Raw genomic sequence first — 369,829 nt, 5'->3', positions numbered from 1 at the left:
GTTTTTTTGACAATGCCTTGCTTTGTTGCAAAGAACAAGAAGCGGTCCGGTTCAAAGGACTCTACCGGTATGACGGCATTAACCGTCTCTCCCTGCTCAATTTGAATAAGATTGATAATCGGCGTTCCGCGCGCAGTTCGGCTGAGATCCGGAATCTCATACGCCTTGAGACGGTACACTTTCCCTTTATTCGTAAAGAAGAGCAGGAAGTGATGGGTGTTGGAAACGAATAGATGCTCGACAAAGTCGGTATCCTTCGTATCCATGCCAATGACACCTTTGCCGCCCCGCTTCTGGCTGCGGTAGGTCGTTACCGGCAGACGCTTCACGTAGCCGGAATGGGTTACCGAGATGATGACATCTTCGCGCGGAATCAAATCCTCGTCGAGAATGTCATCGTCGCTTGCCATCAGTTCCGTGCGGCGCTCGTCGCCAAACTTCTGCTTTACTTCTTCTAATTCATCGTTAATGATCTGCAGAACAAGCTGCTCGTCTGCAAGAATCGCTTTGAATTCCGCAATTTTGCGAAGAAGCTCAGCATATTCAGCTTCGATCTTGTCGCGCTCGAGTCCTGTAAGGCGCTGCAAACGCATATCCAGAATGGCCTGCGCTTGATCAAAGCTAAGTCCGAAGCGCGTAATCAGGCCTTCTCTGGCTTCTTCCGTTGTTTGCGAAGCGCGAATCAACCGGATCACTTCGTCCAAGTTGTCCAGCGCGATACGTAAACCTTCCAGAATATGCGCGCGGGCTTCTGCCTTCTTCAAGTCAAATTCCGTGCGACGGCGGATAACCTCGACCTGATGCTCCAGGTAGTAATACAAGATATCGCGCAAATTGAGCGTGCGGGGCTCTCCTTTAACCAGGGCGAGCATATTGAAACCGAAATTCATCTGCATCTGCGTTTGCTTATACAAATTGTTCAGCACGACCGTCGGTGTTACGTCGCGGCGAAGTTCAATGACTACCCGCATGCCGTTTCGATCGGACTCGTCACGCAAATCGGTGATACCTTCGATTTTCTTCTCGCGGACAAGCTCAGCGATTTTTTCGACCAACCGCGCTTTTACAACCTGATAAGGAAGCTCATGCACGATGATACGGGCTTTGCCGCCGTTCTCTTCGATTGTTGCTCGAGCACGCATCGTGACCGATCCGCGGCCGGTCGTATACGCTTGACGCATGCCTTCGCGTCCCATCACGAAACCTGCCGTCGGGAAGTCCGGTCCTTTGATATACTCCATAAGCTCGATCGGCGTGATATCGGGATTACGGATCATCGCTTGTACGCCGTCGATAACCTCAGTCAAGTTGTGCGGTGGAATGTTGGTTGCCATCCCTACGGCAATACCCGTCAAGCCGTTAACCAGCAAGTTCGGGAAACGTGCCGGGAGAACCGTAGGCTCATGCTCCTCACCATCATAGTTAGGTGCATAATCAATGGTCTCTTTATTAATATCGCGCAGCATTTCCATCGCAATCTTGGAAAGCCGTGCTTCCGTATAACGCATAGCTGCAGCCATATCGCCGTCGATGGAACCGAAGTTCCCGTGTCCGTCAATAAGCATGTAGCGAAGCGAAAAGTCCTGCGCCATACGTACCATGGTTTCATATACAGCAGAATCGCCATGCGGATGATATTTACCGATGACTTCGCCGACGATTCTGGCGGATTTTTTGTAAGGCTTGTCCGGGGACATGCCCAGCTCGGACATTGCAAAGAGAATCCGGCGATGCACCGGCTTCAGTCCGTCACGGACATCCGGCAGCGCGCGGCTGACGATGATACTCATTGCATAATCCATAAACGATTCGCGCATCTCAGTACCGATATCGCGGTCTCGTACTTGCAGACTTTTCTCTTCTGCCATCGTTAACCTCCTAGGGTTTGCATATGTTTAAGCTTTTCAATAACGAAAACCTCTGGCAGCCGTCGCCATTGATGAGCAGGGTTGTCGTATAACAGAATACTAGATACCATTATCCTTTTTGCTCATTCTTGCCAACCTTAAACGTTTGCAAACAATAAACTTGCAATGGTCCGGTCACATGCCTCTAAACTTCAGAATCATTAGTTTGATACACGCTCAAAATCCGTCTCTTCGCCATAAACTAACATATCCTGCATGCATTTTATGAAAAAAGTTGGATAATGCAAAAAATAGGCATTATCTCTATTATAACATTGATTTCAACCTGTGTCTCCTGCATGCTTTGTAATCCCACACGCTAGCATGAACCTGAAAGGTGGATCGCCATTGGCCATTCAACGCGTTAAAAGTAAATGGGCAAAAACCAAAGTATTGCTGCGCGCAGAGCCGCTGCGCGAGCGGATTCCACTGACGAAACGATGGAATATAACCGATCTGGCACACATGCTGGATACGTATGCGATGGTCTATGTAAAGCCTGATCAAGGCACCTTTGGCTTAGGTGTCGTACGTGTAGAAAAAAGATCAAGTGATCTCTATACCTATCAGTCAGGAACTCTACTGCAAAGCTTCACCTCGTTTGAGCAAATGGCGGCTTCCCTCCGGAAGCGGATTGGAAACCGAGCCTACCTGATCCAACAGGGGATTCCACTGCTTACTTACGAGGGACTACGATTCGACATTCGTGTCATGGTACAGATGAATCCGAAGAACGAATGGGAAACAACCGGCATTATCGGGCGGGTCGGCCATCCCAAAAAAATCGTAACTAATTATCACAGCGGCGGCGTGCCGAAGTCATTCAACAAGCTGATGGGTGCTTATTTGACGGAATCGCAGACGCGCAGCTACGGGGCTTGGCTGGCTGAGCTCGGAACAGATGTCGCGAAGCAGCTGCAAACCGAATATCCGCGCTTAAAGGAAATCGGCATTGATATCGCAATTGATCAATCGTTTCAGCCCTGGATCCTCGAAGTGAACACGCTGCCTGATCCTTTTATTTTCCGTAAGCTTGAAGACAAGAAGATGTTTCGACGCATCTACCGTTATTGCTTAGCCTATAATCGGCGTTTAAGCTGAAAACAAGCCGCCCGGGTAACCGGACGGCTTGTATCTGTATGTCAATTAAATATCTAGATTTTTAACAAATTTCGCGAATTCTTGGATAAACTCACGGCGCGGCTCAACATTATCGCCCATGAGCGTCTCGAAAATATTATCTGCTTCGATGGCATCCTCAATTGTCACTTGGAGCATGGTACGACTCTCGGGATCCATCGTCGTTTCCCATAACTGGGATGCGTTCATTTCTCCGAGACCTTTGTACCGCTGTACATTGACCTTAACGCCTTCGCCGAATTCGCTGATGATCGCATCGCGTTCTTTCTCGCTCTGCGCATAACGAACAACTTTGTTGCGTTCAATCTTGAAGAGCGGCGGCTGCGCGATATACACATAGCCGGCCTCAATGATTTTGCGCATGTAGCGGAAGAAGAACGTAAGCAGCAGTGTGCGAATATGCGCGCCGTCGACGTCGGCATCTGTCATAATAATGACTTTGTGATACCGCGCTTTGGAAATGTCGAAATCATCCGCAATGCTTGTTCCGAGCGCCGTGATGATGGCACGGATCTCCGTGTTGGACAGAATCCGGTCCAGACGGGCACGTTCGACATTCAAGATTTTACCGCGCAGCGGCAGTATCGCTTGGAAGTGCCGATCGCGGCCTTGTTTGGCTGAACCGCCTGCAGAGTCACCCTCTACGATGTAGATCTCGCTGATGGATGCATCGCGCGAAGAGCAGTCTGCAAGTTTACCTGGCAGTGCGCTTACTTCGAGCGCGCTCTTGCGGCGTGTCAGTTCGCGTGCTTTGCGGGCAGCCTCGCGAGCACGTGCTGCCTGTAAACCCTTCTCCACAATTTTCTTGGAGACCGCTGGATTTTCATCCAAGAACTCTTGAAATTTCTCAGCGAAGAAGGACTCTACGATACCACGTACTTCGCTGTTTCCGAGCTTGGTCTTCGTTTGACCTTCAAACTGCGGTTCAGGTATTTTCACGGAAATGATCGCGGTCAGACCTTCGCGGACATCATCGCCGGAGAGGTTGGAGTCGCTGTCTTTAATTGCATTCATCTTGCGGGAATATTCATTGATGATCCGTGTCAGCGCACTCTTGAAACCGGATTCATGCGTTCCGCCTTCATGCGTATTAATGTTGTTGGCAAAAGAGTAAATATTCTCGGTATAGCTGTCGTTATACTGCAGCGCCACTTCGACTTGAATGTTATCCTTTGAGCCTTCGACATAAATCGGCTGTTCATGCAGCGCTTCCCGGCTGCGGTTCAAATATTTGACGAATTCGATAATACCGCCGTCGTATTTGAACGTATTCGTAGCACCGCTTCGTTCGTCAAGCAGCGCGATTTCAATGCCTTTATTGAGAAAGGCCAACTCGCGAATCCGCGACTGGAGCACTTCATACTCGTACACTAACGTTTCTGTGAAAATTTCGGCGTCCGGCTTGAACGTAGTCGTTGTTCCGGTTTCGTCCGAATCTCCGATCACTTGGAGGTCATATTGAGGTGCACCGCGGCGATACTCCTGACGATGGATTTTGCCTTCGCGCTTAACGGTAACAACGACATGCTCAGACAAGGCATTAACGACTGAAATACCGACCCCGTGAAGGCCGCCGGATACTTTGTAGCCTTCGCCGCCGAACTTACCGCCGGCATGAAGGACCGTCATGACGACTTCAAGCGTCGATTTTTTCAGCTTAACGTTCTCGCCGACCGGAATACCGCGCCCGTTGTCAATAACGGTTATGCTGTTGTCTTCATGTATAATGACTTCAATGCGCGTACAATAGCCTGCCAGCGCCTCATCGATACTATTATCAACGACTTCCCATACGAGATGGTGAAGCCCTTTGCCGCTTGTGGAGCCAATGTACATCCCTGGGCGCTTGCGTACCGCTTCTAACCCTTCAAGAACTTGAATCTGGCTTTCATCATACGTGTGCTGATTCGACGACATGCTGGGTTTCACTGCTCCTCTCAACTACTTGCCACTTTGCAAACCTTATAGCCGCTGCATCTCTAACTAGTCGCAAAATGGTGCGATCGTTTCTTCAGTGTCGAGGATGAGATGGGCGAATAGTAGATCTTGTTCTCCGTCACTACGATTGACTTCGCTTCTTCTTCTCCTATAACTTCAACGTCTTTTCGCTTACGGGCTTGTGCGACGAACTGTTTGGACAGTTTGGAGGACTGCTCAATTGAGATGTCAAATATAGCGACGAGCTCCGCGGCGCGAATGATCTTTTCCCCGCCCAAATGAATGTACATAGTCTCCACCCTTCGTTCGCATCGGCGTCCTATCGGTTACAGCTCGACATGACCATCCTTCACTTGATAGATCCGGGCATCATCCAGCTTGCTGATATTGACGCTTTCAAGTCCTGTAGTCGTAATAAACGTTTGCACTTTGCTTTGAAATGTTTCGATTAGCTGCGTCTGCCGATGTTGATCAAGTTCAGACAAAACATCATCAAGCAGAAGCAGGGGATACTCGCCGATTTCTTCATGAATCAGTTCGATTTCGGCTAGTTTCAAGGATAACGCCGTTGTGCGCTGCTGGCCCTGCGAGCCATAAACAGACGCTTCTTTGCCATTTATATAAAAGGCCATATCATCACGATGAGGACCAACAAGCGTCATTCCACGACGAAGCTCCTGATCCTTAACCTGTGTTAACTTTATCATAAATTGCTCAAATAATATAGATTCTTCTTCCTTAGCGTCACTTTCGAAGGACGGGCGATAGAGGATTGAGAGCTCTTCAGAACCGGCGGTTATGCCTGAATGGATGTGCTGCGCCCACTTCTGAAGCTTCTCTATGAAGTTTTGCCTTTTTTTCACAATTTTAACACCATACTCGGCAAGCTGCATATTCCAGACGTCCATCATCGCCATATTGGCATTGCCTGGCATCGTCGATTTGAGGTAGTTGTTGCGCTGCTGAAGCACCTTATGGTATTGACCGAGCGCATGCAAATAACCGGGCTGCACCTGGCCGATTTCCATGTCCAGAAACCGCCGGCGTATGCCCGGTGTACCTTTCACAATTTCGAGATCTTCCGGCGCGAACATGACGACATTAAGCGACCCGACAAAATCACTTAGCTTACGCTGCTCCAGCCCGTTGATCCGGGCTTTCTTCCCTTGCTGGGACAAAGCGAGATCAAGTGTAACCGCGCCGTACCTTTTGTCCACCTCACCTCGGATGCGGGCTTCGTTCGACTGCCAGCCGATCAGTTCCTTATCCTTGCTGGTTCGATGGGACTTGGTCAGCGCAAGCACGAAGATTGCTTCCAGCAAATTCGTTTTTCCTTGTGCATTGCGGCCGACAAACAGATTAACCTGGCTGTCGGTCGTAAGCTCGATGCCCTCGTAATTGCGGTAATGCTGCAGTTGAATGGAATTTAATCGCAATGTAAAGCCTCCCGGTTCTTGCTGGCAAAAACAGCAGGTTGCCGCATTACCGTTTCACAATCGTAAAAACGCCAAATCCCTTCACGTCAACCTGGTCGCCTGTATACAGCTTGCGGCCGCGGCGATTGTCAGCTTCTCCGTTAATAACGACCTCGTTTTCCTGCAAGAAAAATTTAGCTTCGCCGCCGGTGCTAATGCATTCCGACAGTTTCAAAAACTGGCCGAGCGCGATATATTCCGTCGAAATTCCAATTTGTTTCATACACGTAGTCTCCTATCAGCCTGTTGTCCGGTACGGCAAGATGAGATGCAGGCTGTGCGAATGGTCGGTCGGTTTGATAATGATAGGGCTCATCGCCCCTGTAAATCCGATGAATAAATACTCGCTGTCGATAACTTTAAGCGCATCCAGCATATATTTGGAGTTGAACGCGATGCGCAGCTGTTCACCGTTCATTTCTTTCACTTCCAGCTGCTCGGTAACACGGCCGAGCTCCGTGGAGCTGGATGAAATTTCAATCGAACCGTCTTCCTGGGTCACGAGTCGGACAATGTTGGTTTTCTCTTCACGCGACATCAAATAAGCTCGGTCGATTGCATCCGTCAATTTTTTTGTATGCAGGACAAGTTCTGTTTTGAACTGCTGCGGAATAATTTTAGAAGTATCGGGATAGGTTCCGTCCAAGATGCGGGAGTAGAACAAAACGTTGCCTACTTTAAACAGCACTTGATTGTCCGCCACAACGATATCCACATGTGTATGATCGTCCGGAACGATTTTGGACAGCTCATTTAATGTCTTGCCGGAGATAACCACATTGGAAAAACGGTATCCCTCTAACGCTTCGACGGTTGCGATTCGGCTGGCCAGACGATGTCTGTCCGTCGCTACGAATTTCAGCTGCCCATCAGCCAAGTTCCACAATACGCCGGTCAAAATAGGCGTTTGTTCGCTAGTAGAAGCTGCGAATACGATTTGTCGAATCATCGATTTGAGCAGATCGCCTGGGACAGAGATGGATTCGCTTTGTTGAATGGTAGGCAGAACAGGGAATTCTTCTGGATCCAAACCGACCATTTGAATATCCGTCGAGCCGGAGCGGATCAAGGTTTGGAAATGGTCTTTGACTTCGATTTCAAGTTCGTCTGAAGGCAGCTTCTTGACGATTTCAACAAAAAATTTAGCTGGAAGCACAACACTTCCCGGCTTTTCGACTTTCGCAATGACAAATTCACCGTTTTCTACGGGAATGAAGCTTTGAATGGATATGTCTGTGTCGCTTGCTGTCAGTGTAACACCTTGGTGGTTTACGTCGATTTTAATCCCGCCGAGAATAGGAATAGGCGGACGTGAAGAAGAAGCTTTGGAAACTTGTTGGATAGCATCGTTTAGTTGATCTTTGCGGATCGTTAATTTCATGATTTTCACTCCTAAAGGACAGGGATCACGACAGCGGTTTGATGAGGCGTCGTTTCCACCTATATTTTGATGATGTTTATTAATAATATTAGTAGAAGTCGTAGTAGGGGCACTGAATATGTGGATAAGTGTCGATAACGCTGATAAAGCAAGCCTATCCACATGTGTACAGCGTGTGCATAGGCTTGCTGATTCATTGTTGAAGAAAGTGTATAACTTTTCTGGTTATGCAGCATTCTTTCTTATTCAAGTATGATTCTTGATCTTCTCGGTCAGCGTTTGAATGATTTTGAACAGCTCAGCATCGATTTTCAGCTGCTGGGTTATTTTCTCGTGCGCATGAATGACCGTCGTATGGTCTCGGCCCCCGAATGCTTCCCCGATCTTAGGCAGCGAATGATCCGTTAGTTCTCGCGAAAGGTACATGGCAATTTGTCTCGGGAAAGCTACGGCCTTCGTTCTTTTTCGCGCCTTGAATTCTTCCATCTTGAGCCCGTACAATTCGCCGACCTTCTGCTGAATATCGTGCATCGTAATCATTTTGGGCCGGCTGGAAGGAATGATATCCTTTAGTGCCTCTGCCGCCAAATGAGACGAAATATCCTCGTTTATTAGAGAGGAGTAAGCAACGACTCGAATGAGCGCACCCTCCAGCTCGCGAATGTTCGTATCGATCTGACTGGCGATATAGACCATCGCTTCGTTCGGAATATCCAGGTTCTCCGCTTTGGCTTTCTTTCGCAAAATCGCGATCCGCGTCTCGAGATCAGGCGGCTGAATATCCGTAATGAGTCCCCATTCGAACCGTGAGCGCAGCCGTTCCTCCAGCGTCGGAATTTCTTTAGGAGGGCGGTCACTGGAAATGACAATTTGCTTGCGTTCCTCGTGCAGAGCGTTGAATGTATGGAAAAACTCTTCCTGGGTCTGCTCTTTGCCTGCGAGAAACTGAATATCATCTATAAGAAGCACGTCGATATTCCGGTATTTGTTGCGGAAGCTTTCGCCGCGGTTATCCCGGATCGCATTAATGAATTCGTTCGTGAATTTCTCGGAAGACAAATAAAGAACCCGCGTGTTGGGGTTATGTTCCAAAATATAATGCCCGATTGCATGCATTAAATGCGTCTTGCCGAGTCCTACTCCGCCGTAAAGAAACAACGGATTGTAAGCCTTGGCCGGCGCTTCGGCGACAGCTAATGAAGCAGCGTGCGCGAAACGGTTGTTAGCGCCGATGACGAATGTATCGAACATGTACTTAGGATTAAGCATGTGCGAATAGGTTTCTTCGGGCCCAACCTGTACGGGCGGCAAAACAACCGGCTGAAGATCTGCCGGTTCAGGAGGCTTATTTTCTTCAATGACAAATTTAATGTCGAATTGGCGCCCCATAAATTCCTGAAGTGTCGTCCGCACAAGTTTTGTATACCGGCTTTCGAGCCATTCGGCCGCAAAAGTCGTCGGAGCTGTCACTACGACTACGGAATCGCCGCTAAACGAAGCATTAGTTGCTTTGAACCAAGTGTCGAAGCTTGGCTTGCTGAGTTTAGTTTGTATGATCGACAGCACCTGTTGCCACATTTCGTGCGTATGGCTATCCACAGATTGTCACTCCTTATCCAATTCACCGAAAATGGCGCTCTCAAGCTGAAAATGTCGAAATGGTGGGTAAGCTGCTTCGTTTCATCCACATTATTAAGGGAAGGCGGAAAACTATTATCAAAGGGGAATGAATGTTGTTCACATTGTTATCCACAGGGTGTTAATAATGTTGAGGGGAAATTGGAGTCATCCACACAGAAAACATATTTATCATAGCAAAATAAGCCTTGATATTCAACGATTCTAGACATTTTATCCACAAATTCAATAGGTTGTGTATAAAACTTATCGACAACACTAGATATTGTTAATATCGTGTTACCAATTCGACATAAACCGGGAAAAGCCGATAAATTCATCCACATGTTATTAATTTACTGGAACAAACCGCTGATCTTACTGTTTATCCACAACGAGGGCGCGCATTCATTTCTCCAACCTTTGTTCTGGTCTATTCGGTTGACTTTTGTTTGGCCGCATGGTTTAATTGAAAAAGGCGTTTTTTCACGGAGAATGCTCATCGTCCTATTTTCTTTTTGACTTTGCAGCATTACGCTTAGGGAAAACACGACGATCGCTAATCGTGCAGACGATAAGAAATAGGGTTACGCAAGGCGATTGAGCAAGGATAGGAGGTGCATAGATCAATGAGACCTACATTTAGACCTAATGTTAGTAAACGTAAAAAAGTTCATGGTTTCCGTAAACGTATGGCTTCCGTAAATGGACGTAAAGTGCTTAGCGCCCGCCGTAAACGGGGAAGAAAAGTACTGAGCGCGTAACTTTAAGACCACATTACGTGGTCTTTTTTTATTGAATTGAAACGTTGTATTGCCGCGAAGATCGACGATCGCCGTTTCAGCTTGTGTTTTAACGGTCATACTACGTAATAAAGGTTCGGTGAAGATGCGCCGTGCAAAAGAAGCTGCGTTTGCGTAAACGCGAAGATTTCAGCCGGATCTATCGGAACGGCAAATCATTCGCTAACAGCCAGTTTGTCGTTTATTGGTCACGACAACATAAAGCGGATCCCTTCCGGCTTGGCGTATCGGCCAGCAAGAAGATCGGCAATGCCGTGGTTCGCAACCGGATGAGGCGGCTTGTGAAGGAAATTGTTCGCCATCAGAAGGATCGCATAGCTGAACAGCTGGATGTAATCGTCATTGTGCGGAAGCCTGCTGTCGGTCTTGAATTGAAGGAATTAGAGAAAAGCATGCTTCATGTTTTGAAGCGGGCTGGGCTCCTGAAGAACGGTCGGTGAGAGCGTGAAATCGCTTTATCCGGCGGGTTGGGGCTTGTTTCTTTGTGCCATAAAATGTGATATAGTTTACGTGAATGATTTTGCAGCGCTTTTGTCCTCACGGAGGCAGCGCTCATGGTGCGCAGAGAGGAGTTTTACATGTTGTCCCGTATTTCGAAACGAACATGGTTTACGGCAATCGCCTTAATTGCTGTGATGCTTTTCTTGAGCGGCTGTTCATCGGCTACTCACCCGGTATCAATGGATGATTTATCGCACGGCAACTTCTGGCAGAAGCACGTCGTTTACTATTTCTCACTTTGCCTCGAAACGTTCGCAAAGTGGTTTAACGGTGAATACGGCATCGCCATTCTGCTAATGGTGGTCATCGTAAGAACGTTGATTCTTCCGCTAACGATTAAGCAGTACCGCAGCTCGAAGGCCATGCAGGCTTTGCAGCCGGAGCTCGCAAAATTGAAAGAGAAGCACAAGGACAATCCTCAGAAGCAGCAAGAAGAAACGATGAAGCTGTTTCAGCAGCACCAGGTTAACCCGCTTGCCGGCTGTTTGCCGCTGCTCGTGCAGATGCCTGTATTCATCGCGTTGTACAATTCAATTTATATGAATGAAAACATTCGTGAGCATACATTCCTGTGGCTGCAGCTCGGCGAGAAGGACCATACGTATGTCCTGCCGATTCTGGCTGCGATCACTACATTTATCCAGTCCAAGATGATGCAGTCTCAGCAAAAGACGATGGCCGCTATGCAGGGCATCATGTTGATTTTCCCGGTTTTGATTTTCGTCATGGCACTTTCGTTCCCGGCGGCTCTTCCGCTGTACTGGATTTTCAGTAACACGTATACCATTACGCAAAACTATTTCCTTTATGTACGCAAATCGCCTAAAGATAAGGAGAGTGTCCCTGCGAAATGAAGAAAATCCTAGCATCGGGTAAAACGATCGAAGATGCTGTACAAAATGGGTTAACGGAATTGCAGGTATCCGCGGATCGTGTCAATGTGACCGTCCTGGAAAAGCCAAGTAAAGGTTTGTTTGGTCTGATCGGCGTCAGAGTCGCCAAGGTCGAGCTTGTTCTTAAACCGGAACAGGATAAGATAGACACTACGACTATTCCCGCACCCGCGGTAAAGTCCGCAGTTGATTCACCAGACAAACCGGCTTCGAAGGCGAAGGATGCCATCCTTGAAACGGAACGATTCATTATTGAAGTGGCAAGAACAATGGGGCTTGACATTACGATTGCTCGTCACGATTCAAAAGAGGGATTGATTCTGGCGTTGTCCGGCGGTGGAGATTTGGGTTTATTGATCGGCCGCCGAGGGCAGACGCTCGATGCTATGCAATATCTGGTCAACATTGTGGCCAACCGTTATTCCAGCAGTCATCTGCGTATTGTACTTGATGCTGAGGATTTTCGTGAGCGTCGCCGTAAGACGCTTGAAGATTTATCTGATCGCTTGGCGGGCCATGTTATCCGTACGCGGAAAGAAGTCGTACTCGAGCCTATGGCGCCTCACGAGCGAAAGATTATTCATTCGCAGCTCCAAAACCACACGAAAGTCAAAACCTTCAGCAAAGGCGACGAACCGAACCGGCGCGTGGTCATTACACTGAAGTAGTAACGATGCATAGGGTCTATTCCAGCAATGGCTTCCAACGGTCATTGCTCATTTTTTATTTCGGATCAGGTTAAGAGGGAAAATGATATGATGATTAAAGACACGATTGCCGCCATTTCGACAGCTGTCGGAGAGGGCGGCATTGCCATTATACGGGTCAGCGGACCCGAGGCTGTTGCCGTATGTGCAGGATATTTCCGTTCCAAAACGGATATTACCGAAGTGGATTCGCATACCATCCATTATGGTCATATTGTCGATCCGGCCAATGGTGAAACGATAGAAGAAATTCTGCTAACGATTATGAGGGGGCCTCGGTCATTCACGGCGGAGGATGTTGTCGAGCTTAGCACGCATGGCGGCGTTATCGCTGTCAAGCGCGTACTGGAGCTTCTGCTGCGTGCTGGAGAGATTCGATTAGCGGAGCCGGGCGAGTTTACGAAGCGCGCTTTCCTTAATGGACGAATTGATCTTACGCAGGCAGAGGCGGTTATTGATCTGATCCGATCTAAGTCGGATCGGGCGTTCTCAGTGGCGCTGAAGCAGGCGGAAGGCACGCTTTCCAAAAAGGTAAAGGTACTACGCCATGGGTTGATAGAACTGCTTGCGCATATCGAGGTCAATATTGACTATCCGGAGCATGATGTGGAATCCATGACGAGCGCTTATATTCGCGAGCGCTGCGGAGAAGCCTGCCAGGAAATCGAGCGGTTGTTAAAAACGGCTGCAGAAGGCAAGATATTACGTGAAGGCATTGTAACTGCTATTGTTGGACGTCCGAACGTCGGCAAGTCTTCGCTGCTGAACGCGCTTGTACAGGAGAACAAAGCAATTGTAACGGATATTCCGGGCACAACACGGGATGTCATTGAAGAGTATATTACGCTCGGCGGTATTCCGCTGCGCCTGTTGGATACCGCGGGGATTCGCGAGACGGCCGACGTGGTGGAGCGGATTGGCGTGGAACGATCCCGTACAGCGCTTGAGGAAGCGGATCTCATTCTATTCGTGCTAAACGCCAACGAGCCGCTTCATCCCGATGATCGCCAGCTGATGGAGCAGCTGCGCAGCCGACAGGTTGTCGTGCTGCTGAACAAGACGGATCTGCCGATTGTGCTGGAGACCTCAGAGGTAGAGGAATGGTTCCCTCAAGAGGCAATCGTTCGATTGTCTGTTCTGAAGGAGCAGGGGCTGGATGAGCTGGAGAACGTCATTAGCCGGATGTTTTTTAACGGTGAGCTGGAATCGGCTGATTTGACTTACGTCAGCAATGTTCGACATATTACGTTATTGAATCATGCTCGTCAATCGCTCATTGATGCGATTGAAGCTACCGCGATGGGCATTCCGATTGATATTGTGCAAATTGATGTGCGAACCGCATGGGAGCAGTTGGGTGAATTGATAGGAGATTCGGTAGCTGAGTCGCTTATTGATCAAATTTTCTCTCAGTTTTGTTTAGGTAAATAATGATTGTCTTTGAGGCAAGGAGGGATAAGGATATGGGATATCATGCAGGTGAATTTGACGTTATTGTTGTAGGTGCAGGGCATGCAGGCTGTGAAGCTGCACTGGCTTCTGCGCGGATGGGGTGCGAGACGCTGCTGCTCACAATCAATCTGGATATGGTGGCGTTTATGCCATGCAATCCATCGATTGGCGGTCCTGCGAAAGGACATGTCGTTCGTGAAATTGATGCGCTCGGCGGTGAAATGGGCCGCAATATCGATAAGACATTTATTCAAATGAGGATGCTGAACACAGGAAAGGGTCCAGCTGTTCATGCACTTCGCGCGCAAGCCGATAAATTCTTATATCAGCATTTCATGAAGCAAACGATCGAGGAGACGGACCATTTGACACTTCGCCAAGGTATGGCGGAGGATCTCATCATTGAGGATGGCGTCTGCGTAGGCATTGTGACGAAGACAGGGGCGGAGTACCGGGCTAAATCGATCGTTGTGACGACGGGCACCTACTTGCGCGGGAAAGTCATTATGGGTGAATTAATGTATGAGAGCGGGCCGAATAACCAGCAGCCTTCGATTAAGCTGTCGGAAAGCCTGCGTGCATTAGGACTTGAACTGGTACGGTTCAAAACCGGAACGCCGCCGCGCGTGCACGGCGACACCATCGATTTCTCCAAAACTGAAATTCAACCTGGTGATGAGAAGCCTAAATTCTTCTCCTACGAGACGGAATACTCCGACAATGAACAGCTGCCGTGCTGGCTGACGTATACGTCGGAGGAAACGCACCGGATCATCAACGACAATTTGCATCGTGCACCAATGTTCTCAGGAGCGATTGAGGGAACAGGGCCAAAGTACTGTCCATCCATCGAAGATAAAATCGTCCGTTTTGCGGATAAACCGAAGCATCAGATCTTCCTAGAGCCGGAAGGCAAGAACACATCCGAATACTACGTCCAAGGGCTGTCGACCAGCATGCCGGAAGACGTGCAATTAAGCATCTTGCGTTCTATTCCAGGTTTGGAAAATGTTGAGATGATGCGTACAGGCTACGCTATTGAATACGATGCCGTCGTTCCGACGCAGCTCTGGCCTTCGCTTGAAACGAAGCTTGTTCCAGGACTGTTCACAGCTGGTCAAATTAATGGTACATCCGGTTATGAGGAAGCAGCAGGTCAAGGAATTATGGCCGGCATTAATGCGGCTCGGAAAGCACAGGAGAAGCAGCCGGTTATCGTTGAGCGGTCCCAAGGCTATATCGGCGTTCTTATCGACGATTTGGTTACGAAAGGAACAACGGAGCCTTATCGTCTGTTGACGTCCCGTGCGGAATATCGACTCCTTCTGCGGCATGATAATGCGGATCTGCGTCTAACGCCAATCGGGCATGAAATCGGTCTGATTTCAGAAGCGAGGTACAATAAGTTTACGACGAAGAAAATGATGGTGGAGCAGGAGATCGAACGGCTCAAAACGGTGAAGGTTAAACCTGATGAAGCAACGCTTGTCATGATGGAAGAAGTCGGAACAGCCCTTATCCAGCAGACGACGGATGCGTTATCCTTACTGCGTCGTCCTGAAATCACGTATGACATGATTGAGCGATTGTCTCCTTCTGAGGAACAGCTTACCGAGGATATGAAGGAACAAGTTGAAATTCAGATCAAGTATGCAGGTTATATCGAGAAGCAGCAGCTGCAGGTAGAGCGGATGGCGAAGATGGAGAAGAAGCGGATTCCTGACGATATTGATTATATGGTTGTCACCAACCTGTCCAAGGAAGCTAAGCAAAACCTGTCCACGATTCGTCCGTTATCTATCGGTCAGGCATCGAGGATCGGCGGCGTAACGCCTGCTGATATTTCCATTCTGCTTGTCTATTTGGAACATTACAATAAGGTTGTCGCAGCACGGGGGTAAACATGAATTCGACTGAGACGTGGTTTGTACAATTGCTGGAGGAGCATGGAGTGGCAATATCGCCGCTTCAGCTTCAACAGTTTCAATCCTATTATGCGCTGCTCGTGGAATGGAACGAGAAGATGAATTTGACTGGCATTACGGAGAGGGAAGCGGTTTATGAGAAACATTTTTATGATTCCGTGACCCTTTCTTTTTTTATGAACATGAGTGATGTATCAGCTGTTGCCGATATTGGATCGGGAGCTGGCTTCCCAAGTATTCCGCTCAAAATCTGCTTCCCTCATCTACGCGTGACCATTGTTGATTCTCTCAACAAACGCATTCAATTTCTTGAGCATGTTGTACAGGAGCTTGGTTTCCAGCATGTTGCTTGCGTTCACGGTCGTGCGGAAGATATCGGGCGGTTGCCTGCTCATCGGGATGCGTATGATGTGGTAACGGCTAGAGCGGTTGCAAGACTTAGCGGATTAAATGAGTTGTGTCTTCCTTTTGTCAGGAAAGGCGGCGTGTTTATCGCTATGAAGGGCTCTGATCCCGCAGAGGAAACGGCAGAAGCAAAGCGGAGTTTATCGGAGCTGCGTGCGAAGCTAACGAAGGTTCATCATCTGAAGCTGCCCTTTGAACAATCTGACCGTCATATCATTGTGATAGACAAGCTTGCCGATACACCTGCTAAGTACCCAAGAAAAGCAGGCCTACCGTTAAAGCAGCCAATCGTATAGATGAGCTGTAGGGAATAATTGCAAATTGTTTCACGTGGAACATTATCGTGGCGACTTTTGTTTAGAATCTCGCTGTGTCAAGCAGGAAATCAACTTACAGCCGACGAATGATATATGAACGACGTTACTCGGCACTTTGAAATCGGGTGGTATGTTGACGCTATGAAAGAACAATTCTCACGTTTATTTGGTTTAGGCGATCAAAAGAATCTAAACCAAGATGAAGTCAAACAACTTCCGCTCGGTGAGGTGGATACAAGTCCCTACCAGCCGCGTACTGTTTTTGACGATGATCGTATCGATGAGCTGAGTCAAACGATTCGAACACATGGGGTCATTCAACCCATCGTAGTTCGACTTCGCAACGGCAGATATGAGATTATCGCAGGTGAACGCCGATATCGTGCAGTAAAGAAGCTGGGGCTTGAAACGATTCCTGCTATTATCCGGGAATTTAATGATTCCCAGGCTGCTTCAATTGCATTGATCGAGAATTTGCAGCGAGAAGGCTTAACTTCGATTGAGGAAGCGGTTGCCTATCAGAAGTTGATAGATCTGCATAACTTGACGCAGGAAAGCTTGGCGCAGCGACTGGGGAAGAGCCAATCAACGATAGCCAATAAGATCAGATTGTTGGGACTAGGTGAAACCGTCAAAAATGCGCTCATGGAACGCAAGATAACGGAGCGTCATGCAAGAGCGCTGCTTTCTCTGGATACGGAAGAGTTGCAACTCAAAGTGCTGGACGATATTATGACTAAAGAGCTTAACGTGAAACAAACGGAAGCCCGAGTAGCTTTCTATAAGGAAGCCGTCAAAACAAAGAAGTCGAAACGGATTTCATTTACGAAAGACGTTCGCTTGGCATTGAACACCATACGCCAGTCGATTGATATGGTGTCAGGGTCAGGACTTCAAATTAAGACAAACGAACAGGATTACGATGATCATTATGAAATCGTCATCAAGATTCCGAAACGTTAAATAGCAGTGTCGACAGCCGTCCAGAACAAGGACGGCATCGTCGTTTTTTCATTATGAAATAATAATTACAGTAGTATACACGAGATTCATAGTTTCATATTGCTCGGTAGATGGCATCAATAAGTAATCAGCATAGAGGTGAACGGTTTGTCTAAAACGATAGCAATAACGAACCAGAAGGGCGGTGTCGGAAAAACGACCACGTCTGTCAATCTGGGTGCATGTTTGGCTTCGCTGGGTAAAAAGGTACTGCTTGTTGATATTGATCCCCAAGGCAATACAACGAGCGGGATTGGAATCAATAAAGCGGATGTAGCGCATTGTATTTATGATGTGCTTATTAATGATGTGCATCCTAATGAAGCTACCTGCGCAACGAATATTGAGGGATTAAATATTATCCCGGCAACGATTCAGCTGGCAGGCGCCGAAATTGAACTGGTGCCAACCATATCCCGTGAGCAGCGTTTGAAGAAGTCGCTGTCGCTTGTCAAAAATCAGTATGATTATATTCTTATTGATTGCCCGCCTTCGTTAGGCATTCTTACGATCAATTCATTAACGGCTTCTGATTCTGTCATAATCCCGATTCAATGTGAATATTACGCGCTGGAAGGACTTAGCCAGCTCTTAAATACAGTACGCCTCGTGCAAAAGCATCTGAACACTTCGCTTCAAATTGAAGGTGTTCTTCTTACGATGTTTGATGCACGTACGAACCTGGGCATCCAGGTCATTGAAGAAGTGAAGAAGTATTTCCAGCAGAAGGTTTACCAAACGATTATTCCGCGGAACGTTCGTTTGAGCGAAGCCCCTTCGCATGGACAATCTATCATTACGTATGATCCAAGATCCAAAGGAGCAGAGGTGTACCTTGAACTCGCGAAGGAAGTGATTATGTATGAGCAAGCGGCTAGGTAGAGGACTTGATGCGCTTATTCCATCACTTTCTGTCAGTGAAGACGATAAAGTGGTTGAAGTACAGCTTACCCAATTAAGACCGAATCCGTATCAACCGCGTAAAACCTTTGATGATGATGCGATTAAAGAACTGGCGGAGTCGATCAAGCAGCATGGTGTCATTCAGCCGATCATCGTACGCACTGTTCTAAAAGGGTATGAAATCATTGCTGGTGAACGCCGGTTCCGTGCCTCACAGCTATGTGGAAATGCTACGATCCCTGCAGTCGTTCGCAACTTTTCCGATCAACAAGTGATGGAGATTGCTCTCATTGAAAACCTCCAGCGTGAAGATCTCAATGCGATCGAGCTTTCTTTGGCTTATCAAGCGTTGATGGACAAATTCGATCTTACTCAGGAAGAGTTGTCAATGAAGGTAGGGAAGTCCCGCTCGCATATCGCGAACTTCCTTCGTCTGCTTTCACTGCCCGAACAGATCAAGGAAAATGTTTCACGTGGAACATTATCGATGGGACATGCAAGGGCGATTGTAGGGGTGAAAGAAGAGAAGCGTAAGAAGGAATTGGCTGAACTGACCATTGCTAATGAGTGGAGTGTCAGGCAGTTAGAGGAAGCAATTAAAAACTTGGATCAACCTCTCGTTGATAAAGCGAAGGAACCGGTTTCGAAGAAAAAGGATCCGTATATCGACGAGATAGAGGAAACGCTCCGAGAACAATTCAAGACGACCGTCAAGATTAAACAACAGAAGGATAAAGGACGAATAGAATTGCTGTACTACAATAAACAAGATCTGGAGCGGCTGCTTGAGCTGCTGCAGCAATTATCATAAAGGAACACGCATAGATGTTACCTCTTATATAGCATACTTGATTTGGCGATGTTTGAAGCACGACTGCCAATCAAGTATGCTATTGTTAGGATTAAGCAGAAGGGGGCGGAATGGGATGCGGCAGCAAGAACATGAGAAGCCATTTATTTATCTCGATCATGCGGCGACATCTTGGCCCAAGCCGGCCGCGGTAATCGAAGCGGTAAAGGATGCCATGGAGCATGATGGAGCAAATCCGGGAAGAGGAAGTCACGCAATGGCTATGCGAGCGAGCCGTATATTGTTTGACACGCGTAAATCACTTGCCAAGTTGTTCCGGATCAGTAATCCAAACGACATTGCTTTCGGGCTTAATACAACGATGGCATTGAATACGGCAATTAAGGGGTTTGCGAAGCCGGGGGATCACGTAATAGCGACTGCCGTAGAACATAATTCAGTCCGAAGGCCGCTTGAGTATTTGAAGAGGCTGGGCGTTATTGACGTAACCTATGTTGAGCCTAATGAAGCCGGGGAGTTAGAAGCGGAACAGGTGGAAGCTGCTATTCAACCGAATACGAAGCTGGTCGTAGTTAACCACAGCTCGAATTTATTAGGTTCTATACTACCGGTTGAAGCAATAGGTGAAATGACGCGTCGAAGAGGAATTAAGCTGCTGGTGGATGCTGCACAGACGGCAGGCCTACTGGATATAGACGTAGAGGCGATGGGGATTGATTTGCTCGCGTTTCCCGGCCACAAAGGGCTTCTAGGGCCGCAGGGGACAGGCGGACTATACATACACCCAGACGTTGATTTGGAGCCGCTAATGCACGGTGGGACGGGCAGTCAATCGGAGGCAATCGAGCAGCCTGCGGTGCGACCGGACCGCTTCGAAGCGGGAACACACAATACGGCGGGAATTAGTGGATTAAAAGCGGGCGTTCAGCATGTATTGCATGAGACCGTCCGAAACATCCATACTAAAGAATGGGCGCTGACGCAGCAGATGATGCAGGGATTACTTGAAGTGAATGATATTCGTATACTTGGGCCAGCACTTGGACGTCCGCGAACCGGTATCGTTTCATTCGTAATCCCGGGGGCAGATCCCTCGGAAATTGGATTTATTTTGGACCAGCATTACAACATAGCGGTTCGAACAGGGTTTCATTGTACGCCGCTTGCTCATGGCACAGCAGGGACATTAGAAACCGGTGCAATACGTGCAAGTGTGGGATGCTTTTCGACGGCTGACGAGGTAGAGACATTCGTTGGAGCGGTGAAAGAAATTAATCGACATTACAGCTAAGGTGAATCAACAGGGGAGAGAAACGAATCATGGATCAAATCATTGAGCGGCCGTTTGACTGGATCACGATAGGGCTGCTTGTCATTGCTGTCATTTTACTCATTAGAAGCTTTACCCTTAGCAATAAGCTGAAAAAGCTGCGCAAGAGCTATTCGCAGTTTATGGACGGGACCGGTGTCGAGGACCTGGAGCATGTTATTATTCATCTGAAGCAGCGGCTGCATGAACAAGAGGGAGGGCATGTCAGCTTGAAACAAACCGTTCAATCACTGGGCGAAACCGTAAGAAGGAAGAAAGGAAATGTAGGCATCCATCGCTACAATGCATTTGAAGAGCGAGGAAATGATCTGAGTTTCTCCATCGCAGTCATTAGTGATGAGAAGGACGGCATGGTGCTAAGCGGGATTCATGGCCGCGATCAGACGTTTATTTATGCGAAACCGCTCAAAGAAGGGCAGTCCAAATATACACTCACACCTGAAGAAATCGAAGCCATTAATCTGGCGTTGCGACGGGAAGCGTAGTCGGACGCGAGCATTTGACGATCGCCGAGAATAGGCTGTGAGCAATAATTTCCGACATGCGCATGACGAGATGAAGTCTGGTATTTTGCAGAACAAAATACTCCATAAACCCGCCTACATTCACGATGCCGGTAATATGGATATCTCCAACGGGCGGCAGATCCTTGTTGACGCCGGCACCCGGTCTGACGGGACCGTTGCCGACTTGGATACAGCCGACGCTCGCAGCTTGGCCGAGACACGCATCAATACCGATGACGAAGGGCTTGCGCGTACGTTTGTTGATATTGATTAACGTCTCGTCTAAGTTCATGGCATGCACGGGCTCCTCGAGCGTGCCGTAGAGATCGAAGAAGGGGCTGCGGTACTTGCTTAATGAAGTTCCAACAAGTGGGCCGAGCGAATCACCCGTGGAGCGGTCGGTGCCAACGCATACGACGACAATTCTCCGGTCGGATGGAATATTGTCGAGCAGATAAGTCATGCGATGAATAAGAAGGCCGGTAATGTTGGGCTCCGTGTAGGGGACTTTCAGCGGCGTTTCTTTCATTCCTGGCAATTTCATAGATTTCCCTCCCGTAAAACTCTATGAATGTCGATGGTACAAGCAAGAAGCTTTTGATAGAACGGCTGATGCAACGCTTGGTTACTAGTATATGGATGGGACAACCATTTTATACTCGGTCTGCAGGAAAGTTGTCATTCGGCACGCTTTGTCTTACGATCTGGGAAATGGCGGCGCATCAAGGCACACTGGGATATACGGCTGATGTTCCGTTTCAATAGGTACGGAAGGCTGCAACGATTCTGTGAAGGAGGAGAGCAGAGATGTTGATTGCATTCGACTCCACGCAGCAGGCGCTGCGGGCAGAGATGCTATTAGAATATGCTGATATTGAGATAGACATCCGTCCAACCCCCAAGCAAATAACAGCGGGCTGTGCTCTCTCAATTGAATTTCCGGACGAGAGTTTAGAAGCGGCAAAAGCAGTGATCGTTCAGGAACGGGTAGAAATCAGGGGGATATTTCGGCAGGTTGATGAACGATATGAACCGGTTGATTTGCAAGGGTAAATAAAAGTCCAATACAGGAGAAGGAGTGGGCGTTATGGAGAGAAAACAATTCGAGCTTGGGGATATCGTCCAGATGAAAAAACAGCACCCTTGCGGAACGAATGAAATGGAAATTATCCGCATGGGGATGGATATCCGCATTAAATGCGTAGGCTGCAAGCACAGCGTTCTTATCCCGCGGGCAAAGTTCGAGAAGAACCTCAAAAAGGTGCTTCGATCGGCTGCCGAGAAGGTTGAACAAGAGGGAGGAAGCGGTTCAGAAGCGGCCGAATGAAAAAAGCTTGCATTTGGACGAGCAGCATGGTAATATAATTTTTGCTGACTGACCTTTATGGAGAGGTACCCAAGAGGCCCAAGGGGGCTGACTCGAAATCAGCTAGGCGTGTCACAGCGTGCGTGGGTTCGAATCCCACCTTCTCCGCCATCATAAGCAAATTCAAACCGACTCGGTCACCGAGTCGGTTTTTTGCTTGTTATCGAATTCATTAATGGCAGTACGATCGTCGGCAAAGAAAAAAGGGCTCTTGCGAGCCCTTCTCCGACGGTGCTTAAGTGTAGAAAACAGTCATCACAAAGCTTTCGGTTAGAAACCTTGGTCACCGGTTTTTAATCGGTGTGCGTGTGTTACAGACACTGGTCTTTGGCACATCCCTCCGCTTCTATGCTGAGTGGACAAAATCTCCTTGAGGTTCGTGCACATTTAAGTTCAACGGAACCACACCTCTCTCTACACCGTCAAAGCTATGATGCTCCACAATGCCGGGGAATATTCAGACTTCGATCAAAATTATTTCATGTGTTTCCACTTGCGGTCTTTGTTCGATGTTGCCGGGAAAACGTCGCCTCTGTTCAGTCTGACCTTCTTCGGATTGTTTACGCCCATATGGAACGATGCTTCGCCGATCTCGATATACGTGCCATCGTTTGGCGCCCGGTCGCCCGGCCTGAATTCTGTCCATTCACCCATTGCTGCTGCACCTCCGTTAGTCACTGTTGGATAGGAAGGGAAGGGGATGACCCCGAGTATTAGTGTGCATCAGAAACGGGCCAGGCATGAACGGAAGAATGAGGCAGGACAAGCATGAAATCCGCACTTGTCAAGTACTCAGTAAATTTGATATAGTATTCAGGTATGCGAGAAAGAAATTTACTCGCTCCTTGCCCCTTAGAGGGGCCGCATAGTCCAAGAGGAGGTGAAACAAATGCGCAAATACGAAGTGATGTACATCATTCGTCCGGATGTGGAACAAGAGTCGGTACAAGCCCTGACTGACAAGTTCCAAGCAATCATCGGAAACGGCGGAGAGATCATTAAGCATGACGTGATCGGTAAACGCCGCCTTGCGTATGAGATCAATAAGGTTCGTGACGGTATTTACGTTCTCGTTCATTTCAATGCAACTCCAGCAGTTGTAGCTGAACTTGACCGCGTCATGAAAATTTCGGATGAAGTTATCCGATCCCTGATCACTAAAGATGTAGCCTAGTCTCATCTAGCGCAAGCGATGTTTTGATTGGAGGCGAAAGAACGATGTTGAACCGTGTTATTCTCATCGGCAGATTAACAAAGGATCCTGAAATGCGCTATACCCCTGCAGGCGTTGCGGTAACGCAATTTACACTTGCGGTGGATCGTCCATTTTCTAGCGGAGGCCAAGGCGAGCAGCGCGAACGCGAAGCGGATTTTATTCCAATCGTTACTTGGCGCCAGCTGGCTGAAACATGTGCCAATTATTTGCGCAAAGGCCGCTTAACGGCGGTTGAAGGCCGTATGCAGGTGCGGAATTACGAGAACAACGAAGGCAAGCGCGTCTATGTGACGGAAATCATTGCCGATAACGTGCGTTTCTTGGAATCCGGCAACCGGGATAACGGTCCGCGTGAAGAAGGCGGCAATTTCGGCGGTGGAAATGGAAACGGCGGTTACGGCGGAGGCAATCAAGGCGGCTTCGGCGGTAACAACGGCGGCGGTTCACAAGGCGGAGGCAACCGTTCAGGAGGTACACCTCGGAACAACAACGGCCGTGATCCGTTCTCGGATGACGGGCGCCCGATCGATATATCGGAAGATGATTTGCCATTCTAAACGAAAGGACGGATGAACATGAGCTTTAAACAAAGAGATGGTGGCGACGAGCGTCCAGAACGCAAATTCGGCGGCCGTAAAGGCCGTAACAAACGCCGTAAAGTATGTTTCTTCACAGCTAACAAAATTACACACATTGACTATAAAGATACGGACCTGCTTCGTAAATTTATCAGCGAGCGCGGCAAAATCTTGCCACGTCGTGTAACAGGAACAAGCGCGAAGTACCAACGCCTTCTGACGATCGCTATCAAGCGTTCGCGTCAAGTTGCGCTGTTGCCTTACACAACGGAATAGGAATATAAAAAAGGCAGCCAATTGGCTGCCTTTTCTTATGTATGGAGCTGTTAAAACTTGCTTGCCTGCTGCTCGGCATAGTCTCCGATAATGGGCAGCTTGAACCATTTGCCCTGAAGCGCAAGGAGCATGCAGACAATCCATAAAATAAATGCCAGCGGTGCTAGCAATAAACCAAGAAACCAGCCGATAAACGGAATAAAGCCGAGCACAATATTAAGAACAAACACGGTGACAAACACGATGACCGACTGCATCGCGTGGAACTTGACGAATGCACTTTTCTTCTCGATGGCAAGGAATAAAATGCCTGTTATGAAACAGCCGACGTAACAAAGCAAACCAACGACTTTGGGGTCGATGCCCGTCGATGATGGATCGGGTCCGAAATGCGGTGCCTGCATCCTTGGCTCACCATCCTTTGATAGCAATTTATTCCGGAAGCAGCCGAACTATGCAGATCCCCCCTATTTAGTTTCGTAATTGGCAGAGGGGCTTCAGCGTGTGTTCGTGGATGTATCGTAAACCATTTGTAACTTTCCCATGCAAGCTATCGTTTAGAATGAGGATAAAGCGTGTAAATAGATTCGCAGCAGATAGGAGCGTTACCTCATTATGTCACAGCCTCGAAAATCCAGAACATATAAATGGTTGGCTGCAATTATAGCCTTTGTCGTGCTGGGCGTCGCCCTAGGATATTACAATCGCAGTGCGCTTGCCATGTGGGGCTTTGACACGTTCTTGTCCCACAGCGTGGCGAAGAAGCTGGAAGGCTCCTACAAGCCGCTGGAAGGCCGTCCAATGCCGGTAGAGACTGTCTATAGGAAAGAGGAGCCTTTCTCCATGCTGCTCCTTGGCGTCGATCAGAGGGACAAGGAAATCGGCCGATCCGATACGATGATTTATACCGTCATCCGGCCCATAGACGGTGCGATTCTGATGATCTCCATCCCGCGTGATACGTATGTCGATATCGTCGGCAAAACAACGAAGTCCGGTGAGCAGTGGCAGGACAAGATTACGCATGCGTACGCGTTCGGCGGCGCGAATATGTCGGTTGAAACGGTGGAGAAGTTGTTTGGCACCGGAGTCAATCATTATGCTACAATTAACTTCGCGGGCTTCCGGGATGTCATTAACGCCATGGGCGGCATATCGCTTCCCATCACGGAAGATCTTGTGAATGACGATGCCGATCATGAGAAGTTCGTGGTCAAAGCAGGCAAGGATCTGTATGACGGCACAGAGGCGCTAAACTACGTACGTTACCGGGAAGATGCCGGAGGGGATACGAGCCGCGCAGGCCGCCATCAGGTGTTTCTCAATGCCATTATGAACAAAGCCTCCAATGTCAGTCAGTGGTCGAAAATTCCGCAAATGATTGAAATTATGGGCAGCAATTTCAGTACCGACCTGACGCCCGAGCACTTGATCGATTTGGCAAAAAGCATGCTGCAAAGCGACAACCGCACGATCTACAGCCATACGCTGAAAGGCGAAGGACATCGTAAAGTAAGTCACGGTGCGTGGTATTATTTTGCGGACGAAGAAGATTTGGCAAAAACCTCGGCTCTCATCGAGGCTTGGCTGGACCCGGCCAAAACGAAGGCGCAGCTGCCGCTTCCAGAGGACTATCAGAACAAAATCGACAAACCGGTGGAGTCGTTATCAGCCAAGCCGGCGGATAGCACTGCGAAGAAATAAGGCAGCAAGCCATTTTGCCCAAAGCTCTTCCTGCAAACGGATGAAGAAGAAGGGAAGTGGGCGACACGCATGAATATCGCATTTTTCTTATTACCGAAACAAGAAGTAGTGTGGCTGACCATGGATGCGACGCTTCGGCAAACGCTCGAGCGTATGGAGCATCACCGTTACACGGCAGTGCCGATTCTGGACAATGAAGGGCATTATGCCGGTACATTGACGGAAGGCGATTTGCTCTGGTACATGAAGAACAACCCGCAGGTAACGTTCGAACAGACGAACAAAATCAAGCTTTCAGAAGTACAGATGCGGCTCGCTAACCGCTCCGTCCTCATTGATGCCAATATGGAAGACCTTGTATCGCTGGCCAAGGTGCAAAATTTCGTGCCGGTGATTGATGATATGAACCGGTTCATCGGCATCGTTCGCCGCAGCGACATTATTGATTATTGCGAAGCCATCATCGTTAAAGCGATTGAAGCCAAGAAAGAAATGGCCGCAGGTTGAAGCGAAACGCCGTCCTCGGAAGAGGGCGGCGTTTTTTGCATTGTGCCGCAGGGGGGCTGCCAGTCGTCCGTGCGGGGATGGGAGGCCTGTGTGGCCATACTTGTTTTATGATATAATGGGGAGTAAAGCTTAGGCTTCGCACTAGTAACTAAAGCAAGAGGTGAACGGGTTGAAAACCGGTTTGAAATCCATACTGTGGAGCGCCGCGGCACTGCTGCTGCTACTTGCGATCGCCGTGCCGCTGCTGAATGCGGTCGCATTGGTCGTCATGATGGTACCCATGGTTATGTTGTACACGACGCTGTCGAAACGCTCGTTTGCACTGCATATGGCAGTTGTATACGGCATCGGCGTCGTTGTTTTGGGCCCGGCCGCGCTGATTGTAGGCTTGTTCTTCTTGGTGCCATCTATTGTGATGGGGCATATGTACCGCAAGGGTTCGCCTGCACGCAAGACGCTGACGGCCGTCATTCTGACGCTGCTTGCACAGTTGCTGCTGGAGCTTGTGCTCTTCGATGTCCTCTTCGACTTCTCGCTGCTGCGGGAAATTCGCAGCGTCATCGTCGGGACGGTGGACAGCTTAAACCAGCAAGGGCTGATGCCAAGCGTGTGGACGGCCGAAGTTACAGAGTCCTACATCCAGAATCTCATTCATTCTATTCCGTTGTTTCTCTTTGTCTCATCGTTCATGCTGGCGGTGCTTGCGCATGCCATTGCAGGGCCTGCGCTCCGCGCGTCGGGAATAACCATTCCCCGGCTGCAGCCGGCAAGAGAATGGAAGCTGCCGCGAATTTTTGTCATTTACTATTTAATCGTCTTGGTAGCGGATATGGCTGTGCCGAACAACGGTACTTCGTTCATGACGGTGGCGCTTCATAATTTGGTTCCGCTGATGCAGCTCGTCTTCTCCATTCAGGCGATGGGATTCTTCTTCTTCCTGGCGCATGAGCGAAAATGGAATAAGTCGATTCCGGTGCTGTTGTCCATTATCGTTGCGATTTTTCCGCCGTTTAGCTTGATCGGGGTGCTGGATGCAGCCTTTCCGATCCGAAGAGCGTTTAAGAAATCGTGACAACAGGGGCGAAATAGAAGATGCCAAAGTTTTTAATTAAACGATGGCACGGGATGCACCATTTGTGGGCGTTCGTGCTGATGATTTTGTTGACGGTGGCGCTTGCGGCGTACGAATGGAAGCTCGGCATGGTCGGACTTCTGTTGTCCGGCGCCATAGGCGTGTATTCCGTCATGGCAGAGCGGGCGTTCCGCCGAGATCTGAAGATGTACCTCGGGACGCTGTCCTATCGCGTGAAGAAGGCTGGTAATGAAGTCATCAGCGACTTGCCGTTCGGTATTATTCTCTATAACGAAGAAAAGACCGTGGAATGGCATAATGCGTTCGTCACGCACATGCTGGAGCGGGAGTCCGTCGTTGGCGAGTCACTGGAAGACTTATTCCCTTCGCTATCGCAGGCGAAGGAGCGGGAAGGCACGATGGAGGCGGCAATTGGCGGCTCCATCTACGAGCTGATGTTTCGCTTCGACGAGCGGCTGCTGTATTTGCGCGATATTACGCAGCGCTGGCAGCTGGCGAAGCGCTACGAGGAAGAGAAGCTTGCGCTTGGCATCGTCATGATGGATAACCTGGAAGAGGTTACACAGGGGATGGATGACCAGCAGCGGAGCACGCTCTTGTCCAAGGCAACCGCCGAGATTACGGAGTGGGCGAGCAAATTCCATGTCTACCTGAAGCGGCTTACGTCAGACCGCTATCTTGTCATTACGGATCAGCGGACGCTGAAGCAGCTGGAGCTGTCTCGCTTCGTGCTGCTTGATGAGGTGCGCGAGATTACCGCGGAGAACAAAATTCCGATGACGCTCAGCGTCGGGTTCGCAGCCGGCGCAGAGAGCATCGTCGAGCTTGGCCACTGGGCGCAGACGAGTCTCGACATCGCGCTCGGCCGCGGCGGCGATCAGGCGGCGGTCAGAATCGGCCAGCGGCAATCGTTCTACGGCGGCAAATCCAATGCCGTAGAGAAGCGCACACGCGTGCGTGCGCGCGTCGTGGCGCATGCGCTTCGCGACCTGATGCGCGACAGCGACCGTGTGGTCATCATGGGGCATAAGATGCCGGATATGGACGCGATCGGAGCGGCCATCGGCGTGTTGAAGGCCGCGCTGCTGTTCAACAAGGAAGCGTATATCGTGCTGGAAGGCATCAATCCTGCGATTCAGAAGATGATGGAGATGCTGAAGGAAGACGAACGCTTCGCCAAGCGGTTCATCTCGCCGGAGCATGCGCTTGGCATTGTGGACCATAAGACGCTCGTCGTCGTCGTCGACACACACAAAGCGTCGATGGTGAAGGAGCCGAGGCTGTTGGCGCTGACAGACCGAATCGTCGTCGTCGACCATCACCGACGCGGCGAGGAGTTCATCTCAAATACAATCCTGGTCTATATGGAGCCATATGCCTCGTCTACGTGCGAATTGATAACGGAGCTTCTGCAGTACATTCACGACCGAGTACTGCTGGATGTGAAGGAAGCGACTGCGCTGCTGGCGGGCATCACGGTCGATACGAAGAGCTTCTCGCTTCGCACCGGCTCACGGACTTTCGAAGCGGCCTCTTTCCTTCGCCGCAACGGCGCGGATTCCACGCTCATCCAGCGGATGCTGAAGGAAGACCTAACTGAATATATCAAGAAAGCGGAAATGATCAAGCTCGCGGAAATCGTCTATGATCATATCGCTATTGCCGTGACGGAGCAGGGACGCCAATATTCACAGCTCCTTATCGCACAGACGGCGGATACGCTGCTCAATATGACGGACGTTCTGGCTTCCTTCGTCATCGGCGAACGGCCAGACGGATTAATCGGCATCAGCGCACGGTCGCTGGGCCACATGAACGTGCAGGTTGTCATGGAAAGAATGGGCGGCGGCGGTCACTTGACGAATGCCGCGGCTCAGATGGAAGGCACCGCAATCGAAGCGGCGCAGCGTCTGAAGCAGGTGCTGCGCGAACTCAATACGGAAGAGGGGTTATTTGAATGAAAGTGATTTTTCTGCAAGACGTAAAAGGACAGGGCAAGAAGGGCGAAATCAAGGAAGTCTCTGAAGGGTACGTGCGTAATTTCTTGTTCCCGAAAAACCTTGCAAAGCCGGCATCGGACGGCAACCTGAAGACGCTGGACCTGCAGAACGCGGCAGAGAAGCGCAAAAAAGAGAAAGAGAAGGAAGATGCGCAGGCGCTGGCTAGCCGCTTGGAAGCATTGAAAGTCGTCGTGAAGACCAAAGCCGGCGAAGGCGGCCGTCTGTTCGGCGCCATTACGAGCAAGCAAATCGCCGAGGCGCTTGAGGCGCAGGGCGTGAAGATCGACAAACGCAAGATTGAGCTGGAAGAGCCGATCCGTACGCTGGGTGTTACGCAGGTAACGGTGAAGCTGCATCCCGAAGTGAAAGCGAAGCTGAGCGTCCATGCCTCGGAAGAATAACGCAAACGAAGGAGCCAGGGGAGACATGAGTGACGAGCTGACGATGTTTGACCGCGTGCCGCCGCAGAACATGGAAGCGGAGCAGGCGGTGCTGGGCGCGGTCTTGCTGCAAACAGAAGCGCTCATTACGGCCATGGAGCGGCTGCGGAGCGAGGACTTCTATCTGCCGTCGCATCAATTGATTTACGATGCGATGGTGGAGCTCGGCGAAGCCAGCCAGCCGATCGACTTGGTCACCCTGACGGCTTACCTGCAGGACCGGCAGCAGCTGGAGGAAATCGGCGGCGTCAGCTATTTGTCGCGGCTTGGCAACTCGGTACCGACGGCGGCGAACGTGGACTACTACGCGCAAATCGTAGAAGAAAAGTCCATGCTGCGCCGCCTTATTCGTACGGCGACCAATATCGTCTCGGACGGCTATGCCGCGGCAGACGACGTTGGCCTTATGCTGAGCGACGCGGAAGCACGCATCATGGAGCTGTCCAACCGACGCTCCAGCAGCGGATTTATATCGATCCGCGACGTGCTGATGGACGTATTCGAGCGGGTTGAGCACTTGTACTCCAACAAAGGCGGCTCGACGGGAATCCCATCGGGCTTTACCGATTTGGACAAGATGACATCCGGCTTCCAGCGCAATGACTTGATCATCGTTGCGGCGCGTCCTTCTGTAGGGAAGACGGCGTTCGCGCTGAATATTGCCCAGAACGTAGGCGTTCGTGCCCGCGAGACGGTCGCGATCTTCAGTCTCGAGATGTCCGCAGCCCAGCTCGTGCAGCGGATGATCTGCGCCGAATCCAACGTCGACGCGGGCCGCATGCGTACAGGGTATCTGGAAGGCGACGATTGGGAAAAACTAACGATGGCGATCGGCTCGCTCTCGGAAGCGCAAATCTACATCGACGATACGCCGGGCATTACAGTGGCCGATATTCGGGCGAAGTGCCGTCGGCTCAAGAAGGAACGCGGCCTTGGCATGATTCTGATCGACTACCTGCAGCTCATCCAAGGGCGGGGCAAGGCCGGCGAGAACCGGCAGCAGGAAGTATCCGAGATTTCCCGTACGCTGAAACAGATCGCGCGTGAGCTGGAAGTGCCGGTTATCGCGCTGTCGCAGTTGAGCCGGGGCGTTGAGCAGCGGCAGGACAAGCGTCCGATGATGTCTGACCTTCGGGAATCCGGTTCCATCGAGCAGGATGCCGATATCGTAGCGTTTCTATACCGGGACGATTACTACGATAAGGAATCGGAGAAGAAAAATATCATCGAAATCATTATCGCCAAACAGCGGAACGGTCCTGTCGGCACCGTTGAGCTTGCTTTCTTGAAAAATTTCAATAAATTTGTCGGCTTGGACCGTTCCCATCAGGAACCGGGCCACGCATCCTAGTAATTTGAACCGGGATGCCGCAGTGATTTTTCTATTTCCGAACAATCGCTGAGACAGCCTTATAATCGTTCGCTTTTTCGTTGACTTTACCTATATGGACTGCTACACTAAGAATGCTGCCCAGAGGCAGTCATTTGCTGTGTTAAGAATTGCGCGCAAAACTTGTAATGGGGGTATATCCATGTCAACGGTAGTTGTAGTCGGAACCCAGTGGGGAGACGAAGGCAAAGGAAAAATCACCGACTTTCTGGCGGATGGTGCAGATGTTGTAGCCCGGTATCAAGGGGGAAACAACGCAGGCCATACGATCATGATCGGGAATAAGAAGTATAAGCTCACCATGATCCCGTCCGGTATTTTCAATGAAAATAAAGTGTGCGTCATCGGCAACGGCATGGTCATCAATCCATCCGCTCTCATCGACGAAATCAATTATATACATGAACACGGCTTCTCTTCCGAAAACTTGAAAATCAGCGACCGTGCGCATCTCATCATGCCGTATCATCTTGTGCTGGACGGTTTGGAAGAAGAGCGCAAAGGCGACAACAAAATCGGCACGACCCGCAAAGGGATCGGCCCTTGCTATATGGATAAAGCTGCTCGCAACGGGATTCGCGTCGCGGATCTGCTCGATGCCGAGGAATTCGAAACGAAGCTTCGCCGTCTCGTTGTTGAGAAGAACCAAGTTATTGAGCAGGTATATGGCGGCGAGAAGCTGGATGCCGATCAAATTTTGACAGAATACCTGGGTTATGCTGAGATCCTTCGTCCGTACGTAACGGACACATCCGTTGTTCTGAACGACGCGATCGACAGCAACAAACGCGTATTGTTCGAAGGCGCGCAGGGCGTTATGCTGGACATCGACCAAGGCACGTATCCGTACGTAACTTCGTCAAACCCAACGGCGGGCGGCGTATGTATCGGTTCCGGCGTCGGTCCCTCGAAGATTCAACAAGTCATCGGCGTAGCGAAAGCATACACGACGCGCGTCGGCGACGGTCCTTTCCCGACAGAGCTCAGCAATGAGACGGGCGACTGGATCCGCGAGAAAGGCCACGAGTACGGCACGGTTACAGGCCGTCCGCGCCGCGTCGGCTGGTTCGATACCGTCGTCGTCCGCCATGCGCGCCGCGTCAGCGGAATTACGGGCTTATCCCTGAACTCGCTTGACGTGTTGTCCGGCCTTGAAACGGTCAAAATTTGCACCGGCTACAAGCTGCGTGGCGAAGTGATCGAGCATTACCCGGCAAGCTTGAAGCTGATTTCGGAATGCGAAGCCGTCTATGAAGAGCTTCCAGGCTGGAGCGAGGATATCTCGAACGCGAAGACGCTGGCGGATCTACCCGAAAACACGCGCCGTTACGTAGAACGCGTATCGGAACTGACGGGCATCCCAATTGCGATCTTCTCCGTAGGTCGTAACCGTGAGCAGACGAACCCGGTGGCACCGATTTATATCTAAACCGAACCTAATGAGGATGGCGAGTAATCGCTGTCCTCTTTCTTTTTGCCCGAGGAAGTGAATGGTTCTTCCCCCCGGTGCCCATACTAGGGAGTATGGGCGAAATGCCCTTGTCAATCTAGCTGCCTATTTAAGAGGCGGCCGAATGCAAAGGGTGATAGAAATGTGGAAGATTACAGGGAAAGTCGTGGCTGCGGCCGCTAAGCTGGCGGCAGCTGCGCTATTGATCAGCTTCCTGTCGATTTGGACGACAGGGTATGTCGTGAACAGTTATGTGGAGACGCTGCTGAAGCAGTTTCATGTACCGCTTGATGAGAAGCCTTTTGCTATGAGTGGGGTATGGGGCAATTTATGGGGGGCCAATCCGGAGGTGAAGTCGACGGCTTCGGGCAATACGGACAACGGCGCGGATAACGGGAAGCAGAACAACGATGGGACGGCGAGCAATGACAAGACCGGGGATAAGGACACGTCTTCGGCTGATTCGTCATCGGGCGGTATCGGTTCCGATACGTCATCGAACCCGCACAGCGGCAAGGATGCCGACGGCTCCGTCGACGCGTTTGGCGATGCGCAGGAAGGCGAATTGAGCGACATCGGCGGAGGCGCGGGACCGAAGGGCAACAGCGGTACCGTATCCGGCGGGCAGAGCGGTACGGGAGCGGGCAGCGAAGGAACGGATGCCGGCGAAGGCGATGCACCAAAGGACGAAGTAGCGATGTCGACGGACGAGATCAATGCAGCCAAATCGCAAATCAGCCAAGCCGACAAGGAGAAGCTGTTCAATGTCATCATGACGAAGCTTCCGCAGGATGCGCTGCAGAAGATTTCTTCACTGATGGAGAACGGTTTGACGAGCGATGAATTGACCCAAGTACAGCAGCTAATGGCCCAATATTTGGACCGATCGGAGTACGATGAAATGGTTGCAATTCTGAGCAAATATTAATGTCAAGTTAAAGGTCGTTTGGTTGAACCTGTATATTGCGGTATGTTACAGTATAACTCGTAGCTGGACAATGTAGAATTTTCATTGTCAGATCCCATCAAAAAATGGCAACATATCGCGAAAAGGAGACGATCATGACCTTTTTTACGGACAAGGGTCGATTCCGAAAAGTGTGGAATTCGTTCCGACAGACTTTTCGGCGCGTAGACCTTAAACATGCAGCCAATGCTAACGATACACATGATTCAAGCAAGCGACTGCGCCGCAGACCGTTCCTCTTGATTGGAGGCGCTGCAGCCGTCCTCATTCTTGCTGGCTTCAGCGGCACGGAGTATTTGAAGGCACACACCGTTAATTATGTCGAAGTGTTTCACAATGGAAGCTTAGTCGGCGAAGTTGCCGCGAAGGATCAAGTCACGGATTACATCAGTACGAAACAGAAGCAGTTGACGGCTGAACATGCAGATGTACAAGTTGTGCTTGATGCGGGTACGATCACATACGGATCTAAAAGCGCTTACAATGCCAAGCCGGATACGGCGGCAACGCTGAAGAAGCTGGATGGCTTGATGGCATCGCATGCCGTAGGCGTGGAGCTGGTCGTGGACGGCAAGCGCATCGGCGTCGTGAAAGACAAGGCGACGGCGGCCGAGCTGCTGGAGCGGGTGCAGGGCAAATACGCACCGACGACCAAATCCCGGAAGACGGAAGTCACGGCGCTCTCCTATTCCTCGGATGGCAGCGTGAAATCGAAGACGGCGTTGAAATCCGTGAAATTTGTCGAGAAGATCGCAACGGGCGAGGCCGAGGTTCAGCCATCAGAGCTGGCGAATCCTGAGGAGCTGTATCTTAAGCTCATCAAGGGTACGGTGAAGCCGAAGAAATATACCGTCAAGGACGGAGACTGCGTGGGTTGTATCGCACATGAGTTCGGTATTTCGCCGCAGGTCATCTACGAACGCAACAAATGGATCAAAGACGATATGATTAAAGTCGGCGATGTGCTCGATCTGACAGTCCTGCAGCCGGAGGTAACGGTCGAGACGGTGGAGAACGTGACGGAGACGGAATCCATCGAACCGATCACGGTTTTCCAGAAGAACAGCAACATGAAGTCTGGAAAGCAGAAAATCATCCGCCAGGGCCAAAGCGGCAAGAAGCAATTGGTATACCGCCTGGTGAAGCAAAACGGCTATCTGATGAGCGAAGAGTTGATCAGCGAGGTCGTGCTTGAGCCGTCCGTTCCCGCGATCATTATGAAGGGAACGAAGGTCATTATCGGTGAAGGCAGCGGTCGGTTCGCTTGGCCGGTTACGGGACATCGTTTGACCAGTTTCTTCGGTATGAGATGGGGCGCGCTGCACCGCGGCGTCGATATGGTCGGAGGCCACACCATCATGGCGGCGGACAACGGCGTCGTGACCTTCACCGGCACGCGTCCGGGTCTTGGAAACTGCATCATTATCAACCATCAGAACGGGTACGAAACGTATTACGGCCACTTGAGCAAAATTCTGGTGAAGAAAGGGCAATCCGTCGAGCAGGGCAGCAAGATCGGCATTATGGGAAATACCGGTCACTCCTTCGGCACGCATCTGCACTTTGAGGTTCACAAGAACGGCGAGCTTCAGAACCCGCTCAAATATTTGTAAAATCCAAGCTTCGTTCATGGAACACTGCCCGGCTTTAATGCCGCGGCGGTGTTTTTTGTATTTATTTGGTTCTGTTCTTACTGGGAATTCCAGCTGCCTCCGGAAAAGGGCCGGATTCGCGGAAATACGGCGAATTTCGCCTAAAACTCCCCTCATATGAGGGAACTTTCATTGGGAACAAAGCTGGTTCCTATGGTAGAATGGAGGGAGATAGTTGATGCGACAGGCGGTGTAGCGATGCCCGGAAAAATATTGGTGGTAGACGATGAACAACCGATTGCGGATATTATAAAATTCAACCTTGAGAAGGAAGGCTATCAAGTCATCTGCGCCTTCGACGGCGGAGAAGCGGTGCGTCTTGCGTTCGAGGCGCTGCCGGATCTGATTCTGCTGGATTTGATGCTGCCCGTCAAGGACGGCATGGATGTGTGCCGCGAGGTGCGCACCCGACTGCAGACGCCGATTATTATGCTGACTGCCAAAGACACCGAGCTCGACAAGGTGCTGGGGCTTGAGCTAGGCGCCGACGATTATGTAACGAAGCCGTTCAGCACGCGCGAGCTGCTGGCAAGGATCAAGGCGCATTTGCGCAGAACGAAGAGCGATGCGGCGACAGCCGCTGCCGCGGCGGCGGCCGGCGGCACGACCGGGGCTGAACCGGACAAGCAGGGACTCGCGATCTTCAACTTGTTTATCGATACCGACATGTATGTCGTCTATAAAGATAATGAGCCGCTTGATCTGACGCACCGCGAGTACGAGCTCGTCTATTATTTGGCGCGCAACTGCGGGAAGGTCATGACGCGGGAGCATCTGCTTCAAGCGGTTTGGGGCTTTGAATATTTCGGCGATGTGCGCACGGTCGATGTGACGATTCGCAGGCTTCGGGAGAAGATTGAGGATGATCCAAGCCGGCCGGAATATATTTTGACGCGCCGGGGACTTGGGTATCTGATGCGCAATCCCAAATCCGGAGGTTTTGGCTTCGGATGAGCGGAGGGATACGGTTCTTTCGCACCATCCAGGTGAAGCTGATCATCATTTACGTGCTGCTCATCCTGATTGCGATGCAGCTGATCGGCGTTTATTTCATCAGCACGATGAAAACATCGCTGACCTCGACGTTTACGAACAACTTGAACGAGCAGGCTAATCTGCTCTCAGATATAGCAGCGCAAACCTTGTCCAGCCAGTCGGATAAGACGGACAATCCCGGCGATCAGACGCGGGAAGAGTATCTCAGCATGCTCGTCAGCAGTTTGTTCAGCATTAGCGAAGCTGAAATTCAGGTGCTGGATGCGAGCGGCAAGGTTCTGGCGACGTCCGTGCAGTCCCATCAGTCGTATATCGGGAAGAAGAATACGTCACTGGAGGTCAGCCGGACGCTTCAGGGGATTCGGGACATTGAAGAGGAGATTATTGACGAAGACGGGCTGCGCAAGAAAATCATTGTGAAGCCGGTCGTCTACGAGAAGAAAATCGTAGGCGCGATCTACCTCGTCGCTTCGATGAAGGAATTGTACCGAACCGTTGACCGGATCAACCGGATTTTCATGTCCGGGATGCTATTCGCCCTCGGTTTAACAGGTGTGCTCGGCATTCTGCTGGCGCACACAATCACGAATCCGATCAAGGCGCTCACCCGTCAGGCAGCGGGCGTAGCGGAAGGCCGCTTCGACCAGCAGGTGCCGGTGCTTGGCGACGACGAGATCGGGCGGCTTAGCGAAGTGTTCAACAACATGACGATGCGTCTGCGGGACGCGCTGTCGGCCAACGAGGAAGAGAAGGAGAAGCTGGCTTCGATTCTGGCCAACATGAGCGACGGCGTTGTGGCCGCAGATGAGCGCGGCGTTGTTATTATATCGAACCGCCGGGCGCAGGAGATGCTGCGCCGGGATGACTGCGAAGGGACGCGGCTGACCGACTTGTTCCGAATGGACGAGGCGCAGCTTGCGTCGCTGGTGAAGGGAAGGGAGCCGGCCGCAGTCATCTATCATGTGCAGGCCGAGGGCGAAGAGGACGAGCTGATGCGCGTGACGCTGACGCCGATTCACCGGCGGGAGCAGGGGATTTCCGGTACGATCGCGGTGCTGCAGGATGTAACGGAGCAGGAACGGCTGGAGCAGTCGAGGCGGGAGTTCGTCGCGAACGTATCGCATGAGCTGCGCACGCCGCTGACGACGATCAAGAGCTACGCGGAGGCACTGGACGATGGTGCAATGGATGAGCGCGAGCTGGGACAGCGCTTTGTCGGCGTCATCCGCAACGAGACGGAACGGATGATTCGGCTCGTAACGGATTTGCTTCACTTGTCGCGGCTTGATTCCAATCAGGCGCCGCTGCGCAGGCTGCAGACGAATATGCCGGAGATGCTGGAAGAAGTGGCGGACCGCTTCTCCTTCCAGATGAGGAAGAAGGCGATCCGGGCTTCCGTCCGTGTGGAGGACGGCATTACGTCCGTCTGGCTCGACCGCGATCAGATTGATCAGGTGCTTGATAATTTGGTGTCCAACGCCATCAAATATACGCTGGATGGCGGGCGCATCGAAATTATCGCGCGCAGACAGGAACCGGCATCCATAGCCATCAGCGTGAAGGATACCGGTATCGGGATACCGAAGCGGGATTTGGGCCGGATCTTCGACCGGTTCTACCGCGTGGACAAAGCCCGCTCGCGCAACATGGGCGGTACGGGCCTCGGCCTGTCCATTGCCCGGGAAATTGTGAAGGCGCACGGCGGCTCGATTGCGCTCGATTCCGAGCTGAACGAGGGGACGACGGTGACGGTCATTTTGCCGGCTCTGACCGGAGGTGAAGCGTCATGATGGATAAAATGAAGACATGGGTGCTCACGGCGCTCGTCATGATGAGCCTTATTCAGAGCTACCTGCTGGCCTACAGCATGCCGGGTCTCGGCGTGACGACGTCGCCGCAGCAGGGTTACGTCAAAGCGGAGCCGATCGGCGACGAAGAGAAGGTCGAGAACGTGATTTTCCCGGAGGATATGGTGCTGCATCTCGGCAAGGAGAAGCATACGGTGCTGTACCCGGCGTCTAATTTCTATAATTTGATCTTCGGCAAAATCAAAAGCCGGGAGTTCAAGGGCTTCCAGCGGAGCATCGCATCCATTGTGGACTGGGACGAGATCCGCGACCGCGATCAGGGGCTGGAGCTCCGGTTCGGCAGCGGCGTACCGGTTGAGCTGCTCAGCAAGGTACTGAAGCTGGAAGGCGATTCGCTGTTTATGAACGACGTGGTGAACCGGATCTGGATTTACAAAAGCAGCGACCGCGACGAAGTGCGCACGTACTTCTTCAGCTCGGACAATGTGTCGGTCTACGAGTCCGTGAAAGCGGATTTAACCGCACAGGACGTGCAGATGTACGTCGGCTACGGCGAATATCAGGTTAATTACAAGCGGGTCAGCCCAGATATCTATCTGCCGGAAGGTCCAGTAGAGACGATGTCGTCGATTGTAGGGTACGACAGCTACACGCCCGAGCAGATGCAGAGTTACCTATTCTTCGATCCCGGCGTTACGCGGGCGATCAGCGACCGCAACGGCTCGCAGATCTATACGGACGGCAAGCGCGGCCTGCAGGTCGAGCAGAACGGGCGCTGGATCAGCTACACGAATCCGGCGTCGGTGCAAGGGCAGGACGACAGCGAGAGTCAAAACGTGTATACGGCTGTCCAGTTTGTTAATCAGCACGGCGGCTGGGACGGTATGCATCGTTTCGAGCACGCTGGCATTCTAGAGGATCCGCAGGTGCTGCGGTTCCAGCAGTATTACGGGTCATATCCGATCATTCCGATGAATCCGTTCCTGTTCGGCAACATGAAGCTTCGGCTGCAGCAGGGTACCGTATCGGAATACGAGCGGTCGATGCTGACGCTGAAGAAGAAGCCGGACCAGCGTACGGTCGAATGGCTGCCGGGCGGCGCCATGCTGGCCAATGCTTATGCGCATTATGCGCGCAGGACGGAAGTGAAGGCGGTGTATCCCGCGCTTCTCGCGATGCCGGGCAAAGATAAGACGCTCCAGCTGCATCCCATCTGGGCGGTGCGCCTGAGCGATGACAGCGAGGAAACGCTGCTCGATGCAATCCCCGGAGGGTATAAGCCGCTGCCGGGTGAGCCGGGCGGAGCGCCGCTCGCTGCGGACAGTGCCCACGGCGGGAGTACGCCGAGCGGTCAGGGTATAGTGAACGGCGGCGGAGCTTAAGGCGCCCAGGGTAGTCAGGCGTCCAGCGCGCATGAGACGACGGCGGGATTGTAACCTATAGGACGGACGTTATTTTGCAGGGTGAGACGGGAGTTGACGGAATGGACTGGGGCAGGGCGAAGAGTGTGCTGATTATCGCGTTCTTACTGCTGAATCTCGTGCTTGGATACCAGCTCTGGTCCAATATCCGGGAAGGGCTGCGCACGAGTACGGACGTCAGTGATTTGCGGCCGGAAACGCAGGCGCTCATGAAGGAAAAGCAGATCAAGCTTGGTACGAGCATTCCTTCGGAAACGCCGGAGCTGCGGGATTTGACCTATCGGGTGAAGGCCAAGCTTGGCAAGGCCGAGCGTCATGTGCTGAAGGTGCCCGTGGACAGCAAGGTCGTGTTCGTTCAGAAGGAGCTGCAGGCGAGCCTCGGCGGGATTATTCCGGAGCTTGACCAGTATACGTTCGGCGCGGACCGCGACAGCGAGTTCGTGTTCTACCGGATGGCTGACGGCAACCCGATGTTCGACGTAAAGCTGGAGCTGTTCTACAGCAATCAGAAAATCATCGCGTACAAGCAGGATCTCATCACGCTCCTGCCGCCTCCGAAATCGGCGCCGCAGTCGGTGCTGCCGGCAACGAAGGTGGTTACGAGCTTGATCGAGAACCAGCTGCCTTACGGCGCGGTTATCAAGGACATTAAACTGGGGTATCACGGGCAGATTTTCAACTCCGATACACAGGTTTCGGCGCCGACGTGGCGCGTGCTGCTCGAGGATGGCGGGCAGTACTATATGAATGCCATCAGCGGGGAAGTTGTAACGGAATAAGCGGCGTTTCGCAAGCGGCTTGCAGGTTTTTACGCGGCCGGCAAGTTTGGGGAGCAGGGGAAAGGGCAGGTTTAAGGAGAGCATGGGACTTCGATTTACGGTACTAGGAAGCGGTTCGACGGGGAATGCCACGATCGTGCAGGGTCAGGATGCCACGGTGCTTGTGGATGCAGGTTTGAGTGTTAAGCGGATTGAAGAGCTCATGCGGGAGCAGGGCGTGTCGGGCCATAACATTGATGCGATTCTCGTCACGCATGAGCATTCGGATCATATTAAAGGGCTCGGTGCCTTCGCCCGGAAATTCAATGTGCCGATCTATGCGAACGAAGCGACATGGGGCGCGCTGGAGCGGCATGTCGGGCAGCTCGGAAGCGAGCAGCGCGTCATTATCGAGACGGGCGAGACGATTAATTTCGGCGCGATGCGGTCCACTTCGTATGCGATCTCGCATGATGCGGCGGAGCCGGTCGGCTACGTGTTTGAAGAAGACGGCTTGAAGCTGAGTCTTGCGACGGATCTCGGGTATGTGAGCGATAAGGTGCGGCGGATGATTGAGGATTCCGATGTGCTGGTGCTGGAGTCGAATCATGACGTGAATATGCTGCGCATGGGGCGTTACCCGTGGAACATTAAGCGGCGGATTCTGAGCGATGTCGGTCATTTGTCGAATGAAGCAGCCGGCGAGGCGTTATGCCAGTTGATGACGGACCGGACGAAGCGGGTCTATCTGGCGCATCTGAGCCTGGATCATAATCTGATTGATCTGGCGCGGATGACGGTGAATGAGATATTAGAGAATAACGGTCATTTCTTCAAGCGGGAAGAGCATCCGCTGCGCAAAACATACCATGACCGGCCTACGGCATGGGATGAAGTGAAGCAACGATAAGCTCGTCCAGCTCGGTATCGAGCGAGCGGACCTTGAGCTCCAGCTCTTCCGGGGTTATGAGCCCTTTGTCGATCAGCAGCTCCGTCATGGCGCTGAGGGTCAGCAGGGTGCGGTAGTGGTCTTCCTTGAGATCGGCCAGTTTGGCGACGAGATTCAGATGGTCCAGTGCGGCGGAAGGTTTGCGCGGCATGGGTTGTCCTCCTTGGGAAGATAGGATTTTGATTGGGTGCGTCCTATTACTTAGTGTAGTCTATTCTACCGATATCATTCCTAGTCTTGTAAAATAATGATCTTGATGTCCGCGGGCGTCGAGAGGAGCGATGATAGATGAGCTTATTCGATGATGATTTTTACTCGACGCGTGTGTCGCGGCGTGCCCGTTCGGCTGTGCGGGAGAGCAAGGCCGCTCCATTCAAGCGCCGCGGCAAGCAGCGCTGGACGCCGGTGCGGATTGCGCTGACATCCTCCATGATCAGCGCCGTTGCCGTGGTGGTCGTATTCGGCCTCTTCACGGGCTTCGACCGCAGTGAAAGCACGGCCCAAGCGGTGTCCGGCGTGACGAACGTCGGCATGAACGACCCGCTCGAGAAGACGATCACCGCAGCGGCGAAGGTTCGTCCTGCGGTCGTGAGCATTATTAACGAGCAGATGCTGCCCGCAGGTGCGGCCGGCGGCGGTAAGGCAGAGACGGAGGAGCCGTCCACCGGCAAGGGGGCCGACTCTGATTCCAAGCTGGAGCAGGCTGCGCTTGGCTCCGGGTTTATATTCGAGAAAGTAAAGGGCAAGGCGCATATCATTACGAATAATCACGTCATTGCGGACGCTGCGGCGGTGAAAGCGGTGCTGAGCGACGGCGAGACGCGGGATGCGAAGATCATCGGCAAGGACGAGATTACGGATCTCGCGGTGCTGGAGATTGACGGCTCGGGCATCGATACGGTCGCGCATATCGGCGAATCCGATGATCTGCGAGCGGGTCAGTGGGTCATGGCGATCGGCAACCCGCTGGGTCTGAGCGATTCGCTCTCCATGGGGATTGTCAGCAAGACGAAACGGATCATTCCGATCTCGCTCAGCCAGGACGGCAACTACGACTGGGAGCAGGAAGTCATCCAAATCGATGCCTCGATTAACCAAGGCAACAGCGGCGGACCGCTGATCGATCTTGACGGCAATGTCGTCGGCATCAACAGCATGAAAATCGCCGATTACGGCGTGGAAGGCGTCGGCTTTGCGATTCCGTCCCACTTGGCAAAACCAATCGTGGAAAGCCTGCTGGAATACGGCAAAGTGAAACGGCCTTACTTAGGCGTGTACACGATGGACTTGGCGCAATATTTCGCCCAGCAGGCGGCTGCGGCTGCCGGAGCGGGAGCGGGCGGCGACAGCGCAGGCGGCGATGTGCCGCAGGACAGCGACGAGCCGCAGAGCGGCGATGACGGCGGAGCGGCTGCGATTGAGCCCGGCGACAATGGCGCGGACGATGGCACGGGCGATGCGCCGGCCGCAGGTCAGGACGGCGGCGCTGCGGAAGGCGGTGCCGATGCGGGCGGCGAGCAGAGCTTGATTCCGCCGCAGGGCGAGCTCAAGCTGCCGGACGACGTGCATGACGGCGTGATCGTGCTGCAGGCGGTCGGACCGGCGGCGGAAGCGGGTCTAGCATTCAACGATGTGATCGTGAAGCTGGATAAGCAGCCGATCAGCAGCACGATGGATCTGCGCAAGTACCTGTACGGGAAGAAGCACATCGGCGACAACATCGAAATCACGTTCTACCGCGACGGGAAGAAGCAGACGACGACATTTAAGCTTGCGGAGAAGACGGAAGAATAAGCGACATCGTCGCCTAGCAAATCAGCTCGTTCGGAGGCCGGAGACGGTCCTCGATTGACGGGCTGATTTTTTTTTGCGTACAATGGAGGAAATACGGACGAGATTAGAGCTGGAGGCTAAAGCATTCATGTATTGTGTATGTAAAGAGCATGTGGAACTTGCGATCGATAAATTCGTGGACGAATACGAGGATGCGCCGGATATCGTGGACCTGGCGACGACGACTTTCACGGCATGGGAAGCGCCGGCGACGTGCGAGTTGGGGCAGTGCGTTAACGCCTCGGCCTACTTGGTGGTGTAGCGCATGCATATTCAAATCGCTGCCGTAGGCAAGTTGAAGGAGAAATATCTCGTGCTCGGCATCGCCGAATACGCGAAGCGTCTGGGCCCGTACGTGAAGCTGACGCTCACGGAGGTCGCGGACGAGCGGGCGCCTGAGACGATGAGCACCGCCGAGGAAGCCCAGGTGCGCGAGCGCGAGGGCGAGCGCTTGCTCGCGCAGATTAAGGCGGACGCGCATGTGATCGCGCTCGCCCTGGACGGGGAGCTGTGGTCGAGCGAGGACCTCGCCGGCCAGCTGGATTCGTTAGCCACGTATGGGCGGAGCCACGTGGCTTTTGTCATTGGCGGGAGCACGGGGCTCGCGCCCGCCGTCTTGAAGCGCGCCCAGCAGCGGCTGAGCTTCGGGCGGATGACGCTGCCTCACCAGCTCATGCGGCTCGTGCTGCTGGAGCAGGTGTACCGGGCGGTGAAGATAAATCGGGGGGAACCGTATCATAAGTGACGGCAAGTTTATGTTGAAGCTGTTCCATGAAGCCGTTAGAAAGTAGCGCGTTTTTTCTGATTATAATAACGTCCTAAGCTCACGTTGATATTTTTTCATATGCGCTAATGTCGGAATAACCCGGTTGGCCGAACGAATGCCGCCGATCCTCATGTTTCGGACGACATGGTAAGGGGCAGATAAAAGCGCATGCAGAAGGTTTATATCAGAAGAGCTTAATTATCGGTATCTCTGATAATAGTCGATTGAGCGAAGCATCTCCGTACCGTTCCAAACAAAATTTCGATGAAGAATATGGGACAAATCCTTCATTCTTGTGTGGAGAGAACTGTTATCAAAGTCGATCAAATGTAATTTTCGTCGTTTGTCTTTAATCAGATTGGGATAATTGTAATCGCCATGAACAAATGCGGAAGCCTTTTGTTCGGCATCGATGGCCTCTAAGACTTTTGGCTGATGCAAATAGCCCAGCACTTCCTCACAAAGCGCTGCTAAATGCCCTGTATTTTTGTACTGACTGAGCAGTTGTTTATATTCCGAAACTTCGTGGTTCAGTCCCGAATATCGGATTCTTGCGACAGGAGCTTCGGCTGCAGGGAATCCTTCAGCAATGGAATGGAATTTGGCCAATGTTCGAATCCCATTCTTTAAGTCTAGCTCCTTGTAAAGACCGGTCTCTGTCCGTCTACCCAATTCGTTAACGTGTACGAAATGCCATCATGAGTCATGCAGGCGGATTGATCCAATGTAGGATAAATCCTCTGACCACGGGTAAATCCATGCTCATCCATGCAGGATAGGATGCGGGTAATAAAACGGACCTCCTCTTCCGGGAAGACGTAACTTTTTAAACAGTAGCTCGCGTCAGCGGGTCGAATCCTGTAAACATCTTGTATTTGAACCGTTTCTTTGATTTTTATTCCGTACATTTGTTCTACCCTTGACCCGATGGACACCCTCATACTCACTTCTCCTCATTGATTTGTCCATTCCTCTAATAAATCAATTGCTTTCAATCGGAGAAACCATGTTTGTTCCATAATCTCTAGCATTTCACGACTTCTAGGGCGATTAGGGAACCGAGTGGCATGCCAAGCTTCCCGAGGCAATCCGTACAAGGAAGAAATCAGTTTGCGCTCGGTCCTGTCTAAAGGACAGAGATCTTCGTACCCTTTTAACAACGATTGTATGAAATCGGGATTAAATTGAGTCGTGTTCATGAGGGCCTTGGCTACATCAACGTAGATGGAGCCAACCTTAATATGGTCCCAATCGATGATGAAAAGCTAGTTGTCATCTGAAATAATGACATTAGGTGAAGTAATATCGTTGTGTATCAATGCGGGGCGGTCCAATTCCTTCTCAAAGAGGTCTGCAATCTCCGGGTTCCTTAAATCGGCCCAGGCCCGATCCGAAATTATTTTATAGTGTTTGCCATATTTTTTGTACCATCCGTGGTTCTGTTTATTCGTTTGGATTGCCTTTGCCATTCGTCTACGAAAGAGGCGGTCTTGAATTCTCCATATTTGGATTTGTTTGCGAGTAGACGACCCCTTAGTGGAAAGAAAACGACCGGATGTCGTATGTAGGGTGGCAAGGGCCCGGCCAAGCGCTTCAAAATCTTGTTCGTTTTCCAAATTCCTTCCTTTTATCCAAGCGGTTATATAGAAGGGCCTTCCTTGGTTTAACGTCCATAACTTTCCGGTATTGCTCGTGAGCCATTTGGGCATGTAGCTGAAACCGCTATCCATCAAGAGCTGTATATAGTTTGCAGTTGTTTTTATTTGATGAATTGTACTCGAGCGGAGTAATAAATTCCGAAAAAAGGGCTTTATCCCATAGGTTCCACTTTCGGTTTGTATCTGGATGATGGCGTTTTTTCGGTAAAAGGACGCGATTGAGTTTGAACGCAACGGAATCAGGCCGAATTGGCGGGTGATTTCGCGAATTCTAGTTTTTGTATAGGAATTGGTCATGAATAACCTCGCTTCATTCAAGATGGGAGAAAGAAGAAGATCGAGAGGATAGCTATTAGCTAGGTTATTCATGGATGGGGGAGTAGTATGGTCTAACGACATGAGAGCAATTAAAAACTTGCCGTTCAGACAGCGCGGTGAACCGTATCACAAATAACGGCAAATTTTTCTGAAAACCGCAACTGATAACCTCATCTTATGCCCATGATTTAGGTATGGCTGTTTTCCCTGGGGAAGAAGATCAATTAATAAATCAATCTCAATTGAAAGGGGATCACAATTGGAAAACAGCACCACTTTTATCTCAATATTTAAGAGAAAATCATTCAACAAGAGGATTAGTATATATTCAAGAAAATGCGGATGAGTTAGGTGTACTACAAAATCTCATAGCATTATTAGGCGATATGATGAGGGCCCACAATTTATCTATTAATGAAATGGAATTTTAGCTCGGAAGAAGGGTTGCTGCCGGAGAAAGAGAAATTGACATAAAGCATCTTCTAATTAAGTTGGAAAGAGCCGTTTTTCATTCTAGAAGAGTCCTTTAGAAAATTAGGACTATTATACTAATAAATGAACTCAATTTTTGACAAATGTAGGCGTTTTGGCTTATACAAATAATGCATCATCCTGATTATGATAGTTTTATAGGTATAAATTATTCCAAGTGAAAAAGGCAAATCACGGGAAACCGTGAGACGCAAAGCCAAGGGCCTGATCCGCCATACCTAGCGGAAGGCAGCCGGTTGCCACAGGGACCATAGTTCTCTTATACTATGAGCCTTGTTAAGCAGGCTTATTTTTATTGGGCTTTATTCTTTTTTTCACAAGAGAGAGGTAGGTCCATGAAGATGAAGAACAAATGTACGAGCAAGGTATCATCGCTAGTGATTCTACTGCTGGTACTGCAGCTGCTTTTGCTGCCAGTCCAAAGTGTGCTCGGCGCAGCAGGCAGCAGTATTTTGCCCCCAAGCAATCTTGCGACACAGCTCATCACGCCGGATGATGCGAAATTGACATGGAGCTCGGTTGTGAACGCTACAGGCTATAACGTTTATGAAATCACGGATGGCCAACTGATATTGCGCGGTACGACTGCAACGAACAGTTATACGGTCAACAATCTTGCAGAAGGTTCGTACACCTATGTCGTCTCGACATTAAGTGCAGAAGGCGAGTCAGGACCATGTGCGCCGATTACCGTTTCAATCTCCTACCCAGAAATGGCGGCTCCTACACTCAGCTATTCGCTTGTTAACGTCAATGACATCAAATTAAGCTGGACAGCTGTACCTTATGCTGAAAGCTACAGCCTTTATCAGATGGATAGCGATGGACAGCAGAAATTGCTTACATCGGGGACAGCACGAACATTTACAATCTCGAACGCACCGGAAGGCACCTACAAGTTCGCTGTATCTGCGGCCAACACGTTGTACGGAGTGTCTCCGCTTTCAGCACAGGTGCAAGCGGAAATCATTCATCCGACCATGGCGGCTCCTGGCAATTCTACGTACACGCTTGCGAACGGCAATGACTTGACGTTGAAGTGGGACGCCGCCGCGAATGCAACAGACTACAAGGTCTATCAACTTGTTGACGGGCAGAAGGTGCTGAAGAGCACGGTAACAGGTACAAGCGTTGCTTATTCGAATGTACCGGCAGGTGAATACGTGTATGAAATTCATTCGGAGAGCAGCCGTTTCGGCGAATCTGCAGAGGGCAGTCAGGTTACAGTTAACATTAACACCGTAACAATGACGGCTCCTACTAATTTTAGATTTACGATCGCGAATGCGAACGATATTACGCTCAAATGGGACGCTGTAACTTTTGCAACGAGCTATAAGGTATACCAGATTATGGGTGGCCAGAAAGTGCTGAAGAGCACAGTAACGGGTACAAGCGCTGTATATACGAATGTACCGGCAGGCGATTATACGTATGAGGTTCACTCGGTAAGCGCCGATTTTGGCGAATCTGCAGAAGGCAGCCAGCTTGCACTCACAGTCAATGCAGTCTCAATGGAAGCACCTGCAAACCTCAGCTATACAACTGCAAACATTAATGATATTACACTCAAATGGGATGCGGCAGCGAATGCAACAAGCTACAAAGTTTATCAGATTGTAAATGGTCTGAAAGTGCTTAAAAGTACGGTATCCGGCACGGCTGCAGCATACACCGGATTGCCTGAAGGTGATTACAGCTATGAGATTCACTCCTTCTCCAGTAAATTCGGTGAATCGGCTCAAGGCGCAGCAATCTCGTTCTCGATTCAATTTCCGACGATGGAGCCGCCGTCTAATGTCGTCCAAACCATTACGAGCGTGAAGGACTTCAAGCTCAGCTGGAATGCGGCAGCGAATGCAACTAGCTATAAAGTGTACCAAATTGTAGATGGTCAGAAGGTACTGAAGAGTACAGTTACAGGGTTGAGTGTTACGTATACGAACATGCCGGCTGGCGAGTATCAATATGAGGTTCACGCATTCTCCAGCCGCTTCGGGGAGTCTGCAGAAGGCAGCACAGTTGTAGTAACATTGAACGGCATTGTGCTCGAAGCGCCGGCAAATCTGGCGTTCAGCATCCTGAACGGAAATGATATTAAGCTGACTTGGTCGGCAGTTGCAAACGCGACGAGCTATAAAGTATACCGGGTTGTAAACGGTGAATATGTGCTGAAGAGCACGTTGAGTAGTACGACCATAACCTATACGAATCAAGCGGCGGATAATTATGATTTTGTCGTCGTCGCCGTTTCGACGCTTTATGGTGAATCGCCAAAAAGCTCAGAGGTGAATATTGCGCTCATTTATCCGGTAATGGCGGCTCCGGGCAATCTCACCTCCAAAATCCAGAACGGCAACGATGTGCTCTTGTCTTGGACCGCGGTGCAATACGCAAACAGCTACAAGGTGTATGAGCTGGTAGGTACTGGGGAAGTGCTTAAGGCGACGACAGCTTCCTTGAATACCGTCATTTCCAATGTATCCGCAGGTGATCACACCTACATGGTTCGTTCCGTAAGCACGCGTTTTGGCGAATCATTAGCTGGCAGTCAAGTAACCGTAGCGATGACGGAAATTGTCTTGCAAAAACCGGCGAATCCTTCCTACACGTTCGCGAATGGCAATGATATCGTCCTCAGATGGGACACCGTTCCTTTTGCAACGAACTATAAAGTCTATCAGATCGTCGATGGGCAAAAGACGTTGAAAAGCACGGTAACATCGACGACTGTCACCTATGCCAACATAGCAGAAGGCAGCTACGAATATGAAATTCATTCGTATAACAGCCGTTATGGCGAGTCCGAAGATGGCAGCGACGTTACAGTTTCGGTTGTCTTCCCTGATATGCAAGCGCCGGTCAACTTAACAAAAACGGCAGCGAACGTGAACGATATTACGTTGAAATGGAACGCAGCTACCTATGCAACAAGCTATAAGGTCTACCAAATTGTTAACGGTGAGAAAGTACTAAAGAGTACAATTACAGGAACATCGGTTGGTTACGCTGGCTTGGCAGAAGGGATGTATGAATATGAGGTCCATTCGGTCAGCAGCCGTTTTGGCGAGTCGGCAGAAGGCAGCAGAATCACCTTCTCCATCGTATGGCCGATCGTACAGCCGCCCGTACTAAAGGCGACTGTGTTTAACGGAAATAATATTACGTTCTCGTGGCAGGCGGCAACATGGGCGACCGAATACCGTGTTTATGAAGTCGTCGATGGCAATCGTCAACAGCTTTATAAAGGAACTGGCCTTAGCGCACAAGTAAACAACCTGTCGGAAACGGTGCATCACTTTGAGATTGAGGCTTACAGCGCTCGTTTCGGATTATCGGCCCCTTCCGAGCGGCTGGATGTCAACGTTATTTATCCGGAAATGCAGCCGCCTGCAGCTAGCATTAAGCTGCTTAGCCCAACTAGCGCGCTAATTTCTTGGAACTTCATCACCTATGCGAACGGCTACAATGTGTACGAAATGGTTAACGGCTTGCCTGTACAGCTCGCGAGAAACGTGAATAACCTTTCGTATACCCTTACAAACCTGTCATACAAGAATCATGAATTCTATGTGACCTCGTACAGCAATTCGTTTGGCGAGTCTGCGCCTTCGAACATCGTTTTGGCAAAGCTGATTGTGGATAAGGAAGCACCGGTTACTACAGCGAACACCACTGGCAGCTGGACGAAGCAGAGTCCGGTCACAGTGACACTGACGGCTACAGACAATGAAACAGGCGTAGCAAATACGTTCTATTCGTTGAATGATGCTCCATTTGAAATCGGAACATCGGTTACAGTAACGGAAGAAGGCATTCACAAGCTAACGTACTACTCTGTCGATAAAGTGGGTAATACGGAAGCTGAGAAGACAAGCTATGTGAAAATCGACCGCACAAAACCGGTAACTTCTGCGACGGTTCCAACGGGCTGGTCTAACGAAGCGGCAACGGTCACGCTGACAGCAGCAGACGCTATGAGCGGTGTAGAGAAAACGTACTATTCGATCGACGGTTCCGCTTATGAGGAAGGCACAAGCGTTGAAGTAAGCACGGATGGCGTGCATCAGATCAACTTCTATTCGGTTGATCATGCAGGCAACGTAGAACAAGCACATTCTGTGACCGTAAATGTGATCGACCGCACCGCTCCGGCAACAACCGCAGAAGCACCTGCAGGCTGGGTGAAAGAAGCGGCGGTAACATTAACTGCGACAGATGCGCAGAGCGGCGTTGCGAATACGTACTACTCGATCGACGGATCCGATTATGTAGAAGGCACAAAAATTGAAGTAAGCACGGACGGCGTGCATGAAATCAGCTTCTACTCGGTTGACCGGGCAGGAAACGTGGAAAAAGCGCAGCGATCGACGGTTATGATTGATCGCACAGCGCCGACAACAGCTGCGGCAGTGCCTTCGGGCTGGTCGAAGCAGGACGTGACTGTAACACTGACAGCGAACGATGCACAGAGCGGCGTTGCGAAGACATATTACTCTCTTGATGGTTCTCCTTATGCAGCAGGTTCCGTCTTTACCGTGGAGTCGGAAGGGATTCATAACGTAAGCTACTACTCTGCAGATGCAGCGGGCAATGAGGAGACCGTCCGTCAATTAGAAGTCAAAATCGACAAATCCGCTCCAATTGTCACAATGGACTTGAACCCTTCTTATAAGCTCGGAGATTCCGTTAAACTGACATATTTGGCTGCAGACAGCCTATCGGGAATCGCATCGGAAAAAATGACGGTTACGGGACCGAATGGAACGGTGGAAGCTGTTAAAGACACATCGCTCAAGATTGATCAGCCTGGTGTGTACACCGTAACCGTAACTGTTATGAATGCGGCGGGACTGAGTACAACGATTAAGAAGCAGTTCAGCGTGTACATTGCAGCAACCATTGAGGTTACACCGAAGGTTATTAAAGGCAACAGCGGTGTCTTTACCGTTCGAGTTACGCTTCCGCAAGGCTTCAGCACTGAAGGCTTTGACTTGAACACTGCAACGATCAATGGCGTGAAGGCTCTTAACAGCAACAACGGCTACTACAGTCAGGCGAAGATGGGTCAGTTTAAGTTTGAGCGTTCTGAATTTACATGGAACCAATCCGAGGTGCTGCTCGAGTTCCGCGGGTATGTGAACGGCATTCTAGTCGTCGGTCAAACGATGGTTAAAGTAAATCCATAATAAGAAAAATAGGACACCTTAATAGAGGGTGTCCTATTTTTTCGCCGTTAACTCCGTTACGGTGAACCGTACCATAAATAACGGCAAGTTTTTTGCGGAAAACTAGCAGGAGACGTGTAAAGCTCCTTGAATGATATGGGTCAGGATGAGAACAAGTCGTGACGAGGGGTAACGTGGAAAACAACGATAGTAACGCAACGACCGCTTCACGGTATTTTATCGGGGAACGGTCGTTTCATTTTGGTTATAATGGAAGTAAGCAAGGTTCAACAATTATTAGAGAGCAGGTTAAATGTTAATGACAGTCAATCCAAAACAGCGTTATCGCTTCAGCGATGCACCGATATGGGATCTACAAAGGCAGTATTACGAAGAAGAAGGATTGAGGGCTTGGAACAACGATCAAGTGCCGCAATACATAACGAGCAATCCGATGATCGGGACCGCATACGCAGAAATGATTTTCGGTTTTCTTCAAGATCGGGCGAATAAGGGATATGGTACGGAGCCCGTGATGATCGTGGAGCTTGGAGCGGGAGCGGGGCGTCTTGCGTATCATGTGTTGCATGAGTTATGCCGGTTGAGGGATTACGCAGGGATCGCATTGCCTCCGTTCCGTTATGTGATGACGGACTTGGCGATGAATAATGTTCGGGCTTGGAAGAAGCATCCCGCGCTGCAAGCTTTTATTGCCGAGGGGATCCTCGACTTCTCGCGGTTCGATGCGATCCATGATACATCCCTGCACCTCGAAATGTCAGACGTAATGATTCGTCAAGGGGACCTACAACAACCGTTAGTCATCGTGGCCAACTACTTTTTTGACAGCATCCCGCAAGAGCTGCTTTATATAGGCGATGGACAGGTTTATGAAGCGGACGTGTACGTCGAATATCCCGAACATCATGATTCACTAAAACCATCGGAATTGCTGGATCAAATCGTGTTAAGTTATGAGCATCGGCGGGCGCCGGAGTACGAACAAGAAACCTATCCCTACCGGGATGTCATTGCCGTCTACAAGGAGCAGCTCGAAGATTCGCACATTGTATTCCCCGTCGCAGGATTGAATTGCTTAGAGCGGCTAAACAAGTTGTCGCAGCATGGTTTTCTATTAGTCACGGCGGATAAAGGCGATCACTTGCTGGATAGCTGGAAATTCGCAGAGCCGCCGCTGTTGACCCTGCACGGTAGCTTTTCTTTAACGGCCAACTACCATGCGATTCAATATGTGTTTGAACAAAGAGGAGCCGCGGCGTTATTTCCACCGCATCATTATAAAAATATTAATGTTGGCTGCGTTCTCCATGTGGAACAGCCGATGGACTATCCCCAAACGAGATTAGCTTATCGCCGGTTTATCGAACGCTATGGACCGGATGAATTTTTTAGCATGAAGGTATGGGTAGATCGCAATTTAGAAAGCATGGGCCTGGAGCATATTTTAAGCTTTTGGCGTTTGGGCGGATACGATGCGGAATTTTTCATTCAGAGCACGAAGCGGATCTCTAGTCTGATTGCGGATGCGAACGATGAAGAAAAGCAGGATCTTTTGACAGGCATACAGCGGATGTGGTCCTCGTACTACGTCATGGAGCAGCGGTACGATCTTGCGCTCGATGCGGGGTTGGTACTGTTTGAGATGAGTATGTACGAGGAATCCAAACGGTTTCTTGAAATATCGATCCTTGAAGAACAAGATGAAGTCGTATCGACCGTATATTATTGTCTAGCTATTTGCTGCTTCGAGTTAGCGTTAGTCCAAGAGGCGTCGCATTACTTGCGTGAGTTATTAGTGCTCGATCCTGGTCATGAAGAGGCAATGGCATTGTTAAGCATGGTTCAAGCGTGAAATTTTTTTGAGAAACTTTGCGAAGCATAGTAATAGCGCTCGCTGGTGGATGATTTGAAATTCATGTAGACACCCAGATGAGGGTTGTTATATTAGACCTATAGTTCTCGAACCACCTGTTTAACAACGAGGGTGGTTCTTTTTTTGTTTGAGGTACAGCATCATCAGCTGCTGTATCCTCGCGACCACCGGACAAACGTACTTTTTTACTCCTTGTCCACATTTATACCTTACCAAAATGATTCAATTGCATTTAATGAATAATGTCAATAAGAAAGGAGGTTTTAGGTATGGGAAATAGGAATCCAAATGCTTACGACCCCGTTCAGATTTTTAACTCTACATCCTTTAATGCGTCTGGAAAAGTTGAGTATGCATCGATCTTTTGCAGTGACGACAGTTATTCGGTTCAGCGTGACGAGACATGGACAGCTTCCAGCCGTGGAGTCTGTTTGTTGACTCGAATCACCGCAACCGTCAAAACGCCAAGTGGAAATATTGAAGCGATCCCTTATACGTCTTCCGGTACTTCTTTCAGCAAGTTCGCCATTATACAGATAGGGGTAAATCAGTTTCAAGTGACGCGCGTTGTAAGTGCCAAAAGACGCAAGTGAAATCCTAAAGCGGACATGATCATGATGAGGTAATAACAGAAAGGACGACAGCCAAGATAAAAGGCTTGTCGTCTTTTTCTCGACTTAATGTTTCTTGTACCATAATATTCTGCGATACATCGAGGAATCTTTCAAGAGCCGGAAAGGACGCAAGTCCGGTTTATAATTGCCTTCAATGATCCAAATCCGGCGGTTCCTGTCGATGCCTATATCGAACCCGACTTGTTTAAGCATGGGGTAACGCTCTCCCAGTCGTTTGGCAGCCAATAGTGCGATCTTTTCCGCTTTGACAAGCAAGCTCCGATCTCCGATTCGGGCTAATTTTAGCGCCTCAAGTACTGGAATGGTGCGGCTGGTCACATTTGTGACTAGATATCCTTGTGCCGCCACTTTCGCGTATGTGCCTGTCACGTTCCAAGTGGATGAAAAGCCTTTTTTTCGCTGAGCCATTATCCGAATGTCTAACGGCTTGTGTTGAATTTGAGCAAGCTGCAGACGCCTTTGGACAATATATCCACGACCTCTGTGTGTTTTACGGAGCCATCGGAGTAACTTATCGGTGTCTCCTATGTTGACCGCATTCTTTTCGTTTTGAATACGATAGGCGTTCGCGCCGTTCTGTTTAATGAACACGATATCCCTTCCGTAACTCCCGTCACGAGGTTTCAGTACGACGCTTCGATAGAGAAGCAGCATCTTCGGTAATGCATCCTTCTTAAGCAACTGTGTCTCTGGCAACCGTCGGGCGAGAGAGGACGTATTGCGAAGGAGGCGATATTGCAACCATTTGTCTCTTTTGATTAACATTGAAATCACAGCCTTTCCAATCTTTTACGGTAATTCTAAGTCAAATCAGTGATCAGCATAAGTGACCATTCGTCTATATTTATAAGCCGAAGAGATCCTCTCTGGCTGCCAACAAAGAAAAGGCCGTCGGTGCAGAACTGGCTCTGTGGAAGTGGTAGCAGATCGGAATTGTTCATGTGTATTGCTCCGTTTGATTGGAATGAAAAGAAGCTGCCTTCTGGGCCTATCGGGTCCTTCGGACAGCTTGTGAAATATATATTGTACTGCTGAATCATCCTAGGCAAAATTCGCAATATAGATGGGATTCGTCAAGGGGACTTGCAACAACCGCTAGTCATCGTGGCCAACTACTTTTTTGACAGCATCCGCAAGAGCTGCTTTATATAGGCGATGGACAGGTTTATGAAGCGGATGTGTACGTCGAATATCCCGAACATCATGATTTACTGAAACCATCGGAATTGCTGGATCAAATCGTTTTAGAGCGGCTAAACACGTTGTCGCAGCATGGTTTTCTATTAGTCACGGCGGATAAAGGCGATCACTTGCTGGATAGCTGGAAATTCGCAGAGCCGCCGGAGTTGACCCTGCACGGTAGCTTTTCTTTAACGGCCAACTACCATGCGATTCAATATGTGTTTGAACAAAGAGGAGCCGCGGCGTTATTTCCACCGCATCATAATAAAAATATTAATGTTGGCTGCGTTCTCCATGTGGAACAGCCGATGGACTATCCCCAAACGAGATTAGCTTATCGCCGGTTTATCGAACGCTATGGACCGGATGAATTTTTTAGCATGAAGGTATGGGTAGATCGCAATTTAGAAAGCATGGGCCTGGAGCATATTTTAAGCTTTTGGCGTTTGGGCGGATACGATACGGAATTTTTCATTCAGAACACGAAGCGGATCTCTAGTCTGATTGCGGATGCGAACGATGAAGAAAAGCAGGATCTTTTGACAGGCATACAGCGGATGTGGTCCTCGTACTACGTCATGGAGCAGCGGTACGATCTTGCGCTCGATGCGGGGTTAGTCCTGTTTGAGATGGGTATGTACGAGGAGTCCAAACGGTTTCTGGAAATATCGATCCTTGAAGAACAAGATGAAGTCGTATCGACCGTATATTATTGTCTAGCTATTTGCTGCTTCGAGTTAGAGTTAGTCCAAGAGGCGTCGCATTACTTGCGTGAGTTATTAGTGCTCGATCCTGGTCATGAAGAGGCAATGGCATTGTTAAGTATGGTTCAAGCGTGAATGATGCTGGTTCCGGATACGGAGCAAGTTTTACAACCTAACATTGCGACGTATGTGAAGCGAGGTTCACCATTAGCGCGGATGGACAATAAAATCAAATATGCATCGGTGGAAATAGCAAAGAGGGGCGCGACAAGGGCGCCCTTTTTTGCTTAAGGGATGATACGGTGAACCGTACCACAAGTAACGGCGAATTTTTGGTGAAAACCCTTATTTGGCGCGGAAAATAAAGCAATGAGGCAGGCAGGGAGGCGGAATATGAAGGAAGCCGGCGGCAAATGCACGAGCTAAGGTACACAAACTGAATTTGAGGCAGGGTAAGCAGTCACCAATACATGACGAAATCCTAAGTCGCCAGGGCTGTTACCTTTTGGTACCGCCGTATGCGGACCCGCATGTAACTACTCTACCTCAATCTCCTTCACCGTTTCTCCCTCAATCAATACGGGTTGGTAGTAGGTGTTGGTGGACAAGTCTTTTTTGCCTTGTAAATGCTTAATGACCCAGTCCGCTGCGTCGCGTCCCATTTGTTCTTGGGGGTGCGTCAGCGTCGTTAGTTGGATATTCGCGTTTTTGGCGATATATGAATTGTCCTGGCCAATGATGGATAGCTCGTCCGGAATGGAGATTCCAAGTCTTCTGCAGGCATGCACGACTTCCAAGCCGACCTCGTCGTTGTAACACACAAGCGCAGTCAATACATCCCGATTGTCGTTCAGATACACGTCCAAGTTAGCGGACAGGTCCGGCTTCGTCGATGTATCGAAAGAAAGCACATGCTCTTGCTGGAACCGTAATTTGGCTTCCCCAAGGGCCTTGATGAATCCCTTCATTCTAAACTTCCCTTGCAAATCATCCATTTTTGCGATGATGCCGATCTGGGTATGTCCCTTAGCAATCAGCTCCCGGGTTGCGAGATAGCTGGACTGCACGTCATCCAGACAGAAGAAAGGAACTTCCAGCTCTTCATAATAGGCATTGATCATCGCGAACGGAACCTCCTGCTCCTTAAAGGACAGGTAGTAAGCGATATTGGGGTTGTATATATTACTTCTGGTAGGCTCAATAATAAGTCCATCCACGCCGTAGGACAGCATCATTTCCAACGCCTTTTTTTCCTGTGCGATATCATTATTGGTACTGGCTAGCAGCAAGGAATAGTTATCTTCGTTTAATCGGCTTTCAATGCCGCGGATAATGGAGGGGAAGATGTAATCCGAGATATAGGTCGTGATGACGCCGATCGTTTTATTTATAGCTTTCCCGCCTGGTTTGGATCGGTATTGGCTGCTGACGTACGTGCCGGATCCCTTCTCGCTTCTTAGGAACCCCTCGTTCGATAACGCCAGAATGGCTTTTCGAACCGTCTGCCGGCTAACGTTGTAGCTGTCCTGCAAAGCGGACTCCGAAGGAATTCTCTCGCCTGCTTTGTACGTTCCAGAGAGGATATAACTTTTGATATCATCAATGATGATCTGGTACTTTGGCTTCATGCCATCCACTTCTTTCATCGTTGTTCCATAAGTTGTACGTACACATTTTAGCATGAATTGCATGAAATGCAAATGCAGTGGCATTTATTTGCGATTTCAACGGTACAAATTCCGCGCTTGCCGTAGGAAGACACTATTGATGAGACGACTAGAGATGGCATTGCGACTTATGTTGGTATAACTATTAGCCTATATTGACAAGTGTACGTACAGAAAATATACTTAGGCTGTCAGTAAAGGAAAGCGCCTTCTTTTGGTCGGAATCTGCCGGCTGTCACATCATGTGACCGGTCCGATCGGAAGCAGCTATTATATGAATCGAATTCGATTGGGTTAAATCGCGAAATGAAATTGCGACAGAGAGGGGATAGACGTGATCATGAATCATGTAGACTTGAAAGAAGCGATAACCAAGGGAGAAACTTCGCTCGGTATCGAATTTGGATCTACGCGGATCAAAGCGGTGCTGATCGATCGTCGTTTCGACACGATCGCATCGGGAAGCTTTGAGTGGGAAAATCGCTTGAAAGACGGATATTGGACGTACAACCAGGAGGATGTTATTACAGGCCTCCAAACCGCTTATCGCGAAATGAAGCAGGAAGTGGAACGGAAATTCGGGGTTACCCTTAAGACCGTTGGTTCGGTCGGATTTTCCGGTATGATGCACGGTTATATGGCATTCGACAGCAAGGGTGAACTGCTGGTGCCGTTTCGGACTTGGCGCAATGCAACAACCGGTGCGGCGGCAAGGGAACTGACGGAGCTGTTCAAGTTCAATATTCCCGAGCGCTGGAGTATCGCCCATTTGTACCAAGCGATATTGAATCAAGAGGAGCATGTGCCTCGCATCGATTTCGTAACGACGCTGGCCGGCTATATCCATTGGCTGCTGACCGGCAATAAAGCAATCGGCATCGGCGATGCTTCCGGCATCTTCCCAATTGATGAAGCAACCCATAATTACCATCCAACGATGGTCAAGCAATTCGATGCATTAATTGCAGCCAAAGGCTGTCCGTGGAAGCTTGGGGATCTTCTTCCGAGCGTCTATCTCTCCGGCGAGCAGGCTGGCGAGCTAACGGCGGCGGGAGCCGCTATTCTGGACCCGGCCGGGGATTTGCAGTCCGGCATTGCGCTCTGTCCTCCGGAAGGCGACGCCGGCACAGGCATGGTTGCGACGAATAGCGTCAGGAAGCGTACGGGCAACGTTTCCGTGGGCACTTCTGTTTTTGCGATGATTGTACTGGAGAAAGAATTATCCAAGGTTTATCCGGAGATCGATATGGTCACGACGCCTGACGGCAGTCCGGTCGGCATGGTGCATGCCAACAACTGCTCCAGCGATCTCAATGCCTGGATGGGACTGTTCCGTGAATTTTCCGAAGCTATGGGATTCAACGTGGATTCCGGCAAATTATTCAGCGTGCTGCTGGGCAAGTCGCTCGAAGCAGACCCGGATGGCGGCGGCTTGCTTAGCTACGGCTATCTCTCGGGCGAAAACATTACGGGACTCGACAAAGGCCGGCCGTTGTTCGTTCGCTCGCCGGAAAGCAACTTTAATCTGGCTAATTTCATGCGCACGCATCTATTCACGGCTTTCGGAGCGCTCAAGCTTGGCATGGATATTTTGACCGAGAACGAACAGGTGGCCATTGACAGCATCTTGGCTCACGGCGGCCTCTTCAAAACCCCTGTCGTTGGACAAAAAACCTTAGCCGCTGCGCTGAACGTACCGATCTCGGTCATGTCCACGGCCGGCGAAGGCGGTGCATGGGGCATGGCGCTTCTGGCCTCTTATATGGTCAACAAGGATCAAGCAGAGAGCTTGGACGACTTCCTCGAACAGAAAGTCTTCCAAGATGTCGAAGGACAGGAGATTGCTCCAGATGAAGCGGATGTACAAGGATTCCAAACATTTATGAAACGTTATGAAGCAGGATTGGCCATCGAACAAGCTGCCGTAGACCATCTGCTAGAGAACGGGAGGGGCTAACGTTGTTAGAACAATTGAAAGAAGAGGTTTATCAGGCAAATCTGGATTTGGCGAAGCATGGACTCGTGAAATTCACTTGGGGCAATGCGAGCGCCATCGATCGGGATAGCGGCCTGTTCGTCATTAAACCGAGCGGAATCAGCTATGAAAAGATGAAACCAAGCGACATGGTAGTCGTGGATCTCGACGGCAAAGTGGTGGAGGGAGAGATGAGACCTTCCTCCGATACCGCGACTCACGCCGTATTGTATAAGCATTATCCGCAAATCGGCGGCATCGTGCATACCCACTCGACTTGGGCAACCATCTGGGCGCAAGCGGGACTGGATGTGCCCGTTATGGGAACGACGCATGCGGACACCTTCTATGGCGCCGTGCCTTGCGCACGGTTCTTGAACCAAGACGAGGTTGACCGGGGATACGAAGCGGAGACGGGTCACGTTATTATCGAAACGTTCGAGAAGCGCGGATTGGATGTCTTGGCGATCCCGGCCGTTCTGCTCCAGGGACATGCGCCTTTCACTTGGGGCAAAGACGTGAAGTCGGCGGTCGTGAACAGCGTCGTGCTGGAGGAAGTGTGCAAAATGAATCTGTACGCGCGGCAATTGAACCATTTTGCCAAAGAACTGCCGCAAGGCATTCTGGATAAGCACTATCTCCGGAAACACGGGAAAGACGCCTACTACGGGCAGAAGTAATAGCCTCACCCTGATTAAAATAAAGAAAAGAGGATGATTAAGATGTCAGCAGCAGCAGCTAAACAGTTTTGGTTTGTCGTAGGTTCGCAGCATCTGTACGGGGAAGAAGCGCTGGCTGAAGTAAAGGCTCATGCGCAGAAGATGACCGATGCTTTGAATAATAGCGGTGTGCTGCCTTATCCGCTTGTCTTGCAGGACTTAGCTGTCAGCGCGGATAAAATTACAAGCATTATGAAAGAGGTCAACTATCGCGACGAAGTGGCGGGTGTCATTACGTGGATGCATACGTTCTCGCCTGCGAAAATGTGGATTCGCGGTACGAAATTGCTGCAGAAGCCTCTGCTTCACTTCGCGACCCAGTTCAATGAAAGCATTCCTTGGGCAACGATCGACATGGACTTCATGAACTTGAACCAGGCCGCTCACGGCGACCGCGAGTATGGATTCATTAATGCCCGTCTGAAGAAACAAAATAAAATCGTCGTAGGCTATTGGGAGCGTCCGGAAGTGCAGCAGCAAATTGCGGATTGGATGGACGTAGCGGTTGCCTATAACGAAGGCTTCAACATCAAAGTTGCCCGTTTCGGCGACAACATGCGCAATGTTGGCGTAACGGAAGGCGACAAGGTCGAGGCTCAAATTCAATTCGGATGGACGGTGGACTACTACGGCATCGGCGACCTTGTGCAATACGTAAATGCCGTTACGGCGCAGGAAATCGATGATCTGATGGCTCAATACGCGGAGACCTACGAATTCGATTACGGCACAAACAGCAAAGAAACTTGGGAAGCGAGCGTCAGAATCCAAGGGAGCTATGAAATCGCCATCAAGCGTTTCTTGGATGAAAAAGGCTATAATGCCTTCACGACGAACTTCGAAGATTTGCATGGCATGAAACAGCTTCCGGGTCTTGCCGTCCAACGTCTGATGGCGCAAGGCTACGGCTTTGCCGGTGAGGGCGACTGGAAGACGGCTGCGCTCGACCGCTTGCTGAAAGTGATGAGCCGCAATCAAAACACGGGCTTTATGGAGGATTACACCTACGAGATGGCGGCCGGTCAGGAAGCCATCCTGCAATCCCATATGCTCGAGGTAGATCCGTCCCTGGCAAGCAACAAGCCGAAAATCGTTGTTTCGCCGCTCGGCATCGGCGACCGCGAAGATCCGGCACGTCTGGTTTTCGACGGCAAAGCCGGCGAAGGCGTAGTCGTATCCATGGCGGACTTCGGCACTCATTATAAATTACTAATCAACGAGGTTTCCGCATTCGAGCCGACGGTTCCGGCTCCTAACCTTCCTGTTGCTCGCGTCCTGTGGACGGTGAAACCGAACTTCCAGGATGGAGTGAAGGCTTGGGTCGAGAATGGCGGCGGCCATCATACCGTCGTTTCCTTGAACCTGACGACAGACCAAATCGTAACCTACGCCAAGCTGGTTAACTTGGAATACGTCGTCATCAAGTAAAAGTAATCCATAATGAATCGCCGCTTCCTTGAGCAAAATGTAAAAACCGTTTCTTTCGTAAATGGATCTTTCTATTTACTAAGGAACGGTTTTTTTGTTTATCAGAATGACTGCTTTCGACGGCACTTTCGCTTGGGAGAGAAGGAAGTTGCTTTCCAACCTCATTCTGAATAGGTATGCCGCAGTGCAAGGGGTGACCAGGATTGACACGAATAGGGTAACTTCAGTTAGCTAACAATACTCAAGATTATTAAAAAAAAGCAGTTGTCCGAAAAATTTGAAGCACCATCGTGTCACGAATTTCATCACATCGTCGTTAAATGTTCGAATGCAAATTAATCAACTAATCAACCGGAGGGATACCCGTATGGCACAGCGTATTAATTACATGCAACAATCACCGGAATTTGTTAAAGCGTTGATGGGATTAAGCAATGCAGAGAATGAAAGTTCGATTGAGCAAAAAACCCGCGATCTCGTTCACATCAGAGCTTCTCAAGTGAATGGGTGTGCTTTCTGCCTGGACATGCACGTCAAAGAGGCTAAGATTCATGGCGAGAGCGAGCTTCGTCTATATCACCTTGCGATTTGGCGCGAATCCACGTTGTTTAGTCCTCGTGAACGAGCTGCGCTGGCATGGACCGAGAGTTTGACCAAGCTGCCTGAACATGGCGTACCTGATGAGCTTTATGAGCTTGTTCGCGGACAGTTGTCCGAAAAAGAGCTGTCCGATCTGACCTTCTCGGTTATGGCTATCAATGCTTGGAACCGCATTAGCATCGCTTTCACAGCTGTACCGGGTTCTGCTGACGCAGCGTATGGATTGACGAAAGCCGGCCTGAGCTAAACCGTTACAAAATCATATATCTCTCCAGCCCTTCTAACGGGCCATAAACTAGGAGGTTCAACATGAAAGTTGTCATTATTGGCGGCACTGGACTGATTGGAAAACAACTTACAAAAAATCTTCGTGAGCAAGGTCATGAGGCAGTACAAGCATCACCTTCTCTTGGCATCAATTCCATTACCGGTGAAGGTCTGACCGAAGCGTTTAAAGGCGCCGACGTCGTCGTCGACGTGACGAATTCGCCTTCATGGGAGGACCAAGCCGTATTGGAATTTTTCGAGACGTCAACTCGAAACCTTCTGGCCGCCGAAGCGGAAGCCGGCGTGAAACACCACGTCGCGCTGTCGATCGTTAACACCGATCTCCTTCCAGAGAACGGTTATTTCCGCGCGAAAACCGCTCAGGAAGTACTGATCAAGTCTTCCAAGATTCCTTACACGATCGTCCGCGCCACGCAGTTCTCCGAATTCGTCGGGGGCATCGTCGACATGGCCACCGAAGGACAAACCGTTACATTGTCGTCCGCCTTCTTCCAGCCGATCACGTCGGGTGACGTTGCAGCCGCGCTGGCTGACTTCGCGCTGGCTCCGGCTGCGAACGCTACCTTCGAGTTGGCCGGTCCGGATCGGTATCGTCTCAACGAAATCGCTCGAATTTACCTTAAAGCGAAAAACGACGCACGTCAGGTAGTCACGGACGAGAACTACAAGTATTTCGGCTCGGTGCTTAAGGAATTGTCCCTCGTACCGCACGATAATTCCAAAGCCCGTATCGCCCCGACTCATTTCGAGGACTGGCTCCGCTCCGCGTCTCAAGCGTAATTAGGCAACAAAACTCTTATCTATCACCCGCAAAGAACCCTTTACAGGGTTCTTTGTGCATTTCCAGCACCTATTTCCCAACACACTCTCGTCCCTTTGGGGTGAGAGTTTTTTTTGGATCGGCAACTGCATTTCCATGTGCTCGAAGTGACTGTAGAATTAGAGTAATATTAAGTTAGAGCATTTCAGAAGGAGATGAATGATGAAAAACATTTTATTTGATTATATGACGAGACTGACCTCTCTTAGCGAAGAAGAGAAGCAAGCGATCGTGAACGAGATTCATATAGATGAATTCAAAAAGGGAACCGTCCTCTTTAGACAAGGGGAGGTTCCGACAAAATGTTATTTCATTCTGAAGGGATGTATAAGGCAGTATTCGATCGATGAAGAGGGAAGAGAGATTACATCGAACTTCTACACCGAAGAGCAAGCCATCGCCATTATTAATCATCACAAGCTAGACAAGTCGTCTGACTACACCATCGCGTGCGTTGAAGACTCTGTGGTGGTCGTTGGCGACCTGGATACGGAAAAGGACATGTATACCAAGTACACGCAGTTGGAGTTGATGACCCGCCAGATGATTGAAGGGAGCTTTAGTCAGGTAAAAGCGGAATTCGCTGCCTTTATCGCATCTTCGCCTGAAGAACGCTTCAAGACCTTGCTAATGAAACGACCTTCTTTAGTCGATCGGGTTCCTCAACATCAATTGGCGAGTTTTCTCGGAATGACCCCGGAGTCCTTAAGTCGAATAAAAAAGAGAATCCATCGAGATAATAATTAGCCGAATAACAGGTGTGTAGAGTCTATTTCCCTCCCCTAAACAGCAACCATAATCCAAAACCTATTTCCCCCAATGTCATAGGTACAATGAAAATAGCTTCAAGGATCGTTCCGATTTCACCGTAATCCGCAAAAAATAGTTTATCTAGGTGAATGAGAATATAGCCCATTGAAGCTAACAGCAGCAGGATGCCGATCCAGCGCGGTACGCTGTCTGATTGGAAAGTCAATATTCCCAAAATCAGCAGATGCGCGCCAAAGACGATTAAACCAACGGACCAAATGGATTCAAAGGCTTTCAAATGCAACATCACTTGTGCGCCAAGTTGATTTGGGGTAAAGCTCGATAAATAATCGGTCCTGTTCGTAAGCAGCAGAACGAATAATAAATTTGTGATCGCTATTCCCAATAGCGTCGCATAAACAAGACGGAGCCATGCACCGAGCAGGGCTAGATTCTTATTTGTTGGCTTCAGGAATACATAGGAAGACCAAGCGACCACAATATCGCATAGCAGGATGATCATCCAACCCAAGATTTCAGCTTTGAAAAGATGGTTTTGCGAAATGATGCGCTGAACGATGGCGCCCGCATTCCCTTGTTCCATAAGCCTTGTATGCACGAAGCCATACGAGAAAAGTGCGGCAAGCGTCATGATCATGAGTGCTGTGCCGGCAATTAGAGCTGATTTTCGTTGATCCGATCGCTCTCTTCTTTGGGTAACCATCAGAGACCCCCCTAGTTATACGTAGTGACTCCATTGTAACTGGGCTGATTTTTACGTTCATTGACTTAAGTCAAGGGGAGCAAGCTTGGAAAGACGCTTTACCGAGCATAGGTTTGGAATAGGCAGAGTGGAGGCGTAATCATGGCAAATACAGATAAGTTTGAAATGATAGCTAAAACGTATGACACTCCTGAAAGAATCCAAATTGCAAAGGTATCATCAGATGCCATTCGCGAATATGTAGTCGACGCTTGATTCTCAAAAATAAGTCACCTGTAAATCAGGCGCTCGCTAAACGTTTATATCGAATCATATTTGGTATAATAGTTGGTAAATAGGAAGAGAAAACGAGGGATGGACATGTCGTATATCGTTGATTTTAAACATGTGTCTACGATTGGCCTAGAGTCTTCACCTGTAGTAGAAGCGCTTGCTGGATTGCGTGCGAATGAAGCCCGTTACTTTATGAACAAATACGAGCATGAATTTACGGTTGTTCCGGCTAGCGAAAGTCAGGAGAGCCTTGATTACGTGAACCGCATTTTGAAAGAAGAACGTGATATTGCGTTTGCGGCCAAACCGCTGGAAACGTCGCGTTTTCAAGTGGAAAATATCCAATTTACCTACGTCTTTTATGAGGACGGGCTTGCGCTCAATGTCATGTATACGGTGGATGATCCTAAGAAGCGGGCCGTTGGATTTAAGCTTTCTGAGGGGATGGAAATACCAGCGGAGTTGGAAGCGAAGTTTAAGTTTGCGAGGCAGAAATCTAAACTAGCCGGAACCATTCGGGGCTCGTATTTTGTCATTAAAGGGCAATATTAAGTATAGGAATTTCCGTAAGCGAACTTATTTGACTTTAACCGAATGCTCATTCATTATGGTGACAAGAGGAGGCTGGAGAAATTGAGAGACACGTATGTATTGGACATGTTGGACAGGAATCACAGTCGATTGCTAAAGTTGGCAGAGGCTTGCTCGGAGGACGAGCGAAATGCGGTACCTGAAGGCTTTAACAACAATATTCATTGGAATATCGGACATGTATTGACCGTTACGGAGCGCTTGGTATTCGAAATTACAGGGCAAACGATGGCTATTTCGGATGACTACCTTACCTTCTTCCGCTCTGGCACGAAGCCGGCGGAATGGCAAGGAGAGCCGCCCGCTTGGGACGTCATCATGACGCAGCTAAGAGAGCAACCTGACCGAATTCGCGAGCTGTTAAAGGACAGCTTGCATGTAACCGTTAAAGAAAATTTCGCGAAAGCGGAGACCGTCGATGAATTGATCGCAGCAGCTTTGCTGCATGAAGTCATGCATTCCAGCACCATATCCGCCATGCTTAAAGTACTGAAATAGAACATCCCTTTTAAACTATGAATGGAAACCTAATATCTCACTGCAAAGGGCACCCGCTTGGGTGCTCTTTCGCTTTAGGTGCATGCGGAGTAGATCTCATTGCAAAAGGGCTTGTTTTTACCGTACTTTTACCGAATGTTTGGTATACTAACCTAATATTCAATGGTGCGGTGGTGAGCGAAATGAACATGCTTCTAGCGGAAGATGATCAGAAACTGGGCAAGCTTGTGAAATACGTACTGGAGCGAAAAGGCGGCTACCATGTCGATTGGGTGAGCAATGGGGAGGACGCGCTGGATTATGCCAGAGGATCGGCCTACGATGTGCTTATTTTGGACTGGATGATGCCTGGCATGAATGGCGTCGATGTGTGCAAGCGGCTTCGGGCGGCAAGCTACAGCCAAGCGATTCTGCTGCTGACCGCCAAGGATGCGCTGCAGGATAAGATTTTCGGATTGGATGCCGGCGCGGACGATTATTTAACGAAACCATTCGAGATGGATGAATTGCTTGCGCGTCTTCGTGTGCTTACACGGCGGAATTTTGCCCCTGTACAATCGGATTTGGTGACGTTCGGGCCGTTTACGTTCAACCGTGTATCACACCGATTATCCAGAAGAGGTGAAGCGGTCCTGCTCAGCCAGCGGGAGTATCAGCTGCTTGATTTCTTCCTGCAGAACAACGGCAATGTGCTGACGAGAGAAGCGATTCTTGATCGTGTATGGGGCATTGGCAGTGACGTATCCTACAAGAACGTCGATGTTACGGTAAAAATGCTCCGGGACAAGCTGGATGATGCACATGCGGAGCCGGCCATTCACAGCATCAGGGGGGTAGGCTACCGGTTTGAAGCTTAAGTTCAGACGCGGCAAAAGGGACTTGTTTGCTCAGACCCGGCGAAAGCTCACTATTACCTATACGTGGCTGATCATTCTATTTCTTGTGATATTCTCAATCATTGTGTCGGCTTTCTTTATTGTCATGGCGTACCGGGAGCAGACGCAGTCGCTTCAATCCGTCCTATACGCCACCGAGAAGGATGGCAGTGTAGCGATACCTGATCTGACAAATTCACGCGATGAGGATTTGTACTTCTACTACATTTTGAGCAACCGCGGCGAGGTGCTCGCGAGAAGTGAGGCGATTCCGCAGTTTGGTGACGTCAACTTAGGGGAAATTGCAGGATGGCATCCACGTGAGGAATCGTTTCGATTGAAGTGGCTGCCCGAACTGCATGCACGCCCTGAAGGGATGATCATCAGGACGCAGGACCGGCTGCTTTTTGTAGGTGCGCGTCCGGTCATGACCGTGGACGGCAGAGTCATAACGATTTACGCCGCGAAAGACGTCACCTTCTACTTCGATGTGTTCAAAACACTGCTCATCGTATTTTTCTGCATCCTCGTTCTGTTCATTATCGCTGCCTTATGGCTCAGCTATTCGATGTCCAAGAGAGCCATGATTCCAATTCAGCGGACATACCGGCAGCAGCAGCAGTTTCTGGCCGATGCGTCGCATGAGCTGCGGACACCGCTGAGCATTATGAATACGTCTCTTGAGGTCATTGAACTGGAGAATGGGGAGACGTTGACCTCGTTTACGAAGGAAGTCGTGTCGGATATGAAAGAAGAAGTGGGCCGGATGAGCCGCATGGTGCAGCATCTGCTGCTCCTCGCTCGAACCGACGCCGGCTCGGTCGAATTCGAGAAGGCGCCTTTCGATCTGACGCCGAAGCTTCGCCAATGGATGCATGCCTTTGAAGCGGTTGCCCAGAAGAAAGCCATTACGCTGAAGGCCGAGCTGCCGGATACGATGACGGTTACTGGAGATGTCGAGCGGATCAAGCAGCTCGTGTACATTCTCCTGGACAACGCGATCAAGTACACGCCGGAGCAGGGGACTGTTGACGCGCTGCTGGAGAGTAGTGGCAAACAATGGCGGCTCTCCGTTCGGGACAGCGGTATCGGCATACCGGCTGCGGATAAGCAGCGGATATTCGACCGGTTCTATCGGGTGGAGGCACATCGCTCGCGTGAGGAAGGCAGCGCAGGGCTGGGATTATCGATTGCGAAGTGGATCGTAGAAGCCCATCAGGGATCCATTGAGGTCGACAGCGTCGTCGGCGAAGGAAGCACCTTTATCGTGAAATTTCCGCTATAACAGCATACGCCCTTTCTCTTGCGATGAAGAGGAAGGGCTTTTCTTTGTCCATTTACCGTACTTTTACTTTCCAGGACTATAGTGAGAGCTGTAGAGAAGATCAATGGATGAAAGGATGAATGAAGCGTGAGATCCGTGAGACCTTGGGTGAAGAAAGTACTTGTGGCGTCTGTGATCATCGTCGCCGTTGGCGCCGGCTTGAGCTGGGCTGCAGAGCGGGGCAGGCCTGATGGGATGCCTGCAATCCAGTTTGTGAAACAAGAATCCAGACCTGTCGATAATTTCGTCGGTATGAAGGGTGAGAAATTCGGGCCTGGACCAGACATCCGTATCCGCCAGGAAAAAGGGATGCACGGAGAGGGGCATCCCGAGCATGATGGGTGGGATGCCGGAGTGGCTGTAGGCATAACGATTCTCGCAGCTGGGCTGCTGTTCTGGGCCATGAGGAGAGGCAAACGCGCAAGAAGAGCCCCTCGAGCCAATCAATTCACCGCGATTACGTCTGCATCCGATTTCCTGGATCAATGGGAGCTGCATCAAAATCGTACAAAGGAGACGAACTAAATATGGGTATTTTCAAACGGGTCAAAGATATGTTTCTGGCGGAAACAAACGGGATGCTGGACAAATGTGAGAAACCGCTGCACATGGTCGATCTCTATATTCGCGAGTTTGGCGAAGAACTCGCTAAGGGTCAGCGGGCGCTGGCGAATCAATTGTTTATCGAGAAGAGGCAGTCGGCGCTCATTGCGGAGGCTGAAGCGAGCGTGGAGAAGCGGGACCGCCAAGCAATGCTTGCGGTGAAGCAAGGTGAAGATCAAATTGCCAAGCTCGCCCTGCAGGAGAAGCTGCTGCAAGAGAAGAAGCTGGCAGCTTACCGCGAGCAGTATGCGGCCATTCAAGAGCAAACAGGCGTACTCGAAGAACGTATCAGTCAGCTGCTCGTACAATCGGAGGAGTTCAATCACCGCCGGCTGCTGCTGGCGTCCCGGGTCAACGTGGCAAGCTCCTTGAAGGAGATGAATCAGAGCGTCGTCTCGTTTCAGACGGGCAACGTCACCAAAGGGTTTGCCCGTGCGGAAGAGAAGGTGCTTATGATCGAAGCGGAGCTGGAGGCCATGAATCGGTTCGTCTCACCCGTGAAGCGTTCGGCGCCGCAATATTTGGACCCGACGCTTACAGCCGAAATCGACAAGTCGCTAGAAGAGCTGAAGCAGCAAGCAGCTGAATAGATACAAAAAAAACCGGCAGAGGATGCCGGTTTTGCTGCGTCTATCGAGCTATGAGATAGGTTCCGAGTACATATGTAATCTGCCGATTGTAAATGATATCCTAAGCACAGTACAGCATTATCACTTTATTCTGTCAGACAAGCCAGGATTACAAGGCTTTAGTAAGTCAGCCATTCGTGTTAGTATATAGACCTACATTGAAGAGGACGTGAATCGATTATGATCAGCATCACCATACCAGCACCCGACGTTACCATTACCAAACAAAGTGACCCCCAGCTAAGCCATATTTATGGATTTACCGATTTCCACTTGATTTCGAGGGAAGAGGGCGGCATCTTCATGTTTTACAATAACAAGGATGAGCTGCTGTTTGTCGGTAAAGCGAGAAAGCTGCGCCCAAGAATCAAAAAACATTTCGAAGATACGGTATCGCCGATCAAAAACCACAGAGATGAAGTTACGAAAATTGAGGTTTGTATCGTCGAAGGCCTTCTTGACCGCGCCATTTACGAAACCTATATCGCCAATAAATTCAGAGCAAAGTACAATCCGGACCGGGTGCTGTAAAAGGAATGGACGCCTTTACAGTAAATTGCGAAAAGTCGGAAGGCCTAGGCCTGATCCGGCTTTTTTTGCGTTTCTATCACTGCAAGAAACCACACATCTAATGAAACTAGAGGAGACCTAAGATGAAAGATAAGAAATTGGCTTCAGATCTTACCGGGCACTGGTTTCAAATAAGCTTATTCTAATAACTGCATTGCAGAGGGCATCTACTTAGGTGCCCTTTTGCCTTTGAATAAGGCATCTTATTACAAGTAACGGTAAGGGGGATTATAAAAATCCAATTTTAAGGGTTATATATAATAACATTTAATATAAAAGCTGATAAATCCGATAATGAGTAAAGATGGCAATTATCAACTATTAACTGAAGGGATTTTACAATGGCTTTGAAAAAGGTACAGATTTGTTTAGAAAATAATGTATATGATAATCCTTTAGAAATAGAATTAGAGGGTTCCAGCTATTTTTTGACAAAAGATGAAACTGGCTACAAGTTGTTATCTTCTACATGTCCTCATGCAGGCGGGAAAATCGTGGACCAAGATTCTTGCTTCGAATGTCCAATACATAGTTGGAAATTCGCTTATTCCGGAGAATCCATGAATGTGCCTAAGCAAAGGATGGCGCAGTATAACGTTTCTGTTGAAGACGGCATGCTTTTCGCGGAGATTCCAAATTCCTTAAATACCAGTGAGCCGCAACAGGACACAACGCTAGAACAAGACTTAATCGTAAAGCTTCATTCGCATGCGTGCCTTGAGTTCAAGTACGACGATTTCTCTTTGATTACCGACCCTTGGCTAGTAGGACCTGCCTTTATGGGGGCATGGCTTCAGTACCCTGCTCCGATTGTGGACGTTCATACATTAACACCATCTGCATTATGGATTTCACATGAGCACTCCGATCATTTCCATGAATCAACTCTAACATTTATGGACAGAAATATACCCATATATTTCCCTGATTTTCCGAATAAAAGAATAGAGGAAAAACTGATACAACTTGGTTTCCGAAACATCTATCCCATGCAGTTCGGAAAACCTTTGGAGATACGCAAACATATCAAAATTACTTGTTTCGAACCCTCTAGTCTATGGAATGACGCGATCCTTCTCATAGAGATTGAGAATTTCAGGATTCTGAATCTTAATGATGCGGGGTTAAACCCAAGAATCGCCAAAATAATTGGAAAGGTGGATGTGATAGCTTCCGGATTTTCCCCTGGGGCATCAGGATATCCTTTGACATGGGCACATTTAGATGAGGACAAGAAAGATCAAATCCTAGAGAAGTCGAGGCTCGGCCTGTTAAAAATGCTTACCCAAGCCATCGATCTATATGGGGCCAAATCACTCATCCCTTTTGCATCACATTTCAACTTGTGGCACCCAACTCATCGAAAATACGTAGAAAAGTTAAGAAAAAACACAGTGATGGATGTTGTTGAGGCTTTTAAAGATACTACGGTCAATGTCGTAGATTTATTGCCTGGGGATTATTGGGGCGTCAAGAAAAACAATATTGTTTATGCTAAGCGCGACCGCTCTAAATTATATAACCAGGCAGAGGTGCTAGAATATCTAGATAAAGCCTATCGTGAAGACCTTTTTTTGGAACATCATCCGAATGATTATTCTATATCAGTGGCTGAGGTGGAGAATTACTTTTTACTTTTAAATAAAACGAGCGAGATTGCTTACTGTGAAGACTTGAGAATATGCGTGAAAGTTACGAATATAGATTCTAGCCAGCACTCTTTCGAAGTTTTATTAGAGATTGAAAAGGGAATTTTAAACATTCGAAAACTAGAAAAGCATGATATAAACTTAACGATTGAGCTCCCAGCAAACATAGTAAAGAAAATCATCACTGATAATTTATCATGGGATGAGGCGCATATTGGATATTGGTGTAAGTTTAGCCGAAATCCGGATGTATATCATGCTGGATTTTGGCGTTTATTGCAAACGCCATATTTTCGTAAAAGCCCTCAACTAACAAGGACCGTTCATCCGGAAACGATTACAGGAGATACGGCCATCGCCGATGTACTGGAGTTTTACGGGGACGATGCCGATAAAATACTTCGGAGATATGGATTATATTGTTTGGGTTGTCATCATTCCACGTTTGAATCTATTTCAATAGGTGCAAGAAATCATGGCATAAATGGCGCTGATGTTGATAAACTGCTGCTTGAATTAAATAAAGCTTTCTTACAGGGGGAAGGTACAATTGGAAAACAAAATGAGCGAGTGGGATAATTCGTACTTAAATCGTGATAATTTCCTATTCTATCCGCACGAAGAAGTCATTCGGTTTGTATCTAAATATATAGTGAAACAAGTCGGGTTAGATGAATATCAATTTATTCATCCCTATAATGAAAAGCCGAAGTTGTTAGATGTAGGTTGCGGAATCGGCAGGCATATTTTTTATAGTCACAGGATGGGCTTGGATTCATATGGAGTAGACTTGTCGAATGAGGCAATAACTGTTGCAAGACAGTGGGGCCGCAATCTAAATGTATCTGATGTAGAAAATAAAATTATTCAAGGCGATATACGAAATATGCCATGGGAGAATGGATCCTTCGACTATGCCGTTAGTCACGGCGTATTTGATAGTACATATTTTAATATTGCCAGGGCTGCGTTTACGGAAACAGCTCGAATCTTAAAGAATGGTGGTCTCTTTTATTGCGACCTTATTTCAGGGGATGATTCAAATCATGCTCGAGAATTCTGGGGAGAAGAAGTAGTAGAAACGCAGCACGAAATTGGGACCATTCAAATGTATTATAACTATGGAAAGGTCCTAGAGCTTGTTAAAGACGATTTTGATATTTTAGAAGCAAATCTTATTCGCCGAGAGAATATTGTGTCAGGTTCGTTCCATTCCAGATACCATCTTGTTCTAAGAAAGAAAAATTAGTGATGCAGTACTGTTGAATACCAATTGGGAAAAGAGGGCGAATAGCCCTCTTTTTATTCGGTTACAAATGCTTGTAATATTAGTGATTCACTGCTAAGTTTTGCTTGACATAGTGAGGGTTTCATGTGAAATTACGGGTATTGATTGAATAAAAAGAGGGGGAACAACGTTGAAAGCGAATCGGATGGAAGCCTTCAGCGATGGCGTACTGGCCATTATCATTACGATTATGGTGCTGGAATTTAAAGTGCCGGAAGGCCATGATTGGGATGCGCTAATCCAGCTCGGGCCGAAAATTCTAAGCTATATTCTCAGCTTCGTCTACGTCGGCATCTACTGGAACAATCATCACCATCTGCTGCACATGGTTCGAACAATGAACGGGCGGCTGATGTGGCCCAACCTGCTGCTTCTCTTCTGGCTGTCCCTTGTGCCATTCACGACCGGTTGGATGGGGGAGAGTCATTTTGCAGCCACACCAACGGCACTGTATGGGATAGTTTTGCTGCTTGCATCGCTGTCCTACTGGTTGCTGCAGCTCGCAATTATGAAGCAGCATGCGGGCGACTCCGCATTCGTCGTGGCCATGGGGAAGAACTGGAAGGGTAAGTTGTCCCCGCTGCTTTACACGATCGCGGCCTTGACCGCGTACGTGAGCACGTGGATATCCGGCTTCTTCTTCGTGCTGGTTACCGTAATCTGGTTCGTACCGGATCGGCGGATCGAGCATGCGCTGGGAGGCCGCTAAGAAAAGCTCGTCGATGCTCGCAGGATTGCGGGCTTCGACGAGCTTTTTCTTGAGGTCGGTAAGATGCAACCTGCGGTTGCGGGGCAGTGACTTAAAGAAAGGTCGGAGACGCCTAAGTTTACAGCGATTTGTAGTCTCGAATAATGACATCCATCACATGCTTACCCCAATTCGAAGCTTCCGAGCCTTGCTCATTCCAAGCGTAGGTAATGAGTGCTTTCCACAAAGCCCAGCCGCGTGCGCGATTAACAGTATGCTGGTCAAAGCCCATGCGGCTTAGGAATATTTCGCGGCTTACGTCATCAAAAAAGTTCCAGGCCATCACAAGATCGCTTGAAGGATCGCCGACGCCCATCGTTCCGAAATCAATGACGCCGCACAGCCGGCCATCCTTCACGAGTAGATTGCCTACCGCAACGTCACCATGCACCCATAGCGGTGCCGATTGATATCTCGTCGCAAGGGCAAGGTCCCATATTTCAGTTAAGAGCTTAGAATCGTATTGGCCGGATAGGCTGTCGATGATGGATCTTGTATCTTGATCGTAAACCGCTAAGTTTCCACCGCGATGAAAGTTTTGAACGCCTGCGGGTACGCCGCGGCTTGCATCGATCGCTTCTAATTCCCTCAGGAACCCCGCGAGATCTTCGGCAAATCCGTTCAAATCCAGTACGTTGGCAGGCGTAATTGTATCGCCTTCAATCCATCGGTTAATGGACCATGGAAGGGGATATTCGTCCGTAGGTTTGCCTTGTGCAACGGGAGCCGGGATCGGCAAGGACAGAAGAGGCTTGAAAACAGGAAGCCACTTGAGTTCTTTCTCAACAGCCGAGGCGTAATTCTCATGACTCGGTAGTCGAACGGTCATTTCGCTTCCTAGCCGATAAGTGCGGTTATCATGCCCGCTCTTCTCTACAGGTCTTATTTCCAGGTGCGCCCACTTGGGAAATTGATTATGAATTAATTGACGTACGAGCTCGGTCGTAATTTCAAACATTAACTTCACTTCTTTCTTTTTAATTGTTGTTGGATAGAAACGCTCATATCATGGAAGGATTAGTATAAACCATACACGGATTCTGTTGAATACCTTCCCTGCAATTCGCTCATTCGGATTTGGATTGTGACGCAGAAGCACATACGATGATAGTTGTTCAAGAAAGGGTTATTCGACATAGGATGGCCCTAAACGTACCGTTATAAAACAAAGGGATCAACGGTTATGGACATGCCAGGTACCCGTACGGCTTGACAAATACAAAGCAATCCGATAGGCTTTAAAATAAAACTGACTGACTAATCAATCGGGTGAGGTGAGGTACCAATTGAACGGGCAAAACGATTCCCAGATTAGCAGCGAGCGGAGAAGGCGCTTCTTGGAGATTGCCCTGAGGAGATTCGCGAAGGATGGTTACCACGCGACCAAGATTTCCGATATTGTCGCCGAAGCCGGCGTAGCGCAGGGGACGTTCTATTGGCACTTCAAAAGCAAGGAGGCGATCGCGCTTGAGATCGTGGAAGACGGGCGCCGCCAGCTGCTGGACGTCATCGCGCAAGGTTACCGGCAGGAGCTGGGGACCGTGCAGGATATGGTACAGGCATCGGAAGCGCTACTCTGCAGGTTGTTTCAATTCGCCGAATCTAACCGTTACTTAATGGAGCTTCTGCTCGGCGGCAGCGGCGGCATCGAACCGATCCGGCAAGCGATCGGCGAGACCCGGGCCGCGATGGAGAGCGCGTTTCTTCATAATATTCGGCGCGCAATGGAGCTTGGCATGCTGCCGGAAGCGATCGATGCCGAGTTTCGTGCAGCGCTCATTATGAGCTTGATCGAAGGTGTCGTCTCGCGATGGTTGTTCGGCTTAGGAGCGCCTGCCAGCGGAATGGCAGGGAAGACTGCCGGTCAGCTGGCGTCCGAGACGGCAAGATTTGAGTTTTTCGGGCTCCTTGGCGTCTAGACTTACAGAAGGTTTTCGGATTATTCGGCTTCAGGCCGGGCAACTTAGAAAAAAATGATTATAGGAGAGAATTCCATGCTGAAAAAATCAAAAAAATCCTTGTTCCTCATGTTATCAATTGTATTGCTGTTCGCGCTTGCGCTTGTCGGCTGCGGCTCGAAAAACAATACCGCGCAGCCGTCCCCGGGCTCGTCCACTTCTGATGATGGAAGCAACGCACCAGCTAGCGGCGGCGACCTGTTGAAGCAAATCAAGGCGGCTGGCGTTATGAAGGTGGGTCTTATGGGCACGTACGCACCTTACAATTTCTTGAACGACAATAAGGAAATCGACGGCTTTGACGCCGACATTGCTAAGGAAATCGGCAAGCGCCTGGGGGTTAAGGTCGAATTCGCTCCTCAGGAGTTCTCCGGATTGATCCCGAGCCTGCAGGCAAGCAAAATTGACGCGATTATCAGCCAAGTGACCATCACCGACGAACGCAAGAAGCAAATCGACTTCACGCAGCCCTACATCACGAACGAAGTGAAGATCATCGTTCGTCAAAACAACGATTCCATTACGAAGCTTGAAGATTTCAAAGGCAAGAATATCGGCGTGGGCCTCGGCACGAACGACGAATCCTATCTGCGCAACGAAGTGCTGCCGAAGGTAGGTAAGTTTACCATCAAGACCTACGATGATGTCATCAATTCTCTTCAAGATCTGAATGCCGGCCGGATCGATGCTACGATCAACAACCTGTACGCTTTGAAGCCGATCGTGGATAAAAACGGCTTCAAAATTAAAGCGGTCGGGGAAGCAATCAAGTCCGATCAGGCGGGGATAGCCGTTCACAAGAACAATCCGGAGTTCATTACGGCGCTCGATAAGGCGCTTGCGGATATGAAGTCCGACGGCACGTACAATACCATCTTCAAGAAGTGGTTCGGCGAGGAGCCGGCAGCGAAATAAGAAGCGAAACGGGTAATGAGCCATGGTGGATTCGCATCATGGCTCTCCGCGATAATTCAAGGGAATGACAAAGGGGAACGGGCATTCATGAGTCTGGTATGGGATAACCTGCTCTTCTTGCTAAAGGGCGCCTATTATACGCTATTGATCACCATCATTTCCATGTGCTTTGGGCTTCTCATCGGCATCGTGGTCGCAATTGCCAGACTGAAAGGCAACCTGCCTGTCCGCTGGCTGGCGCGCGCTTATTTGTCCGTCATTCGAGGCACGCCGGCATACGTTCAAATCTTGATCGTATATTACGGGCTCGTGGATTACGGTATCACGCTCGGCCCGCTGATGGCGGCCTGTGTGGCGTTAAGCATCAACGTCGGCGCTTATTTGTCCGAGACGTTTCGGGGAGCGATTCTGTCGATTCCGAAAGGGCAGACCGAAGCGGCATATGCGGCGGGCATGACGCCTTGGCAGACATTACGGCGGATTATCTTTCCGCAAGCTGCCCGGGTAGCCATTGCGCCGATGGGCAACACGTTTATCGGAATGCTCAAAGAGACGGCCCTTGTTTCCGTCATTACGGTAACCGAGCTGGTGCGATCCGCCCAGTTGTTGATTGCCCAATATTTTGTGAACATGCCCTTTTATTTGGGGATTGCTGCGATGTACTGGGTCATGAGCACAGTGTTCTCGTTCATTCTCGAAGGCATCGAGAAGCGGTTGTCCAAAGCTTACTGAGATGGGAGGCGCGAACCGGATGATGATCCAAACGACGGGGCTGTCGAAGTCCTTTCACGGCACGCAGGTATTGAAAAGCATTGATCTGCGGGTCGAGGCCCGGGAGATCGTCGTTCTTCTCGGACCGAGCGGGTCGGGCAAAAGCACGCTGCTGCGCTGCCTGAACGGACTGGAGGAGCTGAGCGGAGGGGCCGTGGAAGTGAACGGCGTTCGCGTAGCTGCAGATATGTCGGCAAGAACGAAGAGAACGAATTTTAGAGAGATTCGGCGCGACGCCGGTATGGTATTTCAGCAATTCAATCTGTATCCCCATAAGACGGCGCTCGGCAACGTGATCGAATCGCTGTTGACCGTCAAGAAGCTGAAGAGGAACGAAGCCGAGCGTATCGGCATACGGCTGCTGGAGCGGGTTGGCTTGTCGGACAAGAAAGACCAGTATCCATCACGGCTATCCGGAGGGCAGCAGCAGCGTGTCGCCATTGCCCGCGCGCTAGCGATGGAGCCGTCGGTCATGCTGTTCGACGAGCCGACATCAGCGCTCGACCCAGAACTGGTCGGCGAAGTGCTGGAGGTTATGCGGGAATTGGCGAAGGAAGGGATGACGATGGTCGTCGTTACCCATGAGATGAAGTTCGCCCGCCAGGTGGCGAACCGTGTTGTATTCATGGACGGCGGCGTAATCGTTGAGGAGCAGGAGCCGGAAGTTTTCTTCCAGAGCCCCCAATCCGAGAGGGCAAGAAAGTTTCTAAATCAACTTAGCGAGTATTAATCTGTACGTTCACTAATCTTACATGAGAAAGCAGGTATACCGAAATGAAAGTAATGACAACGTGGAAAGGCAAACGATTGTTTACATCTGTTGGTCCGTCCGGCTATCCGGTCGGCATGGACGCAACGCCCGCATATGGGGGCGATGGCAATGGCGCTACGCCTATGGAACTGGTACTTGCAGGCTTAGCCGGCTGTATTGGAATCGACGTTACGATGATTCTGGATCAGTACCTCGGCACGATCCGTCAAATCGAAATAGAAGCCGACGGCACTCGGAAGGAGCAGGCACCGACGGGCTTTACCGCCATAGAGCTGACTTTCCGCGTGGACGGAGACATACCGGATTACAGGGTGTGGAAGGCCATCGAGATGGGGAGCAAGAAGTATTGCGCGGTGTCGGACTCGTTGAAGGCCGATATCTCTTACAGGCTCGTGCTTAACGGAGAAGAAGTAACGAAGGGCTGATCGAGCGCGAGTTCAATCCGACTTCGGATAACTGCATGACAGTACGAAGGATCACATCCTATGTCTCCTATGTGGAGGCCGGTTTTCTCTTCTTTATGAGGGAATCATTCTATTTCGCTCGCAGTCATTCTGCGGGCTTTTTTGTGTTTGAAGCCGCATGTGTAACTTATTGGAAAAAACTGCATACTAAAAAATTGAACATAATGAAAAATAGTAGGCCGCTCAGTTGTATTACAAGTGAAAGGGGGTGCCGAGGTGTACAATTCATACGAGCTCAATGAATCTGTGCGGCGTGCCTTGGATCAATATTCTCACAGCTTAATCAAGATTGCTTTTGCATACTTGAAAAATATAGCCGATGCAGAAGAAGTGACGCAGGAAGTCTTTCTCGCCTATTTGCAAAAGCACCCTATATTCAACAGTAGTGAACATGAAAAAGCGTGGCTGATTCGAACCACAATCAATAAAAGCAAAAACATGCTGAAAACCGGGTGGTTCAAAAGCAGAAACCCCGTTCCCGAGGATCTGAGCTACCTCCCGCAGGAAGAAAACGAGGTCCTGCAGGCCGTATTAGCCTTGGACAAGAAGTATCGGATTCCGATTCATCTGCATTATTACGAGGGCTACTCGATCCAGGAAATTGCGGCTATTCTGCAGGCCAAGCCCGCAACCGTCGGAACATGGCTTGCAAGAGGGCGCTTTATCTTAAAGGAGAAGATTGGAGGCATGGCGCATGAAGAAATCTGTTTATAAATCGGCGATGTCCCGTGTGAAAACAAGCGAGGATTTTCAAGAGGCCACGTACCAGAAGTTAATGTCGGAAATGGATAAATTAGCGGAAGCCAATCCAAACAACCAAAAGGGGCGGATAACAATGGAAAGAGCGAAGAAAAGAACAGTAACGGGTTGGACAGTCGGCATTGTAGCGGTTGCGGTATTATCGGTCAGCATCTTCTCGATGAATCACCAAGCGCCGAATCCTGTGCAGCAGCCATCGGCTGCCGTAACGAAACCTCCGATCATGGGTAAAGTGGCCGTCAATATCGATGGGGTTATCTCCGAAGTAAGCGCAGACGGCAACAGCTTCAAGGTTGGCGACCTGTGGGTAACCGTGACGCCGGATACGGAACTGGGCATCGGAGGCGAGACGGCCGCCAAGCCATCGGAAGAGCTTCTGCAAAAAGAATTTAAAGTCGGCAACATCGTGTCCGGATATACGACGGAAGATGTAAGCACAGGCAAAGTGAATGCAACGCGCATCTACAACAATATGGCTCCGCAAAAATAAATCATGCGCGGGCTGCGTATAGACGGTCATTGATCATGGATAAGTAAGCGTCTAACACTAGGGCACCTTCATTGGAGGGTGCCTCTTCTAAACCGCCGATGGATGGCGGTTTTTTTTGTTGAAATTGCGGCGAATGGCTAATATGCGAACGCAGCATCCCGTCCCGTTTACCCGCAAAATCTAACGTTTGTTGACTGCGGTCTTATGTTTGTTATCTAGAATGGAGCGGGTAACATTCTTTACAATAACATCAACAGTTCAAATTGATACCGCTTCAAATGGTATAAGTACCATGTTCTGGGTATACATGCACACCAGAAATGAAAGCGCAAACAAATTACACGCTGACAAGCGGGAGGGGTGGCTGACATGGACACGAAGAGCGAGCGAAAGCGCCTGCGAACGCGTTGGCGTACACAGGATACCGAATTGACGCTGCTGGCCTTGCCGACGACCATCTGGTATATCTTGTTTTGCTTCTTGCCGATGTTCGGGGTCATTATTGCGTTCAAAAACTTTAAAATCTTCGGGGGCTTCCTAAGTAATATCATTCACAGCGAATGGTCCGGATTCAAAAATTTCGAGTTTCTGTTCAAGTCCAACGATGCTTGGGTCGTCATCCGCAATACGCTGGGCTACAATCTCATCTTCATTATTCTGGGTATCGCGGTGCCTGTCATCTTAGCGCTTATGGTTGGTCAGCTGCACAGCCGCAAGGCAAGCAAAGTGTATCAAACGATGATGTTCCTGCCGTATTTCCTGTCTTGGGTCGTCGTTTCCGCAGTCATGTGGGCGTTTCTAAGCTTTGATAAGGGTATTGCTAACCAATTCCTTACCGGTATGGGCAAGGATCCCGTGAACTGGTATATGGAGAAAGAATATTGGCCGTATTTCCTCGTCTTCATGAACATGTGGAAGGGACTTGGCTACGGCATGGTTGTCTATTTGGCGACCATCACCGGCATCGACAGCACGTATTACGAGGCTGCCGTAATCGACGGTGCCTCTAAGTGGCAGCAAGCACGCTTTATTACGCTGCCGCTCATGAAGTTTGTTATCGTCATGATGTTCATCTTGTCGGTCGGACGTATTTTCTACACGGATTTCGGTCTGTTCTTCCAGGTGCCGCGGGATTCCAATTCGCTGTTCACGGTCACGACCACCGTTGACGTTCTCGTATTCAAGCAGCTCAAGACCGCTACGGTAGGCATGGCGTCCGCTTCCGCTTTCGTACAATCCGTGCTGGGCTGCGCGACCATTCTGATCGCTAACTGGATCGTTCGCCGCGTAGATCCGGACAGCGCCATGATGTAAAGGAGGAGGCGGGATAGACAATGAAAGCTAATTATGAGCAGGGTCTGGACAAATTCAACCGGATAGGCAATGTGACGAACGTCATCTTCCATGCGATTTTTATACTGCTGGCGCTGGTCTGCTTGGTGCCCGTCCTTGTGGTACTGTCCGTATCGCTAACAAGTGAGGATTCCATCCGGCACACCGGATACCATATTATTCCTACGGCGCTCTCCGGAGAGGCTTACCGCTATATTGCCGAGCAAGGGACGATGATCTCGCGGGCGCTCGGCGTTTCCCTGCTTGTTACAATCGTCGGCACGGTGCTCGGCGTCATGCTCACCACATCGATGGGCTATGCGATCTCCCGGCCGAATTACAAGCTGAAAGGGCTGCTGACCTGGGTGGTTTTCATCCCGATGGTGTTCAACGGAGGCTTGGTGTCCAGCTACTATATCAACTCGAATCTGCTGGGCCTGAAGGATACGGTGTGGGCGCTGATTCTGCCGCTTGCGGTCTCCTCATTCAACGTCATTATTTGCAAAACGTTCTTCAGAAGCACGATTCCGGACGGTCTGATCGAATCCGCGGAAATCGACGGCGCGAGCCAGCTGCGCATCTTCTTCTCGATCGTGCTGCCGATTTCGCTGCCGGTGCTGGCGACCATCGGATTGTTCCTTTGCTTCTCCTACTGGAACGATTGGTTCCAATCCATGCTGTATATCAACGATCAGAAGCTGTATTCGCTGCAGGCGCTGCTGAACAGCTTGATGAGCAACGTGGACGCCTTGGCGAAGAACGCTTCGAGCATGGGCATCAGCTACGCGCAGCTTGTTGCTACGATGCCGAAGGAATCCGCCCGGATGGCCGTGGCCATCGTCATCGTCCTGCCTGTGGCCGCCGCCTACCCGTTCTTCCAGAAATATTTTATTTCCGGTCTGACGGTGGGCGCCGTGAAAGGGTAAAAGGTAACTGGAAAATAGACCTGGACGCCTCGGGTTTATTATATTCACCGTGCCAAACGGGCGGTGGAAGCTAATAATAGGGAGGAAATGCTTTATGAAAAAGACGAAGAAGCACCTGCTTGTACTCAGTACCGCTGCACTCCTGACATCCGGTCTTGCGGGCTGCGGGTCCTCGGACAACGCATCCACGAACAACAAGCCTGAGGGCAACAAGGCCGCTCAGACAGAAACGAACCAGCCGGCTCAGACAGAAACGAACCAGCCGGCTCAGACAGAGACGAATAAGCCTGCTGATTCGAGTAATGCGCCAACGCTTGTATGGTGGACGATCGGCGGACAAGTGCCTGCTAACTTCGACAAAGCGATCGCGGCGATGAACGACTACACGGCCGAGAAAATCGGCGTGAAAATCGACATCAAGGTAGCCAGCTGGGGCGAATGGGACACGAAGATTAACACGATCGTGAACACGGGCGAGCCTTTCGACATCATGTTTACGAACAATGGTAAATATAATCAGCAGGTGAACATGGGTGCCTTTGCCGACCTGACTGACTTAGTGCAAAGCGAATCGCCGGATCTCTACAAGCTCGTCCCGCAGAAGGTCTGGGACGGAACGAAGATCGATGGCAAAATCTACTCCGTACCTACGTATAAAGACTCGTCTTTGACGCAGTATTGGGTGTTCGACGACACGTACGTGCAGAAATACGGGATCGACACCAGCAGTATCAAGACGTTGAAAGACCTCGACAAACCGTTCCATGATATTAAGGCCGGCGAGGGGAAAAGCTTCTATCCGCTGCCGCTCACCCAAGGTGACGGATTTAATGGATTCTTCAATGGCTACGATGATATGACGCTCGGCCTGGCGCCGATTGGCGTGAAAGTCGACGATGCCTCCCGCAAAGTCGTCTCCGTGCTGGAGCAGCCGGACATCATGGACAACTTGAAGCTGCTGCACCAATGGTACAAAGACGGCATCATCAACCCGGATGCACCGACCAAAACCGAAGGGGACAAAGCCAAACCGTTCTTCAGCGCGCAGGCCTTCCCGGGCGCCGAAACAAACTGGCAGATTTCAGACGGCGTTGCGAAGTATGACATGTTCCAAATCTTCGGCCCGCTGTATACGACAAGCACGATTCAAGGCTCCTTGAACGCGATTTCCGCCAACTCGAAGTATAAGAAGGAAGCCCTGAAATATCTGCAGCTGGTCAACACCGATCCGAAGCTGCGCAATATGCTGGCCTTCGGCGAGCTGGGCGTCGACTATGACAACGTGAACGGCGAGAAGGTCATCGAGCGCAAATCGGATACGTGGCCGCTGGCTGCTTATACGCAAGGTACGTTCTTCGACCTGGCCGTTACCAAGGGTGCTCCAGAGGACCAGTGGGATCAGGTTCGCAAGCTGAACGATCAAGCAACCTCTTCGACCAGCCTGGGCTTTGCCCTCAACATCAGCAAGCTGGCCACCGAAGTAGCCAATACGAAGGCCGTATGGGACAAATACCGCTATGAACTGCTGACAGGCGCATCCGATCCGGAAACGATGGTTCCCAAGATCGTTGCGGAAATGAAGGCAGCCGGCATGGATGCCATTACGAAAGCCGCGCAAGAGCAAATCGACAGCTATTTCAAATAAGTCCTGCCTGTAAGCGACAGCCAGAAAGCCCGAACGGGGATTGCCGTTCGGGTTTTCTGTCACAAGGATTGCTTTTATCGACAACAACGTTATATGGTTGAGCAGTGGGAGCGACAAGAGCCTATTGCAAAGGAGACGCCGCATGTTTACATTTATGCAAATCAAGATTTATCGCGGCAAATTCATTGCATATGCGGTATTTGTAGTGTTCATCGGCCTGGCGCTCGGCGCGCTCACCTGCGCGGTGCTGCTGGATCAATGGGTGGGGAATTCGCGGAACGAGGCTGCCGGCGCGTACGCCCGGGTGGAAAACGCCCTTCAGAATGATTCCGACCGCATCGAAGCCTTCATGCAGCGGGTGTACTCCAACAGCGGGCTGGTGACCGACATTCGCTGTTTCCTCGGAAATAACGCGGAAGGCTACCTGACGAGCAGGCTGCAGAACAGTCACTATAACCGGCCTCTCGCCTCCTTTCCCGACGACATAAAATCCTTTCTGAGCAACGGGGGAAAAGGAGATATCACGCAAATCAGCTTGCATACGGAGCAAGAGGGCAATGTTGTGAGCTTTGACAGCAACGGGAATACAAGTTTTCAATTCCGCCTGCCGAACACGGATGAAACATTCCGAGAGACGATCGAGCAAGGATTTGTCTACCGCAAGAAGTTTTCGGATCCGAACCAAATCTCTCGCCAGCTGGGTGAATTCCGATTTCTAGTCAGCAGCGACCGGATTTTTAAGACGGTGCAAAATTACCATTTGGATGAAGCTGCGGCAGTCAGCCCATCCGGAGATGTGTACCTCATTGCCGGCCGCGGCGGCGCTACGGAGGAGCTGGTTCGCCGGGCGGTGGCCGATGGACGCACCCACGGCTTTCTATCCACGGGAGTTGTGGATCGTGCTTATTTTGTGATATTCAGCTCCACCGAGTTCGATTATCGGTTCGTCAGCATCGTGGATTTGGCCCCGTTGATCGGGCAAAAAGCGAACGTGCTGCTCATCGTGTTTCTCATTGTACTGGCTGCCATGATCAGCGTGCTGCTGCTCATCGTTTACAATCTGCGTGAGGATGCGAACTTCCTGCGGCGGATTATTATCTCCATTGGACGCGTGAAAACGGCGGATTTTACACTGGTTCACCCGTCTCGTTACCGGAGGAACGAATACGGCATGATCGCGAGGGAATTGGACGATATGATCCACCAGCTCGATCGACATATCCGCACGAATTATTTGCTCAAGCTCAAGCAGCAGGATACGGAGATGAAAGCGCTCCAACACCAAATAAACCCTCATTTTCTATATAATACGCTTGAAGTAATCCGTTCCTCGGCGCTGGTGAACAGTGCCGATTATACATCCGACGCCATCGCCACCTTAGGCGCATTGTACCGCGATATCGTGAAGAACGAGAATATTATTCCGCTCGGGAGCGAGCTGGACCTGCTTCTCAAATATTTGAAAATCATGGAGTTTAAGTATCCGGAACGATTCTGCTATCAGTTTAATGTGGAAACGGCGTTACTAGCCCTGCCCACCGTGAAATTCTGGCTGCAGCCGCTCGCGGAAAACTTCTTCGTGCATGGCTTCAACCCGGAGAGCGAGTACAACCTGCTGATCGTGAACGGCTGGGAGGAAGAAGGGCGCTTCGTGCTGGAAATCGCGGACAATGGCAACAAGATCTCCGAAGAGCGCTTATCCGAAATCAGGAATAAGCTCGCTAGAGGCGATGATGACTCGTCAGGCAGCATTGGCCTGCGTAACGTTTATACCCGGCTGCACTTTTTCTATGGCGGCGGTTTCTCCATGAAGATCGACAACAACGAGGAAGCCGGCGTTAAAATATCCGTGATCCTATCCAAGGAGGCTGCTAACGATGTACAAGCTATTGATCGTAGATGACGAGCCGCAGATTTTGGAGGGCGTGAAGCGAACGCTGGATTGGGAGAAATACGGCTTTGGCCGCATAGAGACAAGCGAAACGTATGAAGGTGCGATTTCAAAGGCGGTCGAGCTGCTGCCGGACCTTGCGATCTTCGATGTCTGTATCGGCAAGAAGCGGGGTTATGATGCGATTCACCAGCTCAATGAGCTGCGTCTTCCCGTGAAATACATTATGATGAGCGGCTATGGCGAATTTCTGTATGCGCTGGAGGCCATTCGCTGCGGGGCCAAGGACTATCTGCTCAAGCCGGTCGATCGTTCGAAGCTGCAGCAATTGGTGGAGAAGATTATCGTCGAAGATCTGCACGGCACGGTGGAAGGCGCGAATCGCGACGATCTGGACATCGACCCTGTGCTCGGCGTGCGCTACGACAGCTTATCCAAGCTGACCAACCGCATTCTGTTGATCGTTAAGGCCGAATATGCCCAGAATTTGAATTTGAAATCAGTTGCGGAACGATTCCGTATGAACGGAACCTACCTCGGGCAGCTGTTCCTCAAGGAGACGCAGAAGAAGTTTTCGGAATACGTGATGGCCTACCGGATGCTGCGCGCGAGGGAACGCATTCAATCTACGGACGAGAAGATTATCAGCATCGCGCTTTCCGTCGGCTATCCGAACCTGAACTATTTTTATTCGCATTTCCATGCGTATTTCGATAAATCGCCCTCGGATTTGCGGAGAAAGGAATAGCGCCGCCATGCGACAACAACGGAATCTATGGCGCCTCGCTGCATCCTTCGCGCTCGTCCTCTTGCTGACGCTGCCTGTTGCTGGATGCTTCTCTGCATCCGGTAATGACGAGAATGCCGCACTACCCGGCAATACGGTGAATTTGATCTACTACACGATCGGGGATCCCGACAAGGATCTTAAGATGGTCAACGACCGGATCAACGAGATCCTGGTTAAGAAAATCGGTGTTACCATCACCTACATCAAAGTGGGTTGGCAGGAGTATGAAGACCGGCTGAACACCCTCGTATCGGCAGGCACTCCGTTTGACATCGCCTTTGCCACGGAGTACACCACCCTTGCGCAGCGCGGCGCATGGCTGAGGCTGAACGATTATTTGTCCAATGTGGGGAAGGGCATGTATGACGCAATCGAGCCTATCTTCTGGCAGGGCGTGCGGATGGACGACGGCGGCATCTACGGCGTGCCAACGAATAAGGAAGTGGCCGTGCGCGACCAGTGGATGTACCCGGATATGCTCGTCAAGAAGTACCATATTGATATCTCGAAGTATACGACGCTGGCTTCCCTTGAACCGCTGTTCCGGATGATCAAGGAGAAGGAGCCGGCTTATCAGCCGATGGAGCTGGATAAGGACTCTCAGAACTTCTTCGCCTTGGACGGCTATGAATACGTATCGGAGAAAACGCTGCCGCTCATGGTGCGTGTGCTGGATCCCAGCTCCCCTGTTGTGAATATATTCGAAACGGAAGAAGCCCGGAAAGTGCTGGACATTCTTCGGCGCTACTACGTGAAGGGCTATATTAATGAGGACGCAGCCATGCGGGAAAGCCAAGGGCTGAAGCGGGGCGCGCAGGTATTCTGGAAAGCCGCAGGGGGCGGCCCGCTGTCGGAGAATAGCTGGAGCAAGGACCGCGGCTATAAGCTTGTGGCTTACCCGGTAACACCCGCTCTGATTACTACGGAATCCATGCGGGGAGGGGTCATGGCCGTCAGTGCGGATACGAAGCATCCCCTTGAGAGCGTCAAGTTTCTTAATCTGCTGAACACGGATCCCGAGGTGCGCAACTTGTTTAATTTCGGTATCGAGGGTGTGCACTACACGCTGGACCGTAACGGTCAGGTGGTGCCCAAATCGCCCACGGACAATAACGGAAAGCCGATTCCGGGCGCGCAGCCAAGCTATGGGGGCGTGCAGTACACCCAGGGCAATTGGTTTATCTTGAAGACCATGGGCGGGAAATTCCCGGATCCCTTGGACAAATGGGACCAGTTCCGTGCCAGCAACAGAGAAGCCGTCAATTCGAGCACGCTCGGCTTCACCCCCGACTTGTCCCGGATGCCCATCCAGATGCAGAATATCCAAATGGTCTGGGAGAAATACTTTCCCAGCCTGATGACCGGCAGCGTGAACGTGGATTCCGTGCTTCCGAAGTTCAATCAGGAGCTTCGGCAGGCGGGGATCGACGAGGTGCGGTCCGAAGTGCAGCGGCAGCTTAATGCCTGGCGGGCCGCCCATTCGTAGGACGATGGGACCATACGGGGGGAATAGGCTTCTTCGCGTGCTTCATCTAACGTAGTTAATGGATAGACGAAAGAAGGCACCCATGGGGGTGCCTTCTTTCGATTTTGCTGTATGGAACTAGCATCTACCCAATGTCATTATTTCAGCAAGCTTGCAATTAGTTTGGCACCTTCAGCCCGGGTCATCAATCCCTGCGGCACCAATTGATTATTTCCCCGGCCGCTGATCAAGCCGAGCTGTTGGGCTTTCGCTACCGCGTCCTGAGCCCAAGGACTGATGCTCGCGTGGTCCTCGAAGGAAGCAGGGCTTTCGGCGGTTATCTTCTTGCCCAGCTGCCATTCGTAGGCCCGAACGATCATGACGGCCATCTCTTCTCGCGTAATCTGCTCCGCAGGCGCGAATATTCCGCCGCTGCGTCCCGTCACAATGCCTGCTTCGTTCACGGCAATGACGGCATCCGCAAACCATTGCGAAGAATTGACATCCTTGAACTTGGATTCGCCTTGAGGGCTCAAACCGAGTGCTCTTGCAATCATGGCTGCGAATTCTGCTCTCGTCACAAGACCTTCCGGCACGAATGTCGTGTCGGTCACGCCGTTCACGATGTGCTTAGCCGCCATTTTAAGAATGACCTCGTTTGCCCAATGGTTCGGGCTGACGTCCGAGAAGGTTTTCTTGTATTCCAATACCGCATAAGAGCTGAAATGCGTAATCGTCACTGTCATTACTCCGTTGACAAGTGTACCGCCCGCATACTGGATCGTCCCGTCCTGCGCGATATAATAGACGCCGAGCAAGTCTGGATTCACATTCGGATCCACTTGGAACGTTAGGGTCAGCGGCTTCTTAAACGTCGTGACCGGTATGCTGGTGTTATCCTTCGTTAGGACAGATAAGCGGAAATCATAGACTTTGCTTCCGATGGTCACGACCGATCCGCTGCGACCGGATTGCTTGAGCAGATTTGCCGTATCTGCTTGAGATACCTTGGTCGCCGTGAAACGGATTTTGGCGCCATCCAGCTGATCATTCGGAATGAGTGCTTTGAGGCTCTCCAAGTTCGATTGATCGAAGGTGAGCGCCATCTTGTTATGGACGAAGGTGAGCGATTTCTTGCCAAGGAGATCGGCTGTCGTGACCGGCAGCAGCGCCGAATCCATCGAGTCCGGGATCTCAATCGAAACGTTTCCTTCGGTCGGTTTGGTCAAATCCGCATCCTTCACAATAAGCTCTGTTGGCGATGCGGGCGTTGTCGGCACGGTTTGTGCCGGCGGCGTCGGATCTGTTGGCGGCGGGTTCGTAGGAACCGTTGGCGTTTTATAGATCGTAAAGATCAGATCCCGTTCACCATTATTCTCTGCGCTCCACGTGACGCCTCCGTCGTGCGACACGGCTTCGAAACCGCCGGGATACGGATTGCCGTCGGCATAGGCGAACCCGTACTTGTTGTTCGTCGAGTTGTCGTCGACCGTGTTTGGCGATCGAAGCACGATTGCGTATTTTTTCGTCGTATCGAGGCCCGTTAGCCGCGGATAGATGGAATACGGCATCGGATCGCCCGGAATGTTATTTGAAGCCAGCGATGCTGTGAATAGCTTCTTGGATGGTTTGTTATCGGCGTCCAGCTCTACGATATCGATGTAGTAGTTATCCTTCGGAACGTCGTTTACGTAGCTCTCATAGAGGTAGAAATCCACCTTCGGCAAGCTGGTCGACGTGATCGAGAAGGTTTGCATCCGCTGCGTAGTCGCACGAATATCCGAATACTTCGAATACGATGCGGAGCTGTCATCCTGATCGATGATGTTTCCGGTATTGCCTGGTACGTTATAGATTTCAAACTCTCTAATCGACGGAAGGAACCGGTTCTTGTTCATATATAACCGGAGCTTCGAGGTCGTGACCGTCGGGAAATCAATGATGCGCTTGTCGCCCAGCGTGTAGCCTTTCGTGATGTCGACATACTTCGTGCCGTTCCAATACTGAAGCGTGTACGTCAAATTCGGGAAGTATTGATTGCCGCCGCCGTCTTCCTTAATGATGACGCGGTTGACATCCGTTTCGGCCTCCAAGTCGATCTCGAGCCATTGATCGTTCACTTGTCCGTCTGCCGCGCTCCAGCGCGTTCCTTCATCGCCATCTCTCGCATTCCATGCGGCATACCAATAATTATCGTATTCCGAGGATGCAGCAGCCGGTTTGTCGATCGCGAGATTCTCCGAGGGCTCCGGAAGCGAGGAGGCCGTTGTCGAGATCCGCAGAATGACAGACTCGCCTTTCTGCTGGGTCCGGGTGTAACTGCCTGTAAAGGTACCTAATTTCGTACCGCTATACAGCTCCGTAATGGTATAGGTCGCCGAAGGGCTTAGTCCGAGATCGGAGAACGTAACTGTGTTCGCTGCCGATTCGTTCAGGTTCCAGTTGGACATCCCAACGAGCTTATCGCCGTTATTATCCGTGGAGTAGATGACAGTCGGCGAATGCTCCAGCTTGTTGGTAATGTTCGTCATGGATACCGGTCTAGCCGCCTTGCCTTGCTTGGCGATATCGATTAACGCAGGGTTCAGGTAAGCATCGAAGCGATCCTCCGAGACGAACGGCATGTTGTCGCCGAGAATCAGGTGCCCGCCTTCCAAGAAGTCGATGGTCGATTTAAGACGGCTTTCGTTCAGCGGATATTTATAGAAGCCGTTTGCGATGTTCTCGGGAATTGCCATGTCAGGATCGTTGTACTGGTACAGCGTTCCGTTCGTCCACCAAGAGGCCGCAGCGTTCAGCGCCTGGCGCTCGATGCCCGAGTACAGGTTATTTTGGAGCGGGATGGTCGTGTCGATCCCCGATCTTCTGCCATGCGCATAGCCGGATGGAAGAAGCGGAGCGATGGACTCGTCGATGAAGATATCGCGATCGGCAGTAAGCAGCTCGTCGCGGGCAATTTGCATGCCGAGGCGGTAAGCCTGAATGCCGTTCATGTTCGGATCGAAGTGCTTGCCCTCGAACATGCCGAAGTCGAGAAAGTCCAGCTTGACGTAGTCGAAGCCCGTGCTCACGAAATAATAGTGCATCAAGTTTCGGATGAAGGCTTGACCGCCCGGATGGGTGGCGTCGACGATATACGTGTTCAAATACGTTTTGATCGGAACGCCGTTATCGTCCTTCAGCGCAATGTCGCCATAGGTATATTCCGGAGCGGCTGGAACGGGCTCGGACAGATCCCACCAGATGGCGAATGGAACCTCGTAGCCGCCTGCTTTCATGCCTTTGCTATGTACATAGTCGGCGTAGCTCTTGAAGTCTTCGCTCGTGCCGGTACCGGATGGACCCTTGAAGCAGCAATCCAAGTTCATGTACGTGTAGCCCAGGGATTTCAAATTGTCGGCAAAATAATCGACCATCGCATGCATGGACTCGTCGGTCGGCATGCCGTAGTAGGTGTAGTAGGTGTTGTAGCCCATAGGGACGCCATCGTTCCATGACAGCTTCGGATCTCCGATTGCATACGTGCTGCCGTATTGCTCTAAGCCATCGCGATAATCATCGTAGTATCCCAGGAAGAACAAGTCGGAGTCGACGGAAGTTCCGCTTTGCGTGCCGCCGGCGTTATAGACGGAGAAGCCCGTCAATGGACCGTTAGCAGCCGAAGCTTGTTTAAGAGACTCCATGCTCTTCCACTTAAACGTGGTGGCAGCTCCCCCGATAAAGCCATGCTTGTTCGTATTATCGAACATGGCGGCAACCCAATAGCTCGTTCCGTTGAAGGGAGACCATGTCGTCGTTAAACCTTGCGGACGATCGTAGCCGTTCTCGCTGTAGCCGAAGTCATTGACCGGAGCAACGCCGAAATCGGTGTTGTTGTTGTAGGGAGCGGTATAGATACGTTTATCTGCACCGTCGCCGATGTCCAGGTTATCCGCTGCCACCGGCTCCATGATGCTGATGGTCTGCGAGCTCGCATTATTCACGGTCATACTTACGAGGGCGAAAGGCTTGCCTTCGTAAATGGACAGATGGAGCACCATGCTCGCGCCAGAAGCAAGCGTGTTGGTAAGCGTCAGCATCTGACCTGTCCCATATTTATCGGTGCCGTCAGTGCCGACATTGGACCATTCCGCCGTTCTTGTGCCTGCGTCATACGAATTGAAGCGCGTCACCGCTTTAGTATCGGTGTCAACGGCGCTGTAATCGGAATAAAAGCCGCTCATGATGCGCGTCGCGCCGGCAGTGAAGTTACCTCTGCCCGTCGATAGGTCGTAATCGATCGTAAGTATGCCATTGGTCGCCGTAACGATCTCTCCGGTTTGCTCGATCGATACCGCCGAGCTGGATGCTGTCGCTGCGGCGAACGTCTTCGGTGCGCCGAAAGGCAGCAAGCTAGAAGCGAGTACAGCAGTTAAGGCGGCTGCTTTAAGCCAACGTTGTATCAATTAAATCCCCCCAAATCCTACATGTGAACGCTTACATGACACGCTCCGGAATCATTATAGTTCGGGATTACAGCTAGAGGAATTCAATAATATGTGCAAAACATGTCCAACTTTTTGGTTGAATTGGGAAATTGACGCGTCATGGCTGAAGCTATTGGATGAGTTCTTTAATATCGAATGGAAGATTGAGAAAATGGAAAACGTACATGCATGTCACGAATTACAGTCCATCATTTGCATGAGGGTAAACATCGCAAACTTTTAGTGATATACTTCCATTAAGTAAGAGAGGAGAGATTTTATGAAAACACTAGTGATCGTCGTTCATCCGAATATCGAGCAGTCCCGCATTAATAAATCGTGGATGCAGGCCTTGCAGGAGCAAAGCGAGGTTACCGTGCATCAGCTGTATCCCGCCTACCCCGACTTTAAGATCGACGCGGCGAAAGAGCAGGCGCTGCTGGAGGCGCATGACCGCGTGATCTTCCAATTCCCATTCTACTGGTATAGCTCGCCGGCATTGCTGAAGGAATGGTTCGATCGCGTGCTTGCCCATGGCTGGGCGTATGGACCTGGTGGCGATAAGCTGCACGGCAAAGAATGGGGAATCGCCATCTCGACGTCTGGACCTCAGATATCGTATCAACCGGATGGCCACAACCATTATACGCTGGATGACCTGACCAAGCCGTTCAAAGCGACGAGCAGCCACATCGGCACGACGTTTATTACGCCGTTTATTTTGAATGGGGTTACGCGTGTCAGCGACGAGGAGCTGGCTCAAAACACGCTTGATTATGTGAAGTTCGTGACATCCATGCAACCTGCATCTGTGTAAGAGGCAGGCAATGACAAAGCGTTCCCTTCGTGCCGATTAACTAGCGGCAGCGGGAACGCTTTTTTATTGGCGCTTAGAAGTGCCTTGCGAATATGACAAGTAGCACTTTAGGACTTTAACTTTTCAATTGATAGGTTAACTCGATAGTGGCCATATTTTAAGATGCGGTCAAGAAGTAATTCCATTTCTTCATTTGAGGCAGAGTGTGCGGTCAACAAAAAGGAGCATCCATCCCCACTGATCCGGTGTACTTCGGAAATCGCCTCTTCCGCATTGAAAAACGTATGAAATGCTGGATGATTGGCTGCATCCACAAAAACGTTAATAAATCCAGTCACAGGCTGTCCAAGTTTCGCCGTATTTGTCGCAATCGTATACTGTTCAATGATGCCCAAATCCTCTAACCTTCGAATACGATTTCCCACAGCCTGCCCAGTCATGTGTATTTCTTTACCAATTTCCTTCCATTGTATTCTTGAGTTTTCCCTTAATAAAGCCAATATCTTGAGATCCACATTATCAATCATCATTATTTAATCCTTTCATCATGAAACTTGGAAGCAGAAAACCGTTTCATCAACTTATTTTGTTTATTCGTAATCGTCTCTATGCTTAGTTATATCCTCTTATACCAACTTGTCGAGCAGCTATATTTATTTATAGCACAGAGGAGCAGGCAGGAATAAAAAATATTTTACACATTACTGATTAAAAGGAGGTTTGTTACATGGAAGCTATCTCTTTAATAAAAAGCAATTTTCAAGCGTATATTGATCAGGGAGTGACATTGGTCGAGTTCTGGGCACCTTCGTGTGAACACTGTAAGTTGCAATTGCCGATCATTGACGAATTGGTGGGAAAATTTAAGCATCAAGCTATAATTGCAAGGGTGAATGTCGATATTGAAAAGGAGTTGGAAGTTGAGTACGGTGTAACGAGTATCCCAACTTTGATCATATTCAAAGACGGATATCGTGTAGAGAAATTAGAAGGATTTCAAAGTCGGGATTCATTAATCCAAAAAGTAAAGCTATATACATCTATAGGGGATACTTGTTAAAAATATCCTAAGTTCTTCTCAAAGGCGGTTGATATCCTCAGGAGGTGCCTCCGAAAGTGGAATATTCGCTGACCGATGCGGGTGAGCAATTCTTCCGATTTTGGATAGCATGGTGGAATGGGGCAAGAAGTACGCTATGGGGAATAAGACGCGCTCATAATGTACGCGGAGACTTATTCGATTTTCGATTTTCGATATGCGACATTCGATAGGAGCAAGAGGCAGCCCTTGCACCTATTCGCGCAGTGACCGCCGCAGACGATAAAATGATAACCCAGTACCGGTCCGGTACTGGGTTTGCTGCATGTAGCTAAGCCGAACGCGTGAGCTGCACACGAACAGGTTTGATTTTGTGAAAACCGGCATGGTAAGTTTAAGGGGCCATTATTAATGGAATCAATCACGATGAGCACGATGGAGGTGAGCGCATGAACCCAACCAAACGAAGCCCGGAAACGAGGAACCCTTTACTTCATATGCCTTCATCCGCCGGCAGTGCGGAGAGCGACGGCGTGCAGTGGAACCCGGTGTTATGGAAATGGGTGTTCGGGCTGAAGCTCGCCCTGGATGCGGCGCTGACCGGCATTTTTTATTTCGAATATTCGATTGCGCTGTTTTGGAGAGTCAGCTTCATCCTCTTCTCGCTCGCCGCGTTTCTGGTCGTGAACCGGTTCTACGTGAAGACAAGCAAGCGGCGAAACTGGCTGTTTCAGCTGCTCATCATCGATTTCCTGGTGTCGGCCTCCTACGGGTATGTCTACATCGGAGGAGAGTTTCCTAACCATCTCTTTATCGGAATTACGGCGCTGGCCATTCTCATGTTCGTAAGGAATACCCGGGTGCTCGTCTTGACTTGCCTGCTGCTGCTCATTCTTTACGTCATTACGATGGGCAGCATCGAATGGTATTTATATCGAAAATTTGACGAAATCAGCTATTTTACAACCGGTTCGTTTATTGTTTTCGCCGGTATTGTGGGTGTGTTAATTAATTTCTACCGGAGCGCGCGCAAAGATACGGTGCGGCTGTATGGGCAATTGCAGCAATCCCATGAGCAGCTGCAGGCTTACGCGCTTCAAACCGAAGAGTGGGCGGCAGCCAGGGAACGGGTTCGAATCGCAAGGGACATTCACGATACGGTAGGTCACAAGCTGACGGCGCTGCTGGTTCAAATGCAGGCGGCTCGCAAGCTGAGCAGGCGGGATCCGCAGCGCAGCGAGGAAACGTATTTGATCTGCGAGGAGTTAATTCGGTCTTCGCTGCAAGAAATCCGGCTTTCGGTCAGGGCGATCCGGGAGGAACCAGTTCAGTCGACGTCCTTGCAGGACAGGCTGGAACAGCTTGCGCAGGAGTTCACCCGATTAGCAGAGGTGCAGACGACCGTAGAGGTGAAGGGCAGCCCCGTCGCATTGTCGGGTGAGCTTCAATTGACGGCTTACCGCATGGTGCAGGAATCGCTGACGAATGCCCAGAAGCACGGACATGCGAAGAAGGCCGCGATCGTGCTGGCGTACACCGACGAAGAATTGACGCTCCGCATCAGCAATGACGGAGAGGTACCCGAAGAGGTCAAGCCGGGCTTCGGATTAATCAATTTACAAGAACGAGCAAGAGAGTGGAACGGGGACGTGCAGGTTAAGCATGATCGGCGCACGGGCTTTGCGGTTGAAATCAACCTCCCGTATTCCGCGGCAGAAATGGGGAGATAGCAGATGAGGATTCTAGTGGTGGACGATCAACGGCTCATGCGCGAAGGGCTTGCGACCATTATCGGCTTGGAAGCGGGCATGGAAGTCGTGGGCACGGCAGTGGACGGGCGGGATGCTTATTCCCAGGTCGTTGAGCTGCATCCGGATGTGGTGCTGATGGATATTCGTATGCCGGGCATGGATGGGTTGGAAGGCTCGGAATTGATTCTTAAGCATTTTCCGGAAACGAAGATACTCATTCTGACGACGTTCGATGACGCGGATTTGATTATGCAGGTGCTTGAGAAGGGCGTTCATGGTTATCTGCTGAAGGATCTGCCGTCAGAGGCGATCGTAAGCGCCATACAAACGGTATACAACGGAGGCACGGTGCTTCAGCCCGACATCACGGCGATGCTGCTTGGCGAAATGAAGAAAATGTCAGAATGGAATCCGGATAAATCGCACATGGTAAACAAAGAAGAGCCGGACGGCTTGGCCTTGTTGACCGAACGGGAGAGGGAAGTTCTCGCCCTGCTGGGTCAGGGCTTGAATAACAAGGAAATCGCGGAATCCCTGTCGATTACGGAGGGTACGGTGAAGAACCATGTATCCAATCTGATCGCCAAGCTCGGACTGCGTGACCGGACGCAGGCGGCTGTATTTTCAGTTCGCCATTCCAGTTAAATCGAAGGCATTACTTTTGGCATAGCGCATGAGAAAAGTCATGCCCAGCGGCCGAATGTAATGCCTTTTTTGCTGCGCACGCATGACCTTCAACAGATTTGTTTGCCCGCGATTCTTGGTAAGATCAAAAGGCAAGAAAGCAGACGAGGCTGCGCGGCGCATCGCAGGATAAGCGAGGTCGGCTGCCGGTGCGATTATTTTCGTTAGAGGGAGAGTGAACGTAATGGAAGAAAGAAAAACCAGCTTGAAGTTGCGGATCGTAATTGTGACTCTTCTCGTAGTGTTGGCCGTAGGTTCTTTTTATGAAATCAATTGTTTCTTGAACTACTAAGCGCATAGGCGCATCTGAAGCGGACCCCGCGGAGGTGAAGGGAAATGAAACTGAAACTATATATGCTGACCGCTGCGTTGGCGGCTGCAATCTTGTTTGTAAGCTATACTGCGTTTCAGCAGGACGGAATCGTGGAGGCGAAAGGGGTCATGAATCGGGCTGCAGACGATTCGAAGGTTACGTACGAAACCGCTGTGTTTGCCGGAGGCTGTTTTTGGATGGTAGAAGCGCCTTTCGAGAAGCTGGACGGCGTCTCGAGCGTGGTTACGGGATATACGGGCGGGCATACGGACGAACCGACCTATAAGGAAGTGTCTACCGGAACGACGGGGCATCTCGAAGCGGTGCAGGTTCGTTACGATCCGAACCGGATTACGTACGACCAGCTGCTGCAAGTGTTCTGGAGAAACACGGATCCGACGGATGCAGCCGGTCAATTCGCCGACCGCGGCCAAGAGTACCGTTCGGTTATCTTCTATGGCAGCCATGAGCAGCAGCAGCTCGCGGAAGCATCCAAGGCGGCGCTGGCTGCACGGGGCAAGTTCGACAAGCCGCTTGTGACTGAGATTTTACCCGCGCCCGCGTTTTACCAAGCGGAGGCCGAGCATCAAGACTTTTACAGAACGAATCCCATCAGCTACAAGCTTAATGAGATCGATTCCGGCCGGGATGCGTTTCTGAATAACGTGTGGGGAGATGATCGCGAAGTGAAGCCAATTGAGAACCGTTATACCGATTTCAACAAAGAAGAGCGGCTGAAGTCGCTGACGAAGCTTCAATACGACGTTACGCAGCGCGGGCAGGACGAGCCGCCGTTCCGGAACGAATACTGGGATAACACGGCGGAAGGCATTTACGTCGATATCGTTTCGGGCGAGCCTTTATTCAGCTCCAACGATCAATACGATGCGGGAACCGGCTGGGCCAGCTTTACGCGGCCGCTAGTGCCTGAAGCCGTGGTGTATAAGGAAGTCGGCAATTTATTCTCGGTCGAAACGCTGGTTAAGAGCCGCTATGCGGATTCCACCCTCGGCCATCTGTTTCATGACGGACCGGAGCCGACCGGATTGCGATACTGCACCAACTCTGCTGCGCTGCGGTTTATACCGAAGGATCAGCTTGCGGACCAAGGCTACGGAAGCTATGCCAAAGCTTTTGACCAGAATGGAAAAGCATAAGAAGTATAATGGGAACCAGATAAAGAAGACAAGGAGCTCCTATGGAAGGGGCTCCTTGATTTTTGTCGTTCACCCTATGACACAGCTAGGTACCCAGACATTGAACCGGATAGGTCTTGGGATTATAGGCGGACGATCAATTTCCTGCCTATCGGCTCTTTGCATGCAGAAATTCAGTTAAGAGCTAGCCGGCGTGCCTGCGATCGATGAGCAAGCAGAAGATGCCCAGAAGCAGTGCCAACCCGACCAGTATGGAGCCGACCCAAGGAAGAGCCGTAAGCGACAGATGCGTAATGACAAGGCCGCCGATGAAAGCACCGGTTGCATTGCCCAAGTTGCCGGCTGAATGGCTCGTGGTCGAGGCTAGAGCCGGCGCCGATTTGGCGAGACTCATAATGCGCACCTGCATCCCCGGGAAGACCGCGAACGAAGCGGCGCCCCACAAGAAGATCGTTACGACAGCGGTAATCGGGTTGTGGACCGTGAAGGTAAACAGGGCAAGGATGACGCAGATAATCAAATAAAGGCCAAGAATCGTGGGCATCAGCTTCCAATCCGCAAGCTTGCCGCCAATCATATTGCCGAGCGTTACGCCGCAGCCGAAGAGGACGAGAATCCAAGTCACGCTGTGCTCGGCAAATCCGGTCACCTGTACGAGCAATGGAGCAATGTACGTAAAGATCGCGAACAAGCCCGCGTTGCCGAGCACCGCGATGACCAGGAACAGCTGAAGCCTAGGATTGGCCAGCGCGGCAAGCTGCTGCATGATACCGACCGGTTTCTCCTGCTTCAGCTTCGGAATAAAGATCAAGATGCCGATCAACGTCGCGATGCCCATCAGCGCGATCGTGGCGAACGAGGCTCGCCATCCCATATGCTGGCCGATGAAGGTGCCAAGCGGAACGCCGATAATATTGGCGATCGTCAGGCCGGCCATCATCATCGAGACGGCCCCGGCCCGTTTATCCGGGGCAACCAGGCTGGAGGCGATCACGGCTCCGACGCCGAAGAACGTGCCGTGCGTCAGCGCCGTCAGCATCCGCGCGCCCATGAGGACGGCATAATTCGGCGCGATGACGGAGATCGAGTTGCCAAGAATGAAGAGTCCCATCAAGAAAGCGAGCAGACGCTTCTGGGGAATTCGGTGCGTCAGCATCGTTAGAATCGGCGCGCCTACCGCGACGCCGAGCGCGTACATCGTAATGAGCTGTCCTGCGGCCGAGATGCTGACATTCAAATCTTCGGCGACATTCGGAAGGATGCCCATAATGACGAATTCAGTCATGCCGATCGCGAATGCGCCGACGGTCAAAGAGAGCAGCGGGAGGGAGGAGGTTTTCTGGACGGCCGCCTTCCCGCTGGCAGCTTGTGTTATTGCCATGATGTTTGTTTCACCTTTCAGTTGTGCGTCATAAAGCATGAGTCGATTGTGTCGTATCGACCTTGTGCAGCCATCTACCTATTTTGTTGGTTTCGGTGCGAGGAATCAAGGACTTTTGGCAAAATGCTAAATAAACTTTATATTGGCTTGTTTTGGCTTATGCCGTAACGGTAACCGTATAGCTGTGGTCGGCGGTATGGGACAGCCCGTCGGTCGCCCGCACCTCGAACGTATAGGTGCCGGCAAGCGTGGGCGTCCCGCTGAAATCGCCGTCCGAGGTCACTTCGGTGCCCGGGGGCAGCGCGCCGCATACGACGTCATAGGTGACCGTCCCCGCAGCGTCCGGAAGCTTATCGAGAGAGCCGGCGAACGGTTCTCCCCGCGTCAAAGGGCCGAACGTGGTTGGCAGCAGCATTGGCTCCGGCTTGATATCGACGTATTCGGGCGGCGATTCCGCCGCGTGAAGGGCGTCAGCCTGCGGGCCGTCCACCAGCCCGGGTCTGGCGGCGAACGAGGAGCCTTGGGAACCCTCGTTAAACGTCGCATGCACCACTTGGCCTTGGCCCTGCACGGCTGCCGGCGCATATAGAATCAAGTGCCCGATGGAAGCAGGCTCGTCAAGGTCAATAATCGCTTGGCTGCGCAATGTTACCTCTTCTATAGTCGTCTCGCCACTAACGGCGATTCGAATGATACCGTCCGGCTTATCGATAAACATCTGGCCGATCGCGGATTTTTGCAGCGTAAGGCCGTGCGATCCCGAGCCTCCGCTGTGTACGATCGTTTGGCCGGATACCCGTACATGGTCAAGATCCACATCGCCTTCGCCGATGGCATTCGATAAGATCAGGCTGCCGTGCACATTCATGTTCCGCAGCAGCACCCCGGGAGCGGATATCGTTATCGTACCGTATAAGGTTTGGACACCGGATTCGGGGCCGTATGAACCGGCAGCCCGAATGTTCTTATCGCCCACGATTCCCGTCTTCGAGGCAGCGCGGATCATAGCAGCGGCGCCTGCCCTCGTCAGAGGCTCGGCCGGGTTGAACCTTCCCTCCGTGTCGGCGCTTACAATGCCGAGCTTGAATAAAGCCGCTGCCGCACCTCGCTGCGCGCCGGGAATGGCCGATGCATCCTTGAAGGCGGATACGTCCTCGTCCGTCAGGTCAAGATGAAGCAGTCTCGCCGCCATGAGCGCGGCATCGCCGCGGGTAACCGTCCCGCTGGGCCGCATCGTTCCGTCCTCGAAACCGCATACATACCCGGCTGCAGCAGCAATCGCAAAATCCGCGTAATACCAATCTGCCGGCGCAAGATCCGGATAAGAGAGCGGAGCCGCATCCGTTAAGCCGAAGGCTCGGTTCAGCAAGGCCAGAAATTCTGCGCGCGAGATGATTTTGCCTAATCGATAGGTGCCGTCGGGGTATCCGTGAAGCCAGCCGTCAGCGATTCCAGCTTCCTGTGAGTTTGGCGTCGATGGAAGGCTGGCGTCTTCATGTCCGTCTGCCGGTGCTGCATAGCCGGCTGCGGCAGGGGTCAGCATGATACAGACGAGCAGAAGTGTCTTTTTCATCGTGGTTCCTCCCAAAAGCCTCACCGCTCCCTCAGTAGGATGTCCTGAATTCCATTGTACGGAATTCGTCCTGCAGTAGCTGTCGAAAGGAAGAAGCGGCGAAATCAATCGCAGCATGATGGCGGATGGGCTAGGGAGTTCGACTGTATTCCTTTTGCAGCGAAGCTGTAGGGGATTCATCCCGCCGCCTTCTATGCGTATAAGATGCTGCTGATTCTGACCCGGATGCAGGCAGATGGGAGGACTTGGGGGCTGCAGCGAGAATATATACAGGGTCTTATTCATTTTTCGCGGAGGTGGAATATGAAAGCGCTTTTTATCGGAGGAACGGGAATTATCAGTTCGGCAATCACCAAGCAGTTGTCGGAGAGCGGCTGCGAGCTGTATGTGCTGAATCGAGGCAGGCGCAATGAGAGCTTGCCGGCAAACGTCAAGGTCATTCAAGCAGACATTAACGACGAAGCCCATGTTGCAGCGCTCATCGAAGACCTGTCATTTGACGTTGTCGCGGATTTTATCGCCTTCCAGCCCGCGCAGCTGGAACGGGATTATCGGTTGTTTGCAGGCAAAACGAAGCAGTTTATGTTCATCAGCTCGGCTTCCGCCTACCAGAAGCCGCTGTCCGATTACCGGGTAACCGAGAGCACCCCGCTCGCGAATCCTTACTGGGAGTACTCCAGAAACAAGATTGCGTGCGAAGAATATTTGATCAAGCAGTACCGGGAGCATCAATTCCCGATTACGATTGTACGGCCGAGTCACACGTACGACGAGCGCTCGATCCCGCTAGGCGTGCACGGCAGGAAAGGATCGTGGCAGGTCGCCAAGCGAATGCTGGAAAACAAACCGGTCATCATTCACGGCGACGGCACCTCGCTCTGGACAATGACGAAGAACAGCGACTTCGCCAAAGGCTTCATCGGCCTAATGGGCAACATCCATGCGATCGGCGAATCGGTCCATATTACGTCGGATGAGTCGGTGACGTGGAACCAGATTTACGAGGCAATTGCAGATGCGCTAGGCGTTAAGCTGCGGGCGGTACATGTCTCCTCTGCCTTTCTGGCGGCATGCAGCCAAGAGGATTATACGGGCGGCTTGATCGGAGATAAGGCGAATTCCGTCGTATTCGACAATGCCAAGCTGAAGAGGCTCGTTCCCGATTTTGTCGCGACGACGCGCTTTGACCAAGGCATTAAGCAGACGGTGCAGCATATTCTGGCGCACCCGGAATATCAGGTGGAGGATCCGGAATTCGACCAATGGTGCGATAAGGTCATCCATGCGTTGGATACGGCGGTGGCGGCAGTCAAGGGATAAATTTTAGCCGAGGTTAGTGTTCAGCTACGCACTGCATGAGTAGCACAGAAACAAATAACCCTCCTGCAAGATACATCTTGCGGTGGGTTATTTGCAATGCGCATGTACGTGCAGCATAGAAATTCATGAATGATCAGAAACTACCAGGAGTACATTCAAAATCAAGCAGATGGAGGTTTCCATTCATGTTTATGCGAAGAAATACCGTGAAGAAGTCTCCGCCGCGAAGAAGTCAGGTTCGCATCTTGTTCATGGGGTCCAGCTGTCCGATCATGCGAGGAAGCTGACCCATCGATTGTACGGCCCCATAAGACAGATCCGCCTCGGCTGCAAGACCCGGTGCGGGTCTGTTTGCTGTGAAGCTGCAGCCGCAAAGCCTTCGTCAGGCAGCGGATGAGATAGTCCAATGTTCGGAGATATACGCAATTGAGAGCATCATAGGAACCATCTTTGCTAGATGGATAACGCCCCGTTTAGACAGGAGAAGCGGCAGTCGGGCATTAAACCTACAAATTAATCCAATTTACTCATTCGTAATGAGCGGGTGCGCTGTCATTCATCGACAAAATAGTAGAAATCGTTTACAATATTTGTGCAAAGGATCAATAGAAAATGAGTAGGCATTCATGCAGCAGTCAGCCAAAATGGGGGCTTAATAGTGAGTTTAATGGAGAAACCAGAATTTATCGTGCAGTCGAATTTATTTTGCAAAGACATCGGCATGGATCCTAAAGTGATTCCATTTCCCCAGAAGATTCTATCCCCGGCTGAATTAAAGCATAGGAGGGAAGAGTACGACGAAATTCTGTCAGTCGTAAGCTTCTTTGGCGAGAAGATCCTTCATTTTCTAAAAGGAACGCCCCTGCTGTTGTCCGTCTCCGACGACAATGGCTTCGTTCTGCATATGATGGGCGACGAAATGATCCGGAAGACCGTCAGCGATCTTGGAATCCGTGCAGGCATTCAATTTACGGAATCGATCATGGGAACGAATGTGGTCAATCTATCGTTAAAATACAACCAGTCTCCAATTCAGCTGATCGGCGATGACCATTTTCATGAGTACTTGCACGGCAGCGCATGCTATGCGGTCGCTTTCCGGTATACCGACATTAACGATCTTCTCGGAAGCGTCAGCATCATGACAGCCAAGGAGTTTCAGAATCCCATGATGATGACGATGCTGGCGACGACAGTAGACTCCATTGAACGGGAATTGCTGCTGCGCAAGCAGAACCGCAAGCTGAATATTTTGAACCAAATCATTACGGATAATACGCGAAACGGAATTATCTTGACGAACAGGTGGGGTGAAATTACCTCCTTCAACCAGTACGCCGAGTTGTTTACGGGCAAGTCCAAGGAAGAGATGCTGGGCACGAACGTGCAGCAGCTGGCCTCCATGGGCGAGTATATCTACGAAGCAATCAACAACGGGTCCACTTACGAGGACATTCAAATTACATTCGAGCATAGCGCGACGGAAGAACGGCAGGTAGGGTTGTTCGACGCTTATCCGCTCTTCGATGAGAAGAAGAAGCTGCTGGGCGCTTTCGGGCAGTTCAGAAGCATTACGGAGCGCGTGATTGCGGAAGAGAAATACAATTATTTGGCTAATCATGACGACTTGACCAAGCTTCCCAACCGTCGCTTCTATATGGACAAGGTTCCTCACTTGCTGCAGCACGCAAGCTCAACAGGAGATCAGGTCGCGATCGTATGCTTGGACCTCGACCGTTTCAAAATCATTAACGATACGCTGGGTCATTCCAGCGGGGATTTGCTCCTGGTCATGGTTGCGGAGCGGCTTAAGGAAATTCTCGAAGACGGCGAGTTCGTAGCGAGAATGGGAGGCGACGAATTCATGTTCGTCTTCAACAATGCGGGCTGCCAGGAAGTCGTGCTTGAACGGGTTAAGAGGATCCTTCAGATTTTCAAGGAGCCGTTTAACCTCGATGGCTATGAATTTCATCTGACAGCAAGCGCAGGCATATCCATCTACCCCAAGGACGGGCATGACCTTGAACATCTCATGATCACGGCGGATACGGCGATGTATAGTGCCAAGAAACGCGGCTTGAACATGTCTGCCCTATACTCCCCGGAAATGAATATTACGACCCGCGAGAAGATTGTACTTGAGAGCTCACTGAGGAAGGCGATCGAGAACAACGAATTCCTGCTGTATTACCAGCCACAAGTTAACATTCGAAGCGGAGAGCTTAAAGGCGTGGAAGCATTGGTACGCTGGATGCACCCTACGAAAGGACTGATTCCGCCCAACGATTTCATTCCCATTGCAGAAGAGACGGGGCTTATCAACCAGATCGACCGCTGGGTGCTGCGTACCGCCTGCGAGCAGAACAAGAAGTGGCAGGAACAGGGGCTTCCCCCGTTCCGCGTATCTGTTAACTTGTCCTCGCAGGAATTTCTGGATGATGCTCTCGTTGATGTCGTCAAAGACGTGCTGCGTGATACAGAGCTGGAGCCGAAATACTTGGATCTCGAAATTACAGAGACCATGACCATGAATGTCGACCATGCGATTCCCATGCTGCGCAAGCTGCACGCCTTGGGCATTCAAATCAGCATGGATGATTTCGGGACAGGCTACAGCTCGCTCAACTACTTGAAGAACTTTTCGATTAATCGGCTTAAAATCGATCAAAGCTTCGTACGGGACATCTCCAAGGGTTCGAACGGGATGAACATTGTCAGCATCATTATTGCAATGGCCCGCAGCATGAATCTGGAAGTGGTTGCCGAGGGCGTGGAAGAGAAAGAACAGCTGCGCTTCCTTCAGATTCAAAAATGCAACGAGGTTCAAGGTTATTATTTTAGTCCTCCCATCCCAGCAGAAGAGTTCGAGGCGTCATACGCCGATCTCATATCCAGAATAAAGAAGCTGTATTGATCATCTATAGGGGGATTAAATTCTTATGCCATCCGTAAGCCGTATTCTTGCTAAGCACTTATCAAAATGGGGCGTCACCCATGTGTTTGGAATACCAGGTAAGCCAATAACTCCGCTTATACTCGAGATGGATAATGAAGGCATAACATTTGTGCTCAGCAAGCATGAGGAAGGGGCCGGTCTTGAAGCGGCAGGGTATGCCCTGGCTCGAGGCGGCCTTGGCGCAGCCATCGGAACGGCCGGACCCGGCGGCATCAACATGCTGACCGCCGCGGGACAAGCGCTGTACACGGGCGTTCCTGTACTGTTTGTGACGGGCTCGCCGCCGATCGGCGAAATCGGCAAAGTTCTGGGTCAAGACAGCACGATGTTCGGCACGGATTTGGTGAAAATGTTCGAGCCCGTGACGAAATTCAGCGCGCGCATCGACCGCGGCGGGCTGCTCCGTCCTTATCTGGAGCATGCCATCGAGCAGGCGATGACCGGCGTCCGAGGTCCGGTTCATCTGTGTATCCCGCTTGATGTCCTGTCCGAGCAAATTGATGACTTCGATTTAGACTTCCCAGATCATTACCCCACGACCGAAGCTTCAAATCTGGATCATGTCGCTTCCCTTCTGGCTGAAGCCAAGCAACCCTTACTCTTACTCGGCGCCGCGATGCATGCGCAGGATGCGTATCAAGAAATTGAAGCCTTTGCCGTGAAATGGTCGATTCCGGTGGTCACTACACCCGGCGGGAAAGGCGTGTTCCGCTCCAACCATCCACTCCACTTGGGACCTTACGGACTTGGCGGCAACGCGCTTGCAGAGGCTTACCTGAACGAGGGCGTTGACCTTCTGATCGTTGCTGGAAGCCAGCTAAGCGATCTGGAGATTCCCGGCATCAACGCCGCCAATTATCCGAAGCATGTCATTCATTTTGATTACGAAGCCCGTTTCATCGGCAAGTCTTTGCCGGTTCCGACGACGCCGGTCCTTGGTAATATCCGAAGCAACCTGCGGTCGCTCTTGAAATTCGCGGATGTCCGGACAGCTCCGAGACAGATTCCCGATGTGATCGAGTATGAGCCGAGCCATGACGATTCTCCCTATCTCTATGGTAAGCAGGTCATGGAGATTCTAAGAGAAGAACTGCCGGCGGACACGCTGATGTACGGAGATGCGGGCAGCCACTCCTTCTACGCGATTAAGTATTACGACATCCTGGAGCCTGGGACGTTTTATTTTGAAGAGGTGTACGCTACGATGGGGCGGGGGATCGGCTATGCGGTCGGTGCCAAGTTCGGCGTTCCGGATCGAACGGTCGTATGTCTCACGGGCGATGGCTGCATGTTCATGAACGGTACGGAGGTATCGACGTCAGTCAATTACGATGCACCTGTCATCTTCCTAATTGCGAACAATGAGAGTATCGACATGGTCGATAAAGGGATGGCCCGGCATTTGGGACGTGCGGTAGGAACGACTTACAAGGTACCGCTTAACGGAGCCAAATTCGGCGAGGCGCTCGGCGCAAGGGGCTACCGCTGCACGACTGGTGAAGAGCTGACGCATGCGGTGCGGGATGCCCTGCAATCCAATGAAACCTGTGTCATTGACATCATCATGGATCCGAAGGAAATTCCCCCGACGATGAAACGGGGTTAAGGAGGCACATATGAATCCAAAGGCAAGCAATCAAGAACGGTACGAGACGGGCATTCGTACGCTGCAGACGATGGTCGGGGACCAAGGCGTTAAGATGATCAAGCAAATGGGGGAGTTCTTCCCGGATTTCGGTCATACACTGGTCGCTTTCGGATTTGGCGATCTCTATTCGAGAGATGTGTTGGACCTGAGGGAGAGGGAGATGATTACGATTACGTCTCTCATTACGCAGGGGGCGATTGAGCAGCTGCCGTTTCATCTTCACGCGGCACTTAATGTCGGGATGAAGCCGGAAGAGATTCTGGAGATTATTCTGCACTGCGGCGGCTATGCCGGATTTCCTAAAGCCTGCGGAGCACTTAACGCAGCGCAGAAGGTATTCGCGGAGCGGGGACTTACTCCGGTTGCGCTATAAGCGGCGGATGCGGCTGTGCTGAAGGATCGGGCCACAAGGTATCCGGTCCTTCTTTCTATCCTCAGCATGCACACATGCAAAACCCGGATAAGCAGACGCTTATCCGGGTTTTTTTGCTTAATAGAATGGGTGTTTTGGCGGATCTCCGCTTATAAAATAAACCTTGGACAGCCCGCGGAGCGCATTCTATACTGGAGTTAATCTTTCCCAATATGAGGTGAAACGTATGTCAATCGTAATCGTTCGAAGTAGATAGCTGCCGGGCTGGGTCAAACGCGTACCAGCCGCCAAGGGGGGATTCTGCCCTCTCGGCCACATGACTATTGAAGAACGGTTCTGAGTTGGCACTTTCATTTTAGGAGAGGTTGAGTGAACAGATGAGAGAATCGGAATATAGAAGCTTTTATGATTGGGTCGGTGCCGTCAACGGGTGGGACTTCAGCAGCGTCAGATGCAGGTCTGAAGGAGCAGCGTGGGACTTCTATCGTGAAGTCGCAGATCGGTGCAGGAAGACGGACGTGCTGCTGGATATCGGTACGGGCGGAGGAGAGAAGCTGCTCGGTCTCGCGGGCTATGCGCGGCAGCTCATCGGCATCGATCAATCGGCAGGCATGATCGAGACGGCGCGCGCCAATGCGGCGCACGCCGGGATAACGAACGTAAGCATGCTGCAGATGGCCGCGGAGAAACTCGAACTGCCGGATGCCTGCGTTCATGTGATTGCATGCCGTCACGCGCCGTTCGACGCGCATGAAGCATTCCGTGTGCTGTCGGCCGGCGGACAATTTCTGACGCAGCAGGTGGGCGAGCGGGATAAGCATAACCTTGCCGAAGCTTTCGGCAGGGGACAGCATACGGCGCCGGACGGCACGCTGATGCGCCGCTATCTTGCGGAGCTGAGCGATGCGGGCTTCCGTGACGTGCAGGCGTCCGAGTACGATGCGGAGGAATATTATGAGCGGCCCGAAGATCTCGTGTTTTTATTGAAGCATACGCCAATCATCCCGCATTTCGGCGAACGGGATGGCGATTTTGCTATTCTGGAGCGTTTCATCGCGGACAATCGGACCCCAATAGGCATCCGAACGAATGCGAAGCGCTTCATGATAACGGCAAGCAAGTAAGGCAAACAAACAGCGAGGTGCAGGGGTTTGATGAAGAGAAGAAGCTGGTGGCTGCTCGTGATCGTGTCCCTGGGCGTGATGATTCCGTTCGCGGCGCCGTATTTCACGTTTAACCCTGCGAACAGCCGCGTGTCGAACACGCCAGGCAGCCTGCAGTTCCCGCTGCTCGTTGCGCATATTGGCTTCGCGTTCATCGCGCTGGTGGCAGGCTTGCTGCAATTCAGCGACCGGCTGCGGGCGCAGCGGCCCAAGCTGCATCGGTCTCTTGGCCGGGTCTATGTCGGCAGCGTATTCGTGAGCAGTCTGCTCGCGCTTGGCATCGTCGGCGATATCGATAATTTCCCGAAGGCGGTCAGCTTCTTGGCGCTGTCGCTGTTCTGGCTGTTCACGACCTGGCAAGGCTACCGGAGCGCGGTCCGCCGGAATTTCACTGAGCACCGGAAATGGATGATTCGCAGCTTCGGCATCACGCTCGTCGCCGTAAGCGGGCGCCTGCTCGTTCCCTTCCTGCTGCTGGCTTACGCGCTGCTGCACGGCTTCTCGCTGCCGGCTGGCAGGGAGGGGATGGTGGAGGACGTGCTGAACGTCAATATATGGGCCGGACTCCTCGTTAATTTCATGCTGGTGGAATGGGTGATTCTGAAGCGAAAGTAAGCAAGGTGCAAGAATCGGTATAGAACGAGATAAGAAAGGAGCCGCCCTGGGTCATTGACCTGGGGCGGCTCCTTTGCTGCAGGACTGCAGCGTCTGCTGCCTGTGCAATACGCTATTCCTTCACGGATCCAAGTGTCATCCCATGAATGAAGAAGCGCTGAATGAACGGATAAATCAGCAGGATCGGGATCATGGAAATGATGATCTTGGCGGCATTGAACGTGCGGTTCGATACCGCCATCGCCTGCGCCAATTGATCGGGCGACATGCCGGTCATCGCCTGCATGCTGAGCTGGGCGACCAGCGTCTGGATATACGTTTGCAGCGGATAATGGTCCTGCTTGTTCATTAAGACGAGACCGTCGAAGAAGGAATTCCAGTGGAAGACAATACTGAACAGCGTCACTGTGGCAATGGCCGGGAGCGACAGCGGAAGGAACAGGCGAATCATGATGTACCATGGACCCGCGCCGTCCATTTCAGCCGCTTCCGAGAGCTCCTTCGGCAGGTTGCGGAAGAAGTTCATCAGCAGGATGACATTGAATACCTGCACGGCATGGGGAAGAATGAGCGCCCAGAAGGAATCGAGCAAGTGGTACGATTTAATAGTCAGGAACCAAGGTACGATCCCGCCGCTGAACAGCATGGTGAAGACGAGGAACCACATGTAAACATTGCGCATCGTGAACTGCTTGGCATCCTTGGACAGCGCGTACGCCATCATGACCGTAAGGACGAAATTGAGCAGGCCGCCAAAAAATACGCGCTTAACGGAAATGTAGAAAGCATGGAAAAACTTCGCGTCGTCAAGCACTTTGGCATAGCTCGAGGTCGTCACTTTGATCGGCGTCAGCAGAACGCGTCCGGCATCCGCCGCCGTCTTATCGCTGAACGAGACGGCAAGGGTATGAAGAAGCGGGACGAGGCAGACGAGCGTGAAGATAATAAGAATCGTCACGATTGCTGCATCGATTGTTCGGTTCGACAGGTTGGATCTTCCCACCATAGATAATCACCTCATTCTTAGAAAATACGGTAGTTGGCGAATTTGCTGGCCATGAAGTACGAAATGACGACCAGGATGAAGCTGATGACCGATTTTAACAATCCGACCGCGGTCGCCAAGCTGAATTGCAAATCGTTTAGACCCGCACGGTAAACATACGTATCGATAATGTCCGCGGACTGATAGACGAGCGGATTGTACATGTTGAAGATTTGATCGAAATTGGCGTTCATAACGTTGCCGAGCGCCAAGGTGCCGAGCAGCACGACGGTTGTCCGCACGCCCGGAAGCGTGACATGCCACAGCTGGCGGAAGCGGCTTGCGCCGTCCATCTCCGCGGCTTCGTACAGCACGGGATTGATGCCCGTCAAGGCTGCCAGATAGATAATGGCGCTGAAGCCGAATTCCTTCCAGACATCCGTGCCGACGATTATGGCCGGGAACCATTTGTTGCTGGCATAGAACAAGATCGGATCGATGCCGAATACGCCGAACAGCTTGTTGACGATACCGTCAAGCGAGAACACGTCGAAGAATATAGTCGCAAGCAGCACCCAGGAGAGAAAGTGCGGCAAATAGACGATGGTTTGGATCGACTTCCGCAGAAACTTTTGTCTAACCTCATTTAAGAGCAAGGCGAAGACGAGCGGAATGATCAGATTGGCGATGATTTTCAATACTGCCAGGAAGATCGTATTGAAGAAAATTTGCCCGCTGTCAGGCAGTTGAAACAGGTAGGTGAAGTTCTCGAGCCCAATCCATTCCGAGCCTCGGATACCGCGTCCCGGTTTGAAATTCTCAAAGGCGATAATGGCGTAAAATATCGGTACGATACTGAACAAGGCCAGAAAAATAATGCCTGGCAGAACCATAACATTGTAATGAATTGCATTCTTTTTCATGCGCATCGGTTCTCACCGCTTTTTTTTGAATTTTTGTAAGGAAGGGGCTTCCGCAGGTGAACTGTCGGAAGCCCGCTGGTTGCTGCTGATAGATGGTTTACTTGTCGCCTACGGCTTCTGTAACTTCTTTCGTGATTTGGTCGCCGCCAAGCTTCTTCCATTGGGCTACGAAATCGTCGAAAGCGCTGATCGGCTGGTCGCCGACGATGATTTTCAAGAACGTTTCGTTTTCCAATTTCTCAAGCGTGGTCCATTTTGTTTCCATCGTGCGGGTCATGCCGTAGAAGACGCTGTATACTTTGTCCATTTGCTCGTTAGCTAGAACACCGCCGCCGATTTCATACGCTTTGGCCGGTTTCCACGCATCCATGTTCTTCTTCGGATTTTCTTTCTCTTGGACAGAGAAATCGTATACGAGCTTCGTATCGGGATCGAAGGTTTTCGGATCGATCTCGCCTTTAATCGCCTTCTGAACGTCTGCGTAGCGTTTCACGACGGCGTCGGAGTAGTCGAGAAGCAGGTCGAACGGATAGTAGTCGCGGATATGCACGGTTGTTTTCGCCGCGTAGTCATCCAGCTTCTTCACTTCTTCGGTGTTCGGATCTTGTCTTCTCTCGTAACGGGTGAAGACGTTCAGCAATTTCACGGCGGCTTCCGGATGCTCGTAGCCCTTGCGAACGACGATGTAGCGGTCCGTTACCGGCGCCATGTGCGTTACGAATTTGCCGGATGCGTCCACTGGAGCCGCGTAAGCTTTCCACTCGGCTTTCGTGTCGTTCGTGACGGAGTCGGCAAGCGGCCAGTAGGGCATCCACCAAGGGCCGAAGAACAGGCCGGTTTTGTTCGCGACGATCGGCTCTTGTGTTTCTTTGTACAACGCGAATTGTTTGTCGATCAGACCGCGTTTGTACCAGTCAGCCAGCTTCGCTAGCGCTTCCTTGTTCTCTGGCGTCGTGGAACCGTAAACGATGTTGCCGTTTGCGTCCTTGATCCAGTTTTTAGGGAATGCATGGAACGAGCTGAAGATGGAGTCAAAGCCGTTCGGGTTCGGCTTTTGGCCGTATACGACCGCTTTGTCGCCTTCAAGGCCAACCGTGTCCGCTTTGCCGTTACCGTCTGGATCCTGCTCGACGAACGCTTTCGCGATTTTCTCAAGGTCATCCATTGTCTTTGGAGCTGGCAGCTTCAGCTTATCGAGCCAATCTTGGCGGATCCAGAGAAGCGATGGAGCGTCTGCATCAATGGCCACGTTTGGCAGGCCGTACAGCTTGCCGTCCGAAGTCGCATCGGCAAGCGCCATGCCGTTCGTGGAAGCGTAGATATCCTTGACAAGCTTGGAGCCGTATTTCTCGTAAACATCGGACAGATCCTCGATCATGTCATTGTCGATCAACTTGCGAAGCTGGTTGCGGTCAACGACCAAGGCGTCAGGCAAATCGTTACTTGCGATTGCCAGGTTGACCTTTTGCGTGAAGGCATCGACACCCTTGGCTTCCCAAGAATGCGCGACTTTTATGTTGGTGAGGCTTTCAAAATAACGGGAGGCTACGTTGTTGTCGTTGGTGTCTCCGTCCGTCAGCTTGCCGTCAGGCACTTTGAAACCGATGTTGATCGTAACCGGCTCTGCTGTTTTCTCGTAAGCCAAATCTTCACCTGATGCTGCGTTTCCGGAAGCATTGTTCGTCTGGTTGTTCTTGCCGTTGCCTGCAGCTGGATCAGACGCTGTGCTGCCGTTGTTGCTGCTGTTCGTACCGCATGCGGTTAACGCGACGGACAAAGCCATTGCTGTAAGTAGAAGCTTTGCTTTCATTTAGAAATCCCCCGTTTCTGTTTCGGTTGTTCTGTGTACGCTTTCATTTTAACTGAACAGGCCCGTTTTCTTGGAGTGAAAACGGGCCGCAGATGGACGTGCGATGTTGCAAATCGAGAACCGATTTCCCACCGGATCTAAACCGTTTTCCCACCATCATGCCGATATTCGGTAGGCAGCTTGCCAACACGTTCTTTGAACACGCGGCTGAAATACTTGTCATCCTCGAAGCCTGCCAAGGAAGCGATTTCGTAAACGGGCGCCTCGGACTCCAGCAGCAGCGTCTTGGCGCGCTCGATCCGAAGCGTGCGAAGCATCTCTCCGAACGATTGTCCGGCGAAGCGCGTGAAGCATTGGCTAAAGTAGCTCCTGCTCATGTTGATATGGAGGGCCACATCGGTCTGATTGATTTTCTCGCCGGCATGAAGCCGCATATATTGAATGGCATGGATCAAACTAATCATAACTTCACGGGAGAGCGACAGCTCAAGCATTCTGCGCTGCGCAAGGTCGGAGAACAGCCTGAACCAATCCCGCCATGCGGCCCAGGTGTGGCGGTGCTTCTGATCGTCGTACAGACGGTGGATCGCCTCCTCGCCCAGCAGCAGTCTGGTCCATTCCTGGCGAAGCTTATGGGCAAAGGCATCAAGGCGCGCCGGTTCCGGCTTGCACGCGGTGACCTTCTGCACGAAGGCTTCCCACTCGCTCGGATACAGCGCCCATTTGACGTCAATCCACTGGGCGAAGTCGGCGTCCGAGCCTGCCGCCGGCTGCGGCTGCTCGGAGCTCAGCTTCTCGTAGGCAATAACCACCGGCTGCGAAGCGGCAGGGTCGGCCGCATAGAAGATATGGCTGGGCAGCCGCTCGTTCAGGAGACGCTTGACGTCCGCCAGCGGCTGATCCTGCAGGCCGGTCACAAGCGCAGTCTGCCATCTGCCGCCATGCAGTCCCTCGAGCTCCTTCTGCAGCTCGGGGTACCATCCTGTGCGGGCAATCGGCGCCATCCAGCGGCCGTCCAGCTCTAGCAGCGGATTGCGCTGGGCAATCGGCAGCCGGAACAGCTCGCTCGTATCCTGTCCCGGAGAAACGGGACTGAAGATAAGGGCGGATGCCGACGTGAAGCGCTCTTGACTCGTATCCGAGCCGGGCGAGAACGCCTTTCGGCTGCTCTCTTCCCACTGGATGCGGTCCACGATCCGGTTCATGACCTCATCTACGTTCTCCATGTCGAGCAGCGTCTTGACGATATAATCAATTGCTCCGAGGCGAAGCGCTTCCTGCAGGAAATCAAACTCATGATGGCAGGTCAGCACGACGGATTTCATCCGCGGAAACCGCTTGCGGACATTGCCGAGCAGCTCGAAGCCGTTCATGCCGGGCATGGTAATGTCCGTGAACAGCAGGTCCACTTCGTTCGCAGCCAGAAACTCCATCGCAGATCTCCCGTCGGCCGCTTCGCCGACGATCACGATGCCGAAGGAAGCCCAGTCTATTACCGAGATGAAGCCTTTGCGCACCAGCTTCTCATCGTCCACAACCATTGCTCTAATCATCGAAATCTTCCCTCGCTTTTCGCGGAATTATAATGACGATCGTTGTTCCAACGCCCGGCTCGCCGATGATGTCGATCTTCTTCCGATCCCCGTAGAAGCGCTGGAGCAGCCGGTTCACGTAGGAGAGTCCGATGCCAAGTCCGCTCTTGCCGGCAAAGTCATCCTCGCTCAGCAGCCGCTGCGCTGTTTCCGGATCGATGCCCTCGCCGTTATCGGCAACCTCCAGGTACACCGTTTCGGCGTCCAAGGCACGAATCGTGATGTCGACGCGCCCGTTGCGCTCGCTAGTTCCATGATAGATCGCATTCTCGACGAGCGGCTGCAGCAGAAACCGCGGGATGGCGGCAGTAACCACCTCTTCGTCCACGTGAACCACGTATTCAAACTCGTAATCATACCGAATCCGCTGCAGCTCCATATAGTTCTGGAGGGCATTTATCTCATCCTGAACGGTCACGATAATGCTCTGCTTCCCCAGATTGTACTGCAGCACCTTGACGAGCAGCGTGACCAGCTTGTCGATTTCCTTCTGTCCGTTCATCCGGGCGAGCCACTGCACGGTATTCAGCGTATTGTGCAGGAAGTGGGGGTTGATCTGACTCAGCAGCTTCTCGATTTCCAGCTGGCTCTTCTGTTTCTCATTATGCTCAACTTCGCTCAGAAGTACGTTGATTTTGTTCTTCATATCCTGAAAATTGCCGAGCAGCAGATCGAACTCCTCCACCTGCGTGTAGGTAACCGGCGTCTCGATATTCTCGGCCATTCGTACGATTTCCACGTTGACCTTGCGCAGCGGCCGGTAGACCTGCTTCCAGATGAACAGCGCGAGCAGGACGGCGAAGATCAACGTGCCCATGGCGACGAAGAACAGCTTGTACAGCCAGGAATAGATTTCGCTGTTGAACGTCGCCTGCTTCACCGCCGTAATCAGCTGCCAGCCCTGCGGGCTCTTATACCGGAAGAAATGATAGCCGTCGCGCACTTCATGCGCAGGGCCGCTGCTGTTCCATTTGCCGTTCAGCACTTCGGGGGGCATGTCCTTATGCTCGACGAACGTCATGTTGCCCTGCTCGTTCACGAGCAGGTGCGTCACCTCAATCCCATAAGAGCGCTGGTTCAGAATCTTGGCGAACGAGTTGTAGTTCGTCTCGAGATAAATGTAAACGTTCTTCACATTGGGCGCTTGAACGACCCGCAGGGAGGAGAAGACGATATTCGCGCTGTCGTTGTACATCGTCTTATGCGGACCGAAGTAGGACGCGCCGTTATACGTAATGAAAGGCGGCAGCTTCTTCGTGTCGAATTCCCGTTTGATCGACAGATTCGTGAACAGGACCGGATCGTCTTGGCCGGGAACCACGTACGCCGTCAGCCCGAGATCGGGATTCGTGAAATTAACCAAATTGATTTTCTCGTTGATGCTGACCATGAGCTGCGACTTCTTGTACACCTGCGTTTCATGCAGAAATAGGGCGAGCTCATCGACGATCTGCCCATCCAGCGCGAACTGCTTGGAAGCGAAGTCCAGGTTGTCGATCGTATTTTCCAGACTGGCGCCTTCCTGATTTAGCGTGGCGCTGATGCCGCTTTGAATTTTGTTCGTGAGGATGGAATAGACGGAATAGTACGTAATGACGCCAAGCAGAGCAAGCGGCAACAGGCTGCCGATAATCAAATACATGACCAGTGTACGCCTCAATGAGCTGGTAGCACGCGGCTTACGCTGGAAAATACGGCTCTTCATTCCTTCCAATCTCCTTACTGCGGCAGACTTGTTCACCGTTATGGGTGGTATTATAGCATAAGAGCGGCTATTGAATAACGACATCCTGCCCACCGTACTAATTCTGCGCTCGTGCGGCCAAGACGAATGAATGACGAAAGCCCTAGTTGGATTGGGCTTTATTTTATCGTAAACTAGAGCGTAAGAAGATATGCTGACTTAGAAAGAGGGAACACAATGAGCGAATTGCTGCAAAAGCTGCTGGACCAAGAAGAAGAATTGCAATTTACGTCCTTTACGAACGAGGACGCCTTCCAATTAGGCTGTATGATCGTCGAAATTGCTAAGAACGAGATCGGCAAGGGTATCGCGGTACATATCGAGAACGACGAGCATCCGCTGTTTACGCACTATATGGCAGGCACGTCCAAGGACAACATTTATTGGGTGGACACGAAGAAGAACGTCGTGAACCACTACGGGCACAGCTCCCTCTACGTGGGCGAGAAGTACAAGGCCGAAGGCACGACGTTCAAGGACGGCTCAGGACTGCCGCTGACGGAATACCAGGGCGAAGGCGGATCGTTCCCGATTATCGTGCGAGGCCAGGGCAAGGTTGCAACCGTGACGGTATCGGGCTTGACCGGCGAGGAAGATCACCAAGCGGCGGTAGATGGCATTCGCAAGTTTCTGAACAGCTAATTCAGCGTCTCCGGGGAGAAGGAGATGGCGAAAGTGGGACAACAGGGAACGAGGAAGGCGATTCGTGCGGTTATTACGGGTTCGACCGGCATGGTCGGCGAGGGGTTGCTGCATGAATGTCTGCGGCATCCCGATGTGGAGCAGGTGCTCGTCATTAACCGCAAGTCGTGCGGCGTCACCCCCCCGAAGCTGCGGGAGCTCGGGGTCGCCATGATTCATTCCGTTGCCGCTGAATGCAAGTAGAGCATGCTGCATAGCAAGGACATTAAAGCGCTGGCCCGCACGGGGCGTTGACAGCCCGCGGGAGAAGAAGCCGCTCAAAAGGGATGAACCTTTTGAGACGGCTTCTTTTTTATTCCCATTCACCCATGCTTAGTCCCTGCTGCCAATTATCGTATAAGACAAACAATTTGTTGTTTAGACCAAATACAAGGGTGGATTAAAGCGTTTACAATGATCCTGTGAACATAAATAATAGGGGGGAACGGTACATGAATAAGAAGATTGGCGCCACTGGCAGCCTGTTGGCGGTCCTGTCCTTATTGCTGGCGGCATGCGGCAATAACGCGAATTCGTCCGACAGCGCGAGCGAGAACGCAAATGCAAATGTAAATGCGAATAAGAATGCAAATGCAAGCTCGAATGCGAATACGGCTGACGCCTCTACCGACACGAATGCAGCGTCCGGCGCAGACGATGAGTCTTTCACGCTTAAAGTAGGCGCGTGGTTCCTCGACGATCTGCCGCAAAGCAAGGATTTCATGGCGGCTGCCGAGCAGAAGTTCAAGGCGAAATATCCGAACGCCAAGATCGACTGGGACATTCTCGTCGGCGAGAAATATTTCGAGAAAATGAAAACTGGGCTCGCGAGCGGCGACGGCGATGACGTCATCTTCAACCAATCCGTGCCGGATCTCGCGAAAGCGGGCTACTTGGCGGACTTGTCCGACCAGCCTTGGGTAGCGAACATGCTCGAAGCGACGAAGCCAACGGAATCGTACCAAGGCAAAATTTACGGCGTGGCACAGACGGTTGCGACGTTCGGCGTGTTCTACAATAAGAAGATCTTCGCCGATCTCGGCATCCAGCCTCCGACGACGTGGAGCGAACTGATGGCCGCAAGCGACAAGATCAAGGCGGCCGGCATTACCCCGATGGTCGGCGGCTTCAAGGACCAATGGACGCTGAACTATCTCATGAGCGGACTCGCGGAGATCACGGGGCAGAATCCGAGCCTCGAAGCCGACTTCTACAGCGGCAAAGCGAAGGTCAACGGACCGGAGCTCCAAGGCGCACTCGATAAATTAGCGGAAATGGCGTCCAAGGGCTATTTCAACAAAAGCGCCTTGTCGATCGATTGGCCGCAAACGCAAATCGAATTCGGCTCCGGCAAAGCGGCTATGCTCTACCAAGGGAACTGGCTGCCGGGCGTCATGGCACAGGTGTTCAAGGACAAAGGCTTAGAGCCTTTCGAGGTCGGCTTCTTTCCGCTGGCGGACGACAATGGCAAAGCGCTTATGGGCGTAGGGCCGGATCACAGCGTATCGGTTAATGCGAATTCCAAGCATCTGCAGGCGGCCAAAGATTTCGTAGCCGTGATGCTCGAGCAGGATGTCTTGTCCGTGAACCTGCAGAACGTCGGCCTCCCCGGCATCAAGGGCATCAACGTGACGTACGATCAACCGGCGATGACCGATATCAACAACGCGCTGCAGTCCCAGCCGTCGACGCTTCATCAGCTGCTCATGGGTCAATTCCCGCAATCAGCGCTGGATGCCTACGCGAGAGCGGCAGAGAAGATTATCGCAGGCGGCAAAACCGATCTGACCGAAACGTCCGCGAATTATGACAAAGACAAAGCAACGCTCATCATGCCGTAATTGAACTTCAAATTCTAAGGCCGATTGCGGTACCGTTTAGCGCCCAATCGGCCTGACCAGTAGGTGGACTCATGCGAACAAATCACATGCGAAGCTCGTATCTGCACGCCCTTGTATTCGTTCTGCCGGCGCTGGTCATCTTCCTGACCTTCGTCTATTATCCGTTCCTGAGCAGCCTATACTATTCGTTCACGCTGTGGGACGGTATCAATAAGCCGGTGTTCATCGGCTTCCAAAACTACCGGGACTTGTTTCATGATACGCTTGTTCGCCATGCGGCGCTAAATACGCTGTATATAGTCGTCTTCTGCGCGATCATCAACAACCCGCTCTCGCTGTTTCTGGCGCTGCTGCTCCATAAGCCGCTGAAGATGAAGAGCTTCCTTCGCACCGCGTTCTACATCCCCGTCATTCTGAGCATGGTCGTTGTGTCCGTGATCTGGGGCAACCTGCTGCAGTACGAAGGGGTCGTCAACGCGGTTATTGAGAAGCTCGGCATGGGGGCGCTTCTGCACGACTGGCTCGGCGAGCTCTCAACCGCGCTCATTGCGGTCATTCTCATTAACGTGTGGTACGCGACGGGATACGGAGCGGTCATTTATTTGGCGGGACTCGCCTCGATTCCGACCGAAATCTACGAAGCCGCGCTGATCGACCGTGCGGAAGGGTGGACCAAATTCCGTCACATCACGCTCCCGCTCATTATGCCGTCGGTTACCATTTGCACGTTTCTTGGCATGGTCGGCAGCTTGAAGTTTTTTGATCTGCCGTATGTCCTAACGAACGGCGGACCGGGGGACGCCACGTCGACGCTCGCACTCGTGATTTACGATTTCGCGTTCAAGAACGGCACGTTCGGTTACGCGACGGCGGCCGGCATCCTGTTCATGGTCCTTATTCTGCTTCTGACGACCGTGCAACTCCGCTATACCCGCCGCAGGGAGGTGGAGTACTGATGTCCTCCGGAGCTTACGTCAAGCCGAAGCGGCACAAAATCCGGCTCATGGCGCTGGAAGCCGCGTTGCTCCTCGTCGCCCTGCTGTACCTGTATCCGTTCTACTATTTGTTCGAATCCGCCGTAAAGCCGGCGAAAGATTTCTATACGCCGCTGAAATTCCCGAGCAAGCTGATCGGAGACAATTTCGCTAAAGTGTTCGAACGCGTGAATTTCCCTCTCGCTCTGTTGAATACGGTGCTCGTCTGCGCGGGTACGATCGTGCTCGTCGTCCTTGTGTCGTCGATGGCGGGTTACATGATTTCGCGGCGCAAAGAGAGAACGTTTCAGCTCATCTTCTTCCTCTTCCTGACAGGTATGATCATTCCGCTGCAGACGAGCATGGTGCCGATCTACAAGCTTGGAATCAGCCTGCATCTGATTAACACGCGCTCCCTGCTTGTCCTGCTGTATACGGCCGGGACGATCCCGTTCGCGACGATGCTGTATACCGGATTCACGAAGAATATCCCGCGCGAGCTTGAAGAAGCGGCGCATATCGACGGCTGCGGCAGAACGAGAACGTTCTGGACGATTATTTTCCCATTGCTGCTGCCCGCAACCGGCACGCTGATCGTGACGACGCTGTTCACGTTCTGGAACGATTTCGCCGGGCCTTTGCTGTATCTGACTGACCCGAACAAGATGACGCTCATTACGCAGATCTTCCGTTTCAAATCGGAGCGCGCAAGCGACTGGGGGCCGATATTCGCACTTTGCTTCCTGTGCACGATGCCGCTGATCATCATTTTCCTGTTCACACAGAAGTACCTGCTGCAGGGCATGACGGCCGGCGCGGTGAAGGGCTAGGATGGAATATCGTTCCAGTTAATCTTATGCTAGAATTGGGAGGTACGCTAACCACAAACCAGGGGTGACCTCCCATGTCTAACGCGCCCGTCAAGAAGCTTGACTTCCTCAACCTCGCGCCCTACGTACGCTTCATTCATGAATATCAGTCCGATCCCGGATCCGTACCTCCCGAGAAATACCGAATTCCTCCGCGGGTGATCTACGACCACGAACTTATTTTCCTGCTATCCGGCGCCTGCGTGCATCATGTGGGGGGCGTCCAATACGCCCAGAAATCGGGCGATCTTTTTTTTATGCGGCCGCATGTCGAGCACTTCTCCCAAGGCGTGAAGGGGGAGCCGCTTCATTATTTCGCGCTGCATTTCGACCTGACGTATATGGGCGAGCAGCTCGATTTCTCCGCGGATGAAGTGTATGCCAAAATCGATTACCAGCATCTCGATTTCGTCCCGGTAGAGGAAGAACTTTCCGAACGCCCGGTGGTGGAGCTCAGCGAGGTGCTGTTCCCGTTTCTCATCCGCCCGCGCAATTCGCTGCCCTACATACAGCTGTTCGGCGAAGCGCAGTCGGTGTTCTCGGAGAAGCCATTCGGCTATCACCTTCTGCTGCGCTCGCTGCTGCTGCGCATTTTGAGCCATATCGTCAGCGATGTCGTGACGAACGAAGGCGTCAGCAAAGACGCGGACCACCGCGCGGAGATTACGCAGGCGATCCAATATATGTACGAGCACTACGCGGAGGACATCGACTTCAGCACCTTCATGCACGCGGGCGAGCTGACGCCGAATTATTTTCGCAAGCTGTTCAAGGATGCCACGGGGAAAACCCCGCTTGAGCTGCTCACGTCGATCCGCCTGGAGAAAGCGAAGCTGCTCATTCAAGAAGGCAGGCACAGCATCAGCAAAATCAGCGCGATGGTCGGCTACCCGGACATCCATTATTTCAGCAAGCTGTTCAAGAAAGTCGAAGGCATATCGCCCAAATATTACGCGGAAACGATCTCCGGACCGAAAAAGGCGTGATTGTTAAAATGAACAAGCAATTCGTTGACTAGACCAAATACGGATCCCCTTCGCCCGTTTTACAATGGAACCAGAAGGGGGAAGAGATTATGGCAACGAAAGCGCAGGTTGGCGTCTATTACTTTCCGAACTATCATAAGGATGCGGTCAACGAGCGGAGGCACGGGGCCGGATGGACCGAATGGGAACTTGTGAAAGCGGCTACACCGAGATTCCCGGGGCATGAACAGCCCAAAGTGCCTTTATGGGGCTATGAGGACGAAGCCGACCCGCAAGTGATGGCCCGCAAAATCGACGCGGCGGCCGACCACGGCATCGACAGCTTCATCTTTGACTGGTATTGGTACGACGGCGCCCCGTTCCTGCACGGCGCATTGGAGTGCGGCTTCTTGGAAGCGCCGAACAATGGCAGGCTCAAATTCTCGCTCATGTGGGCGAACCACGATTGGATCGAAATCATGCCGGCCACGCGCCATAAGCCGTATCCGGTACTGTCCGAAGGCGCGCAGTCCGAAGCGCAGTTCATTCTAGCGACGAATTATATGATCGAACGGTATTTCTCGCATCCGTCGTATTGGCGGGTGGACGGGGGTTTATACTTCTCTTTCTACGAGCTGATGAAGCTGATCGAAGGGTTCGACGGCAGCATCGAGGAGACGGCGCGCATCCTGAATGATTTCCGCGTCCGCGTCCGCGCTGCGGGTCTTGGCGAGCTGCATCTGAACGCGGTCGTCTGGGGTATCGAGAATCTGCCCGGCGAACGCAGGATTGAAGACGTGAACAATCTGCTGGATCAATTGGGCTTCGACAGCATCACGTCGTACGTCTGGATTCACCACGATTACCTGCCCGATTTTCCGGCGACGGACTACGCGAAGTATCGGGACATCGCCGTACGGAATTTCGCCAAATTCACGAACGAGTACAAGCTGCCTTACTTTCCGAACGTATCGATGGGGTGGGATTCGAGTCCGCGCACGATCCAGTCGGACGTTTTCGACGAGCTCGGTTACCCGCACACGCCGGTGCTGACCGGCAATACCCCGGAGCAGTTCCGAATCGCCCTGCAGCAGGCGAGCGATTTCTTCGCGAGCAGCGGCGCGGCTGCGCCGATTCTTACGATCAATTCCTGGAACGAATGGACGGAAGGCAGCTATATCGAACCGGACACCGTCTATGGCATGCAGTATCTTCAAGCGATCGCCGGCGTGTTCGGCAGCAAATAAAGATAGTCACGGGGCTCGCCCAAAAGTGAAACACTTTTGGGCGGGCCTTTTCTGTTATACAGCGATTCGAATTAGAAAAGTTGCAGTGAACAGTCCATCCTTCTGGTAAAATGGACCTGCTCTAACGTTTTCAGCATTTTTTCAGTTCACGTTCATTATACATTCATATTCCTCCGCTATGCTGGAGTTATAATAACCAGAAAGGATGATTGGACGGCTATGAACAACAAATCGCAAATGAAGGTCTGGATCGCAGCTCTAGCGGCACTAGTAATTGCGGCCGTGCTGGTTATCGACCATTACGCCGACACGCCCGGGCGCGGAGGACCTCCGGCCGGAGGGCCGAATGGCGCCGGGTTCACGCAGGATGCGGGCGGCAGCCCGCCAAGCGGCAGCGCCGCGCAGCAGGGTGAAGGCCGGGGACCGGGCGGAGACGGCTTCGGTGCAGGCCGTGGTCCCGGGGGCGGCCGGCCGCCGATGGGCGAAGGCGGCCTGGGCGAGCTGTTCACCACGCTCGGCACGATCGCGCTCTATACGGGAGCGGCCGGCTTCTCGTGGTTCTGGTTCAAGAAGAAGCTGAAATCGCCGTCCATGCTGATTCGCAGGGCGGCCAAGCTGTGTTACGGCCTGCATAAGCTCCTTGGCTGGGCGACGCTGCTCATCATAGCCGTACACGGCGGCTATTTCCTCGTCACCAAGATCCATGACGACAAGATTCTGACCGGAGTCGGAAGCTTCGTCATGCTGCTGGCCATTGCAGGATACGGTTTCTTCATTACCCGGATCCGCGTTAAAGCGATGCGCCTTGTTCACCGCACGCTGAGCATCTTATGGGTGCCTGTCCTGCTTGTGCATGCGGGCGGCTCGGTTCTTATCGCGGTTGCGGCAAGCGCGGCCGTCGGCGCACTGGTATGGTTCGTCGACAGGGCGGCCGCGCCGTCTGCGGTGTCTGCCGAAGCGCAGCGCGAATAGCATGAACGGCAACAGCTCCCGCCCATCGGCAGGGGCTGTTGTTCATTCGTTTGTTTATCCGTCCGCGGCGGACGTGACGAGGCTCGAGCCCACCCTTGCTCCCTCGGCCGGAGGATTAGGAAGTCTGCGCTGCCGAAGCGGCCGCATCTTTCGAAACGGCGCCGGAATGGGTTAGAATAAAGAAAAACGGGCGCGAAAGCCCGCCTAACGGGAGCGGGGAACCCATGAAACGAATTACGATACTCATCGCGGACGACGAAACGGAAATCGCGGACTTGATCGCGCTGCATCTAACGAAGGAAGGCTATCACTGCATCAAGGCGGCCACGGGACATGAGGCGGTGCAGGCGGTTCACGCCCATACAATCGACCTGGCTATTCTCGATATCATGATGCCCGGCATGGACGGCTACGAGGTAACCCGGCAGATTCGGGAGCAGCATGCCATGCCGATTATTTTCCTCAGCGCCAAGACGAGCGATATGGATAAGATAACGGGCCTCGTCATGGGCGCCGACGACTATATGACCAAGCCGTTCAACCCCATGGAGCTTGTCGCCCGCGTCAACGCTCAGCTGCGGCGGTCGCTGCAATTCAATCAGCCGGCTGCCGGAAGCACGCCGGTTCTGGAGCTGAACGGGCTTGTCATCGATCCCGATCAGCGCGCGGTTACGCAGTATGGGCGGCATGTGGAGCTGACACCGAAGGAATTTGATATCTTGTACCTGCTGGCCAGCCATCCGAAGAAGGTATTCGGCGCGGAGCTTCTGTTTGAGCGCGTGTGGGGCGAGGCTTACTTCGAGGGCGGGAATACCGTCATGGTACATATTCGCACGCTGCGCAAGAAGCTGGGCGACGACAAGAACAAGTGGATTAAGACGATCTGGGGCGTGGGGTACACGTTCAATGGCTAATCCCTTGTACGGCTTTCGATCCAAAATGATTCTGCTGCTTGGTCTCAGCATGCTGCTCGCCGCGCTGGTCATCTATGCGACTTCCCGGGCGGCTATTTCCTATTATCTCTCGCAAACGAGATTTGCCGGCGACGCGCTGGTGAAGATGCGTGAAATCATCAGCATAATCGGCGATTTCAATTCGGCGCTGATCGCCTTCATACCGCTCTCGATTTTCTTCTTCTTCCTCCTGACGAAGCCGTACGCCTCGTATTTCAAGGAAATCTCGCGGGGGCTGCACCGGCTGGCCGGCGGTGATTTCAGCACGCGCATTCGTATTAAGTCGCAGGACGAATTCGGGCGCATCGCGGATGATCTCAACCTCGCGGGCGAGAACCTGCAGAAGGCGATGGAGCGGGGCGATTTCGCCGAGAGCAGCAAGCATCAGCTCGTACTGAATCTGGCGCATGACCTGCGTACGCCGCTTACGTCGGTGCTGGGGTATTTGGACTTTATCCTGCGCGACGAGAGCTTGTCCAAGGAGCAGGCGCTTCACTACACGCGGGTGGCGTTCACCAAATCCCGCAGGCTTGAGCGGCTGATTGACGAGCTGTTCGAGGTCACGCGGATGAATTACGGCATGGCGCCGCTCCATCGAGAAGCGCTTGACCTCAGCGAGCTGCTTGCCCAGCTGCAGGAAGAGCTGTATCCCGCGCTGGAGAATAACGAGCTGACGGTGCGTGCCGATATCGCGCCGCAGGTGCAGCTGGACGGCGACGGGGAGCTGCTTGCCCGCGTCTTCGAGAACCTGCTGACTAATGCGGTCCGGTACGGCAAGGACGGCCAATATATCGATATTCACTGCCGCGCCGAGCAGGACGAGGCGGTCGTGCAGGTGGTCAACTACGGGGATTCCATTCCCCCGGAGCAGCTGCCGCATCTGTTCGAAATGTTCTACACCGGTGACCAGGCGCGGTCGCATGCGGATGGAGGCACGGGACTTGGCCTCTTCATCGTCAAAAATATCGTTGAGCAGCATGGCGGTACCATCTCGGCCCAGAGCAGCGTCGTACGGACAAGCTTTGAGGTGCGCCTGCCGCTGCGCGGCGGGGGAATTTAAGAAAAAGTTTAGGATTGCCTCGGTTCTTTTTTAAGCCTCCGCCCTATTCTAGGGGAAAGAAAACGGAGGCAGGAGGAACAGAGGCGTATGATGATAAGACTGGCAGGGCTTATGCTGCTCATGATGATCGGCATGGAAGCCGGTCCGCAGCTAAAGGAAGCGTTCAGCCGCGGCGGTGTCGCCCATGCCGCGGACATTCCGATGCATGAAGTACAGATTGATGCTGATGAAGTCTATCGGGGTGAGCTGCTGCTGATCGATAACGCGCATCCCGTGCATGAAGCGGGTACTAGGAAAGACATCGTCAATTTATACATACACCAAGAGCTGGTGAACGGCTATGGCCTTCGGGATACGACGATCAGCTTGTCCAAGCTGGTGACAGAGCGGTGGCAGGCGATGGTCAGGGCAGCCAAGACGGACGGCGTCAGGCATTTTGTCGTGAACAGCGGTTACCGGAACGAAGCGGAGCAGAGGCAGCTCTACGAGTCGAAGGGGCCGGACGATGCACTTCCGCCGGGCTTCAGCGAGCATAATCTCGGGCTGTCGATGGACATCGGGTCCGCCAAGGCGGAGATGAGCCGGGCTCCTGAAGGCAGCTGGCTGAGCAAGAACGCGTGGAAATACGGCTTTATCCTGCGATATCCTAAGGATAAGACGGCCGTTACGGGCATTCAGTTCGAACCCTGGCATTTTCGTTATGTAGGCCTGCCGCACAGCGTAATTATGCATGAGAATGATTGGACGCTGGAGGAGTACTTGGATGAATTGAAGCGCGCGAAGTCCATGGCGGCGCATGTAGAAGGTACCACTTACCGAATTTCCTATTATCCAGTATCCGCGCCGCAAGCCGATATCGATGTACCGGTCGAAGGCACGTATACCGTTTCTGGCGATAACAAGGGCGGCATCATCGTGACGGTTCGCATGTATGGTTAATGCAGCGCATTCGGCGCATGAAGGGAATGAAGCGCGACGCAGCGAAATAGGATGCAGTAACCCGATTACAGGAGGCGACATCCGATTGATCAAAGCCATCGTATTCGATTTTGACGGCACGATCTTCGATACCGAGGGACCGGAGTTCAAGTCGTATCAAGAGATTTTCGCGGAGCATGGGCATGAGCTGGATTTGAATATCTGGTCGCAGGGGGTAGGCACGGTCGACGGCTTCCATCCGTTCGATCATCTGGAGGCTTGCACGGGACAAGCCGTCAATCGGGACGCGCTGCGCGTGCTGCAGAAGGAGAAATACGGGCGCTTTATCGCGGAAGAGACGATTCTGCCCGGCGTGGAGGAGTATTTGAAAGCGGCGAAGGAGCTGGGGCTGCATGTCGGTCTAGCATCGAGCTCGTCTAGAGCATGGGTGACGAAGCATCTTGACCAGCTGAACGTGGCGCATTATTTTGACGTCGTACGGGTGCGCGACGATGTTCGCAAGGCGAAGCCGGACCCGGAGCTTTACCGGCAGGTCATTGATCATTTCGGCATTTCGCCGCAGGAGGCGATTGCCTTCGAGGACTCGCCGAACGGCGCATTGGCCGCCAAGGCGGCCGGTCTCTACTGCGTGACCGTGCCGAACGGCGTAACGCGCGGACTACCATTCTGCGACATCGATATACGGCTGCAGACCATGAGCGATATGAAGCTGGATGCCTTGATTCAGCAGCTTCTGGAGCGGTCAAGCCAGTAGCAGCAACGCCTCCATTTCCGCTTTGCCATGCGTTGATGGAGGCGTTGTTTTTGTTGATTGCGTGCGAAGCTTAGGATGCCGAGACAGGCTCCGCGTATAGCTTGCGGAACTTTAGGTAAGAGGCAATCCGCCAAGGCACCGCGTAGCCGACGGCCAGAATAACGAACAGCGCCGCTTCCGTCTCCGGTCCGACGAAGGCCAAGTAATCGCGCAGCAGAAACCGGACGATGAATACGGCCAGAAACGAAACGATAAAGCTCTTATTACGCACCGCGTAGATCAGCCCGTCATCCCGCCGCTCGTAATTAGTCGTCCAGATGAGCGGAATCGACAGCACGGCGCCGGCTGCGAACGCGGCAACAAATTCCCAAGCTGCGGCATCCACCTTGGGTTCCATTAAGACAGGTACGCACAGGATGGCCACAATAACAGCCGGCAGCAGCAGACGGAGGCCCTTCCCTTTGATTGGGCGGGACATGGCTCTTCTTCTGCGCCACAAGATCAAAGCCCCGATCAGAACAACATAAATAATTAACGAAGATCCTTCCATGCGGCCTTTGTCCACCCTCTCGCTTTGAATAGTTCAATTATATGGAATAATGTTTGGCTTGAATAGAACAACGCGCTAAACGGCTTAGGCGCGCCGGGCTAGTTCGGATTAGCCGCTCAAGATAAAAGGTCTTTCCCCGGCAGGAGAGAAGCTTATTTCAGCTGGATTCCGTGTAAGCCTCTTGCGAAGCCACTACACCTTCTTCAGCAGTAAGTAGACGAAATACGGTGCGCCGATCAAAGCGACCACAATGCCCGCAGGCAGCCCGCCCGGATCCGCCACTTGGCGGCCGATCGTATCCGCGGCCACGAGCAGCCATCCGCCGATCAGTAACGCGACGGGGATGAACAGCTGGTTGCGCGGCCCCACGAGTGACTTGGCGATATGCGGCGCCATGAGGCCGACGAACGCGATGCCGCCCGTGACAGAGACGGCGGATGCCGCCAGCGCAACGGCTGCAAGCAGGAGTACAAGGCGCTCCTTCGTAAGGGAGACGCCGAGGCCGATCGCGACCTGCTCGTTCAGCGTAAGCAGGTTCAGCCGGTTCGCTTTGTACAGGGTGAACGGAATGAGAACGGCCAGCCAAGGCACGATCGACCAGATAAAGGGCCAATCGGTTCCCCACACGCTACCGGCCAGCCATTTGGAAATAAAATCGACCTTCTCCCGTTCAGCCGAGGAGATCAGCACGATCATAATGCCGGAGAGCGCCATGGAGAAGCCGACGCCGGTAAGGACGAGGCGAACGGGCTGCAGGCCCGCGTGCCGTTTGTACGAGAACAGATAGATGAGCAGCGAGGTCGACAGCGCTCCGCCGAAGGCAACCGCGGGCAGCATGTACACGAAGCTGCCCGCGTCGATCGGCATGAACAGGAAGAACACGGCGACGCCCACGCCGGCGCCTGAATTGATGCCGATAATGCCCGGATCGGCTAAGTCATTGCGCGTGACGCCCTGCAGGATGGAGCCCGACAGCGCGAGCGCCATGCCAGCCAGCAGCGTAATGAGAATGCGCGGCAGGCGAATGGAGATCAGGACGAACTCTTCCTTGAACGTACCGTGGCCAAGAATGGTCGGGAGCAGTCGGCTGTAAGGGAGCTTGGAATAGCCTATACCCATACTGACTACCACGGTCGAGGCGATCAGCGCGAGCAGCACAAGCACGATGACGCGCTGTTTGCGAATGATAGCGGGATGAATCATGTGAACGTCCGGCCTCCTTTACGCATGACCAGGAGGAAGAACGGAAGCCCCATCAGAGCGACGATGGCGGCGACGGGCGTCTCATACGGCGCATTGATCGTTCTGCCGATCGTGTCGGCGAGCAGCATGAACGTTGCACCTGTAATGGCGGACATCGGAATGGAGTATCGATAATCCGTGCCTACCATGGACCGCACGATATGCGGAATCATGAGGCCGAGGAACGTCATGTTGCCGACAAGCGCAACGGACGCGCCGGCCAGCAGGACGGTAACGAGAAACAGAATAAGCTTTACGGCGGCCGTCTTCTGGCCGAGGCCGACAGCGATATCCTCGCTTAGGCTGAGAATGGTCAACTGCCGGGACAAGAGCATGGCAATTAGAATGCCGAGCGTAATGAACGGCACGATGACCTGCAGCTGTCCCCAGGACGTGCCGATAATGCCCCCGGCCGTCCACATGGAGACATCCTTGGATACTTTGAACATCAGCCCGATCCCGTCCGCGGCGGCGTACAGGAATGCCGATACGGCAGCGCCCGCCAGCACGATGCGCAGCGGCGAGAAGCCGCCTTTCTTGATGGCGCCGATTCCCATGACAAGCGCCGAGCCGACGGCAGCGCCGATGAAGCAGGCGATCATGATGGTGAAGTAATTCGCCGAAGGCACCAGTGCGATAGTAAAAGCCAGTGCTGCGTTAGCACCGGCCGTAAGTCCCAGCAGGCCGGGGTCGGCCAGCGGGTTGCGGGTCATCCCCTGCATGATGGAGCCGGAGACGGCAAGCGCCGCGCCGACGAAGATCGCCGCGACCTCCCGCGGCAGCCGGATTTCGCGAAGGAGGGAGAGATTCTCCCCCGCCTCGCGAGTCGTAAGCGCAAGCCATACATCCTTTGCCGATGTGTCGGCAGCCCCGAGCATCATCGCGACGGCGAACATCGCGAGGAAGACAAGAAACCCGGCCGACAATTTGTAGACAAAAGGGAAGGGGCGCGAAGAACGGTCGCCTGCCATCGCCTTATTGTCCTAGGAAGTGCTGCTTAAAGAATTCAAGCTGGAAGTCGAGCGTAATCGGGTCATTGAAGTAGAACTCTTTGGCGTTGGCTTCAAAGACATGGTTGTTTTTGACGGCAGGAATGTTCTTGTACGTATCCGTGTTGAGGAACGAATTGTCGGCGTCGCCGTTCTTGCTCAGAATGACGTAGTCGCCTGCGAATTGCGGCAGTACTTCAAGGGAAAGAGCATAGTAGCCTTCCTTCAGCGCCATATCCGTTACTTTTTGCGGCATGTTCAGCTTCATTTCCTGGTACAGAATTTCCGTTCCGCGGCCCCAGTTGCTGCCGAATACGTACAGATGCTTGTCGAAGTTCTCGATAACGGACACCGTTGCGTTCTCGCCGATCTTGGCTTTGATTTCTTTGCCGGCTTCATCTGCGCGTTTCTTGAAGTCGTCGATCCATGCTTGCGCTTCTGTCTCTTTGTTCAGCAGCTTCGCGATTTCGAGATGCTGCGTCAGGTAATCCACTTTGCCGTAGGTGTAGACAACCGTCGGCGCGATTTTTTTGAGTTTATCGAGGTTCTTGACGTTGTCTAGGCCAATGATGAGATCGGGGTTCAGCTCGATGATTTTCTCAACGCTCTCATCCGAAATTTCCTGCACGTCTTTCAGCTTGCTTTGGTAGCGGGGGTTCATTTTGGACCAAGAATCCACGCCGACGATATTGACGCCAAGCGCCATAACGTTGCCGGCAAAGGAAGACAGCACCACGACGCGCTGCGGGTTAGCAGGCACTTCGATCGGGCCGCTCTCGGATTGGTAGGTGACCGTGCCGGATGTATCGGTATTATCTGCTGCTGCGCTGCCGCCGGTTTGCTCGGTATTGGCTGCGGCATTGGTGTTCTTGCCGTTGTTTGCTGCATCGCTGCTCGTTTTGTTGCTCGAAGCGTTGCCGCATGCGCTCAAAGTAAGGATGAGTGCAATCAGCGCTGGAAATAATGTTTTTTTCATCATTCGAAAATACCCCTTTACCCTCAAAAATGATTGATTTGCATTGGATACTTGCTGCGGGTTCAGTTCCATTTATCGTGTACGGATCAAGCTTCGCAACGGTGCAATCTGCAGAATTGCGCCTCGGCAAAAGCCATCTATGTATCCGCATGAAATAAAACGTGAACTGCAGTCAGACATTCACCATAACTGATAATGATTATCAATATCGACATGTACAAAGATAAAGTCATTGAGAATGAATGTCAACTACTTCTTGAAAAAAATTGGATAGCTGTGTATATTAATTTTATTGATAATGATAATCATTTACGTTTACAATATAAGGAGCGGTTGCCATGCATGCATCGGACGTTTATGAATTGACGATTATTGGAGGCGGTCCGGCAGGGCTGTATTCGGCCTTCTACAGCGGGCTTAGGGAAATGAAGACGAAGATTATCGAGTTTCAGCCGCAGCTCGGCGGCAAAGTGCACGCATATCCGGAGAAAATGATCTGGGACATCGGCGGGCTGACGCCGCTTCCCGGGGAGAAGCTGATCGGGCAGCTGGTGGAGCAGGGCCTTACGTTCGGGCCTGAAGTCGTGCTGAACACGAAGGTGGAGTCAATCGGGCGGAACGAAGAGGGAATCTTCGAGCTGCGGACATCCGCCGGCGACATCCATTACTCTCAGACGGTCATCATTGCCGTCGGCAGCGGCATTATTAAACCGACCAAGCTTGATATTGAAGGGGCGGAGCGCTATGAGGTCGGCAACCTGCACTATACGGTGAAGTCGCTCAAGCAGTTCAAAGGTAAGACGGTCGTCGTATCCGGCGGGGGCAATTCTGCCGTCGATTGGGCGAATGAGCTGGAGGCGGTCGCGAAGAAGGTCATCGTTATCTACCGGAAGGACGCTTTGTCCGGTCATGAGGCGCAGGTTCAGCAGCTGTTGAACAGCTCGGCTTCATGCGTCTTCCATACGACCATTACTAAGCTGGTCGCGGGTGCCGACCACGAGAAAATCGAATACGTCGAATTGAAGAACCATCAGACGGGCGAGATTTGGAATCTGTATGCCAATGAAATCGTCATCAATCACGGCTATGAACGGGATTCCGCGCTGCTGCAAGCCTCTGAATTAAAGATCGACATGCTGGAGGATTTCTATGTTTCCGGCAGCCCGAACAGCGCGTCTTCGGTGCCGGGCCTTTATGCCGCCGGCGATATTCTAATGCATGACGGCAAGCTGCATTTGATTGCAGGCGCATTCCAGGATGCGGCCAACGCGGTCAATCAAGCGAAGCTGTTCATTCAGCCGAGCGCGGAGAAGTACGGCATGGTCTCCTCCCATAATGATAGGTTCAAGGATCGGAACCGCGAGCTGGTCAAACAAATGATGAAATCCGTCTGACACTAAAGAGCTGAGGGCGCATATTTTCTCAACGGCAATGAAATCGCATCGACCTGCGGCATAGCAAAGGGGAGCATGCCGATGTAGAACGAACGAATGAATAGGGGTACACGCAAGAAAGCCGAATTTCTCTTCGTCGAGAAATTCGGCTTTCTGTTTAGCTGCAGCAGCTTGAAGGCTGTCGTCAGCGGTTGACCCGAAGTCGCTGCGCGGCTTCGCGGGCGGAGGGCGCGTGCGTGATCGCGGAGATAACGGACACGCCGTCGGCACCTGCGGCAATGACGGCAGCTGCATTGTCCGGCGTAATGCCGCCAATGCCGACGAGAGGCGCCGTGATGCCTGCTGCGCGCAGCTCTAGGAGAAGGCGCGTATCCTGCGGCGCCTTGGCATCGTCCTTGGACCCCGTCGGGTAGATCGGCCCGATGCCGAGATAATCGGCGCCGTCCGCAATCGCCTGCCGGGCTTCCTCCACCGTATGGGCAGAGACACCGACGATGGCGGAGGGCCCGATCAATGCCCGAATGGCCGCGGCGGACTCGTCGTCCTGACCGACATGAATGCCGTCCGCACGAGCGGCGATCGCGAGATCGACGTCGTCATTGACGATGAACGGGATCGCATGTTCCTGGCAAACGGCCTGAAGCGTCTTGGCCAGCGCAAGCTTGGCGCCGCCGGTCAAGGCGCCGGCCCCTTTCTCGCGGAATTGGAAGCAGGTAACCCCGCCCTCGATGGCATCGCGAAGCAGCGCTGCGGGATCCTTCCCCGCGCAATTGACGCTGCCCATGATCAAGTACACCTGCATCGCCCTGCGGATGTCTTCAATTGGCTTACGGAGCAACCGGCTCCCCCCGCTTTCTGCGCTGATAAGCAAAATGGTTCGTGGGTCCGTGGCCGGCACCGATGCCGATCCCGTCCTCGATCGCCGCTTGAATGAAGCTCTTGGCGGTCTGCATCGCTTCCAGGGCCGGCTGCCCGCTTGCAAGCGAGGCGGTGAGCGCCGCGGAATAGGTGCAGCCCGTTCCGTGCGTATGCCGGGTTTCGATGCGCTTGCTCTCCATGTAGCTGAAGCGTTCGCCGTCATAGAGCAGATCGACCATCGGCTCATGCGCCGCGCCGTGTCCGCCTTTAATGACGGCATAACGCGTGCCCATGCTGACAAGCTTCCGCGCTGCTTCCTCGCGGTCTGTCATGCTGGTGATCGTCATGCCGGTCATGATTTCCGCTTCGGGAATATTAGGCGTCGTAATGAGAGCAAGCGGGAGCAGATGCGACAAGAGCGAGTCCACGGCTTCCCGAAGCAGCAGCGATGAGCCGCCCTTAGCGACCATGACGGGATCGATGACGAGGTTGCGCCAGCCGTATTGCTTCACTTTGTCTGCAACGGTGCGGATGATGTCGGCGCTGAACAGCATGCCGGTCTTAACCGCATCCGGCGTCAAGTCCGTGCCGATGGCGTCCAGCTGCGCCGCGACGGCGGCTGGCTCCATGGGATAGACGCCATGGACGCCAAGCGTATTCTGCGCGGTAACCGCAGTCAGGGCGGACATACCGTAGACGCCAAGCTCCTGGAAGGTCTTCAGGTCCGCTTGAATACCCGCGCCGCCGCCGCTGTCCGAGCCTGCGATCGTTAATGCTTTGTATACGTTCATTGTAATCATTCCTCCTGAAGGGCAGCGGTTACGCGAGCTGCCGGGTGACCGCCTTTTGCGCGAGCAGGTCAGGCGTGAGCAGTGCCAGTTGGTTCAAGAGCTCCACTTGGAAGCTGCCTGGTCCCCGGCCTTCCGTCGTCGCATAGGCAAGCTCTGCCGCAACGCCGTAGAACGCGAGTGCTTCCGTTATCGCCTCAAGCTGCGCGCTGCCGGCCACGGCCAGGAATGCGGCGATGACGGAGCTGAGCAGACAGCCCGTGCCCGTCACCTTGGTCAGAATCGGATGCCCGTTGCTCACGACGTTCGTCGTCTCGCCGTCGGTAATGATATCATCCTTCCCGGTGATGACGACGATGCAGCCCAGCTTCTTCGCTGCGCGTACGGCAAGGGACGTCACGTCGCCTTCGCCTTCGCCGGCGTCCACGCCCTTAATGGACCAGCGCTCGCCGGCGACATCGGCGACTTCCGCGACATTGCCCCGCAGGACGGTCAGTTTCACCTCCTGCAGAATCCGCTGCGCGGAGGCGCTCCGGTAAGGCGTGGCGCCCGAGCCTACGGGGTCGAAGACAACGGGTACGCCGCTCGCGTTGGCGGACTTGCCGGCGAGAATGATGGATTGGACGACGCTCTCGTCAAGCGTGCCCATGTTCAGCGATACGGCGCCGGAGATGCGGGCGACGTCCGCGACTTCCTCATGCGCATACGCCATGATCGGCGAAGCGCCAAGCGCGAGCAGGCCGTTCGCGGTAAAGTTGGTGACCACCCAGTTGGTGATATTGTGCACGAGCGGGTTTTGCGTTCTGACTTTTTCTAAATACGACATGATTCGTCCTCCTTAGGAATTAAAGATTTATATAAGCGTCTTCGGCCTTCACGGTCTCCGGCAGCAGCTTGTTGTCGATCAGCCATGTTCGCACGCGCGTCCATGATGCGGGATCCTGGCTGCCGAAAGGCTGATCCTTGTCGGTCATAAGCGGCAGCAGAATAGCGAGGCTCTTCGTCTCAATGTCGGCATCGAGCGGCGAGTTCTGATCTTCATGCGCCATCAGCGCATCCAGCGCTTCTTTGCCGTGCTGCTCTACGTACTGCTGCCCTTCGGCTGCGGCCGCCATGAACTTGGCGAACACGTCCTTCTTCGCTTTCAGGCCGTCGTCGCTTGCGACAAGTACAAGCTCGTAATAATCCGGCACGCCGTATTTGGCAGGGTCGAGCGATTGAACGGCATGGCCTTCCTTGTCAAGGATCAGCTGCTCGTGATTAATGAAGCCGCCGATTATGGCATCCGTCTTGCCGGTCGAAATCGCCGGAATGAGGTCATAGCCGACGTCAACCATTTTCACGCTGTCTGGGTCGCCGCCGTCCTGCTTGATCATCGTGCGCGCCATTGCCTCATAGAGCGGAATGGACGAGAAGCCGACGGTCTTGCCGGACAGATCCTTCGGCGAATGGACGCCGCTGTCCGCCGGAACCATCAGATGGTTGAGCGGATGACGAACGATCGCACCGACCGATTTCACGGGAATGTTCTCGCCGCGCGCCATAAGCACCTGCGGCTGGTAGCTGAGCGCGAGGTCGATTTTGCCTGCGGCGACAAGCTTCAAGGCATCATTGGTGTCGGCCGGCATTTGAATCTCGACGTCGAGCCCTTGTTTCTTGAAGTAGCCGTTAGCCTGCGCGGCATACAGGAAGCTGTGCACGGCGTTCGGGTACCAATCGAGCATAAGCGATACTTTCTGAAGCGGCTGGTCTGCGGCATTGCCCGCGTTCGGCGTGTTGGTCGTATCCGACGGCGCATTGCCGCTGGATGATGACCCGCAGCCGGCAAGTAAGAGCAGTGCTGCCGAGAGAAGTACGAGAATGGCGGATTTTTTACGTATCAATAAAGGTAGTGATTTCATCGGAGTCTCCTTTGTTTGGGAAGCATCTTTTTCTCTAGCAGTACGATAAGCAGAAACAAAACCATGCCGAGCGCGGACAGCAGGAACACCGAAGCAAACATCGCGTCTGTGTGGAGGCTGCTGGACATGCGGCGGCTGAAATAACCAAGCCCCTTGCTGCCGCCGAGCCATTCTCCGATCGTCGCGCCGACGACGCAGTAGACGATGGACAGCTTGAGCCCGGAGAAGAAAGCAGGCAGCGCGAGCGGCACATGCACCTTGCGGAAGATCGCCCAGCGGCTTGCGCCCATGGTGAGCAGCAGGTCCCTGTAACCGGCATCGCCCTTGCCGAGACCGTCGTACGTGCTGACGACGATCGGGAAGAACGCGGTTAGGAACACGACGGCGATTTTGCTCCAAATCGTGTAGCCGAACCACATAATGAAGATCGGCGAGAGCGCGATAAGCGGGATCGTCTGGCTGATGACGATGAACGGGTACAGCGCCTTGTTCAGTGTGCGGTACATATGCATGCCGACCGCAAGCAGCGTGCCGACGGCGACCGAGAGCAGGAAGCCGAGGGCGACTTCCGAGAGCGTAGCGAATAGATGCTGCCCGAACAGCAGGCCTGCATGCTCGCCGAGCGCCCGTGCGATGGAGGTCGGCGCGGGCAGGATGAAGAACGGCACGAGTCCGAGCCGAACGCAGCATTCCCAGGCGCCGAGCAGGACGAGCAGCAGCAGCAGGAACAGGCCGTATTGCTCGGTGAGCTTGCTAATCGGTCGTTTGTGCATATAAACGCTGCTCCAGCTCTTGCCTCATTCGAATGAAGGCAGGCTCGTAATTCATGCGGTACTCCCTCGGCCGCGGCAAGTCAACAGACAGCTCCTGCACCTTCGCTCCGCTGCCGGCGCCGGGCATCAAGTAAATCCGATCGCTCAGCAGGAGAGCCTCTTCCAGATCATGCGTAATAAACAGCACCGTCTTGTTGAGCCCGCCCCACAAGTCAAGCAGCCAGCGGTGCATCTCCCGTTTGGTCATGGCATCGAGCGCCCCGAAGGGCTCATCGAGCAGCATGAGCGGCTGTCCCGTCATGAGCGTGCGCAGGAAGGCGACCCGCTGCTTCATGCCGCCCGACAGCTCGCCCGGATAGGCGTTCTCGCAGCCGTCCAGGCCGAGCCGCGTCAGCAGCTGCCGCACCTCGGCGGCTCCGTCCGCGCGGGAGCGCTTAGTCCCGCCGCCCGCATGCTTCGAGGCAGCCAGCTCCAGCGGCAGCAAGCAGTTGCCCAGCACCGTTCGCCACGGCAGCAGCAGATCCTGCTGCGGCATGTATGCGACCTGCCCGAGCCGCTGCTCCGCTTGCTGCCCGTAGAGAAGGATCTCTCCGCTTACGGGGGCAAGCAGACCGGCGATCAGCTTGAAGAGCGTGCTTTTGCCCGAGCCGCTCGCGCCGATTACGGAGACGAACTCGCCTTCGCGTACCTCCATCGACAGCTCGGAGATCACGCGGGAGCTGTCCGCACGGCTGTGCTCGAACGCGAATGAAATATGTTGTAGTGACAGTATGGCAGTTATGCAATCATCTCCTTGAGCCCGCATAAAATCCAATCAAAAAAACCCGCCCCAAATCCGGAAAGGAAATGGGCGGGTCCCAGCGTGTATGCGCATGACGTACATGAGATCGGGCTTCACTCCACTTCCCTACGCTGGCATCACCCAGATCAGGTTCCAAGGGTCCGCGGTTCAGCGCCGCGTCTCAGTCATTAGACTCCCCTAGTGAATCAAACATTATTGGATTTCTTTCTACTATAGCACAGAGACGGCGGGAGTTAAAGACGCAGCCGAGGCGCCGGGAATCAGATCGGCGCCTCGGCGGGTTTCCCGTCATGCGCTTCGAATTCGATTATTGAATGCTTTCGAGCTCCAGCGTAATGGTTTCGATCATATGGACGAAGGAGGTCAGCTCTTGCGAGCTTGCGGCCTGATCGCGCGCCAGCATGGAAGTCCGCTCGGCATCCTGCATGACTTCGCCGATGACGCTCGTAATTTCCTGCAGCTTCGTTCGCACGGTCACGAGCGATTCCTTGGAGTGGGAGGCCAGCTTGCGGATTTCACTTGCAACGACGCCGAAGCCCCGTCCATGGTCTGCTGCATGAGCGGCTTCGATGGCCGCGTTAATGCCGAGCAGCTGGCTCTGATCGGAGATTTCTTGAAGAAGCGATCCGATGCTGTCGATTTCGCCGATTCTCGACTGCAGCTCGCGTACTTTGACATTGGCTTGATCCTGAATATCCGCCGTATGGCTTGCCGAATCGGCGACGGATTGGCTGCTGCTGCCGAGCTCCACGATCATGGAGGAGAGGTCTTGAACGATCTTGCTGATCGTCGTGAGCGTGTCCTGGCGCGCGTTTGCGAGCTCCTCGACCTTCTCCTTCTCATCCTTCTCGTAGGCTTCAAGCACCAGCTGGGAATCAAAGTTGAACAATTTGGACATCGCTAAGACGATATTCATCCATGAGTCCGGCACGGTGCGCTTCAGAATCTCGATGGTCGTATTCAAATAAATCATATAGGTGCCGAGATACCAGTCGGTTGTTAGACCGATCCGCGAATGGATGTGGCCGATCATGATGCGCCGTTCGATGAACGGTTCGTCGATGATGCCGGAGGTCAAGGACATGAAATACCAGCGCTGTGTTTCTTTGAGACGGTCGAGCGTGCTGTGCGCTTCTATGATGGCCCTAAGCTCGGGAATGGTCCAGACCTGATCATATAGACGGTCTACGACCTCGCTTGTGATCTGTGCGAACAGGTCCTTCTTGCTGTGCAGCAAAGCCAGCTCTTGTTCCGTAATACCGGTGTAGCTGAGCTGCTTCATGCGCTTCTCGTTTACTTGAATCATCGCTGAGAATCTCCCTTGTTGTGTGAGATAACAATTATTTAAGGAATTAAATTCGACAAAAGTTGCCAATTTCCTCTATAACCGGCGAAATATTAATAGGACTGTCGAAGTACTCGAAGGAGCTGCGGCCCGTCACAGTTTCTCCCTAATTGATGTGATTGCAATCACAACCGGACCCCCTTCTCGACTCGTATACTGTAGTCAAATCCAAGCACGAAGAAAGCGGGGAATTCAGAATGTTAAGCCAAGAAACCATCGCTATTATTAAATCCACCGTTCCTGTTATGGAAGTTCACGGCGTTGCCATTACGAAGCGTTTCTACGAAATGCTGTTCGAGAACCATCCGGAACTGCTCAATATATTCAATCATGCCAATCAAAAGCAAGGCAAACAGCAAACAGCGCTTGCGAATGCGGTCTACGCGGCTGCTGCCAATATTGACAAGCTGGAAACCATCATTCCTGTCGTAAAAGGGATTGCGAATAAGCATCGCAGTCTCGGCGTTAAGCCGGAGCATTATCCGATTGTCGGCCAAAATCTGCTGGCGGCGATTAAGGAAGTGCTTGGCGATGCGGCGACCGATGAAATCATCAGCGCATGGGCAGATGCTTACGGCGTAATCTCGGATGTCTTTATCGGCATCGAGAAGGACATGTACGAAGAAGCGAAAACACAAGAGGGCGGCTGGGAGGGCTTCCGAGCGTTCAAAGTCGAGCGCAAGGTTCAGGAAAGCGAAGTCATAACGTCATTCTATCTCGTGCCGGCGGACGGCGGGTCGATCGCGACATTCAAACCGGGCCAATATTTGAGCGTGAAGCTTCAAATTCCGGGCGAAGATTATACGCATATCCGTCAGTACAGCTTGTCCGGCACGCCAGGCCAGCCGTTCTACCGCGTGTCCATCAAGCGGGAAGCCGGCTTGGAAGATCGTCCGGACGGCCGTGTATCGGTTTACCTGCACGAGACGGTTCATGCAGGAGACGTGCTGTACATTTCTTCGCCTGCCGGTGATTTCACGCTCGATCAGGATGATACGCGTCCGGTCGTGCTCCTAAGCGGCGGCGTAGGTCTTACGCCGATGGTTAGCATGCTTCGTACGCTTGCGGATTCGAAACAGGACCGCCAAGTATCGTTCATCCACGCAGCCCAGCATGGCCGCATGCATGCGCTGAAGGAAGAAGTAGAGGAAATCGTGGAACAGCACCCGAACTACGCGGCTTACTGGATTTATAATAATCCGACAGATGAGGATCGCGAGGCGGAAGCCTTCCATAAAGAGGGCTATATCGACCTTCCGTGGCTGCAGGAAATTTTGCCGTCGAAGGATGCGAAATTTTACTTCTGCGGACCGCTGCCATTCATGCGCGCAGTGAATCGTGCGCTGAAGGAATGGGGCGTAGCTGCCGAAGATATTCACTTCGAGTTCTTCGGACCGGCCGGCGCATTGGATTAACAGGAAGTTAAAATAAACGGCTGGCGGCTACAGCCTCTCTCCGCGCGGGCGTCATTCATCTGAGCGCTTCGCGCGGAGCAGCCGGTTAACCGTCTCGCGGCGAAGGCCGATCAGCTGGCCGATCTCGTCCTGCGTCAGCACATCGGTCAATGCAGCGGGCTCGATATAATGGCGAAACCAGGCCTGCAGCTTCAGCAGCTTCTCGGCCGGCGTCACTTGGGTGAGCTGGTCGATGCGCTGCTGCATCATGCGCAGCTTATCCTGCAGCAGCAGGGCAATGTCCCGGCAGCGCACGGGGTCCTCCTCGAGCTGCCGATACCATTCCGGCGAGGAAATGACGTCGACCTCCGAAGATACCAGCGCGACGGCCGTTCCGAAATAAGCATTAGGGCTGATCAAGGAATGATGGGGAATCATCTCGTCCGGCGTAATAATATTGACGAGGAACGGCGTGCCGTCCGCGTGAATGCGAACGATCTTGAGCAGGCCGCTGCGCAGATGAAAGAGCGGTCCGGATTCTCCTTGACGAAATAAAATTTCACCTTTATTTAACAGCATGACAGATACTCCTTCGCAGATGAAACATGGCTGGATCCAGTATACCAAATTGCCCGTGTCAACCTCCAACCCGCTCGTTCGAAGCGGCGCGGGGGTTTTTTGGTTTAGTCATGCGGTCATGAACGCCATCAGTCGAAATCCGTCACGATACGGCTTTATTCGACAAAATCCGCTTACATAATTGACCATAAAACCAAATTGGGGTATGTTTCTAGTAAGATCGAACTATTATCGGAGGTGCTTCAAGCTATCATGTCAGTCGTTCAGCGGGTCAAGAAATCCAAATCATCAGTAGGCTATTTTCGCTCCTTAGCCTTCCGAATTTCACTCATTGCAGGGACCTGTTACTTGGTTCTATGCGTGTTGCTTACAACGATCTCCTATCAGGAGCAGAAGAAACAAGTCTTGGAAGAGCTGATGGGTCTGGAGAGCATGTTCCATTCGCCTCTGATGCTGGAGCTGGACGAGATCGACAAGTCGAAGACGGAGCTTAAGAAGAACCCCACGGCATATACCTCCGTCCCGGAGGTCATCCATGTTCAAGAAGAGATGGACCGCGCATCGGCTTCCGACCTGATCGAGAACGCGTATCTGTTCTATCCCGAGTGGATCAAGGATAAGGGAGAGCCGGCGCTGCTTAATTTATTGTCGAATTCCGAGCTCTACGCGGATGAGAAGCCTGCGGAGCCTTATGTGCCCCAGCCGGAGCTGCTGGCCGCGCTGGAGCAGGCGGAGAAGGAAGGCGTCGGACGTACGGTGGCCTACAAGGACGATTTCGGCAAATGGATCAGCGTTGTCAGCGCGATCAAGGATCGTAAAGGCGAATTGATTGCGTTCGCTGGCTTGGATTTCAGCTACGAGACCATTACCAAAACGTTAACTAAAGCATTAAACCGCAGTATCATTATTGGTTTTGCCGCGGCGCTTGCCGGCATTACGATTATTTTCTGGTCGACGCGGTTCTTCCTTCGTCCGCTAAGACGGATCAACGCGCTGGCAGAAGCGGCAGCGGACGGAGATCTCTCCGGCAAGGTTAACATCCGCTCGCGAGATGAGATCGGCCTGCTGGGCCAGTACTTCAACCATATGACCGGTAATTTGCGCACGCTCATTGAACATATCGCGGCTACATCCCGCCAAGTTTCGGCAGCCTCCGAGACGCTGCAAGCCGGCGCGCAAAACTCCGTGCATGCGCTGGCATCCATTACCGGTGCCATGGAGCAGCTGTCCGACCGTTCGGCGAAGCAGTACCAGGGGACGCAGGAAAGCAGCCGCGCCATGGAGGAAATGGCAATCGGTATCGGACGCGTTGCGGAATCGGCCGGGTATGCCTCGGATGCTTCGAGCGATGCCAGGCAGCGAGCTGGTGAAGGCAACGATCAGATGCAGGTCAATATGAACCAAATCACGGGCGTTATGAGCACGGTGAAGCAGACGGTCGAAGCCATCGAACGGCTGCGCGCCATGTCCGTGGAAATCGGCGAAGTGACGAATTTGATCGCGAACGTAACGAAGCAGACGAATCTTCTTGCGTTGAACGCTTCTATCGAGGCGGTAAGAGCAGGCGAGCACGGCAGGGGCTTCGCCGTCGTATCGGGCGAGATTCGTAATTTGGCTGAGCAGTCGAAGCTGTCGGCCGAGCGTATTGCCGAGCTCATCGAGCGCGTGCAGCACGAGACGCAGGCGGCCGTCGTCGCCATTGACCAAGGCTTAGGCGAGGTCTTCGCCATGAAGCAGGTGGCCGAGCAGACCGACGACACGTTCCAGCATCTGTCACAGACGGTGCAAAAGGTCGCGGATCAGATGATGGATGTCTATTCCGTCTCCGAGCAGATGTCGGCGAGCTCCGAGGAAGTTTCGGCTTCCATTGCGGAGCTCGCCGAGCTGTCCAGGCAAACGTCGGAGCTGGCCGGGGAAATTTCCACCGCCGCCGAAGGCCAGCAGGATGCCATGTCCAAAGTATCGCATACGGCGGACGAGCTGAGCTTGATGTCGAGCGAGCTGCAGCAGGCGGTAACGCGCTTCAAAGTATAGTGTGACGAAATAGAAAGTGCCTGCCCTTGCGGGGCGGGCACTTTCTATTAGGTTAAGGCAGGATGAACGAAATGCGTACACGACCGGTCGCGGCCAGCTGTGCGATGATCGGATGCTCCCCGTTTTCCTTCTAATCACTACGGAAAAGGTTTTATTATGCTTATGTCGAATGATGTCAGTATTGGAACAAGGTCAGGGAGGTTTACATGAACAACCAGCAAGCCGCCGCAACCCCGGCGTATACGTTATTCACCTTGCAAGCAAGCCCTTCTCAGCGCCGATTCGCCTTCATCATCGGCGCAATCGTGGCTGCGATTACGTTGGCCGGCGCGCCGTACGCGCATTTGCGCTTCCCGCGTACCGGGACGCTTCAGCCTGCGCTGTTCGCCGCGGTGATCTGCTTCGAGCTGATCACCGTATTCGTGCTGTACAGCCAGTTCCGGGTATGCCGTGCGCCGTCCATTCTGGTGCTCGCTGCCGGCTACCTGTACTCGGCCGGCATGGCCACCGCGTATTTGCTCACATTTCCGGGCACACTGGAGCACCGGCCGCCCTTGTGGCATGCGGAGCAGCAGGTACCGGAATATCTCTATGCCTTCTGGCATGCGGGATTCCCGATCGCCATTCTGCTGCACGTATTCATCGAGAAGAAATACGGCGGAATGGCCTTCAGCCCGCGTCAAGGGCGAAACTGGACGGCGCTGGTGTTCGGCGGCACCTTGCTGCTTGTCGCGCTTATTACGACGGGGGTCATTCGTGCTCAGCGCAGCTTGCCCGTGGTGATGGACCACGGCAGAATAACGCCGTTCTTCCTGTTCGCGATCTGCCTGCCGGTGCTGCTGATCAGCTTGGCGGCACTCATCGCCTACTTCCGGTCGACGAGAGGCAGCACGGTAACGGCGTCATGGCTATGCGTGGCGCTGCTTGCAACGTTGCTGGATGTCGGCATTGTCCTGTGCGGCGGCGAGCGGTTCAGCCTGGGGTGGTACATTTCTAAGATGGATACGTTCGTATGCGCCAACATCGTGCTCGCGGGCATGATATATGAATTTACCAAAATGTATTACCGAATGACGGAGCTTTACAATCAGGTTACCGACAGCGAAAGCCGGTTCAAGAAACTCTTCGTCCAGAGCCGGATCGCCGAGCAGAAGATTGCCGAGCAGAATAAAATCATCGAGCGGATGCTGGAGTCCGGACACGAAGCGATTGCAATGTGCGATGAAGAGGGCAGGGTGCTGTTCGCGAACCAACGGTTCGCGGACATGTTCGGCCGCACGCTTGCAGCGGGGCAGCAACTGGCGGATTACTGCCGGGACCTGCGGGTTTCTTACGGTACGTTGGACAGGCGAATAGAAGCGTATTTCGAGCAGCGGCTGCCACCGTTTCGGGAGCGTGCCGCGTTTCAGCTGGAGGGCGGTGCGGCGCGTTATTATGAATGCTACGTCAGTCCGATCGCGAGCGAGGACGGACAGCTCCTCCACGGGCATTTGTTCATGTTCAGCGACCGAACGGATGAGGAGCGCAAGGCGCATTACGACGATTTGACGGGGCTGCCGAACCGGCGATATATCTCCCAGCGCATACAAGAGGCTGTAAATCGCGGGAGGGAAGAGAACGTCCCGTTCGCGGTGTTCTTCATGGATCTGGATGGCTTCAAGCGCGTGAACGATACGCTGGGGCACGAGATGGGCGACCGCCTGCTGCAGGAGACCGCCGTTATTCTTCGGGACTGCGTCGGTACGTACGGCATAAGCGCGCGATGGGCGGGCGACGAGTTTGTCGTGCTGATCGAAGAGGCTGCGGATACTCAGCTTCTAGATAGCATGGCACGCGCTATTATTGCGGCAATGGGCCAGCTCGATCGGATAAACGGACAGCGAATCAACGTGTCGGCGAGCATCGGCATTGCGGTCTTCCCGCAGGACGGCGGGGATGCAGCAGCTATTCTACAGCGTGCGGATCAGGCCATGTACGAGGCGAAGACAAGGGGCAAGAACGATTGCTGGTTTTATGCAGACTGCGTATAGCAGCTCTTGTATATCCAGTGGAATGGATGTAAAATAATAGAAAATTCAACCTGCGTGTGACTGGCGTAAACATGGATAACCATGAGGGAGCACGCAGCAAACGGCCGTACGCCTGGGCAAAAGTATGCGATTCTCATGAATCGGATGCTTTTTTGATTTCTCTATATGATGCATGGAGAGGGCAGGTGTCGAGGATGAAGCTGGCTTATGTGTTGTTTGACGGGTTCACGCTGCTGGATTTTTCAGGTTTCCAGGAAGCGATAACATGGATGAGGGTCCTGGGCGCCGATGCGGACATGATCTGGCATTATTGCGCGGATCAGTCCCGAATAACGGATGACCGCGGCATGTCGATCAGCATTTCGCATGTAAAGCCGGATCTGTCGGGTTATGATTTGGTCTTTGTGCCCGGCGGCATGCCGACGCGCAGATTGCAGTACGACGAAGGCTTCCTGTCCTGGCTTCGAACGGCCCGGGAAGCGGAGATGAAGGTGTCTGTCTGCACAGGGGCTCTGCTGCTGGGGGCAGCGGGATTACTGCAGGGGAAGCGGGCCACGACGAACGCTTCTGCCTATGAGCTGCTTCAGCCTTACTGCGCCGAGGTCGTCAAGGAACGCTTCGTGCGGGACGGCGACGTATTTACGGGCGGCGGTGTCTCGGCATCGATCGACCTCGGTCTGTATGTCGTCGAGTCGCTGACGGACAGAGATTTCACCCGCCGGGTGCAGGAGCAGATGCATTACCCGTATTATTCCGGCGCATCCGCCATAGGATGAAAGGAAGCCCTTGGGCCGGCACTGCCGCCGGTTCAAGGGTTTTCTGCCGTGGGAGGACGGGGCTGCGGAAGGCGGATGGGCGTTAATAGGAAAAACGAGGCGTTATCGTCGGCGGGCCGCCCATTTGGCAAAAAGTGTTCCACCCTTGTTTTCCTGCTTGAATTTTGGGAAAATGATTGGAGGTAACGAGAGACGTTGGTTAGTGAAAAGAGGATCAGGTATGAACAAACCTTCTATATACGGAATGACGCGGGAACAGCTGAGCGGTTGGATGCTGGAGAACGGACACAAGGGGTCTAGAGCCTTGCAGGTGTGGGAGTGGCTCTATCGGAAGCGGGTCACGGCATTCGAAGCGATGACCGATGTGAATGCAGCAAGTCTTGCGCTGCTCGCAGAGCACTATACGTTCGTGACGATGACCGAGCATACCAAACAGGAATCCTCGGACGGGACCGTGAAGTTTCTGTTTAAGCTGCAGGACGGCAATCTCATTGAAACGGTACTGATGCGGCATAAGTTTGGCTTGTCCGTCTGCGTAACCACGCAGGTGGGCTGCAATATCGGATGCAGCTTCTGCGCGAGCGGTCTGCTCAGCAAGAGCCGTGACTTGTCTGCGGGCGAAATCGCCGAGCAAATCATGAAGGTGCAGCTGTATTTGGATGCTGCCGGCCAAGGAGAACGGGTCAGCCATGTGGTTGTTATGGGCATCGGCGAACCGTTCGATAATTTTGAGAACCTCGTCGACTTCCTTGACGTAATCAAGGATCACAAGGGGCTGGCGATCGGCGCCAAGCATATCACGGTATCAACAAGCGGCTTGGCCGACAAGATTATTGCATTCACGGACCGGAATTTAGGCGTCAACCTGGCGATCTCGCTTCATGCGCCGAACAACGAGCTGCGCACGCGGATTATGAAGATCAACCGGGCGATTCCAATCGAGAAACTAATGGCGGCGATCGATTATTACATCAGCAAGAACAAGCGCCGCATAACGCTGGAATACATTTTGCTGCGGGGCGTTAACGACGCCGGCGAGCAGGCGCTGGAGCTTGCAGAGCTGATCGGCGGCCGCCGGCCGAACGTCAATGTGAATCTAATTCCGTACAATCCTGTTGATGAACACAGTCAATACCAGCGAAGTGAACAGGAATCGATTAAAGGCTTCTACGACACGCTCAAGAAACAAGGTGTGAGCGTAAGCGTACGGTTGGAGCATGGAACCGATATCGATGCAGCCTGCGGGCAGCTGCGGAGTAAACAAATGAAAGCTTCCGGGTAACCGGTCAGCTGCCCAAACCGAATTGAATCTCTCAGAATAAGATATTCTAGTTACTTATTAGTGAGAGGGATGATAGCGGGGATATGGCAAAGACAAAGGCAATGAACCGGGAAAATCAGGTCTATTCCAATCGCGTGGTTCGCTCGGAGTTCGATCGGAACTGGGATTCTTACGTCATCCGTTCGGGGTACTTCGTGTACGAAGCCAAACGTACGGGCGCCTCGGTGACCGTGCTGCTCTCGACAGGCGCGTCGAAGCTGCTTACGTTCAGGAAAGGCGGCAAGGTGTGGGTCGGCAGCGGCGGCGTGAGCCATTACAGCAAGACGCATGTGGCGATCGATATCTAATGTGAGGAAGCGTCATATCTAGCAGGAATGATGAGACATCTGGATGCAGATGTCTTTTTGCTGTTCGGCCTTATAGGGCAGGACGCTTTGGTTAAGACTATTTTGATGGGGTAAATGTTGGGATTACTCGGACAAACCGCCCGAAATGGGTTAAGATAGAGGCATCACAAGGAACGGGAGCGGTAACGATATATGTCGAAGAACGAAGAAGTGGTATTGACCAAAGAAGGGTTCGCTAAATTGCAGGAGGAACTCGACGATCTCAAATACGTCAAACGCAAGGAGCTGGCGGCACGGATCAAGCTTGCGATCAGCTACGGCGACTTGAAGGAGAACAGCGAATACCATTCAGCCAAGGAGGATCAGGCGTTCCTCGAAACGCGTGTCCTTGTGCTTGAGAAAATGCTGGCCACTGCGCGCGTCGTGGAAGCTACCGACCAAAGCAATGTTGGCATCGGCGCTTCGGTCGTCCTGCACGATGTCGAGTTCGATGAGAAAATCGAATATCAGATCGTAGCTCCGGCGGAGGCCAACGTGCAGGATAATAAAATATCGTACGAAAGCCCGCTCGGCAAGGAATTGCTTGGGAAACGGGTCGGGGCACGGATCAGCGTCAATGCCCCAGTAGGCGTCATCGAATACAAGCTGCTTGAAATCAAATAATGCATCTCCCCGCGAAGGTGGGGGAGTAAGCGCGGACCGCCGAATCTTTCATTCGGCGGTTTTTTTGTATGTGTTCAAGCCATACCTGACATGCCCTCCATCTTTTTCGGGCATATGACAGAGCATTCCGCGAAGCAACTCAAACCCGCGCGAATGCTGGGTTTTTTGGTCGTAACCCGGCGAAATCCACCCACTTTTTTCGATGATTTTTCCGTATTTTCGATGCTTCAGCGGCGTAATTGCAGGATCCACAATGAAGCCAGCGGCGAGTTAGGGAGAGCCGAGGCGGTTTTACGTTGTTATTTGTGAATTTACAGCGCCATCAGCCGGTCCTGCTTACATTGATGCAAGTTGCCGAGCCGAAGCTGGTTTTGCGTCGATCGCGAGAAACCGTGGGCGGAATCCCATCTCTCCACGCACGCAGCGGAGCATGAACGCTGTTGCGGCGTATTTATTGCCGCAGCGGGCTTTCGTTTTCGCCTCCTCGTTCATCCCCTCCCTCTATCCCTCTATCCTTCTATTATTGTATCCTTCTACCCCTTTTTTATCTGCAATTCTTCAAATCTGCAGATTTCGAATTCCCTCACTATCCAATATATGATATATTTGATATAACTTTTATATATGGAGTCGGGAGGCTGAAACTTTTGAATTCGGATCGGGAACCGCTGTATGTTCAAATTCAGAATCACTTTAAAGACGAAATTCGGACGGGCCGGCTGCTTGCCGACGACAAAATTCCAACGGAGAAGGAGCTTCTGGAGCAGTTCGACGTCAGTCGGATTACGGTCGCTAATGCGCTCAGCGAACTGGCGCGGGAAGGGTGGATTTATCGGATTCCGGGGCGCGGCACTTACGTGAAATGCGATCCAGAGGGTGTGATTGTTGCGGCCGCCGCAGCGGCCCTCGAGTCTGCCCAGCCTGCTCAGCTTGTCCAGCCTATGCAAGCGGAGAAGCGGCGAGAACGGCCTAAGGTTGGCCTTATCATCCCCTCGGTCAGCGATTATTTTGCCATCCGTCTGCTCGCGGGCATAACGGATTCGCTGGAGAGCGGGGGTTGCTCGCTGTCCATCATGTTCACGTTCAATTCCAAGGAACGGGAGAAAGAGCTTATACGGGAGCTGCGTGACAGCGTTGACGGGCTTATTATTTTCCCTGTGGATGCGGATGTGTACAACGAAGAAATCATTACGCTCAAAATGAACGGTTATCCGTTCGTGCTGATCGACCGATATTTGCCCGGCGTCGAGACGAATACGGTTCATGCGGACAGTGCGCTTGCCGCTAAGCTCGCGGTCGACCACCTGTGGTCACTCGGCCACAGAAATATCGCGATCTGCACGGACACCCCGCTATCGGCGGTATCCGTCGACGACCGGATCAACGGCTATATGAACGCCTTGAAGGAGAAGGAAGCATTAATTAACCCTGCGCTGCTGCTGACGAATTTCGACGTGCGGGATGCCGGGCTTGACGCCGACCATCCGCTGGTCCAATTGATCACAAGCCGCGCGGCTACGGCTTATATTGCGCTCAACAGCACGCTTGGCCTGCATATTGCCGCCGTTGCCAAAGCCGCTGGCTTGAACATGCCGGGCGACCTCTCCGTCGTGACCTTCGATAATCCAAGCCGGGGCATGCTGGACGAGCAGGGAATCTTCACGTACATTGACCAGCATGAAGGCGAAATCGGCCGTCGCGCCGGCGAGCTAATGGCGGCAATTTTGCAAGCGGACGGCGTGGGCAGCGTGCCGGCGTACAACCGGATCGTGCTGGAGCCGATGCTGGTTGTTAGGGGCACGACGGCTGCACCAAGGGAATAGTCTTAAGACAGGTAAGCCGCGAATGCAAAAAAATAGGAAATAATTAGCGGAATTCTTTCTCTTTTTCACAAATCGACCGACCACAGGCCGTAATTGATGCCGTCATCCGACTGCTGGAGGGCTGAGAGGCAAGGTGGAATAGATAAGCCGTTAAGCCGTCCCATGAACGACTGCCGGATTATTCGACAGGATGGCTTCGGCAGCTTCGCGCAGTGCGGGCAGAAACGCTGTAACGGCTTCCGCGCGCTTGAAGAGCTCCGCGGTAGACGTGATGCCGAGCTCCGCGATGGCGGCTTGGAAGGCGGGTAAACGTTCGGCATGCCACCCCGGCGCGTCCGCGGCTAATATTTTATGACAGCGGGCAAAGGTTGCGATTATCCAAAATACCGCCTCGCGGTGGCTGCCGTCCTGAATGAGCGCGCGGCTTCCGTCGATGGCGATGGAGCGCGCGGCAGGTGTGATGTCCGAGCTGAAGAAGAACGGCGTCCTACCGGCTGCGGCGGCAAGGTCGAAGGTGCAGCTTAGCTCGTCAAGGTGCGCCTCCGCCCGCTCGGGGGTTAGGTTCGTACATCCGAGCAAGCGCATGAATTCGCTGTAAAGCTCGGATTGCCCATAATCCGCCAGCGTTTCCCGCGCCGCAAGATAGCGCAGCCGCACGGTCGGATTGCGGAGCGCGGCAACGAGGATGACATGCGTCGTTACGCCTGTCGGGAACAGCCATGACGTAACCTTGTCATGCAGCGGCGCATCCGCGTCGATGGCGCGCAGCCCATTCTCGATGCGCAGCAGCGCATCACTGCAACGGCGTCGAACCCAGGCTGCTTCGGCGTAATGGCGGGCAACATCAGCTTGCAGCTTGCGCAGATAGCCCTCGGGGTCGGCAATAATCGTGTCCATCCGGAAGCTGCCTGCCAGATGATACGATCCCAACACTTCCTCCGCTGAAGCAAGCTCTCTCCTGCTCAAGTAGGTGACTTCGAGCAGAACGCCGCTGTACAGAAATTTCCCGAGCTTGGGCGGCGCTACGTCCCCTGCCGTCACGATTACGATGTCGATATCGGAAGAAGGTGGAAGCTCTGCCCAATCAGACATTCCAATCGTCGAACCGCTGAAATAAGCGCCTCGAAAGCCGATTTCCGTGCTCGCATGCTCCATTACCCATCGAATCGCAGTCTGCTTAGCCGCTTTGATTTGCATGGTTCACCTCGTATTGTTGTGGTTTGAAGGCGCACATGACCTAAGAGGAGCCTCTAGAAACTGGAAGACGCATGTATTCTTCATGGTAGCGCTTAAGAAACAAGAACGTCTATAGGCAATGCGAATGAAATCCACGCGAAATATCGACATGGCAGCATAAACGGCCGCAGACGGACAAAGATTGATCGATGGACATGATGAGGAAATAGAAAAGGCATCTTATTATTTTCGCAAAACAATTGATCTATTATACATATATAATATATTATTATGCTATAGCATGATGACTAAAGGATGGTGCATGAACGATATGCCTTACACACCGATTAAATTGGACGTTCTTCGCAATACGCTGAAAGGAATCGAGTCCCGTATTTACACGAAACTCGCACCGCTTGAAATGACGGCTTATGCAACGAAGGAGCCGGTCGTGTTCGCGGAGCGCGAATCCGGGCAGCGTCTGGAATTGAAAGCCGGCGACAAATGGGGCGAGCTGTGGGACTGCGCTTGGTTTCATTTTAAAGGGCTGGTGCCTCGCGAAGCGGCCGGCAGCAAAGTCGTGCTGCTGATCGATGTAAACGGCGAGCTCTGCATCTTTGACGAGGAAGGTACGCCGGTGCAAGGCTTGACGAACGTGAACTCGGAGTTCGACCTGACGCTGGGTCTGCCGGGCAAGCGCGTATTCCCGCTGCTTGCGTCGGCTGTCGGCGGCGAGACCGTGGATTTGTGGGCAGATGCCGGGAACAATGATTTATTCGGCTTCTACCGTAGCGGAACCGTGAAGGAAGCGGACATTGCTATCTGTCATGAGGACACTCGCCAGCTGTATTACGATTACGAAGTGCTGCTTGATTATGCCGAGCATATCGACGACAAGTCCGCGCGGACGGCGCGTATTCTTCAAGCACTTTATGATGTTCATCTCCTATTGCGGGATCCGTCGGTGGAGGTTATTGCGAAGGCGCGTCAGGTGCTGGCGGCCGAGCTTGCCAAGCAGGGCGGCGATCCGACGATGACAGCAACGGCTGTTGGCCACGCGCATATCGACTTGGCCTGGCTGTGGCCGATCCGCGAAACATTCCGTAAAGGCGCGCGGACCTTCGCGACCGTGCTGCGTATGATGGAGAAATACCCTGACTACGTGTTTGGCGCGAGCCAGCCGCAGCTGTACCAGTGGGTGAAGGAGCAGCATCCGAAGCTGTATGCGCAGATCAAGCAGCGCATTGCGGAAGGACGCTGGGAAGTGCAGGGCGCGATGTGGGTGGAGCCGGACTCCAACATCGCGGGCGGCGAGGCGCTCATACGCCAGATTCTGCACGGCAAACGGTTCTTCAAAGAAGAATTCGGCCTCGATATGCGCATGCTGTGGGTGCCGGATATTTTCGGCTATACGGCAAGCTTGCCTCAGCTGCTGAAGCAGTCAGGCGTCGACTACGTCATGACGCAGAAGCTGTCGTGGAGCGTGCACAACGATCATCCGCATCATACGTTCTTCTGGGAAGGCATCGACGGCACGAGCGTGCTGACGCATCTGCCGCCGGAGGATACGTACAACGGTCCGGCGCTTCCGCGTTCCATCATTAAGGCGGAGCGGGACTACTACGACAAGAATGTATCCGACCATTGCCTGGTCGTTTTCGGTATCGGTGACGGCGGCGGCGGCCCAGGCGAAGAGCATCTGGAGCGGCTGGCGCGCGTGAAGAATCTGCAGGGGCTAATTCCCGTGAAGCAGGAGCCGGCCATTACCTTCTTCGACAAGCTGAATACGAACAGCCAGCGCTACAAGACATGGAAGGGCGAGCTGTACCTGGAGAAGCATCAAGGCACGCTCACCAGCCAAGCACGCAACAAGCGGTTCAACCGCAAGCTGGAGAAGGCGCTGCGCGAATTGGAATTCGCGGCATCGCTCGCCATCGCCGCGGGTAAAGGCGAATATCCGGCCAAGGAGCTGGAGACGATTTGGAAAGAAGTGCTGCTCTACCAGTTCCACGACATTCTCCCGGGCTCATCGATCACGCGCGTCTTCGACGAATCGCTGGCACGCTATGAAGTGCTGCTAAGCCGCGTCAACGAGCTGACGGCGGCCGCTTATAAGGACGCCGCTTCCGCGGTTGCAACGACAAGCGCGGCGAATCCGGCGGTGATGTTCAACTCGCTGCCATGGGACCGCAAGGAATGGGTGCGTACGACGGGCGGCCAATGGCTGCAAGCTGACGTTCCTGCCATGGGCTACGGAGTCGTGGACATGGCCTCGCTGCCTGAGCAGCCGGCATTCGAGCTTCAAGCGGCCGATGATCTGCTTGAGAACGAGCTCATCCGCGTGACATTCAATCCGGACGGTAGCATCAGCTCGATATACGACAAGACGCTTCAGCGTGAAGTGCTCGCACCGGGCGAGACGGCGAACGTACTGTCCATCTACCATGATAACGGCGACGCTTGGGATTTCCCGGAGGACTACGCCGCGGCGCAATCGACGCCGATGACCTTGACGGAAAGCCGCGCAAGCATCGACGGACCGCAGGCGATCCTGGAGCAGCGCTACGCGTACGGCAAATCTACGCTGACGCAGCACATCGCGCTGACGGCAGGCAGTAAGCAGCTGGTGTTCAGCACCGAAGCGGACTGGCAGGAAGACGGCAAAATGCTGCGCGCCAATTTCCCGCTGAACGTGTACACGGATGCGGCCAACTGCGAGATTCAGTTCGGACACTTAAAGCGCCCGACGCACCGCAACACGATGTGGGATTATGCGAAGGATGAAATTTGCGCGCATCAGTGGATCGATCTGTCGCAGCCAGACTTCGGCGCGGCGATCTTAAACGACTGCAAATACGGGTACAGCGCAAACGGGCATACCATCAGCATCCATTTGCTGCGCAGCCCGTCGTATCCGGACCCGACCTGCGACCGCGCGCAGCACCAATTCCGCTATGCGGTACTGCCGCATGAAGGAGATTTCCTCGCAGCGGAGGTCTACAAAGCCGGTTATGCGTTCAATACGCCGCTGGCCGTCGCCGCTGCAGGCGGCTCGGAAGCCGGTGTCCTGCCGGAACGGTTCTCGGCAATCGCGCTCGAAGGCCGCGGCGTTATGATCGAAGCCGTGAAGAAGGCGGAGGACGAGAATGCCTTGATCGTGCGTCTCTATGAGACATCGGGAGCTAATGCGTCGGTTCGGCTGAACGTGAACATCGCTCATGCTTCTGCTGTCCTTGCAGATCTAATGGAGCAGGAGATCGCGCCGCTTACCGGCACGGATAACGGCTACGACTTGCAGTTCTCGCCGTTCGAGATTAAGACGGTGAAGGTCAGCCTCTAACTATAAGCAGCGTCTACTCGAGGCGGCCCCTGCTGCAGCATTTGCTGCGGAGGGGCCGCTTCGTGCTGGGCTCCAAATTGCCGGGAGGCAGCGGAAACGGCTATACTGTTACCATAAACTTACGTACGGTTAAGGAGCATGCCTACCATGACAAAGCAAGAGCATTCATTTCACGCCTACGGCCTCGGCGACGACATTATCCGCGCGATTGACAGCCTCGGCTACGAGGAGCCGACCGCTGTGCAGCGCGAGGTCATTCCCCATGTGCTGTCGCAGCGGGATTTGACCGTTCGAGCCCAGACGGGGAGCGGTAAGACCGCCGCTTTCGGCATTCCGATCTGCGAGCTGATCGAATGGGAGGAGAACCGGCCGCAGGCGCTGGTACTGACGCCGACCCGGGAGCTGGCCGGGCAGGTGAAGGAGGATCTCATTAACATCGGCCGCTTCAAGCGCATCAAGGCGGTGGCGATCTATGGGCAGCAGCCGTTCGCCGGTCAGAAGATCGAGCTGCAGCAGAAGGTTCACGTCGTTGCGGGAACGCCGGGCCGCGTGCTGGATCATATCCAGCGCGGGACGTTCGACGTGGAGCGGCTCCGTTTTCTAGTGATCGACGAAGCGGATGAGATGCTAAACCGCGGCTTTATCGAGCAGGTAGAGGCGATTATTAAGGAGCTGCCGGCCGAGCGGATGACGCTGCTCTTCTCCGCGACGCTCCCGCCTGACGTGGAGCGGCTCTGCCATGCTTATATGCGCAATCCGCTGGATATTGCCATCGAATCCGGAAGCATTGCAGTGGAGCGGATCGCGCATGAGCTCTATATCGTGAATGACAGCCGTAAAATCGCGCTGCTCAAAGCCGTTACCGCCATGGAAAACCCGGACAGCTGCATCATCTTCTGCTCGACGCAGGAGGCGGTGGATCTGGTGAACCGCGAGCTTCGGCGCAGCGGCTACCCGTGCGACAAAATCCACGGCGGGATGGAGCAGGACGACCGGTTCAGCGTCATGCATGCCTTCCGGCGTCATGAATTCCGCTATCTCGCGGCAACTGATGTGGCGGCAAGGGGCATCGATATCGAGAACGTCACCCATGTCATCAACTATGACCTGCCTATGGACAGCGAGAAGTTCGTGCACCGGATCGGCCGAACAGGCCGTGCGGGCTTAAGCGGCAAAGCCATTACGTTCGCAGCGCCTAATGAAGAGAAGCGGCTTGCGGATATCGAGCGCTACCTCGGATTTGAACTGCCGCGGTCGGAAGCGCCAGCCGAAGAAGACGTGGCAGCGGCGCAGGAGGCGTTTCAGCACAAGCTGCAGGCAGCTTCACCGGTGAAGCTGGATAAGCGGGAGCTGCTGAGTCAGGACATTATGAAGCTGTATTTTAACGGGGGCAAGAAGAAGAAGCTGCGTGCAGTCGATTTCGTCGGGACGATTGCGAAGCTGGAGGGAATGACGGCGGCGGATATCGGGATCATCTCCATTCAAGATAATGTGACGTTCGTGGACATTCTGAACGGCAAGGGCCGATTGGTTCTGCACGCGATGAAGACGACGACGATCAAAGGCAAGCAGCTGAAGGTGCATGAAGCGAATAAATAACAAGAAGAGAGACGGCGGTTAAGGCCGTCTCTCTTCCATGTCGGTCAGCGCCTTATGCATCCAAATCGCGGCTTGGGCGCCTTCGCCCATGGCGATGACCGCTTGTTCGGAATGGAACGCGATATCCCCGGCGGCCCAGACCTGCGGGATGCTGGTCATCTTGGTACGGGGGTCGGTCCAAACATGCCGATTCTCGTGAAGTCGGGCGCCAAGCTGCGCGGCTAACTGGGATCGTACCTCATTGCCGCCGAAGGCGACGAAAGCGCGCTCGGCCGTAATTTCCGAGCCATCCCGCAGCAGGACACCGTGGAATACACCGTCCATGGAAGCGTTGACGGCCGTTACGTCTGCTTGCCGGTGCCGAATCCCGGCTGCGGCCAATCGTGCGGTAAGCTCGGAACTGACGGGGTGCTTCGCACTCTCTTGGTTTAGGTAGAGCAGCTCGTCCGTCCAAGCACGGAGGGTAAGCGCCATGCGGGCGCCGACATCGCCGGCGCCAAGCACGAGCGTTCGGCGGTCCTTGACCTCGTAGCCGTCGCAGTCCGGACAGACGTATACGGTCAAGCCTAGGCAGGGGTGAAGACCCGGCCAACCGGGCAGCCTGTCCATGACGCCGGTTGCGAGCAGCAGCGTACGTGATTCATAGGAGGCGCCGCTGCTGCCTCGCAAGCCGAAGCCGCCGTTTGGCAAGCTGGCGGCTTCAAGAATCGTGTCGGGCTTCTGCTCCATACCGTATGTGCCAAGCTGCTTGAGACCAGCCTGCCTGATGGCTTCGCCGGAGACGCCGTCCGGATATCCGAGCAAATTGCGATAGCTCCGGCACAGCGTGGAGCGTCCGTCTCCGGAATCGATGACGAGCACTTTATACTTGGCATAACGTCCGAGTTGAATCGCTGCCTGCAGGCCGGCAAGGCCGCCCCCAACGATAATGCAGTCTAGCATGAGCAGGACTCCTTTGCTAAGCGGGGATCGTGGTCGTTCTGCCTTAGTTTGGCGGAAACGCCATGTTCTATGTGCGAGAGGAGCTGCGAAGTTGCTCCGGCATTGTCGGCATGGACTTGGTAACCTATGGGCAGCTACCACGAAGGGGAGGAAGAAGCCGGCCTTTTCGCGAAATAGAAGTGATGGCAACAATGAACGGAGGCTGCATCAATCGATGATTAAACTGCGTAAAGGCGCATGGACGCTCTTCGAGAGCGCGCTGTACAAAACGACCTCGACGGTCATCCAAACGGAGGATGCCGTGCTGATCGTCGATCCCTGCTGGCTGCCGCATGAGGTAGAGGAAATTCGCCGGTATGCCGGCGATATGGCGCTGAACGGGAAGCGCAAATACGTGCTGTTCACGCACTCGGATTTTGACCATATTATCGGATACGGGGCTTTTCCGGATGCGGAAGTGATCGCTTCGGCTGCGTTCGCGGATAAGAGCGAGGCAGCGAAGCAGAAGATTGTCGAGCAGATTCTGGCATTCGACGACGATTATTACTTGGAGCGAAATTATGAGATTGCGTATCCGGCAGTTACGCATCGCGTGGAGCGTGACGGGCAGCTCCTGCAGCTTGGCACCGATTTGCGGCTGACCTTCTACCTCTCGCCGGGTCATAACGATGACGGTCTATTTACCGTCGTCGAACCGCTTGGACTGCTGCTGGCGGGCGACTACTGGTCGGATCTTGAGTTTCCGTATATCTATCACAGCAGCACGCTGTACGAGGAAACGATTGGCAAGCTGGATACGATGCTGACGGCGCATGAGGTAAAGCGGCTCATCCCGGGCCACGGCAGCTCGACGGCGGATATCGGCGAGATGAAGCGGCGCCAGACGGCTGATTTTGCATATATCGCTGCCCTGCGCGGTGCGGTGGGAAGCGGGGACCAGGAGACGATCGACGCATTGATTGACGGCTGCCGGTTTCCCCGCAACATGCGGAAGTTCCATAAGGGAAATCAGGAGCTGATGGAGCGGGAGCTACGCGCGAAATCGTGAACTTGAATCGTCGTCAACGATGCAAAAGCAGCCCCGGATAATCACCCGGGGCTGCTTTGTTTGTGCGGAAGATGGAATTATGAACGAAGCTTAGCCATATCAAAAGCCGGTACGAAGCCTTCTTTCATCGCTCGTCCAAGCAGCGCTTCGATTGCGGCGTAACCGCTCGCTCCTAGATTGCGGGAAAATTCGTTGACGTAGAGTGCAATATGCTGATTCGCTACGGTTGGCGACATTTCCTGCGCGTGTTCCATGACGTAGGCGGCGGACGCCTCCGGATTGGCCCATGCATATTCCACGGAGCTGCGAATCCAGGCCGTCAGCGAAGCGGTATCGAGCGAGCGGCGGGCAATAATCGCGCCGAGCGGAATCGGAAGGCCGGTGTCGGATTCCCACCAGCTGCCGAGGTCCGTCATCATGTGCAGGCCGTAGTTCTGGTACGTGAACCGCGCTTCGTGAATGACGAGACCGGCGTCGATGGAGCCGTCCCGGACGGCGGGCATGATTTCATGAAACGGCATGACGACGATGTCGAGATTGCCGCCGGGAATGTTCTGGGCCGCCCATAAGCGGAAGAGCAGATAAGCCGTGGAACGCTCGCTTGGCACGGCTACCCGTTTACCGCTCAGGGAAGCGGGGTCGGCTGCGCCGTTCTTCGTCAGCACGAGCGGGCCGCAGCCGCGTCCGAGTGCGCCGCCGCAAGGCAGCAGGGCGTAGTCGTCCAGCACCCAAGGCAGGGCAGCGAAAGAAATTTTGAGCACCTCCGGCCCTTCCCTGGCTGCTGCCCAATTGTTCGTAATATCAATATCCGCGTAGGTCACGTCGAATGAAGGCGCGCCTGGCACCTGTCCATGAACCAAGGCGTGGAAAACAAATGTATCGTTCGGGCATGGCGAGAAAGCAATTTTCATTACAGCACCTCCGTCAAAATCCGGCTTGCACGTTCCAGCGCCTGCAGCGCATCGCCGATTCGCCAAGCATCTCTGTCTCGCGGTCCGACCGCGTTGGAAATCGCCCGCAGCTCCAGCGCGGGTAGGCCAAACTGCAGCGCGGCCGTCGCTACGCCGAAGCCCTCCATGGCTTCGGCCGCTGCGCCTGGCACGCGCCGTTCATGCTCCGCGGCGGTTGCGGCCATTCCCGTCGCGGTCGTTACGGTGAGCACGGGACCTGTGCTCACCGGCAGACCGGCCGCGGCGATGCCCGCGGCCAAGGCGCCCGCGAGGCGGGCGTCGACCCCGATGCGGGACGAGCCGAACCCGAGCGCGTCCACGCTCGCGAAGCCGTCCGGGGTCTCGACCCCCAGATCGGCGGCGATGATTTCGCCGGCCACCACAAGCGAGCCCACGGCGGCTGTACCGGCGAAGCCGCCCGCGATGCCTGCGCTGACCGCGAGCCGGTAGCCGCCCGCGGCCAGCGCCGCGGCGGTGCCGGCCGCCGCCGCCGCCGGCCCTACGCCAGCGGCGACGACGTGAAATCGTTCGTCGCCCCCCAAGCCGCGCAGCACGGCATCGCGCTCCGCGGCCACCGCAGTAACGATCAGGACGCGCCCGCGGTTTGTATTCTCCTCTTTCCCCATTGCACAAGCTCCTTTATAAACAATGACGTTGCTGTGAGTTACACACATTTTACCTCTGCGGCCGCCCGCATTCAACCGGGCCGACGTGGGCGAGGTGTTTCCCTTTAATGAAAGACAACATCCAACCTCTCCAAACAGCCTCCGTCTGCCGATATGGTGTAAAAGAAAACATGCTTATGTCATACAATCCTGCGGACAGTTTTCAAAAACGGTTGACGCCGGGTGGTTGAGCTGGTAAAGTACATTTATATTTTATACAATTTAATTTAATAAAATCAATAAGGAGGAATCATCATGACTACACTATACGACCTTCAAGCCACAACGAACCACGGCCAAACGAAATCGCTGTCCGACTATAAGGGAGACGTAATGCTGATCGTCAACACGGCCAGCAAATGCGGATTTACGCCTCAGTATGAAGACTTGCAGAAGCTATACGAGAGCTACCGCGACCAAGGGCTGCAAATTCTCGGCTTCCCTTCCAATCAATTCGGCGAGCAGGAGCCAGGCACGGATTCCGACGTGCAAAGCTTCTGCCAAATCAATTATGGCGTTAATTTCCCGCTCTTCGCGAAATCGGACGTTCGGGGCGAGAGCGCGAACGAGGTATTCCGCTATTTGACGGAATCGCAGCCTTTCCGCGGATTCGATACCTCCGAGCCAAGCGGCAAAATGCTGCATGCCTTCCTCAGCGAGAAGCTGCCGGAATGGCTGATCGACGACTCGATCAAATGGAACTTCACCAAATTCCTAATCGACCGCGAAGGCAATGTTGTTGGACGCTATGAGTCGACGGTAGAACCGCTCGCTATGAAAGAGGATATCGAGGCGCTGCTGAACGCAGGTAAATAATAGCTTTCCAGGCGGGTTCGGCTTTGGCCGGACCTCTTTTTATGGATAGGTGTCGTTCTTTTGAATCTTTGCGCGCCTGGAACTTGCACAGCTTGTGTCGATCCACATCACGGCCGGGCGTATAGGGTTTCGCTACGCCTCCCGCAGTCACTCTGTTTGCAAAGTTACGCCGATCAAGGGCAAACTAGTGGAGGACATATAAGGAAGGTGGTCGTACATAACGATGAAAGCACTTGTTTTTCATACATTCGGCGGACCTGAAGTGCTGCAGCTGCAAGAAGTTCCGGATCCCGTACTCGCGCCAGGTACGGTCCTTGTGCGGATGCAGGTCGTTGGGCTGAACTTCGCGGATGTTTACCGGCGGCAGGGCAATTACCATTTGGTCGGCGAGCCGCCCTATATACTGGGCTATGAAGGAGCCGGTATCGTCGAGCAGACGGCACCGGACGTGACCGGCGTTCGGGTTGGCGACCGCATCGGCTTTGCGGATGTGCCTCATGCCAATGCGGAGCTCGTCGTCGTGCCCGCGGACCGGGTTATACCGCTGCCGGACGATATCAGCTTCGAAGCTGCGGCGTCCGTCCTGCTGCAAGGGCTGACTGCCCATTACCTGGCGACCGACAGCTATCCCGTCAAGACCGGCGACAAGGTGCTCGTCCATGCCGCTGCCGGCGGGGTCGGGCAGCTGCTCGTTCAGCTGTGCAAAGCGAAGGGCGCCGAGGTTCTTGGACTCACGTCCAGCGAGGCGAAGCGGGCCGCTGCCTTGAAGGCAGGGGCGGATGAGGTGCTTCGCTATGACGGCGACTGGGTGAACGAGGCACTGGCTTGGTCGGCCTCACGCGGCGGCGAGCCCGGCTTCGATGCCGCTTACGACGCCGTGGGAGCGACTTTAATGGACAGCTTCCGTGCGGTTCGTACACGCGGCACGGTCGTTTTCTTCGGCATGGCGGGCGGAGATCCGCCTCTGGTCGATCCGCGGATGCTGATGGATACGAGCAAGACGCTGACCGGCGGGGATTTGTGGAATCATGTTACGACGTCGGTCGAACGAATCCGGCGTTCGGGTGAGCTGTTCGAGGCGATTCGCAGCGGACGGATTTCATTGGAAGATCCGAAGCTGTTCCCGCTTGCGGAAGGCGCCGACGCGCATCGCTGGATCGAGAGCCGGTCGAGCACGGGCAAGATGCTGCTCATTCCGTAAGCTTTTGAGAACGATGCCGCCGCTGTGTTACAATAGGCACTACCATAACTAACGAACAGGGGGCATCAGGACGTGAGCGAGCAAATCAATATGATCGAGCTGGTGAAGCATATTGCCGGCCAAACAAAAGCGGATCCGAAGCTGATCGAGCAGGTGCTGGGGCATGAGCAGTCGTTCATCAATAACGCGAAGGAAGACAAGAACGGCGAAGTGAATATCGACAGCGACGAGCTGGTGGACTACATTTTGGGCCGCCCGGGTCTTAAATCGGACGAGCTGACCGTAGAAGCGATTTTGGATGCGGAAATGGATTACCTGATGGACAAAGGCATCGCCGGCTATATCGACTAAACAAAACGATTGTGTTAAATCCACAGCGTGATAACAAAGGGCAGCGGATGATGCTGTCCTTTTGCTGTTATTACGGGGTGCATAGGCATACATTGGCGCTTAATCGCGTGAAAGAGGAGCTCTTCCCAAGTCATGTTCCATGACCAGGGAAAGCTCCTCTTCTGTTCTTCTTTATTTCCTCCCCCAAGATCCACTCGGTAGGGGAGAAGCCGGTCGCATGTTTTCCCGCTGATTATGTCGTGCTTTGAACCCGTTCCGATTTGCCCAGGCTTCCGGTGGATGGCCTGAATATCGGATCGGTTTTGACATGCGTGATTTGGTACGGTTTGGATGGCGTCTTAATGCGGGACAATAGTATTTCGGCGGTGATAATGCCCATGTCCTTGTTGTGAATATGGACAGTTGTTAGTTGCGGGTCCACGATTCGCGATTCGGTGGCATCATCGAAACCGGTGACGACTATATCCTCCGGAATGCGGATGTTTCTGTTCTTGAGTGCAGGTAAAATGCCGACGGCAATGAAATCATTGGCGCATATGAAGGCAGAAGGCAGCACCGCCATGCGCTCCAGTTGCTTATCAACCCAGTCGGGCTCGGAGAAGAAGTTCTTGTCCTTGTCCACGATGCAGACGGAGAGATCGCAATGAAGGCCGGATTCAATCAAGGCGCGGTTATAACCGATCCATCGCTCATTGAAGCTTCGGCAGTGATTGTAATCGCCCGCGAAACCGATCCGTTTGTGTCCGCTCTCGACAAGCTTCTTGACAATGGTATACACGCTGTGTTCGTTTTCCATGAGAATGATGTCCGCTTGCAGCTCTGAGAAGAGAATGTCGGCGGAGGAATCGATAAAGATGGCCGGAATACCTAAGCCGCCGATCATTTCACTGTAAGCCTTGTCAAACATCTCGATACAAATGATGCCATCCACTTTCGAGGGCTCGAAATTCATAGGGAGCATCAAAGCAGCGGTTTCAGATTCGCGGATGATATGGATCGATAGATTATAGCCTTCGGAGCTGATTTTTTCCTCAAGCCCACTGAGCAGCGAGGACCCGAAGTGCGAATTGTTAGGCATATTACACGTGAAGAGCGCGATATTGCCTGTCGTTTTACTAACCATGTGTTGGGATTCGACGTAGGCGAACTGCTTGTATTTTAGCTCGATTGCTTTTTGAATGACCCTGTTTCGTGTCTCTGCGGGCAGGTTGCCATTGTCGTTCAATGCTTTGGATGCGGTGTTTCTCGAGATACCGAGGGCATCCGCGATATTTTGTATCGTTACTTTTTCTTTGGTCATCGAAGTTTCACCCTTTACCGGTTACGAGGTCGTAGATCTGTGTTTAACGCAGCTGTGATTAGAATGTATAAGATTACAAACAATGTATATCAGCACTTGAAAAATGTCAATTTTACATTTACAAATGAACAATTCGTTATTGCATTGTAACTCGAATTTTCTTAGTTTACAAAAGTAAAGAATCAGCTAGGTTTTGTAAATTTAATGTCACAGATAGCGATCGATAAAGTGCCGTATTTTTTCTTATTTTTTGAGAGGAAACCGTAATTATACGAGAATATATGCAAAAATTAATATTTCATTCAAAATAATGCAAACAACATGTGTTCAAAAGACCAAATTTATTTTTACAAAAGTATTGACTTTATATGCACCCGCTTGATAAATTGTAAAGGCGAAAGAAAATGAAAGCATTTACAGAATGGTGCATATGTAAAAAATAATCTTTCGTCATTTCAGACTGGGGGTCAGCACTTGGTATCATTCATTTCAAGTGAAAAAGGAGCATTGAGGAGCCAACGAATAATGAAAAAAAACTTGGATTACATCAAAAAAAATCGTTTTCTATATCTGCTTATGGCGCCGGCTTTCGTTCTGACGATTGTGTTCAAATACCTCCCTATGTACGGCGTTATTATCGCATTCAAAGATTTCAGCTATAGGAAAGGGATCATGGGCAGCGACTGGGTCGGGTTCAAGTATTTCTCGAAGTTTCTATATGCCCCGAACTTTGAATTGATTTTCTTAAACACGTTGAAGTTGAGTATTTACGGTTTGATCTTGGGCTTCCCGGTGCCGATTCTGTTAGCGCTTATGTTGAATCAGCTGCGCAAAGTCGGCGCGAAGAAGAACATCCAGTTGATGCTGTATGCGCCCAACTTCATATCCGTCTTGGTTATTGTAGGGATGGTGTTCATCTTCCTGTCTCCGACCGGACCTATTAACAAGCTCATCATTTTTTTCTCCGGGCATCCAGTCAATTTCATGTCGGAGCCGGGCTATTTTCGTCCCATTTATATTTTATCAGGCATTTGGCAGGGAGCGGGCTGGGCATCGATTATTTACGTAGCCGCGCTGGCGGGTGTCGATCCTGAGCTTCATAACGCTGCCACGATCGACGGGGCCAGCCTGCTGCAGCGGATCCGGAAAATCGATTTGCCTACGATCAAGCCGGTCATGGCAATCGTGTTCATTCTCTCGGCCGGCGGCATTATGGCAATCGGCTTCGAGAAGGCATTCCTGATGCAAACGGCTCTGAATGTGACGACTTCGGAAATCCTGCCGACTTACGTGTACAAGGTGGGATTGAAATCGGGCGACTACTCGTATTCCGCGGCGATCGGCTTGTTCAATTCCGTCATTAATGTCATTTTGCTCGTCTTCGTGAACTTCGTCGTGAAGAAATTAAACGAAGGAGAGGGCCTCTACTAGATGAAGGGAGCTGCATTATGCAATTCAAACACACCCGTTTAGACCGGTTCATTCTTGTTCTCAACAACATCTTGCTGACGCTTGGTGTGCTGCTCGTCGCTGTTCCGTTGATCTATGTCGTCATGGCTTCATTCATGGAGCCGACGGCCCTGCTAAACAAAGGCATTTCATTCAACCTGTCCGATTACAGCGTGGATGGGTACAAGCTCATTCTCTCCAATGCAGCCATGCTTCGGGGCTTTGGAAATGCGTTGTTCTACTCCGCGGCCTTTGCCTTCGTTACGGTCGCCATTTCGGTCTTTGCCGGCTTTCCGCTATCTGTGGAAGGGTTCGTCGGCCATAAATTTTTCATGACGGTCTTTGTCATCACGATGTTTTTCGGTGGGGGCCTGATTCCGACCTTCCTCGTAATCAAGCACCTGCACATGCTTAACACCGTTTGGGCTGTCATCATCCCCGGGGCCGTGAACGTGTGGAACATCATATTGGCCCGAACCTTCTTCAAAGGCATTCCGAAGGAACTCAGCGAGGCGGCGAAGATGGACGGTGCATCGGAGCTGCGCATTTTCTTCAATATCGTGCTCCCGTTGTCCAAACCGATCATGTTCGTCTTGGGGCTGTATGCATTCGTAGGACAGTGGAATTCCTTCTTCGATGCCATGATTTATCTGGAAAATGCCAAGCTGTTCCCGCTTCAGTTGGTGCTAAGATCCATCCTGATCCAAAACCAGGTAAGTCCGGAAATGATTACGGACAGGGCGCAGGTGGCCGAACTCAAGCGATTATCCGAGATTATCAAATACGCATCGATCGTGATTTCGAGTCTTCCGCTGCTGGTGATGTACCCGTTCTTCCAGAAGTATTTCGAGAAAGGTGTCATGGTCGGTTCGTTGAAATAGCGGATCGATTGGCATATAGAGCATGCAGATCACAGAGGAGGGTTAAGTATGAATAACATTTACAAGAAGACAGTGTTTGGCCTCTCGTTAGCAGCATTTCTGGTCGTGACGGGCTGCGGCAGCTCGTCGGGCAACAATGCAGGCGGAAACTCGCACGGCGCGAATGCGAACGGAGAATCAACGGATGCGAAGAAAGTCACGCTGAAGTTCATGACGCAGAGTTCCCCGCTCGCCCCGACGGACCCGAATGAGAAGCTTGTTTTTAAACGCATGGAAGAGAAGACCGGCATTCATATCGATTGGACGAACTATACGAATGATGTTTTCGCGGAGAAGAAGAACCTGGCGCTTGCTTCCGGCGATCTGCCGGATGCGATCTTCGATGCCGGCATGAGCGACTACGATCTGTTGAAGCTGGCCAAGGACGGCACGATCATCCCGCTTGACGATCTCGTTGCGAAAATGCCGAATTTACAGAAAGTGCTGGAGCTGAAGCCGCAGTACAAAGCGATGATGACGGCTCCTGACGGACATATCTATTCGATTCCTTGGATCGAGGAGCTGGGCTCGGACAAAGAAAGCATTCATGAGGTGAATAACATCCCTTGGATCAACAAGGGCTGGCTCGACAAGCTGGGCTTACAGATGCCGACGACGACGGAAGAGCTGAAGCAGGTGCTGATCGCGTTCAAAACGAAGGATCCGAACGGCAACGGCAAGGCGGACGAAATCCCGATGTCCTTCATCAACAGCAACGGCGGCAACGAAGATCTGGGCTTTTTGTTCGGTTCGTTCGGCAGAGGCATCAACTGGGACCTAACGCTCGTCGGCGATGACGGCAAGGTGAGTTTCGCGGCGTCGGACGACGGCTATAAGAAAGCCGTTAACTACATCCATGACTTGTATAAAGAAGGCTTACTGGATAACGAATTCGTTACGCAGGATTGGAACACGTATGTCGCCAAAGGCAAAGAAGACGTGTACGGTCTGTACTTTACATGGGATAAGGCCAATGTGACCGGGCTTGATAGCAAGTTCGAGCCGATGCCTGCGCTTGCGGGCCCGGAAGGAATTAAAAACGTAACCCGTACGAACGGTATGGGCTTCGACCGGGGAAGAATGGTTGTCACCAATGCGGACGAAAACTTGGACGCAACGGCCAAATGGATGGATCAGCTCTATGAGCCGCTGCAATCGGTACAGGATAACTGGGGGACTTACGGAGACGACAAGCAGCAGAACATATTCGAATTCGATGCAGCCAAACAAATGCTGAAGCATTTGCCGCTTAACGGGGCGGCTCCTGGTGAGCTGAGAGGCAAAACAAGCGTCGGCGGACCGCTCGCGATCCTGGATTCCTACTATGGTACGGTTACGACGAAGCCGGACGATGCCGCTTGGCGTATGGATATCTTGAAGAAAGTGTACGTGCCGGATATGAAAGCCGAGAAAACTTATCCTCGCGTGTTCTTCTCGATAGAGGAATTGGACCGCATCACGGCTATCGAGACGGATTTAATGCCTTACGTGCTGCGGAAGCGTACGGAGTGGATCGAGAAAGGGACGGCCGACAAGGAATGGGCCGATTATATGAAGGAACTGGATCGTCTAGGTCTGCAGGACTGGCTCAAAATCAAGCAAACGGGCTATGACCGGAACACATTGAAATAAATGCAAGTAACAGGGCGGGCTGTGCTGTGCCTTAGTATTGCACAGCCCATTGTTATACAAAGGAGCAATGAGAAGATGACCGTAGACGCGAAACAAAAGTTCCGCCCCGACTATCATTTTACGCCGCAATCCCATTGGATGAACGACCCGAACGGCATGGTTTTTTTCAAGGGTGAATACCATCTCTTCTATCAGCATCACCCGGATGGGACGACGTGGGGACCGATGCACTGGGGGCATGCGGTCAGTAAGGATCTGGTAGCATGGGAGCATCGCCCGATCGCACTCTATCCAGATGAGCACGGGATGATTTTCTCCGGCAGCGCGGTCGTGGATTGGAAGGATACGTCGGGCTTTTTTGATGGAGAGCCCGGACTTGTGGCGATCTTCACGCATCATGATCAGGTTCCCGGAACCGAGCATGCAAGGCAGCGACAGAGTTTGGCCTACAGTGCTGATAGTGGGAAAACCTGGCTCAAATACGAGGGCAACCCGGTTCTTGAGCATGAGAAATACGTGGATTTTCGGGATCCGAAAGTGTTCTGGCACGAGCCGTCGCAGCAGTGGACGATGATTCTTGCGTCCGGCCAAACCATCAGCATCTATAATTCGCCCAACTTGAGAGACTGGAGGTTCGCGAGCGAATTCGGGACCGGCATCGGGTTCCACGGCGGCGTCTGGGAATGCCCGGATCTGTTCCCGCTGTCCGTCGACGGCGATGCAGCGAAGACCAAGTGGGTCATGCTCGTCAGCATCGGTGACAGCCCAGCCTATGTCGAGGGCTCTAGAACCCAGTATTTCACGGGTGATTTCGATGGCAGTACGTTCGTAAGCGACGAAGACTCCGAGGTGATGCGCTGGCTGGACTACGGCAGGGACAATTATGCCGGCGTCAGCTGGTCGGATATTCCGGCGGAAGACGGCCGTCGTCTTTATCTCGGTTGGATGAGCAACTGGAAGTATGCCAATCTGACGCCGACCGACGGCTGGCGGAGCGCGATGACGATTCCAAGAGAGCTGTCGCTTGAAACCCGTGGCGGAGCAGTGACGCTTGTTCAGCGTCCCGCGCGCGAAATGGAGCAGGCTAGGAAAGTCGTGGCGTCCGTCAGGGAAACGACGCTGCAGGAAGCTCGGGAGCTGGTAACCGGCCTGCAGCTGGATAGTTACGAGTGGATCATTGATTTCGATACCGCTTCCGGCGGTCCGTTCGGCGTCAAGGTGCGCGTGTCGGATGAGCAGGAAACGGTGATTGGGTATGACCTGGAGCTCGGTGAGCTGTTCATTGACCGTACGTGCTCAGGTCAAGTTGATTTTCATGCGGTTTTTGCGGGGCGGCATAGCGTGAAGCTGGAGCCGGTTGACGGCCGGGTGCAATTGCGGGTGTACGTGGATCGTTCCTCCGTTGAAGTGTTTGCCGGTGATGGGCAGGCCGTCATAACCGATTTGATCTTTCCTGATCCCGGTGCGCAGGGGCTGGAGCTCTTCGCTGGGGCCGGGAATGCAGTCTTGCATACACTGGAAATCTATGCGCTCTCATCCGCGAAATAACGAGAATATAAAGCGCCGCTATTCCGCTTGAATCATCAGACTGCCTGCCATAACAGGCAGTCTGATTGTATGTGCGAATGCTGACGGCACTGACAGGAGGAACCCATTATGCGCATTGGCGCAATCGAGGCAGGCGGTACGAAATTCGTCTGCGGAATCGGCAATGAAGAGGGCGTGATCGAAGCGCGAGCGAGCTTCCCGACGGAACAGCCCGAAGCGACGTTGAAACAAGTTATCGCGTTCTTTCGGGATCAAGGCGTGGAAGCCGTCGGCATCGGCTCTTTCGGTCCCATCGACATGAATCCGTCCAGTTTGTCCTACGGCTATGTAACAACGACCCCGAAGGCTGGCTGGGCGGAGTATGACTTCTTGGGAATGGTAAAGCGGAGCCTAGCTGTACCCTGCGGCTGGGACACGGATGTCAACGCCGCAGCACTCGGCGAGGCCACGTGGGGAGCTGCGCGCGGGCTGGACAGCTGCGCGTATTATACCATCGGCACCGGCATCGGTGTAGGCGTATATGCGGAAGGAAAGCTGGTTCATGGGCTGGTGCATCCGGAGGGCGGGCACGTATTGACCAGAAGGCATCCGGAGGATGATTTTGCGGGCAATTGTCCGTATCATGGCGATTGTCTGGAGGGCATGGCGGCCGGTCCGGCGCTGGAGGCGCGGTGGAAGACGAGGGGCAGCGAGCTCGTGCCCGAACACCGGGCATGGGTGTTCGAAGCGTTCTATATTGCGCAGGCCTTGACGGGGACCATATTGACGTTGTCGCCGAAAAGGATCATTCTGGGCGGCGGTGTCATGCAGCAGACGCAGTTGTTTCCGCTCATCCGGGATGCTGTGCGCAAGAATCTCGGCGGCTATGTTAGCGCGGCAGCGATTCAGGATCATATCGAGGAGTACATCGTTCCGCCTGACTTGGGCGGCAACGCTGGATTATGCGGCGCGCTTGCCCTTGGTCTGACAGCGCTGAACCGGGGTGCTTGAATAGAGTGCTATTGAAGAAGGGCAGTCGCCTTGAAGGGCTCGGACCACTTTCGGAACGGGTGTCCCAAGGCGGCTTTTTGTCGCTTTGCAGCAGGTTATGACGCTTCTTAGGGAAGTCGAAAAATAAAGTTGGGAATTTCCAAAAAGCGACATTTTACACTCTTGTTTACTTTTATGAAAGCGCTACAATTATGGTAATGACAGCCTAGGAGGTGAGTACCATGAGCCACGAGGAAGAGATTGTAGAAGTAAGTGCCGAAGTCATTTCGGACGAGCTTGAAGCAGCTGAAGAAGTAGCTGCAGCAAGCGAAGAAGCTGCTGAAGAAGCGGCGGAAGCATCTCAAGAAACGGAAGAATCCGAAGAATCCGAAGAAGCTGCTGAAGAAGCAGAAGCATCGGAAGAAACTGCGGAGGAAGCCGAAGAGGAAGCATCCCAATCATCCGACGAGTCCGAAGAGGCAGCTGAAGAAGCTGACGCAGCGGAGGAAGTCGAGGAGGCTGCTGAAGAAGCAGCAGAAGGCGAAACGGAATAATGAATGCAATCATACGTATGAAGCGGTAAGGGCTTTCCCGATGTCTGATGAGGACGCGGGGAGGCTCTTATTTTCGTTGGAGCAGGAGGCTGATGTGAAGCGTCCCTGACTGCTGCGAAATAGGTGGAATCTCCCATGATACAAGTGTAATGCATGCAACGGTTCGCTATAATGAGACATGTGCGGCCGGAATTCGGTTCGACGTGATTTCATCTACATACGACAAGAGGTGCAGCTGTGTTTCCAGCCGTGATGACGTGGGACCTCCCCACATTATTGGTCTTATTCGTGCTCGGTTTATTCGCTTCGACATTCGGCGCAATCGTGGGCTTAGGCGGCGGCGTTATTCTTGTGCCGGCGCTGCTACTGCTCGGCCCGTCCATGCTCGGCATGAAGATTGACACTACACTGGCGGTCGGCGTGTCGCTCGGCGTGCTCGTCTTCACCTCCCTCACCTCGACGCTTACATTCGTTCGGGAAGGCAAGGCCGATCTGCGAAGCGCATTGTTCTTCTCCATCTCCAGCGGACCGATGTCCATGCTCGGAGCCAGTCTAACCTCGCTGTTCAACCCTGACGTGTTTCGCAGGGCGTTCGGTTATTTCATGCTCTTCATGGTCGTGCTGCTGCTGCTGCGCAGCCGGATTAAGCCGTATCAGGGCAAATGGCGGTATACGAGGACATTTACCGATGAGGCGGGGGTGCAGCAAGAATATGGATATAATGCATTTCCCGCGCTGCTCATCGGCGGGCTTGTGGGGTTGATTGCCGGCTTGCTCGGTATCGGCGGCGGCGTACTGCTCATTCCGGCGATGATGCTGCTCTTCCGGTTTCCTCCGCATATCGCATCGGCAACATCGATGGCGGTTATCTTCATCTCGGCGCTCTTCGGCAGCGGCATGCACCTCTACCGCGGCGAGTGGGACTGGCTGCTCGTGCTGTCGCTTGCGCCGGGCGCGCTTATTGGCGGCTGGCTGGGTGCGCGCATATCCCGACGGATCGGCAGCGTGCTCCTGATTCGCATTATGTGCGGGGCGCTGCTGTTATTCGCGCTGCGGATGGTCATTACTTAGCTATAGTTGCGGTTCGGCCAAGTATAATCAAGAAGGCTCTGCATGCCGAAGCGGCAGCGGAGCCTTCTGTTGTTCCCGCATAAGCAAGGAAGGCGGAGCGCTACATGCTGCCTTCGGTGAAAATTTGGAATGGGATACCGAATTTATCCGTTACGCTGCCGTATGCAGGGCTGAAATGAGTCTCTTGAATCGGCATGGACACTTCTCCGCCATCTGCCAGCGCATGGAAGATGCGATGTGCCTGCTCGGCATCGTTCATCGAGATGCATACCGTTACTTGGCTGCCCTTCTGCAGCGGCTGACCCGGGAACGTATCCGAGAACATCAGATCCGATTCGCCGATTTTGATCATGGCGTGTCCGATTCTGTCTTTCGCCGAATCCGGCAGCGGGAAATCGGGATTGGCCGGCATTTCACCGAAGGTTTGTTTAAACAAAGGTACGGCGCCAAGAACGTTCACATAGAAATCAATAGCTTCCTGTGCATTGCCTTCCATTACGAAGTAAGGGGTTAGACGAAGCGGCATAAACGAACATCTCCTTTGAATTCATAGGGTAGGGGTGTTTACATACGGCAGCCTTATTCAAGTGTGCCGCAAACACAGTATATCGTATAGAACATATGTTCGCAATAGAGGGAGAAAAACTCCGCAGGAGATTTGGCTTGCGAATGATTCGGCCGCGGGGCAAAACCTGCAGCTCATTCTGCCCGCGAGCCTGGAACCTTATTCGTACAACCTAGTACGACTGATCGGACATTTCCTTGGGGGCGCGGCCGACGAGCAGGGCGTAGAGCACGACTGCGGCGATCTCGAGCGCCGCGATTATCAGTCCCATCGGAACGGCGGTATCGCTGCCGGCGATGCCGACGAACGGTGCCACGATGGAGCCGAACATAAGCGACAGCAGCCCTTGAAGCGCGGAGGCGCTGCCTGCGGCTTTGCCCTGCTTGCGCATCGCGAGCGAGAATCCGATCGTCGTGACGATCCCTACGCTTGCGACCACGAAGAACAGCGGGATGAGCACGAGCAGCAGCGGCGCATGCGCCAGCAGCATAACGAGGAGCATGCCGCCGCCGGCGGCCGCGAGTCCGAGCCCGGCGGCCAGCAGCTTCGTTTCACTGACACGCACGGCCAGACGGCCTGCGATCTGACTTGCCGCTATAATGCCCAGGCCGTTAATGGCGAAGCAGAGGCTGAACAGCTGCGGCGAGACGCCGTACACCTCTTGGAGCACGAACGGCGAGCCGGAAATATAGGCGAACATGGCTGCCATGACGAAGCCCTGCGCCAGCGCGTAGCCCATGAACGCCCGGTCGGCCATCAGGCCGCGGAACGTCCCCAGCGTATTGCCGATGCCGCCTTTGGAACGCCGTTCCGGCGGCAGGGTCTCCGGCAATCCGAGCAGAACGACGGCGAACATGACAATTCCGACGCCGGTTAGAACCAGGAATACGCCGTGCCAGCTTGTCACCTGCAGCAGCTGTCCGCCCGCAATGGGCGCGGCGATGGGCGCGATGCCGTTCACCAGCATGAGCAGGGAGAAGAAGGCCGTCAGCTCCGTTCCATTGTACAGATCGCGCGCGACGGCTCTTGCGATAACGATGCCCGCCGAGCCCGCGAGGCCCTGGACCAGGCGCAGCACGATGAAGGTGCCGATGGAAGGGGCTAAGGCGCACAGCAGCGAAGACACCGTGTAAAGGATTAAGCCGATTAAGAGCGGCTTGCGGCGCCCCCGTACATCGCTGATGGGACCGGCAAAAAGCTGCCCAAGCGCAAGTCCGATCAGGCAGGCGGTCAGGCTGAGCTGTGCAAGCGACGTGCTGGTATGCAGATCGTCCGCGAGCCCCGGCAGCGCCGGCAAATACATATCGAGCGACAGCGGGCCGAAGGCGCTGAGCGCGCCAAGCACCGTCGCGGCCCATAGTCGTTTGGGTTGGGGTGTAGAAGAAGATGCGTGAGATTCGTTCATTGCAGGTAATTCCTTTCACATTCCGTAGTAAGCAAGGAAGTCAGGCGACGGGCTGCTGCACAATCCAATGTTCTGAAGCAGGCCGGGATAATACAAGGGAAAGTCTGGCATACTATCTCCTAGTTTAAGGAGGGATGGTCATGAACAGACGATGGAGCAGCTTGTGCTTGGCGTCGGTCACGGCAGCGATGCTGCTGGCGGGCACAGCCTGCGGGAAGAAAGGCGATAACACTAATAATACCAGCAATGACACCGGGGCGGGGACTACAGCGCCAAGCAATTTATTGGAAACCGTCAAAGCGAACGGCGAAATTACGGTCGGCACGGAAGGCACCTATGCCCCGTTCACGTTTCACGGCAAGGACGGCAAGCTGACGGGCTTCGATGTGGAAATAGCGGAAGAAGTGGCCAAACGAATCGGCATTAAAGCGAAATTCATTGAAACCAAATGGGATGGCATGCTGGCGGGGCTGGACGCGAAGCGCTTCGATATGGTTGCTAATGAGGTCACGATTCGCGACGACCGGAAGGCGAAGTATGATTTCTCCGATCCGTACATCGTCTCGAAATCCGTTCTCATCGTGCAGAAGGACAATACGACGATCAAGAGCCTCGCGGATCTCAAAGGGAAAAAATCCGGCCAATCGCTGACCAGCAACCTTGCCGACATCGCCAAAGCAAACGGCGCGCAGATCGTTCAGATCGAGGGCTTCAACCAAGCGATCGACCTGCTTACCTCGGGCCGGATCGATGCAACGATTAACGATAAGCTGTCTTTCCTGGATTTGAAAAAGCAGCGGCCCGATGTGCCAATTAAGGTGGTTGCGGAGACGAACGATGCATCCCCAAGCGGTCTCCTTTTCCACAAGGGCAATCCCGAGCTCGTCGCCGCGGCGAACAAAGCGCTGACTGACATGAAGGCCGACGGCACGTATCTGACCATTTCGAAGAAATATTTCGGCGAGGACGTCTCGAAGTAATGCGCGCTAAAGGCGGTTGGTCTTAATGAGCGAACGAACAGAGCGACTGCTGCATATTTTCGCCGATTCGTTCATGCCTCTTCTGCATGCTGGAGTAGCGTTTACTGTGCCGCTTACCCTGATCTCCTTCGCGCTTGGCCTGCTGCTGGCGACGGGAACCGCACTTGCGCGGCTGTCGGAATTCCGCGCGCTGTCGGAGCTGGCGCGGTTCTATGTGTGGATCATCCGCGGCACGCCGCTGCTGGTTCAGTTGTTTATTATATTCTATGGGCTGCCGAGCATCGGCATTACGATCGATGCGTTTCCCGCGGCGGTTATCGGGTTCACGCTCAGCGTCGGTGCGTACGGGTCGGAAATCATCCGCGCAGCCATTATCTCCATCCCGAAAGGCCAGTGGGAGGCGGCTTTCTCGCTCGGACAGACGAGGCTGCAGGCACTGCGCCGGATCATTCTGCCGCAAGCTGCCCGAGTATCCGTGCCGCCGCTGTCGAACTCGTTCATCTCGCTCGTGAAGGATACGTCGCTGGCGGCGAGTGTGACGTTCACCGAGCTGTTTCAGAAGGGGCAGCAAATTTCGGCTGCCGTCTACGAGCCGCTGCTGATCTATTGCGAGGTCGCGCTGATTTATCTGCTGTTTTGCACCGTCCTTTCGGCGCTGCAGCGGCAGCTGGAGAAGTATTTTGAACGCTATTCCACCGTGTAGGGAGGACCTGCCGTCTTGATTGAAATTCGCCAGCTTACCAAGTCCTTCGGTACCTCCGTCGTCCTCCGCGGTATTGATCTTACGCTTGAGAAAGGAAGCGTGCTCGTCATCATCGGACCGTCAGGCTCCGGCAAATCGACGCTGCTGCGCTGCGTGAATGCGCTGGAGGTGCCGACCTCGGGCGCCATTGCAATTGGCCGAACCCGAATGGAGTTCCAGCCGGGCGTGAAGCCGCGTGCTTCCGACGTGCTTGCGCTGCGCCGGCAATCCGGCATGGTGTTTCAGGCGTATCATCTGTTTCCGCATTTCACGGCGCTGCAGAATGTGATGGAAGGCCAAGTTACGGTGCGCCGCAAGCCGAAGGAGGAGGCGCGCGCGAGGGCGCTTCAGCTGCTGGACAAGGTAGGACTCGCCGACAAGGCGGGCGCCTACCCGCATCAGCTCTCCGGCGGGCAGCAGCAGCGGGTCGGCATTGCAAGGGCGATGTCGATCGACCCCGAGCTGCTGCTCTTCGACGAGCCGACCTCGGCGCTTGACCCTGAGCTTGTTCGCGAGGTGCTGAAGGTCATTCGCGAGCTGGCGGAAGAAGGCAGGACGATGATGATCGTGACACATGAGATGAAATTCGCCAGAGAGGTGGCCGACCATGTCGTGCTTGTGGACGGCGGCGTTATCGTGGAGCAGGGCCCGCCGGAGCAGCTGTTCGGCCAGCCGCGCGAGGAGCGGACGCGCCAGTTTCTGTCGATGATCATGGATCGGAGCTGATTGGAGCGCCGTGAGGGGCGGCATTTCCGTCCGCAAACAACAACCAATATCCAGCGTAGATCGAAAAGCCGCAAACCCCTTGGTTTGCGGCTTTTCGTGCGAGCTGCGCCGCATCCACGAGCCTTCCTCTTGCTGTCGCTCGCATGACGCACCCGCCTGCTCCGGTGATTATGGAATTATGATTGCGCTTTCCTGAATCGCGTCGAAGCATTAGAATGGGGGAACGGCATAATTCAACCGAGAGGAATTGTTGCGGGTGGCGGTCTTTTTCTTGCGAACGCTCAGGGGCAGGATGATTCTATATTACTGCACGATATTCATCGTGTTTATCGGCCTGCTCGGCGGCGTGACGTATCAGCTGGTCATGAACGTGATGCAGCAGCAGATTTTGGAGTATACCGAGAAGATTATCGAGGAGAAGAAGAGCAGCATCGATTCGTATTTCGGCCAGGTGGCGAATCTGGTGCAAATCTCAGCGGGCAGCCAGGTGCTGCGGGATGCCATTAACCATCAGGACAAGCTCGACAGCGTTTCGAAGCTGTACTATCAGCGGCAGGTGAGCGATTTTTTCTCCAGCATCCTGCGCTTCAACAGCAAAATCAAAGATTTTGTCGTCATCAACGATAAGGGCTATATTTATGCCCAGTCCGGGGCGACGATCTACGGTGACTATAATTTCTTTAAGCAGCCATGGTTCCAGAAGAAGGACGAGGACTACTTTCATGTTTATTTCCAAAGCGTGCATCCGCAGGATTATTATGTGCTTGAGAACAACGATGACGGAGACGTCGTGTCCGCGATCGCGCCGATCTATGACCTTAACCGCGCAACGCTCGATCGGAAGGTCTATCTGCTCTGTAACCTCAACGTCAAGGAAATCGAGGCGATCAGCAACGAGACGAGGCTCGAGAAGACCGGCTATATCACCATCCTCGACCAGAACAACAATCCGATCTATACGCCGACCTCCGCGGATTTCGCCTTCAGCCCGGAGTTGACGAATGCGCGGTATTTTCAGCAGGATAAAGGCAATGTGTCGCTTGGGGAGGGGGCGAACCGCTTCCTGGTCGTCTACACGACGCTAAATATTACCAAATGGAAAGTGGCCGCCTACATTCCGTACAACGAGATTTACGCGCACACCGCCCCGATCCGCTATATTGTCGTCGCTTCGATTCTCGTCGTAATCGTGCTCGTCGTGGTCGCTTCCTTCTTCATATCGAGCCGAATCAATCGGCCGCTGCTGCGCCTCATGAACCGTATGTACATGATCGAGAGCGGACGGACGGATGTCGTGCTGTTCGACAACAGCACGGAGGAAATCGAGAAGCTGACCCGACGGATCGATTCTATGATCTCTAATATTAAAGCGCTTACCGAGGATAATTTCAGTTATAAGCTGCAAAACAAGGACATGGAGCTCAAGATGCTGCTGAGCCAGATTAACCCGCACTTCCTGTACAATACGCTGCAGTCGATCAAAGCGCTGGCGGTCACGGGCAAGACAAGCGAAATCAGCCGCATGGTGACCTTGATCGGGAATATGCTCCGCTACGCGATCAACCCCAATCAGGACGTGGTCACGGTCCAGGAAGAGATCGACCATATTACGAATTACCTGCACATCCAGAATTACCGGTATCCCGGCAAATTCAAATCGGAATTCTTCGTGCCTGCGGAGATCCGGCGCAGCTATATTCCGAAGCTCGTACTGCAGCCCATCGTCGAGAACGCGATCCTGCACGCGTTTCGCAATGCGCAGGATGGCCTGATTACGCTGACAATGGTAGAGGCGCCAGGCGGGATTGCCATTCGGATTGCGGACAACGGCAAAGGCATGACCCCGGCGGAGCTGACGCTTGTAACGGAGAAGCTGGCACAGCAGGCGTCGGACGAAGGATACAAGGGCGGCTTAGGTCTGCGCAACGTGCACCTGCGAATCCGCAACAAATACGGGCATCCATACGGCATGACATTCACTTCCACCGTGTATGAGGGGACCTGCGTAACGATTCTCATTCCAGAGCTAAGAGGTGCATGATGATAAAAATGGTGATTGCCGACGATGAAGTGCTGACGCTCGATATGATGGCATGCATCATCGATTGGGCGAAGCTCGGTATCGAAATCGTGGGGAAAGCGGTCAACGGGCAGGAGGCGCTTGACATGGTTCGGCGCGAGAACCCGGAGATTCTTCTGACAGATATCCAGATGCCGATGATGGACGGCATCGAGCTGCTGAAGGTGCTTTCGGAGTCGCACCCGCAGTTGAAATCAATTATTTTGAGTGCGTACGGCGAATTTCAATATGCTAAAGAAGCGATTCGTTACGGGGCTTCGGGCTTTCTAGTGAAGCCGATCGACGAGCTTGAATTGGAAGAGCTGATCGCGAGCACCGTCAAATCGCACCTTGAGAGTAAGGTTATCACGCAAGAGGCTGCATTTCGCAAGCTGCTGTCGACGCGCAGCGGCACTCCGGCGCTGCTCCGCACGCTGGAGAGCGAGGGCATCCGCCTAACCCGCGAGTTCCGTGCGTACGTCATTCAGACCGAGCCCGCGTCCGTTAATGATCAGCTGCTTTACTTGGACGAGGCCAGCTCCAATTCTGAGCGAATCATCTGCGCGCTGCTTACGGACTTGACGTCGCAAGGCATTCGGGGATACGTATTCGAGCATCAGGATGAGGAATGGATCTGCATCGCGGAGAGGGCGGAGGGCTTCGGAAGCCGTATTGCCGAGTTGCTGCTGTCGGAGCTTGGCTGGAAGGTGGTTGTCGGCGTAAGCGGCTTGAAGACGGCGCCGAACGATCTGCATGATGCGTACAACGAAGCGCTGGACGGGCTGGGCCGGCGGTTTCTATTCAGCTCCGAGCAGGTGTTTGAATACGATCAGCTGACGCCCTTCGGCGCACTGCACGCCGACATGCATCACCAAGTCTACAAGCAAACCCAAGCGCTGCTGGAAGAAATCGCAGCGGACCCGTTCGGCCGCCCGGATTGGCGCGGCAAGCTGTCTTCGATCCTGCATGAAGCGCCGCTCCGCCCGGACGAGATCTATTCGCTGGTCTTCAGCCTCCTGATTCGACTGAGAACGAGGGACTGGGAGCATTCGCAGGGCGACCATGAAGCGATTCTGCCCGTTACCTTCGAGGCGATCAAGAGATGCAAGACGCTCGATGTGCTGCTCGATTACCTGGCATCCTCCCTGCAGCAGCTGGCTGGGGAGGAGAAGCAGCGTTCGAGCGGCGGCAGCGACTTGATCCGGAAGGCGAAGGCGTATATTCAAGCCCATTACAACACGGAGATTTCCTTGGAGTCGATTTGCGCTCATATCGCGGTCAGTAAGAATTACTTCAGCTCGCTCTTCAAAAAAGAGACAGGGATGAACATCTGGGATTACCTGACTTCGGTGCGGCTCGAGCAGGCCAAGCGGCTGCTTACGACCACTTCGCTCAAAAATTACGAGATAGCGAGCCGAATCGGCTATGAGAACCCCAGCTATTTTACGAAAATGTTCAAAAAGTCGTTCGGTCAGCTGCCGCAGGAATACCGAATACGGCAATCAGACGGCGAAAGCATAATATCGAGTTAGAAAGACCGTAATATCCTTCCTTCAAGGATAACGCTTTCAACACTACAATGACGTTGTAAGCGTTAACAGTAGCGCTATCAGACATTAGAGGAGGGGCAAACATGAAGAAAAAGATGGTTTGGTCGGCTGCATCGGCACTTCTCATCGCTTCTGTTGCGTTGTCCGGATGCGGCAGTAATGGAAACGGAAACAGCAACAGCAATGGCGCAGCCAACACAACAAACACGGATTCAGGCAGCGATACGAAGGATTCGGGGGAGAAAATAACGATCCGCATTGCTTCCATCAACCGGGACGATACGAGAAAAACATTCCTGGACATGGTGAAGGCAAAGTTCCCGAACATTACGATCGACTACAACTTTATCGATAACAACACGTTCTCCGACGTCGTCACGACGCAGCTGATTTCCGGAGACGGCCCCGACATTATCGAAGGCTACGATGTCAAGTGGGTCAAGAACGGCTACTTGCTCGATATCACCGGACAGCCGTTCGTCTCCAAGTTTTTCGACGAAGGTTTGAAGCAAACGACGCTGGACGGCAAAATATATGGCATACCGACGACAGGCTGGTTCGAGGGCGTCTGGTACAACAAGGATATCTTCGACAAGAACGGCATCACGCCGCCGAAGACCTTCGACGAATGGCTGGCAATCCACGACAAGCTGAGAGCAAACGGCGTGAAGCCGCAGGCGATGGGCGCCCAGTCGTGGGAGCCGATGATGAAGCAGTCGATCTCCATGGCGCTGAACGAATTCTACTCGAAGCCGGAGAATAAGGATTTCGACGTGGACGTTCAAACCGGCAAGCGCAAGTTCAGCGAGTGGAAGGACGCATTTACGACGTGGGATCAAATGATTCAGAAGAAGAACATCACGCCGGATATGCTTGGCATCACCTATGATCAGGCGCTGGACGAGTTCGCTTCCGGCAAAGCCGCCATGTGGGAATCCGGTCCATGGTCCTACGATGCAATGATGAAGAAAAATCCGGATCTGAAGCTGGGCATGTTCCCGCTGCCGGGCAAAACGTCGCCGACCGGTTATCTGGTCGGGGGTCCTGGTATCCCTTGGACGATTAACGCGAAGAGCGAGCACACGAAGGAAGCGATGCAAATTCTGGATTTGATGAGCACGCCGGAAGCGCAGACGGCATTGATGAAAGACTACTTCGGACCGTCCTTCCTGAAAGGCTTGGATAATCCGGAGCTGCCGGCGCAATATGACGGCGTCAAGGAAGCCTTCGTACTAGGCCGCGTCTATTCGCCATGGCCGTACTGGGGTCCATTTAGCGGCAACGTGTTCATTACGGAGCTCGGCAAGCTGCTTCAAGATCACCTGGCCGGAAGCAAAACGATCGACGAAGTGCTGCAGGCTGCCGACAAGAAAGCCGCAGAGCTGATCGAGCAGTCCCAATAACGACTGGCACCTGCAAGAACAAGCGCATATTTTCATGGGGATGGGGTTATGCGAATAACCTCATCCTCCATTATTGGGGTGAAAGCTATGAATCGGTCCATGCATTTTCGAAGAGATATGATCTTCTTGTCCTTCATTCTTCCTGCCTTTCTCGGGTATCTCGTGTTCTATCTGTATCCGATGCTGTCGACGTTCATGTACAGCTTCACGGACTGGACGGGGTATAAGCCGGCCATCCATTTTGTCGGGCTGAAAAATTTCGTCAAGCTGTTTCATGACGAAGACGTGACGATCGGCATCAAAAACTCGGTCATTTACGCGATTTCCATGACGATTCTGCAAAACGGCCTTGCGATTCCGCTCGCGGTCGCGCTGCATCGCAAGCTTAGAACGCGCAATTTGCTGCGGACGGTATTCTTCGCGCCGGCGGTATTAAGTCCTATGGTCGTCGGTTTTTTGTGGGGCTATCTGATGTCGTCGACGGATCACGGGCTGATCAACCAGCTGCTCATGAACTTCGGCTTTCATCAGGTCAACTGGCTCGGCAATCCCAAACTGGCGCTCTATTCTGTCATTCTGACGCAAGGCTGGCAGTGGACGGGTTACGCGATGGTGATCTATCTCGCCAACCTGCAGGGAATCTCGAAGGAACTGTATGAATCCTCGGGCATCGACGGAGCGAACGGCTGGCAGAAATTCTGGCATATCACGCTGCCGATGCTGATTCCATCTATTACGTTCAATACCGTCATGAGCATGATCGGCGGACTGAAAGTGTTCGACGTCATCTTCGCCATGACGAACGGGGGACCCGGCCATTCGACGGAGACCATTGTCATGACGCTGCTCTCAAAGGGCATTACGCAAGCACAGTACGGTTACGGTTCGGCATTCGCGGTGGTCTTCTCGCTGATGATTATGCTGATCGCGTTCACGCAGCTGACGGTGCTGAAACGATGGGAGGAGAAGTTATTTTGAACACGATCGTTTCTGCGAAGCCTAGATCAAGACGATTCTTCAAACGGGGGGAACGGGGAGATCTCGTTCTCGAGCTCATCCTGCTTATTCTGGCGGCGATCTCCTTGCTGCCGATCTATTACCTGCTGAATACGACCTTCCGTACGCCGGATGAGGTTATCGCAAGCCCGCTCGGCCTGCCGAAGCATTTTATACTCAGCGGGTACGTGAATGCCTGGAAGACCATGAACTACTTGAATGTGCTCAAGAACAACCTGATCATCGCCGTTGTTTCGGTCGGGGGCGTCATTCTCCTGTCCTCGATGGCGGCGTACGCGTTCGCAAGACGTTCCAACAAGCTGTTCGGCATTCTCTTCGTCATTGTGTTAATCGGCGTTATCATGCCTTATCAAGTGGCCACGATTCAATTGTTCCGCGTATTGAAGGATTTGCATCTGATCGACTCTCTGCTGGGGGTCATCCTTGTCGAAGTTTTCGTAGCCGTTCCGTTCAACGTATTCCTGATCAAAAACTTTGTGAGCTCTGTTCCGATTCAGTTGGAAGAGTCTGCTTATATAGATGGCGCAGGCATTTGGAAAACCTTCTGGAAAATTACATTCCCGCTGCTTGCACCGGTTATCGCGACGCTGGCCATTCTCGATACGCTCAGCGTGTGGAACGATTTCTTCACGCCGCTGCTCATCCTGCATTCGCGGTCGAAGGGGGTCATTCTACTCGAGGTGTACCGCAACGTCGGGGAGTTCCAGACGGACTGGACCAGCTTCTTCCCGATGATGATTCTCGGCGTGGCACCGCTTGTGGCGCTCTATCTGTTCATGCAGCGCTTTATTATCGAAGGGATTTCGACAGGGGCAGTTAAAGGATAAAGGCGGCCACAGTTTGTTATCCATGCGTCGAAGCGGGCGGCTGGCAAAGGGCCGGAGAGGGGCCTGTCCATGTATCGTTAGCGATGCGCGGGCAGGCTTCTTTTTGCTTGTTGACACCGTAAGGGCTTTCATGTTTGAATAATAGGGTAAGCGCTTAACCTAATGGGTGAGTGCACACGGAATGTAAATAATAATCAACATTATTTTCAGCGTAATCTATACTTTATGAGGATATCGGCATTGCTATCGAAAGTCGGATCTATATGAGTTTTTTCGAGCAATAACGGCTAATACCGGCAATTATAGGGAAACCGCTTTTTCTTATTTCAACGATGATTTGGGCCGTTAGCGCGAAGTCTGAGGGGTCCGGTTAATCGCCGAGCCGATAACGAGATGAATAGGAGAGGTGCGAAAGCATGAAAACAATTGGAATTGGCATCATTGGAGCAGGACGCATTGGTCGTCTGCACGCGGAAAACTTGATTCGGATGAAAGGCGTTAGGGTCGTCGCGATCTCGGATTTGTTCCCGGAGCCGGCGCAGGAATGGGCAGCCTCCATCGGCATCCCGCAAGTAAGCGGCGATTACCGCGAGCTGCTGCAGAACGAAGCTGTCGACGCGATCCTGATCTGCTCGCCGACAGGTACGCACGTAGACATCATTACAGAAGCGGCGCAGGCAGGCAAAGCGATCTTCTGCGAGAAGCCCGTATCGCTCGAGCTCGAGCGTACGTTCACGGCGATCGAAGCGGCCGAGAAGGCCGGCGTACCGCTGCAAATCGGCTTTAACCGCCGGTTCGACCCGAACTTCCGCAAAGTGAAAGACTATATCGAGCAAGGCCGGATCGGCGATATCCATTCCGTCAAAATCACGTCCCGCGACCCGAACCCCCCATCCCCGGACTATGTCAAATCGTCCGGCGGCCTATTCCTCGACATGGCCATCCACGATTTCGACATGGCCCGCTATTTGAGCGGCAGCGAGATTACGGAAGTGTACGCGGTGGGCGGCGTGCTGATCGATCCAGCCATCGGCGAGATGGGCGATATCGATTCGGCGATGATTTCTTTGAAATTCAAGAACGGCGCATTCGGCAGCATCGACAACAGCCGCAAAGCGTGCTACGGCTACGATCAGCGCGTGGAAGTGTTCGGCGCGGGCGGCTGCCTGACGGCAGACAACGACTTCTCGAACAACGTAAGGCTATTCGACGGTTCGGGCATTCACAGCGAGAAGCCAAAATATTTCTTCCTCGAGCGTTACAGCGCCTCGTATGTACAGGAAATCGATGATTTCCTCGCGGCGGTAAGAGGCGAGCGCGAAGTGCCGGTTCAAGGCCGCGACGGGCTGCAGGCGGAGCTGGCGGCGCGCGCTGCCCGTATTTCCTTGCTTGAAGGCCGTCCGGTGAAAATTTCGGAGGTAGAGAACGCCATAAAGGAGGCTGCTGCACAATGAGTACGATACGCCTGACGATGGCGCAAGCGCTGCTGCGCTACTTGGATGCACAGTATGTGGAGATTGACGGCGAAGAGCGGAAATTCGTAACCGGCGTCATGGGGATTTTCGGCCATGGCAACGTGACAGGAATCGGCGAAGCACTGGAGCGGAGCCGCGGCTCGCTCGATTTCATTCAAGGCAAGAACGAGCAGGGCATGGCGCACGCGGCGGCGGCTTACGCGAAGCAGAACAGCCGGCTGGCGATCTACGCCTGCACCTCGTCCATCGGACCGGGCGCGCTCAACATGGTTACGGCAGCCGCGACGGCAACCGTGAACCGCATTCCGCTGCTGCTGCTGCCCGGCGATATTTTCGCCGACCGGCAGCCCGATCCGGTGCTGCAGCAGATCGAGCACCCGATGGATTACACGATATCGGCCAACGATGCATTCAAGCCGGTCAGCCGCTATTGGGACCGGATCACGCGTCCCGAGCAGCTGATGAGCGCGATGACGCAGGCGATGCGCGTGCTGACGGACCCGGCCGACACTGGCGCAGTGACGATTGCACTGCCGCAGGACGTGCAGGCCGAAGCGTACGACTATCCGGAAGCCTTCTTCCGTAAGCGGGTGCACAGCATTGACCGCCGGCCGCCGGCTGCACCCGCGCTGGCGCGCGCCGTGAAGCTGATCGCGGGCAAGAAGCGCCCGGTCATTATCGCGGGCGGCGGCGTTCATTATGCGCTGGCCGCAGCGGAACTGCAGCGCTTTGCCGAACGGTTCGGCATCCCCGTCATGGAAACGCAGGCAGGCAAGAGCGTTCTGCCTTGGAATCACCCGTTGAACCTTGGCGCTGCCGGCGTTACGGGTACGCTGGCGGCAAATCGGACATTGGCGGAAGCCGATCTGGTGCTGGCGGTCGGCACGCGCCTCTCGGACTTCACGACCGCGTCCAAGACGGCGTTCGCGAATCCGAACGCGGAGCTGCTCAGCATCAACGTTGCGGCACTCGACGTGCACAAGCTGGATGGCACGCCGCTGCTGGCCGATGCCAAGCTGGCGCTTGAAGGCCTGTCCGAGCAGCTCGCGCTGCTAGACTATCGCACAGGGCATGACGGGGCTGAGCTGGCCGCGCGCAAAGCGGCATGGGACGCGGAAGTAGACCGCTTGTATGCGCTCGAGAGCGCGGACGGACTAACGCAAACCCGTGCGCTCGGCGTGATCAATGATTTCATCAGCAAGGACGATGTTATCGTCTGCGCGGCAGGCAGCCTGCCCGGCGACCTGCACCGCTTGTGGCGCCCGGGCAAGCCGCAAACCTACCATATGGAATACGGCTTCTCGTGCATGGGCTACGAGGTGGCAGGATCGTTCGGCGCGAAGCTTGCCCGCGACAAGGGCGAAGTGTACACGATAATTGGCGACGGCAGCTTCCTGATGATGCATTCCGAGCTCGTAACCAGCCTGCAGGAGAAGCAGAAAATAACGGTCTTATTGTTTGATAACCATGGCTTCCAGTGCATTCATAATCTGCAGCGCGGTCACGGCAGCGATGGCTTCGGTAATGAATTCCGGTATAAGGAAGCGGGCGTGCTGGGCGGCGATGCGCTGCCGATCGATTTCCGCATGCTTGCGGCCAGCCTTGGCTGCGCGGCGTTCTCGGCTACGGATGCGGCATCGCTCCGTACGGCCTTGGAGCAGGCAGCGGCGGTTGACCGCTCCGCGCTCGTGCACATTTCGGTGCTGCCGGGCACGAACACGGACGGCTACGAATCATGGTGGCGCGTTGACGGCGCCGAAGTTTCAGTAAGCGCGAAGGTAGCCGAAACGGCCAAAGCAAATGCGCAAATCCGCAGCACCGCCCGGCCGATCTAAGGATCGAGCGCGGCGATTATATACTGAACGGAGAAGGAGAGGATAACATGCGTCCAATCGCAGAACGAGTAAAGCTGGGTATCTCCGCGATCAATTGGGTCAACGAGGATATGCATGAGCTCGGCGATCATTATACATTCGAGGATCTGATGCGCGATTTCACATCGCTTGGCTTCGAGGGCACGGAAATGTGCCGCAAATTCCCCCAAACGGCCGCAGGCGTCCGCGAGGCGCTCGGCGAACACGGCCTGAAGCTGGGTTCCTGGTGGCGCGGCGTGCAGTTCGCAGAGCCGGCTTTCCGGGAGGAAGAGCTTGCGGCGTACCGCAGGCATGCCGAATTCCTCAAGGAAGCGGGTGCCAGCCATGTTGTCACCTGCGAGGTATGGGGCGCGCCGCATGCGGATCCCGCCGCGTTCAAGGAACGCGTCATTCTTAGCGACGAGCAATGGAAGAACCTCGCGGAGGGTCTGAACGCTGCGGGCGAGATTTGCCGCGGGCTCGGCATGAAGCTGGTTTATCATTATCACGCGGGCACGGTCGTGGAAGGCCCGGCGGAAATCGAACGCCTCATGGCGATGACCGATCCGGCGCTTGTCCACCTGCTGCTCGATACAGGGCATGCCGTGTACGGCGGGGGCAATCCGGCTGTCTACGCGGAGCAGTTCAAGGACCGCATCGCTTACGTGCACGTGAAGGACGTCCGTCCGGATGTGCTGGAGCAAGCGCGCCGCGAGAACTGGGATTTCCTGACCCGCGTGAAGAAGGGCGTCTTCACGGTGCCGGGCGACGGCTGCGTTGACTTCGCATCCGTGCTCCGTCAATTGGACGCGAACGGCTACGAGGGCTGGATGATTCTCGAAGCGGAGCAGGATCCTTCCGTGGCGGAGCCGGTCAGCTACGCCGCAAAAGGCAAGGCACATCTGCTCGCGCTGCTGAGCGAAGGCAAAGGAGGCGACCGAGCATGAGTGATTTGATCGTACGTCCGTCCACGCCGGATGAGGAAGGCAACGTGCTCCGAATTACGCCTGAATCCGCAGGCTGGCAGTATGTCGGCTTCGAAGTATACCGCTTGAAGCCGGGACAATCGCTGGAGCGGCAGACGGAAGGCATGGAAGTATGTCTTGTGCTGCTGAGCGGCTTGGCCGATGCGGAAGCAGACGGGCAGAGCTGGAGCAACATCGGCCGCCGGATGGATATTTTCGAAGGCATCCCGCCGTATTCGGTGTACGTACCTTCGCAGAACAGCTACCGCATCACGGCGCTAACCGACGTTGAGCTCGCCGTGTGCGCCGCTCCGGGTCAAGGCGGGCATCCAGCCCGTCTCATCGCGCCGGAGCAGGTCGGCGTCGAGCCTCGCGGCTACGGCAATATGACGCGCCGCGTGCAAAATATTTTGCCAGAGGGGGAGCCTGCGGACAGCCTGCTGGTTGTGGAAGTGTTCACACCGAACGGCAACTGGTCCAGCTACCCGCCGCATAAGCATGATCAAAACAACCTGCCGGCGGAATCTTACCTGGAGGAAACGTACTACCACCGCGTCAACCCGGGCAAGGGCTTCGCGGTACAGCGCGTCTATACGGACGATCTATCGCTCGATGAGACCCTTACGGTTCGGAGCGGAGAAGCGGTCTTGGTGCCTCGCGGCTATCATCCCGTATCCGCCGCGCCGGGTTATGACAGCTATTATCTGAACGTCATGGCGGGTCCGGTCCGCACGTGGAAATTCCACAACGATCCGGCGCACGAATGGCTGTTTCCGAAACCGAAGGAGGGCTGAACCATGAGCAGCGGAATTACATTTCCAAGCGGCCGCAGGCTGGACTTCGTCAGCATCGGCCGGCTGTGCATCGATTTGAATGCCAATGAGATTCACCGGCCGCTCGAGGATACGATTACGTTTACCCGTTACCTCGGCGGTTCGCCGGCGAATATTACGGTCGCGCTGGCTAGGCTTGGCGCTAAGACCGGCTTTATCGGCAAGATCGCAAACGACGGCTTCGGCCGCTTCATTAGACGTTACTTGGAGCAGCACGAGATCGACACAACCTCGGTCGTGGACGATATGACTGGTGCGGTTACGGGCCTTGCATTCACGGAGATCAAGTCGCCGACGGACTGCAGCATTCTCATGTACCGCGATAACGTCGCCGATCTGAAACTCACGCCCGGCGAAGTCAGCGAGGAGCTGATCGCCTCCGCCAAGGCGCTGGTCGTCTCCGGCACGGCACTCGCGGCAAGCCCTTCGCGCGAAGCGGTATTCACTGCGATCGGGTACGCCCGCAAGCACGGCACGAAGATTATTTACGATATCGATTATCGTCCTTATACTTGGGCGAACCGGGATGAAGTTCAAGTGTACTGCGCGCTTGCGGCGGAGCAAGCGGACGTGATCTTCGCCGGCATCGAGGAATTCTCGCTGCTTGAACCGAAGACGGACGCGCCGTTCGACGAGGCGGCCGTCGTGGCGCGCTGGCTCGGACACAAAGCGCAGCTCGTCGTCGTGAAACGCGGCGGCGACGGATCGGTTGCCTATTCCGGAGACGGCTCCGCCTATCCGGGCCGCACCTTCCCGGCAAACGTCGTCAAAACCTTCGGCGCAGGCGATTCCTTCGCCGGTGCGTTCCTGTACGGCCTGCTGCAAGGCTGGCCGCTGCCAAAATGCCAAGATTACGGCGCGGCGGCAGCGCATATCGTCGTATCCAGCCACAGCTGCTCGGACGCCATGCCAACGCGGGCGGAAGTCGAGCAGGTATTGTTGAGAGTCGGAGCCCTGGAGGCCTAGCATACGTGACCCAATCCAGAACTAGGAGTGAAGACCGATGACACAAGTTCAAACCGTATCCAATTTTATCGGAGGGAAATTCGTTCCCTCCCAGTCCGATCGCACAGAAGACGTACCTAACCCGGCAACCGGCGAGACGCTCGTGAGAGTTCCGCTCTCTACGCGCGGCGACTTGGAAGCTGCCGTAGCCGCGGCGCAGGCGGCTTATCCGGCATGGAGCCAAACGCCGGTTCCGCGCAGAGCGCGTATTCTGTTCAAATACCAGCAGCTGCTGGTGGAGCACTGGGATGAGCTCGCCAAGCTGGTTACGCTCGAGAATGGCAAAAGCTACGGCGAAGCGTACGGCGAAGTGCAGCGCGGCATCGAGTGCGTCGAATTTGCGGCAGGCGCGCCGACGCTCATGATGGGCAGCGTGCTGCCGGACATCGCTACGGGCATCGAATCTGCCATGTACCGCTACCCGGTCGGCGTTGTCGGCGGCATCGCGCCGTTCAACTTCCCGATGATGGTGCCGGCGTGGATGTTCCCGCTTGCCATCGCATGCGGCAACACGTTCGTATTGAAGCCGTCCGAGCGGACGCCGCTGACGGCGAACCGCTTGGCGGAATTGTTCACGGAAGCCGGCCTGCCGGACGGCGTGTTCAACATCGTCCACGGCGCGCATGACGTCGTGAACGGCCTGCTGGAGCATGCGGACGTCAAAGCGATCTCCTTCGTAGGCTCGCAGCCTGTCGCGGAATACGTGTACAAAACCGCATCCGCGCACGGCAAACGCGTGCAGGCGCTCGGCGGCGCGAAGAACCATTCCATCGTCATGCCGGATGCCGACTTGGATCTGACGGTCAAAGAAATCACAAACGCCGCTTTCGGCTCCGCGGGCGAGCGCTGCATGGCGTGCTCCGTCGTCGTCGCAGTCGGCGGCGTAGGCGATGCGCTGCTTGCGAAGCTCAAGGAACGCGCCGAAAGCATCCGCATCGGCAACGGCATGGACGAAGGCGTCTTCCTCGGCCCGGTCATCCGCGCGGCGCATAAGGACCGCACGATCGGCTATATCGAGAAGGGCGTCGAGCAAGGCGCGAACCTCGTGCTGGACGGCCGCGAATCGGCTTGCACGAATGAAGCGGGCTATTTCATCGGACCGACGATCTTTGACGGCGTGACGAAAGACATGGCGATTTGGCAGGACGAGATCTTCGCGCCCGTGCTTCAAATCGTGCGTGTCGATACGCTGGAGGAAGCCGTCGCTTGGGCGAACGCATCCGAATTCGCGAACGGCGCCTGCTTGTTCTCGAGCGGCAGCCATGCCGTACGCCAGTTCCGCGAGACGATCGATGCAGGGATGCTGGGCATTAACGTAGGCGTTCCGGCGCCGATGGCGTTCTTCCCGTTCTCCGGCTTCAAGAAATCGTTCTACGGTGATCTTCATGCGAACGGCAAGGACGGCGTGGAGTTCTACACCCGCAAGAAAATGATTGTGGCCCGCTATTAAACATTCGTAGCCGTATTGGAATTATGATACGATGGTCATAAAAAACAGGAGACAAGTGCATGAAGCCGACGATTTACGATGTTGCCCGGCAGGCGGGCGTTTCCATCGCCACGGTGTCCAAGGTCATTAATCGGACCGGCAAAATCAGCGAGAAAACGAGAGAACGCATCTCGGAAATTATGGCGGAGATGGGCTATGCGCCGAATTTGGTGGCGACGGCGCTCTCCAGCAAGAAGACGTATATGATTGGCTTGCTGCTGCCGGATATTTCGAATCCTTATTTTGCCGAGCTTGCGCGCAATATCGAGGATCGGGCGCAGGAGCTGGGTTATAATATCGTGATTTGCAATACGGACAACCACGTGGATAAAGAACGTGAATATTTAACCTTTCTCCAGCAAAAAAGCGTGGACGGCATTCTGCTTGCAACCGGTCTTGCCCATCCGGAATCGCTGGGGCTCGTCACGGGTAAGAACCTTCCGATTACGGTCATTGCCCGCGAGGTGCCGCGGTCGCCGGTGAATACCGTGCTTGTCGACGATTTCATGGGCGGGTATCTGGCCGCGGCCCACTTGCTCGAGCTCGGCCACCGGGACATCGCGATCATCGTAGAGAGCATGGATCTAGAAAGCTCCCGCCAGCGGTTGAAGGGCTATCGGGCGGCGCTTGAGGAGCATGGCGGCGTGTTCGACGAGAAATGGGTCGCGGTCAGCGATTTCACCGTCGCCTCCGGCATGGAGGTAGCGGGCGGCCTGCTGGATGCGGCGGTTCGGCCTACGGCGGTATTCGCCTGCAATGACCTGCTGGCAATCGGCACGATTCAAGCTGCGCGAGCGCGGGGCATATCCGTGCCCGGAGAATTGTCCGTTGTCGGGTTCGACAACACGTTTCTGTGCGGTATCATTGACCCTGCGCTTACGACGGTGGGACAGCCGATCCGCGAGCTTGGGCGCCAAGCGGTCGATCTGCTGCACAAGCAGATGGGCGGGGACGAGCTTGCGCGGCAGCGGGTCGTATTGCTGCCGGAGCTGGTCGTACGGTCATCGACACAGCCGCTAGGCGGACCGGATAAAGCTAAATAGAGACAACGACACCGTAAGAGCTGCAGCTGCGCAGATCTTGCGGTGTTTTTTTGTGCGGCTCTAATCGAGAAAATTTTCCAACTTATGCAACATTAAGATTTCCGCTGCGTTATGAAGGGTAGAGGAAGACAACATGTTCCGGCTATCTGTTTGTGACAGGGAAATTGCGAATCGTTGGGAGCTGCGGAATGATCAGAAGAGAGAGAATAGCCGATCTGGATTTGATGAGAGGCATCGCGATTTTGGCGGTTGTTGCGATTCACATGACCTCGTATGCGACAGCATTTCTGCCCGTGGATTCGATATTGTACCCGGTTTATTTTGTGCTGAACGCAGGGTCTCATTTTGCCGTTCCCGCTTTCCTGTTCCTGAGCGCGCTGCTGCTCTTCTATCATTATGACGGTGCTGCCGGCATTAAGTGGCTGCCGTTCTACCGGAAGCGGGTGCAGCGAATTGCCGTTCCCTATCTCTTTTGGTCGGTGATTTTCTCCGCGGCGGTCTTCTACATCCAGCGAACGCCGCTGCAAGAGGGCTTCTACCGTTTCCTGAAAGGACTTCCTTACGGAGGAAGCTACGAGCATCTCTATTTTATCCTCATCATTGCGCAGTTCTATGCGATATTCCCGTGCCTGCTGCTCCTGAGCCGCGTGAAATGGGTGAGCAGGCATCCGCTTCTCGCCGGCGCTGGTCTGCAGGTCTGTATGTACGTCCTGAATTATTACATGCTGCATATGAGCAGGAGCGGCAGCTTCATCGGCACGTATTCGCTGTATCTATTTCTGGGCATTTATGCGGCGAAGCAGCTGAAGACGGCTGAGCATGCCGCAACGAAGCAGGCGAGGCCGGCTTCGTTCAGTGTGCTGCTCGCGGGTTTCCTGCTCGCCGGAGCGGCGTATGTCGGTCAGATGTGGCTTCAGAAAACCACACCTCACTGGCTTCCGCAGCCGTATCTCTCCTATGTGCATTTTGCTTCGGATTACAGCTATGCAGCAATCAGCTGCTTGTTCCTGCTGCGCGCGGCTTCGCTGTTCGGGTCGAATGGCGCTGCGCGGGCGGGGCTGCGTTCGCTTGGGAGGCATGCGTTCGGCATTTATTTCATGCATCCGCTCGTCCTGCTGCTCTGGCGCTCGAAGGTGATGAACAACGGAGCGATCACGTACCATCTGCTGACGTGGACCGGCGGGCTTGCCGCGCTCCTGCTGTCCTGGGCGGGAACGGCGGCGATCGCTAGGACGAGGCTTGCTCCGTTTGTGATTGGGGAGCCGCGGCATGAGCAGTCACGGTCGCTGTTTGGGTTCATGCGCAAAATCAAATACCGCGGCCTTGGCGGCTGACAGCTTTTTCTCTTTCTTTCCGCAAAACAGCAGCAGGCCAGGACGCATCTCCGCGTTCCGGACTGCTGCTGTTTTGGCTTCTCGTCAGTCTGTCATCAAGCCGGGCGGTAGTTTCACCGCCAGCAGCTTGCCGCCCGTTCGAATGTAGATCATATTGCCGGATTTCAGCGTCGATTCGAAATCGCGGGTGGCTGTCTTTACGCTGAAGACAGGCTGAAATGTCGCAAAATTGTACGCATCCAGCGTACCGTCCGCGCGGGCGACGAACAGGCCGTTACCGTACAGATCCGTCTGGACCGCTTGAATGCCTTGCGGGAAGCCGCTGATTTGACCGTTTACCGTCTTTAACACCGCCATTGAATAGTTGTGCACGTTTTGGTAAAGCAGCCTTCCGCCGTGGAGTCTGTACAGCGGCTGGTAGTCCCGCGCGTTCGGCGCGGACCAGCGTTGTACCGGCTTGCTGGCAGGAGAGTAGGCGGTAAAGTCGTATTTGGCAACGGCTTGATCCTGATAGACGTATAGGTCGTCGCCGCTCAGGAAGGCAGATCCGTTAGGGCCGCCGAATCGGTACTGGCCGGGTACCTCTGGCTGCGTTGTCCATTGGTATATGCGTTCACCCTTTAACGCGCCGGTCCTTAGATTCATGACCGCGATGTGCAGGCTCTTATTGACGGGATCGTTGTCTCCGATCATGAACTGGTCCATTACGGAGTAGAGGAGTCCACCCTTCACGGCGAGCGGTAATTGCTGGCGGAATGATTTCCACAGCTGCTTGCCCGTCGATTTATCGTAAGCATTGATTTGGCTCGATGACAGAGCTCCCTGTACCGTATAACCGCGCAAAACGACGCCGTCCTCTTCCCTGACATCGGAGAAGCCGGCCTCATAGGAGCCGTCCGTTTCCGTTGTCTTCCAGCGCAGCTTGCCAGTAGCCCGGTCAAGCGCGAAGAGCGTCAGATTCTGCGTCACATAGACGGTATCGCCGACAGGACGTATGTTGTCAGCTTTGTCGGCGTGTATGACTGAGATCCATTTCTTGCCCCCTCCGGCGCTTAAAGCGAAGACTGCGCCTTCCTTCGTAAGGCCGTAAACGATGCCCTGATCATAGACCAGTACCGGCTTCAAGTCTGCGCCGAATTTCCAAAGCTTCCGCCCGCTAGCGCCGTCGTAGGCGGCGAGCTGTCCGCCCGTTATAAGCGCAAACACGCGTCCTTGTTCGGCGAGCGCTGCCGTAACGGTCGTGCCGTACGGATCAAACGTTGCAAGCGGCAGGCTCCACAGCGGCTTTATCGCGGGAGCGGACACTGCGTTATACATCGGAGTCGAGCTGTTAAGGACAGGCTTCTCGGCGTGAACGGCTGCCGTACCAGGCAAGCCAGAGGCCAGAATAGTGGCGGTCAAGCTGAGAACGGCGATCATTTTCATGGTTTTACCCCAATAACAGACATTCAGAACAGCACCTTTCCATCCCTTTTGTTTCTTAATTATGTAATAATTCCTAAGCCTGCTTATTTAAACGCAGACATATTCAAAAAGGTTGCAGGAGAGGGATCTTCGGGAACAACAGGATGCAGACGTTACATATTTTCTTCACAAATAAAGTTTCTTGCAGGAAAAAGCGCGTTTTTTGTCGAATAGAGGCGGTAACGGGATGAAAGGGGGCATAACGATGCTCCGATCACAAGGGTATTCCATTCGATTTATGGTAAGCGCGATCGTTGTCGCCGCCGTTCTTATAACGCTCTGCGTGAGCAGTATCATCGGCTATCGGAACGAGAAGGCGTCGCTGATCGCGATGACCTTCCAGCTGAACGGCATGTACACGGACAAGATTGCCGATACGGTCAATGAGCTGTTCACAGGCATGAAGAGCAATTTGGAAGTATACGCCGAAGACTTGGGCAAGAATGGCCTGGAACGCACGAATCTTGACAGTCAAGTGGCGATCATTCAGCGGACTAATCCGCTGTTTAAGTCGATCGTGCTCGTGGACAAGCACGGCAAGGTGCTGAGCATTGAGCCGGCGAACAAGCAGCTTATGGGCGTTACGCTCGTGTCGAAAGGCGCCAAGGAGGCGCTTCGCGAGCAGCGGCCGCTCATCTCAGACCCTTACATCGGCGCGACGAATCAGCTCATATTGATGGTCAGTCAGCCCATTCGAAACGTGAAGGGCGAATATCTCGGCTATATCGGCGGCACCATCCGCCTGCATGAACCGAATTTATTGAACACGATGCTCGGAGACGAGAGGCAGGAGGACGGCTCTTACGCTTATGTCGTGAGCGCTACGGGGACGCTGATCTATCATCCGGAGCAGGACCGAATCGGTGAGCAGATCCTGCAGAATTCCGTCGTTCGCGAGCTGGTCGCTGGACGAAGCGGCAGCCGGCGCGTCATCAATTCCAAAGGCGTGGACATGCTGGCGAGCTATACATATATCAAAGAAACGGGCTGGGGCATCGTGTCCCAAACGCCGACGGCCGTGGTGCTGAAAGCATCCAAGAAACCGATTTTCCACGCGATTTCTTATGTCTTGCCCATCATGCTTGTCATTCTGCTGGCGATTTATTGGGTCATTGGCAAAATGTCGGAGCCGCTCACGAAGCTGGCTCAGTTTGCGGCGCTGCTCACCTCGAATAAGCCGCTGCGCGATGAGGTGCCGCGCATTAACTCCTGGAATAGGGAAGCGAATGCGCTGCACCGCGCCTTTCACGTGGCAGCCGCTCATCTCCGGAACCAGCTGGAGCATCTGTCTCAGGAAGCACAGACGGATGCGTTGACGGGACTGTACAATCGGCGGACCATGGATCTGTACATGAAGACGTGGATTGGGCAGGGGCTGCCGTTTGCGCTTCTCGTGCTCGATCTCGATAAATTCAAACAGGTCAATGATACGTACGGCCATGAGATGGGCGACAAAGTGTTGAAGTTTCTTGCGGCGAACATGCGGACTCATCTGGAGAAAAGCCATATTTGCTGCCGCTTCGGCGGCGAGGAGTTCGTGGCGCTGATGCCGGAAGCTGATTTGGACACGGCGCAGCGGTATGCGGAGACGCTGCGCGCAGTCATGGCGGAGACGGACAGCCCTGTCGGCAGGCCGGTTACCCTGTCGATTGGCGTGGCGCGTTTCCCGGAAAGCGCACACGGGCCGGAGGCGCTGTTCCGCATTGCGGACGAAGCGCTTTACCGGGCCAAGCATCTTGGCCGCAATCGTGTCGAAATGGTAGCGGAAGTGCATGCGCTCCGTACGATGAACGAAGCTTAAATCGCAGAAGGGCTGGTCCAGCGGACCAGCCCTTCTTTCTCTATGCAGCGTAATGATTAATGGGTAAAGCCCGGTGTGTGATCGCGCAGGATGCGCTCCATATGGTCGGAAGGCTGCGGCGGATAGTACAGGTAGCCCTGAATATCGTTGCAGTGGTTATACTTCAGGAATTCGAGCTGGTCCGCCGTTTCCACGCCTTCGGCAATAATGGACAGATTCAGATGACTTGCCATCAGCAGCATAGCCAGAATGATCGCCTCGTCCTTCGGTTCCTTCTGAATGCCGTTCACGAAGGAACGGTCGATCTTGATTTTGTCCACGGGCAGCTGCTTCAGGTAGTTCAGCGACGAATAATGCGTGCCGAAATCATCGATGGAGATCGTGATCGCCAGATTTCGCAGCTCCTGCAGCGTGAGCGAATTGTCGCCGCGCATGGCCGTATTTTCAGTGATTTCGAGCTCCAGGTAGGCGGGGTGAAGGCCGCTCTCGGCGAGAATCACTTTGATTTGCTCGGCCAAATGGTTGCGCCTGCTGAACTGCCGCGCTGATAAATTGACGGCAATCCGGACATGCGGAAGACCTGCATCCTGCCACGCTTTGTTCTGGAAGCATACCTTGCGCAGCACCCACTCGCCGATCGGCTCCATCAGCCCGCACTCCTCAGCGATCGGGATGAAGCTCGAAGGCGGAATATTGCCGCGCTTCGGATGATTCCAGCGGATGAGCGCTTCGAGGCCGACGATACGTTTGGATTCAATCTCGATCTGCGGCTGGTAATGGACATCGAATTCTTCGTTGTCGAGCGCACGCCGCAGGCTGTTTTTGATATAAATTTTCTCGTCGGTATCAGCGATCAAGGTGTCGTCGTAAAACCGGAAATTGTTCTTGCCTTCTTCCTTGGCTCGGTACATCGCGGCATCTGCAAATTTCATCAGTTCGGCACCGTTCTTGCTGTGCTCCGGGTAGAGCGTGACGCCGATGCTGGCCGTGACGTAATAGTCCAGGTCGTGCAGGAGGAATGGCTCCTGAAACAGGTTGATCAGCTGCTGAGCGGTATAGTGCACTTGCGTGATGTCCTTCATATAAGGCAGAATAATCGTAAACTCGTCGCCGCCAATGCGCGAGGACACCTCGCCCTGCGTCAGCAGCGAGGTTAACCGGCGCCCGACCTCTTGCAGCAGCAGGTCGCCTTGGGTATGCCCGAGCGTGTCGTTGATGAGCTTGAATTGGTCTAGATCGAGGAACAGCAGCGCAAACGGCCTGTTGCGATCCGCGGAGCGGGCAAGGATCTCCTCCAGCCGATCTTGGAAATACAATCGGTTAGGCAGTCCTGTTACGACGTCATGGTAAGCGGCCAGCCGCAGCCGCTGCTCGCTGCTTTCCAGCAGCGTGTACTGCATGCGAAGCTCGTCTTCCGTTGCGATTAATTCTTCATAGGTCGTTTCCAGCTGTTGATTGGCGATCGTGAGATTGAAGGTTCTTTCGTTCACCATGGCTTGGAGCTTATGCCGCTGGGTGAGCTGCATATACAATAGGTATATCAGCAGGATAAGCACAAGCAGCGCAATCAGGCCTGTAATTTGAACGCGAGTGGCAGCTTCGCTCAGCTTAGCGGGGCTAGGCTGCGCGGCCAGCTCCCAGCTTCCGTCCTCCAAGGTGACAGTCGTCCGCAGAGAAGAGGGCTGCTGGAACAGTGCCGGATCACCGAGAACCGGCTTCCCGCCTGCTTTGACGGCCAGAACAAGGCTGTTGCCTTGCTGTACAAGGCCAGCTTCTTCGAGGATTGGAGGAACGTCGAGCACGACGGACACGAAGCCCCAGAAGGTGTTGCCGACATAGACGGACTGGCGGGTAAGAAGACCCAGCCCGCCCTGTTTTAAATTGAAAGGGCCGACGATCGTTTTGGTATGCAGCGGCTTGGTCCGGACCGCATTGCTGCGAACCTCCGGATTCCTAGACGCGAAGACGTTCATGCCAATGACGGCTTCGTTGCTTTTGACCGGATAGACGAAGCGGGCGATGCCGTCCGGATAGGCAGACAGGTTGCGCACGCCGTCCTGAGATCCGATGAAGCTTGCGGAGAAAGCATCGAACCGGGCTTGATCCAGCGTGTGCTGATGGTTCAACGTCGTATCGACGAAAGCCTTGAGACCGTCCGCAAGCAGCAGCCTGCGCTCTAAGGCGAGTTTAAGCGAAGCGGAATGCGTGGACAGCATCGTGGATGCGTCCCGATTGATTTCGTTATGAAGCATGCGGCCGTAGGCATCGGTAATCCACCATAAGCAGCCTCCGAGTACGAGGGAGACGGCCAACAAAACAAGCCAGATTTTGCTTGGGGTCGTGTAGCGAGCGGTTGTTTCCTCTGGCAAGTCGGACATGGTGCAGAGCTCCTTTCACTAACCGGATGCAAAGCTGCATCTGGCTGTACCTAATACTTTCGTCACAAATCGACAAAATCCTCCAAGGGAAAATATACAATCCATTCATAAGAAGGAGAGGTTGTTTATGAATCAGTGGCATTTACTGCCCAAGGTTGATCTGCATGTCCATCTCGACGGCAGTCTGCGGCCGGATACGGCAATGGCTATTGCCGAGGCGGAGGGCATCGAGCTTCCGGCCGGCAATGAAGCGGGCCTTATACCCTATATGCAGGTAGACGAGGATTGCCGCAGCTTGCCGGAGTACTTGAGCAAGTTCGATTTTACGACTCGGTTTCTTCAAACCGGCACGGCACTCGAACGCGTCGCTTACGAGACGCTTGCCCAGGCAGCCGCCCATAACTGCCTGTATATTGAAGTTCGCTTCGCGCCGCAGCTGCATCGCCGCAAGGGATTGCATACGGAAGAAGCCATTCACTATGTGATACAAGGGATAAAGCGGGCAGAGCAGCAGTTCGATATTCAAGGGCGCGCCATTGCGATCTGCATGCGCAACCATGACCGCGCTGATAATTTGGAAGTCATCGAGGCTGCCGCAAAATTTGCCGGCCGCGGCTTGGCTGCGGTCGATCTGGCGGGCGACGAAGCTTCCTATCCGCCGGAGCTGTTCCGCGACGTATTTGCCCTTGCGCATAAGCGTTCGCTGCCTGTAACGATTCACGCCGGCGAAGCGGCCGGCGCGGAGAATGTTTATGAAGCGGTTAAGCATCTGGGAGCTTCCCGCATTGGGCATGGCGTACGGCTGCGGGAGCGGCCGGATATTCTGCGCATGGTGCTGGAGCAGGGCATTCCGCTTGAAATGTGCCCGGTCAGCAACATCCAGACGAAGGCTGTAGCCGGCTGGGATGACTATCCCATCCGCGATTATTTCGATCAAGGACTGAAGCTGACGCTGAATACGGATAATCCGAGCGTATCCGGAACGGATATTACGCGGGAATATCGGATTCTGTCCGAGAAATTCGGATTTGCGGACAAGGAATTGGCTGCAATTATCCGGAACGGGGCAGAGGCTGTATTCCTGGAGGATACCGAGAAGAAGGCGCTGGTCAGAAGGATTCATAGGGAGTTAGACGCACTTGGCCTTTAAAACCTTCGCCAGGTAGGGGGCAGGGTTCGACTTTATCGGCGGCTTTCCCGTATACTGATTGCAATAGAGAATTGGCTTGAAAGAGGGGGAATTCCTCCTCAGCAGAGAGATCGGCTGCACTGCTTTAGGCGGTTATTGAGCAGTTTGGTGATGAAATGCGTCTTCCGACGATGCTTGTCGGGCAGCCGCAGAGGCAAGGAGAGGAGTTGGAAGGTTGTCATGGAATCTTCAATTACGGATCGACAACAGATCGAGCAAGAGGAACGTAAACGCCGGGAGCGCTATTCCCGGCAAATGCTGTTTGCCCCGATTGGCGAGAGCGGACAGCGGAAGATCGAAGCCGCAACAGTCGTCATCGTCGGCATGGGCGCGCTCGGCACGGTCATTGCCAATCATATGGCCCGTTCGGGCGTAGGTCGGCTGCGTATTATCGACCGCGATTACGTGGAGAGAAGTAATCTGCAGCGGCAAATGCTGTACGACGAAGAGGATGTGCTGCAGGTGCGTCCCAAGGTCGTCGCCGCTGAACGCAGACTAAAGCTGATTAACAGCGATATTGCCATTGAGCCGGTCGTATCGCATCTGACGGCGGCCAACGCCGAGGCGCTTATAGACGGGGCGGACCTCGTGCTCGACGGCACGGATAACTTCGGAACCAGGCTTCTGCTGAACGATGTCTGCTTTAAGCATGGCATCCCGTTCATATACGGCGGCTCAGTCAGCTCGAACGGCATGACAGCCGTATTCGTTCCGGGGCAGACCTCCTGCCTGCGATGCCTGCTCGGCTCCGGCGACAGCGTGGGCGAGACCTGTGACACGGTTGGTGTCATCTCGCCGATCGTCGACATCATTGCCTCCCTGCAGGCGGTGGAGGCGCTCAAGGTTATCGTGGGTGCTTCGTCCGTGCAGCGCCAGGGATTACTGTCCATGGATGTCTGGCGCAATCAAACGATGGAGATGAAGCTGCCGCCGCCGAGTCCGGCCTGTCCGACCTGCGGTCTTCATCAGTACCCGTCGCTGCATGCGGATACCGCTGCGCGTCCGGTAACGCTCTGCGGCCGTGAAACGGTGCAGATCAGCGGCCTGCGTCCGATCGATTTGGCCCAGACGGCAGAGAAGCTGAGCCGATCCTGTACGCTGACCTCCAATCCGTACCTGCTGCGGGCTGAGCTGCCCGAAGGCGAGCGTCTGGTTATCTTCCCGGACGGGCGCGTGCTTGTACAGGGAACGGAGGATCTCGGGCGGGCGCAGTCGCTTTACGATAGATATATCGGTTCGTAATTAAATTTTTGACCTGCGTGTATATTCGAAACCGCGAACGTCCATAATAGCAAAGGCAAGCGGTTACTGCTTGTACTTTGCTTACGGGACGGGGCTTCCGAGACTTTTGAATCGTTTATTTGAGGCCCGGCAAGACCACCCAAAAAAAAAGTAATTGTTAAAGCTTGTAAGCGCATTGCTTTTCGATTACGGATATGCTACTATGATCTTAGTCATAAAAGAACCTGAATTCACATATTGAAAAGGGTTGTCATTTTGTGCGAGATGGTACCTTTTTCAATGTGTGATTTTTTTATTTGCCTAAACGAATAAAAAGTACATGTTAATTTAATTTTGGAGGTTTTTCCCCATGCAAACAGGAACAGTTAAATGGTTTAACGCTGAGAAAGGTTTCGGCTTCATCGAAGTTGAAGGCGGCAACGATGTATTCGTACACTTCTCCGCAATCGTAGGCGAAGGCTTTAAATCCCTGGACGAAGGCCAACGCGTTGAGTTCAACGTTGTTCAAGGCAACCGTGGACCACAAGCAGAAAACGTTGTAAAACTGTAGTTTTATAATGTTTGAACGAACAGCCCTGTGCGCAAGCACAGGGCTGTTTTTTATGTGCAGAAATTCTCGTTTTCCCTGTCTCGACTGTTTCGTGCGATTCGCTCCCTGTTTCAATTTTACATATAATGGTTAAGTTGATGTGTAAAGCATTGGAGTCTGTTTTACGAGGCCGGGAGGATCAGAAGATGTTGCTGCAAAACGGTTTTTTTCGAGTTTGTTTAGGGATCATTGCGCTGCTGCTCATTATTTATTTGATGGCGAAGGTCAGTTTTATATTCCGACCGCTGCTGACGATTTTTAATATTTTAATTGTGCCGTTCATGCTGGCCGGTTTCTTCTATTATCTGCTCCGGCCGGTCGTGCAATATATGGTTCGGCAGCGATTGAACAAGATACTTTCGATTCTGCTTCTTTATTTTATCGCAGCGGGAATCGGGGTCGTGTTCTTCATCGTGGTGTGGCCGGCGCTTCAAATGCAGCTGGAGAACTTCTTGAAAGGCGCGCCGGAGTTGATTGAAGGCTTCAAGAGCCAGTTTGCGAAGCTGCAAAGTAACCGTCTGGTATCGATCTTCGCGGGCAACGAGTCGGATCTGTCCACGAAGCTGTCGGATTACTTAAACAGGGCGATTACCGCGGCTTCGGATTATGTGAGCAGCGTGGTTTCACTCGTTACTAATTTTGTGATTATCATTGCGACGGTGCCCATCATACTGTACTACATGCTGAAGGAGAGCGAGCATATCCCGTCTTCCGTGCTTGCGGTCATCCCGAAGCGGTATCGCCGGGACGCCAAAGAGGTGCTTGCGGATATCGACGGCGCGCTGAGCGGATTTATCGTCGGCCGCGTCATCATTACCTGTCTGCTCGCGATCATGCTGTATGTCGGCTTTCTCATTATTGGGCTTCCGTTCTCGCTGCTGCTCGCCATTGCTGCGTTCATCTTGAATATTATTCCGTATATCGGTCCGATTCTGGGGGCGATTCCTTCCCTTATCGTTGCTTTTACGGTATCGCCGTCTATGGTGTTCTGGGTCGTGGTGGTGACGATCATCGCGCAGCAAATCGAAGGGAATGTCCTGTCGCCGAGCATCTATGGCCGAAGGCTGGATATTCATCCGCTGACCACGATCGTGCTGCTGCTTGTGGCTGGCGATATTGCCGGCATTCTGGGCGTTATCCTAGCGATTCCGACGTATATGGTTGCCAAAATCATTATCGTGCGCGTCTATCAGCTGTTTCTGGCGGACAAGGTGGAAGAGCTGGTTGATTGAAGGCTGCCGCTCGCTTATGCAACTGCGGGCTGCGTACATAGAATGAGTTTCTTCCCGGCTGCAAAAAGTGATACAATCAAGGAACGAATGTTCCTATACAAACGGGGATAATTGGACGGGGCGCAGCGGGAGTGCGGCAGAGCCGTAAGCAATCCGCGTGGCGCGGGAGAAACCATGGACCATACCATTCAGTTGTCTGTACGGGCGCTGGTTGAATATGCATACCGGAGCGGCGATATCGAGTCCGGCTTCCGGACGTCTGCTTCGCTGACGGACGGGACGAAAGCGCATCAGCGCGTGCAGAAGCAGTACGGCGAGCAGGATGAACGAGAGGTATATGTAAGCGCGGAGATCGTCATGGACGATCTCCTGTTTGTCGTGGACGGCCGCTGCGACGGACTGCTGGCGGGCGGAGAAGACGGCATCGTCGTCATCGACGAGATCAAGTCCACGTCCGGCTCGCTTCCGGAAATGGTTGAAGCGACGTATCCCGTGCATTGGGCGCAGGCCAAATGTTATGCCTACATGGTAGCGACGGATCGGGCGCTGGAGCAGATTGCGGTGCAGCTGACCTATGTGCAGGTGCAGAGCGAGGAAGAGCGCCGGTTCCGGCAGCAGTTCACGAGAGGCGAATTGGAGCTGTTCCTGCATGATATGATACGCTCCTATTATGCGAGCGCGGCGCAGCAGGTCCGGCACCGGCTGAAGCGGGATGCCAGCATCAAGATGCTGCCGTTTCCGTTTCCAGCTTACCGCGAAGGTCAGCGGAAGCTGGCGGGGGCGGTCTATAAGAGTGTAGTCGATGGGCAGAAGCTGTTCGCGAAAGCGCCAACCGGCATCGGCAAGACGATTTCGACGATTTTCCCCGCGGTGAAGGCGGTTGGGGAGGGGTTGCTGCAGCGCGTCGTCTATTTGACGGCGAAGACGATTGCCCGCAAGGCGGCAGAGGATGCCTTCGGCCTGCTGCAGTCGAAGGGGCTGCACATGGCCGCCGTGACGCTGACGGCCAAGGAGAAAATCTGCTTCCAAGAGGAAGTAAGGTGCAGCAAGGAGCACTGCCCGTATGCCGAGGGCTATTACGACCGGATCAACGAGGCGCTGCTTGATCTGCGTACCAAGGAGACGTTGATGACCCGGGAAGTCATCGAGCAGTATGCGCGCAAGCACCGGGTATGCCCCTTCGAGTTCTCGCTGGATGCGGCCTACGGCGCAGACGCGATCATCTGTGACTATAACTATGTGTTCGATCCGCGGGTCAGCTTGAAACGGATGTTCGAGGAACAGAAGCGGCGGACGGCAGTGCTCGTGGACGAGGCGCATAATCTGGTGGACCGGGCACGGGAGATGTACTCAAGCGAGCTGAACAAGAGCGCGTTCCTTGACGTGCAGCGCGCGTACAAGGGTGTGAACGCGGAGGTTTACGGCGCGGCCAAAGCGGTGAATGATTACTTGCTGACGCAGCGCAAGCGAATCGGGGAGCGGCTGCAGGAAGCGGTGGAGGAGCCGCCCGAAGAGCTTACGGCGCTGGTAGAGCAGTTCGTCGACCGCGCGGAACGTGCGCTGCTCGGGGCCGCGCGGTCCGGAGGCGGAGCAGGGCGGCTTGATTCGGGCTCAGCGGAAGTCCTGGACCTATTCGGCTCTCCCGCGGAAGCTGTCGCTGCTGCTGTTCCCCAAGCCGGCACGGCGGCAGGCAGCGCAGCGCTGCTGGAGCTTTACTACGCCTGCCAGAACTTCGTCCGTACCGCGAAGCTGTACGATGAACGGTACGTGACGTATACCGAATGCGATCGGAGCGAGGTGCGGATCAAGCTCTTCTGCTTGGATCCCTCGCATCTGCTGCGGACCATGGGCAAAGGCTACCGGTCGACGGTATTCTTCTCGGCGACGCTCACGCCGCTGTCCTACTATATGGATATGCTGGGCAGCGACGATGAGGGAGATTACTCCGTCGTGATTCCCTCTCCCTTCTCGCGGGAGCAGCTGGACGTATTCATCAGCCCGCTTTCAACTCGTTACCAGGACCGGGAGCGGACGAAGGAACCCATCGTCTCCCTCATCAGCCGGATCACGGGCCAGCGCAAGGGCAATTATTTGCTGTTCTTCCCTTCCTACGCATATATGAACGATGCTTATGAGCGGTTTGCGGTGCAGCAGGAGAAACGGCCGGCCGAAGCGGAAGCGCCGAAGACAATCGTGCAGGGGACGCGGATGACGGAGGCGGAACGGGAGCAGTTTCTGGCTGCTTTCCAAAGCAGCTCGGAGGAGACGCTGGTCGGATTCGCAGTTATGGGCGGCATATTCGCGGAGGGGATTGATTTGGTCGGGGACCGCCTGACGGGCGTCGTCGTGGTCGGCGTCGGACTGCCGCAGATTGGTCTGGAACGGGATATTATGAAGGCGTATTTCGACGGAACCGGACGAAACGGCTTTGATTATGCGTTTCTGTTCCCCGGCATGAACAAGGTGCTGCAGGCGGGAGGGCGTCTGATCCGGTCGGAGGACGACCGCGGCATTCTGCTGCTGATCGATGACCGTTACCTGCAGCCGCAGTACAACCGGCTGCTTCCGCAGGAGTGGCTGGATTACACCATACTGTAGAAGAAGAGGCGCTTGCATACTTTGGACTATGCCGGGTAAATCAACGATTTCTCGTACACGTTGACCCAGAAGCCGTCGATCACGGACGCGCCTCTGTGGGCGTAGCCGTTGTTCGTGAACAGCTTCTTCGCCCCAAGCTGATTGGTCAGCGCATCCAGGTAAATTTGGCGGAAGCCTAATTCCTCGGCACACCGCTCAAGACTGGACAGCAGGAGCTGGCCATAGCCGCGCTGCTGGAAATCGGGATGAACGCGCAGACGCTTGATTTCGGCGGTCTCGCCGTCGAGCTTCTTGAGGCCGCCCATGGCGACGACCGTGCCGCTCTGGGTCGTGCCGACGAGAAACTCGCCTCCGGAGGACAGGTACTGATCTTCGATGTGGAAAATATCGTGGTAATGCTGGTGTGTGGGTTCTACCCCTGCGGCGGAAATCACGAGCAGATGCAGCCTCCAAATATCGTCATGGTCAGCGGTCGAATAGCGGCGGATGTTGATCATGGCAATCGCTCCTTCATCTATACGGTTGAGTTAACGCGAATGTAATGTAATGTAATATAATCTAACATATTTTTCCGCATGCTGGAATGGTTTTCGCTATTATTGATGTTTATGTGCGATGCGGTTCAACTATTATGGAATGTTTATGTCAGGTAAAGTGAATGTGCGCGGACGCTATTGAAGCAGCGGGAATTTTACTCAATAATGAAGCTAATAGACGTTGAAGGAGATGAATGCGTCATGAAGGTAGTCGTTGTATCAGATACGCATATGACGCGCATGGCGAAGAAGCTGCCGGACCGGCTGATTCATGAGCTGGGGGATGCGGATGCCATTCTGCACGCGGGCGATTGGATGACGATGGCGGTATGGGATATGCTTCGCGCCTACGCGGATACGGACGGCGTTGCAGGCAACAATGACGGCAGCGATATCGAGGCGAAGTTCGGCAGCCGCAAAATCGTAACGCTCGGCGGCGTTCGCATCGGCCTTGTGCACGGCCATATCGGTACGGGACGCCGCGACGATACGGAAACGAACGCGTTCAAGTCGTTTATTCCGGGCAGCGTGGACGTCATCGTCTTCGGCCATTCTCATGTTCCCGTAAAGCATGAGCGGGACGGGGTGCTGCTGTTTAATCCAGGCTCGGCAGCGGATAAGCGCAGACAGCCGAAGTATTCCTTCGGTATTCTAACGATCGCGGAAGGGCGGCTCGTCAAGGCAGAGCATATTTACTATGACAACAAGAGCTGAACAGGAAGGCAAGCCGCGTAATGTCGGCATCTTTGCCCACGTCGACGCAGGGAAAACGACAACGACGGAGCAGATGCTCTACCTGAGTGGGCATATTCGCGCGCTTGGCAGCGTGGATGCGGGTACGGCGCAGACCGATTGGCTGGACGTGGAGCGGGAGCGGGGCATCTCGGTTCGCGCGGCGGTGACGCGTTTTGTGTGGAAGGGTGCGCCGGTCAATTTGGTGGACACGCCGGGCCACGTCGATTTTCTATCCGAGGTGGAGCGCTCGCTGCGGGTGATGGACGGCGCGGTGCTCATCGTGTCGGCGGTGGAGGGCGTGCAGGCACAGACGGAAATCATCTGGCAGGCGCTGCGCGAGCTGGGCATTCCAACGCTCCTATATGTGAACAAAATGGACCGCATCGGCGCGGATGCGGCTGCGGTGCTGGATCAGATCCGCCGGCTGCTTTCGCCGCAGGCGGTGCCGATTATGGCGCCGAATGGGGCGGAGGCGGATTTTGCAGGCTCGGTTGATGTATTGGACGAGCCCGCTATGGCGGCGAATCCATGGGCTGAGCCCTATCGGCAGCAGCTGCTGGAGGCCGTGGCCGAGCAGGAGGAATCGCTGCTGGAGGCTTATCTGGAGGGCACGGCGTTCGATGCCGGCCTTGTTGCGGATACGCTGGTCGCAGGTGTGCACCGTTCGGCGCTGTTTCCGGTGCTCTTCGGGGCCTCTAACCGGGGCATTGGCGTCAAGGCGCTCATGGATGCCATGATCGACTATTTGCCTGCACCGGCAGGTGCGGAGTCCGCGCCGGTTGCAGGCGTTATTTTCAAGATGGAACGGGACCCCGTTATGGGTAAAATCGCGTATGTGCGCTTGTACGAAGGTATCATTCGCAACCGTGATACCGTGCTTAACCATACGCGGGACGTGCAGGACAAGGTGACGCAGATCCGCCGCGTGCACGGGCAGAAATCCGAGGACATCGGCGTGCTTGCGGCAGGGGATATCGCCGCCGTTTACGGTCTCAGCCGGGCGCGGATCGGTGATGTGCTGGGGTCGCCGGCGGGCGTTCCCGGGGAGAAGCGGCTTGCGGTACCGCTGCTTACCGTACAGGTGCAGTGGGGCAATGCGGCGGAGTACCCCGCGGTCGTTGCGGCGTTCCAGGAGCTGGCGGACGAGGATCCGCTGCTGGATTTGCAGTGGCTGCAGGATGAGCGTGAGCTGCATTTGAAGGTGATGGGGCCGATTCAGATGGAGGTGCTGGCATCCATCCTGCTGAGCCGCTTCAAGCTTGCGGTGAGCTTCGGCGCGCCGTCCGTCATCTATAAGGAAACGCCTGCTTCGGCGGGCGAAGGGTTTATTGCGTACACGATGCCGAAGCCGTGCTGGGCGATTTTGCGGTTCGTCATCGAACCGGGCGAGCGGGGCAGCGGGCTCGTGTACAAGTCGCTTGTCCGGAACGAGCGGCTGCTCGAAAGCTATCAGAACGAGGTGGCTCGCCGCGTGCCGGAGGCGCTGCAGCAGGGGCTTCGGGGCTGGGAGGTTACGGACCTGTCCGTCACGCTGGTGGAGGGAGAGCATCATGTGTGGCATACCCATCCGCTCGATTTCGTCATCGCGACGCCGATGGGCATTATGAACGGGCTGGCGAATGTCGGCACGAAGCTGCTGGAGCCGATGCTGCGCTTCCGCATGTCGGTGCCGGAGGAATACGGCGGCAAGCTGATGAACGAGCTGGTCGTCATGCGCGGCGAGTTCGGCGCGCCGGTCGTGCGGCAAGAGCGCATGGAGCTTGAAGGACTGCTGCCTGTCGCGACGACGCTTGATTTCCCGGCGCGCCTCGGCTCTATGACGAAGGGCAGAGGCACGCTCACGACGTTCTTCGCCGGCTACCGCGAATGTCCCGCGGACGTGGAGGCAGAGCGCATCCGCCGCGGCGTGAACCCGCTGGACCAGTCGAAATATATATTGGCCGTACGCAATGCGCTGAGCGGCTAGGACAACCGCGCTGCTGCGGGCGATTCACCCGCAAACGGGCCGAGAAGAAATCGACTGCCGAATCCGCTATAATAGAATTAACAATCTAGCAAGCGGGCAGGGATCCTACATATGCACAATCAAACAGCGGCGGTCAGCAATCGCCATTTGCTACATGAGGCGGAAGCCTACATCAGGCAGTTTGGCATCGAGCTTGGGCGATCAAGCGAGGAGACGAATCATCGAATCGCGCAAATCGCAGCGGATATCGAAGCGACGGGCACGTACGTTCATACAGGCGAAGAACTCGCTTACGGGGCCAAGCTGGCTTGGCGCAACAGCAACCGGTGTATCGGCCGTTTGTTCTGGGATGCGTTGACGGTGCAGGATGCACGAAGCGCCGAGACGGAAGAGGACATTGTGAAAGCGATTTTTCATCATATCGAATATGCGACGAACGGCGGCAAAGTGCTGCCGACAATTACGATATTCGCACCTTCGGCAGAGCCGGATCGTCCGCGGATTCGAATTTGGAACGAGCAGTATATCCGCTATGCGGGTTACAAACAGGAAGACGGCTCTGTGGTCGGAGACCCTGTTTCCCTGGAGCTGACGGAAGCCTGCGAGCGGATGGGCTGGCGCGGCGCGGGAACGGCTTTCGATGTGCTGCCGCTCATTATTCAGCTTGGGGACGAGCCGCCCCGATTGTTCGAGGTGCCGAAGGATATCGTTCTCGAGGTTCCGCTCGTACACCCGGACATGCCTGCCTTCGAGGAGCTTGGGCTGCGGTGGTATGCCGTTCCTTTCGTATCCGGCATGCGGCTTGAAATCGGGGGTCTGCATTATACGGCGGCACCGTTCAACGGCTGGTATATGGGCACGGAGATCGGCGCGCGCAACTTGGCGGATCCGTTCCGTTACAACATGCTGCCGAAGCTGGCCGAGAAAATGGGCCTCGACACCGCTCGCGAATCCACCCTATGGCGGGACCGAGCGTTGGTGGAGATGAACGTCGCAGTGCTGCATTCGTTCAAAACAAAAGGCGCGACGATCGTCGATCATCATACCGCCAGCAAGCAGTTCACGCTGTTCGCGGAGAAGGAACGGCAGAACGGCCGCACGCCGACAGGGCGCTGGTCTTGGCTCATTCCGCCGCTGTCGCCGGCCACGACTGGGGTCTTCCATACGCGCTTCGACGACACGGAGCTGAAGCCGAATTACTATTACCAACATGCGCCCGCCGATCTGTAGCAGCGCTTCGCGCATGGCCTGCCGCGGCGTTTGAAGCGGCTGTTATACGGGTAAACTAGAACGAATAACGCATGCTATTGAGAAGGGGACGGGGCGCAGGCTCTGTCCCTTTTTGCTTGGTTGTGCTGCATTCGCTTGAAACGGAGCAAATTATAGCCAAAATAATGGTTTTTACAGCCATTCTAGGAAGATTCGGTACATGAGAGCATCGCGAATGTGGTACGATAGGAAAGCCGGTTGTAGATCGGGATGGTTTGTATAACAAAATGAGGTGGATGAAGTGGCAAGTTTTGAACAATTAGGTATTGCCAAAGAACGGACGCAGGCGCTTCGGAACGAGGGTATTCATGAAGCGACGCCGATTCAAGAGGGCGCGATACCGGTCATCATGCAGGGCAGCGACGTGATCTGTCAGGCGCAGACGGGAACGGGGAAGACACTTGCTTTCCTGCTGCCGATGCTGGAGAAGATTCGTGCGGAGCGCGATGACGTGCAGGGTTTGATTTTGACGCCGACAAGGGAGTTGGCACTGCAGATTACGACTGAGCTGAAGAAACGGCTCGCAACGAAGGAAGAATTCAGCGTGCTCGCGGTGTACGGGGGGCAGGATGTGGAATCGCAGCTGCGCAAGCTGAAGCGTGCGGTTCATATCGTAGTCGCAACGCCGGGACGGCTGCTTGACCATATTCGCAGAGGTACGATTGCACTCGGTTCGGTAAAAATGCTCGTCTTGGACGAAGCTGATCAGATGCTTCATATGGGTTTCCTGACCGAGGTCGAGGAGATTCTGACGCAGATGCCTTACCGCAAGCAGACGATGCTGTTCTCGGCGACGATGCCGGCCGGCGTCCGCTCGCTCGCAGCGCGGTTCATGATCGAGCCGAAGGATATTACGGTACGCGCACAGCAGGTAACGGTTAAGGGCATTCGCCAGCTGTCGGTCGAAGTGGGTGCACGCAACAAAGAAGAGCAGCTGAAGCGGCTCCTGCAGGAGCATAACCCGTATTTGGGCGTGATTTTCGTCCGGACGAAGAAGCGGGCGAGCGCGCTCAACGATTACTTGCAGGAGAACGGCTTTAACAGCGACGAGCTGCACGGCGACTTGTCGCAGGCAAAGCGGGAGCAGGTCATGAAACGGTTCCGCGATGCGAAGCTGCATCTGCTTGTCGCGACGGACGTGGCGGCGCGGGGACTAGACGTTGAAGGCGTAACACATGTGTTCAACTACGATATTCCGGAAAATGCGGAGGGCTATATCCACCGGATCGGTCGGACGGGACGCGCGGGCGAAGCGGGTCTGGCGATTACGCTGGTTTCCCCGCATGATCGCTTGGAGCTGGCTGCCATCGAGAAGGGCATCCAGATGTCGATTCCGCGGGAAGGCCGCGCAGGGAGCGTGCCTGCAGGCGAAGGGCGGAAAACAAGCGTGGACCGTGAACGTCCGAGCGGCAGCGGCCGCCGGGGAACCGGCGGTGCCGGCGGTCGCCGCGGCGCTTCAGCGGGCGGCACGGGCCGCAGCGCGCAAGGCGGCCGCAGCGGGCAAGCAGGACGCGGCGGACGTTCCGCCGCAGGAGGCGGCGCGTATTCGGCGGCAGCGAAGCGCGGCTCCGGCACGGATGAGCCGCAATGGGGCGCGGCACGCGCGGATTCGCCGCGCGGCGGACGCACGCGGTACAGCTCGCCGGCAGGCGAGGAAGCCGGCGAGCGCAACAGTCGCAGCGGCGGCGAAGCACGCGGACGCGGAGGCGCTGGCCCGCGCGGCGGAGCAGGCCGCGAAGCGGAGTTTGGCGCACGCAGCGGCGGCGAAGCACGCGGACGCGGGGGCGCTGGCCCGCGCGGCGGAGCAGGCCGCGAAGCGGAGTTTGGCGCGCGCAGCGGCGGTGAAGCACGCGGACGCGGGGGCGCTGGCCCGCGCGGCGGAGCAGGCCGCGAAGCGGAGCAGGGCGCGCGCAGCGGCGGCGAAGCACGCGGACGCGGAGGCGCGCCGCAATTCCCGAACGGCGGCGGTGACAAGAATCGCGGACGCGCATCATCCGGCCGCACCTCGTCAGGCCGCGCCACATCGGGCGGCGGCGGCTTCAAAGGCGGCGGCCGTTCCGGCGGCGGCAGGCAGGGCTCCGGCTCCGGCGGTCGTTCGACCCGCGGCCGTTCCCGATAACACCAGCTCAGAGGCAAGACACAGAGGAAGTAACTCCGTGTCCTGCCTCTTTTTTACGAAGGGAGCGAATTGACGTCATGGAAGCATCAGCAAGTTTACATGCTGTTCGTTTGGTGAAGCCCTCCGTGGAACTGCAGCAGGCTTATCTGCTGTTCTACACGGAATGGATGGCAAGCGGCGAGGATATCGTGCCTTGGGTGGTCTCGCGGGATCCTGCCGATTTTGCGGCCTATGTGAGCTTTCTGCTGGGCGCGGAGGAAGAAGCGAACACCCCGGAGGGCTGGGTGCCGCACACTACGCTGTGGCTGTTGGATGGAAACGGGCGAATCGCCGGCGCAGTCAACATTCGTCATCGCTTAAACGATAAGCTTCGCGAGAGCGGTGGTCACATCGGCTACGGCATCGTTCCCTCGCAGCGGCGTCAAGGCTATGCGACGGCTCTGCTGGAGCAGGCGCTCGTAGAAACCGACAAGCTTGACATCACGGACGTGCTTGTCGTCTGCGACAGCGGCAATATCGGATCGGAGCGGACGATCCGCAATAACGGCGGCGAGTTTCATTCGACTTTCACCGAAGAGAACGGCAATGTGGTGAAACGCTTCTGGATCCGCCGGAGCGAGCAAGCGTAACGATAGCTAAGTCGTAGAATGCCAACCACATCCCAAAGGAGAATCCTTATGCCCCAATTAAGACCTTACATTTACAGTGAAAATGCTATCGTACAAGCCGAATTTTACGTTAACGCGCTGGGCGGCGAAATCGTGAGTGTACAGACCTTCGGCGATATGCCGGGAGGGAGTCAAGCAGACAAGGACCGCGTCATGCATTTGGTCGCGCAGGCCGCGGGTCTAACCTTTTACTTGGCTGATTCAGGCTCCGTTCACCGCGGCAGCGGACTTGATTTAACGTTGGAGTTCGAGACCGAGGCCGCGGCGGCACAAGCATTTGACAAGCTCGCCGTCGGAGGTGAAATCTTGATGCCGTTCGAGCGGATGTTCTGGGGCAGCATGTTCGGCCGCCTGACAGATCGATTTGGCGTCCGATGGCAAATCGCCGTGCAAGCCGAGATTTGAGGCAAAGTCAGCAGTATGAAAGCTGCTATTAACTTTTAACTCATCAGAACTACTTTTTTACAGGGAAGGCGGAAGGAAAATGAACATTACGATTAGTCATAAGGGAGCCTCCAAAGTCGCCGTCATCGAGAGCGAAGGCATTGTCATCGGAAATGCGCAGGATGCGCTGGATTTGATGGCCTCCGTCCAATATACGGAGGACTGCCATAAGCTGCTGATCGCGAAGGCGAATATCGCGGAAGACTTTTTCGAGCTTCGGACGAAGCTGGCGGGGGAGATTTTGCAGAAGTATACGAATTACCGGGTCAAGCTTGCGATCGTCGGCGATTTCAGCGGATATGACAGCAAAAGCTTGAAGGATTTCATCTATGAATGCAATCAGGGCAAGCAGTTCTTCTTCCTGAACGACAAAGACGCCGCGCTCGAAGCACTGCACGGCGTCGATTAGCAATCGGTCGGAGGCAGCTGCTCCTGAGGATGCACGCTCCCTGTCTCACACGATAGCTTATTTGGTCTCCAGCTTTAGAATGGCCTTATCAAACGTATACGGAATATGCAGCTCATGCAACGGCGAGCCGTCCTTGGCGCTCGCCTCATAAATCGTCAGTACGCCCGTCGGGCTCGTCGGCATCTCTGACAGCTTCACGGTAAACTCGAAATCCCCCCACTCCGGGGCGCCTATACTTGCTTTCGGGTGCCCCTCTGCAAGAATGTTATGCCCATCCTCCAAGTTGTAGCTGAAGGCCGCTTCGAATACGCGCGCTTGGCCTCTGACGGTGAAGGACTTCCCGATCACGCTGCCCGGCGCAGGGCCGTACACGCGAAAAGCATCATTGCCGGCGACAACCGCCGGCTTGCCATCCTCAGGCGCTGGCTCCGGTTTGCTGCCCGTATCGGTATCGGTTGGATGGGTTGGCGCTGGCGCAGTCCCGTTACCGGAAGTATTGCCGCCCGGCGGATTAGCCGGTTCCGGCTGCGGCGTTACTGCTGTCCCGTTACCGGTATTGTTGGAAGGTTTTGTGCCGGGAGCGTCGGCGGTATCGCTGGAGCAGCCGGATAAGAGTGTCAGCGTAAGCACCAGGGCGATAACGCAGAGCAGCGCTGGGTAAGGTTTAGACATATCGAACACCTGCCTTTGCATAATTTCATGCCTGAAAATAACCTGAATCAGGTTGTTGCCCTTCTCTATTTAGTATACGCTTGAATGAGCTGGTTGAATCATAGAACGCCTATGAGGGAGTGTGCGGGACCATGTTTGAATGGAGACGACTGCTTCGTTTTAACAGGTACGTTGGACAGAACGGACGGGAAGAAATCGACTATCAATGGCCGGCAGCCAAATTTCCCGTCATCAACATCCGCACGAGCGCGGGCAGGAGCAAGCCCAAGATCGCCGTGGGGCTTATTGCTATAGGCGACATTGCCGTCGGTCTTGTTGCCGGCGGGGCGATGGCGATCGGCGTGCTTTCCTTTGGTGCGGTTGCCCTTGGAGGCGTGCTGGCGCTGGGCGCCGTTGCACTGTCGAGCGGACTGTCCGCGGGCGCGGTGGCCATAGGCGACTTCGCTATTGGCGCCGTATCCATCGGGCAAACGGCGCTCGGTGCCGTAGCGGTCGGCCAGAACGCGCTGGGTGCGGTCGCCATCGGCCAGCATGTAATCGGTGCGGTAGCGGTCGGCGAGCGGGTCTATGGCTTGGTCGCCATCGGGAATCACGGCTTCGGCTTGGTGCCGATTGTCGGCGATTTTTTCCGATGGATTGCAGGCCTCTTCCGTTAGAAGCGCGTGTTACGAACACGGTGAATCGGCAAGACGAACGGCGCCCTGTCCGCAGTGCGCTTTTTTCGTTGTATGGTGCAGTTTCAACAGATTTCATGCTTTTATGCTACAATAAGGGACAGCATACGTGGGAAGAGGAAGGTGAAGTATGGATACCGTCAAGATATTGGGCGTTCCATTCTCGAAGATGACGCTTTCGGATACGGTGAAGCTGCTGCAGGCGCGGCTTGCGGGGGAGCGGAAGCCGATGTTTCACTTGATTACGGCCAACCCTGAGATTGTCATGGCCGCCAAGCAGGAACCGCAGCTGCAGGCCATTGTGAATGCGGCCGATCTCATTACGCCGGACGGCATTGGCGTCGTGCTCGCGGCCAAATGGCAGGGCGTGCTTATTCCGGAGCGTGTGACCGGCTTTGATTTGCTGACGCGGCTGCTCGAAGGGGCGAAGACCAAGGGCTTCTCGCTCTATGTCGTCGGGGCGGATGAAGAGACGAATGCCAAGGCCGCTAGTATTATCGTGGACAAGTACCCCGGCGTCGAAATCGTCGGCAGGCATAACGGGTATTACAAAGGCGAGCAGGAAGAGGCACTCGTCGCAGACATCGAGCGGAAGCAGCCGGATCTGCTGATCGTTGCGCTTGGCGCACCGAATGCCGAGAAATGGATCTACAAGCACAAGAGCCGCTTGAAAGCGAAGGTGGCTTTCGGCGTCGGCGGCAGCTTGGACGTGATCGCCGGCAAAGTGAAGCGAGCGCCCGTCATCTGGCAGAAGCTGAACGTCGAGTGGCTCTACCGGCTGCTCAAGCAGCCTTCGCGCTGGCGCCGCCAGCTGGTGCTGCCGAAGTTCGCGCTTACTATTCTAACGACGAAGCGCCGCTAAATAAAAGAACCTTCACGATCCCGCATCGAAAATGGGGAGGGTGAAGGTTCTTCTGCATTTCAGCCGGGTTGATCTGACATTACGCCGTCGTCGGCGGAACGAAGGTGCGAGAGGCAAATTCGGTATCGAGCATGAAGAACGCATTGCTGTCCTTGTCGATCCGCTTGAGCTTGTTGATGATGCTGTCGAACATCGCTTCTTCTTCGACCTGCTCGTCAATAAACCATTTCAGGAACTGGATCGTAGCATGCTCGCGGTCGTTCATGGCGAGATCGGACAAATGGTAGATTCGTTTGGTCACTTCCTGCTCATGCTGGTATGCATGCTCGAAGGCTTCAAGAATGGAGCTATAGTTATTGTTGGGTGTGCTCATGCCGTCCAGTTTGACGCGTTTTCCGCGATCATTGAGATACTTGTACATTTTCATGGCATGGAAGCGTTCCTCTTCGGCTTGCACAATAAAGAAGTTCGCGAAGCCGTCCAGGCTTTCCCCTGAGCAATAAGCGGCAATGGCCAAATATACGTGCGCAGAATAGAACTCGAAATTAAGCTGATCGATGACAGCATCGGTAAGCGTTTCGTTCATCATCGGCCGCACCTCCCTTTCCAAAAGTGTTTTTAAAAGCTAAAGAGAAGAAGACTGCCGCATCCCTCAAAAGGATTTTGGCCGCTTCTTCTCCTATCGTAACATACAATTCCATATTATCCTATCCGATGCTTCAGCTTGGCATACAAGACATCCGCGCTCGGGGCGACGACGACTTCCGTTTTGCCGATTAGAACCATGCACTGCTTTGAGCAAAGCTTGCAGTTGCCAAGGCAATCCTTCTTCTTCTGCTTCAAATCGGGAAACTCCTGCTTGAGCGTCTTGAACACCGACTTGGAGCCGTGCTTGAAGTTGCGGCAGCAGTATTTGATCTTCTTCATCCGGTCCGATACCTACCTCTCTACGCGGTAGTTTTTGTTATGTAGCTCTGTATCAATGATAGTAATTCTCATTCTCAATGTCAATATAAAAAAACGGGAGCCTGGCTCCTTCCTTTACTTCGCGCATTCGCTGTCTTATGATGAGAAGCAAACATGAATGTCAGAAAAGGAGCTTAACACCCGCATGAGCACAAATGGACAACAGCGATCAAGTATCCGTCCCGGCTTGACCGTCGATATCGTATTAAAGAAGGACCAGGCTACCGGCCGCCTTACCCGCGGCATCGTAAAGGATATTTTGACGAATTCCCCCAATCACCCGCATGGCATTAAAGTGAGGCTGCAAAGCGGCGACGTCGGCAGGGTCAAGTTAATTGTTGGAGGCCAATCGCAATAATTTTCAGCGATAGAACCAACTGGGAACGGGATAAGCATACCTTTCCGGGAGCGGTACGCCGCGCGGACGTGAAGATTCACCACGATGTCCTGCTGAACGGTTAGCGGAAGCTGCGAGCGCTGGCATTTAACCGCTTTCTTGTTTGCAACATCGGGGCAAAATGAGTAGGATAAGAGAGTGTGTTTAACGACTACAAGCCATGTGCGTAAAGGAGCTGCGTCTCGATGAGCTTTCTCCCTCATTCCTTCTCGTTTGGGCATCTCGCCTCGATCATCGTTACGCTGATGTCCGGCATCGCGGTCACGTTCCTTCGGCTTCGAGCCAGTAATCGGCCAACGACCCTGCGTAAGATCATCATCCCGCCGCTCGGCATGTCTACCGGCTTCCTGATGTTTGTTGTCCCGATCACGCATGTGCCGTGGCTGTGGGGATTGACGGCTTTCGCCGCGGGGGCGACGATCTTTGCATATCCGCTAATCCGGACATCCAAGCTGGAGAGAATCGGCACGACTATCGTTTTGAAACGGTCAAAAATGTTTATCTTTATCTTACTCGGCCTGTTGATCGTACGGCTGCTCGCCCATGATCTGGTGGAGCAGGTCATCACGATCCCGCAAACCGGCGCGCTTTTCTTCGTGCTCGCGTTCGGGATGATCCTTATATGGCGGCTTGCCATGCTGCGGGAATTTATGCGATTGAACCGAGATAGAAAAGAATACCGTTGACAGCCCAAATGTCAGCTGGTATTCTAGCCGTACAAATTGTATACAATTTAATTGGGTAATCCGATTGGTTTGCGTTCACGTCGAGAGACGGGAATGCAGCATTCGGGTAAGGATTTTCGTAAGAAAATCCACTACGGAAGCATAAGCTCACTTATTGGTTTGCAGAAATGAGGAGACAGACATGGAAACGAATGCGCAGCTCGAGCTGGATAATCAGGTCTGTTTCGCCCTTTATGCGTGCGCGCGCGAAGTGACGAAGCTGTATCGGCCGTTTCTGGATGAGCTTGGCATCACCTATACGCAATATGTAACCCTGCTTGCGCTCTGGGAGAAGGACGGGGTGCCGGTGAAGGAACTTGGCGGCAGACTGTATCTGGATTCCGGTACGTTGACACCGCTGCTGAAGAAGCTCGAAGGCAGCGGATTGATTCACAGGGAACGCGACCCGCAGGACGAGCGGAGCGTTCTCGTTCGACTGACGGATAAAGGCCGCGAAATGAAAATGAGCGCGGTGCCGATCCCGGAGCGTGTCTTCTGCCAGATCAATATGCCGCATGAGGAATTGGCGCAGCTGCTGGGGCAGCTCCACAAATTAACGTCCTCACTTCATGCCGACGGCTGCCACGCCGAAGACTGCTAAAGTTGCATGACATAGATGGACCACTTTGAGCCCGGAGGGGACGAAGTGGTCTTTTTTGCGTGGAGCGTCAAGCTTCCCGCCAAAAATGCGCCGGAACCGCTGCTCGAAATAGAAGGTTTCCGAGCCTGTAACGACGATAGCGGCAGAGGCGCACAATGCGTCGCGGCAGCGCAAATACGCTTCATCCCCGTCCTCAAGCTCGGCGGGAAGAAGCGTAATCAAGGCCGCGGGGGAGCGCCCGGCGATTTCATACATCCAGCAGGGGTGCGTCACGACAGCCGCCGTACGCACCCAGGGCAGCGTGACAAGCTCATCCAGCTGCACAGGCTTAAGCTGCGGCGGAGCACCGTCCATAGCTTGCGCGCTCGTCACAAAAAACACGGATCGTCCGCGTCCCAGTCTTTCGATTGAAGGTCCGTAACTGAAATCCGCCCACGCGCAGTGGGGGAATACAACAATCGTATCCGTCATGCCTCGCATCCCGCCGTTTCGCATCCGTCCTGAAGCACGGTGCTGAACTTGATCCCCTCTATTTTATGGGGATGGGATGCGAGGCATGTCAGAAAGCGCCGCAATTCAGGACTATAAGTAGCACTCGCCGACTTCTCGATAGCGGACGACCTTCGCGGGCGTGCCGTAGGCGACGCTTCGGCTCTCGATGTCCGACAGCACGACGGCGCCTGCGCCGATGAGGGCATGCTCGCCAATCGTGACGGAATGGATGACGCCGGCGCCAAGCGACAAGGTGCTGAAGCTGCCGATCCGCACCTGCCCGCCGGAAGCCGCATTCGGAGCCAGATTGACGAAATCGCCGACGATGCTGTCATGATCGACGGAGGCGTTGGTGTTAATGACGCAGTGTTCGCCGATAACGGTATCGGCATTCACGACGGCGCCGGCCATAAGCACGCTGCCCGCGCCGATGACGGCTCCTTTTGCAACGGAAGCTCTGGGATGAATGGCGGTGACGAAGGTGAAGGAAGGCTGCGCGGCCAGAATAGCGGCAGTCACCTTGGACCGGGTCCAATTATCCCCGATCGCGGCGAAGCCGCCGTAGATGCGGGTATCGCTGGCTGTCAGCCAGCTTTCGTCGCCAAGCACCTCGTAGCCGTAGAAAACCGTTCCGACCGGCTTATGATTGTCGAGGATACCGAGAATGCGGTAGCGGCCCTCTTGTTCAATGACGTCGATGACTGATTTGGCGTGACCGCCGGCACCGAAGATTACGATCGATTCCATGAAGATATCCTCCTCCTTACACGGAATTATATCGGATGAGAGCCTTGCTTACCATACTCTGGAAGGCACAGTGAAAGTGATGCAGCAGCATAAAGAACCCAGTGCCGATAGGCACTGGGTCTCATGGAATAGTGATTGGCGATTCCGCAGCGTGATTAGTTCGCTTTAACGGCTTCGAGCTCAATGGTGAATTTTACTTCGTCGCCGATTAGGACGCCGCCTGTTTCAAGCACGGCGTTGTACGTCAGGCCGTACTCGCTGCGGCTGATGGCGCCTTTGCCGCTGAAGCCGACCTTCTCGTTGCCCCATGGGTCTTTGCCGGTGCCTTCGTAGGCCACATGGAACGTTTGCGTGCGCGTCAAGCCGTGCAGTGATAAATTGCCCGTTACATCGTATTCGCCGTCGCCGGTTTTGCTGACGGAGGTCGATTGGAACGTGAGCGTCGGGTAATGCTCGATATCGAAGAAATCGCCTGTACGCAGGTGGTTGTCGCGGTCCGCGTTGCGGGTATCGATGCTGTTCAGGACAACGTTAAACTGAATGCTCGCCGTTGTCAGATCGGCAGGATCTGCTTCGATTTCCGCGCTGAATTCGTGAAAAGCGCCTTTTACTTTAGCAATCATCATATGCTTAATGGTGAAATCTACGCTGCTGTGCGTGGGATCAACGAGCCATTTGGATGTCGTCATGGGTTTATAACCTCCGATTATTAATTACATTAAGTAACCAACTATATTATATATAGTTAATTATAGTGGCGGAATTCAGCTTCTGTCAATCATTTCTTTGGGTTAATTTGACTGAATTCATTGACAGGGATTCCCTTCAGCGGGTATATTCGAACCAGGAAATCCACTAGGGGCGCCCGCACGGGCTGAGATAAGGCAGATGCCTTGGTCCCTTTGAACCTGATCTGGGTCATACCAGCGTAGGAAAGTGGGAATGTACGTGCGACCTTGAGTTCTGGTTGCAGGGCCGAAGCCGCTGCGCTCGCCCCTTGCCCCTGACTCGCGCCCGCCTGGCTGAGGACTTGTTCCTGAAGCCGCGGTCAGCTGCCCGCGACATCCACCGCTCCCTTCGCCGGAGCGGTTTTTTTGTGCTCCGGCAGGCAAGCGGCGCCCGCGAGGCTGTCGCCACAGCACCTTGGCATGCTGCATCCCTGCAAGCCTCCTAGTGGTAATTCCGGCTGTATGCCGTCGATGATTCGCCGCCGCTGTCTGCTTACTCGGTGCGATGACATAGGCGGCTGCCGCCCATTCAATGAGGAGGTTTTGCGAGATGCCGATTTTGACAACGCCGCTACCAGGGAGCCGCAAAGTATACGTAGAAGGAAGCCGCAGTGACATTCAAGTGCCGATGAGAGAGATTGCGCTGTCGCCGACGACAGGAAGGAACGGAGAGGCGGACAATGCGCCGATCTCGGTGTATGATGCAAGCGGACCATACACGGATACCGCTTACCATGCTGATGTAAGGCGGGGCTTGCCTGCGCTGCGAGCTACATGGATCGCCGAGCGCGGCGATACGGAAGCGTACGAGGGACGGACGATCGTGCCGCTCGATAACGGCTTTCATTCCGAGGCTGCCGTGCATAATCGCGGTGCGGAGCTGTTCCCGGCGCTTGCGCGCAAACCGCTGCGGGCTAAGGAAGGGCGGAACGTCACGCAGCTGCATTACGCAAGGCAGGGCATCATTACGCCGGAGATGGAGTTCATCGCGATTCGCGAGGGGATGGATCCGGAGGTTGTCCGCAAGGAAGTCGCCGAAGGGCGCGCGATCATTCCGGCGAACATCAACCATCCCGAGAGCGAGCCGATGATTATCGGGCGCCGGTTCCATGTGAAGATCAATGCCAACATCGGCAATTCCGCCGTCGCTTCCTCTATCGAAGAAGAGGTGGAGAAAATGACGTGGGCGACCCGCTGGGGCGCGGATACGATCATGGACCTCTCGACGGGCAAAAACATCCATACGACGCGCGAATGGATCGTGCGCAACTCTCCGGTTCCAGTTGGAACGGTGCCGATCTATCAGGCGCTTGAGAAAGTAGACGGCAAGGCCGAGGATTTGTCGTGGGAGGTCTTCCGCGATACGCTGATCGAGCAAGCGGAGCAAGGCGTGGATTACTTTACGATTCATGCCGGCGTGCTGCTGCGGTATATTCCGCTTACGGCGAAGCGCGTCACGGGCATCGTGTCCCGCGGCGGGTCCATTATGGCCGCATGGTGCCTCGCGCACCACAAGGAGAATTTCCTCTATACGCATTTTGAAGAAATCTGCGAAATCATGAAGCGTTACGATGTGGCGTTCTCGCTCGGCGACGGGCTGCGCCCGGGCTCCATTGCGGATGCGAACGACGAAGCGCAGTTCGGGGAGCTGGATACGCTCGGCGAGCTGACGCACATCGCGTGGAAGCACGACGTTCAGGTGATGATCGAAGGTCCGGGCCATGTGCCGATGCACCTTATCAAGGAAAATATGGACCGTCAGCTGGAGGTGTGCAAGGAAGCGCCGTTCTATACCCTGGGGCCGCTGACGACGGATATCGCGCCGGGCTACGACCATATTACGTCTGCGATCGGCGCCGCGATGATCGGCTGGTTCGGAACGGCGATGCTCTGCTACGTGACGCCGAAGGAGCATCTCGGCCTGCCGAACAAGGAGGATGTGAAGGAAGGCGTCATCACGTACAAAATCGCCGCGCACGCAGCTGATTTGGCCAAAGGCCATCCGCGCGCGCAAGTGAGGGACAACGCGCTGTCGAAGGCGCGGTTCGAGTTCCGCTGGCATGACCAGTTCCACTTGTCGCTGGATCCCGAGCGCGCGATGTCGTACCACGACGAGACGCTGCCGGCTGAAGCGGCGAAGTCGGCGCATTTCTGTTCCATGTGCGGTCCGAAGTTCTGCAGCATGCGCATTACGCAGGACATTCGCGATTATGCGAAGGAGAACGGCCTGGAGACGCAGGAGGCGATTGAGGCCGGCATGCAGGAGCAGGCATCGGCCTTCCGGCAGGGGGGCGGCTCGATTTATTCGTAAGTGGGGAGAGGAGTTACGGGAATGGAGAAGAGAGATTGGCGGGCATTCAAGCTCTATGCCATCACGGCAGTAAATTATCATCCGGGCCGCAGCATGCTTGAGGTCATGGAGCAGGCGATCCTCGGAGGAGTGGATATCGTCCAGCTTCGGGCAAAGGATGCGCCCAAAGAGGAGATTCTTGCGGACGCGCGGGCGCTTCGGGCGCTTACTGCCCGTTACGGCGTGCCGCTCATCATTAACGACCATATCGACATCGCGCTGGAAGTCGGCGCAGACGGTGCTCATTTTGGCCAGGACGATCTGCCGCTTGCGGAAGCGCGGCGGATTCTTGGGCCGGATGCCATCATCGGCATTTCCACGCACAGCCTGGAGCAGGCGTTGGCCGCGGAGCGGGGAGGCGCCGATTATATCGGCGTCGGCCCGGTCTATCCGACAGGCACAAAGCCGGGACGAACGGCGGTCACGACTGCTTACGTGCGGGAAGCGGCTGCCCATGTGGCGATTCCGTGGGTGGCGATCGGGGGCATTACGCTCGAGAATGTCGATGAGGTTATGGCAGCAGGCGCGTCCCGGATTTGCGCGGTATCGGCCATTGTGGGCAGCGACGATCCTGCCGCTGTGTGCCGGGCGTTCCGTGAGCGGCTGAGCGCTGGAGCCGGCGGAGAGCATACGGAAGAGGACGGCGCTGTCCAGGCGGCATTCTCGGTCATCGTAAACGGCCGCAGCGAGGAAACATCGGCGCGGACGGTCGAGCAATTGGTGGAAACGCTCGGCCTTGCGGGCAAGAGCCTCGTCGTCGAGCTTGACGGGACGATTCTCGCGCGCGAAGCTTGGGCGGAAACCGCGCTTGTTAACGGCGCGGTGCTGGAGCTTGTTCATTTTGTAGGAGGGGGTTGAGGCGGATGAGCGCAAATGGCGGAGAATTCTTTTTGGCTGGAGATGATTTGCTCATCGGCGGGAAACGGCTGGGTTCGCGGTTTTTCCTGGGGACGGGACGGTTTCCGAGTCCGGCCGTTTTCCAGCTTGCGCTGGAAGCATCGGCTGCGGAGGTCGTGACGTTCGCGGTGCGCCGCGTGAATCTGGACTATACCGAGGATGATTCCATCCTGCAGCATATGGCTGGGCGGAGCTATACGTTTCTGCCAAACACGTCAGGCGCGGGCAATGCCGACGAAGCGGTACGGATTGCGAAGCTGGCGCGAGCCGCGGGACTCAGTGACTGGATCAAGGTAGAGATCAGCGCGCATCCGCGGACGCTCCTGCCTGATCCCATCGAGACGCTGCGGGCAACCGAGCGGCTGGTGAAGGAAGGCTTCACGGTGTTGCCGTACACATCGGATGATCCGATCCTGTGCAAGCGGCTGGAGGAAGCCGGAGCTGCGGCCGTGATGCCTGGCGGTGCGCCGATCGGCACGGGGCTCGGCCTGCTCAACCCGTATAACCTTGGTCTGATCATAGAGGAGGCGGGCGTGCCGATTATCGTCGATGCAGGCATCGGCTCCGCCGCCGATATCGTGCAGGCGATGGAGCTTGGCGCAGACGGTATTCTGGTCAATACGCCGGTGGCGAAGGCGCAGGATCCTGTTGGCATGGCGCGCGCGATGCGGCTTGCCGTGGAAGCGGGCCGTCTGTCATACTTGTCGGGCCGCATTCCGAAGCGGCGGTACGCGTCGGCGAGCAGCGAGACGGAGGGGATTTCGATCTCTTCGGCTTCAGGCGGCGCCGCTGGGGGAAGTGTGTCTGCCGGCTCTCCACATGAGGCGGCAGCTGGCGAAGTGCAGCGTTCGCTGCCGGAGCAGCCGTAAGATGGGCACACGTGTTATCGTGCTGGGCGGCGGCATTATCGGCTTGTCCTGCGCCTTCGAAGCGGTAATGGGCGGCGCGGAAGTAACCGTCGTCGAACCGGGGCGCGTAGGCGGGCAGGCTTCCGGCGCTGCAGCGGGAATGCTGGCACCCTATACGGAGAACGGGGAGCTGCCGGATGCGTTTTTCCAGTTATGTCTAGACAGCCTGCATCGTTATCCCGAATGGGTGAGGAAGATCGAAGAGGTGTCTGGCCAATCCGCGGAGCTGACCAACTGCGGGAGCTTGACGGTTGCGATGCATGAAGCGGACCTGCAGCCGCTGCAGGCGCGGCTTGCCTGGCAGCAGCGCTTCGGCGCATCGGCGGAACTGATCGGCCAGGAGCGGCTCCGGAAGATGGAGCCGCTCCTGCATGGCGGCGCGGCAGGGGCGCTCTATTGTCCCACGGAGTCGCATGTGCATGCGCCGAAGCTCGTTGCCGCGCTGGAAGCGGCGTGCCGCAGGCTTGGCGTGCGCATCCTGGAGCAGGCGGGAGCGATCGCCCCGCCGCGGGCGGGCAGCGGCGGACGCGTAGACGCCGTCGTGGAGACCGCCGCCTATGGCAGCGTCAGCGGCGACGTGCTGATCGTCTGCGCCGGCGCATGGGCGAATACATACGCGGCGCTGTGCGGGTTCCCGATTCCGGTGCATCCCATCCGGGGTCAGATCTGCTCCTTTGATTTGACGGGCGCTGACGACCGCGCTGCTGGCGCTTCCGTGTCGCATATGGTGTTCTCCAGCCAGGCGTATTGGGTGCAGAAGCGGGACGGCCAGCTTGTCTGCGGCGCCTCCGAGGACGCGGCCGGTTACGACACGTCGGTGACGGACCGCGGCATCGACCGCTTGACGCGGTGGACGCCGCGCGTGTTTCCATTTCTGGGCGGACGCGCGCCCGCAATGCGGTGGGCGGGCCTCCGTCCGGCTACGCGCGATGGCCGTCCGCTGATCGGCATGGTTCCCGGCAGCCCGAACGTGCTGATCGCCGCGGGCCATTACCGCAACGGCATTCTGCTCAGTCCGGCGACCGCGGCGATGATCGGCGACCTGCTGATCGGCGTCGCGCCGCGGCAGGCGGAAGCGGCCAGCTTCGCGCCGGATCGCTTCGCGCGCGGCGGGCGGGCGGTAACGCTTTAAGAGCGGTACCTGATGCAGTTCTTCTCTATTAAATATAATATGAACAAACAAAAGAGGGGTTGCCCGTCAGTCATGTAGATGACTTTCGGGACAGCCCCTCTTTCGCGTGCGATGATCCTAAAGCGCATGGGTCCGATTCCGATTGACACCGAACTCATTAACCGTTTCTAGCGGCTTACCGTCATGCCAGCTTAATCTAGCTGACGTCCTGCTTCCTTTTCTGACTGCTGAACTGGCTCTCGTACAGATCTGCGTAGAAGCCGCCTGCGGCGAGCAGCTCCTCATGCGTGCCCTGCTCGATGACCGTGCCGTGGTTCATGACGAGGATGAGATCCGCGTCGCGGATGGTCGACAACCGGTGCGCGATCACGAAGCTCGTGCGGCCTTGCATCAGCTCGTTCATGGCGCGCTGGATGTGGATCTCGGTCCGCGTATCGACGCTGCTGGTCGCTTCGTCCAGGATAAGGATGGCCGGATCGGCCAGAATCGCGCGTGCTATGGTCAGCAATTGCTTCTGTCCCTGCGAGATATTCGATGCTTCTTCGTTCAGCACCGTATCGTAGCCTTCCGGCAGCGTGCGGATGAAATGGTCCGCATAGGCTGCCCGGGCCGCCGCGACGACTTCGTCTTCCGTCGCGCCGCTGCGCCCGTATGCGATGTTGTCTCGGATGGTGCCGTTAAACAGCCATGTGTCCTGCAGCACCATGCCGAATAAGCTGCGCAAATCGCCGCGCTTCAGCTCCGTCAGGTCGGCGCCGTCGATCGTAATACTGCCGCCGTTCAGCTCGTAGAAGCGCATCAGCAGGTTGATCAAGGTTGTCTTGCCGGCGCCGGTCGGGCCGACGATAGCGATCGTTTGGCCCGCATGGACGTGAATGTCCATGTCTTCGATCAATGTCGTATCGTCCTTGTAACGGAACTGCACATGGTTGAAGCTGACGTTACCCTTGACCGTAACAGCTGGGCCTTTCTTAACTTCTGCGTTATTCGCGGCGATCGCGATTGGCGCGGCCGATTCCGGCACTTCCTCCGTCTCGTCGAGCAGCTCGAAGATGCGCTCCGCTGAAGCGATCGTCGATTGGATAATGTTCGCGATCTGCGCCGTCTGCGTAATCGGCATGGCGAATTGGCGCGAGTAGGAGATGAACGCCTGGACATCGCCGATGGTGATCGACTTGTGCAGCACGAGTATGCCGCCGGCCACGCTGACAAGCACGTAGCCGATATTGCCGATGAAGCCCATAATCGGCATGATCATCCCGGACACGAACTGCGCGCGCCAGCCGGATTCGTACAATTGCTCGTTGACCGCGTTGAATTTTGCGACGGATTTGCGCTCATGGCCGAATGCTTTCACGATGTTATGTCCGGTATACATTTCCTCGACATGGCCGTTCAGCTCGCCGAGCGCTTTCTGCTGGCCCTTAAAATACAGCTGCGACCGCTTCGCGATCATCTTGATCGCGATGAAGCTGAGCGGGAGCGTCACGATCGTAATGAGCGTCATGAGCGGGCTGATCGTCAGCATCATGACGATGACGCCGATCAGCGTCACGAACGACGTAATGAATTGCGTCAAGCTTTGCTGCAGGGTACCGCTTATATTGTCTACGTCATTGACCGCGCGGCTCAAGATTTCCCCGTGCGTGCGGGAGTCGAAGAACTTCAGCGGCAGGCGCTCAAGCTTCTCGTTCACGTCCTTGCGCAGATCGTAAACGGTTTTCTGCGCGACGCTTGCCATGACATATTGCTGAATAAAGCTGAATAAAGCACTAATGATATAGAGCACGACAAGGACAAGTAGAATTTGCCATATATAATGAAAGTCGATTTGCGCACCTGGTGTGCCCTTCAGCTTGCCGACGAGACCTTCGAACAGCTCAGTCGTGGCTTTGCCCATAATTTTCGGGCCGAGTATGGAGAACACCGTGCTGAGCACGGCGGTCAGCAGGACGACAAGCAGCGCGCCGCGATGCGGCTTCAAGTAGCCGATGAGGCGGCGCAGCGTGCCCTTGAAGTCCTTGGCTTTCTGGACGGGCATGCCCATCATGCCGCCAGGGCCTCCGCGGCCTGGGCCGAAGCCGAAATTGCCAGGCGCGGGGCCGCTTTGGCCGCCGGGCCGCTGGGTGATGCCGGGACCGCCGCCTGCGGCGCCTCTTGGTTGTTCACTCATGCGATCTCCTCCTCGGACAGCTGTGACGTAACGATTTCGCGGTAAACCGTGGACGACTGGAGCAGCTCGCGATGCGTGCCGATCGCGGAGATTTGTCCGTCATCGAGTACAATGATGCGGTCGGCGTCCATGACGGTACTCACCCGCTGCGCGACGATCAAGACGGTCGCCTCTGTCGTTTCCCCGCGGAGCGCGGCGCGGAGCTTGGCGTCGGTCTTGAAATCAAGCGCGGAGAAGCTGTCATCGAACAAGTAGATGGATGGCTTGCGCACGAGCGCCCGGGCGATGGACAGCCGCTGCTTCTGGCCGCCGGAGACGTTGCTGCCCCCTTGGGCGACCGGCGAATCGAAGCCGTCTTTCATCTCCGTTACAAAATCATACGCCTGCGCGACAACGGCGGCATGACGGATTTCTTCATCGGAGGCGTCCCCTTTACCGAAGCGGATGTTATCTGCAATCGTACCTGTGAAGAGCACGGCTTTCTGCGGAACGAGTCCGATGCCGGAGCGGAGCTCTTCCTGCGTCATCTCGCGTACGTCGATGCCGCCGATCGTAATACTGCCGCTTGTGGCGTCATAGAATCGCGGAATCAGATTGATGAGCGTCGATTTGCCGGAGCCCGTTCCGCCAATGATGGCGATAACCTCGCCGGGACCCGCTGAGAACGAAATATTGGAGAGCGCCGGCATTTCCGCGCCCGGATAGTGGAACGAAACGTTATGGAACTTCAGCTCGCCGCGAGCGGCGGCCGGCTTAGCGGCTGCGTCCGATGGATCATGAATGTCCGGGACCATGTTCAGCACGCCATTGATCCTGACCGCAGAAGCGGATGCCCGCGGAATCATGACGAACATCATGGAAGCGAAGATGAGGGCGAACATGATCTGCCAGGCGTACTGGATGAAGGCCATGAGATCGCCGACCTGCATGCTGCCGCTGTCGATGCGCAGGCCGCCGAACCAGATGATAGCGATGCTCGCGAAGTTCAGCACAAGCATCATGATCGGCATGAGCGAGGCCATGATGCGGTTGACCTTGATTGCTGTATCCGTCAAATCCATGTTCGCGCCGTTAAAGCGGCCCTGCTCATGTCTCGTGCGGTTGAAGGAACGGATGACGCGGATACCGGTTAAATTCTCGCGCAGCACGAGATTCAGCTTGTCGATTTTGACCTGCATGACCTTGAACAGCGGTACGCCGCGGCTCACGATGGCAAAGATCAGAAGGGCGAGGATCGGAACGATCACAATGATGACGAGCGAGAGGGTGGCATCCTTGTACAGGGCCATAATGATTCCGCCGAAGCACATCATCGGCGCCATGACCATGACGCGCATCATCATCATCAGCACCTGCTGTACCTGGGTAATGTCGTTGGTCGTCCGCGTAATGAGGGATGCAGTGCCGACTTGGTCGAATTCGTGGAGGGAATATTTCTCGACATGCGCGAACACGCGGCTGCGCAGGTCGCGGCCGAAGCCGCCGGCCGACTTGGCGGACAAGAAGCTTGCACCGATGGAGCAGATCCCGCCGGCCAAGGCGATGATCAGCATGAAGCCGCCGATGCGCCAAATGTACGGATTGTCGCCTTGGACAACGCCATTGTCGACGATGTCCGCAAGCAGAGTGGGCAGATACAGATCGGATAACGATTGGAGGAACACGAAGAGCAGGACGAAGGAGACGAGCATGCGATACGGCTGAAGCATGCGAAACAGTTTCAACATAAGTACCTATTCACCCTCTTTGGTAGTGGTGTTGGTGTGACATCCGGGACGAAACCAATTGTCCGGCCCCGGCTCGGGATCTCCGTTCACGCCTATGAAATAGGCGTGCACATCGTCCAGCAGCGCGACGAGCTGTTCTGCCCGCCCGGGACCCAGATGCGCGATGAGTCCGTTCATTTTCTCATGCATGGCCTCGGCCGCAAGCCCGGTCAGCCGCTCGCCTTCTTCCGTGAGCGTGATGCGCACGGCTCGGCGGTCATGGGGATCCGGGTTGCGCTGCAGCAGGCCTCTGGCTGTCAGAACGTTGAGCGTCTGCGTGATCGTCGGGGAGGCGACGTTCATCATGGTGCTGATTTCCGATGCCTTGAGCCCTTCGGCATTGCACCTTGTCGCCCTGCGGATACAGAACAAGGTCATCGTTTCGCTCGGCGTGCAGTTCTCGATGGGGCGGCGGTTGTTCCATGGAATTTGCCGGAGATTCCGAAAAGCGCGAATCAGCTCGTGGATCGCTGGGCGGGCATGTTCCTCCTCGTGCTCATGATCTCCTTGCATGGTCGTGCTCCTTTGCTGAAAGTAATTTAGTTAGCTAACCTAAGTATATATTTTGAGCCGTGAAAGTCAAGATTGCTATTTATAAAGAGGGGCAAAATTGTGTATGATAGTAGGATAAGAATTTTAGCTGGGAAAGGTTGGTCGCAATGGAGAATAAGACATCATCCTCTAACTTTATTAAAAATATCGTGACTGACGACCTGCAGTCCGGGAGAGTAAACGAAGTCATCACGCGTTTTCCGCCGGAGCCGAACGGTTACCTGCACATCGGCCACGCCAAATCGATCTGCCTGAACTTCGAGCTTGCCGATGAATTCAAAGGTAAAACCAATTTGCGGTTTGACGATACGAATCCCGTGAAAGAAGATACGGAATATGTGGAAGCGATCCAGGAGGACGTCCGCTGGCTCGGTTTCGAGTGGGACGACCTTCGTTTCGCTTCGGATTATTTTGAAGAGATGTACGAGCGCGCGGTTCTGCTGATCAAGAAGGGCAAGGCATTCGTCTGCGACTTGTCCGCCGAGCAGATGCGCGAGATGCGCGGCACGCTCACCGTGCCGGGCCAAAATAGCCCGTACCGCGACCGCAGCGTGGAAGAGAATCTTGACCTGTTTACACGCATGCGCGCAGGGGAATTCAAGGATGGCGAACGGATTCTCCGCGCCAAAATCGACATGGGCTCGCCGAACATTAATTTGCGCGACCCGGCTCTGTACCGCATCGCGCACGCTCATCATCACCGGACCGGCGATGCTTGGTGCATCTATCCAATGTACGATTACGCGCATCCGATCGGCGATGCCATCGAAGGCGTTACCCACTCCATCTGTACGCTGGAGTTTGAGGATCACCGTCCGCTGTATGATTGGGTTATCGCCGAATGCGAGATGGAATCCACGCCGCATCAGTACGAGTTTGCACGCCTGAACGTCACGAACACGATCATGAGCAAGCGATACCTCAAAATGCTCGTCGACCAAGGCGTCGTCGACAGCTGGGACGATCCGCGCATGCCGACGATCAGCGGCCTTCGCCGCAAGGGCTTCACGCCGGAGGCGCTTCGCGCATTCTGCCGAGAGATCGGCGTGGCGCGCGCATACAGCATCGTGGACGAGCGGATGCTGGAGTTCTTCATCCGCGAGGATCTGAAGCTGAAGGCGCCGCGCACGATGGCCGTGCTGCAGCCGCTGAAGGTAGTCATCACCAACTATCCGGAAGGGCAAGTGGAGATGCTGGAAGCGGAGAACAACGCCGAGAACGAAGAGATGGGCAGCCGCCAAATCCCATTCTCGCGCGAAATCTTCATCGAGCAGGACGATTTCATGGAGAACCCGCCGAGCAAGTACTTCCGCTTGTTCCCGGGCAACGAAGTGCGTCTGAAGAACGCGTATTTCATCCGCTGCGAAGAGGCGATCAAAGACGCGGACGGAAATGTCGTCGAGCTGCGATGCACGTACGATCCCGAGACGAAGAGCGGATCCGGCTTCACCGGCCGCAAAGTGAAAGGCACGATTCACTGGGTGGAGGCATCCCAAGCAGTACCTGCGGAATTCCGGTTGTTCGAGCCGCTGCTCACCGATGAAGAAGGGAATGCGGACAAAGAATTCCTGGAGCGCATTAACCCGAACTCCTTGACGAAGCTGCAGGGCTTCGTGGAACCGAATATGAAGGGTGCCAAAGGTCAAGACAAGTTCCAGTTCTTCCGCCACGGCTATTTCAATGTCGATTCCAAGCTGTCGGGCGCCGAGAGCATCGTATTCAACCGGATCGTATCGCTCAAGAGTTCATTTGATCCGAAGGCTTGATCACGGAGCCGGGAATTTATAATTGTTAGATTGCATGCATAGAGGAAGCTGCCCCATTCAAGTGGGGCGGCTTCTTTTTTTGCACGCGGGAGGGGCTTCTTTCCTTTCGTTTCGCCGGACGCTATACTTGGATCAATATTCAGGATGGAATTGGATGGAGAATGGAATCTGGTGAGGGGGATTGTATGGCGGTCGAGGAGCTTACAGGCATTATTCTGGCAGGCGGGCAAAGCTCCCGCATGGGACGTGACAAAGCACTGCTGCCCATCGAAGGCAAACCGCTGCTGCAGACGATTGCGGAACGGATGCTGCAGCTGGGGATGCGGCGAATTGTTATCGCATCGGGCACGCCGGAGCGCGAGGCGACTTATGCGTCCTTGCTGCCTAAGCTGCCTGCGGAGGTTGCCTACGCCGCCGACCGCTTCCCGGACTGCGGGCCGCTCGCGGGACTTCATGCGGCGTTGTCACTTCTGCCTGGCGGCGCCTACGGCTTTGTCATGGCCTGCGACATGCCGTATATCTCAGAGACGCTGCTAGAGCGGATGCTGCAGGCAGCAGTGGCGGCTGGAGGTCGCCTTACCACAGAGGGAAGCACACGTATAATCACGGGGCCGCAAGTCATTCGAGTGGAAAATCAGCCGTTCCATGCGCTCTATCATGCGAGTGCTGCGGCGGAGCTTGCACAGCGGCTGGCGCGGAAGGAGCTGCGGATGATGTCGCTGCTCGGCGCGCTGCGCTCGGTTCAAGTTCCGATTTATGAGGCGGAGGAAGCGGCATTCCTGAATTTGAACGCGCCCGAACTCTACGAGCAATATATTCGAAGTCTCCAGCATTAAACCGCAGGTGCTGCGGCACGTTCCCGTACAATAGCAAACGCCCCCATTCTCGCAAGCCGTATCGCTGTGCGGGTCTAGGGGCATTTTCAAACGCCATGGAACTTATGCCGCGTGGTCAAACGAACGCAGTCCCCCGGGTTTGAGCGGGATTCTCTTCTATCGAAAACCCTCCTCGAACATGCGAGGCGGGGGTGATCCTCAGATGGACAGGAAATGATTACGATGCGATGCTGTCTGGCATGCTGGCATCGACGCGGGCTTTGCCGCCGCTGCCGATCCATGTTTTCTTCCAAGCTCCTTGGATCACGAAGATGAGTACGACGCATACAAGCGCTACGCCGCTAAGAATGAGAAAGCCGGGCGTGTACGTGCCGGTGGACAGCTTCAGGTTCCCGAGGATTTTCGGCAGGAAGTAGCCGCCGAGACCGCCGGCTGCGCCGACAATGCCGGTAACGATGCCGATTTCGTTCTGGAAGCGCTGCGGAACGAGCTGGAACACCGAGCCATTACCCATGCCGAGCGCCATCATGCCGATAAACAAGAGGACGATAATGACTGGCAGCGTCGGAAGGGTGGAGATGCAGGCCATCATGATCGCCACGATCGCATACAGTCCCATCAGCATCCTTATGCCGCCGACACGGTCAGCGAGCCACCCGCCGACTGGACGGAAGAGACTGCCGGCGATGACGCATACAGTCGCAAAATCCGCCGCGCGTACCGGGCTTAGTCCGTATTGCGTATTGAAGAAGATCGTCAGGTAGTTGGCCATGCCGACGAAACCGCCGAACGTCACGCAGTACAGCGCGCAGAATACCCAGGTGTCGCGCTGGTTGAGCACCCTGCCGTAATCGGAGAGCTTGCGCGGAGCCGGTTGGTTAGGGCTGTCCTTGGCTAGGATGGTGAAGACGATGAAGACGAGCGCGATAGGAATCAGCGCAAGGCCGAATACGACGTGCCAAGTACCATAATGTGCCGCAATCCGGTTGGCGAACAAGGTGGAGAATACAGTACCGCTGTTTCCTGCCCCGGCGATGCCCATGGCGAGACCTTGGTACTTCGGCGGATACCAGCGGCTTGCCAGCGGGAGCGCAGCGGCGAAGGATGCGCCGGCAATACCGAGCATGAGCGCCACAATGTACAGCTCGTTAAGAGAATCGACGAATTTCCAACCCCAGACGAGAGGCACCATCGTGAGCAGCAAGCCTAACTGCCCGGTACGCTTAGGTCCAATAACATCTGTCAGATAACCTAACACAAGACGGAGGATTGATCCGCCGAGAACGGGCAGCGCGACCAAGTTCGCTTTCTGTGCGGCATCCATTTGGAAGTCGCTCATAATGATGACGGCCAGAGGGCCGAGCAGCGACCAGACCATAAAGCTCATATCGAAATACAAAAAAGCGCTAAACAACGAAGGACTATGTCCACTCTTCATAAAACTTTTGCGGTCCATCATAGGGAAAGCTCCTCTCCAAGGTGAAATTCTCATTTTCTTGCAGGATTCTTCACGGGCGATTAACGGTGGAAACGGTTCGCTCCATCATTCAGCGTGCTTGCAGACGCTGCTGATACAAGAAAAGGCCGCATCGCAGTCAAAGAACTGCAATACGGCCTCTTTGCCATCGGCTGTGCACGTCGGTGTGCAAGCCAAGTTATTGTTCGATACACGTCATTGTGATCTTAGTTGCATTATAGAGTTAACGTAAACTACGTGTCAATATATCTAACACACAATTATTTTCGCTGTCAGCCGTGAATGAGCTGATACACTTTCACGATGGAGGCGGAGATATCGCCGATCCGTTTGCGCTCGTTCATGGCCTGCTTGCGCAGAAAATCATAAGCTTCCGCTTCCGTAATGCCTTTGATTTCGCACAATACGGCTTTAGCCTGATCAATCCACTTCCGTTCCTCGATCCGCTGCATCAGCTGCTCGCGCTCGGCGGCCCAGCGTTTGCGCTGCTGGAAAACACGGGACCCCCATTTCAGCGCAACACTCATTTCCAGGCTGTTCATGGAACTGAACAGTACGCCGTCTAATGTAAAACCCCATTCCATTTCTTTAGGCATGGTACTCTCTGAACATAGCCACATCGTGGGCAGCCGTCTCATGCCGGCAATCGTAGACTGCACGTCGTGCATGGTTTCGCTCGGAACGTGCATAACGACGGCATCAACGATGCTGATGAAGCCTTTGGCATCATTGATATTGGATGCGCGGTGAAGCGACTTGCAGCATTGCTGCAGGCTATGCATGGAAACAGGGGGTCTTCCAATCTCTAGAAACAGAATTGATTTCATCATTGGTCACCTCATTAGGCTTGGGGTCGTGCGTGGCTTCCGTAATCCGGCTTGGTAAACGTGTAATAAAATATAACATACCCTGCCTCTAACTGTCGACAAATATCGTTCGTAATACGATATAATCTTCCATGGGTGCATATGAAGTAAGGAACGGTATTCATTTGTAAGCGATGAGTGGTTATTTGATGTTAGAAATGTTGACATAGATCTTAATACGATATATACTGAGGCCAAGATCTTCGAACGACGGCACAATGGCGTGCCCTCACGATCCGGCAATGGAGCCTATCACACGCGTCAATGTTTTTTGACTGCGGGATGGGCTTTTTATGTTTTTAAGGCAGTCGGTAAGGGCAATGAAGTCATCAGAATTCCAATATAAGCGATAAAGCAGCAAGGCAAGGGAGCTTTGTGATAGCCGTTCAACGGTCGTTCTGCATCAAGGAAACAATGGAGTCTACGGGTTCCGCAAAAACTTGGCTTATGCTTCCGAAGTGAGTTTTTGCTTCCGAAGAAGTTGCTTAAGGAAGGTTTCGCAAAAACTTTTAGGAGAGATTGCCATGAAAAAGAAATTAGTCATGATTGGAAACGGCATGGCAGGCGTTTCCTTTGTTGAACAATTGCTGAAGCTTAACCCGAACCGCTATGAAATTGTCATTATCGGCTCCGAGCCGCATCCGAATTATAACCGCATCATGCTCTCCTCCGTACTCGCCGGGGATGCAAGCATGAAGGACATTATATTGAACGACTGGAATTGGTACCGCGACAACGGCATCCAGCTGCTGACGGGCCAAGAGGCCGTATCGGTGGACGCGGAGGAGCGGACTGTTACAACAAACGCAGGCGTTACACTTGCCTACGATGAGCTGGTGTTCGCAACGGGCTCGGTGCCGTTCATGCTCCCGCTGCCTGGCGCGGACAAGGAAGGCGTCATCGCCTTCCGCGATATCAAAGACTGCGAGACGATGATGGAGACTTCGAAGAACTATCGCAAAGCGATCGTCATCGGCGGCGGCCTGCTTGGTCTAGAGGCGGCGCGCGGCCTGATCAACCTGAACATGGAAGTCGCGGTCGTGCATATCAACAAGAATTTGATGAACCTCCAGTTGGACGAAACGGCGTCCCGCATGCTGAAAGCGGAGCTGGAGAGCCAAGGCATGAGGTTCCTTATGGAGCATAAGTCCGCACGCATCACCGGCAAGGAGCGCGTTACGGGGCTGACCTTCGAGGACGGCACGCATGAAGCGGCGGACCTGATCGTTATGGCGGTCGGTATCCGGCCGAACGCGCGGCTGGCGAAGGAAAGCGGCCTTGAAGTGAACCGCGGTATTGTCGTCGACGACCATTTGCAAGCGAGCATCCCGAATATCCATGCCGTCGGCGAGTGCGCCGAGCATCGCGGCTTGACCTACGGGCTCGTGGCCCCCTTGTATGAGCAAGGCGCGGTTCTCGCGAAGAAGCTGGCCGGCGTCGACAGCGGCGGCTATCATGGCACGGTGCTCTCGACGAAGTTGAAAGTGTCCGGCGTCAACGTATTCTCGGCGGGCCGTTATACCGACGAACCCGGTACGAAGGCGCTCCGCGTGCAGGATGACCTGGACGGCGTGTATAAGAAAGTCGTCTTCGAGAACGGCAAAATCATTGGCACCGTGCTCTTCGGCGATACGAGCGACAGCTCGCGGCTGTTCTCGCTCATCCGCAGTGGCCAGGATTTTACGGGCAAAGAAAAGGAAGTGCTGTTCGGACCTTCGGGCGGCGGCGGAAGCAAAACGCTTAGCATGGAAGATCTGGTAACGGCCATGAGTGGCGACGAAATCGTCTGCGGCTGTAACGGGGTTACGAAAGATACATTAGTAGAAGCGATTACGGAGAAGGGCTGCGTCAGCCTTGGCGAATTGAAGGCTTGCACCAAGGCATCTGCAGGCTGCGGCGGCTGTAAACCGCTCGTGGAAGCGATTCTGACGACGACGCTCGGCGCCGATCAAGTAACGAAAGTGAAGGAAGGCATCTGCGGCTGCACGACGATGTCCCGCGATGAAGTGGTGAACGCAATTCAGCAAATGCGTCTGACGACGACGAAGGAAGTTATGCACGTCCTGGAATGGCATAATCCCGAAGGCTGCTCCAAGTGCCGTCCTGCCTTGAACTACTACCTGGGCATGGCGTTCCCGGAAGAGCACGGGGATGAGCCGGAATCCCGCTTCGTCAACGAACGTAACCATGCGAACATTCAGAAGGACGGCACGTTCTCCGTCGTTCCCCGTATATATGGCGGCGTAACGACGCCGGAGGATCTGAAGCGGATCGCCATCGTTGCTGAGAAATATCAGGTGCCCCTTGTGAAATTTACCGGCGGGCAGCGGATCGACTTGCTCGGCGTGAAGAAAGAAGACCTGCCGGGCATGTGGAAGGATCTCGATATGCCATCCGGCTATGCATACGGCAAATCGCTGCGTACGGTCAAAACCTGCGTAGGCAATACGTTCTGCCGCTTCGGCACGCAGGATGCCATCAAGATGGGCATCGACCTGGAGAAGAAATTCGAGCGTCTGGATACGCCGCATAAAGTGAAATTGGCCGTATCCGGCTGCCCGCGCAACTGTGCGGAAGCGACGATTAAAGATCTTGGCGTCGTGGCAATCGACGGCGGCTGGGAGCTCTACATGGCCGGCAACGGCGGTACCCGCGTCCGCGCTGCGGACCTGCTGGTTAAAGTGAAGACGGAGGAAGAAGTGCTGGAGTGGACGGGCGCTTACCTGCAATATTACCGCGAGACGGCGAATTACTTGGAGCGTACGAGCGAGTGGGCGGTGCGCGTCGGTCTGGATACGGTCAAGAAGGCGCTTGAGAAGAAGGAAGACCGCGATGCGCTGAATGCCCGCATCGACAAAACGCTGGATTTGATGCAGGATCCTTGGAAGCAAATCATCGAGAACGACGATTTGCGCGTTGCCTTCGATGCACTGACGGCTAAAGGCGCCGTGAATCCGGAAGCGGCTGCGGCGAATGAGTCCAAATAAGCAGGATGACCACTAGAAGAGACAATGCTGCCGCCTCGGCGGCAGCGTAAAGGAGCAGGAGAACGATGAACGAAGTGATTGTGGGACATATTTCTGAATTTCCCGAGCGTTCTGGCCGAGTTTTTCGGATGGGGACACTGGAGCTGGCGATGTTCAAGCTGTCCGACGGAACGGTCAAGGCGATTGACAATCTGTGCCCGCATAAGCAGGGCAAGCTTTCGGAAGGCATCGTATGCGATCATCATGTCTTCTGTCCGCTTCACGACCGGAAGATCAACCTGCACGACGGCCTTGTGCAAGCGCCTGATGACGGCTGCGTCGAGACGTACCGCGTTGAAGTGGACGGCGGAGGTATTGTGATCTTGTTTCTGAAAGACGGCTTGGGAACGAAGGTTTCCTAAGCGCAGGCGGAAGCTGATTGAGATGAAGCGTTCGAAGTGAGCAGGCTTAAGGATGGGGGCGGTGGCGATGGCGCGATTGGAAGGGAAGGTCATTGCGGTGACAGGTCCGCGCAAAGCGGACGATCTCAGCAAGATAGTAGCCAAATTCGGCGGTTCGGCGATTCTGCGGCCCGCGCAAGGCACCGTCTTTCTAGACGATACCCAGATTGAGGCGCAGCTGCGGGCCCTCATTGCGCAGCCGGCGGACTGGCTCGTCTTGACGACAGGCGTAGGGACGGACGCGCTGCTGCAGACGGCGGAACGGCATGGGCTGACGGAGCCGCTGCTGCAAACGCTCGGCGGCATGAAGATTGCCGCCCGCGGCTACAAGACGGTCAACGCGCTTCGCAAGATCGGCATCGCCCCAGCGGTGCGAGACGATGACGGAACCACGGCTGGTCTGCTGCGCGCCATGGGGGATTGCGAGCTGCATGGCAAGCGCGTGGTGCTTCAGCTGTATGGCGACCCGTCTCCGCGCATCATCGGCGAGCTGGCTGGCCGCGGCGCGCTGTGCGAGGAATTGCTGCCTTACCGGCATATTCCGCCGGAGGGCAATGTTGTCGAGCAATTAATCGAAGAAATTATCGCTGCGGAGGTCGACGCTGTCACGTTCACCAGCACGGTGCAGGTACGATACGTCATGGGCTGCGCGGCTAAGCTAGGCAGACTAGATGAGATTCGCGCTGCTTTCTCGGGCGCCGTCCTGGCGGTTGCGGTTGGCAAAGTGACCGCGGAAGCGATTCATGAGGAAGGCGTGCGGCGCGTGCTGTTCCCGGAAGAGGAACGCATGGGCAATATGGTTGTGGCGATGAGCAAGTTCTTCGGCGAATCCGGCGGTCATTACGTTGCGTAGGGAGGCTGTCCGGACGTAGTGCTCTTGAATATCGTTTATCTATAGGCTATCTTGAAGAGCTCCTCTGAAATAAGAGGGGCTCTTCTGCTATAATCGGTTTGAGTAAACGATGGCGAACGCGTAGACGGCGCCAAGGAGGCAGAGACAATGGCGGCTGTGAAAGTGGAAGACGCTGCGGCTTACAGCGCTGAGCTGCAGACCTTGCTGCGCGGACATCGCGATGCCGAGACGGCTGCGGGTATGACGGCATATATGCGAAACCAGTTTTCCTTTCTCGGTATCCGGACGCCGGAGCGGGCCGCGCTCACGAAGACGTTCACCAAGGTGCACGGCTTTCCGCAGGGCGAAACGCTGGAAGCGGTTGTGAGAGACCTGTGGGCGCAGCCGGAGCGGGAGTTTCATTATACCGCTATGGTGCTGATGGAGAAGCGCAAGAAGCAGCTGCCGCCTGAGCAAACGGCGCTGCTCGAAATGCTGATTACGACGCATGCTTGGTGGGACACGGTCGACCTGCTGGCTGGTCATTTTGCAGGCGCCCTCTTCGCGATGCATCCGGAGCTTATTCCGGCCTATACGGAGAAATGGATTGCTTCGGACAACCTGTGGCTGCGGCGCAGCGCGATTTTGTTCCAGCTCGGCTACAAAGGGCGCACGGACGCGGCGCTGCTGTTCGCGCTGATTAGGCGCACGGCGCATGAGGAGGAGTTCTTCATCCGCAAGGCGATCGGCTGGGCGCTTCGGGAGTACGGCAAGACGGATGCGGGCGCGGTTCGCGCATTTGTACGGGAGACGCCGCTGTCGCCGCTTAGCGTCCGCGAGGCGCTCAAGCATATTGGTGATTAGGCATGAAATGGAATTGACGACTGCCGAAATCCGTGCTATTCTTAATTCCAACAAAGTAGGTAGGAATTATAGGGAATAAGGTGGTGCCAATGATGAATCATACCATAACAATTAAGAGCGGCGATATCGAACTAGCCGGTGTGCTTCAATATCCGGCCGTAGATGCAGGGGTTAAGCGTCCCGCCAAACTTCCGATCGTCATTATTGCCCATGGCTTTATCGGCAATCGGATGGGGACGGACCGGTTGTTCGTCGAAGCGGCGGAACGCTTGACGAGCAGCGGCTACTTGGTGCTTCGCTTCGATTACGGCGGCTGCGGCGAGAGCACCGGCGACTACGGCAGCGGCGGCCTGGATGAGCTGATTGCGCAGACGCGCACGGTGATCGACTATGCGCTCAGCCTGGATCTCGTCGATGCAGAGCGCCTTATCCTGCTCGGACACAGCCTCGGCGGCGCTGTTGCGGTGCTGACGGCAGCCCGCGATTCGCGGGTGAAGTCGCTTGTACTGTGGGCGCCGGTCGCCCACCCGTTCATGGATATTCGCAATATCATTGGTACCAAAGCGATTGAAGAGATCGAAACGGCCGGCAAGGCGGATTATATGCACTACCTGTTCACGAAGCGGTTTACCGACTCGCTGGCACAGTATCAGCCGCTAACGGAGCTTCGCGGGTACAGCGGCGATGTCTTGATCGTGCACGGGACGGCCGATACGGTCATTCCGGTCGACTACTGCTTCTTATATCAGAAGATGTTCTGGCTTCGCAAGGAAGGCAATTGCGATAAAGAAGTGATTTTGCAGGGGGACCATACGTTCTCGAGCAAAGCTTCCCGCGATGAGCTGTTCGGAGCTTCGCTTCGCTGGATCGATACGATCGGCAAGCGCCGCAGCGATTGGAGTCTGTGGACGATTTAATCGATCATACGTTTGAGCCGTTTTCACTCCGAGTTAGTGAAGACGGCTTTTTGCGTCTTCTTGGACTGCGGAATTTTGAGGGGGACTGCAACAAAATAAGGTTCCGTCTTCGTACATTAGGGTATGACTAGGAAGACAACGAAGAAACGAGTGGTGATTCACATGAGAAAAACACAGCTTGCCGTCTTGGCGCTTGCCTTGGGCGTCATGAGCGGCTGCGGTTCCGCCGGCAGCGGAAGCGGGGGGACGTCTTCAGCATCCCCAGGGCAAGGGACAACGCCGGTCAAACAAACAACACCTCCGAAGCCGTCCGAGGGAACATCGGCGCAGCCGCCTTCGAAGCCGCCATCCCAGCCGGTGCAGCAGGTGCCGACAACGGAGGAATTGATCGCGCTGAAGCTGCAGAAGATGTCGCTTGACGAGAAGCTTGGCGCAATGATTATCGCGGGGCTGGACGGTACCGCGCCAAGCGCGCAGGCGAGAGCCATGATCGAGAAGCAGCATATCGGCGGTTTTATTTTCTATAAAGGCAATGTTACGACGCCTGCCGGCGTGGCGGCTTACACCAATCAGCTGAAAGCATGGAACAAAGTGAACCATTCGCCGCTGTTCATTTCCGTGGATCAGGAGGGCGGACGGGTGAGCCGGCTTCCCGGCTTGCTGAAGCTGCCGACGGGACGGTCGATCGGCGATACGGGTGATGTGTCGTATGCGGGTACGATCGGCGGCGTGCTGGGGAAAGCGAGCAAGCTGATGGGCTTTAACGTGGATTTTGCCCCGGTGCTCGACATTAACAGCAATCCGGCCAATCCCGTCATCGGCGACCGTTCCTACGGCACGACCTCGAAGCGGGTTACGCAGATGGGCCTCGCTGTCATGGACGGGATTCAGGATGCAGGCGTTATTCCGGTAGTGAAGCATTTTCCAGGGCACGGCGATACGTCGGTGGATTCCCATCTCGAGCTGCCGGTGGTAAATAAGAGCCTGGCGCAGCTAAAGGCGTTCGAATGGGTGCCGTTCAAGGCTACCGTCCAGAATGGGGTAGACATGGTGATGGTTGCGCACATCCTTTTCCCGAGAATCGATAAGAATGTTCCGGCTTCGCTATCGAAGACGATTATTACGGATGAGTTGCGCGGGCAGCTGGGCTATAAAGGCGTTGTCATCACAGACGACATGACGATGGGTGCGATCTCGAAAAATTTCGGGCTTGCGCAGGCGGCGGTCACGACGGTGAAGGCAGGCAGTGATATCGTGCTGCTCGCGCACGGGTACGAGGATGCCGCCACCGTGCTGACGGCATTGAAGCAGAGCGTGAAGAAGGGCGACATCTCGGAGAAGAGAATTAATGAGAGTGTCAAACGCATTCTGGCACTGAAGATGAAATACAAGCTGAGCGATGCGAGAATTCCCGGCAACCCTGACGTGAGCGGCGTCAATGCGACGATCAAAAAGGCAGTCGCGGCGCATTAAGCCAAGGCTTCGGGTTAAGCTAGACGTATACGAGTCGTTCTGGGCAGGTGCGCTCCTCGCGTGCCTTCAGAACGGCTCTTTTCGTCTCTTGCCAAAAAGTCAGGCTGGCTTATTTGGCCTGAATTGGCTATGATCGAATAATTACATGTGCATTCCTTCACACTAACGTGAAGGGAAGAGTCAATCTACGTCAAGGAGGTACTCATCATGCCGGCCATAGATGAAAGCATTGTTTCCCTGTTGGATCAAAACATCGAGACGATTAAAGGCAAGAACGGAACGATTATTTTGGTAGGTCCCATCAACCTGCCTGTCAATTTAGACGGAGAAACGGTTCTCTTCAAATGGTACTGCTGGCTGCCCTGTAAGGATCTCGTTCATACAGAAGGCGGCTGCAAAGAGACAGAGCGGACGGAATTTATCATCGAGCAGCTATCGGCGTCCAATTTGGCGGAGAAGCAGCAGTCGAGCGTGCTGGTGCACGGGGATTTTGAGAACAGTCCCGAAGCGCTCATCCGCATGCACAGCATTTGCCATACGGGCGATATCTTCGGCAGCAAGCGATGCGACTGCGGATTCCAGCTGCATCAGTCCATGAAAATGATTGCGTCCCACGGCGCGGGTGCGCTGTTCTACTTGTCAAACCACGAGGGCCGCGGCATCGGGCTGTTCAGCAAAGCGATGGCGTATCTGCTGCAGGAGAAGGGCTATGATACGGTGGAAGCGAACCTGGAGCTCGGCTTCAAGGACGACACGCGCAGTTATGACGATACCTTGCTTGTGCTGAAGCATCTTCGCAGCAAGCCGGTGACGCTGATTACGAATAATCCGCGCAAGCTTGAAGCACTCAAGGCGTCCGGCATGAATGTGGATGGCCGGATTCCGCTGTGGGGAGATATATCGGAGTTTAACCGCAAATATTTGGAGACCAAAGTCAATCGTTCCGGGCATTTTAACGAGGAATTAACGATACCGTAAGGCAAGAACGAAGACCGGGCGATGGCCCGGTCTTTTTTTGTTTGCCTCAGCCGCCGCGGGGTGCCCACAGCATGATGGACACACCGGCGATGCAGACCGCAGCGCCGATCCAGTCGTAGAGATCCGGCGTTTTGCGGTCAACCAGCCAGCCCCACAGCACGGCGAGCACGATGAACACCCCGCCGTAAGCGGCGTATACACGGCCGAAGGACGGGAAGCTTTGCAAGGTGGGAATGACGCCGTACGCGATCAGGATGAGGCTGCCGACGAGCCCGAACCAGAGCGGCTTGGCTTCCTTCAGCCACAGCCAGACAAGGTAGCCGCCTCCGATTTCAGCGAGTCCGGCCAGAAGGAAGAGTAAGATGGTGTTCATCATCAGGAGAGGCTCCTTTCGGCCGTTACGTGTGCATGCGGACAGTCAGATTGGGGAAGGCGGTCATGATTTCTTCGGCGCGCTGCATGATTTGCCCGCTGTCGAACGCACCGGTGAAGAGCTCGGCGTCCGGCTCGAGAGTGACGCTGGTGCCGGTCTCTCCCGTAACGCCGATCGTCAGCGGCGGGTGCTGAGGGATGCCGTGCTTATAGCTCTGCCGCACAATGACGCCTTCGCGGCGCGCTTCGACCTGCAGCCTGGACGTCATGGCATTGACGACGGCGATGTTGATGCCTTTGGCGCTTCCCGGCACGGTTACTACCGCACCGCGAATGAATAGCTGCTGGAGATCGGTCATAACGGTATGGAGCCAGGTTTTACCCGTACCGGAGAGCAGCGAAACAGGAATGCCTCGGCTGTTGTCGGCAATCGTGACGGTGCCGTCCGCATGCAGAAATAGATTCACCTCCGAGCAAAATCCGGCTTCATGCTCCATGATGCTGTTCTCAAGCACAGCCCACAGCAGGATATGGGGATCGTATTTACCGGCTGATGCGCTGCCTAAATAATCGCCGGCTTGGTCGCGCACGGCCGTCATATCCAAGTAATCGCTCGTTTCCCGCAGATCATGCGATGCGGAAAGCAGCAGCAGAATGGGAAGCAGCCGCGAAGGCTGTACGGTGTAAGCGCCGCCTCGTTCTTCCTGCTGCAGCAGGTCGGCGCCGGCGAGCGCCTTGATATGATGGTAGAGCTGCCCGGTCGTGCCCATTTGCAGCTGCTCCACGAGAGCGGCCCCCGTCTGCGGCTTCCCGAGCAGCGCTCGAAGAATATCGAGCCGCTGCTTATGACCGAGCGCCGCCAGAATCTTCGCCGTGCTTTCGCTGTCGAACTGCAGCAGCTCCTCGGCAGCCCGCTCCTGAGCTTCCCATTTAAGCAGGCCGTCTCCCTGACGGAAGGAACCGGCGAAATGGATGGTCCCGCGCGGCGAATCTTCCGCGGCTCCGGCCGCAATCGCTTCCGTCCTCGGCCGGGTGCCGGTTATGCGGTCCAGCTGCTCCTGCAGCCGTTCGAACTGTTCTTTCAACACATCTAATTCGGTGCCATAATCCCGTTGTTGATTCATGGACTCACCTCGAATAATTATTATTTAATTACGTAATTACATAATAATATAAAATGCCGAATTTTCTCAAGCTAAATTAAGAAGCTGACACCTAGGCGAAGCTGGAGCAGCTTGGTTGCGAAGACTGCCTGCGCCTCCGTGCGGTACCCCTTGACACCGCATCTTGATCCGTTTATTATTGCATCTATTGCTAACTAACGTTCGTTAGTCTGTCTGGGTGATCGATACAAATTAAGGGGAGCGAGCCAAATGACAGCGAACCGATTGAAACAAGCCGCGCTGACGCTGTTCGCGGAATCGGGCTATGAGGGCGTGTCTCTCTCGGAGATTGCCAAGTCTGTCGGCATCAAGACGCCGTCGATTTACGCGCATTTCGATTCCAAGGAGCAGCTCTTTCTTGCACTGCTGGAGGATGCAATTCATGAAGAGTTCGAGAAGTTTACGATGCTGCTTACAGAAACGGAGCATCAGCTGCCCATAGAGCGGTTTTATACGATATTCCGCTTCTTCACCGATTTGGATGGTCTCTCGAAAGGGCAGTCGTTTCTGAAACGAACGATGCTCATGCCGCCTCGCAAGCTGGAGGAGCGGCTGCGAGAGAAGTTTACGGCCTATGAGGATGCGTTTACGGTTGTCTTAATGAAGCTGCTTCATGCGTGCGCGCAGCCAGGCAGGTGCAGCGACGAGCAGGCTGAGCGTCTGCTCGCGCTGTTCTATGCGCTGCTCGACGGATTGCTGGTGGAGCATAAATTGTACGATTCCGCTCGCTATCGAACACGGCAGGCGTTGCTGTGGGATTGGATGCGGGATGCGATGAAACAGGAATACGCGGGAACGAGAGGGTGAGGCATCGTGGCGTGGTTGTATTTGCTGCTCGCGGGGCTGCTTGAAGTCGCATGGGCCTCCGGGCTCCAGGCGTCTGAAGGGTTTACCAAATGGCTGCCGAGCGTTATTACGATTACACTGTTAGCGGTTAGCTTCTTCTGTTTCGCAAGAGCGATGCGCCGGATCGAGGTCGGGACGGCCTATGCCGTCTTTACGGGAATTGGAACGGTGGGCACGGTCATCGTCGGCATCGTGCTGCTGGATGAGCCCGCAAGCGTGTTCAAGCTGTTCTTTATCGCGCTGCTGGTCGGCGGTATCGTGGGCTTGAAGGTGATTTCGGGCAAAGGGGAAGCGGAGCAAGTGGCAGCTAAGCCGGAACAGACATCGGAATAATAAAACCAACATGAAGAACAAGGAGGTGCTCCGCCATGGCGTGGTTATTCTTACTGCTGTCCGGGCTTGGCGAGGTCGGCGGCGTAACCGGGATCAAGCTTTCGAACGGGTTCAAAAATGCCAGGGGTACGCTGCTGGCACTTTGTTCGGGATTCGTCAGCTTCTACTGCTTATCACGATCACTGCAAGAAATTCCGATCAGCACGGCCTATGCCATCTGGACGGGAATCGGTTCCATTGGCAGCGTCCTTCTGGGGATGCTCCTATTCGGCGAATCCAAGGATAAGCGGAAGCTGCTCTTTATCGCGATGATCATCATCGGCGCGGCAGGACTTAAATTTACGAGCGGCGGGCACGGATAAAGGAAGATTCGCGCCGAGCTAGGCCGTGACGAAGCGATAGCGTAAGAAGCGCAGCAACCCAAAAAAACCGTTCCCCGCGGGGCTGGACATGACTCTCCAGCCTTCCGAAGAACGGTTTTTTTGCGAGCGCGAGACGAAGTTTAGGTGCCGCTTCGCGCGCCGCCCATCAAGCCAAGCAGCTCTTCGGCTGGATAGGCGCCGGACAGCGCGTAGCGATTGTTGAAGACGAAGAACGGCACGCCGGTCACGCCGATTTGCTGTGCGCGCTTGAGGTCAGCATCTACGCTTTCCGCGCCCTCACCTTGTTCCAGCCGAGTCCGCGTTGCGGCTCCGTCAAAGCCGAGCCGTTCGGCTATCGCAATAATTTCATGCATTTGCGCGATATCAATGCCTTCTTCGAAATACGCTTTGAACAGCGCCTCAACCGCTGTTTCCCTCGAATCTTCCGGAAGGATTGCAACCAGGCGATGCGCAAGCCGAGTATTTGGCATCCGGCTTATTTTATCAAAATGGAACGTGACGCCGACTGCTGCGCCAGCTCCGGTCAGATGCTCGATGCCGCGTCTCATCGACTCGGGTCCGCCGGCTTTCCTGGTCATGACTTCTTTAAAGCTGCTGCCTTCCTCAGGTAGGTCGGGATCCAATTGATACGCATGGTAGGAGACGGTGACCGGTTCATCATTGATCTGCGCCCATTTCTCGAGTGCTCGGGCCAGGTTTTGCTTGCCGATGCGGCACCAAGGACAAACAACGTCGGAATAGAGGTCAATATGCATCTGATCGCGACAACCTTTCCCTATATAATAGCGGGTCAGCTCGGGCAGGAGCTGTTGTTTCCCAAAACAAAGAACAGTACACTTAACTATATCCATGCTAATGCAGATTTCGGAATCAAGCAAGGGCAGGTTGCGTAAGGCGGAGGTGAAGCACGTGATTGAAATCGGATTATGCGGCTGGGGCGACCATTCGGAGCTATACAGGGAAGCGGGCGGGGCGCGAAACAAGCTGCCCGCTTATGCGCAGTGGTTTCGAACGGTGGAGGTAGACAGCACCTTCTATGCCATTCAAGCACCCCAGCTGATGGAGAAATGGGCGAGCGATACGCCGGCGGATTTTCGCTTCGTCATTAAAGCCTACCAAGGGATGACGGGACATGCCCGCGGCCATAAGCGTCATCAACCCTTCGAGAGCGAAGAGACGATGTTTGCAGCGTTCCTGGAAGCCATTGCACCTATACAGGCGGCAGGCAAGCTGCTTGCGGTGCTGTTCCAATATCCGCCTTGGTTCGCCTGCTCGAAACCGAACGTAGATATACTCCGCACGGCCAAAGCTCGGATGGGCGAAGTGCCCTGCGCACTCGAATTCCGCCATCAGAGCTGGTTCGCAGATGGCATGCGGGAGAAGACGCTTGCTTTCGAACGCCGGGAAGGCTGGATTCATACGGTATGCGACGAACCGCAGGCGGGTGAGGGTTCGATCCCGATCGTGGAGGCGGCAACGAACGACGATTTGACGCTGGTGCGTCTGCATGGACGCAATACGGGCGGCTGGGAATCGGCGGGGCAGCCCAACTGGCGGGACGTGCGCTACCTGTACCGTTACCAGGAAGCGGAGCTGTTGGAATGGGCGGAGCGGCTAGGCCGGCTCACGCGGTTGTCGGAATCGGTATGCGTGCTCTTCAATAACAATTCGAGCGGTCACGATGCGGCCGATAATGCTCTGCAACTGATGGCGATGCTTGGCCAGCTACCGCCGCGCGGCTCCTTCGAGCTCGCTCCGCCCAAGGAGGAACCGGAACAGCTGAGCTTGTTTGAATAAACGATCTGATTTATTTACAAAATAAGAAGACAACCGCCGTTGACAACTTCAACTGTAACTGATATGATTACAGTACAAAGCGGGGTGCCGTTAACCATGAACAGCGAATTCACCATTGCCGTCCACAGTTTAGTTTACTTGGCTTTCTTGCCGGAGCGTATGGCGCCTAGTGAGGCCATCGCCGAGAATGTATCCACTAATCCGGCTCGAATCCGCAAAGTAATGAGCTGCTTGAAACGCGGCGGTTATGTCGATACGCGGGAAGGCGCGGGCGGCGGATATCGGCTGATGCTGGATCCGGCGGACGTCAACCTAGCCGATATTTATCGGCTCATGGCGCAGGGCTCCGTGATTCCGAGCTGGTGCTCAGGCGATCCGGATATGGATTGCGTGGTCGGCTCCAATATGCAGGAAGTTATGGATGGGATTTTCTGCAAGGCGGAGAAGCAGCTCGAAGCTTACTTTGGCGGCATTACGATTTCTGACGTCCTGGGTCAAATCAAGGAATGCGAGCAATGTTAATTGCTTTACGGTGAGACGGGTTTACCCTTCCCATAGCTTCGAATTTATTGTAGAGAGGATGATTTACCATGACACAAGTACTGACAAAAGAAAACTTTAATCAAAGCATCGAGAGCGGCGTAACGCTCGTTGATTTCTGGGCACCATGGTGCGGACCTTGTAAAATGCAGCTTCCAATCGTTGATGAGCTTTCCGGCGAGCTGGCAGGCGCGGCAACAATCGGTAAAATCAACGTAGACGAAGAGCCTGAACTGGCTTCCCAATTCGGCGTAATGTCCATCCCTACGCTGATCATCTTCAAAGACGGCCAACCTGTTGATAAAATGGTTGGTTTGCAGTCCAAAGATGCGTTGAAAAACAAAATCCAAGGACAAATCTAAAAGACCACGGGATAGAATGCCCTCCGGGCGGTACGGGTCTCCATTCGCTGTTGTAGTCGGATTTCTCGATTATAGAAGTGATTTAGCGGTAGAAATTCGTTTACAAAGGCGATCGCTGACGCTATTCCGACTCCGTACCTCCCTTCGGGCAAACCTTCCGTAGACTTTTATTAACAAACACAACAAAAAGAACGGCCCTTTTTCGCAGTGATTGCGATTGGGCCGTTCTTTTTTGCTTTATTTGACTGTCAGTATCGTGAGTTTATACTTTCGTAAGGATTTTGTTCTTTTTCGGTTATGAAGGCTTGATAAGCTGACGATGAAGCTTACAGAGGAATTAAGCATTCGCTCCCGAGGCGCGTTATAATGAGAGCAGGAACTTGTTGCCTGATAGGGAAAGGGGCGGCGTTTTGAACGGAACGATTGTCATTGCCGACGATGAAAATAATATTACGGACGTGTGCCGGCGATATTTGGAGCGGGAAGGCTGCCGGGTGCTGGTCGCGCATGACGGGATGCAAGCGCTTCGCTTATGGGAGCAGCATGCGCCCGATCTGCTCGTTCTGGATCTCATGATGCCGCAGCTGGACGGCTGGCAGGTATGCGAGACGGTGCGCCAGCACAGCGACGTGCCGATTATTATGCTGACGGCGCGCGGCGAGGAGCCGGACCGGCTGCTGGGGCTGACGATGGGCGCCGATGACTACATAACGAAGCCATTCAGTCCGCGGGAGCTCGTGCTGCGCGTCAAGAACATCCTGCGCCGCACGCAGCGGCCCGCAGCCTCCGCCGGAGCGGGAAACGGGCCCGCACATCGCGGCGGCGAAAGCAGCCATGGCCCCGAGTTCGGGGCCGCGCTGCAGTTCGACGGCCTGGCGATCTTCCCCGACGAGCGGCGCGTAGTGGCCTGCGGAACGGAGGCGGAGCTGACGGTCAAGGAATTCGACCTGCTCTTAACGCTGGCGAGCTCGCCGGGCCGCGTCTTCTCCCGCAGCCAGCTGCTCAGCGGGATATGGGATATTGGATTCGAGGGCGACACGACGACGGTGACGGTGCATATCCGCAGGCTGCGGGAGAAAATGGAGCCTGTTCCGTCCGAACCGCGCTGGATTAAGACGGTCTGGGGCATCGGCTACAAATTCGATGCCAAGGGTCAGCCATGAAGCTTCGGGTGTATTTGCTGCTCGCCAACGGGATGAGCATTCTGCTGATCGTCGCTATTCTATTGTTTCTTTACCGTTACATGCTCTTGTCTGAGCGGCAATTTATATGGCTGACGCTGGCATCGCTCGGCGCGGGTCTGTTGTCGGGCCTGCTGCATTTCATGCTCGTGCGGCCTGTGGAAGCGGCCGTTCGGCGAGTAGGCGAAGGATCGGCCCGCATCGCAAGGGGAGACCTTAGCGTGCGCGTGCCGCTAGTAGGGCCTGCCGAGCTGAAGACGCTGGCCGGCCAGTTCAATGAGATGGGCGATCAACTGGAGCAGAGCTTCCGGCAGCTGCAAGCCGTGGAGACGGCAAGGCGCGAGCTCGTAGCGAACATGGCGCATGACCTGCGCACGCCGCTTGCTTCGCTGCAGGCCTATGCCGAGGCGCTGGAGGATGGCATTCTGCAGGATGAACCGACGAAGCGCCGGTACCTGGGCACGATCCGCAGCGAAAGCGTCCGTCTCGGCAAGCTGATTCAGCAGCTGTTCGAAATTTCCACGCTGGACGCGAAGGTGGATGCAGGGGCGCGCGGTGCCGGAACTTCTGGCCAGCACGCCGAGAAGCCCGCGAGTCGTCCGGCCGAAACGGAGCGTGCCGCGGCCTCGGGCCAAGAGGCTTCGCCGGATGCCGACGCTTGCGTGCTGGAAGATGCGCTGGTAGAGGTGCTGCCCCGGTTTGCGCCGTCCATGGAAGCGAAGTCGCTTCGGCTGGATATATCGCTCCCTCAGCAGACCTTGGTTTGCCGAATCGCCCCGCAGTCGCTCGGGCGTGTGCTGCAGAATTTGCTGGAGAACGCTGTTCGCTATTCTCCGCCGGGCGGCGTGCTGCGTATAGAGGCTTACCGCAAGCTGTCCGGTGCTGTCTACGTGGGCATTTCCGATGAAGGCGAAGGCGTGCCGGACGAGGATCGAGAGCGGATATTCGAGCGGTTCTACCGGGTGGACCGGTCGCGGGGCAGCCAGAGCGGAGGAGCAGGCCTTGGCCTCTCCATTGCCAAATCGCTCGTGGAGCAGGCGGGAGGCAGCATCGGCGTTGTTCGCGGCGGCAGCTTGGACGCAGGCGGACAAGACGGCAGCGTCTTCTGGTTCACTGTACCCGGCGTAGATGGGTCGCAGCCGCATGCGGAGGAGCGCGATCGGGCGTAATCGCGGGGATTGCGGCAAGGAAATAGTTAATGAGGAGGACGATGGCATGGCAAAATGGCTGGCTGCGATTCGCAAAGGGTACGGCAAGAAGCTGGCGTCCCTGCATGCATGGAACGGATGGATTGTCGTTATTTTGGCGTTAACGGGACTAGTGCTTTTCCAGGGGCTGTGGCGAGGCATTCTTGGTGAAGGACGCGTCGTAATCCGCTTTCTGCATATCGTGGTCGGAATCGCTTCGCTACTTCCGGTCGTCTATTATTTGCTCCTTGCGGGGAAGCACTGGAAGCAGCTGAGGGGGAAGACCGCGCAGAAGGTCAACGTCGTCATCGTGCTTGCGCTGCTCGTCGGCTGGCTGCTGTCCGGCCTCCTGCTGTGGCAGTTTAAGGCCGCAGGTCCGAGATGGTCGAGCAATGCGCTCTACGTGCATGATCTGCTGACCTGGGTCGGCCTGCCTTATATCATCTACCATTCCCTCACGCGTCTCAAATGGCTTAAGGAGCCGCACCGCCGCACGATCAAGACGGGCGCAGCGGGCGAAGGGCTTCATCCTGCCGCCAAACCGGAGGCTGTATTGTCCCGCAGGGCATTCATCAGGACGGCGATTGGGGCAGGACTCGCCATTGCGGTCGGCCCGTCGTTCCTCCGATGGATCGGCAGCCAGCTGAGCTCGGGAACGAACTACGATCAAGAGGCTGTGTCGGATGCCAATAAGCTGTTTCCGGCGCCGGCGCCTCTTCCGGCGTCCAGTCCGCCGATTGGCGGCGGCAGCAAAGGCTCGTTCCGCATTTATACGGTTACGCCGATTCCGCATTTCGATAACAGCACCTTCTCCTTTACCGTCGACGGTCTCGTGAACAAGAAGCTGCAGTGGAACTGGGAGCAGTTCGTGGCGCTGAAGCGCGAGGTGCAGGTGAGCGATTTTCACTGCGTGACGGGCTGGTCGGTGTACAACAATACATGGGAAGGCATCAAGCTGAAGGATTTCCTGGCGATGGCGGGCGTAAAGCCGGGCGCGAAGACGGTAAAGCTATACTCCGGAGATGGGGTATACACGGACTCGCTGACGCTTGATCAGGCGTCCATGGACGATGTGCTCGTTGCGCTGATGCACGACGGCAAACCGATTCCGAGCGATCTGGGCGGTCCTGTCCGCCTTGTCGTGCCGAAGATGTACACCTACAAATCCGTGAAGTGGCTGAACCGGATTGAACTGATCGACAGCGACCATACCGGATACTGGGAGGAGCGCGGTTACTCCAACGATGCGTGGGTGTAGCGCGGCTTTCGGCAAACGGGTCAGGCTCAAGGAGTAAACCAGCTATTGATTTAATAATGGCGGCGCTAGGGAAGCTACCCTTGCGCCGCCATTTTCTATGCCATCGCACGCGAGACTAACAATTTTCAGCAAAAGCATTGATTATATATATATAATATATTATATTGATATCAGGGTACTGAAACCGCTTGCACTAAAGGTGGAGGATGACCTTCATGACTTACGAAAGACGCCACTGACCAATTGGAAATTTATGTTCCGACGATTGTCGACAACATTTGCAATTTTACCGACAAATTGGAATGAAATTCGTCATATTGGTTGCGGTACACTACCCCGAACGTATAGGAATAAAGGCTGATTTGAGGCGGACCATGCCTCGTGCTGCGCACCAATTGCAATGCCCTTGCTTCAGCGATTACCCGTCAATCTATTCCCAGATAAAATGGCGCTACACTTGGCGCGGACCTCTAAATGATCCTCTACTAAAACAAGAAAGTGAATCAATTATTTACAATAACTATATATAATATATATTTAATATATTATAATTCATAGCAACACAAGCATCTAGATGAGGGAGGAAGGATAACCGTACTGCATACAAATGCGTGAAAGCGCTTTTGCTTTGGCTATATCCTGTAGGAGGTGGAGGAGAAATGACCGCGAAAGTAGCAAGAGGCAAGGTCTTGCCGTCCAAGAAGAACAAGACATGGGCGACTGTATGGAACTTCAGACACATCTATTTATTCATGCTCCCCGCTATCATCTGGTATCTGGTATTTTGCTACTATCCGATGTATGGCATCTTGATTGCGTTCAAGGATTTCAAGTACAACCTCGGGATATTGGGCAGCCCGTGGGAGGGCTTTCGATATTTCAAACAGTTTCTAAGCGATTCCAGCTTCTATTCGGTACTCTATAATACGCTGTCGATCAGCGCCCTTAAGCTGCTGTTCGGATTCCCGGCCCCGCTCATCCTTGCTTTAATGTTGAATGGCGTCATGAGCGGAAAGTTCAAACGGATCTTTCAGACGATTTCCTATCTGCCTCACTTCGTATCCTGGGTCGTTGTCGTGACGCTGATGCAGAAGATCCTTTCTCCAAACGTAGGTCTCATCAATGACATTCGGGATCATATGGGGATGGAGCCGATTTTCTTCATGGGCATGCCGTCGTTATTTTACCCGCTGGTCATCATTTCGGATATTTGGAAAGGCGTAGGCTGGGGGTCGATCATTTATTTGGCCGCCTTGACCAATATCGATCCGCATTTGTATGAAGCAGCGGAAATGGATGGGGCAGGCCGGTGGAGCAAGCTGTTTAAGATTACGCTGCCGACGCTTACGCCTACGATCGGCATCCTGCTGATCTTCTCCCTCAGCGGCGTTCTGAACGCGGGCTTTGACCAAATTTGGCTGATGCAGACGCCTGCTACACTAAGCGTCTCGGAAATATTGGATACGTATGTATTGAAAACAGGTATCCAGCAGGGACAATTCGCTTATTCCACGGCCATCGGCTTGTTCAAGTCGTTCATCTCTCTGATCCTCATCGTGGCCGTTAACAAAGTTTCCAAAAAGGTGAGTGACGTATCGCTATGGTAAACGGGCGGAATTCATGCAATAAACCTAAGGAGGTGCGGGTATGGGCGTGAGAAGACTGTCGGCAGCCGATCGAATTTATTCCACGGTGAACTATACGCTGCTGCTCATATTCTGCCTGACGGCACTCTATCCCTTTATCTATTTTTTGGCGCTGTCATTCAACGACGGCTATGATGCCATGAAGGGCGGCATCTACTTCCTGCCAAGGGTAGGTACGCTTGAGAACTACACCAAGGCATTCAAAAACCCGCATATCATCAATTCGTTTTTTATCTCGGTTTCCCGAACGTTTATCGTGACCGTGGGTTCCGTCATACTGACGGCCTTGCTGGCCTATGGGCTTTCGCGGAAAGGCTTGCCGGGTAGAAGGTATATCGTTTTCTTCTTTTTCTTCACCACGTTGTTCAGCGGAGGGCTTATCCCAACGTTTATCCTGTACCGAGAGCTGCACATTCTGGACACGTACTGGGTGTTGGTCCTGCCGTCGCTGTATAGCTTTTTCAATGCAATCATCATGAAGACATTTTTTGATGGGATTCCCGGAGGCTTGTCGGAATCGGCCCGAATCGACGGCGCAAGCGAGCTGTCGGTATTTGCACGAATCATTCTTCCGCTTTCCATGCCGGTGATGGCTACGATTGCACTGTTTGTCGGTGTAGGTATCTGGAACGACTGGTTTACCGGGCAGTTTTTCATTCAAAACGAAAATCTCCAGCCCGCAGCCACGTTCCTAAACAAAATGATCAGCGAAGCGTCCTTCCAGTCGATGACGGGCTCGAGCAGCGGTTCTTCCATCAAGAACATGAATGAAGCCCAGATGCAGCTGCGGGGCGTCACGCCGGAAGCTCTCCGAATGACGTTCGTTATCATTATTACGGCACCGATCATCTGTGTGTATCCGTTCCTTCAGAAATACTTCGTAAAAGGCGTACTGGTAGGTTCCCTCAAGGAGTAGTCCGAGTATAAGAGGCACAGCCTTTTATATATAAAAAATTAGCAAACGAAAGGGGTTTGTCAAATGCGTAAGAGCAGATTGAAAAGTTCTCTTAGTTTGACACTTGCTATCCCGCTGCTCGCACTGACGGTGACGGCATGCGGCGGAAACGGGGGGAACAACGACCCGGGCTCGACAACTGGTAACACTGGGAATAAAGGGAACACAGCGAACACCGGTAACGCGGGAGACAACGGCTCCGATGCGCTTAAGCCGGTTACGTTATCCTTCCTGAGCGCCTGGAACGGCGGCGGAGCGGGTTTCCCGCAGGATCAGGAGAACAATCCAGTGGCTCAGAAGCTTAGAGAGAAAACCGGCGTAACGTTAAAGCTGGAATCAATTACGACAAGCGAAGTCGAAAAACTGAACACCATCTTCGCTTCCGATACGGTTCCGGACATCGTGAACGCGCCTTTCTGGTCGACGACAGGCGGAGAAGGACAAGTCATCAAGAAAGCTGCACTGGAAGGTCAGCTGCTCGATTTGACCCCTTATCTCGATAAATATCCAAACGTGAAGAAACTGATGACGCAAGGTGTTGCAAAGGACTTCGCTGAATTCGAGTTGAATAGTCCCGATATGGAAGGCAAGCACTATGTCATTCCAATGCAGACGCCGGACGGCACGCCTGAAAGCATCCATAACTGGAACTATGGCCTCTATGCCCGCGGCGATATTCTGAAGGCCTTGAATGTAAATGCGGCTGACATCGACACGCAAGATAAAGTGCTTGATCTGCTGACGAAGATCAAGAACGGCAGTTTCAAGGATATTAGCGGTAAGCCGGTCATTCCTTCCGGCACGATGCACAACGGATGGGACTACAGCCAGTTCCTGTCCGGATGGTCGGATTACAACATTTCCGATTTCCGTCAAGAAGACGGGAAGCTCATCCACTGGACGCAATCCAAGGATCAGGAAGCTCGCCTGCTGTACATGAGAAAGTTGATCTCAAACGGCTTGTTCGATCCCGAGGCATTCAGCAATACCGATACAACGGCTAATGAGAAGCTCGCTACAGGCAAGCTGGCTGTATTCGGCGCTCAAAGCATGATGGGGCAATTGCAAAACACGCTTTATAAAACGAACCCGGAAATGCAGTACGAATTGCTTGGACCGATGAAGAACAAGAGCGGTAACATTGTGACCCAGGTAGAGAAGCCAGGTCGCTCCGGATTCCCGGTTCTCTTCTTGAGCGCGAAGATCAAAGACCCGGATGCGGCGCTGCGTTTAATCGATTATGCTAACAGCGACGAAGGCCGTTTGCTCGCATACTGGGGAATTGAAGGCAAGGATTACACTATGGTGGACGGAAAGCCGCAATGGATTCCGGACATGAAAAAGAAGTTTGACGAGAATACGGACGTAAAACGCGACGAAGGTCTCAACTATCTCTCTGGCAGCTTCCAGGGTGCGTTCTCTTCTGAAGTCACTTGGCCGATTCCGGATGACCAAAAGACGCAGTGGGAGAAATTGGAGGCAAGCTTCTCGAAGAGACTGCCAATTCAAATTATCGACAAGGTCAGCGCGACTTACCTGGAAAGAGATTGGCCGCAATACAATGATTTCCGGGATAAAACAGCAAGCTTGAACTTTGACGAGGAATTCCGCAAAGCTTGCTACGCGAAATCGGATGACGATGCGCTGAAGATTTTGCATGGCATTCAAGACAAGTTTAAAGCTGCAGGCGTAGAGGCAATGGCCCAATATGTATCTGAAAAAGCTGCAGCACGCGATGACATCGGCTGGTAATCATAGGCTCATGAATAAGGTTTAATGCCAATAGACCAAACTGCTGAATCAGCGGTTTGGTCTATTGTGTGTTCAGTGTGCGAATATCGCGATCCCGCGGGCTGCCTATAAATTTGGGTTTGACATTTCCGTTACGTGAAGGTGTAGAGTGAGGTTGTCGGGAGGTGAAGAAATGGAATATACGGTGCAGAAGCTGGGCAGGCTTGCGGGCATCAGCACGAGGACGCTGCGGTTCTACGATGAGATCGGCCTTCTTAAGCCGGCAAGAGTAAATGGATCGGGATACCGAATCTACGGTCAGGCCGAGGTCGACCGGCTCCAGCAGATTCTGTTTTACCGCGAGCTTGGCTTTGGTCTGGACAGCATTGGCGCCATCCTGTCTGACCCGTCCTTCGACGGCGCCAAGGCGCTGCAGCGGCACCGTCAGCAACTTCTCGACAAACGAAACCAACTGGATGCGCTGATTGCGAACGTGGACAAAACGATCGCGTCGGCTGAAGGGAGAATCCGAATGAGCGATAAAGAGAAGTTTGAGGGGTTCAAGCAGCGCATGATCGACGAGAACGAGCAGAAGTACGGCAAGGAAGCGCGGGAGAAGTACGGCGACGACACCATGAACAAGTCGAATGCCAAGCTGAAGAACATGACGCAGGAAGAACACGAACGTCTAACGTTGCTGACACAGGAGGTGACGGATACGCTTGCAGAGGCGTTCAAGACGGGGGATCCAGCGGGTGAACTGGCGCAGAAGGCGGCGGACCTGCACCGGCAGTGGCTCTCGTTCTACTGGCCGCAGTACAGCAAGGAAGCTCACGCAAATCTGGCGCAGATGTACGTGGACGATCCGAGGTTCATGGCGTATTACGATGCCAAGCAGCCGGGTACGGCCGAATTCCTAAGAGACGCCATTCAGATCTACACTGGCTCAGGGCATTAATGCACGAGCGGCCGCTTCAGCGGATAATGCTCAAAAAATGGGGTGTCCCGCATGCCATCGAAGGTTTGCAGGCACCCCTGTTTGTCAGCGAGTCTTCGTGTTTCTTGTTGATTCCGCTCCGCAGTCATCTAACGCGACGCGATGCGGGGACGAATAACGGCGGAAGCTGATTACCGGTCGGTTTTCTTGTTCTTGTTCGCGATGTTCGTGACGGACTTCGCGTCCTCGACGTTATCGTTGACGAAGGCCATGTCCTGATTTTTCGCTTTCATATGGGTCGTGCCTTTGTAGTTGCCTTCATGTGTCTTGTTTTCCATACCGGATACACCTCCTGGGGATGGTCGCACGCATGTAGTATGTTCGGATCGCGGGGGACGCATGCAGGAACAGCGTTTGCGGGCCGATATTCCGCGGGGTTGCCTTTTTTATTTCCCCCCCTTCATGTATAATGTCATGAGATTGTTTAATACGGGAACAGGGGTGTCTTGCAATGGCTTTGAAAGCTGGAATCGTGGGTCTGCCGAACGTGGGCAAATCGACTTTATTTAATGCAATTACGCAAGCGGGCGCGGAGTCCGCGAATTATCCGTTTTGCACGATCGATCCGAACGTAGGCGTCGTCGAAGTGCCGGACGAGCGGCTGGATAAATTGACGGAGCTCGTTGTACCGAACAAAACGGTACCGACGGCATTCGAATTCATCGATATCGCCGGCATCGTGAAGGGCGCGAGCAAGGGCGAAGGCCTTGGCAACAAATTCCTCGCCCACATCCGGGAAGTTGACGCGATCGTGCACGTCGTTCGCTGCTTCCAAGACGACAACATCACGCACGTAACGGGCAAAGTCGATCCCATCGGCGACATCAACACAATCAACCTCGAGCTGATCCTCGCGGACATCGACTCCGTTGACCGCAAAATCGAGCGTTCCCGCAAAAACCTTAAGGGCGGCGACAAGAAGGTCGTGCAAGAGGTGGAAACGCTGGAACGGATCAAAGAAGCGCTCTATAATGATCAGCCTGCGCGCAGCCTGGAACTCTCCGAGGAAGAGAAGGCGATCGTCCGTGATCTTCACCTGCTGACGATGAAGCCTGTGCTGTATGCGGCCAACGTAAGCGAAGGCGAAGCTGCGAACTCCGACGGCAACAGCTTTGTTGATCTCGTTCGCGAATTCGCCAAAGCAGAAGGCGCCGAAGTGGTGCCGATCAGTGCCAAAGTGGAGTCCGAGATTGCCGAGCTGGAGGGCGAGGACAAAGAAATGTTCTTGGCTGAGCTGGGCCTGACGGAATCCGGCTTGAACCGCCTGATCCGCGCAGCTTACAAGCTGCTTGGTCTGTACACGTACTTTACGGCCGGCGTGCAGGAAGTGCGCGCATGGACGATTCGCCAAGGGATGAAGGCTCCGCAGGCAGCCGGCGTCATTCATACGGATTTTGAACGCGGCTTTATTCGCGCGGAAGTGGTTTCCTACGACGACCTGATGGCGGCGGGCTCCATGAATGCGGCCAAAGAGCGCGGACAGCTTCGCCTTGAAGGCAAAGAATATGTGGTGCAGGACGGCGACGTGATGCACTTCCGCTTCAACGTATAGCGATCGGAAAGGAAGGGGACTCGGGCGGCCGGGTCCTCTTCGCCATAGGCTGGCAAGGGCTGGCGAAGCGGGCTGTAGTCAGCATATTCTCCAAAATTGTCACGTTTATGGAATGGCGTGCGTTATGTTATACTAAACATACGATCATTGGATTTATTCTAAAGTAGAGGTGAATGACAGTGTTGGACCGTTTACAAGCACTCGCTGACCGGTATGAGAAGCTGAGCGAGCTGTTGTGCGATCCGGATGTGGCAAGTGATCCGAAGCGCCTGCGCGACTTCTCCAAGGAGCAGTCAGATTTGCAGCCCGTTTACGAAGCATATACGGAATACAAGCAAGTATCCGAGCAGCTTGACGATGCGAAAGTCATGCAGAACGAGAAGCTCGACGATGAAATGCGTGAAATGGTGAAGATGGAAATCGATGAACTGAGCACGCGCAAAACAGAACTGGAAGAAGTCATTCAAGTGCTTCTGCTGCCGAAGGACCCGAACGACGACAAGAACGTCATCGTGGAGATCCGCGGTGCGGCGGGCGGGGACGAAGCTGCCCTGTTTGCATCTGATTTGTACCGCATGTACATGAAATTTGCGGACACCCAAGGCTGGAGAATCGAGCTCATGGAAGCCAGCGAGAGCGATCTTGGCGGGTTTAAAGAGGTTATTTTCATGGTCACGGGTAAAGGTGCGTACAGCAAGCTGAAATTCGAGAGCGGCGCGCACCGCGTACAGCGTATCCCGGTGACAGAGTCCGGCGGCCGGATCCATACGTCTACGTCGACGGTAGCCGTTATGCCGGAGGTTGAAGAGGTCGAGATCGAAATCTTGGATAAAGATATTCGCGTCGACACGTATTGCTCCAGCGGCGCGGGCGGACAGTCTGTTAATACGACGAAGTCCGCGGTTCGCGTGCTTCATGTGCCGACGGGCATCATGGCGCAATGTCAGGACGGCAAGTCCCAGAACGAGAACAAGGCCAAGGCGCTTCAAGTGCTTCGCGCCCGTATCTCCGATCTGCGCCGTCAAGAAGAAGAAGCCAAATACGCCGGAGAACGCAAGAGCAAAGTCGGCACAGGCGACCGCAGCGAGCGGATCCGCACGTACAACTACCCGCAAAGCCGGGTGACGGATCACCGTATCGGCCTCACGCTGCATAAGCTGGATTCCGTGCTGAACGGCGACATGGGCGAGATCATTAATGCACTGACGCTGACGGCGCAGACGGAATTGATGGAGCGGGAAAACCTGGCGTAAGGTTAAACGCAAAGCTGGAACAACAGCGTGCCTGCGTGAACGCGGGTTTGAACCAAACAAACGGGAGCTGCCTTGGGGCGCTCCCGTTTTTGCGGCATAATGGGTGTTAGTCGCAGGATGAAGCAGGTGCGGTGGCAATTTCAGTTAAGCATGAACAGCGACATAGGGAGGTGCTGCGCGGATGGCGGAGCATAAGAATATAGGGATCGGCGCTGCGGGACCGCCGCAGCCCTTGACGATCGGAGAAGCCTGCGTGCGCGCGGCTTCCCTGCTGAAGGCGCGCGGCATTATGGAGCCGCGCAATAATGCGGAGCTGCTGCTCCTGCATGTGCTGGGGCTGGACCGCGCGGCATTGCTGCGCGACTGGACGGAGCCGTTTCCGCCGGAGCAGCTGGCGGTGTGGGAGGCCCTGATCGCGCGCAAAGCGGCGGGCGAGCCGGTGCAGTATTTGATCGGCGAGCAGTGGTTCTACGGCTTGCCGTATACGGTGACGCCGGCGGTGCTTATTCCGCGGCCGGAAACGGAGCTGCTCGTTGAAGCGGTGCTGGAGGCGGCCGACCGGTTGTGGCCGGAGGCGGCAGGCACGGCAGCGGATGGAAACGGCGTACTACCGCTGGGTGGGGCAGCAGGGGCGAGCAGTATGCGCGGAGCGGCTGCGGCGGGAGAGCGTACCGTGCCGACGGTTGTCGATGTCGGCACGGGCAGCGGCGCCATCGGCGTGACGCTTGCGGCGCTGCGTCCAGGGTGGCGGGTTTGCGCGTCCGATTTGTCGCCGGACGCGCTTGAGGTTGCTCGCGCGAACGCGGCGCGCCATGATGCGGCGGCGCGCATGACGTTCGTGCAGGGCGACCTGCTCGGGCCGTTCGCGCAGCCGCGGCCCGGAGCGCACGATGGCGGGGCCGGGGGCGTTGCCGGCCTGCGCATCGACGTATTGGTCTCGAACCCGCCGTATATCCCGGCGGGCGATATTGCCGGCCTGCAGCCGGAGGTACGCGATCATGAGCCGCGTCTCGCGCTGGACGGCGGCGACGACGGCTTGACGCCGTACCGGCGCATGGCGGAGCAGCTCGCGCTGCTCTCCGCGATGCCGCGCATCGTCGGCTTCGAGCTGGGCATCGGCCAAGCGGAAGCCGTCGCGGACCTGCTCCGCGGCATCGGCGCATGGCGCGAAGTACGCATCATCACCGATTACGCCGGAATCGACCGTCACGTGCTGGCAGTGGAGTAGCCATAAATCATAGATCGGCCTTACAAAGGAAGGCGTCCCGCTTACGGACGCCTTCCTTTGCTTCTCTCTTCCTTCTTGCAATTTTTTTAATAGCCTGCTAGGTTTACAGACTGCCGACACCGGACATACTGGGGATATAATCGTTCCGGAACGCAAGCCGCCGCACCGACGGGTGCCACAAAGGAGCTTGTGTCATGATTCGCACTTATTCCCGTTTTCCTTATCGTCCTGTTTATGGCTATGTGCTGCTGATTGCAGCGATCCTTCTTATGAGCTGGGAAAGCCAGCGCGCCGACGCGGCGATTGCCGGCGGAAGCATCCCTGCGGAATCCATCCGTCTGCGGATTCTGGCCAATTCCGACAGCGCGTCCGATCAAGCGGTCAAACGCGAGGTGCGCGACGCTGTCGTTGCCGAGATGAACAAGTGGGTAACAGGTCCCCAAACGATCGTGGAAGCCCGCAGCACGATCCGCTCGCATATGAGCGACATCGAAGCGATCATTGCCGCCAAGCTGCAAGCGCGCGGTTTTCAATACGGCTATCACGCGGAGCTCGGCATCGTGCCGTTTCCGACTAAAATATACGGAACTCAGGTTTACCCGGCAGGCAACTACGAAGCGCTTCGCATCACCTTAGGCGCCGGCGCCGGTCAGAATTGGTGGTGCGTCTTGTTCCCGCCGCTCTGCTTCGTGGACGCGGTAAGCGGTGAAGCGTCGACCCCTGCTGCCTCGGCAGCGACGGCAGCAGCAGTTAAGGCTGGCGACAAACAAACCGATTCCGGCGCCAAAACGGCAAATGTCTCCAAGCCTTCCGCTTCGGTTTCGAAGAGTGCAGCTGCAGTGCAGCCTGCCAAAGCCGAACAGGAGAGCACGCCTAAGCAGCCGGAAGTGAAGTTTTTCCTGTGGGAGCTTATCAAATCCATCTTCAGCTTCTTCAAGCATCTGTTCTAATCCGGATCGGCAGAGGTTAAACAACTACCTGGCCTATATACCATAAAGGCTCACTCGCATCCTGTGCGAATGAGCCTTTATTTGCAGCCAACCGGGTAAACGCAGTGATAGGGACAGCCATTCGCCTATACTCAACTGATGTACAGAGTCTCCGAGGCGGATTTAAGCAGCCTTCTCGAGCTTCTCCTCTTGCGGCTTCAGCCGTGGAAGGAACAAGCAGACCGGCAGTGCGACGAGCACGATCAGCATGGCAATGAAATACACGTCGTTCACGCTCATCGTGAAGGACATCACGCGGATATGCGCTTGATCCTTCACGCCGGCTTTGACGAAGTCCTGCGCATGATGCACGGCCCGCGAAGAAAGCAGGGAGGTGAATACGGCGATGGAGAAGGAACCAAATACGTTGCGCACCCAGTTGTTCAGGGACGATGCGTGGCCGCTCAGATGCTTCGGCACGGCTTGCATGCCCGCGTTGCTGGCAGGCATCATGGAAAACGAGATGCCAATATTGCGGATCACCATACAGAATACGATGTACTTGTGTGAAATATCGACGCTCAGCCAGCTGAGCGGCAGCGTGCCTGCGGCCATCAGCAATATGCCGATCGAAAGCAGGACGCGCGGACTCGTCAACGTATAGAGTTTTCCAACGAACGGCATCATGAGCGCCATCGCAAGCGACGCGGGGAGCAGGATCAGGCCCGTTTCGAGCGGCGTAACCTGCTGGATATTTTGCAGGAAGACCGGGGTTAGGAACGTACCAGAGTACAGGCTGATCGTAATGATGCTGGAAACGACGAGCGCGATGGAATAGCGGCTGATCGCAAGCACGCGCAGATTGAGCAGCGGCGTCTCTGCCGTCAGCTCGCGCCAGATGAACAGGATTAAGAAGACGATGCCGCAGATGAACAACGTCAGCGTCTGCCAGGATGACCAGCCCCACTCGCGGCCGTGCGACAGCGCAACAAGCAGCGTGGAGCTGCTGATGATGACGGTGATGAAGCCGATCAGATCGAATTTCTTCGGCACATTAAGCCGATAGTAAGGAATATACGCCATGATCAGCGCGATGCCGGCAACTGCGATCGGTACGTTGAACCAGAACAGCCACTGCCAGCTCATATTGTCCAGCAGCCAGCCCGCGTACGTGGGTCCGAGCGCCGGCGCAAGCATGGCCGAAGCGGCCCAGAAGCTGATGGCCATGGCTTGCTTCTCGCGAGGGATGATTTGGTAGACGATCGCCATCGTAATCGGCGAGACCATGCCGGTGAACGCGCCTTGCAAAATGCGAAAAGCAATGAGCGATTCTGCGTTCCAAGCCAGCGCGCACAAAACACTTGTGAGCGTGAACCCGGACATCGCGAAAATAAACAGCCGCTTATAGCTGAACCTTTCGCCGAAATACCCGGTAATCGGGGCGAACGTGCCCATGGCGAGCAGGAAGCCGGTGAGTGTCCACTGCACGGTACTTAGCTCCGTGTGGAATTGATTCGTGAGCACGGGAATCGCGATATTGATCGTACTGACATTAAGGACCGACACGAAGCTGCCGAAGAAAACGGCAATCATGATCGGCAAAATGCGGATCTGCTTCTGTGGTTCGGACGATTGCATAGAAGTAAGCCTCCGTTCAAATTTACTATATGTCTATATTGACATAATAAAAAGGGACAAATGAAATCATACTGCTGCGGCCTCCCGCCGTCAATGCAAGCGAATCGTGACAGCGGGCCGCTGGGCTCAATTTAACCGCATACACGGGGGCAGAGCTTGGTTTTTCGTGGAATTGCTGGCGATGCCGCGCAATCGGCGTTTGCTGCAAGGATAGGCGGCTGCGGCTTCGTTTCATGCTGGATGGCGTATGCTATAATAGAAATTAAAAACGACGCAAATTTTTGCAGAAGCCGGGGAAGCAGAGAAGTGAAGCGATGAAGATACCTGTACGAAACACAACCAATTGGCATGTAGACAGCCATTCGCCGGATCGCGAGCAGTTGAAGCCCGCAGCGGAACGGCTTAAGTCTGGCGGAACCGTAGCCTTTCCGACGGAAACCGTGTACGGTCTGGGAGCAGACGCGCGGCGCACGGAAGCGGTGGAACGGATTTTCGAGGCTAAGGGCAGGCCGTCCGACAATCCGCTTATCGTTCATATCGCGGACCGTGCGCAGCTCGCGGAATTGACGGAGCCGCTCGCAACCGAAGCTGCCGCGCAGCTGGCCGGACGGCTCATGGACCGCTTCTGGCCGGGGCCGCTCACGTTCGTGCTGCCGGTGAAGCCCGGGGCGGTATCGCCGCGTGTGACCGCCGGGCTGGACACCGTTGCGGTGCGGATGCCCGCGCATCCCGTCGCGCTTGCGCTGATTGCGGCGTCGGGCTGCCCGCTCGCCGCGCCGAGCGCGAACCGTTCGGGCCGCCCGAGCCCAACGCTGGCTTCGCATGTACGCGACGATCTGGACGGCCGCATCGACGGCATCGTCGACGGCGGGGCAGCGGGTGTCGGCTTGGAATCCACCGTCGTCGAGATCGTGGACGGCGGAACGGTTCGCATGCTGCGTCCGGGCGGGGTCACCGCTGAAGCCCTGCGGGAAGCAGGCGCTGAGGTCGTCTACGACGCGGTTGCCGCGCCGGAGAGCAGCTCGAACGCGGCAGACGCGCAAGCGCCCCGCTCGCCCGGCATGAAATACGCGCATTACGCGCCGCAAGGGCTCATGCAGCTGGTCAAAGGCGACGCCGAAGCGGTCTCCGCCTGGATCGGGGCGCAGGTCCGCGAGGCGCGCAAGAACGGCGAGCGCACGGGCGTGCTCGCCTTCGCCGAGCATGCCGCTCGGTACGACGCCGACTGCGTGCTCGTCGTCGGCAGCCTCGCGCGGCTTGATTCCGTCGCGCACGGCTTATACGCCTCGCTGCGCGAGTTCGATGCGCAGGGCATTCAGCGCATCTGGGCCGAGACGTGCCCCGAGCAAGGCATCGGGCACGCGCTGATGAACCGCTTGGCCAAAGCCGCCGGCCACGCGGTCATCGAGGTCTAGCGGGCGGCAGACCTCGCCCGCCTGGGCCGCCCGCGCATCCGAGGCTCAGGCTGATGCGCCGCAATCGCGTGCCTGCAATGCTGCCCTGAGCGCAAACCGCCGGGGGGGGCCATTCCCTCGCACTTCGGCGTCTCCCAGCCCAGCCGCCTTGTCCCGCCTCTGGGTCATCTTTCCAATCTTGTCCGCATATGCTTGGAGGAGATAGCGGACAAGGAGTGAGTGGAATGTTGGAGGCGGGCATGGATACCGGGCAGCTGCTTACGCTGATCATTATCGCGGTAGCGCTCGGCATGGATGCTTTTTCCCTTGGCGTGGGTATCGGGCTCAAAGGCATACGGATGCTGGAAATTCTCAAGCTGAGCGCCATTATTGCAATTTTTCACATCATTATGCCGCTGATGGGCATCTTTATGGGTAACTACGTCGGGGCCCTGCTCGGGAGCGTGGCAACCTCGGCGGCTGGAGGCTTATTGCTTCTGCTCGGCGGCCATATGATCTACAGCTCGCTTCGCGGGGAAGCCGCCCAGTCCATCAATCACCGCAGCTCGTGGGGGATGCTGATCTTCGCGCTCAGCGTCAGTATTGATTCGTTCTCGGTCGGCATCTCGCTTGGGATGTTCGCCGTCGATATGCTGCTGGCCGTGCTCTTGTTCGGCTTTGCCGGCGGCCTCATGTCTATCATAGGACTGTTGATCGGCCGCCGCGTCCGTTCCAGCCTCGGCGAGTATGGCGAGGCGGTCGGGGGCGTCATTCTGCTCACCTTCGGTCTTTTAATCTTATTTTGACAGCCAAGCTAGAGGAGGGAATCACGCATGAAACGAATCTTATTCGTCTGTACCGGCAATACGTGCCGTTCTCCGATGGCGGAGGCCATGCTTCGGTCGCTTGCGCAGAAACGCGGCTTGGCGCTGGAGGTTCGTTCCGCGGGCGTTTCCACGGTCGACGGTCTTCCTGTATCGGCGCACGCGCAGACGGCGCTGCTTCGCCGGGACATTAAACATAACAATGGTTCCACTGCGCTTGAGAATGGCTCCGTTACCTGGGCGGATTTGATCCTGACGATGACGGCAGGCCATAAACGCAATCTGCTGCAGCGATTTCCGGGCGCGGTGGATAAGACCTACACGCTGCTGGAGTTCGTCAACCGCGACGAAGAGCTTCTGCAGCAGATCGCGGAGCTCGAGAGCCTCTATACGGATTGGCAGATGAAGCAGGCGCTCGGCGGCCAGCTGACGAGCGCGGAACGCGCAAGGCTGTTAGAGCTGGAGGGCGGTATTCCGAGCTTCGATATCGCGGATCCGTTCGGAGGGCCGCTGCATGTCTACGAGCAAAGCGCGGACGAAATCGAGAAGGCGCTGATCAAGCTGCTTGATCGTTTGCAGCGTTGAAAAGGGCATGCGGGAATCGCGGTTTTGGATTGATTTTGCCGCCGCGATCCGTTATGATAAAAGCAACTAAAGACGGTTTCCGATGTAACTGGCGACGAAAGTGGGTCCAACCACGGTGGAGCATCGGATCATACGGCCGGTCGCCTGGGCAAAGAGCAGCGTGCGTAAGCATGCTTGCTCTTTTTTCGTCTTTTACGGCGAAATCAGGTATACTAAAACCATTGTGATTCGACATTTTCCGCCAGCGTGCGGTCTCATTGGGAGGTATATGGAATATGAAAATCGCCATCGGAGCAGACCACGGAGGCTACAGCCTCAAGGAAATCGTGGTGCCTTATATACAGTCGCTCGGCCATGAGATCATTGATCTCGGCTGCGATTGCAATGTGTCGGTCGACTATCCGGATTACGCGATGCCGGTATGCGATCATGTTGTGAAGGGAGAGGCCGACCGCGGCATCCTGATTTGCGGCACCGGCATCGGGATGTCGATTGCGGCAAACAAGGTCGCCGGCATCCGCTGCGCGCTCGTTCACGATCTGTTCTCGGCGCAGGCGACGCGGGAGCATAACGACACGAACGTGCTCGCGATGGGCGAGCGCGTGATCGGGCCAGGCGTTGCGCAGGAGATCATCCGCATCTGGCTCGAAACGCCGTTCTCGAACAGCGAGCGCCATGTGGGCCGCCTGAACAAAGTGAAGGCGATCGAGGACAAGTACGCGCATGCGTCTAAAACGGAATAAGGAGCGGATCCACAAGTGAGCGATAGAGGAGCGGCAATGGAATTGTCGCGGCTGTCCCGCGATGTGGAGACCGTGGTCCGCGAGCTCGCGGACGTCTCGGGCCTCCGCGCGGGTCAGCTGCTGGTCATCGGCGTATCGACGAGCGAAGTGCTGGGGCAGAGAATTGGGACCTCCGGCACGATGGAGACGGCGGAAGCGATTTATGCCGGCGTTGAAGCCGTGCGGCGCGAACTTGCGTTCTACCCCGTATTTCAGTGCTGCGAGCATTTGAACCGGGCACTCGTCATGGAAAGGGATGCCGCGGAGCGTTACGGGCTGGAGCTTGTCTCCGCTGTTCCCGTGCGCAGGGCGGGCGGCTCGATGGCAGCTTACGCATTCAATCATTTGCAGGACGCATGCCTGACTGAGACGGTACAGGCGCATGCGGGAATTGACATCGGCGACACGTTTATCGGTATGCATTTGAAGCGCGTGGCCGTTCCGGTCCGTCCTTCCATTCGTTCCATCGGCGAGGCGCATCTGACGATGGCGTACGCCCGTCCTAAGCTGATCGGCGGAGAACGTGCGGTTTACGCGCGACAAACGGAGCAAGAAGCCGTCACAGGCTCCTGCGATTAAATCCACTACGTTAATTATTTTAAGGAGGATATACGAACATGGAAAACCTACGTAAGCAAGATCCGGAAATCTTGAAAGCACTTGGCCTTGAGCTGCAGCGCCAACGCGACAACATCGAGCTGATTGCATCCGAGAACATCGTATCCGAGGCTGTACTTGAAGCAATGGGTTCGGTACTGACGAACAAATACGCGGAAGGCTACCCGGGCAAACGTTACTATGGCGGCTGCGAGCATGTCGACATCGCTGAAGATATCGCGCGCAATCGTGCGAAAGAACTATTCGGTGCCGAGCACGCGAACGTTCAGCCCCACTCCGGTGCACAAGCGAACATGGCTGTATACTTGGCAGCATTGAACCCTGGCGATACCGTTCTGGGCATGAACCTCGCGCACGGCGGTCACTTGACGCACGGCAGCCCGGTTAACGCTTCCGGTATTCTATATAACTTCGTTTCTTACGGCGTAAACGAAAACACGTTCACGATCGATTATGAAGAAGTGCGCAAGCTGGCGTTCAAACACCGTCCGCGCATGATCGTCGCAGGCGCGTCGGCTTACCCGCGCATCATCGATTTCGAAGCGCTCGGTAAAATCGCTGACGACGTAGGCGCGCTGTTCTTCGTCGATATGGCGCATATCGCAGGTTTGGTTGCTGCAGGTCTTCACCCAAGCCCAGTGCCTCACGCGCACTTCGTTACGACGACAACGCACAAGACGCTTCGCGGACCTCGCGGCGGTATGATCCTGTGCCGCAAAGCATGGGCAGCGGCGATCGACAAAGCCGTATTCCCGGGCTCCCAAGGCGGTCCGTTAATGCACATCATCGCGGCCAAAGCCGTTGCATTCGGCGAAGCGCTGCAGCCTTCTTTCAAAACATACGGCAAGAACGTCGTGGACAACGCCAAAGCGCTTGCTGACGCCCTGATTGCCAAAGGCATCAACATCGTCTCCGGCGGCACGGACAACCATCTCATGCTGATCGATCTTCGCAACCTGAACATCACAGGCAAAGACGCGGAGCATGTGCTGGATTCCGTTCAAATCACGGTCAACAAGAACGCGATTCCGTTTGACCCAACAAGCCCGTTCATTACAAGCGGTATCCGCATCGGTACGCCTGCGGCGACTTCGCGCGGCTTGGGCGTGGAAGCGATGGCGACCATTGCGGAAGTTATCGCCATGACGCTTAAGAATCCGAAGGACGAAGCGGTGCTTGAGAAAGCGCGCGGCATGGTCAGCGATCTCGTATCACAGTATCCGCTGTATCCGGGCATGACGTATTAATCATCGGTTCCCCGTTCATCAAACTGCCTGCATCCGTCTGACGACGGTGCAGGCAGTTTTTTTCTGTCCGAAAATCAGATCATTTTCGACAAATCTCGATATAATTATCAACCTTATTGTGGTAAATTTAAGACACTATCAACATAAATGAGGGATATGAATTGGACCACATGCACGGTTCGTACGATTCCGTATTGGTAATTTTCTCTTATCTTGTAGCCGTCGTCGCCTCCTATACCGTTCTCGATTTGGCGGGGAGAATCAGCACCTCCAGGGGAAGGAATCGCTGGCTGTGGCTCTTGTTCGGCGCGGTTGCCATGGGCATGGGCATTTGGTCGATGCATTTTGTCGGAATGCTGGCGCTGTCGTTCACTGTTCCAGTCGCCTATAATCTATGGCTTGTATTCATATCGGTGCTGGTGGCAATAGCCGCATCGTTCGCTGCGCTGCATATTGTCGGCGGCAGCCGGTTCGGTCTTCGCCAGCTCCTCTCCGGTGGGTTTCTGCTCGCGGCCGGTATCTCGGCGATGCATTATATCGGGATGGCGGCGATGCAGGTCGATATCACCTATGATCCGTTATATTTTGCGCTATCCATCGTGATCGCGATTGCCGCCTCCAACGCAGCGCTTTGGCTGTCGTTCTACTTCCGTAAGGAAGGCGGCATAGGAGACGTCTGGAAGAAAATTGGAAGCGGTTTAATTATGGGAGCCGCCGTCGTCGGTATGCATTATACGGGGATGCTGGCCGCCAGCTTTCATATGGGAACCAAGATGGGTATGGCCTCCGGTCAAATGCTGGAGCAGAAATGGCTGGCGTATTTCATCTCGGGCGGCACCTTGTTCACGCTTGGCATGTCGCTGCTTGGGATCTACATCTCCAATCGCTTCTCGTATAAAGACAATGAGATTCAGGAGAAGAGCAATGAGATTTACATGATCAACCTAGAATTAAGGCAGCTGAACGATAACCTCGAGGAGCTTGTTACGGAGCGCACCGCACAGCTGGAGAGGGCGCATGACGAAGCGATCGAAGCCAATCGGGTCAAGAGCCAGTTTCTGGCCAACATGAGCCACGAGCTGCGTACGCCGCTTAACGCCATCATCGGCTACAGCGAAATGCTCAAGGAAGAGGCGGAGGACCTCGGGGAAGTGACCTTCGTCGAGGATCTTGGCAAAATCAGCAAAGCCGGCAATCATCTGCTTGCACTAATTAATGATATCCTGGATATTTCGAAAGTCGAAGCCGGCAAGATGGAGATGTACTACGAAACCTGCGACCTGGAGGAAATGGTGCAGGATGTACTTACGACCGTCCAGCCGCTGATCGTAAGCAACGGCAACCGCCTCGAGACAAGCGCCGTACAAGGCGAGATTACGACGGATATGACGAAGCTTCGGCAAATTCTGATCAATCTGATCAGCAACGCGGGCAAGTTCACCAAGGAAGGCACGATCAGCCTGGACGTCTTCCGCGAGTCCCGCGCCAGTCAAGAGGGCTATGCCTTCCGCATTAAGGATACTGGAATCGGCATGACGACCGAACAGGTGGAGAAGCTGTTCCAGCCGTTTACGCAGGCAGATTCCTCGACCACCCGCAAATACGGCGGAACCGGTCTTGGACTTGCCATCAGCCAGAGCTTTAGCAGCCTGATGGGCGGCAGCATATCGGTCGAAAGCGAGATGGGGGCCGGAAGTGCGTTCACCTGCTGGCTGCCTGTGTCGCCATCCAGCTCGGAGACCATCTCGCCGCAGGCGGTTGAATACGAGGCGGTAGAAATGAATCATGCCAGCATTCTTCTGATTGACGACGAGCCCTACAACCAGCAGCTCATGCGGCGGTATTTCGCCAAAGAAGGCTGGACGATGGCCTTTGCCGAGAGCGGCGAGGAGGGCCTCCGCCTGTCGAAGAAGCTACGCCCGAAGGTGATCTGCCTGGACATTCTAATGCCCGGAATGGACGGGTGGAGCGTATTGTCGGCACTGAAGAACGACCCGGAGCTGCGCGATATTCCCGTCGTCATCTGGTCGATGACCAATGACAAGCAGCTTGCCTTTACGCTGGGCGCTTCGGAGTTTCTGACGAAGCCGGTGCAGCGGGACCAGTTGATCGATGTGCTGGACAAGTACGTCTCGAACCGCAGCGACCGTTCTATTCTTGTTATCGAAGACGACGCTACGACGAGCGAGCTGATGACCAAGCTGCTGCAGAAAGAAGGCTACACGGTCATGCAGGCCGGGAACGGCCGGATTGCCCTCGAGGGCATGGCCCAGGATGTGCCTGCGATGATTCTGCTGGATCTCATGATGCCGGAGATGGACGGCTTTCAATTCGTCGCCGAGCTGCGCAAACAGGAGAGCTACAAGGATGTACCGATCGTCGTTATCACGGCGAAGTCAATCACTTCGGAAGATCGGCTGAGGCTGCACGGCTTTGTTAAGAGCGTCGTTCAAAAAGGCTCCTTTAACCACAAATCGCTCATTGCGGAAATTGGCCAATTCATCGCCGCCGCCCAAGAGAAGCAGGAGTGAGGCCCGAATCATTCAGCGGGTGCGGCGCGACTGATTCCTACAAGAAGAGAAGAGGAGGCTTGACCCGATGAACACTATACTGTTGGTCGAAGACAATGAAATGAACCGCGATATGCTGTCTAGGAGACTGACGCGCAAAGGATTTGTCGTCATGACGGCCGAGGACGGCAAGCAAGGCGTCGAAATGGCGGTTAAGGAACGGCCGGATCTCGTCTTGATGGATATGAGCTTGCCCGTTCTGGACGGATGGGGAGCCTCCCGGCTGCTCAAGGGCACGCCGGAAACAAAGGAAATCCCCATCATCGCTTTGACGGCTCATGCCATGACTGGAGATAAGGAGAAGGCCTACGATGCGGGATGCGATGATTTCGACACCAAGCCCATTGATTTGGAGCGGCTGCTCGGCAAGATACAAGTCTGGCTGGAGAAGCGCTGAATAGAAGAAAAGCCGTGAATGGATGCAGGATTAAGCAGGATTGAAGCGTTATGGAGTCAAAGTTACCTTACAGACAGAATGCGATGGCTATAATAGATGAGGTGAACCCAATGGATGCTTTTGATCCGAAGCTCGCAAACGTACTGATCGTGGACGATCAGGAATACAATATCAGTCTCTTGGAGCGCATCTTGAAACGCGCGGGCTTCCGGCATATCCACAGCACGATGGATCCGCATGAAATCCAGCAGCTGCTCTCGACGATCGCTCCGGATATCGTGCTGCTGGATTTACATATGCCGGGAATGGACGGCTTGGAGGCATTGAAGCTCATTCGCGAGCAGATGGGGGAGGAGCAGTATCTGCCTGTTCTGATGCTGACGGCGGATATTACGCCTGAAGCCAAGCAGCATGGACTGCAGGCGGGCGTTAACGATTTCTTGACGAAGCCGTACGATCGGACGGAAGTCGTGCTTCGTATGAACAATTTACTGCGAACGCGGCATCTGCACCTGCAGCTGCAGCAGCACAACAACATGCTGGAAGCGCGCGTGCGCGAGCGCACGGAAGAGCTGGAGCAGGCGAAGCTCGAGATTCTTCAGCTGCTCGGGCGGGCCGCGGAGTACCGCGATGATATGACGGGACAGCATACGCAGCGTGTAGGCAAGCTGTCGGGTCTGATCGCGGCCCGTCTCGGGTTTTCCGACCATAGAATTCAATTGATCGAGATGGCGGCGCCCCTTCACGACATCGGCAAAATCGGCATCTCCGACGAAATCTTGCTCAAGCCGGGCCGGTTCGAGCCGGAGGAGTTCGAATACATGAAGACCCACACCAAGATCGGTGCGAGCATCTTGGAGGGCAGCGCGTTTGCGGTATTGAAGCTCGCCGGCATCATTGCGGAATCCCATCACGAGAAGTGGGACGGTTCCGGCTACCCGCGGGGGCTGAAGGCCGAGGAAATTCCAATCGAGGCGCGGATTGTGGCGCTTGCCGATTTCTTTGACGCGCTGACGCATGAGCGGCCGTACAAGAAGGCCTGGTCACCTGACGAAGCGATCAGCGAGGTACAGAGGCAGCGGGGCATTCATTTTGATCCGAAGCTCGTAGATGTGATGCTGCAATTATTCCACCTTAACGAAATTCCTCTGAGGGACGAAGAAGCTTCTTAACCGAGGCGCGGCAAGCGGTGTCCTGGTGCTCGTTCGTACTGGAAGAGCGCATTCGGACGGCATTCGAAGATGCAAGAAATCGATGCTTTCGGGCATACTTTGCGTAGGTTTTTTGTTTTCATGTGCATGAGGTGCACATTGGGCCGCCGGATGCTATAATAGTCAGTTGAAGAAGCTCTCCAGGAGGATGAATTATATAATGGGCACTCTTACAATTTGCGACCATCCGCTCATCCAGCATAAGCTGACGTTTATTCGCAACAAGGATACCAAAACAAAAGATTTCCGCGAGCTCGTCGATGAAATCGCGACCATGATGGCGTATGAAATCACGAGGGATTTGCCGCTTGAGACGATTTCGGTAACGACACCGATCGTTGAAGCGTCGAGCAATGTCATCTCGGGCCGCATGCTGGGCGTCATACCGATTCTGCGCGCAGGCCTTGGCATGGTTGAAGGGATGCTGAAGCTGATTCCGGCTGCGAAAGTCGGTCATATCGGCTTGTTCCGCGACCCGCAGACGCTGCAGCCTGTCGAGTATTACGTGAATTTGCCTTCCGACGCGACCGAGCGCATGCTCATCGTTGTCGATCCCATGCTGGCAACCGGCGGTTCCGCCATTGCGGCTATTGCGGCGCTCAAGTCGCGCGGCTGCGCTCAAATCAAGCTGATGTGCCTCATCGCGGCGCCGGAAGGCGTGGAAGCCGTTCAGCAAGCACATCCCGACGTGGACATTTATTTGGCTGCGATGGACAGTCACCTCAATGATCACGGCTACATCGTACCGGGTCTCGGCGATGCCGGCGACCGCATGTTCGGAACCAAATAATAGGAGTGAGCCCATTGGCTAAATTGAAAGTAATGACGATTTTCGGCACGAGGCCGGAAGCGGTGAAGATGGCTCCGCTCGTGCTCGAGCTGCAAAAGCATCCCGACGAGATCGAATCCGTTGTTTGCGTAACGGCTCAGCATCGCCAAATGCTGGACCAAGTTCTCGATTTCTTCAAAATCACGCCCGATTACGATCTGAACGTCATGAAGGACCGTCAAACGCTGACGGAAACGACCGTTCGCGTGCTGGAAGGGCTGGAGCCGGTGCTTCGCGAATCCAAGCCGGATATCGTGCTCGTTCACGGCGATACGCAGACGACGTTCCTTGCGAGCTACGCGTCCTTCGTGCAGCAAATTCAAGTGGGCCACGTCGAGGCCGGACTCCGCACCTGGAACAAAATGTCCCCGTACCCGGAGGAAATGAACCGTCAGCTGGCAGGCGTGCTGTCTGACGTTCACTTTGCCCCGACGGATAAATCAGCGGATAATCTGCGCAAGGAGAACAAACCGGAATCGGCTATCTACATTACCGGCAACACGGCGACCGACGTGTTTCAGTATACGGTCGACTCTTCCTTCACTCACCCCGTCATCGAGTGGGCTGCGGGCAAACGGATGATTCTCATGACGGCACACCGCCGCGAAGCATTGGGCGAGCCGCATCGCAATATTTTCCGCGCTGTCAAACGAATTGCGGACGAATTCGAGGATGTGGTCATCGTCTATGCCGTGCATCCTAACCCGGCGGTGCGCGAGCCGGCGAACGAAATTCTCGGCAATCACCCGCGCATTAAGCTGATTGAACCGCTTGATGTCTTCGAGATGCATAACTTCTTCCCCCATACGTATATGATCATGACCGATTCTGGGGGTATCCAGGAAGAAGCGCCGTCGTTCGGTTTGCCGACGCTTGTGCTTCGCGATACGACCGAGCGCCCAGAGGGCATTGAAGCGGGAACGCTGGAGCTAGTCGGCACGGATGAAGCCGTCGTATACGACAGGGCGCACGCTTTGCTGTCGGACCCGCAGCTGTATGCGCGGATGAGTCAAGCCGCCAATCCTTATGGCGATGGTCAAGCCTCGGTACGAATCGTCCAGGCGATCCTGCATCATTTTGGAAGACGCGCCGAGCGCCCTATTTCGTTCACACAACGTTCATAGGTTGCCCCAATAGACTGGTATCACTGAGAAGGCTACAGCATACAGTGCTACTGTACGGTTGTAGACCTCGAAAAACCTAGGTAAATCAAGGGTTTTGGGCCATCTGTTCACTAAATGTTTGAATTTATATCAATTGACAAATAGGAACCAGCTTGGCTAAAATAAATAAGAGTTTTGGAGTGATTCGTGATGAATTCATCCCATAACGACAACAATCGCAATACGGGGAACGACAGCCTTGGCGACAATCCTTGGCGGGCCATGGGCCTTATCGGCTCCGTCGGCGGTACAATCGGCGTATGTCTCGGTCTGGGCTACTGGATCGGCTCGAAGATTGACCGTGCGCAAGGTACTGAGTATGGTGCTATCATTGGCATGGCCGCAGGCTTTATCATCGCGGCAGTCATTGCCATACTACTGATTCGAACGTTTACAGGGGGCAAAACAAAAGCATGAAAGATTTGCCGAGCCACCTTCGAACGGTTAAGCGTATTACGTTCTTTTTTTTGTCCGCATGTTTTGTTGGATGGGCCCTTCTTCCGGAGTACAAACCGCTTTTTGGCGGATTGATTCTCGGCGCTGCGGCAAGTCTTGTAAACGCCTTCCATCTTTCATGGAAAGTACAACGAATCGGTGCGAAAGCTGCTGCTGCGCAGAGCTCCAAGCGAAACAATCTTGGATTTCTGACGCGCGCATGTATCGCGCTGCTCGCGGTAGTGATTGCTACCGAGTATCTTTCTTACAATCTCTACGGCGCGGTCGCAGGATTATTTGTTGCTCAATTGGCAACACTCATACTGGGATTTCGTTCCATGAGTAGATCGGCAGCAAGGCATTCTTCCGATGAAAGGGGTGAAAACAACTAAATGGAGCATATTTTTCCTGAAGTGCATCTGGGCGGCATTCGCTTTGACCTGGCTGCAATTTTCATGATTGTTGTCACCAGCATTATCGTACTGATTCTTGCAAGATTGGCAGTGCGGGGTGCGTCGGTAACGAACCCGACCAAAATGCAAAACTTTTTGGAGTGGGTCATTGAATTCGTTATCAATATCATCGGCACGACGATGGATCTCAAGAAAGGTCGTCCTTACTTGACGCTCGGCATCGCGCTGATCATGTACCTGTTCGTAGCCAACTTGCTGGGCTTGCCTTTCGGTATCGTAACGGAAGCGCATCACGGCGCTACATTCTGGGGCATGGAACTTGATTTGGGCGGTAAGGATGAAGCACACATCTCCTGGTGGAAATCACCTACGGCGGATGTCGCTGTGTCCGGTGCGCTCATGGCAATCGTTATCGTTCTGACGCATATTGAGGGCTTGCGTCGCAACCGCAAACATTACCTCAAACACTATTTCGAACCATACATTGCATTCTTCCCGCTGAATTTGATCAAAGAGGTCGCGAAGCCATTGTCCCTCTCTCTTCGTCTCTATGGTAACATTTTCGCAGGCGAGGTCATGATCTCTGTTATCATGGGCATGGGTTGGTTTGGTATTCCAGCTCTGATCGTATGGCAAGGCTTTAGTATTTTCGTAGGCGCTATTCAATCCTTCGTATTCGTTATGCTAACCATGGTGTACATGTCGCAGGCTATCGTCCACGAAGAACATTAACACAGTAACAAACCTGCTAATCAGTAGGAAAAAATAAACTATTTTCTAACATTTAAGGAGGATTTCTCTAATGGGAGCTTTAGCATTAGTTGCAGCAGCAATTGTATTTGGTCTTGGAGCACTAGGTGCAGGTATTGGTAACGGTTTGATCGTAGGTCGTACAGTTGAAGGTATCTCCCGTCAACCAGAACTTCGCGGTACGCTTCAAACGACAATGTTCATCGGTGTAGCGCTTGTAGAGGCATTGCCAGTTATTTCCCTCGTTCTTGCGTTCATCTTCCTTGCAAAAGCCTAAGCATATTATCGCAATGCGGCGGGGAGTGCCATATGCCTCCGCGCCTTCCTTTTGCCTGTTTCCCCTATCGGAGATCGGCTAATCCATGGAAAGGAGTGACGTACGTTGGATATCGTATGGTCCAATTTTTTCATCCAACTGATTTCTTTCGGCATTCTGTACTGGTTGCTTAGCCGTTACGCTTTCGGCCCGCTCTTCTCCATCATGGAGCAGCGTAAGCAGTTCGTAAAAGAACAGCTTGAGAACGCGGAGAACAGCCGCAAACAAGCGGAGCAGCAGTACGAAGAGCAGAAACAAACGTTGCAACAAGCGCGCAAAGACGCGTATGACATTATCGAGCAGGCGAAACAAACGAGCTCGAAGCAAGCGGACGAAATCGTACAAACTGCTAAATCCGAGGCCAGCCGTCTGAAAGACGACGCAGTCAAGGATATCGAGAGCGAGAAAAACAAAGCAATTGCCGCACTTCGCGGTCAAGTCAGCGGCATGTCCGTCATGATTGCTTCCAAAATTATCGAGAAACAAATCGATGATCAATCGCAGGAGCAGCTCGTTAACCAATACTTGAATGAGGTTGGAAGCAAATGAGCCGCGAGAGCGTCGTAGCTAAACGCTACGCTAAAGCGCTGTTCGAACTGGCACAAAGCAATAATGCGGTCGCTGATGTTGAGAAACAGCTCAAGATCGTCGTTGACGCTTTGTCCGGGGATGCACAAATCCGTAAGTTCCTGGAACTGCCAAACGTCGAGGTCAGCAAGAAGATCGCCATTATTAAAGGTGCTCTATCCGACAAAGTGTCCGTTATGGTTCTGAATACGGTGGAACTTCTTATCGTTCGCGGCCGTCAAGGCGCGCTCGAGGATGTGTATGAAGCTTATACGAAAGTAGCGGGGGATGCGCTGGGTCAGGCACACGCTACCATATATACAGCCAAATCGTTGTCCGCGGAAGAGCTGTCCAAAGTGGCAGCGCAATTCGGCACGATGGTCGGCAAACGCATTATCGCGAAACAAATCGTTGAACCAGCTCTGCTCGGCGGCGTACAAGTGCGTATCGGCGATCGTCTCTATGACGGCAGCCTCTCCGGCAAGCTTGCTCGATTGGAACAAGCATTGAAAACTCAAGCATTGTAGATAGGGGTGAACGGAATTGAGTATCAGACCTGATGAAATCAGCACGCTGATTAAACAACAGATCGAACAATTTAAATCCGAAATTCAAGTCGTAGATGTCGGTACGGTCATCCAAGTCGGTGACGGTATCGCACGTGTACACGGGCTCGAGAACGCAATGGCAGGCGAACTGCTTGAATTCTCGAACGGCGTTATGGGCATGGCCCTTAACCTTGAAGAAAGCAATGTCGGTGTCGTTATCATGGGACCTTATACAGGTATCCGTGAAGGCGACCAAGTAAAAAGAACCGGACGTATCATGGAAGTTCCAGTCGGTGAAGCGCTGCTTGGCCGCGTTGTTAACGCACTGGGCCAACCGGTTGACGGCAACGGTCCGATCAACACAACTGAAGCACGTCCAATCGAATCACCGGCACCGGGCGTTATGGCTCGTAAATCGGTATTCGAACCTATGCAAACAGGTATCAAAGCAATCGATGCGATGATTCCTGTCGGCCGCGGTCAACGTGAGTTGATCATCGGCGACCGTCAAACAGGTAAAACGCAAATCGCGATCGACACGATCGTCAACCAAAAAGGCAACGGCGTTATCTGTATCTACGTTGCTATCGGTCAAAAGCAATCCACAGTTCGTACGGTTGTTGAATCCCTTCGCCAACAAGGCGCTTTGGAATACACAATCGTCGTAACGGCGAGCGCTTCCGAGCCGTCCCCGCTGCTTTACATCGCACCTTACACAGGCTGCTCGATGGGCGAGTACTTCATGTACAACGGCAAACACGTTCTTGTTATCTATGATGATCTTTCCAAACAAGCGGCAGCATACCGTGAGCTTTCCTTGCTGCTCCGCCGTCCTCCGGGTCGGGAAGCTTATCCGGGCGACGTTTTCTACCTGCATTCCCGTTTGCTTGAGCGCGCAGCGAAGCTGAACGATGAGCTTGGCGGCGGTTCCTTGACTGCTCTGCCGTTCATCGAGACGCAAGCCGGCGATATCTCGGCTTACATCCCAACGAACGTAATTTCTATTACGGACGGTCAAATCTTCCTTGAGTCCGATCTGTTCTACTCCGGTCAGCGTCCAGCGGTTAACGTTGGTAACTCTGTATCCCGTGTAGGTTCCTCGGCTCAAATCAAAGCTATGAAAAAAGTTGCGGGTACACTGAAGACTGACCTTGCCCAATATCGTGAATTGGCAGCATTTGCAGCATTCGGATCCGATCTTGATAAAGTAACGCAGTCCCGTCTGAACCGCGGTGAGCGTACTCTGGAAATCTTGAAGCAGGGCGTTAACCAGCCGCTGCCGGTAGAGCGCCAGGTCGTTTCCCTTTATACGGTAACGCGCGGACACGTTGATGATATTCCTGTACAAGATGTACGTCGTTTCGAAGCAGGACTCCTTGCCTTCGTGGATGCCAATAAGCCTGAGATTTACGCTTCCATCCGCGATACGAAAGATTTGACTTCTGACAATGAGAAAGTTCTTGTTGAAGCAATCAAATCGTTCAAAAACAGCTTTGCTGTTTCGGTATAAACCATTTCTTCAACCTTCGAACCGCATGCAGTGCGCTGCGCGCGGTTCGAGAAATAGCGTGGAATAGAACTGGCCAAGGGTGTCGCTTGCGACACCAAGTGGTCGGTAATAAGGTGGTGACAACGAATGGCTAAAGGTATGCGCGAAATTAAACGCTCGATCAAGAGCAAGCAGAATACGAAACAGATTACGAAGGCTATGGAGATGGTTGCATCCGCTAAGCTCAAAAGAGCACAAGACGCGGCTGTAGCATCCCGTCCCTATACCGACAAGATCAAAGAAGTCGTAGCGAGCATTGCTTCGGGCGGAGGCGCGATTAAGCATCCGATGCTGCAAAGCCGCGAAATTAAGCGTACGGCCTATCTGGTCGTGACTTCAGATCGTGGTTTGGCAGGCGGTTATAATGCGAACGTGCTGCGTAAAGTGTGGGTGACGCTTCAAGAGAAGCATAAGTCTCCTGCGGAATACGATGTTTTTGTTATCGGACGCAAAGGCCGCGACTACTTCAAGCGCAGAGGGATCACCTTGGCGGACGAAGTAACCGGATTGTCCGACTCGCCGAAATTTGCCGATATCAAATCGCTTGCGGCAGCAGCTGTCAAAGGATTTGAAGCAGGCAAATACGATGAGTTGAACCTCGTATACAACCAATTCTATAATGCAATTACCCAGGTTCCTGTCATTAAGCAGCTGCTTCCACTGGATCAGTCGCAATTTACAGGCGCGAAGGCAAGCTATGAATACGAGCCGTCACCTGAGAAGGTGCTCGACGTTCTACTTCCCAAATACGCGGAGACGGTTATTTACAGCGCGGTATTGGAAGGTAAAGCGAGTGAGTTCGGCGCTCGTATGACTGCGATGGGCAATGCAACGAAGAACGCGACGAAGATGATCGCTGGCTTGACGTTGACGTACAACCGTGCGCGGCAAGCGGCAATCACGCAAGAAATCGCAGAGATCGTCGGCGGAGCAAACGCGCAGGCATAAGGGGTATAACAAACAAGTGTCCGGAGTAATCTTGCTCCGGACCGCTTAAATAAATGCTTCCGGAGAAGTTCTTCTCCGGAAAACTAAGTATCGCTTCCGGGGTCAGCTTTCCTCCGGAAAGCTTACAAGTCTACGCTTCCGGAGTCACCTTTCCTCTGGAAAGCTTTTAGGAGGTACATGAATGAGCAAGGGGCGTGTAGTCCAGGTAACAGGACCCGTCGTTGACATTGCGTTCGACAACGGACATTTGCCTGAGATTCTTAATGCGATAAAAATCGAGAAAAAAGCTCAAAACGCGGGCGAGCGCGATATCAACCTTACGGTTGAAGTAGCAACTCACCTCGGCGACAACTTGGTTCGCTGCGTTGCGATGTCTTCCACTGACGGTCTCGTCAGAGGAACAGATGCTGTAGATACGGGCAAGCCGATCACTGTACCTGTAGGACCGGCAACACTGGGCCGTGTATTTAACGTATTGGGCGATCCAATCGACAACAATGGTGATGTTGACCGCACGATCGCTAACCCGATCCACCGTCAAGCACCGGCGTTCGACGAATTGTCGACTTCCCAAGAAATCCTGGAAACAGGGATTAAAGTTATCGACCTTATGGCTCCTTACTCCAAAGGCGGTAAAATCGGTCTCTTCGGCGGTGCGGGCGTAGGTAAAACCGTAACGATGCAAGAGCTTATCCACAACATCGCACAAGAGCACGGCGGTATCTCCGTATTTGCCGGCGTTGGTGAGCGTACTCGTGAAGGTAATGACCTTTACCACGAGATGAGCGATTCCGGCGTTATTGCAAAAACGGCGATGGTATTCGGTCAAATGAACGAGCCTCCAGGTGCGCGTCTTCGCGTAGCTTTGACAGGCCTCACAATGGCTGAGTATTTCCGTGATGAAGAAGGAAGAGACGTTCTTCTGTTCGTCGATAACATCTTCCGTTTCACACAAGCTGGTTCTGAAGTATCCGCTTTGCTCGGCCGTATGCCATCCGCAGTAGGTTACCAGCCAACGCTGGCAACTGAAATGGGTCAACTGCAAGAGCGTATCACTTCGACGAAAAAAGGTTCCGTTACTTCCATTCAAGCCATCTACGTTCCTGCCGATGACTATACGGATCCGGCTCCTGCAACGGCGTTTGCCCACTTGGATGCAACGACTAACCTTGAGCGTAACATCGCAGCAATGGGTATTTTCCCGGCTGTAGATCCGCTCGCTTCGTCTTCCCGTATTCTGACGCCTGAAATTCTTGGCGAAGAGCACTACCAAGTTGCTCAAAGCGTTAAGAAACTTCTTCAGCGTTATAAAGAGCTTTTGGATATCATCGCGATCCTCGGTATGGACGAGTTGTCTGAAGATGACAAACTCATCGTAATCCGTGCTCGTCGTATTCAATTGTTCTTGTCGCAGCCGCTTCACGTTGCCGAAGCGTTCAATGGTATGCCAGGTCTGTACGTACCGGTTAAAGAAACGGTACGCAGCTTTAAGGAAATTCTTGAAGGTAAGCACGATGACCTTCCTGAACCGGCATTCCACAACGTCGGAACAATTGAAGATGCAGTTGCGAAAGCGAAGAAACTCGCGCAAGAGGTTTAATTCGCGGATGCATATGAAGTTGCGCTTTCGTTTGCTAAGCGCATTGGGAGGGTAAGATCATGAGCTCCTTTTTATTGGAAATCGTAACGCCTGAGCGTAAGGTTTATGCTGAGGATGTAAATATGATTGTCGTCAAAGGTTCTGAAGGAGAGATGGGCATTCTGCCCAATCATATTCCAATGGTCACGCCTTTGAAGATTGCTCCCGTTTCGATTAAGAAAGGGAACGCGCAAGAAACCATCGCCGTAGGCGGAGGATTTCTTGAAATTCGTAAGGATAAAGTGGTTATCCTTGCGGAGAGCGCTGAACTGCCTGGCGATATCGACATCGCTCGCGCAGAATCAGCGAAACAGCGTGCAGAGCAGCGCTTGAGCGGCAAGAAGGACGATTACGATCAACTGCGCGCAGAGCTTGCGCTGCAGCGTGCATTGAATCGTCTTGCTGTGAAACAGGGCTAATCAGCGTTTGAACAAAAAGACCGATTTTCTGTAGATAACCATCTGCAGAGGTCGGTCTTTTTTTTGTTATTCACAAAATAGCAAAGGAGAAACCGGGTTTATCACCAGTCGATTGTGGATAATGTGGGTATTTTGTGTATAACATTGTGGATAAACTAATTCTTCTGTGCTATGAATGGGGATATCTGCGTAAGATCGAAAAAGGTTTGACGCGCGTAGTTTCGACGACTATACTCAATGATAATGGTTCTCATTATTTCAACATAATGAGGTGAACGGCAGGACAGCGATATGCGAAAAATAGGAGTAACTCTGGGCGGGCTTGTTCTGGCTGCCCTCTTTGTCTGGTTTACGGTGCGCTGGTTCCATGGCAAGCTGATCGGGGAAGCGGCCATGCAGCTGCTGCATGCGCCTGTTAGCTTAATGTTGATGACAATAGGATATGGGTTATCATTTTGGTTGAAAGCCTTGTCGTGGCGGCTTTATGCAGGACGAGAGAAGCAGGATCCGCTATCGCGTTATATCCATCCCTTATTCGTAAGTCTGCTCATCAATCATCTGCTTCCGGTGAAAGCAGGCGATTTGGCGCGAACAGGATTAGTGGTACGTAGTACCTCTATGCGCTGGGATGATGCGCTCCATTCCGTTGCGGCGATGCGTGTGCTCGATATGGCTTCGCTGCTGCTGATCGGTTCTGCAGGGGCTTTCGTGTTAGGCATCGAAGCCTCGCCCTGGTATTTGGCCCTGCTAGCGGCTGGTGTTTTGGTTGCAGCGCTTGGATGGCTGGGATTGGAGCAGCTTCGAAAGCAGCAAGCAGCAGGGGCGAAGAACCGCGGAGCACTTGGCTTCGTGCTGCATCATTATGAGCATCTTCGGCTTACGCTGGCTTCGGGCAAAGGAACAATTGCAGCGCTACTTACGCTGGCTTGCTGGCTGCTGGAAGGCTCGGTCGTCTATGGCGTAACCCGTGCGCTCGGTATGCCGATTAACCCGCTCGAGGCGATTTGGGTGACTGGGATGACGATTGCCGGACAGATCTTTCATATTACGCCCGGCGGCATCGGCACCTATGAAACAACGCTCACCGCCTCGCTTGGCATTCTGGGCGCTGCTGGAAGTACTGCCTATACGGCGGCCTTGCTCTCGCATGGTTTTAAATTCGTTTTTGCATATGTAACCGGGACGGTATCGATCGTGATGTCTGCCGTGACCTGGGCGGAGCTGCGAAGCTGGCTGCGGCTCGGCAAGAGAGAGGGGATCAGAAAATGAAGAAGGCGTCGGGGTTTGAGATCGTAGCGGCGCGCTGCTGGAATTTATTGAACGAGGGTAAACCGTTCACGCCTATTTTTACGATAGGGGTGTATGTACTTTACCATATGAACGCTTGGGGAGACGGGAGCTTCTGGGCGCAATTCGGATTAGGACTGCTGGCGGCACTGCCGCTGTTCGCACTCTATTTCTATTATGATTTCCCCCTGTTTCTGCGAAACTATTTGTGGCTTCCGGTCGTGGCAGCATTGGTGCTATGGCGGGATACGCCGCTTGATTTGGGGCTGTATGCGCTCGGGATCGGACTCTTCCTGTTCTTTACGATCTACTTCTGGGGAACCTTCTATTACCATCTTCGAATCGGTACCTCCTGGTGGAATTTCAAACGGTTCTGGAAGCTGGTGCTGAAGAACAGCGATTCCACGAGCGGCAATGCACAGGAGCAGCTGCCGAAGTTTCTGCTGCTGTTGTTCGTCGTGGATACGGCGGGCTCCAAGTGGTCGGGAGCGAGCGCGGCCGCAAGCGATTTTGGCTGGGGCGTGTATGCATGGTTTCTAATCGGTACGGCGCTGTATGCTTACGTGCTGCATCGCAACTTATTCGACTGGAAACCGAAGGAGCTGCCAGGCTATACGGCTCCGCTTGAGCAGCCGTCAGCACCCTCGGAGGGTAAAGTATTCGTGCTGGTTATCGACGGCATGCGGAAGGACCGTTTCGAGGAGGCAAATGCGCCTTTCTTGAAGAAATGGCGGGCAGAGGGCACGGAATATACGCAGATGGAGACGCTGTATCCTGCACGGACGGTGGTTTGTTTCTCTTCGATGTTCACGGGAACGTATCCGAGGGAGCATGGTATTACGTCCAATATGGTGTGGAAGCTCGGCATCAAGGTCGAATCCATCTTCGATAGCCTGCGCAAAGTGGGCAAACGCGGTCGTTTGCTCGGCATCGCGCATCTCATTGATTCCATGGGGGACGACGTCGAGAGCGTCACGGCCGTCATGCATAACGATAAAGCAGATCGAAACATCATGGAGCGCGCAAAGCTGATTATGGCAGAACAGAATCCGGACCTGCTGGTCGTGCAGTTCATTGCGACAGACCAGACAGGACACAGCATGGGTGCATTATATGACGAGTATCGGCAAAAAATCGAAGAAGCCGATGCGTTGATTGCGGAGTTCGTGGGCTGGCTGACCGAGCGCGGCGACGCGAAGAACGCGACGTTCATCATCTGTGCGGATCATGGACAAGCCGACGGGATCGGCGGCCATGGGCATCTAGATGAAGGAGAGCGCTATGTGCCGTTCTTCATGTACGGCCCCAATGTACGTCAGGGCGTGAAGGTGGACGCAAAGCATTCGTTGGTATCGGTTGCACCGACGCTGAGTTATTTGCTTGGGGCGCCGCTGCCGAGTCACAGCCGAGGACCCGTTCTGGCGGATGCTTTTGCGAAAACGAAATAATCCTTTATGGTTTAGAAAGAAGTTGAAGCAGTATGAAAAAGAAGCTGGTTGTTTTCCTGCCTGCTCATAATGAGGAACTGAATATTAAACAGGTTATCGCGCGTATTCCCCGGGAAATGGGCGGGGGCTGGCAGGTTGAAGTGCTTGTCATTGATGACGGCTCTACGGATGCGACCGTAGAAGAAGCACGTGCCGCGGGTGCGGAACACATTGTTTCGTTCGCTGCCAATCGGGGTCTAGGCGCTGCCGTGCGAGAAGGACTTGCGGGCTGCGTGCGTCTTGGTGCCGATATCGGACTGATGATCGATGCGGATAATGAATACCCGGCAGAAGAAATCCCTAACGTGATTGCCCCGATTCGCGAAGGCCGGGCCGATTATACGATGGGCTCGCGGTTCAAAGGAACCATCAGCGGCATGAAGCTGCATCGCCGAATCGGGAACGTGTGCTTCACACTGCTGCAGGTCCTGCTGCTGCGGCGGATGATCTGGGACGGACAGTCGGGGATGCGCGGCTTCTCGAGGGAAGCGATGGAGCATGCGGAGATCATACACGACTACAACTATGCCCAGGTGCTGACGCTGAACCTGTTACGGCAAGGATTTGTCATGGAAGAAGTACCGATTACGTATCAAGTGCGGGTGTATGGACAATCGTTTATTAAATTTAGGAAGTATGTCGGCAGCGTGCTGCCTGCGATTTGGAAGGAAATGCGGCGGCCCATCAAGAGGCATAGCCGGTCGTTTCAGGCAGGGCAGACAGGCGGTATGCAGCTGGGTGCGAGCGGGGCGGGCAGACAGCCTGTGAAACCGGCTGGTTCCACGCATGCGGCTGAGGGACCGGCGCAACAAAGGAAGAACGCGTAGGCAGCCGGCAGAGATCTCGGCAATTCTTTAGTGGCCAGAATAAGCCAGAGCTGACGGAGTAGCTTTATGATGTCCATGCCGAGGTAACTTTGTAATTGAAACGGGCAAGTAAAAGGGAAGAAGTCAGCAACTAATGCAGGAGGCGAATAAGGTGCGGGATCGAAACAGGAGGAACCTTCGTAAGGAACGCGGCGCGAGCGGCGGAAGGACCGTCCTGACGATGGCCGCGCCTTTTGCCGTTGTGCTCGGTGTCCTGCTGTGGGCGGCTTTCAGCTGGCTGCATCGAAGCGAATTCGCGGGCAGCTGGGACGAAGTCGATTTCGTGCTGGCCTTGGATCGATTCGATCTGCTGGCCATGCAGCCGCATTTTCCCGGTTATCCGTATTTCGTAATAGGCGCTATGGCGGTGCATCGGTTCGTACGGGATCCCGTCCAAGCCTATGCTTCGCTTAATATTATACTGGGCTCCTTGTCCGCCATGCCGATCTGGCTGCTGGCAAGGAGACGATTGACGTCAGGCTGGTCGCTGCTTGTCGTTCTGCTTACGCTTACCGCTCCTTACTTATGGCTGCAGACGGTTCGGCCGATGAGCGAAGCAGCGGGTATTGCCCTGCTCTGGTGGTACTTATGGACTTGGATGCGAGCAATGGAGCAGCGGACCTGGGGGCGGATGATAGCTGCGATGTTCCTGTTTGGCCTGCTGATGGGCGTACGTCTCTCGTTCCTGCCCTTCGGGCTTGGACTTGCGTGGCTGCTTGGCGCATGCGCGATGGATTGGCAGGCGGCAGGAAAGCGACTGCTGCCGCGGATCGTGCTGTTTCTCGCCGCGGCAGGCGGCTGCCAGCTGCTCTGGCTGGCCGGTCTTGCGCTCAGCGAAGGCGGCGTGGTCGGTTTCGTGCAGCTCGGCATGGCGTTTACCGAGGGGCATTTCAGTCAATGGGGCGGCGGCGTAACCTCTGCCGGCGATCTGCCCTTCGCGGAGCGCGCCCTGCGATTCGCGGGCGATAACGTGCTGTGGACCGGGATGTTCGCCCGGTCGACAGCACTACTCGCTGCGGCGGCGGGGCTGCTCTTCGCCGCCGTGCTCTCCGCCGGGGCGGCGCCGCGCCAGCCCGGCGGCAGCGCGGGCACGGGCACGCGCCTCGCGGCCCGTGCGGCGGCGTGGCTTCGCCGCCCAGGGCTGCCGGGGGCGCTCGCCGCGCTTGCGGGCGCCTATGGCGCCTGGGCGCTGCTGGCGCAGAACATCGACAAGCCGCGCCATGCCACGCCGCTCATCGGCTTGGCATGGCTGCTGCTTGCGCTGCTCTGCGCGGCAGCGCCGCATGAACGCGCGGCTGCGCACGGCAGGCGCGCAATAACGCCGCGCGCCGCAGCAGTGCCTGCGGCGTCGGAGCATTCGCTCGCGCCGCCAGCCGGCGCTGCGCAGCTGCGGCGCACCGCGCGCATTCGCCGCGCGCTGCGCACGGCAGGCGCGCTCTGCGCGGCCTGCTGCCTTGCGCTGCAAGCCGCGCAGGGCAGCGAGCTGGTCGCGCGGCAGGCGGACGAGCTGCCTGCCGTCTACCAGCTCGAGCGCGGGCTGCGCCAGATGGCGGCGGATCAGCCGGCCCGCCGCCTGGTCGTATACACGTGGGAAGAGACACGTGTCCTCCAGTACCTTCATTCGCCGGTGACAAACCGGCAAATTGAAACCTACAGCTATTTCATGGCAGATGTGCAGGCAGATCCGCAGGCGACGATTTTGCTCACCGACCATGTGCTGAAGGGCTTTGAGGCGCAGGTCGGCTCCTTGCGGGATTGTGTCAAGCCGATTGCGGAATACCGCAGCGAGGCGCTCTTTGAACCGGTCTATAACGATATTACGCTCTACGAGTGGACCGGGAAAGCCAACAAGCTGATGATGAGTCAAACAGGCGTCTGTCTTCACCAAAACGAAAAATTAGCAGCAGGCACCGGCCATTCTTGAGAAGGCTTTCACGGCCGCGATTCAGCCAAATCCCCGAATTGGAAAATTTATAAATAAAACATATTGACGCATGTGTTGAAAATGATTATCATTATTGACGGGTCAGATTAGGGTCTGGGTTATGATGGCAAGCAACAATTACGACATACGAAGGGTGAATCAAGATCATGCGCATGATGATCATGAAGACCGCAATGCTCGCCGTTGCGATTTTCCTCGCTCTTTCACCGACGGGTGCATGGGCATATTCTTACGGCGATGCGAATACCGAGGATGTGGCGGAAACGTTCAAGCTCGTCGTTTCGTCGCTCAGCAAGTCGCCGGCCGATTGGAGCACCGCGGAGGCGGCGCACAAGGAAAGACGTGACGAAATCGCATCCCACTTCGGCAAATCGGTGGCAGCAACGCTGGACGCAGACATAAAGGACCGCAAAGTCGGCGAAACGATCGCCAACTATAAGGCGATTCTGGTCATGAATCTAGACCGCCGTTTCGACAATGCCATTCAAGGCATCGATGATTACACAAAAGCAAAGCTGCTCTTGGCGAAAGCGCGCGCAACCTTCGTTACCCTCTCGCCCTATGCTGAAGCCAAACTTTCGGGAGCGAAGATGGACAGTTTATCGGCAGATTTCGAAACAGCGCTTGATGCGATCGGCAATCCGGGATTGTTCGGCGTAGGCCAGAAGGACGCGGATTTGAACGCACTCAAAGCAGCGGTAAACCGCATCTACGGCGCCATTAAGCCGTTATTCCCGTACACGCCGTACAAAGCGCCTGCGAAGCCTGCTGCAGGCAACGGCACGAAGGATACAAGCACTGCCTCAGGAGGCAAAGGCGGAGCAGCAGGGGCGGCGGGCACGGGTACGACAACCAAGCCTGTTACAAGCACAGGCAGTGCCGGACAAAGCACGAAACCAGCTGCCGATCCGGCAAAGCAGCAGGCTGAGCCGGAGAAAACGGCTGTTCCAGCCGAAGATAAGCCTGTTGATGCGGCACCTGAAGCAAGCGAGGACACGTCGAAGCCGGCTGACAATACTTCGGCTGAAGAGACTGCGAAGCCAGCGGCCGATGCGGCGACGAACGATGCTCCAGCAACCTCGGAGCCTGCGGAAAGCAATGCAGCCGCGGTCAACTCCGAATCTGCTAACAGTACCACGACCGGCGAAAGCACGGACACGGCAGATGCGGCGACGAACGCAGCCGTTCAAGCAGCTGAGCCTGATACGATCGACGGTACGAAGAAGCATGCGGCCATGGCACACGAAGACCGCACCAATCCGGTCGTTACGATCGGCGTTATTGCCGGCGTCATCGTTATTGGCGGAGGAGCCGTCTTCTGGGCTCGGCGCAAAGGGTTTTTCTAGAAGGTAAACGAGCATACATAATTTTATGATTGGGAGTGTCGACCGAATGAAACGCATGAAGAAATCATTATCCATCCTATTAACGCTTTCTTTGCTGGTGACTGCAGTGTTCACCTTTGCAGCAACGGCTTTTGCTGACGATGCACCGCAAAAAGCGCCGGTAAACACCGATGTCGCGCCTCAAATTAAAGCGTATAAAGACCTGCTTGATCTGTTTACGCAGAAGAAACCGATCGCGGACATCAAGGCAAAATACATTGCCGATGTCCAAAAAAACGTCCTTGGCGTTGACGGCAGCATCAAAGCCGGCGATCCTGTCATTGATGAGAATATCTCGTTCGTGCTGGATAATGCCGTTGCCGGTAAGCTAAGCTACGAGCAGGCACAGCAGGCTGTAGACAAAGGCCTGCAATGGTACTTCTACTTCCTGATCAAGAACCTGACCAACACAGGTGCGAAAACAGCCCTTACGGCAGGCGATCAAGCGGGTGCGCAAGCGTTCATCGATAAGGCCGCTCTCGTGTACACGTCCGTTCTGGACGTGACGGTGAAAGCGACGGATACTGCCTATGGAACAACGTCGTCCGCTTATTTGAACGACACGATTTTACCAGCATTCAAAAGCGATATCGAGAAGAAAGACGTAACGTCCCTTAACGTTCACCGTCAATTGCTCGACAAATCGCTGATTAAAGTGTTCTCCTTCGTGACACTTTCGACTGCGAAAGACATTCAAACCTTGCCGGCAGCCGAACAGCCTGCGGCTGTTATTAAAGGGTACTTCTACTTCATGAGCGTATATGGCTATCTTCACGGCGGTAACGCAGTTGATGCGGATATCATCTACAAAGCTTTTGCTTCCGGAGATGCCAAACAAATCAACTATGATGCGATTCGCAAAGCAGTAATCCGCTGCCAAATTGCTAAAGTAAGTGCGTACACGATCGAAATTTTGGAGAAAATCGAGAAAAAGGATATCGCTGGTGCTGCCGGCACAGGCGGAGAGCTGGTTGGTTTCTTCACGGCGCTTGAGCCGTTCGTTGGCGATGCCTACAAAGCAGCTAAAGGATTGAACGATCAGGTGCTTGCGGCAGCAGCTGCAGGCGACGCGGATCAAGTTCGTGCAATCGGATACCAAATGGCTGCTATTGCGGCATTGGCAGACGGTCTGTTCTTCACTGCCGGCGATACGAAAGCGATTGTGAACGGCAAGATACAAACGGTCGTTCCTTCCTTCATCGACAAAACAACGAACCGTACGCTCGTGCCTACGCGTTACCTGGAGCTGCTTGGCTTCGCCGTCAGCTTCAATAACGCGGCCAAAACGGCATCCGTCACCAAAGACGGCGTTACGCTTGCTCTGAAAATCGGCAGCGACGTCGTTCTGAAGAATGGCGAAGCCATCGCGGATTACAAGCTGGATCAAGCCGTAGTCGTCAAAAATAACGTGACGTACCTGCCGCTTCGCGCAATCGCCGAGCTTTCCGGTAACCATATCTACTTTAACAAAGGCGACGTAGTCGTCATTAAATAGTACCTGCCGCAACGGCAGCGCGTACTTCCCGTCTTCCATTATCGGAGGGCGGGTTGACGCATGTTATGACCTTAGGTAAGGAGTGAACCATCGCCATGAACTTGCAAGCTTTTCTCATCACGTTTCGCGAAGCGTTCGAAGCGATTTTGATCGTCGGCATCATTATTTCGTATTTGAACCGGATCGGACAGTCCAAATGGAACAAGTATGTTTGGCTGGGGGTTGTGATGGCCGTTTTGGCCAGCCTCGGCACAGCGCTGCTGTTCCAAGTCGTACTGGACGGTTATGCGACAATGGGCAGCAAGGATTATCTGCGCATTGGCATTCTGCTTGTATCCGCGGGGTTGTTGACCCATATGATCCTGTTCATGAGCAAGCAGAATCGCGAGATGCGAAGCAAGCTGCAGAGCAAGGTAGCGCTCATTCTTACGACCGGCGGCGCGGTCAATATGATTGTGCACTCTTTTCTCGTCACGCTTCGAGAGGGAGTGGAGACGGTATTCTTCTTCGCAGCTATCTCTTCGGGCGATATCTCCCAAGTGATTCAAAGCTGGGGAGCCCTTGCGGGACTTCTTGCCGCAGGCGCGCTGGGGCTTGTCGTGTTCAAGGGCAGCAAGAAGGTGCAGATCGGTACATTCTTCAAAGTGACGAGCGTGTTCCTCATCATGATCGCAGCGGGCTTGTTCGTTCAAGCGATCGGCGTCATGCAGGATTTGCGCGTTATCGGCAGTCTGTACAAAACGCCGGGCGGCGAAGTGGCAGCCATGTACGATTTGACCTGGCTGCTTCCCGAACATCCGATCGATGAGACCAATTATATCCGCGACACGGGGCATCATCCGATTTTTCACGGGCAGGTCGGCATTTTCTTCAAAGCCTTCCTTGGTTATACGGAGGATCCGTCGCTGGAGGAATTCGTTGGCTACTGGCTCTACTACTTGTTTGTCTTCGTGCTGATTGCAAGGCAGAAGAAGCTTGCGGGCCTGGCCGAAGCCAAGGCCAAGGCTAGGGACGACGTTTCCGACATCCGCGCTTCACGCGATTCAGGTCCGGAAGCGGCGGGCGTTGCGCCGGGCGAATCCGTTCGGAAAGATTCCGATCGCAAAGACGCGACAACAGCTATCTAACAGATGCAATCGATTAAACGAACTGCTCCTCCTTGCGCTTTTTAGCGAGGAAGGAGCTTTTTTGTCGTTCACGTTTTTGTCATTACTTATTTCGCAGCCTCGGGCATATCCTTTTTAAGGCATGAACAGGCTAAGACCCTGGAATGTGGTTATAACTGGAGAGTGTCGAAGGAGCGTATCCAACTCCGTCATAGACGCAAGTGGCAGGTTTTGTTATAATTGTGAGGGAAAATTGACCAAAGTCACTGCACGAATCCGCCTGTAGATTCATAACCGTGGAGGCGAACATTGTGGAGAAGTACATCAACAATTATGTGATTGTCGCGATCTTCATCCTTCTCGGCATTCTGCTTCCAGTGGTCGCGTTGACCGTCGGGCGGCTGCTTCGGCCGTCTAAACCGAACGAAGAGAAGAAAACCACGTACGAGAGCGGGAATGAGCCCGTCGGCGAGGGTCAGGTCCGTTTCAATGTGCGCTACTATTTGTTTGCGCTCATGTTTGTCGTCTTCGATGTGGAAACCGTTTTCCTATACCCGTGGGCCGTTGCGTATAAGCAGCTCGGCTTATTTGTGCTTGTTGAGATGGCAGTCTTTACGGGGCTTTTATTGATTGGATTACTCTACGCCTGGAAGAAGAAGGTGCTCAAATGGAATTCAATTTAGAATCGATCACCCCTGAAGAACGACAAGAGCTGGAGCGCAACGTATTTATGGGCACGCTGGAGCAGCTCAAGGCATGGGCGAGAAGCAACTCCTTGTGGCCGTTAACGTTTGGACTTGCCTGCTGCGCGATCGAGATGATGGGCACAGGCGCGTCCCATTATGACCTTGACCGATTCGGCGTCATGTTCCGCACATCTCCCCGTCAATCCGATGTTATGATCGTTGCCGGCACCGTGACCAAGAAAATGGGTCCTCTGCTCCGCCGACTCTATGATCAAATGCCAGAACCCAAATGGGTGATTGCGATGGGGTCCTGCGCCACGGCGGGGGGTCCCTACGTCAAATCGTATGCCGTAATGAAGGGCGTCGACCAGATCGTCCCTGTTGATGTATATATTCCGGGCTGTCCGCCCAATCCAGCCGCTCTTATCTATGGCATTAACAAGCTTCAGGAGAAAATTCGCTTCGAGGCGAAAACCGGGAAGCGGGTGACGAGCCGATGAGCGGCGAGAAGGATAAAGAAATAGAAACAGAGAAAGAAACAGAGATAGAACCAGAGAAAGAAACAAATTCAACAAGCGAGAGCCCGGAAGCAAAGTCTTCCAATGCCGTCGAACCGGCGGTGGCGCAAGTGACGCCTGAGAGCGGAGCTGTGCCTGATGCGCCGGCCTCCGACCGTCCGGTGGAAGCACCTGCGGTAGACCCCGAGCGCGAAGCGAAGCTGAAGGCAGCCGCGGAAGCGCGCGCCGCGCGGGCTACTGCCAAAGCGGCAGCGGAAGGCGGCGTACCTGCTCCGCCAGGTAGCGGTGAGACGCCGGCGGCTGGCGGGGCGGAGGTCGACCCCGAGCGAGCGGCCAAGCTGAAGGCCGCAGAGGAAGCAAGAGCGGCACGGGCCGCAGCCAAAGCGGCAGCGGAGAGCGAAGCGGCTCCAGCAGAGCCGAAGCCGCCGTCGCCGATGCAGCCGCAGCTGGATCATGCGGCGGAGCTGATCCGTACGCTGGCAGCTGCGGATGCGATCGAAGAAGCTTACATAAACGAAATGAACGGCCATTTGCCGACGCTGATTATTCGCGGCGAGCATTTGCTGGCGGCGGCCGAATTGGTGAAGACCCACGCGGCGCTTCAAATGAACTACCTCCGCAACGTATCCGGCGTGGATTACGAGACGCATCTGGAAGTCGTCTACCACCTGGTCTCCCTGCCGTCCAAGCAGGAGCTTGCCATTAAAGTCAAAACAAATCGCGAAGCGCCTGAGATTCCTTCCGTTGTTTCCGTCTGGGATACAGCCAATTGGAATGAACGCGAAATCTATGATTTGCTCGGCGTTTCCTTCACCGGCCATCCCGATCTGAGGCGTATTATGATGCCGGACGATTGGGCGGGGCACCCGCTGCGCAAAGACTACGAACCGCTAGACCCGGAGGTGTGATGAGCCGTGATTCGGACAGAAGAACTGCTGCTTAATGTCGGCCCGCAGCATCCCAGCACGCATGGCGTGTTTCGTATCATCGTTAAGCTTGACGGCGAGGTAATCACGGAAGCGACTCCGGTCATGGGCTACCTGCACCGGGGCACGGAGAAGCTTGCGGAAGAATTGAATTACACGCAGATCATCCCTTATACCGACCGGATGGATTATGTATCGGCCATGACAACCAACTACGTGCTCTGCCATGCCGTCGAGAAAATGATGGGCCTCGAGGTGCCGGAGCGGGCAGAGTTCATGCGGCTGATCGTGATGGAGCTGCAGCGCATCGCGAGCCATCTCGTCTGGTGGGGCACGTATCTGCTGGATATCGGCGCGATGAGCCCGTTTCTATTTGCGTTTCGCGACCGGGAAATCATCATTAATCTCTTCAACGAGCTGTGCGGCGCTCGGCTTACCTATAACTATATGCGCGTAGGCGGCGTAAAGTGGGATGCCCCTCCCGGCTGGATAGATCAGGTGCGCGATTTCATTCCTTACATGGAAGGCAAGCTGGACGAATACAATCGGCTCGTCAGCGGCAACGAAATTTTCCTCGCCCGGATCAAGGGCGTCGGCCGCTACGATGCGGAAACCGCGATCGGCTATGGACTGTCGGGCGCCAACCTGCGTTCCACGGGCGTGAACTGGGACCTTCGCAAGGATAAGCCGTACAGCTTGTACGACCGATTCGAATTCGATGTGCCGCTCGGCCGGACGGGCGACTGCTACGATCGTTACTTGATCCGGCTTGAAGAAGTACGCCAGTCGCTTCGCATTCTGAAGCAGGCGGTAGAGCAGTTCCCGGCCCCCGGGGACGTCATGGGCAAGGTGCCGCGCGTCATTCGGCCGCCGGCCGGCGAACTGTATGTGGGCATCGAATCGCCGCGCGGTGAAATCGGCTGCCACATCGTTTCCAAAGGCAAGGCGGAGCCGTACCGGCTTAAATTCCGGCGTCCGTCGTTCGTGAACCTGCAGATCCTGCCTAAGCTGCTGGTCGGCGAGACGATGACGAACCTCATTACGATTCTAGGCGGCATCGATATTGTCGTGGGAGAGGTGGACTGTTAATGGGAGCTTGGCTTGAAGACGCATTGACCTGGGGCCATGCGCTCCTGTTCTTCCTGTGGGGTGCCATCCTGCTGATGATCGTCCTCGGCTTCGTCACGTACGCGATTTTCTTCGAGCGCAAGGTCATCGGCTGGATGCAGTACCGGATCGGGCCGAACCGGGTTGGACCTTGGGGACTGCTGCAGTCGGTCGCCGATATATTCAAGCTGCTGATCAAGGAGGACACGATTCCCCGCAAGGCGGACAGGGCATTGTTCATACTCGCGCCGGCGCTCGCTTATGTGCCGGCTTTCGCCGTACTTGCGGTCATTCCTTATACGCAGAAGCTGTATTTTGCCGATATTAATGTCGGACTGCTCTATTACGTGGCGCTCTCTGGCATCTCCACGATTGCCATCGTCCTCGGCGGCTGGTCGTCGAATAACAAATACGCGCTGCTTGGGGGCATGCGCTCCGCCGCGCAGATGATCAGCTACGAGGTACCGCTCGTCATCTCCGTCGTCGGCGTCATCATGCTGTCCGGCACGCTGAATCTGCGTTCGATTGCCGATCAGCAGGGCGACTGGTTCTGGCAGTGGAACTTCCTGCCGCAAATCATCGGGTTCATCGTTTTTATTATCGCGGCCGTATCGGAGCTGAACCGCACGCCATTCGACTTGCCTGAGGCCGAGTCCGAGCTCGTCGCAGGCTACCACGTCGAATACAGCGGCTTTCGATTCGCGTTCTTCATGCTGACGGAGTATGTGTACGTGTACGCCATTGCGGCGCTGACGACGGTACTGTTCCTCGGCGGCTGGCATGCGCCGTTCCCGTTCCTGACTTGGGTGCCGGGCATCATCTGGTTCCTGCTCAAATTCTCGTCCATCGTCTTCTTCTTGTTCTGGATTCGCGCGACGCTGCCAAGGATTCGGATCGATCAGCTCATGGGACTCGGTTGGAAGGTGCTGCTGCCGGTTGCGATACTCAATGTATTTCTTACAGCGGTCTACATGGAGCTGTTCATTAAAGGATAGAGGAGGAAGCAAGCATGAAGGGTCTATTAAAAGGGCTTGGCGTAACGCTGAAATCAATGACCGAGAAGAAAGTTACCACCTCCTATCCCGACGTGCCCATCATCATGCCGGACCGTTTTCGCGGCATTCAGCATTTTGAGCCGGACAAATGCATCGTATGCAACCAATGCGCGCGCATTTGCCCGACGGAGTGCATCACGCTGACCGGCAAAGCAAACCCGGATCCGGAGAAGAAGGGGAAGGTCATCGACACGTATGACATCAACTTCGAAATCTGCATCCTCTGCGACCTCTGCACGGAAGTCTGTCCGACGGAAGCGATCGTCATGACGGGCAATTTCGAGCTGGCTTCCTACAGCCGTGATGATTTGTTCAAGGATATGCAATGGCTGGACGAAAACAACAAGCATGTCCGCCAAGACAATAACAACATCGGTGCTCCGGCCGCAGCCAAGGGAGGAGCGAAGTAAGACATGTTCAATTTCAATTTCAGCGGCGAATTTGTCGGCTTCTTCATTTTCTCCGTCATGATTATAAGCGGTGCAGTGCTGATGGTCAGCTTTACGAAGGTCGTGCATATGGTCGTTTCGCTGGCTGCCGTATTCATTGGCATCGCGGGAATGTTCGTGCTGCTGGAAGCCGAATTTCTGGCATTCGTTCAGGTGTTGATTTATGCCGGCGCCGTCTCGATTTTGATGATTTTCGGCATCATGATGACCAAGCACGGGGAGGTGGAGGCGGAACGCGCCCGCTCGCTGCAGGAGACGCTGACGGCAATCGGTGCGTTGGCGTTATTCGGCATTCTGTTCTATGCGATCCGCCAATCGGACTTTCCGGAGCCCCAGCCTTCGCAGCAGCAAACGTTGGACAATACGCTGGAAATCGGCAAACAGCTGTTCAGCAGCTATGTCGTGCCGTTCGAGCTGGTGTCTGTGCTGCTCACGGTTGCATTTATCGGAGCGATCGTGCTGGCGAAGAAGGAGGCAGATTAGCATGTTATCCTCATATTTAACCATGGCGGCTATCTTGTTCTGCATTGGGCTGTACGGCGCGCTTGTGAAACGCAATGCGGTCATCGTGCTGCTATCCATCGAACTGATGCTTAATGCCGTCAATCTGAATCTGGTCGCGTTCTCCAAATACGGCGTCGTGCCTTCCTTGACGGGCCAGATGTTCACGCTATTCAGCATTGCCGTTGCTGCAGCGGAGGCTGCCGTAGGCATCGCGGTGCTCATCGCCTTGTACCGGGCACGCGGAACGGTCAATGTGGACGATTACGACGAGATGAGGAGGTAACGGCCGATGGATACGATGTTTTCGCAGATGGCCTGGCTTATTCCGCTCTTTCCTTTTCTCGCGTTTCTAGTGCTTCTCGCGTTCGGCCGTTCCTCGCGGATGCTCGGTGTTCTGCTCGGTTCGATTAGCTCGTTTGCAGGATTCGTGCTTGCGCTGCTCGTCTTGATCGAGCATATGAGAGACGGTGCAACGTACTACCAATATTCATTCAAATGGATCGAAGCGGGCGGCGTGACGTTCTACGCGGGCTTCGAAGTGACGAACCTGTCGGCGCTTATGCTGTTGGTCGTCACGACGGTCAGCTTCCTCGTGAATGTGTACTCGGCCGGCTATATGAAGAAGGATGAGCGGATTTCCGTCTTCTACAGCTATGTGGCGCTCTTTACCTTCTCCATGCTGGGCCTGGTGCTGGCGGACAACATGCTGACGCTTTATATTTTCTGGGAGCTCGTCGGCGTCTGCTCGTTCCTGCTTGTCGGCTTCTGGTTCAGCAAGCCGGCGGCAAAGGCAGCGGCGAAGAAGGCGTTTATCGTGACGCGGATCGGCGATGCGGGCCTGCTGCTCGGCATTCTGCTGCTGTACTGGTACATGCCGGATCACGCGCTTGATTTCGTGCGGATCGGCAATGCGTTCGAAGGCGGTACAGGCGTGATCGCCGCGGGCGTAACGACTTGGATAGCCGTCTTGATTTTCGTTGGGGCCGTCGGTAAATCCGGTCAATTCCCGCTGCATGTGTGGCTTCCCGATGCAATGGAGGGCCCGACCCCGATCAGCGCGCTCATCCATGCCGCTACGATGGTTGCTGCGGGTGTCTATCTCGTTGCTCGGACTTTTGATATCTTTCAAGCTTCGCAGACGGCGATGGATATCGTGGCGTACGTCGGCGGATTTACCGCGATTTTCGCGGCGACGATCGGCGTAGCCCAGAACGATATTAAACGGATTCTCGCCTACTCCACGGTCAGCCAGCTGGGCTATATGATGATGGCGCTTGGGCTAAATTCGCTCACGGGAGGCATTTTCCACCTGTTCACGCACGCGTTCTTCAAGGCGCTGCTGTTTCTGGGAGCGGGCAGCGTGATTCATGCCGTGCATACGCAGAACATTCAGGAAATGGGCGGCCTTGGCTCCAAAATGCGAATCACAGCATGGACGTTCGGCATCGGCACGCTTGCGCTCGCAGGCATCCCGCCGTTTTCGGGCTTCTGGTCGAAGGACATGATTCTCAATATTGCGCTGCAAGAGAAACCGGTGCTGTTCGTGGCCGGCGTTATAGCCGCGTTCTTCACGGCGTTCTATATGTCGCGGCTCTACTTCCTTGTCTTCATGGGTAAGCCCAAGGGCGAGCAGCATGCGCACGAGTCGCCGTCCTCGATGACCGTTCCGCTTATCGTGCTAGCCGTGCTTGCGGTCGTTGCGGGGTTCATCCAGACGCCGTGGAACGATACGCTGGGCACTTGGCTGACGGGCGGCGAGGAACAGGAGAACGGCGGCGGAGGGCTGGTTATGGTCATCTCTTCGGCGGTTGGCCTGTTGGGACTCTACTTGGGCTGGCTCGTCTTCGTCAAAGGCATGATTTCGCGTGATTTTGTTTCTTCGCGGATACCATGGCTCGTCACGCTGCTGGAACGCAAATATTATATGGATGAGCTCTACGAGCTGCTGCTCATTAAACCGCTGCGCGGCCTTGGGCTGCTGCTGAACGCCGTTGACGACTATATCGTGGACGGTATCGTCCGCATCACGGGTGGTGCGGCGGTGCTGCTAGGTAAAGGCGGCACGCGCATACAGAACGGCCAGGTGCAGACGTACGGCTTGATCACGCTGCTCGGACTTGTCATTCTAATCGCCACAGTCGCGCTAAGGAGGTTCTGGTAATGCTGGCAGATCTTCCGATTTTATCGCTGATTACGTTCTCCCCGCTGCTCGGCGTGCTCGTGCTGCTGTGTCTGCCGAAACATCGAAGCCGCTGGCTCAAAGTAACGGCTGTGACGGCAACCATTCTGCCGCTGCTGCTCTCGTTCTGGCTCTATGCCGACTACAACGGGGTTAAGGGCGGCAAGGCGTATGAGGAGAATGCGACGTGGGTGGACACGTCGCTTGATAAATTGACCGTAGGCGAAGTGAGCTCCTACACGCTGAAGCTGCAGTACCACATGGGCGTAGACGGCTTATCCATGCCGCTGCTGCTCTTGACGACCATTGTCGGCGTCATGGCTGCGCTTGCGTCCTTGCATGTGAAGAAAAGATGGAAAGCCTTCTATATCTGGTTTCTGCTGCTTGAGGTCGGCATGCTGGGCGTGTTCTTGGCCAGGGATGTCTTTCTGTTCTTCGTCTTCTTCGAAATGACGCTTATACCGATGTTCTTCCTGATCGGCATTTGGGGCTTCTTGAATCGGGAGCAGGCGGCGAACAAATTCCTGCTCTACAACGGAATCGGCTCTGCGCTGATGCTGCTTGCTTTCGTACTCCTTGTCGCGACCGCGGGCTTCAGCGTGGAACAGCTGCCGGAGAAGCAGCAAACCAACTTGTCCTTCAGCGGCAGCTATGAGGTGATCAGCTCGAATCTCGCGAGCAAGGACGCCTATGTAAACATGTCTCCGGATCAGATGCAGGGGCAGGAAAATCCGGTGTATCTGTCGGAGCGCATGCGTTGGGTCATCTTCCTGCTGCTGCTTGTCGCATTCGGCATCAAGCTGCCGATCTTCCCGTTCCATACGTGGATGCTGAAAGTGCATGCGGAGGCGCCGCCTTCCGTCGTCATGATCCATTCCGGGGTGCTGCTCAAAATGGGGGCCTACGGCCTGCTGCGATTCGGGGTCTTCATGTTTCCGGAGCAGACGAAGGAATGGGCGTGGGTGCTTGCGGTACTCGGTGTCATTAATATTTTGTACGGCGCGGTGCTTGCGCTCGTACAGAAGGAATTTAAGCTGGTGCTGGCCTATTCATCCATCAGCCATATGGGCGTTGTACTGCTCGGCATCGCTTCGCTGAACGAAATCGGGCTGCACGGCGCAATGATCCAGCTCGTCTCGCACGGTCTGATCTCGGCGCTCCTGTTCCTGCTGGTCGGCAGCATCTATGAGCGGACCGGCTCGACGGAGCTGAAGGATCTCGGCGGCTTGGCCCGCAGCATGCCGTTCTTAAGCGGTATCTTATTGACGGCGGGGATGGCATCGCTTGGACTTCCGGGCCTGTCCGGCTTTGTCGGCGAATTTCTCTCCCTGCTCGGCTTGTTCGATTCGATGCGCGTGCTGACAGGTATTGCGGTGCTGGGCGTCATTCTGACAGCTGTTTATGTCCTGCGCAGCGTGCTCGGCATCACCTTCGGCGCGCTGCCGGAGCGATTAGCCGCCGTGCGGGACGTCCGCCTCGTCGAGGCAATCCCGATGATTGCTCTTCTCGCGTTCATTGTGCTGATCGGGGTGTACCCTGCCGTATTGACGGAGCCCATGAAGCACGGCTTCGACACACTGCTTCAGCAACTATCTGAGAAGGCGGGGAGGTAGAGTATGGACGCTGCGCAACAACAGCTGCAGTCGCTCTCCTGGAGCGATGCGGCCTATCTCGCCCCGGAATGGATATTGATTGCATTCACGGTTGTTCTCGCGGTACTCGATTTATTCCTGCCGCGGCGCTCTTCCTTAACGGGCTGGCTGACGCTGGCCGGCCTGTTGATCTCGCTTGGAACCGTCGTCTGGCGCCTGACGGAGCTGGTGGATGCAGCCAAGCAGATCGATGCCGGCGGCCAGGCGGTCAGCGGCGTTATTCGTATCATGGCAGACAGCTACCGCATCGATTATTTCTCCAGCTTGCTCAAGATCGTGTTCCTCGTTTCCACGGCGCTCATCGTATTAATGAGTCTCGGCACGGTGAAGCGGGAAGAGATCACCGACAAGGGCGAGTTCTACTATCTGCTTATGCCGGCCGTCGTCGGCGCAATGATTATGGCGTCCTCGGGCGACTTGATTACGCTGTATATCGGACTTGAGCTGCTCAGCATCACGACCTATGTGTTAGTCGGCATCCGCAAGCATGCCGTGCAGTCGGCGGAAGCGGCGTTTAAGTACGTAGTCACGGGCGGCATTTCGTCGGCGCTGATTCTGTTCGGCATGTCATACCTGTACGGCGTGACAGGGGCGACGAATCTGGGGGCGATTGCCCTGGGCATCAAGGAACACGGCGTCGATTATCCGGCGATTCTCTATGTGGCCTTCTTCTTTATTCTCGCTGGGCTCGGCATTAAGATTGCGGCAGCGCCGTTCCATTACTGGGCGGCCGATGTGTACCAAGGAGCGCCGACGCCGGTGACCGCTTTCCTGGCGGTCGTCTCCAAGGGCGCAGCGTTCGCGGTTATTTTTCGCATCATCTATAATATAGCGTTCTATGCGTCTTCGCCGGGCAAACCGATCGCGGACGATGTGTTCCTGGTATTGTTTATCCTGGCTGCAGCCGCGATGCTGGTCGGCTCGACAATGGCACTGCGGCAGTATAATGCGAAGCGGCTCATCGCGCTGTCGGGCGTTGCGAACGCGGGTTATCTGCTTATTCCGATCGGCCTATCGATCAAAGGCATGCATGCATCCAACTTCGGCGAGTTTCTCTTTTACTTGGCGGCCTATCTGCTTATGACCATCGGCGCGCTCGCGGTCATTGCCGTGGTTGGCAGGTCGGTTGGCCATGATGAGGTCGGGGGCTTCTCGGGGCTGTACTACCGGGCGCCTTGGACGGCTGCGGCGATGATCGTATTCGTGCTTTCGCTGGCAGGTCTGCCGGTGACGGGCGGTTTTTTTGGGAAACTGTTCATTCTGCTTGGCGCAGCGCAGACGCATGATTACTGGATTGCGGCGGTCATGGTCGTGAGCAGCGTCATCTCGTATTATTTCTACTTCGGGCTAATCCGCCAAATGTTCATGCGCGCCACGATCGATAACGACGTGAAGGTGCCGGTAACGACCGGCGTCGTCATCTGGCTGTGCGCTGCGGCGACGGTGATGCTTGGTATCGTTCCCGGCCCGGTGCTAGGCTGGATCAACAGCCATTTCTCGATCGTGAACGACTTGTTCGTTCGCTAGCAGGCAGGGCTACCCGGATGAGTAAGGAACCGGTGCATTCAGTTCGTCCGGATTGGCTGCGAGCAAGGGCGGCAAGTGCTCCCGCACCGCAGCTTCAACTTTGTTTGGCAGCAGCCTCTCTCCTGAACGCGCGCGTTCTGGGAGGGAGGCTTTTTACTGTCTAACGGCAGCGGGTCAAGTTCATACAATCTTTAGACGTATGGGGGCTGGAAGGCGCATAGATATGGGGGGAGGCCGCAGTAAGGTAGGACTATTGACCTTTTAGTTGCGTTTACTACAATTTGTCAAAAGGAGATTAGGGGGCCGAAAGCGAAAAGATTCAAATACCAAATCGCAGGTTAAAGGCAGATTATGATGATTAACCCTTATAGAGTTAAATCGCACCGACAAGACAGGGCAAAGCCAAGCTGCGAAAGCAGCGCGGCTTGTTCCGCCATGCCAGGCGGCGGCCGTCAGCCTGCCGCCGCGCTTGCCGCGCGCTTCGCGCGCCTTGCGCTGCACGCGGGTCTTGCAGCGCTGCTGCTCGCGGGCGCCCCAGCTGCGGCGGCTCCGCTCGCCGCTGGGGCCGCTCCCGCGGCCATGCCGCCTGCAGCGGCAATCGGCGGCCCCGCAGCGCAGGCCGCCCCTGCCGCCGCCGGCGGCCGCGATGAGCCGCGAACCTGGCTCATCAAATGGCGCGACCCCGCGCAGGCGAAGCCTCTGCGCGGCACGCGCGTGCTCCGCCGCCTGGCATCGCCGGCGGCAGGCGCCGTGGACGTCGTCCGCCCCGCAGACCCCGGGGCGGACACGGAGGAATGGCTCCTCCGGCTGCAGAACACGCCGGAGCTTGAATACGTGCAGCCCGTCGGCGCCGTGCAGCTGTTGGCGGATGAGCCGGCCGCGAACGATCCTGAGCTGCCGAAGCAGCATTACCTCGACCAGATTGGCGCCAAGGAAGCATGGGCGAAGGTGCATGATCAGAAGGACATGACCATTGCGCTCATCGATACCGGCGTAGATGCGGACCATCCCGATCTCAAGGATAACTTGGTGCCGGGCATCAATCTCGTAACGCCGGGCAAGCCGCCGGAGGATGACAACGGTCACGGAACCGCAGTGGCCGGCGTGCTTGCGGGAGAAGGCAACAATAAGAAAGGCATCGCCGGCATACTGTGGCAGGCCAAAATCATGCCGATCAAGGCGCTCGATGCGGATGGTTACGGCGATGAAGAGCGCCTCGGCGAGGCAATCACGTACGCCGTCGATCACGGAGCCCGCATCTTGGTGCTCTCGGTCGGCCTATACCGCTATTCGCCGTACCTCAAAGATATCGCGATGTATGCGGAATCCAAGGGGGCGCTTCTTGTTGCGGCCAGCGGCAATGACGGCCAGCTGCTTGGCGCCAAGGCGAAGGTCAAATATCCGGCGGCTTATCCGACCGTGCTGGCCATATCCGGAGCGGACGCTGACGGCAAGCCTGAGCCCCGCTCTAATACCGGCCCGGAAATCGACCTTGCCGCGCCGTGGGGCGTGTACACGACGGCGCTTGGAGGCGGCTATACGTACGAGGAGGGCACCTCGATGGCTGCGCCGCAGGCAGCGGCAGCGGCTGCGCTAGTATGGGCCGTGCATCCAGGCTATAAGCCTTATCAAGTGAGAGAGCTTCTGCGGCAAACCGCGAAGGATATCGGCAATCCCGGCTTCGACAACGCAAGCGGCTACGGCCTCCTGCAGATCGATCAAGCCGTGAACGGGCAGCTGCGCGTCGACGGTTATGAACCGAACAACAGCCGTGCAAGCGCGAAGGTATTTCCGCTAGGCACGAAGATTGCAGGGGAGCTGAACGGCGGCACGGACAGGGAGTGGTTCGCGATCGACGTCCCCTATGACGGCGTAGTATCGATCGGCGTACAAGGGATGCCGGCTGCAGGCGAGAGCATGCAGACGCTGCTGCTGTCCCATCCCGGCGACAGCTCGCCGCAGGGCACGCAGGATACGAAACTAGGCAACCAAACGGTGGAGTGGCACGTAAAGAAAGGGCGGAACTATGTGGAGCTGCGCTTCTTTAACGGAAGCATCAAGCAGAAGCTGCCTTATTTACTCACGTCCGCCTTCGATATCGCGCCGGATGCCTACGAAATGAACGACAAGCAGTACCAAGCCTTCACGCTGCAGCCGCGCTCGCAGCAAATCATTGGAAATTTTCATCAGAAGGGTGACCGGGATTGGTATGGCGTTCATTTTGATACCGGCGGTACGTTGAAGCTGTCCGTCTCGACGGATTCTGCCCGCATGGATCCTGCGCTCGCCTTCCAGAGGCAGGGAGAAGCGTTGAAGGAGATCGATGACAACAGCGAGGGCGAGAGCGAAGCTTCGCAGAGCATCAATGTCACGCCCGGCCTCTATTACATTCGTGTGTATAACGCGATGTCCGCTCAAGCGAGCCCGTCTGCGGCGACGTACAAGCTGAATCTGCTGTTCGCCACGCGATACACGGATCCGAACGAGCCGAACGACAGAACCTATGAAGCGACAGGCATATCGCCGGGCTCCAGTTATTCCGGCGTCATCGGTATCCAGGGCGATGCGGATTGGTATCAGCTGCGTCTGGCGGGCGCCAGCATGGTGACGCTGCATGTCAGCGGCATTCCTGCGGGCATCACGATGAAAGCGGAAGTGTTCGATAAGCGGCAGAAACCACTGTTTTCGCTGAAATCCGCACCCAAAGCGCTGAGCATGGCGAGAGAGCAAAAGCTGGATGCCGGGTTATACTATATGAAAGTGACGGCAAGCGCTCCGTTCGATAAGCAGTACTACGGGCTCCGCGTCAAAGCAGAGAAGCTTGTGGCGGGATTCCGCGACATTGAAGGCCACTGGGCGGCACCTGCTATTGCCGAGCTGAATAAGAAAGGCATTGTCGGTGGAAGCGGGAGCTATCGCTTCAATCCAAATCAAAGCATCACGAGAGCGGAAGCGGTATCGATGCTTGTGAGGGCCGTGAAGCCGAGCGGAACAAGCAGCGTGAGCTTCCTCGACGTTTCGCAGGCGCATTGGGCTTACAGCGCAATTATGAGCGCCGCCAGGGCAGGCTGGATCGGCGGGTATTCCGGCAGTTTATTCCGGCCAGGGCAGCCGATTTCCCGCGAAGAAATGGCTGTCATCCTGCTGCGGGTACTCGCTATCGGCAGTCCGCGTCCGGCAGCGGCACCGTTCGGCGATGTGCCAATCGGCCGCTGGTCTGCGCCTGCGATCGCAACCGTGAAGCAGCTGCAACTTATCGGCGGGTATTCCGGCAGCCGGTTTGAACCGGAGCGACTGGCAACCCGGGCGGAATTCGCTTCCGTGCTTGCTCGCGCAATCAATCGATGAAACTATGTTTAGGGAGTCATGATGATGGATCAATTAGCGGCAACAGCCGGGGTACACGCACTTATTTCTATTCTGATCGAATTATTATGTATTGCACTCGCTTGGATCGCGATTCAGGAGCTTAAACTGGACAATATTTTGAAACGGCCGAGAAGCTCGACTGCGCGTCTGCTCCAAATTATGCTGTCGGTCGTGCTCGGCCATGCGTTTGCCTCCTTCGTCCTTGCCTATTGGAACTGGTCGGGTCTGCTGAAAGGCATTGTCGAATAACAACCTGGAAACATGTCAACAATGGGTAATAGATGACGGAACGAAAAATTAAATCGCTTACGAATGGTATGAAATACCTGTTTTCGACAGGCAGAAAATAACGCTTGTCGATTCCTGTAAGCGGGTGGTAAGATGTAATTTGGGTACGGATCAGGGTACCAGTAATTTCACAATTAGGTAAAAAGAATCTACTGCACGCGGAGGGAAACCTTAAGATGAGCAAAATAATCGTCCGCGGCGGCCAGCGACTATCCGGAAATGTTCGCGTAAGCGGAGCAAAGAATGCCGTGTTACCGATTCTCGCTGCCACGTTACTAGCTAAACAAGGCGAAAGTATTATCCACGACGTACCTTATCTTGATGATGTCATCACCATTCAACAAGTACTTGCCGCTTTGGGCGGGAAGCTGACATATGATAATGAGATCATGCGTATTTCCGCAGAAACCCTCATTTCGGTCGAAGCCCCTTACGAATGGGTCCGCAAAATGCGTGCCTCGTTTCTCGTCATGGGTCCTTTGCTTGCACGTCTTGGCTGTGCGCGCATCGCGCTTCCGGGCGGCTGCGCAATCGGCACGCGTCCGATCGATCAGCATTTGAAGGGCTTTGAAGCAATGGGCGCCGAGATCGTACTCGGTCAAGGCTTCATTGAAGCGCGGACGGAAGGCAAGCTGAAGGGTGCGAAGATTTACCTCGATGTAGCCAGCGTAGGCGCTACGGAGAACATTATGATGGCTGCTGCACTTGCCGAAGGCACCACGACGATCGAGAATGCTGCGAAAGAGCCGGAAATCGTGGACTTGGCGAATTACCTGAACGCTATGGGCGCCCATGTGCGCGGCGCAGGTACAGGCATCATCCGTATTGAAGGCGTAGAAGAGCTCGTTGGTGTCTCCCACACCGTAATCCCTGACCGTGTCGAAGCAGGTACGTATATGATTGCGGCTGCGATTACCGGCGGCGATGTACATATTGAGGGTGCGATTGGCGATCATTTGGCCCCCGTTATTTCCAAGCTGCAGGAGATGGGCGTTTCCATTACGGAAACGGACAGCGGACTTCGCGTTACAGCGCCGAAGAAGCTGAAATCCGTTGATGTGAAGACGCTGCCTTATCCGGGCTTCCCGACCGACATGCAATCGCAGATGATGGCGCTTCTCATGGTTTCCGAAGGCACCAGCATCGTGACGGAAACGGTTTTCGAGAATCGTTTCATGCATGTTGAAGAATTTCAAAAAATGAATGCGCATATTAAAGTCGATGGCCGTGCGGCGATCGTGACCGGCGGAACGATGCTGACGGGCGCGAAAGTAACGGCGACGGATTTGCGCGCAGGCGCAGCGCTCGTATGCGCGGCATTATGTGCAGACGGCGAAAGCGAAATTACCGGCATTCACCATGTGGACCGCGGTTACGTGGATATCACAGGCAAGCTCGCCTCGCTGGGTGCGGATATTACTCGCGATAACGGCGAAGAACAAGCGCAGCATGCATATTCGAAAGTACTGGAAGGCGTTGCTGCCGCTCTGGAAGAAGCAGAGCCTATCGTTGCTGCGATGTCGCAGGAGCCGGCTAAGCGGGAGAAAGAAGCCCCTCGTTTGAAAGTACAGCCCACTTGGGCTTAAGCGCTGCCAAATGACATCAAACCCCATTCTCACTCCTTTACAGGAAGTAGTGAGAATGGGTTTTTTGCTTTTTCCGCTTCTCTCTTAGGGTACTATCCTACCTTTTCGGTTCATAGACTATAGCATGTGATTGTGGAAGTAACGAGTGGAAGTCACGAGAGTCGAAGAACCGAAAGGAGCAGAGTATGGAACATGTGAGATGGAAGGCGGGGCGCTCTTATCGTCGTCGATGGTGGACAAAAGGCTGGTGGATCGGTTTCTTATGGGGCGCGCTGCTCGTGATGCTGGTAAAGGGTGCTGTCTTCTATATGGACGTTAAGAAGCCTGAGCAGGCTCGTCAGACGCCGCAGGGCGCGACCGTTGCAGAATCCGCCCCAGTGGAGCCAGGCATGCAGACGCCGCAGACAGCGCCTGCTGCGGAGGAAGAAACAGGAAAGCCGCAGGCGGATCTACCCGCAGCGTCCGGTATCACTGGCAGGGACAAGCCACTCCGGGCGATTACAGCTTATGACCGGCTGTGGGTGTCCGTTTACTTGACCGGGGACAAGCGTATCGAGAAAATGCCAATCGAGCTGTACGTGCGCGGGGTGCTGGCCGGAGAGATGCCTGTCGATTTCGAGCTGGAAGCGCTCAAGGCGCAGGCGATTGCCGCCAGAACCTATATTTATAGACGACTGCTGCTGGATGACCGCAGCGGGCTGACTGCAGCAGAGCGCGGGGCCGATGTGGACGATACCGTAATGAATCAAGTCTATATCCCGCTGGGATCGCTGCTGAAGCGGTGGAGCGGGAGTCTGAAGGACAGCAATTTGGAGAAGCTCAATCAGGCGGTCGAAGAGACGAGAGGGCAGATTATTACGTACGAAGGGGAGCCGATTCAAGCTTCCTTCTTCTCGACCAGCAACGGCTATACGGAGAATGCCTCCGATTATTGGAGCATCGACCTGCCATATTTGCACAGCGTGGCAAGTCCATGGGATAAGACCATTTCGCCTCGTTATCGGGATACGGTCACGATGAAGGTGGACGAGGCTGCGGCCAAGCTTGGGGTGAAGGCCGGCGCGATAAGGAACATGCGGATCATGGACACGACTGCGGGTAAACGAATCAAGTCGGTGAAGATCGGCACGGAGAAGCTGGTATCTGGTAGAGAGATTCGGGAGAAGCTGTCACTTGCTTCCTCCGGATTTACGTGGACGATAGAAGGAAACGAGATTACGTTTACGACGCAGGGCTTCGGTCATGGGGTCGGCATGAGTCAATGGGGAGCGAACGGAATGGCGCAGGAAGGCGCAGCAGCGCAGGAAATTCTGGCTCATTTTTATACGGGAACCCGGATTCAGCAGGCATCCGGCGTCCTAAACTAGCGCTATCAGTCCTCTTATCTAACAATCTCAAAAAATGTTAATCCCTCACGTATAAACTGCTAGGTTGTGGCAACAATGGCTAGTGAGGTGATCGAACAATGAGTGATAACAAATCAAAGTTCAATGAAGAAGCTCCCAAAAATGGAATGGGAGGCACTGCCGTCAAACCATCTGCTTGGCGTAAACTGATGGCGAAGAAATGGGTAGCACCATCAGCATTTCTAGCCGCGGCAGCAATTATCGTAACCTTAATGTGGCTCTATGGGGGAGCTGGAGAAACTTCGAACAAACCAGCCAGCACCGACGTAGAAGTCTCTCAAGGTACGACGACGGATGAGCAAACAGAAGGCCAGGTTCCAGCGGATGACCCTATGGTAGACAAGTCGGAAGGCGAAACGATGCAATGGCCGGCGGACCACAGTCAAGTGAAAGTAGCAGCACCGTTCTATGAAGCCACTGCTTCCAACGAAGACCGTTTGGCAGCCTTGATCCAAACGGACAACAAGTTCTTCGCCAACATGGGGATTGACCTTGCCCAAAAAGACGACAAAGCCTTCGATGTTACGGCAGCGCTGAGCGGCCGGGTTACCGTCTCGGAACAGCATCCGCTTAATGGCAATATGATCGAAATCAAGCATGCGGACGGGCTGGTTACGGTCTACCACAGCTTGAGCAATGTTCAGGTCAAAGTCGGCGATGAAGTTACGCAGGGTACTGTCATTGCGAAAGCCGGCAGAGACGAATTGGAGAAGGATCTCGGCGTCCACCTTCACTTTGAAGTGCGCCAGGACGGCAAGGCAATTAATCCTTCGACGCTGCTCGAAAGCGGCGCGGCAGATACAAAAACGCAAAACTAACGAAATGCGGGACATACCGCAGGTTTACTTCAGAAGGCAGGGACATTCCTGCCTTCTTTTTTTCGTTTGCAAGGCACTTTTGAAAATATTTGCAGTTCTTGGGCTTGTCACGCTTGGACACAAAGAATATATACCCGTACCCCTCATATAATGTACCAAACTATCTCGAGTAGGGAGGCGGGAGCGTGCACGATTATATTAAAGAACGGACCATAAAAATCGGCCGTTGCATCGTCGAGACGAAGCACACAGTGCGGACAATCGCTAAAGAGTTTGGCGTCTCCAAAAGCACGGTTCATAAGGATTTGACCGAGCGATTACCGGAAATAAATCCCGATTTGGCAGACCAGGTTAAGCACATTCTGGAATATCACAAATCGATCCGGCACCTGAGGGGAGGAGAAGCCACGAAAATCAAGTATAAGAAGAGCTCCGGCCGTAAACGCGAGGTCCTTGCCGCCGCAAAATCGTAAGCGATTTTTTCTACAAAAATAGAGGATTTTCGTACATTTCAGCGAATACTACACAGGATGAGATTGTACTCGACTATTATTCACGCTGGAGGACTTTAGACTTATGTTTAGCAAGGATATCGGTATTGATTTGGGAACGGCAAATGTGTCCATCCACGTGAGAGGGAAGGGCGTCGTTCTGGATGAGCCTTCGGTCGTTGCGATCGAAAGCGAAACGAAACGCGTGCTTGCCGTCGGTGAAGAAGCGCATCGGATGGTTGGACGGACACCTGGCAATATTATCGCCATCCGACCGCTTCGCGATGGTGTTATAGCGGACTTTGAAATTACAGAGATCATGTTGAAGGCCTTTATTGATCGCGTCGGCGGCCGGTCCTGGTACAGCCGCCCTCGCATTCTTATTTGCGCACCAACGAACATCACTTCGGTCGAGCAGAAGGCGATCCGCGAGGCTGCCGAGCGCAGCGGAGCGAAAGACGTCTTCCTCGAAGAGGAGCCGAAGGCGGCTGCGATCGGCGCAGGAATGGACATTTACCAGCCGAGCGGCAACATGGTCGTCGACATCGGCGGCGGTACGACGGACGTGGCCGTGCTGTCCATGGGCGACGTCGTTACAGCATCCTCGATCAAGGTCGCGGGTGACAAGTTCGACGAAGCCATCATGAAGTATATCAAGAATAAGTACAAGCTTCTGATCGGGGAACGGACCAGCGAAGACATTAAGATCAAAATCGGCACCGTCTATGACAGCGGCTTCAGAGACGAGATCGACATTCGCGGGCGCGATATGGTAACAGGCTTGCCGCTTACGGTAACGATCTACTCCGAAGAGGTGCGCGAAGCGCTATGGGAGCCTGTATCGTCTATCGTGTCGGCGGCCAAATCGGTGTTGGAGCGGACGCCGCCGGAATTGTCTGCAGACATTATCGACCGCGGCGTTATTCTTACAGGCGGCGGGGCGCTTCTCGGCGGTCTCGATGCGCTGCTTGCAGAAGAGCTGAAGGTGCCGGTACTGATTGCTGAAGATCCCATGCACTGCGTTGTTAAAGGGACAGGCTTGCTGCTGGACCATCTGGACCGTACGCCGCGCAGAGCGGATTTATCGGTTAAGCGTCGTTAATTACGATTGGTTCGCGGGCCATGGCCTGCCAGTGTTCGGGTAAGGCGCCGTAGGGGGGGCGCGCTGAGGAACATTAGCGCCAGATTAGGTCTTTAGACACAGCAATGCTCTATTCATCGCAGCACAGCGCATTCCGATATAGAGGATATAGACAAGAAGCTGCGGCGCTGAGCGAATACGCAGCCGGCTTTCTACAGGAAGCGATCAGGAGGATGCTCCATGCTAAGAGGTCTTTACACGGCTGCTGCCGGGATGATTGCGCAGCAGAATAGACATGACACCGTAACGAACAACATCTCCAACATGAACACGCCCGGTTACAAGCAGAAGAACGCGGTCACGCGCTCTTTTCCGGATATGCTGCTTCATGTAACGGGGGTGCAGGATGGTAACGGCAAATCAATCGGCAAGCTGAGCACGGGCGTCTTTGCGGAGGAAAGCCTGCAGATTAATCTTCAGGGCGATTTGACGCAGACGAACCAGTTCAGCGATTTTGCCATTCTGTCAGATATAGAAGTGCCTGGGATGAATTTCGATTCCTCCGGTAAAGCAAGAACGGCTGACGGTCAGCTGGTGTTCCAGCCGCAAGCGTTCTTTACCGTTCAGAATTCGGACGGTGAGACGCGCTATACGCGCGACGGCCAGTTCAAATTGGACGAGCAGGGCTTTCTTACGCTGCCTGACGGCTCGCGGGTACTGGCGAGCGACGGCAAGCCGTTTCAACTTCCGAAGGGAGAGACGCTCAACCAGCTGGCGATGACGAGCGATAACCAGCTTGTGAATCCGCTGACGGGCCAGAGCGCAGGACAACTGCTGATTACGCGGGTGGACAACCCGAACAAGCTGGTGCGCGAGGGAGACGGCAAATTCAAGCTGGACGACGCTTCGACCGGCGTACGTGAAGTCAACGCAACGGACCGTGTTGAAGTGCGGCAGGGCTACGTGGAGCGGTCTAACGTAGATGCAGCGCAGTCGATGGTTGATTTGATGTCCGCCGCGCGTGCTTATGAGGCGAACCAGAAGGTCGTTCAATTTTATGATAAGAGCTTGGATAAAGCCGTTAATGAGATTGGACGGATCTAACGGACCGAATCAGACGCAGGGCAGAGGAGGCATCTTGAATGAACAACTCAATGATTACCGCGATGATGTCGATGAGCGGTTTGCAGCAGAAACTGGATTTATTGTCTGATAACATTGCAAACGTCGATACGGTCGGATATAAACGCAAGGTCGGTACGTTCGAAGATCTGCTGACTACGCTGAAGCAGCAGCCTGAAGCATTCAACCAGCCAGGCAGGCTTACGCCGCTTGGATTCAACCAAGGGTGGGGCTCTAGGCTGACGATGGTGCAGCCGGATTTCTCCCAAGGGCCGATGAAGCAGACGGATGGGCCGCTTGACGTCGCCATTGAAGGAAATGCCTTGTTCGAGGTGAAGGTAGACGATGCCGGTCACTTGGGTTATACCCGCGGAGGCTCATTCCAGACAACCTTTACGAAGAACGGCATCAATATTCTTACGACGAAGGAAGGCTATCCGGTTTCCTCGGCGGATGGCAGTTCCATTGAAATTCCGCCTGAGGTCAAGGAGTTCCGTATCGATGCCTCAGGCAATGTGATTGGGACGATGCCTTCTGGTGAAATCGTGCCGCTTGGACAGCTGAAGCTGGTTCAAGTAGACAAGCCCTCTCTCATTACGCAAGTGGCGGACAACCTGTTCGCAATCGCGGACGGCGTGAACAAGGCTGATGTCATCCATACGGTTACGGCAAGTGCGGAATCCAAAATCGCAATAAAGCAAGGGTTTCTGGAGCAGTCCAATGTCGTCTTAACTGATGAGATGACGGAATTGATCGGCGTGCAGCGGGCCTATTCACTTAGTGCCAGAGCATTGACATCCAGCGATACGATGATGGGACTTGCGAATAACCTGCGCGCTTAGGAAATGAGTGAATACCAATGGAATCAAAGAAAGAAACAGCGGCCGGATTGGAAGGCGTGACGCAAGTAGAACGTTCCATGCTGAATGCTTCTCCAGCCGACCCCTCAAGCAAACGGCCAGACAAGGGGCAGACGCCGCCGAAGAACGCGGAGAACAAGCCTGCGCGCAAGAAGCGCCACCCGGCAGTCCGCGCACTGCGCTGGACGCTGCTCAAGAGCATCGTACCGGTACTCTGCGTGGCTGCTGTCATAGCCGGTATGTATATCGGCTACGCGGTGCTTGGCAAACGGCCGGGCGCTGAAATATTCGATATCGACACTTGGAAGCATATGTACGACCTCGTATTCGCCGATTAGCCGGCGATTGCGCCTGCTAAGCCGGAACTTCGGCATAGCAGTTTTTTTTATTGCTTCTATAATAAGAGAACAGCCTGCAATGTCGATAACGACACACTGCAGGCTGTTTAGGGTTCTTGTTTATTTGACCGATACGCGGATGCTGACTGTTTTGCCCTCGAGCTTCGCTCTGATGACGGTGGAGCCTTTCGCTACTCCGGTAATAACACCGTCGACGACGGTAGCTACTTTACTGTTGCCAGTCGTCCAATCTGCTGCCTTCGTTACGTCTGTAACACGGCCTCCTTCATACTCAGCCGTAACCGTTACAGCGACCTTCGCTTCGGGAGCGAGAGTAAGCGATTTGGAAGCGGACGTCAGCTTCTTCACCTTCGCCACGACATTGACCGTGAAGGTAATCGTCTTGCCTTGATATGTTCCTGTGAGTGTCCCGGTACCCTCTTTCAACGCTTTTAGGGAGCTGCCTTTAATCGATGCCAGCGAATCCGGATTGATTTCCCAGTTCATTTTGGTTCCGAGGGCGATTGTTTTGCCGCTCTTGTAGGTACCGGTTACTTTCAAGGTGTAAGAGCGAAGCGGGCTGATCGTCAGTGTCGTACTTTCGGCAGTCAGCTTCGTGATTTCCTCCTCAATCGTTACGCGAACCGTCGTCGATTTGCCCAAGTATGTGGCGGTCAACGTTGCCGTAGAAGCTTGCAGTCCCCGGATATTCGGTGCTTTTACAATGAGGTTGGACGAAGAACTCTTCCACGTGACGAGCGAGGTGACATCTTCCTCGCTGCCGCTCTCATAGGTCATGGTCAGCACGGGCAGCTTCGTTTCTTTGCCAATGACGATGGATAGATTTGTTTGATCCGCTGTCAGCAGCAGCGGTTTTTCATGCACATTTACCGTAATTGTGACGGTTTTGGAGAGGATTGTTGCGGTTAATACGGCTTTGCCGATTTTCTTCGCCGTCCATTTTCCGTCTACTTTATCCAAAATCTCTTTGTCACTGCTCTCCCAAACGGCGAGATCGGAGACGTCGATCGTTTCATCGGAAATGGACTGCGCGGTTACTTTGGGCAAGGTGATTTTGTCATCTGGAAAAGCGTCGAGCGTATCTTTGGCTGCAGTCAGCGTACCGGAGATCGTCGGATATACCGTAACGTTAACCTGCTGCGAGGTGCCTTTGTACGTTGCTTTAATGACAGTGCTGCCGATCCCTTTCGGCGAAACAACGCCACTATCGCTGACTGTAGCGGCGTACACGTTGCTGGATGTCCAAGTCGCCAATGCCGTTACATCATCGGGCGTATTAATACCGTTCATCACTTCGACCTTCAGTGCAACATCGCTGCCGTTGATCATTAAATGAAGGTCTTCCTTCGGCGTGATGCGCATGGCTTCGAATGCAGGGCGGACAACGACCGTGACACTGCCGCTTACGCCGAGATAGGAGGCGGTAATCGTCGTCGTACCTGTACCGACGGGTGTGACGACGCCTTTATCAACCGTTGCAACCTTGGCATCGGCCGAAATCCAGCTTGCATTCGTAGATACATCGTCAATATCGCCCGCCGTGTCCTCGGCACTGGCTTTCAAGGTCCGGCTGGGGTCGCCTACTTTGAATTCCATCAACGTATTCGGCGCGATCGTGAGCGACTTATAAGGGGAGGACGCAGACAGCTTGACCGAGTCCGTTCTGCCCTTGTACTTGGCGGTAATTGTCGTGTCGCCGACAGCTACTAGCGTTACTTCGCCGTCGTCGATGGTTGCGACGTTGGTATTGGAACTCGTCCATACTGCTTCCTCGGTAACGTTCGTGTCGGCAGCACCGCTCTTGGATGCGATTAGATCGAAGTCGAGTTCGTCGCCGAGATTAACTTTCAGCGTATCGCTTACGCTGGTGCCGTTATCTTTAATTGTCACGCTGTCATACATATAAGTAACGGAGACAGGCAGCGTGATTTTGTAGCCTTTATAGCTTGCGGTGATCGTAGCGGAGCCTTTAGCGATCCCTGTAAGCAAGCCTGCCGCAACTTTAACAACGGACGAGTTGGAGGTGGTCCATGTTACGTCAGTCGTCACGTCTTTCAATGAGGAGGAGCCTTGAATCGATGCGTTGACTTCAAGCTGCAGATCGTCATCGCCGATATTGAGGGTAGCCGGAGAAGGGGCATTGTCGAATGAAATACCGGTGACAACTTCATCTGCGTATGCCAAGCCGGCAAAGGATGAGAACGTCAGGACAACAGCCAACATGACCGTAAGCCATGGGCGAAGGAAACGGGCGGGAGCAGCAATAGAGTTCTTGCGCATCTGGTGTAATAACCTCCAAAACGTAAATTTTCCGTATCTTCTATAATTAACGGTTTTGGAAGCATGAAACTGAAGGGATTAACCAGACGTTTCCATATTTAGTTGATGTAAAATGAAAAAAGGCTATGAAGGCGGGCCAAACGCAAGCAGGGCAAGGCATTGGAGGCCGTCCTGCGCTAGTTTTATTTTTTCCAGCGTAGAGGTATAATGGGTTAGAATCTTTGCAGCGTCATCCGTAATGGTAAGGGGGGCGTAAGCGCTTGAATGTGCCGAATTTGCTCACGATGCTTCGTTTTGCATTAATACCCGTTTACGTTGCCGTATTTGCTTCAGATTCAACTAATCATATGAAGTGGGCGTTTCTGATCGTCGTTGCTGCCGGTCTGACCGATATTTTGGATGGTTATTTGGCACGCAAATATGGGCAAGTCACGACAGTAGGCTCCATGCTGGATCCGCTGGCCGACAAGACGATGATGATCACCGTCATCCTGTCGCTGCTCATTACGGGACATATTCCGTGGAGCGCGGGAGCGGCTATTTTCGTTCGGGATGCCGGCATGATTGCCGGATCGGCGTATTTCCATTTTCGGGGGAAGAAGACCGTCCCGGCCAATTGGATGGGCAAGCTGACGACAATGCTTTATTATCTCGCGATTTTGTTTATTTTCTTTGAGATGCCTTTCGCGCGCGAATACCTGTGGGGCGTTATCGTGTTCTCGTTTATTACTACATTTATTTACATCGGATTGTTCTTGACGTTGAACAGAGAAAGCAAGAGGGGGAATAACAGCGGCGGCGCTTCGACGGATGCGGAAGAGAAAGAGAACAGCGTCCGGCAAGCTTAGGCTGCGGGAATGGACGTTGCCTGCTGTAGGGGGCATGGCCCATTTCAGTAAAGAAGGAGATCGACGCTGCTCAGAAGCAAACGGCCGATCTCCCTTATCTTAACCCCACGACTGCAGTTTCGTGTAGGATGGGCTTATTGTGGCACAATACCAAGTAATTTATAACAGCATGCTGAAAGGAAGTTCAATTAATGCTCGATATCAAGCAAATCCAAGAAATTATTCCGCACCGCCCGCCGTTCCTTCTCATTGACCGCATTCTTGAAGTAGAAGAAGGCAAGCGCGCAGTCGGCCTTAAGAATGTCACGATGAACGAGCCGTTCTTCACCGGGCATTTCCCCGCGTATCCGGTTATGCCGGGCGTGCTGATCGTAGAGGCGCTGGCGCAGGTCGGTACCGTGGCAATTCTCATGGTCGAAGCGAACAAGGGCAAGATCGGCTTCTTCGCCGGTATTGATAATTTCCGGTTCCGGGGCCAAGTGACACCCGGCGATACGCTGATCCTGGAAGTGGAAATCACAAGGCTGAAAGGGCCGATCGGTAAAGGACAAGCTACGGCTAAAGTCGGCGATAAAGTCGTGGCGGAAGGCGAGATTATGTTCGCACTCAAGGATCCGGAGTAAGTTGCGATCGGACGCATGCGGCACACTGCAAGCAGCCGCGTATCCGCAATATAGGGAAGAATAAGATACATATATAATATTAATGGAGAGGATGTTGAATTTGAATCCAACTGCTGTAGAACGTTATGAGGCTTGGCTGAACGCTCCTTCGATTGACGATGCGACGAAACAAGAGCTTGCCGCTCTGAAAGGGAATGATAAGGAAATCGAGGACCGCTTCTACCGTGAGCTTGAATTCGGTACAGGTGGACTTCGCGGCGTTATGGGTGCAGGAACGAACAGGCTGAACGTCTATACCGTCGGCAAAGCGACGCAAGGCTTGGCTAACTGGACGTTAACGAAGAGCAGCAAGCCGGCGGTCGTTATCGCGCACGATTCCCGCAACAACTCACCGGAATTCGCGCTGGATGCCGCTCTTGTGCTGGCTGCGAATGGCGTTACGGCTTATCTGTTTACATCCCTTCGCCCGACGCCTCAGCTGTCTTATGCTGTCCGCTCCTTGGGCGCTGCGAGCGGCGTCGTCATTACGGCAAGCCACAATCCGCCGGAGTATAACGGCTATAAAGCCTACGGCTCCGATGGCTGCCAGCTTGTGCCGCATGATGCGGAGCAGGTGATCGCAGCGATCCAACAGGTGACCGGTTTCGATCAAGTGAAACGGATGAGCCGGGAAGAAGCAGAAGCCAAGGGCCTGCTGCGGTGGCTGGGCGATGCGGAAGACCGGGCATACATCGAGACGGTCGCGGCGGAAAGCTTGAACAGCGAGCTGCTGAAGAGCGAATTGGGCGCTGACCTGTCCGTTGTTTACACACCGCTTCATGGCGCGGGCAACATGCCGGTACGCGAGGTGCTGAAGGCGGTTGGTTTCTCCAATGTACATATCGTGCCGGAGCAAGAGCAGCCAGATGGCTATTTCAGCACGGTCAAATCCCCGAACCCGGAGGAACGCGAAGCGTTCACGCTTGCGATGAAGCTCGGTCAAGAGGTCGGAGCGGATATCATTATCGGCACGGATCCCGACTGTGACCGCATGGGTGCTGTCGTACGCAATAATGAAGGCGAATATGTCGTGCTGACAGGCAATCAGTCAGGCGCGATTATGGTGAATTATTTGCTTGGTACGCTTAAAGAAAGAGGTCAGCTGCCAGCAAACGGCGTTGTGGTCAAGACGATCGTGACGAGCGAAATGGGCGGCGATATTGCGAAATCCTACGGGGCGGAAGTCGTCAACACGCTGACGGGCTTCAAATACATTGGGGAGAAAATGACCCAATACGAGCAAAGCGGCGAGCATACCTTCCTCTTCGGGTATGAAGAAAGCTACGGCTATCTTGCCGGTACGTATGCGCGCGATAAAGATGCAGTCGTGGCTTCGCTGCTGATTTGCGAGGCGGCTGCTTACTATAAGAGCAAAGGGAAAACGTTGTACGATGTGCTGCTGGAGCTTTATGCGCAGCACGGCAATTACTTGGAGCATCTGGAATCTCGTACGCTGAAAGGCGTGGACGGGGTACAGCAAATCGCCGGCATCATGCAGGATTGGCGGAGTAACCCGCCGGCGGAAGTGGGCGGCATACAGGTCGAGCATGTGCTTGATTATTTGCCGGGCCTGGACGAATTGCCGCCTGAGAACGTACTGAAGTATTTGCTGGCGGACGGTTCTTGGTTCTGCCTGCGTCCTTCAGGCACAGAACCGAAGATCAAAGTGTATTTTGCCGTACGCGGCAAATCCCAAGATGAAGCAAAAGCAGCCATTCAGAAGCTGACTGCAACGGTTATGGAGCGAGTCGACAGCAAGGCATAAGCAGGCAGATGCATCCCGAAGGGGACAGGCTCTTCGGGAAAAAGTTAAGGAGTGGAAGTTGTGCGTCAAAATTGGCAGCAATGGAATCGCAAAGCAATGGCAATTCTCGGTATTTTGGTCATTATCGGCGTGCTCGCGGCTCTGCCGATCGGCGCGTCGCGCTGGCAGATGGAACGCGGCTCAGATCAAGTGGACATCGTATTCGATTACCGTGACTTGGTGCAGATCGCGTCGTACAAATCCCATCCCAAACAGTTCATCCACGAGGAGCTCGGCAAAATGAAGGCGGCAGGCATCAGCTCCATGGCCGTCTTTGAAAGCTCGCTGCAGGATCTGAAGTGGGCAGGGCGCATTACGCTGTACAGCTCGTCTACGCTGAGCGATCTGCAGGGTAAGCCCCTGGAGAAGGACGAGAATTTCACGTACGTGCTCTTTAACGATGCGCAGGCGAGAGAAACGCTAGGCCCGATTATTGAAAATACGTTCAAGCAGTGGGGCATCAACGTCTCGCCATGGGACTTCGAGGGCAAGCAAGGTCTCGTCTTGGAGACGCCGATCGAAGACGCCGTGCTGAAGGCGATGGAGCCGGATCCCATTGCGATCCGAGAACTGCATGACGCAGGCTTCCGGGTTGTCCCCCGTCTCTCGGACCGGATGTCATTCGACGCGGAATCGATGGACGAGCTTCTCTCCACTTTTCAAGAGATCGGCGTAACGCGAATTCTGTTTGACGGCGACGCCGTAACTGGGTATGCAGACAACGCAGAGAAGAAAACATTGTCGCAGTTCGCAGAGCTGCTTAACAAGCATGGAATCGGAATTGCAACGATTGAGAACTCTAAGCCTCAGAAGGGCATGGCCTCACTCGCTTATTTGACGCATTATAATGTAGCGAGAATCTATTCGCTTCCGGATAAGGACTCCGCCGGCATGAAGCCGGAGGAAATCGCGGACCGCTTCCAGCTCGCGGTGAAAGACCGCAGCATCCGCATGTTTTACTTGAATGCAACGCCAGCAAGCAGCCCGGTGAAGTCTTCCATTACCGATCCGCTCGAGAATTTGTATAACTCTCTGCAGGGCGAAGGCGGCTTTCTGGCCAAAATGGACAAGCTGGGCTTCACGGCAGGTCCTGCTGAGCCGTTCGACTACACGTCGCCTTCTTGGATCAAGCCGCTTAAGGCTGTTGTCGCCTTGGGCGCGGTAGCCTTCATTGCGTTGTTGATTCAAGCTTTTGTGCCGGGAATCGTTATTCCCGTATTCGTTGTCGGACTAATAGGCAGCGCAGGGTTATATGTCGTTTCCAAATCGATCTTCGAGCAAGGCTTAGCGCTTGGAGCTGCAATCAGTGCTCCGACGCTCGCTATTATCTGGGCCATTAAGCGCGTGCGTACCCATACCGTGGGCAGTCGCAGACCGATCGGCGGGACGGACGGCGCATTCGCGCACAGCGGTGAAATGCGCTGGATTTTCCCCGGCATCAGCGCCGGACGCCGGTTTATGATGACGGTCGCGATTTTCGCAACGACGGCGGTCATCTCCGTCAGCGGGATTCCGTTTATTGTCGGTCTACTGAACAACATTACCTACAAGCTCGTTCTGGAGCAGTTCCGAGGCGTCAGCCTGCTGCATCTAGCTCCGATTGCGCTCGCTGCGCTTTATCTGCTGCTGTATACGGGAGATTCCGTGTTCAGTAATTTGCGGAAGCTGCTCAGCATGCAGATAACGGTCCTGTGGGTCGGCGTTGCGGCAGTGCTCGGTGTTGCGGCATTGTACTACCTGTCCCGCACCGGCAATGAAGGCTCGGCTTCCTCGATTGAATTAACGTTCCGCAATTTCTTGGAATCGACCTTCGGGGTCCGTCCAAGAACGAAGGAATTTTTGCTCTCGCATCCACTATTCTTCTTAGGCTTATTCCTGGCGCTTCGTTATCGGGCGGCGTGGGTATTATTTATAGTAGGATCGATTGGACAGCTGTCCATGGTGGATACGTTCGCGCATATTCATACGCCGCTGCCGATTTCCGTTATTCGCATTTTGCTCGGTCTTGTGCTGGGCGCGCTGATCGGTCTTGTGTTGATCGGCGTTTGGCAGATCGGGGAAGGAGTATGGAAACGATGGGTACCGCGATTCAATCAGACGAAGCAAAACTTCAAATCCGGCGTGTAGTCCTCTCCGGCTATTACGGGTTCCGGAACAGCGGGGATGAGGCTGTGTTGAAATCGATCCTGTTCGCCCTTGCAGAAGAAGGGGCGGAACAGGGCATACGATTCGTTCCGATTGTTCTGTCTGGCGATCCCGAATGGACGACCGCAATGTACGGCGTGGAAGCCGTGCACCGTATGCGTCTCGGCGAGGTTCTAAAGGCGCTTCGCGGCAGCCATGGCTTGATCAGCGGAGGAGGCAGCTTGCTGCAGGATGCCACTGGTGCCAAGACGATTCCTTATTATACGGGCGTAATTAAGCTGGCGCAGCTGCTTGGCAAGCCGACATTTATTTATGCGCAGGGCATCGGTCCGGTGAATCGCCGGTGGATGGACCCGATGATTCGCGGCGTAATGCGCCGCAGCGCGTATGTTTCCGTGCGCGACGCGGAATCCGCCGATTTGCTTGGGCGGATGGGCATATCGCGCGACCGGATCGATGTTGTACCCGATCCGGTCATGGCGCTGCCGCTTGCGGGCGAAGCCGCAAGCGGGGGCAGGGCCGCCGCAGCGGAGCTGGCGGCCGAGGCGGGCGCGGGCGCACCGGCGACAGCGGCGGGGGATTCGCCGCTGCCGCTGGTCGGCGTGTCCTTGCGGCATTGGCGCAAGGACGGGGCCGACCTGGCGCGCGCAGCCGCCGCGCTTGGCGCGCTGGCCCGCAGCCGGGCGGTGCGGCTGCGGTTCCTCCCGTTCCACACGCCATCGGACGCGGAAGCGTCGCGATGGGTGATGGAACAGCTCGGTGATCTCGGCGCGAGCACGGCCGAGATCGCGGAGTCGAACGACGACCCCCAGGCGATGCTGCTGGAGGTCAGCCGGTGCGATGCACTGTTCGGCATGCGCCTGCACGCGCTGATCTATGCGGCGAATCAATCCGTGCCGCTCATGGGGCTCTCCTATGATCCCAAGATTGATCAGTTCCTGAATCGCCTCGGGCTGAAAGCCGTAGGCACGACGGAATCGCTGAACCCGAAGGCATTCACGACCGCGATGTGCAGCCTGCTCGATGATGCTGCGCAATGGCGCAAGAGCCATGAATCGGCGATTGAACGGTTGAAACGAGAAGCGCGCAGACCTGCGAAACAAATCGCATCGCTTTTACGTTAAACCATATATAGAAGCTTGATCCCTCTAGCAGCCATGGATGACACAAAAGTCTAGTTATGCGGCCGGAAAATGTAGCGAATACGCTGTGTGTGAAAGAAAATGTCACAAAAACATGCCCAAGCAAGCAAAAAGAACGAGATTTTCGTGAAAAATGCTTGAAAATGAGAGTGGAGTTTCTTTTTCAAACCGCGTATAATTTTATCCGGCGATAGCTATGAAAGGGAGATGGAAATGAGTCAGGTCGTTCTCTATACAATCGCATTCGTAATCTCATTATGTCTTGCGCTTGCACTCACCCCGTTTGTCATTAAACTAGCCTACAAAATCGGGGCCATTGATAAACCAAATCACCGCAAAGTGCATACGCGGGTTATGCCGCGGCTTGGCGGGTTAGGCATATACGCCGCTTTTATCGGCGCTTACTTTGCAATTAAACCATTTATACCTGAAGGATTGCTTCGCAATTACGATATGAATTTAATCAATGCCATGCTCGCAGGCGGTTCCATAATCGTCCTGATCGGCGCTTTGGATGACCGCTTCGAGCTGTCGGCCAAAGTAAAGTTGCTGGGCCAAATTATTGCGGCATGCGTCGTCGTATTCGGTTTCGGCGTCAAGATCGACCTGTTGAACATTCCGTTCGGCGAGGCGATGCAGCCGGTTGCTGCATGGATCAGTATTCCGATTACGATTCTATGGATCGTCGGCGTTACCAACGCGATCAACCTTATCGATGGCTTGGACGGATTAGCTGCCGGCGTATCCGGCATTGCGATTGGAACAATACTCGTTATGGCCGCATTCATGGGCTTCGCGCCGGTCATCCTGCTAAGCGCGCTGCTACTGGGAGGCGTAATCGGCTTCCTGGTGTATAACTTCCACCCGGCCAAGATTTTCATGGGCGATACGGGCTCGTTGTTCCTGGGCTTTGGTCTTGCTATGCTGTCCATGATCGGCTTCAAGCAGGTCACGATGGTATCCTTCGTAACGCCGCTGCTTATCATCGGAGTACCGTTGTCGGACACGTTCTTCGCGATCGTGCGCCGGTGGATTAACAAGAAGCCAATCTTTGCACCGGATAAAGGCCATTTGCACCACTGCCTGCGCGAACTTGGCTTCAGCCATCGCCGTACGGTACTTATCATCTATGCGATCGCCTCATTCTTCGGTGTATGTGCGATTCTGCAGTCGACCATCGTGCAGTCAAGCGCGGCCAACTGGATAACTTTCGGCGTCATTCTAGTGCTCGTCTTCTTTCTCCAGATCGGAGCGGAGCTCATCGGAATCGTCGACAAGTCGCGCCGGCCGCTTATCAACTTCCTGCAGCGCTTAGTGCTCCGCACGGAACAGTCGAGGTCCAAATAGCAATCCAATGATCAACTCCGTCCCTCTACTGAGGGACGGAGTTTTTTGCGTTGTCACGCGTTGATACAGCTAGTTTTTTAGGGAAGCCGTCTAAACTTTTGGAAGCTAAGCGCCGATAACAATCATACATCAAAATATGAGAATGGACTGAAGTAGAGGAGGCTTACCGTGATTAGAAAATTAGGTACATGGTTTATCTTGTTGGCCTTGATCATTCAATTAGTGCCTGCAAACCAGGTGGAGACTGCTCATGCCGCGACGGGCAATTTCACGTTCCCAAGCGAAAGCGATCAGATTGGATCGCCTCGCGTAACGACAGACGAGCGGATTACTTTGACGGGAAGCATCAACAATGTTGACCCGACCTCAATCTCGTACAATGTATATCAGATTATTGATCCGTCGGATCCCGATAAAATCGGAAGCAAGCGTGAGAATCTCACCAGTAATGTTTCTGTGAGTGGATTTAATCTGCAAATTTTCAATATTCAACTATTTCCTGGTCTGAACAAAATCACCTTTAAAGGGACGCAGGGCGGTGGAGAAGTAACCAACTCCATCTTCGTCGAGTACAGAAATGGCCCGATGCTATACGATTTAACTGCCAATTTGGACGGCAATAATTTCCCGATTGTGGAGAATGGTACGACTGTCGTTCAGTCTAACACCTCACGCGGCCGCGAAACGGCTGACATCAGCATCACGGGTAAAGCACCCAATGCACAGCAAGTCACAATCGTTGTTAACGGAAGCAGTAAAACATATTCGGTTAATAGCAGTAACAACAACTCATTTGCAGCCGCACCAATAACGTTGCAGAAGGGTAAGAACCTCGTAACCATTCGTATAAAGAACGGAACGCAAACTATTGAAACGTCGCGCGATATTGCCTTCTATAACGGCAGCGTTACTTTTTATGATGTCAACATCAATGAGATTGGAACGGCTCCTACTGATCCAGATCCCTTGCAATCTGCCGCTTTGGAGTATAGTCCCAATTTCGTTATTGATCCTTCACATGTACTGAAATTAACAGGTAAGGTTATCGTGCCTAACAGCCAGTATGCGGATCCTGCTGACCCAACCCAGACAATCAAGCCGCATCCAGATCCGACCCAACTGTTAAATGCGATTAATATGAAAGCAAGTTACAAGAAGGCAACAGATACAACGTATTTGGATCTAACGCCGCAAATCACTAGCATTGCAATCGTCGGTCCTGCAACCGCGACCGATAAATTTTTCGTTTACTCTTACGAAATTAATCTAGATGCCCAAGCTACTAACGGCATGCTGCTGGATACGACGTATAATCTTAAGCTGACTGCCCGTAATGAAGAGAATGCCCATTTGAATCTAACGCCAACAGAACAAGGCACCGACTCCTTGTTTTTCTCTCTGCGTGATAAAACCAAACCTTTTATCAGTCAAGTCAATTATTTACCAGGATATAAACCGGATAACTACCAAGGCATCGAAGGAACGGGACTCGACGGTAAGAACGTTTACGGCCTTCCTGTCGGAATCGAAGTGCTGGTAGGCAACCCTGCTGGCAATGATGTTGTTGACATAACGGGGATTTCAGATAACTACGGTCATCAACCGATGACGCCCACAGTACAAACAACGGATCCGCTTCAATCCGGTATTCCGCTCGCATCTGGAGAATATTATATTCGCGAAAATTCTATTGTGACGAGAACAATTAATGGCTCGCCGCAAACTTTTACGCGCGTCGTCCTAGAATTCAATAAGCTGCCTTATGAAGGGACCCAGACGATTACCGTAAGAGTGGGTGGAGCAGGCGGGGATACTAAAAACGCAAAATTTACGATGCTCTATGGCCCGTATGCCAATTTCAATACTATTTTTGATGGTATGACGGTCTACGACGATTCGACGAAGTCGACAACGGATCGGATCAGTGAAATCATCAATACAAAACTAGGGAATTTCCAAGGTGTGTTGCAAAACATCAACAATACATCCGAAATTAACTACGATACTTCCAACAACAAACCGAGAACTATTTATTTTTATATCAATAACGTTCCTTTTCCTTTAAGAGCTGCCAGCGCTACGGATGTTACCCAGTTCGTATTGGATGAAGTTACTGACACCGACGTTTATGAACACGCACTTAATGCGTTATTCAACGGTGAAAACTCGATCAAGTTTGTTTTTCAAAGTTCGAAGAGCTATTACGAGAAAGTAATCAAATTAAATAAAGTACCAACCAATCTCCCGGTTATTCCGGCTGATTCCACGGGTGTCTATCCATTTACGTTTGCAGATGCGATCAGCGACCCGAAGCCGATTCTTAACGACCCGAACTTCACGAAGAACGGTGCCTTGTATAATACGACGGAACCGTTCATGAATATTTTCGGTTCATTCGATTTCATCGACTTGGGAAAAACGCCAGGTGATGTCGATAGTAAAATGTCATCGTTGTTGCCGGCATCAGGTCATCAGCCCGCAGATGATTATATTCTGAAAATTACTGGTGCGACGCTAACAACGCCTGTTACCTGGAAACTTACTGACCCGTTTCAAATTGTTAAAGGCGATGTTCCGATGGGAATGTATCCGGCCAATGCGAGTATCAATGGCGATCTTATTGTCCGCTACGATTTATTGACGCAGTCTTTCCAGTTTTTAATGAAAAAACAAGAGTTGAATGCGGATGGCAGCTCGAGCGTATACTTGTTTAACGTTTACAACAGCGGAGAAACGGGTCCAAAGGCAACATATCGCTTAGAAGTTGACCCTACGGTACTGCCATACAAGATCCTTCGGCCATATTTACCTGCGGAAGGAACTGTAAACAAAAATTTCGTCGATGTCATCATTAATGCCAAAGGTGCAGACAAAGTAACGATTAATAAACAAGCAGCAGATAAATTCGCATATGATGCCGACAATAATGCGGTTAATGGCATCGAGTATCCGAATGCATTCAAAGCAACGCTCACAGGCCTTAAGCCCGGCGTAAATAAAGTCAATTTTACGATTGAGAGTGCGTCGGATAAAGTAAGCAATTATTTTGAGGTGACATATACGCCTACGAATATACCAGGCGCTGAGTTTCTGGATGATATGAAGAATTCAAACAAAGTCTTTGACGGAGCAGTTTCCTTGAATTTTCCTAAGGGAACAGCGCTAATTCGACGCGATTTCAATGTCCCTGCAAACTTGAAAAACCAGGTATTTGTGGGTCACAAATTGTTATTTGCGATTGCGAATCCTGAGGATGGTGTTGTTGACCGTCGCGAATATGACAATCCTCCTCCTGACTTTGATCTCATTATGCAGAACTTCGGCACGCGTTTTAAAGTGTCATTTCCGACGCGTTTCACAAAATCCAGCCCGGTTTATTGGATTGATGCGGGGCTAGCAGATGATACAACGACGCCTACCTATGATCCTCTGAAAATGGGAGTCGACCCTTATCAGTATCCAGGTGCAAAAGGGCCGAACGATACAAAAATCCCGACGTACGATGAGCGGCCGGATGACCGCGAGCTTATTGCTTCCAAACGCGGAACACTTACGCTCGCGTTTGATCCTAGCATTCGCAACACGGCAGGGACAATCGTAACGGTATATCGCTATGATGTGAAGAATAAGTTCTGGGTTAACCTAGGGGGAACGGTAGATACGAAGAAGAACACGATCACGGTTCCATTTGATCAGTTCGGATATTATGTAGTATCCAAGATGACTTATTCGTTTACTGATGTAACGAACCATCCATATGCGCGTAATTATATGGAGGCGATTTTCTCCAAAGGAATTATGAACGCAGCGAACTTCGATGATTTTGGTGCGGATATGTACACAACACGCGGAGAATTCACGAGCATGATTGTAAAGGCACTCAACATTCCGCTCAACTATGAATTAAGTAAACCGCATTTTGACGATGTGCCTCCTATCATCAACCAAGATGCGTTATGGGATTTCAGTTATATCGAGACCGCTGCTCGAGAAGGGATCATTCGAGGCACGCAGCCGAGAGCGTTTGAACCGACAGCCAATCTATCGCGGGGTGACGCGGCGGTATTCTTGGCAAGGGCGCTTAACTTGAAATTAGACACCGATCCAGCTAAGATCGACAAGGCACTCCAAAAGACATTTAAGGATTATGCGGACATAGATTTCTATGCCAAAGCTGCGGTGCTAGCAGTGGCCAAGAAAGGCTATATCCAAGGTGCGCCTATTGATCCGAAAGATTTGAAGAAAGGCTATACGTTCGAGCCCAAATCGAGTTTGCTCCGATCCGACGCATCCATTATTATCGGTAAGGTGCTCTCCGATTTGAAACGACTACCGAAAATTAATTAGTACTCAATGAAACTGTCCGAGGCTTACTTGGACAGTTTCTTGTTTTTGAGAAAACTAGATAGGAATAGTTACATTAGCATTACATTGGGAAATGTTTCGCATCGACGATATTGGGATAAATGATCTATAATAGGAGCCGTGGTAGAGAGACTGTCATGGTTCATGTGACTCATACATAGTGCATAAAAAGCGCGTTCGAAAAGAAAATAAAAGTTTTTTTACCGGCAGCGCAACTTTTTCGAAACCTGTGCGTTTAATTACATGACGATGCGGGCAAGAGAGCTTAATTAGCAACTGGGATACTTTGGAACGAAATATCTAAATAGCCCTTTACGCTAGAAAAGGCCCATTGTATAATGTTATAGTGACGTTTGGAATCTACCATTTTTTTCTTGTCTATTTTTGTTTACAAGTTTCTGCGACAAGTTCCTACAAGGACTTACGTTTTGCAGACATCATTTATACGTATTATGCTCAACTCGTGAAAGGGGGTGAATCGACCAATGAGACAAACGAGCAAACAATATTCTAAACAGAACTTAAAACCATCCATGCAAGTTATAGGAGGAGACAAAAAGGTTATGAAAAAAAGTTTATCTCTGCTCGTAGCAGCAGCAATGACAATCTCCACAGCTTCTGTAGCATTTGCTGATGCAACAGCTCCAGCAACAACTGATCTTACTGCACAACAAAAATTCGACGCACTTAAAGCACAAGGTGTTCTTAGCGGTTTCCCAGACGGTTCTGCTGGCCTTGACAAAGAAATGACTCGCGCTGAATTCGCGAAAGTTCTTACAAAGCTTGCACAACTTGAAGAGAATGCAAAAGCTGCTAAGATCTACACTGACGTTCCTGCTACTCACTGGGCAGCTGGATTCATCGGTGCTTCGACTGAAGCTAAATTGCTGAACGGCCTGGGCGCTAACAAATTTGGTCCATCCGGTAAAGTAACTGTTGAACAAATCGCTAAAGTAGCTGATCTGTTCGCAGGCGTAGAACCACTTAAAGATGCAACTGTAGCAGGTAAAACATCTGCTTGGGCTACTGGTTATGTAGCAGCAGCAATCAAAGCGGGTCTTCTTCCTGAGCTTCCTACCTACACTACGAACGCAACTCGCGGACAACTGGTAGAAGTAGCTTATGACCTTGCTTCTGCAGTAGTTAAAGTAGCTTCCACTAAAGTGGTTGATGCTACTCACATCGAAGTAACGTTCTCCGACGGCGGCGTTGCTAAGAAAGAATTGACAACTGCACTGGTTAACGGCGTTGCTACTAAAGTAACGGTTGAATACCAAGGTAAATCCTATGAAGTTGAAGTTAAACTTGAGGCTGTTGCAGCTACTTCCGCTTCGCAAACAGGCGCTAAAAAAGTAACCGTTAAGTTCAACCAAGCAGTATCTGCTACAGACAAAGCGGCGCTGACTTACGAACTGAAATCCGGTCTTACTACATTCCCTGTAACTGCGAAGTTCGCAGATGACAACATGTCTGCTGTACTTAGCGCAGCTTACCTGCCAGCTGGTGATTTCAAACTGACTGTAAAAGGCAGTGAAGCGATCAGCCTGAAAATCGAAGCTGAAGCAGCGAAGAAAGTAGACATCACTGCAACTACACTTCAACTTGCTGACGGCCAAGACTTGGGCGTTAAAGTATTCAACCAATTCGGCGAAGCGATGAACACAGCTGCTCAAATCACTTCTTTCAACGTGACGAAAGGCAAAGCTCTTGTCGGAACGACTTCCCTGGACCTTCTGACTGGCGCTAACGCTGCTGTTGCAACAAGCTTGAACGATGTAATCAGCGTAACGGCTATCTATCCTGCTGCTGGTCTTTCCGTTAACAAACAACTGAAAGTAATCAACGGTAGCGTAGCAACTTCGATTAAATTGGGTACAGTACAACCATTGACTGGCGATACTCGTGTATCTGTTGGTAAAACGGGTTATGTACTTCCATTGACAATGGTTGACGCTAACGGTCAAGCCGTAACGCTTCCTAAAACTACCGCTGTAAACAAAATCAATTTTGCTACAAACATTGTGAACTATGCTGGCTTGACTTTCTACGTTAGCGATACTTCCATCATTAAAGATTTCTGGGTTGATGCAAACGGCGTTGTAACATTCGATACTGTTAAGAATGCAGCAAACAATGCTTCCGGTACTGTTTACATCACAGTAACTAACGGTGCTACGGGTGCTAGTGCAACTACTTCGGTAGTCGTTAATGATCTCCCGGCAGTTAAAACATTGTCGCTGAGCAACCCTAGCTCTGTAGTTGTTCAAAACGAGCCTGTAGTACTTCCTTTCACAGCAACAGATTCTTATGATGCAGCTATCGCTCCTAAAGATCTTTCGCTGAATACTCCTGGTCACGTTGTAACGTTCACAGCATTCGGAAAACCAGCAACGGTTGTTAAAAACGCCAAAGGCGAGTTGGTATTCACGCCTGACACTGCTGGATCGACTACGTTGTATGTTTACGTGAACGGTATTCCTCAAGCTAACTCGATTAGCCTGAACGTTCAAGATCCTAAGTTTTACACTGCAGTTAACGGTACGCACGATGTTGCTACAACGTATGAAGTTGGTGCAAGCAATACGTTTGATGCAAGCAAAATTACTCTCGTAGATAACTACGGACGTGTGACAGATCTGACTGGTGGTGTAACAATCACTAGTGACAGCCCAGGCGTAGTTACAACTACTGGCGGTAAATTGACTGCAGTTGGAACTGGTTCTGCTACAATTACTGTTAAGTCCAACCTTCCGGTTGATGCTACTCATAACAGCAACAAAGCAATTACAGACCTTACTTTCACAGTTAACGTTGTGGCTTCGAGTGATATCAAAACGTATGCTATCGATACGATTGGCACACTGTATGGTAACATCGACAGCACTAAAGTAATAGCTGCAACTGACGGTCACCAAAAAGCGGTAACTCTTGTTGGTAAAACAGCAAGCGGTACGACTGTAGCACTGAAATCCAACATTCCTACTTTCGTAACGAGCACGGATGAGTCCGTTCTTAAACTTGAAGCATCAGGCAAATCGGTATATGGTGTTAAAGCAGGTAAATCGACAGTTGCTGCTTACTTCAACGGAACTAAAGTTGCTGAACAAGAAGTAACGGTTTCTGAAGATGCACCAATTGTTAAATCCGTATCCTTCGATGCTGATGAGTACACAGGTACGATCGTGGCTCCTGCAACTACAGTTAATGTTCCAGTAACTGCAACTGTGAAAGACCAATACGGTGTAAAAATTGCTGCTCCATTCCAAATCATCTCGGGCGATTCCACGGTTGCTACTGTTGCAGCTGCTAACAGCCTGAATGTAACGGGTATCAAAAAAGGTCAAAGCACGACATTGACTTATGTTACTTCTAACGGTACAACTGATACTGCAGTTATCGTAATCAACTAATAATTGATTCAGAAAAGCAGGCGAGATTACTCTCGCCTGCTTTTTTTTTGTATCTTATAAACTCATGGTTTTTATCATCCTTCAAAGAGGAAAGCTATACTTATTACTGTGATTTCTTGCGAAACAAATTCGATCATTTTAGCGTCTATTAGAGTATAGAATCCTGGAGGGATGAACGTGGCTTATAAGTGGGCAAAGATTGGTATTCTTACAATGGCAAGTGCGGCGTTACTAATGCAAAATACTGTATTGTCTAACATGTCGGTTGCAGAAGCGGCGACTATCGGCTCAAACTCGATTTCCAGCAAGATCGTTAAGCTCAGCTCATCTGCATACATGAACATAAGAGATGTTCATTTTTTAATGCAAGGCAAAGGAAAAGTTCTTGTGTATTCCGTTAGTATTACGAATAATGGTTCTTCGTCTTTGGATTTATTGGATTACTGGCTTCGTGTAAAGACCAAAACAGGTAAATCATTTAAATCGACAGTCATCGATGCGTATAAAGATACAAAAGATGTTGCCGCAAAAACTACTCAATATTTGACGTATTACACGGTAGTAGACAATCAAACCAAACTATCAGACCTAACATTCCAAGTCGTTAAGTGGGATTTCTCGGCGGCTAATTATGAGCGTGTATTAGGAAATATTCAGTATCCGGCGAATGGTACGGATAAAGTTGCTGCTTACAAAGATACAGTCATGCTGTATGACAACAACAAGATTAGAAGTGCAATCAAACAATCTTACATAACGACCGATGCCAATAATGCCTATCTGGTAGTAAATGTACTAGTAGAAAATGTTGGATTTCAGTCCAGCGACCTGTCTAAAATGAATTTCTTTATTCAAACAGACAGCCTCTCGGTTTATAATGTTACAGCTTCGGGAATCGATCAGACTTCAATTCAGCCGAAGGAGCGTAAAATCATAACGCTGCACGCAACGATTCCACTAGCCGTAGCTAATAAAATTTTATCTCTTGTAGTTGCACAAAATGATGACACAAGCAAGATACAACTGCCAGCAGGTGTCTTTGCTCTCCCCGTATCTAAGCCTTTGACTGCTGCTCCGGTTGGCAAGTCACGTATGGTTTATATTGCAGGTGCGCCGGTTAATACATTGACGGGAGAAGCATTTATCTCTCAGGGCGCAAGCAGTAAGGATATCTCACTTGATTTCACGTTGACTAATATGGACGCAGTATCGATCGGATACCCGAGCTTGGATTATTTTATTGTGACTGCTTCAGGAATCAGCTACCCTTTGTCGTATACAAAAGAAGAGAATGCCCAACTGCTGCCGAGCATTGCCAAAACCGTTGCGTTGAGCGGACAAATTCCAACGAATGTTGATTTGAAATCGGCGAAGCTTGTTGTGAAGTCGCAAGCAACGGATAAGGAAAAGCCGTATATTATAGGTACGTATTCCATTTTATCTTCGACACAGCAAGGATCACTCGGTAGCTCCTTTATTTATAACAATGATTTCTCAGTCAAATTGGATACCATCCAGCGAGCCCCTAGTACTGACAATGATAGGCTAGTGGCGAATTTGACGATCACGAATCGGAGTAGTGCGAGTCAACAAGTCCCCTCACTAGGTGGATATTTCATGGTTAATGGTGTAAAGATTGGCATGGAACAGAAGGCCATTGCACTTGACGATTCAGTTACAATTGCTCCTCAAGCTTCTGCTAGCTTTGTCGTATATTCCGAAATTCCGTATACTACTGCTATTGATGATATAACATTTGTGAGTACAGAGTCGGTACAAGACAAGGCCGGCAAGCAACTTTATCAGTTTAGTGCACAGCGCTTAAGTGATATTGTAGCTAAGAGACCAGAAGATGCATATACCATCAACAGCTTAGGAAAGCGTTCTAAGATTAACATACTTCGTACGGCTGTATTCGGCGGAACTTCGAAAAATAACTTTTATGCGGAATTCGAAGCCGTGAATAATGAGACTCGTTCGGCGCAAATCGCTCAGCTTGGCGGCTATATTCAAGATAAGAATGGCATAATTGTGCCAGTTCAATTTGCAGCTGTGAAAGACAAATTGTCTCCAAATGGAAAAGCATTGCTAAGTGCTTGGGCGCCGATATCCAAAAGTTTCGATACTTCCTCGTATAAATTGATTTTAGGACAAGCAGTCGCGGTTAATAACGGTGGTAGTACATCCGCTACCGACAATAACAGTGGAGCAGGAGGAAATGGTGCAGATAGCGTCAGTAATCCTGTCATTGTAAATATGGTTTCTTATCCTCTTAGTGCATTTGAGCCCGTTGTTAATAAAGATTTAGGTGCCATTAAGTTTGCAGGTTATTCACTTGGTCTGCATTACATCAATGCTTTCCTTAACGTTGCGGGTCAGTTTGATGTGAGTGGTTTAAAAATTACACTGGATTACACATTGGCAAAAAGTGGTGACTATGAAATAATATCAGGAGACCACAAATTATTAATTGAATTTGTGAATCAGGATTCGAATCAAGTTACGTTTACCAAGCAATTCTCGCTCTCGGCTGCAGGTGAGGGAGAAGAACAGCTAACGGAAGCGATTGATAATCCTTTAACACTCGTATTTAATGACTCGGACATTCAAAATAAAATTCAGAAATATAATACGTATAAAGTAAATGTTTACGACGTTTTCCAGAATACAAAATTACTATTGGCGAGCAAAGAAATGAATTGGTTTGTCACGACGCCCTAAATGAAATATAAATGATAGTTAAGGGAGAGCCAGTGTAGCACTGGCTCTCCCTTTATAAAATGGTAGATGTTCGGAAGAATTTTAGGTATGCTAGAAAAAGGAGTAAAATGGAAAGGGGCAAATTAATTTTGCGTTTTAAGAGATTAACTCTAGCTACTTCCGTGTCGGTCATTGCTATAGCTATATGGACCGGTACGACGTGGTCTAGCCAAGCGGAAACATCAATTGTCCCTGGCTCCGTCAACGACCCTGTCGTCACGAAGAGCTACATTGATAAACAGGTTGCGGACCTGGTTAAAGCCGAGCTTGGCAAGCAAGGCGTGGATCAGACGAAGCTGCAGCAAACGCTCGATGCGTTCCAGAAGGAAATGGAGCAAAATCAAGGCGGACAGAAGGTCGAGGTTGTCACAGTGCCGGTGGGCAAACGCCTCATTGCTAAAGATGGAGCGGAGTTTATTGTGCGGGCAGGCAAAGCGGCTGTTTACAGCGCAGATGCAAACGGAATATCCGATCTTACTGATGGAAAAGACATCACCAATGGCAAGTCCGTCCCTAATAATCACCTCATCTTGTTCCCGCGCGGAGGACGTGGAGTCACGACTGCTACAGGACAAACCACCGGTCTTACGGTGATGGTTCGCGGCGGTTACGAGCTTCAGACGCAGCAATAGTTATTTTTAACCCGAACTGACAACAACTTGGCCGCTTCAGATTTATGGCATCGGCACACACTACAAGTATCCCATTAGGAGGTGCTTACGATGTCGAGAAGTAATCGCAAAGTTGTTCCTGAATGCGCGCAGGCCCTGAATCAAATGAAGTATGAGATCGCAGCCGAGCTTGGTCTGATGACCGGCGGCGCTGCTGGCGGAGCTGATACGGAGTTTGCTTCGGAGCTTGGAGGAACGGGGTCTGGTACTGGCGCTCATGTGAACTGGCCGCAGATTGCCACGCGCGATGCAGGGCGAATTGGCGGCAGCATAACGAGAAGGCTTGTTCAACAAGCGGAACAAGTGCTCAAAGGCTTGTAAAGGCCCTTATTGCCATTGACACAAAGCGACAGTTTCGGTATCATACTGTTTTAGAGAGTTCTTATGAGACCTTTTCCACTTTGGAAAAGGTTCATTTTTTGGAATCGAAACGTTCAACGTTAGATCCCTTATGGGACAACGATTTCTTATAGAGTCCCAGCAATCGATGGATGTTATGCATCATACTTAGATTATTAAGGTGTAGGAGGTTGAGGTTTAATGTCGCTTAAAGGACGTCATTTGTTTACATCTGAGTCTGTAACGGAAGGCCATCCCGATAAAATATGCGATCAGATTTCTGACGCAGTATTGGATGCTTTCCTTGAAGTTGACCCTTATGCGCGCGTAGCGTGCGAAGTTTCTGTTGCTACTGGCTTGGTACTGGTGATCGGTGAAATCAGCAGCCGCGCGGATTATGTCGATATTCCGGCCATCGTACGTCGTACGATTAAAGAAATCGGATACACGCGTGCCAAATACGGCTTCGACTACAGTACATGCGCTGTTCTTACATCGCTGAATGAACAGTCTGCCGATATCGCGCAAGGCGTAAATGCTGCGCTTGAAACGCGTGATGGCGTAGACGTTCGTCAAGAGAATGAGGACATTGGTGCAGGCGACCAAGGCTTGATGTTTGGTTTTGCATCGAATGAAACGCCTGAGCTGATGCCGCTTCCGATCGCGCTTGCTCACCGCATCTCGCGTCAATTGGCGGAAGTTCGCAAGAACGGTACGCTTGAATATTTGCGCCCGGATGGCAAAACGCAAGTAACGATTGAATACGTGGACGGCAAACCGACTCGCGTTGATGCAATTGTTGTATCCACGCAGCATGCGGAGGAAGTGACGCTTGAGCAAATTCAAGCCGATATCCGCAAACATGTTATCGAACCGGTTGTCCCTGCCGAGTGGCTCGATGATGCGACGAAATACTTCATTAACCCAACAGGCCGCTTCGTTATCGGCGGACCGCAAGGTGATGCGGGTCTTACAGGCCGTAAAATCATCGTTGATACGTATGGCGGCTATGCTCGTCACGGCGGCGGTGCCTTCTCCGGCAAGGATCCAACTAAAGTTGACCGTTCCGCAGCCTATGCAGCACGTTATGTGGCCAAGAACATCGTAGCTGCAGGCTTGGCAGATAAATGTGAAATCCAGCTTGCTTACGCAATCGGCGTAGCAAACCCGGTTTCCATCAACGTGGATACGTATGGAACAGGCAAAGTCGACGAAGAAGTACTTGTTGAAGTTATCAAGAACAACTTTGATCTTCGTCCTGCAGGCATCATCAAGATGCTTGACCTGCGTCGTCCGATTTACGGAAAAACAGCTGCATACGGTCACTTCGGCCGTACGGACATCGACGCTCCTTGGGAGCGCGTTGACAAAGCAGAGCAGTTGAAGGCTGACGCGCTGCGTTAGAACATGCTCGTTTTACACAAGTAGCCGCTCCTGCAGGAGCGGCTTTTTTGCATTCTTGTTAGCGTAATCTCTTCATTTCAACTGCATTTCGTCCGAAAACAATAATACGAGTGTCAATTATTAGGGAGTGGTAAATTTGGTTCTTAATCGAAAATGGTTATCTATTTTGGCAGCAATACTGATTATTCAATTTATAGCAGGTGGGTATGTGTTCAAGACACCACTTGCGGAGGCTGCAGCAGCAGGGCCAGCGATTTCGAGTTTATCGCCGTCAGCTAATACGACGAATGTACCCCTGAATACTAATTTAATTATAGCTTTCGATGAGAACGTTAGAAAAGGCACGGGAGGAGCTACGATTCAAATCCGCAGACAACTGGACAACGTAGTGTTTGAATCGTATGTAGTCGCGACGGACAGTAAAATCGCTGTCGGGACGGGTACGAACAAGAATCTCGTGACGATTACGCCAAGCACGAATTTTGCTCTTAACACCAGTTACTACGTTACCATTGACCAAGGAGCTTTTGCAAACGAGGGAAATGGTGCGAACTTCGCCGGATTGACAAGCGCGGTCAGCTGGAGTTTCACAACGATTGCGTCAGCGGATGTAACGCCGCCTTCACTTGATACTACAGTTCCCTTCAAACCGGCTAATGGAGCGGTAGCAGGAGTGAGCACGAAGCTTACGCTGCGCTTCAGCGAGCCAGTTTACGCTGCAAATGGGAATATTACGGTAACAAATATCGCTCAACCCGGTGATATGCAATCCATCAGTGTCAACGCACCAGGAGTGGTTGGAAGTTCGACAGAATTTATCAGTATTACGCTGAATAACACGTTGCAAGGCAATAGCACTTATGAAGTCATTGTACCAAATGGTTCATTTCAGGATGCATCGGGAAACAAGTTCATTGGCGTTAGTTCAGCGCAGTGGCGGTTTACTACTGGGGCCCCACCATTAGGAGATCCAACACTGACCCCGGCCAATAATGCATACGCGGTTAGCGTGTCGACTAATCTTACGTTAAGCTTCCCCGGAAAAGTATCAGCGAATACGGGGAGTATCACCATTCGCAATATAGCCGATAATGCCATCGTTCAAACGATCGATGCTAACTCCGGTTATGTGAGCTATGTTCCTAATGCAGGGGGGACGGATGTTATCGTAAATCCGCCCGCTGATTTGGCTCCGAGCAGAGGTTTCTACGTTTTGATCGATGCGGGTGCTTTTAAGGATACGTACTCACCGTCTAAACAGTATCAAGGTATTTCGGATGCTCGGACTTGGAGTTTCATTACCGATCCGGGTAACGACATGACGCCGCCAACGCTGCTTGCAGACCGCAAACCACTGGGGACACAAGCCACGCAGACACTAAGCCTTGAAATGAATTTTTCGGAGCCGGTATATCCGGGAACGGGGAATATTATTATCCGATCATCGCCGTCTGGTGCAGTATTCGCTAGCTTGCCTGTCACTTCCGATAAGGTAAACGGAGGCGGGACATCTAAAATTACGGTCACAGATGCGAGTATAGTGTATGTGAGTAACAATGCCTACTACGTGGAAATTGGGGGTCAGGCATTTTCTGATGCCAAAGGCAACTATTTTGTCGGCATTCAAGGTTCGGGAGGCTGGCAGTTCACGGTCACGCAGGATAACATCAAACCTGCGATTGTGGCACAAAATCCGGCTAGTGGAGCTACGGATGTACCGCTTCTAGGTGTGAAGCTGGAAGCTATGTTTAGCGAGCCCATCCAATTGGGATCGAATGCTTCCGCGATAAAGATCAAACGTATTGGAGGTACCGCTGCAGACGTCATTGCTGCGTCATTCTCCATCGACCCAAACAATAATAGCAAGTTGGTTATTACCGTCAACGGAAATATGGCTGCATCCACGGAGTATTACGTGGAAATCGCTGCTGGAGCTGTGACTGACATGGCAGGAAATGCATTCGACGGTATTTTGAATCAGTACCAGTGGACTTTTCGGACATCGAATTCTTCGACGGGTGCGCCTTCAGTCACTAAAGCTGATTTAATTGGATACAGCAAGATAGCCATTACATTTAACAAAAATTTGAATAACAGTGTAGCGACAACGCCGTTTCCAGCAAACTTCTATGTAACCGTTAACGGAGCAGGCCGCACAATAACCGGCGTTTCCATTAGCGGGCAGGTCGTCACGCTTACGCTTCAGACTCCTGCTGCATATGGCCAGGTAATTAAGGTCTCATACTCGGCCGGAACAAATCCGATTAAAGACCTTGCTGGTACATCAGCGGCTAATTTCTCCAACATCAATGTTACCAATGTTCCAGACACGACTGTGCCGAAGCAAGTCAGCGGCTTGATCAGTGGGAACATCATTATATTGACGCTCAGTGAGGAGATCGTAGAACTCAGTCCTAATGCGTACTCGCAGTTCGCGGTAACGATTGACGGATACTCTCGCTCAGTTACGCAAATATCGAGTTCGGGAAGCTCGGTCTTTCTTACAATCAGCGGAAATGCAGTAACGATAGGACAAAACGTGACTTTGTCGTACTCGCCTTCTTCCTATCCTCTTCGGGACATGTCGAATAATGCCCTTCCAGCATTCAGCGGCTTCTACATACTGAATGGGCAGGACACGAAGGCACCTATTCTGCAAAACATTACAGTCTCGGGCGCGATAGTTACGCTTATTTACGACGAAGCCATGAACGGCGCGCTGGTTCCACCGGCATCCTCATTTTATGTGACCGTAAACGGCTCGGCGCGATCAGTCTATTCCGTCTCTGTTAATGGCATGCAGGTGACCTTGACACTTGCCTCTTCAACAACCGCGGCAGATGTTGTTTTAGTTTCTTACGTGGGCGGCTCACCAGCCCTGACGGATCTTGGCGGTAATTCCGCCCCTGCCTTCAGCGGCGTTAAGACGGGCGGATCGGCAACGACACTTGCCTTGAACGGCATTATAGCCAAAGGCAGTACGGTAACGATCAGCTTCGCGTCCCCGCTGAATACGTCGTACTCGGTCTCCACGACGCAATTCTCGGTGAAGGTGAATAATGGAATCCGCCCGGTATCGAGCGCAGCAATCAGCGGCTCGTCCGTTGTCCTCAGCTTGTATACGCCGGTTGGCATAGGCGATGCGGTGAAAGTCAGCTACAGCAACAACGGCGTTGGGCCGCGCTCCACCACAGGCGCGATGCCGGCTTCCTTCACAGATGTCAGCGTCGCGAATCAGACGACGTGGGCCGACAATACCGGCAATGACTATGAAGCGGCTGCAGACGGCGGACTGTCCATTAAGACAACCGCGGCAACGACAACACAGACGGTATCGCCTGCAGGCACATCAGTGAATCAATTCGTTCTGACGGCAGAGAAAGTAACGTCTGCCTACAATGCCATCCGATCAGTAGGCGGCATGGTGCCTAGGGTCGTATTCACGGTACCATCGACCGAGAACGCGGCTTCCGTCGCGCTTCCGCTAGGCGCGCTGGAGGACGTGAAGAAGGCAACATCCAACGCCTCGATCGCGGTTGCTTACAAATCGGTCACGTACGAGATTCCGCTCAGCGCGCTTAATTTCACCCAGCTTGCGCAAATGATGAACGCGGGCGGAGCAGTCGGCCAACTGATCGTATCCATTGATACGAACGCCGGCTCGCTGGGAACGGCGCTTACGACGCAATTAAACGGGACAAGAGCGCAGACGCTTGTGAACCCGGTCAGCTTCGAGCTTGCGGTATCAAGCAACGGACAGACGAAGAGCGTCAGCGATTTCAGCGGTTTTGTTACGCGTACGATTAAGACAACCGGCGGTCTGGACGGCAGACAAGTATCTGTCGTATGGATGGATCCGCAGACGGGCAAGCTCTCCTATGCACCGACTCAGGTGACGCAAGTCGGCGGACAGTCGGTCATCACGTTCAAGCGCAAAGGCAATAGCGTGTATGCCGTTGTAAAAGGAGCGGTCAGCTACACCGATCTGAATAAGCATTGGGCGCGCAATGATATTCTCTTGCTTGCCAACAAATACATCGTCGAAGGCAGCACCTTGACCGCCTTTGCGCCGGATAAAGCCATTATGCGGGGCGACTTCGCGATGTTCATCGCAAAAGGCCTAGGGCTCACGGGAGACCGTTCGGCCGCAGCGAAGTTCAAGGACGTTAATTCGTCGACAGTCCTGGCGGCTTATATCGGGGCTGCAAGCAAAGCGGGCATCGTGGCGGGCATGACGGACGGCTCCTTCAAGCCGAATAGCCCGATTACGCGGGAGCAAATGGCTTCTATGATGGTGCGTGCTGCAAGTGCTGCAGGCGTCCAGATCAGCTTGAAGAGTAATGCTGCCGACACCTTGAAGAAGTTCAAGGACCGCGGGAAAATCGGCACATGGGCGCAGTCCGATGTGGCCAAAGCGGTAGAAGCTGCCATTATCAACGGCCAGACGGCCAATACGTTCGGCGGAAAGAAAAACGCAACGCGCGCAGAAGCTGCCGTAATGGTAAAGCGGCTTCTCGCCTATGTAGATTTTCTAGATATTTAATTGGAAGAGAGCTATCCTGTCGAATCGACATGGATAGCTTTTTTTTGTCACCTGAATGATGTTGATAGGACTCTTCTATCAGACGTAACTTTTCCATGCTTTCCATAGTCTAACTTACTAGACTTCGAGATGGGAGAGTTGCTAGACACATGCATAGCGTAGGGAAGAAGAACGACAAGCCGGTCAGAAACGGCAGACGATTACTGGTATGGACACTCGGAGCTGCGCTGCTGACGCAGCCCTTATTGATAGCATTGCCCGCTTTTGCATCCGCCGCGGATAACGATACAGCCATTCAAATGGCGGTGCAGCAGCAACTGGTTCGCGTGAGCGAGGAAATGATTACAGCCGGCGCGAAACGTGTCGATTATTCGTGGACAAGCAAGCCTGGCGCAGGCGCTGTGCTTTCCAATGTACATGTCATTGAAGTGGATTTGAACAATCCATATGTGAAGCTCGACGTTATGAACGGCAAAGCCGGATCGGTATCTGGCGTGAGCTCGGTCGGCAATATGGTCAGCAAGTCGGGAGCGGTTGCGGGCGTAAACGGTGATTACTTCAATACGGCGAACGGGAAGGGCTCGCCGATTGGGGCAGAAGTACAAGGCGGTTCGCTCGTAGTCAGCCCCTCCAAGCTGACGGGGATGTATGCGTTCGCGGTAACAGCCGATCATAAGCCGACGATTGATACCTATAGTTTCGAAGGGGCAGTTACTGCAGGGGACGGTACGACCTTCGCGCTGACAGGCATCAACAAGGCAGCCTACAAGACGGAGCCGGACGACGGCTACAGCCATGCCAACGCGATGTATATTTATACGAGCGCATGGACGCAGTCGCGGCCGGATGCGAGCGACAGCTCGACGACGCCGACGGAGGTGCTGGTCCAGAACGGCGTGGTGACGCAGTTCGCCGACAATGCGATGATTACAGGCACCGTGCCGGCAGACGGCTACATTCTGCGCACACACGGGAAAGCGGCGCAGTATGCGCGCGAACATCTGCAGATCGGAACGGCTGTAACAGCGAGCTATAACCTGATCGCGCAATCGACGGGACAGAAAGTAGACGCGAATGCGCTGCAAATGCTGATCGGCGGCCATACGATTCTGGTGGACCAGGGAGCTGCGGCGAAATTCTCGCGCAGCACGAGCAGCATCAGCCCCAACAGCGACCGGGCGCGCACGGCCCTCGGTTATACGAAGGACGGCCAGAAGGTGCTGATTATTACGGTTGAAGACAGCGGCAGCAGCCAAGGCGTCACGCTGGCGGAGCTGCAGCAGCTGATGGTGAAGCTCGGCGTATGGCGCGGAATGAACTTGGACGGCGGCGGTTCGACGACAATGGTATCGCGTCCGCTGGGAGAGACGGCAACACAGCTGAGCTTCCCTACAGAGTACGGCAGTACGCAGCGCCAAGTGGCGAACGGACTAGGGGTCTTCTCGACCGCACCGGCCGGCCCGCTCATGGGGATCAAAGCCAGCGGCAGCAGCGTGCTGTTTATCGGACAGCAAGCCTCATACGCACTGAAGGCGTACGACACCTTCTATAATCCGGTAGACCCGGGAACGATGACGCCGCAATGGAGCGCAAACGCGTCGTTCGGTGCTTTCGCGGGCAATACCTTTACGGCTACCAAGGCAGGCCAAACAACAATCACCGTCAAGTCCGGTAAGGTAACCGATAAATGGGGTGTGGAAATTATCGGAGGCGACGCGATTTCCTTGATGTCAGTGGATGCAAGCTCCCTCGTTCTGGAACAAGGCAAGACGTTGTCCGTACCTGTGCATGTCACGTTGAACGACGGCCGTAAGCTGACGGTGCCTTCTTCGTCTGTGAAATGGGAGCTGAGAGGCTTCAAGGGGACAGTGCAGGATGGTGTGCTGACGATCGACAGCGTGAATCCGGATGCAGCTGCGGGCTACGTGATCGCTCATTATGATGGTTTCTCGTCGATGGCGGTACTGGCGACAGGAACTGACAAAAAATTCGATAATTTTGAAACCCAGACCTACCCAATTTCGTTCCAGGGTACGAATGGTGTAGGGGGTACCGCTGCAGTCGTGACGGGATTGCCAGGAACTAATGTTTCTGGTGTCCTGCAGCTGCAGTATGATTTTACGAACGGAAGCGGGACGAAAGCGGCATATGCCGTTCTGAACGGTACGGGCCGCAAGGTAGAAGGCAATCCATCCGCCATGAGCATCGACGTCATGGGCGACGGCAGCTTGAACTGGGTACGTGCGGAGTTCATCGACAGCAAGGGTGCCGCACATTTGGTTACGCTTGCGAAGCAGGTGGACTGGGTGGGCTGGAAATCGCTCAAGGTGAACCTGCCGGCTGACGAAATGGCTTACCCGGTTACGCTGAAACGACTCTATGTCGCATCGCTGGAGGACGGCCAGGACGAGCGCCAGCTGACAGGGGCGATCGGCTACGACAACATCGCCTTCCAGTACGCCGCGGTCGTGGCTGAGCCGCCGCATAAGCGGATTGACCTGAAGCTTGGCTCGAAGTCGGCTGCAGTCGGCGGACAGCCTTATAAGCTGGATGTCGCTCCGCTCCTGCTGCAAGGGACGACCTATCTCCCGCTGCGGTTCGTCACGGAGGCCATGGGCGCTCAAGTAGACTGGGATGCCGCGCTCAAGCGAGTCACGGTGCTAAGAGGCAATCAATTGCTGGAAATGCGCGTAGGACAACAGGATTACGTGCTGACAGGAACCCGAAAACAGTCGGATGTAGCGCCGATCACCCGCAGCGGACGTACATTAGTCCCGATCCGTCTCGTATCCGAGCAATTAGGCCTACATGTCAATTGGGACGGCAAATTGGGCACGATTACCGTCGAATGAGATGGGCGCCTTTGCCCAAATTTGTGATATGATAGCAGTAATAGTTAGAAGAAAGTAGGCCGAGAAAACGTGGATTATCGTATAAACGATATCGATCGGGTGATCAAAAACGCGGTTCTTGTGATGGAGGACAGCAAATATCAGATTTTCGAGATTTGCGAGTCGGCACGCAAGGAAATGTTTTCCCTCGGCCAGGAATTGAACGAGGTGCTCGCGGAGGCTGCGGCCATTATTGATAAGGTCGACCAGCTGGAGCTCGAGTATCGCAGGGCAAGGATGCGGTTAACCGAGGTCAGCCGGGATTTTGTGCGATACAAGGAAGAGGATATCAAAACTGCCTACGAGAAGGCGACGCAGCTTCAGCTCGAGCTCATGGTGTTCCGAGAGAAGGAAACCTACCTCAAGGCGCGCCGGGATGAGCTGCAGCAGCGGGTGCGCGGCGTGGAGAAGTCCATTGAGCGCGCAGAATCGATTGCTTCGCAGATTAACGTAGTGCTGGAGTACTTGTCCGGCGACTTGAATCAAGTGACGCGCATTCTGGAGTCCGCCAAGAACAGACAACAGATCGGGCTGAAGATTATTTTGGCCCAGGAAGAAGAGCGCAAAAGGATCGCCCGGGAGATTCACGATGGTCCTGCACAATCGCTTGCGAACCTAGTTCTTAGGACGGAAATTGCAGAAAGAATGCTCGTGAAGCAGGAATTTCAAATCGTGCACGAAGAATTAATAGATTTGAAGAGTCAGGTTCGTTCCGGGATTGAAGAAATTCGTAAGATTATTTTCAACTTGCGTCCGATGGCATTGGATGACCTGGGACTTGTTCCTACTCTGCGTAAATATATTCAAGACTATGAAGAGAAAAGTAGAATTCGCACGATGTTTGACACGATCGGCAAAGAGATTCGACTGCCTTCGGCTATGGAAGCCGGCATCTATCGTATGGTGCAGGAAGCTTTCAGCAATGCGTTCAAACATGCGAACCCGTCTTATGTCTCCCTCGAAATCACCTTTCAAGCACAAATGGTGAAAATTGTCGTCAAAGACAATGGCGTCGGCTTTCACGCGGATTTGATTGAATCAAGGGCCAAGAACAGCGTCCATTTCGGGCTGATCGGCATGCGTGAGCGGGTTGAGCTGCTTGAAGGGAGGATGGAGATCGAATCAGCGATCGATCAAGGCACGAAAATCACGATTCATATCCCCATCAACGCGGAAACGAGAAAGGAGTAATTGACGATGGAATTGAAAGCAACGAACGGCAAGCGCAAGATCAAAGTATTGATCGCTGATGATCATCAGTTGTTCCGCGAAGGACTTAAGCGGATTCTCAATATGGAAGATGACTTGGAAGTGATCGGCGAATGCAACGACGGCATACAGGTGCTGGAGTTCTGCAACGAGACGAGGCCGGAAGTCGTCCTGATGGATATCAACATGCCGATTGAGAACGGGGTAGTTGCAACCGAGCGGCTACGCGATATTTTTCCAGAGGTCAAGGTTATTATTCTTTCGATTCACGACGATGAGAGTTACGTATTTGAAACGCTGCGCAAAGGTGCAAGCGGCTATCTGCTCAAGGATATGGAAGCGGAGGCGCTGGCGAACGCGATTCGTTCCGTCGTGAACGGCTATGCGTACATCCACCCCAAAGTAACGGGCAAGCTGATCAACCAGCTTCGCCGCATGACGTACCTGGATGAGATCGGCGCGACTTCAGGAGCTGCAGCCGCACGCGAAACCGGCGTCAAATTCATTGCAAGCGAGAACAACCCGCTCACTCGCCGCGAAGCCGAAGTACTTCGTTTGATGGCAGAAGGCAAGAGCAATAAGATGATCGGGGAATTCCTATTTATAAGCGAAAAAACGGTTAAAAACCACGTAAGCAGCATTTTGCAGAAGATGGAGGTCGATGACCGGACACAAGCGGTTATCAACGCGATCAAATTCGGCTGGGTTACGCTGTAACGAGACATACATATCGAAGAGAGAAGCCTTCGCGCCTGCGGGGGCTTCTTTTCGGTTCAGGCCGGCATGCGCGGAACGCGATTGCCGATGGCCGAGGGAAAAAATAAACGGCCGGTGCAGGGGTAAGCGGGAGCGCGTTCGTCTATTGAGGTAGAGGGGAGGGAGAACGATTCCGGACGAGGACATTATTGCGCAAATCCGGCAAGGCAACCGCGAAGCTTATCGCGAGCTAGCGGTACGTTATCAGGATGAGCTGTATCGGCTGATTTGGAGCGTGCTGCGAGATACAAGGGACGCGGAGGATGCGCTGCAGGAGACGCTTGTGCGGATCTATCTCTCTCTGCCCGGTTACCGGAATGAAGGCTTCAAAACATGGGCATCCCGCATTGCCGTCAATCTGGCGATCGATGTGAAGAGACGCCGCATACGTAAGGATACGCTGCTGCAGCGGGCCGGGCATGAAGCACTGGCTGCGGCAGATGAAGGGAATTCGGGAGCGCCGATTCGCCGCCAGGAGGCTGCGGGATTGGAAGACGCAGCCGGCACGGGCGCGGGCCAGGGAGCGGCGGCCATCGGCTTTGCACCTCCCGCGGAGCAGGAGGCGCTGGCACGTGAAAGGCAAAGCCGCGTGCGCCAGTTAGTCGCATCGCTTCCGGACAGCTATCGGAAGGTCGTGCGCGCGTACTATTTGGAAGACCGTTCTCAGAAAGAGATTGCGGAGCGGGAGCAGCTGCAGGTACGCAGCGTCGAGTCGAAGCTTTACCGTGCGAAGCAGTGGATGCGCAGGCATTGGAAGGAGGAGGATCTGGAATGAAGCATCGAACTGCCGAAGAATGGCTTGCCTATATCGCGGACGAGCTGCGGGAAGAGGAACGGGTTGAAGCGGAGAAGCATTTGAAAAGCTGCGACGCCTGCCTCGCGTTATATATGGACGTGCTGACTGTAGATGCGCCGCGGGTGGAGCGCTTGCACGTGGATCGCGCGGCCGCGATTACGGATCAAGTGATGGATACCGTTCGATCGCATGCGCTCAATTGGCGCGTAACGACGTCGCCGCCAAATCCGCCTCCTCCTTCAGGCGAAGCCGTCAATCGAAGAGCGCCGGCAAAACGCAGCAAGCGAAAAGAGACGATGATCCATTATCTCATTGCCGTCTTCGTCATGCTGCTGCTCATGTCGACAGGGGTGTTCCAGCGTCTGGCGACCCATCCGCATGAACTCGAAGCGCAGCTTGGAAGCAAGACGGAGTCGGTATCGACCTCCATTATGACGCGCACGACTGCAGTCATTCAAGCTTTCGTTGCGAAGTCGGATAAATCTACTAACGCAGGCAAGGAGTGATCGTACGTGGTAAAAAATCCGGTATTGACCTTGTTCCTCGGCTTCTTCCCGGGCATCGGCCATATAGCCGTGGGGCGCAAAGGCCGCGGCATCCTATATCTCATCCTCTGTGTAATGAGCTTGTTTATGGCACTGGCAGTAGGAATGTCGAGCAGGGAGGAAGATTTTCTGTTCGCGGGAATGTTCTTCTCCTTCGTGATCTGGGCGATTAATATGCTCGATCTCATCATTTATCTCGTACGCAGCGGCGGCAGCACGCAGGCGAGTCAATCGTTCGGGCCGCAGCTCCAGCAGCCGATGTCGATGGGCGATGAGCGGTTCTATCAAACCGGCATCCGGCAGCCGGTACGCGACGATGCGAGCGAGCGGTTCTTTACGATTCTGTTGTCCTTTATTCCCGGGCTCGGCCATCTTCAGCTGGGACTGATGCAGCGCGGCATGAGCCTCATGATCGGGTTCTTCGGTCTGCTCGCGATGATTGTATTCGTTGCCGTTCTTGCGGATCAGCCGGGCTTTCTCACGTTCCTGCTGGCGCTGCCGATCATTTGGCTCTACGCGATGTTCGATGCGATTCGCCTCGTCGGGCTGAAGCAAAGCGGAGAAGCGCTGCAGGATCGGTCCATTCTGGACGATTGGGATGAGCATCGGCACGGCGGGGGCAAGCGCAGCCGCTGGATGGCGACGGTGCTGTCGATTTTGCCGGGAGCGGGACATATGTATCTGGGATTGCCGAACAGGGGGCTGCAGCTGATGGCGGGCTTCCTCCTGTCGATCTATCTGCTGGACGTGCTGCAATTATCGTTGTTTCTGTTCATGGTGCCTCTGCTGTGGTGTTTTGCCTTCTTCGACTCGCTGCAGCAGCAGTCGCGTTACAACAATGGGGAAATGCTCAGGGATGTGCCGATCGTCGATTGGCTGCTGCACCGGCAGAAGTGGCTCGGCATCGGGCTTATGGGGCTTGGCCTTTACTACATCGCTGACCGTGTAGTGCTTGAATATCTACAGCGGATCATGGGAGATTGGCTGCCTTACATTAACCTTCGGTATTATTTCAAGACCGGGCTGACGGCGCTGCTGCTGATCGGAGCAGGCATCAAGCTGCTGGCCGGGCCTGGTGCGAAGAGCGGGGCGGATGGAACGGGGCAGCAACGTGCTGATTTGTAAATCGTAGCAGGCAGGCTGATTCGTGATGCGCTCACGATCGGCCTTTTTTGTTATGTGGGTGCTGCTTGCTTTAAAAATTGACCCGTGCGGAACGCGGACAATGAGCTGTTTCTCTGTTTGTCCGTCACCTCTGGGCGCTGCTCGGCATATGATGTCACAAAAAAGGAGGTGGCTGCCTTGATTCCGGTATTAGCGGGGATTTTGGGCTGTTACGCCTTGGCTGTCATCGTCATCCATGTTTATTCCGCCCTGCGGCGGGGACGTGTGCGAAGCGCGAAGCATTATGTGCTGATTGCAGGCAACGAGGGGCATCAGATGGAGTGGTATATGCGTTCCCTTCGACGCTTCTCGCATCTCACGGGCACGGAGGTGAAGGTGACCGTGGTGGACAGCGGGTCGGAGGACGAGACGATCCATATTGTCAGGTGCTTTGCTAAGCAAAACATGGATGTGCATTATCATTCAACTGCGGGACATAGCGATAAGCATTCGGCTGGTGATGATCAGATGAACGAAGGGGCGCCAGCAACGAGCGCAGAGCCGGTTAGTTCGAATTCAAATGATGCGGGTCAAGCAAAATGGCAACGTTTTCGCGGGAAATGGGGCAGCAGGCAGGATGACACCGCAATGGGGCAGCAAGCTGCAGAACCAGGGGAACAGCAGCCGGGCCGCTCGATGAAAAGGCTGATGCAAGGTAAGAAAGGCATGTCGGGTCCGGCCGGCAAATCGCTTGAACCGACGCATTTGCTCTGGATGCTGCAGGCGGAAGGCGTTGTTTCGGTGAAGGAGCATGCGGTGCTGATTGATTTGCGGGATCCGGCGGATTTGTCGAAGCTGCCCTTCTGATGGAATTGAGCACGGGGAATGAAGTGCGTGCGTCACAGACCCGAGGAAGATGGATTGCGCAGCGGATGGAGGGCGATGTATAATTTATACAACTGCATATGATAGCGAGTGAAGCACACCCGAATGACCGCCGGAAGGCGGTTATGGGTGTGCTTTTTTGGTTTTTCGGGTGAATGGGAGCGATGCGGGGGAAAGCAGATCCAAGTAAAGCCCGTCGCAGCGAATGATTCGAATGACGAAGGGAGAAAGCATTGCCATGAAGGTTGTCGTGTATGCAGCGGGGACGAAGGAAGGTTCAAAGGCGTTCTGGACGATGGTCCCCGAGGTCGATTATGCCTACTGGCTGGATCGGCATTATCGTGAAGCAGTCGGTGCAGCGGTAGGTGCTACGGCAGCTGAGCTGGGGCTGACGATCGTCACTTGGTCGGAGCCGATTCCGCTTGGACATGCCTTGCAGATCGTAGAACGTTGGCCAGAAGGCGGACGTGCCAAGGAATTGGATGGGAACGAAGGCGAGGGGAGGGGCAAAGAAAAAGCCGGAGTAAGGAGCTCAAGTCTAGAAGAAGGCGAGGGACGGCGCGATAACGGAGAGAGAGATGGACACGGTAATAACGGAGGAAGCGAGAAGGAAAAAGCGGAGGCCGAGCTTGTGAAGAAGCTTGGCGGCGTGCTTCAGCGCCTGGTCAGCGAGGCTTGGGCGGGCGACGCCCGCATGGGGCTGCCCGTTTCTCGGCAGCAGGATGCACATGCGAAGCATGTGCCAGGCGCGGCCGTGCCCGGCGCGAATGCCGCGGGCGCGCGGGCGCTGGCGGCGCGTGCTGGCCGCGTCGCTGCGCTGCTGCAGGGACGAGCGCTGCTTAGCAGCGAAGCGCTCGCCCTGCTCGAGGCCGCGGGCGCGGCCGGGCCGGCCGGCGAAGCGGCGGCATCTTGGAGCGCGTGGGCACCCGCGCTTCAGCTGGCCGCGCTGCTCGGCCGGCTGCGCCTGGGCGGCGCGGTCGCCCCGCAGCCGCAGCCCCGGCTGCTGCGGTGGCTGCAAGCGCTGCTGGGCGCGAGGCCGCGCCCGCGGCTCCGCTGCCAGCGCTGCGGCAGCGGCATGGCGCGCATGCGCCGCACGCCATGCGCCGCGTGCGGCCGCGCATGCGCGTACTGCGAGGCATGCCTCGCGATGGGCCGCAGCCGGGAATGCGGCCTGCTCATTCTCGGCACGCCGAGCCCCGCCGCGGTGAGCGGCGCGAGCTGTGCCGGCGGCGCCGGCCAACCCGCGGCGCCAGGCTCTTATTCTCTCACGCGCAGCGCGGAACAGGGCTCTCAACCGCCCGCCCTCCCAAGCCTGGCGGCCTGGAACCTTAGCCCCGCCCAAACGGCGGCAGCCTCCGCGGCGCTGGCCTATATGGCCGCGCCTGCGGACCGAGGGAACGACAGCCGCCGTTTCCTGCTCTGGGCGGTCACCGGAGCGGGCAAAACGGAAATGATTTTCCCGCTCGTCGCGGCATGTCTATCCGGCGGCGGGCGAGCGCTCATCGCAACGCCTAGACGGGATGTTGTGCTCGAGCTGGATCCGCGCATTCGCAAAGCATTTCCTGATGCTGCCGTCGTCACCCTTTACGGTGGAAGTCCGCAGCGCTGGGATCAAGGTGACATTACGCTTGCGACGACACATCAGCTTTTTCGATTCCGAGAAGGCTTCGAGCTTGTCATTATTGATGTGATCGACGCTTTTCCTTATCATGGGGACCCCATGCTGCAATTCGCGGCAAGCCATGCGTGCAAGCCGCAGGGCGTCAACATGCTGCTGTCCGCAACGCCTCCAGCCGAGCTGCGCTCGCAGGCCCGATCCGGCCGCCTGCCGCATGTCCGCGTACCGGTACGGTTTCACAGACATCCGCTCCCCGTGCCGGTACAGCTTCGAATTCCGCCTGTAAGGAAACTGCTGGCGCAGTGCGGCTTGCCCCGCGGCTTATCGGCAGCGCTCCGGAGGTCGATCGCCCGCGGCGCGCAGCTCTTCGTGTTCGTGCAGCAGATCCGCGAGGTAGAGCCGCTCGCAGCACGGCTGCGGCAGCTTTTTCCCGCCCTACCCATCGGGGGAACATCATCGCAAGACCCGGATCGGACGGCCAAAGTACAGCAGTTTCGTGATCGAACCATCCGGCTCCTCGTGACGACGACCATTCTGGAGCGGGGCGTTACGGTGCCGAGGAGCGATGTGTTCATCCTAGATGCAGACGGCAGGCTGTTCGACGATGCTTCGTTAATTCAAATGGCGGGACGCGCCGGCAGGTCCAGCGAGGACCCGGCAGGCAGCGTATACTTCTGCGCCGCTGTCCGGACGCGCGCCCAGCAATCCGCAATCGCTCAAATTCGCGGCATGAACCGGATTGCGAGACGGCAAGGTTATTTGCTTCCGAAGAAAGGGGGGGAATCCGATTGTCCATCCGTATCTATTGGCGTTCGATCTGCCAGGGGTTGCCCGCTCTCACTTCGCTTCTCTCGCCAAGCTCAGGAGCCTGCCTCATCTGCGGAAGCAGCTGCGGCAAGGGGCAGGAGGGGCTCTTCTCAGCCTTGTGCCGCGCGTGTTATCGGGGCATTCCGTGGATTGCTTATATTCGCTGCCCAGTCTGCGGGCGACCGGAGCACTGTCCTGACTGCATCCGACGCCCGCAAGCGGACCGCATCGTCAATCGTTCGGCCGTGCGATACGATGCCAAGATTCGCGAATGGCTGGCGCTGTATAAGTACCGGGGTCATGAGGCTCTGGCGCCGGTGCTCGGTCAGATGCTGTATGCGGCCTATCGCGCTTTGGCTGCTGAAGCGGCGATTCAGAGCCGGAGTCCTTTTCAGCCGGATGCGATTATTCCGGTGCCGGTGAGCGAAGATCGTCTGCTTGAACGCGGCTTTAACCAAGCCGAGCGGCTCGGCGCTTATCTGGCTCAGGCAGCGCTTATTCCGCTTCATGATGTGCTTCGCCGCACGCGTCACAGCAGCAAGCAGAGCTCGAAGACGAGAGGGGCGCGTCTGCGCGACACGCTACATTTATTCCAGGCAGATGCCGAATCGCTCCGTGACATGCTGGCGACGATCAAGAAGAGCAAGTCCGCCTCTGTGCAATCGCATGTCGTAAGGCTGCTGCTGATCGACGATATTTACACGACAGGAAGCACGGTCCATGCCTGCGCGCGAACGCTTTTCGAATCTATCAATCTTGAAAATCCTGCTTTACACGTTGAAATCTACAGCCTAACGCTGGCCCGATCCTAGTGCATGCGCTGGAAATTGCCCGCACAAACCGGTTAAGCGATTTCACCGGGCTTCCTACGGTTATGCTCTTGCTGCTCGTTCCCCTCAAAAAATTATGGTGAATTTTGTCCATTTATGAGTTAATATGGAGTCACATATCGGCTAGATTGGCTGCCTGGAAGGGAGCATGGAATAATGGAACTCGATAACTGTCCGCGCTGCGGCAAACTTTACGCCAAAAACTTCCGCGATGTTTGTCCCGCATGCATTAAAGCCATCGACAACGAGTATACAATATGCGCAGATTACCTTAGGAAAAATAAAGGTGCTCATATCAACGAGCTCGCAGACGCAACGGGAGTAACGATTAAGCAAATTACTAAATTTATTAAAGAAGGCCGGATTTCGCTGGTCGGCGCTCCAAATCTCATGTATCCGTGCGAGATGTGCGGCACGTTGATTCGGGAGAATACGAAGTGCGACAGCTGCAGAGCTAAGCTGCTCCATGAGGTGAACACGCCGAAGACCATCGCGCAGCAAGAGAAGGAAACGAAAGAGTCGGAGAAGCTGTCATCATCAGCAGCATCTGCGTATCGAATCATGGACCGCAATAACCGCAAATAATACACATGACAAGCACCCGGCAAAGCGGACTTTTGACGTCCAAATGCCGGGTGTTCTATATTCGCGTACTTATCTATAAATAATTGAGTGGAAATGCCGATAATAGGTGTAACAGCGAATCGGTTTTTTGAAATTGTTTGGAGGGATTAAAGTGAAAATCAATCATACGCAGCGGATCAACGCGGTTAATCCGTATCAGAAGCAAAGCGATCAGCAAGCGGGCGCGCTCGGCCGCAAGAAGAAGACGGACGAGGTACAGATTTCCGCGGAAGCGCAAGAAATGCTGTCTTACAGCCGCGTGAGTGACCCGAATAGAACGAAGCTGATCGATGAACTTAAGCAATCCGTGAGCTCGGGCTCGTACCATGTGGAATCCGGCAAGATCGCCGAGAAGCTGCTGCCCTTTTTGAAAAATCATAAACAAGAATAGGTGAGCAGCCATGATCGTGGAGACGATAATCGCAACGCTGGAAGAGCAAGCGGACATCTATGTGCAGCTGCTTGCGCTGGCCAGAGAGAAAACGCCCTATCTTGTTGGCAATAAGGTGGATCAGTTAAATGCCACGATGCAGAAGGAACGGAAGCTTCTGAAGCGGGCGGAGGAGCTGGAGCAGCAGCGGATGAGACTGTCGGGACAATATTTTTCGAGTCTTGGCATGCTTCGTTACAAGGGCGGCAAAATTACGGAAATGATTCGGACGGTCACGTCGCCTCAAGAGAAATTACGACTTACGGAGCTTCACGCGGTGCTTCGGGATTCGCTTGAAGAGCTCCAGAAGGTCAATCAGCTGAATCAGCAGTTAATTGAGCAATCGCTGAAGTTCATCGACTACTCGATCGATTTAATGGTTGAGGATCCTAGCAATGACGTCACTTATCAGCACCCGCAAAGCGCTGGCTACCAATCGTCCAGAAGCAGCGCATTCGATACAAGAGGTTAGGAGGCAATTCAATGACATCGACATTCCATTCGATTGAGACGGCAAAACGAAGTCTGTTTGCACAGCAAACCTCCATTAATACGGTAGGTCACAATATATCAAATGCAAACACGGAGGGGTATTCGCGCCAGCGTGTCACGATGACGGCGGCCAGGCCGATGGAGGCCTTCGGCATAAACCGTTCTACTTCGGCCGGGCAGCTGGGTACGGGCGTCGAAGCAACCGCCATCAATCGCGTTCGGACTTCGTTCTTGGATGACCAGTTCCGCAACCAAAGCAAATATCTCGGCGCTTGGTCCGTCCAATCCGATACGCTGAACAAACTGGAATCCATCGTAAACGAACCCTCGGATTCCGGTATTCGAACCGTTATGGACAAGTTCTACCAGGCTTGGTCGGATCTCAGTAAGGATCCCGAGAACGTAACCGGCCGCAAAATCGTCCGCGAAACCGCGCTTGCGTTGACAGACTCTTTCAATCAGACCAGCAAGCAAATGCAGGATTTAAGCGCCGATTTGACGAGCAGCATCGACGTGAAGGCAACGGAAGCCAATACGTATATCAACACGATTTCTTCGTTGAATACGCAAATCCGGCGCATCGAATCGCTCGGAGACGATGCCAACGATCTTCGAGACCAGCGTGACCTCCTTACGGACAAGCTCTCCCAGATCGTCAACATTAACGTGACGCAGGCGCCGGAAGGCTATAACATTTCCATGGGCGGCACGAACCTGGTAGCCGGCGATACAGTTACTCCGCTTACACCGGCGGCGCTGGAGGCGGCTTTTCAGACCGGCGATCTCAACAGCGGCGAAGTGTTTGGCATGATTACATCGCGGGATGTCTATGTCGCAGATTATGTTAAACAGCTGGATACGCTGGCGAATACGCTGGCTACGGGAAATATCCAGGTGACCGTTCCTGCGGGCTCCGTCCTTCCCGGGACGACGACGCCGCTTGCGACGGCAACGACGATGACCGTCCAAGGGATTAACGGACTTCATAAACTTGGTTATACCATGGGCAATCCAGCCACAGGCGCAGATGACTTCTTTACATTTAAGGCTGGGGCGACGGGTTTTACAGCCGCGAGCATGCAGTTAAATGCCAACATAACAAGTGACACGAACAATATCGCCACTTCCATGCGCACCACTACTACGGGTGGAACAAGTACAGTTGTCGTAGGTAATAACAGTCTGGCCTTGCTGATGTCCGGGCTGAACGAAGTGAAATTCACCTTTGACCAGAGTGCAACCGGGAATGGAATCTCCGAGGCAACAATCAACAACTTTTACAGCTCCATGGTAGGCGCATTGGGCGTACAATCCCAAGAAGCCTTGCGACAATATCAGAATTCCACTGCACAGACCGAGCAGGTCGACAGCAATCGTCAGGCCGTCAGCGGCGTTTCTCTCGACGAGGAAATGTCGGACTTGGTGAAATATCAGCACGCGTACGGCGCAGCTGCCCGTTTCATGACCACCTTCGATCAATTGCTTGAAAAACTGATTAACGGAACCGGCGTTGTCGGCCGCTAAGAATAGGAGCTAACTCAGATGTCCTTGCGCGTAACACCGGGAATGATGCACATGCAGCTGTCACGCAACTTAAATCGCAACCTGGCTCAGATGGACAGCCTGCAGAATCAACTTACAACCGGCCGCAAAATCAACAAGCCTTCCGATGATCCTGTCGGTATCACGTATTCGCTCCGTTACCGGACGGAGCTCGCCTCGAATGAACAGTTTCAGAAAAATGCCGATGCCGCGCATTCGTGGCTGGATTTCAATGATACAGTGCTCGGGCAAGCGGGCGATGTTATGAAGCGTATTAAAGAATTGACCGTAAACGGTTCAAATGGAACAAACCCTCAGGATGCGCTGGACAGTATCAATAGTGAGCTTACGCAGCTGAAGAGCCAATTGATCGACATTGCAAACAGCAAACTAAACGGTAAATATGTATTCAACGGCCAGCAATTCGATAAATTGCCTTATGATGTGAATGCGCCTGGCTTTGATGCGAAACAAGTCGTTACGGATGCAGGCGATGTATCTTATGCAGTCGGTGTCGGAGTTACGCTGCCTGTTAACATATCGGGCAATGAGGTTTTCGGTACCGGCAATCCGGTAGAGGCGGATAATGTATTCTCGGTCCTTGACAATATTATCAGCAATTTTGCAGTGGGCAACCAAGCCGGAGCCGCTGCGCAGCTAGGAAATCTCGCAAGCAGGGATGCTAAAATCACCAATGCCCGGTCAGAGGTCGGTGCAAAGGTGAATCGGATCGAGCTGATGCAGAACCGCTTGGATGATCTGGGCATCAATTTGACGGATATGCAGTCGAAGACCGAAGATGCGGACTATGATAAGCTTCTCATTGATTCGAAGATTAACGAGAATATCTATCAGGCCTCGTTGTCGGTAGGAGCTAAAGTCATTTCTCCGTCCTTGGTTGATTTTCTACATTAGCAGGTGAATGCGGATGAAACTTCCCTATATTCAAGCTGAATCCCAGCGTGCCCAGATTGGGATAGAGTCCCAGACGGGTAGTTATAATATTCAATCAAGACCTGCGGATGTTGAGGTACAGACAACGCCAACCAAAATCAGTGCACCGACGCCAATGCCTGAATTGAATTTAAATCAGGATCGGATGTGGGAAGCGTTTAATGGGGGCAAACCGGAGGCTTTTCGGCAGCGGATCTACTCTCAAATGCCAGAGATTGCGCTGCAAGGCATCGCCCATATTGTCGAGAAGGGCAATCGTATGGGCGATTTGCGTAATAAGCAAAATCCGATTCCAGACATTGCGCTGGAGGATATGATCGCGGGAGGTCCGAAGCTTGAAGTGTTTGGACCGGCATCGTTTCATAATGTGGACATCGAGTTTACAATTAATAAGCCAGATGTTCAAATCGATGTAGGGAAAGTGGATATTCAGGTGCAGACCCATAAGCCTGAAATTAACTACCAGCGCGGCGGAGTGAAGATTTATATGCAGCAATATCCGTCCATTTCATTTCATGTTGCTGAGCTGGACTTACGCGTATAGTTCAAGCGGAACCAGGTATGCTATAGGGAAGCCGAAATCGGTTTCATTCTATAGCATTTTTCTTTATGATGGAGCTATGATGAGGAGTGTGAACCTATTTCTATGGAACTGCAGACAAGCCGGTTCGGCAAGCTGACCATTGCTGAAACAAAAATATACCATTTTGCTCAAGGGCTTCCCGGTTTTGAAGAACAGAAATCCTTTGTGATTATCGCACCGGAGAACGACCGTCCGTTTGCATTTTTACAATCGACGCAGGATGAGAAGCTGAGCTTTATTATTTCGGATCCGTTTCTCTTCTATCCAGACTATGATTTCGAGCTCCCTGAGTCAGCTGTTGCTGAACTGCAGATAACCGGAACCGAGCAGGTCCTAGTCCGGTCGATTATAAGTGTGAGTAAAGGGCTGGAGACAGCTACGATTAATCTTGTCGCTCCGGTAGTTATCAATCAAGATAACTGCGAAGGCAAGCAAGTTGTTCTTGGCAGGTCAACCTACATGGCCAGGCATCCGCTGTTTACTAAGGAGAAGCGATAAGGGAGGATTTTCTGATGCTTGTACTTGCACGTAAGAAAGGTGAAGCCGTCGTTATTCAAGACAATATTGAGATCACGGTACTTGAAGTGAACGGCGATACAATAAAGCTTGGTTTTAAGGCGCCTCGTGAGGTAGAGATTTTACGCAAGGAAATTTGCGTACAAGTCAAACAAAGCAACTTGGAAGCGGTCACGCAAATATCGAACATACAAATCTTGAAGGATCAGCTGCAAAAAATGCAGAAAAACGATGAAATACTATAAACAAGATACATCGCTGCACCGATATAGTAATTAGAGCCGGATAAGGGCGATCGACTTTATCACGGCATACCACACGGATGTGGGAATCCAACAACCATTCAGGGAGGAAATTTCAAATGCGTATTAACCACAATCTTCAAGCAGTAAACACGCACCGCAACATGTCCCTTAACAGCACGGCAGCGAGCAAAAGCATGGAGAAGCTGTCTTCCGGTCTTCGTATCAACCGTGCGGCTGATGATGCTGCAGGCTTGGCAGTATCCGAGAAAATGCGCGGCCAAATCCGCGGTCTTGAGCAAGCACAACGCAACGTACAAGACGGGATTTCCTACGTACAAACAGCAGAGGGCGCTATGAACGAAGTTAGCTCCATGCTGACGCGTATGAAAGAACTGAACGTTCAAAAATTGAACGGCACGTACTCGACTACCGACAAATCGAACATTAACTTGGAGCTTGATCAACTCGGTTCCCAAATCGACTCGATCTTCACGAACACGAAGTTCAACGGTATCAGCATTACCGCTGGCGCAACCATCCAAGCTGATGATGCATCCTCGACGATTACGATTGCCGGTATTGATACCACTGGTATCACGGCTCTTGATAATACTTCGACATTGACTGATATTGAGACTGCAATCAAAAATACGTCCACGCAGCGCGCAACGCTTGGTGCGAAGCAAAACCGTCTGGAGTACACGTCCAACAACTTGGGTACGACTGTCGAGAACTTGACGGCTTCCGAATCCCGTATCCGCGATACGGATATGGCGAAGGAAATGGTCGACCTTACGAAGAACAACATCCTGCTGCAAGCTTCGCAAGCGATGCTCGCACAAGCGAACTCCGCACCGCAAGGCGTTCTTTCCCTGCTTCGTTAATCGCAGCATGAGCTTAAACAGAGATCTTAGTTTAACTAAGGTCTCTGTTTTTTTTACGTAAACGGCTTTCGTTGTGAATAGGTAGAGAATACTGCAAAAAATGCAGAAAAACGACGAAACGCTATAAACAAGACACGTCGATGCACCGATATAGTAACTACGGCCGGATAAGGACGATCGACTTTATCACGGTATACCACACGGATGTGGGAATCCAACAACCATTCAGGGAGGAAATTTCAAATGCGTATTAACCACAATCTGCAAGCAGTAAACACGCACCGTAACATGACGCTTAACAGCTCAGCAGCTAGCAAAAGCATGGAGAAGCTGTCTTCCGGTCTTCGTATCAACCGTGCGGCTGACGATGCTGCAGGCTTGGCAGTATCCGAGAAAATGCGCGGTCAAATCCGCGGTCTCGAGCAAGCGCAACGCAACGTGCAAGACGGTATTTCCTACGTACAAACAGCAGAGGGCGCTATGAACGAAGTTAGCTCCATGCTGACGCGTATGAAGGAACTGAACGTTCAAAAATTGAACGGCACGTACTCGACTACCGACAAATCGAACATTGACTTGGAACTTGATCAACTCGGTTCCCAAATCGATTCGATCTTCACGAACACGAAGTTCAATGGTATCAGCATTACATCCGGCGCAACGATCCAAGCTGACGATGCTTCCTCGACAATTACGATTTCGGGTATTGATACTACGGGTATCACGGGTCTTTCAAGCGGCTCGGCTTTGTCTGCCGTTGAAGATGCGATCAAACAAACTTCCACGCAGCGCGCAACGCTCGGTGCGAAGCAAAACCGTTTGGAGTACACGTCCAACAACTTGGGTACGACTGTCGAGAACTTGACGGCTTCCGAATCCCGTATCCGCGATACGGATATGGCGAAGGAAATGGTCGACCTTACGAAGAACAACATCCTGCTGCAAGCTTCGCAAGCGATGCTCGCACAAGCGAACTCCGCACCGCAAGGCGTTCTTTCCCTGCTTCGTTAATCGCAGCATGAGCTTAAACAGAGATCTTAGTTTAACTAAGGTCTCTGTTTTTTTATATGAACATTAATAATTACAAGGTAGATCGTCGATATAAGAAGTAATAAACAATAGAGCGGAGTGAGCGTGTGAGTATTAAATCGGTTAGCGGCAGCGGTAATTCGCCGGTGGACATTCCAATATCTACTGGAGGCCAATCAAGTTCGCAAAGCAGCAATGCAGTTGCGCAAGATGCTGCTGCAGTGAAATCAGTCCAAACGGGTAAAGAGCTGCGGACTGCAGAATTGGAAGGCATGGATGTGTCGCTCGGAGACGCGCAGCTCATTAAGGCAATCGATAGAGCGGTAAAGGCTATAGAAGGTCCAGACACAACATGCGAAATTAAGATGCATGAGGCAACAAAGACGATTACCATTAAAGTGATGAATAAAGAAACAGGCGAGCTGATTCGAGAAATCCCGCCTGAGAAAACATTGGATTTGGTCGCTAAGATGATGGAGTTCGCAGGAATACTCATAGATAGGAAAGTATAAAGGAGGGCTTTATTGTGAGGATTACAGGTTTAGGTTCGGGCATGGACATCGATTCCATCGTTAAACAGTTGGTTACTGCAAAGAAAGGTCCTCTGGATCGACTAAATCAGCAAAAAACGACATTGGAATGGCAGCGGGAGCAATACCGTGATGTAACGTCTAAATTGGTCGATTTTCGCAACAATAAATTGTTTACATACGGCCTGCAGAGCGGAATAGCGGCTAAACAAGTCAATATCAGCGGTAATATGACGGCAGTCAGCGCCAAAGCGGGTTCGGGTGCAGCAGCAGGTGCGATTAACATTGAAGTGACGAATCTCGCAACCGCAGCGAAAGTAACGAGCACAGCCGATATTGCTGGCGGCATCGATAAAAGTAAAACGCTGAGCGAACTTCAGACTGCAGGGAAAATCGCGTATACGGCAGTTGGAGGTAAAGTTTCGTTTAATCTGCAGAATGGCAGCAAACCGCCTGTGACCGTCACGGTTAACGAGACGGATAAATTATCAGATGTCGTCGCGGCGATTAACAACAGCCCGGCGAAGGTGAATGCTTTCATCGATAGCGTAACCGGCCGGATGTCAATCTCTTCGAAGGAAACGGGTGCAGGAAGTATTGCATTGACCGACACATCGGGTTTGCTTGCAAACTTTAGCTTACCCGCTATTTCTTCGGCTGCAGATCAGGGGAAGGACGCAAGTCTCGTCATTAACGGCATTGCAACAACACGGAGCAGCAATGTGTTCACCGAAAACGGAGTCGAAATTACGCTTAATGCTCCAAGTGCGGGAACGCCGACTACGTTAAATATCGTTACCAATACGGATACGGTCATGGACACGATCAAGTCGTTTATCAAAGATTTTAACGACGTTCTCGATACAGTGACAAGCAAGGTAAACGAAGCGCGTTACAGAAAGTATGCTCCGCTGACGGCAGAGCAAAAGGAAGGGATGAAAGACAGCGAAATCACCCTTTGGGAGGATAAAGCAAAGAGCGGTCTCCTGAATGGAGATGCTACGCTTACGAAACTGATGGGCGATATTAGACTCTCCTCCATTTCGCCGATCACAATCGATGGAAAACCACTCGTTTTAGGCGAGATGGGAATCGATTCGTCAGCATGGGAGAACCGCGGTAAGCTTGTTATCAAAGACGAATCGAAGCTTAGAGCAGCGATCGAGGCGGACCCGGATCAAGTGATGAAGTTCTTCACGCAGCAAACCAAGGAATCGGATCCGATCAAGAAAGTATCGGCAACCAATCCGGACAATGGGCTGTTCAACAGATTGTCCAACGTCATCATGTCTTCTCTTGACGAATTAGCTAGTCGAGTGGGTACATCAAAGTACAGTGCGGATAAGAACAGTTCGTTCTTGCTGGACAGTACATTTGGTGATAGATTGCGTTCTCTCGATGATCGAATCAACGAGGAAAGTGATCACTTAAATAGACTCGAAACCAGCTATTACCAAAAGTTCACTGCTATGGAAACGGCAATGAATCGATATAATTCACAAGGCAGCAGTCTATTTGGAGCATCGCAATAAAGGAGCGAATGGTATGGTACCTAACCCATATGAGAAATATCAACAACAATCCGTCCAGACAGCTTCTCCTGCGCAGCTTATTATTATGCTTTACGATGGGGCTATCCGCTTTATAAAGCAAGGCATCGAAGCGATCGACCATCGCAATATTGAAAAGGCCAATACCAATTTGATTAAAGCACAGAACATCGTTCATGAATTAATCGCTTCGTTAAACTTCCAATACCCAATCTCCTCTGAATTGGCGCAAATTTATGAATATATGCTTCACCAGCTTATCAGTGCAAATATGAAAAAAGACAAGGAACCGGCAGTAGAAGTGCTTTCGCATTTGATTGATTTGAAGGCCTCATGGACGCAAGCACCCAAACCGGCACCGGCAGCGAGTATTCATGGATAATTTGCTGCAGCAAGTGCTGGTAGAGACGAAGTATTTGAGCGAGACAGGCCAATCAGAGGACTATGAGCGTTTTGAGCAGCTTGTCGAGTTAAGACAACTACTTACTGATCGAATTGCTGGAGAAGTGGAATTGTCTGTGGAACATAAGAAGCTGGTTCAAGCCATATTACAGTATGATGCTTCCATTATGGGACACATGGATCGATTAAAGAATGAAGCAGCATCGGCGCTTGTTCGCCTGCAAGCTTTCAAGAAGCAGAAAAACGCATATAAGCATAACGATCATATGGATGCCTTCATGATGGATAAACGGAACTGATAGGATAAATCGGCTTCCGTGAATAGGCACCTAAATAGTAACGGTAATGAATGTTTCATAATGGGCGCGGCGGACTCCCGATAGGGATAACAGTCGCGCCGACTTCATTTCAGCAAAAGAATGGTGGAAGACACATGCGAAGCGACACAACAGAACTCGAATCTATGCTTGAGGAAGTTAAGGTTTTTTTGCCTAGATTGCTGCAGGCGTGCAGCTCCGTATCTGATTTGTTTTACGTTCCTGTCAACGATCAGGCGTGGACGGAATTCGGAGAATTGCTTCAAGGTATGGACGATCTGTATAAGACCGTCAACTGGATTAGAAGCGAGCTTGAGGCCAAGGCGGCGGATCATGTTCTACTCTCAAGCATTGCAAACTTCTCGGATCAGCTTGCTGTGAAATTCGCGGAACTGAACCGACTAATGGACGAAGAACAATTCGTTCATGCCGGCGACTGCATCAGATATGAGCTTGCTGAAATCGTCCATGCATTTGCAACCAAGCTCGGAGAAGAACAAGAAGTTGTCGATCGCAGAATAGCAGCCAATCTTGCCTATCTGGAGAAGCATCACCCGCAGGCTTATCAATTGCTCAAGCCCTTAAGTCTCGACCCGTCTTACTGCCAGGTGACGTATGCAAGCAACGGCTCTCCGAACCTCTACATGCGTACGAAGGAAAATAAAATGATGTATTTATACAGCAACTATGATCCAGAACATGAGGCCGGGCTTTGGAGCGAATCCATGGACGAAACGTTGGCCGGCAAAACCAATGTGATCGTTTACGGCATTGGATTTGGTTATCATCTGTCGAAGCTGTCGCAGAGGTATCCGAATCAGAAGTGGGTCATTTACGAGCCGGATGAACAAGTCATGCTTGCCGCACTGCAGGTCGTTGATTTTCAGGAGTTGTTCGCCAACCTTAAGATTGAACTGTTGATCGTAGGCTGGAACGAAACCTTAAGACATAAATCGTTTTTCAAGTTTGTTAAGTTTGCTAAAGGCGACACGGCCGTTACATCGCTTCCTCCGTATGATCGAGTGGATCAGCAGAGAAAGCTTGAATTTTTCGAGGATGCGAAGAAAGCCATTATGCATTTTGAAATGTCTTCTAAGACAGCTGCTTATTATGGCATCCAGCTGTATCAGAACAAGCTGTACAATTTGGCGCATCTCATTCAATCGCCTTCGATCCGGGGGATGAGAGACAAGCTGAAAGGACAAACGGCCGTAATCGTCGGTGCCGGACCTTCTTTGGAGAAGGATATCGAGATCTTGCGTCAGCTTCAAAACCATGCGCTGATCATCGCAGCCGGGACAGCGGTTCAATCGTTGAAGCATTTCGGTATTACGCCTCATTTAGTCGTTTCGCTTGACTATTCAGAAGCGAATGATGCCGCCTTTAGACATCTTGATTTGGATGACGTCCCTCTTCTATACGGGCCGCAGCTCAAGTATACGATTCTCAAGGACAAAACGAAGCTCATGTACTTCTTGCCGGAAAATGATTTTACCACCAACTACTATCTTGGTTTGGAGGAAGGGGAGCCGCTGTTCAGTTCCACGCCTTCGGTAACAGGACCTGCTATCCAAGCAGCCATCTTTATGGGCTGTACGGAGATCGTGTTTACGGGGCAGGATTTCTCCTACCCTACGGAGCAGATGTATGCCACCGGCGCCAAACATGTCACGCTGGAGAAGAGCAAAGCGATGGTCACCGCGGCCAGCCTTCAAGTTGAAAACGTTCAGGGCGGGATGAACCGTTCGAACGACATGATGAAAGTTACGCTCGGCGAAATCGAGAAGCTATTGGGCAGGTACCCCCAAATTAAATTCACGAACACGTCGCAAATCGGAGCGAAAATCAAGCATACGGAGTGGAAGACCATGGCAAGCGTGCTGAAGCGGCTCGCGAACATCAATGTGCCCTCCGATATGGTTGCGAAGGCGATGGAAACCCATCTCAGTCCACCAGATGATTTGCACCAGCAGGCCATTGCCAATCGCTTGATTGAAACGCCGGAACAAATCATTCGTATGGAAGCAACGCTAAAACGGATCGGTCAAAAGCTAAGCGGGCTTCAAGCATTAAGCCGCGTGAAGCCGCAGAAGTGTCATAAAACAATGGTTGAAATCGAGGAGCTATGGGAATCCGTCATGCATAGCAAGGTGTTCGAGTTCTCTTTGGTTTTTATTCTTCCTAATGATCTTCGTACATACGACCGCGATCTGCCGGAGCTGGTAGAAGAGAGAAATGTGATAAAGAAGGCCGACTTGTTTTGCAAGGTAGTCGGGACCCTCGCTGAAGCGATAGCAGCAAGCTTGCCGATGGTGGGCGCAATCGTGAAGGAAGCGGTGAACAGGGTTGAACTGAACAATCAAACGATCGGCGTGCAGTGAGATTCCAGCGGTAGTAAGCTTAGGGGGCAGATGAATGGATCAACTAGAATTTCGAACGGAAGAGGTCATAGAAGAAATAAAGCTCTTCTTACCTAAGCTTAGTTCTGCATGCGAAACGATTGCGAAGCTGCTCTACAGGCCGATGACCGAAGATGCATGGCAGCAATTTGGTGATGTTGTTGAAGGTATTGATGATTTATATCGAACGCTTCAAGCCATGCATGGGGATATCGTTCAGACCGGCCGACTTCGTTCGTTGCTGCCGGGAATCGAAAGAACCATTTCCGATTTAAGCGACAAATTCCAAGCTATGAACCAGTGCGTGGACGAAGAGGATTTTGTTGCAGCAAGCGACTACTTGCAATACGAGCTGATTGAAATTGTAGAACGTTTGGCTGCACAGCTTGGTGAAACGCAGCATGTACGGAATGAACGGTTCGTAAGAAATATGGCCTATTTGAAAGAGCGCTTTCCGCAAGTCTATGGTCAATTAAGCACGGTTACTAGAGATTCGGAGAACTATCAAGTCATTTATACCAAGAACAAGCAGCCGAACTTGTACATGGCGGGAGAATACGCCACCTATTTGTACAGCCAATACGATCCTATTCATGAAACCAGATGCTGGGCGAAGTCCATGGCTAGCGATGAGCGTAAAGATAATTTGATCTTATTTGGATTTGGGTTCGGCTTCCATGTGCAGGCATATGCGGAAATATACCCGGGGCATCGGCTTTATATATACGAGCCGGATGAGCAGGTGATGCTGGCGGCTATGGAAGTCATAGAGCTATCGGAAATCATTTCCAAGTCCGGTGTGAAGGAAATCGTTGTCGGCAGAACGAAGTTGGACAGGGACAACTTCATCTATGGTTTCTTAAGGTATTTGAAAGCAGGGGCTGATACGCTTTCGCTGCCTGTCTATGACCGAATAAAAGAGCAAGAGAAATCCGAGTTTTTCACAGACGCAAGAACGGCCATTATCAATTATGACAGTTCATTTATCATGTATAAGAAATACGGTTTGCAGTGGGTTACGAATTATATGAATAACCTTGCCAAAACATTGGAATCACCTTCAATCGAGGGGCTGCAAGGCAAAATGGAAGGCATGACCGCTATCGTCGCGGGGGCGGGTCCCTCGCTGGAAGCGGATATTGAATGCTTGAAGAAACTGAAGCCGCATGCGATCATTATTGCGGCAGGATCAACGACGCAGTCCTTGCTGCATTACGGCATAGAGCCGCACCTTATTGTTTCGATTGACGGGGATCCGATCAACAATAACGTATTTAAAAACTTGGATATCGCCGGCATCCCATTTATGTTTAGTCCGATGCTGTACCACGAGATACTCGACGCTAGAATAGACAATCTGATCCATTTGTTTTTTACAAGTGACATTACGAACAAATATATCTTTGATCTCGGGGAACCTTATCCTTTCTTCAAACCGACGGATTCGGTTACGGGGACGGCGATTCAAGCGGCCATCTACATGGGCTGCAAGGAAATCGTGTTTACGGGTCAAGATTTTTCGTATCCGGGCACCAGCATGTACGCGCCGGGGGCCGCGCACTTTACGCAGGAATATAGCGATTCCGTCCTTGAAAAGGCGATATATTTTGTTGAAAACGTGCGCGGAACCGTGAATCGTACCAATGACGCCATGAAAGTAACGCTGGCTGGCATAGAGAATCTAATCGAGACGTTCCCTCAGATCCGATTTACGAACGCTACTCAAATGGGCGCGAAGATCAAATATACGACGTGGGAGGCACTTGACGACGTTTACGAACGTTTGAAGAACGTGCACCCGGAGGATGACTTCTTCTTCAAAGCGGTATCGAATCTGCAGCCGTACGACGAGCAGAAAGTAACGCTGATTCAGAACCGTACTGCTGACCTGCACGAGAAGCTGCTGCTGAATGAACAGAAGCTAAAGTTCTTGGATGAAAGTATTAAGAAGATTGTCGATCTCAGCAGGGTCAATCCGAAAAAATGCTTGAAGCTGATGGC

At 53.6% G+C, this 369,829-nt stretch carries 328 protein-coding genes, 1 tRNA gene, 2 pseudogenes and 5 riboswitches (2 of these 336 only partly in view); of the genes and pseudogenes, 266 read left to right on the top strand and 65 right to left on the bottom strand.

Annotated features, from left to right (window positions below):
* On the bottom strand, window positions 1-1,868 hold the 5' portion of the coding sequence (gene gyrA / locus KXU80_RS18545) for a DNA gyrase subunit A (protein ID WP_219834687.1). Its footprint begins 628 nt before the window's first position; only the first 1,868 of its 2,496 coding nucleotides appear in the window; the start codon lies at window positions 1,866-1,868; the stop codon falls past the left edge of the window.
* Between the two features lie 387 nt (window positions 1,869-2,255).
* On the opposite strand from gyrA, the gene KXU80_RS18540 reads away from it, so the two are divergent.
* A complete protein-coding gene (locus tag KXU80_RS18540) occupies window positions 2,256-3,008 on the top strand; it encodes a YheC/YheD family protein (RefSeq protein ID WP_219834686.1) in 753 nt (250 codons plus the stop codon).
* Between the two features lie 45 nt (window positions 3,009-3,053).
* On the opposite strand, the gene gyrB is transcribed toward KXU80_RS18540, so the two are convergent.
* From gyrB to dnaA, 6 genes are all read right to left on the bottom strand, one after another.
* The gene (gyrB, locus tag KXU80_RS18535) at window positions 3,054-4,964 is read right to left on the bottom strand and encodes a DNA topoisomerase (ATP-hydrolyzing) subunit B (protein ID WP_219834685.1); all 1,911 of its coding nucleotides are present in this window, start codon (window positions 4,962-4,964) and stop codon (window positions 3,054-3,056) included.
* A gap of 62 nt (window positions 4,965-5,026) precedes the next feature.
* Window positions 5,027-5,275, bottom strand: a complete 249-nt coding sequence (gene remB / locus KXU80_RS18530; RefSeq protein ID WP_219834684.1) for an extracellular matrix regulator RemB — start codon at window positions 5,273-5,275, stop codon at window positions 5,027-5,029.
* A gap of 36 nt (window positions 5,276-5,311) precedes the next feature.
* On the bottom strand, window positions 5,312-6,421 hold the full coding sequence (gene recF, locus KXU80_RS18525; RefSeq protein ID WP_219834683.1) for a DNA replication/repair protein RecF: 1,110 nt from the start codon (window positions 6,419-6,421) through the stop codon (window positions 5,312-5,314).
* Window positions 6,422-6,467: 46 nt separating this feature from the next.
* Window positions 6,468-6,683 (bottom strand): S4 domain-containing protein YaaA, encoded by a 216-nt coding sequence (gene yaaA, locus KXU80_RS18520; protein WP_219834682.1) that lies wholly within the window; start codon window positions 6,681-6,683, stop codon window positions 6,468-6,470.
* A 15-nt stretch (window positions 6,684-6,698) separates the two neighbouring features.
* Complete coding sequence (gene dnaN / locus KXU80_RS18515; RefSeq protein ID WP_219834681.1) at window positions 6,699-7,841, bottom strand: DNA polymerase III subunit beta; 1,143 nt, start codon at window positions 7,839-7,841, stop codon at window positions 6,699-6,701.
* A 246-nt stretch (window positions 7,842-8,087) separates the two neighbouring features.
* Window positions 8,088-9,440 (bottom strand): chromosomal replication initiator protein DnaA, encoded by a 1,353-nt coding sequence (gene dnaA / locus KXU80_RS18510; protein ID WP_308858104.1) that lies wholly within the window; start codon window positions 9,438-9,440, stop codon window positions 8,088-8,090.
* A 647-nt stretch (window positions 9,441-10,087) separates the two neighbouring features.
* Here dnaA and rpmH point away from each other — a divergent pair.
* The 12 genes from rpmH (at window position 10,088) to KXU80_RS18450 (ending at window position 20,992) form a co-directional block, all read left to right on the top strand.
* Window positions 10,088-10,222, top strand: coding sequence for a 50S ribosomal protein L34 (gene rpmH, locus KXU80_RS18505; protein ID WP_219834680.1), 135 nt, complete (start codon window positions 10,088-10,090; stop codon window positions 10,220-10,222).
* A 131-nt stretch (window positions 10,223-10,353) separates the two neighbouring features.
* Window positions 10,354-10,701 carry a ribonuclease P protein component gene (gene rnpA / locus KXU80_RS18500; protein WP_219834679.1) on the top strand — a complete coding sequence of 116 codons (348 nt, stop codon included), beginning with the start codon at window positions 10,354-10,356 and terminating at the stop codon, window positions 10,699-10,701.
* 114 nt (window positions 10,702-10,815) lie between these two features.
* Complete coding sequence (locus KXU80_RS18495; RefSeq protein WP_374987712.1) at window positions 10,816-11,616, top strand: YidC/Oxa1 family membrane protein insertase; 801 nt, start codon at window positions 10,816-10,818, stop codon at window positions 11,614-11,616.
* Window positions 11,613-12,323 carry an RNA-binding cell elongation regulator Jag/EloR gene (jag, locus tag KXU80_RS18490; protein WP_219834678.1) on the top strand — a complete coding sequence of 237 codons (711 nt, stop codon included), beginning with the start codon at window positions 11,613-11,615 and terminating at the stop codon, window positions 12,321-12,323. Before KXU80_RS18495 ends, jag begins: the two co-directional genes overlap by 4 nt.
* A 90-nt stretch (window positions 12,324-12,413) precedes the next feature.
* The gene (gene mnmE / locus KXU80_RS18485; protein ID WP_219839108.1) at window positions 12,414-13,793 is read left to right on the top strand and encodes a tRNA uridine-5-carboxymethylaminomethyl(34) synthesis GTPase MnmE; all 1,380 of its coding nucleotides are present in this window, start codon (window positions 12,414-12,416) and stop codon (window positions 13,791-13,793) included.
* A 32-nt stretch (window positions 13,794-13,825) separates the two neighbouring features.
* The gene (gene mnmG / locus KXU80_RS18480; RefSeq protein WP_219834677.1) at window positions 13,826-15,715 is read left to right on the top strand and encodes a tRNA uridine-5-carboxymethylaminomethyl(34) synthesis enzyme MnmG; all 1,890 of its coding nucleotides are present in this window, start codon (window positions 13,826-13,828) and stop codon (window positions 15,713-15,715) included.
* A gap of 2 nt (window positions 15,716-15,717) precedes the next feature.
* Window positions 15,718-16,440, top strand: coding sequence for a 16S rRNA (guanine(527)-N(7))-methyltransferase RsmG (rsmG, locus tag KXU80_RS18475; RefSeq protein ID WP_219834676.1), 723 nt, complete (start codon window positions 15,718-15,720; stop codon window positions 16,438-16,440).
* A 162-nt stretch (window positions 16,441-16,602) separates the two neighbouring features.
* Entirely contained in the window at window positions 16,603-17,424 is an 822-nt protein-coding gene (noc, locus tag KXU80_RS18470; RefSeq protein ID WP_219834675.1) for a nucleoid occlusion protein, read from the top strand.
* Between the two features lie 147 nt (window positions 17,425-17,571).
* Complete coding sequence (locus KXU80_RS18465; protein ID WP_219834674.1) at window positions 17,572-18,345, top strand: ParA family protein; 774 nt, start codon at window positions 17,572-17,574, stop codon at window positions 18,343-18,345.
* Entirely contained in the window at window positions 18,326-19,177 is an 852-nt protein-coding gene (locus KXU80_RS18460) for a ParB/RepB/Spo0J family partition protein (protein ID WP_219834673.1), read from the top strand. Before KXU80_RS18465 ends, KXU80_RS18460 begins: the two co-directional genes overlap by 20 nt.
* 115 nt (window positions 19,178-19,292) lie before the next feature.
* Window positions 19,293-20,468 carry an aminotransferase class V-fold PLP-dependent enzyme gene (locus tag KXU80_RS18455; RefSeq protein ID WP_219834672.1) on the top strand — a complete coding sequence of 392 codons (1,176 nt, stop codon included), beginning with the start codon at window positions 19,293-19,295 and terminating at the stop codon, window positions 20,466-20,468.
* A 29-nt stretch (window positions 20,469-20,497) separates the two neighbouring features.
* The gene (locus tag KXU80_RS18450) at window positions 20,498-20,992 is read left to right on the top strand and encodes a DUF4446 family protein (RefSeq protein WP_219834671.1); all 495 of its coding nucleotides are present in this window, start codon (window positions 20,498-20,500) and stop codon (window positions 20,990-20,992) included.
* Here KXU80_RS18450 and yyaC read toward each other — a convergent pair.
* On the bottom strand, window positions 20,964-21,557 hold the full coding sequence (gene yyaC, locus KXU80_RS18445; protein ID WP_219834670.1) for a spore protease YyaC: 594 nt from the start codon (window positions 21,555-21,557) through the stop codon (window positions 20,964-20,966). The two genes, KXU80_RS18450 and yyaC, sit on opposite strands and share 29 nt — an antisense overlap.
* 263 nt (window positions 21,558-21,820) lie before the next feature.
* Here yyaC and KXU80_RS18440 point away from each other — a divergent pair, with 263 nt between their 5' ends.
* The 3 genes from KXU80_RS18440 (at window position 21,821) to KXU80_RS18430 (ending at window position 22,490) form a co-directional block, all read left to right on the top strand.
* Window positions 21,821-22,066, top strand: a complete 246-nt coding sequence (locus KXU80_RS18440; protein ID WP_219834669.1) for a putative Se/S carrier protein — start codon at window positions 21,821-21,823, stop codon at window positions 22,064-22,066.
* A gap of 34 nt (window positions 22,067-22,100) precedes the next feature.
* The gene (locus KXU80_RS18435) at window positions 22,101-22,340 is read left to right on the top strand and encodes a DUF951 domain-containing protein (protein ID WP_219834668.1); all 240 of its coding nucleotides are present in this window, start codon (window positions 22,101-22,103) and stop codon (window positions 22,338-22,340) included.
* A gap of 59 nt (window positions 22,341-22,399) precedes the next feature.
* Window positions 22,400-22,490, top strand: a tRNA-Ser gene (locus KXU80_RS18430).
* A gap of 363 nt (window positions 22,491-22,853) precedes the next feature.
* Here KXU80_RS18430 and KXU80_RS18425 read toward each other — a convergent pair.
* Window positions 22,854-23,033: a YjzC family protein gene (locus KXU80_RS18425; RefSeq protein ID WP_219834667.1), complete on the bottom strand. Its 180-nt coding sequence runs from the start codon at window positions 23,031-23,033 to the stop codon at window positions 22,854-22,856.
* A 235-nt stretch (window positions 23,034-23,268) separates the two neighbouring features.
* Here KXU80_RS18425 and rpsF point away from each other — a divergent pair, with 235 nt between their 5' ends.
* From rpsF to rpsR, 3 genes are read left to right on the top strand one after another with little or no spacing between them, the layout of a single operon-like run.
* Window positions 23,269-23,553, top strand: a complete 285-nt coding sequence (rpsF, locus tag KXU80_RS18420) for a 30S ribosomal protein S6 (protein ID WP_219834666.1) — start codon at window positions 23,269-23,271, stop codon at window positions 23,551-23,553.
* A 44-nt stretch (window positions 23,554-23,597) separates the two neighbouring features.
* Window positions 23,598-24,152, top strand: a complete 555-nt coding sequence (locus tag KXU80_RS18415) for a single-stranded DNA-binding protein (RefSeq protein WP_219834665.1) — start codon at window positions 23,598-23,600, stop codon at window positions 24,150-24,152.
* 18 nt (window positions 24,153-24,170) lie between these two features.
* Complete coding sequence (gene rpsR / locus KXU80_RS18410) at window positions 24,171-24,449, top strand: 30S ribosomal protein S18 (protein WP_090649321.1); 279 nt, start codon at window positions 24,171-24,173, stop codon at window positions 24,447-24,449.
* 50 nt (window positions 24,450-24,499) lie between these two features.
* On the opposite strand, the gene KXU80_RS18405 is transcribed toward rpsR, so the two are convergent.
* Complete coding sequence (locus tag KXU80_RS18405; protein ID WP_219834664.1) at window positions 24,500-24,853, bottom strand: DUF4870 domain-containing protein; 354 nt, start codon at window positions 24,851-24,853, stop codon at window positions 24,500-24,502.
* 211 nt (window positions 24,854-25,064) lie between these two features.
* Between KXU80_RS18405 and KXU80_RS18400 the strand changes: the two genes are divergently transcribed.
* From KXU80_RS18400 to KXU80_RS18335, 14 genes are all read left to right on the top strand, one after another.
* Window positions 25,065-26,153: an LCP family protein gene (locus KXU80_RS18400; protein WP_219834663.1), complete on the top strand. Its 1,089-nt coding sequence runs from the start codon at window positions 25,065-25,067 to the stop codon at window positions 26,151-26,153.
* Between the two features lie 69 nt (window positions 26,154-26,222).
* Window positions 26,223-26,660 carry a CBS domain-containing protein gene (locus KXU80_RS18395; RefSeq protein ID WP_219834662.1) on the top strand — a complete coding sequence of 146 codons (438 nt, stop codon included), beginning with the start codon at window positions 26,223-26,225 and terminating at the stop codon, window positions 26,658-26,660.
* Window positions 26,661-26,829: 169 nt separating this feature from the next.
* Window positions 26,830-27,732, top strand: a complete 903-nt coding sequence (locus tag KXU80_RS18390) for a DUF2232 domain-containing protein (protein ID WP_219834661.1) — start codon at window positions 26,830-26,832, stop codon at window positions 27,730-27,732.
* A gap of 20 nt (window positions 27,733-27,752) precedes the next feature.
* Window positions 27,753-29,714: a DHH family phosphoesterase gene (locus KXU80_RS18385; protein WP_219834660.1), complete on the top strand. Its 1,962-nt coding sequence runs from the start codon at window positions 27,753-27,755 to the stop codon at window positions 29,712-29,714.
* Window positions 29,711-30,154, top strand: coding sequence for a 50S ribosomal protein L9 (rplI, locus tag KXU80_RS18380; protein ID WP_219834659.1), 444 nt, complete (start codon window positions 29,711-29,713; stop codon window positions 30,152-30,154). The genes KXU80_RS18385 and rplI overlap by 4 nt, the downstream gene beginning before the upstream one ends.
* Window positions 30,155-30,179: 25 nt before the next feature.
* On the top strand, window positions 30,180-31,544 hold the full coding sequence (dnaB, locus tag KXU80_RS18375; protein ID WP_219834658.1) for a replicative DNA helicase: 1,365 nt from the start codon (window positions 30,180-30,182) through the stop codon (window positions 31,542-31,544).
* Window positions 31,545-31,725: 181 nt separating this feature from the next.
* Window positions 31,726-33,012, top strand: coding sequence for an adenylosuccinate synthase (locus KXU80_RS18370; protein WP_219834657.1), 1,287 nt, complete (start codon window positions 31,726-31,728; stop codon window positions 33,010-33,012).
* Between the two features lie 145 nt (window positions 33,013-33,157).
* Window positions 33,158-33,961 (top strand): hypothetical protein, encoded by an 804-nt coding sequence (locus tag KXU80_RS18365; protein ID WP_219834656.1) that lies wholly within the window; start codon window positions 33,158-33,160, stop codon window positions 33,959-33,961.
* A gap of 134 nt (window positions 33,962-34,095) precedes the next feature.
* Complete coding sequence (locus KXU80_RS18360) at window positions 34,096-35,613, top strand: M23 family metallopeptidase (protein ID WP_219834655.1); 1,518 nt, start codon at window positions 34,096-34,098, stop codon at window positions 35,611-35,613.
* A 237-nt stretch (window positions 35,614-35,850) separates the two neighbouring features.
* The gene (gene yycF, locus KXU80_RS18355; RefSeq protein ID WP_219834654.1) at window positions 35,851-36,606 is read left to right on the top strand and encodes a response regulator YycF; all 756 of its coding nucleotides are present in this window, start codon (window positions 35,851-35,853) and stop codon (window positions 36,604-36,606) included.
* The gene (walK, locus tag KXU80_RS18350) at window positions 36,603-38,438 is read left to right on the top strand and encodes a cell wall metabolism sensor histidine kinase WalK (RefSeq protein ID WP_219834653.1); all 1,836 of its coding nucleotides are present in this window, start codon (window positions 36,603-36,605) and stop codon (window positions 38,436-38,438) included. The genes yycF and walK overlap by 4 nt, the downstream gene beginning before the upstream one ends.
* Window positions 38,435-39,838, top strand: coding sequence for a YycH family regulatory protein (locus KXU80_RS18345; RefSeq protein ID WP_219834652.1), 1,404 nt, complete (start codon window positions 38,435-38,437; stop codon window positions 39,836-39,838). The genes walK and KXU80_RS18345 overlap by 4 nt, the downstream gene beginning before the upstream one ends.
* A 101-nt stretch (window positions 39,839-39,939) precedes the next feature.
* Window positions 39,940-40,656, top strand: a complete 717-nt coding sequence (gene yycI / locus KXU80_RS18340; RefSeq protein ID WP_219834651.1) for a two-component system regulatory protein YycI — start codon at window positions 39,940-39,942, stop codon at window positions 40,654-40,656.
* Between the two features lie 82 nt (window positions 40,657-40,738).
* Window positions 40,739-41,545 carry an MBL fold metallo-hydrolase gene (locus tag KXU80_RS18335; RefSeq protein ID WP_219834650.1) on the top strand — a complete coding sequence of 269 codons (807 nt, stop codon included), beginning with the start codon at window positions 40,739-40,741 and terminating at the stop codon, window positions 41,543-41,545.
* On the opposite strand, the gene KXU80_RS18330 is transcribed toward KXU80_RS18335, so the two are convergent.
* Window positions 41,514-41,735, bottom strand: coding sequence for a hypothetical protein (locus tag KXU80_RS18330; RefSeq protein WP_219834649.1), 222 nt, complete (start codon window positions 41,733-41,735; stop codon window positions 41,514-41,516). The two genes, KXU80_RS18335 and KXU80_RS18330, sit on opposite strands and share 32 nt — an antisense overlap.
* A 137-nt stretch (window positions 41,736-41,872) precedes the next feature.
* Here KXU80_RS18330 and KXU80_RS18325 point away from each other — a divergent pair, with 137 nt between their 5' ends.
* The 3 genes from KXU80_RS18325 (at window position 41,873) to rlmH (ending at window position 44,162) form a co-directional block, all read left to right on the top strand.
* Entirely contained in the window at window positions 41,873-43,378 is a 1,506-nt protein-coding gene (locus KXU80_RS18325) for a S1C family serine protease (RefSeq protein WP_219834648.1), read from the top strand.
* 127 nt (window positions 43,379-43,505) lie between these two features.
* The gene (locus tag KXU80_RS18320) at window positions 43,506-43,679 is read left to right on the top strand and encodes a CxxH/CxxC protein (RefSeq protein WP_219834647.1); all 174 of its coding nucleotides are present in this window, start codon (window positions 43,506-43,508) and stop codon (window positions 43,677-43,679) included.
* A gap of 3 nt (window positions 43,680-43,682) precedes the next feature.
* A complete protein-coding gene (gene rlmH, locus KXU80_RS18315) occupies window positions 43,683-44,162 on the top strand; it encodes a 23S rRNA (pseudouridine(1915)-N(3))-methyltransferase RlmH (protein ID WP_219834646.1) in 480 nt (159 codons plus the stop codon).
* Window positions 44,163-44,381: 219 nt separating this feature from the next.
* Here rlmH and KXU80_RS28125 read toward each other — a convergent pair whose 3' ends face one another.
* On the bottom strand, window positions 44,382-44,792 hold the full coding sequence (locus tag KXU80_RS28125; RefSeq protein WP_258171055.1) for a phosphotransferase: 411 nt from the start codon (window positions 44,790-44,792) through the stop codon (window positions 44,382-44,384).
* 656 nt (window positions 44,793-45,448) lie between these two features.
* Window positions 45,449-46,138: a phosphotransferase gene (locus KXU80_RS18305; protein ID WP_258171054.1), complete on the bottom strand. Its 690-nt coding sequence runs from the start codon at window positions 46,136-46,138 to the stop codon at window positions 45,449-45,451.
* A 215-nt stretch (window positions 46,139-46,353) separates the two neighbouring features.
* Between KXU80_RS18305 and KXU80_RS18300 the strand changes: the two genes are divergently transcribed.
* The 4 genes from KXU80_RS18300 (at window position 46,354) to KXU80_RS18285 (ending at window position 54,306) form a co-directional block, all read left to right on the top strand.
* The gene (locus tag KXU80_RS18300) at window positions 46,354-46,590 is read left to right on the top strand and encodes a hypothetical protein (RefSeq protein WP_219834645.1); all 237 of its coding nucleotides are present in this window, start codon (window positions 46,354-46,356) and stop codon (window positions 46,588-46,590) included.
* A gap of 216 nt (window positions 46,591-46,806) precedes the next feature.
* Window positions 46,807-46,895, top strand: a riboswitch (cyclic di-GMP riboswitch).
* A gap of 91 nt (window positions 46,896-46,986) precedes the next feature.
* Window positions 46,987-51,840, top strand: coding sequence for an OmpL47-type beta-barrel domain-containing protein (locus KXU80_RS18295; protein ID WP_258171053.1), 4,854 nt, complete (start codon window positions 46,987-46,989; stop codon window positions 51,838-51,840).
* Window positions 51,841-52,138: 298 nt separating this feature from the next.
* Window positions 52,139-53,692 (top strand): SAM-dependent methyltransferase, encoded by a 1,554-nt coding sequence (locus tag KXU80_RS18290; RefSeq protein ID WP_219834644.1) that lies wholly within the window; start codon window positions 52,139-52,141, stop codon window positions 53,690-53,692.
* Window positions 53,693-53,982: 290 nt separating this feature from the next.
* Window positions 53,983-54,306 (top strand): hypothetical protein, encoded by a 324-nt coding sequence (locus tag KXU80_RS18285; protein ID WP_219834643.1) that lies wholly within the window; start codon window positions 53,983-53,985, stop codon window positions 54,304-54,306.
* 84 nt (window positions 54,307-54,390) lie between these two features.
* Here KXU80_RS18285 and KXU80_RS18280 read toward each other — a convergent pair whose 3' ends face one another.
* Window positions 54,391-55,113, bottom strand: coding sequence for a YheC/YheD family protein (locus KXU80_RS18280; protein ID WP_219834642.1), 723 nt, complete (start codon window positions 55,111-55,113; stop codon window positions 54,391-54,393).
* A 303-nt stretch (window positions 55,114-55,416) separates the two neighbouring features.
* On the opposite strand from KXU80_RS18280, the pseudogene KXU80_RS18275 reads away from it, so the two are divergent.
* Window positions 55,417-56,369 (top strand): annotated as a pseudogene (locus KXU80_RS18275) (tetratricopeptide repeat protein); the annotation flags it as partial.
* A gap of 401 nt (window positions 56,370-56,770) precedes the next feature.
* Here KXU80_RS18275 and KXU80_RS18270 read toward each other — a convergent pair.
* Window positions 56,771-57,862, bottom strand: coding sequence for a GntR family transcriptional regulator (locus KXU80_RS18270; RefSeq protein WP_219834641.1), 1,092 nt, complete (start codon window positions 57,860-57,862; stop codon window positions 56,771-56,773).
* Window positions 57,863-58,241: 379 nt separating this feature from the next.
* Here KXU80_RS18270 and KXU80_RS18265 point away from each other — a divergent pair, with 379 nt between their 5' ends.
* The 6 genes from KXU80_RS18265 to KXU80_RS18240 all read left to right on the top strand — a co-directional run bounded on the left by KXU80_RS18265 (window position 58,242) and on the right by KXU80_RS18240 (window position 64,478).
* The gene (locus tag KXU80_RS18265) at window positions 58,242-59,858 is read left to right on the top strand and encodes a xylulokinase (protein ID WP_219834640.1); all 1,617 of its coding nucleotides are present in this window, start codon (window positions 58,242-58,244) and stop codon (window positions 59,856-59,858) included.
* A gap of 2 nt (window positions 59,859-59,860) precedes the next feature.
* Complete coding sequence (locus KXU80_RS18260; RefSeq protein WP_219834639.1) at window positions 59,861-60,556, top strand: L-ribulose-5-phosphate 4-epimerase; 696 nt, start codon at window positions 59,861-59,863, stop codon at window positions 60,554-60,556.
* Window positions 60,557-60,598: 42 nt separating this feature from the next.
* Window positions 60,599-62,023 carry an L-arabinose isomerase gene (gene araA / locus KXU80_RS18255; RefSeq protein WP_219834638.1) on the top strand — a complete coding sequence of 475 codons (1,425 nt, stop codon included), beginning with the start codon at window positions 60,599-60,601 and terminating at the stop codon, window positions 62,021-62,023.
* 367 nt (window positions 62,024-62,390) lie between these two features.
* Complete coding sequence (locus KXU80_RS18250) at window positions 62,391-62,870, top strand: carboxymuconolactone decarboxylase family protein (protein WP_219834637.1); 480 nt, start codon at window positions 62,391-62,393, stop codon at window positions 62,868-62,870.
* 62 nt (window positions 62,871-62,932) lie between these two features.
* On the top strand, window positions 62,933-63,691 hold the full coding sequence (locus tag KXU80_RS18245; protein ID WP_219834636.1) for an SDR family oxidoreductase: 759 nt from the start codon (window positions 62,933-62,935) through the stop codon (window positions 63,689-63,691).
* 202 nt (window positions 63,692-63,893) lie between these two features.
* The gene (locus KXU80_RS18240; protein WP_219839106.1) at window positions 63,894-64,478 is read left to right on the top strand and encodes a Crp/Fnr family transcriptional regulator; all 585 of its coding nucleotides are present in this window, start codon (window positions 63,894-63,896) and stop codon (window positions 64,476-64,478) included.
* 22 nt (window positions 64,479-64,500) lie between these two features.
* On the opposite strand, the gene KXU80_RS18235 is transcribed toward KXU80_RS18240, so the two are convergent.
* Entirely contained in the window at window positions 64,501-65,205 is a 705-nt protein-coding gene (locus KXU80_RS18235; RefSeq protein ID WP_219834635.1) for a DUF4386 domain-containing protein, read from the bottom strand.
* Between the two features lie 360 nt (window positions 65,206-65,565).
* On the opposite strand from KXU80_RS18235, the gene KXU80_RS18225 reads away from it, so the two are divergent.
* The 10 genes from KXU80_RS18225 (at window position 65,566) to KXU80_RS18180 (ending at window position 74,214) form a co-directional block, all read left to right on the top strand.
* Window positions 65,566-66,030, top strand: a complete 465-nt coding sequence (locus KXU80_RS18225; RefSeq protein ID WP_219834634.1) for a DUF8821 family protein — start codon at window positions 65,566-65,568, stop codon at window positions 66,028-66,030.
* Window positions 66,031-66,111: 81 nt separating this feature from the next.
* A complete protein-coding gene (locus KXU80_RS18220) occupies window positions 66,112-66,567 on the top strand; it encodes a DinB family protein (protein ID WP_219834633.1) in 456 nt (151 codons plus the stop codon).
* Window positions 66,568-66,749: 182 nt separating this feature from the next.
* Window positions 66,750-67,424, top strand: a complete 675-nt coding sequence (locus KXU80_RS18215; protein WP_219834632.1) for a response regulator transcription factor — start codon at window positions 66,750-66,752, stop codon at window positions 67,422-67,424.
* Entirely contained in the window at window positions 67,414-68,727 is a 1,314-nt protein-coding gene (locus tag KXU80_RS18210; RefSeq protein ID WP_219834631.1) for a sensor histidine kinase, read from the top strand. Before KXU80_RS18215 ends, KXU80_RS18210 begins: the two co-directional genes overlap by 11 nt.
* 126 nt (window positions 68,728-68,853) lie before the next feature.
* Window positions 68,854-69,291 carry a hypothetical protein gene (locus KXU80_RS18205; RefSeq protein WP_219834630.1) on the top strand — a complete coding sequence of 146 codons (438 nt, stop codon included), beginning with the start codon at window positions 68,854-68,856 and terminating at the stop codon, window positions 69,289-69,291.
* Between the two features lie 2 nt (window positions 69,292-69,293).
* Window positions 69,294-69,959: a PspA/IM30 family protein gene (locus tag KXU80_RS18200; RefSeq protein ID WP_219834629.1), complete on the top strand. Its 666-nt coding sequence runs from the start codon at window positions 69,294-69,296 to the stop codon at window positions 69,957-69,959.
* Between the two features lie 219 nt (window positions 69,960-70,178).
* Window positions 70,179-70,529: a nucleotide excision repair endonuclease gene (locus KXU80_RS18195; RefSeq protein ID WP_219834628.1), complete on the top strand. Its 351-nt coding sequence runs from the start codon at window positions 70,179-70,181 to the stop codon at window positions 70,527-70,529.
* 380 nt (window positions 70,530-70,909) lie between these two features.
* Window positions 70,910-72,796 carry a Rieske 2Fe-2S domain-containing protein gene (locus KXU80_RS18190; RefSeq protein WP_219834627.1) on the top strand — a complete coding sequence of 629 codons (1,887 nt, stop codon included), beginning with the start codon at window positions 70,910-70,912 and terminating at the stop codon, window positions 72,794-72,796.
* Window positions 72,768-73,466, top strand: a complete 699-nt coding sequence (locus KXU80_RS18185; RefSeq protein WP_219834626.1) for a class I SAM-dependent methyltransferase — start codon at window positions 72,768-72,770, stop codon at window positions 73,464-73,466. Before KXU80_RS18190 ends, KXU80_RS18185 begins: the two co-directional genes overlap by 29 nt.
* A gap of 169 nt (window positions 73,467-73,635) precedes the next feature.
* Window positions 73,636-74,214, top strand: a complete 579-nt coding sequence (locus KXU80_RS18180) for a TMEM175 family protein (protein WP_219834625.1) — start codon at window positions 73,636-73,638, stop codon at window positions 74,212-74,214.
* A gap of 118 nt (window positions 74,215-74,332) precedes the next feature.
* Here KXU80_RS18180 and KXU80_RS18175 read toward each other — a convergent pair whose 3' ends face one another.
* Entirely contained in the window at window positions 74,333-75,211 is an 879-nt protein-coding gene (locus KXU80_RS18175) for an aminoglycoside phosphotransferase family protein (RefSeq protein ID WP_219834624.1), read from the bottom strand.
* A 328-nt stretch (window positions 75,212-75,539) separates the two neighbouring features.
* On the opposite strand from KXU80_RS18175, the gene KXU80_RS18170 reads away from it, so the two are divergent.
* From KXU80_RS18170 to KXU80_RS18110, 13 genes are all read left to right on the top strand, one after another.
* Window positions 75,540-76,172 carry a TetR/AcrR family transcriptional regulator gene (locus KXU80_RS18170; protein ID WP_219834623.1) on the top strand — a complete coding sequence of 211 codons (633 nt, stop codon included), beginning with the start codon at window positions 75,540-75,542 and terminating at the stop codon, window positions 76,170-76,172.
* A gap of 75 nt (window positions 76,173-76,247) precedes the next feature.
* Entirely contained in the window at window positions 76,248-77,126 is an 879-nt protein-coding gene (locus KXU80_RS18165; RefSeq protein ID WP_219834622.1) for a substrate-binding periplasmic protein, read from the top strand.
* Between the two features lie 87 nt (window positions 77,127-77,213).
* Window positions 77,214-77,858, top strand: a complete 645-nt coding sequence (locus KXU80_RS18160; RefSeq protein ID WP_219834621.1) for an amino acid ABC transporter permease — start codon at window positions 77,214-77,216, stop codon at window positions 77,856-77,858.
* A 22-nt stretch (window positions 77,859-77,880) separates the two neighbouring features.
* Complete coding sequence (locus KXU80_RS18155; RefSeq protein ID WP_219839105.1) at window positions 77,881-78,627, top strand: amino acid ABC transporter ATP-binding protein; 747 nt, start codon at window positions 77,881-77,883, stop codon at window positions 78,625-78,627.
* Window positions 78,628-78,671: 44 nt separating this feature from the next.
* Entirely contained in the window at window positions 78,672-79,094 is a 423-nt protein-coding gene (locus KXU80_RS18150; RefSeq protein WP_219834620.1) for an OsmC family protein, read from the top strand.
* 255 nt (window positions 79,095-79,349) lie between these two features.
* Window positions 79,350-79,847 carry an RNA polymerase sigma factor gene (locus KXU80_RS18145; RefSeq protein ID WP_219834619.1) on the top strand — a complete coding sequence of 166 codons (498 nt, stop codon included), beginning with the start codon at window positions 79,350-79,352 and terminating at the stop codon, window positions 79,845-79,847.
* Complete coding sequence (locus tag KXU80_RS18140; RefSeq protein ID WP_219834618.1) at window positions 79,828-80,382, top strand: hypothetical protein; 555 nt, start codon at window positions 79,828-79,830, stop codon at window positions 80,380-80,382. Before KXU80_RS18145 ends, KXU80_RS18140 begins: the two co-directional genes overlap by 20 nt.
* 369 nt (window positions 80,383-80,751) lie before the next feature.
* The gene (locus KXU80_RS18135; protein WP_219834617.1) at window positions 80,752-81,696 is read left to right on the top strand and encodes an ABC transporter permease; all 945 of its coding nucleotides are present in this window, start codon (window positions 80,752-80,754) and stop codon (window positions 81,694-81,696) included.
* A gap of 20 nt (window positions 81,697-81,716) precedes the next feature.
* The gene (locus KXU80_RS18130) at window positions 81,717-82,640 is read left to right on the top strand and encodes a carbohydrate ABC transporter permease (RefSeq protein ID WP_219834616.1); all 924 of its coding nucleotides are present in this window, start codon (window positions 81,717-81,719) and stop codon (window positions 82,638-82,640) included.
* 94 nt (window positions 82,641-82,734) lie between these two features.
* Window positions 82,735-84,285, top strand: a complete 1,551-nt coding sequence (locus KXU80_RS18125) for an ABC transporter substrate-binding protein (protein ID WP_219834615.1) — start codon at window positions 82,735-82,737, stop codon at window positions 84,283-84,285.
* A 142-nt stretch (window positions 84,286-84,427) separates the two neighbouring features.
* Entirely contained in the window at window positions 84,428-86,188 is a 1,761-nt protein-coding gene (locus tag KXU80_RS18120; protein WP_219834614.1) for a sensor histidine kinase, read from the top strand.
* A complete protein-coding gene (locus KXU80_RS18115) occupies window positions 86,163-86,924 on the top strand; it encodes a response regulator transcription factor (RefSeq protein WP_219834613.1) in 762 nt (253 codons plus the stop codon). The genes KXU80_RS18120 and KXU80_RS18115 overlap by 26 nt, the downstream gene beginning before the upstream one ends.
* A gap of 7 nt (window positions 86,925-86,931) precedes the next feature.
* Entirely contained in the window at window positions 86,932-88,452 is a 1,521-nt protein-coding gene (locus KXU80_RS18110) for an ABC transporter substrate-binding protein (protein ID WP_219834612.1), read from the top strand.
* Window positions 88,453-88,589: 137 nt separating this feature from the next.
* Here the strand turns inward: KXU80_RS18110 and KXU80_RS18105 are convergent, their stop codons facing one another.
* Window positions 88,590-92,876 carry an S-layer homology domain-containing protein gene (locus KXU80_RS18105; RefSeq protein WP_219834611.1) on the bottom strand — a complete coding sequence of 1,429 codons (4,287 nt, stop codon included), beginning with the start codon at window positions 92,874-92,876 and terminating at the stop codon, window positions 88,590-88,592.
* Window positions 92,877-93,177: 301 nt separating this feature from the next.
* Between KXU80_RS18105 and KXU80_RS18100 the strand changes: the two genes are divergently transcribed.
* Window positions 93,178-93,714, top strand: coding sequence for an NAD(P)H-dependent oxidoreductase (locus tag KXU80_RS18100; protein WP_219834610.1), 537 nt, complete (start codon window positions 93,178-93,180; stop codon window positions 93,712-93,714).
* A 107-nt stretch (window positions 93,715-93,821) separates the two neighbouring features.
* Here KXU80_RS18100 and KXU80_RS18095 read toward each other — a convergent pair.
* Window positions 93,822-94,260: pseudogene (locus KXU80_RS18095) on the bottom strand (Lrp/AsnC family transcriptional regulator).
* Window positions 94,261-94,441: 181 nt separating this feature from the next.
* Between KXU80_RS18095 and KXU80_RS18090 the strand changes: the two are divergent.
* The 4 genes from KXU80_RS18090 (at window position 94,442) to msrA (ending at window position 98,658) form a co-directional block, all read left to right on the top strand.
* Window positions 94,442-94,774 (top strand): thioredoxin family protein, encoded by a 333-nt coding sequence (locus tag KXU80_RS18090; protein WP_219834609.1) that lies wholly within the window; start codon window positions 94,442-94,444, stop codon window positions 94,772-94,774.
* A 428-nt stretch (window positions 94,775-95,202) separates the two neighbouring features.
* Window positions 95,203-96,483 carry a sensor histidine kinase gene (locus KXU80_RS18085; protein WP_258171052.1) on the top strand — a complete coding sequence of 427 codons (1,281 nt, stop codon included), beginning with the start codon at window positions 95,203-95,205 and terminating at the stop codon, window positions 96,481-96,483.
* 3 nt (window positions 96,484-96,486) lie between these two features.
* On the top strand, window positions 96,487-97,149 hold the full coding sequence (locus KXU80_RS18080; protein WP_219834608.1) for a response regulator: 663 nt from the start codon (window positions 96,487-96,489) through the stop codon (window positions 97,147-97,149).
* A 375-nt stretch (window positions 97,150-97,524) separates the two neighbouring features.
* Window positions 97,525-98,658: a peptide-methionine (S)-S-oxide reductase MsrA gene (gene msrA / locus KXU80_RS18075; RefSeq protein ID WP_219834607.1), complete on the top strand. Its 1,134-nt coding sequence runs from the start codon at window positions 97,525-97,527 to the stop codon at window positions 98,656-98,658.
* Window positions 98,659-98,842: 184 nt separating this feature from the next.
* Here msrA and KXU80_RS18070 read toward each other — a convergent pair whose 3' ends face one another.
* On the bottom strand, window positions 98,843-100,039 hold the full coding sequence (locus KXU80_RS18070; protein WP_219834606.1) for an MFS transporter: 1,197 nt from the start codon (window positions 100,037-100,039) through the stop codon (window positions 98,843-98,845).
* 157 nt (window positions 100,040-100,196) lie between these two features.
* Window positions 100,197-101,612 carry an S-layer homology domain-containing protein gene (locus KXU80_RS18065; RefSeq protein ID WP_219834605.1) on the bottom strand — a complete coding sequence of 472 codons (1,416 nt, stop codon included), beginning with the start codon at window positions 101,610-101,612 and terminating at the stop codon, window positions 100,197-100,199.
* A 303-nt stretch (window positions 101,613-101,915) separates the two neighbouring features.
* Here KXU80_RS18065 and KXU80_RS18060 point away from each other — a divergent pair, with 303 nt between their 5' ends.
* The 6 genes from KXU80_RS18060 (at window position 101,916) to KXU80_RS18035 (ending at window position 109,687) form a co-directional block, all read left to right on the top strand.
* On the top strand, window positions 101,916-102,932 hold the full coding sequence (locus KXU80_RS18060; protein ID WP_219834604.1) for an SDR family oxidoreductase: 1,017 nt from the start codon (window positions 101,916-101,918) through the stop codon (window positions 102,930-102,932).
* 667 nt (window positions 102,933-103,599) lie between these two features.
* Entirely contained in the window at window positions 103,600-105,846 is a 2,247-nt protein-coding gene (locus KXU80_RS18055; protein WP_258171472.1) for a putative bifunctional diguanylate cyclase/phosphodiesterase, read from the top strand.
* Between the two features lie 25 nt (window positions 105,847-105,871).
* Entirely contained in the window at window positions 105,872-107,494 is a 1,623-nt protein-coding gene (locus KXU80_RS18050) for a thiamine pyrophosphate-binding protein (protein WP_219834602.1), read from the top strand.
* A gap of 10 nt (window positions 107,495-107,504) precedes the next feature.
* Complete coding sequence (locus KXU80_RS18045; protein WP_219834601.1) at window positions 107,505-107,909, top strand: carboxymuconolactone decarboxylase family protein; 405 nt, start codon at window positions 107,505-107,507, stop codon at window positions 107,907-107,909.
* A 377-nt stretch (window positions 107,910-108,286) separates the two neighbouring features.
* Window positions 108,287-109,033: a class I SAM-dependent methyltransferase gene (locus KXU80_RS18040; protein WP_219834600.1), complete on the top strand. Its 747-nt coding sequence runs from the start codon at window positions 108,287-108,289 to the stop codon at window positions 109,031-109,033.
* A 30-nt stretch (window positions 109,034-109,063) separates the two neighbouring features.
* Window positions 109,064-109,687, top strand: coding sequence for a DUF2306 domain-containing protein (locus KXU80_RS18035; RefSeq protein ID WP_219834599.1), 624 nt, complete (start codon window positions 109,064-109,066; stop codon window positions 109,685-109,687).
* A 112-nt stretch (window positions 109,688-109,799) separates the two neighbouring features.
* Here the strand turns inward: KXU80_RS18035 and KXU80_RS18030 are convergent, their stop codons facing one another.
* The 5 genes from KXU80_RS18030 to KXU80_RS18010 all read right to left on the bottom strand — a co-directional run bounded on the left by KXU80_RS18030 (window position 109,800) and on the right by KXU80_RS18010 (window position 116,702).
* Window positions 109,800-110,693 (bottom strand): carbohydrate ABC transporter permease, encoded by an 894-nt coding sequence (locus KXU80_RS18030; protein WP_219834598.1) that lies wholly within the window; start codon window positions 110,691-110,693, stop codon window positions 109,800-109,802.
* Between the two features lie 17 nt (window positions 110,694-110,710).
* Window positions 110,711-111,601 carry an ABC transporter permease gene (locus KXU80_RS18025; protein ID WP_219834597.1) on the bottom strand — a complete coding sequence of 297 codons (891 nt, stop codon included), beginning with the start codon at window positions 111,599-111,601 and terminating at the stop codon, window positions 110,711-110,713.
* A gap of 91 nt (window positions 111,602-111,692) precedes the next feature.
* Entirely contained in the window at window positions 111,693-113,405 is a 1,713-nt protein-coding gene (locus KXU80_RS18020) for an extracellular solute-binding protein (protein ID WP_219834596.1), read from the bottom strand.
* 137 nt (window positions 113,406-113,542) lie between these two features.
* Window positions 113,543-114,958 (bottom strand): response regulator transcription factor, encoded by a 1,416-nt coding sequence (locus KXU80_RS18015; RefSeq protein ID WP_219834595.1) that lies wholly within the window; start codon window positions 114,956-114,958, stop codon window positions 113,543-113,545.
* Entirely contained in the window at window positions 114,951-116,702 is a 1,752-nt protein-coding gene (locus KXU80_RS18010; protein WP_219834594.1) for a cache domain-containing sensor histidine kinase, read from the bottom strand. The genes KXU80_RS18015 and KXU80_RS18010 overlap by 8 nt, the downstream gene beginning before the upstream one ends.
* Before the next feature lie 216 nt (window positions 116,703-116,918).
* On the opposite strand from KXU80_RS18010, the gene KXU80_RS18005 reads away from it, so the two are divergent.
* The 12 genes from KXU80_RS18005 to KXU80_RS17950 all read left to right on the top strand — a co-directional run bounded on the left by KXU80_RS18005 (window position 116,919) and on the right by KXU80_RS17950 (window position 127,996).
* Entirely contained in the window at window positions 116,919-117,383 is a 465-nt protein-coding gene (locus tag KXU80_RS18005; RefSeq protein WP_219834593.1) for a heme-degrading domain-containing protein, read from the top strand.
* A gap of 33 nt (window positions 117,384-117,416) precedes the next feature.
* Window positions 117,417-117,626, top strand: coding sequence for a hypothetical protein (locus tag KXU80_RS18000; RefSeq protein WP_219834592.1), 210 nt, complete (start codon window positions 117,417-117,419; stop codon window positions 117,624-117,626).
* A gap of 248 nt (window positions 117,627-117,874) precedes the next feature.
* Window positions 117,875-119,263 carry an ABC transporter substrate-binding protein gene (locus tag KXU80_RS17995; RefSeq protein WP_219834591.1) on the top strand — a complete coding sequence of 463 codons (1,389 nt, stop codon included), beginning with the start codon at window positions 117,875-117,877 and terminating at the stop codon, window positions 119,261-119,263.
* Between the two features lie 71 nt (window positions 119,264-119,334).
* A complete protein-coding gene (locus KXU80_RS17990) occupies window positions 119,335-120,219 on the top strand; it encodes a carbohydrate ABC transporter permease (protein WP_219834590.1) in 885 nt (294 codons plus the stop codon).
* The gene (locus KXU80_RS17985; RefSeq protein WP_219834589.1) at window positions 120,219-121,067 is read left to right on the top strand and encodes a carbohydrate ABC transporter permease; all 849 of its coding nucleotides are present in this window, start codon (window positions 120,219-120,221) and stop codon (window positions 121,065-121,067) included. Before KXU80_RS17990 ends, KXU80_RS17985 begins: the two co-directional genes overlap by 1 nt.
* A gap of 74 nt (window positions 121,068-121,141) precedes the next feature.
* Window positions 121,142-122,092, top strand: coding sequence for an AraC family transcriptional regulator (locus tag KXU80_RS17980; RefSeq protein WP_219834588.1), 951 nt, complete (start codon window positions 121,142-121,144; stop codon window positions 122,090-122,092).
* An 89-nt stretch (window positions 122,093-122,181) separates the two neighbouring features.
* Window positions 122,182-123,318 (top strand): glycosyltransferase WbsX family protein, encoded by a 1,137-nt coding sequence (locus KXU80_RS17975; RefSeq protein WP_219834587.1) that lies wholly within the window; start codon window positions 122,182-122,184, stop codon window positions 123,316-123,318.
* Window positions 123,319-123,537: 219 nt separating this feature from the next.
* A complete protein-coding gene (locus KXU80_RS17970) occupies window positions 123,538-124,290 on the top strand; it encodes a hypothetical protein (RefSeq protein ID WP_219834586.1) in 753 nt (250 codons plus the stop codon).
* Between the two features lie 224 nt (window positions 124,291-124,514).
* The gene (locus KXU80_RS17965; RefSeq protein WP_219834585.1) at window positions 124,515-125,204 is read left to right on the top strand and encodes a response regulator transcription factor; all 690 of its coding nucleotides are present in this window, start codon (window positions 124,515-124,517) and stop codon (window positions 125,202-125,204) included.
* A complete protein-coding gene (locus KXU80_RS17960) occupies window positions 125,197-126,303 on the top strand; it encodes a sensor histidine kinase (RefSeq protein ID WP_219834584.1) in 1,107 nt (368 codons plus the stop codon). The genes KXU80_RS17965 and KXU80_RS17960 overlap by 8 nt, the downstream gene beginning before the upstream one ends.
* Window positions 126,304-126,390: 87 nt before the next feature.
* Entirely contained in the window at window positions 126,391-127,242 is an 852-nt protein-coding gene (locus tag KXU80_RS17955) for a M15 family metallopeptidase (RefSeq protein WP_258171051.1), read from the top strand.
* 85 nt (window positions 127,243-127,327) lie between these two features.
* Entirely contained in the window at window positions 127,328-127,996 is a 669-nt protein-coding gene (locus tag KXU80_RS17950) for an HAD family hydrolase (protein ID WP_219834583.1), read from the top strand.
* A 70-nt stretch (window positions 127,997-128,066) separates the two neighbouring features.
* Here KXU80_RS17950 and KXU80_RS17945 read toward each other — a convergent pair whose 3' ends face one another.
* From KXU80_RS17945 to KXU80_RS17930, 4 genes are all read right to left on the bottom strand, one after another.
* Window positions 128,067-128,546: a CcdC protein domain-containing protein gene (locus KXU80_RS17945; protein WP_219834582.1), complete on the bottom strand. Its 480-nt coding sequence runs from the start codon at window positions 128,544-128,546 to the stop codon at window positions 128,067-128,069.
* A 192-nt stretch (window positions 128,547-128,738) separates the two neighbouring features.
* A complete protein-coding gene (locus KXU80_RS17940; protein ID WP_219834581.1) occupies window positions 128,739-129,749 on the bottom strand; it encodes a FecCD family ABC transporter permease in 1,011 nt (336 codons plus the stop codon).
* Window positions 129,746-130,759 (bottom strand): FecCD family ABC transporter permease, encoded by a 1,014-nt coding sequence (locus KXU80_RS17935; RefSeq protein WP_219834580.1) that lies wholly within the window; start codon window positions 130,757-130,759, stop codon window positions 129,746-129,748. The genes KXU80_RS17940 and KXU80_RS17935 overlap by 4 nt, the downstream gene beginning before the upstream one ends.
* 4 nt (window positions 130,760-130,763) lie before the next feature.
* Window positions 130,764-131,753 carry an iron-hydroxamate ABC transporter substrate-binding protein gene (locus KXU80_RS17930; protein WP_219839101.1) on the bottom strand — a complete coding sequence of 330 codons (990 nt, stop codon included), beginning with the start codon at window positions 131,751-131,753 and terminating at the stop codon, window positions 130,764-130,766.
* Window positions 131,754-132,091: 338 nt separating this feature from the next.
* Between KXU80_RS17930 and KXU80_RS17925 the strand changes: the two genes are divergently transcribed.
* Window positions 132,092-133,147 carry an NAD(P)/FAD-dependent oxidoreductase gene (locus tag KXU80_RS17925; protein WP_219834579.1) on the top strand — a complete coding sequence of 352 codons (1,056 nt, stop codon included), beginning with the start codon at window positions 132,092-132,094 and terminating at the stop codon, window positions 133,145-133,147.
* Between the two features lie 184 nt (window positions 133,148-133,331).
* Here KXU80_RS17925 and thiE (KXU80_RS17920) read toward each other — a convergent pair whose 3' ends face one another.
* The 7 genes from thiE (KXU80_RS17920) to KXU80_RS17890 form a co-directional block, all read right to left on the bottom strand.
* On the bottom strand, window positions 133,332-133,949 hold the full coding sequence (gene thiE / locus KXU80_RS17920) for a thiamine phosphate synthase (RefSeq protein ID WP_219839100.1): 618 nt from the start codon (window positions 133,947-133,949) through the stop codon (window positions 133,332-133,334).
* Window positions 133,950-133,974: 25 nt separating this feature from the next.
* Entirely contained in the window at window positions 133,975-134,796 is an 822-nt protein-coding gene (gene thiD, locus KXU80_RS17915) for a bifunctional hydroxymethylpyrimidine kinase/phosphomethylpyrimidine kinase (RefSeq protein WP_219834578.1), read from the bottom strand.
* 28 nt (window positions 134,797-134,824) lie between these two features.
* Window positions 134,825-135,619 (bottom strand): hydroxyethylthiazole kinase, encoded by a 795-nt coding sequence (gene thiM / locus KXU80_RS17910; protein ID WP_219834577.1) that lies wholly within the window; start codon window positions 135,617-135,619, stop codon window positions 134,825-134,827.
* 19 nt (window positions 135,620-135,638) lie between these two features.
* Window positions 135,639-136,694 carry an ABC transporter substrate-binding protein gene (locus KXU80_RS17905; protein ID WP_219834576.1) on the bottom strand — a complete coding sequence of 352 codons (1,056 nt, stop codon included), beginning with the start codon at window positions 136,692-136,694 and terminating at the stop codon, window positions 135,639-135,641.
* Window positions 136,691-137,467 (bottom strand): ABC transporter permease, encoded by a 777-nt coding sequence (locus KXU80_RS17900; protein WP_219834575.1) that lies wholly within the window; start codon window positions 137,465-137,467, stop codon window positions 136,691-136,693. Before KXU80_RS17900 ends, KXU80_RS17905 begins: the two co-directional genes overlap by 4 nt.
* The gene (locus tag KXU80_RS17895) at window positions 137,448-138,272 is read right to left on the bottom strand and encodes an ABC transporter ATP-binding protein (protein WP_219839099.1); all 825 of its coding nucleotides are present in this window, start codon (window positions 138,270-138,272) and stop codon (window positions 137,448-137,450) included. The genes KXU80_RS17900 and KXU80_RS17895 overlap by 20 nt, the downstream gene beginning before the upstream one ends.
* Window positions 138,273-138,354: 82 nt before the next feature.
* A riboswitch (TPP riboswitch) is annotated at window positions 138,355-138,458 on the bottom strand.
* A 118-nt stretch (window positions 138,459-138,576) separates the two neighbouring features.
* On the bottom strand, window positions 138,577-139,575 hold the full coding sequence (locus KXU80_RS17890) for a globin-coupled sensor protein (protein WP_219834574.1): 999 nt from the start codon (window positions 139,573-139,575) through the stop codon (window positions 138,577-138,579).
* Between the two features lie 236 nt (window positions 139,576-139,811).
* On the opposite strand from KXU80_RS17890, the gene hmpA reads away from it, so the two are divergent.
* Window positions 139,812-141,029 carry an NO-inducible flavohemoprotein gene (gene hmpA, locus KXU80_RS17885; protein WP_219834573.1) on the top strand — a complete coding sequence of 406 codons (1,218 nt, stop codon included), beginning with the start codon at window positions 139,812-139,814 and terminating at the stop codon, window positions 141,027-141,029.
* A 51-nt stretch (window positions 141,030-141,080) separates the two neighbouring features.
* On the opposite strand, the gene KXU80_RS17880 is transcribed toward hmpA, so the two are convergent.
* On the bottom strand, window positions 141,081-141,587 hold the full coding sequence (locus KXU80_RS17880; protein ID WP_219834572.1) for a Crp/Fnr family transcriptional regulator: 507 nt from the start codon (window positions 141,585-141,587) through the stop codon (window positions 141,081-141,083).
* Between the two features lie 252 nt (window positions 141,588-141,839).
* Here KXU80_RS17880 and KXU80_RS17875 point away from each other — a divergent pair, with 252 nt between their 5' ends.
* The 7 genes from KXU80_RS17875 (at window position 141,840) to KXU80_RS17845 (ending at window position 150,542) form a co-directional block, all read left to right on the top strand.
* The gene (locus KXU80_RS17875; protein WP_219834571.1) at window positions 141,840-143,621 is read left to right on the top strand and encodes a methyl-accepting chemotaxis protein; all 1,782 of its coding nucleotides are present in this window, start codon (window positions 141,840-141,842) and stop codon (window positions 143,619-143,621) included.
* A 206-nt stretch (window positions 143,622-143,827) separates the two neighbouring features.
* Window positions 143,828-145,651, top strand: coding sequence for a diguanylate cyclase domain-containing protein (locus tag KXU80_RS17870; RefSeq protein ID WP_219834570.1), 1,824 nt, complete (start codon window positions 143,828-143,830; stop codon window positions 145,649-145,651).
* A 46-nt stretch (window positions 145,652-145,697) separates the two neighbouring features.
* Window positions 145,698-145,776, top strand: a riboswitch (ZMP/ZTP riboswitch).
* A 69-nt stretch (window positions 145,777-145,845) separates the two neighbouring features.
* Window positions 145,846-146,427, top strand: a complete 582-nt coding sequence (locus KXU80_RS17865) for a DJ-1/PfpI family protein (RefSeq protein ID WP_219834569.1) — start codon at window positions 145,846-145,848, stop codon at window positions 146,425-146,427.
* Window positions 146,428-146,647: 220 nt separating this feature from the next.
* Window positions 146,648-147,709, top strand: a complete 1,062-nt coding sequence (gene rlmN, locus KXU80_RS17860) for a dual-specificity RNA methyltransferase RlmN (protein ID WP_219834568.1) — start codon at window positions 146,648-146,650, stop codon at window positions 147,707-147,709.
* An 83-nt stretch (window positions 147,710-147,792) separates the two neighbouring features.
* Window positions 147,793-148,056 (top strand): hypothetical protein, encoded by a 264-nt coding sequence (locus tag KXU80_RS17855; protein ID WP_219834567.1) that lies wholly within the window; start codon window positions 147,793-147,795, stop codon window positions 148,054-148,056.
* 192 nt (window positions 148,057-148,248) lie between these two features.
* Window positions 148,249-148,719 (top strand): transcription elongation factor GreA, encoded by a 471-nt coding sequence (gene greA, locus KXU80_RS17850; RefSeq protein ID WP_219834566.1) that lies wholly within the window; start codon window positions 148,249-148,251, stop codon window positions 148,717-148,719.
* Between the two features lie 647 nt (window positions 148,720-149,366).
* Window positions 149,367-150,542, top strand: a complete 1,176-nt coding sequence (locus KXU80_RS17845) for a GntR family transcriptional regulator (RefSeq protein WP_219834565.1) — start codon at window positions 149,367-149,369, stop codon at window positions 150,540-150,542.
* A 150-nt stretch (window positions 150,543-150,692) separates the two neighbouring features.
* Here KXU80_RS17845 and KXU80_RS17840 read toward each other — a convergent pair whose 3' ends face one another.
* Entirely contained in the window at window positions 150,693-151,739 is a 1,047-nt protein-coding gene (locus tag KXU80_RS17840) for a hypothetical protein (RefSeq protein ID WP_219834564.1), read from the bottom strand.
* A gap of 301 nt (window positions 151,740-152,040) precedes the next feature.
* Between KXU80_RS17840 and KXU80_RS17835 the strand changes: the two genes are divergently transcribed.
* Both KXU80_RS17835 and KXU80_RS17830 read left to right on the top strand, forming a co-directional pair.
* The gene (locus KXU80_RS17835; protein ID WP_258171050.1) at window positions 152,041-155,058 is read left to right on the top strand and encodes an alpha-mannosidase; all 3,018 of its coding nucleotides are present in this window, start codon (window positions 152,041-152,043) and stop codon (window positions 155,056-155,058) included.
* A gap of 147 nt (window positions 155,059-155,205) precedes the next feature.
* A complete protein-coding gene (locus tag KXU80_RS17830) occupies window positions 155,206-156,657 on the top strand; it encodes a DEAD/DEAH box helicase (protein WP_219834563.1) in 1,452 nt (483 codons plus the stop codon).
* A gap of 18 nt (window positions 156,658-156,675) precedes the next feature.
* Here the strand turns inward: KXU80_RS17830 and KXU80_RS17825 are convergent, their stop codons facing one another.
* Entirely contained in the window at window positions 156,676-157,599 is a 924-nt protein-coding gene (locus tag KXU80_RS17825) for an NAD(P)/FAD-dependent oxidoreductase (protein ID WP_219834562.1), read from the bottom strand.
* A 214-nt stretch (window positions 157,600-157,813) separates the two neighbouring features.
* On the opposite strand from KXU80_RS17825, the gene KXU80_RS17820 reads away from it, so the two are divergent.
* A complete protein-coding gene (locus KXU80_RS17820) occupies window positions 157,814-158,647 on the top strand; it encodes an MBL fold metallo-hydrolase (protein ID WP_219834561.1) in 834 nt (277 codons plus the stop codon).
* Between the two features lie 77 nt (window positions 158,648-158,724).
* Here the strand turns inward: KXU80_RS17820 and KXU80_RS17815 are convergent, their stop codons facing one another.
* Both KXU80_RS17815 and KXU80_RS17810 read right to left on the bottom strand, forming a co-directional pair.
* The gene (locus KXU80_RS17815; RefSeq protein ID WP_219834560.1) at window positions 158,725-159,558 is read right to left on the bottom strand and encodes a 1,4-dihydroxy-6-naphtoate synthase; all 834 of its coding nucleotides are present in this window, start codon (window positions 159,556-159,558) and stop codon (window positions 158,725-158,727) included.
* On the bottom strand, window positions 159,558-160,223 hold the full coding sequence (locus tag KXU80_RS17810; RefSeq protein ID WP_219834559.1) for a futalosine hydrolase: 666 nt from the start codon (window positions 160,221-160,223) through the stop codon (window positions 159,558-159,560). The genes KXU80_RS17815 and KXU80_RS17810 overlap by 1 nt, the downstream gene beginning before the upstream one ends.
* A 294-nt stretch (window positions 160,224-160,517) precedes the next feature.
* Between KXU80_RS17810 and KXU80_RS17805 the strand changes: the two genes are divergently transcribed.
* The 3 genes from KXU80_RS17805 (at window position 160,518) to KXU80_RS17795 (ending at window position 162,630) form a co-directional block, all read left to right on the top strand.
* Complete coding sequence (locus KXU80_RS17805; protein WP_219834558.1) at window positions 160,518-161,078, top strand: glutathione peroxidase; 561 nt, start codon at window positions 160,518-160,520, stop codon at window positions 161,076-161,078.
* A 223-nt stretch (window positions 161,079-161,301) separates the two neighbouring features.
* Complete coding sequence (locus KXU80_RS17800; protein ID WP_219834557.1) at window positions 161,302-162,279, top strand: quinone oxidoreductase family protein; 978 nt, start codon at window positions 161,302-161,304, stop codon at window positions 162,277-162,279.
* Window positions 162,280-162,351: 72 nt separating this feature from the next.
* The gene (locus KXU80_RS17795) at window positions 162,352-162,630 is read left to right on the top strand and encodes a hypothetical protein (protein WP_219834556.1); all 279 of its coding nucleotides are present in this window, start codon (window positions 162,352-162,354) and stop codon (window positions 162,628-162,630) included.
* Window positions 162,631-162,862: 232 nt separating this feature from the next.
* Here the strand turns inward: KXU80_RS17795 and KXU80_RS17790 are convergent, their stop codons facing one another.
* Complete coding sequence (locus KXU80_RS17790; RefSeq protein ID WP_219834555.1) at window positions 162,863-163,930, bottom strand: LacI family DNA-binding transcriptional regulator; 1,068 nt, start codon at window positions 163,928-163,930, stop codon at window positions 162,863-162,865.
* 525 nt (window positions 163,931-164,455) lie between these two features.
* Here KXU80_RS17790 and KXU80_RS17785 point away from each other — a divergent pair.
* From KXU80_RS17785 to KXU80_RS17755, 7 genes are all read left to right on the top strand, one after another.
* Window positions 164,456-165,361, top strand: a complete 906-nt coding sequence (locus KXU80_RS17785; protein WP_219834554.1) for an ABC transporter permease — start codon at window positions 164,456-164,458, stop codon at window positions 165,359-165,361.
* A gap of 17 nt (window positions 165,362-165,378) precedes the next feature.
* Window positions 165,379-166,260: a carbohydrate ABC transporter permease gene (locus KXU80_RS17780; RefSeq protein WP_219834553.1), complete on the top strand. Its 882-nt coding sequence runs from the start codon at window positions 165,379-165,381 to the stop codon at window positions 166,258-166,260.
* A 48-nt stretch (window positions 166,261-166,308) separates the two neighbouring features.
* Window positions 166,309-167,931 carry an ABC transporter substrate-binding protein gene (locus tag KXU80_RS17775; RefSeq protein ID WP_219834552.1) on the top strand — a complete coding sequence of 541 codons (1,623 nt, stop codon included), beginning with the start codon at window positions 166,309-166,311 and terminating at the stop codon, window positions 167,929-167,931.
* 75 nt (window positions 167,932-168,006) lie between these two features.
* Complete coding sequence (locus KXU80_RS17770) at window positions 168,007-169,479, top strand: glycoside hydrolase family 32 protein (RefSeq protein WP_219834551.1); 1,473 nt, start codon at window positions 168,007-168,009, stop codon at window positions 169,477-169,479.
* Window positions 169,480-169,587: 108 nt separating this feature from the next.
* The gene (locus tag KXU80_RS17765; RefSeq protein WP_219834550.1) at window positions 169,588-170,469 is read left to right on the top strand and encodes an ROK family protein; all 882 of its coding nucleotides are present in this window, start codon (window positions 169,588-169,590) and stop codon (window positions 170,467-170,469) included.
* A gap of 221 nt (window positions 170,470-170,690) precedes the next feature.
* Complete coding sequence (locus KXU80_RS17760; protein WP_219834549.1) at window positions 170,691-171,002, top strand: hypothetical protein; 312 nt, start codon at window positions 170,691-170,693, stop codon at window positions 171,000-171,002.
* Window positions 171,003-171,239: 237 nt separating this feature from the next.
* Window positions 171,240-172,073 (top strand): sulfite exporter TauE/SafE family protein, encoded by an 834-nt coding sequence (locus KXU80_RS17755; protein ID WP_258171049.1) that lies wholly within the window; start codon window positions 171,240-171,242, stop codon window positions 172,071-172,073.
* 100 nt (window positions 172,074-172,173) lie between these two features.
* On the opposite strand, the gene KXU80_RS17750 is transcribed toward KXU80_RS17755, so the two are convergent.
* Window positions 172,174-172,599, bottom strand: a complete 426-nt coding sequence (locus KXU80_RS17750; protein ID WP_219834548.1) for a VOC family protein — start codon at window positions 172,597-172,599, stop codon at window positions 172,174-172,176.
* Window positions 172,600-172,810: 211 nt separating this feature from the next.
* Window positions 172,811-174,043, bottom strand: coding sequence for a multidrug effflux MFS transporter (locus KXU80_RS17745; protein ID WP_219834547.1), 1,233 nt, complete (start codon window positions 174,041-174,043; stop codon window positions 172,811-172,813).
* A gap of 140 nt (window positions 174,044-174,183) precedes the next feature.
* Between KXU80_RS17745 and KXU80_RS17740 the strand changes: the two genes are divergently transcribed.
* The 16 genes from KXU80_RS17740 (at window position 174,184) to KXU80_RS17665 (ending at window position 193,344) form a co-directional block, all read left to right on the top strand.
* Window positions 174,184-175,023 carry an amino acid ABC transporter substrate-binding protein gene (locus tag KXU80_RS17740; protein ID WP_219834546.1) on the top strand — a complete coding sequence of 280 codons (840 nt, stop codon included), beginning with the start codon at window positions 174,184-174,186 and terminating at the stop codon, window positions 175,021-175,023.
* Between the two features lie 25 nt (window positions 175,024-175,048).
* The gene (locus KXU80_RS17735; protein ID WP_219834545.1) at window positions 175,049-175,726 is read left to right on the top strand and encodes an amino acid ABC transporter permease; all 678 of its coding nucleotides are present in this window, start codon (window positions 175,049-175,051) and stop codon (window positions 175,724-175,726) included.
* Window positions 175,727-175,741: 15 nt separating this feature from the next.
* Complete coding sequence (locus tag KXU80_RS17730) at window positions 175,742-176,491, top strand: amino acid ABC transporter ATP-binding protein (RefSeq protein WP_219834544.1); 750 nt, start codon at window positions 175,742-175,744, stop codon at window positions 176,489-176,491.
* A gap of 271 nt (window positions 176,492-176,762) precedes the next feature.
* Window positions 176,763-178,532, top strand: coding sequence for a cache domain-containing sensor histidine kinase (locus KXU80_RS17725; RefSeq protein WP_219834543.1), 1,770 nt, complete (start codon window positions 176,763-176,765; stop codon window positions 178,530-178,532).
* A complete protein-coding gene (locus KXU80_RS17720; RefSeq protein WP_219834542.1) occupies window positions 178,529-180,082 on the top strand; it encodes a response regulator in 1,554 nt (517 codons plus the stop codon). The genes KXU80_RS17725 and KXU80_RS17720 overlap by 4 nt, the downstream gene beginning before the upstream one ends.
* Window positions 180,083-180,183: 101 nt before the next feature.
* Window positions 180,184-181,503 carry an ABC transporter substrate-binding protein gene (locus KXU80_RS17715; RefSeq protein WP_219834541.1) on the top strand — a complete coding sequence of 440 codons (1,320 nt, stop codon included), beginning with the start codon at window positions 180,184-180,186 and terminating at the stop codon, window positions 181,501-181,503.
* Window positions 181,504-181,590: 87 nt separating this feature from the next.
* Window positions 181,591-182,481, top strand: coding sequence for a carbohydrate ABC transporter permease (locus KXU80_RS17710; RefSeq protein WP_219834540.1), 891 nt, complete (start codon window positions 181,591-181,593; stop codon window positions 182,479-182,481).
* On the top strand, window positions 182,478-183,347 hold the full coding sequence (locus KXU80_RS17705) for a carbohydrate ABC transporter permease (protein ID WP_258171048.1): 870 nt from the start codon (window positions 182,478-182,480) through the stop codon (window positions 183,345-183,347). Before KXU80_RS17710 ends, KXU80_RS17705 begins: the two co-directional genes overlap by 4 nt.
* A gap of 416 nt (window positions 183,348-183,763) precedes the next feature.
* Window positions 183,764-184,801, top strand: coding sequence for an inositol 2-dehydrogenase (gene iolG, locus KXU80_RS17700; RefSeq protein ID WP_219834538.1), 1,038 nt, complete (start codon window positions 183,764-183,766; stop codon window positions 184,799-184,801).
* A complete protein-coding gene (gene iolD, locus KXU80_RS17695; RefSeq protein WP_219834537.1) occupies window positions 184,798-186,657 on the top strand; it encodes a 3D-(3,5/4)-trihydroxycyclohexane-1,2-dione acylhydrolase (decyclizing) in 1,860 nt (619 codons plus the stop codon). The genes iolG and iolD overlap by 4 nt, the downstream gene beginning before the upstream one ends.
* A gap of 47 nt (window positions 186,658-186,704) precedes the next feature.
* Window positions 186,705-187,622: a myo-inosose-2 dehydratase gene (gene iolE, locus KXU80_RS17690; RefSeq protein ID WP_219834536.1), complete on the top strand. Its 918-nt coding sequence runs from the start codon at window positions 186,705-186,707 to the stop codon at window positions 187,620-187,622.
* Window positions 187,619-188,434 carry a 5-deoxy-glucuronate isomerase gene (gene iolB, locus KXU80_RS17685; protein WP_219834535.1) on the top strand — a complete coding sequence of 272 codons (816 nt, stop codon included), beginning with the start codon at window positions 187,619-187,621 and terminating at the stop codon, window positions 188,432-188,434. The genes iolE and iolB overlap by 4 nt, the downstream gene beginning before the upstream one ends.
* A gap of 3 nt (window positions 188,435-188,437) precedes the next feature.
* On the top strand, window positions 188,438-189,439 hold the full coding sequence (iolC, locus tag KXU80_RS17680; RefSeq protein ID WP_219834534.1) for a 5-dehydro-2-deoxygluconokinase: 1,002 nt from the start codon (window positions 188,438-188,440) through the stop codon (window positions 189,437-189,439).
* A 37-nt stretch (window positions 189,440-189,476) separates the two neighbouring features.
* Entirely contained in the window at window positions 189,477-190,928 is a 1,452-nt protein-coding gene (locus tag KXU80_RS17675; RefSeq protein ID WP_219834533.1) for a CoA-acylating methylmalonate-semialdehyde dehydrogenase, read from the top strand.
* A 59-nt stretch (window positions 190,929-190,987) separates the two neighbouring features.
* Window positions 190,988-192,010: a LacI family DNA-binding transcriptional regulator gene (locus KXU80_RS17670; protein ID WP_219834532.1), complete on the top strand. Its 1,023-nt coding sequence runs from the start codon at window positions 190,988-190,990 to the stop codon at window positions 192,008-192,010.
* A gap of 188 nt (window positions 192,011-192,198) precedes the next feature.
* Window positions 192,199-193,344 (top strand): acyltransferase, encoded by a 1,146-nt coding sequence (locus KXU80_RS17665; protein WP_219834531.1) that lies wholly within the window; start codon window positions 192,199-192,201, stop codon window positions 193,342-193,344.
* Window positions 193,345-193,428: 84 nt separating this feature from the next.
* Here KXU80_RS17665 and KXU80_RS17660 read toward each other — a convergent pair whose 3' ends face one another.
* On the bottom strand, window positions 193,429-194,769 hold the full coding sequence (locus tag KXU80_RS17660; protein ID WP_219834530.1) for an outer membrane protein assembly factor BamB family protein: 1,341 nt from the start codon (window positions 194,767-194,769) through the stop codon (window positions 193,429-193,431).
* Between the two features lie 244 nt (window positions 194,770-195,013).
* Between KXU80_RS17660 and KXU80_RS17655 the strand changes: the two genes are divergently transcribed.
* Window positions 195,014-196,609: a sensor domain-containing diguanylate cyclase gene (locus KXU80_RS17655; protein WP_219834529.1), complete on the top strand. Its 1,596-nt coding sequence runs from the start codon at window positions 195,014-195,016 to the stop codon at window positions 196,607-196,609.
* Window positions 196,610-196,665: 56 nt separating this feature from the next.
* On the opposite strand, the gene KXU80_RS17650 is transcribed toward KXU80_RS17655, so the two are convergent.
* Window positions 196,666-198,987, bottom strand: coding sequence for a bifunctional diguanylate cyclase/phosphodiesterase (locus KXU80_RS17650; protein ID WP_219834528.1), 2,322 nt, complete (start codon window positions 198,985-198,987; stop codon window positions 196,666-196,668).
* Between the two features lie 127 nt (window positions 198,988-199,114).
* On the opposite strand from KXU80_RS17650, the gene add reads away from it, so the two are divergent.
* From add to KXU80_RS17625, 5 genes are all read left to right on the top strand, one after another.
* Entirely contained in the window at window positions 199,115-200,137 is a 1,023-nt protein-coding gene (gene add, locus KXU80_RS17645; RefSeq protein ID WP_219834527.1) for an adenosine deaminase, read from the top strand.
* A gap of 219 nt (window positions 200,138-200,356) precedes the next feature.
* Window positions 200,357-201,418 carry a ThiF family adenylyltransferase gene (locus KXU80_RS17640; RefSeq protein WP_219834526.1) on the top strand — a complete coding sequence of 354 codons (1,062 nt, stop codon included), beginning with the start codon at window positions 200,357-200,359 and terminating at the stop codon, window positions 201,416-201,418.
* Window positions 201,419-201,767: 349 nt separating this feature from the next.
* Window positions 201,768-201,968, top strand: coding sequence for a cold-shock protein (locus KXU80_RS17635; RefSeq protein WP_025337122.1), 201 nt, complete (start codon window positions 201,768-201,770; stop codon window positions 201,966-201,968).
* Window positions 201,969-202,153: 185 nt separating this feature from the next.
* Complete coding sequence (locus KXU80_RS17630) at window positions 202,154-203,239, top strand: AI-2E family transporter (protein ID WP_219834525.1); 1,086 nt, start codon at window positions 202,154-202,156, stop codon at window positions 203,237-203,239.
* Between the two features lie 174 nt (window positions 203,240-203,413).
* Window positions 203,414-205,837, top strand: a complete 2,424-nt coding sequence (locus KXU80_RS17625; RefSeq protein WP_219834524.1) for an ATP-dependent DNA helicase — start codon at window positions 203,414-203,416, stop codon at window positions 205,835-205,837.
* Between the two features lie 26 nt (window positions 205,838-205,863).
* On the opposite strand, the gene KXU80_RS17620 is transcribed toward KXU80_RS17625, so the two are convergent.
* Window positions 205,864-206,334, bottom strand: coding sequence for a GNAT family N-acetyltransferase (locus KXU80_RS17620; RefSeq protein WP_219834523.1), 471 nt, complete (start codon window positions 206,332-206,334; stop codon window positions 205,864-205,866).
* Window positions 206,335-206,574: 240 nt separating this feature from the next.
* On the opposite strand from KXU80_RS17620, the gene KXU80_RS17615 reads away from it, so the two are divergent.
* From KXU80_RS17615 to KXU80_RS17585, 7 genes are all read left to right on the top strand, one after another.
* The gene (locus KXU80_RS17615) at window positions 206,575-207,087 is read left to right on the top strand and encodes a metallophosphoesterase family protein (RefSeq protein WP_219834522.1); all 513 of its coding nucleotides are present in this window, start codon (window positions 206,575-206,577) and stop codon (window positions 207,085-207,087) included.
* Window positions 207,071-209,074: a GTP-binding protein gene (locus KXU80_RS17610; RefSeq protein WP_219834521.1), complete on the top strand. Its 2,004-nt coding sequence runs from the start codon at window positions 207,071-207,073 to the stop codon at window positions 209,072-209,074. The genes KXU80_RS17615 and KXU80_RS17610 overlap by 17 nt, the downstream gene beginning before the upstream one ends.
* Window positions 209,075-209,185: 111 nt before the next feature.
* Window positions 209,186-210,304, top strand: a complete 1,119-nt coding sequence (locus KXU80_RS17605) for a nitric oxide synthase oxygenase (RefSeq protein ID WP_219834520.1) — start codon at window positions 209,186-209,188, stop codon at window positions 210,302-210,304.
* 280 nt (window positions 210,305-210,584) lie between these two features.
* Entirely contained in the window at window positions 210,585-212,462 is a 1,878-nt protein-coding gene (locus tag KXU80_RS17600) for a DEAD/DEAH box helicase (protein WP_219834519.1), read from the top strand.
* A gap of 77 nt (window positions 212,463-212,539) precedes the next feature.
* Entirely contained in the window at window positions 212,540-213,091 is a 552-nt protein-coding gene (locus KXU80_RS17595; RefSeq protein WP_219834518.1) for a GNAT family N-acetyltransferase, read from the top strand.
* A gap of 48 nt (window positions 213,092-213,139) precedes the next feature.
* Window positions 213,140-213,535 (top strand): VOC family protein, encoded by a 396-nt coding sequence (locus KXU80_RS17590; RefSeq protein ID WP_219834517.1) that lies wholly within the window; start codon window positions 213,140-213,142, stop codon window positions 213,533-213,535.
* A 79-nt stretch (window positions 213,536-213,614) separates the two neighbouring features.
* Entirely contained in the window at window positions 213,615-213,983 is a 369-nt protein-coding gene (locus tag KXU80_RS17585) for a DUF4180 domain-containing protein (protein ID WP_219834516.1), read from the top strand.
* Window positions 213,984-214,040: 57 nt separating this feature from the next.
* Here the strand turns inward: KXU80_RS17585 and KXU80_RS17580 are convergent, their stop codons facing one another.
* Window positions 214,041-214,655, bottom strand: a complete 615-nt coding sequence (locus tag KXU80_RS17580; protein ID WP_219834515.1) for a Gmad2 immunoglobulin-like domain-containing protein — start codon at window positions 214,653-214,655, stop codon at window positions 214,041-214,043.
* Window positions 214,656-214,786: 131 nt separating this feature from the next.
* On the opposite strand from KXU80_RS17580, the gene KXU80_RS17575 reads away from it, so the two are divergent.
* Both KXU80_RS17575 and KXU80_RS17570 read left to right on the top strand, forming a co-directional pair.
* Window positions 214,787-215,311, top strand: coding sequence for a hypothetical protein (locus KXU80_RS17575; protein WP_219834514.1), 525 nt, complete (start codon window positions 214,787-214,789; stop codon window positions 215,309-215,311).
* 148 nt (window positions 215,312-215,459) lie between these two features.
* Complete coding sequence (locus KXU80_RS17570; RefSeq protein ID WP_219834513.1) at window positions 215,460-216,191, top strand: WecB/TagA/CpsF family glycosyltransferase; 732 nt, start codon at window positions 215,460-215,462, stop codon at window positions 216,189-216,191.
* 79 nt (window positions 216,192-216,270) lie between these two features.
* On the opposite strand, the gene KXU80_RS17565 is transcribed toward KXU80_RS17570, so the two are convergent.
* Both KXU80_RS17565 and KXU80_RS17560 read right to left on the bottom strand, forming a co-directional pair.
* Entirely contained in the window at window positions 216,271-216,777 is a 507-nt protein-coding gene (locus KXU80_RS17565) for a ferritin (protein WP_308858314.1), read from the bottom strand.
* Between the two features lie 116 nt (window positions 216,778-216,893).
* Entirely contained in the window at window positions 216,894-217,118 is a 225-nt protein-coding gene (locus tag KXU80_RS17560) for a DUF1450 domain-containing protein (RefSeq protein WP_219834511.1), read from the bottom strand.
* 184 nt (window positions 217,119-217,302) lie between these two features.
* Here KXU80_RS17560 and KXU80_RS17555 point away from each other — a divergent pair, with 184 nt between their 5' ends.
* From KXU80_RS17555 to KXU80_RS17545, 3 genes are all read left to right on the top strand, one after another.
* Window positions 217,303-217,515 carry a YwbE family protein gene (locus KXU80_RS17555; protein ID WP_219834510.1) on the top strand — a complete coding sequence of 71 codons (213 nt, stop codon included), beginning with the start codon at window positions 217,303-217,305 and terminating at the stop codon, window positions 217,513-217,515.
* Between the two features lie 224 nt (window positions 217,516-217,739).
* On the top strand, window positions 217,740-218,240 hold the full coding sequence (locus KXU80_RS17550) for a CcdC family protein (RefSeq protein WP_219834509.1): 501 nt from the start codon (window positions 217,740-217,742) through the stop codon (window positions 218,238-218,240).
* Window positions 218,241-218,421: 181 nt separating this feature from the next.
* The gene (locus tag KXU80_RS17545) at window positions 218,422-218,880 is read left to right on the top strand and encodes a MarR family winged helix-turn-helix transcriptional regulator (protein WP_219834508.1); all 459 of its coding nucleotides are present in this window, start codon (window positions 218,422-218,424) and stop codon (window positions 218,878-218,880) included.
* On the opposite strand, the gene KXU80_RS17540 is transcribed toward KXU80_RS17545, so the two are convergent.
* From KXU80_RS17540 to KXU80_RS17530, 3 genes are all read right to left on the bottom strand, one after another.
* Complete coding sequence (locus KXU80_RS17540; protein WP_219834507.1) at window positions 218,842-219,351, bottom strand: hypothetical protein; 510 nt, start codon at window positions 219,349-219,351, stop codon at window positions 218,842-218,844. The two genes, KXU80_RS17545 and KXU80_RS17540, sit on opposite strands and share 39 nt — an antisense overlap.
* Window positions 219,352-219,462: 111 nt before the next feature.
* Window positions 219,463-220,119, bottom strand: a complete 657-nt coding sequence (locus KXU80_RS17535; protein ID WP_219834506.1) for an acetyltransferase — start codon at window positions 220,117-220,119, stop codon at window positions 219,463-219,465.
* Between the two features lie 155 nt (window positions 220,120-220,274).
* Window positions 220,275-220,808, bottom strand: coding sequence for a YceI family protein (locus KXU80_RS17530; RefSeq protein ID WP_219834505.1), 534 nt, complete (start codon window positions 220,806-220,808; stop codon window positions 220,275-220,277).
* 158 nt (window positions 220,809-220,966) lie between these two features.
* Window positions 220,967-221,071: riboswitch (TPP riboswitch) on the top strand.
* A gap of 326 nt (window positions 221,072-221,397) precedes the next feature.
* On the opposite strand from KXU80_RS17530, the gene thiC reads away from it, so the two are divergent.
* Genes thiC through thiO form a run of 4 tightly spaced genes read left to right on the top strand, consistent with a single transcriptional unit; the run spans window position 221,398 to window position 226,134 of the window.
* A complete protein-coding gene (thiC, locus tag KXU80_RS17525) occupies window positions 221,398-223,158 on the top strand; it encodes a phosphomethylpyrimidine synthase ThiC (RefSeq protein ID WP_219834504.1) in 1,761 nt (586 codons plus the stop codon).
* 21 nt (window positions 223,159-223,179) lie between these two features.
* On the top strand, window positions 223,180-224,055 hold the full coding sequence (gene thiE / locus KXU80_RS17520) for a thiamine phosphate synthase (RefSeq protein ID WP_219834503.1): 876 nt from the start codon (window positions 223,180-223,182) through the stop codon (window positions 224,053-224,055).
* A 5-nt stretch (window positions 224,056-224,060) separates the two neighbouring features.
* Window positions 224,061-224,963, top strand: a complete 903-nt coding sequence (locus tag KXU80_RS17515) for a thiazole synthase (protein ID WP_219834502.1) — start codon at window positions 224,061-224,063, stop codon at window positions 224,961-224,963.
* 1 nt (window position 224,964) lies between these two features.
* Window positions 224,965-226,134, top strand: coding sequence for a glycine oxidase ThiO (gene thiO / locus KXU80_RS17510; protein ID WP_219834501.1), 1,170 nt, complete (start codon window positions 224,965-224,967; stop codon window positions 226,132-226,134).
* Window positions 226,135-226,330: 196 nt separating this feature from the next.
* On the opposite strand, the gene KXU80_RS17505 is transcribed toward thiO, so the two are convergent.
* The 3 genes from KXU80_RS17505 to KXU80_RS17495 are packed head-to-tail and all read right to left on the bottom strand — an operon-like array spanning window position 226,331 to window position 230,586.
* Window positions 226,331-228,307: an ABC transporter ATP-binding protein gene (locus KXU80_RS17505; RefSeq protein ID WP_219834500.1), complete on the bottom strand. Its 1,977-nt coding sequence runs from the start codon at window positions 228,305-228,307 to the stop codon at window positions 226,331-226,333.
* On the bottom strand, window positions 228,304-230,034 hold the full coding sequence (locus tag KXU80_RS17500) for an ABC transporter ATP-binding protein (protein WP_219834499.1): 1,731 nt from the start codon (window positions 230,032-230,034) through the stop codon (window positions 228,304-228,306). The genes KXU80_RS17505 and KXU80_RS17500 overlap by 4 nt, the downstream gene beginning before the upstream one ends.
* A 6-nt stretch (window positions 230,035-230,040) precedes the next feature.
* Window positions 230,041-230,586, bottom strand: coding sequence for a MarR family winged helix-turn-helix transcriptional regulator (locus KXU80_RS17495; protein ID WP_219834498.1), 546 nt, complete (start codon window positions 230,584-230,586; stop codon window positions 230,041-230,043).
* 146 nt (window positions 230,587-230,732) lie between these two features.
* On the opposite strand from KXU80_RS17495, the gene KXU80_RS17490 reads away from it, so the two are divergent.
* Together KXU80_RS17490 and KXU80_RS17485 are read left to right on the top strand one after the other, a co-directional pair.
* On the top strand, window positions 230,733-232,391 hold the full coding sequence (locus KXU80_RS17490; RefSeq protein WP_219834497.1) for a glutamine--tRNA ligase/YqeY domain fusion protein: 1,659 nt from the start codon (window positions 230,733-230,735) through the stop codon (window positions 232,389-232,391).
* Window positions 232,392-232,576: 185 nt separating this feature from the next.
* Entirely contained in the window at window positions 232,577-233,227 is a 651-nt protein-coding gene (locus KXU80_RS17485) for a molybdenum cofactor guanylyltransferase (protein ID WP_219834496.1), read from the top strand.
* Window positions 233,228-233,444: 217 nt separating this feature from the next.
* On the opposite strand, the gene KXU80_RS17480 is transcribed toward KXU80_RS17485, so the two are convergent.
* Window positions 233,445-234,683 (bottom strand): nitrate/nitrite transporter, encoded by a 1,239-nt coding sequence (locus KXU80_RS17480; protein ID WP_219839096.1) that lies wholly within the window; start codon window positions 234,681-234,683, stop codon window positions 233,445-233,447.
* 293 nt (window positions 234,684-234,976) lie between these two features.
* A complete protein-coding gene (locus KXU80_RS17475) occupies window positions 234,977-235,534 on the bottom strand; it encodes an ANTAR domain-containing response regulator (RefSeq protein ID WP_219834495.1) in 558 nt (185 codons plus the stop codon).
* A 560-nt stretch (window positions 235,535-236,094) separates the two neighbouring features.
* On the opposite strand from KXU80_RS17475, the gene nirB reads away from it, so the two are divergent.
* The 7 genes from nirB to KXU80_RS17440 all read left to right on the top strand — a co-directional run bounded on the left by nirB (window position 236,095) and on the right by KXU80_RS17440 (window position 244,061).
* Window positions 236,095-238,557 carry a nitrite reductase large subunit NirB gene (gene nirB / locus KXU80_RS17470; RefSeq protein WP_219834494.1) on the top strand — a complete coding sequence of 821 codons (2,463 nt, stop codon included), beginning with the start codon at window positions 236,095-236,097 and terminating at the stop codon, window positions 238,555-238,557.
* Between the two features lie 65 nt (window positions 238,558-238,622).
* Entirely contained in the window at window positions 238,623-238,958 is a 336-nt protein-coding gene (gene nirD / locus KXU80_RS17465; RefSeq protein ID WP_219834493.1) for a nitrite reductase small subunit NirD, read from the top strand.
* Between the two features lie 67 nt (window positions 238,959-239,025).
* The gene (locus tag KXU80_RS17460; protein WP_219834492.1) at window positions 239,026-239,850 is read left to right on the top strand and encodes a uroporphyrinogen-III synthase; all 825 of its coding nucleotides are present in this window, start codon (window positions 239,026-239,028) and stop codon (window positions 239,848-239,850) included.
* Between the two features lie 147 nt (window positions 239,851-239,997).
* Window positions 239,998-240,693, top strand: coding sequence for a DNA alkylation repair protein (locus KXU80_RS17455; protein ID WP_219834491.1), 696 nt, complete (start codon window positions 239,998-240,000; stop codon window positions 240,691-240,693).
* 89 nt (window positions 240,694-240,782) lie between these two features.
* The gene (locus KXU80_RS17450; RefSeq protein ID WP_308858100.1) at window positions 240,783-241,610 is read left to right on the top strand and encodes an alpha/beta hydrolase family protein; all 828 of its coding nucleotides are present in this window, start codon (window positions 240,783-240,785) and stop codon (window positions 241,608-241,610) included.
* A 162-nt stretch (window positions 241,611-241,772) separates the two neighbouring features.
* Complete coding sequence (nagZ, locus tag KXU80_RS17445) at window positions 241,773-243,083, top strand: beta-N-acetylhexosaminidase (RefSeq protein WP_219834490.1); 1,311 nt, start codon at window positions 241,773-241,775, stop codon at window positions 243,081-243,083.
* 207 nt (window positions 243,084-243,290) lie between these two features.
* Complete coding sequence (locus tag KXU80_RS17440) at window positions 243,291-244,061, top strand: GTP cyclohydrolase II (protein ID WP_219834489.1); 771 nt, start codon at window positions 243,291-243,293, stop codon at window positions 244,059-244,061.
* Between the two features lie 46 nt (window positions 244,062-244,107).
* Here the strand turns inward: KXU80_RS17440 and KXU80_RS17435 are convergent, their stop codons facing one another.
* Both KXU80_RS17435 and KXU80_RS17430 read right to left on the bottom strand, forming a co-directional pair.
* Entirely contained in the window at window positions 244,108-244,437 is a 330-nt protein-coding gene (locus KXU80_RS17435) for a YnfA family protein (protein ID WP_219834488.1), read from the bottom strand.
* A gap of 22 nt (window positions 244,438-244,459) precedes the next feature.
* Entirely contained in the window at window positions 244,460-245,557 is a 1,098-nt protein-coding gene (locus KXU80_RS17430) for a helix-turn-helix domain-containing protein (protein ID WP_219834487.1), read from the bottom strand.
* A 249-nt stretch (window positions 245,558-245,806) separates the two neighbouring features.
* On the opposite strand from KXU80_RS17430, the gene KXU80_RS17425 reads away from it, so the two are divergent.
* From KXU80_RS17425 to KXU80_RS17415, 3 genes are read left to right on the top strand one after another with little or no spacing between them, the layout of a single operon-like run.
* Window positions 245,807-246,403, top strand: a complete 597-nt coding sequence (locus tag KXU80_RS17425; protein ID WP_219834486.1) for a TetR/AcrR family transcriptional regulator — start codon at window positions 245,807-245,809, stop codon at window positions 246,401-246,403.
* A gap of 6 nt (window positions 246,404-246,409) precedes the next feature.
* Window positions 246,410-246,775, top strand: coding sequence for a DMT family transporter (locus KXU80_RS17420; protein ID WP_219834485.1), 366 nt, complete (start codon window positions 246,410-246,412; stop codon window positions 246,773-246,775).
* Window positions 246,776-246,810: 35 nt separating this feature from the next.
* Entirely contained in the window at window positions 246,811-247,137 is a 327-nt protein-coding gene (locus tag KXU80_RS17415; protein ID WP_219834484.1) for a DMT family transporter, read from the top strand.
* Window positions 247,138-247,277: 140 nt separating this feature from the next.
* On the opposite strand, the gene KXU80_RS17410 is transcribed toward KXU80_RS17415, so the two are convergent.
* Window positions 247,278-247,913 carry a DsbA family oxidoreductase gene (locus KXU80_RS17410; protein ID WP_219834483.1) on the bottom strand — a complete coding sequence of 212 codons (636 nt, stop codon included), beginning with the start codon at window positions 247,911-247,913 and terminating at the stop codon, window positions 247,278-247,280.
* A 154-nt stretch (window positions 247,914-248,067) separates the two neighbouring features.
* Here KXU80_RS17410 and KXU80_RS17405 point away from each other — a divergent pair, with 154 nt between their 5' ends.
* From KXU80_RS17405 to KXU80_RS17360, 10 genes are all read left to right on the top strand, one after another.
* Window positions 248,068-248,955: a DUF72 domain-containing protein gene (locus tag KXU80_RS17405; RefSeq protein ID WP_219834482.1), complete on the top strand. Its 888-nt coding sequence runs from the start codon at window positions 248,068-248,070 to the stop codon at window positions 248,953-248,955.
* Window positions 248,956-249,051: 96 nt separating this feature from the next.
* The gene (locus KXU80_RS17400; protein ID WP_219834481.1) at window positions 249,052-249,477 is read left to right on the top strand and encodes an RrF2 family transcriptional regulator; all 426 of its coding nucleotides are present in this window, start codon (window positions 249,052-249,054) and stop codon (window positions 249,475-249,477) included.
* Between the two features lie 68 nt (window positions 249,478-249,545).
* Window positions 249,546-249,857 (top strand): thioredoxin, encoded by a 312-nt coding sequence (gene trxA / locus KXU80_RS17395; protein ID WP_219834480.1) that lies wholly within the window; start codon window positions 249,546-249,548, stop codon window positions 249,855-249,857.
* Window positions 249,858-250,267: 410 nt separating this feature from the next.
* Entirely contained in the window at window positions 250,268-251,020 is a 753-nt protein-coding gene (locus tag KXU80_RS17390; RefSeq protein ID WP_219834479.1) for a response regulator transcription factor, read from the top strand.
* The gene (locus KXU80_RS17385; protein ID WP_219834478.1) at window positions 251,017-252,207 is read left to right on the top strand and encodes a sensor histidine kinase; all 1,191 of its coding nucleotides are present in this window, start codon (window positions 251,017-251,019) and stop codon (window positions 252,205-252,207) included. Before KXU80_RS17390 ends, KXU80_RS17385 begins: the two co-directional genes overlap by 4 nt.
* A gap of 46 nt (window positions 252,208-252,253) precedes the next feature.
* Window positions 252,254-253,483, top strand: a complete 1,230-nt coding sequence (locus KXU80_RS17380) for a molybdopterin-dependent oxidoreductase (RefSeq protein ID WP_219834477.1) — start codon at window positions 252,254-252,256, stop codon at window positions 253,481-253,483.
* Between the two features lie 659 nt (window positions 253,484-254,142).
* The gene (locus KXU80_RS17375; RefSeq protein WP_219834476.1) at window positions 254,143-255,090 is read left to right on the top strand and encodes an ABC transporter permease; all 948 of its coding nucleotides are present in this window, start codon (window positions 254,143-254,145) and stop codon (window positions 255,088-255,090) included.
* Window positions 255,091-255,130: 40 nt separating this feature from the next.
* A complete protein-coding gene (locus KXU80_RS17370) occupies window positions 255,131-256,045 on the top strand; it encodes a carbohydrate ABC transporter permease (RefSeq protein ID WP_219834475.1) in 915 nt (304 codons plus the stop codon).
* A gap of 63 nt (window positions 256,046-256,108) precedes the next feature.
* Window positions 256,109-257,836, top strand: coding sequence for a type 2 periplasmic-binding domain-containing protein (locus KXU80_RS17365; protein ID WP_219834474.1), 1,728 nt, complete (start codon window positions 256,109-256,111; stop codon window positions 257,834-257,836).
* Between the two features lie 172 nt (window positions 257,837-258,008).
* Entirely contained in the window at window positions 258,009-258,773 is a 765-nt protein-coding gene (locus KXU80_RS17360) for a MerR family transcriptional regulator (RefSeq protein ID WP_219834473.1), read from the top strand.
* Window positions 258,774-258,943: 170 nt separating this feature from the next.
* Here KXU80_RS17360 and KXU80_RS17355 read toward each other — a convergent pair whose 3' ends face one another.
* Window positions 258,944-259,090: a hypothetical protein gene (locus tag KXU80_RS17355; RefSeq protein WP_219834472.1), complete on the bottom strand. Its 147-nt coding sequence runs from the start codon at window positions 259,088-259,090 to the stop codon at window positions 258,944-258,946.
* A gap of 173 nt (window positions 259,091-259,263) precedes the next feature.
* Here KXU80_RS17355 and ychF point away from each other — a divergent pair, with 173 nt between their 5' ends.
* The 4 genes from ychF (at window position 259,264) to spoIIR (ending at window position 263,795) form a co-directional block, all read left to right on the top strand.
* Window positions 259,264-260,364: a redox-regulated ATPase YchF gene (gene ychF / locus KXU80_RS17350; RefSeq protein WP_219834471.1), complete on the top strand. Its 1,101-nt coding sequence runs from the start codon at window positions 259,264-259,266 to the stop codon at window positions 260,362-260,364.
* A gap of 179 nt (window positions 260,365-260,543) precedes the next feature.
* The gene (prfA, locus tag KXU80_RS17345) at window positions 260,544-261,617 is read left to right on the top strand and encodes a peptide chain release factor 1 (protein WP_219834470.1); all 1,074 of its coding nucleotides are present in this window, start codon (window positions 260,544-260,546) and stop codon (window positions 261,615-261,617) included.
* A gap of 181 nt (window positions 261,618-261,798) precedes the next feature.
* Window positions 261,799-262,845, top strand: coding sequence for a peptide chain release factor N(5)-glutamine methyltransferase (prmC, locus tag KXU80_RS17340; protein WP_219834469.1), 1,047 nt, complete (start codon window positions 261,799-261,801; stop codon window positions 262,843-262,845).
* Between the two features lie 194 nt (window positions 262,846-263,039).
* On the top strand, window positions 263,040-263,795 hold the full coding sequence (gene spoIIR / locus KXU80_RS17335; RefSeq protein ID WP_219834468.1) for a stage II sporulation protein R: 756 nt from the start codon (window positions 263,040-263,042) through the stop codon (window positions 263,793-263,795).
* 162 nt (window positions 263,796-263,957) lie between these two features.
* Here spoIIR and KXU80_RS17330 read toward each other — a convergent pair whose 3' ends face one another.
* Window positions 263,958-265,412: an MDR family MFS transporter gene (locus tag KXU80_RS17330; RefSeq protein ID WP_219834467.1), complete on the bottom strand. Its 1,455-nt coding sequence runs from the start codon at window positions 265,410-265,412 to the stop codon at window positions 263,958-263,960.
* Between the two features lie 314 nt (window positions 265,413-265,726).
* On the opposite strand from KXU80_RS17330, the gene KXU80_RS17325 reads away from it, so the two are divergent.
* The 49 genes from KXU80_RS17325 to KXU80_RS17085 all read left to right on the top strand — a co-directional run bounded on the left by KXU80_RS17325 (window position 265,727) and on the right by KXU80_RS17085 (window position 316,149).
* Complete coding sequence (locus KXU80_RS17325; RefSeq protein ID WP_219834466.1) at window positions 265,727-266,827, top strand: L-threonylcarbamoyladenylate synthase; 1,101 nt, start codon at window positions 265,727-265,729, stop codon at window positions 266,825-266,827.
* 224 nt (window positions 266,828-267,051) lie between these two features.
* Window positions 267,052-267,612, top strand: coding sequence for a manganese efflux pump MntP (locus KXU80_RS17320; RefSeq protein WP_219839094.1), 561 nt, complete (start codon window positions 267,052-267,054; stop codon window positions 267,610-267,612).
* Window positions 267,613-267,639: 27 nt separating this feature from the next.
* Window positions 267,640-268,215: a low molecular weight protein arginine phosphatase gene (locus tag KXU80_RS17315; RefSeq protein WP_219834465.1), complete on the top strand. Its 576-nt coding sequence runs from the start codon at window positions 267,640-267,642 to the stop codon at window positions 268,213-268,215.
* Between the two features lie 74 nt (window positions 268,216-268,289).
* Window positions 268,290-268,372, top strand: a riboswitch (ZMP/ZTP riboswitch).
* A gap of 118 nt (window positions 268,373-268,490) precedes the next feature.
* Complete coding sequence (rpiB, locus tag KXU80_RS17310) at window positions 268,491-268,958, top strand: ribose 5-phosphate isomerase B (RefSeq protein WP_219834464.1); 468 nt, start codon at window positions 268,491-268,493, stop codon at window positions 268,956-268,958.
* 36 nt (window positions 268,959-268,994) lie between these two features.
* A complete protein-coding gene (locus KXU80_RS17305; protein WP_219839093.1) occupies window positions 268,995-269,576 on the top strand; it encodes a TIGR01440 family protein in 582 nt (193 codons plus the stop codon).
* Between the two features lie 38 nt (window positions 269,577-269,614).
* The gene (gene glyA / locus KXU80_RS17300) at window positions 269,615-270,862 is read left to right on the top strand and encodes a serine hydroxymethyltransferase (RefSeq protein ID WP_219834463.1); all 1,248 of its coding nucleotides are present in this window, start codon (window positions 269,615-269,617) and stop codon (window positions 270,860-270,862) included.
* A gap of 170 nt (window positions 270,863-271,032) precedes the next feature.
* Complete coding sequence (locus KXU80_RS17295) at window positions 271,033-273,393, top strand: hybrid sensor histidine kinase/response regulator (protein ID WP_258171468.1); 2,361 nt, start codon at window positions 271,033-271,035, stop codon at window positions 273,391-273,393.
* 67 nt (window positions 273,394-273,460) lie between these two features.
* Window positions 273,461-273,829, top strand: a complete 369-nt coding sequence (locus KXU80_RS17290) for a response regulator (protein ID WP_219834461.1) — start codon at window positions 273,461-273,463, stop codon at window positions 273,827-273,829.
* 50 nt (window positions 273,830-273,879) lie between these two features.
* Window positions 273,880-275,001, top strand: coding sequence for an HD-GYP domain-containing protein (locus KXU80_RS17285; protein WP_258171046.1), 1,122 nt, complete (start codon window positions 273,880-273,882; stop codon window positions 274,999-275,001).
* A gap of 199 nt (window positions 275,002-275,200) precedes the next feature.
* Window positions 275,201-275,830, top strand: coding sequence for a uracil phosphoribosyltransferase (gene upp / locus KXU80_RS17280; RefSeq protein WP_219834460.1), 630 nt, complete (start codon window positions 275,201-275,203; stop codon window positions 275,828-275,830).
* A 14-nt stretch (window positions 275,831-275,844) separates the two neighbouring features.
* Window positions 275,845-276,993 carry a non-hydrolyzing UDP-N-acetylglucosamine 2-epimerase gene (gene wecB, locus KXU80_RS17275; protein WP_308858097.1) on the top strand — a complete coding sequence of 383 codons (1,149 nt, stop codon included), beginning with the start codon at window positions 275,845-275,847 and terminating at the stop codon, window positions 276,991-276,993.
* A gap of 189 nt (window positions 276,994-277,182) precedes the next feature.
* Window positions 277,183-277,449 (top strand): AtpZ/AtpI family protein, encoded by a 267-nt coding sequence (locus tag KXU80_RS17270; protein ID WP_219834459.1) that lies wholly within the window; start codon window positions 277,183-277,185, stop codon window positions 277,447-277,449.
* Window positions 277,446-277,859 carry an ATP synthase subunit I gene (locus tag KXU80_RS17265; RefSeq protein WP_219834458.1) on the top strand — a complete coding sequence of 138 codons (414 nt, stop codon included), beginning with the start codon at window positions 277,446-277,448 and terminating at the stop codon, window positions 277,857-277,859. The genes KXU80_RS17270 and KXU80_RS17265 overlap by 4 nt, the downstream gene beginning before the upstream one ends.
* Window positions 277,860-278,612, top strand: a complete 753-nt coding sequence (gene atpB, locus KXU80_RS17260; protein ID WP_219834457.1) for a F0F1 ATP synthase subunit A — start codon at window positions 277,860-277,862, stop codon at window positions 278,610-278,612. It abuts the gene before it with no gap.
* A 70-nt stretch (window positions 278,613-278,682) separates the two neighbouring features.
* On the top strand, window positions 278,683-278,907 hold the full coding sequence (gene atpE, locus KXU80_RS17255; RefSeq protein ID WP_219834456.1) for a F0F1 ATP synthase subunit C: 225 nt from the start codon (window positions 278,683-278,685) through the stop codon (window positions 278,905-278,907).
* Window positions 278,908-279,012: 105 nt separating this feature from the next.
* Complete coding sequence (gene atpF, locus KXU80_RS17250) at window positions 279,013-279,495, top strand: F0F1 ATP synthase subunit B (RefSeq protein ID WP_219834455.1); 483 nt, start codon at window positions 279,013-279,015, stop codon at window positions 279,493-279,495.
* A complete protein-coding gene (locus KXU80_RS17245; RefSeq protein ID WP_219834454.1) occupies window positions 279,492-280,040 on the top strand; it encodes a F0F1 ATP synthase subunit delta in 549 nt (182 codons plus the stop codon). The genes atpF and KXU80_RS17245 overlap by 4 nt, the downstream gene beginning before the upstream one ends.
* Before the next feature lie 16 nt (window positions 280,041-280,056).
* Window positions 280,057-281,571 carry a F0F1 ATP synthase subunit alpha gene (gene atpA / locus KXU80_RS17240; protein WP_219834453.1) on the top strand — a complete coding sequence of 505 codons (1,515 nt, stop codon included), beginning with the start codon at window positions 280,057-280,059 and terminating at the stop codon, window positions 281,569-281,571.
* 126 nt (window positions 281,572-281,697) lie between these two features.
* Entirely contained in the window at window positions 281,698-282,558 is an 861-nt protein-coding gene (gene atpG, locus KXU80_RS17235; protein WP_219834452.1) for an ATP synthase F1 subunit gamma, read from the top strand.
* Between the two features lie 181 nt (window positions 282,559-282,739).
* On the top strand, window positions 282,740-284,158 hold the full coding sequence (gene atpD, locus KXU80_RS17230; RefSeq protein WP_219834451.1) for a F0F1 ATP synthase subunit beta: 1,419 nt from the start codon (window positions 282,740-282,742) through the stop codon (window positions 284,156-284,158).
* Window positions 284,159-284,217: 59 nt separating this feature from the next.
* A complete protein-coding gene (locus KXU80_RS17225) occupies window positions 284,218-284,616 on the top strand; it encodes a F0F1 ATP synthase subunit epsilon (protein WP_219834450.1) in 399 nt (132 codons plus the stop codon).
* A gap of 291 nt (window positions 284,617-284,907) precedes the next feature.
* A complete protein-coding gene (locus KXU80_RS17220; protein WP_219834449.1) occupies window positions 284,908-285,885 on the top strand; it encodes a lysylphosphatidylglycerol synthase transmembrane domain-containing protein in 978 nt (325 codons plus the stop codon).
* On the top strand, window positions 285,882-287,351 hold the full coding sequence (locus KXU80_RS17215; RefSeq protein WP_219834448.1) for an alkaline phosphatase family protein: 1,470 nt from the start codon (window positions 285,882-285,884) through the stop codon (window positions 287,349-287,351). Before KXU80_RS17220 ends, KXU80_RS17215 begins: the two co-directional genes overlap by 4 nt.
* A 32-nt stretch (window positions 287,352-287,383) precedes the next feature.
* Window positions 287,384-288,217 carry a glycosyltransferase family 2 protein gene (locus KXU80_RS17210; RefSeq protein ID WP_219834447.1) on the top strand — a complete coding sequence of 278 codons (834 nt, stop codon included), beginning with the start codon at window positions 287,384-287,386 and terminating at the stop codon, window positions 288,215-288,217.
* A gap of 151 nt (window positions 288,218-288,368) precedes the next feature.
* The gene (locus KXU80_RS17205) at window positions 288,369-290,180 is read left to right on the top strand and encodes a glycosyltransferase family 39 protein (protein WP_219834446.1); all 1,812 of its coding nucleotides are present in this window, start codon (window positions 288,369-288,371) and stop codon (window positions 290,178-290,180) included.
* Window positions 290,181-290,347: 167 nt separating this feature from the next.
* Window positions 290,348-291,547, top strand: coding sequence for a prolipoprotein diacylglyceryl transferase (locus KXU80_RS17200; protein WP_219834445.1), 1,200 nt, complete (start codon window positions 290,348-290,350; stop codon window positions 291,545-291,547).
* Between the two features lie 46 nt (window positions 291,548-291,593).
* Complete coding sequence (locus KXU80_RS17195) at window positions 291,594-293,081, top strand: copper amine oxidase N-terminal domain-containing protein (RefSeq protein WP_219834444.1); 1,488 nt, start codon at window positions 291,594-291,596, stop codon at window positions 293,079-293,081.
* Between the two features lie 95 nt (window positions 293,082-293,176).
* Complete coding sequence (locus KXU80_RS17190; protein WP_219834443.1) at window positions 293,177-294,208, top strand: FTR1 family iron permease; 1,032 nt, start codon at window positions 293,177-293,179, stop codon at window positions 294,206-294,208.
* A gap of 290 nt (window positions 294,209-294,498) precedes the next feature.
* Entirely contained in the window at window positions 294,499-294,870 is a 372-nt protein-coding gene (locus tag KXU80_RS17185; RefSeq protein WP_308858096.1) for an NADH-quinone oxidoreductase subunit A, read from the top strand.
* Complete coding sequence (locus KXU80_RS17180; RefSeq protein ID WP_219834442.1) at window positions 294,855-295,373, top strand: NuoB/complex I 20 kDa subunit family protein; 519 nt, start codon at window positions 294,855-294,857, stop codon at window positions 295,371-295,373. The genes KXU80_RS17185 and KXU80_RS17180 overlap by 16 nt, the downstream gene beginning before the upstream one ends.
* Complete coding sequence (locus KXU80_RS17175; RefSeq protein ID WP_219834441.1) at window positions 295,370-296,299, top strand: NADH-quinone oxidoreductase subunit C; 930 nt, start codon at window positions 295,370-295,372, stop codon at window positions 296,297-296,299. The genes KXU80_RS17180 and KXU80_RS17175 overlap by 4 nt, the downstream gene beginning before the upstream one ends.
* Before the next feature lie 6 nt (window positions 296,300-296,305).
* Window positions 296,306-297,406: an NADH-quinone oxidoreductase subunit D gene (locus tag KXU80_RS17170; RefSeq protein ID WP_219834440.1), complete on the top strand. Its 1,101-nt coding sequence runs from the start codon at window positions 296,306-296,308 to the stop codon at window positions 297,404-297,406.
* Entirely contained in the window at window positions 297,406-298,419 is a 1,014-nt protein-coding gene (gene nuoH / locus KXU80_RS17165; RefSeq protein ID WP_219834439.1) for an NADH-quinone oxidoreductase subunit NuoH, read from the top strand. Before KXU80_RS17170 ends, nuoH begins: the two co-directional genes overlap by 1 nt.
* Before the next feature lie 14 nt (window positions 298,420-298,433).
* Window positions 298,434-298,889, top strand: a complete 456-nt coding sequence (nuoI, locus tag KXU80_RS17160; protein ID WP_219834438.1) for an NADH-quinone oxidoreductase subunit NuoI — start codon at window positions 298,434-298,436, stop codon at window positions 298,887-298,889.
* Between the two features lie 3 nt (window positions 298,890-298,892).
* Window positions 298,893-299,411, top strand: coding sequence for an NADH-quinone oxidoreductase subunit J (locus KXU80_RS17155; RefSeq protein WP_219834437.1), 519 nt, complete (start codon window positions 298,893-298,895; stop codon window positions 299,409-299,411).
* A 1-nt stretch (window position 299,412) separates the two neighbouring features.
* Window positions 299,413-299,715: an NADH-quinone oxidoreductase subunit NuoK gene (gene nuoK, locus KXU80_RS17150; RefSeq protein ID WP_219834436.1), complete on the top strand. Its 303-nt coding sequence runs from the start codon at window positions 299,413-299,415 to the stop codon at window positions 299,713-299,715.
* Between the two features lie 6 nt (window positions 299,716-299,721).
* A complete protein-coding gene (gene nuoL, locus KXU80_RS17145) occupies window positions 299,722-301,593 on the top strand; it encodes an NADH-quinone oxidoreductase subunit L (protein ID WP_219834435.1) in 1,872 nt (623 codons plus the stop codon).
* The gene (locus KXU80_RS17140; protein ID WP_219834434.1) at window positions 301,593-303,224 is read left to right on the top strand and encodes a complex I subunit 4 family protein; all 1,632 of its coding nucleotides are present in this window, start codon (window positions 301,593-301,595) and stop codon (window positions 303,222-303,224) included. Before nuoL ends, KXU80_RS17140 begins: the two co-directional genes overlap by 1 nt.
* Window positions 303,225-303,227: 3 nt before the next feature.
* On the top strand, window positions 303,228-304,790 hold the full coding sequence (locus tag KXU80_RS17135) for an NADH-quinone oxidoreductase subunit N (RefSeq protein ID WP_219834433.1): 1,563 nt from the start codon (window positions 303,228-303,230) through the stop codon (window positions 304,788-304,790).
* Between the two features lie 351 nt (window positions 304,791-305,141).
* Window positions 305,142-308,138, top strand: a complete 2,997-nt coding sequence (locus KXU80_RS17130) for a S8 family serine peptidase (RefSeq protein ID WP_258171045.1) — start codon at window positions 305,142-305,144, stop codon at window positions 308,136-308,138.
* Window positions 308,139-308,156: 18 nt separating this feature from the next.
* Window positions 308,157-308,408, top strand: coding sequence for a DUF1146 domain-containing protein (locus KXU80_RS17125; RefSeq protein ID WP_219834432.1), 252 nt, complete (start codon window positions 308,157-308,159; stop codon window positions 308,406-308,408).
* Window positions 308,409-308,623: 215 nt separating this feature from the next.
* Complete coding sequence (gene murA / locus KXU80_RS17120) at window positions 308,624-310,033, top strand: UDP-N-acetylglucosamine 1-carboxyvinyltransferase (RefSeq protein WP_219834431.1); 1,410 nt, start codon at window positions 308,624-308,626, stop codon at window positions 310,031-310,033.
* Window positions 310,034-310,218: 185 nt separating this feature from the next.
* On the top strand, window positions 310,219-311,400 hold the full coding sequence (gene spoIID, locus KXU80_RS17115) for a stage II sporulation protein D (RefSeq protein ID WP_258171044.1): 1,182 nt from the start codon (window positions 310,219-310,221) through the stop codon (window positions 311,398-311,400).
* Window positions 311,401-311,498: 98 nt separating this feature from the next.
* Complete coding sequence (locus tag KXU80_RS17110) at window positions 311,499-312,257, top strand: M23 family metallopeptidase (RefSeq protein WP_219834430.1); 759 nt, start codon at window positions 311,499-311,501, stop codon at window positions 312,255-312,257.
* 185 nt (window positions 312,258-312,442) lie between these two features.
* On the top strand, window positions 312,443-312,730 hold the full coding sequence (gene spoIIID, locus KXU80_RS17105) for a sporulation transcriptional regulator SpoIIID (RefSeq protein ID WP_090575384.1): 288 nt from the start codon (window positions 312,443-312,445) through the stop codon (window positions 312,728-312,730).
* 103 nt (window positions 312,731-312,833) lie between these two features.
* Entirely contained in the window at window positions 312,834-313,850 is a 1,017-nt protein-coding gene (gene mreB / locus KXU80_RS17100) for a rod shape-determining protein MreB (RefSeq protein ID WP_219834429.1), read from the top strand.
* Between the two features lie 219 nt (window positions 313,851-314,069).
* Window positions 314,070-314,933 carry a flagellar hook-basal body protein gene (locus tag KXU80_RS17095; RefSeq protein ID WP_219834428.1) on the top strand — a complete coding sequence of 288 codons (864 nt, stop codon included), beginning with the start codon at window positions 314,070-314,072 and terminating at the stop codon, window positions 314,931-314,933.
* Between the two features lie 38 nt (window positions 314,934-314,971).
* On the top strand, window positions 314,972-315,793 hold the full coding sequence (locus KXU80_RS17090; protein WP_219834427.1) for a flagellar hook-basal body protein: 822 nt from the start codon (window positions 314,972-314,974) through the stop codon (window positions 315,791-315,793).
* A 17-nt stretch (window positions 315,794-315,810) separates the two neighbouring features.
* Window positions 315,811-316,149, top strand: a complete 339-nt coding sequence (locus KXU80_RS17085) for a DNA-directed RNA polymerase subunit beta (protein WP_258171043.1) — start codon at window positions 315,811-315,813, stop codon at window positions 316,147-316,149.
* 120 nt (window positions 316,150-316,269) lie between these two features.
* Here the strand turns inward: KXU80_RS17085 and KXU80_RS17080 are convergent, their stop codons facing one another.
* On the bottom strand, window positions 316,270-318,450 hold the full coding sequence (locus KXU80_RS17080; protein ID WP_219834426.1) for an Ig-like domain-containing protein: 2,181 nt from the start codon (window positions 318,448-318,450) through the stop codon (window positions 316,270-316,272).
* A gap of 260 nt (window positions 318,451-318,710) precedes the next feature.
* Between KXU80_RS17080 and KXU80_RS17075 the strand changes: the two genes are divergently transcribed.
* The 38 genes from KXU80_RS17075 to KXU80_RS16890 form a co-directional block, all read left to right on the top strand.
* Window positions 318,711-319,298 carry a CDP-alcohol phosphatidyltransferase family protein gene (locus KXU80_RS17075; protein ID WP_219834425.1) on the top strand — a complete coding sequence of 196 codons (588 nt, stop codon included), beginning with the start codon at window positions 318,711-318,713 and terminating at the stop codon, window positions 319,296-319,298.
* A gap of 191 nt (window positions 319,299-319,489) precedes the next feature.
* Complete coding sequence (gene fabZ / locus KXU80_RS17070) at window positions 319,490-319,921, top strand: 3-hydroxyacyl-ACP dehydratase FabZ (protein ID WP_219834424.1); 432 nt, start codon at window positions 319,490-319,492, stop codon at window positions 319,919-319,921.
* Between the two features lie 91 nt (window positions 319,922-320,012).
* On the top strand, window positions 320,013-321,725 hold the full coding sequence (locus KXU80_RS17065; RefSeq protein ID WP_219834423.1) for a phospho-sugar mutase: 1,713 nt from the start codon (window positions 320,013-320,015) through the stop codon (window positions 321,723-321,725).
* 60 nt (window positions 321,726-321,785) lie between these two features.
* On the top strand, window positions 321,786-323,891 hold the full coding sequence (locus KXU80_RS17060) for a DUF5693 family protein (protein WP_374987711.1): 2,106 nt from the start codon (window positions 321,786-321,788) through the stop codon (window positions 323,889-323,891).
* A complete protein-coding gene (csaB, locus tag KXU80_RS17055) occupies window positions 323,840-325,033 on the top strand; it encodes a polysaccharide pyruvyl transferase CsaB (protein WP_219834422.1) in 1,194 nt (397 codons plus the stop codon). The genes KXU80_RS17060 and csaB overlap by 52 nt, the downstream gene beginning before the upstream one ends.
* Before the next feature lie 231 nt (window positions 325,034-325,264).
* Window positions 325,265-326,398: a glycosyltransferase family 4 protein gene (locus KXU80_RS17050; RefSeq protein WP_219834421.1), complete on the top strand. Its 1,134-nt coding sequence runs from the start codon at window positions 325,265-325,267 to the stop codon at window positions 326,396-326,398.
* Between the two features lie 168 nt (window positions 326,399-326,566).
* Window positions 326,567-330,745 (top strand): S-layer homology domain-containing protein, encoded by a 4,179-nt coding sequence (locus tag KXU80_RS17045; RefSeq protein WP_219834420.1) that lies wholly within the window; start codon window positions 326,567-326,569, stop codon window positions 330,743-330,745.
* Window positions 330,746-331,248: 503 nt separating this feature from the next.
* Window positions 331,249-334,173 carry an S-layer homology domain-containing protein gene (locus KXU80_RS17040; RefSeq protein ID WP_219834419.1) on the top strand — a complete coding sequence of 975 codons (2,925 nt, stop codon included), beginning with the start codon at window positions 331,249-331,251 and terminating at the stop codon, window positions 334,171-334,173.
* A gap of 177 nt (window positions 334,174-334,350) precedes the next feature.
* The gene (locus tag KXU80_RS17035) at window positions 334,351-336,894 is read left to right on the top strand and encodes a hypothetical protein (RefSeq protein WP_219834418.1); all 2,544 of its coding nucleotides are present in this window, start codon (window positions 334,351-334,353) and stop codon (window positions 336,892-336,894) included.
* A 128-nt stretch (window positions 336,895-337,022) separates the two neighbouring features.
* Entirely contained in the window at window positions 337,023-337,565 is a 543-nt protein-coding gene (locus KXU80_RS17030) for a hypothetical protein (RefSeq protein WP_258171042.1), read from the top strand.
* Window positions 337,566-337,655: 90 nt separating this feature from the next.
* Window positions 337,656-337,925 carry an alpha/beta-type small acid-soluble spore protein gene (locus KXU80_RS17025; protein WP_219834416.1) on the top strand — a complete coding sequence of 90 codons (270 nt, stop codon included), beginning with the start codon at window positions 337,656-337,658 and terminating at the stop codon, window positions 337,923-337,925.
* Window positions 337,926-338,144: 219 nt separating this feature from the next.
* Window positions 338,145-339,347 carry a methionine adenosyltransferase gene (metK, locus tag KXU80_RS17020; protein ID WP_219834415.1) on the top strand — a complete coding sequence of 401 codons (1,203 nt, stop codon included), beginning with the start codon at window positions 338,145-338,147 and terminating at the stop codon, window positions 339,345-339,347.
* Window positions 339,348-339,555: 208 nt separating this feature from the next.
* A complete protein-coding gene (locus KXU80_RS17015) occupies window positions 339,556-343,890 on the top strand; it encodes an Ig-like domain-containing protein (protein WP_219834414.1) in 4,335 nt (1,444 codons plus the stop codon).
* Window positions 343,891-344,039: 149 nt separating this feature from the next.
* Window positions 344,040-346,742, top strand: coding sequence for a stalk domain-containing protein (locus KXU80_RS17010; RefSeq protein ID WP_219834413.1), 2,703 nt, complete (start codon window positions 344,040-344,042; stop codon window positions 346,740-346,742).
* A 123-nt stretch (window positions 346,743-346,865) separates the two neighbouring features.
* Window positions 346,866-347,972, top strand: coding sequence for a sensor histidine kinase (locus KXU80_RS17005; protein ID WP_374987794.1), 1,107 nt, complete (start codon window positions 346,866-346,868; stop codon window positions 347,970-347,972).
* Window positions 347,973-347,978: 6 nt separating this feature from the next.
* Window positions 347,979-348,707 (top strand): response regulator, encoded by a 729-nt coding sequence (locus KXU80_RS17000; protein WP_219834411.1) that lies wholly within the window; start codon window positions 347,979-347,981, stop codon window positions 348,705-348,707.
* A 169-nt stretch (window positions 348,708-348,876) separates the two neighbouring features.
* Window positions 348,877-349,521: an RNA polymerase sigma factor gene (locus KXU80_RS16995; RefSeq protein ID WP_219839085.1), complete on the top strand. Its 645-nt coding sequence runs from the start codon at window positions 348,877-348,879 to the stop codon at window positions 349,519-349,521.
* On the top strand, window positions 349,518-350,048 hold the full coding sequence (locus KXU80_RS16990) for an anti-sigma factor family protein (protein ID WP_219834410.1): 531 nt from the start codon (window positions 349,518-349,520) through the stop codon (window positions 350,046-350,048). The genes KXU80_RS16995 and KXU80_RS16990 overlap by 4 nt, the downstream gene beginning before the upstream one ends.
* Before the next feature lie 6 nt (window positions 350,049-350,054).
* Window positions 350,055-351,212, top strand: coding sequence for a hypothetical protein (locus tag KXU80_RS16985; RefSeq protein WP_219834409.1), 1,158 nt, complete (start codon window positions 350,055-350,057; stop codon window positions 351,210-351,212).
* 177 nt (window positions 351,213-351,389) lie between these two features.
* Window positions 351,390-352,058 (top strand): glycosyltransferase family 2 protein, encoded by a 669-nt coding sequence (locus KXU80_RS16980; RefSeq protein ID WP_219834408.1) that lies wholly within the window; start codon window positions 351,390-351,392, stop codon window positions 352,056-352,058.
* A 256-nt stretch (window positions 352,059-352,314) separates the two neighbouring features.
* Complete coding sequence (locus KXU80_RS16975) at window positions 352,315-354,924, top strand: ATP-dependent helicase ComFA (protein ID WP_219834407.1); 2,610 nt, start codon at window positions 352,315-352,317, stop codon at window positions 354,922-354,924.
* Window positions 354,915-355,313, top strand: a complete 399-nt coding sequence (locus KXU80_RS16970) for a ComF family protein (RefSeq protein WP_219834406.1) — start codon at window positions 354,915-354,917, stop codon at window positions 355,311-355,313. Before KXU80_RS16975 ends, KXU80_RS16970 begins: the two co-directional genes overlap by 10 nt.
* A 174-nt stretch (window positions 355,314-355,487) precedes the next feature.
* Window positions 355,488-355,916 (top strand): flagellar protein, encoded by a 429-nt coding sequence (locus tag KXU80_RS16965; RefSeq protein ID WP_219834405.1) that lies wholly within the window; start codon window positions 355,488-355,490, stop codon window positions 355,914-355,916.
* A 151-nt stretch (window positions 355,917-356,067) separates the two neighbouring features.
* A complete protein-coding gene (flgM, locus tag KXU80_RS16960) occupies window positions 356,068-356,346 on the top strand; it encodes a flagellar biosynthesis anti-sigma factor FlgM (protein WP_219834404.1) in 279 nt (92 codons plus the stop codon).
* A 10-nt stretch (window positions 356,347-356,356) separates the two neighbouring features.
* Window positions 356,357-356,857: a flagellar protein FlgN gene (locus tag KXU80_RS16955; RefSeq protein WP_219834403.1), complete on the top strand. Its 501-nt coding sequence runs from the start codon at window positions 356,357-356,359 to the stop codon at window positions 356,855-356,857.
* Between the two features lie 11 nt (window positions 356,858-356,868).
* Window positions 356,869-358,401 carry a flagellar hook-associated protein FlgK gene (gene flgK / locus KXU80_RS16950; RefSeq protein ID WP_219834402.1) on the top strand — a complete coding sequence of 511 codons (1,533 nt, stop codon included), beginning with the start codon at window positions 356,869-356,871 and terminating at the stop codon, window positions 358,399-358,401.
* 18 nt (window positions 358,402-358,419) lie between these two features.
* Complete coding sequence (gene flgL, locus KXU80_RS16945) at window positions 358,420-359,334, top strand: flagellar hook-associated protein FlgL (protein WP_219834401.1); 915 nt, start codon at window positions 358,420-358,422, stop codon at window positions 359,332-359,334.
* Between the two features lie 13 nt (window positions 359,335-359,347).
* Window positions 359,348-359,917: a DUF6470 family protein gene (locus tag KXU80_RS16940; RefSeq protein WP_219834400.1), complete on the top strand. Its 570-nt coding sequence runs from the start codon at window positions 359,348-359,350 to the stop codon at window positions 359,915-359,917.
* Window positions 359,918-360,019: 102 nt separating this feature from the next.
* Window positions 360,020-360,454, top strand: coding sequence for a flagellar assembly protein FliW (gene fliW, locus KXU80_RS16935; RefSeq protein ID WP_219834399.1), 435 nt, complete (start codon window positions 360,020-360,022; stop codon window positions 360,452-360,454).
* Between the two features lie 14 nt (window positions 360,455-360,468).
* On the top strand, window positions 360,469-360,717 hold the full coding sequence (csrA, locus tag KXU80_RS16930) for a carbon storage regulator CsrA (protein ID WP_219834398.1): 249 nt from the start codon (window positions 360,469-360,471) through the stop codon (window positions 360,715-360,717).
* A 116-nt stretch (window positions 360,718-360,833) separates the two neighbouring features.
* Window positions 360,834-361,601 (top strand): flagellin N-terminal helical domain-containing protein, encoded by a 768-nt coding sequence (locus KXU80_RS16925; protein WP_219834397.1) that lies wholly within the window; start codon window positions 360,834-360,836, stop codon window positions 361,599-361,601.
* Window positions 361,602-361,844: 243 nt separating this feature from the next.
* Window positions 361,845-362,612: a flagellin N-terminal helical domain-containing protein gene (locus KXU80_RS16920; RefSeq protein ID WP_219834396.1), complete on the top strand. Its 768-nt coding sequence runs from the start codon at window positions 361,845-361,847 to the stop codon at window positions 362,610-362,612.
* Between the two features lie 125 nt (window positions 362,613-362,737).
* Window positions 362,738-363,142, top strand: coding sequence for a flagellar protein FlaG (locus KXU80_RS16915; protein WP_258171041.1), 405 nt, complete (start codon window positions 362,738-362,740; stop codon window positions 363,140-363,142).
* A 14-nt stretch (window positions 363,143-363,156) separates the two neighbouring features.
* On the top strand, window positions 363,157-364,692 hold the full coding sequence (gene fliD, locus KXU80_RS16910) for a flagellar filament capping protein FliD (RefSeq protein WP_219834395.1): 1,536 nt from the start codon (window positions 363,157-363,159) through the stop codon (window positions 364,690-364,692).
* A gap of 13 nt (window positions 364,693-364,705) precedes the next feature.
* Window positions 364,706-365,092 carry a flagellar export chaperone FliS gene (gene fliS / locus KXU80_RS16905; protein ID WP_219834394.1) on the top strand — a complete coding sequence of 129 codons (387 nt, stop codon included), beginning with the start codon at window positions 364,706-364,708 and terminating at the stop codon, window positions 365,090-365,092.
* Window positions 365,085-365,411 carry a flagellar protein FliT gene (locus KXU80_RS16900; protein WP_219834393.1) on the top strand — a complete coding sequence of 109 codons (327 nt, stop codon included), beginning with the start codon at window positions 365,085-365,087 and terminating at the stop codon, window positions 365,409-365,411. Before fliS ends, KXU80_RS16900 begins: the two co-directional genes overlap by 8 nt.
* A 188-nt stretch (window positions 365,412-365,599) precedes the next feature.
* Window positions 365,600-367,810 (top strand): motility associated factor glycosyltransferase family protein, encoded by a 2,211-nt coding sequence (locus KXU80_RS16895; RefSeq protein WP_219834392.1) that lies wholly within the window; start codon window positions 365,600-365,602, stop codon window positions 367,808-367,810.
* Between the two features lie 34 nt (window positions 367,811-367,844).
* Window positions 367,845-369,829: the 5' portion of a motility associated factor glycosyltransferase family protein gene (locus tag KXU80_RS16890; RefSeq protein ID WP_219834391.1), read on the top strand. 283 nt of this gene lie beyond the right edge of the window; the window shows 1,985 of its 2,268 coding nt (coding positions 1-1,985); it begins with the start codon at window positions 367,845-367,847; the stop codon falls past the right edge of the window.

It is taken from the genome of Paenibacillus sp. R14(2021), from assembly GCF_019431355.1.
Lineage (GTDB): Bacteria > Bacillota > Bacilli > Paenibacillales > Paenibacillaceae > Paenibacillus_Z.
The sequence above is the reverse complement of the archived record's forward strand: the minus strand, read 5'-3'. Positions and strand labels throughout refer to the sequence as shown.

Bases quoted from the DNA above. Each gene is read 5' to 3' on its own strand.
- KXU80_RS18155 (WP_219839105.1), top strand. From the start codon at position 77,881: ATGATCCAAACGACGGGGCTGTCGAAGTCCTTTCACGGCACGCAGGTA.
- KXU80_RS17490 (WP_219834497.1), top strand. From the start codon at position 230,733: ATGGAGAATAAGACATCATCCTCTAACTTTATTAAAAATATCGTGACT.
- atpG (WP_219834452.1), top strand. From the start codon at position 281,698: ATGGCTAAAGGTATGCGCGAAATTAAACGCTCGATCAAGAGCAAGCAG.
- KXU80_RS18050 (WP_219834602.1), top strand. From the start codon at position 105,872: ATGCCATCCGTAAGCCGTATTCTTGCTAAGCACTTATCAAAATGGGGC.
- nirD (WP_219834493.1), top strand. From the start codon at position 238,623: ATGAACGAAGTGATTGTGGGACATATTTCTGAATTTCCCGAGCGTTCT.
- KXU80_RS17760 (WP_219834549.1), top strand. From the start codon at position 170,691: ATGAGCCACGAGGAAGAGATTGTAGAAGTAAGTGCCGAAGTCATTTCG.
- thiE (WP_219834503.1), top strand. From the start codon at position 223,180: ATGGAGAAGAGAGATTGGCGGGCATTCAAGCTCTATGCCATCACGGCA.
- yaaA (WP_219834682.1), bottom strand. From the start codon at position 6,683: ATGAAACAAATTGGAATTTCGACGGAATATATCGCGCTCGGCCAGTTT.
- KXU80_RS18250 (WP_219834637.1), top strand. From the start codon at position 62,391: ATGGCACAGCGTATTAATTACATGCAACAATCACCGGAATTTGTTAAA.
- prmC (WP_219834469.1), top strand. From the start codon at position 261,799: ATGGCGGAGCATAAGAATATAGGGATCGGCGCTGCGGGACCGCCGCAG.
- rpmH (WP_219834680.1), top strand. From the start codon at position 10,088: ATGAGACCTACATTTAGACCTAATGTTAGTAAACGTAAAAAAGTTCAT.
- KXU80_RS18285 (WP_219834643.1), top strand. From the start codon at position 53,983: ATGGGAAATAGGAATCCAAATGCTTACGACCCCGTTCAGATTTTTAAC.
- hmpA (WP_219834573.1), top strand. From the start codon at position 139,812: ATGTTAAGCCAAGAAACCATCGCTATTATTAAATCCACCGTTCCTGTT.
- KXU80_RS17385 (WP_219834478.1), top strand. From the start codon at position 251,017: ATGAAGCTTCGGGTGTATTTGCTGCTCGCCAACGGGATGAGCATTCTG.
- atpB (WP_219834457.1), top strand. From the start codon at position 277,860: ATGGAGCATATTTTTCCTGAAGTGCATCTGGGCGGCATTCGCTTTGAC.
- msrA (WP_219834607.1), top strand. From the start codon at position 97,525: ATGAAACTGAAACTATATATGCTGACCGCTGCGTTGGCGGCTGCAATC.
- KXU80_RS18425 (WP_219834667.1), bottom strand. From the start codon at position 23,033: ATGGGTGAATGGACAGAATTCAGGCCGGGCGACCGGGCGCCAAACGAT.
- KXU80_RS18450 (WP_219834671.1), top strand. From the start codon at position 20,498: ATGGATCAAATCATTGAGCGGCCGTTTGACTGGATCACGATAGGGCTG.
- KXU80_RS17805 (WP_219834558.1), top strand. From the start codon at position 160,518: ATGACTACACTATACGACCTTCAAGCCACAACGAACCACGGCCAAACG.
- KXU80_RS18090 (WP_219834609.1), top strand. From the start codon at position 94,442: ATGGAAGCTATCTCTTTAATAAAAAGCAATTTTCAAGCGTATATTGAT.
- KXU80_RS17740 (WP_219834546.1), top strand. From the start codon at position 174,184: ATGAACAGACGATGGAGCAGCTTGTGCTTGGCGTCGGTCACGGCAGCG.
- KXU80_RS17995 (WP_219834591.1), top strand. From the start codon at position 117,875: ATGAATAAGAAGATTGGCGCCACTGGCAGCCTGTTGGCGGTCCTGTCC.
- KXU80_RS18165 (WP_219834622.1), top strand. From the start codon at position 76,248: ATGCTGAAAAAATCAAAAAAATCCTTGTTCCTCATGTTATCAATTGTA.
- rsmG (WP_219834676.1), top strand. From the start codon at position 15,718: ATGAATTCGACTGAGACGTGGTTTGTACAATTGCTGGAGGAGCATGGA.
- fliW (WP_219834399.1), top strand. From the start codon at position 360,020: ATGGAACTGCAGACAAGCCGGTTCGGCAAGCTGACCATTGCTGAAACA.
- KXU80_RS17410 (WP_219834483.1), bottom strand. From the start codon at position 247,913: ATGCATATTGACCTCTATTCCGACGTTGTTTGTCCTTGGTGCCGCATC.
- trxA (WP_219834480.1), top strand. From the start codon at position 249,546: ATGACACAAGTACTGACAAAAGAAAACTTTAATCAAAGCATCGAGAGC.
- KXU80_RS17925 (WP_219834579.1), top strand. From the start codon at position 132,092: ATGCATGCATCGGACGTTTATGAATTGACGATTATTGGAGGCGGTCCG.
- KXU80_RS17815 (WP_219834560.1), bottom strand. From the start codon at position 159,558: ATGAAAATTGCTTTCTCGCCATGCCCGAACGATACATTTGTTTTCCAC.
- KXU80_RS18405 (WP_219834664.1), bottom strand. From the start codon at position 24,853: ATGCAGGCACCGCATTTCGGACCCGATCCATCATCGACGGGCATCGAC.
- KXU80_RS17945 (WP_219834582.1), bottom strand. From the start codon at position 128,546: ATGGAAGGATCTTCGTTAATTATTTATGTTGTTCTGATCGGGGCTTTG.
- KXU80_RS18325 (WP_219834648.1), top strand. From the start codon at position 41,873: ATGAGCTTATTCGATGATGATTTTTACTCGACGCGTGTGTCGCGGCGT.
- KXU80_RS17080 (WP_219834426.1), bottom strand. From the start codon at position 318,450: ATGCGCAAGAACTCTATTGCTGCTCCCGCCCGTTTCCTTCGCCCATGG.
- KXU80_RS17855 (WP_219834567.1), top strand. From the start codon at position 147,793: ATGGCAAAGACAAAGGCAATGAACCGGGAAAATCAGGTCTATTCCAAT.
- KXU80_RS17485 (WP_219834496.1), top strand. From the start codon at position 232,577: ATGGCGGTCGAGGAGCTTACAGGCATTATTCTGGCAGGCGGGCAAAGC.
- KXU80_RS18495 (WP_374987712.1), top strand. From the start codon at position 10,816: ATGGTGCGCAGAGAGGAGTTTTACATGTTGTCCCGTATTTCGAAACGA.
- KXU80_RS17225 (WP_219834450.1), top strand. From the start codon at position 284,218: ATGAGCTCCTTTTTATTGGAAATCGTAACGCCTGAGCGTAAGGTTTAT.
- KXU80_RS17825 (WP_219834562.1), bottom strand. From the start codon at position 157,599: ATGCTAGACTGCATTATCGTTGGGGGCGGCCTTGCCGGCCTGCAGGCA.
- KXU80_RS17650 (WP_219834528.1), bottom strand. From the start codon at position 198,987: ATGTCCGACTTGCCAGAGGAAACAACCGCTCGCTACACGACCCCAAGC.
- dnaB (WP_219834658.1), top strand. From the start codon at position 30,180: ATGAGTGACGAGCTGACGATGTTTGACCGCGTGCCGCCGCAGAACATG.
- iolG (WP_219834538.1), top strand. From the start codon at position 183,764: ATGAAAACAATTGGAATTGGCATCATTGGAGCAGGACGCATTGGTCGT.
- KXU80_RS18370 (WP_219834657.1), top strand. From the start codon at position 31,726: ATGTCAACGGTAGTTGTAGTCGGAACCCAGTGGGGAGACGAAGGCAAA.
- csaB (WP_219834422.1), top strand. From the start codon at position 323,840: ATGGGTACCGCGATTCAATCAGACGAAGCAAAACTTCAAATCCGGCGT.
- upp (WP_219834460.1), top strand. From the start codon at position 275,201: ATGGGCACTCTTACAATTTGCGACCATCCGCTCATCCAGCATAAGCTG.
- atpE (WP_219834456.1), top strand. From the start codon at position 278,683: ATGGGAGCTTTAGCATTAGTTGCAGCAGCAATTGTATTTGGTCTTGGA.
- KXU80_RS17635 (WP_025337122.1), top strand. From the start codon at position 201,768: ATGCAAACAGGAACAGTTAAATGGTTTAACGCTGAGAAAGGTTTCGGC.
- KXU80_RS18115 (WP_219834613.1), top strand. From the start codon at position 86,163: ATGTACAAGCTATTGATCGTAGATGACGAGCCGCAGATTTTGGAGGGC.
- KXU80_RS16990 (WP_219834410.1), top strand. From the start codon at position 349,518: ATGAAGCATCGAACTGCCGAAGAATGGCTTGCCTATATCGCGGACGAG.
- KXU80_RS17195 (WP_219834444.1), top strand. From the start codon at position 291,594: ATGAAACGCATGAAGAAATCATTATCCATCCTATTAACGCTTTCTTTG.
- KXU80_RS18065 (WP_219834605.1), bottom strand. From the start codon at position 101,612: ATGAAAAAGACACTTCTGCTCGTCTGTATCATGCTGACCCCTGCCGCA.
- araA (WP_219834638.1), top strand. From the start codon at position 60,599: ATGTCAGCAGCAGCAGCTAAACAGTTTTGGTTTGTCGTAGGTTCGCAG.
- csrA (WP_219834398.1), top strand. From the start codon at position 360,469: ATGCTTGTACTTGCACGTAAGAAAGGTGAAGCCGTCGTTATTCAAGAC.
- KXU80_RS17295 (WP_258171468.1), top strand. From the start codon at position 271,033: ATGCACGGTTCGTACGATTCCGTATTGGTAATTTTCTCTTATCTTGTA.
- KXU80_RS17495 (WP_219834498.1), bottom strand. From the start codon at position 230,586: ATGCAAGGAGATCATGAGCACGAGGAGGAACATGCCCGCCCAGCGATC.
- KXU80_RS18195 (WP_219834628.1), top strand. From the start codon at position 70,179: ATGATCAGCATCACCATACCAGCACCCGACGTTACCATTACCAAACAA.
- KXU80_RS17220 (WP_219834449.1), top strand. From the start codon at position 284,908: ATGCGAAAAATAGGAGTAACTCTGGGCGGGCTTGTTCTGGCTGCCCTC.
- KXU80_RS17570 (WP_219834513.1), top strand. From the start codon at position 215,460: ATGGATACCGTCAAGATATTGGGCGTTCCATTCTCGAAGATGACGCTT.
- remB (WP_219834684.1), bottom strand. From the start codon at position 5,275: ATGTACATTCATTTGGGCGGGGAAAAGATCATTCGCGCCGCGGAGCTC.
- fabZ (WP_219834424.1), top strand. From the start codon at position 319,490: ATGCTCGATATCAAGCAAATCCAAGAAATTATTCCGCACCGCCCGCCG.
- KXU80_RS18130 (WP_219834616.1), top strand. From the start codon at position 81,717: ATGAAAGCTAATTATGAGCAGGGTCTGGACAAATTCAACCGGATAGGC.
- KXU80_RS17575 (WP_219834514.1), top strand. From the start codon at position 214,787: ATGTTTGAATGGAGACGACTGCTTCGTTTTAACAGGTACGTTGGACAG.
- KXU80_RS18290 (WP_219834644.1), top strand. From the start codon at position 52,139: ATGACAGTCAATCCAAAACAGCGTTATCGCTTCAGCGATGCACCGATA.
- KXU80_RS18225 (WP_219834634.1), top strand. From the start codon at position 65,566: ATGTCGTATATCGTTGATTTTAAACATGTGTCTACGATTGGCCTAGAG.
- KXU80_RS17980 (WP_219834588.1), top strand. From the start codon at position 121,142: ATGTCTAACGCGCCCGTCAAGAAGCTTGACTTCCTCAACCTCGCGCCC.
- KXU80_RS18045 (WP_219834601.1), top strand. From the start codon at position 107,505: ATGAATCCAAAGGCAAGCAATCAAGAACGGTACGAGACGGGCATTCGT.
- KXU80_RS17990 (WP_219834590.1), top strand. From the start codon at position 119,335: ATGCGAACAAATCACATGCGAAGCTCGTATCTGCACGCCCTTGTATTC.
- KXU80_RS17820 (WP_219834561.1), top strand. From the start codon at position 157,814: ATGATTAAACTGCGTAAAGGCGCATGGACGCTCTTCGAGAGCGCGCTG.
- KXU80_RS17770 (WP_219834551.1), top strand. From the start codon at position 168,007: ATGACCGTAGACGCGAAACAAAAGTTCCGCCCCGACTATCATTTTACG.
- KXU80_RS17005 (WP_374987794.1), top strand. From the start codon at position 346,866: ATGGAGGACAGCAAATATCAGATTTTCGAGATTTGCGAGTCGGCACGC.
- KXU80_RS17830 (WP_219834563.1), top strand. From the start codon at position 155,206: ATGACAAAGCAAGAGCATTCATTTCACGCCTACGGCCTCGGCGACGAC.
- KXU80_RS18365 (WP_219834656.1), top strand. From the start codon at position 33,158: ATGCAAAGGGTGATAGAAATGTGGAAGATTACAGGGAAAGTCGTGGCT.
- KXU80_RS18135 (WP_219834617.1), top strand. From the start codon at position 80,752: ATGGACACGAAGAGCGAGCGAAAGCGCCTGCGAACGCGTTGGCGTACA.
- mreB (WP_219834429.1), top strand. From the start codon at position 312,834: ATGTTTAGCAAGGATATCGGTATTGATTTGGGAACGGCAAATGTGTCC.
- nuoH (WP_219834439.1), top strand. From the start codon at position 297,406: ATGGGAGCTTGGCTTGAAGACGCATTGACCTGGGGCCATGCGCTCCTG.
- KXU80_RS17175 (WP_219834441.1), top strand. From the start codon at position 295,370: ATGAGCGGCGAGAAGGATAAAGAAATAGAAACAGAGAAAGAAACAGAG.
- KXU80_RS18140 (WP_219834618.1), top strand. From the start codon at position 79,828: ATGAAGAAATCTGTTTATAAATCGGCGATGTCCCGTGTGAAAACAAGC.
- KXU80_RS17285 (WP_258171046.1), top strand. From the start codon at position 273,880: ATGGAGTCAAAGTTACCTTACAGACAGAATGCGATGGCTATAATAGAT.
- KXU80_RS18055 (WP_258171472.1), top strand. From the start codon at position 103,600: ATGGAGAAACCAGAATTTATCGTGCAGTCGAATTTATTTTGCAAAGAC.
- KXU80_RS18295 (WP_258171053.1), top strand. From the start codon at position 46,987: ATGAAGATGAAGAACAAATGTACGAGCAAGGTATCATCGCTAGTGATT.
- dnaN (WP_219834681.1), bottom strand. From the start codon at position 7,841: ATGAAATTAACGATCCGCAAAGATCAACTAAACGATGCTATCCAACAA.
- KXU80_RS17315 (WP_219834465.1), top strand. From the start codon at position 267,640: ATGAAACGAATCTTATTCGTCTGTACCGGCAATACGTGCCGTTCTCCG.
- KXU80_RS18030 (WP_219834598.1), bottom strand. From the start codon at position 110,693: ATGGTGGGAAGATCCAACCTGTCGAACCGAACAATCGATGCAGCAATC.
- KXU80_RS17430 (WP_219834487.1), bottom strand. From the start codon at position 245,557: ATGAATCAACAACGGGATTATGGCACCGAATTAGATGTGTTGAAAGAA.
- thiM (WP_219834577.1), bottom strand. From the start codon at position 135,619: ATGTCGTATTTAGAAAAAGTCAGAACGCAAAACCCGCTCGTGCACAAT.
- KXU80_RS17555 (WP_219834510.1), top strand. From the start codon at position 217,303: ATGAGCACAAATGGACAACAGCGATCAAGTATCCGTCCCGGCTTGACC.
- KXU80_RS17090 (WP_219834427.1), top strand. From the start codon at position 314,972: ATGAACAACTCAATGATTACCGCGATGATGTCGATGAGCGGTTTGCAG.
- spoIIR (WP_219834468.1), top strand. From the start codon at position 263,040: ATGATTCGCACTTATTCCCGTTTTCCTTATCGTCCTGTTTATGGCTAT.
- iolC (WP_219834534.1), top strand. From the start codon at position 188,438: ATGAGCAGCGGAATTACATTTCCAAGCGGCCGCAGGCTGGACTTCGTC.
- KXU80_RS17655 (WP_219834529.1), top strand. From the start codon at position 195,014: ATGCTCCGATCACAAGGGTATTCCATTCGATTTATGGTAAGCGCGATC.
- iolB (WP_219834535.1), top strand. From the start codon at position 187,619: ATGAGTGATTTGATCGTACGTCCGTCCACGCCGGATGAGGAAGGCAAC.
- KXU80_RS17135 (WP_219834433.1), top strand. From the start codon at position 303,228: ATGGACGCTGCGCAACAACAGCTGCAGTCGCTCTCCTGGAGCGATGCG.
- KXU80_RS18305 (WP_258171054.1), bottom strand. From the start codon at position 46,138: ATGACCAATTCCTATACAAAAACTAGAATTCGCGAAATCACCCGCCAA.
- KXU80_RS18125 (WP_219834615.1), top strand. From the start codon at position 82,735: ATGAAAAAGACGAAGAAGCACCTGCTTGTACTCAGTACCGCTGCACTC.
- rlmH (WP_219834646.1), top strand. From the start codon at position 43,683: ATGCATATTCAAATCGCTGCCGTAGGCAAGTTGAAGGAGAAATATCTC.
- nirB (WP_219834494.1), top strand. From the start codon at position 236,095: ATGAAAAAGAAATTAGTCATGATTGGAAACGGCATGGCAGGCGTTTCC.
- KXU80_RS18435 (WP_219834668.1), top strand. From the start codon at position 22,101: ATGGAGAGAAAACAATTCGAGCTTGGGGATATCGTCCAGATGAAAAAA.
- KXU80_RS17780 (WP_219834553.1), top strand. From the start codon at position 165,379: ATGCAATTCAAACACACCCGTTTAGACCGGTTCATTCTTGTTCTCAAC.
- KXU80_RS18190 (WP_219834627.1), top strand. From the start codon at position 70,910: ATGGCTTTGAAAAAGGTACAGATTTGTTTAGAAAATAATGTATATGAT.
- KXU80_RS16975 (WP_219834407.1), top strand. From the start codon at position 352,315: ATGAAGGTTGTCGTGTATGCAGCGGGGACGAAGGAAGGTTCAAAGGCG.
- KXU80_RS17750 (WP_219834548.1), bottom strand. From the start codon at position 172,599: ATGCCGCTTCGTCTAACCCCTTACTTCGTAATGGAAGGCAATGCACAG.
- KXU80_RS16925 (WP_219834397.1), top strand. From the start codon at position 360,834: ATGCGTATTAACCACAATCTTCAAGCAGTAAACACGCACCGCAACATG.
- KXU80_RS17215 (WP_219834448.1), top strand. From the start codon at position 285,882: ATGAAGAAGGCGTCGGGGTTTGAGATCGTAGCGGCGCGCTGCTGGAAT.
- KXU80_RS17265 (WP_219834458.1), top strand. From the start codon at position 277,446: ATGAAAGATTTGCCGAGCCACCTTCGAACGGTTAAGCGTATTACGTTC.
- KXU80_RS18085 (WP_258171052.1), top strand. From the start codon at position 95,203: ATGAACCCAACCAAACGAAGCCCGGAAACGAGGAACCCTTTACTTCAT.
- KXU80_RS17025 (WP_219834416.1), top strand. From the start codon at position 337,656: ATGTCGAGAAGTAATCGCAAAGTTGTTCCTGAATGCGCGCAGGCCCTG.
- KXU80_RS17065 (WP_219834423.1), top strand. From the start codon at position 320,013: ATGTTGAATTTGAATCCAACTGCTGTAGAACGTTATGAGGCTTGGCTG.
- rlmN (WP_219834568.1), top strand. From the start codon at position 146,648: ATGAACAAACCTTCTATATACGGAATGACGCGGGAACAGCTGAGCGGT.
- KXU80_RS17440 (WP_219834489.1), top strand. From the start codon at position 243,291: ATGCCGGCCATAGATGAAAGCATTGTTTCCCTGTTGGATCAAAACATC.
- yyaC (WP_219834670.1), bottom strand. From the start codon at position 21,557: ATGAAATTGCCAGGAATGAAAGAAACGCCGCTGAAAGTCCCCTACACG.
- KXU80_RS17130 (WP_258171045.1), top strand. From the start codon at position 305,142: ATGATGATTAACCCTTATAGAGTTAAATCGCACCGACAAGACAGGGCA.
- KXU80_RS17800 (WP_219834557.1), top strand. From the start codon at position 161,302: ATGAAAGCACTTGTTTTTCATACATTCGGCGGACCTGAAGTGCTGCAG.
- KXU80_RS16965 (WP_219834405.1), top strand. From the start codon at position 355,488: ATGGAACTCGATAACTGTCCGCGCTGCGGCAAACTTTACGCCAAAAAC.
- nuoI (WP_219834438.1), top strand. From the start codon at position 298,434: ATGAAGGGTCTATTAAAAGGGCTTGGCGTAACGCTGAAATCAATGACC.
- KXU80_RS17290 (WP_219834461.1), top strand. From the start codon at position 273,461: ATGAACACTATACTGTTGGTCGAAGACAATGAAATGAACCGCGATATG.
- KXU80_RS17560 (WP_219834511.1), bottom strand. From the start codon at position 217,118: ATGAAGAAGATCAAATACTGCTGCCGCAACTTCAAGCACGGCTCCAAG.
- KXU80_RS17085 (WP_258171043.1), top strand. From the start codon at position 315,811: ATGGAATCAAAGAAAGAAACAGCGGCCGGATTGGAAGGCGTGACGCAA.
- KXU80_RS17140 (WP_219834434.1), top strand. From the start codon at position 301,593: ATGCTGGCAGATCTTCCGATTTTATCGCTGATTACGTTCTCCCCGCTG.
- KXU80_RS18265 (WP_219834640.1), top strand. From the start codon at position 58,242: ATGAATCATGTAGACTTGAAAGAAGCGATAACCAAGGGAGAAACTTCG.
- thiE (WP_219839100.1), bottom strand. From the start codon at position 133,949: ATGCAGGTGTACTTGATCATGGGCAGCGTCAATTGCGCGGGGAAGGAT.
- gyrB (WP_219834685.1), bottom strand. From the start codon at position 4,964: ATGTCGTCGAATCAGCACACGTATGATGAAAGCCAGATTCAAGTTCTT.
- KXU80_RS17960 (WP_219834584.1), top strand. From the start codon at position 125,197: ATGGCTAATCCCTTGTACGGCTTTCGATCCAAAATGATTCTGCTGCTT.
- KXU80_RS18245 (WP_219834636.1), top strand. From the start codon at position 62,933: ATGAAAGTTGTCATTATTGGCGGCACTGGACTGATTGGAAAACAACTT.
- KXU80_RS17325 (WP_219834466.1), top strand. From the start codon at position 265,727: ATGAAGATACCTGTACGAAACACAACCAATTGGCATGTAGACAGCCAT.
- KXU80_RS17940 (WP_219834581.1), bottom strand. From the start codon at position 129,749: ATGATTCATCCCGCTATCATTCGCAAACAGCGCGTCATCGTGCTTGTG.
- KXU80_RS17365 (WP_219834474.1), top strand. From the start codon at position 256,109: ATGCGTAAGAGCAGATTGAAAAGTTCTCTTAGTTTGACACTTGCTATC.
- KXU80_RS18280 (WP_219834642.1), bottom strand. From the start codon at position 55,113: ATGTTAATCAAAAGAGACAAATGGTTGCAATATCGCCTCCTTCGCAAT.
- KXU80_RS17400 (WP_219834481.1), top strand. From the start codon at position 249,052: ATGAACAGCGAATTCACCATTGCCGTCCACAGTTTAGTTTACTTGGCT.
- KXU80_RS17630 (WP_219834525.1), top strand. From the start codon at position 202,154: ATGTTGCTGCAAAACGGTTTTTTTCGAGTTTGTTTAGGGATCATTGCG.
- KXU80_RS17955 (WP_258171051.1), top strand. From the start codon at position 126,391: ATGATGATAAGACTGGCAGGGCTTATGCTGCTCATGATGATCGGCATG.
- KXU80_RS17360 (WP_219834473.1), top strand. From the start codon at position 258,009: ATGGAATATACGGTGCAGAAGCTGGGCAGGCTTGCGGGCATCAGCACG.
- KXU80_RS17710 (WP_219834540.1), top strand. From the start codon at position 181,591: ATGAATCGGTCCATGCATTTTCGAAGAGATATGATCTTCTTGTCCTTC.
- rpiB (WP_219834464.1), top strand. From the start codon at position 268,491: ATGAAAATCGCCATCGGAGCAGACCACGGAGGCTACAGCCTCAAGGAA.
- KXU80_RS17415 (WP_219834484.1), top strand. From the start codon at position 246,811: ATGGCGTGGTTATTCTTACTGCTGTCCGGGCTTGGCGAGGTCGGCGGC.
- KXU80_RS18460 (WP_219834673.1), top strand. From the start codon at position 18,326: ATGAGCAAGCGGCTAGGTAGAGGACTTGATGCGCTTATTCCATCACTT.
- KXU80_RS17450 (WP_308858100.1), top strand. From the start codon at position 240,783: ATGATGAATCATACCATAACAATTAAGAGCGGCGATATCGAACTAGCC.
- KXU80_RS18360 (WP_219834655.1), top strand. From the start codon at position 34,096: ATGACCTTTTTTACGGACAAGGGTCGATTCCGAAAAGTGTGGAATTCG.
- KXU80_RS17810 (WP_219834559.1), bottom strand. From the start codon at position 160,223: ATGGGGAAAGAGGAGAATACAAACCGCGGGCGCGTCCTGATCGTTACT.
- KXU80_RS18395 (WP_219834662.1), top strand. From the start codon at position 26,223: ATGAATATCGCATTTTTCTTATTACCGAAACAAGAAGTAGTGTGGCTG.
- atpD (WP_219834451.1), top strand. From the start codon at position 282,740: ATGAGCAAGGGGCGTGTAGTCCAGGTAACAGGACCCGTCGTTGACATT.
- KXU80_RS17550 (WP_219834509.1), top strand. From the start codon at position 217,740: ATGAGCTTTCTCCCTCATTCCTTCTCGTTTGGGCATCTCGCCTCGATC.
- KXU80_RS18015 (WP_219834595.1), bottom strand. From the start codon at position 114,958: ATGATTAGAGCAATGGTTGTGGACGATGAGAAGCTGGTGCGCAAAGGC.
- KXU80_RS18270 (WP_219834641.1), bottom strand. From the start codon at position 57,862: ATGAAGCCAAAGTACCAGATCATCATTGATGATATCAAAAGTTATATC.
- KXU80_RS17040 (WP_219834419.1), top strand. From the start codon at position 331,249: ATGAGACAAACGAGCAAACAATATTCTAAACAGAACTTAAAACCATCC.
- KXU80_RS17675 (WP_219834533.1), top strand. From the start codon at position 189,477: ATGACACAAGTTCAAACCGTATCCAATTTTATCGGAGGGAAATTCGTT.
- KXU80_RS18415 (WP_219834665.1), top strand. From the start codon at position 23,598: ATGTTGAACCGTGTTATTCTCATCGGCAGATTAACAAAGGATCCTGAA.
- KXU80_RS17155 (WP_219834437.1), top strand. From the start codon at position 298,893: ATGTTCAATTTCAATTTCAGCGGCGAATTTGTCGGCTTCTTCATTTTC.
- iolE (WP_219834536.1), top strand. From the start codon at position 186,705: ATGCGTCCAATCGCAGAACGAGTAAAGCTGGGTATCTCCGCGATCAAT.
- KXU80_RS17665 (WP_219834531.1), top strand. From the start codon at position 192,199: ATGATCAGAAGAGAGAGAATAGCCGATCTGGATTTGATGAGAGGCATC.
- KXU80_RS17530 (WP_219834505.1), bottom strand. From the start codon at position 220,808: ATGACGACATCCAAATGGCTCGTTGATCCCACGCACAGCAGCGTAGAT.
- KXU80_RS17535 (WP_219834506.1), bottom strand. From the start codon at position 220,119: ATGGAATCGATCGTAATCTTCGGTGCCGGCGGTCACGCCAAATCAGTC.
- KXU80_RS17875 (WP_219834571.1), top strand. From the start codon at position 141,840: ATGTCAGTCGTTCAGCGGGTCAAGAAATCCAAATCATCAGTAGGCTAT.
- thiD (WP_219834578.1), bottom strand. From the start codon at position 134,796: ATGAACGTATACAAAGCATTAACGATCGCAGGCTCGGACAGCGGCGGC.
- KXU80_RS17355 (WP_219834472.1), bottom strand. From the start codon at position 259,090: ATGGAAAACAAGACACATGAAGGCAACTACAAAGGCACGACCCATATG.
- KXU80_RS18345 (WP_219834652.1), top strand. From the start codon at position 38,435: ATGATGGATAAAATGAAGACATGGGTGCTCACGGCGCTCGTCATGATG.
- KXU80_RS18335 (WP_219834650.1), top strand. From the start codon at position 40,739: ATGGGACTTCGATTTACGGTACTAGGAAGCGGTTCGACGGGGAATGCC.
- KXU80_RS17615 (WP_219834522.1), top strand. From the start codon at position 206,575: ATGAAGGTAGTCGTTGTATCAGATACGCATATGACGCGCATGGCGAAG.
- KXU80_RS18010 (WP_219834594.1), bottom strand. From the start codon at position 116,702: ATGAAGAGCCGTATTTTCCAGCGTAAGCCGCGTGCTACCAGCTCATTG.
- rpsR (WP_090649321.1), top strand. From the start codon at position 24,171: ATGAGCTTTAAACAAAGAGATGGTGGCGACGAGCGTCCAGAACGCAAA.
- rpsF (WP_219834666.1), top strand. From the start codon at position 23,269: ATGCGCAAATACGAAGTGATGTACATCATTCGTCCGGATGTGGAACAA.
- KXU80_RS17930 (WP_219839101.1), bottom strand. From the start codon at position 131,753: ATGAAAAAAACATTATTTCCAGCGCTGATTGCACTCATCCTTACTTTG.
- KXU80_RS18215 (WP_219834632.1), top strand. From the start codon at position 66,750: ATGAACATGCTTCTAGCGGAAGATGATCAGAAACTGGGCAAGCTTGTG.
- mnmG (WP_219834677.1), top strand. From the start codon at position 13,826: ATGGGATATCATGCAGGTGAATTTGACGTTATTGTTGTAGGTGCAGGG.
- KXU80_RS17745 (WP_219834547.1), bottom strand. From the start codon at position 174,043: ATGAACGAATCTCACGCATCTTCTTCTACACCCCAACCCAAACGACTA.
- KXU80_RS17330 (WP_219834467.1), bottom strand. From the start codon at position 265,412: ATGCAATCGTCCGAACCACAGAAGCAGATCCGCATTTTGCCGATCATG.
- KXU80_RS17970 (WP_219834586.1), top strand. From the start codon at position 123,538: ATGAACAACAAATCGCAAATGAAGGTCTGGATCGCAGCTCTAGCGGCA.
- KXU80_RS17835 (WP_258171050.1), top strand. From the start codon at position 152,041: ATGAACGATATGCCTTACACACCGATTAAATTGGACGTTCTTCGCAAT.
- KXU80_RS17200 (WP_219834445.1), top strand. From the start codon at position 290,348: ATGCGCATGATGATCATGAAGACCGCAATGCTCGCCGTTGCGATTTTC.
- KXU80_RS17050 (WP_219834421.1), top strand. From the start codon at position 325,265: ATGAGTCAGGTCGTTCTCTATACAATCGCATTCGTAATCTCATTATGT.
- KXU80_RS18060 (WP_219834604.1), top strand. From the start codon at position 101,916: ATGAAAGCGCTTTTTATCGGAGGAACGGGAATTATCAGTTCGGCAATC.
- walK (WP_219834653.1), top strand. From the start codon at position 36,603: ATGAGCGGAGGGATACGGTTCTTTCGCACCATCCAGGTGAAGCTGATC.
- KXU80_RS17715 (WP_219834541.1), top strand. From the start codon at position 180,184: ATGAAGAAAAAGATGGTTTGGTCGGCTGCATCGGCACTTCTCATCGCT.
- flgL (WP_219834401.1), top strand. From the start codon at position 358,420: ATGTCCTTGCGCGTAACACCGGGAATGATGCACATGCAGCTGTCACGC.
- KXU80_RS17270 (WP_219834459.1), top strand. From the start codon at position 277,183: ATGAATTCATCCCATAACGACAACAATCGCAATACGGGGAACGACAGC.
- KXU80_RS18080 (WP_219834608.1), top strand. From the start codon at position 96,487: ATGAGGATTCTAGTGGTGGACGATCAACGGCTCATGCGCGAAGGGCTT.
- KXU80_RS18160 (WP_219834621.1), top strand. From the start codon at position 77,214: ATGAGTCTGGTATGGGATAACCTGCTCTTCTTGCTAAAGGGCGCCTAT.
- KXU80_RS18110 (WP_219834612.1), top strand. From the start codon at position 86,932: ATGCGACAACAACGGAATCTATGGCGCCTCGCTGCATCCTTCGCGCTC.
- KXU80_RS17670 (WP_219834532.1), top strand. From the start codon at position 190,988: ATGAAGCCGACGATTTACGATGTTGCCCGGCAGGCGGGCGTTTCCATC.
- KXU80_RS17985 (WP_219834589.1), top strand. From the start codon at position 120,219: ATGTCCTCCGGAGCTTACGTCAAGCCGAAGCGGCACAAAATCCGGCTC.
- KXU80_RS17880 (WP_219834572.1), bottom strand. From the start codon at position 141,587: ATGCTGTTAAATAAAGGTGAAATTTTATTTCGTCAAGGAGAATCCGGA.
- KXU80_RS18235 (WP_219834635.1), bottom strand. From the start codon at position 65,205: ATGGTTACCCAAAGAAGAGAGCGATCGGATCAACGAAAATCAGCTCTA.
- KXU80_RS18400 (WP_219834663.1), top strand. From the start codon at position 25,065: ATGTCACAGCCTCGAAAATCCAGAACATATAAATGGTTGGCTGCAATT.
- KXU80_RS17210 (WP_219834447.1), top strand. From the start codon at position 287,384: ATGAAAAAGAAGCTGGTTGTTTTCCTGCCTGCTCATAATGAGGAACTG.
- KXU80_RS17620 (WP_219834523.1), bottom strand. From the start codon at position 206,334: ATGATCAACATCCGCCGCTATTCGACCGCTGACCATGACGATATTTGG.
- KXU80_RS18175 (WP_219834624.1), bottom strand. From the start codon at position 75,211: ATGTTTGAAATTACGACCGAGCTCGTACGTCAATTAATTCATAATCAA.
- KXU80_RS17125 (WP_219834432.1), top strand. From the start codon at position 308,157: ATGATGATGGATCAATTAGCGGCAACAGCCGGGGTACACGCACTTATT.
- KXU80_RS17320 (WP_219839094.1), top strand. From the start codon at position 267,052: ATGTTGGAGGCGGGCATGGATACCGGGCAGCTGCTTACGCTGATCATT.
- fliS (WP_219834394.1), top strand. From the start codon at position 364,706: ATGGTACCTAACCCATATGAGAAATATCAACAACAATCCGTCCAGACA.
- yycF (WP_219834654.1), top strand. From the start codon at position 35,851: ATGCCCGGAAAAATATTGGTGGTAGACGATGAACAACCGATTGCGGAT.
- KXU80_RS17580 (WP_219834515.1), bottom strand. From the start codon at position 214,655: ATGTCTAAACCTTACCCAGCGCTGCTCTGCGTTATCGCCCTGGTGCTT.
- KXU80_RS17785 (WP_219834554.1), top strand. From the start codon at position 164,456: ATGAAAAAAAACTTGGATTACATCAAAAAAAATCGTTTTCTATATCTG.
- KXU80_RS18025 (WP_219834597.1), bottom strand. From the start codon at position 111,601: ATGCGCATGAAAAAGAATGCAATTCATTACAATGTTATGGTTCTGCCA.
- KXU80_RS17180 (WP_219834442.1), top strand. From the start codon at position 294,855: ATGGAATTCAATTTAGAATCGATCACCCCTGAAGAACGACAAGAGCTG.
- KXU80_RS18330 (WP_219834649.1), bottom strand. From the start codon at position 41,735: ATGCCGCGCAAACCTTCCGCCGCACTGGACCATCTGAATCTCGTCGCC.
- KXU80_RS17000 (WP_219834411.1), top strand. From the start codon at position 347,979: ATGGAATTGAAAGCAACGAACGGCAAGCGCAAGATCAAAGTATTGATC.
- KXU80_RS17110 (WP_219834430.1), top strand. From the start codon at position 311,499: ATGAGTGATAACAAATCAAAGTTCAATGAAGAAGCTCCCAAAAATGGA.
- KXU80_RS17480 (WP_219839096.1), bottom strand. From the start codon at position 234,683: ATGGACCGCAAAAGTTTTATGAAGAGTGGACATAGTCCTTCGTTGTTT.
- KXU80_RS18320 (WP_219834647.1), top strand. From the start codon at position 43,506: ATGTATTGTGTATGTAAAGAGCATGTGGAACTTGCGATCGATAAATTC.
- KXU80_RS17190 (WP_219834443.1), top strand. From the start codon at position 293,177: ATGAACTTGCAAGCTTTTCTCATCACGTTTCGCGAAGCGTTCGAAGCG.
- KXU80_RS18070 (WP_219834606.1), bottom strand. From the start codon at position 100,039: ATGGCAATAACACAAGCTGCCAGCGGGAAGGCGGCCGTCCAGAAAACC.
- KXU80_RS17380 (WP_219834477.1), top strand. From the start codon at position 252,254: ATGGCAAAATGGCTGGCTGCGATTCGCAAAGGGTACGGCAAGAAGCTG.
- KXU80_RS17895 (WP_219839099.1), bottom strand. From the start codon at position 138,272: ATGCGGGCTCAAGGAGATGATTGCATAACTGCCATACTGTCACTACAA.
- KXU80_RS17660 (WP_219834530.1), bottom strand. From the start codon at position 194,769: ATGAAAATGATCGCCGTTCTCAGCTTGACCGCCACTATTCTGGCCTCT.
- add (WP_219834527.1), top strand. From the start codon at position 199,115: ATGAATCAGTGGCATTTACTGCCCAAGGTTGATCTGCATGTCCATCTC.
- KXU80_RS18385 (WP_219834660.1), top strand. From the start codon at position 27,753: ATGCCAAAGTTTTTAATTAAACGATGGCACGGGATGCACCATTTGTGG.
- KXU80_RS18150 (WP_219834620.1), top strand. From the start codon at position 78,672: ATGAAAGTAATGACAACGTGGAAAGGCAAACGATTGTTTACATCTGTT.
- KXU80_RS18005 (WP_219834593.1), top strand. From the start codon at position 116,919: ATGAGCGAATTGCTGCAAAAGCTGCTGGACCAAGAAGAAGAATTGCAA.
- KXU80_RS17590 (WP_219834517.1), top strand. From the start codon at position 213,140: ATGCCCCAATTAAGACCTTACATTTACAGTGAAAATGCTATCGTACAA.
- KXU80_RS17095 (WP_219834428.1), top strand. From the start codon at position 314,070: ATGCTAAGAGGTCTTTACACGGCTGCTGCCGGGATGATTGCGCAGCAG.
- KXU80_RS17790 (WP_219834555.1), bottom strand. From the start codon at position 163,930: ATGACCAAAGAAAAAGTAACGATACAAAATATCGCGGATGCCCTCGGT.
- noc (WP_219834675.1), top strand. From the start codon at position 16,603: ATGAAAGAACAATTCTCACGTTTATTTGGTTTAGGCGATCAAAAGAAT.
- KXU80_RS16940 (WP_219834400.1), top strand. From the start codon at position 359,348: ATGAAACTTCCCTATATTCAAGCTGAATCCCAGCGTGCCCAGATTGGG.
- KXU80_RS17605 (WP_219834520.1), top strand. From the start codon at position 209,186: ATGCACAATCAAACAGCGGCGGTCAGCAATCGCCATTTGCTACATGAG.
- greA (WP_219834566.1), top strand. From the start codon at position 148,249: ATGTCGAAGAACGAAGAAGTGGTATTGACCAAAGAAGGGTTCGCTAAA.
- KXU80_RS17975 (WP_219834587.1), top strand. From the start codon at position 122,182: ATGGCAACGAAAGCGCAGGTTGGCGTCTATTACTTTCCGAACTATCAT.
- KXU80_RS17435 (WP_219834488.1), bottom strand. From the start codon at position 244,437: ATGATGAACACCATCTTACTCTTCCTTCTGGCCGGACTCGCTGAAATC.
- KXU80_RS17905 (WP_219834576.1), bottom strand. From the start codon at position 136,694: ATGAAATCACTACCTTTATTGATACGTAAAAAATCCGCCATTCTCGTA.
- KXU80_RS16920 (WP_219834396.1), top strand. From the start codon at position 361,845: ATGCGTATTAACCACAATCTGCAAGCAGTAAACACGCACCGTAACATG.
- KXU80_RS18020 (WP_219834596.1), bottom strand. From the start codon at position 113,405: ATGAAAGCAAAGCTTCTACTTACAGCAATGGCTTTGTCCGTCGCGTTA.
- KXU80_RS17720 (WP_219834542.1), top strand. From the start codon at position 178,529: ATGATGATAAAAATGGTGATTGCCGACGATGAAGTGCTGACGCTCGAT.
- iolD (WP_219834537.1), top strand. From the start codon at position 184,798: ATGAGTACGATACGCCTGACGATGGCGCAAGCGCTGCTGCGCTACTTG.
- KXU80_RS17010 (WP_219834413.1), top strand. From the start codon at position 344,040: ATGCATAGCGTAGGGAAGAAGAACGACAAGCCGGTCAGAAACGGCAGA.
- KXU80_RS17425 (WP_219834486.1), top strand. From the start codon at position 245,807: ATGACAGCGAACCGATTGAAACAAGCCGCGCTGACGCTGTTCGCGGAA.
- mnmE (WP_219839108.1), top strand. From the start codon at position 12,414: ATGATTAAAGACACGATTGCCGCCATTTCGACAGCTGTCGGAGAGGGC.
- KXU80_RS17900 (WP_219834575.1), bottom strand. From the start codon at position 137,467: ATGCACAAACGACCGATTAGCAAGCTCACCGAGCAATACGGCCTGTTC.
- KXU80_RS18240 (WP_219839106.1), top strand. From the start codon at position 63,894: ATGAAAAACATTTTATTTGATTATATGACGAGACTGACCTCTCTTAGC.
- KXU80_RS18440 (WP_219834669.1), top strand. From the start codon at position 21,821: ATGTTGATTGCATTCGACTCCACGCAGCAGGCGCTGCGGGCAGAGATG.
- nuoL (WP_219834435.1), top strand. From the start codon at position 299,722: ATGGATACGATGTTTTCGCAGATGGCCTGGCTTATTCCGCTCTTTCCT.
- KXU80_RS17640 (WP_219834526.1), top strand. From the start codon at position 200,357: ATGGAATCTTCAATTACGGATCGACAACAGATCGAGCAAGAGGAACGT.
- KXU80_RS18040 (WP_219834600.1), top strand. From the start codon at position 108,287: ATGAGAGAATCGGAATATAGAAGCTTTTATGATTGGGTCGGTGCCGTC.
- murA (WP_219834431.1), top strand. From the start codon at position 308,624: ATGAGCAAAATAATCGTCCGCGGCGGCCAGCGACTATCCGGAAATGTT.
- KXU80_RS17865 (WP_219834569.1), top strand. From the start codon at position 145,846: ATGAAGCTGGCTTATGTGTTGTTTGACGGGTTCACGCTGCTGGATTTT.
- nagZ (WP_219834490.1), top strand. From the start codon at position 241,773: ATGAGAAAAACACAGCTTGCCGTCTTGGCGCTTGCCTTGGGCGTCATG.
- KXU80_RS17565 (WP_308858314.1), bottom strand. From the start codon at position 216,777: ATGAACGAAACGCTTACCGATGCTGTCATCGATCAGCTTAATTTCGAG.
- KXU80_RS17500 (WP_219834499.1), bottom strand. From the start codon at position 230,034: ATGTTGAAACTGTTTCGCATGCTTCAGCCGTATCGCATGCTCGTCTCC.
- KXU80_RS17455 (WP_219834491.1), top strand. From the start codon at position 239,998: ATGGCGGCTGTGAAAGTGGAAGACGCTGCGGCTTACAGCGCTGAGCTG.
- glyA (WP_219834463.1), top strand. From the start codon at position 269,615: ATGGAAAACCTACGTAAGCAAGATCCGGAAATCTTGAAAGCACTTGGC.
- KXU80_RS16900 (WP_219834393.1), top strand. From the start codon at position 365,085: ATGGATAATTTGCTGCAGCAAGTGCTGGTAGAGACGAAGTATTTGAGC.
- KXU80_RS17610 (WP_219834521.1), top strand. From the start codon at position 207,071: ATGACAACAAGAGCTGAACAGGAAGGCAAGCCGCGTAATGTCGGCATC.
- KXU80_RS18100 (WP_219834610.1), top strand. From the start codon at position 93,178: ATGAAAACACTAGTGATCGTCGTTCATCCGAATATCGAGCAGTCCCGC.
- jag (WP_219834678.1), top strand. From the start codon at position 11,613: ATGAAGAAAATCCTAGCATCGGGTAAAACGATCGAAGATGCTGTACAA.
- thiO (WP_219834501.1), top strand. From the start codon at position 224,965: ATGGGCACACGTGTTATCGTGCTGGGCGGCGGCATTATCGGCTTGTCC.
- KXU80_RS17305 (WP_219839093.1), top strand. From the start codon at position 268,995: ATGGAATTGTCGCGGCTGTCCCGCGATGTGGAGACCGTGGTCCGCGAG.
- metK (WP_219834415.1), top strand. From the start codon at position 338,145: ATGTCGCTTAAAGGACGTCATTTGTTTACATCTGAGTCTGTAACGGAA.
- KXU80_RS18035 (WP_219834599.1), top strand. From the start codon at position 109,064: ATGAAGAGAAGAAGCTGGTGGCTGCTCGTGATCGTGTCCCTGGGCGTG.
- yycI (WP_219834651.1), top strand. From the start codon at position 39,940: ATGGACTGGGGCAGGGCGAAGAGTGTGCTGATTATCGCGTTCTTACTG.
- KXU80_RS18120 (WP_219834614.1), top strand. From the start codon at position 84,428: ATGTTTACATTTATGCAAATCAAGATTTATCGCGGCAAATTCATTGCA.
- KXU80_RS17545 (WP_219834508.1), top strand. From the start codon at position 218,422: ATGGAAACGAATGCGCAGCTCGAGCTGGATAATCAGGTCTGTTTCGCC.
- rplI (WP_219834659.1), top strand. From the start codon at position 29,711: ATGAAAGTGATTTTTCTGCAAGACGTAAAAGGACAGGGCAAGAAGGGC.
- KXU80_RS17540 (WP_219834507.1), bottom strand. From the start codon at position 219,351: ATGACGGATACGATTGTTGTATTCCCCCACTGCGCGTGGGCGGATTTC.
- KXU80_RS17870 (WP_219834570.1), top strand. From the start codon at position 143,828: ATGAACAACCAGCAAGCCGCCGCAACCCCGGCGTATACGTTATTCACC.
- KXU80_RS17505 (WP_219834500.1), bottom strand. From the start codon at position 228,307: ATGAGTGAACAACCAAGAGGCGCCGCAGGCGGCGGTCCCGGCATCACC.
- thiC (WP_219834504.1), top strand. From the start codon at position 221,398: ATGCCGATTTTGACAACGCCGCTACCAGGGAGCCGCAAAGTATACGTA.
- KXU80_RS17935 (WP_219834580.1), bottom strand. From the start codon at position 130,759: ATGGCAGGCGACCGTTCTTCGCGCCCCTTCCCTTTTGTCTACAAATTG.
- KXU80_RS17515 (WP_219834502.1), top strand. From the start codon at position 224,061: ATGAGCGCAAATGGCGGAGAATTCTTTTTGGCTGGAGATGATTTGCTC.
- KXU80_RS18200 (WP_219834629.1), top strand. From the start codon at position 69,294: ATGGGTATTTTCAAACGGGTCAAAGATATGTTTCTGGCGGAAACAAAC.
- KXU80_RS16955 (WP_219834403.1), top strand. From the start codon at position 356,357: ATGATCGTGGAGACGATAATCGCAACGCTGGAAGAGCAAGCGGACATC.
- KXU80_RS17585 (WP_219834516.1), top strand. From the start codon at position 213,615: ATGAACATTACGATTAGTCATAAGGGAGCCTCCAAAGTCGCCGTCATC.
- KXU80_RS17775 (WP_219834552.1), top strand. From the start codon at position 166,309: ATGAATAACATTTACAAGAAGACAGTGTTTGGCCTCTCGTTAGCAGCA.
- KXU80_RS17890 (WP_219834574.1), bottom strand. From the start codon at position 139,575: ATGATTCAAGTAAACGAGAAGCGCATGAAGCAGCTCAGCTACACCGGT.
- KXU80_RS18455 (WP_219834672.1), top strand. From the start codon at position 19,293: ATGCGGCAGCAAGAACATGAGAAGCCATTTATTTATCTCGATCATGCG.
- KXU80_RS17735 (WP_219834545.1), top strand. From the start codon at position 175,049: ATGAGCGAACGAACAGAGCGACTGCTGCATATTTTCGCCGATTCGTTC.
- KXU80_RS17460 (WP_219834492.1), top strand. From the start codon at position 239,026: ATGGCGCGATTGGAAGGGAAGGTCATTGCGGTGACAGGTCCGCGCAAA.
- KXU80_RS17965 (WP_219834585.1), top strand. From the start codon at position 124,515: ATGAAACGAATTACGATACTCATCGCGGACGACGAAACGGAAATCGCG.
- nuoK (WP_219834436.1), top strand. From the start codon at position 299,413: ATGTTATCCTCATATTTAACCATGGCGGCTATCTTGTTCTGCATTGGG.
- KXU80_RS17375 (WP_219834476.1), top strand. From the start codon at position 254,143: ATGACCGCGAAAGTAGCAAGAGGCAAGGTCTTGCCGTCCAAGAAGAAC.
- KXU80_RS17595 (WP_219834518.1), top strand. From the start codon at position 212,540: ATGGAAGCATCAGCAAGTTTACATGCTGTTCGTTTGGTGAAGCCCTCC.
- flgK (WP_219834402.1), top strand. From the start codon at position 356,869: ATGACATCGACATTCCATTCGATTGAGACGGCAAAACGAAGTCTGTTT.
- ychF (WP_219834471.1), top strand. From the start codon at position 259,264: ATGGCTTTGAAAGCTGGAATCGTGGGTCTGCCGAACGTGGGCAAATCG.
- KXU80_RS17765 (WP_219834550.1), top strand. From the start codon at position 169,588: ATGCGCATTGGCGCAATCGAGGCAGGCGGTACGAAATTCGTCTGCGGA.
- KXU80_RS17625 (WP_219834524.1), top strand. From the start codon at position 203,414: ATGGACCATACCATTCAGTTGTCTGTACGGGCGCTGGTTGAATATGCA.
- KXU80_RS17840 (WP_219834564.1), bottom strand. From the start codon at position 151,739: ATGCAAATCAAAGCGGCTAAGCAGACTGCGATTCGATGGGTAATGGAG.
- spoIID (WP_258171044.1), top strand. From the start codon at position 310,219: ATGGAACATGTGAGATGGAAGGCGGGGCGCTCTTATCGTCGTCGATGG.
- KXU80_RS17475 (WP_219834495.1), bottom strand. From the start codon at position 235,534: ATGATGAAATCAATTCTGTTTCTAGAGATTGGAAGACCCCCTGTTTCC.
- KXU80_RS17245 (WP_219834454.1), top strand. From the start codon at position 279,492: ATGAGCCGCGAGAGCGTCGTAGCTAAACGCTACGCTAAAGCGCTGTTC.
- KXU80_RS18300 (WP_219834645.1), top strand. From the start codon at position 46,354: ATGGCTGTTTTCCCTGGGGAAGAAGATCAATTAATAAATCAATCTCAA.
- KXU80_RS17370 (WP_219834475.1), top strand. From the start codon at position 255,131: ATGGGCGTGAGAAGACTGTCGGCAGCCGATCGAATTTATTCCACGGTG.